The organism is Pseudoalteromonas sp. TAP-3C (genome assembly GCF_059888565.1).
In genome coordinates this window covers 922,744-1,384,116 of record NZ_CM187618.1, presented here as the reverse complement: position 1 = coordinate 1,384,116, position 461,373 = coordinate 922,744, and the positions used below count along the sequence as shown (strand labels likewise).

Here is a 461,373-nt window from a genome sequence, read left to right as displayed (position 1 = left end):
ATAGCAATAAAATAGCGTTTCTTTGATGAAAAGTGCTGCGGAATTATGTAACATTCAGGACATTAACACCAGTCAATTAGTAAATATCGACAAGCAGTGTGCGTTGTTCTCACCTCGCTTATCGATAATGTAATAATTTTCATCTGTTCCTAACTAGGAACGCTTAATTCGGAATAATTATGGCACAGCGAAAGATCCTGATCACTAGCGCATTACCTTATGCCAATGGCCCTACGCATTTAGGGCATTTATTAGAGTATATTCAGACTGATATTTGGTCGCGTTTTCAAAAACTACAAGGCCACGAAGCATACTATGTGTGCGCCGATGATGCTCATGGCACACCTATTATGCTTAATGCGCAAAAGCAAGGGATCACGCCAGAGGAAATGGTCAAAAACGTTAGCATCGAGCGCCAACGCGACTTTGCTGATTTTAATATCAAATTTGATAATTACCACAGTACCCATAGCCAAGAAAATAAAGAATTTAGTGAGCTTATTTATAACCGTCTTAACGATGCCGGTCATATTAAAAAGCACACTATTTCACAGTTATTCGATCCAGAGAAAGGCATTTTTCTGCCAGATCGCTTTGTTACTGGCACCTGCCCAACGTGTAAATCAGAAGATCAAAACGGTGATAGCTGTGATGCGTGTGGCGCAACTTACAGCCCAACTGAGCTGATTAACCCGCGATCTGTCATGTCGGGTGCTGAGCCCATATTAAAAGATTCTGAGCACTACTTTTTTGATTTGCCCGCCTTTGAAAACATGCTTAAAGAGTGGCTACACTCAGGCACAATTCAACAAGAAATGGCCAACAAGTTAGATGAGTGGTTTGCCGATGGCTTGCAACAGTGGGACATTAGCCGTGATGCACCTTACTTTGGTTTTGAAATTCCAAACGCACCAGGTAAATACTTTTACGTATGGCTAGATGCACCTATTGGTTATATGGCCAGCTTTAAAAACTTATGTGATAAGCAAGGCATCGACTTTGATGCATTTTGGCAAGAAGGCTCAAACGCTGAGCTTTACCACTTTATCGGTAAAGACATCATCTACTTCCACAGCCTATTTTGGCCTGCGATGTTAGAAGGCGCTCAATTTAGAAAGCCAACTAACGTATTCGCCCATGGGTTTGTTACGGTCAATGGCGCAAAAATGTCTAAATCAAAAGGCACGTTTATTAAAGCGCGTACGTATTTAGATAACCTAGATCCAGAATTTTTACGTTACTACTACGCAGCTAAACTTAATGGTGGCATTACCGATTTAGATTTAAACCTAGAAGATTTTGCCCTGCGTGTAAATTCAGACTTAGTGGGTAAAGTAGTCAATATTGCCAGTCGTTGTGCTGGTTTTATTACTAAAAAGTTCGACGCTAAGCTGAGCAATACGGTTATGCAACCTCAATTACTTGCAGAATTCCAAAACGCATCGGCTACAATCACCGAATATTATGAGAGCCGTGAATACAGCCGTGCAATTCGTGAAATCATGGCACTTGCTGATAAAGCAAACCAGTTTATTGATAATGCAGCGCCTTGGGTGCTTATTAAAGATGAGTCAAAACAAGAAGAAGCGCATCAGGTTTGTTCACTAGGACTTAACCTATTTCGCGTATTGATCACCTATTTAAAACCAGTGTTACCTGGTATGGCAACTAATGTTGAAGCTTTTTTAAATGATGAGCTGTCATGGCAAGGTGCGCAAACAGCGTTAGTAAACCACCCTATCAATAAATTTAAGCCGTTAATGCAACGTGTAGACATGGATAAGGTAAACAAAATGGTTGAAGAATCAAAAGAAAGCCTAATCGCTGAAAAAGATAAAATCGATCCTAATAGCCCGCTTGCAAAAGAGCCTATTAGCGAAGAGATTGAGTTTGATGACTTTGCAAAAGTAGACCTGCGTATAGCTAAAATTGCTAAAGCCGAACACGTAGACGGCGCAGATAAACTACTTAAGTTAACCCTTGATTTAGGCGGTGAAACTCGCCAAGTATTTGCTGGTATCAAATCGGCTTATGCACCAGAAGACATTGAAGGTAAGTTAACGGTAATGGTTGCTAACCTTAAACCACGTAAAATGCGTTTTGGCATGTCTGAAGGCATGGTACTTGCCGCAGGACCAGGTGGTAAAGAAATTTACATTCTTAACCCAGACGATGGCTCTGAGCCGGGTATGCGCGTAATGTAATTATTATCGTTAAGAGCCGCTAATATTTAGCGGCTTTTTTATTGCGTAACATCAATAATACAGTTTGAGCGAATTGGATGTATTTCGTTTTTTATAAGCAACATATAAAGTATGCGGTAACATAACAAGCTGATTTAATATAATCGCTAATATCAGCGCAAACAATAAGGCACTGGCCGTTAAAGGAATGCCTAGCTTAAAGTTATCAAGTGTATTTTGTAACCTATCAAAACGCTCGAACGAGAACATATACACCATTTTTTGCAGCAAATTACCTTGCTCAAATATTACTACACCCTGTTTTAAATCAGTAAATAGCGCCAGAGTTTGCTGTTTTTGTTTTGCATCAGCTCTGACACTCAGCTCAACGTTTGTCAAATGACGATTTATCATCGTTTGTGTACTAGGAAACTTATATTGCTTAGCAGTCTCTGCATAACCATCCACTTGCCCTTTGGTTACATAGAACATCCCCGCTAGGTTTTGCTGATAATGATCGCTCAGTTGCGGTAGTTGCAGTGCAACAATATAAGCGCAAGCGAATATTAATTTATCAAGCATGTTGACGATCATAGTTATGCCTTTTGTTGCTTTAAATAAAAAAATCAGTGTAAGTGACTATAACATGTACCCATAATTTATCGATTGAAAAGTGATCGCAAGCTAATAACCCTGCGTAAAATTTAAGTGAAACCTCATCAATTTAAAGGAAAGTCATATGTTTAAAAAAATAGCGTCTGTTTTAACTTTTGTACTATAATAATCACAAACTATTAATCCCTTTTTTAAAATACCCTCTTTTGTACTAGTGATTTTTACATAATATTCAAACATAATTAAAACTCTGTTAATATTGAGAAAGTGTTTGTGGAAACAAATAAAAATAATACCACTATTGAAAGTAAACCAACCGAAGCTCAAAAGAAGTTTTTTCTTGATCTACTTCCAGGGAAGTTGATTGATATACAATTTAACAACCCTATTCAGGTTCGCTTTAAACTCACGTTAATTGGCTACGATACCGGTAAATATTTAATATTAAAATACCCAGCCCAAGCGGGTAAAAATGATTACAGCGATATTCTTGTTGAAGGGAAAGGCGCCATTGTGCGTTACATCATTGAAGATGAACGTGGTGAGTGTGTTGCCTTTTCAACTAGTATATTGGCAATTTCAATTCGCCCTGAACGATTAATTTATTTAGCTTACCCTAAAAAGATTGAAAGCCGTCAGCTACGTGAGAAAAGCAGATTACCAACACACATCCCTGCTAAAATTAGTTTGCACAAAGGCGACCATGATGCCGATAGTAAAAGTTTACTCCACGGTTTAATTATTGATATTTCACCCACGGGTTGCCGCTTTGCTATACACGTCAGTTCTGGATTTGTAGCACTGAAAAAACGCCAAGTGTTTGTGCATATACTTTCCCCGTTAGACAACGAGCCGGTGATTATCACTTCGTTTATACGAAATAATCAAATGAAAGGTGACCGTTTAAGTGTTGGTATCGAATTTGATGCATCAGAGCAACTCAAGCTTAATAAGTTATTAGAAGCCTATTCAATTGATATTGATTAATGCCTTAATAAATATCAATTGTGACAAATAGTTATAGCTAACCAATGGTGTTTAGCCATTGCAGTCGTTAGTTTTTATTCTAAACGCTTTAAAAATCGGTTTCTTCTTGGCAAGTAATAATTGTCATAATCAAGGGACACGATCACTCGTTCTGCCCGACCCAGTAACTCCTCACGCGGGACTAAGCCAATCACTCTTGAATCAGCACTGTTATCGCGGTTATCACCCATAACTAGGTAATGATCTGCTGCTATGCGTGTTGCTGGAAACTCTACTAAGCTTACTGCCGATTTGGTAAGCCGTATTGTATGAGCATGACCCTTTAAGGTCTCAGTTTTGTCTAGCCACTCCATGCTCTCATTTAAGGTACTATAACTTAGTTTCTTGCCATTAATCGTCAATTCGTTATTTTTAAATGAAACAGTATCACCCGGTGTGCCAATAACGCGTTTTATTAAACGGTTATCCGCCACTGTTGAATCAAACACAACAATATCGCCATTTTGCGGCTCTGCCAGTCTTAAGAGGGATACATGGGTGAATGGTATGCGTAAGTCATACGCCATTTTATCGGTAAGAATTCGGTCACCTTCTTTAATTGTAGGTTTCATAGACCCTGTTGGCACTTCATACCAATCAGCCACGGCACTTCGAGATACACTCATTAAAAGAATGAATACAATTAAAGAACGATTATTTTTCCAAAATTTATAAAGTCCTTTCATGCTTTGCCTCTACTATAAGTCAATTATGTGTTTATCTGACTGTATAAACGTAAAGCAGTTCAAAAGAAGGTGTAACAAAACATGTTTAACAATAGAGACAGCCATAAAGCATGCCTCTAGGTGAGATTTACTGCTGGTTTAACTTATCTTTCGCTTGTTGTACTTTAGCAAAGTCTAAACCTAACTCATCGGTTGCTTCTTTAATTAAATGTGGTTGAGTCATTACTACTGCCATCAATTGCTGTAACTTTTCTGGTGGAATGCCCAGCTCTTGTACTAATGCCATCGCCATCATTGGATTTTGGGTAAATGCTTCAAATAATGCCGCTACCTTTTCATCACTTACATTGTGCTCTTTTAATATTGCAATAATTGGATTCATTATTAACCTTAAAATTTAATCGTTCAGTAAATTATATGAGCTCAATGCAGGATTAACAATATTAATCCTGCATTACTCTTTGTGTCACTCTACCAGTAACACAACTTTACCTGAGTTTTCGTTGCGTTCCAAAATAGCATGCGCTTCACTGGCTTGTTGCCATGGCATGGTTTTATAAATATTAACGTCATAGTGTTGATTAGTTATATGCTCATAAAAACGCGCTACAAATGCATTTCTTAACGCACGTTTGAACGCAATACTGCGATTACGTAATGTTGAGGCATGAAACGAAATTCGCTTTTGTAATAAACATGCAAAATCTACCTCAGCAAAGCGCCCGTCTAAAAATGCCAGCATCACAATCTGACAATCCATTGCCGCCACTTTGGCATTTTTATTTAAATAACTGCCCGAAACGGGATCAACAATTACGTTAGCAGTGAGCTTATTTGATTTCATGTATTCAACAAAATCAGTGGTTTTATAGTTAATTACGTGGTCAGCTCCTAATCGTTTAGCGTGCTGACATTTGTCGTCTGAGCCTGCGGTTATAACTACCTGTGCACCGGCACTTTTTGCCATTTGAATAGCCGCCCCACCCACGCCACTGGCGCCCGCATGAATAAGAGCCGTTTGCCCTGACTGTAGTTTGCCTAACTCAAATAATGCGCCAAAGGCCGTTAAATACACTTCACTAATAGCGGCACCTTGCGCCATCGAAATATCATCTGGCAATACCATTAACTGCTGCGCATCTACGGCTACATACTCACTATAGGCGCCACCAGCACACAAAGTAAAAATACGTTTACCTTGCCACTTAGGGTCTACCTCACTGCCAAGTTCACACACTGTACCTGCACATTCAAGGCCTAGAATAGGGCTGTCTCCTTTAGGTGCTGGATACTTACCCTGACGCTGCATACAGTCAGCACGATTAACCCCAATGGCAGCCACTTTAACCAGCACTTCATTGCTGCTAATTCTGGGTTTATCCGTTTGTGCAAACACTAACTGCTGATCTTGATGTGAAATGTACTGCATAAATCTCCTCATATTTTGTGTTATTCCGGCATATTGTTAAAACGCCAACTTTGTTTGTAAGGGTAAACGTTGGCGAGCTGACCTTGTTTAATCTGATGTTGTATCATTTGCCAATACTTTACACTAAATAAGTCACTGTGATGATGATTAAAGTGGCTAAATGCACCGTGACTGGCACTAAAAAATACCTTAAATTGACTAGGAAAAATATCATTCGGGTCTACATCAAAATAAGCGTGTGAGTTTAGTTCTTCTAACGCGTTATGGGCAGTTGGCACCTCTCTAAAATTACAATCACTTAGCGGACAAATTTCATCGTAATCATAAAATACCACTCGGCCCCAGCGCGTTACACCGAAGTTTTTCATTAGCATGTCCCCGGCAAAAATATTGGCACTAGCAAGCTCTTTAATTGCTTTACCATAATCAATCATCACCTGCTGCAGTGATTTACTATTGCATTGATTAATATACAAATTAAGCGGTGTCATTTTTCGCTCAACATAAACATGTTTGAGTATTAACGCCTTACCCGAAATTATTAAGCTGTCACCTATGTGTTTTTTCATTTGTATTAGTAGTTCATCGCTAAAACGACTTAAATCAAATGCGAGGTATCTAAATTCATGCGTATCAACTAACCGTCCCACTCTGTCGGCTTGTTTTACAAAGTTATATTTATCTTTTACTTGTTGTTTAGTCGCTGTTTTTGGTGCACTAAACTTATCTTTTATAACCTTATACACATAGTCTAAACCCTCAATAGTGAAAACCAGCATTACCATACCCGGTGTACCTGGCGCTAAATGATACTTGTGTTCTTTGGGGCTATTTTTGGTGGTATCAACCTTATAACGATAAAATTCTGTTTTCGCATGTTTAATAAAACCAATCGCATTAAATAATTCAAAGCGTTGTTTGTGCGGCATTAGCACACTTAAGTAATCTACATACCGTGCAGGTTGGTCGGTATCTACCATAAAATAGGTACGCGCAAAGCCAAATAATAAGCTTAGCTGATCGGCTCCCATCATCACTGCGTCTATAATGAGCCCTTCTGAGGTATTTAAAATGGCGATTGCAAAGGGCATATTGTCGCCATTTTTAGCAATGCACCGGCCTATTATATAACAGGCTTTATTTCGGTAAAAATGAGAATTGGCGTATTCAATGTAACCATCATTCAAATTAATTAGCTCAAATACTTGTCGGCATTGCTGCTGCGCCCCTCGAGTTAACGTTGTTTGCAGTTTAGCTAAATCGTTGTTTAAATTTTTAAAGGGAACTCTAAATACTTGCTCATTTAATAAGGTTTCAATCGCATGCTCAAATCCTGTTTTTAAAGAAATACGATTCACTAGCCCTTCATAGGAACGCGGTTGCCCCCGGTATTTTGCTTTTAAAACAAATAAATGCACCGTGCGAATTTTTTTATCATCCCAAATAGCACCAAAGGTTGAATTAAAAAACGTATGCGCAATAGGCTGATTTTCATGCTCTTTAACCATCTCGCCATATATGTTTTTAGCGCGCTGCCATGTTTGAGGGCAGTTTAACTCATCATAGGCGATCACTTTAACGGTCTCACTCACCTGCTTTACTTGGCGCTCATACACTTGTAGGCGCTCACGCATAGCCGCTTGCACCTGATGATACTGGCGCAGCTCAAAGCGGCTTTGTGCCCCTAAGGTAATATTTAAAAACTGGGCAAACATAGCCTCAAACCCTGCAAATACTGCTCGGGCCAGTTTAGTAGCAATAAGTTCTTGTAATGGATTATGTTTTGATTTTAATGACGTGCTAGGCATGATAAAGGGGTTTCTATTTTTAGCAATTATGCTGATTATTTTTGATTAGAGGTTTACACCTTAGCAAGCACACTTTAATTTAGATAATTAATACAGCAAATAAATGAAATTGATTATATGAATATAAGAAACGTTGATCTCAACTTGCTCGTCTATTTAAATGTACTCATAGACGAGAAAAGTGTATCCAAAGCAGCTAATAAACTGGCACTTACACAACCTGCTATGAGTAATGCGTTAAAACGCTTAAGAGATTTATTTGATGATCCATTATTAGTGCGTGCAGCAGGCTCTATGACACCAACAGCTAAAGCGTTGTCGCTTAAACCTGAAATTGAAGCATTATTAAAAATGGCAGAAGAAATTACTCAACCCAGCGAGCAATTTAACCCCGCTACAGCCAAAGTTACTTTTCGAATCATGGCAAATGATTATTTAGAATCGACCCTAATTGCCCCCTTTATTTGCGAGCAACTAGCTAAACATCCAGGCATCGACTTTGATGTGCTTAGTCCAAGCGATGTTAACTTACAAGATATGGAAAAAGGCACCATTGATTTAGCAATAAACCGTTTTAATGGCCTGCCCCGCTCTTTTCATCAAGCGACTGTATGGCGCGATAACTATTGCTGTTTAACTCATCCTAATAATAGTTTTTTAAGCGATGCAAATTTAAACCAGTACCTGCAAAGTGAACATATATGGGTTAACCGCGCAGGCTGGGGGCCCGAACCTGCTGTGACCAATAAATCAGGTAAACAAAAATTAGGTTGGGTCGATGAAGCGTTATGGCAATTAGAGCAAACACGTAAAATAAGAGTATTTACCCGTCATTACATGATCGCCAGTTTACTGTGTCAATCAGAGCAGCTCATTGCAACGCTGCCGCGTCGTCAAGCAAAACTATTAACCAGCCACACTAATTTAGTGATCAGCCCTGTGCCATTTCAAATTGTGCCCATAGAAATAAAAATGATATGGAGCCCTTTATTACACCATACACCAGCGCATCAATGGCTTAGACGTGAGTTGTTAGCGTTTGCACAAAAAGTGGCTGATAGGTAACTAATTACAATATTGATTAGATCAATGTCAGTTATTGAAAACAACAATTTTATTAATATTACACTTAGCGCTACAGTGAAGTTAAGCCAACAAACTAAGAGTAATAATTATGCAAACATCAGCAAGCTTCACACAACAAGATGGGTTATTTATTGATGCAAATTTACATCAATTCATTAAGCAGCAATTATGCGCTAAAACAACACTTGAAACACGTCATGTCTATCAAGCGCTTGCAACACTGGTTGATGAATTTGGCTGTAAATGTCGTAAAACAAAACACCAAGAAAACGATATCCTCGACGTTAATACCTTATTAAATGCATACCAGCGGAAACGCCATCCGCATTGCCATGTAGATGCACAAACAACCGCAGCCGTTTTAGATGAACACTGCTGCCAAGTCCCTGCCATTATTGTGGTGGCATTATTGGATACGCTCAGTGGTACTCACTGCGATGAGCCAAGCGCAGATGATCTTTATCACAGAGCAGCGCAGCTAACAGAGCGCCCATGTGTTCACCGCAAACAAACAGCTAACGCGTCTGCAGCTTAAAATGCAGCTGTTTAAAAGTGCTCGATAACCTTATTTGCAAATTGTTTGCAGCTTAAGGTTGTCGAGTCAGGAGTTGACTGTGCTAAATCAAACGTAACCTGCCCACTGGCAAATGTGCTTTGAAGCGCATTTTCAATTACACATGCCGCTTCATTCCATCCCATAAACTTAAGCATTAGCACTGCACTTAATATACTGCCACTCGGATTTGCCTTATCTTGCCCTGCTATTCGCTCAAATGTGCCATGAGTTGGCTCAAAAAACGCAACTTCATTGTTTAAATTTGCCGCAGGCATAATCCCCACTCCCCCAACCTGTGCACTGAGCATGTCAGCTAAAAAATCGCCATTTTGATTGGTCGTGGCCACCACGTCAAATTGAGCTGGGTTCATTAAACACTGCTGCAGCATGTTATCGGCAATCACTTCTTTAATTACAAGAGGCGGGAAATCAGCACGTTGTATTTCAAGCCAACGCCCATTTGGGTGCTCTGTGGCATTATATTCTTGTTTTGCCAGCGCAAAGCCCCAGCGCTTAAATGCGCCATCGGTAAATTTAAGAACGTTGCCTTTATGAACTAAAGTCAGCGATTCACTGTCATTTTTTAGTGCGTAATTAATTGCATAGCGTATTAAACGCTCTGAACCTTCTTTAGATATATTTTTAATCCCTAAGCCACACTCTTGGGTAAAGCGAAGTCGTGTTACGCCCATTTCTTCGCACAAAAAATCGAGCATTTTTTCACTTTCAACACTGCCCGCTTGCCATTCAATCCCAGAGTAGACATCTTCGCTACTATCGCGCAGCACAGTAATATTAGTAGTAAATGGATCTTTTAATGGTGAAGGTAACGCACTAAAGCCTTTGATGGAGCGCATATTTACAAATAAATCCATTTCATGACGAAGTGCCACATTAAGTGAGCGAAACCCGCCACCTAGCGGCGTCGTTAATGGCCCTTTAATCGCCACTTTACAGTCACGGACTGCGTTAATGGTTTCCTCTGGAAACCAGTCACCATCATAGAGCTTGGCGGCTTGCTCACCATTGTAGACTTGCATCCAGTGAATTCTTCGCGCTGCGCCATAGCATCGCTCAATAGCCGCATCAACTACTTTTCGCATCACAGGCATTACATCAAGTCCTACACCATCGCCATCAATATAAGCAATAATTGGTTGAGCTGGTATTTGCCAATGCCCTTTGTCATCTATTTGTATATTTTCGCCATTTTCTGGCACGATAATATGTTGATATAGCATAAGTCCTCCTGCAGGGAAGCACATCTAAACATACACGATCTTAATTGTCTTTATCAGAAAACGTATAACGGTTATTCAATTATAAAATGTTTAGGGTGCAGTTTCCGCAGCTAAAATAACGTCAATAGCGTTGAGTAGAGCATCAACTTGGTGTGTATCAACAACAGTAGGAGAAAACTTTAAACTCGTTTCCAAGCTAACTGCCTGTTGATACAGCGCTTGATATTCAAACATCCCTGCAGTTCCTTTGATCATATGCACGCTGCGTGCAAAGCCTGTTTTATCATCCTGCTTAAATTGTAACTGTAATGTATCTTTCTGTTTTTTTAATCCTTTAATGTATTCTTGTCTTAGCAGTGCAAACTCATCATCAGGGAGCTTTATATCTTCGCATACATCAATATCAAGATAACTTGCAATTTTACTGCTAAAACAACTCCTATCTATAGGTTTGGCAATATGGTCGGTAAAACCTTGTCTTAAATAACGATCGACTTCATGCTTCATCGTATTCGCGGTAAGCGCAACGATAGGAGTCGTTATACCTGTGGCTTGCATAATATGAATTGCTTCCTCACCATCCATGATTGGCATTTGAATATCTAATAAAATTAAGTCAAATTGTTCATCTAGTGTCGCTTGCGCAGCATCTCTTCCATTTTCTACTGCTACGACGGTTAAACCCATTCGCTCTAATATCCGCTTAATTAGCTGTCGGTTTTCTGGGTGATCCTCAGCCACTAGTACCCTACCAATCAAATTTCGCTGATTACTATCTAAAGGGATCTCTGTATTTTGTGACTTACAAATATCGTCAAATACGTTAATCCATTTTGTATGAGTAGTTGTTTGCAGTGCCATAGTAAAACAAAATTCACTACCGTTCCCAACCACAGAAAAAACCGTAATATCACCATCAAGTTTAGTTGCTAGGCTTTTTGATATATTTAATCCAAGACCGGTGCCCCCGTATTTGCGTGAGATCGATGAGTCAGCTTGATGAAAGGGAGTGAATAAGTCCTTTTGTTCATTTTCGGTCATGCCAATTCCGGTATCTTTCACTTTAATAATTAGCTGTTTTTTATTGCAGCTAACCGTTAACTTTATATAGCCTTGGGTAGTAAATTTAAGTGCATTGGTTGCTAAATTTAATAATATCTGTCTCAGTCGAGTTGGATCTGAGACTATCCAATCAGGTAATGGGAATTGATAATCAAGCTTAAATTTCAAGCCCTTGTCACGAATTTGTTTTCCTAGTAACGATTCAATTTCAGCAATAGTGGCAAACAAGTCAGTTTCTACCAACTCTATTTCTAGACGATTCGCTTCAATTTTTGACATATCTAAAATGTCATTAATTAACCCAAGAACATGACGACTATTTTGCAAAATCACCCGAATACCATGGTTCCTCTCATGAGGCTGTATATCACCTAAAATAATACCATCAGCATAACCAATGATTGATGTCATTGGAGTTCGAATTTCGTGACTCATATTGGCTAAAAACCGACTTTTAGCTTCACTTGCATCTCGAAGCTCTTCTGCCAACTCTTGTAATTCTTGGGTACGCAACTCTACTTTGTGTTCCAAATTTTTGGTCAGCTCAACATTCTCATGATGTAAAATACTAAATTTATTTGCTACGGCAAAAGCAAGTAACACCGCATCGAGCGCTGTGCCAATAAGACCAAATAAGTAAAGATCCATTTTTATTGGCTCAATGAGTCCTAAATTAGTTAAATTACCCACCATATTAGGAATCGCCATCGCCAAATAAGCTAAAATAAAGTAACGCGCTGGCTTGAATCCACTTACCCAACTACGTATACCAACAATCATACCTAAGCACAAAGTAGCTGCGGTTACTAAAGTGGCCCAAATAAAACCAAAACCAGGCCAAATCATCGCAAATGGCGTACCAGCAGCAGCAAAAATGCCTAAGTAGATTGACAATCGTGATAATTGAGGAGACATTTCTCTCAATTTAAGCAAGCTGTTATAAAACAAAATATTTGTAATAGGAATTAAGGTAAAACCTAACCAATGAAAATGGGCGTTATAAAAGCCAAAAATTTGATCGGGTATGTGAAAAAACTGACTCCAAGCTAACACCCAGCAGGCTGTAAACATAGCATAATATAAATGTGTTATATCTCTATCACCCAGGTAAATAAGAAAATTATATAAACCTAATGCGATGCCAATACCAAAACATAACAACATAATCATGTTGTCAGATGTTATTTGTGAAAAAAAGTCATTATAGGGCTTAAGAACTAATTTTGGAGGATTATAAAAATAATCACTTTGAAATTTTGCTATTAAATAATAGTGTTTATTTGGAGTTAACTGGACTTTATTACCATAGTGAAAAGCAAATTCGTTGGGGTAATATCCACCTGTTTGATATTGTTTAATTGGCTCATCAACGCTCGATAAATCGTAAATACGCGTCTCAATTTTTGAAACCAGTGTATTGTAAGGATATAGCACTAGCTCTTGTAAATGGGTGTTATTTTCTAGTTGAATAACAAACCAAAAGCTATCACTGGTAAAACTTACTCTTCGTTGTGGCTGTTTTTGTGCAAGCCATGCCTCTATCTCACTATTACTACTGGGAAAAAGACCATTGGTTACCTTATATACGCTGCCTTTATTGAGTAAATTGGTATCTTTTTGTTTTAAAGTATAGGCGAAAGGCTCGAGTGATTCTGCTACTGCTAAATTAGCAAAGCACATAAATACATAAAATAGAAATAACTTAAGAACGGCCTTTATTGGCATACTTCGCACCTTAAATTAAAAACCGGAATTAAAACTGATAGCTAATATCTAAGCCAAAACGCCTGCCCTCGCCTTTAAAGTCTTCGAGCATGCCAAGAAAAGAGCTTAAATCAAATTTTAAGTGGCTATATTGCGTGCCAAATAGATTTTTACCCCAAATGGCAATCCCCCAGTTATCGTATTGATATTGTATATTCGCGTTAAAAATACTGTAGCCATCTTGCATCGCATAAGAATTTTGATTCTGATCAAAATAGTAGTCCGATTGATAATCAACTAATAATTGAGCTGTTAATGGGTGATTGGCCAGCTCAATACTGTATTCAATACCCGTGCTAATATTCCATTTTGAAGTAAATGGCAAACGATTATCAGTTAACGCGTTACCTAATGGATCAACATATTCTTCAAACTCTGCATGCGGTATGTAACCCATTGCAAAGCTTATATTTAAAGCATTTGTTATCCCATAATCTAGCTCAGCCTCTAATCCATAAATAACTGAATCAGCAACATTTTTTAACAGTTGTATTGGTGGGCTCTGCTCAGATACTGACGGCTGATTCATAAACACTTGTTGATCATTATAATCATAATAAAATGCAGCCCAGTTAAATCGAATACCCTGTTGTGGCCACCAGGACTTTGAGCCAATCTCATGAGAGTTCAATCGCTCTTTTTGATAATCAGCAAGCAGGGCCTGTTCAACAGACGACAAAAAACCCCCATTATAACCACCGCTTTTTGCTCCATTGGCAAATCGATAATATACATTTGTAGAGTCATAAATTTTATAATTAACACTTAATTGTCCAGATACTCCATTATCAGATTGTGCTCCTTGAACATTGTAAAATGGCACCTTAACCCCGGTTAAATCGTTAGCATCTAAAATAATATTAAGCTGAGAAGTTGAGTCGTAATCTAAAGACTCATAAGAATAACGAAGCCCAGCAGTAATCAGCCAATATTGGTTTAATTGGTAGTCAAGTTGCGTGAACGCAGCAATACTCTTTGTTTTTATCTTATTGTCATAGAAAAAAGTAGCGGTTAAATCTGTCGGCAAAATACCCCGATAATCCCGTAAAATATCATTAACGTTGTTTTGTTTTATAGACTCATCAGCATAATAAATTCCCGTTGTTAAAAAATGCTGCGCAAGCTGAGATTGCAACCGAAATTCCTGCGTTACTAAATCAGTATTTAAACCTAAGTTGCCTTCACATAACTGTGCTGGAGAACCATCACAGTTAAAGGCATGATCACGCTTTAACTGGTTATAGCTAGTTAGTGAAACAAGCTCATTGCGTGTGTTCAATTGCCAATTAACATGGGCGCTAACCCCCTTGCCCTCTGTTTTATGTGGTGAATTATTATTAACGCTCACTGTATAAAAATCATCACTGCCATCATTAAATCCAAAATTATCAAAACAGTTGGTTGAACCTGCCTGTACGGGTGAGCACCGCTCCCCTGTCAGTGGATTGGCAATAACCCCAATGCTACCAACAGGTTGAACTATGCCATCCCAATCGGAAATATGTCCTTTTATTAATAACTGCACAGTGTCAAAGTCAGCTAAAAAAGAAACTCGGCCATTTGTTTGCCGCATGCCAGCGGTTGGTGAATCGGCAAAAATATTGTTTGTAGAATAATCATAATTTTGATGATTTAGCGCTATGCGAAAAGCGGTGTTTTCTCCAATAGCTGAATTAAGCATAGCATCAACACTGGTCGCATTGTTATTAGCAATACCAGTGCTTAAATAACCACTTTGTTCAAACTCAGGGCGTTTAGTGCGGATTAAAATAGCGCCGCCAGTGGAGTTACGACCAAATAAAGTTCCTTGAGGGCCACGCAAAATGTCAATTTGCTCAATATCAAATAAGTTTACAATTTGGTTACTAGCAGAGCCAACCGCTATATCATCAACATACATAGCCACCGGAGATGTATTAGCGGTATTGTAATCAACTAACCCCACGCCTCGTATATTAACCGCTGGCGGTGTCCCTTCAGCGGCGTTTTGACTGATTTTTAAATTAGGCGAAAATACTGAAAGTTCTGTTGAATCTTTAAAGTGCTGTTTCTTAATATCAACGCCATTGACTGTACTGACTGAAATACTTACTTCTTCAATTCTTTGTGCTCTTTTCTGAGCATAAACTTCAATAACTTCAATATCCTGCTTTAATTCCGTCACATTCATTTCAAGCTCTTTTGCTTCCAATGGCATTAATAAGCTCGATGAAAATATCAACCATATATGCTTTTTCATTTGTGAAAACCTTTATTTAAAGTGCGCGTAAATATCAAAATAATAAACGAATCAACTAAAACAGCTTAATTTGGAACGTTTAATTATTGGCCGGTTCAAACGCATTTTCACCACTTATATTTTCAGGATAACCAATCATTGCTCTAGAAGTTTGCATTCCAGCCATAACCGCTGCTTCAACACAACCTGCATTAACCCCCGTTTTTATCCAGTCACCAGTAATGTAAAGATTATTAAAGATAGTTCCATTAGTGGGAAGCCTATACTGACTTGATCCTTTTACTGACAAAACATAGCGTTCACTGGGATCAACGTTTACTCGCCAGTATTGAGCATTGAGTCGTTCCGAACCCGATAAATCAGAGCCATATAGAATAGACCAATCAAACTTATTATTTTTATATGCATATGGCCATAAATTCTGCATATTATTTTCTAACATTATCTTAAGGTTTGCCTTCACTTTTGACTTAGATCTAGTTACAAACGCATAATCACTTTGCGGCGGATAGTCATCGCACGCAAACGCACTACAAAAATAAGCAATATTCTGCGGTGAATTACCTTTAGGCCACTGCTCTTTATTAATTAAATTAACCATAGCAGCCCATGTATCAAAGGGTTCTTTATACCCACTGAGAATTGGCCCTTCTTTACTTTGCGGTATAAACTCCCATCCCAGTTGTTGGTCCGTGTTATTGAGCCACAATTGGCAAGCCTGAGTTGCCACGGTTTTAATTTGTAATGCTTGCGCCGAAAGGCCTTTATCTAATTTAAGCAGCTCAGGGCATACGTGTTCTAATGACGCAACTGAAACACCTAAAATAAGCCTATCAAAATCTTCTTTCACCCGTAATATTTTCTTTGGTAAAGGGCGTCTAAAATGATTTTCATATAGCATGGGCCAGTCAGACCAAAAAGACTCCAAATTAATATGATGCAGCTGCAATAATTTGGCCTGCTCTGTATTAATTTGTTCATAAAGAGGCTCACTAGGCCAACATGGTAGCTTTTTAATGTTTACTAATGGAGAATATTCCGTATTAGATTTCAATGTAATTTGTTGTTCAAACTCAATAATTTTTACGCTGTTATCTTCTTTACTATCTGAGCTTGCAATCAAATTCTTTAACTGATGAAAGTATTCAAATTTAACGCCCCTGTTTTTTAACAACTCATACAGCGGTGCAAAAATTACATCACCCATCCCTGCCTGCATTTTCCACATCACCCCCCCTCGATAACACAAAACAATACGTAACATCGCAAGCGCAGCCACTCCCGCTTCAACGTTTGGTTTACTAAAATTGCCTTTAGGATATGCAAATACTAAATCGTAAAAACCACGGACTGGCGCTGAATTGGCACTGTAGTGCTCGTTTGCACCATTTCTTATGAGCCACTGTCTAAAATCATATTTATTTATTATACCAAATCCCTTTTCATACACTTTATCCCTGACCAACCCTATCAACATTGCAATAGCCAAGTCTGCACAAATAAATAATCTCCTAAGCTCATCATTTTCATCCATTAATTGGATTAGCTCTGCATTAAGCCATCGTTTGAGTTTTCTCACTACATACCAAATTACCAATCCATCTTTTTTTTCTTTGCCTAAGGGGTTTACAGTGTGTGGTGAATGAACGAAATGACTCAGTTTATCTATCAATATACGTGGTTCAGAGATAATCTTACTTGCCCTTTGCTCTATATCATCAGTGAAACGCTGCCAAGCACCATCAGTTTCATCGACTAAATGCGTTATTTGTTGCTGTAAATGGCGCAAAAGAGATTGGTCGCGTAGTTTTTTTGTGCTCAGTTGTGTGTTTTTATTTGCATTTTCTGCGGCAACTTGTAGCTCTGGTATCCATTTTTTTAACCAAGCAATCGTCATTTTAATGAAGTCCCAGGCTGTAATATCTAAACTACCTTGGGCAGGATTACCAGGTAAAAGTGGGAAATCGATTGGCCATGTTTGCCATTGCCCATTAATGTTCTCCTCTAATGCAACAAAACTATGAGGCTTTAGAGCTTGTTGCCACGTTGGCAATGCACAACTTTTTGGTCTTTTAAGCGTGTTGTATACGCTTTGAATCATCTTAAAACTATTGACATAAGCACCAAACCAAACATGCAGGCCATGCTCTTCAATACGCTGTCCCATGAGAGCATTTCGACCACTTGCACCCTTACCCCCTAAACGCCAACCCTGCTGATATATCGTAATACTTCGGTGCTTTTGCCAATCACTTTGCTCTGTAAGGTATAATGCAGCTGTCATTGCTGACACGCCGCCACCAACGATAACTATCTTTTCTTGATTCATAGTCAATCCTTTTTGATGTGCTTAAATATTAATAGCTGCTAGCTGATCAAAATCCATTTGGATATAAAAAGGTAGATGAAGTGGCTGGCTACCTATTTTTAAACCAAACATATCTGCAAGTGGAAAGCTATCAAGTTTATTTACGTGTAAAGTAAAATCAGGTCTTAGCAGTCTAAATGTATGTATTTTTTTTATTTTTGAGGGAGAGTGAACAACCGCTTGAAATACAGCACTGGCTCCGTCTCCATTTGGAAATTGCTTAAATATAATTTGATCCATTTGCGGGTTAATGAAGCCGTTTAGCAGCTGCTTTAATAGCGATGCATCGATTCCTAATTTTTTACTAGAGAACAGATGCGCTACATGATCTCCAAAATCTTCAATCTTAGCTAAAAAGCTATTGTTATCGTTATTTGAATTGGGTGTTATTGAAAACAGCTCATGTACTTGTAACTTTGAACTTGGTGAAAAATGTTTAAAACATTCTAATGAAACTGAAAAAGACGATAATTCAGAAACTGTTTTTGGCATAACGTAATCACATAGGTATTTATTATAACCCCAAGTTTCACGGCCATTTATAAGAGCGTATATATTATTTACACTAATAAAAGCAGGATACCAATAAACATAAGTTATGCTCTGCTTTTCAACTTTTGCGATAGGAAGCCAAATAATAATATCAGTTTCTTGCATCCAACCTTGTTTATTAAAAGGGATAGCTAGCGATGCGATTTTTGCGATATCAGTAAAGGTAATTAGTGCAAACTCTCCGAGGAGTTTAAAACTAACTCCGGCTCTAGCCGCTATATTCAATGTAGAATCAATAAAATCTTGTGTCTTTACTGAGTCTAAATCAGCAAAAAAGCCATACATATTAGCATTCGTCATTCTACAAGGTGGCTTTGCAATTGGATTAGATAAATAATGTTGATAGGGGTTATTTATTGATTTCATAATACTTATCTTCGTTTTAAAAATATAAGTGTAGTTAAGTTTATAAAAAAATGCCTAGATGAGTATTGAAGAAAATAATAAGCTAAATAGGACATGCTGATCTTTTGTAATTAATTTTTAATTAATCTATTTTATATTCAAGCAAGGCAGAACCTATTAGGTGTAAATATGACCCATAAATGGGCAATAATGCAGTATTAAGTGCCAAATATTTACTACCCAAAGGATTTTGGCTGGGGCGATAAATTTTTTGTTGTTCGGTTTTTACTTAAACCCTACGTCGCGCCGAGGATAAATTGCCCCTAGATTAAACAAATTTCAATCCACAAAGGTCAAGCCCCCCTAATTAAAACGCCAACGCCATTAACCAAACCAAAAAATATTTTATTAGGTAATACTTGTACAATACGATATTTGTTGTATCATTAACTATCGGCTTAAAAAAGCCATCGCGGTTACCCTTTTACCCTGATCCAGTAAGCCCCGCAAAACGTATATTTTAAAGCTAAGTTATTGTACGGCGAGAACCCCTATTAATACCTTGATGATATATTTTTTTAATATCATCGTAAAAGTGTCATAAAGATCGTCAACACTGTAATGAAGCTAAACACAAGTTAATTATTTATATCTGAGAATGAGCTTTTCGAAAGCCCAGAATAAATAACAAAAATAAAGTGAGTTTTATTATGTCATACCAATACAACGGATCTATGATCCAAATAGCACATCCAGTGCAATCAATTTCGGTTAATAAACACCGTGTTATCTTCAGTGATACGCAAGGTTTAAAAAATGCATTGTTTCAAAAAGCAAGCGATGCACGTCAATTTGTAAAGTGGTTAAAAGCGAGTTAACCACCTTTTAAGTTAATAACTTATACAAATTATCAAATGCCAGCTTTTGCTGGCATTTTACTTTTTATTATACCTTTGACTACAATTAAGCCAGTATTTATTCATTCGTTGTGACTGTAATGCGGTTTTCATGGTTAATATTTCTACTTTTTTTATTCATTAGCGCTCAGTGTCATGCCAGAACAATAAAATGGTTAACACACGACTTTGCCCCCTACTACATTTTAAGCGGACCTGATAAGCTTCAGGGACGTGATGAACGCATCATATCACTTTTAGAACAGCAGCTACCCCATATTACCTTTGAAAGAATGATTATTCCTTCAGGTAAAGTTGTTCAAGAACTCACAAATCAGCAATCGAACGCGTGTGCATTATCACTTTATAAAAACAAATATCGTGAAGAGCGTATTTATTTTACTCAACAAAGCTCTACCGCTGGGCTATCTCCATCCATCGCTATGCACAAGGAGCTAAGTAATGCGCTTGAAATCGAAAACGCTAAAGCCGTGTCATTAACAGATTTACTAATTAATAAACGTTTGACCTTGGGTGTCTCGATGAATCGATCATACGGTAGTGAAATAGATAAGATAATTAATACCACTGAGGATATAAATCTAGTAATTAGACCTACTCGCGATACCCTTAGTACATTGACATACATGCTCAACATAAAACGAATCGATATTTTGTTAGGCTACCCGAGTGAGCATTACTACTTGGCGAAAACAATGGGGTTTCAGGATAACTTAACGCAACGGATACTAAAGGAAACACCAAAAATAAGTTACGGATTTATAGGATGGATGCACTAAAAGCGAGCAAGGCGAGAAAAATATTGCCGAATTAAATCAAAAACTAGAACTGATCAAACAAACGAAAGAGTACAAAAAAATACTAATACAATGGCTTCCGGCGCATTTAAAACCACAACTAGAAGCACATTTACGATAAAAAGCTGAGCGAGTTAACACTCGCCTAGCTTTTTATAAAACCGCCTTATTTACGAATACCTTCGATAAATAAACCGATATCGACATGAGTTGATGCTGGACCTAAATCATAATCAATACCATAGTCAGCCAATTTTAAGCTGGTTTCACCTTCAAAACCAACACGGTAACCACCCCATGGATCTTGCCCTTCACCCATTTTATCAATTTCGAAGGTAATCGTCTTAGTGACACCGTGTAGAGTAAAGTCACCGGTTACTGTGGCTTCTTCACCGTTATCGTCAAATTTAATCGCTGTACTTTTAAAACTTGCTTGAGGGTATTTACTTACGTTTAGAAAGTCATTACCGCGTAAGTGTTTATCACGTTCAGCATGATTAGAATCTATACTTGCCGTATCGATATTGACGTTAATTTGAGATGCATTCGGATTGTTAGCATCGTAACTGAACTGACCATCAAAGGTATTAAAGCGTCCATGCAACCAGCTGTAACCCAAATGTTTAATTTTAAAGTTAACAAAAGCATGCGCACCTTGGGTGTCAATGACATAATCGGCAGCACTGGCATTGGTAGCGCCCATGAACGTTGCAGCTGATAACGCGCAAGTTAGTAATAGTTTTTTCATCTTAATCATCCTTTTGTAATTTAATCATTCTAATTAATGTTTTATCTTTATCGATAAAGTGATGTTTTAACGCGCCTAAAATATGCAGTACTACAAATCCTATCAGTAAACATGCACAGTAGAAATGGATCTGCCCTGCAATATCTGCCTGTGCATCAAATGTAAAGTCGATAGCTTTTACATAAAACAAGCCAAATACTTCTATGGGTCGCCCGTCTGCTGTGGATATTAAATACCCAGAAACCATAATGATTGCTAAAAACAAATACATTAAAATATGTGCCGTTTGAGCTAATTGGTTTAATTGCTTATTACTGCCAATCGGACTCGGCTTAATACTAAAATATCGCCATAACAGCCTAAGAATAAAAACCGCAGCTAGGCTAAGACCAATGCTTTTATGTAAGTCTAATGAGCCTTTATACCAGCTATCATAGTAAGTAAGCTCAACCATGTATAAGCCTAAGCCAAACAAACCAAACACGGTGAGTGCCATTAGCCAGTGTAAAAATATGGCCATCAAACCATAGCCCGTTTTTGAGTTTTTAAACATTCCTATTGCCAATCTCATATTTAATAATACCACTACAATATAGTGATTAAGTGACGATTAAAATAGCATTTGCAAACAGTTATCGTGCGTATATGCACATTAATAAATATTAAAGCAGTAAAATTGCAAATAAGTCTAAGAAAGGATGACGCTAGCGGCGGTCATTAAGAGAAACGTAAATTTGACTATTTGCTTGAACTTGCAAGCAAGTAATTAAACCTTCTTTTATTAGTTCAAGCACAGCTATAAAACTAACAACAACGCCACTACGTCCCTCTTCAAAGGTGAACAGTTGGCTAAACACAACGGGCGCTTTAGCTTGAGATAAGGTTTGCAAAATTAAACTCATGCGTTCACGGGTTGAAAGGGTTTCTGCGCTAATTAAATGATGTTCAACTATTTTTGCTCGAGCCATTACATCACTGAGCGCTAACACTAAATCTTTAATGGCCAGTTCTGGTAGAGGTTGATTTTTTTCTGCAAGCTCAGGCATGCTTACTTGAGCGATAAATATATCGCGGCCTACGCGAGGGAGAAAATCAATATTTTCAGCCGCTTTTTTAAATTGTTCGTACTCTTGTAGGCGTTTTATAAGTTCGGCCCGAGGGTCTTCTTCCTCTTCTAATTCTTCATGAACAGGTAACAATAAACGTGATTTAATGTGTGCCAACAGCGCCGCCATTACTAAGTATTCACCAGCGAGCTCCAGCTGAAACTCACTCATCATGTCTACATATTTTACGTACTGCTCGGTAATACTAAAGATTGATAACTCAAGAATATCTAACTTGTGCTTTTTAATTAAATAAAGCAAGAGATCTAAAGGACCCTCAAAGGTTTCTAAAATAATTTCAAGTGCATCGGGCGGAATATATAAATCTTCAGGTTTATCAACAACGGCTTTACCATGCAAAAATGCCAGTGGCAGCTTTTGCTGCACTGGCATATCAGCTTTTGGCGTTGATGATAGCGCCTCAGGCTGTTTCATTGTTATTCAAATGCAGTAGTATCACCGCAACCAACACGTAAAATTTGAATATCGTCTTCTGATAAATCAATCACTGTGGTTGCCTGCTCGGGCAAATACCCGCCATGAATAATCAAATCTACGTGCTTATCAAGGCGCTCTAAAATGTCATCCGGGTCTGCTTGAGTGAACTCTTCCCCCGGTAAAATAAGTGAGCATGACATTAAAGGCTCACCCAGCTCGGCTAATAAAGCACAGGCTATTGGGTGCTCAATAACTCGTATACCTATGGTTTTTTTCTTGTCGTTTAATAACCGCTTAGGCACTTCTTTTGTGCCTTTAAAAATAAACGTGTAAGGCCCCGGGGTATTATTTTTAATCAGCCTAAACATTTGGTTATCTACACGCGCGTAAGTAGCGAGCTCAGATAAATCGCGGCACACTAAAGTAAAGTTGTGGTGTTTTTCAATACCACGGATACGCTCAATACGCTCTTTAGCCTGCTTATTACCTAAGTTACAGCCTATTGCGTATCCTGAATCTGTAGGGTATACAACTACGCCGCCTTGCTTAATAATATCAACAGCTTGAGAAATTAATCTAGGCTGTGGGTTATCCGGATGGATATGAAATAATTGACTCATAATGCAACTCCTTCGTGCTTTTCCCAAGTTTGCCAAACCCCTTGGCAATCTTTAGGTAAGTATAAATTTTTTCCTAGTTCTAGGTAGCTAGTCGGAAAATGAAAATCAGAGCCTTGTGAGCAAAGTAGCTCATACTCTTGGCTTAATAACCCCAAGAACTGACGTTCGCTTGGCGCCTGTTGTGGCTGGGCAACTTCCAGCGCATCACCGCCCACTGATTTAAATTCCACTAACAGCCTACGTAACCATTTATTAGACATTTTATAACTACCTGGGTGCGCCAAAACAGCCACCCCACCTGCGGCATGAATCGCCGCAATTGCTGTTTGCATATCACACCAATTACTTGGTACATAACCGGTTTTACCTCGTCCTAAGTACTTTTTAAATACCCCAGGAAAGGTTTTCGCTACACCCCGTTCAATTAATGCTCTGGCAAAGTGAGCGCGAGTAATTTGTGCATTTTCGGCCAGCTCGCGAGCTTGTTGGTAAATTCCCTCAAAGCCATTTTTAGTTAGTCGATGGCCTATTTCAATCGCACGGGTTTTGCGTTTTTGCTGCTGCTCGGTCAGTAATGTATGCAAAGTACAATTATTGGTATCAATATTTAATCCAACAATATGAATTTCAAAACTTTCCCATTTGGTTGATACCTCAACCCCGTTGATCAGTTTAAGTGGTAAATTTTCACGTTTGATAAAATCCTGAGCCGGTTCAATTGCGGCCACAGTATCGTGATCGGTAATGGCAAATACATCAATTTTTTTATCGACTGCTCGCGCTAATAATTCCTCAACGGTTAAGTGTCCGTCTGAATGCGTTGTATGGCTATGTAAGTCGTATTTTATCAAATGAAAACTACTTTAATTTAGGGTTTGAGGATGTTTCACACAGTATAACAAGTTTTTTAATTAAATTGTTTTAAATAAACACTTGACATAAAAGCAGCTGATACGTTTTACTATAACCACTTTTAGACATTAAAGAATAAACAACAATGAAAAATTCAATTCAAAACATCATTTGGTGGTGGCACTCTTAAAATCAAGGGTGATGAATTGTCGTGTCTAAACAAAAAATTCTAACCCGCTATCATGCGGGTTTTTTTATCGCTAAATTTTACAATACAAAATTTATAAACAGGAATTAAAAACATGAATAACGTAAATACGCTTACACATCATTGGTGGTGGCGCCTGGCATAGCGGGACGGTAATGGTCTATCTATAATTTAGACATCGTTATTCACACCCCGCACTGCTTAGCATTGCGGGGTTTTATTTTTTTAGGGGATGAGGTTTGATTTTTAGTCATATAACAACAACACCGGGTGAAGTGACTAGCATAACGCAAGCGCGAGACTATATAAGTAGTCCGCTTGCTTTATATGCCGCACTTGATAAACCTAACTCACTATTACTTGAATCTGCTGAAATAGATTCAAAAGATAGCGTAAAAAGCTTAATACTCGTCGATTGTGCACTGCGTATTGTGTGCCAAGGCAACCAAGTGAGCGTAACCGCACACTCAAATAACGGTCAGCAATTACTTAACTACTTACAAGCTAATGTAAAAAACTGCGCATCCCAGTTAACCGATACTACACTCACACTGGAGTATCACCCAGCTGATGATACAATTGATCAAGCCAGTAAACTTATTGCAGATAACGCCTTTAGTGCATTACGCACCTGTTTAAATAGTATTAAAAGCACCACCAACAATCCATTTTCGGTGTTTTTAGGCGGCGTATTTGCCTATGACATGGTGGCTAATTTTGAGCAGTTAACAGACGTGCCCGATGGTGAAAACACCTGTCCCGACTATGTTTTTTATTTAGCAGAAACACTGGTTGTTATTGATCATCAAAAACAAACAACGGAGTTAATTGGTAACGTATTTAATGGACCAGACGTTCACGCCAACTGCTTTGAAGTTGGCAAACAATTAGAGCGTCTCAATATATTATGCGATAAAGCTGCTGACTTTAGCGCACCAAACCAAACTGGCGACTGCCCGGTGAGTGTTGATATTAGTGATGAGCAATACTGCCAGCAAGTAATTAAGCTTAAGCAACACATAGTTGATGGCGATATTTTTCAGGTGGTGCCCTCTCGTACCTTCTCATTACCCTGTCCTGACTCTTTACATGCCTACAGCCAACTTAAAAAACAAAATCCTAGCCCGTACATGTTTTACATGCGCGATGAAGACTTTTCATTATTTGGCGCATCCCCTGAGTCTGCGCTTAAGTATGATGTTCAGTCTCAACAAGTTGAAGTTTATCCGATTGCGGGGACTCGCCCCCGCGGCAAGTTTGCAAATGGACAAATTAATCCTGATTTAGATAGCCGTATTGAGCTTGAACTTAGAAACGATCAAAAAGAACGTGCTGAGCACTTAATGCTAGTTGATTTAGCACGTAATGATGTGGCCCGAATTAGCGTACCCGGTACCCGCCATGCCAAAGAGCTATTAAAAGTAGACCGCTATTCACAAGTCATGCACTTAGTGTCGCGCGTGGTGGGTAAATTAAAACCCGAACTAGATGCCCTGCATGCTTATCAAGCCTGTATGAACATGGGCACCTTAGTGGGTGCGCCTAAGGTACGGGCGGCAGAGCTGGTACGCAAAACGGAAGGAAAACGTCGCGGTAGCTATGGTGGCGCAGTTGGTTATTTAACCGGTGATGGGGCCATGGATAGCTGTATCGTTATTCGTGCAGCGTTTGTAAAAAATAATGTAGCTTATGTGCAAGCCGGAGCTGGAGTTGTGTTTGACTCCGATCCACTCTCAGAAGCAAACGAAACACGTGCTAAAGCCCAAGCGGTGATCACCGCCATTAAATCAACGTATAAGGCTGTATAAAAATGAGCGAAGTACACCCGATTAAAATTTACTTTTTAGATAATTTTGACTCATTTAGTTATAACCTGGTCGATGAGCTTACAATGCTAGGTGCTGAGTTAGTCGTTTACAGAAATAACATTAGCGCTGAAGTCATATTCAACAAAATGCAGGCAGAGCACAAGCAGGTATTACTGGTTTTATCGCCAGGTCCCGGAGCGCCCAGTGATGCAGGCTGCCTAATGGAGTTAATTAGTTTATGCAAAGGTAAATTTCCGATATTGGGCATTTGTTTAGGCCAACAAGCACTGACACAAAGTTACGGCGGAGTAATCGGTCATGCTGGTGAAACCGTACATGGTAAGTCATCAATTATAACGTTAGACGAGCACCCCGTATTCAGTGGGATGGGCCGCACTATTCCCGTGGCACGTTATCACTCATTAATGGCCACAAAAGTACCTGATAACTTAGCGGTTATTGCAAAGTATCAAGATATTCCAATGGCTATATATCATCATCAAGACAAGGTGCTGGGGTATCAATTTCACCCAGAATCAATTTTAACGCCCAATGGCGCCATGCTGTTACAGCAAAGCGTAGCCTATTTAACCCGTGCAGAATAAGGCGAACATTATGACGACACAATTACAAAACCCGCTTAATGTTCAACAGGCTATTGAGCACATTATTGCTAAGCAATCATTAAGCTATGAACAAGCAAAAACACTGTTTGACCAAATAATGCAAGGGACTATGAGTGATATTGAACTCTCTGCCTTGCTAATAAGCCTTAAAATGAAAGGTGAAGTAAGTGATGAAATTGCCGGTGCTGCTGCTTCAATGCGTGAAAATGCCGTTGCTTTTACAGCTAATGAAACGCAACTTGCCGATAGCTGTGGTACCGGTGGTGATGGTTCTAACACCATAAACATTAGCACCACAGCGGCTATCGTAGCAGCAGCCGCTGGTATTAATATGGTAAAACATGGTAATCGCAGTGTATCGAGTAATTCAGGCTCTGCCGACTTACTTAAAGCATTGGGGATAAATATTGATATGACCCCAGAGATCGCTGCCCGCTGTTTAGAGCGCACACATTTTACCTTTTTATTTGCACCGCACTACCACAGCGGTGTGCGCCATGCGATGAAGGTGCGTACTACATTAAAAACCCGCACTATTTTTAATATTCTTGGGCCACTGGCTAATCCAGCCGCTCCAGAAGTTCAATTACTCGGCGTGTACGACGAAGCCTTGTGCCTACCTGTGGCGCAAACGCTTCATACTTTAGGCACTAAACGCGCTATGATAGTTCATGGCTCTGGTACCGACGAAATTGCCTTGCATGGTCCAACACAGGTTGCGGAACTTAATAACGGCAAAATCACCCAATACACGCTCACCCCGAGTGATTTTGACCTTGCAAACTATTCACTTGAACAATTAGCCGGTGAAGGCCCACAATACAATGCAAACGCCAGCCTGGCCATTTTACAAGGCAAAGGCAGCGAGGCGCATAACGCCGCTATTAGTGTTAATGTTGCTGCATTGCTGTATTTAACTGGCCAAGCACAATCGTTAAAACAAGGTGCGCAAATAACACACTCTTTATTACGTTCAGGCAAGGCCATGGACACACTAAATGCAATTATTGAGGTAAGTCATGGCTAATGTATTAGACAAAATTATTGCTGATAAAAAAATAGAGCTTATTGAACGTAAAGCATTACGCCCGCTTGAAAGCTTTAAGCATCAAGCAAAACCCACTGAGCGTAGCTTTTACCAAGCGTTAGCGGCACCTGGCACGCAGTTTATTTTAGAGTGCAAAAAGGCATCGCCGTCTAAAGGGTTAATTCGTCAGCCATTTGATTTAACAGAGATCACGCAAGCTTATAAACAGTTTGCCAGCTGCATGAGTGTTTTAACTGACGAAAAGTACTTTCAAGGCAGCTTTGATTACCTTGCATTTGTGCGCAGCCAAGTAGAGCAGCCACTTATTTGCAAAGACTTTTTTATTGATGAATACCAAATCTATATGGCACGTATTTATGGGGGTGACGCTATTTTACTGATGCTATCAGTGCTTAACGATGAGCAGTATAAAGCCCTTCATGCAACAGCCGACTCATTAAATATGTCGGTATTAACCGAGGTAAGTAATGAAGAAGAAGTACATCGTGCGCTGGCACTCAATGCGCAAATAATTGGTATTAATAATCGTGACTTGCGCGATTTAAGTACCGACTTAGCCACAACCGAGCGACTACGCACGCTTATTCCTAACGATAAAGTGGTGATTTCTGAATCAGGGATTTACACCCATCAAGATGTAAAGCGTTTAGCGCCTTTATGTAATGGTTTCTTAATTGGCAGCTCATTAATGGCCGAGGCTGATTTATTACAAGCGTGTCGCCGCGTTATTTTAGGCGAAAACAAAGTTTGTGGCTTAACCCGTAATCAAGATGCGGTGGCAGCCTATAACAATGGCGCTGTGTATGGCGGGCTCATTTTTTATCCTAAATCGCCCCGTTTTGTCGATGTAGATTGCGCCAAAGAAATCAGCCAAAGTGCGCCTTTAAAGTTTGTAGGTGTATTTGTTAATGCCACCATTTCTGAAGTTGCAGAGCATGCCAAGCAGTTAAAACTATCGGCTGTTCAATTACATGGCCAAGAAGATGAACACTATATTGCATCACTGCGTAAGGAATTACCCACTCATTGCGAAATTTGGAAAGCACAGGCAATAAAAGATGTATTACCACAACCTGTTGTAGGCGCCGACCGCCATTTATACGACACCCACAGTGATTCGCAAGCGGGCGGTACAGGTAAAACATTTGATTGGTCGGTACTACGTGATGCCACAACCCCCTTTATGCTTGCTGGCGGCTTAAACCCAGACAATATTAGCGATGCACTTTTCCAAGGCGCTTTAGGACTTGATTTAAACTCAGGTGTTGAAGAGTCTCTTGGTAAAAAATGCGCAAAAAAATTACATCATGCTTTTTCAAGCATCAGAAACTATTGAGGTTAAAATGCAAAATCCAGCTTATTTTGGCGAGTTCGGCGGTATGTTTGTCCCCGAGTTACTCGTACCTGCGCTAAAGCAGTTAGAAGACGAATTTAATAGAGCGCAAAAAGATCCTGAGTTTCAAGCAGAGCTCAGTAAATTACTTAACGAGTATGCAGGTCGCCCTACACCGCTCACTTTAACGCGTAATTTAGTTAAAAATCCAAAAGTAAAACTGTACTTAAAACGTGAAGATTTACTTCACGGTGGTGCACATAAAACCAACCAAGTATTAGGCCAAGCACTGCTCACCAAACGCATGGGTAAAAAAGAAGTAATTGCAGAAACCGGAGCAGGCCAACATGGTGTGGCAACCGCGCTTGCTTGTGCGTTACTGGGTTTAAAATGCCGTGTTTATATGGGTGCAAAAGATGTAGAACGCCAACAACCTAATGTATTTAGAATGAAACTTATGGGCGCAGAAGTTATTCCAGTAACAGCAGGCTCTGGTACATTAAAAGATGCAGTTAATGAAGCAATGCGCGACTGGTCAGCAAACTATCAAGAAGCACATTATCTTTTAGGAACAGCCGCGGGGCCTCACCCGTTCCCAACAGTTGTTCGTGAGTATCAAAAAATTATTGGTGAAGAAGCTAAACAGCAATTACTAAAAGCTGAAGGCCGTTTACCTGACGCGGTAATTGCGTGTGTGGGTGGCGGTTCAAATGCTATTGGTATGTTTACTGATTTTATTGATGAGCCAAGCGTAAAACTTATTGGTGTAGAGCCTGCGGGTAAAGGCCTTGATACTCATGAGCACGGCGCTACTATTTGTAAAGGTAGCAAAGGTATTTTGCATGGCACATATACTTATATTATGCAAAATGACGACGGCCAAATTGAAGAATCTTATTCAGTATCGGCGGGACTAGATTACCCCGCAGTGGGGCCTCAGCACGCATTTTTACACGAAACAGGACGTGCACAATATGTCGGTATTACAGATAAAGAAGCACTCGATGCGTTTCAAGCACTTGCAAAACATGAAGGAATTATTCCTGCATTAGAGCCAAGCCATGCGCTGGCTTATGCACTTAAATACGCAGAGCAACAAACAGAAGAAAGCATTATTGTGATTAATTTAAGTGGCCGTGGCGACAAAGATTTAGCGCATGTACACAAGGTATTATCAGAGGAAGGTGAGCTATGAGCCAAGTAAAAACTAACCGCTACGGACAAATGTTTGCCGCATTAAAAGAGCAAAACCAAGGCGCCTTTGTGCCATTTGTAACTATGGGCGATCCGGGTAAAGCACACAGCATTGAAATTATTAAAAACTTAATTGATGGCGGTGCTGATGCCTTAGAGCTAGGTATTCCGTTTTCCGATCCGATTGCCGATGGCCCTGTGATTCAAAAAGCCAATATTCGTGCCTTAAACGTGCATATTAATACCCAAGACTGCTTTGATATTATTAAGGAAATTCGTCAGTACAACGCCGACATTCCAATTGGTTTGTTATTGTATTCAAACTTAATATTTAAACGTGGCCTAGACACATTCTACAAAGATGCAAAAGCGGTGGGTGTTGACTCTATTTTGGTCGCTGATGTGCCATTACATGAGTCTAAAATGTTTAGAAAGGCAGCAATTGCTAGCGACATCGACCCTATTTTTATTGCAACACCCAATGCCAGTGACGATACCCTGCGCGAATGTGCATCATATGGTCGTGGTTACACTTATTTACTTTCTCGTGCAGGAGTAACGGGTGCCGACACTAAAGCACAAATGCCAGCAACGCATGTCGTAACACGCCTACAAGAATATCACAGTGCACCTGCATTATTAGGCTTTGGTATATCAACACCTGACGATGTAAAAGCGGCGCTTAAAGCGGGGGCAGCAGGCGCTATTTCAGGCTCTGCGGTGGTAAAAATCATTGAAGCAAATTTAGATGATTTTCAGGCGATGAACTCACAATTAAAAGCATTTGTCAGCGATATGAAAGCGGCTACAAGGCTTTAATTTTAAACTGTTTTTAAACTACTTTGAAACAACAAAAAGGGCATATTAAGTGCCCTTTTTATATTTTAGTACGGGTTTAATCAAGAGTATTAATTAAAGGCTGTCTTTTAACACTTTAGCTGGCTTAAATACCGCTTTATTAGCCCCTTCTATTTCAATAGTTTCGCCGGTTTGTGGATTACGACCTCTGCGTGCTGGGTAATAACTTAATGCAAAAGTGCCAAAACCAGATATTTGTACCTGATCGCCTTCAGACAGTGATTTAGTAATCACTTTTTGCAAACTTGAAAGCGCTAATTGCGCCTGTTTTTTCGTTAGTTCACTCGAGTGTGCAATGGCTGTAACAAGTTGTGCTTTATTCATTATTTGCTCCTAAATACACGCCTAGGGTTTAGCCCTCGAGCGTGGCAATACAATGATGTAAAAATAAAAGCAGGCAGGCTAAGGGTTACCAAGGGGTAAGTCAACCTTAATCAAGCACAAGGCGTATAAGGGAGGTTAAATGGTGTAAAATACAATCAACTTGCGTGCTTCATCATAAATGAACGCCTGTAGCAGGCTAAGGAAGCAAATACATTTGCGCTAAAACCTAGTATTTACATTAATTGAGTACCCAGAGCGTAGCGTCTATGAAAAGATTGACTCTATGACTCTAGAAACAAAAAAAAGCCGCGACAAACGCAGCTTAATTAAATTTAGTTTAAATTAAAAACCAAATATGCTGATATTAAAAAACTTAGTCGCGACAGTATTTACAAAAATTATGAGTAAAATTGCTGGAATAAAGGTTTGCAGTGAAAAGTTAACGTATTTTTCCATATAACTATTCGCATAATTAGGAGAGCCTTGTCTTAACTCTTCACTTAAACGGACTTTTTTCCATTTATAAATCACAAATAGGCACACCATTAACCCGTTAAGTGGCAAAATAGTGTCGTAAAAAACATCATAAATAATATCAAAAAAGCTCTTGTTGCCGCTACCGTAGCTGGCAAAAGACGTTAAGCTGTCTATCATGCCAAATGACATAATACATAAAACAGTAAGCACACCCGTTGATAAGGTTAAAATACCCAGTGCTTTTTTACGGCTAATGCCTTTGCGATCACTGAGTGTGGCGGTAGGCACTTCTACAATAGATACTAATGAAGTAATGGCTGCAAAAAATACCAGTAAAAAGAAAATAAACGCCACAGCAGATGCGCCAAAATAACCAATATCGTGTTGCATCGCTAATAATATTTTGGGCAGGTAAACAAAAATCATCGACACCGACGAGTCTGACAATTTAGAGGGATCGGTATTCGGGTCAAAACTAAAAATGGCTGGCAACACCATTAAACCTGCTACAAATGCAACCAGAGAGTCAGTAATGGCCACCATTTTAGCGCTGCCTACTATGTCGTCTTTTTTAGAAATGTATGATGCATAAGTAATTAAAATACCCATGCCTAACGATAATGAGAAAAATGCTTGGCTCAATGCGCCGTTCAACACACTGGCGTTCATTTTACTAAAATCAGGAATAATGTAGTATTTTACACCTTCCATTGCGTTATCAAGCGTTAATACATAACCCACTAATATAATGAGCATGACAAATAATGCCGGCATCAAAAATTTAGCCGCCTTTTCTATACCATCTTTTACGCCACCGACCAAAATTAAATTAACAATAACCACAACCAGCGCCATGTAGCCAAACACATTGTAGCTATTAATAAACTCATCAAAATGCCCAGGATTTGCTAGCATATCAAGATTACCCAGTGCGGTTTGGCTCAAGTAACCAAAAATCCACACCGTGATCACCAGATAAAAAACAGCAATCATAAATGGCGTTAACACCGCTAAAAAGCCAGCAAACTTCCATTTTTTATCATTATTGGCAAGCACCTTATACGCACCAAGGGGATCTTTTTGTGCATGGCGACCCATCGCCATTTCGGCCATCATCACAGGTAAACAAATAAATGCGACAAATAAAGCATAGACGAGCAAAAATGCACCACCGCCATTCTTGGTCGCAGAAACTGGAAAGCCTACTAAGTTACCAATACCCACAGCAGAACCTGCCGCTGCTAATATAAATCCTAAGCGGGAGCTAAAATGCTCTCTATTTTCACTCATGTAATAACCTTGTTATTTTTTATCTTATCCAACGGACTCTACCAGTGTTACGCAGCGCTTTTCAAGCAATTACCGTGTAAAAAAACATTCTTGCTGTAAACATCGCCACAAACACTTTTAATTCACCATTTATCAACCCTATGCTAGTATGCAGTTAATTAAATTTAACAAGTTTTGAGAGTTTTTATGTTGTATATGATTTATTCAACAGACGTACAAAATAGTTTAGAGCACCGTAAAGCGGCTCGTCCAGCGCATTTAGCGCGCTTACAAACGTTACAGGATGAAGGCCGACTGCTAACCGCAGGTCCGCTTCCAGCCGTTGATAGCGAAGATCCTCAAGATGCAGGTTTTACCGGTTCTTTGGTCATTGCTGAGTTTAATTCATTAGAAGATGCCAGAGAATGGGCCGCGAACGACCCATATGTTGCCGGTGGTGTGTATGAAAACTCAATTGTTAAACCATTTAAAAAAGTATTCCCTGCTTAAATGAAATGCGTTAGTTAACCGCAACCGGAAATTCAGGGGTTGTTCACTCATTTTTAGTTAAACTTCACTTTATGAAAATTTGAATACACAGCATGATATTTAAATTTTAGTGGTTTAGTTTGTAGGCTAAGCAGGTATGTTTTAGGAGTTTCGTAATGCGTGTATTATTATTGCTCAATTTAATTGCGGTTGTTTGTTTTGCTAATTTAGCTCAAGCAAATAACACTACCAATAAAGTCGATAAAGTTGATAAAGTTGAGATAAACAAAAAGAAAGCAGTAATACTTGCAAAACAAACTACAAACGGCACAACGCTAAAAATTTCTGAAGAAACACTTTTTTATACTGTACGAATTTTGAAAACTGACGGCCACGTCGTCGATTTGAAAATAAACAAAAAAACTGGCGAAGTGAAAAAGGATTAACCAATGCGAATTTTAGTAATAGAAGATGATTTACACTTGGCAGACAACCTGCGCAATGCACTAGAAAAAGAGCGTTACAGCGTTGATGTATGCCACGATGGTGAAGCAGGCCTTTTTCATATCACTGAATACCCCCTAGATATGGCTGTGGTCGATTTAGGCTTACCAAAAATTGATGGTATTGAGCTAATTAACAAAGCACGCGCCCAAGGGATAACTATTCCTATTTTAATCTTAACCGCTCGCGATCGTTGGCAAGATAAAGTTGAAGGCCTCGATGCGGGTGCTGATGACTACCTCACTAAACCATTTCATGTGGAAGAGCTTATTGCCCGTTGTAATGCGCTAATTCGTCGCAGTGCAGGTAAAGCTAACCCAGAAATGAGCGCAGGCCCGATTAAAATTCATACTCGTTCACAGCAAGTATGGGTAAACGACAAAGAGCTAAGCTTAACCGCCTACGAATACAAAGTACTGGAATACTTAATGGTTAACCCGCAAAAAGTAATTTCAAAGTCTGAACTTACAGAGCACATTTATGACCAAGACTTCGATTTAGATTCAAATGTAATAGAAGTATTTGTACTACGTTTACGTAAAAAGCTAGACCCAGATGGCGTACTTAACCCAGTAGAAACACTGCGGGGGCGTGGTTACAGGCTTAAAAGTCAGTGGTAATATCACAAATTTCGTTAAAAATAAGGCAAGGATTTATCCTTGTCTTTGTTTTGTTAGTTGCCCTTCCTATTTTGTTTTACTCTATAGGTAAGGCCTACTATGCCTCACTTGTTGAAGCCACTGAAAAAAATCTCGAAGCTCATCTTTACTCGCTCATTTCAGAAGTAGACTTTACTGAGCGGGGAATCATTATGCCCAGCTCTATTTTAACTCCTGAACTGAACAACTTAAATTCAGACACTTATGCCATGATTTACCGTGACGACATGCCAATTTGGCATTCTGAATCGGCGGTTAACCTAAACTTTGTGCCGCAATATATAGAGCCAAAAGCCGGCGCTGCAGACTTTAGACGTGTGGTGTATAACAATACAGCCTACTGGCAGCTGAGCTTAACAGTCATCCTTAATAATATTGACCAATCAGAACAAGCCCGATTTTTTTTATTAAAACGTAACGATGCCCTACTGCGTTTAATGGACGGATTTAAGCAAACCTTGGTCGACTGGATGTTTATAATGGGAATTGCCATTGCAGGATTAATGGCCATTGGTTTTATTTGGAGTGCACGGCCGCTGCAACGCCTAGATAAAGAAATAAAAGCGATTGAATCAGGCGATATACAAGAAATTAAAGGCCTTTACCCTGTTGAACTGCAAACAATTAAAGCTGACCTAAATCTATTATTAGAATCTCAACAACGTCAAAAAGAGCGCTACAGAGCATCGCTAAGCGATTTAGCACATGCACTTAAGACCCCTTTAGCCGTATTAAAATCAAGTCCATTAGCCAATGATGCTGATGCACAAGAACAACTCGACAGAATAAATGTGATGATCGAGCATCAATTAAAACGCGCTGCCACGGGTGCTTCCGATACATGGAAAAAGCAAACCCCAATAAAACCGGTTATCGACTCTATTTTAAGTGCAATGGGCAAAGTTTATCTCGATAAAGACATCATATTTAACTGTAAAATAAATGATAAAGACTACTTCTTAGGCGATAAAACCGATTTAATGGAAGTATTAGGTAACTTGATAGATAATGCCTGCAAAGCCTGTCGCTCTCAGGTTAGTATTGAGGTTTCACAAGCTAAAACACTCAGCATTAGTATTTGCGATGACGGCCCTGGCATACCTAAAAACAAACGAGAGTCGCTTTTAAAACGCGGCACTCGCCTCGATACTTACGAAAGTGGCCATGGTGTTGGTATGGCCATTGTATCTGACTTAGTAAAGTCGTATCAGGGGATGCTAACTATTTCTCAGTCGCAACGTTTAGGCGGCGCTAAATTTATTCTCGAGTTTAATTACCATGAAAAAAAATAAATACGCCTTTTGTTTTACCCTAACACTATTACTTGCTTGGGCTCAGCCAAGCACAGCGGCACAACCAGAATGCACCCTAGAAGATAACCCTCAACCCGAGCAAATTAAAATTTATACACAGTGTTTAGATGCTAAATTAATTAAAATACAGCAGCACCAAGACAGCTGGATCCAAAAACGTACCTTTGAATTATCAGCATTAGAAAATGAAACGGGTAACACTCAAGTTTTGTCATTATTTAAGCAAAGCATTAATGCTAAAGACAACTACATCGAAAGAAGCTGCCAATGGCGTTATATGTTAAAGCAACCCAATGCCCCAAAAGCCGTCGTTGCCTACAAAGAGTGTGAAATAACACTGATAGAGCAATTTATTGCGCAGCTTAAAATGGAGCTTTAATAATTACTAATAAGAGATTTATATCGCGATACAAACCTAATTAAACATTAATTAAAGCCAAACGCTATTAATTCATACATTAATTTACAGGTTAGGTATAAATTTTAATATTGACCTTTTAACCACCTTTTAGCTGTGATTTTTTCAAGTTTTCTTCTGTATTTCTTAGGCGAAAATTCTGCTGTATTACCTTTTATCACATCAAAAACATCTTCTGATATAATTGCACCAATAGCATGAATTGACGAATGCATTCGCAAAGCATCCTCAGTCATTTCAAGTTCTAATTTTGAATCTGTCATTCCGCACCCTAAATCTGAATTAAATTAGTTCATTAAATGAGCGGTTGATCGAATTTTGTTAAAAAATACTTGACGGCGATCCCCATATTTGATCTATTACTCTCTTTTGAGAGCGCGTATTTATGTCTATCCCTTATGCCCAAAAACTCGAACACCACGGCTTAGTTGCTGGATTTTGTCACGATCTAGGTTTTGTCGATATTATTGATAACGCACTCGGTGGCGTGGCGCCTGAGCGCAACATCAGTTGTGGTCAATTAGTGTTGGCTATGGTGCTAAACGGCCTAGGTTTCACTGGTCGCACACTGCATATGTACAGCGAGTATTTTCAAGGCAAGCCGCTTGATAGATTAATTGGTGAAGGCGTAAAGTCCGAGCACATCAACGACGATGCGCTTGGTCGCTGTTTAGACACCTTATATGAATACGGCGTATCGAAGCTGTATCAACAATTGGGCGAGGCGGTGGTAGAGAAATTAGGGTTACAAACCCAAGCCTTACACCTTGATTCGACAAGCTTTCATTACGATGGCAAAGCGACAAGCGAGCCTGATGATGACGAACCAAAACCTATCCGTATCGCGAAAGGTTATTCGCGCGACCATCGCCCTGAGCTCAACCAAGTGATACTCAATCTTATCTGTGAGAACCAGTCAGGCATTCCGGTTTATATGAAGCCTGCCAGTGGCAACAGCAATGATATGGAAGGCTTTAAACAGATTGTAAAGGCACATATTGGCAGTTTAAAAGCCGCGCAAGCCAGCCGCTACTTTGTGGCCGATGCCGCCTTGTATGTGCAAGAAACCATTAAAGATTTACATACTCAAGGCCAACTGTTCATTACGCGGGTACCGCAAACCCTCAAAGAAGCTAAAACCCTTGTTAAGCAAGCGCCTAACTTGAATTTCACCCCTATCTCACCTGGCTATGAAGGCGTGAGTTATGACAGTGAATACGGGGGGGTGAAACAAAAATGGCTACTCATTCGCAGTGAGCAGGCGTATAAGCGAGAGCAGCATAACCTGAACAAGCGTATGCTAAAAGCCGGAGAAGTTGCCCGCAAAAGCTTTAAAAAACTGTGCCAACAACGCTTCGCTTGCCAAAATGACGCACAAAGCGCCCTTATAAAATGGCGAGGTAAACAAGCGGTATGTGATGTGGATGCAAATGTTGTTGAAGTAGCCATTTTTAAGGGAGCAGGACGCCCTAAAGCAGGGCAGTTACCTGAGCGTATCGAGTATCAGATTACGGGTGCATTATGCACACCACTGGCATCCAGAAAAGCCGCTTTACAACAACTGGGGTTATTTATTATTGCCACCAATGATGTTAGCGACCATCTTGACATGGCAAACTTGCTGAGCAGCTACAAAGCGCAGCAGAATGTAGAAAAAGGCTTTCGCTTTTTAAAAAGTCCCGACTTCCTTACGAGCGCTATTTACCTGAAAAAGCCTGAGCGCATTGAAGCGTTACTCATGGTAATGACTTGCTGCCTAATGGTGTACGCGGGGTTAGAGCACCAAATCCGTAAAACCTTGGTCGAGAAAAACTGCTACTTCCCCACAATGAAATACAAGCCGGGCCAACGCCCCACGGCACGCTGGGTGTTCCAGTGCTTCGAGCATATCATCATAATGTATTGGTCTGATAAGCCACCCATGGTGGCGAATATGCAGCCGCGCAATCAAACCATTGTTGATTGCTTGGGTGAAAAATATCAGCGGATTTATTCTTAAAATGGGTGCGGAAGATCGGTTGAATGGAAGTCATGAACTAATTCAATTCGTATTTAACCGTTAAGCAATTATATTTTTCTCACCCACAGTCGCTACTAGCCTGAAAAATTAAGCAGGTTAACTCATTGAAACGTTTTGACAAATCTGCATAAAAACCACAAACTACCTACCAGTAGATTGACTTAACTAAAGTGACTTAAAATGCATAAACCTGTGGTTATTATTGGTGGTGGCTTAGCGGGCTTATATGCCGCTTACAGCTTAAAAAAACGTGATATTGCGTTTTTATTATTAGAGGCTAAAGCCAGTTTGGGCGGCAGGATCACCTCTCATTTTTTAGCGACCAACAACACCATTGGCCACGATTTAGGCCCTACTTGGATATTTCCTCACCAGCCGAATATTCAACAGTTAGTTGCTGCTTTAAACGTCCCTGTATTTGAGCAATACAGCCAAGGCGATGTGTTGTACCAAGCATCAACCACTGCGCCTGCACAGCAAATTGCAGGCGCAGGTGAAATGCAACTATTTAGAATACAAAACGGTATGAACGAGCTTATTAATGCGCTTTATAGGCAACTTGACCCAAACACTGTTAAATTAGCGCACCCTGTTAGCGAGGTGAAAAAACTCTCCGATGGCTGGCATATAAGCGCCAATGTTCAAGGAAGTATGCAGCACGTTAGCTGCGATCAGTTAATAATGGCGCTATAAACGCGGTAGATAGCGTTTTAGCTAATTTAACAGTTACTTGTTAATACACAGCAAAGGCGTGCTTTGTTTGGCACGCCTTTGTAATATTTTACTCGTGTGATTTTATCTCGTTTTCTTCACCCGTACCAAGTAGTGTTGCTAACCAACGCCCCTCTTCACTGGCCTCAAGCGCTATTTTTACAATCATGGTTAAAGGCACCGATAACAGCATACCCACAGAGCCTAATAGCCAGCCCCAAAATATTAACGACAAAAATACGACCAAGGTAGAAAGCCCTAAACCTTTGCCCATATATTTTGGCTCAACCATATTCCCCATTACTGTATTCATTATTAAGTAACCAGCCCCGACTAAACTAGCTACCAAAGGGCCTTGAGTTATTAATGCGAGTAAAAGCGGAGGAATAGCCGCAAAAATAGAACCGATATTAGGGATGTAATTAAGCATAAATGCCAATACCCCCCATAACACAAAGTAATCTACATCTAAAACCCACAGGTAAATCGCTGCAATTACTCCGGTGGCTAAACTCACTAAGGTTTTAATTGCCAAATAAGAATTAATAGAGTCTAAAAAGCGATCAATTTGTTTGATTTTGCTGTCGGGGTCGTCCAACGCTAAATGAATTTTTTTACCCAGCACCGGCCCTTCAAACAACATAAAAACAACAGTTAAAATAATTAAAAACATATTGGCCATTACGCTACCCAAACCGGTTAGCATGTTGGTAGCAACATCAACCATTTTGCTTGGGTCGAACATAGACAATATTTGTTCTTTATTAATTAAAATATTGTATTGCGAGGCCATATCAACCAGCCATACAAATTGTTCTTTTAATTGCGCTTTATATTGAGGTAGTTGCTTTGAAAAATCGTTAACCGACTGCCCCACTAAGCCGCCTAGGCTCACTCCTAAAGCCACAATTATAAGCACCACAAGTATAACTGCTGCCCCTTTGGGAATGCGGTAACGGGCAAAAAAGTTAATTAGCGGGCTACAAATGATGGCAATAAACGCTGCCAAAATAAACGGAATAACAATAGCGCTTGCGGCTTTAACACCAGCCAATACAATTACTAAAGCTGCAAAAATAATTAAGCTTTTATTTACCCCTGTTAAACTTGCCAATACGACTATCCTATTACTGTTATTTGGCTTTAGTGTAAGGCAAAACCTAATAGAATGAAATATTTACTCAGTGATCATAATCGCTAATAGCACGTATAAATTTGCAATTCGTTAAGCTGGGGAGTATAAATTTTAAACATCCTGCTTTATTTATAATTTTGGAGTTGTAATGCATATATTTTTTACCGGTGCCACGGGCTTAATTGGTAGGCACCTTTGCCCTTTTTTGTTGCACCACCACGACATTACTGTGCTGAGCAGAAATCCAACCAAAGCAAAGGTTTTGTTAGGGCATAAAATTAATGCGACTAACAGCATAGAAGGCGTAGATTTTAATACCGTTGATGTGGTTATTAATTTAGCCGGTGAGCCTATTGTTAACAAACGTTGGAGCGACAAGCAAAAGGCAAAAATACGCGATAGTCGAATTATTATTACCCAAGCGATCAGTGATGCAATTAATCAGTGTCATACCCCACCCCATACTTTTATTTCTGGTAGTGCAATCGGCTATTATGGCCGCCAAGGTAAAACCCTCGTTGATGAAAATAATGCAGCCCCTCACGATGAATTTAGTCACCAACTTTGTAAAGATTGGGAACAAGCAGCATTAAACGCACAATCTGACGATACCCGTGTTTGCCTGCTACGAACCGGTATTGTACTGGCTAAAAAAGGCGGTGCGCTTGGTAAAATGCTACCTGCATTTAAGCTTTGTTTAGGTGGGCCTATTGGCCATGGCGAGCAAGGCATGTCGTGGATACATATAGATGATATGGTGCAGCTAATTTTATTTTTAATGCGTAACACAAAGCTCTCAGGTGCTGTAAATGCCACTGCCCCAAAGCCAGTAAGTAATAAGCAGTTTAGCAAATCGCTCGGTAATGCATTATCGCGCCCTGCTTTTATGCCTATGCCTGCTGGCGTGCTTAATCTGCTTATGGGAGAAATGGCCGATCTACTCACTACCGGTCAATATGTGGTGCCTAAAAAAGCACTAGACAACAACTACCGATTTCACTTCTCGAACATAGACGCTGCCTTGAAAAGTTTAGTTTAACGAAAAAGGCGGCATCAAATTTGATGCCGCCTTTTTTCGTTGATTAAGTTATAAGCGCAAAGTGTTATTTGCTGATCCAGGGTGTTACTTTAACTACCTCATTTATATCAGCTAATATTTTGGTATCATCTTGCCAACTATCAGTTACTTCAAAATAGCATACTGATTTTTCGCAGTTTATGCGCTCATCATCAAATTGTTTTGGCGTTTTAAAGGTAACAACCACGCCTTTTTGCTCTGGTAATAAAAACCACATTAGTTTACTAACAAAAAAGCCCGATAAATCGGTTAAAAGCGCTTCAAGCTCATTATTAATGGTTAATAATGAATGCTTTGAAAAAGGAAGTCCGTCTAGCTCATTGGCTTCTATTTGCAATTTTAACTGACAATCATGAACCGGATTTTTTGGCTGAACCACGATCACGGCTTTGTCGGTATCAAGCTGCTTATCATAAGGCAGTAGCAGTTGTGCTTTATCGGTGTAATTAAGCGGGTACTCATTTTTTTCAGTTAAAATGGTCCCACTTTCAATACTACAGACTTCGTTGGTGCCAATATCGTTGATATAAAAGTTTACACGCGCGTACTGAAAATCTCCCTTGTTAACTACTTTTAAACGATCATAAAAGCCATCATACGACATGACAAACTCTTTAGCATAAGCATGGCTTGCAGCAATGACTAAACAGCTCGCTGTCACTAATTTTAATACTGACTTATTCATTAAAGTACGCTCGATTTTGGTTGATCATGGTGTTTAGCTCTTCAATGTACGCTTCACCGCGTTCAGAATACGACATTAAGCCATACGTTAGTTGTGTTGCTAATATAGGCTTTTGCTGTTGACGCAAATTTTCACGTATACTACGCAGCTCTTTATACGCATTGTGTGTGTTTATATTTCTAAAATATGAGCTAACCGCTGCACGTACTGACTTAAAAGCAGCCACTTCATGCTCGGCTTCGTTATTACGTCTTCTTGGCACCATGCCACAGCCTTTTTTATAGCACCATTGGCCAAAAAAGTTTAGACCAATGCGTGCAAACCGTGATGTCCCCCACGCTGACTCATTGGCAGCCTGCATTAATGCCATTTCTTTGGGAATAATATCAACATGACGCAGTGCTTGTGTAAGCGTAAGTGTGTTGATAGTAGTATCAAGTCCATAGGCTTTGAGTATTTTAATCACCTGATTTTTTTGATTGTTACCCAAAGGCTCATCATGCTCAAGCATCATACGCGCAATTTCAAGATTTGCGCGTTGCTGTAAAATCTTTTTATTTTCAGCTTCTACATGCGGCTTTATAAAGTCAAAAAAAGCCCGTTTTTTTTCTTTAACATCTGTGTACTTTGAAAACTTCGGTAAAGTCACATTATGTAATGGCTTTTCTTTCTTTGTTACTTTTTTTGCTTTATCAGTTAGCACTACGCCCTCTGACATCACATCACCGCTTTGCATGAATGGGTGTGTAAGCCCCCAAATTACAATCACAGCTAATAACAACTGAAAAATAATTTTTAACATGTATTCTCTCAATTTAATGCTAATTTATGTATGGTGTATTCGCATACATACGAAATACTATTATACCTAAGCCACTTTATAAACGCGAATACTGAACAACTGAATACATTTCATACACCTATTGTTCGCTATTTATAATATACTCAGTGCTAAAGTCGAAGACGAATTAATAGGTTGTGACATGGATAAACAGTGGCAAAGTAGAATAATCGAACAATATAAACACCGTCCTAATGATAATCGCTCTCCTTGGCAAATAGACCGCTCTCGAATTATTCATGCTGCTGCCTTTAGGCGTCTTCAAGCAAAAACACAAATAATGGGGATAGGTTTAAACGACTTTTATCGCACTCGCCTTACTCATTCTTTAGAAGTATCTCAAATCGGCACAGGCATATTGCGCCACTTAAAAGCCCAGCATCCTCACTTTGAAGATTTTCCGTCTACCGGGTTACTCGAAACATTATGTTTAGCGCACGATATAGGCCACCCGCCATTTGGCCACGGTGGCGAAATTGCGCTTAACTACATGATGCGCGAGCATGGCGGATTTGAAGGTAATGCACAAACACTGCGTATTGTGGCTAAGCTAGAGCCCTACAGCAATGGCTATGGCATGAACTTAACTCGGCGCACTCTATTAGGGTTTATTAAATACCCTGGCTTTATTAACCAGCTGTGGCACAACATTCCCAAAGAAGATAAACAACGCACCTATATAAAAGCCGATGACTGGCGACCGGCCAAAGGCATTTACAATGACGATGCCACTATATTTAATTGGATCATAGAGCCACTTAGCAAACGCGATAAAACCTTATTATCTAGCCAACACAATGTAGATGTTTATCGCGCTAAAACGCGCTATAAATCTTTAGACAGCGCCATTATGGAATTGGCCGATGATATAGCCTATGCCGTTCATGACCTTGAAGATGCCATAGCCACAGATATGCTTAGTCTAGATGATTGGCTAACTCACGCATTGCCACAGTTACAAGTACTTAACTTTGATTGGTTAAACACTTTACTCGAGTCACTTACACAGCGATTATTTTCAAAACACGAACATGAGCGTAAAGACGTTATAGGCGAATTAGTGAATACCTTTATTATTCATATTCATTTAGATATACAAAACGACGCGTTTGAATGCCCTATTTTAAAACACACCGCAAAATTAGATGCACAATACGAAAGCGTATTACAAATACTTAAACACTTTGTTTTTCAGCGCTTAATACGCGACCCACAAATGCAGCAAATAGAATTTAAAGGACAAAACTTGCTTATTGAACTATTTAGCGCGTTTGCCAGCGATCCGCTGCGATTATTACCCGAAACCACCCAAGCACTCTACCTTGATGCCGAAAAACACCAGCAAGGCATGCGTATTATTTGTGACTACTTAAGCGGTATGAGCGACGAATACGCTTATAAAACCTATCAACGATTGTTCTCACCTATTCAATAAAATAGTCAACATAAAAAAGCCGAGTTACTTAAATAACTCGGCCTATGTTTATATTACTCCTTCATATTTAAAGTGATTTAACGCCCATGTTATAAAGCGTAAAGCCGTACATATCTGCATAAAGGTCGATAATTTTACTGGTTGGCGTACCCGCACCATGGCCTGCATTAGTTTCAATGCGAATAAGCGTGGGGTTATTACCCGCTTGATTAGCCTGAAGCTCAGCTGCAAATTTAAATGAATGCGACGGTACAACGCGGTCATCGTGATCGCCTGTAGTGATCATCGTCGCCGGATATTCAACGCCCGCTTTGACATTGTGAACCGGTGAATAGCCTTTTAAGTAATCAAACATTGCTTTACTCTGCTCGCTAGTACCGTAATCGTATGCCCAGCCAGCGCCGGCAGTAAAAGTATGATAACGAAGCATATCCAATACACCGACCGCAGGTAGTGCAACTTGAAATAGGTCAGGTCGCTGAGTCATTACAGCACCCACTAATAACCCGCCGTTTGAACCACCGCGCAGTGCTAAGCGCTTTTTAGAGGTGTATTTTTTGTCTTGTAAGTATTGTGCGGCAGCAATAAAGTCGTCAAATACGTTTTGCTTTTGCAATTGCGTACCTGCTTTATGCCACTCTTTACCATATTCACCGCCGCCACGAATATTAGCAACTGCATATACACCGCCTTGTTCAAGCCAAGCTGCTGTTGTAGAGCTAAAACCGGGTGTTAAGCTAATATTAAAGCCACCATAACCATATAAAATGGTTGGGTTGCTACCATCTAATTCAATATCACTCTTATAAGTAATAATCATCGGTACTTTAGTGCCATCTTTAGAGGTATAAAATACTTGCTCAGAGGTGTAGTTATCGCTATTAAAATCAATCCCCGACTTACGATATACTTTTGACTCACCGCTTTGCACGTCAAAGCTGTAAGTTGTGCCTGGGGTTTTATAGTTAGTAAATGAGTAATAAAGCGTCGTTTGCTCTTTTTTACCACCAAAGCCACTCGCCGTACCAACGCCTGGTAAGCTAATATCACGAATTAACCCGCCTTTTTTGTTGTACTGCTTTACGTTAGAAATAGCATCAACCATGTAGTTGGCAAAGAACGTATTACCACCAAGCGTTACATTGAGTACGTTTTCGGTTTCTGGAATAAAGTCTTGCCAGTTTTCAGGTTGCGGGTTACTTGCATCCACTGTCACTACTTTTTTATTTGGAGCATTTAAGTTAGTGACCAAAAATAGCTTGCTGCCTTCATTATCAATCACACTGGTATCAGAGTCGGTATTACCCACTACGGTAACAAACTCGCTATCTGGCTTAGTTAAATCTTTAATAAATAACTTATTGCCTGAGGTCGATACGCTAGCACTAATAAATAAATAACGGCCGTCTTTGGTCGCTTTAGCGCCCACATAACGATGTTTTTGCTCAGCGGTATCGCCAAACACTAGCGTATCCTCGCTTTGAGCTTGGCCTAATTTATGGTAGTACACTTTATGTTGATCAGTTTTTGCAGAAAGCTCACTGCCTTTTGGCTTATCGTAGCTTGAATAATAAAAACCATCATTTGCCAACCAGCTTACACCACTAAATTTTACATCAACCAGTGCTTGCTCTACTTGCTCTTTGGTTTTTGTATCAATAACAATGATTTTACGCCAATCACTGCCGCCTTCCGATATTTGGTATGCTAACAATGAGCCATCTTCTGAAAATGATAAGCCCGACATCGAAGTGGTGCCATCTTCACTAAAAGTATTAGGATCTAAGAAAACCTCAGCTTCACCGCCATCTTTACTGCGGTATAAAACATACTGATTTTGTAAGCCATCATTTTTATAAAAGTAGGTGTAATCACCTTCTGTAAATGGCGCGCTAATTTTTTCGTAGTTCATTAATTTTTCAAGGCGCTGTTTTAACGTATCTCTGTAAGGCACTTTTTCTAAATATGAAAAGGTTAAATTATTTTGTGCTTTAACCCATTGAGCTGTTTCGTCGCTCATATCATCTTCTAACCAACGATACGGATCAGCCACTATTTCACCAAAGTAGCTATCAACCACAGAGCCTTTTTTAGTGTCAGGGTAATCTAAAAAGTTAACTGTTTTCATTGCTGTTTTTACTTCATCTTGAGAAATTTGTTTTGTAGGTTGCGAACAACCCGCAAGTGCGATCACAATCGCACAGGTTAGTGTCTTTTTGAGCATTGATTTACCATTATTTTATTTATATTCAGTCTAAACTATTAACTTTCTGCTAGTTTGTCCATCAACTTGCGGTAAACACCATTTATCGCTGTTAACTCTCGTCAAGTTACGCTTAAATACATCAATGAACAACGTTTAAACACCAATAGGCTAAGTAATGACAGACTCTCAATCCTTTTCCAGCTTTAAACGCTTTTACCCTTATTACTTAAAAGAGCATCGCAATCAAACCTGTCGTAGATTGCATTTTATAGGCAGTAGTTTAGTACTGTTACTGACAGGCTATGCGTTTTTTAGCTCACAACTTATGTTGTTATGGTTATTACCAGTGATTGGTTATGGCTTTGCGTGGGTTGGGCATTTCTTTTTTGAAAAAAACCGCCCTGCTACATTTAAGCACCCGTTGTATAGTTTATGGGGCGATTGGGTAATGTTTAAAGATATGCTCACAGGTAAAATCAAATGGTAAATGGCAACTTACGCTACAGGCTAATCAAATAGTCCCCCTGTCACTGTAAATAAATTGTAGATTGAGTGTAATTAAATTGACCTTGGTTGTAAAAATGGTCTACCTTGACAACAGCAGTTTCAATTAGTTCATTAATAATTGAATTACCTGTAGAGCATTGAATGAGGGAAACTAATCATGCAACTAAAACAGCTATTTACAGCAAAAAAAACCATTACACTCAGTGTTGCCGCTGCACTACTTGGATCCTGGTCGGTAAATGCAGAACAGCAAGACACACAAGCAGAAGAAAATATTGAACAAATTAGTGTAATTGGCTCTCGCCGACTTGGCCGCACAGTTGAAGACAGCCCAGTTCCCATTGATATCATTAGTAATGATGCCCTAAAAAGTTCAGGGCAAACTGAAACCAATGCATTACTGAGCACCTTATTACCAAGCTTTAATTTCCCTCAACCATCAATTACCGATGGTAGCGACCATGTACGTCCTGCGCAACTGCGTGGCTTAGCACCCGATCACACCTTAGTGTTGGTTAATGGTAAACGTCGCCACAGTAATGCATTGCTTAATTTAAACGGTTCAACGGGCCGTGGCTCATCATCGGTTGATTTAAACGCTATTCCAGCCAATGCCATTGAGCGAATAGAAGTACTACGCGACGGCGCCGCAGCACAATATGGCTCAGATGCAATTGCCGGTGTTATCAATATTGTGCTTAAAAGTAATAGCAGTGGTGGCAGCCTAGGCGCTGTTTATGGTGCAAATATTACCAATATGGACGGTGTAGCCCAGTTAGAATCCGTTTCTGAAGATGCCAATGGCAACTTAGCCTTTAGTGAAGGCAACGACCGTTCGCTTACTGACGGCCAAACGTTAACCTTACAAGGTAATATGGGTTTTGAATTAGGTGATAACGGCTTTTTAAGTATTTCTACTGAATATCGCGATCGCAGCTCAACAAACCGCTCTGACTACGACCAACGCGAAAATTACGCCCGCCTACCTGATGGCTCTCTTGATCCGCGTGAGTTCACATGGGATCGCTACAATCATAACTTTGGCAACGGCACCGTTGAAGACTTTGCGCTGTTTTATAATGCCGGTTATCAGTTAACTAACGATGCCGAGCTTTACTCGTTTGGCTCTTACAGCAAGCGTGAAGGCGAAGGCGGTGGTTTTTATCGTCGCGCACAAGACAGCCGTAACGTAACAGCAATATACCCCGATGGTTTTTTACCGGTGATCACCTCAGATATTGACGATTTTTCGTTAGCACTCGGCGTAAAAGGGTTTGCCAATGAATGGAACTACGACGCTTCTGCTGTGTACGGCCAAGATGCCTTTAACTTTGGTGTTATTAATAGCTTAAACACCTCATATGGGCCTAGCAGTCAAACCAGTTTTGATGCCGGTACACTTACCTACGATCAGCTTACTAGTAACCTTGATTTTAGCCGTGAGGTTGACGCAGACTTTTTAGCTAGCGGAATTAACGTCGCAGTGGGTGCAGAATATCGCCGTGAAGGCTACGAAATTCAAGCAGGCGAAGAAGCCTCATACGCACAAGGCACTTTTGGCCCAGGTGGTGCTGTAACCGATCCAGTTAATCGCCCTTTTGGTTCAGCAGGCTCACAAGTGTTCCCGGGGTTCACACCTGAGTCTGCCGGTGATAACAGCCGCCATAATATTAGCCTTTACATTGACTTAGAAGCGTTTATTACAGATAACTGGAACGTTGCCGTGGCAGCGCGTTATGAAGATTATTCAGACTTTGGTGATACGCTTAATGGTAAAATTGCCACCCGTTATACGCTAACAGAAGATTTCGCATTACGTGGCTCTGTATCAACCGGCTTTAGAGCGCCCTCATTACAACAGCAATATTTTACTTCAGTGGCGACCGTGTTTGTTGATGGTATTCCAACGCAAACAGGTACATTTGCCCCAAGCAGTGATGTAGCCGTTGCATTGGGCTCACCGGGCTTAGATGCAGAAAAAGCCACCAACTACGGGGTAGGTTTTACCTGGTCAACCGACTTTAATTTCAGCTTATCGGTGGATTATTACCAAATATTAATTGATGAGCGTATTGTGTTATCAAATAACCTGTCGGGCGCAGGTGTAGCAAGCTTACTTGAGGGCACAGGCGCTAACCAAGGGCGGTTTTTCTTAAACGCGATTGATAGCAAAACCCGTGGCATTGATGTGGTTGCCTCTTACAACCTAATGACCGATAACTACGGTGATGTAGCGTTTAATTTAGGCTATAACTACGGTAAAAACGAAGTGATCAATATTATTGACCCACCCGCTGAGCTACAAAGCGTAGGTGTTGAACAAGATAACCTGTTTTCGGGCAACGAACTGCGTCGTTTTGAAGTAAGCACACCGCGTAATAAATACAACCTGAGCGCTACATGGACACTAAACGAATGGCGTTCCACACTTCGCAGCACTCGCTATGGTGAAACACAAGACCCTTCTGAAATTCCAGAGCGTAACGAAGTGCTCAAGCCAAAGTGGATCACCGATTTAGATGTTTCTTATGCACTTAATAACAACATTACACTGAGCTTAGGCGCTAATAATGTGTTTGATGTATACCCAGATCCAACTCGCGAGCTAGTGAGCGATGTAACCACCTTTTCACGCTTGTTCTCGTATTCGGGTTTTTCGCCATTTGGTTTTAATGGTCGTTATGTTTACGGCAAAGTTGAAATGAAATTTTAAGCCGCAGCTAAAAACAAAAAGCCACACTATTTAGTGTGGCTTTTTTAATCAATGAATACTCTATTAGATTTTAGTTAACCAACCGTGTGTATCTTCACTTTTACCCCATTGAATATCGTTCAAGGCTTGGCGTAAACGTGCTGTTGTTGGGCCTGGTTCACCGTTACCTACCTTGTATTCTTTATCGTTATGGATAAAGGTACCAACTGGTGTTAATACCGCCGCAGTGCCCGACAGAGCCGCCTCAGTACCTGGTTTTGCTGCACGCTCTAATAACTCAGTCACAGTAAAATTACGCTCGCTCACCGTCATGCCTAAATCTTTGGCAATGGTTAAAATACTATTACGGGTTACGCCATGTAAAAAAGTGCTGTCGAGTGCTTTAGTAATTATTTCGTTGCCATCAATTAATATAAAGTTTGCAGCGCCGGTTTCTTGCACATCGCCACCTGGGCAAAATAAAATTTGATCCGCTTTATATTTAGTGCGCGCAGCTGAAATTGGCCCTAACGCACTGGCGTAGTTACCACCACTTTTGATCATCCCCATATGCGGCGCACAGCGCATGCCGTCTTCTTCTAATAAAACACGTAGCGCGGTTGCACCACCTGAAAAATAATCGCCTACTGGCGATAATAGTGTGTATAGCAAGGAGCTGTTTGTTGCTGCAGCCGCTTTACCAATGGCAGCCTCAGTACCAATGTGGGTTGGGCGAATGTACATAGAACCAGGAGGAAGCGGCGTTTCATCAGCGTATTCACGGACAATATCGATGATCATTGTTTTTAGCATCTCGCCATCAACCGCCGGTAAACTCAATAATTCAGAACTTTGCTGCATACGCGCAATATTTGCATCCATTCTAAAAATATTCACTGAACCATCTTCATGACGAAAGGCTTTTAAACCCTCAAAACATGTACTTGAATAATGAAGAACGTGTGCACCTGCATGCAACTCAAGCTTATCGCAAGGAACAATAGCGCTTTCGCCCCACTGATTGTTAGAAAACGTAGCTTGAATCATCTGCGGCATAAACACAGTACCAAATGCGGCCATTTTTATTCTCTCTTGTGGAATCTATTTTTTCCATTGTATGACAACCCGCTACTATTTAACCAGTGCAAAACAAACTGTTTTTTAATTAATGAGAAGAACTTTTTGCATGTGCTGATGGTTATTTAATCAAAAAAACGTTATTTGCCCTATTAAAGCAAAAATCAGCTAACGCTTTAAGCGTTAGCCGATTATTTAATGCATACAATGTAATAACGATTATTTTATTAACCTCTATTTAAACGAATAACGAAATATACGCTTTAACACTGAGGTATATTGATGAAAAAATCCGCCAGTATTATAAGCTATACCCTGCTTTTGCAACGCAGCTTGCACTTGTGGTGCAATTTCTTGATAACGTGATGAGGGCATATCAGGAAATAAATGATGCTCTATTTGAAAACTTAAATGCCCAGTTAATATATGAAACCAAGACGCGCCTTTAATGTTTGACGACCCCAGCGCTTGGCGATAATACCACTGGCCTTGGCTTTCGTTTTCACAATCTTGCTCGTAAAAGGTATGGGTTTGCTCAGTAAAATGGCCACAAAAAATAATGGTTGATGTCCATAAATTACGAATTAAGTTCGCCAATAAGTTACCGCTTAGCACCCACAAAAACAGTGGTCCCGCTAAAAGTGGAAAAATCACATAGTCTTTAATTAATTGGCGCGCCCCTTTACTAAAAAAACGCGTTTTTAAGGTACTGTGCGCTACAGCTCCTTTGCGGCTTGGCTTCTTTTTACCAATAAACACACGCTCACCCGCCAGCTCGTGGTACGACACGCCCCACTGAAACAGCACGCTTAAATTTAAATAGGTAATAAACTGCCAAGTATTTTTTAAACGCCATTTAAAGTCATTACTTAATCTTAATAAGCCATAACCAAAGTCGCGGTCTTTACCAATAATATTAGTATAGGTATGGTGTTCAAAGTTATGAACACGGTTCCAACTTTGGCCGTCGCAGGCTATATCCCACTCGTATGTTTTTGAGTTAAGTTGTTTGTCATTCATCCAATCGTACTGACCGTGCATTACATTGTGACCAATTTCCATGTTATCGAGAATTTTAGCTAAGGCCAGTAATAACACACCCGCCACCCAAAGTAGGGGCTGTATAAACCCAAGCATTAATAAAACACGCCCGCCTATTTCACAAAACCGTTGCTTACGTACAATCGAGCGAATGTAGTTTGCATCTTTTTGCCCGACTTTAGCCAAGGTCGACATTTTAATTTCATCTAAATCGTCGGCTAATTGTTGATAATTAATACTTGTCATAACTGCAACTCCAAATCGCTAACCGCTTGGCTGACACACAATTGAATTAACTGTTCGCCACTGTCTGATAATTGATTAGTGTTTAAATTACGCACTACGCCTGATTTTTTAATGCACTGACATTGATGGCAAATACCAATGCCACAACCACGCTGTACAGGCAGTCTTTTGATTTCAAATTGGCTTAATAGCGCCTCGCGTGTGGTCACTGAATACGTGGCTTGATTTATCTTAACTGAAAATTGGTTATCATCAGTTAACACTGGCAAGGCAAGCCCAAACGCTTCGTGGTAATAATTGAGCTGATGCTGCTTGGCAAAATCAGCAATTTGCTGCATAAAACCATTTGGACCGCAGCAATAAATATCTGGCTGAGCATCAATATTAATGTGTTGCGTCAATGATGTATGTTTATCGCGCGTCAGTAATAAATAGCTAAAATGCGCATAGCGCTTTGCTAGCAGTGCAAGTTCACTTATGCCTTGGTGTGCATTTTCTTTTGCAAAGTACAGCAACTGCATAGCATGGTTGGTATTACCAAGTTGCTGCTCAAGCATAGCAATCATCGGCGTTATTCCCGAGCCGCCTGCAATAAAGGTACTGGGTTTACCCCAACTTTTAAACACAAAATCGCCACTGGCTTGCGAAATATTACACCACTGCTGCGAACTTAAAGCTTGTTGTAATTGCCCGGTAAACTGCCCTAGTGAGTTGGTTTTAATAAGTAAACGCACTAACCCTGTGTTTTTAAAATAGTCAGGGCTACTGGCAAGTGTAAATATGCGCGTTAACAATCGCCCGTTTATCTCAACCGTTAAACTAATATGTTGGCCAGCAATATGGGCTTGCCACTGCTTGCTTGGCTTTAAAGTCACACTCAAAAAGTCGTTGTTACAAGATGTTATCGCTGTAATTTTTGCGCTACAGAGCCCTGCACGCCATGTGGGTTTAAAAACCTGCATAATTGGCTCAATATAAGCGGCAAAGCTTTGATGATGTAAAAACCACTTTGAAAATTGGTCTAATACCGGAGTTAACATGGTTATAAATTCTCTATTTAAATCGACTACCCATTAGTTTGTGCTGGGCTTTATATTTGAGCCTACACGTGTAAGCTCAACTTTCAGCGCACAAGTGTACGCTCGATTTTTTAATTTTCAACCCTAATAGAGTAATTATTCAGTTTTTTTAATGCGGTATTAAAAGATTAATAGAACCTAATAACCAAATGTAAACGATTAAATAGCACACACTTTCATTCATCCCAAATACTTAACACTGTTATTGATAGCATGCTAAGGTAGTTAAAATTTAGTTAATTTTGGAAGCCATTATGAACAAAGTAGCAACGCGTAAAAAACTTTCTACTCTTGCCACCACCAGTTGTGCCCTAGCGCTGTCGCTGCTTACCAGCCTTAGTGCTTATGCCGTTGACTTTAAAGAACTGGATAAATTAGCGCTTAACGTGAAACCAGCCACCATTGCCCAAGGAATTTCTATTCCGTGGGCTATTGAAGCCCTGCCAAACGGTGATTTATTAATAACCGAACGCAGTGGCACCCTGTATTTGCTACGTAAAAATTCCACCCGCTTAACTAAAGTCTCTGGGCTACCTAACATTGATGCCAACGGCCAAGGCGGTCTACTTGATTTAGAACTGCACCCCGATTTTGCCAATAATCAATGGCTGTATATCACTTACTCAAGCAGTGAAGGCAACGGCGCTGGCAGTAACACCGCACTTATGCGCGCAAAATTAAGTAACGATCACAGCCAATTACGTGAGCCACAACAATTATACAAAGGCGAGCATAATTCTAAAAAAGGCCAGCACTACGGCAGCCGCATTGTGTTTGATAAGCAAAATTATGTTTATTTTTCAATTGGCGATCGCGGTGCACGCGATGTTAACCCACAAGATTTAAGCCGCGATGGCGGTAAAATTTATCGTTTGCACGACGATGGTAAAATTCCAACCGACAACCCATTTGTAAACCAAAAAGACGCAAAACCAGCGATTTGGTCTTACGGGCATCGTAATCCACAAGGCATGTGGTTCGATGGTGAAAATAATATATTTTGGGCACATGAACACGGCCCTCGTGGTGGTGATGAGCTAAATATAATTAAACCTAAAACTAACTATGGCTGGCCAGTGGTGAGTTACGGCATTAACTATAGCGGTACTTTGTTTACTGACTTAACCGAACAACCAGGCATGCAAGCGCCCACATTACAATGGACACCGTCTATTGCCCCTTCAGACATGCTGCTCGTAAAAGGTGGTAAATATCCTGAACTTAAAGGAAAATTTTTACTCGCTTCAATGAAATACGCCTTTGTTAGCGTACTTGAAATCACTGATGGTAATGTCGTTAAACAAAGTAAACTACTTGAAGGCATTGGCCGTATTCGTAGCCTAGCACAAGGTGATGATGGCAGTATTTATTTAGGATTAGACGGCCAAGGCATTGTGCGCCTCGACCCACAGTAAGCTTTAAATAGGCTATATTTACGGTTACAGCAAACTTTTTACTGCTTTTGTACGTAATATAATTTTAATTAGTTAATTAATAACGAGGGTGTTAATGTTTTCATTTTTAAAGCCAGATCCAATCAAAAAATTACGCAAAGAATACGACGCAAAATTAGAGCAAGGTATGCAAGCGCAAAGAAAAGGCGATATCAAAAGCTATTCAATGCTCACTGACGAGGCTGAAAAAATTTGGAAAGAAATAGAAGCGCTCGAAGCCAAAAAAGCCCAGTAAAAATCTAGCCAAACAAGTTTAAACTTATCCCCCGCATTAACAGTGCGGGGTTTGTATTTCTACGACTAAATAACTTCAATAAACATTTACCCTACTGAGCAAAATTAAATAAACCAAGGAATACAGATGTACACAGGTAGTTGTTTATGTGGCTCAATCAATTTTTCAATTAATGGTAAAGTTACTGATATTATTCATTGTCATTGTTCGCTTTGTCGTAAGGCCAGTGGCAGCGCTTTTGCTACCAATGGATTTATTAATGCCAGCGATCAGACATTAACTGACAAAAATGGCACACTTACTTTTTACCAAAGTAGTGAAGGTAAACGTAAGTACTTTTGTAAAACCTGTGGTGCACCAAATTATAGTGCTAATACTCAATCTCCTCACAGGTATCGCCTTCGATTAGGCGCGTTGATCTGCGATATAACAGAGCGACCCATATCGCGTAATTTCATCACCTCAAAGGCAAATTGGGAAGAGTTAGATGCTCAGCTTCCTCGTTATGAGGGACATGAGCCAAGTCGAAAGTAGTTTTGGATTAATCGAAGTACAAAAATAGCTATAAAACTGAACACGAACCAGCATTGCGCTAAGCGGCTCAATGCTAGCGTTTAAGTACTTGGCTATTTATATTCCACTTTGGCGGTTAAGCGATTAAATAACCTTGGGAAAAACCGTTTTATAAACGGTGCCCAACCACTTAACCCTTGGCCTATCACAACTTCGTCTTTTTTATTATAAATTGCGCTAAGCATTTTTGATGCGGCGAGATTTACATTCATACCGTTTTCTATTGAAGGCTCTGGTTTGTTTTGCGCCTCTCCCTGCGCGTTCAATGAATTGTGGGCAATCGCCGTTTTAATGGAGCCAGGGCATATAGTTAAGCAATGTATATTGTGCTGCGCGACTTCGGCGCGTAAGCAGTCCATAAAACCCACTACCGCGTATTTACTGCCTGAATAACCGGTTCTAAATTTAGATCCCACTTTGCCTGCCACGCTACTAATAGCCACGACTGAACCGCTTTTACGTGCCACCATCGAAGGCAATACTGCTTTGGTTAATGCAATTAAGCCAAAGTAGTTTACTTCCATAAGTTGGCGGTACACGTTAAAGTCGTTTTCTAAAAATAAGCTACGCTGTGATACGCCACCGTTATTAATTAAAATATCAATGGGGCCTAAGCTATCTATTTGCGCTGATATATCCTGCAGTACAGATTCAGGCTTTGATAAATCAAGGGGGATAACACGATGACCCTCACCTTTTAATTCGGCTTTCACTTGGTTGAGTTTATGGATATTTCGCGCTGATAAAATGACCTTTGCGCCTTGCTCTGCAAATTGTTTGGCAAGCTCTTCACCAATACCTGACGATGCACCGGTGATCCACACTGTTTTATTATTATAATCCATGGTTTACCTTATAGTCTTTGACTGATTATGCTTTAGTTGGGCCGGCGATTTCATTAACCTGCTGCTGTAACTTTTTATAAAAGCCCATTAAAAATAACAGCTCTACGGTGACATACAAAGGGCCAATAATTAAACCCACTAAATCATCAACAAAAGCGGGCTTTTTGCCTTCAAAATAATGACCAATAAACTGCAACACCCAGCCAAATACAAACACCCCAACCCCAATACTCAACCACGGTGTAAAAGCCATTGCGGCAATTGGCTGGGCAGCTACCAGTAATAAAGTGAAAATAATCCCCATAAGTAAACCTAGCGAAAAGCTCAACATAAAATAGTAAACCACTGAGGCTAATACAAAAATTTGCGCGACATCAATGCTAAAATTAGCAATAGGAATTTCAATTCGGGCGAGTAAGCATAAAGCGGCAAACACAATCAGTGGAATACCAAAAAAATGGGTTAATACATTTCGCTTAGAACGGTGATACAAACCATACTGGCCAAGTTGTTGTTGCAGGGTTTTCATCGGCTGATCCCATTGTTATTTTTATAGGCAAAGTTCACCTTATAAAAAAGTGCGCACAATAACAACAATCTTAAAACATTAAAGCTAACTTAACTCTACAAAAAAATAGCAATTAAGCGATTAGTTTACGTAAAAAAATATTTTAAATATTATTTTCATTTAGCAATTAAAAAACACTTTACTTGGTATAAAAAGCAGCATAAATTCGCAACCAAATTAACCCGCTTCAAATAATCGCGCCACTATTTACACCAAAATCAGCAATTATTTAAACCCTTTTATCGGAATAATCTAATGGTGGAACTTGCCGCTAATAGTAAATCAAATAATCCTTTAGCCCCTGTTATTGGTTTATCTTTTTTTGCTATTGCTTCGGGCTTTTTAATGAGCCTGATCCCGTTATCACTGAGTGCTTTTAAGTTAAGTATTGATCTTGCGCCTTGGCTTGCCAGCGTCTTTTATTTTGGTTTACTTATTGGCGCGCTGTGTATTGAGCGTGTAGTGGTAAAAATTGGCCACCGCCTAGCGTTTATCGCATTTTTAATGTTGCTGATCATCAGTGTTATTGCGCAGATCATTTCCCCTACAGCCACAATGTGGTTAATTGCTCGTTTTGTTGCTGGTATTGCTGTTGCGGGAGTATTTGTTGTGGTTGAGTCGTGGTTGTTAATGGCGAATACCCCTAAGGCGCGAGCTAAACGCTTGGGTTTATATATGACCTCTTTATATGGTGGCAGCGCTGTAGGGCAATTAGCAATCACACCCCTTGGCACTGAAGGTGCCGTACCGTATTTATTTGTCGTTGCTCTTTTAGCATTAGCAATTTTAGCCCCATTATTAATTACCACAGGCCAGCCTAATACGCAGCAATTGCAAAGGCTGCCACTTAACGAGCTAAAAACTCTTAGCCGCCCAGCTATTTTAGGTTGCTTAATATCGGGGTTGTTATTAGGCCCTATTTACGGCTTACTTCCTGTATATATAGCCGCGCAAACTGATCAAGCTCAATATACCGGCTTACTTATGGCGGTGATTATTTTAGGCGGCATGCTAGTGCAACCTTTAGTGAGTTATTTATCAACCCGCATTATAAAAAGCTTACTGATGGCTATTTTTTGTTTTGTTGGTGCCGCAAGCGTAATGGGCATATTAAACGCTCATAGTTTTAGTGGATTAGTTGTAAGTTACTTTGTACTAGGTGCGTGTAGCTTTGCGCTTTATCCGATTGCGATTACTTTGGCATGCGACTCGTTGCCTATGGCAAAAATAGTGTCAGCCACTGAAATAATGCTGCTCAGCTACAGTGTCGGCTCTGTATTAGGCCCGTTGTTGGCAACGCATTTTTCTGATGCAAGCCATGGCGTGCTAATTTATTTAGGTGGCTGTTTAATTACCACCTGTATTTACATGCTTATAAAAAGTATGAAAAAAATACCCACCGGTAATACCCCGGTTGCAGGCTAACTAAACCTAAAACCGCTTAGGGCTTATTATTTTGCCACTAAGCGGTTTGTGCCTGCTGTGAAGTTGCCTTACGAGTTTTATTTTTTAAGTCATTTACCTCAATGCTATGCTCGTTTATGAGTTCATCAACAAAACAGCTGCGGTTATTATCGTCACTTATAATATACATCTTTTGTTTAGCGCGAGTGAGCGCCACATAAAATAAGCGTCGCTCTTCGCTATGGGCGTAGTTATCTTTGGCGGGTAAGAGGGCTTCTAACATTGCGGGCGATGGCTTAGTGCTCGGAAATCCAAATTGCCCACCATTCATGCCTAATAAAACCACATAATCAGCTTCTTTACCCTTTGAACCATGAAAGGTATCACAAATAATTGTTAGCCCTGAAAAGCTTTGCTGTAATGCACTAATATCGGCCTTTAACGGTAACTGAAATCGAAACCGTGCTAACAAGTACACTATAACCGGCTTATTACTATTTGTGTTAATCGTCTCGAGTACATGAGCAAGTGCCCCATTAATTAGCTCAGGTATTTTTGTATTTTTGCTTGAACCAAGATTCGCTGTTTTTAATACGCTAATAGCAGGCTTTGTCACTTGTGCTAGTGAGCGAATATTTTTGTTTAACTGAGCGGGGTTTTTCATAATAAAACCTGCGGCAACCTCACCAATTTTATTATTAAACCGAAAGGTCACATCTAATAGGGTTTGTGTTGTCAAACCAAAATGTGCGGTAAACTCGGTGGTAAGTCGAATATCTGCACCACTAAAACGGTAAATAGCTTGCCAGTCATCGCCTACTGCAAACAGCGAGCTATTAGGTTTACTGTTGCGTAGTGCTTTTACGAGTGCTGCACGCATGGGTGATATATCTTGAAATTCGTCCACCATGATATAACGCCACGGCGATATAAATTTACCCGTGGTGACATAATCAATCGCTTTGAGGATCATATCGTCAAAGTCTATCTCGCCTCGCGTATGTAAATAATGGTTGTAGTTGGCTAATAAAGGTTTTAATAGCTTGCAAGCCTGTTTTATCTGCTTTGAGTCGCTTTCAAGGGTTTTGTTTGCTGTTTTATACACACTTATTAATTGACTAAATAAAGTGGCGAGTGTCATTAAATGCCCCGCGCTTTTTAGCTCTTTTAACCGCTCTGAATTAGTAAGCTTTACAGTATTAAACTCACACTCGTTCTTAACTGAATAAACATTATTATTAATATAATTAACTAATGCTTGAGCATACTGTGGTTTAGCATTGGCAAGCGATTCAAAACATGCTTCAACCCATTTTACCTTCGCTTTTTCATTTTCAGCCAGCGTTGATATTTTGGGGGTTTTACCCTCAACCTCAGTAATAATAGTTAAACCCAAACTGTGAAAAGTAGCGGTTTTTATAGCCTGCGTATTCAGCTTAGTTTTAATGCGTTCGTCCATTTCACTGGCGGCTTGCTTGCCATAAGCCACTAGTAAAATATCGTTGTAATTAGCTTGATTACTGTTAACTAAATAGCCTGCTCTCGCCACCATGACACTGGTTTTACCAGTGCCAGCTCCCGCTAATACGAGGTTATTATCGTCATCGATAATGCATGCCCGTCTTTGTTTTTCGGTAAGTGGGTTTGCTTCAACGCTGTCGAAAAAACCAGCATAACGTTTCAATTGTGACTGTGTGTATTTATGCTGCAAAAAGCGAGTTAATGAATCACTCCACTGGCTATATTGTTCGAGCAATTTTATTTGTGTACTAACAAGTGCCAATGCCTCACTCTTTTTTATCCAGGGGAGCCAACGATTATATTCATGCCCCACCTGTTTTTTTATATTAGCCACGTATGATTGACGCAAAAACTGATCATGAGCAAATTGGTTAATATTTTTTAGCAGCGTATTTAATGGTTCAATATTACTATTAACCCATAGCATATCAGTTTTGCCTTTGAGTACTCGGTGACTGCCATAGGCTCTCATCCAAACACGGTACTGCTCAGACTGTGTTGCAAAGCACAGTGTTTGCCCAAGCACGCCATATTCATAACGAATAGGCGAGGTTAAATCACACCAACTCAGTGTAACTGTGTGCCTTTTATTAATGATGACTACGCCTTGTCGATTAATATCAACAACGCAGTATGGGGTAAACAGACGGCCAAAAATACTCGCCAGAATAGAATCCATTAACAGCAGAGTGCCTTTAAAAAAATGAACTGATTGACATCATTTTAAGGGAATACTGTTCATAAGTGTAATAAATATAAAGATAAATAAAACTCAAAGGCACATTTCACCCAAGTTGGGTTATTAACCAATAAATTCAACTGTGGCTTAGGGTCTGTTGACCTTTGCGGATTATAATTTGTTCAAACTAGGGGCGGTTTAATCGCGGCGCGAGGTTTGTAACCTAGTGGGCTAAGTAAAAACCGAGCAACAAAGAGTAAATCGCCCCTAGGCAGAACCCTTCGGGCAGCGCCTGTTTGGTATTGATGCTGCGTTATCGCCTATTTATGGGGAACAACCACACCACATAGGCGCTGCCTTGCCTAAATGCCAAACAGATTGCTGCAAATTTAACCTTGAAAGGTCAACAGACCCTACTTTGTATCAATAATAATTATTTCACACTCGGTTGTCGCCGTTAGCGTTATGCAATCAACATGCGTTATCTCTGCACCATCTCCCTTATTCATGGTAATAACACGGCTTGTATCATCAACAGTAAATATACCATCAGATGCAAGTACATAAGCTTGATGGTCAATGCGCTGGGATATAGTGGTACCTTTTGCCAGCTTTCCACCATAAATGCGTGCTTGTTGATTAATAAATAAGGTGTTACCCGCATCTTCTGCATAACCCGACACTAAAAGCGTAAGCTCATTAGCTACGTCTGTCGGGAATTTTTTACTTTCCCAGCGCGGCGGCACATTTTGTTTATTACTTTGAATCCAAATTTGATAAAAAGTAAGTGGTTCATTGGTACGATTATACTCAGAATGTACAATACCTGTACCTGCACTCATCACCTGCACCTCGCCCTGCTGCGTAACGCCATTATTTCCTAGGCTGTCTTGATGGGTAATTGCACCACTGCGAATAAAGCTAATAATTTCCATATTTTTATGCGGATGCGCACCAAATCCCATACCGGGTGCCACCCAATCATCATTAACTACACGCAAAGTGCCAAAGCCCATACGCGCAGGATTATAGTAATTCGCAAAACTAAAGTGGTGCTTTGACTTAAGCCAACCATGATCAGCACTGCCTAAGCTATTTTTTGGGTAATGAGTAAGCATATTTTTTCCTATACGTTATCTCTGCATCATTTAGAACTAACGCTCACGATCATGGGCAGCATCAAACGTGTGTTTAGCACCTAAAGGCACAATTTGCGTTGGGTTAATGGTTACGTGACTAACGTAGTAATGCACCTTTGTGTATTCTAAATCGACCGTTTCCTTTATCCCAGGTACTTGGTAAAGCTCATTAATGTAGTTACTAAGATGATGAAATTCGCTTAGCTTTTCACGGTTACACTTAAAGTGCCCGTGATACACCGCATCAAAGCGAATAAGGGTGGTAAATAATCGCCAGTCAGCTTCAGTGATTATATCCCCCACTAAATAACGTTGTTTTGCCAACCGTGTTTCTAACCAATCTAAGCTGTCAAATAAAGCAGTGTAAGCGTCATTATAAGCCTCTTGGGTTGTAGCAAACCCCGCTTTATACACCCCATTATTAATGGTGTTATAGACACGAGTATTCACAGTTTCTATTTCTTCACGTAGCGCATCTGGATAATAATCGTCGGTATTACCTGTAAGCTCATTAAACGCGCTATTAAACATGCGAATTATTTCTATTGATTCATTATTTACAATAGTCTGCGTTTTTTTATCCCATAAAATAGGCACGGTAACACGCCCTTCATAGCTAGGGTCGGCTTTTAAATACAATTGATAAGCGTAATCTAAGTTATAAAGTGGATCGCCCTGCTCGCCAAATTCCCAACCGTTTTCCATCATGGGTGCTTCAACAATGCTCATAGAAATAATGTCTTCGAGCTGCTTTAATTTTCGAAATATAATGGTGCGGTGCGCCCAAGGGCAAGCCAAGGATACATATAAATGATAGCGACCCGCTTCTGGTTTAAATTTACTGTTTTGCGCTGATGAAATCGTATCTCTAAAGCGGCTATCTTGGCGTACAAATTTGCCGTCGCTTTTTTCGGTGTCGTACCATTTATCGACCCATTCACCGTTAACAAGTAATCCCATAATAAATTCCTCAGTTTATAAACTATGCACCTATTGTATAAGTTGTATAAAAATTAAATACCTCCTATTGTTTGCTATGTATGTTCAAATAATTTGAACAGTTGATTTTTGGTATAATGATGAACACACCTCCCATTAGTGTAGAAGCCTTACTGGTATTATTTCTTGCATGGAAAATAACAAATAAAGGTAAAGGGTTAAAAAAATTGATCACTATTTTAACCAGCAATGTTTAATTAACCAGCCACAAATACGTTAAAGCCCACGCTCGTTAAATTAGCATGGGCCTTCGAGTCAGTAATAAATACTATAGCGCAAGCGCTTGTTTAGCTCGCGATAAATTATGCGACACTAACTTATTCGCTGAAATCTGCTGTGCTTCGTAAAAGTCTGATAGCGCGGCGGTTTCGTTATTTGCCATTAAACGGCCTACGCCACGATTACTTAAAGCAAATGAAGTTAACTCACGCACTTTAAAACGTGGGCCTGTGCTTTGTTGTAATAAGGTAATCGCTTTTGAGCACATCTCTTCTGCTAAGCTATAATTTTTTGATTTTACATTTAATGCGCAATTGTTAAATGCAACTTCAAACTCTTGAGGGGCTGTTTCAGCCTGTTCGATAACCATTAATTTGTAGTCACTTTGATCAGCCATTACAGCAGCTGAGCAAGTTAAAAAAGAGCCAAGAGCGATGGTTTTGATAAGTGAGCGTTTCATGATTAATATCCTCTTTAGTTAGTCGTGCTTGTTGCCGACAGCTAAACTTTAGGACTTTTACTTCTTTTCGACAAACGATTAAAAACAAACCAATAAGTGAAAAAAACTAATCTATAGTTGTTCAGTTGTTCAGTTGTTCAAATAGTCAATAATCTCTTCTTGTAAATCAACATACTCACTTTCAGAAATATTTAAAATAGAAAGTATTGAATCTTCGACTTCATCCCAGTCGTTAATTTTTTCACCTCGAAGAATAACATTAACCATATTGGTAGACATTTTTAAAACACAAAAACACAGTTGTTCATTACTCCCTCTTTCACTGTTTAATAAACTGTTATCATGCTGGCGTAATATTAGTTGGCAAATATCTTTGGGTAGGTGCCAACTTGTTGCTAAAAAATAACCAATTACAGCATGATTTGTTCCATACATTTGTTCTTCTATTTCAATCAAGCTTTCTTTTTTACTGTGATTGGAGGTATGTAACGCATTAATATAATTATCGTACTTGATCGCCATAGGGACTATTCCACAATCATGAAACAAGCCTAATGTGTATAAATACTCAGCCGGCACTTTATCCTTAACTTTTTGTCCAATAATCATATTTACATGGGCAATTTCAGATGCAGTGTCCCAAAAACGCTCCAAGCTAATACAACACTTACCTTGTGCAAACATCTGTTTTAATTTTAAGCTCGGTACAAGGGCTTCAATTCCGTTCCACCCTAAAAACATAGCGGCCTGTTTTATATTTGTCACAGTTCGCGCTAGTCCATAGGCAGGCGAATTAATAATTTTTAAAATAGCGGATGCTATGGCGACGTCCTTAGCAATAATGGCTGCTGCATCATTTAATGAAGGTTCAGGGCTATTTGCAAGTACTTCTAATTCATTCAAAATTGCGGGTTTTGGAGGGATAATAAAGTGTTTATTAATATCAGATAAAATTTGCTCATTAACAATGATCATTTAAGGGCTGCCTGTAATCAAAATTTTGAAGTAACGGTTAAACGTTTTTCTTAACTTTGATACTAGAACACAGCACTTTATTTATCAAAATTAGAGTAAAAAGAGCATAAATTTAACATTAGGATTATGCTCTTTATTGAAATACTAGAAGTAATAACCAATATTAATGTTAAAGCGACGCTCAGTTTCGCTGCTATCACCCGCAATAGAGCCTCCAACAAACGGCATGTTCTTACCATGAACTAAGTCAAAGTAAGTAAATAAACCGCCCGCCGCTACAGAAAAACCGGTTACGTTCATCCACGTATCTTTGCTGTTATCTGATTTATCGTAAATGGCGCTGTAGTCGTTGTAAAACTGTAAGTTTGTCACTGCACCCCATTGCACCGGTACGCTGTATGCTACGTTTGCACTAGACATAGTTGCTTCTGCCGCCATGCTGTCGTAAAACGCATAAGCACCTACCGCAATGCGGTTTACATCATCAATATCATAATTGTATTCACCGTGTTGTAACTGCAAATTCCAAGGGCCCATGTTGCTATTCAAATGCAATGCCCATGCGTTGTAGTCACCTGCGCGGTCAACACCATCATGCAAACCACCCGCAAGCGCCGACACACCAATTTCAGTTTTACCGCCTTCATGCTCTAAATGGTAACCATAACGGCCTACAAAGGTATTGTACTCGCCAATAGGATTGCCAGGCTCATCATAAACGCCATCACCTGCATTTCTAAAACCGACGATATCGTATGAGTAGCGGTCGCTGCGATCGCTCACATAACCATCAACACCGCCAAGCTCATCGTTTTTGAAAAAGCCTAGATCGAGTTGCCAGTTATCGGCAATTTTACGTTTAAATAGTACACCTAAGTCGTGATCGTCTTCTAAACCAACATAGTAGTTGGTGCTGAAAAAATAGTTGTGTGAATTATAAGGCCAGTTACCAAAAGGAACTTGGGTAATACCCGCTTGTACCTGCCAATCATCAGCAAAATCGTAGGCCGCATAAGCGTATTTAACCGCTGTCATATAATCAAAAAAGCGAATTTCAGCGTTTAATTTTACATCACCCACGTCGCCCGAAAAATTTAAACGGAAAATATCAAAATCAAAATCGCCACCGCGGTTTTTATTACCGTCATTATACGATGTATGACTGTAGTTAGTACGAACAGCCCCACCTACTTTTATACCTTGAGGCTTATGTTCGTGTTTAGCTACTTGAACCTCAGCTATATCTTTTTTTTCTTCAATGGTGCGCTCAATTGCTTTTTCATCCGTTTGCTTTGCTTTTGCAAGTTGCTTTTGCAACATTTCCACTTGTTTTTGTAAGCTGCTTAATTGCTGCTGTACTTTATCAAGATCTGTATCTGCATGTGCTGAATGCGAAAAAACAACCATAGCCACTGCCAGTGCTAAAGGTTTCATAGGTGTCATAATTTGTCCTTGCTTGCCTTGTTGATATTTTTAACTCAAACCTACTGAATGAGTGAGCTAAGTACCTGCTTGATTTTACATGTTGTTTTACAATGATAACGTATTTTCTCAACTCTTCAATTACACTTTATAATTTAGTGCAACATGACAACAGTAAAAATACTTTTTTGTTAGCAATAAGGAACAGTCATTATCTAAAAAACAAAACGCAGGCTTAAAAAAAACCAGCTAATTACCAGCCTATTTTTAGTACCTAAATTCAAGGTATACTATTGGTATAAACCAGTAAAACAATTTGTAAATAATAATCTCGGAGCCCCACAATGAAAAATAATGAAACCTTTAACACCATTGCCACGCTAATTTTTAAACATCTTTATAGTAACTTTCCAAGTCCAACTCATTTAGACCCTGAGCAAGTAATTAGTAATGCCTCAGATAAACAAAGCGAAGAAATTAAAGGCACAATCGCCTTTCTTCTCAATGAGGGATACATATTTTCAACGCCTAGCGCCACTTTTTTACTAACTGAAAAAGGTTTTAGCCACAGCCTATGTCCAAAGTTGTAATCTTATCGCTTTCATTCAATTTAACAGCTAAAAACTAAAAATATTTAAACTTTTTACTGGCGTTGGTCAAAATTCAACCTAAGCTTAGTGTGTAAATTAGGTACTGATTATTTGCTCAACGTTAAACAATATGGGCATGAAGTTGATCGTTTACGTTACATCAAACCACGTATTAGTGAAAAGGATATAAAGATGAATAAATGTAAATATATAGCATTGCTAGCCATGGCTATTTATGGCCAACACAGTGTTGCTAGCACAGATGAACTCACAATTTTAAAACACACCCAAGAAGCAAAAAAAACGACCATCGCCAAACAGGCTAATACCTATGTAAAACTTTCTAAACAATTTGCTATCGAAACTACGCAAGGGCAAGTTATCACCCAAGTTATAGCTCACCCTAATGCAGATTACATAAAGCTGCACTTTAGTCAGGTAAACCTAAATGGTAGTGCAAGGTTAATAGTCAGAAATGAAGATAACTCAGAACGCTATGAATACAGTAACGATAATATGAGCGCTGCCACAATCGATAGCCTCAACGGCGATGATGGTGTGCATTCATTTTCTGCTATGTCGGTTTCAAATGACAGCGTTATCATTGAATATTACCCTGATCCAGCAATGAGTAAAAAACACCATCAGTTTGGTATTATCGATAGTTATTTTTACGGAACCGAAAGCACTCAAGTAAAAATCAGTGAAGACAATAATCCAACCCCTATGTCAACGTGCGGCGTTAATGAACGTAAAGATGTGCAGTGCTGGGCCGACTCTAATCCGACAGAGTTTGATCGCAGTCGTCCCGTCGCGCGGCTAGTGATCGGTGGACGTAGCTTGTGCACAGGCTGGCGCGTTGGCAGCGATAATAAATTATTTACTAATAACCATTGTATTGAGACCGCATCTGAACTGGCCTCTACAGAAGTGTGGTTTAACTACCAAAACAAAAGCTGTAACGGCACAAGTAAAGAAACCGTGGTTAAGGTCACAGGCAATGAATTTTTTAAAACTGACTACACATTAGATTATACGCTGTTTAGCGTTAATAACTTTGCAACTATTGAGCAATTTGGCTATTTAGGGCTGGATGTTCGAAACGCCCAACAAAGTGAACGCATATATATTCCGCAACATGGTTCTGGTAATCCCAAAGAACTCGCAATAGAGTCAGATCAAGACAATGATGGTTTGTGCCAAGTTAATGCGCCGTCAACAAATGGCCGTGGCAGTAACACCGATATAGGATATTATTGCGATACCATAGGTGGCTCCTCAGGTTCCCCTGTTGTTGCTGCTGCAAGTAATCGCGTTATTGCGCTACATCATTTGGGTGGCTGCTATAATAAAGGCGCTAAAATAAGTAAAATTTGGCCCCAAGTAGCAACCTATTTTAATGACACAGTGCCTGTTGGCGATAACGATGGTACTAACCCACTTCCACCTAAAGCGCGTTTTGAATACAGTTGTGAGCAATTACAATGTGATTTTGATGCAACGGGTTCCAGCTCTACAGGCACAATAAATAGCTACAGTTGGAATTTTGGCGATAATCAAACCGATACAGGTGCAACTGTAACGCACAGTTTTGCGTCTGCAGGTGACTACGAGGTGTCTGTTACTGTCCAAGATAGTAATAACAATACCAATACACTCACCCAAACAATTAATGTGTCAGATGGCTCCTCAACAGAAATTGAATTAACGAAAGGCCAAGCATTAACAGGCCAAAGTGCTCTAATAAACGAAGAAAATATCTACTTCATTGACGTACCTAAAAATGCTATTAACCTCATAATAAACATTTCAGGTGGCTCAGGTGATGCCGATCTATATGTTAAAAAAAATACAATACCTACCACAAACAGTTACGATTGTCGGCCATTTAGAAATGGTAACAATGAAAGCTGTAACATTAGTCAAGGTGAAGGACGCTACTATATTATGCTTAGCGCTTACAGCCGCTATGAAAATGTAACAATCATGGCTGATTATGATATTAGCGCACCCCCTACCGACGGCGATACTACTGTGATCACTTCTCGTGCTTATGGGTTTCCAGGTTTTTGGCAACGTTATAGTTATGTAGTACCTCAAGGAAAGACCTCTGTAACTATAAATACATCGGGTGATCAGGGAAATGCTAACCTTTATGTAAAAGCGGATGGAGCGGTAACAAAAACACAATATGATTGCTTGTCTAACAACAACGACAACAATGAACGTTGTACCTTAGAGGTAAGCCCCGGGCAGACATTACAAATCGGCTTATTAGGTGTCACTAACTATGATTGGATAAAACTTGTAGCAACTGCAAAATAAATAATACTAACCTGCAAAAAGCACTTCAGCGTGCCTGAGGTGCTTTTATTGGTATTAGGTATTAGGTATTAGGTATTAGGTATTAGGTATTAGGTATTAGGATTTACGCTTCCCAGTGAACATTGGCCCAATCAAAGAAATTCTGCCCCACCAGCCAACCAATACAATCGCAGCAATATGTACAATTACAATTGCATACAAGCTGTTAGCGAGTATTGAATGAATATCCTCAACCAGTGAACTACCAAAAAAGTAGTCTGTCTCTTGGAGTAAAAAACCCGTTGTAGCCAGTGCAATAAAAAAAAGCCATGTTGCCAATGCCATTAACCACCCTATCGGGTTATGCCCTGAGTTCGCAGGCATATTTCTGTTTTTAAGGTGTAAAAAGTGCAACTTAAAATCGCGGGGCCGCAATTTAGCCTTGTTGATATTAGCAAATCCCGAGCCAAAAAAGGCCCACACAAAGCGTATCAATACAGCACTAAAAGCAACATAGCCAATAATTTGATGCTCGTCACTGCCTGCTTCTAGGAAAAAATAATTTAAGCAAAAAGCAATCACTAAAAGCCAATGGATCCCCCTAACAAGAGGATCCCATATAACTAGTTTTGCAGACAATTAATGGCTTTTTTGTTTAACAATACTGCCATCAACAGGGCTGAAGTAAATTTCAACTTTACTGCCCTTTGAGTCACTGCCATATAGCTCATAACAGTTACCGTCGGTTACTTTAAACTCTTTAATTTTATACCCTTTTAATAATCGATACTTTTGTATCAACATCAATCTGTAAGCAAAACCTATAAACTGCCTCGTCCCTGTGCCATAATCTAAATAATTCATAAATTTAGTTATATTTATTTTAAAAAATACAAGGCATTAGCATGGAGCCAAAGTTTGATGAGGGAGATTCAATTTTTGTAGACACTGAAGCTGAATGTATTCACGGTTCCTATGTAGTAGCCCGCCTAGACGACGACAACCAAGCCACATTTAAACAGCCAATATTCAAAGCTAAAAATCGAATTCACAACAACAGTTATAAGGAAATTCCATGAGTGCTAATGTACCTAAAGTATTTATTTCATATTCCCATGACACACAAACCCATAAAAAATGGGTACTAGAGTTAGCTCAACGTTTACGCAATGCTGGCGTCGATGCAATCTTAGACCAATTTCGCGTGGGTCTTGGTGATGAGCTAAGTGGCTTCATGGAAAAAAGCGTTGCTGAGTCTGACCGCATTATCATGGTATGTACTGACAATTACGTCAATAAAGCCAACAGCGGCTTAGGTGGGGTTGGTTATGAGAAAATGATTATGACAGCTGAATATATGGCCAACATTGATAGCAATAAAGTTATCCCTCTGATTCGTCAAAACGGCACACATAACGTACCTACATTCTTACAAACCCGCTTACATATCAATTTTTCTCGTGAAGATGAGTATGAATTACAATTTGATAACCTTTTACGTGAAATTCATCAAGCCCCTTTGTTCAAAGAGCCACCCGTTGGTAATAATCCATTTGAATCTGTAACCGAGAAACCTGCAGAAAGTGTAACTGATAAGAAAATGGAGCTGCTTAAAGAAATGGTAAATTCTTATAATAAAGGAACTCTCTTTTTCTTCTTTGATGATCTTCAGCAACGACTTGACTGTTCAATAATATTTACTGAAATCTACATAACTGATTTATTGAAAAATGAATTTATTCAGGAAATACAGCATTATGAAGAGGGAGAGATCCTCGATGCTTACAGATTAACTGATAAGGCAAAATTATATGCAATTGAACAAGGTTGGGTTACTGAATAGAATATAAAGCCTGCATTTAGCGGTTATGTTGTTTGGTTCTGGCTAAATGTGCCTTTTGCTTAATAGCGTTTATTCTATTGAATACTGAATCGGGTATTTTTTTAACATTTCCTACTCTTATATCTTTATCTAATAAACGCAAAAATTGCGATGTGGTTTTCATGGGTTCATCTTCTGCACTATTCATTCTACCTAACACAAATATACATTGTGATAAGTCGCTCTGCAGGATTATCGATAAGGATATTAAACCCATTATTTTGATAGAGTGCTACCAGCTTTTCAGCTTTTTCGCATTCTAATATTATTACTCGGCCACCCACAAGTTGGTTTGCTTTGTCGATAATTGTGTAGGCTTCTTCGAGAATATAAGATAAATTCATCCGATTATCTGCTACTGAATCATTTTTACCTATCTGACCTATAAGGTAGGCGTTTACACGCTCACTGTTTTTACAAATTCCATCAAGCTTTTTACGCAGCCCTTTACTTATTTTATTTTCGTTATTTTGATTTAGGGAGACTTCTTTGATAGACAATGAAAAATAGGCAATTATTTGGCCGCTGTCATCATCTAATATTAGATAGGTGCTTGATTTAGAGGCATTTTCGAGGCGAATAGCTTTGTTTTTATCGGTTAGGAATGATTCAACATCTGTGTTTTTTGTGCTGCAAAAACTAGAAAGGAGTTGATGTAATTGGGATGCATCAAACTCCTTTATTAGCTCTGAGAGCTGGACAACCGTTGTCTTAATAATGCAATTCCTTTCACTCTATCTGCCTCATGGTTACGGTTATTAGTTGTAACTTTATGGGCTTTTTTGCAGTTCTCTTTAAACGCTTTTATTACGTTTTGGTCTGTTACTACAAAGTTTTTTTCAAATGACGTGGTAGCCATAATAAGCTCCTTAATGCCGTTTTGATAACTTTTTACGCCGTGTACATAATTTTTTATGCACTATAATATAATAAAGCTATTGACGGTTATGTCAATAATTTTGTATGCATGTATACATTTACGCATTCTGTTGTATTATCTATTTGCTGGCGTTTTTTTATTGCTTCATCTATTAATCCACAATATCTCATATCATTCTAACTGCTCTTTTAACCAATCATGTTTATTGTAAACGGTCATTACTCCACGTATTGTGTAACCTAAAATTTTTTCGGTTACATGCGGCGCTGCCACCATCTTCACTGAGTAATGTTGATATTAAGCGGCGGGCGTCATGCAGTAAGAGCTCGGGTATTTTATACTAAGTAAACAAGTGTTCCCACTTGGCTAAACGAACCGCTGATTGCTTAGCGCTTGTTATGTAAATTAGCTGTAAACATGCTTTGGTTGCTGGTGCGGCTTTTGAGCTTTCGATTTGAATCCATCGTTTTGCAATTTCATCAAAGCGCATTTCTCACTGGTCTAACTGCTTGTTAACCCGTCGCATTTAAGGTCAGTAAAGTGGTTAGATGGTTTTACCTCATCGCGTTTTTCAGCCCAGCTTATTATTGATTTTATTTGCCATCTGCTCATTAACGATAATGCCATGTAATTAAGCCCTTAGCTGACGCCCTTACACTTAAACTATCTCTATGCGATAATACATATGGTGTTTAATTTTTACCTAGCGGCTTTTTTATGCTACTGAGTGCCATTTAATATTTTATACACAGTTAGCAAAAAATTTAGACACAATGATACGCACACATCGCGCTCACTATAAAAACTAGAATATATTAAAAGTAATTAAAGCGCGACAGAACCCGCAATTTTAAAGGGCTGAAACACAGTATGAATAACGAAAAATATCAAGAAAACCAAGCAACAATCTATTGGCACGACTACGAGACCTGGGGAGCAAGCCCGCAAAAGGATAAGCCGAGCCAATTTGCAGGTGTGCGCACAGATCTTGATTTAAATATTATTGGCGAGCCGCTTATTGAATACTGTAAGCCTCAAGCGGATTATTTACCGCATCCTGAGGCGTGTTTAATTACCGGTATTACCCCTCAAGTGGCGATGCAAAAAGGCTTAGTTGAGGCTGAGTTTATTGCTAAAATTCATGCAGAATTTAGCGTGCCCAATACCTGTGTAGCTGGTTATAACAGTATTCGCTTTGATGATGAAGTAAGCCGATATAGCTTTTATCGTAACTTTTACGACCCATATGAGCGTGAATATAAAAACAATAACAGTCGTTGGGATATTATAGATTTAGTGCGTGCCTGCTATGCACTTCGCCCTGAGGGCATTGAGTGGCCATTAAAAGAAGATGGCAGTCCTAGTTTTAAACTTGAGCATTTAACTGTAGCTAATGGTATTGAACATGCCGCTGCGCACGATGCATTAAGTGATGTAACGGCTACCATTGCACTGGCTAAATTAATAAAAGAAAAGCAGCCTAAGCTGTATCACTTCTTTTTTAGTTTGCGTAATAAGAAAGCCCTTGCTGAATTGGTGGACGTGTTTAACATGACCCCATTAGTGCACACTTCGTCTCGCATCCCAGCAACCCAAGGCTGTACCACTTGGGTGGCACCAATGAGTTTTCACCCGGTAAATAAAAACGCAGTTATTTGTTTTGATTTAACCCAAAACCCGCAGGTATTACTTGATTTAAATGTGGAAGAATTACGTAAACGTTTATACACCAAACGTATAGATTTAGCCGAGGGTGATTTACCGGTAGGTTTAAAACTGGTGCATTTAAACAAGTGCCCTATTTTAGCGCCAGCTAAAACGCTACTGTCTGAAAACGCTGCTCGCTTGAGTATTGACCGTGAACAATGCTTGGCTAATTTAGCCATTTTAAAAGCCAATACCGAGCTACGTGATAAAGTCACTGAGGTATTTAACGAGCAAGGCGATTACAGCGCGACCACGAACGTGGATTATTTACTTTATGATGGCTTTACTAGCCATGCTGATAAAGCCAAATTTGCGATTATTCGTGATGCAAAGCCTGAAGACTTAGCAAGCTTAAAGCTTGAATTTGAAGATCCTAAATTTAATACTTTGCTGTTTAGATACCGCGCCCGTAACTGGCCACAAACGCTAAACCAGCAAGAGCTTGATCAATGGCGTCAATATTGCCAAAGCAAGTTAATGCATGGCGAAGATCAACCATCAATCAGTGCACAAGACTTTATGATCACCCTTGAAAACCTAGCGCATGAACACGACGACAGCGAAAAAAATCTTACTATTTTAAAAGCCTTGTATAACTATGCGCAAAGTATGTAAGCGGTAAGCGGTAAGCGGTAAGCGGTAAGCGGTAAGCGGTAAGCGGTAAGCGGTAAGCGGTAAGCGGTAAGCGGTAAGCGGTAAGCGGTAAGCGGTAAGCGGTAAGCGGTAAGCGGCTTGATGTTAATAAATAAAGCGCCTTAGTCAATAGAATTGAAGGCGCTTAGTAACTATCTTAACGTTACTTTTTATGCAGTGCTTCTATGCGCGCTAATAAGCTTGAGGTATCGTATCTGCCGCCGCCGAGAGCTTGTACATCGGCGTAATATTGATCGACCGTTGCGGTCATTGGCAGTGTTGCTCCGTTGTTTTTAGCTTCATCAAGGGCAATACCTAAATCTTTACGCATCCAATCAACAGCAAACCCAAACTCGTATTCGCCTGCCCACATTGTTTTGTAGCGGTTTTCCATTTGCCACGAGCCGGCCGCACCTTTAGAGATGGTTTCTATTACTTTTTCGCCATCAAGCCCTGCTTGTTTAGCAAAATGTAACCCCTCGGCTAAACCTTGCACTACACCAGCAATGCAAATTTGGTTGACCATTTTACATAATTGCCCCGAGCCCACATCGCCTAATAGCTGGCTAAAACGGCTAAATGCCGCCATTACCGGTTGTACTTTGGCAAATACCGCTTTGTTACCACCGGCCATTACAGTTAATACCCCATTTTCAGCGCCAGCTTGGCCGCCCGAGACCGGCGCATCAATAAAATCGATATGCTGTAAAGCCGCTTTTGCTGCCACTTCACGCGCCACTTCAGCTGAGGTAGTGGTGTGATCAACTAAAATAGTGTTTGCATGCATACCGGCTAAAACACCGTCATTACCGTAAACAACTGAACGTAAATCGTCGTCATTGCCAACGCACATAAACACCATATCGGCGCCGCTGGCTGCTTCACGTGGAGTGGATGCAAAGCTGCCGTTAAAATCTTCAACCCATTTATGCGCTTTTGCTGCTGTGCGGTTATAAACACACACCTTGTGCCCTGCTTTTGCTAAATGCCCTGCCATGGGATAACCCATTACGCCTAACCCTATAAATGCAATGTTAACTGACATAAAAATGACCTATTTAACTGATAACTTATAAACATAAGCTCGATTATGTCAATCGGCCGCTAAAAAAGCGAATGAAAGTCTTTTAAAATTTCCGCTAATAGGAAATTAGGTAGGTAATCTATGGATAGCATTTATCAATTTAACGCACCACTTTGTAATAACAATGATTTTTCTTTGAGTCAGTTAAAAGGAAAAACCGTTCTTATTGTCAATACAGCAAGTAAATGTCACTTTTCAGCGCAGTTATACGCGCTTGAGAAGCTTTATCAACAATACAAAAGCAAGGGTTTTACTATTTTGGCCTTTCCTTGTAATCAGTTTGATAAAAATGAGCCATTAGAAGGTATGGCAATTAAAGATTACTATAAAAAGCACTTTTCAATTAATTTTGAAGTATTTAATAAAGTAATGGTGAATGGCCCTGATACACATCCGCTGTTTAGTTATTTAAAATCTCATACCCGTGGTATTGCTCAAAACCGCGCAATAAAGTGGAACTACACTAAGTTTTTAGTTAACCCGCAAGGTCAACTGGTTGCACGTTATGCACCCCGCACTAAGCCCGAATCGCTGAGTAATGCGGTGCAAAACTGCTTAGCTTTAAAAAGCACACAAACTAAAACATTGTCTACGCACGTAAGCGCAAATACATTTTTATTAAAATAGCCAAGCGATAAGTCAAACTTAAAAGCTGTAAGTGGCTATAATAATGAAATTTCACAGATAAAACTGACATGGAGTTTAATAATGAAGATTGCTTTTTTTAGTGCACAAAAATATGAGCGCCCTTTTTTTGAGCACAGTTTACATAACACTAAGGGCATTACTATAACTTACTTTGAGCAAAGCCTATCCGAGCAAACAGCCGTGTTAGCCAAAGACTTTGATGCAGTGTGTGTATTTGTAAACGATTTAGTAGATAAAGCCGTTATTGAACAACTTGCCGCGTTTGGAATTAGGGCTATTTTACTGCGCTGCGCCGGATTCAATAACGTTGATTTAGCCGTGGCTAAACAACATAACGTGAGTGTTTTACGGGTGCCCGCATACAGCCCAGAAGCGGTGGCAGAGCACTGTATTGCTTTAATGCTGACACTTAGTCGTAAAACACACAAAGCGTATAACCGTGTCCGCGAAGATAACTTTGATTTAAATGGCTTACTTGGTTTTAACCTGCATAACAAAACAGTAGGCATTATTGGCTGTGGAAAAATAGGCTTGGCTTTAGTAAATATACTCAATGGCTTCGGTGCAAATGTATTGGTTTGCGATCCTTATGCAGTTCCGGGCAATTATACAATTTGTGATCAAGACACTTTGTTAAGTCAAAGCGATGTAATCTCTTTGCACTGCCCGTTAACCGAGCAAACCCATCATATGATCAACGAACAAGCATTTGCCAAAATGAAGCAAGGAGTGATGCTCATTAACACTTCCCGCGGCGCATTAGTTGATAGCAAAGCCTGTATTAGCGCACTTAAAACTAAAAAATTGGGTTACTTAGGGCTAGATGTGTACGAGCAAGAGTCAGAGCTATTTTTTAAAAATCACAGTGATGAAATAAACCATGATGATATATTTTCCCGCTTAGTCAGTTTCAAAAATGTATTAATTACTGGCCATCAAGGCTTTTTTACTCAAGAAGCGCTTACAGAAATTGCCAATACCACCTTACAAAATGCCCGTGAAATCGCTAATCAACTTCCTTTGAGTAATGAAGTTAAATGAGGAGGGATTTAGGTGCTAGGTAAAAGTTAAAAAACTAAAGCAGAAGAGAGTCAACCTAGTTAGCTTTGCTTTAGCTTTTTAAATTGCATAAGCTGAATAGCTCATATCAGCTCTAAAACCTTTAGCTAATGAATTTAGAGTTCAACTGACGGGCAGCTACGAGCGAATAACCACTCGCTGGTAAAAGTTAAATTTATTCCTGTGTTTTGAGTAGAAATTTAATTTTGTCCAATAACATTATTAAATGCCGTTTGAGTAAAGCCAGAGGGGTCACCCATTAGAATAGGGCAATCGCATTAAAAACTGCTTGACACAGAACCCCTAATTTGATCTATTACTCCCTTTTAAACAACCTAAAGTGACCAAATATAAGCCGACACTTATCGAACATTTCAACGATATCCAAGACCCTCGCTTGCAAAGAAAGCAATTGCATAAATTAGATGACATCTTTTTTATTACCTTATGCGCCGTTATCTGCGGCTGCGATAGTTGGGTTGCCATTGAAAAGTTTGCCCATATAAAACCCACTTGGTTTGAACAATATTTATCCCTAGAAAATGGCATTCCCTCACATGATACCTTGGGACGTGTTTTTGCGTTAATCGATCCTGAGCAGTTTCAAAACTGTTTTTCTAACTGGATCAAAGCGATAGTTAAAAATGTGACCGGGGATGTGATCGCTGTTGACGGTAAATGCCTTCGCCGCTCTCATGATAAATCGAATGAGATAACGGCCTTACCCGCGCTGCTCAAAAACTTAGATATCACCGGCAGCATCATCACCACAGATGCCATCAATACCCAAAAGAAATCGGCTGAGTTGATAGTGAGTAAAGGCGCGAATTATGTATCGGCCCTTAAAGGAAACCAAAGTACTTTGCATGATGACGTGCGCTTGTTTTTTGAAGACACCCCTAAAAGCTATCACAGCAGCTTAAATACCCACAAAAGTGTCGATGCAGATCATGGTCGTATAGAAGAGCGAATAGTGACGTCATGTAACCAAATTGACTGGCTGAGGGCAGAGCACGCGTACCCACACCTTGGGAGCATTATTAGCGTGACATCACGACGGTTTGATGCCGATAAATGGTCAGAAGAAACCCGCTACTTTATTAGTAGCATTAAAGACAATGATGCGGAAAGATTTGCTCACTATGTCCGTGCTCATTGGGGTGTGGAGAATAATCTTCACTGGACATTAGACATGGCGTTTGATGAAGACCGGTGTCGAATTCGCCAAGGAAATGCAGATCAAAACATGGCCATATTACGCCATATCTCTTTAAATTTATTAACCTCAGATACTAGTCATAAAGTAGGGATTAAAATTAAGCGGCAAATGGCTGGTTGGGATAATAATTACTTGCTCAAATTACTACAAATATTTTAATGCGATTGCTCTGCCTTTTACGATAAGAAGCAAAAAGAAAGACCTGACCCTGATGAATCCCAGATAGATTTATTGCCAAGTTTAAAGAAGTATTTATCAGAACTGATTTTGAAGAGCATTACAACAAAATGATGCTTTGACAAGATTGTAGGCACTATAATTTTTTGAGTTCAAAAATAGAGCCGGAGGGATCAGGTCAGCCAGAGGGGTCAGGTAAGCCGGGGGGGGTCAAATCCTGAGGGATCCCCACATTTTTTATCCAAGCTACAAGCACTCACGGCAATCCTTATTTAGTTGGTTGAGTGCTTTTAAAAACGTTTTCAATTTTATTTTATAGCCAAATTTTTCGAAGTATTGCGTTCCTAAACTAAAACAAGACAGCACGTTTCTATCCTTTATCGTATTCGCCTGAAAGCTTCTATGCACATTCAATATTTTTGCCGTTAAACCTGCTAGCCAAAGGATAAAACTGTTATTCCGCACCCTAAACTTGAATTAAAATTGTTCGTTAATCGACCACTCAAACTGTTACTGTTAAAAAAATACTTGACGGCGATCCCCATATTTGATCTATTACTCTCTTTTGAGAGCGCGTATTTATGCCTATCCCTTATGCCCAAAAACTCGAACACCACGGCTTAGTTGCTGGATTTTGTCACGATCTAGGTTTTGTCGATATTATTGATAACGCACTCGGTGGCGTGGCGCCTGAGCGCAACATCAGTTGTGGTCAATTAGTGTTGGCTATGGTGCTAAACGGCCTAGGTTTCACTGGCCGCACACTGCATATGTACAGCGAGTACTTTCAAGGCAAGCCACTTGATAGATTAATTGGTGAAGGCGTAAAGTCCGAGCACATCAACGACGATGCGCTTGGTCGCTGTTTAGACACCTTATATGAATACGGCGTATCGAAGCTGTATCAACAATTGGGCGAGGCGGTGGTAGAGAAATTAGGGTTACAAACCGAAGCTTTACACCTTGATTCGACAAGCTTTCATTACGATGGCAAAGCGACAAGCGAGCCTGATGATGATGAACCAAAACCTATCCGTATCGCGAAAGGTTATTCGCGCGACCATCGCCCTGAGCTCAACCAAGTGATACTCAATCTTATCTGTGAAAACCAGTCAGGCATTCCGGTTTATATGAAGCCTGCCAGTGGCAACAGCAATGATATGGAAGGCTTTAAACAGATTGTAAAGGCACATATTGGCAGTTTAAAAGCCGCGCAAGCCAGCCGCTACTTTGTGGCCGATGCCGCCTTGTATGTGCAAGAAACCATTAAGATTTACATACTCAAGGCCAACTGTTCATTACGCGGGTACCGCAAACCCTCAAAGAAGCTAAAACCCTTGTTAAGCAAGCGCCTAACTTGAATTTCACCCCTATCTCACCAGGCTATGAAGGCGTCAGTTATGACTGTGAATACGGGGGTGTGAAACAAAAATGGCTACTCATTCGCAGTGAGCAGGCGTATAAGCGAGAGCAGCATAACCTGAACAAGCACATGCTAAAAGCCGGAGAAGTTGCCCGTAAAAGCTTCAAAAAACTGTGCCAACAACGCTTCGCTTGCGAAAAAGATGCTCAAGCAGCCCTTGTCAAATGGCGTGGCAAACAAACGGTCTGTGATATAGACGCTAACGTTCTCAAGGTCGCTGTTTATAAAGGCGCAGGACGCCCTAAAGCAGGGCAGTTACCTGAGCGTATCGAGTATCAGATAACAGGCGTGTTGTGCACACTGTTAGCGGCACGGGAGAGTGCGTTGCAACAATTAGGGTTATTTATTATTGCCACCAATGATGTGAGCGAGCACCTTGATATGGCCAGCTTGTTGAGCAGTTACAAAGCGCAGCAAAACGTGGAAAAAGGCTTTCGCTTTTTAAAAAGTCCCGACTTCTTAACCAGCGCCATTTACCTTAAAAAGCCTGAACGCATTGAAGCCTTACTCATGGTGATGACCTGCTGCTTAATGGTGTATGCAGGGCTGGAGCACCAAATCCGTAAAACCTTGGTGGAGAAAGACTGCTACTTCCCCACGATGAAATACAAGCCGGGCCAACGCCCCACGGCACGCTGGGTGTTCCAGTGCTTCGAGCATATCATCATCATGTACATACCAGATAAACCACCCATAGTGGCGAATATGCAACCGCGCAATCAAACCATTATTGACTGTTTAGGCGAAAAATATCAGAGGATTTATTCTTAAAATGAGTGCGGAAGATCGGATAAAATTAGCAATTAATGCAATCAATAATGCGACATTCAAGCAGCCTTTTTCATAGCTACGACAATGACGTAAGTTCAAGTCATTACGTGTGTTTTTTAAGTCTCTAAAGGACTCTTCTATTTGCATTCGTTGACTGTAAATTTTAACAATCTCTTGTGCTGAATAATTAATATTGCACAATGAGGTAAATAATAACCATGGCTCCGTCGCACCTTTAGCATGTTTCAAGCTTACGCTGCTGCGAATAGTTTTTCCTCGAAGATTTTTCTTCTTTCTTTGTTTAGGTTTTGATTTAAATAAGTAAAAGTGACCACTCAATGAATTGGCTTTAGCGGGTTGTGTTTCAAATAGATAAGCGGGCCTTGCAGTTGCTTTTGAGTAAAGTGTTTTGACTGGTGACCAACATGTATCATCTTCTGGCTTTTGATATTGTGTTTAATGCCTCACTCTGCCTACAAAATCCCAACCAAATTTAAGCACTAGCTTAAACCAAGGATTGCTAAATCCTGCATCGGTAACGATGATCGGCTTGCAATCAGAAGGCAATATTGATTTAAGTGTTTTGAGGAAATCCTTATGCACGCTTTGCTTCATGTATTCACATTCACGAAAACGTTGCTCATAGATTGTCATTGCTCGACCTTTAACTGGGACTGCTGCCCGTAATAAATGAAACTCGCCACAGGGTGTTAACCCAGACCAATCAATCGTCACGCATGGACGTCTAATTTGACCAATCACGCGACGAGTGATTTCTTGGTAATAGTGATAGCGGGCGTGCTGGACGCGAGGGTTGCCAAATAACCTATCCATTCGTTTAATAGTGTGTTTAACCTTCGCGTTGCTCTTTAGTTTTCGCCCTAAAGCAGCAATGGATAAGAACTTATGTTGGCAGAGTGTTTCTACCGCTTTCATTAATGTGCAGTGGTTACGCTTATCAATAATACCGCTGTATTAGAAAATGTTTTATGTAATAATTTACTCAAGTGCATAGTCGATTTACTTTGTAATTTCTTTGGTCGGAAAAAACATATAAGATCAAAATTGGCTGTGCACTTCAACTATTTTTTACATTATCTTATTGATTTATATTATCAAATTGTGGGAATTCGTCAGGATTTGACCCTGAGGGTACACAGCAATATACCAGTAAGCATTATCGTAAGTTGTTGGCTAACTATGGCGTTAGAGCTAGTGTTTTAGTAAAACTAAATGATAGGCCAAGAAAGAAACTTAATTACAAAACCCCAGCCCAATTAATGGTTGAACACATGGCAGCAATTGCTGCTTAGCGGTTATGCACTTCGGAGTTGAATCTGCCAGGTATTAACTTAGGGAATTAAACACTTAAATAAAAATATGCAGATACTGCCAAAGATAGACTGGAAACAATCAACGCTGAGGTAGAAAAATAAAGTAATCTCTTATTTTTTTCCGAAAAATTAGCGTCGCATTTACCAAGACTTAGTGATAATGATGCAATTTGCGATTCGAAAATTTCCTTAGTTGATCCCAATTCAGAAAGTAATTTTTTATCGCGGACTTCTTGCTCATCCTGCAATTCATCAATTCGTTGATTGAATTCAGCGTCGCGTTTATCAAGACTTGATGATAGCGATGAAATTTGCGATTCGAAAATTTCCTTAGTTGATCCCAATGCAGAAAGTAATTTTTTATCGCTGACTTCGTGCTCATCCTGCATTTCATCAATTCGTTGATTTAATTCTTGTGCCACCGAGGTAACTGCTTGTTTACTAACCTCGGACTCGGTATGAATTTTCAAATCAACACTTGAGAGTTGCCCCCTCAAGCCCTCGATTGCGGAATTGTACTCTGTACTAAACGCCTTAAGCCTAACAGCTGCTTCTTGACTATAGCCGTGGAGAGCCTCGTCAACTCCGGCTTTGATAAACTCAGCGTGTCCTTCGCACTCAACGATACGAGCTGTAAAAGAATGCTCTAGTTTCTGATTAGATAGTTCTATTTTTTGTTCAGCTGCTTCTACACGCTTCACACATCCAACAAGCTTCTCGGCTTGTTCACGTGTTAAGCCTTTTGCTTCCAACAAACCATTATTCGCTTTGACAATCTCTTCTTGCTGCTTGCTAATTTTTATTTGATGCTCTTTGATGTTTATGTTTTGCGCAGCCAATTCGCAGGCTTGCGCTCTTAACATCTCCTGCTGCTCATGCAATATGTTTTGTTGCGACACTAAGACTTTAGATATTGCGGTGTTAAATAAAATTAAATCTGAGGATTGCTTAGTAAGTAAGCCAATTGATTTATTTAAATCTAATTGTGTGTCTTGCAGTTTATCTTTTCTGTCATGCCACCAATTATCTATTATACCTCCTTCTTTAACACGATTACGAGCTGACTCAACATCATCTAAACTAGTGCGAACCTTATTTTGTGCTTCCTTAAAATTGGAGATAAGTTCTTTAAATTCACTGTTTTCAAAAGCATCACTAGGTATTACCATTTGTGATATGGCATTTACGATAATCAATTCTTGTTTTTTGCTTGTATCCATGACTTTAACCGACCTTTACTTCAATTCATTTAAAAAATTTTCTATGTTAAAATATGACTCTTCTTGCAGTTTAGTTTCCTTTCTAATGCTTTGAATTTGGTTATCCATAACTACAATATCGCACTCCAACAGATGCAAGGTATAATCATTAGCTGCCAATGCACTCGCAAATTTTTTAGCAATATCCTGATTGATTCGAATTGAGTATTGGTAGTTTTCTACAGCCATGATTGAAACATCCAGCTGGTCCAAAATATCATCAGCAAATTTATGCTGAAGATTTGAGTTTTCCATAAACTGATCCAGCATTTTTTCATCGAATGAAGGGCCGCCGTATTTATCAAAGAGCCGGTCGATAACATATGCGATCAAAGCTGATGATATCCCCACCAGGATACCCATAAATACTGGAGCGAGAATATCGGCGAAAACACCAACCACTGGGATAGCGACGAAGAAAGCTTTGAAGGACTCCTCAAATAAAATACCGATAGATGTAAAAACTGCTGTAGTAATCAGTTTCAAAGCCGTTTTTAAATTCTCCTGCTTATTTACACCTTTTTTCGGGAATAATATCATTTTTATTGCTTTAAAAAGAGAAAGCAGCCCTTCACGTATTATCTTCACTACATTTTTTGCTGTAGTAATAAAAGTGTTAATTAAAAAAGTGATGAGATTACTAGCAAACCCACTTAAGCCACCTTCAAAAATTTGATTTAGTGCATTAGGTAGTTTTTTTAGCAGGGCGTCTATAATTTTTTTTGCGCGAAACTTTAACTCCTGCAGAAGCTCTTTGCCCGAGGCAACACCTTGTCTATATAGATCTTTTATCTCATTGAAAAGTTGATTAACTAGCTCAGTCAGCAACATGCCCAAGGCTTGGCGAACACCCATCATTGCGGCTTCTTTGGCACCTGTTGACAGCAGCTCACTAGCTAATCTCTCATTCTCAGCACCTTGAATATAATCTCGTGCCTCCTTATCGATTTTCTTTATATTTTCGATCTCGTCTTGAGATAAGTTATTAGCTTTTACAAACTCTGGATCGCTGAGGCATTCATCCCAGCTTTTTTTCCCTTTTGACATATTCAGTTTTCCTTCGATATATGCCATGTTTTTTTCATTATTTGCTATCACTTTCCTCTCTTCCTCACTGAATCGAAGATGGAGCGATTTATTAGCATGAATTTCCGCTAAAGAGACGACATGATCACCGTGAATATCTCCTTTTGTCATTGGGCGTTTAGTTGCATCACTCAACACTTCTTGGCCAGCATCTAGTGCTTGGTTATTTTCTTTATGCTTTCCTCCTCTAGCACTCGCATCATCCCAATGTTTTTGTCTGGTTTCTTGGCTGTAACGGTCATTAGCTATTGCGTAATTTTTCTCATGCATTTCGTCAGGGAATATTGATTGATCAGCATTGTGAACCGTCGCTACGTTGCCACCATTCTTATTCTCAAACATTGCAGTTGATAAACCGAATGGCCCCATAATTTGAGACAGAACCTGTTGCTGACAACTATCAAAAAGTTCCTGCAACCTTTGTTTTTCCAGTGTTTGCACTGACTGGACCATTTCATATCTCCTATGACTGTTTACGTATTAGCTACTGTTTGATATTGAAGTTTAAAAATTAGAAATGTTCACTGAATAACGGATAGGAAATTCGAGCTATCTAGGCACAATATTTTATTCCAAAAGTGCCGCACTATCCAATTATTCAACACGTTTCCACGCATGACACTTAATCGGCGCAAAGTTTACACAAAATTCTAGCAATAGTGTAACTATTCAGCCTCATCTTCAATAAATATATCAGGTAGCTGATTTTTGAAGAGTAACTCAAGCGCTAGGGCTTGCAGATACATCTTGTTTTCTGCAAGACGATAGATAGCTTCTTATCAAGCAGAACATCTCTGCGCCTTGTTGGCTTCTAAAACATCCTGATATTTTTTGATGAACCTTGGTCATCCTAATGTCATTCTCACCTTGATTATTTGTAAAAGGCACAGCAATTCCCGTCATAAAACGTAAGACATCATCTTGATAACCCCTTAATCGCTCTAACAACGCTCTGGACTTAGTTCGCTTTAATCGGCCTCGTTGCCCTTTTACTCGGCTGTTTTCATCTGGTGGGGGGCATTTAATGTCACCTTGGGCCAATATTTCTTCATATTTCTGTTTATATCGCGCTTTGGTGTCCGCATTTAGTCCAGGGTTATCAATTTGATATTTGTTGATTTCTTTCAATAGGTTTTGCATGTCCTTGGCCCACTGCATACCGTCTTGCTCCCAAGCCCTTTCTAGTTCTCGCAGATGATGAGAAGCCAATGTGTCTGAGAAGCCAATGTGTCAAATCTTGTCTTCAGACATCATATTACTGACCGTCTTATCTGAGCTGATTTAAGACAAACGTGAATGCTAAATACTGATTCCAATTGGCTGAGTATTGTTTGGTTGGGTTTCGTTAAACTCAACCCAACCTACGCCGCTTAATTTAACACCGAATGAACTTAAAGCTCTTATCGAGACATAAAGCTAAATCTAGACCACATACATCATATTACTGACCGTCTGCAATTGGCAGGGTTTTGACTGTCAGGTTTGGTTAATTCCTGTTAATCGAATCTGACAAACAAGCGCAAAGATATAAGTCTTTTAAATACTGATAGTTACATTTTTCGAATAATATTTAGTTTATTGATCTTATTGATCACGCCTAAATCAAAAAGCTGTTGCGCGCTGGACTTAAGCAATTGGGTTTCGGCGGGCGTTCTATGTTTTTTAATGATTAAGTTTGCATAGCTAATTTGCAGCTGATTTATTGCATGGCTTTTCTTTCGACATTCAAAGCATTTGATAGCATGTGCATCAATCCAAAACTTTAATTCTTCAAACCAGTATTACTGCTCTTTCGCAAAAAATATAAATGGCCTGTGACAATCGACACATTGCTCTTGTATATCAACATAGAGTTGCCTTGGATATATATTATAATTTTGCTTTTCGATAACTGCGGGGATTGTTGTTTCTGGAATATAACGCACACTTTTATATCGCCAATGAGCATCTTCTATTTCTTGCTTTGTATAACTATTACCAGAGGAAATTGGCTGGCTGCCATATATTGGGTGGTTTACATAATTAACCATGTTAGCTATTTACCCAGCACAAAAAGGATAGCTAAAGCGCCGAATGCTAGAAAACTTTTATTTAGTTTACTTAACCAAGGAGAAACAATAACGTCATTTTCTGAGCCGTTTACTCGCGGTTGAGGTTGTTGAGCTGTCGGTCGTGCTGGCATTTCGCTGTCTGCAAGCTGCTGCAAAGTCATCACAACTTGCTCAGTATTAACATGATCACCATTGGCAATCGTTATATTTTCAATAATGCCATTACAGTCGGCCATGACTTCTAAAACGACTTTTTCAGTCTCAACATCAAATAACACATCGTCTAAATAGACTGGTTGATCTTCATTAACATAAAGGTTAGTAATTTTTGCTGTTGCTACCGAGTCAGGCAAAATCGGTATTTTAATTTCTCTGCTCATAATCCCTCCTTGGATGTATTACCACTCACACCTAAAAAACTGACGGCTAAATTTCAACCAAACGCTACATTAGCAAATACCAATGTCATTAGTACTGGGCAAACAAAACGAATGTACTGCGCAAACCAATAGTGCACCCCAGAGCTTGCTTGGTGTAACTTATTACCGCGCTGCCATAACCAACCTACCGTTATAAAGTAAAACAGTCCCATTAATGGCAACTGGTATTGGGTAAATACCATAATAACCAAACCAAATAGCCAATCAAAGTTAACAATAATAGTACTGGCACAAATAAGTACAATAGCACTGACTGCCCATGTTGCTTTGGTTCTATCTACACTGTGGTTTTCTACTAAAAAGGCGACCGGAATCTCAGTTGATGAAATAGTTGAGGTAACTGAAGCAATCGACATAAGCACAAAAAACAGTAAACCAACCAATAAACCAATCTCACCCATAGTGGCAAATAACTCAGGTAATATGGCAAAAATAAGCTGGCCTTCACCGATTAGTTTGCCGTTGCTAAATACTTCAACGCCATTGTACTGGGCAACATAAATAGCCGGAATTATTAATAAGCCCGCCAAAAACGCCACGCTGGTATCAAGTAGCGCAACACTTGCGGTTAATTTTGGTAAGTTAGCTCCGGGTTTTAAGTACGAGCCATAAATCATCATACAGCCTACCCCAAGCGACAACGAAAAGAACGCCTGCCCCATTGCGGCAATAATTAAATCGGGGTCAAGTATTTTGCTAAAGTCGGGCACTAAATAAGCGGCAAAGCCTTCGCTTGCGCCTTCAAGCGTTGCAATATAGACAATTAAACCAATCAGTAAAACCAGTAACAGCGGCATTAAACGGCGCGACCAGGTTTCTATTCCTGATTTAACCCCTTTTAAAATAATACTGGCGGTTAAAATAAGCATAAGCGGCGTAAATATAAAATTACGCAGCATAGAGTCACTATGTAAAAATTCACTTAAATGCTGCCAGCCTAAAAAGGTCGTTATAGGCTCTATGGCGTAAGAAAGCATCCAACCCGCCACTATTGAATAAAAGCTTAGCATCACTATTGCGCCAGCTAAGCCAATGTAGCCTGCAGCAGCGCCCACTTTAGGCGCATGATCTTGCCATGCTTGGCCAAGAGCTTTTACTGGGTTAGCTTGGGCTTTGAAGCCTAAATACAGTTCGGTGTATAACGCAGGTAATGCGAGTAAAAAAATAACAATAAAATACACCAATAAAAATGCGCCACCACCATGATTAGCAGCCTGTGTAGGAAAGCCCCATATATTACCTAACCCTACCGCAGCACCGGCTGCTGCCAATACAAAACCAAGTCGACTTTGAAAACCATCACGCACTTGTGTCATACACTTACAAATCTGTTATTATTTTAACGAATGTGAATTAAACCATATTTAACAGCGACTGAGTAATAAAAATGTCCTTAGCGCGTATAACAACAAACAACCGCTCACAAACTACCCAGCTTAGGGTGATAAATATGTAATCGGTCGTCATTTTTAACGAGCAATGATGAATTCAACTTACTTCGAAAACCAGCTAGCAGTCACGCACGCTAAAGCAGATAATAATCAGTGCATTGTAATGCTTGACGCAACCACCCTCAATGTGAGTGAATTTGATTTACCCCAATATTTAAGCCCTTTTGAGCTCAATGTTATTGCTCGGCGCAAGACCCCACAGGCTAAACAAGAATATTTAGCTACACGGCTAGTGCTAAAGTATTTAGTGAAAACTGCTTTTACTTGCTATGCCCCTCTAAAACTGGCTGATATCAGCTCTGAATTTAACCCTGATAATAGTAAACTAGAGTTACATATTAACAATACAACTGACGTGATCAGTTGCTGTATTTCTCATTCTCATGGATTTATAGGTGCAGCGTTAAATGTTGCATCAACGCAATTTGGTTTTGATATTGAAAAAATTAGTTTAAAACGCCCTTTTAATAAACTCGCTAAACACTTTTACCATCCAGCCGAATTGAGCTTAATAACCGATACCGATAATATAACAACTCAAGCACATTACTTTTTTAGGATTTGGACGTTAAAAGAAGCGCTGGCTAAAGCCACCAGCCGCCCTATTGCTCAGCTATTAAGCCCTAATGTGTTTAACGAACTTAATAACGCACAGCTTACAGCCAGCAGCAATACACTGGCAGGGGTACACAATAAAATGTTTGATATAAGCGTTGTGGCAAAAAAAAGCACCGACTGGCGGTGCTCAATAATGACTATTAACGATTTACGAAGCGCACTGACCCTCTAGTAATCGGCTGTGAATAGCTTGAACCACTGCATCTGACTCGCTTTGCTCCACTAAAAAGCATAGGTTATGTTTACTTGCACCATGACAAATAAGGCGAATATTAAACTCGCTCAATACCTGCATTAAATTCATTTCATGCTGGCGCAAAACAATTTCAGAGCCAATTAACGCCACCAGTGTTAAATTATTTTCAACCGATACATGGCAAAATTCAGCCAGTTTATCTAAACATGCTTGTTCTAGCTCTGGGCGCGATGCATTCGGCGCATTATCAAGGGTAATTGCTACACTAATTTCAGAGGTAGTAACTAAATCAACCGAAATATTACATTCACTTAAAATAGTAAATATACGGGCTAAAAAGCCACTGGCTAATAGCATTTCTGGGCTTTTAAGGGTTAATAATATTTGGTTTTTACGTTGCGTTACCGCACGAATACTAGGTAGCTGCGATTTTTCACGCTCAATCCACGTACCGCCAAGTTCTGGTTCTGTGCTTGAGCCAACAAATACATTAATATGGCTGCGACTAGCTGGCAAAATAGTGGCTGGATGCAGCACTTTAGCGCCAAAGGTCGCCATTTCTGCCGCTTCATCAAAACTTAAACGGGCAATAGGTGTCGCTTTTACACACAAACGCGGATCGGTGCTAAAAATACCGACTACGTCAGTCCAAATATACACACTTTTAGCGTTAATAGCCTCAGCAAGCAGTGCGGCGCTATAATCTGAGCCGCCTCGACCAAGGGTGGTGGTTAAATTGTTTGCATCGCTGCCAATAAACCCTTGGGTCACAATAACGCTATCATCAAGCAGCGGAATTAAATGTGTTTTAGCGGCTTGCGCTGTGGCGGCCACATTAGGTGTTGCTTTACCGAATTGACTATCGGTTTTTAACACTTGGCGAACATCAAAACGCGCTGCATTTAAACCCTTTAACCGCAATACCTGCGTAAACAAGTACGACGATAAGCGCTCACCAAAGCTCAGTAACTCATCGTGTTGCTGCTCAGTATTGAGTGTTTGTGCCGCCAATGTTTGAAATGCATCAAGCGTTTGATTAAAGCCAAGGGCTAAGTCATCATCTAATGCCAAATGATTTAAAATAGCCTGCTGAATCGCAAGTACACCGTCAATATGCAGTTGGCGCTCGGTGGCTTCAATATCCACCTTGCAAAGTGCCACCAAGTGATTAGTTACACCAGCACTGGCGCTTACTGCAACAATTCGAACGCTGCTATCGTTTACAATAATTTCGCTACAACGGCTCATGGCCTCAAAATTGGCCACGCTGGTGCCACCAAATTTGGCAACAATGTAATCTGATTTTGTGCTCTGTGAACTTTGTGGCACTGATTGGTTAGTCATTTCGTCTCCTTTGGCGGCATCCAAACCGCAATAAAACAAGAAGAACTTGGCAGGAAATAAAGATAAGAAAAATCCACTGCCAGAAGCTCTCCACCTAAATTGGTGACAGTTTTGAGGATTCAGCCCCATAAACCGAAAAACAATAGTAACGACCCATTATTTTCCTCGGCGAGTACTTCCCTTCTTAATGGTCGAAGGCTGTCGTTGCCTCACATTAAGTACCTAAGTATCGCACCTCTTCTGAATGGTTTATTAACCTGTGGCTAATAAAACAAAACCGCACTAAAAGTGCGGCTTTGAAAGTTATCGTTTAGACGTCTAGCTGTCAAGTCGTTTTACTATAAAATCAAATAAAACTGCCCATTAGGTAAGAGCCCACATAACCAAAGGTGTAACACACTAACAAATACAACGATAAACGAAGGTAACTTGCAAACGTCAGCTCTTTTACCTTACTCATGGCTATAATACCCGCCGCCGAACCAATAATTAGCATAGAGCCACCTACACCAGTTGCATACGTAAACGACAACCAATGCTGTTGGCTCATTACAATATCGGCTTTTAATAACGCAGCCGTCAGTGGCACGTTATCAACACCTGCGGATAAAATACCCATTAAGTAGTTTGCATACTCGGGCGCCATTACTGTATACAAGTTAGTAAATTGGCTCAGTACTCCCACTTCTTTTAACGCACCCACAAGCAATAACACCCCTACGAAAAACAATAAGGTGTCGTATTCTATGTCGCGTATAAAGTCGATCATATCTTTGTTAATGTCTTTTTTGCGCATTAAAAATTGCGCCACTAAAAACATAATCGATAACCCCAGCAAAAAGGTAAGTAAAGGCGGTACGCTATATAAAACACTCAATGTTAAGGTTGCTATCACCGTCATCAAAAATATAATGGCGATAGTAATATCCGTTTTTTCGATACGTTTAAAACTGGCTTTTTTAAACGTTAACTGCTTGTTCATACCCATCGATAATAATGTGGCTAATAACAGTACACTTAATAAAGCGGGTATGATTAACAGTAATAAATGACTAATGGTAACTTTGCCATCAAGGAAAATCATTAGCGTGGTGACATCACCGGTGATCAGCGATACACCACCAGAGTTAACCGCAAAAACAATCAGTGTGGCGTATTTAACTAATTTTTTGGCTTCAAGCTTTAATGACATAATAACAGCCAAGGAAATCAATGTGGCTGTCACGTTGTCGGAAATAGAGGAAAATAAAAACGCAAAACTCCCCACCAAAAACATCAGCTTTCGCTCACTAATGCTGGTTGGCATAATACGATTTACCACATTTTCGATAAGTCCTTTGGAGTTTAAATAGGCAACAAAGGTCATTGCGGCCATTAAAAATAACCATAAAGAAGCAATTTCTAAAATATTGTGGTCAAGGAGGGTTTGCGTTGTTTCGGGGCTTTGCCCATTAAGAGGAAAAATAAAGGAGATAATCCAACAAAGCGTGCCAAAAAATAATGTTGTTTTTGCTTTGTTTACGTGAATCACATCCTCGATAACGATAAGCAAAAAAGCAACCGCTATCAGCGTTAAAATAATTGAGGAAACCATGATATTAAACAACCTTCGAGGTTAAGTAAAAAATTGAAAACGGATAAAAATATACCCACAAACTCTGTGCGCCCATATTCGGCGCGGATCCTATCACCAAGAGGATATAAAAACTATTATTAAATCGCGGTAAAAACGAATACCATACACCTTTTAGATATATAAAATAACAAATACTAGGAAGTTGTACGTCTTATGATCCCAGCTAAAAAGCGACTTAATACCCTCAACGAGCATTGGGGCGTGCTAGAGCTATTATTTAAACGCTTTAAAATGGCCGACTTTAGTATTAAAGATCTTCAAAATGCCATTAAACAAAAACAACCCACGTGGAACAATGAGCGTATTTATAAAGAAACTAATCGGTTATTAAATCAAGACATTATTATTCCCTTGGCTAAATCATCACAACTTGAAATAAACCGCGCCATCGCCGATTTTGCCATTTTTTTGCTGCAAGAAGAACACTTAGGCTTAGCACAAGAAATTAGCGTATTGGTTGAAGATTTAGCTCGCTTAGGGAATCGCCTTTTAAACGCAGGTGAAATAGAGGATTTTGATGATTTACGCCGCTTTAGTCGCATTATGGATGACCGGGTGCGTAAAATAATTAAACTGTTTTTACACAACGAAAACGCCATTTTAAATATTGTTGAACAAGCCAAATCTAATAATGCAGTGCAATCGCTACAAAAGCGTTATAAAGCTGTTATAGAAGCGTTTGATGAATACATAGAACCCATGCTGGAAATGGTGGATATTCGAGGCGATTTTCATGCTTGTTTTACCCTTATTGAGCAACAGATTAGCAGCCAAATAGAGCATATTGAACGCTCAGGTAAAGCATACAGCGATAAACGCATGCTTGAGCAATTGCGTACCCGTATTCTAGAAATGCACCTAGTTGGCCGGATAAGTTTACGTAAAAGTGCCGATATGCTAATGCCACTGCGTGAAGAGCTGCGTCGCAATAACCTCATTACCCGCCAAGCCGCAAAAGTATTAGGGCTAATACGTAAAAATGGCGTGGATAATATGCTCAGCGCCGTACAGCCACATTTTGTAAGCGATGCACAAAAGTATTCGCTTGGGCAACAGCGCCATATTGTTGCTTATATGGCAAGCCTGGCTGAGTTTGAACACCACGAATATCAGCTGCCAGAGCAAAATGATGTGCCTGCGTTTGTCACGCCAAACATTCCTGATTATCACGATGTGAAAGCACAATTTACCAAGCGCTTTAAAAAACAGCGACAAAAACCACAGCCTTTGCTGCAATTTTTAGATGAAAGCTACCCAGAACTTGAAGCCGACGAAATGCTGTTCCTATATCAAAAACTAGTGAGCGACAATACTCTACACATTAGTCAAAGCGATAAAAAAGCACGCGTTACTATTGCAGGCCAACACTTTTCGCTATATCCCTTTAATTTTGAGCCTCAGGCCAATAAAGCCGAGCACGAGTAATGACCATGACACAGATAAATTTAAATGAGCTCTCTCACTTACAAGCTATAAATAAAAAATTAGTCGCCGGTTACCACATCTGCGAACAAGACACCGTAATGTGGCAAGAGCTTGACCAACAAATAGACGCCTACAGCGCTTTGTTTAGCGCATTAGGTCATGAGCTAAAACACGATAGCCGTGGCTTTTATTATTTTGCCAGCGATGAAAGCACCCCTAATATGGGCAAAATATCGCGCGCGATAGCGCTCACCGTTTATATTTTAATTGAACATTTTGCCAACACCGGTAAAGACCCAATGCGTGCATTATTTGATGAACCAAACGATTTAGAGTTAATGCAAACCTTGGTACAACTTAATAAACACTTGTTCGATCAGCTTGAAATATTTTCAGGCTCTGATTTACGCAAAGATGTGTATTTACGCATGGTGCGTTTGGGCCTTGCCCGCGAAGTGGAAAGCGGCTTTATGCTGCAGGCGCCAATTCATCGCTATATTGATGCGTTAATGGAAGTAAATGAAGAAACCTTTATTAGTGAGGACGAGCAATGAAAAACTTATACGGACTGAGTAAACTCGCCCTACTCAATACCGCAGGCTATGCAAAATGTGTGATCCCACTGGATAAAAGTAGCTCCATTTGTGCGCCTAACAACACCGGTAAAAGCTCGGTAATTAATGCGCTGCAATTTCCGCTGATTAACGATTTACGCCTAACCGAATGGGATGGCCACGATTTAGATGAAACCCGTAAGTTTTATTTTTCATCCGATCAATCCTACATTTTATTACAAGCCGACTTACCTCATGGCTCAGTGGTGATTGGCGTGGCAGGCTTAGGTAAAATTGCCGGTTATGCACACCAATATTTTTGCTATCAAGGCAAACTTGATTTAGCCCAGTACACCCAAGGCAATACCATTATTAAGTTTACTAAGCTGTTTAATCACTTAAAGCAGCAAGGTTACAATCCGATAGAGCTTAAAGCGCAAGAGTTAAACGCCCTACTTACAGGTGGAGCAACGCAATTTGACGGTGAGATCAATTTAAAAATGATCCCCCTTAACAACGTTCAAGACTCAGCAATATACAAAGAAATATTTCGCCGTATTCTTAATTTACATAAATTAGGCGCAAACGACGTTAAGCGCTTTATGTTACGTGTGTTTGAGCGCCACATGTCAAATTCAAAGGTCGATTTTTACGAGGTATGGCGCCGTTCGTTTGATAAAGTTAATCGCGCAAAGCGTGAATTAAAAGCCCTTGAGTCAATGCAAGAGCCCATAGCCGCCCTTGAATCAATGCTTGAAAACCAAACGGTGCTAAAAGGTAAACTGGCCGCTTATGCACCAAAAATTGACCAAGCGTTGATTGATTTTGATACGTATCAGCAAGAGCAACTAAGCGAGCTCAACATCGCCCTTGAAGATATTGAGCACGAAAAACACGAGTTTGAACAAAAACAAAGCCTATATGTGCAACAATCGCGCGATATAGAGCGTAAGCAAACCCAAATTGAACAGTGGTTTTTAGATTACAATGCCCTTAAAAGTGAATTTGAACTGGTTAATAAAGCCACGCTCAAAACCAACCTTACGCAGTTAAAAAATGACTATGAGTCGTTGTCGCATTCTATAACCAGTGCACAAGGTCAAAGCCTGCACACCCTTGATTACCGCATTAGCGAAACACAAAAACAAATTAAAAGCTTAAAGTTACAACTTAAAAACTTAGAATTTAATTTATTTACACGCATGCGCGAAGACTTATCACTGAAAGAAGTAGAAGACATATCGCGACTGCTAAACCCCGATATTCTCTCCTTTGCCACCACCAGCAATGGCGATATCACCATTGATGATGACGACGCCTTTGGCGAATTTTTATCTCTGCTTAGTGAAAATGTAAAAGGCGGTGTGCTTACCCTACCCGGTGCCAGTATTAAACTTAAAAAGCTCTCGCCGGTACAAATGCAAAGCGGCGAAAACAAAGAGCAACTGAGCGCACAGCTTAATGCGCTAGAACACTCATTAAAAGAGTTTAAACAACAGCGCGACGTAGCAGCAAACGTGGCCGATAAACAAAAAGAAAAAGACGCTTTGTATGATGAGCTAATGAGTTTAGAGGCTGCATTAAAACGCTTAGAACAATTTGAAGTGATGCAACAGTCGGTTGATGCCCAAGCGATGCTCAAAGAGCAGCTTTTAGCCGAACGCGAACAAGTAGACGACTACCTGCAAGATATTCAAAAAAACAGTGGCTCTATTGCTGACAGGCGATCACTTATCAAATCAAAGCAGGCACAAATTAATCGTCAAACAGAGCGCCTGCGCCAAGTTAAAACCGAGCGCATTGACCATACATTAGATTTATACAGTGGCAAAGTAACGCCTTACATGATTGATATTCAAATCGACTTTGATAATTTAAGCGATTTAATTCATCACTTTAATAAAGACTGCCAAGCGCTACGTAACTTCGATATAAATGTACGTAATACCTATATGCATATTTACAATGCCGGTATTACCAAATTTGATAACGAAAACGATGAGTTTAGTAAATACCAAAAACTTATTAGCGCGTTTCATAATATTGATAACGAACGTGATGCGGTTGAGCGCCAAGGTCGCGTTGCTCTCACCGAAGTGGCCGCAACCATTAAAGGCCTGCGCGAAGATTTAGACCGCTTACGCCGTGAAATGAATAGCTTTAATAAAGGCATAAGCCAGCATCGTATTTCAAACCTGCAAGCATTTAAAATTAATGTTATCCCGCGCAAAATGTTGGTAGATAGCATTGATACTATTATTAGTACGTCTAACCAATTTGAACAAGGCGATACCCTGGATTTACTCAGCCAAGAACCGTGTAGCGAAGGCGCAGTAAACGACGCAAAAGATCATTTAATTAAACTGGCCTCAGACAAAGCTGGCTTGACCCTTACCGATTTATTTGATATTCGTTTTGAAGTGGTTAACCGTGCGGGTGAAACCGAGCACTTTGAAAAAATAGATTCGGCTGGCTCAAATGGTACGCGTATCACCATTAAGCTATTATGTGGCATGTTGTTTATTCGTTACTTATTAAACGATCAGGAACAAAACTTATACCGTATACCTATTTATATAGATGAAGCAGCGGATATAGACCCACAAAACCAAAAAGCGATTATAGAAACCGCCTTGAGCTTTGGCTTTGTGCCAATATTTGCCTCGGTTAAACCGCAAATAAGTTGTGATTATATTGTGCCCATTCGTTCAGTAAAAGACGGCGCACAAAACTGGGTAGACGAAAAAGATTGGATTGAGGTTGAACATAAAGCCCCTCAGCTAGACTAAGAATTAATTGGCTATTCATCTTAGTCAGCTACACTTATTTTATAGATTTTAAATTACCCTCGCCCATGGTAGTTTAAACAAACGCACTTTATTGGAGAAAACGGAATGAAACATATATTTATTGTCGCAGCACTGGCGCTACTCACCGCCTGTACACAAACGCCCGATTGGGATTACGATAAATCAGCAAACTTTAGTAACTACAAAACGTTTGCGTGGGTAGAAAACGCCAGCCTAACCAAAGACACGAATAACTACCAAATCAGTGGGCTTATGGAAAAACGCGTTCGCAATGCACTAAACAACCAACTAAGCCAACAATTAGGTATGCAATTGGTTGACGTAGCACAAGCGGATGTACTTGTTAATTACCATGCAAGTGTAGATAAAGAGCTTGAAGTGGATAGCTTTAACGTAGGTTATGGCGCGCGTTGGGGCTACTGGGGCACCGGCTTTAACCACGATATTAGTGCACGTGAGTATGAAGTAGGCACACTGGTTATTGATATTATTGACCGTCAATCAAACCAACTAATTTGGCGTGGTGCAAAAGATGGTCGTTTAAAGAAAAAACAAACTCCATCACAACGTGAAGCGGCAATTAACGAAACCGTTGCTAATATTTTAAGTAACTTCCCGCCGCAAAAGCAGCAGTAAGTTTTAATTAATAGTTAAAAAGCTCACACTATGTGAGCTTTTTTCGTTTTTTGAGTGCTTTTAAAATAAACTATTTATGTGCTTCACACGTCACGTTAGCAAGCTGAACGTCTACAAAAAATACCGAGTTAAATTTAACTTAAAGGCCTAAGCGCGAGAAGCGATAGCTTCTAATTACTTACTAAACGTTATTTCATCAAAAATTTACGATTTATACTTGTGTAATAAATCAAGTGGGATATGGCAGTAGTCATCTGGGTAATTCGTTAAACGGTCTTGATGCTCAGCATCGCTAGGGACATAATTAGTCAGTGGTGCGACTTGGACTGCTATTTTTTCGGCATCATCACGCTGGCTAATATAGTCTCTGGCGATGTTTAGATGGTTACTGTCTTGGCTAAAAATGGCGGTGCGGTATTTTTCGCCTACATCGGCACCTTGTTTATTGATACTGTATGGGTCAATAATCTCAAAAAAATAGCTAATTAACTCGTTTAAGGTTACTTCTTGGCTATCAAAAATCACTTTTACACACTCGGCATAACCATCGTATTCACCCTGTGTTGTGTTACTAGTGCCATTGGCACGCCCCGCCTCAGTAGTCACTACTCCAGGTAAATACCTCATAAATTCTTGCACGCCCCATAAGCAACCACCAGCAAAATAAAGTGTGTGCTGATTTAATGAATAACTTGATTGTTGTGTTTGCATAATAAAGTGACCAATGTAAATAATTTATGGGATGCAGAGTTACTATTTTGTAACGCTAAGTTTGATTATCAAATGCAGTTTTTTATCATTAATGTACAATAGCGCCCAAAATCACCCTAGCTTAGTGAGCTTACCTTATCATGTGATAAAAAGTGATAGGTATTTAATTGTTAGCGCCATTGCATAAAATGAGAATAATGATATGAATTGTGCCCCGCACCTTATTATACCGGCCGTACTAGCCAGTATTTCAACTGTTGCTTATGCAGAACAGAATAAAGACACAGCAACTATAGAACAAATAACAATTGAAGCGTCACCCACTGCCAATACCTTACCCGTTGGTACGTTTGATTCACCTATTTCAAATTTAGAGTACGACCCGCGTGTTGACTTGCAATCACGCAATATGGCAGAAGCACAAGCTGATGTAACGATACGCGGTGGTATTTTTGAAAATACCGGTTTTAGAGTAGGTAGTGCAACCCTGCTTGACCCGCAGTCAGGCCACTACTTTGCAGAAATTCCCATTGCACCGCAAATGCTAACGGGCGCAAGTGTATTAACTGGCGCTGATAACGCACTTTATGGCATGAATAGTTCAGTAGGTACGGTATCGTTTGGCTGGAAACCAATAACAACCGGTGGCAGTATTTCTTTAGGTGCAGGGTCTAACGACTTTAATTTACAAACTATTCATGCAGGTGTGAGTACTCCACTTGAAGCAAACGCTGATTGGCGTTTAGGTTTTGAAGGTGAATATTCACACTCACAAAGCGATGGTTCAATTGATTTTGGCGATCATGACTTTACCCGTACCTCAGCTAGAGTGCAGTTAACCGGGAGCGACTCTCAAACTGATTTATTTTACGGCTTGCAAGAAAAGTTTTTTGGTTGGCCAAATCTTTATACCCCATTTGGTGTCAATGAAACCGAAGACTTAGAAACGCAACTGTTAATGCTTAACCATAAACAAGCTTATGCTACCAACAGTGAGTTTGAAGTATCAGCTTATTACCGCAAGCATAACGACCATTATATTTATTCACGCGAGAACCCAAGTGCGTTTCAAGCATTTCATGAAACACAAGTAACATCACTGGCTGTTTCAGGTCGCCATGTTCAAACACAGTCAGTCGCAGTTAATTATTCAGCGCAATATATAGAAGATAGTATAAACTCAACGACCCTTGAAAATAACTTTACCTCACGAAACTACGTTAAGCTTAGTATATTGCCTGAATACACAACAGCGCTTGCAAGCAATCAGCAGCTAACAGTGCGTTTAGGGGCTGCGTTTGATAACTCCAGTCGTGATGATTCCGAGCTATCGCTAATTGGTGATGTTAGTTTCAATACCCAAAATAACGATGGCACTGGGCGAACATTGTATTTATCGTATGCCGAGGCTAGTCAAGTTGCCGGTTATACTGCTATTGGTGGTAGCGAGTCTGGTGGGTTGTTTAGAAGTAACGCTAACCTTGAGCGTGAAACCACCAAAAGCTTAGAGCTGGGCTTATTGCTTGAGCAACAAAGCTGGCAACTCAATTCCGCGCTTTTTTATCGTAAAGATAACAACCTAACCGATTGGACATTTAACTTTGATTCAAGCTCAGCGCGATTTGCACAGCCGGTTGATATTGATACTACAGGCCTTGAATTTTTAGCCTCCAAGCAATTTGATAATACAGAAATTGTTGCCAGCTATAGCTACTTACATAAAACAAAAACCTACGGCGCAGAAGACATTGATGCTAGCTTTTATGCCTTAAATTTTCCTGATCACCGCTTAACACTTGGTGCAATATGGAATCCGACGGATATGTTAGAGCTTCGTGTTGATAATGAATGGCGTAAACAGCATAAAAATGCCCTGCGCCGTTCAGGTGACGAGGCGCTATTTACTCAGCTAACATTAAAAATAACGCCGTCTACACTGCAAAACTTCTTTATTACTTTAGCAGCGGATAATTTGTGGGATGAATCGTTTGAAGAAATCCCCGGCACGCCAGGTCGCGGTGAGCAATATACGCTAAGCGCCACGTATAGCTGGTAACTTTTAGCTCAGCGAGGGATTATCCTGCGCTGAGCTTGTTTTATTATGGCTTTTAGAAACACAACGTCAGTGTCACCACTTTTCAAGCGTATAAATTGTAAATATATGTGTATTTAATACAATAAATTAGGTTAATTGCTCTAATTCGGTAATTAAGGTTAATGCTTGCTCACTAGTCGTCCCACATACATCTAACGTGGCACTAAAATCATTGCACACTTTTGGGCGCGACTCATCACCAAAGAGCTTGCATAAATTGCGTTCATCCAGCTGAATACAACGTTCTCCGGCCTTTTTACCGTTTGGCATACCTGGTATTGGCGAGCTAATACTTGGCGCAATACAACATGCTCCACAGCCTAAACGGCACGCCATTGATTGTATTTTCATTCTAACCTCAGTAATAAATTTCAATTATATTGTTGCTGCTTTGCATATAAATAGCGCGTTTTGATCTATTTGTAACCGCCTTGTGCAATGACTTGTTACATCTTCAAACACACTGTAAACACTTTATTGCGTATCATTAGCCCATCAGCACAATTTATGAAGGAATGCCCTGTGGCGACTAAAAAACAAATAATACTCCCTATCGTGGTCCTTGTTGGTGGCATTGGCCTCGCAGCAGGCTTTTCAGCAATGAAAAAAACACCAGAAGAAAAACCAACACAAGATACTCGCCCATTGGTTGCTGCACACCCTATTCATCTGGATGCAATCACGCTCGATGTTAAGTCGTACGGTATTGTGCAACCAAAAGAACGCACTGAACTCATTGCTCAGGTAAGTGGCCAAGTTATCTCTGTGGCAGGGCAATTTGTTGAAGGTGCCTTCGTAAAGCAAGGGGATATATTAGCACGAATTGATCCAAATGATTACGAAGCTGATTTAATTGAAGCGGAGGCTGGGCTCGCTCAAGCCAGTTCATCGCTTGAGATTGAACGTGCTCAAGCCCATGTTGCTAAAGCTGAATGGGAACGTATTAAAGCAGACTCAAGTGACTCTATCGCCTCAGAGCTTTATTTACGTAAACCGCAATTGGCAGAGAAAATGGCACGTTATCGTTCAGCGTAAGCCAGTGTAAAGCGTGCAAAACGCAACCTAGAACGCACTTATATTAAAGCGCCTTACGACGCTATTATTAACCAGCGCAGCATTAGTTTGGGCTCTGTAGTCAACCCAGGCAGTAGCTTTGGCGCATTAAGTGCAACATTGCTCGCTGAAATACGCTTACCCGTAGCCGATAACGAAATGCAATACCTAGCAAATGGAGGTATTGGTGCAACCGTTACCCTTAACGCAGAATTTGCAGGCAAGCAAACATCGTGGCAGGCAAAGGTTGTGCGCAGCGAAGGCGTAGTTGATCAAGTAAGCCGTATGAGTTATTTGGTTGCGCAACTACCAACGCCATACGCCGATAACACTAAACCACTGCGTTTTGGCTCATACATCAATGCAACCATTGAAGGCAAAGCCCTTAATAACGCAATTATTGTCCCGCATCACCTTGTTAAAGATAAAAAAGTTGCCATTTTAAACGCCAACAATACCCTCAGCTTTAAAACACTAAATATCATACGTGAACAAAATGGCATGGTGATAGCTGACCAAGGGTTACAACCTGGCAATAAGCTAATTACTTCTGCCCTTGAATACCCTACTGAGGGAATGGCTGTTAAAACAGATGAAAATGATGAACAAGCTGAAGTAACACAACTTGCGCTTAAAGAGGACACCCTATGAGTACCTCTGAAAAGGGCCTAATTGCCTGGTTTGCTCGCAACCCTGTTGCAGCAAATTTAATTATGATTTTTATTCTAGTGGGCGGTTTATTAACAGCCTTAACTATTCGTAAGCAAGCGTTTCCGCAATTTGAGAGTAACTGGGTAAGCGTTCAAGCTGTCTATCCAGGTGCAGCTCCGCAAGAGGTTGAAGAAGGCATCACCATAAAAATTGAAGAAAAATACGACCTTCAAGAAGCCTTAGACGAAATAAAAGCCCAAGTAGATTCTATAAACTCGTTTCCAGCGGGTATGGAAAGACCAATAATTCAGCGCGATAAATACCAACAAGAAGTGATGTATATCGCGCTATACGGCGATATGACCTACGCACAACTAAAAGAATTAGGGAGCGATTTAAAGGATGAATTACTCGCCTTACCTGGCGTTAATTTAGTCAGCTTTTTTAGTGGCTTAAATTATGAAATAGGCATTGAAATTAGCCCCGACAAACTGCGTGAATACGGCCTTACTTTTAGAGACGTGTCGAATGCAGTAAGAAACTTTTCAACCAATATGTCAGCAGGGCAAATTCGTTCAGAGAATGGTTATATTTCTATGCGTGTTGAAAAACAAGCATACACAGGTAATGAGTTTGAAAAGCTGCCTTTAATTACCCTTGCTGATGGCGCACAAATATATTTAGGCGATGTAGCCACTATTAATGATGGTTTTGAAGAAGGCCTATTATATTCAAAGTACAATGGTAAAAACTCGCTAATGTTTGATATTGCGGCATCTAAAGATCAAGACATTACCGATGTTGCCAAAGTACTTAAAAATTACATGGCCGAAAAAGAATCTAAATTACCACAAGGCGTAAAACTGAAACCTATGGTTGATTTAACCTACTACCTGCAAGGTCGTCTCGATATGATGATCGACAACATGGTATGGGGTGGTGTTTTAGTAATGATTGTATTGGCATTATTTTTACCACTTAGATTAGCATTTTGGGTAATGATGGGGCTATCTGTATCGTTTTTAGGCGCCTTTTTATTCATGCCGATAGGCTTTTTAGATATCACCATTAATATGGTATCGCTGTTTGCCTTTATTATTGTTCTGGGTATTGTGGTGGATGACGCCATAGTCGTCGGTGAATCTGCCAGTGCCGAAATAGAAAAGCATGGTCACTCACTTGATAATGTAATACGCGGTGTTAAACGTGTTGCAATGCCCGCCACATTTGGCGTGCTAACCACCATTGCTGCTTTTTTACCGCAAGCAATGGCATCAGGCCCCGGCGCAGCATTTTCTAAAGCCATTGGTGTCGTTATTATCTTGTGTTTGATTTTCTCGTTAATTGAATCAAAACTTATTTTACCGGCTCATATTGCTGCAATGAACCCACGAAAGCCCAATCCTAAAAACCCATTGCATAAAGTGCGTATGGTTGTTGATAGTGGCCTCAAAGCGTTTGTTCAAAACTACTACACGCCGTTTATAGGGCACTGTATTCATTACCGCTATACCGTAATTATTGGATTTATATGTATTTTAATTATGAGCGCAGGCATGTTTGCAGGCGGTTTAGTTAAGTTTGTGCCAAACCCTAAAATACAGCATGACTTTCCACGTATTGTTGTAGAAATGAATTTAGAGTCGTCTGAGCAAGCCACACTTGAAACAGCTAAGAAAATTGAAGATGTAATTTTAAGTGTCGATGAGGAGCTTGAAGCACAATACGGTCAAAAAATGATTCGTGACCTTTCAGTAAGCCTTCGTGGCCGCACGACTGCACAATTAATGGCTGTACTCATTGAGCCTGATAAACGCCCTATTGATACCTTTACACTAAGCTCATTATGGCGTGAAAAAATGCCATCGCTGCCGGGAGTTAAAACGCTGACCATTGAAGATAACTTATTCGGCGGCGGACGAGATGACGGTGACGTAAGTTTTAGACTGCAAGGTAAAAATACCGACAAACTAAAAGAAGTTGCCGCGTTATTAAAAACTAAATTACAAAGCATGGAAGGTGTAGGTGATGTTAATGATTCATTACAAAGTGCCACCGATGAAGTGCAGCTTGATTTAAAACCACTTGCATACAGCATGGGACTGACCCTTGCAGATGTAGCATCGCAAGTAAGTTTTAGCTACTACGGATTAGAAGCACAGCGTATTTTACGCGAAGGCGAAGAGATCAGAGTGATGATCCGCTACCCTGAAAACGAACGTAACGCTATTAGTAATATACACAGTACACGTATCATCACGCCCTCGGGAGCTGAAGTTCCGTTGAGTGAAGTGGCACAAATTAACATTGTAGATGGTGTAAACAGAATTCGCCGTGAAAACGCAAACAGAACAGTTAATGTATGGGCAGCCATTAATACTGATAAAGTTGAGCCTTTTGCCATTGTAAAAGAAATCACTGATGAATACTTACCTACACTTTTGAAAAATTACCCAGGCGTTACAAGTAATGTAGCTGGTCAAGTTCAAGAGGAAATGGATAGCGCTGATGAGCAGTTACGCGATTTTGCAATTTCACTAATGATTATATTTGCATTATTAGCCATACCGCTTCGCTCATACTCACAACCGCTGATTATTATGTCGGTCATTCCATTTGGTGTGGTAGGTGCAATGTTTGGTCATATGGTACTAGGAATGACCATGAGCGGCCTTTCAATGTTTGGCATTATTGCGGTAGCCGGTATTGTGGTAAACGACTCTTTAGTGATGGTTGATTTTGTAAATAAAGCACGTGCTGAAGGCGTACCTATTAAAGAAGCTGTTATGCAAGCCGGTGCTCGTCGTTTTAGGGCTATATTACTGACCTCAGTGACCACCTTTATTGGCGTGTTACCTATTATTATGGAAACGAGTTTGCAGGCACAAATTGTAATACCTATGGCCGTATCACTGGCCTTTGGTGTGTTATTTGCCACCTTTATTACGCTTATTCTTATACCGTGTCAGTATGTTGCGCTTGAAGATACAAAACGCCTGATCCGTAAATGGCGCGGTAAAGATGCCCTCGTCGATGGCCAACCAGCAACGACAAATAGTTAAATAAGTAAAATCCCAACCCTAAAAGCTCGGTATCATTATGCCGAGCTTTTTATTTGTAGCTCAAAAATAACATTCAATTATTTGCCAGTTTGCCTCCTTACTGGTAATTTAACGCTAAACTTCGTTTTTAAAGGATTAACCATGGGCACATTTCAGCTTATCTTATTTATCGTCTTTGCCGTATTGACTACTCTGGGTTACAAAAAGAACAACCGCAATTTAATGCTATTGGGTGCAATAACTATTTCTTTTGCATTTGTAGGGTTAGAATTTTTACTCGGGTTTGATGAAGGATTATCAAGGACTGACTATGAATAAAAAAGTAATACATTGGCCAAGTATGTCACTTTATTTAATCGCCTTATTCACGTTTATTGGTGGCATTATTGACTCCACCTATTCGAGCCTCCTCATTGGCTTTGGCTTTTGTTTTATGGGCTTTGCAAGCATTCGCTTAATCCCTGCAAACTTTCTTACTCGTAAACTAACTAGCCCTGTAGCACAAACTCTCGTTCGCAAAAGAGATATCGCAACACAAATTATCGGATTTTTATTACTTATTAATGGGTTAGCTTTATCTATGTTGTTCAAGGTTTAATTGCGTGATCAAAAAAATCCTATAACAAGTATATTAAAAACAGCCATGAATTCTCCTCAGTCTGAACACATTCCTCAAGAAGCATTTGATTGATTGGCGTTTTTTAATGATCACTTAAGCTAACGTTACCAAGCGTGTATTCGTTACTTATTAATTAATACACGTTTATCAACAATTCCCTCTTTTACTAGCTGATTCAATAAATAAGCGGTTTTTTCTCTGCACACATCACGCAATAATCGTACAGCGGGAGTAATCGATTGCCTGCTTGGGCAAATAAGCCACAGCTCGCCTTGGCTGTACTGGTATTTAGGCATAACAGTAACAACTCGTTGATTTAATAAGTCATCGGCAATATCTAACGCCGATTTAACCGCTAAACCTTTACCTGCCACACACCAGCGCCTGACTAAATCGCCATCGTTTGAGGCACGTCGACCCTGCATTTTCACTTTGTATTTTTTTTGGCCGTCGGTAAACTCCCACACATTATTAATAATATCTTGCAGCTGATAAAACAATCCGTGATGCTGCGCTAGATCGTCAGGGTGCTGCGGCTCACCACACGCCGCTAAATAAGCCGGTGTGGCACAGAGTAATCGCGGTACATTGCAAATTTTAAACCCATATACACTGCTATCACTCGGGGAGCCATAACGCAGTGCAATATCAACCGAATCACGAAAGAAATCGATATTGCTGTCACTAATGTGCGTACGTAAACTCACACTTGGGTATGTATCCATAATCTCATCAATCCAAGGGATCACTAAGTTACGCCCTAAATCAGACGAAGTAGCCACCCGCAACTCCCCTTCAACGGCATCATGCTCACCTTTGAGGTTTTGCCTTGCAGTCTCAAGCACAGCAAGAGCTTGTTCGCATTGGGGGATGTATCGCTCCCCTGCACTAGATAATCGCAAATGGCGGGTAGTTCTAATAAATAACTCGCAACCAAGGGCTAATTCAACCCGCTTAATAGCAGCACTGGCGGTGGCGGTACGCATATCTAACTTGGCAGCAGCTAACGTAATGCTTCGGCACTCAGCTACTTTTAAAATCAGTTTTAAGTCATCAATCTGCATATTATCTATTTTTATTTGATAATGATTCAATAATTATGCTGTTTATTTTAAATAAAGCAAGTTGTATTATGCTACTTATACACTCAGTTAACACTGTATATCAGCCTTTTTTATTATGGAGAAACTATGACTCACCCAATTATTCGCGACCTTGAAAGTCGCCATACTGCTAAACGTTACGATGCGACAAAACGCATTTCCCAAGACGATTTAGCAATATTATATGACGCAATGCGTCTTTCTCCTTCGTCAATTAATTCACAGCCTTGGAAATTTATTGTGATTGAATCGGACGCAGCAAAAGAGCGTATGCACACTACCTTTGCTAATAAGTTTCAATTTAATCAACCACACATTAAAGCGGCGTCCCACATCATTTTGTTTGCTCATAACCCACAATATACCCGCGAAAATTACGGGCAAGTAATTGATGCTGATATAAAAAATGGCCGAACTCAAAAAGAAAACAGCGAGCAAGCCTTTGCTGCCTTTGCCTTTGTTGATTTAAATACCGATGAACAAGGTAATAATGCCGCGTGGACTAAAGCACAAACTTACATTGCTTTAGGCAATACCATGCATGCAGCAGCAAGATTAGGCATTGATACCACGCCGATGGAAGGCGTTGATGCGCAGCTGATTGGTGAAGAGTTTGCAAGCGAATTAGACGGCTACATCTGTGATGTGGCACTTGCGCTGGGTTATCATGACGCTGAAGAAGACTACAATGCTAAGCTGCCAAAATCACGTTTAAGCAAAGAACAGGTTATTAAGGTTTTATAAGCATAAAAAAACCAGTGCTTGTTGCTAGGCACTGGTTTTTATTAAAACGTTAAAGTGAGTCAACTAATTAAATATACTCAACCTCAATAATTTCATACTCTACATCACCCTTTGGCGTTTTGATAATTACAGCGTCATCCGCCTGTTTACCAATTAAGCCACGTGCAATAGGTGAATTAACAGAAATAAAATTATTTTTAATATCTGCTTCATCGTCACCAACAATCTGATATTTAACTTCAGCATCGGTTTCAACATTAACAATAGTGACGGTAGTACCAAAAATTACTCGCCCTGTATTAGGCATCTTTGTTACATCAATCACCTGCATGTTTGAAAGTTTTGCTTCAATTTCTTGAATACGGCCTTCACAAAAACCCTGTTGCTCACGCGCAGCGTGATATTCAGCGTTTTCTTTTAAGTCACCGTGTTCACGTGCATCAGCAATATCAGATACAATTTTAGGACGGGTAACAGTTTTTAATTCGTTAAGCTCATCGCGCAATAATTTTGCACCACGAACAGTCATTGGAATTGATTGCATACTTTTCTCACTTAACACCAAGGCCTTAATAGACCTTGGTACATTTCCTTAGTTCAATCGCAGGTGTAGCTCTTGGACTGACGTCACTTTACTGCGGTCATCTGCTTTATTAGCAGTACAGTTAGCGAATGCGGCATTCAAGGTTGTCGTATAGTTGGTTTTATTTTGCAATGCACCACGACGTAACACCTTCGAATCTTCGATCGCTTGGCGACCTTCGGTGGTATTAACGATATAGCTATACTCTTTATTCTTAATATAATCAAGAATATGCGGACGGCCTTCATAAACTTTGTTTACACGGCGAACGTCAATACCCGCTTCTTCAAGTGCTTTTGCTGTGCCACCTGTTGCATCTAGCTCAAAACCTAATTCAGTCATGATTTTAGCTAATTCAACAATACGTGGCTTATCGCTATTACGGACAGATAATAGCGCGCGACCACCGCGTGGTAAAGTATTGCTTGCGCCTAATTGCGCTTTTGCGAATGCTTCGGCGAAAGTATCGCCAATCCCCATCACTTCACCCGTTGAACGCATTTCAGGACCGCGGATAGGATCAACACCTTGAAACTTAGCAAATGGTAACACCACTTCTTTAACGCTGTAGTAAGGTGGGATCACTTCTTTAGTAATACCTTGGCTTGCTAAAGATTGGCCCGCCATACAGCGCGCGGCTACTTTTGCAAGCGCAACACCGGTTGCTTTTGATACAAACGGTACAGTACGCGCAGCACGTGGGTTTACTTCGATTAAATACACTTTGCCATCTTTAACCGCAAATTGGGTATTCATTAAGCCCACTACACCAAGTTCAAGTGCCATATCGGTTACTTGCTTACGCATAACATCTTGCACTTCTTGTGATAACGAATGCGCAGGTAATGAACACGCTGAGTCGCCAGAGTGAACACCCGCTTGCTCAATGTGTTCCATAATACCGCCGATGATCACTTGCTCGCCGTCGCAAATTGCGTCAACGTCAACCTCTATGGCGTTATCTAAGAAACGGTCAAGTAACACGGGTGCTTCGTTAGATGCAGATACCGCCTCGGTCATATAACGACGTAGGTCATCTTCATCATAAACAATTTCCATTGCGCGACCACCGAGTACATAAGATGGGCGAACGACCAGTGGGAAACCAATTTCAGTTGATTTTAAAATCGCTTCTTCAGTGGATGTTACCGTCGCATTTTCTGGCTGTAGCAAATCTAAACGCTCAACTAATTGTTGGAAACGTTCGCGGTCTTCTGCGCGATCAATCGCATCGGGTGAAGTACCAATAACTGGCACGCCGTTGGCTTCAAGCTCACGCGCAAGTTTAAGGGGGGTTTGACCACCGTATTGCACAATAACGCCTTTAGGCTTTTCAACACGTACAATTTCTAGTACGTCTTCAAGGGTAATTGGCTCGAAATATAAACGGTCTGAGGTGTCGTAATCGGTAGAAACCGTTTCAGGGTTACAGTTAACCATAATAGTTTCGTAGCCGTCTTCACGCAGTGCAAGCGCGGCGTGAACACAACAGTAATCAAATTCAATACCTTGACCGATACGGTTAGGGCCGCCACCAATAACCATGATTTTATCACGCTCTGATGGATTTGCTTCACACTCTTCATCGTATGATGAGTACATGTAAGCGGTATCTGAGCTAAATTCTGCGGCGCACGTGTCAACACGCTTGTAAACAGGTAGTATATTTAACTGATGACGCTTCTTACGAATTTCAGCTTCTGATACGCCCGCAATTTCGGCAATACGCGGATCTGCAAAGCCTTTACGCTTTAACTTACGTAAAAAATCTGCATTTAAACCAGCCATACCTACTTCAGAGATTTTGGCTTCGTCTTTTAAAATATCTTCTATTTGTACTAAGTACCAAGGGTCAATCTTAGTCAGCTCGTAGACATCATCAACGCTCATACCATGGCGCATTGCATCGGCAATATACCAAATACGCTCAGCACCTGGTTCACGTAATTCACGAATAATTTTTTCTTTTGCTTTCGGGTCATCCAGTGCCACAATCGGGTTAAAGCCCGTTGCGCCTACTTCTAAACCACGAAGTGCTTTTTGTAGTGACTCTTGTTGGTTACGACCAATCGCCATTACTTCGCCTACTGATTTCATTTGCGTGGTTAAACGATCGTTTGCACCGGCAAATTTTTCAAAGTTAAAGCGAGGAATTTTTGTTACTACATAGTCGATTGATGGCTCAAAAGATGCGGGTGTTTTACCACCGGTAATATCATTTTGAAGTTCATCAAGTGTGTAACCTACAGCGAGCTTGGCTGCAATTTTAGCAATTGGGAAACCCGTCGCTTTAGAAGCAAGTGCCGATGAGCGCGATACACGTGGGTTCATTTCAATAATAACCATACGACCATCAACTGGGTTTACCCCAAACTGTACGTTTGAACCACCGGTTTCAACACCAATCTCACGTAGTACTGCCATAGAAGCATTACGCATGATTTGGTATTCTTTGTCGGTTAATGTTTGCGCTGGCGCTACGGTGATTGAATCGCCAGTGTGTACACCCATAGGGTCAAAGTTTTCAATGGTACAAACAATAATACAGTTATCGTTTTTATCACGTACAACTTCTGTTTCATACTCTTTCCAACCAATTAACGACTCATCAATTAATAATTCGCTGGTTGGCGATAAGTCTAAACCTCGCTCACAAATTTCTTCAAACTCTTCCATATTGTAAGCTACACCGCCACCTGTGCCACCCATAGTGAAAGAAGGACGAATAATACACGGTAAGCCGATACGGGTCATGGTGTCGCGAGCTTCATCCATCGAATGAGCAATTTCAGCACGCGGACATTCAAGGCCAATGTTACGCATGGCAACATCAAAACGTTCACGGTTTTCGGCTTTATCGATTGCATCGGCCGTTGCGCCAATGAGCTCAACACCATGTTTAGCTAATACACCGTGCTTGTCTAAATCAAGCGCACAGTTTAATGCTGTTTGACCACCCATAGTCGGTAGTACAGCATCTGGCTTTTCTTTTTCGATTATTTTTTCTACCACTTCCCAGTGAATTGGCTCGATGTATGTTGCATCGGCCATTTCCGGGTCAGTCATGATAGTTGCTGGGTTTGAGTTAACAAGTATAACTCTATAGCCTTCTTCTCTAAGTGCTTTACACGCTTGAGCACCAGAGTAGTCAAATTCACAAGCTTGACCTATGACGATAGGGCCTGCGCCTAAGATAAGAATGCTTTTTATGTCGGTACGTTTTGGCATTATTACTCCGGTTAAATTAGTGGTTACGCGCTTGCATCAAATCGATGAAGTGATCAAATAATGGGGCGGCATCGTGCGGGCCAGGGCTTGCTTCAGGGTGACCTTGGAAGCTAAATGCGGGTTTATCTGTACGATGAATGCCTTGCAATGTGCCGTCAAATAACGATTTATGCGTTGCACGCAGGTTATCTGGTAATGTGGCTTCATCCGCAGCAAAACCGTGGTTTTGTGCGGTGATCATAACTACATCACGGTCTAGATCTTTAACTGGGTGGTTACCACCGTGGTGGCCAAACTTCATTTTTACTGTTTTTGCACCTGAGGCGAGTGCTAACAATTGATGACCTAAACAAATACCAAAAATGGGGGTGTCGGTTTCTAAGAACGTTTTGATTGCATCAATGGCGTAAGTGCATGGCTCAGGATCGCCAGGGCCATTTGATAAGAAGATACCATCTGGGTTAAGTGCTAACACGTCGGCCGCCGAGGTTTGTGCAGGCACAACGGTTAATTTACAACCACGGTCTACCAGCATACGTAAAATATTACGTTTTACACCGAAGTCATAAGCGACAACATGAAACTTTTCATCATCAGCGTGTAAGGTTTTAAATCCTTCGCCTAATGTCCAGCTTGATTCGCGCCACTGGTAATTTTCCTTGGTTGAGACTACTTTTGCTAAATCCATACCTTTTAAGCCTGGGAAGGCTTGCGCGGCTTCAAGCGCTTTTTTCTCGTCTAGTTCGTCACCGGCAACAATACAGCCATTTTGTGCGCCTTTATCACGCAAAATACGGGTTAGTTTTCTGGTGTCGATGTCCGCAATACCTAAAATATTACGGGCTTTTAAGTAATCATCTAACGACTGCTCGTTACGAAAATTACTCGCTAGCAGTGGCAAATCACGGATCACTAGGCCTTTAGCCCAAATGTGATTCGCTTCTTCGTCTTCGCTGTTGGTACCCGTATTACCGATGTGTGGGTACGTCAAAGTTACGATTTGTTCCGCGTACGATGGATCAGTCAAAATTTCTTGATAACCAGTCATAGACGTATTGAATACTACTTCACCGACTGACATGCCGTCAGCGCCGATTGCAGTACCGCGAAACACTGTGCCGTCTTCTAGGACTAACAGAGCGGATTTAGTCAAGTTAAACCTCCTAACAGTAAAAAACGGGAGTAAGCAAATTGCTTAACACCCCGCTAATACTCAGATAATTGGTCAAAACCTGATTTCTGTGAGCTTAAATTGTTTTACGCAATCTTAAATGATGCCGATGTAAACCACTAAACCTTCATTCATTTTTCTTGCCTAAAACTCTTTTAATTCCCACACAAACTCTGGTTTTGCTAACCACATGAGTATAATTGGAAACACGCATTTAGTAATTTTTGGCAAATTAGCTGCATTCTACATGAAGTTGGCTTTTAGGTCTAACGCTAATTAGTAAATTGCAATAAATAAGTGGTTACAGCAAAAAACCACCCTAAAGCGTTAAAAAAGGAACTTAACTACTTCAAATCGAGCACATCTTGCATATCATAAAGTCCAGCAGGTTTATTTTTTAACCACTGCGCAGCTCTTATAGCGCCTAGTGCGAAGGTCATTCTTGAACTTGCTTTATGGGTTAATTCGAGCCTTTCGCCCATTGTAGCGAAGTAGGCCGTGTGTTCACCTACTATGTCACCGCCTCTTAGCACCGAATAGCCTATTTCATTTTGTGATTTGGCTTGCTCACTATTGTTACGATCATAAACGGCAACCTCTTCATGATCCCACCCTTTTGCCTGTGCAATCGACTCGCCAATGGCTAATGCGGTGCCCGATGGCGCATCGATTTTATGGCGATGATGCGCTTCAAAAATTTCTATATCTAAATCATCGCCCAGTTTTGTCGCTGCCGTTTGCACTAAGTTAAGCAGTAAATTTACACCCACGCTATAATTACGCGCAAATACAATGGGAATATGTTTAGCGGCATCTTCTAAGGCCTGCATATCTTTATCACTTAGGCCTGTGGTACCAATTACCATTGGGATTTTATGCTCCAATGCTGAAGCTAAGTGATTTTTCATGCCTTCAGGAAGAGTAAAATCTATTAGTACATCGACATTTTCAATCTGCTGTTCACTGCTAAAGTAAACCTCTTTTGCCACAGCACTGTTAAACTGATTAACTGACAGACCTAATAATTGTGATTTACTGCGTACATAGGCAGCCGCTAATCGCGAATTTTTATTAATTGTTGCTGCTTCTACAAGTGCCAGCCCCATGCGACCATTAGCACCAAATACACCTACTCGACTCATCTTTTTACACCCTATGTGTTTTTTAGTTAACTAGATTTTATCTAAAACTCATGTAATAGTCAGAAAAGCTTATAAAAAGCTTCGATTATTTTAATAACAATAATAACAGATAGTCTTTGCATTTAGCCATCTATACATTTAAACTTCTTTTTTGCGCCGATTTGGTCTTTGGCTTGCGGGCGCTGTTGAGTTACTTATCTGGTTAGATAGTAAAACAAACAACTAAATTCAGCTAAAAGAGGGATGCTTTGGCTGTTTAATATATCAATCGACTTCGATTGCTATGAATAATTAACGAGGATTATGATGCAGCCATCATTTGATAAAAATAAAGCAAAGTTTTCTTTGCTCCCCCTACTCACCTTTGTTGCTATTTTTTTAGGCTCAGGCTTATATTTACAATCTCAAGGGGTTGATTATGCATTTTATCAACTCCCTGCACCGGTCGCTATTTTACCCGCGATTGTTTTAGCCTTTATTCTAAATAAAGCCAGCATAAACCAAAGTGTAGAAACCTTTATTAAAGGTGTGGGTAATAACAACATTATTACCATGTGCCTTATTTATTTATTAGCGGGTGCTTTTTCTGCAGTTGCAGGCGCAACCGGCGGCGTTGATGCGGTGGTAAATGCGGGGCTTTCACTTATTCCCCCTTCATTATTACTGCCAGGCTTGTTTTTAATCGCCGCTGTTATTTCTACTGCAATGGGCACTTCTATGGGAACCATAGGGGCTATTGGCCCTATTGCTTATGCGGTATCTATGAAAACAGGGATTGATCCAGCATTAATGGCCGGTACTATTGTATCTGGCGCTATGTTTGGTGATAACTTATCAATAATTTCTGATACCACCATTGCTGCTACCCGTACGCAAGGCTGTGAAATGAAAGATAAGTTTAAAGAAAACCTTAAAATTGCGATCCCTGCCGCTATACTCACTATTGCATTATTATTATTTTTAACACCTGCAGCACAAGTTGTTGAAACTAAAGACTACGATATTTTATTAGTGCTTCCTTATGCCTTTATTTTAGTATTGGCGGTAATGGGCTTTAATGTATTTGTGGTGCTGTTGAGCGGAATTGTGTTTGCCGCATTAATGGGCTTTACTGGCAGCTATGAAGGCGCCAGCTTTGTAAAAGATATTTACAAAGGCTTTAGTGATATGCAGGAAATATTTTTACTGTCTATGTTTATTGGTGGGCTGTCTGAATTTATTCGTATAAATGGCGGCCTTGATTACATTGCTCAAAAGATTCAAGCCATTACTAAAATCATTGCAAAATGGCATCGCAAAGTCGCCGATCAGTTAGGGATTGCAGCGCTCGTATTTACCAGTAATCTATGTATTGCCAATAATACAGTGTCTATTATTGTAGCTGGCCCGATTGCTAAAAAGTTGGCTGATGATGGCGAAATTAGTGGCAAGCGCTCTGCCAGTTTATTAGATATTTTTGCCTGTGTAACGCAGGGTTCTTTGCCTTATGGCGCACAGGCACTATTACTTGGTGCTACATTTAAAATTAGCCCGTGGGATGTGTCGACCTCATCTTACTATTGTTTCATTTTAGCTTTTACCGCCATTGCGGTTATTTGCCTGCGTCGTAATAAAGCTTAAACGTTGTTTAAACAGTGTATTAGCTGCGTGCTAATACACTGTTTAGCGCAATAAATAATTAACAAATTAACCGTGTTTGCTATAATGTGATATTCAGCGTGTCACATAAAATATGGTTATGAAAATTAAAAACTTACTACTCCTTGTTGCACTAGGTGCCTGTACCTTAAGCTCAACAGCAACGGCTGCTAATTGGAGCAATACCGCGCTTCATATTAATAATGGCAGCCACAAAAACCCATTTACCGAACAAAAATCGAGCACGACTGTGTACTCAATAGAGCACGCTTCTGGTCATAATTATGGCGATAACTTTTTCTTTATTGATTACAGTTCCGACAGCAACGAGGATGGCTTTCAAGATCAAGACTTTTATTTTGAAGGTTATTCTACGCTCAGCTTATCGGCTGTAATGGACGAAAAAGTAGCATCAGGCGCGCTCGTTGACGTTGGTTTAACCATGGGTATTAATGCTGCAGGCGATGCTAAAGTTGTAAAATACTTACCGGGTATAAAGTTAAATTGGGATGTACCGGGTTTTAATTTTGTCTCAACACTTGTTACTGCTTACATAGATGACAGCGAAGGCGTTGCAAAAGGTGGAGCCCCCATTGAGACTAATAGTTGGATGTTTGATGTCGCCTTTGATTACCCACTTATGATTGGCTCTCAAAAGTTTAACCTGAAAGGTCACGCAGAGTACATAGCTGAGCGCAAAGATGAGTTTGGTAATGATGTACGTGCGTGGTTTTTAGCCCAACCTATTATTGTATGGGATATGGGACACGCGCTAGAAATGAAAGAAAACACCTTATTACTCGGTATGGAATGGCAATACTGGCACAATAAATTTGGTACTGATGTTAGCGAATCAGTCCCGCAAGTTCATTTAGAGTGGACGTTTTAGGTTTTAGGTTTTAGGTTTTAGGTTTTAGGAAATATGATAATTGAAAAGCCTGTCAGTTTATATCTACAGGCTTTATAGTTTCCTAATGAATATTTAAATTACAACTTACACTGCGGATTTTTACCTTGTGCTCTAGCTGTTTTTCGCTCATTCAGCGCTTTATTCATTTGTGCTTGTAAATTTGCAATACGGCTCGTTGGCGCTGGATGAGTTGATAAAAACTCTGGTGTAGCGCCACTGCCCGCTTGGCTCATATTTTGCCAAAGCGTAACAGACTCTTTAGGGTTAAACCCTGCTTGTGCCATAAGATCTAAACCAATAGTATCTGCTTCTGACTCATGTGAGCGACTAAATGGTAAAACCACCCCATATTGAGCGCCTAAGCCAAGGCCTTGCATAATTTCATTGCGGTATTGAATGTTACCCATTTCAAGTGCTGCACTGCCTAACTGCATGCCCGTTTTTAAAATTGAGCTTTGTGAAACACGTTCATTTGAATGCTCAGCAATCACGTGCCCAACTTCATGCCCAAGTACAGTGGCAACTTGATCTTGGTTTGTGGCAATTTTTAATAATCCCGTATGCACACCAATATAACCGCCTGGCAGCGCAAATGCATTCGCGGATTCATCTTCAAATACCACCACTTCCCAATTTTGAGACGCATATTGAGTAGGTAACACAGCCACTACTTTTTCAGCAATGCAATTAACGTAACTGTTTACTTTGGGATCTTTATTGACAGGCTGCGTTTTTTTCATTTCTGCAAAACTCGCTGTGCCCATTTGACTCATTTGTTGATCTGAATAAAGCGCAATTTGCGTGCGCCCAGTGGGTGAGGTTTTACAACCAACTAATACTGCGCTAGCAAATACTGCCAAAACCAATTTTTTCATTATTGTAGTGCCTTAAAACCGTATTTTAATAATTATAGAATAACAAACACTGTAGAAGTTTAATATCTTTGCTTTTTATAATTATTTAATTAAGTTAGCAGGCAAACTAAGTTTATCCTACCTATTTGCCCTGCTATAATGCAGCCCTTGTGTTGTAACTTTGAGTGTTTAAATGAACGCCTCGGCTTCTTCTTTTAATACCCGTATTTTATTACCGTTATTAGCCAGTATTGTAGCGATCACCCCACTGGCAATTGATATGTATTTACCAGCAATGCTAGTAATTGCCAACGATCTGAATACCAGTATGCCTAATGTACAAATATCCTTGAGTATCTATTTGGCGGGGTATTCATTGGGTATGTTATTTTTTGGTCCAATTGCCGATCAAATTGGCCGGCGTAAATTGGCAAAGATTGGTTTAAGTTTATTTGGATTAAGCTCACTGGCATTAGCATTTACTAATGAAATAAATACTTTTTGGATACTTAGAGCTGTACAAGCATTTACAGGGGCGGCAGCCACTGTTGTCGTTCCTGGGATTATTAGGCATATATATCAAAAAAATACAGCTAAAGGTATGTCTTACGTTTCGATGATCATGATGATAGCGCCGTTACTCGCCCCTTCTATCGGCTCGGTTATTTTAGGTTTTTCGCTCTGGTCTACCATTTTTATTGTGTTAGCCACTTATAGCTTTGTAATTTTACTCTTTGTGCAGTGCTATTTAATTGATATTCCAATATTTAAAAATGATCGCAAAGGATTAGCACTGTTTTTTTCAAGCTATAAAGTTGTGTTAGGTAACAAACATGCGCGTGCTGATATTTTAAGTTCGATGTTTGTTTCATTTGGCTTTTTTTGTTTTTTAACATCTGTTTCGTATATTTATCTAGATTTGTTTCAGGTATCTGAACAATTATTTGGTTTACTATTTGCCTTTAATGTAATGGCGCTTATGTTTGGTAACTTTTTAAATACTCGCGTTGTACCGCGTATTGGCTCCCGTAAAATGCTTTATTATGGCCTAGTGTGTGGTTTTATGTCAGGCGCCGCGCTATTAACTTTTAGTATATTACATTTATCGCTTTACTTTATTGTTGCTACTATTGCCCCATTAATGATGAGCTTGGGTATTATTGCCAGTAATGCGGACTCTTTAATCTTAATGAAGTTTGAAGAAAATAGCGGCACAGCCACGGCTGTAATTGGTACACTTCGTTTTGGCAGTGGTGCGCTAGTAGGCCCCATTTTAGCCATAATGCACGCACAAAGTGCAATTCCATTTTCTAGCTTAATGTTTAGTGCTATTTTGCTAACCATAGCTGTACAAGTCATTCATTATTTTAAAGACAAAAAAAATGCCTCACAATGAGGCATTTTCAGTAATGTAGTTAAATTAAGCATCAGCCGCTTTAGATACCATAACCATGGCAGGGCGAAGTAAACGCCCGTTTAAGGTGTACCCTTTTTGCATTACTGCTAACACAGTATTAGGGGTTACATCGTTACTTGGCTGAATCGACATTGCTTGATGAAAATCGGGGTTAAACTGCTCACCTTGTGGATTTACAATTTCTACACCAAACTTGGCAACCGCATCGTTAAAGCTTTTCACTGTCATATCAATACCCTCTAATAGAGGCTTGAGCGTTTCGTTTTCTTTATCTGAAAACTCAATAGCACGCTCTAAATTATCAATCACAGGAAGTAACTCATTCGCAAATTTTTCCAGTGCAAATTTATGTGCTTTTTCTACATCTTGTGCAGCGCGACGACGCATGTTGTCAACATCTGCTGCGGCACGAACTACGCTGTCTTTTTGATCTGAAATGGTTTGATTTGCCGCTTCAAGCTCAGCATATAGCATCGCAATTTCTGCTTCTGGGCTTTGCTCTTGCTCTGCGTGTTGTTCTGCAGCTTCTACTGCGGCTTCAACATCAGCTTCCATTTTAGCCACTTCTTCGTTCAATTCTACTTCTTGCTCTGGGTTTTGTGTCTGCTCAGACATAAAATATACGCTCCAATTCTTTACAACTGCGGTAATTATGGGGATTGAATAAAAAGATTCAAGAGTTAGACGGCTCTAATAATTTAAATTCTTGGATTATTTTTTCTAATTGTGCTGATTTTGGACAAATAACACAAAAACGACTCTGGTATTCCTGATTTTGAAAGTAAGGCACACTAAGCACAATTAATTCATCGCAAGCGCCAAAAGGTAAATTTTCAGCGCTGAGAATAGAGACTCCATTTTTAAATGCAAGTTTATCTTCCACGAAGTTTAAAAATGACACACCGATATTAAGGCTTTGCTCGCAGTCAATTTTTTTGTATAGATAATTTTCACCCACCACAATGCTATTATCAGAACCTAACTTTTGGCTTAGTTCACGCGTCCATTGGGTTAAAGAATCATTGCAATTTCGCGGAGCGGTATTTGCCATCGCTTGCATTCTATACAAACCTTCTATTAATGTTTGCTGACTAAATACCGTATTAAGCCAAGTAGCAAACTCATAGCGCTCGCTGTTATCACAATAGTGTGGTTTATTAATACAAATATTATGGCTTTGCCCTGCTCTATCTAGTAACAAAATAAGCCAATTGGTTGCATCAAAATCGAGAACTTCTACTCTAAACACCTGTTGTGATTTTACTTGAGGTAACCCTACACAACAACATACTTGATAACGTTGGCTGAGCCCATGTGCAAATTCAACCAATTGAGCTTGTTCTGGTTGCCAATAATTTGCAATATTGCCAAGGGTAAAAAATTCATCAAACCAATAATCAAAACCATTATCAGTGGGTACACGCCCTGCTGATGTATGTGGCGAATACAACAAACCCACTTTCTCAAGACGTGCCATGGCATTACGCACAGTTGCTGAACATACTGCCATTCCTTTTTGCTTTGCGATTTTTGTCGAAGGCACAGGTAAACCTTGTCCATTGCAATAAAGGCTCATTACCGCAGCAAATATTTGTTGGTCTCGTGGGTTTAGTTTCATGTTATCTACATCTTTATACATAAGGTGTATATCGGGGCTAGGTATTATTATTTCAAGTATAAAAAATGTAATAATTCTAAATTTTACAGTGAATTAATTAAATCACTGGTAATTACTAAGAACTGTATTTTCAAACACTTCTGTTTTAGGTTACTCTACAAATATGAGCAATTTCAGTGTATTTATTATGGACTCTCCGTTTAACACTATCGGCTTGATTGGAAAGCCAAATCACCCCAATGCAGCCGCTACTTTACAACGTTTACATACGTTTTTATTAGCCTTGGGTTTTGAGGTGATTGTTGAAAATCGCACAGGGAGCCAGCTCAGTGATGTACCGAGTGACAAACTAGTAAAACTCGTTGATTTAGGCGAGCGCGCTGACTTGGCAATCGTTGTCGGTGGCGATGGTAATATGCTAGGCGCGGCACGCGTACTTGCCCGTTTTGATATCGCGGTCATTGGTGTGAATAGAGGTAATTTAGGCTTTTTAACTGATTTAGACCCCGAAGGATTTGAAGGCAGTTTAGAGCAAGTGCTCAGCGGCGATTATATTGAAGAAAAACGTTTTTTATTAGAGGTTGAGGTTTATCGCCATAACGAGCTTAAAAGCGCTAATTCTGCCGTAAATGAAGCAGTATTACATGCCGATAAAGTAGCGCACATGATCGAGTTTGAAGCATTTATAAATAATGACTTCGTGTTTTCTCAACGCTCAGACGGTTTAATCGTGTCAACGCCCACAGGTTCGACTGCCTATTCCTTATCAGGGGGCGGCCCCATTTTAACCCCTGAACTTAATGCAATGTCACTAGTGCCAATGTTTCCGCATACTTTGTCTAGTCGGCCTTTAGTGGTTGATGCTGATAATGAAGTACGTTTAAAGCTGAGTCTTGAAAATACAGATAGCCTTCAAGTAAGTTGCGACAGTCACGTAGTGCTTGCTGTTTTACCTGGTGATGAAGTGGTGATACGTAAAGCCGATAAAAAATTACGCTTAATTCATCCAAAAAACTACTCGTATTATAATGTGCTTCGTACAAAACTAAATTGGGGCAGCCGTTTATACTAAGTTATTGCCAAACACATGACTTTAGAGCAAGATACTCGGCTAGATTTTTAACATTATCAGGAAAGTATCGTAATGACTTATGTCGTTTTTCTTGCTTTATTATTGTTGTTAATTACTTTACTTGGCAGCTACTTACTCATCGAAAGTAATCGTAAAAAAACCATTGAAGTAAAGAAAAAGCTGTTTAATGAACGTGTTTCAAATACGCAATTACGTTTAAAAGTAAAACTTAACGAATTACTTGATGCAGGAGTCATTAGTACAAAACACCTCCCTCGAATTCAAGCCGTGGTAAGTAATTTTTTTGTAGTGCAATCGCACACCGACGAAAATTTAAACAGGCTTGAATCGTTAACTGACTCACTTATTAATATTCTTAATGAAGAGCTAGTCAAAACATACAAAAGTAATAGTAATGAAGCGTTTGCTCAAAGCACACACTATTTTATTGCAGAATTACCTGCTAAGGGTATTTTATACAACAAAAGCTTTTACCAAGACGTTCTCCCAACGCTGATTTTAAAATTAAAAACCGAGGATGCAGTGCAACCAGTTGATAATATTAACTTTATTGATGAAGCCTCCTTGGTAGAAGAAAAAACAGACACACTCAGTGAATCGAGTGTTGCTTAAAATATATAAATTTAATTTGCAAAAAAGCAAAACACTGTATAAATTAACAGTTAATTCACTGGATGGATGAACAGTATGTTAATTGGTTTAGAAATTAAAAATTTTGCAATTGTAAGTAATTTAAGCACTGAATGGCATTCGGGCATGACCGCAATTACGGGTGAAACCGGAGCGGGTAAATCAATAGCCATTGATGCATTGTCATTATGTCTTGGAGAACGCGCTGAAGCCTCTGCTATTCGCCCTTGCACCGATAAAGCAGAGGTCTGTGCACAATTTGATTTAAGCAACTTACCACTCGCTCAAACTTTTTTAGAAGACAACATGCTTAATAACGACGACAACGAATGCCTACTTCGTCGGGTTGTTTGTAAAAATGGCCGCAGTAAAAGCTACATTAACGGTAGCCCCGTTACTGCTGCGCAACTAAAAGAGCTAGGCCAATATTTAATTTCTATTCATGGCCAACATGCACATCAGCATTTATTAAAAGCAGAACATCAACTACAACTTTTAGATGCCTATGCAGGGCATCACAGTTTAGTTAATGCAGTAAGCCAATGCTATAAACGTTATGCTGACTTACAAAAAGAATTTAAGCAGCTAGAACAACAACAGCAGCAACAAGCGGCGCAAAAACAGTTATTAGAATATCAAGTGGCAGAGCTTGATGAATTTGCCCTGCAAACAGGTGAATTTGAGCAGATAGAAGCTGAGCATTATAAGCTTAGTAACAGCCAAACCATATTACAAGCTTGCCAACGCGAGCTTCAACATTTATATGAAAGCGATGAACAAAACGCATGTTCATTACTACAGCACAGCGCACAGCAGTTTACCGAGCTGGCTCAGTATGATGAAAGCTTAGCCAATGTAGCTGCACTACTTGAAGAAGCTGCAGTACAAGTTGAAGAAGCAAGCAGAGAAATACGCAATTACACTGAACAAGCCGATTTAGATCCTGCTCGCTTAATCGAAGTAGAAAATCGGCTCAGTGGTGCTATGGATTTAGCAAGAAAACACCACATAAAGCCGCAAGAGCTTGTTGAGTTTCATCAAACTGTTACACAAGAACTCGACTCTATAAGTAATAACAGCTCACGACTAGAGCAACTTGAAATAGAAATTGAACAGGTGTTTGGGGATTACCAAAACGCCAGCGGAAAATTAAGCACTAGTCGCCATCAATACGCCAATACGCTTAATGGCTTGATCAGCGAAAGTATGGCTAATTTATCTATGGAAAATGGTGTATTTGAAATAGCGCTCACCGCACAAAATGATCGTTCTCCGAATGGCTTAGGCTTTGATAATGTTTCGTTTTTAGTTTCAACGAACCCTGGACAACCATTGCAACCTTTAGCAAAAGTAGCTTCTGGTGGTGAGTTATCACGAATTAGTTTAGCCATTCAGGTTATTATTGCGCAAAAAGTCACAACCCCTACACTTATATTTGATGAAGTAGATGTCGGTATTTCTGGCCCAACAGCTGCTGCTGTTGGTAAACTACTGCGCCAGCTGGGTAAGTCGGCACAAGTTATTTGTGTTACTCACTTACCTCAAGTGGCGAGCAGTGCTCATCAACAATTTTTTGTTGCCAAGGAAATTGCCGATGGTGAAACATTTACCCATATGCTGGCATTAAATAAAGAAGGGCGAGTCAATGAAATTGCTCGCTTACTTGGTGGTGATAATATTAGTAAAATGGCTAAAGCAAACGCGAAAGAACTAATAAAAGCGCACGGATAAAATTAATAATTTTACAGTGTGTACCTTAATTTGGTGAGGAAACCTTAATGCAAACAACGGTCATTTATTCTGGCTTAGCAATTAACTGGCTATTACTTATAGTCAGTGTACTTTTGGCTGTGTTTAGTAAGTTTAAGCATACGCAATTTAAGCAAGGCTTGTATCGTTTTTTGAATATCGCTTTAACAATACAGATTGTTATTGCTGCTGCAGTGATTTTTTACAGCGCCACAACGAGTGAGCTAATTACATTGAGCAGCTTAGCGATTGGATTTCAACTAATCTGTAATTTTATTTGCTATAGAAGCGTGAAACGCCGACAAGCCAAAGTAAAACCGACTCTAGAACACTTCTCGATGGATTGAAACGTTAAATAATTTACGTTTTATCTTTAATTTATAAAGGCAAAATATAAATCACATTGCAATGATTGTATTTTAAGTCAATAAATAGAGTTATATATCAACTGGTTTGCTAGTACCTGATTTTTTATCTAATCCGAAAATGTTAATTTTTAAATTATAGTTGATATAAATATTGTTTTTAGTCATTATTTATCTATGTCAGGGATGAACAATGTTATTTTTAATATTAATTTCTGTGACGCCAATACTATTGTTAAAAATATTAAAAACTTAAGGATTAAAAATGAAGAAGCTTATTTTTATCGTACCCACATTACTTATTCTTTCAGGATGCAAAAGCACAGATATTAGCCGTGCAGTAAAAGATGGAATCAACGGTGCAATAAATAGTGCATCTACCTCTACCAACCAATCTATTTTACCCTCCACACCAAAAACATACACCACAACGGAAACAACAATCGCTACTTACAAAGCAATAAAAGAATCGAGGGATTATGGTGATATTACCTTAGCTAAAACCACTGCAAACCCCACAAAACAAACTAGAGTTATAATTAACAAATGTGTACATCCTCGTGTTGGTGAAGTTAAATGCGAAGCTTATATGCACGAAATTAGCCCAGAAGGCTGGATAGTCGACGCACAACAAAATAAAATATTTATTGAAAAACGCTCAAGATATAATGATAAAGTAATTCCCGCAGGCAACTACTATATGAAAGTAAAAACAGAGGGTGTTGCTAAAGAGAGTTATGCTGTTGGTAATATTGAAATTATGCCATTTGTTACAAATTATGTTGATATAACATTTGAATAATAAAAACATCGAGTAGGGTGAGGCTTTTGCCTCATCCTTCTCTCAGAACCGTACGTACGGACCTCGTATACGACTCCTGTATTCTTCTATCCTTTCGGTTTATTTACTAAACGCCGATTGAGCAAGCCATCCTGTACTTACTTTTTCCATTGAATATAAACCTAGCTCTTCAAACCATTGGTTTGGCATTGCTACACTCGATAATGGACTTAGTGAGTTTCGCCATGAGTTCATTTTTATAAACTTAAATGGCGGCTTTTTCCCTAATTGTTTTAGTCGTCTATGCAATCTAGCTGGATTTTTCCAAAACCTTAAATAAATGGCCGTAAGCGTATTTACACTTTTAGGTAATCCATAATGCCTTCTGCAGCGTTACGTCCTTCAAATATAGCGGTGACCACTAAGTCTGAACCACGAACAATATCGCCACCAGCAAATATTTTAGGGTTAGTGGTTTGATGGGTGAACTCCCCTTGCTCTGGCGCATTAATACCGCCCCAGTGATTAATTTCTACGTCGTACTGTTCTAACCAATCCATTTTATGAGGCTTAAAGCCAAATGCCATAATCACTTGTGTTGCTTCAATAATATGCTCTGAACCTGGTACTTCTTCAGCACGACGACGGCCATTTTCATCGGCTTCACCAAGTTGGGTTTTCACCATTTTAACACCGGCTACAACGCCTTTTTCATCAAGTACAATTCCTTTAGGCTGAACGTTATAAGTAAAAATCACCCCTTCTTCTTTGGCATTTTTTACTTCACGCTTCGAGCCTGGCATATTTTCTTCATCACGGCGATACGCACACGTTACCTTTAACGCATTATGACGAATTGAAGTACGCACACAGTCCATTGCTGTATCACCCCCACCGAGCACGACCACTTTTTCGTTTGCCATATCGATACAGGCTTGCTTAGATTCATCGTAACCCATAACGCGATTCGTGTTACCAATTAAAAACGGCAACGCATCGTGTACACCCGGCGCGTCTTCATTTTCAAGCGCTGCACGCATACTCTGATAAGTCCCCACTCCCAAAAATACCGCGTCATACTCGTTAAGTATTTCATCCATGCTAATGTCTTTACCCACTTCCACATTAAGCTTAAATTCAACACCCATTTCAGTAAATATTTCGCGACGTTTTTGCATGACTTGTTTTTCTAATTTAAAAGAAGGAATACCAAAAGTTAGCAGCCCACCAATTTCTGGGTGACGGTCAAACACCACAGGTTTAACGCCGTTACGTACTAAAATATCAGCACAGCCTAAGCCCGCAGGCCCCGCGCCAATAATGGCCACTTTTTTATCAGTCCATGTCACGTATGACATGTCTGGTTTCCAACCCATTTTGAACGCGGTGTCGGTGATATATTTTTCAATATTACCGATTGTTACCGCACCAAACTCTTCATCTAGCGTACATGAACCTTCACATAAGCGGTCCTGTGGGCATACACGCCCACATACTTCAGGCAAACTATTAGTACGATGCGATAACTCTGCGGCTTCTAAAATACGCCCTGTGCGGATCAGCTTTAACCACTGTGGAATATAGTTATGCACCGGGCATTTCCATTCACAATAAGGATTACCACAATCAAGGCAGCGATCAGCCTGTGAATTAACCTGACTTGCTGAAAAGGGTTCATAAATTTCTACAAACGATTTTTTACGCGACGAAATAGGTTTTTTGCGTGGGTCTACACGCTGCACGTCTATAAATTGATATACATTTTCGCTCATACTGCCCCCTTATTGCGCCTGAATACGTAGTTCGGCGCTACTGCGGGCGCGATGCCCGAGTAAACTGTTTACGTCACTTGATTTAGGTTTTACTAATTTAAACATGGGTAAGTAGAGTTCAAAATTAGCTAAAATAGTTTCTGCTCTGCATGAGGCTGTTAGGTCTAAATGATCAGCAATCAAGCCGCGTAAGTGCTCTTGATGTGAACGCAATTCATCTAAAATAACCACTTCAACCAGTTCTGGATTGATGCGTTTTTCAAAATCGCCTCGCTCATCTAAAATATAAGCAAATCCACCAGTCATACCTGCACCAAAGTTCACTCCTACGTTACCAAGTACACAGACAACGCCACCGGTCATATATTCACAGCCATTATCACCAACCCCCTCAACAACGGCTTGCACGCCCGAGTTACGAACAGCAAAACGCTCGCCTGCACACCCTGCTGCAAATAATTTACCGCCAGTTGCACCGTACAAACAAGTATTACCAATGATTGTTGCTTTATGGCTTTCAAATGACGAACCCAGAGGTGGGCGAATGACGAGCTTACCGCCCGCCATCCCTTTACCAACATAATCGTTAGCATCGCCAACTAACGTCATTTCAAGGCCACCGGCATTCCATACACCAAATGATTGACCGGCTGTACCATGCAGTTCAATAACCACAGGATCTGCTGCCATGCCTTGGTTGCCATGTTTATCGGCAATATAACCAGAGAGCATAGCGCCAACCGATCTATCGGTATTACAAATACGGCTCACTAATGAAATGCCGCTTGAGTTATCAATCGCCTCTTGTGCCTTACCTAATAGGCTCTCGTTTAATTTGCCTAAATAATGCGAGCTATTTGGCGCACTGCAAAACAAGGTTTCACCCGTTGGGTTATTTGGCTGAGCGATAACCGCTGATAAATCAATTTTTTGCTGCTTCGCTGTTTTGCCTTCAATCGCTTCAAGTAAGTCTAAGCGACCAATCAAATCGGTTAGGTTTGTAACTCCTAAGCTTGCCATAATTTCACGCGCTTCTTGAGCAATGAACTTAAAGTAGTTCATCGCCATTTCAGGCAGGCCATGATAATGCTTTTGACGTAATGTTTCGTCTTGGGTTGCCACCCCCGTTGCACAATTATTTAAGTGACAAATTCGTAAGTATTTACAGCCTAATGCCACCATGGGCCCTGTGCCAAAGCCAAAACTTTCTGCGCCTAAAATGGCCGCTTTGATGATATCAAGTCCGGTTTTTAAACCGCCATCTGTTTGCAAGCGAATACGATGACGAAGACCATTTTCAACAAGTGCTTGTTGCGTTTCAGCAAGACCAAGTTCCCATGGGCTGCCAGCATATTTAACCGAGGTTAATGGACTTGCGCCCGTGCCGCCGTCATAGCCTGAAATAGTAATTAAATCGGCATACGCTTTTGCTACACCGGTAGCAATTGTACCCACACCAGGTTCTGAAACGAGTTTTACTGAAATCAGTGCCTTCGGATTTACTTGTTTTAAATCAAAAATCAGCTGGGCCAAATCTTCAATAGAGTAAATATCGTGATGCGGCGGCGGTGAAATAAGTGTCACCCCGGGTACTGAATAACGAAGTTTTGCAATATAGGGGGTTACTTTTTCACCCGGTAATTGTCCACCTTCGCCAGGCTTTGCACCTTGTGCCACTTTTATTTGAATAACATTCGCATTGCGTAAATAATGCGGTGTTACACCAAATCGACCCGAAGCCACTTGTTTAATACGTGAATTTTTTTCGGTACCGTAGCGTAGTTTATCTTCACCACCTTCACCCGAATTTGAACAGCCACCTAAACGATTCATGGCAATTGCGAGTGCTTCATGCGCCTCAGGTGATAATGCACCAATACTCATAGCTGCTGAATCAAAGCGTTTATAAAGCTCAGTGGCTGGCTCTACCTCATCAATGCTAATGCCTTTTTCTGGCAGTTTTAAGGCCAACATATCACGCAAAGTGGCTACTGGGCGGTGATTAACTAACTTCGCGTATTCGCTGTAATCACTGTACTGGCCGCTACGTACTGCTTTTTGAAGAGTTTGAATCACATCAGGATTATAAGCATGATACTCACCACCGTGGACGTACTTAAATAAGCCACCATGGCTTAGCAATTTACGTTTACTGAGCGCGAGTTTATGAAGGCTTTGCTGATCATCGTCAAAATCGCTAAAACAGGCGCCTTTAATACGACTTGCTACCCCTTTAAAACACATCTCAACAATCGCGTCCGATAGACCAACTGCCTCAAACAACATTGAGCATCGATATGACGCAACTGTACTAATGCCCATTTTAGACATAATTTTGTACAAACCTTTGTTGATCGCTTGACGGTATGCCAGTGTTACTTCGCAGTACGTTTTGTTGATCACCTTAGCATCGCTCATTGCAACCAGCGATTCATACGCTAAATAAGGATAAATTGCGGTTGCGCCAAACCCTATCAACACGGCAAACTGATGCGCATCACGCACACTGCCGGTTTCGATAATAATATTAGACTCACAGCGTAAGTTATTATCTACTAGGCGTTTTTGTACTGCACCCACAGCCATCGCAGCAGGAATAGGCAGTTGACTTTCATCAAAGTTACGATCTGTTAGTACTAACATTATGCACCCTGATGCCGCTTTTTCTTGTGCTTCATCACAAATGCGTTTAACCGCGTTTTCAAGGCCTTCTTCAACTGTGTAAGTAATATCAATCTTACAATAGCTATAGTGCGCTTCATCGGCGTTAAGTAGCTGCTGCATGTCAGCATACATTAAAATAGGGGTATCAAATTGTAAGCGCTTAGCATGCCCTGTGGTTTCATTAAATACGTTTTGCTCACTGCCAATACAAGTGGCCAGCGACATAACATGATTTTCACGTAAAGGGTCGATTGGCGGATTAGTCACTTGAGCAAACTTTTGACGGAAGTAATCATAAAGCGAGCGATGACCTTCACTCAAAACAGCAAAAGGCGTGTCATCACCCATTGAACCGGTTGCCTCTTGGCCATTTTCACCCATCACCCGAATAACGCTGTCTAGCTCTTCGTTAGTGTAGCCAAACATCTTTTGATATTTAGCCAATGTAACGTCATCGAACGAGCGATTACCTGCGTCTTGCTCAGTAAGCGCTTCAAAAGGCGTTAACCGTTTAACGTTTTCTTCTAACCATGATTTGTAAGGGTGGCGTGATTTTAAATCTTGATCAATTTCATCTGAATGCCAAATTTTACCTAGCTTAGTATCAATAACAAGAAGCTCACCTGGGCCAACCCGCCCTTTTTCAACCACTTCGTCAGCGGTGTAATCCCAAATACCTACTTCTGATGCTAAAGTAATAAAGCCATCTTGAGTAATAATATAACGCGCTGGGCGCAGACCATTTCTATCTAAGTTACAGGCAGCAAAACGCCCATCTGACATAACAATTCCTGCGGGACCATCCCATGGCTCCATGTGCATTGAATTAAAATCATAAAATGCGCGCAAATCGTCATCCATTGCGCGATTTTTTTGCCATGCAGGTGGCACTAACATACGCATAGCGCGAAATAAATCCATACCACCGGCTAAAAACAGCTCTAGCATATTATCAAGGCTGGATGAGTCAGACCCTGTTTCATTAACAAACGGCGCAGCGCTTTGTAAATCAGGAATAAGTGGCGATGCAAACTTATATGAACGCGCACGTGCCCATTGGCGGTTTCCCTCAATGGTATTAATTTCACCATTATGTGCTAGGTAACGAAATGGTTGAGCTAAAGGCCAGCGAGGCTGGGTATTTGTGGAAAAACGCTGATGAAAAACACAAATAGCACTGGTCATGCGGATATCCGCAAGGTCGAGATAAAAGTTTGGCAAGTCAGCAGGCATCATTAAGCCTTTATACACAGTGACTAAACCGGATAAACTGGCAATATAAAATGATTCATCAGCTATTAGGCGCTTTTCAACACGACGACGTGCAACGTATAAGCGACGCTCTAAATCTTTAGAGCGCCAGCCCTCAGGCGCACTAATAAAAATTTGTTCAAACCCAGGTAATTGCTTTAGGGCAATCGGTCCTAACATTGATGGATCGGTAGGAACTACGCGCCAGCCTAAAATATTCAGCGTTTCTTTTTCTAGTTCTTCGCTTAGAACATCTTTGGCAGCTTGTGCTAATACCGGATCAGCATTGAGGAAAATCATCCCAACGGCGTAATTTTTACCTAAATGCCAATTATTTTCGGCAGCAATAGCACGAAAGAAGCTGTCTGGTTTTTGTAGCAACAAGCCACACCCATCACCCGTTTTACCATCAGCAGATATACCGCCGCGATGCTGCATACGATCTAAACCGGTGATAGCCGTGCGAATGAGTCGGTGACTCGCTTGGTTATTAACTTGGGCTATTAAGCCAAAGCCACAATTATCTTTTTCTAATTTTGAGTCATATAACATGGACCCCTCCCCTTGCTGCGCTGTTAACGTGGATGAACGGCTCGACGATTTGCTAACAGACAATCAAAATTAGCGTTATTCCTAACCTGAGTCAATATCTTTCTGAATACATATTCATTATATTGAATATATTTCAACATCATTAAAAATCATAAAAAAACGCTAAACATTAACATTTGAGCCAAAATTAGTTCGAAAACTTAAATAACACCGGTGTTAATTTTAAGGGATTGTAACCAAAACGCCCTCGCCAAAAACAGTTTACGTAAACGTAAACCACACGGAGGGTGAATAATTATTCACAATAAAAGCGAATCTTTTTTATTTACTTAGTGATTATTACCATTAATAAGAAAATTAATAATACGCAGGTAGCGCAATCAATAAATTATAAATTTGTGTTACTTTTTTTTGGTTACAAAAAAAGCTGCATATAGCAGCTTTTTTTGAACCGTGAACGCTTACTCAGCGTCAGCGGGTTTATGCTTTGCGGCTGTTTCAGTAATGAGCGGTTGTAGTTCACCACGCTGAAACATTTCAATGATAATGTCACAACCACCAATTAACTCACCCTCAACCCAAAGTTGTGGGAATGTAGGCCAATTAGCATAAGCAGGAAGCTCTGCGCGAATGTCTGGGTTAAGTAAAATGTCTACATAGGCAAACGGTTCACCGCAAGACATTAATGCTTGTGATACTTGTGAAGAAAAACCACAATTAGGCAGTTTTGGTGATCCTTTCATGTATAAAATGATCGGGTTTTCAGCAATTTGCTGTTTAATTTTATCAATGGTTTCCATTTACAACCTCAAAATGACGATAGCGAACACATTAGGCCTTGAAAAAGTTTCACTGTGGCCTCAAATATATAGATTAACATAGGCGATTAACGCCTCAATCTTAAATAGCTTTAGCAAGAGCATTGCTGTTTGCTAAAACTTGAGTAAAATACTCAACTATTATAGTAACACTATATTCCTGTTTGGTATAGATAAGTGCCCTGTTTGTACAGGTATTACGTATAGCTTACCAGACTATCAACCAAAAGAAGATGGAGATAAAAAATGGCATTTGAACTACCGTCACTACCGTATGCAATTGATGCACTTGAGCCACATATTTCACAAGAAACATTAGAGTTTCATCATGGTAAACACCACAATACTTACGTGACTAAACTTAACGGTTTAATCTCAGGCACTGAGTTTGAGGGTAAATCACTTGAAGAAATCGTATGTTCATCAGAAGGTGGTGTATTTAACAACGCTGCTCAAATCTGGAACCATACTTTCTACTGGAACAGCCTATCCCCAAATGGTGGCGGCGTTCCAACGGGTGCAATTGCTGATGCAATCAACGCTAAATGGGGCTCATTTGACGCATTTAAAGACGCGTTAAACGACAAAGCAGTAAATAACTTCGGTTCAAGCTGGACATGGTTAGTTAAATTAGCTGATGGTTCACTAGACATCGTAAATACATCTAATGCTGCAACACCACTAACCGATGCAGGCGTTACACCAATCCTAACAGTGGATTTATGGGAACACGCATACTACATTGATTACCGTAACGTGCGTCCAGATTACCTTAAAGGTTTTTGGTCACTCGTTAACTGGGAATTTGCAAACGCTAACTTCGCATAATTAGTTTTATACTGATTTTAAAAAAGACGCCTAGGCGTCTTTTTTTATGCCTCTAATTTTGATTAACCATTTTTATACGAAGGGTGTTTTCTAAAAGCGCATTAACATTAAATTTCATATAAATTTTTAATTTTATTGCACAAAAATTTAAATTCGTGACTAGACTTCAAATAGTGAATACATTTTTAAAGTCGGTTTCGGAGGTCATTATGACTATTTTTGATCACTACCAAGCACGTTACGAAGCAACACAAGAAGAAGAGTACAGTGTTGCTCAATTCTTAGAGATATGTAAAACAGATAAGTCTGCCTACGCCAGTGCATCAGAGAGGCTACTGATGGCCATTGGTGAGCCTAAAATGGTGGATACCGCTACCGATAATCGCTTAAGTCGCTTATTTTCGAACCGCGTTGTAGCACGCTACCCCGCATTTGCTGATTTTTATGGCATGGAAGACGCCATTGAACAAATCGTGTCCTATCTTAAACATGCAGCACAAGGCCTAGAAGAATGTAAACAAGTGCTTTACTTACTTGGCCCTGTTGGAGGGGGCAAGTCATCAATTGCTGAAAAATTAAAGTATTTGATGCAACAAGTACCTATTTACTCGATTAAGGGCTCCCCTGTTAATGATCATCCATTGGCATTATTTGACCCCATTGAAGATGCAAGCCTACTCGAGAAAGAATATGGAATTAAGTCTCGCTACCTAAAAACCATCATGTCACCTTGGGCTGCAAAACGCTTACAAGAATTTAATGGAGATATTAGCCAATTTAAAGTGGTAAAACGTTTTCCGTCAATTTTAAATCAAGTGGCAATTGCCAAAACAGAGCCTGGCGATGAAAACAATCAAGATATTTCAGCGCTTGTCGGTAAAGTTGATATTCGCAAGCTCGAACACTTTGCACAAAATGACCCTGATGCCTATGCCTACTCAGGCTCATTATGTTTAGCTAATCAGGGTTTAATGGAATTTGTAGAAATGTTTAAAGCACCAATTAAAGTATTACACCCGCTTTTAACAGCCACCCAAGAAGGTAACTATAACGGCACAGAAGGCATAAGCGCTTTGCCATTTAACGGCATGATACTCGCTCATTCAAATGAGTCAGAATGGCAAACGTTTAAAAACAATAAAAACAACGAAGCATTTTTAGACCGTGTTTATATTGTTAAGGTACCTTATTGCTTGAGAGTAACCGAAGAAATAAAAATTTACGATAAACTTTTACAACACAGCGAGCTGTATAACGCCCCTTGTGCACCAGGAACACTTAAAATTTTAGCCCAATTCACTACGCTCTCACGATTAAAAGAGCCAGAAAATTCAAGCATTTATTCTAAAATGCGCGTTTATGACGGTGAAACACTCAAAGACACCGACCCAAAAGCTAAGTCGTATCAAGAATACCGAGATTACTCAGGGGTAGATGAAGGCATGACCGGACTTTCAACCCGCTTTGCATTTAAAATTTTATCGCGCGTTTTTAATTTTGATACGACCGAGGTAGCGGCTAATCCGGTACATTTGTTTTATGTACTTGAGCAACAAATTGAACGAGAGCAATTTAGTGCGGAAGTTGAAGAACGCTATTTAAGCTTTTTAAAAGGCTACTTAATTCCACAATACGTTGAATTTATCGGTAAAGAGCTACAAACTGCGTACCTAGAGTCATACTCTGAATACGGACAAAATATATTTGACCGCTACGTTATTTATGCCGACTTTTGGATTCAAGACCAAGAATACCGAGACCCAGATACAGGTCAACTATTTGACCGTGACGCACTTAACGCAGAACTGGAAAAAATTGAAAAGCCAGCAGGTATTTCAAACCCTAAAGATTTTAGAAACGAAATCGTTAATTTTGTTTTGCGCGCTCGCGCTCACAACAATGGCAAAAACCCGCTGTGGACCAGTTATGAAAAATTACGCACGGTTATTGAGAAAAAAATGTTCTCAAACACTGAAGATTTACTCCCTGTTATTTCATTTAATGCTAAAACATCGGCTGAAGATCAGCAAAAACATGAGGATTTTGTTAACCGTATGGTTGAAAAAGGCTACACGCAAAAACAAGTGCGCTTACTATCTGAATGGTATTTACGGGTTAGAAAGTCGCAATAACCTTCATAATTGCAGTTTTTAGGAGGTCATTATGGCGCATTTTATCGACAGGCGTTTAAATGGCAAAAACAAAAGTACGGTTAACCGCCAGCGTTTTATTAGGCGTTATAAAAAACAGATCAAAGAAGCGGTGTCTAATGCAATAAATAAACGCAGTGTCACCGATTCAAGCTCTGGAGAGAGTATATCTATTCCGCAACGTGATATTAGTGAACCTAATTTTCATCAAGGTAAAGGTGGAAATAGAGAGCAAATACATCCAGGTAACGATCAGTTTTCCACTGGTGACAAAATTGAGCGCCCTAAAGGAGGACAAGGCGGTGGCGCCGGTAAAGGTGAAGCGAGTGATTCTGGTGAAGGCCAGGATGACTTTGTTTTTTCCATTTCTAAAGAAGAATACCTTGATTTATTATTTGAGGACCTAGCGCTGCCTAATCTACAGGAAAACCAGCTCGACAAATTAGTACAAATGAAAATTCATCGCGCTGGGTTTTGCAGCGATGGTATGCCCAGTAATATTGATGTAGTGCGTTCATTACAAGGCTCTTTAGCACGTCGTATCGCAATGACGGCAGGTAAAAAACGGCGTCTTAATGAGCTTGAAGAGCAACTTGCGCGGCTGCTTGAACATCCTCATTACGATAAAGCGGTGGTGGCCTTATTACAAAAAGAAATCGAGATACTCAAACAGCAAATTAAAACAGTGCCCTTTATTGATAATTATGATTTACGTTTTCGTAATTACGATAAGCAACCCCATCCAACCAGTAAAGCGGTGATGTTTTGTATTATGGATGTCTCTGGTTCAATGGATCAGACAACGAAAGATATGGCAAAACGTTTCTATATTTTGCTTTATCAGTTTTTAACCCGCAGCTATAAAGACATAGACGTCGTATACATTCGTCATCATACCCAAGCGAAAGAAGTTGATGAACAAGAATTCTTTTATTCACAAGAAACGGGTGGCACCATAGTCTCTAGTGCACTTAAACTGATGAATGAAATAATAGCAGATCGCTATCACGCTGATGAGTGGAATATATACGCAGCGCAGGCCTCTGATGGAGATAATTGGGCAGATGACACTCCACAATGTGGTCATATATTACGCAACAAACTATTAAGTGCAGTACGTTATTTTGCTTATATAGAAATTACCACCCGTGCGCATCAAAGTTTATGGCGCGAGTATCAAAACATTAGCCAAACTCACAGTAATTTTGCCATCCAACATATTCAAGGTGTTGAAGACATTTACCCTATATTTAGGGAGCTATTTAAAAAAGGCCGTCAACAACAAGGCGCTGCATAGCCAAAGCGAGGTAGCAATATGAATAACAAACGAATAAGTGATGGGCCCGATTGGACCTTTGAATTATTGCAGCAGTATCAAGACGAAATAGCGCGAGTAGCTGCTCATTATAAGCTAGACACCTACCCTAACCAAATTGAGGTGATCACCGCTGAGCAAATGATGGACGCCTACTCAAGTGTAGGGATGCCGATTGGCTATACCCACTGGTCCTATGGTAAAAAATTTATTCAAACAGAACAAAATTATAAACGCGGTCAAATGGGGCTTGCGTATGAAATTGTTATTAATTCAGACCCTTGTATTGCTTATTTAATGGAAGAAAATACTTTGCCTATGCAGGCATTGGTAATGGCGCATGCTTGTTACGGACATAACTCATTCTTTAAAGGGAACTATTTATTTAAAACGTGGACTGATGCCGGTTCTATTATTGATTATTTGCTGTTTGCTAAAAATTATATCAGCCGCTGTGAAGAGAAATACGGTATTTCTGAGGTAGAGAGCATACTCGATTCTTGCCATGCATTAATGAGCTATGGTGTTGATAGATATAAACGCCCGCAACGAATTTCATTATTTGAAGAACAAAAGCGCCAGCAAGAAAGAGCGGAATATTTGCAATCACAAGTCAATGAATTGTGGCGTACCATCCCTGATCAACAGCAAGAGTCAGAAAAGCGTGAGCGTCGGTTTCCGCAAGAGCCACAAGAGAATATCTTGTATTTCATTGAAAAAAATGCGCCTTTGCTGGAGTCTTGGCAGCGAGAAATCGTTCGTATTGTGCGAAAAATATCTCAATACTTTTATCCGCAAAAACAAACTCAAGTCATGAATGAAGGCTGGGCTACTTTTTGGCACTACACTATTTTGAACCATTTATATGATGAGGGTAAACTAACTGATTCGTTTATGTTGGAGTTTTTACAAAGTCATACTAATGTTGTGTACCAACCCCCGTACAATAGTGATTATTATTCAGGCATTAACCCTTATGCGCTAGGCTTTAACATGATGGTTGATATTCGTCGTATTTGCGAAAACCCAACAGAGGAAGATAAGCGCTGGTTCCCCGAGTATGCTGGCAGTGATTGGCTCAAAACGCTGCACTTTGCTATGCAAAACTTTAAAGATGAGAGTTTTATTAGCCAATTTTTATCGCCGAAACTAATTCGAGACTTTAAGCTTTTTACCATTGTTGATCATGCTAATAATCCTCATTTAGAGATTGGCGCTATTCACGACGATAATGGCTACAAAGCAGTTAGAGACGCACTGTCCGCGCAATATAATCTTAGTAATCATGAGCCTAACATACAAATTTATGATGTTGACTTACGCGGAGATCGCTCATTAACTTTGCGATACGTACCACATGATGCCATACCGTTGGCTAATTCTTACGAAGAGGTATTAAAACATCTCTATAGATTGTGGGGCTTTAAAGTAAAATTAGAGCAAGAATCAAACTCTGGTGATATTTCAACTATTGGTCAATGCCCAATCGATGATTCTCGCCATACAACTAAGTAACTAGATATCATTTTTTATATCATCGTATACCGATACCCTATTTCGGCCATGTTCTTTTGAGTAATAAAGTGCTTTGTCGGCAGCTTCAATCCAGCGCTCATGATCTTTAAATTGCTGGTCAAAGCAAGCTATACCTATACTAATGGCCATATGAACCGTATGCTCTTTGTATCTAGCAGGCGAGGATTCTATTAACTGGCGTAAACGCTCAGCAAATACAATAGCACCTTGTTTATCAGTATCTAACAAAGTCACTACAAATTCTTCACCACCGTACCGTCCAGCAATATCAGTTTCACGTAATGCGGTTTTAAGCAAACTAGCTATGTGTCGAAGTGCTTCATCTCCACAACTGTGACCAAAGTCATCATTCACTTTTTTAAAATGATCAATATCAAAAATTAATAATGTGCTACTGCCTTCATTACGCTTAGTACGTAAAAATTCTTGACGTAATAAATGCTCCCAATGACCTCTATTGGCTAGCTGAGTAAGGCTATCAGTTTGACTTACTTGCTCGAGTTTATCATTTAACTCTTCTAGCTCTTTTTTGTTAACTGCAACATCAGTAACGTCGTAAAGAATGATACACATGTTGGCTACTTCACCTCGTGTATTGGTCAGCGGAATAAATGTCGCATTTTGATACATATAATCGGCTTTACCTGTAATTGGCCGATAATTTTTAAAACGAAATATATAAGGCTGCTGCTCCCAAATAGTAAATGAACGATTTTTTAATATAAAGACAGATTCAGCTTTACTCCTAAACCATTTTTCATCAATGGTTGGAAATAAATCAAACAGGTCTTTATCTTTTACTGCACTAGGTAGTAGCCCAGAATGATTTTCCATAAAACCATTCCAAACACAGACTTTGTAGTCTCTATTGAGTACCACAAGTCCCACATCAACAGTATTAAACATGTCCATTAACCAATGAATTTCATTTAGATCTAAATCAGCTGGCATAAATATTTAATCTTCCAGTAGATAAGCAACTTTATATTTTAAAGTTTTGAGTGAATCTTCAGTAAAAAGCAACATTAAATCACAACTAATGTCATGATCTTCAATTCCGTAACTAATTTCTATAGCAAGCGTCCGCTGCCAACGATCTTTGTTGGATCTTACTAGCTCTGACACATCACGGTGTTGACCTAACACTATCGGATGGCCTTGACTGAATGTCATGTCGAGTTGCTTTGAAAGCCCCGTTAAAATAGCGCCTATTAAAATATTACTGATATCCATTAACAACTCTAATTCTATTTTGTTGTTAAGTTCACCCTCGTAATTCATTAACGATGCAATTTCTTTAAAGCTAGAGTCATTAAGTAATAACAATGCCTCGCCAGAGATCCCTCCTCCGATAAAGCCTTGACAAATACCTGAGGTTGAGCTGTTATTGTCAACGGATCGCAGTGCCATATCAAGCTCGCTCACCTCTAAAACATTTACATTGGGTATAGGTAATTTAACAAACACGTTTAATAACCTTGCGAGCAAGTCTCCCGCTTGGCCCATTGCAACGTTGGTGAGCTCTTGGTATATGTCACGAACGTCTGGGTCAACTTGTTCACCCAAGGCATTAGAGAGACGCTCTCTTAATGCTTTATCTTTAATGCCATGGTGATCAATAATCGCCGCAAGCTTTTCGGCAGAACAAGGCTTTTGGATAAAATCAATCGCGCCAAGTTCAAGTACTCGTTGATGAGCACTTGGTTGGATATCGCCCGATACCACCACGGTGAGTACATTGAGCCCCTGCTCTTTCATGGCCATTAATACTTCATAGCCATCCATTTGTGGCATATTTAAATCAAGGAAGAGAATTTCAGGGGGGGATTTAGTGATTTGTTTTATACAATCAACACCATCGCATGCAAATTCAATTTTAATATCCCAGTCATCGGGTAGAGAGCGAGCCAACTGGCGTCGTGCTAATTTTGAATCATCACATATTAGAACCGATGTTGACATACAATCTCACTATTTCAAAGCTAGGTGTAATTTTAAGCGTGTAAAACAAAAACAAGCCACTAATGCACTAAATACGATGTCTATTTCTTATATAGTAATCAATACATTGCATATTTACAATTTTAGGTAAAAATAAAGCTGTCTATTATTCTGCTTGGTTACTTATCTACATTATAATACACTCATAACTATTGCGTTAATTTAAAAGGAAAAACTCCATGCGTCGTTCATTTGCTTTTGCATTAAGCCTATTTTGTTGTACCAGTTTTGCCGCAGACTTACCCGAAAATACACTCGATGCAGGAAAAGTAACCGCACAAGGTAAACCAGTTACATTATTAGGAAAAGGCCTCAGTGTAGGCGAGGATGCCCCTGATTTTAAAGTAGTTGATGGCAATTTTACTGCAGTTACGTTAGCAGATTATCAAGGTCAGGCAGTGTTAATTAGCGTTGTACCAAGCTTAGATACAGGTATTTGCAGCTTGCAAACTAAGCACTTTAATGAAAAGGTTGCAAAACAATTTCCTGGCGTGGCGATGCTTACCATTAGCGCCGATTTACCGTTTGCACAAAAACGTTTTTGTAAAACAGAAAATATTGATAAAGTCACTACGCTTTCTGATTCCGTTTGGCGTGATTTTGGCCAACAGTACGGACTTATAATTAAAGATATGGGCTTACTTACTCGTGCTGTCTTCATTTTAGATAAAAGCCACCGTGTTGTTTATAAACAACTTGTAACAAATCTCTCTACTGAGCCTAAGTACGATAGCGTAATTGAAAAGCTGAAAACGCTTTAAAGGACGAATTCAGGTAATAAAAAACCGCTTTAAAAGCGGTTTTTATTATTTATGCTGTCAGTGTTAGGTAAAAATTAACCTAAAAGCTCAGCGAGTTGCGTGCTTACTGCGTCAACCGCTTGAGTACCGTCTAGTTTATGGTACTGCGTATTACCCGCTTTTGCCTCTGCTTGGTAGTAATCAACCAATGGCATTGTTTGCTCATGGTAAATACCTAAGCGTTTACGAACTGTCTCTTCTGTATCATCGGCACGAATAATCAGCTCTTCGCCTGTTTCATTGTCTTTACCTTCCTCTTTTGGTGGGTTATAAACAACATGATAAACACGACCAGAGCCAGGATGAACACGACGTCCGCCCATACGCTCAACAATAACCTCATCAGCAACATCAAATTCAATAACATGATCAACCACCACGCCATTATCTTTCATTGCATCAGCTTGAGGAATAGTGCGTGGGAAACCATCGAGTAAAAACCCTTTTTCACAATCTGGTTTTGCAATACGCTCTTTAACAAGGCCAATAATGATATCGTCAGAAACCAACTGACCTGCATCCATTACTTTTTTTGCTTCAAGACCAAGTGGTGTCCCCTCTTTAATGGCAGCTCGTAGCATATCACCGGTAGAAATTTGTGGAATACCGTATCTATCCATTAAAAACTGAGCTTGAGTACCTTTGCCTGCACCCGGTGCGCCCAAAAGAATAATGCGCATATCATTGTCCCCTAATATGAGAGTTTAATTTAAAGTTTGAATTCTTCCATAAGCGCTGCCGATACTCAAGTAACTTATACTAATTGTCTATGCTCCAGCGCATAAAAAAGGGAACAAACGTTCCCTTTTTACTCAATCATTGATTTTTTGTGCTTACTTGCGCAAATCTAGCATGAGTTTGTTTAAGCGAGTAACAAACCCTGTTGGATCTTTTAATGTACCGCGCTCTGCAAGTAATGCTTGGTCAAGTAATACATGTGACCACTGTGCAAACTTGTCTTCATCTTGCTCATCATTTAAATGCTTAACCAATTGGTGTTCTGGGTTTAGTTCAAACACAGGTTTAGCCTCTGGTACTGCTTGACCCACTGATTCCATTAGCTTTTGCATTTGTGAGCTCATATCATTGTCATCGCTCACCACACACGCTGGTGAATCGGTTAAACGATGCGTAAAGCGAACGTCTTTCACATCATCACCTAATGCGGTTTTAATACGCTCAATCAAGCCTGCCACTTCTTTTTCAGACACTTCTTGCGCTTTTTTAGTTTCTTCGTCGTCTAAATCGCCTAAATCTAAATCACCACGGGTAATTGATTGAAATTGCTTATCTGCAAATTCAGTTAAGTGGCTCATCATCCACTCATCCACACGGTCACTTAGTAGTAAAACTTCAATGCCTTTCTTGCGGAAAATTTCCAAGTGCGGAGAGTTTTTCGCAGCAATAAACGAGTCAGCAACCACGTAGTAAATTTTATCTTGGCTGTCTTTCATACGTTCAATGTATTGCTCAAGCGATACATCTTGCGTTTCTGAATCTGTGTGGGTTGACGAAAAACGCAATAACTTAGCAATACTTTCTTTGTTAGCCGCATCTTCCGCAGGCCCTTCTTTCATTACTTGGCCAAACTCGTTCCAAAATATTTGATAATCGTCAGCTTTGTTTTTCGCCATACGCTCCAGCATTTTAATAATACGTGACGTACACCCCTTACGAATAGCTTGGGTCACTTTGTTATCTTGAAGTATTTCACGCGATACGTTTAGTGGTAAATCGTTTGAGTCTAATAAACCTTTCACAAAACGCAGGTAGCTTGGCATAAACTGCTCGGCATCATCCATAATAAATACACGTTGCACGTATAGTTTTAAGCCACTTTGGCGTTCACGGTTCCATAAGTCGAACGGCGCTTTTTTAGGGATGTAAAGCAAGCTAGTGTATTCAGTTTTACCTTCAACTTTGTTATGCCCCCAGCTAAGTGGATCTTCCCAATCATGGCTAACATGCTTGTAAAATTCTTTGTATTCGTCTTCAGATATTTCAGACTTATCACGGGTCCACAAAGCAGTTGCGCGGTTAATGCTTTCCCACTCACCAGGAACAGCAGGGATTTTTTCACCGTCTTCGCCTTCAGACTCTGGCACTTCAGCTTTATACATTTGTACTGGTGTAGAAATATGATCAGAGTATTTAGTGACAATGCTACGAAGGCGCCATTCATCTGCGTACTCATTTTCCTCTTCACGTAAATGTAAAATAATATCAGTACCGCGGCCTTCTTTTTCAATTTCTTGCAGCGTGTACTCACCTTCACCTTTTGATTGCCATTCTACAGCTGTTGCCTCACCTGCTTTACGGGTACGAACAGTCACTTCATCAGCAACAATAAACGCTGAGTAAAAGCCGACACCAAACTGGCCAATAAGTTGTGAATCTTTACTTTGATCGCCCGTTAAATTTTTGAAAAACTCAGCAGTCCCCGACTTTGCAATCGTCCCTAAAGAGCTGATCACTTCGTCACGCGTCATACCAATGCCGTTATCAGAAATAGTTATTGTGTTAGCTTCTTTGTTTGCGCTAATACGTACACGTAAATCGGCATCGCCTTGATAAAGTTCGCCGTTTGATAGTGCTAAAAAGCGCAGTTTATCAGCTGCATCAGATGCGTTAGATACCAGCTCGCGTAAAAAGATTTCTTTGTTTGAATAAAGCGAGTGAATCATTAAGTTTAATAGTTGTTTTACTTCTGTTTGAAAGCCTAATGTTTCTTTTTGTGCTGCAGTCATGTATGTATCTCCAATTTGCAAAGTGTCTGCGTTATGCACTTAATATGGGGGGAGGTGTGGAAACTTCAAGAGAAAAAAGTAAAAAAACAGCCGGCAAAAAACAATAATAGTATAAAGAATATCAGTTCAAAATGGGCTCGCACAGTGAAAATGCACCGGCTTTTGAGTACTTGGGTGATGAAAATAGATATCGCTGGCATGTAATTGCAAACGCGATGCCATCTGTTCACTCTTATCGCTTTTATACAAATCGCAACCTAAAATTGGGTGCCCAATAGCATGACTATGAATACGTAACTGATGCGTTCGCCCAGAAACGGGAGTAAATTGCACAAGTGTGCGTTCAGGCTTTAATAACCTTTTAAGCACTGTGTATTTACTAATCGCTTCTTTACCTGTGGTTTTGCATATTTTAACTAAAGGAAAGCGCTCTTTGTCTTTTGCTATAGGCAAATTTATTTCACCTTCGAAAGTAGTCACATTTCCTTCTAGCATCGCTAAATAACGCTTTTGTATTGCTCGACTTTGAAATTGTTTATTTAAATGTTTAGACGCTGAGGCATTTAAGCCAACAATCATAATACCTGATGTGCCAAAATCTAGCCGGTGCGGTAATTTAGCCTCAGGAAAAGAAGCTGTTAATCCTTGTTGACCATTGACAAGCCTAAAGTGAACCGAATCCCAGTTAAGCGGGTTTTTACCCGATAAGCTCAACAAACCGCTAGGTTTATTAATCAACAAAATATCATCATCTTGATATATGATTTCTATATTTTTATGGCAAACAGGTGCGATAAAGTCATCAACAATCACATTAATACTCTGGGTTATTGCAGCCATACGTTCTCTTTACTTTTGTAACTATAATTAATTTACCAAATCCAATAAAAAAGCCCACATCACTTATGCAGGCTTTTATTGTATAAATTCAAATAGTTAAAACTGAACTATTCTTGACTGACTAATCGCCTGCCGCTAAATGCGTGCATAAGCGTCATACCATCAACTAAATCAAGCTCACCACCCACAGGGATACCGTGGGCAATACGCGATGCACCGACTTTATTTTTGTGGCAAAGCTGAGCAATGTAATGCGCCGTTGTTTCACCTTCAACCGACGGATTTGTGGCTAAAATAACTTCATTAATACCACCTTGTGTCAGTTTTTGCTCTAACACGTCAAGGCCAATTTCTTTTGGGCCAATGCCATCAATCGGTGATAAATGCCCCATTAGTACAAAGTAAAGTCCTTGGTATTGCCCTGTTTGTTCAATCGCCAACACATCCGTTGGCGATTCAACCACACACAAAATCCCACTGTCTTGACGCTTAGTACTTAAGCAAATATCGCACTGCGCTTGCTCTGTGAATGTCCGACACGATTGGCAATGACCTACAGCAGTCATCGCCTTAATGAGTGCATTACCTAGCTGAGTGCCACCTTTACGGTCGCGTTCCAATAAGTGAAAAGCAATGCGCTGTGCAGACTTTGGGCCAATACCCGGCTGACAACGCAGTGCTTCTATTAGCGATGTTAAACTATCTGAAAGTTGCATCGTTGCTTAGAATGGCATTTTCATACCAGGTGGTAATTGCATACCGCCTGTTACTTTGCCCATGCGTTCTTGCGTTTCATCGGCAACACGGCGAACGGCATCGTTGCACGCTGCGGCAAGCAAGTCTTCAATCATGTCTTTGTCGTCTTCCATTAAGCTTTCATCAAGCTCAACACGACGAACATTATGATTGCCCAGCATAGTTACTTTAACTAAACCGGCACCGGCTTCACCCACCACTTCCATGGTTGCGATTTCTTCTTGGGCTTTTTGCATGCGCTCTTGCATTTGCTGCGCTTGCTTCATCATGTTACCCATTCCACCTTTAAACATAATCGTCTCTCTTTCGTTTAATACGTTAACTAAAATATAGATAAGGGCAATGCTAGTTAATTACAATGCCTGAATACTGTTTTCGTCAATCTCGGCGCTAAATAGCTGTTTAAATTGTACTATATTTTCATCACTGGTGATCACATCAATCGCTTGCTGATGACGACTTGCATCAATTTTTTGTTGAATCAAATAGGGTGAGTCAATCACCCCGCTGGCAAAATCGATATCCAGCTCAACGTTATGCCCATAAATAACCGATAAGGCCATATTTAATTTTTGACGCAACACGGGGGTATCTAAATGTTTTTGTGATTCATCCACTTCAATATGAAAATGATTATCTTGCTTAGTAAAAATTGAATGCAATGCAAACTGGCGCATACGCCCGCCAAGCCCCATACGCTTAATTAAATAGGCCCATTCGTCTTGTTGATGGGCAAATCTAATTTCACTTATTGGGCTTTGAAAATCATCTGGCACCACAATCTCAGGGGCTTGCTCAGCAACAGGCACAGGCTTTTGTGGATTAATTTGCTCAAGTAGTTCTGGGGCTAAATTTTCAGTAATTGTTTGATGCTTGGCTTTAAAATCAACTTTATTCGCCGACTTTGTTGTTACCTGCTGTTGGCTCCCTTGAGTTGGGAGCTGAGGCTTTTTTTGCACATCATCGTTAACCTCAGTATCCCAAGGAGGCGTCTCCGGCGTTGCAGTTTGGGCAGTATTGCCAACAGGATTTACTTGGGACCTTTTAACTGTTGGCTGAGCTTCAACGGGTTTTTTAGTTGCTGCACTTGAAAGTTTACCTGCACCAGAAATATTTCTATCACGCAAAATACGTGCTATTGCAGACTGCGCGCGCGCTTCTTGCTCACCCATTGATGACGCTAAATGCTCATCATTACTCGCAGAATGTGCTAATGCGGGATTAAACCCTTGGTCAACCGCACTACTCATTACATCATCGTATTGCGCTGCAATAGTTTGCTCAACATCGCTGTGTTGCATATAGGCATCATCTTCGCTTTGACGCTGCGCTTGTTCATCGCTGATTGGTGGTTTGTCAGGCGCATGTAGCTGATTTTGTGATAAATCTGCCTCTATGTGAGTGGGGCTATTATTATCAGGCTGCGAATCTTCTGGCTCAGTGGCCTCTATTGATTGCGCATTATTTATTAATGACTGACTTTCAGTGCTATTATGTTGCGCTGGTTTATTTTTATTTAAAATATCACGTAATGCATCAGTACGCCCTGCAGCGTTTTGCTCTACAGTAGCTTGCGGGCTAGGTGTGGGCTGCGTTGTTTGCGACTCTACCGGTTGAAATGCCAACAGTCGTAGCATAATCATCTCAAACCCTAAACGCGGCTCAGGCGCCCACTGTAAATCTTTTTTGCCATTCAGTAATAACTGATAATACACTTGTATTTGCTGAGCATGGGTGTGCGCAGCAACATGTTTAATATAGTCAGCATTGTTGCTGTCAAGCGATGCCGCTTCAGGCACTAATTGGCTTAATTGAATAATGTGCGTGAGTGCAATTAAGTCATCAAGTAGGGCAATATAATTAGGATTTCTGCTCGCTACTTGGGCAACTTCAGCCATTAAGGCTGCGCCATCTTGAGCCAGTATTGCCGCCAATAGACTCTGGCTGTAATGGGTGTCCATTAAACCAAGCATAGCTTGTACCGCTTGATTGTTAATATCGCCATTGGTTTGAGCAATAGCCTGATCGGTCAGGCTCAACGCATCACGCATACTGCCATCGGCGGCTTTGGCAATAATACTAAGCGCATCATTATCAAAGTTAAGCTGCTCTTGCGTAAGCACATGCTCAAGCTGTTGCTTAATTTCAGCTTGCGATAACGCATTTAAATTAAACTGTAAGCAACGCGATAAAATAGTCACCGGTAGTTTTTGAGGATCGGTAGTGGCCAGCAGAAACTTCACATGCTCAGGCGGCTCTTCGAGCGTTTTTAATAAGGCATTAAAGCTGTGTTTTGACAACATATGTACTTCATCAATTAAGTACACTTTATAGCGTCCGCGCGTTGGCGCATACTGCACGTTATCGAGTATTTCACGGGTATCTTCAACTTTGGTACGTGAAGCCGCATCTATTTCAAGTAAATCAATGTAGCGCCCTGCTTCTATATCAACACAGCTACTACATTGACCACAGGGTGTAGCAGATACTCCTTCATCACAATTTAAGCTTTTAGCAAAAATACGGGCAATAGTCGTTTTACCTACCCCGCGGGTTCCAGTGAATAAATAAGCGTGATGCAGTCTATTTTGGGTCAGCGCATTGACCAGCGCTTGTTTAACATGAGACTGCCCAACCAATTCATGAAAGGTTTGAGGACGCCATTTTCTCGCTAGAACCTGATAACTCATCGATTATTCGCCTTCAAATTCAACCAATTTTAGGATTTTAATACCCATTTTTTTTATTCGCTCTTCACCACCAAGCTCTGGAAGTGACACAACAAATGCGGCATCAGTAGCATTTCCGCCCAATTTTGCAACGAGTTTTGCGGTTGCTTCGATTGTACCACCAGTCGCTAATAAGTCATCAACGAGTAAAACTTTATCGCCCGCTACAATTGCATCGGTATGCAGCTCTAAAATATCTTCACCATATTCGAGTTGATAATCTTGGCGAATAACTTCACGCGGTAATTTACCTGGTTTTCGAACAGGAATGAAAGGAATGCCTAAAGCATAAGATAACGGGGCACCGAAAATAAAGCCTCGAGACTCAGTGCCAATAATTTTAGTAAACCCTTGATCTTTATAAGCGTTAATAAATGCATCTATGGTCGCTTTAAACGCTTCAGGGTTTGCCATTAGGGTTGTTACATCGCGAAACATAATGCCCGCTTTAGGATAATCAGCAATGGTAGTAATGCTGCTTTTTATAATTGCTGGTGTTACTTGAGTCATAATTTTAACTGCTCAATGGTTTATGTTACAAATCCAATGATTATACCCTTAAATAAGCGTAAATTGCGAGTTTGCGGTAGTTATAAAAATAGGATTGAGAAATAACCTGGCTAGAGTGTGGGCTGATGATAAACAACAGCCCTTATGAAATTAAACTAAAATTAGCTCAGCTTAGCAATCCACCCTAAAATAGCATTTAAACACCCTATTCCAACAAACACAGCTAAAAATGCAAAAAAGTAAGCCGCACTAAACGGATCTTTAAACTCTTTATCATCTGACATGGGTACAACCTTTTATTAAGCACAACAAATAAGGCGGCTATAATAGACGATGTGAAATAATCAATAAAGGGCTTAATCTTGATTTTTTGTCACTAGAGCTAAGCCACTTCAAAATATGAGCGTTGTTGGAATTAAAAGCGATTTAGGCATGGCATTAATTGTAAGTAATAGTGATTCTATTGTTCAAATCAATAAACGAATTATGACTTCTAATAAGCATTTATCAATTAGCTATTTACAGGTAAAATAGCGCCTCTTTTTAGAAATGAATTAATCACACTATGAAACTTGTTTTAGCACCTATGGAAGGTGTTGTTGACTTTAAAATGCGCCAATTACTGACCGACATAGGCGGCTTTGATCTCTGTGTGACTGAATTTATTCGCGTTGTAGATAGCTGCCTTCCAGATAAAGTATTTCATCGTTATTGCCCTGAGCTCAAAAATGCAGGGCTAACACGCAGCGGCACGCCGGTTCGTATTCAGTTATTAGGTCAAGTAGCTGACGTACTCGCTGAAAATGCCGTAAAAGCAGTTAATTTAGGCTCTCATGGTGTTGATTTAAATTTTGGTTGCCCAGCAAAAACAGTAAATAAAAGCAAAGGCGGCGCTGTTTTACTCAAAGATCCAGAACATATGTATTCTATTATCAAAACCGTCAGGGATGAGGTTGATAGTAAACATGAAGTAAGTGCAAAAATTCGCTTGGGTTTTGATGATGATAGTAATAGCCAAGAAATTGTCGATGCCGTTGTTAGCGCAGGTGCAAGCAGCATTGCTATTCATGCGCGAACTAAACGTGATGGCTATAATCCGCCTGCTTATTGGGAAAAAATCCCCCCATTGATTAAAAATAAACACATTGATGTTGTAGCTAATGGAGAAATTTGGCAAGTAGAAGACGCACTTTTATGTCAAATACGCAGCGGCTGTACTGACTTAATGCTTGGCCGTGGCGCGCTTTCGCACCCTGATTTAGCCCGAAAAATTAAAGCGCATATTAATAATGAAACTTATAGTGAATTGACATGGGAAAATATTTTACACCATATAATTCATTCATCAATTCACCTAACAGCCAGTAAAGATACAAAATATTTTGCATCACGCACAAAACAGTGGCTTGGGTATTTAAAACGTCAATACCCACAAGCAGGACTATTATTTGACGAAATTCGACGTTTAAAAGCAAAAGACGAAGTAGCCGAGGTATTAAAGAAGTACGCAAAAGCGCCACAATTTGATGCAAATCATAACATATGACCAAATCTAAATAGATAATGGCGGTATCACTATTTACTTAAGGGTTATATGCTAATGCATCATCAGCAACGATTAAACGATGAAATAGAACGTGTTAAAGCAACTATATTAGGGTTGCTGTCACAATCGACTCACCCTACACATCAACACTTGCTTGGTGAACTAATTCATACATCAAATGAAGAGTGGCTGGATTTAGCAGCTCAGCAGTTAGGAAATGAGTACAACGCATTAATTGAACGCATGAACAAACTCGAAGCCGCAATCAGCCAAATAGATATTGGTCAATACGGTTACTGTTGTGACTGCGAAGAAAAGATATCAGAGCAGCACTTAGAACGCGACCCGGCAGCACAGCGATGCGAGCAGTGCGCTAAGTCATAGCGCACAATAATTTAATTTAACAATTGCGATGCAAAACTAAATGCTTGCCCCGGATAAAAAATAATATCTTCTACTAATATACCCGCCTCTTCTGGACTAATGTTTAAACGTTTTAGCAAATTTAAGCGCGCTTGCGACAATGTCCAGGCATGGTAGTGCACCCCAAGATCGGTTTCTATCATAGCTAGATAAAGCCGCTCATCTGCAGGTGTCAATTGTTTGTTTTGAGCACGCTGAGGTAATAGCGTATAACCCGTTGACCAATCTAAACCAAAAGCGTGTTTATCTGTTGCAAAGATTTGGGTGATCTGGGAGCTATTAGACTTATACACAGTTTTTTGCTCTGTTAGGCCCTGCATTGCTTTAAATTTACTATCAATGCGGCTAAGCCACTGCAGCGGTGAAAGTACGTCATTGGCAAAATAATTTAATTTACTTTGATACCATTGGCCACCATTGGCAAGGCCAGATAAACCAATGCTGCCTCTTGGTTTATAGTGCGTTAAATAATAATTTAACTCACTCAACGCTGCATTAAGTTCAACCGGTGTGTTAATGCTATTTATCGCTTGTTGCACGTACTTTTTTAAATAGCTATGTTCAACTTTATTTAGCTTTAAATTGCTTTGCTCAGCAGCTTTTAGCTGTGAGGTTACAAACCTCAACCACTGCGCAATATTTTTATACTGCACATTACTTTTTGTCAAAGAGAGCATTTTAGCCAATACATTCGTTTGTGCTGGCCATGCAAAATAGCGCCCAGGGAATCGCTCAGCAATAACTAAATAATTAACCTGATTGGTTTGCTCTGCCGTTAACTGCATTTGCATTAACTGTTTATAAATAGCATGACGACGCTCTAAATACGCATCTGTAAAAGGAAACTGCTCGGCACTGAGCTGCGTAACCGATGAGTTATGTTCCCCAGTTAACGCCGTATTGAGTGATATTAGTGTGGTTTGCGCCTCTTTATAAGATGAAAATAAATCAGCGGGCTTAGAGCAAGACGTTAAAAGCAAACAAAATAGCAATGTAATAATAAGCGTTTTATTCATGTTAATTCCAATAAAAAAAGCCCCAATGGGGCTTTTTAAAAATACTAGAGTACATTAATTATTAAATTTTAACACCGTTGCGAGCGGCTTTATCTTTAATATATGTAGCCCAACCTTTTGCAAACCTACGTGTGCTTGGGTCGTCCATGGCTTTAGTTATAGCAGCGTGAGCTTGCTTATACTTGCCCTGATAGTAAAACGCTTCAGCTAAATCTGAATAAATCGCGCCTTTTTTCTCAGAGCCAAGCTCTAATGCCTTGTTCAAACGAACAACAGCAGCACTAAAATTTTCAGATTGTAAAAGTAATGACCCTGCTTTGCGATACAGCTCAGCGTCGTCATCAAATTTTGCCGCTTCTTCGTAATACTTAGCCGCTTTCTCTATATCTTTCGAACGATGATAGTTACTCGCAATTGCACTCATATTTTGCTTAGTGCGTTTTACTTTTTCTTCTTTAACGGCCTTTTCAAGCGTTACCGCTGCTTTATAAGGAATTTCGTTTAAAGAATAAAAGTTAGCTAACACTTTGTATTCAACTTCGTTTTCAAAATAGCCGTTTTTGTATGCAACTTCCATGGTTGCTAAGCCTTTTTTGTAGTCTTCGGTTTGTAAATAATACTTACCTAAGCCTACCCAAGACTTTTTATCATCAGGCCATACACGGACCATTTCTTCAGCGACTTCAACCATATTTTGGTATTGCTTTTTCTCAAAATAGGCGGCTAGTTTAAGTTGGTATGGCGCTTTATTCGGCTCTTCTGCTAACTTTATTGCTTTATTTGCCGGCTCAAGAACCTGATCAAATTGCTTAAGCTCATAACTTGCTTGCGCAATACGAGTGTAAACTTTTGGATCCTCTTCACCTGTAAAGTCCATCCAATCAGAATATGCTTGCTTTGCAGCACTGTATTGCTCTGTGCCCGCATACATATCACCCAAGGTTTTTAAGCCTTGAGCCTGATCGGCAAAGTTTAATACATCTGGCGCAATCGCTGCTTTCATATACTTAATAGCCACTTTGTATTGCTCTTTTTGAGCATACATGCTGCCTAAGTAACGATTAACAGTCGCTTTATCAAAATCATCAGACGGTTCTAATTCTTTCAACAACGCAATTGCACCATCAATGTCATCTTCGTTATACAAATCAAATGCTTTGATAACTTTTTTACCCGTGCGCTCACCCATGATTTTAGTTTTTGCTTTCTTACGCTCTTCAATTTTTGCGTAATCTGGCGCCGCTAAAACAGGTGCAGTAAAAGCTACACCCGACACAGACATAAGAATTGCAAGTGCAGTTACTTTAGAAAAATTTCTCATTACTCGCCTCCTTAGTTGCCTTGGTTAAGTTTAAAGTCTAATTGAACTTGTAAACCAACTTGCTTTTGTGGTTTTCCGTCAATGATTTTAGGACGGTATTTCCATTTGCGCAATGCACGTTTTGCTTCACGGTCAAAGACACGTTTTGGATCAGCGTCGATAACATCAACGTCAATCACGCCACCTAACTCATCAATTGTAAATGAAAGTTGAACCCAACCTTCTTTACCATCACGCGCTGCTTGCGTTGGGTACTTTGGTTCTATACGAACGATAGGTGTCGCATCACCATCTCGTCCAAATGCACCTGGACCACTTAGACCACCTGCCGTGCTTCCCACATCAATACTTGGCATGTTAAAAGACATGCTTGTATTTGGGTTGCTGTTTTCCGGCTGTGGCGGCTGCGGTTTAGGCGGCTGCTTTGGCGGTGGTGGAGGTGGAGGCGGTACACGCTTCCTCTCCTGCACCTTAGATTCAGGCGGATTCGTCATAATTTCGACTATGATCTGCTCTTTTTGTTCCGTATTACGGTCAGCCCCACCAGAGATGAGGTATGCCATGAAGTAGAACAAGCCGAAAGTAACTGCCCCACCTGCAATCAGTGAAAACAGAAAACGAATCATTACTGATCTCCAGCTATTGAAATTCTCAGGTTATCACCTGTCGCTTTGATCTGGTCCATCACTTTAACCACTGTGCCGTGTTTTGCTTCTTTATCTGCTTGCAAAATCACAACATCAGTAGGTTGCTCTGCTAATAAACTTTCAATTTTTGCTGAAACACGTTCAACATCAATTTGCTGTTTATCAATCCAGATTGCACCGTCGCTACGAATGGCAATAAAAATGTTAGCATTTTTTTGCTTTGTAGCTTGGGCCGCTTTTGGTTTATTGACCTCGATACCCGCCTCTTTAACGAACGATGTAGTTACGATAAAGAAAATAAGCATGATAAATACGATGTCAAGCATTGGCGTCATATCGACCACTGCTTCTTCTTCTTCACGAAAACGTTGTTTACGTGCCATATTTAATTCTCTCTCTAGTGATGAGGCATGCTATCTACAAGTTTGGCTTTCACCATTCTCGCTCTTGCCTCAAGGCGTGAGCTAAAGAATACCCCAGATAGTGCCGCAACCATTCCAGCCATTGTTGGGATTGTTGCCATTGATATGCCTGATGCCATTAAACGTGCATTACCTGTACCTTGGGTTGCCATGGTTTCAAAAACCGAGATCATACCCGTTACTGTACCAAGTAAGCCTATTAAAGGACATACAGCTACTAATGTTTTAATCAACAACATACGCTGATCTAATTTTTCAGACGCTTCAGAAATCCATGCTTCACGGATTCTGTGTGCGTACCAAGACGTAGTGTCTTGGCGGGCATCCCACTTGGCTACAATTTCCTTTGTTAAACGAGGAAACTCAGCAAGTAGGAACCAATAGCGCTCAATCATTAAAACCCACATAAGAAAGAGTGCTATCGCGACCACGTATAAAACCTGACCGCCTGTGCCAACAAAATCCCTGATAGATTCCCATATCTCCATCAGGACTAACATTAGGCTTTCTCCTTCTCCGCGTGAGTCGCGATGATACCCGCGCTTTGCTCATCAAGGATATGTAATACCGACTTACTACGACCTGCAACAACAGAGTGAAGTAGGATAAGTGGTAGTGCTGCAATTAGACCTAGTGCTGTTGTTACAAGTGCCAAAGAGATATTACCAGCCATGATCTTCGGATCGCCCGTACCGAACAATGTGATTGTTTGGAACGTTAAGATCATACCGATTACCGTACCTAGTAGACCCAGTAATGGGGCGATAGCAGCAAGGATCTTGATGATGTTAATACCCGCTTCGATGCGTGGCGTTTCACGTAGAATCGCTTCATCAAGCTTAAGCTCAAGGTTTTCAACATCTTGACTCTTGTTGTCAGAGTACACTTTAAGAATACGACCCAGTGGGTTGTTTGTATTCGGTGTAGACAGATTCTTAAGCTGGGCTTTAATTTTAGAAGTAGTAAGCGCTAAGTCAATGAAACGCACTAAGAAAATTAGTAGACCTACAGCAAGTAGTACTGTGATGATATAACCAACTTCAGCACCTTGCTCGTAGTATTCCATTAGCGACTTTTTCTGTGTGTTGATACGTAAAATAGCACCACGAGTAGGATCCACATACACACCAGCGTAGTTATCAGCCGAAGTACCCGCTAAATCAGAAATACCTTCTAAGATATAGCTGTCCGGTTGCTTACCTAGCGGTTGAATAGATTTAGTTTCAGGCGAATAGATTAAGTAGCCATCGTCTGTCACTAAGTTAAAGTTACCGATACGGGTTACTTGTTTCATTGACGAGTTACCGTCAAGACCAGCCACTTCAGCTTCAAACGTTGAAACTTTAGCTGACTCAGTCATTTCTGTTTGAAGTGCAATCCAAAGTTCTTCTAACTCACGAACAGTTGGAAGTTCTTTAGCCGCAGCTAATGAACGAAGTACTTCAGCACGACCTGGTTTTTCAGCACTCACTAAAGAGGCTTCAATTGAACCAATCGCGTCAGCGGCTGCACGACGTACAACACCGAACATTTCACCTAACGTACCTTGCGCGTTTTGAAGCGCTTGCTCTTTTTCCGCTAAAGTATTTTCGTTTTGTGCATATTCTTTACCAAGACGATCGCCACGTGCTTTTTCAGCAGCCAATTGGCTTTTCGCTTTATTAAGTAACGCTTGTTTGTCAGCTCTATCTGATAAGAACTCTTGCTCACGTTGCTTATTGATTTTTCCTTCAGAAATACGCTCTTGCTTTACTTGCTCAAGAATTTTGTCTAAAGCATCAGTATTTGCATGTGCATTAAGCGCGGTACCGGCAGAAACAGACAGTACTGCTGCAATAGCAAAACCTTTAAATAGTTTCTTCATTATTGATTACTCCGCGCCAAAAATTGGTAGTTTAACAAGTTCTAGTGTCGCTTGCTTACGTGCCATACGGATCACTTCTTTAACAGGTTTTAGGTATTCTTCACCTAATTCTTTCCACTGTTTAGTATTGTTATCCCACACCCAAGCGTGTTTTAGATCGAATGATTGCGCTACGTAAGTGATACGACCTAAACGGCCAATATCAACGTTGATGCTACGACCATCTACATCTAGAGTACCTTGAGAGGCAGTTACAGCTGAGCTGTATGCTGTTTCAACAGTGTACGATTCAAGTACCTGACGGAACTTCTCAGACGTTGTTACAGACGAAGATGCCATTAGTTCACGTAATTTTTCAACGCGACCAAGACGGTTCTCTAAGTTAAATGGAACGTCCGCTTTGATGAATTGCTCAAGCGTATCGATCATGCGATACATCAAAGGCACAACGTTTTGTTTAGTGTTATCGATTGTCGCGATTTGACGATCGAACGATGCAATAGACGCGTTTTGGTCTGCAACCAAGCGTGCTACGTGATCGTTATACACTTTCATAAGTTCAGTCTCATCAACGATGCTACGGTACTCAGCAATTAGCTCTTGAGTTTGACCATATACATTGTCGATTTTAGTTTGAGACTTAACTGCAGCCTTTTGAATTGTTTGACCTGCTTTTTGCACGTCATTCAAAGGATCTGCAATCACATTGCTGCTTGCAAATGCAAAAGCGCCAACCAACGCAGTTGCTACAAGACTCTTTCTGATTTTAACAGACATAGTTCCCAACCAATTAAGTAATGTTACTTTTATAATTTAATTATCAACCCGCAAAGGGATGACAACCCTGATATCTTTTAATAGATATCAACTTACCAATAATGCTAAATGCGTTAAGTCATGTCAACTTCATGTTTCACATAACCTATAAATAAATTAGCTTGTAACTAGGTTATTTAGGGTAAAAACACATAAAAATTAACATATTTATAACGAACACGATAAATACTATTTCTGCAAACCCACATATAGTAAGAAAGCAGACTAAATACCCTATTAAAATAAACAAAAATATAACATTTGGAAATAACGTAATCGTTACTTAAAATAAATTAAAAATAAGCTATTTTTTTGTGCTAAAGAATCAAATTAAATAGTTTTCAAGACTTTTTAAGCTGAAAATACGGCTAACTATTCCTGTTCGCTCATTTTTTCTATAAGCATAATGGCGTGGCTAATGAATAAAAAGCAATACAAAGGAAGGGTATGAAAACATAAACAATACTTTTATTAACACCTGTATTTATAACTCTATTACTTGTAAATATTTAACACTTTAATACTAATGATGTTAGCTATTATTAATTCGAAATGGTGAGTCTATATTCAAGCTTAGTGATGAAATAATGTTTAGTGAAAAATATACAGGGAATTTTGAAAAACACAGATAAGGGAATGTTTACTATTAATTTTAAATTATGGTGAAACAGATGAATGTTTCACCACGATGAACTCAGGTTCACATAATAAATTATGCTACTTCTACGTTCTCAGCTTCTGGGCCTTTTTGACCTTGCTTGATGCTGAAAGTCACTGCTTGACCTTCGCTAAGAGTGCGAAAACCAGAACCAGTGATTGCGCTGAAGTGTACAAACACGTCAGGACCATTTTCTTGTTCAATGAAACCAAAGCCTTTAGCTTCGTTGAAAAATTTTACTTTACCAGTAACCGACATACTAAATTTTCCTGTAAGTCAATAATTAAAATTTAACCATATTATTATGGCAATATCCTCCCTGAGTCAATGCCCAAAAAACTGGAGGTGATAGTACAGGAAGAAGTAATAACCAAACCGGAAACCTTAAACACAGCACAATACCGTAATTCAATACGCAAAAACTCAAAGCAAAATAAGATTAACACAATAATATTATTTTGGCTCTATTAAATGCGATTTATTTTTGAAGATTCATCAATTTATTAACTATTTAACTTGCCAGTCAATAACACTGTCTGCTTTTATTGGCACAACATTAGAATCACCTAGCGAGTAGCTTGCTGGCACAGTCCACGGTGCTTTTACTAAGGTGATCGTGTCACTATTACGTGCCAAGCCATAAAAATCTGGACCAAAATGACTTGCAAACCCTTCTAATTTATCAAGGGCCCCCGCTTCTTCAAACGCTTCTGCATATAATTCAATAGCGGCATGTGCAGTGTATGCCCCAGCACACCCACACGCCGCTTCTTTTTTATCTTTATAGTGTGGTGCGGAGTCAGTGCCTAAAAAAAACTTTTTATTACCACTCGTTGCTGCCGCCATTAATGCTTGCTGGTGAGTATTGCGCTTTAGTATAGGTAAGCAATAATAATGCGGGCGAATGCCACCCGCTAACATATGATTACGGTTATACAGTAAATGATGTGCAGTGATGGTAGCCGCTACGTTATCTGAAGATTTTTCAACAAACTCTACCGCATCTTTGGTAGTTATGTGCTCAAGGACAATTTTTAGCTCAGGAAAGTCAGCAACCACCTCGCCTAAAATAGTGTCTAAGAACACTTTTTCGCGATCAAATATATCAATAGATGAGTCGGTTACTTCACCATGCACTAATAACAGCATACCAACCTCTTGCATTGCTTTTAATACCGGGTATATGTTCTTTACTGAAGTAACCCCAGAATCAGAGTTAGTCGTTGCCCCCGCTGGATACAATTTTGCCGCAAAAATTTTACCCGTTGCTTTTGCTTTTTTGATTTCTTCTGGTGTCGTTTTATCCGTAAGATAAAGTACCATTAACGGTTCAAACTGACCTTGCGGTTTAGCCGCCATAATGCGCGCACGGTAAGCTAATGCAGTTTCCGTACATGTCGCTGGCGGAACTAAATTTGGCATAATGATTGCGCGCCCCATGTAACGGCTGATATCACGTACCGTGTCTTTTAATTGATCCCCATCACGTAAATGCACATGCCAATCATCTGGTCGGGTAATTGTAAGCGTTGTAATTTTGCTGGTCATCGTAAGTTCCTAATACTCAAGTTAACTGATCATAGGCATATGCCCTTTTTGAGTAAAGTGCTTATTATAAATAATCTTTGCAAATTATTTATAAAGTAAACTTTACAGTGTGTGATAATCATTTAGCATTTTATTTTGTAGAAACGTTAATATTAGGTTAACGTATGTACCTTTAATAAATAATATAAAGTCGTTCTTAACTGCCTATGTCGAACAATATCGATACCACTAAAGCGCTTGAAACCAAAACGGATCAATTGAGTATAATTAATCAGTTCTCATCAAGTTTATTGCAACTGAATACGTTGGAAGCGCTCTTTAGTTATGTCACCACACAGGTCGTAAATAGACTGGGATTTGTCGACTGCGTTATTTATTTAGCCGATGACAGCCAATCTGTGTTAAATCAAGTGGCTTCTATGGGCATTAAAAACGGACACACTTGTTATCAGTCTGAACGCAAAATCATCCGTTTTAGTGAAGGAATAACAGGCTACGCTGCTTCTACCGGGAAAGCTTTAATCATTGGCGATGTAACCAAAGATACGCGTTACATTGCCGACGAACGTCCTGCGCAATCAGAAATATGTGTTCCGCTTATATATAAAGACCGCGTGCTAGGCGTTATCGACTGTGAGCACCCTGTTAAAAATTACTTCACTAGTTCACATTTAGAAATATTAACCACCGTTGCTCATTTACTCAGTGCTAAAATAAACCAAGTAAACACACTCAACAATTTACAAAACACAGTAAAGCAACTTAATAACGCACAAAAATTAGAAAGCAGCCTGCTGCAAATAGCCAACTTAACCTATAAAGCGCAAAATATTGATACTTTTTTTCAATCGCTGCACGTTATTATTGATAGTTTACTTACTGCTAGTAACTTTTTTATTGCCCTGTATGACAGCAAAGTAGACGTGTTAGATTTTATGTACACTGTTGAAGGCGGTGTGCAAACAAATACCCATAAAATCATCTCTAAAGATCAGTTAAAAGAGACAGCCTCATATTACCTATTAGTTAATGAACGCCCGCTATTGCTTAATAAAGAACAATACCTTGAGCATATTAATCAAGGCCACTTTAAATTGGTAGGCAAACAAGCAGAGTCTTGGCTTGGTATTCCTTTTAAAGTAAATGAACGCATGAGCGGTATTATTGTAGTCCAAAGCTATGATGAAAAATTACATTATAATCAACATGACAGTACAGTATTAACTTACATTAGCCGCCAAATAAGTATGGTTATAGACCGACATTTAGCGCGAGAAGAGCTTGAGCATAAAGCCCTTCACGATGAGCTTACAGGACTTGCAAATCGCTCGTTACTGATTGAACGCATGAAACACGCCATTATGCGCCTTAATCGAACAGAGCCGGGGAGTTTTCACGCATTACTTTATTTAGATTTTGATCGTTTTAAAAGTGTTAATGATTCGTTAGGCCACGAAGTGGGCGATCATTTTCTAATAACTATCTGTAAACTTATTACCCAAACCGTACGCAATACTGATACCTTTTGCCGCTTGGGAGGGGATGAATTTGCTATTTTTATGGAAAATATCACACACCGCAATCAAGTCAACGTTGCCCTTACCCGCATTCAGGGCAAACGGGTGAAAAACATACAAGTACTTTTTGATCATTTGACCGATCCTAATGATCGTGGTTTATAATAGTCTTTGCCTGTACGAAACATGAAAGAAACGACTATCAGCCAAGCTTTTAATCAACTAACCGATCCAAGAAACTCTGCCAGTATCCGCCATCCACTTATCAATATTCTGAGTATCACTATTTGCGCGATTATCAGCGGTTGCAATAATTTTAACGAGATAGAAGAATACGGAAAGTCAAAAGTAAAGTGGTTACGGAAATTTTTAGACCTGAAAAATGGTATTCCTAGTCATGACACTTTTAATGACGTACTCAATCGCCTCAACCCAACTGAATTTAACAGCGCATTTACCAAATGGGTCACTGAAATAAGTAAGAATAAAGAAGGAGTGATTGCTCTGGATGGTAAAGTAATGCGCCGTACATTAGATAAAGCCTCAGGTATGCCCGCAACTCATTTAGTCAGTGCATGGTCTGTTGAGAATAATTTTTGTTTAGGACAAGTTAAGGTTGCTGATAAATCGAATGAAATAACCGCTATCCCCATTTTGCTTGAGCTCCTTGACATAAAAGGAGCGACAATTACAACAGATGCCATGGGATGCCAGTATAAAATCGGTGAGCAAATAATCTCTAACGAGGGTAACTATGTGCTTGGACTTAAGGGGAATCAAGGGGAGATTTATGATGACGTTAAACTACATTTAGATACCCAGCTCAACACGCAATTTAAAAATATCCCACACAGCGTGCATCGTTCACTAAATGGTGATCACGGGCGAATAGAAAATAGAGAGGTTTGGTTAACGACAGAAGTAGATTGGCTGGTAGCACGACATCCACGATGGAAAAGCTTAAAAAGTATTGCCGTAATATGTTCAACACGAGAGGTAAATGGTGTAAGTTCGAATGAGCAGCGGTATTACCTTAGTAGCCATAAAGATAAAGATGCTGCATTTATTGCTGATGCTATCCGTAGTCATTGGCATGTGGAGAATAAATTACATTGGCAACTCGACGTTAGCTTTAATGAAGACCAAAACCGTTTACGCAGTGGGTATGCAGCTCAAAACATCGCGTTAATTAATAAAATAGCACTTAATCTATTGAAGAACGAAAAAAGTGCAAAGGTTGGAGTGAAAAGCAAGCGGTTGAAAGCGGGTTGGGATAATGTTTATATGATGAAAGTGCTAACCGTTGGGCTAACTGTATAAAATCAACCCGTTTGCCCTGTACCCGCATTAAAAGTGCGCTGTCTGAACCGGTTAATGTTGATGGCCATTTGCTGCAACCTTCCACCAGCATAGGTGTTGCATTTAGTGACAATACAAGCGATAAAGCATTTACATTATTACAGCAAGCCGATGCTGCTATGTATGAAGCAAAATCATCAGGGCGAGGGCAAGTTAAATTTTTCAACAATGAAATGCGCAATAAATTAAAAATCCATGCCGAGCTTGAAAACGATTTACAACACGGTATTGAACATAATGAATTTGAACTTTATTTCCAGCCTATCTTTACCATTAACGGCGGTGAAATTATAGGTTTTGAAGCGCTCGTTCGTTGGCACCACCCCAAAAAAGGATTTGTATCACCTGGGGATTTTATTCCAATCGCTGAAAAAACGGGGCAAATTATTAATTTAGATTTGCATTTACTTGATCTCGCAGCGCAGCATATTGCTTTGTGGCAACAACAAGGTCACCGCTTTTTACGTGTCACTGTCAACGTATCGTCGCGCCACTTTGCTAGTTTAGAGTTTGTGGATCAACTACATACAATTTATGAAAAACATCAATTGCCCTTAGGATCATTGTGCTTAGAAATCACCGAGTCAGGCTTGATTGAAAATTTAGAGTTAGCAACTCAAATCATACAGGGGTTATCGCCTTTAAAAGTGCTGCTTTGTTTAGATGATTTTGGAACTGGTTACTCTGCACTTGGTTACTTACATCAGCTACCTATTCATATACTTAAAATTGATAAAAGTTTCATCGATAATTTAAAAAATACTGCCAACCCACTTATTGATGCTATTTTAACCTTAGCAATTTCTTTGGACCTTATGGTAATTGCTGAAGGAATAGAAAGTGCTGAACAACTAGAGATTTTACAAAAAACCCAATGTGGTTATGGCCAAGGTTTTTTAAAGTCTAAACCTGTTACAGCAGAAAAAGCGATTTCACTGATCAACAACCCTTTGTAAATTAGTCTGAGTATCAATAATAAATAACCATAATAATCAATTCATCGGACCATATAACAACAAACATTTACACATCATACTTGTCATATGCTTAAAAAAGCACGTGCTTTTACCTTACAAGAATTAACATTCATCCATAATTTAGTAACCTTGCTCGACGTACATCACCCTATTTTTTTGAATTTCTTATCTTTTTGTTACAACTAAAATTTAACATGAGATAAATTCAACAATAAGTAAGAATAAAGCATCACTTGGCTAAATAAAACTAAAAAATTTAATATTTATAATGAAAAACAAGTTAAATCCTATTTTTATAGCCATCTAGACGTTGAAACGTTTTTTGTAAAGGCGTAGTATGTAATGAATTCGGGCAATATTCGCTTTATTCATGAGATTAATTAAAGATGATTGACATTAAACACCTAAAAACGATAGCCACGCTCAAAGAAACGGGTTCTTTGGTTAATACAGCACGTGAGCTATTTTTAACTCAATCAGCTTTATCTCATCAAATTAAAGATTTAGAAAACAAATTAGACTGCCAATTGTTCGAGCGAAAAACTCAACCGGTTCGATTTACACCTCAAGGTATGTTGTTACTTGAATTAGCACACGAAATATTACCTAAATTAGAGGCAACCAAATGCCGATTAAAAGAAAGTTTAAATCAGCCAATCTCGCAACTGCGTTTAAGCGTTGAATGTCATGCCTGTTTTCATTGGTTATTACCGACTATTAAAGAATTTAATAATTTTTGGCCCGACATAAAAATTGATTACGAGCGTGGTTTTAGTTACAACGCCATTCCTGACTTGCTAAGTGATGAATTAGACTTGGTACTTACATCGGATATACGCGACCCCGACAAGCTGGAATATGCTCACTTATTTGACTTTAAACTTAAGCTTATTGTGGCACCTGATCATGATTTAGCTAAAAAAGCCTATGTGACCGCGCTTGATTTAAAAAGCGAAACCATTATTTCTTATCCTATACCGCGTGAGCGCCAAGATATATTTAAGCACTTCATTCAAAATGCGCGCTTTGACGGTACACTTAAAACAGTTGATCAGGGTTTACTTATATTTCAATTGGTCAGTGCAGGAATGGGCGTTGCCGCTTTACCTGATTGGCTGGTAACCCCTTATGAAAGCCAAGGGTTAATTAAGTCTATTCCATTAGGGGCGCTTGGTTTAACCCGACCAATGTACTTAGCGATGAAAAAAGAAATGCAAGACAACCCTGTTTATCGCCACTTTTTAAATACCTGTAAATTAAATAACGGTCGATAAATCTTGAACCTATGCGTAACATGCTAATAAATTTACTTAACTATGTTACTCACTATGTTTGAACTAAAAAAAATACTGGGCGGCCTACTTATGCCATTACCTTTGCTGGGCCTACTAAGCTTAATATTACTGTTTTTTGCGCTCAAACAACGAAAGTTCGCCCTTATACTTTCTTTATTAAGCCTAACAACTCTACTACTTGCCAGTACGCCTTTGGTTGCTAGTTTACTGATTAAAAATAACCAACCAACCTCATTAGCATTTAATGCGCTTAAACACCTCAATATAGATAAGGTTGTGGTGCTGGGCTGTGACATAAACCCCAACCCTGCATTAAGCGCTAATAGTCAGTTAGGTAATTGTGCGTTAACTCGTTTGGTAGAAGGAATAAGACTTGCTAATATTTATCCACATGCGCAATTAATTGTCTCGGGTGGAGGGTATGAAAAAGTCACTAACAGCGCACTCATGTATAAAATCGCGATTAGCTTAGGTATTAATAAAAATCGTATTGTGCAAAATCCAAACGCAATGGATACCGCCCAAGAGGCAAAGCTTTTAGCCCCTAAACTTGTAGATTACAAAGTTGCTTTAGTAACCTCAGTAAGCCATATGCCCAGAGCAAAAAATTTATTTAATGCGCAAGGCATTAACGTTATTCCTGCAGCAACCGACTACCACAATTTTGCCGCTTTCCCTTGGTACAAACAACTCATACCTAATGCAAAAGCGCTTCTAGTGGTCACTCAATATGCCCATGAAGTTATTGGTAATGCGTGGATAAATGTGCGCCGCACAATTAATCCTGAAGCACTTTAATTGGCTTTACATAGGGCGTTTTTTATTCTTGATGGGTGTTAACCACAGCTGATTTACCCCAAAGTCGATATAATGCGATCAGATATAAGCAAGGATAAAAGCCGCTGCACTCATTGATAACTATACAGTTGTAATTTGCGAAAATATTTAGTTATTTAAAACGCTGGACTTTAAATAACCTACCCGAGATACATTACAAGTAGGTTATATTTATAATTTTACTTTTAAGTCAAGTGTTTACACTGGGTTGTCTATATCGATAAACGTCACGTCAAAGCCATGTTGCTCCGCAAGAAGTTCACCCAACGCTTTAATACCGTAGCGTTCGGTGGCGTGATGGCCTGCGGCAAAAAAGTCGATATTTTGCTCGCGTGAGCTGTGAATGGTTTGCTCTGACGCCTCACCGGTTAAGTAAGCATCTAGTCCCTGCTCGGCTGCCAAATCAATATAACCTTGCCCGCCACCGGTACACAAGGCAATGGTTTCAATTTTATCGCTACGCACTACACTCGTTAATGGCTCGCGATTAAGCACTCGCTTTATTTTTTCAGCAAACACTTGGCCTGTTAATGGTATTTTTAACCGCCCTTTCATCGCCACACTATTACCAACTGGTTCAAGGCCTGTCTCTATTTCAATATCAAGCAACTGTGCAAGCTGAGCATTATTACCAATTTTAGGATGAATATCTAATGGCAAATGATAGGCAAACAAATTTATGTTGTTTGCTAAAAGCGCAGCAATACGACGTTTTTTCATGCCAGTGATAACTTGTGGCTCACCTTTCCAAAAATAACCGTGATGGACCAAAATTGCATCGGCGTTTTTTTCAATCGCCGCATCAATCAGCGCTTGGCTTGCCGTGACACCGGTTACTATGGTTTGTATGTTATTTTTACCTTCTACCTGTAGTCCATTGGGACAAAAATCATTGATAACATCTGGTTTTAACAGGGTGTTTAATAGTTGGTTAAACGCTTTACGCTGCATATAACTTACCTTACTTTACACTAAATTTTGTGCAAATTTTGGCGGTTATAAGTTAAAAATGAAAGGAAAATCGCAAAAAATTGAAAAACAGTGCTAAAGTAGGTATAACTATTATTTCTTTATCTGTGAAACAAAGTATAGGGTCTCTGATGAGTAAACTAGACAAAACAGAAGTGTTATCTGCCTTTGAAGCTGCATATGAAGCTGTCAATGGTAAAAAACCTAAAATAACAACTAAACCTGGCTGGTACAGCGTTGATGGCGGCAAAAATATGCGCCTAGCTGATGTAGCAGAGCTGACTGAAGAGTTAAGCTCTGGCAAGTCTACAAAAAAAGCAGTGACTAAAAAAACTAAAAAAGCGGCTCCTGTAAAAGCACAGAAAAAAGCGCCTTTTAATGTGATCACACAAAGTGAAAAAGGCTACACAGCAGAAGAACTCTGGATAGTTGAGCTTGCTCGTAAAGATCATGACTGTCGCCTACCGCGCGGTGTGGTGTAATTAACTGAATGCTCAGTATAGAGAAACCGCGTTAAGCGGTTTTTTTATATCTAATTAAGTGGTAACAGTCGCATTAACAAACAAAGCGGCTAAATAGCCGCTTGTTAACTACAAAACCGCTGCATTATTCAAAAAATAATGGCTCACGCTGTTTTTTTCCCACTTCGTTCATGGTGGCTGCGTCGAACAAACGGCCGTTGATCATGGTGTAATCAATTTTATCTGAATCGCGAATGTTTTTCAGTGGGTCGCCATCAATAACCATTAAATCTGCCAGTTTACCGACTTCTAATGACCCTATGTTTTTATCTAACCCTAGGTATTTAGCCGGATCGAGTGTCGACGCTCTAATCGCCTCAAGTGGCGTCATACCACCTTGGGCAAACATCCACATTTCCCAGTGTGCGCCTAAACCTTCACGCTGGCCGTGCGCCCCTAGATTAACTAATACGCCTAAATCTTGGAGCTCTGCGGCAACACGCGCATTGTTAAAGTGATTATAGTGATGATCGGGCGCTTTAACACGGCGCATTGAGCGCGGGAGCAACTGGTTTTTAGGCACAAATTTGCTCAGGCGAGGATGATTCCACACATCGGTTTTATCATACCAGTAGTTTTCACCCCAAATACCGCCATATGCAACCACCAATGTGGGTGTGTAACCTACATCACTTTGTGACCACAATTGTTTAATATCATCATAAATGTGCTCAACCGGAATTGAATGCTCAATGCCTGTATGGCCATCAACCACCATGCTCAAATTATGTTGTAATAATGAGCCCCCTTCAGGGACCACCATCATCTCAAGCATCCGCCCTGCTTCAATTACTTGTTGACGCTGCTCTCTGCGAGGCTGATTATAAGATTTAACACTAAACGCTCCCACTTTTTTCAAACGCTCTAAATGAAATTTAGCATCATCTAATGAGTCAATATGCGAGGTATACCCGGGCATATTCGCGCCATATAAAATAGTACCAGTAGAGAAAATACGCGGGCCGACAATCATACCTGCTTTTTGCATTTCACTGGCGGTAAATATCTCAGTAGTGTCATTTGATGGGTCGTGAATAGTCGTTACACCTAGCGCAAGGCCCGCTAAGTTTTTCCAGTTTTGCTGTGGAATAATTTCATCACTTGCTTGTGAGCCATGTGCGTGAGCATCAACTATCCCAGGCATAATTGTTTTACCTGTTACATCAACAACCTTTGCGCCTTTTGGAATACTTACATCAACGGCAGAGCCAATGGCTTTAATATGTTTACCATCAGTAACGATAATGCCATTTTCAATGACCTTTTCACCCTCCATGGTAATAATTTTAGCGCCGGTTAATGCAATCATCCCCTCTGGTTCAGCCATTTTTTTACTAAAGCCAATGTTAGTACCGCTTTTTACTTTAAGGTCTTTTTTATCGGCTTTATTAATGGCAAATATGCCATCCAAACTAGCATGATACAACTCAGGTCCTAGCGTCCAATACAGTTTATTGCTATTGGCACTCCAGCTAATGTTTTCACCAGCGCGTATAGATAGTTGCTCAATTGGGAATTGACTGTCTTTAGGCCCAATATTAATGGTTTTGCCACGCTCTACAAACGGGGTAACAAACACTTTAAAACGCTCAGCGAATGCTAAATACTCACCATCAGGTGAGACTCTAAATTCAGTGGCATGCTCTGATTCATAGAGTTTGCGACCTTTTTTACTTTTAAGCTCTACCACGCTCAATGTCGGTTTAGGCCATGGGCTCATGATGTAAACACGATCGTTGGCACTGCCAAACTGCGGTTGATAGCCACTTTTAGAAATGAGCTCACTTTTTCCGCCTTTAGCACTGACGCTGTACACCCCAGGATGCAGTGACCACTTAGGATTTAAAATGCTGCCACCACTGGCTTTACGATACACCACTGTTTTGCCATCCGGACTAAATGTTGGCTCTACATATTTACCTGGTTCGTCAGTAATAGTGTCGCCACGGCCACTGCGCGCAGAAACAACACGAACCGTACCTTGCTTGCTATCATCCCACGTGGTGTAGACAATGTTTTTGCCATCACGGGAATACTGCGGGAATAACTCATAATGATCAGTTTGCTTAGTTAAACGTTTGATTTTACCTGATTCTAAATCGCGCTTATAAATGTAGCCAAGTGCTTCAAAAATTGCCGTTTCACCGTCAGGACTAATTTGTACATTACGCAGCATTTTTACATCAAACTCATCAGTGTCGATATTTTGCGTAAATCGCACCGCTTTTTGAATTTTTTTCGTGGTGTCTACTTTAAAGGCAATATCGCTGACTGATTTATCAGATACATTGAGTTTATGGATTGTGCCACCAGCCCAAAATACCAGTTCTTCGTTATCTGGGGTCCAGGCAATAGTTGGATATACGCCATGAATAGCCCATGTTTCTTGCATGTCGCGCTCAAGCTTGTCGTACAACTTAGTGTGTTCACCGCTGGTTAAATCGTACAAATACAGGCTGGTTTGAAAGTCATCACGTTTTATATAGGCTAGTTTTTTGCCATCTGGCGACGGCGTTGGTCTTATAGCTCCCCCCATGCCACTAATAATGGTTTCTATCTCGCCTGTCTGACGATCATAACGTTTTATTTTATAAATACCGGCAACAGAGTCTTTTGAGTAATGAAAGGTTTTACCTGGTGTTGCATCATGAGAGAAATAAACGTAACGGCCATCAGGTGAAAACATCGGCTCACCTAAATCTTTTTGATCGTTTTCACGTTTAGTTAGTTGCACCCCTTTACCACCGGCTTTGTGGTATAGCCACACTTCACCCGCGCCTAAAGAGCGACTGGCTGTAAAGTGTTTACGAGCAACCAGATAGTCACCATCTGGGCTCCACGCAGGGCTATTTAATAATCTAAATGTTTCGTCAGTGACGGCGGTTTGGTTTTCGCCATTGATGTCCATTACCCAAATATTGTCACCGCCTCCTTGATCAGAAGTAAACGCAATGTGCTTACCATCGGGACTAAAGCGCGGCTGCATTTGCCAGGCGATGTCTGAGGTTATTTTAGTGGCTTTGCCGCCACTCATTGGCATAGTATAAATATCACCCAGTAAGTCAAATACGATAGTTTCTCCGTCAGGGCTAATATCGACATTCATCCAAGTGCCTTGCTCTACACTAATGGATGCGTCTACAAATTGTCCTTTTGGTGAATCAACGTGCCATTTTTTTTCATCTGTTTGCTCTGCGTGTGCATGGCCTAGTGCCAATGAAACCGATAACGCAAGCGCTGTTTGCAGCATTTTCTTCATGCTTATCTCACTTATTATTGTTGCTGTGTGTTGCTGTGTGTTGCTGTGTGTTGTTGTATTACATGATTGCAACAAAAACGCTGGCAAGTTACCAGCGTAATAGGATGAAGTGCGTAAAATTAATGCCAAACGATAGGATCAAATTGATAAAAATCCACCAGCAAACGGTAAATTTCGGGGTCTTCGCGGCGTAAATCGGCGGGTTTTTCTAAAAATGTTTCAGTGATCACCGCAAAAAACTCCGCCTCATTGGTGGCGCCGTAGCTATGAATAACATGCGGCATGCTATAAGCAACGTGTGTTTTTAATTGCGAAAATGCTCGGCTAAATACTTTGCCCCACTGCTGGTATTTTGCCTGCGATGAGAGTAATGGTGTACCCGTCGTTTTGCCGGTTTCTTGATCAAGTTGATGCGCAAACTCATGAAATACTAAATTATGCCCATCACTGGGCAGACGATTACCCTCAAGTACATCATGCCAGCTCAGTACCAGTGTGCCTCCAGGCCATGACTCACCTTGCCTTACAGTATTATGAAAACTAACAAGTCCAGCGTTATCGCGACTTGATTGAGGAGCGTAATACGCGCTGGGATAAAGTAAGATTTCTTTGACGTTTTTATACAAAGGCCAGGGCTTATTAAGTACCAGCAGGCAAGCATCGGCGGCAATAATGAGCTTCATTGCCTCTGTTAGTTGTAACCCATCGCAACCCACAAAACGCTTTTCATTTAAAAACCACACAATATGAGACGTTAATTTAGCCCGATCGGCATCGGTCATTTTATTATAAACGGGCATTGCTTTTAGTAACAGCGCATGCTGTTGTGGAGTTAATGATAAAGCACTGTATTTACGGTGCCACAGAATATTTTGAATATCAGGCCAACGCCAAAACATCACTGTAAATACAATTAAAACAAAAATTAATAGCCCATTTATCATTGGGTCATCCTAAGTCAAACCATTTAGCTTTAACGCTAAAATACCGCGCCCCTATTATTAAAATAATATGGGTGCAGCGAGGCTGTTTTTCAATTACATCACTTCGGTTCGATTTCGGCCATTGTTTTTTGCTTTATACAAAGCTTGGTCGGCGCGTGATAACAATCGGTCGTAATCCTCTACATTCGCAGAGTCTGAAACACCAAAGCTCACAGTCACGCTAAGCCCCTGAGCAATTGACGAGAAGTCGTTATTTTCAATATCTTTACGCAATTGCTCACACATTTGCAGTGCTTGCCATGCACTCATATCAGGAAAAACAAAGGTAAATTCTTCTCCCCCCAACGCGCCACTTCTTGGCCACTTTCACAACGTGTTTTAAGAATATTGGCGATTTCACATATAACCTGATCACCAATAAGGTGTGACCAACCATCGTTAATTCGTTTAAAGTGATCAATATCCATAATTGCAATAGCAAGGAGTTTATTACGTACTTTAAAGTCAGTGAAATTATCTGATAGCCAGCCATCAAACGCGCGGCGATTAGGTAAGTCAGTCAGCTGATCATGAGTTGCCTGATACGCAAAGGCAGTTGCTTGCTCTTGCAGAGCTTGCGTTTGCTTGATCACCCGACAAGTTAGTTCTTTCTCTACTTGTTTATAACGGTATAAACGATATCGATAAGCGCTATATATAACAACAAGAAAAATAAAAAATAGGAATAGCTTAAAGCTGATTTTTTGCCAAAAATAGGATTGAATTTCAAAATCAATAACTTTGTGATTTTGTTGCCAATCAGTATTGGGATAAGCAGCACGAACAGCAAATGAATATTTACCCGCAGGCAAGTTAGTATACTCTGCCGTTGCCGTATTATGGCGGTCAACCCATTGACTATTAAAGCCCTTTAGTTGGGTTTGAAAATTTAGTCGTTGAGGCATGATAAAGCTTAACCCTGCGTATTGAAACGATAACCTAGACACACCTGGCGGTAAAATAACCGTTTCACCTTCAATTGGTAACGCCATTGACTTACCATCAACAGAAAAATTTTCAACAATCGTGGGTAAAGATATTTTAGTGGCTTCTGCTATGCGCTCAGGTTTTACAGTACTGACGCCTTTTGCGGTTGCAAACCAAATTGTGCCATCTGAGTGGGCGCTAGCAGAAGGTGTTGAACCGCCATTTGCTTGCGCACTGAGCATACCATCACCTTCATCGTATAATTGAAAGTCTAATCGTTCTGCGCCTCTTATTTTTGAATCTAAAAGCTGATTAACTTGCTTATAATTTACTTCAATAATGCCGCGATTACTTGATAGCCAGAGCGAATTTTTATACGGCACAATTTGAAACAACTTATCAACAGGTAAACCCAACTCACGTCCTAAAATAGCCATCTTTGCGTTTGAATGCTGGTAACGTAATAAGCCTCGGTCGGTGGCCATCCAGGTATATTTGTCGTCAATGTAAAAGCCAAATGCATATTGGGCGGCAAATTCAGCAGGAAACTCGACAGGATTAAACATCTCTGTTTGCGTGTCATATACGACGACCCCGTTACCTGTTCCTATCCAAATATTACCCGCTTTATCTTCATTTAATGCTGAGAGATCCCCACGAATTTAGCCTAAATTATCAATTTGTATAGTCAGAAGTGACAACTGGCTATACACATAAATAATGAACTGCCCATCAGGCTCATACCTAGGATCATCAACCACTTCTTTGCCAAGATAAATATAGGACAATACTCGTCGTTTTTTCTCTGTATTCGCTTGTAATGCCGCATCCCCTTGTTGTGCCGACACGGTGTACCCTATGCACCATAAGACAAACAACATTAACGCCGCTATGAGCAATAAATTATCAAACCTTTCTGCGCTTCTTGAATTTGCAAAGGCTAAACTAATGCCAAGTTTTGCATTCTTAGTGTCTCTGAAACTTTCTTCTATTTGCATACGTTGTTTATATAAAGTCACAATCCGTTGAGGCTTATCTGTAAATTGTGTAGGTAAATTAAACACAAGTAGCCAAGGCTCTTTGGCCTTTTGTTGTTGGTATTTAACCGTTGTACATTGAGATTGCCCACCCCGTTTTTTGATTTTTTTACGTCCCTTGTTTTTCCCTCTAAACAAAACACCTTGGCACGCGAAACGAACTGTTTTTCCGTAGTAAATCTGTGTCAGAAGGTGTGGTTTATCTGTTGCTTGCTCAAACCATGATTTACAATTTCGCCATGTCTCAAGGTCGCTAGATAAGGTCACATTGCCTCTGACGCGCCCAAGCCAATACCAGCCTTTATCTTCTATGGCTTTAAACCATGGCGTTCTAAAAATAGCATCAGATAAAATAATAGGCTGACAATCTGCAGGTAAACACTGTGCCAAGCTATCGAGTAAGTGTTGATGAGCCGCTTCGGTATTTAATTCGCTTTCAGGATACACTTTTTCATAGAGCGTTAACGCTCTTCCCCCCATTGGTATGCTTGCCCTGAGCACTTGAAATATTTCGCCGCCATTAATAGGTGACCAGTCAACGATAATAAGTGGGTGTTGTTGCTGGCCTACTAAGCATTCGGTCATATGTTCATAGAAACAAAGACGTTCTTGATGCAGGTTAGCATTACCAATCAAACGGTCTGCGCGTTTAATATCATGTTTTTTATCGGTATTAGAAAATGATTTTAATCCGCGGCCTAGGTAAGTGACAGTAACGCGCTGGTCACGCAAGCCTGAGTTAACAAACGTAAAGACTGTATTTAAACGTGTTTTATGAATTTCAGGGTAGGCAATGGCAATATCTTTGTGTAATATTTCGGTGGCTTTCATGATTATGAGTGAGTTTTTTTATAGTGAAAAAATTTGATCACAAATAATCATGAGAGTCTACCATTAATTTTTATTTTGTGGGGATTCGTCAGCATTTAATGCCAAAATAAACCCACTGGGCAGCTCTTTTTTATTAGTGTATTGGACTAAATCCCCATCGGTATTTACACGAGTCAGACCCATGGCTGAGCCTATCCACAAGCGATTTTTTGAATCAAAAAGTAATGATCTGACTTCATTGCTGCCTAATCCATTATCACGATTTAAATAGGGAGTTAATGTGCCATCAACAACTCTCAAAACACCTGAAGTATAAGTACCCACCCATACATTTTGATGTTTATCTTCCATTAAGCTTAATACCGAGTAGGGTGAGCCTTGTTTGGTTCCTTTAATTTGCTGTATCTTATTGTTTTGTATACGGTCTAATCCTGTGCTTCCACCTATCCACAGACTCCCTTGTGAATGTGACAGTACAGTGCGTACATAATCGCTAGATAAGCCTCGTTTTTTACCCCACGATGAAAACGGCGCTTCTCTAAGCCTAAATACCCCCGCATTGGTGCCAACCCAAATACTATTTTCTCTGTCTTGTAATAAAGATAAAATACGATTTGCAGGCAAACCACTTTGTGCATTTAGCTGCTCTATGGCATTATTACTCAGCCTTAATACACCTTTATTAATGGTGCCAAACCACAAGTCGCCGTGGTTATCTTCTAACAAACTAGAAATAGATTCCGTGTCAAGTTGTGGGTGGGGAGATTCGAATGACTCGCCATTTAATATTCTGGCTCCTTTTTCGCTGCCTATAATAAGGCGGTCATCACGGGTAACTAATAAGGTATAAACAGGGGCATCTGGTAAACCGTGTTGTGTGCTCATTAATGTTGGTTTGTAGTTTACTATTTTGTACAAGCCGTCACTGGTTGCAGCCCATACAACCCCTTGTTTGTCTTCAATTATTCTATATGCACTGACATTTTGTATGATTGGGGTATCTTGGTTGCTATTGGCGGGGCGATAAAATACGCCGTCATTTTCAAGCGCCAGCCACAAGTCATTATTTTTACTTTTAAATACGTGGTTCACCATCGCCTGGGCACTTGGTTGCGTGTCCCATTGCCTATGCTGATATAAGCTAATACCGCCGCGAGAACCCGCTATAAGTAAACCACCGTCGGATGTAGGTGTAAGGGCACGTATGCCTGAGTCGGGCAAATCAGTAATTTCGGCACGGGTAAATAACTTAAATTCTTGGCCGTTGAAACGGGCAAGCCCCTCCCAAGTGCCAATCCATAGATAGCCATCTTGTGTTTGTGCAAGACTATTAATACTGTTGTGCGGTAAACCCGAGCGAGTATTCCAGGTTTCAAAAAAATAATCACGTAATGGCAAGCGAGTCTGTTGCTGTGCGTCAACAGTAAAAATCACCAACAAGAAACATAAAATCACTGAGCGATTCATCAAACACTGCCTTTATTATTAATTTTATATTTGAGTAAGTTATAGGATGAAAATTGAAGTAAAAATATACAACCCGTAAATGGTAACATAGAACTTACAACTTTTTCATTAACTATTATCATCACAACTATCGGATATTCGTTGTAATAGCTGGACAAACTTGGTCACATGCAGCCCGTCTAAAAGCACATGGTGAACATCAATCGCAAGCGGCATTTCACCTGTATTGACCTTGTATTGGCCAAACACAAATTTAGCAATACCACGACTTTGAGCATGGGTAAATGCATGCGAAAAGCTGGATATTACCCTGCTTCGCCTCTATTAACATTAACTAAAGTCACACTTTGAGTGAGGTTATACCAAAGTATTACATGAGGCATAAAAAAAGGAGCGTATTTTGCTCCTTTAGTAAAACACATTTTAATCCTGAACTAGACTGACAACCTAAAGTCCGTTTTCAATAATTTCTTGTGCTAATTCATCAGCAATCAAATGCGTTGATTTTTGCTCTTTTTCACTACGGGTAAAAATTTCGCTTAATGTATCGTAAATTCTTTCAACGTGTTTATTCGATGCTTCTTTACTGTACCCCTCAGGTGCAGTTTCATAATACACGTTGATAATGCCGCCTGCATTTATTACATAATCAGGCGCATATAAAATGCCTTTTTCACGTAAAATTTCACCATGGCGTGATTCAGCTAGTTGATTGTTTGCACACCCTGCCACTATAGTTGCTTTTAAGCGTGGGATGGTAATGTCATTAATAGTGGCACCTAATGCGCATGGGGCATACACATCAACGTCTAAGTCGTATATTTCATCAATACCGACCGCTGTAGCACCAAAATCGTTTACTACGCGTTCTACTGCAACTTGGTTAATATCAGTAACAAATAATTCAGCACCCGCTTGCGCTAAATATTTACATAACCCATAAGCCACCGCCCCCAAACCTTGAACAGCGACTTTAATGCCTGAGAAGTCTTCAATACCACGCTGGTGATTAAGCGCGGCTTTTATACCTAAAAATGTGCCGTACGCGGTGAATGGCGACGGATTACCACTTTTACCTTCAAGACCTAACACGTAGTTTGTTTCTTTGTTCATTAACGCCACATCATCACAAGTAATGTTTACGTCTTCGGCTGAATAGTAACTGCCATTTAAACGCTCTAACTGGCGACCAAACGCGCGAAATAACTGCTCAGATTTGATTTCTCTTGCATTACCAATAATAACAGACTTACCGCCACCAAATGGCAGGCATGCAACAGCATTTTTATAAGTCATCCCTTTTGATAAACGCAGTACATCGTAAACTGCGTCTTCATCGTTGGCATAATCCCACATTCTACACCCGCCAACAGCTGGGCCTAAGTTTGTGTTATGTACCGCAATGATGGCTTTTAAGCCAGACGCTTTGTCTGAACAAAAAACCACTTGTTCATGGTTATCAAATTCAACTTGATTAAATACAACCACCTTAACTACTCCGAAAATAATGAGCCCCAATGGGCAAGCACGCTAGACATAGTCGAGACTTTATCACTTCAGTTAGTGGTTCGCCACACTGTGAGTAGACAAACCAAATAAAGCGCACTCAACAGAAAAATAAAGCTAGCCAAAGACAAAGTTAAGCATAAAAAATTCAGCAACAGCTATTTTATTAACTATAAAAGCTAACAACACCACCCCAGCCAATAGTTACGCTTACGTTAACGTCATCCTGAATTTATTTGTAAACTTAGTCATACACTTTTAAAAAGTATACAACACTTTAAAATACAATGATTTACAAGATAATTGCCAACGCAGTATAAACTGATCTGAGGTGTGAAAGTCCTTAGCAAATTTCAAAACAAACTAAAAAGCGAGCACAGTGTGCTCGCTTTTATGGTGGCTTTAACTAGCAGCTTTACTTCATTTTACTGTCTAACTCTTCAATTTTTGCTTTCCAAATTGCAGGACCTTGGGTGTGGGCATTTGCACCTTCACTGTCTACGGCCACTGTTACTGGCATATCTTCTACTTCAAATTCGTAGATAGCTTCCATACCTAAATCTTCAAAGGCAACAACACGTGCTTTTTTAATTGCTTTAGAGACTAAGTAAGCCGCACCGCCTACCGCCATTAAGTACACTGACTGATGCTTTTTAATAGATTCAACCGTTTCAGGGCCACGCTCGGCTTTACCAATCATGCCCACAATACCGGTTTTTTCTAACATCATGTCGGTAAATTTATCCATACGCGTTGCTGTTGTCGGGCCTGCAGGGCCTACGGCTTCATCGCCTACTGCATCTACAGGGCCCACGTAGTAAATAAACTTATTATCAAAATCAACGCCCTCAGGTAAACCTTCTCCTGCATTGAGCATATCTTGTAAACGCTTATGGGCCGCATCACGCCCCGTTAAAATAGTCCCTGAGAGTAAAACAGTTTCGCCCATTTTCCACTCTTTGGTGTCTTCTTTGGTAAGCGTGTCTAAATTAACACGACGTGTGCCCTCACCGACTTCAAAAGTCACTTCTGGCCAATCTTCTAATTTAGGTGCTTTTAAATTAGCAGGTCCTGAACCATCAAGGGTAAAGTGTACATGGCGCGTAGCCGCACAATTTGGGATCATAACCACAGGCTTTGAAGCTGCGTGAGTAGGCGCCGTTTTAATTTTAACATCGACAACCGTTGTTAAGCCGCCCAAACCTTGTGCGCCAATGCCTAATTTATTAGCACGCTCAAAAATTTCTAAACGCAGTTTTTCTTCTGTTGTCTCTGCGCCGCGCTCAATCAGCTCATGAATATCAACCGGATCCATTAATGACTCTTTGGCCATTACCGCAGCTTTTTCTGCAGTACCACCAATGCCTATGCCTAACATGCCTGGTGGACACCACCCTGCGCCCATGGTTGGTAGCGTTTTTTCTACCCACAGCGCCACATCGTCAGATGGGTTTAACATCACCATTTTACTTTTGTTTTCCGAGCCACCGCCCTTAGCAGCGACCATTACTTCGACTTTATCACCTGCCACTAAGTCAATGTGTACCACTGATGGCGTATTATCTTTAGTGTTTTTACGTGCCCCAGCAGGATCGGCAACAATAGATGCGCGTAATGGGTTATCTGGATTTAAATACGCACGACGAGTGCCTTCATCAACCATTTGTTGTACTGTTAAATCGGTTTTATCCCACTTAACATCCATACCTACTTTAACAAAGCAAGTGATGATCCCAGTATCTTGACAAAGCGGACGCTTGCCTTCTGCCGACATACGCGAGTTAATTAAAATTTGTGCAATCGCATCTTTAGCGGCTTTACTTTGTTCTTTGTTATACGCTTTTTCTAACGCTTGAACAAAATCAAGAGGATGGTAAAACGAGATATATTGCAAGGCATCTTCAATGCTATCAATAAAGTCTTGCTGACAAATTGTACTCATAGTGGTTCCTTAATTTGTTGTTACGCACGCTGCACGTAAGCGATATCAAACCTGTGACGGTGGTTCGAATGTTTTCAGCCACAGCGCTCACTAAACGCTGCCAAATAAATTTGACTTATGATACCCTCCTAGCCCGTTTGGAGCCAGTTCTTAAAGGGGTAGTAAATGCTAAACAATAAAAAAAATTGTGTTGAATTAGCCATATCAGCAAAGTGTATTGAGGTATTTTCGCATTTTGCTCATTTACCTTACGCCATTTTGTTAGATTCAGGTGACAGCGTTCATGTTAACAGTCGTTTTGACATGATTGCGATCGCGCCTCATGGCATCCTTGAAGTTGAAAATAATCAAAGTATTTTTAATGGCCAGCACAGCCCTAAAAGCTGCTTTGAAATAATGAATGATGAACTGGCAAAGCTTGATACGACAAAAGCCGCGAACAATTTACCCTTTAATGGTGGCTGGCTAGGTTATTTTGGTTATGACTTAGGCCGTACCTTAGAGCAACTACCAAGTAGCGCTTTACACGACATTGATTTACCGCAAATGGCCGTTGGACTTTACCTCGATGCGCTGATTTACGATAAACAACTGCACACCTGGTTTTATGTTTCCCAGCCCAATGTAGACCGCCTATGGCTGTATCAGCAGTATTTAGCGCAGCCAACTAAACAGCAACGTTTTACGCTCACATCACAGTGGCAGTCAAATATGAGCCAAACGACTTACAGCGAAAAGTTTGCCGCCATTGAAGAGTATCTTAGAAGTGGTGATTGTTATCAAATTAACTTAGCGCAGCGTTTTAGCGCGCATTACCAAGGCTCACCTTGGTCGGCCTATATTAAATTAACTCAGGCTAATAAAGCGCCTTTTTCAAGTTTTATTAATCATCCTCAGGGCGCTATTTTATCAATTTCACCCGAGCGTTTTATTGCAGTGCACGACAACAAAGTAGAAACAAAACCGATTAAAGGCACTTTACCTCGCAAAACCGATGCACTGGAAGATGCAAAACAAGCGACCTTACTGGCAAATTCCAGTAAAGACCGCGCCGAAAATGTGATGATCGTTGATCTACTTCGAAATGATTTAGGAAAAGTCGCAAAACCGGGCTCGGTTATTGTGCCCTCATTATTTGCCATCGAAAGCTTTGCAGCGGTGCATCATTTAGTGAGCACAGTCACCTCAACCCTAGATGCAGGTAAAACGGCAGTCGATCAACTAGAAGCCGCCTTCCCTGGGGGGTCTATTACAGGTGCACCAAAAGTACGTGCCATGGAAATAATAGAAGAGCTAGAACCCCACAGACGCAGCGTTTATTGTGGCTCTATTGGTTATATTAGTGCCTGCGGTAACATGGACACCAGTATAACTATTCGAACTTTAGTCACTCATAAACAACAAATATATTGTTGGGCTGGCGGTGGAATAGTTGCTGATTCAAAAGTCGAATTGGAATATCAAGAAACTTACGATAAAGTAAATAAAATACTCCCTATATTAACTGAGGGTTGCTTTGAATAGTGTAACTGTGGCGGCACGTTTTCAATTAAACCGCAGCTTAGCGGTAGATCAGCTCAAAGATAACAAAAAAAAGCGAGCAAGTGCGGTCATGCTGCCTTTGATTGATATAAACAATCAAGCACATATTTTATTGTGTAAGCGACCAACATATTTACATCATCATCCAGGAGAAATTTGCTTACCGGGCGGCAAATTTGAAATTAATGATGTGAATTTACGCACCACCGCGCTTCGTGAACTCCACGAAGAGCTTAATATTGCTCCGCACAATGTCCATGTGTTAGGCCAGTTACCTGAATATTCAACTCTCACCGGGTTTACCATACGCCCTTTTGTAGGCTTAATTAAAAAAGAAACCGTATGGGAGAACGATCACAACGAAGTACAAGCCAGCTTTTTGCTCTCGATTAAAGCACTCAGTAACGAGGCTAACTGGCAGCCTCTGCCTTTTATACGCGGCGGAAAAACCATTACTTTAAATGGCTTTATTACCCCACATGGACTCTTATGGGGAGCAACCGCCAGTATTATTAAAAACTTTACAAAACAACTCGCCATACCAGTTTAAATCTTTACTAATAAGGGTTACACACCTACGTTTCCACGTTATCATAGTCGACCGTTCAAACAGCAGCTTAATGCTGAGAAAACTAAATAGAGACACACATTATGATCAGTGCATTTGATATGTTTAGCATTGGTATTGGCCCTTCATCGTCACATACTGTTGGCCCAATGCGCGCATCACGCTTATTTGTTAACGCCCTAAATGAGCAACAACTATTAGCAAATGTGACCGATGTAAAAGTAGAACTTTATGGTTCATTAGGCCAAACAGGTGTTGGTCACGGCTCGGGTAAAGCGGTGATACTTGGCTTAGCCGGTTACGATCCAGAAACCATTGATGCCGATTTAGTTGACGACATTTTAGCAAAAATTGAAAATGAGCAGGTTATTTACTTAAACCAAACTCACAAAGCTAAGTTTCCTAAACAAGGCGCTATTGTTTTTCATCGCAGAAAAACGCTGCCTAAGCATTCTAATGCAATGGAAATCATTGCCTATAACAATGGCGAAAAAATTTACAGTAAAATTTACTACTCGATTGGGGGTGGATTTATTGTTACGGATGAAGAGTTTGAAAAAGAAAAACAAGCCGCAATTGATATCCGTGAAGAAAATCCAGCGCCATTCCCATTTGGCTCGGCTAAAGAATTACTCGAAATGTGTAAAGAGTCAGGTTATAGCATATCGACGTTAATGATGAAAAATGAAAAAACACTGCGCAGCGAAGAAGCCATTAAAGATGAGCTATTTAATATTTGGCAAGTAATGAAAGCCTGTATTGCGCGTGGTATGCGCACCGAAGGTATTTTACCTGGTGGATTAAAAGTAAAACGCCGTGCACCAAGCTTATATTTAAAGCTTAATGTCGAAGTAAGTAACGATCCACTGCGCGCTATGGACTGGGTTGATTTATTCGCATTGGCCGTCAATGAAGAAAATGCAGCTGGAGGACGTGTAGTTACCGCACCAACAAATGGGGCCGCGGGCATTTTACCAGCAGTATTGATGTATTATCACACTTTTATCAAAGAAGTTGACCGTGATATTGCTACCCGCTATTTATTAACAGCTGCCGCAATTGGTATTTTGTACAAAAAGAACGCCTCTATTTCTGGCGCTGAGGTAGGTTGCCAAGGTGAAGTAGGCGTTGCCTGTTCGATGGCCGCTGGTGCGCTGACTGAAATTGTGGGTGGTAACGTCATGCACGTAGAAAATGCCGCTGAAATTGGCATGGAGCATAACTTAGGTTTAACCTGCGACCCTGTAGGTGGCTTAGTACAAGTGCCTTGTATTGAACGTAATGCAATGGGCGCAATTAAAGCAATTAACGCTTCTCGCCTTGCTATTCGCGGTAGTGGCGAACAAAAGGTATCACTTGATAAAGTGATCAAAACCATGCTTGATACCGGTAACGATATGAAAACTAAATACAAAGAAACCGCACGCGGAGGACTAGCAGTTAATATTATTGAGTGTTAAAAACAAAAAAGCCGCGTAGTTTTGCAACCAAGCGGCTTTTGAATCTTTATTTATTACTACCTAACCGGCAGCTCTATATCGGCAAATAATTTATCAACGTCTTCTTGATTACGTAATAAACTTGCCCGCTCTACTCGCTCTTTGGTTAAATGCGGTGCAAAACGTTCAATAAAGTCATACATGTAAGTGCGTAGGAAACTTCCCTTTCTAAAGCCAATTTTAGTTGTACTCGCTTCAAATAAATGACTGGCATCTATACACACTAAGTCAGAATCATTTGCTTTATCTATCGCCATTGAAGCAACAACGCCTACACCCAACCCTAAACGAACATATGTTTTAATCACATCGGCATCAGTTGCTGTAAATACAATATGCGGCTCTAACCCATAAGCATTAAATGCTTTATCAAGCTCTGAACGCCCTGTAAAACCAAACACATAGGTGATCAATGGGTATTGAGCAATATCAGCGACAGTTAAATTATTAACTTTTTGCGCCAATGGGTGGTCTTTAGCAACCACAATACTTCGATTCCAGTGATAACAAGGCAGCATGACCAAGTCAGAATATAAATGAAGTGCTTCCGTTGCAATTGCAAAATCAGCATCCCCGCGTGCGGCTGCATCCGATATTTGTTGCGGCGTGCCTTGGTGCATATGCAGTGATACTGCAGGGTATTTCTGGGTAAAGCCTTTAATAACGCTTGGAAGCGCATAACGTGCTTGAGTATGCGTAGTGGCAATATTAAGTTTGCCTTGATTTGGTAACGTATGTTCATTAGCTACCGCTTTAATACCCTCAACCTTTGAGAGTATTTCTCGCGATATATTAATGATCTCTTCACCAGCCCCTGTAACGTGAGTTAAGTGCTTACCACTGCGACCAAAAATTTGTACACCTAGCTCATCTTCTAACATACGTACTTGCTTAGAAATACCTGGTTGAGAGGTAAACAAACTTTCAGCAGTGGCTGAGACATTTAATTTATGATTTTGAACTTCTACGATATATCTAAGTTGTTGTAATTTCATGGTTATGTAGTTTCGTTATAATTCAAATTGACAGATAAAGCACACCCTATAATTAACAGGTAACTATATAAAAGGCTGATTAAGGTTACATAATATAACAATTAATCGATTAAAATTCAGGTTAACACAATAAATAAAGTTCAGATAGCAATGATTATCAGCAGAAAAAACATAACATATTAAGATTTAACCGGTTTATGGGGATACTTTTTTCAGTTAATCAGCGCAAAATTTCCCTACTGTTATATATTTAATGTAAGATTAAAACATAAGGTTAAGAATTTGAGAATTATAACATGATCGTCTCCATTATAATTGTATTAATTGTTGCGCTTATCGTCATTGCACTATGGGTTAGTGCTGTTCAACAACACAAAGAAAAACAAGAAGCTGAACGACGTAAAGAACTAACAAAATATAAAGCTATTATTGAAGAAACTGAAGAAGCTTTAATGAATAGTGCTAACATTCCACTCTCAGAGCCCATTCAGCGAGTATTACAACGGCGTATTCACGATGCACTTAATAGTATGGTATCAATTTCAACCGGTGGTAGTGGATTAAAGAACCGTTTAAAAGAAGCAAAAGAACGCTTGCAAAACCCCATTCAAGACGGCTCTGAGGGATTTGTTTTACCAGGTAATGACAAACAATTAATATCGCTAATACAGGGCATTAAAAAACTGCGCGTTATAGCTCGCTCCGAGCACAATAAAGGTAAAGTCGATAGCCAAGTGTTTATCGCAGAAGATAAGCGCCTAGAAAAATTACAGCTTAGAATTAACATTGAAAGCCAAATAAAACGTGGATTAGCAGCCCAAACAGCCGGCATGATAGGCTCTGCTCGGCAGTACTTTGAAAAAGCGTCTACAACCCTTAATAGCGTCTCATTTAATGATGATTATATTGCAGCAAAACGCGCTGAAGTTGAAGGTTACCTAGAATCGATAAGTACTGAACTGAAAGCTTCTAATGCGTCGTCGTTAAAGAAAAAGAACGAGCAAGAGCAAGATGACTTAGACGTACTCTTTGCTCCTAAAAAGAAATGGTAGTAGCAAACATATCAGTTTTAAAGCCCATGCAAAACCGCATGGGCTTTTTTAACTTAACCTAAAAATGCAAATTTAACGATAAATAGCACCGTTAAAATCCATACACTTATACTCACTTGGTCTTTTTTCCCACACAACACTTTAACCGCGGTATAAGAAATAAAGCCCAATGCAATACCATGAGCAATCGAGAAGGTCAGCGGTGTCATTAATAATACAACACTCACCGGAATTGCATCTGTCATATCATCCCAGTTTACAAATTTTAAGTTTTGTAACATCAAAACAGATACATACAAAATAGCGCCGGCGGTTGCATATGCTGGCACCATCTGTGCTAAAGGTGCAAAAAACATCATCAGTAAAAAGCAGCAACCCACAACTACAGCCGTTAAACCGGTTCGACCACCAACCGATACCCCTGCAACAGACTCAATGTATGATGTGGTTGTTGAAGTACCGAGCATTGCACCTGCAATGGTAGCTGTACTGTCTGCACTTAATGCACGGCCTAAACGCGGCATATTACCGTTTTTATCTGCTAACCCAGCCTTTTGAGTAACCGCTACAAGCGTGCCCGAGGTATCAAACAAATCAACGAATAAAAATGCAAAAATAACACTCAACATAGACAGTTCAAAAGCAGCACTAAAATCAAGTTGCATAAAGGTAGGCATGATAGAAGGTGGCATTGCAATAACACCATGATACTCCACTAACCCCATAGACACTGCAATCGCGGTGACTAGTAAAATACTAATCAGTACGCCACTTTTAAAATCACGATAAAGCAATGCAGCGATGACAAAAAAGCTAAAAATAGCTAATAATGGACCAGGGGAAGTAATATCACCCAGCTGCACCAGTGTTGCAGGGCTTGATACGATAATACCCGCACTTTTAAGTGCTATCAGTGCCAAAAACGCACCAATACCTGTTGCTATTGCTTGTTTAAGCACTAAAGGGATAGCATTTATGATCCACTCGCGTACCTTAAACAAGCTTAATATTAAAAATAGACACCCTGACATAAACACCGCACCCAGTGCAGCTTGCCAGCTATAACCCATACCTAATACAACGCCATAGGTAAAAAAAGCATTTAAGCCCATACCAGGTGCTAATGCGAGCGGATAGTTAGCCCACAAGCCCATAATAAAACACCCTATTGCCGCAGCAATACAAGTAGCAACAAAGGCAGCTCCTTGATCCATACCTGCCTCAGCAAGCATAGCAGGATTGACGAAAACGATGTAAACCATGGTGATAAATGTAGTCATACCGGCAATACATTCACGGCGAACCGAAGAATTATTTGCACGGATTTTAAATAAAGCGTCGAGCATAATATACTTGTGGTTATAAAAAGTGGCGAGATTTTAGCATAAAAATCACTTTTTACAGGACATTTTGCCTTGCTTTATACTAAACTAGCTAAGTGTTTAAAATAACAAATGAATTAATATGATCAAAACAACACCTAGCGGCCAAGACCTAGAGCAACAACTAGACAATATTCTTTCTTTTGTAACGCAGCCAAGCGATACAAATCTGCCTGCGAGTTCTAAAAGTACAGATCAAGACACATTAAATAAAGCCCTTTATTACCTTAAGAATGAACAAAACGCTTTAGCGGCAAAGTGGATGCGTTTGGCAGCAATGGCAGGGAACTACCGTGCTCAGTTTTATTTAGGGTTATTTTTTATAAAAGGGCAAGGCGTACCACAAAGTGTGTTCCATGGTGCAGCATGGCTTAGCTTAGCAAGTAGTCAAGGCTATGAACCCGCGATAGAGGCAATAAACGATATACGCAAACACATTAGCACCAAACGCTTTAAAGATGCGCAATGTTACGCTGCAAGTCTGTATGAACAAATTCATCAGTTACAATTTTCCCACTTGATCCCCTCAAGCAGCGATAAGTAATTTTTACAGCCCTTCAACTCTATTATCAGTTACTTAAATTAAGCGTTAACACGTTAAAAACAACGCTTAATTTACTACAGCCACTGTATTCTCAGGCCATCTTAAGGTGAGAACATGCACACTTAAAATTCAACTCTTTGTTATATATGAATTATTAATTAGTCGATAGTAATTTTAACGGTTTAAACGAAACAGCTGTACAAAAAAATAGCAAAAAACACTTGCACCAAACAACTGTATAAACTACTGTATACGTGTACTGTATATAAACCCAGTGAGTGAGATGATAATGTTACAGCCAGTTACCGTAAGAACAGTTAAAAGCTACCAACAAGATGGCCAATCAGATTGTGTTAACGTTGTGCAAATTGAAGATGAAATTTCAGCAACTTTTGAGTTATTAAAAGTATTACACCAATATAATAGCTTAAATGCATGGACGTTGTTAATTGCGCCAGATAACGTACCTAGCAAAGCGTTACTTGATTCATGTTCAATTAATACCAGCAAACTGTTAGTTATTCGGCAAAAACATTTAGTTAATTTGGAGTATGTTTTAAGCTCAGCACTGCACAATGGTAATTTTGCAGCCGTAATAACTTGGACTGACATAATAAATAATGCACAGTTATCGCAACTATCATTAAATTTGAGTCATACGCGCACTAAGTTGTATTGCTTTAGTAAAAAAAGCGCTCAGCCTGAGATTTCACTTGCGCAATAAGCTTGGTAAACTAACATTTTAATACGCAGTACATTTATCATGACCTCTAGCGCCCTATTATGTTTTTGTAACAGCCAGCAACTTTATGCTGATTGCTGCGAGCCTTTTCATTTAAAAACTAAACACCCAAAAACACCTAAACAACTTATGCGGGCGCGCTATAGTGCTTATGCCACTGAAAACGCGACTTTTATTTATGATAGTTACGCAAAAGAAAAGCAACTAGAAAACCCAGTGTCAGATATTAAAGATTTTGCAACTAGCTGCCGCTTTGTAAACTTAACCGTATTAGACTCTGGTTATAACGATGAAACAGGATTTGTAAAATTTAAAGCTCATTATTTTTATCAAGATTTATATTGCGAGTTGGCAGAGCATTCAAGATTTATTAAAGAAGATGAACAGTGGCGCTACCTTGATGGTGAAATTACACCGGTTGCCGATATTAAAGTAAAACGAAACGATACCTGCCCCTGCGGCAGTAATAAAAAATATAAAAAATGCCATAGCGTGTAAACGTCACCACAAAAAATGGGCCACTTGGCCCATTTTCAAATCTACACTAAACGCAGCTTGGCGTTTTATTCGTCATTACCTTCATCAAAGTCTTGACGCTGCGCAGGTCTTGCTAAAATCTCTAAGTAAAAAGACGTTAAACCTTGCTTTTCAATTTCACTAATATGGTTGTTAATTTCAGCAACGCGAACAACTTGAGCGTCTTGTGCTGTATTACCAAACTTACAATCAAATGCCCAATAATCAGCATCATCAGGTAAAGTTTTATTACGTTCTCTTTTCAAATATTTTTTCACTTCATGCTTTGCAGCATCAACCATACGAGGGTATTTGATTTTCTCGTGATTCAGCGTGAATGTTTTCTTCATTACGTTCCTAATTACCTTGGTTTAATGATAATGGCATTTAATGTCATACCATTTGTGCCATTATAGCAATTGCATTTAAGTTTTGGATGCTTTTTTTATATTAAATCGCTTATGAAAATAAAGCGCCTATAAAGCCACTCGTTACTAACTACTATAAACATTGTTTATTACAATCAAATGGCATGTATAAAACACTAATAAAGCAACTAAATTGACCTTATTAGGCTTATTTATGGCTGTTAGTTCTGAGACATTAAACGAATTTAATTAGGCACTAAATAAGTGTAATGGCTGGTGTAGGGCCTCATTTTGTAAATCATCATAAAAAGCTACGGCATCCATTGGTGGGTTTGAGAGCTCAATGTCTGTCTTTTTAAGGCGACGTCGCACCGCTAATTCGCAGTTATCAATTACATTAACTGGAATATGGTTTTTATTATCACGAATATGTAATGGTTCTGGTTTTAAATATTGCTGTAGTTTTATCTCACGCATACCCGCTGCACTGCCCATTTGAGCAAGTAATTCAATGTTATTTTTACCAATTAGCATATCAAAGCTATCAGGCGCTAATGGTTGCTTTGGGCCCGCGCCCAATTGCTTACGTAAGGTATCTTCATCAGTTTGATAGCTCTTTGCATCACTTTTTGGTAAGTGAAATTCACTAAAGTCGAGTGCATCATGAGAGAGCATTGCTAATAAAAGCGAAAACTCGCCACGGCGACTTTCATGCACACTTTTATTGAGCCTAGTGTTTAACTGGCTCTCTGTGATTAACAAATCACCAACCTGCATAGACTTTAGCCTATTTAACTAATTAATAAGTGTTTATCGGCTATATTTGAATTTTCTTTAGCTTTTTTCTTTACTTAAATAAGAAGTTTGCTATCATCTGCCGCGTTGCATTGGAGGGGTTCCCGAGCGGCCAAAGGGATCAGACTGTAAATCTGACGGCTCAGCCTTCGCTGGTTCGAATCCAGCTCCCTCCACCACTTTTCTTAGGCTAAGTTAAGTGGCGCCAAATGCAATGACAATTAGTGTGGAGGGGTTCCCGAGCGGCCAAAGGGATCAGACTGTAAATCTGACGGCTCAGCCTTCGCTGGTTCGAATCCAGCTCCCTCCACCACTTTTCCTTTCTGTTTTTATTTTTTATTCAAATACCCACTGTAAACTCACACCATAGTTGTTTAACCAATTACTTGCTTGTTTATGATCTGAATAAAATAATTCCACACGGTGCCAAAATTGAGCGCTGTGATTTAAGTACTTTAAATGCGCCAACTCATGAACAATCACATAATCAATTACCCATGTGGGTGCGCTTGCAAGGTGTAAGTTAAAGGTCAGTTCACGCCTGCGGTTACAACTGCCCCAACGACGTTTATACGATTGAATACGAATATTACTCGGTAGCGTTTCATCCATCAGCTGACAGTAATCGTTAACTCGCATTTCAATATAACCCTCTAACTTCTCATGCAAAAATTGCTCTAACAAACGTTGATACATTTGCGTTTGATACTTTACACGTGAAGAAACACTCAGTAACAACGTTTGACTTTCATTGTAATGTTGCCACTGGGTGCATGCTGCTTTTTCAAATTTCACATTAATAACTTCATTGAATAATGTAATACTGTGGCTTTTAAGTGGAAACTGTCGTGTATCTGCTTGAATTTTTTGCTTATGTAACTGAGCGTCAATCCAACCCTGTTTACTTAACAACCAGTCGTTAATTTGTGTTTTAGTAACAAAATGAGGTGCATACACTGTAAGCTCACGCTGTGCAACTTTGATTGCCACTGTTTTTCTACGCTGACTGCGCTTTAAAATGTAATCCAACAATGAATAACGCCTGTGTGTTGTAGCGGTCACAAGTGATCCCACCACGATAAACATTAAAATCTGAACGCTTAAAAATACCGAGCAACTTTAAGATAGTTAAGCTTCAAGCTGTGCTTTAATAACATCATAATCATGGGAAGTGATCTCATGGCTATTCCCACTGTTATCTTTAAAATACATAGAAAAATGCTAATTCCTCTACTACGGTAAAACCAAGCACCTTTTCATACCAATCAACGGCTTGGGTGAGGCTTTCAACATTTAAATGACAATGATCAATACCGCTCAATTTTGGCCTCACTGACTTACCCTCCAATTTCAGATTTTAACTGCTCTAAAAAGTCATACATGTAAGCTGTTCTTCTAAGTGCTTCTGCTTTAGCAGAAGGTGTATTCATACTTTTTGCAATATGCAGTAACTTTATAAAAAAATGATCTAAAGTGTACTGTTTATCATCAGGTTCACGCTCTAAACAAAATGGATCATTCGGATTGTACAAAAGTCGGCTTATTGAGCCCCCCACTTTCATACAACGACTTACACCAATAGCGCCTAGTGCATCCATTCTGTCAGCATCTTGTACAATTTGCGCTTCGATGGTTTTAATTGCAATATTGGCACTAAAACTATGTGCTGCAATGGCATGATGAATATCATCAAATAGCGTTTCATCATAGCCAATAGATGTTAAAAAACTGATCGCTTTATCAGCAGCCATTTTCGAGGCTTTTGCCCTATCAGGATGATTTTTAGCTACCGCAACACAATCGTGTAACCACGCAGCAGGTAAAACAACATTCATATTGGCTTTTTCCGCATTGCATAATTTAACTGCGACACGCACAACCCGTTCAATATGGGTAATATCATGAGCTACATCGGCATGTATCAAAGAAGTAATAAATTCTCTGCATTGCTGATCACGTTGCATTAATGAAGGGTTTAGGGCTGAGTTGTCCACCGAATTTCCAAAAATCTATTTAAACGAATTAATATCCACTACTTTAACGCGATTTATAAGGCCCTTGCAAAACATTCATTGTATGTTGAGCATGCCTTGACTAAAATACAGCGCTTATATACTACTACAGAGAAGCCCTATGTCATCTGCCGTTTACCTACAAGCTGGTCGCGATAAATCATTAAAAAGAAAACACCCTTGGTTATTTTCTAAAGCCATCAAAAGAATTAAAGGTAAACCCGGATTAGGTGACACAGTCACCATACACGACAGCGAAGGTAAGTTTTTAGCTACCGCCGCTTACAGCCCGCATTCACAAATTCGCGCGCGTGTGTGGAGCTTTGATGAAAAAGAAGTGATTGATCAGCATTTTTTTGAACGTCGCCTGCGTCGTGCTTTCGAAGCACGTAGTCATACGATTGAAGAAGGTGGACTGACTGGTTTTAGGCTCTGCGCCGCTGAATCAGATTATTTACCGGGTGTCACCATTGATAAATTTGATAATACCTTGGTTTGTCAGCTGCTCAGCGCCGGTGCTGAGCGCCATAAAGGTGAAATTGTTGGCGCATTAATGGCTATTTTTCCAGGCTCAAATATTTATGAACGCTCAGATGTTGACGTTCGCACCAAAGAAGGTTTAGAGCCAATTAAAGGCGTACTGTGGGGTAATGAACCCTCAGTACCCGTCATCATTGAAGAAAACGGTTTAAAGATTGAAGTTGATGTTATTGAAGGCCATAAAACTGGGTTTTATTTAGATCAACGTGATAGCCGTGCTGCACTGGAACGTTTTTCAAAAGACAAAACGGTATTAAATTGCTTCAGTTATACAGGTACTTTTTCGCTTTATGCCTTGCGTGGTGGCTGTAAGCATGTCACTAATGTCGATGTATCACAACCAGCACTAGATACAGCAAAGCGCAATGTTAAACATAACAATCTTGATTTAAATAAAGTCGACTTTGTTAAACAAGATGTATTTAAGTTATTACGCCAATACCGTGAAGACGGCGTGATGTTTGATACTATTGTTATGGATCCGCCAAAATTTGCCGATAATAAAGCGCAGCTAACTGGGGCGTGTCGGGGTTATAAAGATATAAATATGATTGCAATGCAAATATTAAAACCAGGCGGCACACTACTGACCTTTTCGTGTTCTGGGTTAATGGAGCAAAATTTGTTTCAAAAAGTGGTCGCAGACGCAGCCCTTGATGCAGGCAAAGATTTACTTATTATAGAGCGCTTAAATCAAGCAGCTGACCACCCTATTGCGGGCAGCTACCCTGAAGGTTTTTATCTTAAAGGCCTTATTTGTAAGGTCTACTAAAAACTGGTTAAGTAGTTAGTTAAACTCAATAATTTCAAGCCCCGCGGTTATCGTGCCATCTTCTTCTGTGCTGGCACGTATCACTTTAACAGTGGCTTTTAATGGTGCAATGCTCGGATGGGTTGATGCAATATCAACCGATAGAACTGAATTAAGTTCCAATAAATCATCAAGCTGTAAAGAAAGCCCCGTTGCACTTAAGTCAAGGCAAGTCGCGGTATAACTTAGCCCCGCGACGGGCTCAATCGAGGTTAACATAGCTGGTGTATTAACCTGCATGCGTCTATAGTTTCGCTTATCTTCAGTAAACATAATTCCCTCTACAATGTTATTAATTTTTTCTCGTAGTATGGCGATAGAAAATGGTTTTACCACATACTCATCACAGCCTGCATCAAAACCGGCTTGTTTTTCAAGTGCTGATTCTAATCCAGATAACATCACCACCGGAATGTGTTTTGTCTCAGGCGTATGTTTGAGGATACGACAAGTATCGTAACCATCAAGTCCCGGCATACACACATCCAGCAAAATAATGTCGGGTGGATTTGCAATGGCGGATGCTAAACAACTTTTACCACAGTCAGCATAACTTAAATCAAATGCGGATGCTAACCCCGCCTTAAGAATTTCAAAATTGAAATACTCGTCGTCAACCACTAACAACTTCCGTGATTTATGTTTTATTAATGAGGACATAGCAATGTCATTCCTTCTCAATCAATGCTTCTACAAGTTATCTTAATAGATAACACCAAAGCTATTCAATTTCTTTTATCGCATTTAATACCCGCTTTGCAGAAATTGGATAAGGTGTACCCAAGGTTTGTGCAAATAAAGAGACTCGTAATTCTTGCTGCATCCAAAAAATAGCTTCAACATCATCAGGCAATGGCATACCTTTAGGCGTTTTAGTTGTTAATTTTTTGTATTCTTGCGCCACTTTTTCCAGTTCTAATACACATAACCTATCACGATTTGGGTCAACCGGTAACTTTTCTAGTCGCTTTTGAATCGCTTTTAAATAACGAATTAAATCACCAAGTTTATCCGCCCCGTGCTGACTCACAAAACCTTTAAAAATAAGCGACTCTAATTGCGACTTAATATCACCATGGGCGGTGATCATGGTTAAATCTACTCGCCCTTTCATTTTTTTATGCAGCGCATGGGCAATGCTCAGTACTTGCTCTACTTGGGTTGCAATGGCCACCACAGTGTCGCCTAATTCGCCGCGAATATGCTCTTTAACGGCTTCAAAGGCATCGCTTGTGCGGATATCGTCATATTTGACTAATAAGCTGTCAACGCCTGCGGCAATACAGTCATCAATTAAATCAGCAATTTTACCAAAGGGATTAAAATACAACCCTAGCTTAGCCTTGTTTGGTAAGTTTTGCTGCAAGTATTTAATGGGTGATGGCACATTTAATAGCACTAAACGACGTAAACCTTGCTGATGTGCTAATTGCGCTTTTATTTCATTATCGAATAGCTCCACTGCCGCCGTTGATTTTTTATCCACCAACGCAGGGTACGCTTTAATTTCGTACTGACCTTGCTTTTTAACATAGGATGTTGGTAACGCACCAAAATCCCACTGCGTTAAGTCGGTTTTTTCAATGCCTTTGTCGGCCACTTTAGATAAGGTGTCGGTGACCTTGCCTTGAAGCTGCGCTTTAAGTTTAGCTAAATCAAGCCCTCGCGCTAATAATTCATCGTGTTCATCGCGCACTTCAAATTGTAGCCTTAAATGCGGAGCTAGGGCATTTAAATCCCACGCTTCAGAGTCAACACGTACGCCTGTCATGCGCAGTAAACGATTGCTTAGCGAGTCGATTAACGAGCCTTGTAATGGCTCTATAGCCGCTAACACCGCATCGGCATAATTAGGTGCAGGAACAAAGTTACGACGCAGTGACTTAGGCAATGACTTAATTAACCCACAAATTAACGCGTGACGAAATGCCGGTATATGCCAATCAAAGCCACTTTCTTGTACTTGGTTTAACAGTGCAACGGGTATTTGTACCGCAACGCCATCAATCGCTTGGCCTGGATCAAAGTGATAGGTAAGCGGCAACATCAAATTATCTTGCTGCCACGTATCAGGGTAGTCAAATTCGGTAATGCTGCTGGCGCCATGCTGCATTAACTCATCACGGGTCATATGCAGGGTGTGTTTGTCTTGTTGTTTTTGTGTTTTATACCATTTGATAAACGCAGCTCGGTTGTTAATATCGCCAGGTATTTTCTTCTCGTAAAATTCAAACAAGGTTTGCTCATCAACTAAAATATCGCGCCTTCGAGATTTATTCTCAAGCACTTGAATATCTTCAATCAATTGGCGGTTATACGCTAAAAACGCTTCATTTAATCCCAGCTCTTGTTCAACCAGTGCAGAGCGGATAAACAATTCACGACTTACTTTAGGATCAATCTTGCTATACACACACCGGCGTTTATTAACGATTAGCAGGCCATATAATGTTTGTTGTTCAAAGGCAATGACTGCGCCGGGTTTTTTCTCCCAATGAGGCTCTGTGTAGCTGCGTTTTACCAAATGTTGAGCAAAGGGTTCTACCCAGTTCACATCAATTTTGGCATTAATACGCGCATAGAGTTTACTGGTTTCCACCAGTTCAGCCGACATCATCCACTTTGGACTCTTTTTAAATAAGCCTGACCCTGGAAAAATATGAAATTGGCTATTTCGCGCACCTTTATACAGCTGCTTTTCGTCTTTAAAACCGATATGACTGAGCATGCCACTTAACAGTGCTTTGTGAATAAGCTCGCTGTCTGCCACATTGGTGGTGGCTTTCATTTTCATTTCATTGCACACAGTGCTGATTTGATAAACGATGTCTTGCCATTCACGAATACGCATATAGGCTAAAAAGTCTTTTTGACATAGCTTTCTAAACTGGCTGTTGGTCAACTCACTTTGCTGCTCTTCGAGGTAATTCCACAAGTTTAAAAAGGCAATAAAATCAGAGTCTGGATCGTCAAAACGACCGTGTTTTTCATTCGCAGCTGGGCGTTTTTCTTGTGGACGCTCACGTGGATCTTGAATTGAGAGTGCGGCAACAATAATGATCACCTCACGCAATGCGCCGAGCTTATGCGCAGTTAACACCATTTTTGCTAAACGCGGATCCACGGGCAAACGGCTAAGCTCTCGGCCAGACTGCGTTAAACTGGTTTTTTGATGACGTTTAGCTTCGTTTACCGCTTCTAACTCTTCAAGCAGGGTTAAACCATCGTTAATGTTACGGCTATCTGGCGCTTGCACAAAAGGAAATTGCGCCATATCACCAAGCCCTAATGCCAGCATTTGTAAAATAACTGACGCTAAGTTAGTACGCAGTATTTCAGGATCGGTAAATTCAGGGCGCGATAAAAAATCATCTTCTGAATACAAACGAATACAAATACCCGCTTCTACACGCCCACAGCGCCCCATACGCTGATTTGCACTGGCTTGCGAAATAGGCTCTATAGGTAAACGTTGCACTTTTGTACGGTAACTGTAACGACTAATACGCGCTGTGCCCGGATCAATTACATAACGAATACCCGGCACCGTGAGCGATGTTTCAGCAACGTTGGTAGACAGTATAATATGACGGCGCGAATGCGACGCAAAAATACGATTTTGCTCAGCGTTCGATAACCTTGAGTACAAAGGCAATATATCGGTGTGTTTTAAATTACGCTTGCTTAGCGCATCAGCGGTGTCGCGAATTTCTCGCTCACCGTTTAAAAAGATCAGTATATCGCCGGGGCCTTCAGCGCAAAGTTCATCGACCGCATCAAAAATGCCCTGTAGTTGATCACCCTCAGCTTCCATGTCTTCTTTTTGGATATCACTAATGGGGTTATAGCGTACATCTACAGGGAATGTGCGGCCTGATACTTCAATAATTGGCGCATCATCAAAGTGCTTAGAGAAACGTTCTGGATCAATGGTCGCAGAGGTAATAATAACTTTTAAATCAGGACGTTTTGGTAGTAAATTTTTAAGATACCCTAAAATAAAATCAATGTTTAAACTACGCTCATGCGCCTCATCAATAATAATGGTGTCGTATTGGTTTAAAAAGCGGTCTTGTTGTATTTCTGCTAATAAGATACCGTCGGTCATCAGTTTTATATAACTGTTAGTAGAAACCTGATCGCTAAAGCGAATTTTAAAACCGACTTGCTGACCAAGCTCGCATTGCATTTCTTCTGCAATACGATTGGCAACGCTACGTGCAGCCAAACGTCTGGGTTGCGTATGGCCTATGTACCCATCAACCCCACGGCCTAACTCTAAACACATTTTAGGAATTTGTGTTGTTTTACCCGAGCCTGTTTCACCGGCAATAATCACCACTTGATTATTAGCAATCGCCTCTTTAATGGTGTCTTTTTTCTGACTAACGGGCAATTGTTCAGGGTAAGTAACGTTAGGTAGCCCAGCTAAACGTTGCTCTCGAAGCGTTTGACTGCGACTGATATCAGCCGTAATTTTTTCAAGCGCACTGGTAAATTTTGCCTCGTCGGTAATTTTTTTAACGCCATGGAGACGTTTTTTAAAACTGAATTGATCTTTTTTTAAGCACGTTTTTAGCTCGCCAAACAACTGACCTAGGTTTACCACCTGCATACCTTATAAAAATTAGTCAAAGAGCCCCGATTGTAGCAAATTAAATGGCTGGGGTTAATCTTGTAAAGAATATAACAATCAGGGGATTGTTATATAACCCTTCAGCCACTCATTAATGCGCTTATTCGTCGCTAAAAATACCCACGTAAGTCGCTTGCGTATTCGATTTACTCGCGCGGTACATGCCTGTAGTGTTAAACGGTAGGCTAATATTGCCTTTTGTATCAACAATAATAACACCGCCTGTGCCACCAATCGGTTTAAGCACCTTATTTATTACTTCATCGCCTGCTTGGGCTATGGTTTTACCCTGATATTTTACCCGTGCGCAAATATCACTTGCCACAGTATAACGAATAAAATATTCGCCATGGCCGGTTGCCGATACCGCACACGAGGCGTTTTCTGCAAAGGTACCCGCGCCGATAACCGGCGCATCACCAATACGGCCAAAACGTTTTGCGGTCATTCCGCCCGTTGACGTGCCCGCCGCTAAATTACCTTGTTTATCCAGTGCCACCGCGCCCACAGTCCCCACTTTATAATTAACCGGTAACGCCTTGTGCGCCGCTTGATAATCTTTACTGGTATTTCTGCTCGCCTCTAGTTTCTTTTTGGCTTTTAGTAACGCCTCATAGCGGTGCTTTGTATCAAATATATTATTTTCGACTAAGCTCACGCCTTGCTCTTTAGCAAACTCTTCAGCACCTTGACCACTTAACATCACATGCACTGATTTTTCCATCACTAAACGGGCAAGTTTAATGGTATAAAAAAAGCGCCCTGAGGCGCTTTTCAAATGCTGTTTAAAAATTACGCTTGTTGCGCTTTTAAACGCGCTAAACGGGCTACTTGATGAGTAGACGTTAAAAAAGAATAAATAGGTGCTAAATAACCGCGTTTACGAAGCTCTAGAAAATCTGCATCGCTTAGCTCATTTAGTTTTTTCTCATCAATAAGGTAAATACCGTTGATGTCTTTTTTCTCGCCTTTAATATCTACTGTGAGTGTTTGTGCTACTAATAGCTCTTTGTCAGCAAGAAATTTAGTAAACGCATCAGTGACTTGTGAAAACTCAATAAACGATACTAATGCTTCTTTACGACGCTTAAGGTAATCAGTTTCTTCACCGTTTTCAAATAATGCATTACCGTCTTCTTCACCCACTAGTTGACTTGCTTCGTCAATTACAATACCAAATTGGTCTTGCTCAGGGTGCTTTACTAACCCTAATGGGTAACGTGTTGTTGCCATAGGTGCAAAAGCAGCTGTCCATTTGTCGCCATCAACAAATAAGTTTTCACCTGGCTCTAGGCCAAACATAGCAACCGCTTGAAAAGTACCTGTTTCGTTATTTTTAACAAAAGACATTGGAAATTCATTAGCGATACGCGCAAACTCATGGGCTACCACTGGTACTAAGTGTTGCGTTTTCATAAATTCGATATTGATGCCATTTTTAATTTTAGTGTTGGCATGTTTTTCGTTGTGTAAAGGCTGTACTTGTTGCTCCGCCATGTTACTGCTCCGTTATTTTATAAATTTGATTTTTTACTGTTAGTGTCCTAAGGCTAAAGGTTTTGACGGCAAAAAGGAAGTGAAAATTTTGTGTCAGTTTGTTCGTTATTAATTAACAAATAGAGACAGTTTTTGTTTGTACAATGCATAGTATAAAAAATATACCGCAGTGGTTTTGTTTTTTGTTTCTTAATAATGGATTTTTGTTAATATATTCAATAATCTTAGAAAGAAGTAAGTTAAATTGATAATGGAACACTACAAATTAAACCCTGATTTTAAGGTTGAAGTCGTTCATCTTAAAACGGTGAGTGAAGATGTGATCATCATCGACAATTTTTTAAAAAGTATTGATCCAGTTGTCAATTTTGCCAACCATGTTGCTTATTTAGAGCCGGTTGGCAGCGATGGTACTTTGTTTCCTGGTAAGCGAGATGTAATGCCTGAACCTTATTACCGCACTTTTAGGCAGCTCTTAATATCTTTACAAGCACGAGGGGTTTTTAACCACGAACAAAAAACGCTCTATTTGCATCGTTGCAAACTATCGTTAGTGACCCAAAAAGCCAGTGAACTTAAATTACTACAACGTATACCTCACATAGATTCAACCGATAATAACACCTTTGCAGCAGTGCATTACATATCGGGTAAAGAGTCTAACGGAACGTCAATTTATCGCTATATTCCTAAGAACCTAGTTAAAATAACCGCACAAAACCAACACCTTTTTAGCGAAATAATAGAGCAAACCAAGAATAATGAATCAGAACATCGAGGGTATTTAAACAGTAATACCGCATTATTTGAGCAAGTTATCAATATAAAAGCAAAGCAAAACCGCGTCGTGTTATATAAAAGTAACTTACTGCATTGTGCTAACCTAGATAATGACTATCAATATAATGGTGATCTAAAAAATAGCCGCTTATCCATTTCCTCATTTTTTAGAATTGATTAAATAATATCTTTTTGACTTTAATTTAAATCCTAATTTTTTTGCAAGCCAAATTGATGTATTTTATTAATGAGCTCTCTATGTTTTGGCAGCTCAGCTAATAATTGTTTTATCCGAGTGTTTTTAAGGGCATGTTGTTTATCAGCCAACTCTTTCATCTGCTCAGTTACGGCTTTTTTACGAGGCAAATAATTCATACCATAAAGCACGTAGAGATAATTTTCTAAATCAAACAAATCAAACTTACTGCTGAAGTCTTCCCGCAATGGTGCAAAATTTTGCCAACGCGCTAAGTTACATTTAAGTTTATCAGAGAGCCCCGATGCGTCACGATTGTCTTGCCAAAACGAAGAGTCGTTTCTATCAGAAATGCAATAATGCATTTTAATAAAATCAAAAGTACTTTCCCACACATAAGCTACATGCTTATTAAAATCAGCCGCAATGTACTGTATATCAGCCTTATAACGAGGAAAGCGCTTGGATAATAGACCTGCTGAAAAATCGGTCAGCAAAATAGCCGTCGCTTCAAGGGGCTCCACAAACCCCTGAGATAAACCAATAGCAACACAATTTTTTTGCCAAAACGATTCTCTGCGCCCTACTTTCATAGGAATTTTACGTGGCTGTAAATTGGTAAATTTATTACCAAGGTAATGATGCAATTTTTTTATCGCTTGCTCTTCATCCATGTGTTTAGATGAATAAACAAACCCAACACCTCGACGCTTTGTCAGTGCTATATCCCAAATCCATCCAGCTTGGTGAGCTGTGGCGATAGTATAAGGAGGAATTTCATCATCTAATGATGTAGGAACTTGCAAGGTAAGTGCAGTATCTGTGAGTAACTCATGAGAACGATCAATAAATCCAACATTTAATTTTTTACCAAAAATAGCGGCGCTAAATCCTGAGCAATCAACAATAAAATCATAAGCTAGCTGTTTATTATCGCTATCTATTAAATGGCTAATAAAACCATTATCGTCAAGTATAATGTCTGAAATATCAGCATAGAGGTGTTTAACTGCAAAATTAGCCTGGGCATGTTTCATTAAAAACGCCGCAAATTTTTTAGCATCAAAATGATAGGCATAGCCATTGACTCCAACATACTCAGGGGTAGATATTGACTTAGGAGCATATTTTTCTTCACAGCAAATTTCTTGCTTAGACACCGCATTGGCATAACGATTATGTAATTCACCAGCAAGCCATTGCTGGGTCATTTCTTCACCAAATATATGGGGGTGATCGAATAAATGATGGTAGTAGTTTTCACCATGCTTTTTTTTATCGAGCCAATTTACAAATTTAATAGATTGCTTAAAGGTAACATCACACTCTTTGATAAAGTCAGTTTCCCGAATACCAAACTTTTGAAGCGAATTACGAATTGAAGGAACTGTCCCCTCACCAACGCCAATGCTCGCAATAGTGGGTGATTCTATTAAAGTGATTTCAGTACCTGTGCCCAATAAAGCATGACCTAAATGGTTAGCGGTTAACCATCCTGCTGTGCCCCCGCCAACAATTGCTATTTTTTTTATCATAATTAAATCACTTTATAAAAAAGCTAATAAAAAGCCCAGTCATAACCGGGCTTTCATTTCGTTATCTAATTAAATTAGAAACGTAAGGCAATACCTAATCTGTAGCGTGCTTCACCTTCAAAACTCCATGCTGGATAACCATTACGAAGCTCCGGCTTAACTTCTGCATCACCTGTGGCTGTACCTATCTGAATGCTGTCTTCTTCGGTTATGTTAACAGCTTCAAATGTTAAATCTAAGTAGTCAGTTATGGCGTAGTTTGCAGTTAAATCAAGTGTTCCGTAGTCTTGGTGCTCACGGTTACCGTAGAAGTAAGGTGCTTCACGAACCATATATTCTGAACGCCAGTTATATGCTAAACGAACACTGTAGTCATCAGTTTCATAGTAACCTACCACGTTTACGGTATGCTCTGATGAATCAGAGAATAACTCGATACGATCTGGAAAGTTTTCAGCAGGTGCTTCTGAGTCGACCCATGTATAGTTTGCTTGATAACCAAAGCCACTATCAAACCCATCTTGAATTTGCAGCTCTATACCTTGAATTTCACCACCTGAACCTGTGCCTTTGGTTGCTACTGTCCAGTTATCAACATCTGAATCAGGGTCAACGATACCAATACTTTGATTAAGAATTTGATCAACTTTTGTAAATGATGAAATATTCTTAATAAAGTAGGTCGCACTTACCATGCCATCACCATCAAAGTAATATTCAACCCCTAAATCTGATTGTGTTGCTTTAAATGGCTCTAGACCGATATTACCTGTAGAAATAACTTCATTTCCTACTGTACCGTCTTCGTAACCTGAGAGTGACGAAGCTGCAAACATATCCGTGTAGTTAGCACGCGAAATAACCTGTGCAGCTGAGAAGCGTAAAATTACATCTTCGGTTAAATCAAATGCAATATTCACACTTGGTAGCACTTCATTATAATCCGCTTTTTCTGTGCTCAAACCATTGCCGTAACTACCCGTTGCATCTAGCGCATAGTAATCAGACTCTGCATCAGTTGATACATAGCGAATACCGAAGTTACCACGAATGCCCTCAGCTGAGAAATTAGCCATTGCATATAAAGAAATATTTTCTTCTTGAATAGTTCCGTAACCTGATTTGTATGCTATTGAGCTATTATCAAAGCTTGTAATTGCTGCATAGCCATCACCAATCATTTGATCAAGCTTTGGCTGGGGTAATACATAACCCGCACCTGATGTCACTGTACCTGAATAATAGCGTGACGCATCATAAGCTGAAATCGAATCGACTACGTTTGCGGTGTAGGTTTCTTGCTTAACGTCATGATCAGCCCAACGAAGACCTGTTTTAATTGACGTAATAACACCGAAATCTACAGGGAAAGTAAAATCAAGCTGGGCATAGGTTTCTTCATCTGTGTTTGGCTGCTTTTTAAGTGCCCAACCAGCAGAAGATAACTCCCCTTGAAAGTCATCGGGTGTAAAAGACTTGTTAGCCACATCAATTTTTATTTCATCGCCAGTTGCATCATACGTACCCGCGTAATCTGCTGCAGTTCCTAACCAAAAGCCATAATTAGCCGTTAAGTCTGTGCCACCGTCTGATTGCGTATTACCAATTCGACCTTCAATTTCAAATTTTTCACCTACATATTTGAAGTCTAAATCAACGGTTTCTGATGTCATTGAGCCCGCACGAGCCCATGTTTGTGCCCAGCCAGGGTTGGCACCATTACCTGAACGCCGATAAAAAGTACATGTGCCATCTACATTTACTTGCTCACACGCAGCGTCCTTATCATCTGGGAATATTACAAATAATGACGTATTTGCATTATCTGCGGATAAATCTAAACTCATGACGTTCAAGCCAAACTCTAACTCATCACTTGGTCTATACTGGAACGTAGCATTTATCGCAGTACGTTCACGTTGTTGTTGAAATGTTGAAGGAACAATGTCACCCCAACCAACTAACGACTCAATACCATTACGCTGATAGTTAGTTTCTGAAAATGCCGCCGAAACAAGTGCACCAAAAGTTTCATCCTCATTTTTCCAACTATACAAACCTGAAATTTCTGGATCGACTTCTTCTGATATTGAGCCGTAATCACCTTTAATACTTGCAAATACAGTATTTGCATCTAACTCTAGTGGTTTACGCGTATTAACAATAACAGTACCACCAATACCGCCTTCCACAATATCGGCCTGCGATGATTTATACACTTCAATACTACCCACCATTTCAGGCGGCAGTAACGAATAATTAAAGCTACGATCAATATTTTGTTGATCATACCAACCTGTTGAAGCAACAGAGTGGCCATTCAATAAAGTACGTGTTAGTTGCGCTGATGCACCACGGATAGAAACTTGTTGACCTTGCCCAAATGCTCTATTTACAGCAACACCAGAGATACGGCCTAATGCCTCGCCTACATCGCTGTCTGGAAACTTACCTACATCTTCAGACGATAATGCATCTACCACAGAATCTGAAAAGCGTTTAGTGTTTAAAGATGCCTCTAAAGAGCCGCGAATACCACGTACTTCAATAACTTCAACATCTTCTTGAACTTTAGTTTCATCGGCTGCGAATGCAGCACCAGTAAACCCGGCTCCCATTACTAAGCCGATATTTACTGCTAATAAGCTTTTTTTAAAATTTTTAGCTAACACAGGATTCCCCTCGAATCATTTTGTTGGTTTTGTTCATCATTTTGCCCCACCATTATGACAGCGCTGTCATGATAGTAACAAACCATACATGCTAAATTACATTTTTGCTACATTTTTCCGCGCTTTTTGTATGAAATTTAACTGATTTATTATTAAATAACTGATTTTAAAATAATTAATTATTTCATAAAAAACAGGGTTCAGTTGGTACTTACGTTCAAACTAGTAACATGAATATTTTTGGCTAATGCTGTTCAAAATTGTAAAGGGTGTGAATATTGCCTGTGGTTAAATGCCTAGCTTATTTAATCTTAAGCTAAAAAAAGGCCAGTAGCGAAGCGACTGACCTTTAATTAAACCATTAAGAGAATTGGTTTTAGAATAGTTTATTTATGTAAAAGCTAGGGTGCCCAATAGACTTCAATATTGATATCAGGATGATTTAATACCGCACGTAGTGGCATTTCATTCACATCGCCCCCTGCTTTTGCCTGCTTATAAACAGCAAGCTTCTCATCACCACTAATAAGTAATTTGACCACTTTTGACTGTGCAATTGCGCTCAACGTTAAGCTCATACGCTCGGTAATACTGCCAGTAACGTCACTTTGTATCGCATTAATAGCGCACACAAGTTGATTTGAGTTTAAGCCGTTTTCTAGCCCATTTGCACGTGGAAATAACGACGCTGTATGGCCATCAGGGCCCATACCTAAAATGGTTACATCAAACGGACGTTTTAATGCTTGAAACTGCGCTTCACAAGCATCAACGCCTTGTTCGGCAGTCGGTGCTGTATTTTTCATGCTAATAAAATTAGCCGCTGCACCATGATTTTGTAATAGAGTACGCTGAATAAACGCCTCATTACTTTTTTCATGACTCACATCAACCCAGCGTTCATCAACCATAGCAACATCAACATTAGCCCAGTTTAAATCAAGGGTTGACAAATGCTGGTACGCAGGCTCTGGTGATGAACCACCTGAAACCATCAGTACTGCTCGGCCATCACCTTCAATTCCATCACGTAGCGCACACTCTAATGACTGAGATAGCTCAGCTGTTAGCGCGGCTTTATCATCGAAAAATTTTTCTACTATCGTTGCCATTATCTATGCCTTATCGCCAGCGTTAAACCATACATGATTACTCTCTGCTAATAATTCATCAGCGTCTTCAGGGCCCCAAGTACCGGCTCTATACAATGCGGGTTTACCTTTTTCTTGCCAGCGTTCAATAATAGGGTCAATCCATTTCCATGCTTGGCGCACTTCATCACGATGAATAAATAGGGATGGATTGTTAGCAGCCGCATCGAGCATTAAGCGCTTATAAGCATCTGAATGAAAACCATTACTGTATGCTTGCGACAATTCAATGTTCATAGTCACAGGCTCAAGTTGCATATCTAAATTATCTAAACGCTTAGACATCAGGGTTAGCTGAATGCTTTCTTGTGGTTGTAAACGAATGATCAAACGGTTTGGCTCAATATTGCCTACGCTGTCTTCGTATACGTTATGTGACACTTGTTTATACTGCACTACAATTTCAGCGCAGCGTTTTGCCATACGTTTACCCGTGCGTAAATAAAATGGCACACCCGCCCAACGCCAATTATCAATGTGGGCACGAATAGCAACGAACGTTTCTGTTTTACTTGCCCCTTCATTTAGCTCTTCAAGATAGCCTGGGACAATTTTACCCTCTAACTCGCCTGGGACATATTGACCACGAACACAATTGTCATCAACCTCTTCATTTTCAAGTGCGCGTAATGCCTCCAACACCTTTAACTTTTCATTACGAATGCTATTAGCATTGAGCTTATGCGGCGACTCCATGGCAACTAAACATAACAGCTGTAATAAATGGTTTTGTACCATGTCACGTAAAGCACCTGCTTTATCGTAAAAACCGGCGCGGCTTTCAAGCCCTACCGTTTCTGACAAACTAATTTGAATGTTATCAATCGATTTAGCATCCCACATGTTTTCAAATAATGAATTTGAAAACCGTAGCGCCATTAAGTTTTGAACAGTTTCTTTGCCTAGGTAGTGATCAATACGGAAAATTTGCTCTTCATTGAAATATTCAGCAATTTTCGCGTTAATCACTTCAGCTGACTCGCCGCAATAACCAATTGGCTTTTCAACTACAACACGAGAGTTAGCCGTAATTAGCTTTTTAGTCGAAAGTATTTCACAACAGGCCCCATACACAGCGGGTGGAAGAGATAAATAAAATACACGCGATTTATCGCTGTCGTCTTCATCTAGAATTTTTTTCAGTACATCCCAGTTATCATCTGCTTCGGTTACATTGCTCACTACTGGCACTAAAAACTTTGAGAACGATTTCCAATCCTTTGCGTTATATTCGCCTTTACTTAAAAATTCTTGTAGTGCTTTGTGTGCGGTATCGATGTATTCATCGCATTTACTTTGTTCTCGCACGGTAGGTAAAATACGTGAGCCTTGCGGTAAGTTGCCTTCTTGATATGCTCGATACATTGCAGGTAATAATTTGCGTAACGCAAGATCACCACCGCCCCCAAAAATTATAATATCAAAAGGATTAAGCATAGTTACTCTCTACGTTTATGCTACCTGCACTACCGTATTGGTAATCAGTTATAGCGGTTTATTATTTCGATCATGCAAACTTTTATACAAAGCCTACTTATGTTGTTTGTTAACTGCGCGATTATAAATGGGTCTAGGGACACTGTAATTCCTCTCACAAAAATACAGGCCCTAGGACTCCAGCGCTACCCGTTCAAAGGTATTTGGTTACTTAATGTGTAATAAGTGAATATGTTACTGCGTACGATGTTGTTTATAGTAAGTCATTAAACCGTGCGTTGAGCTGTCGTGCTCATTAACCACGTTGTTATCGGTTAATTCGGCCTCAATTTTAGATGCTAAACCTTTCCCAAGCTCAACACCCCACTGATCAAATGAACATACCTGTAAAATAATACCTTGGCAAAAAATCTTATGTTCATACAGTGCAATTAAACGACCCACCGCTTTAGCATCTACCGTATCTAATAATATAGACGTTGTTGGGCGATTTCCTTGATGGATTTTATGCTTAAGTAGCATTTCAATTTGCTCAGGCGTTTTACCTTTGGCGGTTAAATCAGCGGTTATCTGCTTAGCATCCACCCCGTTCATTAATGCTTCGGTTTGTGCAAAGAAGTTCGATAATAAAATATCGTGATGCTTATCAACATTAACTTGTGGCTTAATAGAGCCGATAAAATCAGCAGGAACAATGACATTACCTTGATGCAAGCATTGATAAAACGCATGCTGGCCATTTATTCCTGTCATACCCCAAATAATAGGCACCGTTGTGTAAGGTACAGTTTGCCCATCAAAAGAGACATGCTTGCCATTACTTTCCATTTCACCTTGCTGTAAATATGCAGGTAACATGTGCAGCGCTTGGTCGTAAGGTAAAATAGCTTGCGAATTAAAGCCTAAAAAGCTGGTATTCCAAACACTTAATAGCGCCATAATTAAAGGAATATTTTGCTTAAGCGGCGCCGATTTAAAATGCTCGTCAACTTCAAATGCCCCTTCCAAAATAGCTTCGAACGCTTCAAACCCTGCATAAAGGGCAATAGGTAAACCAATGGCGCTCCACAGTGAAAAGCGACCGCCAACCCAATCCCACATGGTAAATACGTTTTCGTCACGAATACCAAATGCAGCGGTTTTTTCTAAATTAGTGCTTACGGCTACAAAATGCTTTGCTATGGCGCTTTTATCTTTGGCGCTTTGTAAAAACCAGTCAACCGCAGTTTTGGCGTTGGTCATAGTTTCTGAGGTGGTAAACGTTTTTGACGAAATAACAAACAGTGTGGTTTCAGGATCAACTTTATCTAATATCGACGCTATTTGTACGCCATCGGCATTAGAAACGTAATGAATGTTTAAGGTATTATCAACCAAGGCATTAAGTGCCTCTGTTGCCGTTTGTGGGCCTAGGTTTGAACCCCCTACGCCGATACTCACTACATCCTTAACCGCTTTTCCAGTATAACCTAGCCACTGACCGCTACGCACTTTTTCAACAAAGGTCTTCATCTTTGCAAGTTCAGCATTGACCGCTTCGGTAATATTTTCACCGTCTACAACAAGTGGGGTGTGAGCCCGATTTCTAAGCGCCGTGTGTAACACTGCACGGTCTTCGGTAATGTTTATTCTCTCACCGGCAAACATTTTTTCACGCCATGCCTCAACGTCGCATTCTTTCGCTAATGACATTAACTGATCGAATACTTTTTCATCAACTCGTTGTTTTGAGTAATCAAACAATATACCTGGAATGTGAGAAGAGAATCGAGAAAAACGAGAATCGTCTTGTGCAAATAAAGTTTTCAGATGCATTTGTTTCATCTTTTGTGCACTATTTTCTAGTGCTTGCCAACTTGCTAACTCAGAACGGCTCGCCATGTGAACATCCCCTAATTGATTAATCTATTGATTTTAAGCATTTTATTTAAGTTTTTACGACGCTAAATAACCGGATTTTGTAAAAAGCAAAGCCCAATATTATATCTTAAACAGCTTGATTTAGGTTATTTTTATAAGCATTGATGCAGATAATAGCGCAATTTTTTGCTTTTGACACCGGTATCATAAAATTAAAAATTGAATTTAACAACTAATCACCCACTCTGTTTAATGAAGATTTTATTAATTTCTAATTAAAATGAGCAAAAAAAAGACCGACACATGTCGGCCTATCCTCTAAATAAACTATTAACTCATCAACGCTAAACCGCCAGACAAGTTGAAGGCGCGACTGTAACCAAGTTCAGTTAAATTTGCGGCGGCAATTTTTGAACGGTTACCACTGCGACACACTAAAATATATTGATTGTCTTTATTTAACTGACCTTGAGTGAGTGCGTTTGCCATTCGACTTAAAGGAATATTTAAAGTTTTCGCCACGGGTACATTTAACATCGCACTTATGTTGTTAGCGCCATGCTCATAGGATTCTCGGGTATCAATTAAATAGGCGTTGCCTTGTGTAAGTATGTCTTTGGCTTGATTAAAGCTAAGTTGTAAAGCCTCAACAGTGGGTTTTGCATTAACATAGCCACAAAGGCTATTCGCTGGCGTATGCTGTTGTAAATCAGTCTGATATTTTTGCGTGGCAAATTCAGCGTTGTTGATCTGGCCTTTAATAAGCGCTTGTAATAACGGCGTTTGTTGCTGTTGTACAGCCCAGTTCATTGCAAAACACTGTTGATAGTCATGCCCTGAGCACACCACAGTTTGTGGATTAAGCTGCGCCGCTAACAAAGTCAGAGACTGTGCCATCTGCATGGCATCTGCGCCATCGAGCGCGGTATTACCAAGCCCTGCAGGTAAAATTAAGTCACCACAAAAACAGTACTGTACTTCACCATTATTGGCTTTTAATAAATAACTAACGCTGTCTTGACTGTGCCCTGGGGTGGCTAATTTTTCCAATACTTGGGTCGTTAATTGCAATTTATCGCTATTAATTGGCCAACCTAATTGATCAACTTCTCCAGCAATTAAGTGCTGTTTAAGCGCACTGCGCATTAAATCAAGCGCACAGCTTCGCTCTTGATGCTTATGAGTATTGAGAATAGCGATAATCGTTAAATTTTGTGTATTTACTATTTTTTCAAACCGGGGGATCAGTTCAATAATTGGATCAATAATCACTGCGTGTTTATCGTCGCTCACATACAACCAACTGCAGGCACCTTGGTGTCTAAATTGAGTAAGCCCTAACGCACATACTTCTTGCGCAGGGAAACTGCTGTCAGAAATAACCAAGCAGTTAGCTTGTAATACTGGCTTAAGTGCACGGATTTGCTCACACGCGTACTCTATTTGCTCCACAGTGGCAGCAGGTCCAAACGACAAACGAATAGCGTTTTCACTTTGAAACTTAGAAGCCCCCATCGCATCAAGCACAAAGCTTTGAGTGGCGCCCGTACTACACGCCGAGCCACCGCTGACTCTAATACCTGCCGCATCAAATAAATCGATAACCTCTTTACTGGTTAAATCCTGACGAATCCCCACAAAATAAAAATTAATGGTAGACTCTCATGATTATTTGTGATCAAATTTTTTCACTATAAAAAAACTCACTCATAATCATGAAAGCCACCGAAATATTACACAAAGATATTGCCATTGCCTACCCTGAAATTCATAAAACACGTTTAAATACAGTCTTTACGTTTGTTAACTCAGGCTTGCGTGACCAGCGCGTTACTGTCACTTACCTAGGCCGCGGATTAAAATCATTTTCTAATACCGATAAAAAACATGATATTAAACGCGCAGACCGTTTGATTGGTAATGCTAACCTGCATCAAGAACGTCTTTGTTTCTATGAACATATGACCGAATGCTTAGTAGGCCAGCAACAACACCCACTTATTATCGTTGACTGGTCACCTATTAATGGCGGCGAAATATTTCAAGTGCTCAGGGCAAGCATACCAATGGGGGGAAGAGCGTTAACGCTCTATGAAAAAGTGTATCCTGAAAGCGAATTAAATACCGAAGCGGCTCATCAACACTTACTCGATAGCTTGGCACAGTGTTTACCTGCAGATTGTCAGCCTATTATTTTATCTGATGCTATTTTTAGAACGCCATGGTTTAAAGCCATAGAAGATAAAGGCTGGTATTGGCTTGGGCGCGTCAGAGGCAATGTGACCTTATCTAGCGACCTTGAGACATGGCGAAATTGTAAATCATGGTTTGAGCAAGCAACAGATAAACCACACCTTCTGACACAGATTTACTACGGAAAAACAGTTCGTTTCGCGTGCCAAGGTGTTTTGTTTAGAGGGAAAAACAAGGGACGTAAAAAAATCAAAAAACGGGGTGGGCAATCTCAATGTACAACGGTTAAATACCAACAACAAAAGGCCAAAGAGCCTTGGCTACTTGTGTTTAATTTACCTACACAATTTACAGATAAGCCTCAACGGATTGTGACTTTATATAAACAACGTATGCAAATAGAAGAAAGTTTCAGAGACACTAAGAATGCAAAACTTGGCATTAGTTTAGCCTTTGCAAATTCAAGAAGCGCAGAAAGGTTTGATAATTTATTGCTCATAGCGGCGTTAATGTTGTTTGTCTTATGGTGCATAGGGTACACCGTGTCGGCACAACAAGGGGATGCGGCATTACAAGCGAATACAGAGAAAAAACGACGAGTATTGTCCTATATTTATCTTGGCAAAGAAGTGGTTGATGATCCTAGGTATGAGCCTGATGGGCAGTTCATTATTTATGTGTATAGCCAGTTGTCACTTCTGACTATACAAATTGATAATTTAGGCTAAATTCGTGGGGATCTCTCAGGGTTAAATCATTAACTGCAAAGTTTAAGGTGGTGGGCACTGAGCAGGTAAAATCATGATTAAAAGTAATACTGCCAAAGGTATCAATCAGGGCGCTATGCAGTTTATCTCTATAGTTATTAAGCACTTCAATTGATTTAAATGTCTCGTCTTGTTTATCAAGCAGCAAGCTAAATAGTTTATTAAGTCCGGCAATGCCTGGCAGGTTTTCTGTGCCCGATCGCATTCCGCTTTCTTGGCCGCCACCAGCGATAAAGGGAGTGTATGGACTGCCTTGGCGAATATACAATAAGCCTATGCCTTTAGGTGCATACAGCTTATGTCCTGAAAATGGCGCATAGTCGATGGTTGTTTTGCTAAGATTAAGTTGTTGTTTACCCAATGCTTGTACGCAATCAACCATCCACGTTACATCTTTATTGCGACTACGAATAACATTTTCTATGGCGTTTAAGTCTTGATATACCCCGGTTTCGTTATTAACCGCCATGGTACAAATCATCAAAGCATTATCAATATGCTGAGCAATGAAATCTAAATCCAAAATACCGTTATGGTTTACCGGAATAGCAATAATATCAGCGTTAATTTCAAGCACTGTATTCCAGTGTTTTAACGTATTGGGCACCGCTTTATGCTCAGTTGCCCCATACAATAAAATGGGATTTGACTTAGTATGATGCTTTGCGTTAATTAAGGTCGATACAATAGCGGTTTGTATACCTTCGGTCGCTCCCGATGTAAATAAAATATCGCCCTGCTGCGCGCCAATAACGCTGCGGGCTTTTTGCCGCGTTTGTTCTAATAAATGTTTGGCTTGAATACCGGTTATATGAGGACTTGAGGGATTACCAAAACAAATCTGCATGGCATGACAAACCACCTCTGCAATACATGGCAATACAGGTGTGGTCGCATTTGCATCAAGATAAACTTGGCTTTTGAGTTCATCGGGTAATAGAAAGTCTGACATTAACAACGCACCTTATTACTAAAAAATATATCTTATTACCAATAATACATAATTTTAGTAACAATGAGTAATAATCTTTTTAGTTTTAAAGATGCGTTTGCTATGCTTTTTTATACTATTTACCAAGCTCTTCCGCTATTTCCTCATGTGTGGATGACCAGGCGTTAATAAGTGCCTTGACCAATGACGCCAATGGAATGGCAAAAAACACCCCCCAAAAACCCCATAGCCCACCAAAAAACAACACCGCAACAATAATAAACACGGGGTTTAAATCAACGGCCTCAGAAAATAATAAAGGCACTAATACGTTACCATCAAGTGCTTGGATAATGCCGTAAATAATTAACACAGTCCAAAATGGGGTCTCTAAACCAAATTGAAATAATGCAACCGCGGCAACAGGTATCGTCACCAACGCCGCACCTACAAACGGAATGAGTACCGAAAACCCTACGAGCACGCCTAACAATGCCGCATAGCGCAAGTCCAGCACAGTAAAAGCAATAAAAGACACGGAACCAATAATTAAAATTTCGAATACTTTGCCACGAATATAATTCATTATTTGCTGATTCATTTCATGCCAGACTTGTAAAATTAAGCGTCGTTGGCGTGGGATCATTTTAGCAATACTGGCACTGAGCTCTACTTTGTCTTTAAGCATAAAAAAAACCAGTAACGGCACTAAAATAAGGTAAATTAACCACGTGACTGCATCTTTTAATGAATTAAGTGACGCCGATAATACTACTTGGCCAAAGTCGAGCACCTTGGTTTCTACGGTCACCACAATCGACTGCACTTGTTCTGCACTGATAAGGCTTGGGTATTTAGCAGGTAGGTCAAGTAAAAACGATTTACCTTGTTCTATCATATGGGGTATTTCTTTTACTAAGTTACTACTTTGCTGCCAAAGCACAGGCCCTATAACCAGTATAAGAGTGAGCATAATACCGATAAATATCACCATCACGGTGGTTGTCGCAGTAAAGCGTTTAAAACCGAGCCGTTCAAGGTGCACGACTGGCCAATCCAGTAAATAAGCAATAATGAGTGCCACTAGTACAGGCACAATTAAAGGGCCAAAAAAGTACAACATGGCAACGAGTGCCAATAATAAAAAAAGTAAAGTGACTGAATTAGGATCAGAAAACTTTTTTTCATACCATGCTTTTACATATTCAAACACGTAACGGCTCCACAACTAACAACCCCTGTTGTTTATTTAACTTGTAATAATACGTTTTTTTTCGCAAGTACTGTTCAATATCATCTATGTTTTGCGCATCTGAGATAATAAACGTAATTGCTTGTTGTAACGATATTGCCTTACGCAGCCCTAATTTAAACTGAATAAATTGCTGAGGGCATTTATAAGTGCGTAAATTTAGCTCTAGCATACTCGTTTCGCCACCTATTCACATTAATAATAAGTCCTATAACCGGGTCAACTAAGGTTAACCACAGTTAAATTTAACTTTTTCTTAAAACAAGCTCTGCAATAGTTTATCCTTATAAAGTATATTTATCTTTTAAGATTAGTTTTAGATTTTTACAGGCAACTATGCTTGTGTGTTAACGCTATAATTAGTGAGCTAATTTAAACAACCTTTAACACTTAAAGATAAATACGACCTAAATACTTAGCTCTAAGGATGAATTAATGCCTGATTCGCATAATAAAGCGCAATTGCCCAGCAATCCAACTCTCAAAGAAATTAATTGGTTTAAAAAGCAAATTAATTGGGGGGAGCTTCCACATTTTTATCATTTAGTGGCCTCATCAGTGAGTGAGTGTGAGAGTATCTTAGATCACGGATTTGATAATGCGATAAAACTCATTATTGATAAACGCAATTGGAATCTAGACGCGTTGGGTATAGACCCAAACGAGCTCTATGAAAAAGAAACCAATAACAAACCACGTATTTCATTGCACCAAGTGTTTACCGAGCGCGGCTTTGAATTACAAGCGTACCCTTTTTCTAAAGATACTCAAATTGATCGGTACTCACGACACGATGAGTCAATGGAATTTCACTTGTGGGATCCATTAACCATGAAAACGATTATTAGAATTAACCAGTTACATAAATTTATTGGTTTTTACTTAGACCAAGGTGATGAGGCAGACAAGGCACTTATTTTACATTCCCACAAAGTAGTGCACAAGGTCATTGCTTTTTTACAAACTCAATTGAACATTGTTAAGGTTGATGGGGTCTCAATAAAAGCGTTTTATCAACTATGTGAAAAGGACAGCCGTTTATATACCGATGATCCTAGTAGTGCGTCTGATGAAAAATAACCAAGGAATACAATGCAGCTAAAACCAGCCTTTATTACTTTATGTAGTGCAGCATTAACATTTAGCTTACTAATAAGTGAGCCATTAAAGGCACAAACCAATCTTCAACTTCCCGACTTAGGCACCTCAGCTCTGCAAGCATTGCCGCTTGAAAAAGAAAAAGCAATTGGTGAGGTGATGATGATGCAGATCAGAGGCTCATCGCCATTGATAAATGATCCAGCGCTTGATGAGTACCTTACTACTTTGGGGCGAAAGTTAGTTGCAAACGCTAATGATGTGCGCTTTGGGTTTTCATTTTTTTGGTTAAATAACCCCGAAATCAATGCATTCGCATTTTATGGGGGTCATGTTGGTGTGCATACCGGATTAATTGCACAAGCCGATAACGAGAGTCAATTTGCATCGGTGCTTGGCCACGAAATTGCACACGTAACTCAGCGCCACTTAGCAAGGCGGATTCAGCAGCAACAAGATAATAGCGGACTAACTATCGCCGGTATGATAGCGGGTATTTTAGCCGCTGTTGTTGCCCCGGACGCGGGCATGGCAATTATTTCTGCCAGTCAAACACAATCTGCATTTAGCCAGCTTACTCACAGTCGCTCAGCCGAACAAGAAGCTGATAGAATAGGCATGCAGACTCTTAATAATGCAGGATTTGATGCCAGAGCCTCAAGTGAATTTTTAACTAAACTAGCTGCACAAATTCGTTATAAATATAAGCCCCCTGCGTTTTTACTGACTCACCCATTACCAGAAAGTCGTGTATCCGATGTTCGTTTGCGTGCCGAGCAGTACCCTAAACGCCAAATTGGCTCGAGTCTTGACTTTGCTTTAGCTAAAAGCCGTGTATTAGCACGCTACGATAACACCCCCGAAAACGCAGAAGCCTTATTTAGAAAGTTAATGCGCGAAAACACCTATAACAACGTAGCATTACAATATGGGTTAGCTATTAGCTTGGTGGATCAAAAAAAGCTGGATGAAGCACAACCAATTCTTGATGAATTATTGGCAAATGATGCTAAAAACTTGTTTTATATTGATACCAAAACAGATTTGCTCATTGCACAAAAAAAAGCCGCTGAGGCAGTGAGTTATTTAAGCGAGTTGAATAATTATCGGCCAAACAACCAGGTGATCACCTTAAATTACGCCAACGCGGCATTGGAGGCTGAACAATATGAATTAGCTGAAAATATTCTAAAGTCTTTTTTATTAGAGAAGCCGGATCACAGCTTAGGCAAACAACTTTTGACTAATGCTTACAAAAAACAAGAAAAATTAGCCGCTTATCACGAAGCCAATGCCGATGTTTTATCGCAGTACGGCGCATATTTAAAAGCGGCAGACGAAATACAAAAGGCGCTTAACTTTGTAGAACCAAATGAAAATATAAAACAACAACGCTTAAAAGCGTTACTTACACAATATCGGTTGTTGCAAAAAGAACTTGCGAGGCTTTAAGTCTGAAGTAAGTTCACCTAAAATAACCGCAATTTATACCTTGGATGTATTTTATGTCAGTTACTATTTATCATAATCCGCGTTGTTCTAAATCGCGCGAAACCCTTAACCTATTACAAAGCAAAAACATTGAACCTGCAGTTGTTGAATATTTAAAATCACCACTTTCTTACCAGCAAATTAATTCGTTGATTTCTCAACTTGGTTTTAATTCAGCACGAGATTTAATGCGCACCAAAGAAGATGAGTACAAATCACTTAACCTAAAAGAGGAAGATAACGAATCGGCACTTATTGAAGCTATGGTAAAACACCCAAAACTTATTGAACGACCTATTGTAGTTAACAACAATAAAGCGGCTTTGGGTCGTCCACCTGAAAATGTGTTAAGTGTTTTATAATGAGCGAAACCATCGTGGTGTTGTATCACTCAAGTCATGGCTCTGTGGAAGCGATGGCGCATGAAATTGCAGAATCTATAGAGCAACACGGTGCAACCGCCTTATTGCGTACTTTTGTGGCTAAAAATCCGCATGATATTGTGATCAGCAAAGAAGATTTAATCAGCTGTGATGGACTTGCATTTGGCACACCTACCCGTTTTGGTATGATGGCCTCACAAGCAAAAACATTTTGGGAAACCACCAGCGACCTTTGGCTTAAAGGCCAACTCATCGATAAACCTGCCTGTGTGTTTTCATCATCAAGCAGCATGCATGGCGGTAATGAGGCAACCCTACTTAATTTATCTTTACCGTTATTACACCACGGAATGATGTTAATGGGTGTACCCTACGATGTACCCGAATTGCTTGGCACCAAAACAGGTGGCACACCCTATGGCGCATCCCATGTTGCAGGCAGCAATAATAGTGCAACCCTGAGCAAAGATGAAATAAAAATATGTCAAAGCGTGGGAAAACGCTTGACCCAAGTTGCGAGAAAACTAAAATGATCCACGCGAGCACACCAGTTAAAAAACCGATTACGATTAAATTTCAACGCTTAGCCTTATTTGGTTATTTTGGCTTAATTATTTTAATGCCCCTTTGGATGTTTGTATTATCACCTAGGGAGGGCCACAGTAACGCCTTTCTCTTTATTGTGTATGTATTGCCATTATTACTCCCGCTAAAAGGTATATTGCAAGATAAAACCTACACCTATGCGTGGGCTAACTTTATTGTTATGTTTTATTTCATTCACGGTTTTACACTGTTATGGGTGGCACAAGATGAATTGGTATGGGTATTACTAGAATTGTTATTTGCCTCTTGCATGTTTATTGGCTGTACTTATTACGCACGGCACCGTGGTCAAGAACTTGGATTAAAAATTCCTAAACTCAAAGATGATCTCGCTGAGGAAAAAGCCGCACACGAGCATAATAAGCACAATTCGCAATAAATGTCCTACAATGCAAAAACGCGCTAATTAGCGCGTTTTTTTATAACCAGTATCAATTAAACTTAAACTAATTCACTCAGGGCCGCTACTGCAACGATACAGGCTAAGCCTAGTTGTGCAACAAGGCTAAAAACAGACATTATCCTTAGCAAAAACAATCCCCATGGATGTTTAATATGCGGATACAATGAACAGCGTTTTAAACTAGTTGCAAAGAAAAAACACACGACTGCGGTCAGTGTCATAAATAGGGTTAGTTCACTTTTTATGGTGATGCTTTCATCAAAAAAGAAAAATAATTGCAGGGGTAACAATAAAGCGACAACAGCATGTAATACATGTACTTTTTTAATTCGCTCTAACTGCCCCTCAGGCGACAACTCTTTAATACCAAAATCACGTTCAAGACACTTAACTAAGTTGCTCGCTTTTATACTCACGGCTAATCGGTAACAACTTAGTCCCTCTTTATTACGCGATCTAAAATCATACCCAGCTTTGAGTAGTAAAGTCATCAACGATTCATTCTTACTCATTACTGCATAATGTAATGCTGTATTACCTTGGCCATCTACTGCTTGTTTATCTTGATGCTGCAACAGTATTTCGACTACATTTACGTAGCCTTTTTCTGCCGCCCACATAAATGCTGTTTTATTATCATCGTCTGCTAAAGTCCCTGTAGCGCCTTGCTCAATAAAGCGCATTGCCATGGTTTGCTTTGCTTTTTTCTTGTTTAAATGCGCAAGTAAGGCATTTTCTAACAGCACAATAGAGTCAACATCAGGAGAAACCTGGGTTAACAAGGTAAAGTAATCTTTACCTGCCGCTACTTTTTCGCTGGTAAGCACTGCTAAATGCTCAATGTCAGCAATTGACTGAGGAATATGTGTGCTTAAGCAATCTCTAAAGTCGACCTCTTTCCAAATAGATAAGGTATCTGCGCCAGACAATTTCGCCCCTTGTTCAAGAGCGTGCTCTATTAGCGTAAAAAAGCGTTTGCTAAAAAACAAACTAATTAATGAAACCGGTGTTTCAATGTCACTTTGCACCGAGACACTTGCATACTTTTCAAGTCGCTGGCACAACATGAGCACAATATTTTCCATACTATAATCATTGGCAAAATAATACTCTTTTAGGGCAGCAATGTAGGCTTGTGCATCTTCATCATATTCACAAATATGCTGAAAATAACATTCTTCAAAAGGCTCAAGCGGGGTTAACCAGGTCAAATAATAAATTGGCGGTAAAACTGTGGTACATACACCATCATCCTCTTCAGTAGAACGACAGGCAGGCCAAGCTTCTAAAGCATCTAAAATGAAGGCACCGTTTTGTTCAACCAGCCCTTTGACCAGTAACGGGTATTCCTTTGGCCAAATTAGTACATTTTCCATTAAAACAACACAACTCCAGTGTAGCTCGGGTGAGTAGCCAGTTATAACAGTTTTTAGCTGACACCACGCTTAATCAAAGAAGCTAATATTCTACCACAGCTAGATAGCCAAGCTAGCGTAAACTCATGCAATATAGGCCAAAATACAAAAGCAGCCAACAACATATGTTATTAGCTGCTTTAAGGTTGGAGCTGTTAATTGCAATAATACTAGCTTTGCTGAAGTTCTTTAGTAACTTGGTCTAAGCCTACATCAGAAATACGTTGAATGATCTCTTTTTGCTTAGCACTGAGTAGCGAAATCCCCTCGGCAACAATATCGTAAACTTTCCATTGATTATCATTACCTAAACGCAGTTTAAAATGCAAATCTATGCTTGGCTTATTGGCTTCAATAATTTGCGTTTTAACCGTAGCAAACTTAGCGTCGCTTGCAGCAGAGTCTTGTTCAAAGAGTACATCTTGCCCTGTGTACTTCATAAGCGCACCAGCATAAGTACCTGTTAAATAATGATCAACAGCATTAATAAAGGCAACGCCCTCTTCTCGGCTAATACCTTTAATATGTTTGCCTAATAATTTAAACGACACAAATTTAACATCAATATGCGGCATCAAGCGCTGCTGAACAATTGAAGACATCGCCTCTTTGCTGGCATCGCCCTTCGCGTTAACCTGTCCAATATCGTTAAATAATGATTCGGCTACAGTTTGCAATAACTGCTTAGGTGATGGCTGCGTTTGTGCATACAACGTACTGGTAAAAAAAACAGCGATTACTAGTAAAAGTTTAATGAGTCTCATAATTAGTGCGTACTTAAATTATTAATGTGAGTATAATTTACGTAAATAACCCGCAATAAAAAAGGCATAAATAAGCACCTTATTAATGCCTCATTGGCACCAATTGAATTACTTAAATAAATTCAACTGGTTGAATAATCCAATTAACAAGCCATATACAAGCGGCTTTTTGTCCTCATTGAAAACACCCATTCAACGCCCTTATTATTCAGTCACTATTTTAACTTAAGCCCTCGTTGGTCGTTATGAAAACCTCATACAACAGATTGTTAGTCATTGTTTTTTCCTCTTTATATTGGTAACTAAAGCCGCTTATGCATCGTCTAATCACGGTTACGCCGTCGATTTATTAAAAGGAGAAGGCAAGGTAACAGGGGCAAAGCTTGCGTATCAATATCATCCAAAAGGTATGCAAAACTTTGTAGGTGATGCACGTTTTTATTTAGAAACCAGCGTTAACTTATGGCAATACCGCCATAATGAGCAATCACAGTCCAACGTGGTATTAGCGGTCTCACCTGTAGTGCAGTTTCCAGCATTTAGCGTATCTAATACGCCCTTTTATGTGGAGGCTGGTATTGGCTTTTCATTACTTGATGAGCGCTATTTTGCGGGTAAAAACCTAAGCACTCACTATCAATTTGAAGACAGGATAGGCATAGTGGCTGACTTTGGTGAAACCAATATAGCACTGCGTATTATTCACTATTCAAACGCAGGATTTAAAGCGTCCAACCCAGGCATTAACTTTTTAACTTTATCGGTGGCACAACGGTTTTAAACACCTGCTATAAGCATTCGAAATATTGTCATTTTTACTTAAAGTGATCATAATCATGGCCTAATTAATCATCACAGTATCGTAATGCACACTTGGCAAATTGTACTCGTTATCGTGATTGTACTGGCTATTGTTATCGGCAACTTGGCACTGCTTCGTTTAAGTGCAAAAAGCGAATTTAAACCCGCAACACCGAGCCAATCCTCGCAAAAAAAAGAAACATCGAGTAGGGTGAGGCTTTTGCCTCATCCCTCTCACAGAACCGTACGTACGGACCTCGTATACGGCTCCTGTATTCTTCTATCCCTTCGGCTTATTTACTAAACGCCGATTGAGCAAGCCATCCTGTACTTACTTTTTCCATTGAATATAAACCTAGCTCTTCAAACCATTGGTTTGGCATTGCTACACTCGATAATGGACTTAGGGAGTTTCGCCATGAGTTCATTTTTATAAACTTAAATGGCGGCTTTTTCCCTAATTGTTTTAGTCGTTTATGCAATCTCGCTGGATTTTTCCACAACCTTAACTGAATGGCCCTTAATCGGCGTCTTAACCACCCCGCAAGCTGAGTTAATGCTCGTTTACAATTGGCTATACTGAAATAATTTACAAAACCACGCACCACTGGGTTTAGTCTTTTTATTATTTCAACTAAGTTCATGCCGCTATTTCGTTTTGTTAATCGTTTAACTTTTTGTTTGAAGCCTTTGAGTTTTGACCCTTGGATCCATGTCCAATTACACCCTATCTCCACTCCCAAAAATTTTACCCCTTCACTGCTATGCGCTATGTGGGTTTTCTTTTGGTTGACTGTTAACTTCAAGTCTTTCTCCAGTATCTGGGTTGCTACAGTGAGTGCATGTTTCGCTGCTTTTTCTGTGCAGCATAAGATCAAAATATCGTCGGCGTACCTCACTATTCTGTGATTTCGCTTTTTCATTTCTTGATCGAACGCATCTAGGTAGATATTCGCCAACAATGGACTGATAACCCCTCCTTGTGGACTCCCTACCTCACTCGCTTCCCAATGATTGCCTATCATTACCCCACTTTTTAAAAACTGATTGAGCAGCTTTAAAATGCTACCGTCTGTCACTTTACGTTTGACGCTGCTAATAATTAAATCGTGATCTAACAGGTCAAAGCACTTCGACAGATCCATATCAACCACCCACTCACGCTGATATTTACGAATAAATACCGTGGCTTTGCTGATGGCATCATGGCAGCTTCGTTTCGGCCTGTACCCATAACTTGATGGGTGAAAGTCGATGTCGAAGATCGGTTGGAGAATGTTCAATAGCGCTTGTTGTACTATGCGATCGCGAACTGTTGGAATGCCCAGCAATCTCACGCCGCCATCGTCTTTCGGTATTTCTATCCGTTTGACCGGCTGCGCGCGATACTGCTTGCTTTGCAGTTCTCGTTGCAGTTGTTTCAAGTTTTCTTCTAAATTCAAGGCGAACGCGGCTATGGACTGCCCATCTATTCCGGCGGCTCCTTTTGCTGCTTTCACTTTTTTGAATCCCTTGTACAGGTTATTAATATCTAATAATTGCCCATACAAGCTGTAGTAAACTGTCATCAATTGCCTTTGCTTGCGGTATGTCTGTCGTTTCACATTGATGTATAGTGGTGTCCTTCATGATGACATTAGGTGTGCTAGCCCAGTGGCAATCTGCCTAAGTGGTCAATCATTACTCCCGTGCTCGGCCTTTAATTCTCAGCGTCCACATTCCTGCTTAGCCGTCATCTCTTGCCTATTTCCGTCGAAATACATGTGAGCCTATACGTCGATATTCCTGATTTTCATACTCTTAAAGAATACTTCCCCCCTTCGCAATCAATTAAAACTTTTGATTTAAATTGACCCTATCAGACACGCTGCTGATAGTCGGCTTGGTTTTGCCCTCCACACCATTACTGGCTTTCATCGGCCTAGCCTTACTCACTACTACGGGTTCATCTGCCACCTCACACCGACGTTAAACCTTGGGTTTCCCCTTGAGTTTAGGCCACTTATTTACACTAAGTTTAGATGCCAGGCTTCCCCAGTTACTGAACTGGCTCCCTGTTAGAAATTCCACCCTCAAGCACAGCATTGGTCTGACTAAGTATAGGGCGTTGCGCTATTTTGCACGCTGACCCACCAATGCTGCCGAAACAGGTTACGGTTAGTTGTGTACCTCTAACTTCTTATGGCTTCCTTCAGACCCCACCGTTGGCCAGTGACGCCCTTGCCATTCAGATTATCTTCCCCTTAGTCAGGGTGATTCAGATTTCTTTCAACCTGACGGGTTTGCCAGCTTCGCTGGGCAAACAAAAAAGCCCTGAATAATCAGGGCTTTTTCACCTAAACAGTTACGTTAGCCAACTAACCAGTGTGCCATTAAGGCAATAACAGGTAAGGTCACTAAGGTTCTAAGGATAAAAATAACAAACAGCTCAAAAATATTCACCGGTATTTTACTGCCTAACAAAAGCGCGCCTACCTCAGACATATAAATCAGTTGCGTTACACTCATTGCCGCAATAATAAACCGTGTTACATCGCTTTCAATTGAGCCTGCAGCTAAAATAGAAGGAATAAACATATCTGCAAAACCGACCATAATAGTTTGTGCCGCCATTTCGGCTTCAGGTATTTGTAACAGCTCTAAAAATGGAATAAACGGCATGCCTAAATACTGAAATATTGGCGTATATTCGGCAATAATTAATGCAAACGTACCTACCGCCATTACCACTGGTAATACGGCAAACACCATGTCAAATGCGTTATGCACGCCCTCTTCAATTGTGCCCTTTAACCCAGGTGCTTGTTCTGCTTTAGTCAGTGCTACATCTAATGAATGTTTAAATAAAGTTTTGCCATCAGGCACCAATTCGGAATTTCCATCGGGTTTTTCACCATCAATAAACACGTCCTTTTTAAAACGCAGTGGTGGTAAGCGCGGGACAATAATCGCAGCAACCACGCCGGCTAAACACACCGTTAAGTAAAAAGGGGCAAATAAATATTCAAGCTTTACTTGACCAATAACAACCAAACAAAAAGTAATTGAAACCGCTGAGAAAGTAGTGCCAATAATCGCAGCTTCTCGCTGTGTATAGTATTTATCTTCATACTGGCGCGCGGTCATCAAAATACCAACACTGCCATCGCCTAACCACGAAGCAACACAGTTAACGGCACTACGTCCAGGTACGCCAAATAACGGGCGCATTACTTTAGTTAACAAGGTGCCCACCAGTTCAAGTAAACCAAAATTAAGTAATAAAGGCAGTAATAAGCCCGCTAAAATAAACACCGAAAATAATACCGGTAATAAATCTTTTAATACTAATAAACCGGTATTTTCTGAGGTAATGGCATGTGGCCCAACTTGAAAGTAGGTAAGCAGTACAAACGCCATACCAAATAACCGTGTTACTAACCAAATCCAACTCACATTAAATAAATGATTTAATAAACGAAATTTGGTTAAGCTTTTCGGTTTGAAGACACTAAACACCAGCGACATAACGCCAGCAATACAAATAATAGTCGTGATCAGCCCAAGCGCGATATTACTTAATAAGCCTTGGATTGCTTTTGCCATTACCGCAATAGGAATTGTCATTATTTCACCAGACGGTACTGGCGTCATAAACAAAAACACACCGATTAAAGAAGGAATTAAAAAAACCAACCATACTTTCAGATCATAATTTTTTTTCTCTGGTACTGGGCGTGATGGATTAAACTGAGACATATTTTCAACCTGTAAAAACCACAAAAAGAGCAAAGTGCTCTTTTTGTGGTAACTATTTATAATTATTAAATTTTAATACCGCGCTTAATAAGTGCCGCTTCTAATGCTTGTTGTAAACCATTCATCGTACCAGGTTCAAGCGTTTCGCCTTCCTTATCCATCCACGTTAAACTGGTGCCACCTTGTTTGGTTTTGCTAACCAAAATTTGGTATTGGCCTTCATCAATTGGTAGCTCAGTTGGTTCATCACCCCAAATTGAATCCCATATACTGCTTTGTGCTTTTGCATAATCTGCTGTGATTAAACCTGTCTCTTGGTTTACTTCAACAATAATGAACGACAAACGCTCTAAAAATCCAGAAAAGCGATCGAATACCGTATCGTAAGCTTGCTCAGTAACAAGTGCTGCATTACCTTTATTATCAAACCCAAGCTCTAATGAAATAATCCCTTGGCGCTTTCGCATATCAACTTCAAGCTGGCGATAGCGGTAATCAAACTCATTCACTACTTGATTAAGTGCACGCACTTCAAGCTGCTGCTTTAGTAGATCAGTTAACGGTTTATCCCCTTTAAAGTCAATAAGCTCTGCAGTTAAAGACGCCGTGCGCTGATGCTCTTTTTCTTCAATAGTAAATTTAAAACGTTCTAAATCAACACTTTCATCATTGCCCCATAACCAACTTTCTTCTGGCTTAATAATGGCATACCAATCGGTTTCAAGTGTTCCTTGCATTTTATCTTGCTGCGTTGCACTGATATTATTATCAGTAAGCACTGCTTGAATCGAGTCCCAAATGAACACATCTAAATCATCAATGCCATCATTTTTATCAAAGTAAATACGTGCTTGTTTATCTGCTTCCTCAACCCAACTACCTTTGGCAACAGTTAACACTTGCGCCGGTGGACGATAGTTTGTTGCCTCCGGATTATTATCGTATTGACCCACATCCATTTTATAAACAGGATCTTGAGCTGGTTGCGATAACGATGCGGGCGCTTTAACCGGCTCATGGGCGCGGTAATTACGCTTATTATGGGCATCACTTGTAAATACACTACACCCTGACAAACTTACCAATACACTCACTGCGAGTGCTTTTGGGATCCAATACTGCACAGATAATTCTCCTTAGCATACCCTTAATTGTTTTAACAAATATATGAGTGGGTAATGCCGATTTGGTTCAGTGTAAAATCAATATTAACTTTACATTTATAATTTGCTTGCCTAACCGTTACTAAGCCTGTGAGATAACAAACAGACTAGACTACAAATAGACACATTTTTGCTATGGTACTTTCACACGCTTGTAAAAACAAGAAACACTGCATTTTAACCGTTTAAAATTAACCGTCGCTGTAGTTTAACCTTATTTTTGTGTTAAACTTTGCCGCCGTGCAACGCTACGTGTTTATTTTTTGTTGTTAAGTCGGTTGTTTTCATCCAAGTAACTTAGGTACTTTAAAACCCATGACTGCATTTTCAAATCATCAAATTGTTTTAACCGCAATTGGCGAAGATAGATCGGGTATCGTCAGTGAACTAACGCAGCTCGTAAGCGATTGCCACTGTAATATTATTGATAGCCGTATTGCTATTTTAGGCAACGAATTCACCTTTATTATGTTGCTTAGCGGCGATATGTCAGCAATTAGCCGTATTGAGCATACACTACCTACAAAAGGTATGGAGCTTGGGCTACTGACTATGATGAAGCGTACTTCAAGCCATAATCAAAGTGAGTTTTGTGCAGGCTACACCCTAGAATACACCGGCATAGACACCCCTGGTACACTCAGCAAAGTAACCCGTTTTTTTGCGGACAATAATATTAACATTTGCTCATTAAAGTCAGACACCTACGAAGATAAAACTGAAATTAAAATGCGCTGTGAACTTGAATTTAACATTCCTGTTGACGTTGATATTGACCAATTTAAAATTAGTTTTGAAAACCTTTCGCATCTTTTAAACGTAGATTACATCTTTCGACGTATTCGTTAAGGAGTTTAACATGAACAAAATTAACCCACTACAAAGTGGTGACACAGCACCGGCTTTTAGCTTACAAAACCAAAATGACGAAACCGTCGTGCTCAGCGAGTTATTAAAAGAAAAACAAGTATTGGTATACTTTTACCCTAAAGCGTCAACACCAGGCTGTACTGTACAAGCCGAAAACCTGCGTGATCAACAAGCTGAGCTTGCTAAATTTAACACCCGTGTTGTTGGCATAAGCCCAGATCCCGTTAAACGCCTGAAAAACTTTGAAACAAAAAAAGAACTTAACTTTGACCTACTCTCAGATGAAGACCATGCCATTGCTGAGGCATTTGGTGTGTGGGGCTACAAAAAGTTTATGGGTAAAGAGTACGATGGTATTCACCGCCTCACTTTCTTAATAGGCCAAGATGGTAAAGTTAAACACTTGTTTGATAAATTTAAAACCAAAGATCATCACCAAGTGGTGCTAGATTATTTAGCGGCCGAATAAAGGCTAAAGGCTAAAGGCTAAAGGCTAAAGGCTAAACAAGATAAAAATAAAAGCGTTGCTTAAGGGCAACGCTTTTTTTCGGGTGGATTACCCGAGCAACGCTACCACGAAACGAAAAATGCCATGCGTTGGAAATCACGGTTAGTTGTTTAGGTTGAAGTGTGGTTATGAGCTATATTTTAAAGCCTTTCAGCTAGCCAAGTCTTGATAATCGACTGTCGCGTAACACCTATTCGGCTAGCTTCATGATCCAGTGAGTCTAACATCCATGCAGGGAAATCAATATTTACCCGTTTCTGATTTTGCATGGGGCGCTTAACTTTAGACAAATCTAAATCATCTAAAATATCATCGTCGCTTTCAAACTTGGCATCAAATTCATGCGCTTTCATATAAGTTCACCTCCGCTTTACGTGAACGTCTGACTGAAATAATCCTAATGTTTAATCCATGCTATGTAATGACGCCAGACCAATGCTTACCCTTTTACTCATTTTGCAACTTACACTTTAATGATTGCGGAAACGGCTAACGCAGGCTAAAGCTAGTAACACGGTAAGAAAAAAACTCACTAACGTATTACCAAGCATCCACCTAAAAAAGATATCTGAAAGAGCCAAAACAAAAACCGACCAAAGCCATGGATTTTATATTCTGCATGTTATCTAAAGCACCTCATAACACAGGTAAGCCGTCCCAGCCACGATAGTGGCAACAACAGCACCTTGTTATGTGTTTTTACTATTATGTTTTTTACTAATCGTTGATTTGGCTAATATGATAATTGCGATTAACCCCAAGCCCAACAGCACGGCTAGTAGAGGAAAACTAAACTGCTCCCGCGCTTTAAAGATCAGTATTAAATACACAACGACTATGCAAGCCAAAAATATAGTGCTGATCAAACCAACGTATTTTTTCAAAACAACTTTATCCATGATGTTCAACTTAAAACACATAATCTTTTTTATTAAGGTGTGAGCGGCGCTTGGCTATACTTTGAACGAAGCGAAAACGGCAAGCGTTGCGAATCACTCTTAAATGCTTTGTTATAGCTCAGCGATGTGCGACAGGATTTCCGGATGACGCTGAACCAATTTTAAAAGGGTTACCGCTTGTCCATTTGATGCGCTACGCCCTTGTTCCCAATTTTCTAATGTACGAGATGATGTATGCAGTAAGCGTGCAAACACACCACGAGACATATTAAATTGTTCACGAATACTCACGATTTCATTAGGTGAAATATCTAACTCACTAAAATCGTTAACTTTATGAGTTTTAAGGGTTAACTTACCCTCAGAATGTTCTTTAGCCTCAACAAGAGCTGCACTTAACTCTGTAAATAGATCACGATTGCTCATTACGCCACGCCTCCATAAAGCCTTTAATTGTTTCTTTTGCTCTGCGGTTAAATCGAATATTTCATTCTTGCTATAAATTGTCAGCAAGTAGAAACGACGCTTTTCATCGAGGAAGTAATAAATAACACGAGAGCCACCACGCTTGCCCTTGCCTTTAGTTGCAACTCGAATCTTTCGCAAATCACCTGTACCTTGAATCACATCACCCTATTTCGGGTTAGACATTAATTCAGCTTGAAAAAGCCTAAACTCTTCATCGCTGAGATACTCATTACGGTACTTTTCAAATATGGTTGATTCAACAAATACACTTTTCATATAAAAAATATACGCAAATAACGTACAGACAGAAAACTGTACATGACTAACGTAGTTATAATTTTTATGCTGCTGTTATGAGAACCTTGATGCTAGCTTTTTGTATACTGCATCATTATCTCTTTTACCAATAGCCAACACATACACCACAATTTCAACGTCGATGACTTCGTAGGCTAAGCGATAGCCCGCAGTGCGTAGTTTGATCTTGTAAACTGAGTCATAGCCACGAAGCTTAGATGAAGGAACATGTGGATTTTCGAGACGCTCTTTAAGCTTCTTTTTAAACTGACTTTGAATTGGTGGAGCTAACTTGCTCCATTCTTTTTTAGCGGTAGGTAGAAATTTAAGCTTATAAGTCATCAATATCTACTTCCACGGCTTCAGATAACTCACCGCGACGACTTTCAACTAGTTTAGCAAGCTCGTAGTCATCGAGCATATCCAGCAGAAACTCATAAGTTTCTGCTGGGACAAGATAAGCTGCTGGCTTATTGTGGTTCAGAATAGCAATAGCAGAGCCATCAGCTTCGTTTAGCAAAGCGGTGGGATTTTTCTTTAACTCAGAAATACTTGCTGAAAAATCAGCTAAAACCTGTCTCATAACAACACCAATTAAGCATTTAAATAAGTGCTAACTTTAGATCTTATTTTAATTCTTAGCAAGAAATTTGATTGCAGCATAACATTTTAGTATTTATGCGACATGCTGTTTGTCGTCAGGGTCATCCATTAGAAAACTTGCTCAACATCTACGCCTTTTTTGATAGCGGCCATTTGCTTTATTTTGTTGCTGCTGAGCTTGTAGTCAAGATGTCGCATATAACAACTTTGCACTGACTGATAATACGTTTTTAGTGGACTGTTGAACAATGTCCATTCGTTTACGCATTAAGTCGCGAACAGCCCTGAGTTCACGCGGGTAAATATAGCCCTCAGGCAGAATATTTAGACGTAGCATTTCAGCCAGCCAGCGTGCATCACTATGGTCATCAGCATGTTTTAAGCCTGAATATTGTTGAATTGCCGCGGGATCCGCTAAGTGAAGTTTAAACTCGGCATCCATTAATGCATCAACTAACCAATACCAATTAAAAGTTGATTCAACAACAAGCCCTGATAGCGTGTCTTTATAAGGGGTTAGAAAAGATAAAATGACAGACATATCATTATTTAAACGCTTAGTGGTAAGCGTTTCACCTTGTTCGTTAATGATAGCAATAACACTATTATTTGAATGCAAGTCAATTCCACCATATAGTTTCATACTAAGCTCCTCGAGGTACAGTTTATGTTTTGTTCAACACAACTGTATCGAAATACTCGAGGAGCTTTCTATATGATTATCAGGTCTTTTTTTTGCCTCTTATCGTAAAAGGCAAGATGCAAGACCTGACCCTGACGAATTCTTACTCGTAGCCAATGATAAAGCACCCTTTAACATTGATGTAGTTTTGCTTTTGAAAAAATGAGCTAATACGCTTGATAACATGCTCATATATATTTGTTTTACCACCGCTATTAGTTTGTCGGATGATCGGAACAACTAGCAAAAGGTAATCAGCCTGTTCGCAGATATGGCACTTCCAAATGTCTAATAAATCCATGTTATTTGTAGTGGTCTTACCGCGCTCTACTTCCATGATTAAACCCGTAGCATTTAACGTAATATAGTAGTCTGGTCGTAGTTGAGCAGTAGCGTAAGAAGAGAACATACCTTTTTTCTCACTACTCATTCCTAACTCGGTGCACTTTGGCAATATGATATCTTGTATTTGGTGACTCTTTGCATTCACCTGATGTGTGCTGTTTAATTCTTTAGAAACTTCAGGCAGGCACATGTAGCCATGGATTTCCTTGGCTATTTTTTGAGCCATGAAAAATTCTGGCTCTTTAGTTTCTTGTGAAAATTCGTGGTATTGCATAACTTCCTTTGGCAACTAACGCTGAGGTAAGTTGGCCGTAATGCGGCGTGGCTTTTGTGGCAAAGTGAGCGAAGCGAGCCACAAAATGCGGAACGTGTTACGGGTCAACTTGACCGACTTGTTGAACGAAGCCGCTTTGCGGCAGAAAAAGCAGATCGCGTGTTTAATTAACTCTCTACCAATGCCGGTAGGATTAATTGGAGTTCACTGTTATGAACACACACGATCAAGCTCGTTTCGAGTCTTTATATTCAACCTATATTACCGAATTAAAACTGCAGGGCAAGAGTGATAAAACCATTGATTGTTATGCTCGGTGCTTACGCCAAGCTGCTGTCTTTTTTGACACCTGTCCTGATAATCTCAGCGCTGACGATCTCAAACGCTACTTTCTTTTTCTTGTTGAAAACAAATCATGGAGCGCGGTTAAAATTACCCGTAATGCCATTCAGTTTTGTTACAAACATGTTTTCCATCGTCCGTGGACGTGGGTAGATATTATTAAACCGCCTAAAACTCAGGTAGTTCAAGATGTGTTATCGCCCACTGAAGTCGCACGCATTATTAACGCCACCCGCAAACTCAGCTATCAAACCTATTATTTAGTCACCTACAGTCTAGGTCTGCGCCTCAGTGAAGCCATTAACTTAAAGGTATCGGATATTGATAGCCATTTAATGCGGGTGCATTTGCGTTATACCAAATCTAAAAAAGACCGCTTTGTGCCATTACCTCAAGCAACCTTGTTTGCATTGCGCCAATACTGGTGCACTTACAAACATCCTGAATTAATTTTCCCTGGAGGGAAACCGCCCTTTCTGCGCAATGGTCACTCATTAGTGATGGACAAAGGGGGTGTGCAGAAAGCGATTAAGTTAATCGCTAAGGAAGTTGGTATCAGTAAAAATGTGCATGTGCATACCCTGCGTCACTCCATTGCGACCCACATGTTAGAGCGTGGATTAAGTTTACGCTCCATTCAAGTTTTTTTAGGTCATGCCAGTCCTGATACTACGGCTAAATACACGCGGATGACCCAAGAAACAGCTCAAAACAGTGCACTCATGCTTAATGATATTATTGATGGCTTATCAATTCATTGGCGGGGGCAAACCGATGAGTAGCTTGGCTGAGGTTGCTCGTCTTGAGCATGCGTCACTCGTTGAAAAATACGGGCATTTAATGCGCCATGAGCACCATTATGCACTGAAGCAAATTATGCAGTGCCATACACCGGATGCTGGGGCGATGTTATTTCATTGTGATAGCTGCGGTAAAAGCAGCACACTTTACCCTGGCTGTGGTCATCGTCATTGTCCTGCCTGTCAACACCACGCTAATACGCACTGGTTAGCGGTGCAAACACAAAAACTGTTGCCCGTGAATTATTTTTTAGTCACGTTTACCTTGCCGTATCAGCTACGCCAATTTATGTGGTTTCATCAACAATGGGGCTATCATGCTCTGTTTAATTGTGCCACGGCAACGTTGCGCAGCTTCTTCAGCCGAGACAAACACCTCGGTGATAAACTCGGGCTGACGGCTGTGTTGCATACGCATTCTCGACGCCTCGATTATCACCCTCATATCCATTTCATAGTGCCTGCTGGCGCACTCAATAAACACGGCACACTGTTTCAGCAAAAGCGGGGACGCTTCTTGTTTAAGGCCGATAATTTAGCCAAGGTATTTCGGGGTAAATTCATGGATGCACTGCAACAAAGCGGTTACCACCTTGCTGTAAATACCCCCTCATCTTGGGTAGCTGATGTGCAATACGTCGGGCAAGGAGATAAAGCCCTCACCTATTTAGCGCGCTATTTGTATCGCGGGGTGATTAATGAGCAAAACATCATTGAAAATCAACATGGGAATGTCACCTTTCGTTACCGTGATAGTGCCACCAAACAGGATAAATACATCACCGAGCCCAGCTGTGATTTTTTATGGCGAGTAATACAGCACGTCCTGCCAAAAGGTTTTCAACGTACGCGTAACAGTGGCTTTTTACATGGCAATGCAAAACGGACACTTCAGCGTATTCAGCTCTTGCTTAAGATGCAGCTACCGCCATTAATAAGTACAGCCAAAGCGCCCGTGTGCTGCCCGCACTGCAAAGCGCACATGACGTTGTATCTCGCGCGTATTGGCGGTCATATTATTGGGCAAAATCAGGTTGTCGGGCTGACGATATAAAACACGGATGTGATCTTATTCTAAGGAGCAGGAGTCGACGTAACAGCAAAAGCTGATGCGTGAATTAAAGCCATAAAAGAAAGGTAAATACGCACAAAACAGGTAAGTAAGAACACGGCAAAATTAAGTAGACTGCGTTGTTTGTTTTAAGGTTTTTTATAAACATTTTTTAAGCGATACGCAGCCTTAGGCTCACTCGGCCTGAAAAAACATAATCAAGCTGTTCCCCAAAGCTTCTATCAATTTATTTACTATAAATAAGTGTCAACATCAGCAACGGGCTTGTCCAACAATAGGATTAAGTTGCGGCTTCGCGCAACCTATCCTTATTTATTATGCCTTTTATATAGTATCTTTAGTTATGTTTAATATTTATATCTAGTGATGGTTTTGGTATTTGACCCCAATCCACTTCACGGGAACCTAGGCCACAACCGGCAACAGAGCCGCCTCTGCGATTTGTAATACCTAATAGTTTTTTATCAGTAAACCAAGCTATCATATAGTTGCATTGACCAAAGCCTGCGACTTCACTGTACTGTAATGCTTCGCTATTTCCTCTGAATGAGCGATTTTCTGGCAAGCCTAATATGTTTACGACTTCTGCTTTTGACATGCCTGGATCTAGCATCATTGATTTCTTTTGTAGAGAAGAGCAGCCAGAGATAAGTGTTAAAGTTAGTAATGCAAAAATAAATTTCATATTTTTCCTTTTTAGGCATAACACCCGCCTAACAGGCGCAAAAGGCTTGGCTAAAATTAGGAACGAAGTGACGCAAGCCAAGCTTTTTGCGCCCTTTGTTGAGGCGTTTGTTAGCTACCAATACTACAAGAGTAAGAATACATTTTCTTTCGTGAAATCAATATTTATACCCGAGCTGATAGAGCCTTTGTAAATGCCAGATGAGTATTCATTAACTGTAACTTGATACTCAGAACCCGCAATATCTTTGACGATAGAAATCGAACCAACAGAAAGGCGCTTTTTAACTAGTTTGTTGCCCGAACCCATGAATGGGATTTCATCAAGGTTTGGATTTTGTAAATCTAGCTTCATTGACACGATTCCTCCAACGGTTTGTACTCATTATCTTTGTTATTCCACGTTTGTATACAGCCCGTCCAGCGATCTGCTCTAACCTCAAATCCTAATCTTGAACCCATATATTCATAACGAAACATAATGGAGAAAATAATAATCCCTAACAGCAATATGATTGCGAGTACTAATGTTGAATTTTTCACTACATATTCCTTAGATAGCTAACAGCTTATTCAAGGGATCTAAACCCACAAGTTGCAGACAGAAAATCCTTCGAGTTTTTTAATACTTTCAGTCTAACTCTGTATCTAAATGTAAATCAAGGGATTTATATTTGTTATTTCTTTGTTGTTGTAAAATACAAGAAATAATCCCGCGAGTTGTTGCAAAAAAACTAAATACAACTACTGTTTATATATACAGAAACAACTGCAGCAGATCATGGCTTCTGTATTTTTAGAATCCATCCGTGACTTTATGACAACGCGTCGTTATGCCAAACGCACTATAGATACTTATCAATATTGGCAATACACCCAAAGTATAAACTTATCGCTCAGTTACTTTACGGTAGTGGTCTACGTTTAATGGAAGCTGTAAGGCTTCGGGTAAAAGATGTCGATTATGGCTATGTCTCATTAATGATTTTAAGCATGGACCCAGAAAGTAAAAAGCTACTTCGTCGCTTATTTAGTCAAGTATTTTGCTGCGCTTAAGTGTGCGCGAATGTCTATAATTGCCACAAAGTTGACTAATACCTCTTTTTTCAGCTGGCATTTTTGTTTTCTTATAAAGCGCAGCGTCTCTTAACCCTCTTTGTGAATAATTGTCTTAACTTTCTAATTTCTAATTTCTAATTTCTAATTTCTAATTTAAATTTTTACACACGCAAAAATGGCATTGCCCGATTTTTCAGCCCATGGGGTTATTTTTTCGTAGTCGTGTTCAAACACATGTATTTCAAAGTAAGGCTTTAGGGCTTCTTTTAACTGGGCAAAACTAACGGCAACCATTGGGTGCTCGTCGTGCCATATGAATGTTTCATCTGTTGTTGCTTTATTTATACTGAGCTTTAATGACTGTTTTTCACCCGCGCCACTGTAATGCCAGCCAGAGCGAAATGTAAATAAGCCGCCTGCATTTTCAGCGCTGTGTTCTACAAATGAATCGTTATCGATATGGTTTTTATCAACAACATTAAAGCAAAATAAACCACCGGCTTTTAGTGCTTGGTGTACGCTGGCAATACAGTCTTTTAATTTATTAATGCCGTCGCAATAATGGATTGAATACAAAAAGCAGGTAATTAAATCTACTTGCTCAGGGATCACAAACTCACTCATGTTTTGTAATGAGAATGGCGCTTCTGGGCAACGAATAGTTGCTCTGTCGAGCATGGGTTGATTTATATCGAGCCCACTACTTTGGTAACCATAATCAATAAAATGACGAACATGTGGGCCCGTTCCGCACGCTAAATCAAGGTGCGTGTTACCACTATTACCGAAAATTTGCTGTAGCCTTTGAATACCATTGCTTTGCGCCTGATAATCTATATCGGCGCACATTAAGTCATAGTGATCAGAGAGGTCGGTGTATAGCGCATTCGCAGACATAGTAGGCCTAATCATTTGTAGGTGGGTACGTTAAGCCGCGCATCATAAACTAATTGTTACCATTAACGAAGCAGATATGAAAGTAAACAGCGTTGCTGGGTTTAGTTTAATTTATTCCCAAATATTTATGTACTTGAATTGATAAGCGCCAATTTTTAGCAATACAGGTCTCAATGGCTAATTTAGTTGCCGATGTTTTTTGGCTAATTGGTTGTAGGTATACCAGTTTTGGATTTACATTAGTGGCGGCAAATAGCGCTTCCAGTTCTTCTACGTGTTTTTGCATAGCAACTGGGTGTTTTATTTCATCGGCGCGTTGCATGGCACTACTGAGTACTTTATAGCCACCACGCATATTAATTTTTGGTGATACCGTAACCCACGTTTGTGCAGGGGCGAGTATTTCAAAGGTGCCACTGGTTTCTATTTGCGTGCTAAAACCATGATCATGCAATAAATTACATACTGGGTTTAAGTCGTACATGCAAGGTTCGCCACCGGTTATAACAACATGCTTGGCGGTATAACCTCGGGATTTAAATAACTCAAGTACTTGCGCTGCACTGGCTTCTGCCCAGTGATCTGAGTCGGCTTTTTTTTCTACCGTGTCATCCAGTGATACTTTATATACATTATCAACATCCCAGGTTTGCTTTGTGTCGCACCACGAACATCCCACCGGGCAACCTTGCAGGCGTAAAAATATAGACGGTGTGCCAGTAAAGCTCGCTTCACCTTGAATGGTTTCAAACACTTCATTAATTTTGTACAAAAGAAATCTCACTTACAACCTGACGGCAAAATTGTTACTATTAAAAGCCTCAAAGCATGGTGCAAAAATTGTCATTTATGCTTTGGCCGTGTAGTATATCGCGCCCTGATATAAACCTCTATCAAAACTAAAGAGCAAACCACGTATGACGCAAAAAGTAGTTGTTATTTATTCCGGCGGTATGGACTCATTTACTGTATTAAATAAAGCCCTGCAGCAAGGCCATGATGTTTATGCCCTGTCGTTTGATTATGGTCAGCGTCATGTTAAAGAGCTTAAAGTAGCCGCTAGCGTATGTGAAAAGCTAAATGTCCCGCATAAAATTGTTGATATATCAGCAATTAATCAGCTTATTGGTGGCTCATCGTTAACGGACGATATTGATGTGCCAGAAGGCCACTACGAAGCCGAAAACATGAAAAGTACCATAGTGCCTAACCGCAACATGATTTTGCTTTCTCTTGCGGTAGGGTATGCGGTGTCGCTTAAAGCAAGCCAAGTTTACTATGGTGCACATTCGGGCGATCATGCTATTTACCCAGATTGCCGCCCTGAGTTTGTTAAAAAGATGGATGATGTGTGCCGCATTGCGAATTACGATGCGGTGGAAATTTTCAGCCCATATTTAAACGATACAAAAATCGATATTTTAACCGATGGTATAAAAATGGGCTTAGATTATAGCCAAACATGGACCTGTTATAATGGCCGTGAAAAAGCCTGTGGTAAATGTGGTGCCTGCCAAGAACGTTTAGAAGCGTTTGAACTTAACAACGTGACTGACCCGCTTGAATATGAGTAAGGTTTAAAGTAAACACATAAAAGGCTAGCAAAAGTAGCCTTTTATGTTGCAAAAAATTAAAGCCAGCGTTTTACTCGTGATTTATAGTCGTTAAATTGCTCACCAAATAATTTATGTAGCGCCCGCTCCTCTGGGATTATTTGAAATAAAGTAATATAAGCAATAAATCCTGCTACACCTAAAAAAGCCCACATTGAGCTTAACCACACGCCCCAACCTGCTAGTATAAACGCAAAGCCTAAGTACATTGGATTGCGAGAAAGTTTATACACCCCAGAAGTCACTAAACTCGAGGCCTGCTCAGGTTTGTTGGGGAGTACTGTGGTTTTAGCAAACCGAAAACTGACCACCCCAGCAACACAAAACAAACACCCTATGGCGACTAATCCTAATGCTAGGTAAGTTATGAAGGCGGTAAAGTCTATTACCGTGTAATGCGCAATCAGTGCCATGACAGCGGCAAAAAATACCACAACCACAACCGGTGGAATTTTATTATTTAACATACCTTTTCCTTGTATCGATTAAAAAAACTACATAGTTACAATATGGTGGCGGTACAAACAATAACAATGGCTTATTAAATATTTATAAATACAAATAAAGTTACAATTAACTAGCTTTATCGGCGCTTATTTATGGTTATAATTTAAGCACGCACCAAAATGAAAGGAAGTGATTATGTCTGGCACAACTATGATAGTACTTATTGTGCTTATCTCTGTGGGTTCGGGAGTGCTTTACGATATGTATAAAAAGCACCTTGAGTTTAAACATAAAGTACATGGCAACAACCAAGATGCGCATAAGCAACTAGCCGGAGTGACGGCGCAAGTGAGCGAACTCAAACAACGGGTACAAACACTTGAAGCCATTGTTACCGACTCGAGCTATAACGTAAAACAAGAGATAAATAAGCTATAGCTGCGCGTGGATTATAAGTAATTAGGGTATAAATGGGCGTTTTCTGGCTGTTCAATTCCGTGGGCAGCTAAAAAGCCACCAATAGCCTGTCCACAGCCTTGTGGTGCTCTGCCGCTGTCTATTTCAAAATTTAACTGGTTCGCTTCTTGTTTACCCATTGAGCATAAACTCACTGAACTAGGCGAGCGCATAGCAATACTCAGCTCCCCTATTTGCTCTGCGTGTACATGTTTACTAAAACGTGCAAAACCTTGGTACTTAAAATGCTCGCTTACATACTCATTACTGGTGCTTATCAGCGCGTTAATAAAGCTATGTAAAAAACTATTTGTTGTTGTATCACCCGCTAAAAAAGACAACTGTTTGTTATTAAACTCGCTTAACTGACAGTTATCACAATTAAGCTTTACCGTATATAGCTGCTCACCGGTTGCAATGCCCTGTTGATTGATTAAGCTTACAGTGGCATTAGCAAATACTAGGCGCTTAATTAAACTAGATAAAAGTTCAGTGTGAGTAGCACTGCGCGTAACAAGTTCAGGGTTTTGCGCCATAACAGGTAAGTCATGATGGTTATTAAATGGCGTACTGGTGGCGCCTTGGTGTTGTAGCTGAAAAAGCTCTCTTACTTCATGCTCACGTGCTACTTTTAAAGCCAAAAATGCCGTTTGAATAAGTTCTGAGGTCGGCAAGTTTTGCTCTACTGACCAGCGACGGCCAAACAGTAGCTTTTTTGCTTTGTTATTAGCTTTGTAATTGTCTGGGCTAAGTACCGCCACTTGCAAATAAATATCGCTGTTTTTTTCTGCGGCTAACACACTAAAATGAGTAGAAAAGCTAATATCACTCAGCACTTCATTAACACTGGTTAAACTATGTTTATAACGCAAAAAATGCTGTGGAACAATCCAATTATTATTGGCCAGTTGCACCATTGGCGCATACGAAATAGGCTGCTCATAGCTGTATTGCCATTTTTGCCCGTCGCCTAATAATGGCTCAATTTTTATATTATTATGTGACATATATAAACCAAATTAACCCGCCCAACGGCAAGATATAAACTATGTAGCACTTTACGTAGTGACTCACAAAAATCGATCACACTTTTTGGGGTATTTAGCATGAAAAGACTTGCTGGTAGTCTGTTATAACTTTTTGATAGTAAAGTCTATCTTTATTGAGCATTCGAGTATAATGATCAAGTAATTGCTGCTGGTACTGATGATGTTGAGGATTATGTTTATTCCACATTTGTGCACCGGTTTCAGTGATTATGTCACTGGCATTAAAACTGACTTTTATAACTTCATAAAAACGTTTGTTTTCAACAATAATGTGCTCGCTATCGAGCTTTAAATTGTACGCCTTTAAGCCAGCACGTACTTTATAAAGGTGCTGAATAGGGCAAATAATAAAGCTAAGCTGTTTGAGGCTTTGCGGGTTATTATTAATAATTTGCTCGATTAGCTTTAAACATAAATCGCCACCAATACCGGCAATAACGATCACTTGCTTAGCATTTTTTGCCAAATTTATTTGCGCTACATCTTCACAGCGCACCTGCCATATAGGCAAGGATTTACCTTGCTCAAACAGGGTAAGTGACTGTTCAAGCGCGGCCATTAACTCAGGAATAATATCCACAAAATTTATCTGTTTTGCTATGCCACGCTCAAGTAACGCCATCCCTAAAAAACCGTGATCGCAACAACAATCCCAAATAATATCGTAAGGCTGCGTAATTAACGAGTTTATGGCGTTTAAACGTTTACTCAGTTTCATTTAACTCATGCCATTTTTGTTTTATACACCAGTGCTTTTAAGCTTTTATCGCTGTCTATTTCTATAAAGCGATCGGTTGCTGCTAAGCGTTCTACAAATTCTATGGCACCTTGAGTATGCTCTTCTATAAGTGCTTTAAAATCGCTTTCTGAAAGTTCAGGGCTGTTAGCGCACAACAATAACTGAGTAGTGGTGTTTATCAGCTCAGGCAGTCTGCGTAATACTTTTTGATAGTCTTTGGTTAATATAAAACTGCCTTTTTGAAAGCTTGGCGGATCAACAATAATTAAATCAAACGGTGCGGCTTTTTTTAGTTTACCAAACGACTTTAAAATATCATGCGGTAAAAAACTCACCCCTCTATCAACATTATTTAATTGATGGTTTTGCTTACCCACTTTTAACACGCCTTTGCTCATATCCATGTTCATTACATGATCGGCACCGCCGTGCATAGCCGCAACAGAAAACCCACAGGTATAAGAAAACAAGTTAAGTACTTTGGCATGTTTGCTATTTTGCATCACAAATTCACGGCCTTTTCGCATATCTGGAAAAATACCGGTGTTTTGCTTGCTCATTAAATCAACCAAAAAACGTACCCCATTTTCGGCTACGCTATGGCGCGGGGGCAATTGCCCATACACCAGCGTGTTATGGCTTTGTAGCCCCGCACGCTGCTGATAAACCAACGCAGTAATTAACTCAGGGTAATGCTGTTGCGCCCATTGCCATAATATATTGGTAAGCGTTGTGAGTGTTGGCTCGTCAATTTCACTGTACGACACCAAAAATAAGCTCGGTGGGTAAAAGTCTAAGTTAATATGACTGAGCGCTTCTATACTGTGGCCACGACCATGAAATACGCGGCACAATTCGTTATCTGCAAAAGGCGTCTGTGCTAACGCATTAATTATGGGGGTAAAATCGGTTGTCATTTAATTAATCAACTGTTGCTGTAGTTCATGTATTTCGTCGCGCACTGAGGCGGCTTTTTCAAATTCTAAATCGCTCGCATAGGCATGCATTTTGGTTTCTAGCTGCTTAATTTGCGTGGCAATTTCTTTCGCACTAAGGATTTTTTTAGATTCTTTACGAATAAGCTTTAAGTTATCTTGTGGTGAGGCATCTTGGCCTACATCCATCACATCGAGTATCTTTTTAACCAAGGCACTGGGTTCAATACCGTGTTTAACATTATAAGCGTGCTGTATTTCTCGGCGTCGGTCTGTTTCTTCAATGGCTTTGGCCATCGATTTAGTGATTCGATCACCGTATAAAATTGCACGGCCATCAAGATGGCGAGCAGCACGGCCTATGGTTTGAATAAGCGAGCGAGCTGAACGTAAAAAACCCTCTTTGTCAGCATCTAAAATAGCAACAAGTGCCACCTCTGGCATATCTAAACCTTCACGCAGTAAGTTAATACCTACTAACACGTCAAATACACCAGCACGTAAGTCGCGAATAATTTCAACCCGCTCTACGGTGTCTATGTCAGAGTGTAAATAACGTACCTTTACGTTATGCTCACTTAAGTAATCGGTTAAATCCTCTGACATACGTTTAGTAAGCGTGGTAACAAGTACTCGTTCGCCAAGCGCAACACTTTTATAAATTTCTGAGAGTAAATCATCAACCTGATCGCCTACCGGGCGCACTTCTATTAATGGGTCGAGTAAACCTGTTGGTCGTATAACTTGCTCTGCAACTTCGCCATTACTGCGCTCTAATTCAAAATCACCGGGGGTGGCCGATACATAAATAGTTTGTGGCGCTATGGCTTCAAATTCTTCAAAGCGCAGTGGACGGTTATCCATTGCCGAGGGCATTCTAAAACCATATTCAACAAGGTTTTCTTTTCGGCTTCTATCGCCTTTATACATGGCACCAATTTGCGATACCGTTACGTGCGATTCATCAATGATCATTAATGCATCGTCGGGTAAATAATCCAGTAGTGTTGGCGGTGGATCGCCAGGCGTGCGTCCTGATAAATAACGACTGTAGTTTTCTATACCTGAGCAATAACCCAGCTCGGTCATCATTTCTATATCGTATTGAGTGCGCTGGGCTATTCGTTGCTCTTCCACTAGTTTATTGGCACTGAGTAGTTGTGCCCTGCGCTCTTTAAGCTCAACTTTTATTTTTTCGATGGCTTCGAGAATTTTTTCTCGTGGTGTTACATAGTGAGTTTTAGGGTAAATGGTAGCGCGCACTATGTGTTTTTCTACTGCGCCGGTGAGTGGGTCAAAAATACTCAGGCGTTCCACTTCATCATCAAACATTTCTACACGTACCGCATAGGTGTCAGACTCTGCAGGGAATATATCCACCACTTCACCACGCACACGGTACGTACCACGACTAAAGTCAATGTCGTTACGGGTATATTGCAGCTCTGCAAGGCGCCGTAGCATATCGCGCTGGTCAACCTTTTCGCCCACTTTTAACAACAACATCATTTTCATGTACGAATCAGGATCGCCTAAACCATAGATGGCGGATACTGAAGCAACAATTATGGTGTCGCGTCGCTCTAAAAGCGCTTTAGTGGCACTGAGTCGCATTTGTTCAATGTGTTCATTGATGGATGCATCTTTTTCAATAAAAGTATCGCTCGCTACCACATAGGCTTCAGGTTGATAGTAATCATAGTAAGATACAAAATACTCAACCGCATTGTGTGGAAAAAACTCTTTCATCTCGCCGTATAGCTGTGCCGCTAGGGTTTTATTGTGCGCCATAATAATAGTGGGACGATTTAAATCACTAATAATATTAGCCATAGTGAAAGTTTTACCCGTCCCCGTTGCGCCTAACAAGGTTTGCTGGGCAAGCCCTGCTTCTAAGCCTTCACACAACTGAGCAATAGCGGTTGGTTGATCCCCTGCGGGTTTAAATTTTGATACTAATTGAAAATGATCGCTCAATGACTACACTCCTGTAATGCTTGACTACTTAACGCTTCAATCTCTTTCATAAACCACTTGTAAGCGACAAGGGCTGTGAATAAATTACCAATGGCCGCGCCGATAAACAAGCCAATTAAGCCTGCCAATTCATTCCCAATATACGCAAAGGGAAGATAAAAAATAAACAACCTAATTACGCTCAAAATTAAGGCGTTCATGGGTTTGTGTAAAGCATTAAACGAAGAGTTTGATAAAATGATCACGCCTTGCAAACCATAACTTAACGGAATGGTATAAATAAACAGTTTAATGACATCAACTACCGCTTGCTCTTTGGCGAAAATTTCACTGATAACGCCTGAAAATATAATTAATAATATATAAATGACAAACTGCCACAGCATTACAAATTTCAAAGTTCCCAAGTAAGCCTCTTTTACTCGAGAAAAATGACTAGCCCCAAAGTTTTGACTGATAAAAGGCGGTAACGTCATCGATAAGGCTAACACCACTAAGCTTGCAATTGATTCTATTCTACTGCCAACTCCAAATGCGGCTACAGCCTCAGGACCATGATACGCCACAAGTGCGGTCATGACCGTCATGGCAATGGGCGTGAGCATATTTGCACCTGCTGCAGGTAAACCTATTTTTAAGATTTTACGAATCGCCCCGATAAACGTTTGATTACCTGCTTTTAAACTCAATAAACGTTTTTTTACGATTAATAAATACAAAATAATTGTCACGGCAACAGCCCAAGCTATAACACTGGCAATTGCCGCCCCTTTGATCCCCAACGCTGGAATAGGACCAAAGCCAAAAATAAGCATAGGGTCGAGCACCGCGTTAATAAGCCCTGCGCCTGCCATAATAATGCTTGGTGTTTTCGTATCGCCACTGGCACGTAATACAGAGTTGCCAATCATTGGGGTAATTAAAAATACACTTCCCAAAAACCATATACTGATATAGTCGTGGATCAGTGGTAACACCTGCTCGTTAGCTCCAAGCAGAGTAAAAATAGGCTCAATTAATAAATAACCGCAGGTCGATAAAATTAATACCAGCACTATCGCAACGATCAGCGACACACTGGCATCAAAACGCGCCTCTTCTATGTTGTTACAGCCTAATGCTTTAGCTATTACCGCCGAAGTTCCTATACCCAAGCCAATGGCTAAACTAATAACGGTAAAAGTAACAGGAAACGTAAAGCTCACAGCAGCAAGTGGCTCAGTTCCTAGTAAACTTATAAAAAAAGTATCAACAATATTAAACATCATTAAAGTGAACATCCCAAAAATCATAGGGAGGGTCATTTTCTTTAAGGTAGGCGAAATAGGAGCGGTGAGTAAATCAGGGCGAGTGTGAGAATGTGCGCGCATAAGTTATATAAGCCTCTTTTACTGAGCTGCGCATTTTAAAGCATTTGAGCTATTCAAGCCATGCTTTATTAAATCTAAACAATTTAATAAAGCTTGACTTTCTAAAGCCGCATTTTTATGACTTTCTTAATAAATTTGATTAAAACGCACTGAAAATCAAATAAAAAACATTTAAGTAACCTTTGTTACATTTATTTTTTGCAACTTGTTGTTTTATTGCACAGTCTAGAACGATGATTTATCGTCACGAAAAATTTTACTTATCGTTTTAGGTACTCCGTTTGCTTAAACATAAGTTATTGTTTTTAAATATATAAAAAAAAAGCTTTTTAATACTTGAAATCGTGGCAGCACCCTATATTGCTGGGGGCTGTGATGTTCTTAAAGTTTCATAAACAGAGTTATCCACAGAAACCGTGGATAACTCATTCAACCCTACGTTTATAAAGGGCTATAACAAAACAAAAATAGGTAGGTTGATCGCTGCTTTTAGTTACCATAGTGAAAACAACATTAAATTTATGTGTAACATGGCAAAAGCTGAGAATAAATTTTTAATTAATATTTAGCTTTGTTTTACGTTGCTTACCCATACTTGGTTCAACCAGCTTTAAATACAAAAACTACAATGCTGCAAGTATTTTAAAACAAGTTAATTAGTAACTATTCAGCCTCATCTTCAATAAATATATCAGGTAGCTGATTTTTGAAGAGTAGCTCAAGCGCTAGGCTTGCAGATACATCTTGTTTTCTGCAAGACGATAGATAGCTTCTTATCAAGCAGAACATCTCTGCGCCTTGTTGGCTTCTAAAGCATCCTGATATTTTTTGATGAACCTTGGTCATCCTAATGTCATTCTCACCTTGATTATTTGTAAAAGGCACTGCAATTCCCGTCATAAAACGTAAGACATCATCTTGATAACCCCTTAATCGCTCTAACAACGCTCTGGATTTGGTTCGCTTTAATCGGCCTCGTTGCCCTTTTACTCGGCTGTTTTCATCTGGTGGGGGGCATTTAATGTCACCTTGGGCCAATATTTCTTCATATTTCTGTTTATATCGCGCTTTGGTGTCCGCATTTAGTTCAGGGTTATCAATTTGATATTTGTTGATTTCTTTCAATAGGTTTTGCATGTCCTTGGCCCACTGCATACCGTCTTGCTCCCAAGCCCTTTCTAGTTCTCGCAGATGATGGGCATTACACAAGGCATGTTGGCACTTTGTATATTGGTAATACGGTTTCCAGTGGTCATGGCACAGTACACCCGTAAAATGAGGTAAAATATCAGCATCATCCATTGCCGTTTTTCCTCTTTTTTCATGCGGGTAAAAATATGTCCATTCTTTGGTTGACGCGCTATGCAGCCATCGCCGCTTACCACCAATATTAATACCTGTTTCATCAACGTGTAATACATGGGATGTCATTTATAGGGCTTTTTTTATCGCCGCTTCTGCACCAGTGGACGTGATTAAGGTCGCTGCCTGCTCATTAAAGTTAAATAAACTGCCGGCACTGATGGGAATACCCAGTTGGTCACAAAAGTATTCTTCAATACGGTTGTAAGGCAGTAATTGATATTGAGATAAGTAACCGGCATGCGCTTTTACACCTGCGCCATATTGAATGGGACTGTTAACGCCGGCAGGAAATTCACCAATAAAACGCTTACCGTGCTCATCTTCTAAGATTTGTGCTTGGTATTCTGTGATGACTTTACTGATATCTATATCGACGACCTGTCGCTTTTGAAACCCCACCTCACGGTAATGACCTTGAGGTAAAAAATCACGGTCAACGAAGATAAACTTGACCTCATCAGGGGTCTGAGTTTGCGTCAGCGTTTTGCCCACTCGCCCTGTTTGTCCACCCGCGGACTTACCTGATTTTTCTTTAGCCTGTTTTTTGCGGTTAGTATCTTTTGATGGTGGAAGACTGCTATTTTTACTATTAAGACCTAATTTACTTGCGAGCATCACAACGACAACAAGAATGAGCTCAATAGACATTTTCAATGCAGGCGTGAGCGTTTTATCTTCTTGTAATTGAGCTTTTGTTTGCTCAACGAGTTCGGTGATGTTGATGCTATTTAAATTCATTGAAACTAAGGTAGTTAGGTAATAGCCCTAGCTTGGCATACTGGCGGGATCGGTCAATAGTTAAAAAGGATCCTTTGAAAATAATTTACCTTGGTGAATAGTTACGTTAATTATAACTTTATTTAAATAAAGCAAACAAAATACTTATCTAGCATTAAAACCTGCTTTATTAAATGTGAATAATACTCTTAAATCTTAAACTTCATTTCAAAATAATGCTGTTTTTATAACACAATAATCACTGCGCTTTACTCAACCAGTGTTACAAAACACCCATATTGCGCATAAAAACAACGAATAGACCTCTTTTTTGTATTTATGATCTTTTATGTGTTGACACTTTGCTGTGCGGTCATTAATATTTCGCCCCGTTGAAAGGCAATACGTTTCCCCCTTAGCTCAGTTGGTTAGAGCGACGGACTGTTAATCCGCAGGTCCCCCGTTCGAGTCGGGGAGGGGGAGCCAAGTTTTTCAACCATAAATGATTCCCCCTTAGCTCAGTTGGTTAGAGCGACGGACTGTTAATCCGCAGGTCCCCCGTTCGAGTCGGGGAGGGGGAGCCAAATCATATAAAGTTAAGTTACTGTAGTTCCCCCTTAGCTCAGTTGGTTAGAGCGACGGACTGTTAATCCGCAGGTCCCCCGTTCGAGTCGGGGAGGGGGAGCCAATTGTATAGAATCTCGTAGACACGCCTTCAAATTTACACTACTATTCATCCCTAAAATTCTTCACTTTATGATTAATATAATTAACCATTTGATAATTTTTGCTATCAAATTATAATTAGCTTAATAATCATGAGGTTGTTTCCTCCCCTATGACGTAAAAAGATTAAACAATGGCAGCTTTTAAAAAACTTATTTTTATACAACTCATAGCATGGCTGGTATTAATCACAGCAGGTTGTTATTTTATTAGCCTAAATTATGACAACGCCATCGGTAATGCCCAAAAAAACGCACAAGTTACCGTTGAAAGTTATATAAAAGACATGTCGTCCACAGACGTTGCCACTGAGAGCTTAAAAAGCACCCTCGCAACGAGTGAAATGTTTTCGCATTTTACCTTGCGCGATTATCAAGGCGCGGAGGTGTTCTCTATCAACGCTCCCTCTCAACTGCCTTTGTTTGGCCAAATTGTACAATCAACCTACAACTCTGTTCGTCCTCAATTTGCCACAAATAACAACGCTGATATAAAAATTGAATTCACGCTAAACACCCGATCTTTAGCACAGCAATACCAAACAATATTTTTGATTATGTTCATTATTAGCGCACTACTGGCGCTGTTACCCGTTATTGTAATGAAGTTTATTATTAAAAATGTTAACACCCATGTTTGTATGGCCGTTGCAGATGTCATAGATATATATATTAACAACAACCAGCTAGATAATGATTTTGATACTAGTTTTGATTCCAGCCAATTAAAGCAGTTAGGTAAAAACTTAGTACCGAGCTTTAACCGGTTATCGCATTTTTTAAAGAATAAAAATGACAACATTCAAAATGCCGCCCATAACATTAAAAAAGAAGCCTATAAAGACGGGGTTACCGAATTAGGTAATCGAAATATGTTTGTGGAATATTACGAAAAACACATTGAAAATAGCGAAGTAAGTACTTTTGGCTCGTTGGCATTAGTTCGCTGTAGTGAGCTGCAATCAATTAATCAAACCCGTGGCTATCAAAAAGGTGATGAGTACATAAAAGCAGTGGCAGATATAGTGAAAAATATTTGTGGCACCTACAGCAATAGCCAAGTATTTAGACTAAATAGTTCTGACTTTGTAATTATACTGCCAAATACACCACTAAAAGAAGCTGAAAGGTTTGGTGAAAACCTGCAGTCGCGCTTTACCCAATATATGCAAAACCAAGAACTGAGTTCAGTTGCAAACACGGGAATTGTAGGTTACGAAAAAGCTAAGCCTTTGGGCGAATTACTCTCTGTGGTAGACAATGCAATGAGTATGGCTCAATCTAAACAGGTTAATGCTTGGCACGTACAACGCGATACTGATTTAGTAAATAATGTAAGTGCTGGATTTGGCAATCAAAACTGGCGTAAAGTTATTAATGAAGTGATTGAATCTAAAAGTGTACATTTAGTAATCCAAAATATTATGCCTTTGGGCAAAAGCATAAAAGCGTATGCTGAAATTCAGGCTCGCTTTAAAACAGCACAAAATCAAGCTTTGCCTACCGCATCGTTTTTAGCTATGGCTGAAAAATTAGAAATGGCCATAGAAATTGATAAGCTGATAATTGATACTTCTCTTGAAAAAATTAAAGCCAGTAACTTATCTGAAAAATACTTTGGACTAAATATCACCCCCTCTAGTGCGCACAGCAACCAATTTATGATTTGGTTAGAGCGTCGCTTACTTAAGGACCCTAATATTGCTTCCAAGCTAATATTTGAAGTGAGTGAGTTTGGTCTTCAACAAAATATTAAAGCCAGCAAGCACTTTATCGACATGGTCCATCGAGTGGGAGCAAGGGTTACCGTTGAGCGTTTTGGAGTTGGGCTTACCTCGTTCAAGTTTTTCAGAGATTTAAAGCCAGACTTTATTAAAATGGATGCAAGCTACACCAGAGGTTTAGAGGACGATAAAAATAATCAATACTTTATGCGTTTAATGGTTGACCTTGCACACCGAATTGGTGTCAGTGTTTTTGCTGAAGGCGTAGAAAGCCAAGAAGAAAAACACATTGTAGAAACACTTTGCCTAGATGGCGCACAAGGTTATTACATAGAAAAACCCAAAGACATTTAAGCCCCTAGTTACAGTTAAAAAAGAGCATTTATGCTCTTTTTTACATTTTAAAGTGTGCTTTTGTGAATGCTCAACCGTTAAAAAGTATAAGGTTTTTAAATTGCGAAGCCTTTTGATTTTATCCCTTTACTGCCCCTGCATTTTTTAACACTGTTTATTTAACTGATAATCACTCAGCGTGTTGTTAATCACAGTAGAAAAAAGGATAATACACGGGATTTTATTAGTGTGAGGCACACATGACAGAATACGTCTTGTTATTAATTGGAACCGTGTTAGTTAACAACTTTGTATTAGTGCAATTTTTAGGCCTTTGCCCGTTTATGGGTGTATCGGGAAAACTTGATACTGCCATTGGTATGTCTTTAGCAACCACTTTTGTGCTAACACTTGCCTCTGTGACCAGTTATTTAGTAAACGAATATATTTTACTACCACTGGATATTACCTATTTAAAAACAATGAGTTTTATTTTAGTTATTGCTGTGGTTGTACAATTTACAGAAATGGTTGTTAGAAAAACCAGTCCAACGCTTTACCGTTTGTTAGGGATATTTCTACCTTTAATAACCACTAATTGTGCGGTTCTTGGCGTTGCTTTATTAAATATCAAAGAAGATCACACCTTTTTACAATCGGCTGTTTACGGTTTTGGTGCCGCCGTGGGGTTTTCATTAGTATTGGTTTTATTTGCTGCATTGCGCGAACGTTTAGCCGCAGCCGATGTCCCTACTCCCTTTAAAGGCGCCTCAATAGCAATGATAACAGCAGGCTTAATGTCAATGGCCTTCATGGGTTTTACTGGATTAGTGAAGTTTTAATATGACCTTGTTGTACGCTTTAATAGCGCTGGGTTTACTGGCGTTAATTTTTGGATTAATTTTAGGATTTGCCGCAGTACGCTTTCGTGTTGAAGGTAACCCTGTGGTGGAGCAAATTGACACTATTTTACCGCAAACACAATGCGGTCAGTGTGGTTACCCCGGGTGTCGTCCTTATGCAGAAGCCATTGCCAATGGCGATGAAATAAACAAATGCCCACCCGGTGGTGATGCCACGGTTAAAAAATTAGCGGATTTAATGGGCGTAGAAGCCAAACCGCTTGCCGGAGGCGAACAAGCTGAACCTGTTAAAACCGTAGCTTACATCCGCGAAGACGAATGTATTGGCTGCACTAAATGTATTCAAGCTTGTCCTGTTGATGCCATTGTTGGTGCAACGCGCCAAATGCACACGGTTCTTATTGATGAATGCACTGGCTGCGATTTATGTGTTGAGCCTTGTCCAGTAGATTGCATTGACATGTTGCCAGTGGCACCAACAAAACAAAACTGGAAATGGCAATTAGATGCTATTCCTGTTACCCAGATAGATTAGAGGTTTGAGTGGAAAAGTTACTTGAACAAATAAAAAAAGGCACCGTTTGGGCATTTCCTGGCGGTGTGCATCCTCCTCAACAGAAGTCATTGTCTAATAGCTCGCCTATTGTGCGCCTTCCTTTGCCTGAAAAGCTTGTTCTGCCTTTAAAACAGCATATTGGCGCTAGCGGTAAACTAATTGTTGAAAAAAACCAGCACGTATTAAAAGGCCAACCGCTAACTAAGCCATCAGCTAACTGGTCAGTGCCTGTGCATGCACCTACATCAGGCACTATTATTGATATTACGCCTATGCCATCGGCGCACCCTTCTGCTTTACCTGAGCTAAGCATTATTATTGAACCCGATGGCAAGGATACCTGGTGTAAGTTATCGCCATTAGCCAACCCAGCGACTGCATCACACGATGAACTGGTTGATATTATTCATAATGCGGGGATTTCTGGCATGGGTGGCGCAGGCTTCCCAACTTATGTTAAAGCAGATATTAGGCAACCGATTGAATTTTTGATTGTTAACGCTGTTGAATGTGAACCTTACATAACCGCAGACGATACCTTAATGCGTGAACACGCCGCAGAAATAGTCAAAGGTATTGAGCTCATGCAGCAGTTACTCAATCCCACTCTGTGTATTATTGGCATGGAGGACAATAAGCCTGAAGCTATCGCAGCAATGACAGCCGCCGCTAAACATAATGAGCACATTTTAATACAAACCGTGCCCACTGTTTACCCTTCTGGTGGTGAAAAACAGCTTATAAAACTACTTACTAACCGTGAAGTACCTAATGGGGGTATTCCCGCTGATATCGGTATTTTAGTGCATAACACCGGTACCTTGTATGCCATTGAGCAAGCCGTATACCAAGGTAAACCGTTAATAGAGCGCGTAGTGACAGTAACTGGCAATACCATACATAAGCCTGGCAATGTATGGGCGTTATTAGGTACTGAAATTAAGCATTTACTGGATTGCCAAGGGTTTTCACCGGTACCACAACAACGCGTGGTTATGGGCGGCCCTATGATGGGCTTTACCCTACCCACAGTGCGTATTGGTGTTGTTAAAACAACAAACTGTATACTGGCCCCAGATCACAAAGAGTTAGCAGAGCCTGGCCCAGAAAAAGCCTGTATTCGCTGTAGTGCCTGTGCAGATGCGTGCCCCGCTTCATTGTTACCACAACAGTTACAATGGTTTGCTAAATCAAAAGAATACGACAAACTCCAAGCGCATAACTTATTTGACTGTATTGAATGTGGTGCCTGTGCCTATGTGTGCCCAAGTGAAATTCCACTCGTACAGTATTACCGCGTTGCAAAAGTTGAAATTAAAGAACAAATTGCCGAGAAAATAAAATCAGATCGCGCTAAAGAACGCTTTGATGCACGTAAGGCTCGTTTAGAGCAAGAACAAGCAGAGCGAAAAAACCGGCATAAACGCAAACCTGCTGCCAAAACCGCAGATGAGCAACAAAAAGTAGCTGATGCCCTTGCCCGCGTTAAAGATAAAACTAGCGATGGTGACAATAAATCAGCGGTTGCAGCGGCAATTGCCCGTGCTAAAGCCAAAAAACAAGGCGGCGAACTTGAGCCAGATAACAGTGAAGTAGCAAAAGAGCGCGCAGCACGTAAAGAACAAGCTCGCCTTTATAAAGAGCAAAAAGCACAAAATAATGGTGATGACAAAGCTGCAAATGATAAAAAGTCAGCCGTAGCTGCTGCCATTGCTCGTGCCAAAGCAAAAAAAGCCGCGCAGGCTAATGAGCAAGTGCCAAGTAATGACACAGTCAATGAGTCTCCAGTTGCCGCAGATGATAAAAAAGCAGCCGTAGCTGCTGCCATTGCTCGTGCCAAAGCAAAAAAAGCCGCACAGGCTAATGAGCAAGTGCCAAGTGATGACACAGCCAGTGAATCTTCAGTTGCTGCAGATGATAAAAAAGCGGCCGTAGCTGCTGCCATTGCTCGTGCCAAAGCAAAAAAAGCCGCACAAGCTAATGAATTAGCGCAACAGAATGAAAACGCTGAATCACAAGGCAACGATGAATCTTCTAAAGATTCACAGCAAACAGCTCAAGAGAAGAAAAAAGCCGCCGTAGCCGCTGCCATTGCGCGTGCTAAAGCCAAAAAGCAACAAAGAGAAGGAAGCGATCAGTCATGAAACTAACCATGGCCAGTTCACCCCACAATCATAGTCACAAATCTGTGACACGATTAATGTTAACTGTGATTGCGGCCTGTATTCCCGGTGTTGTTGCACAAGTTGTATTTTTTGGTACCGGTGTATTGATCCAATTATTATTAGCGTTAGTGTGTGTAAGCGCGTTTGAAGCAGCTGTTATGTTGATGCGTAAACGCCCTATTTGGCCTTCATTAAGCGATGGCAGCGCGTGGCTTACGGGTGTGTTGTTAGCAATTAGTATTCCGCCTTTGGCTCCTTGGTGGATTATTGTTATAGGCTGTTTATTCTCAGTAGTAATAGTTAAGCAACTTTACGGTGGTTTAGGGTTTAACTTATTTAACCCTGCAATGGCTGCCTATGTGCTTTTACTAGTGTCGTTTCCTGTGCAAATGACTGCTTGGTTACCCGTAAATGAACTGCTCAATACAAGCATCACTTTTAGCCAGCAACTAAGCCTAATATTTAGCGACTATACAACACTTGGATATAGTTTAGATCAACTCAGAGTGGGTATAGATGGCAGCACCATGGCCACCCCCCTTGATACCTTAAAAACAGATATTGCTCACGGGTTAACGGTTACCGAAAGCATGCAAAAACCGGTATTTAATGAGTGGACTGGCCTAGGTTGGGGCTGGGTTAATTTAGCCTTTTTACTTGGCGGCCTATACCTGTTAAAAACGAAGGTAATTAACTGGCATATACCGGTCAGTTTTATTGCTAGTTTAAGCTTATGCGCTGCAATCGGCTACATTGCCTCGCCGGGCACTGAGCCAGGTGTAGTATTTCACTTATTCAGTGGTGCCACTATGCTAGGGGCCTTTTTTATTGCTACCGATCCAGTATCTGCTGCAACCACAAATCGAGGTCGCCTTATTTATGGTGCTGCAATAGGTTTAATTGTGTATTTAATTCGCACTTTTGGCGGCTTTCCAGATGCCGTAGCATTTGGGGTATTACTAATCAATATTGCAGTACCGCTTATCGATTACTACACACAACCTAGAACCTATGGCCATGGAGCAGTAAAATGATTATTTCTTCAATGGTAAAAAATGGCGCAATATTATGCGGCTTTGCACTCCTGACAACGGGATTAGTGGCCACCATAAATTCGTTAACGGCCGATAAAATTGCAGAGCAAGAGCAACTGCAATTAACTAATCAGTTGCAAGAAGTATTACCGCACTCAAAATACACGAATGAGCTTTCTCAAGATTGTGTGATTATATCTGATCCTCTGCTTGGGCCATACGACAACCAAGTAATTTACCGCGCTCGTAAAAATAACGAGCCCGTAGCATTAGTCATTCGCCATGTCACTCCCAGCGGCTACAGTGGCGATATACACTTACTCAGCGCAGTTTATCGCGATGGCAGCGTTGCTGGAGTAAGGGTTACTAAGCATGAAGAAACGCCAGGCTTAGGTGATAAAGTCGAAATTAAAAAGTCAGACTGGATCACCTCATTTAATGCAAAAACAGTACAAAGCGAAAGCGATGCTCGTTGGGCCGTTAAAAAAGACGGTGGCCAATTTGATCAGTTCACTGGCGCAACAATTACGCCTCGCGCCGTTGTTGGCTCGGTTAAAAACGCCGTAGTGTATGCACAAAATAACTTTGATGATCTTTTTGCAGCAGCGAATGCTTGCCCTGAGGTAACACCATGAGTGAATTAAAAACCCTTTACAAAGAAGGCTTATGGGGAAATAACCCCGCCTTGGTGCAGTTATTAGGTTTATGCCCTTTACTCGCTGTTACCTCCACAATAACCAATGCGCTAGGTTTAGGCCTGGCAACCTTATTGGTGTTAGTGGGATCTAATATTACCGTATCTATAGTGCGTAACTGGGTACCTAAAGATATTAGAATACCTGTGTTTGTGATGATCATTGCCGGTTTTGTGACGATTGTGCAGCTACTAATGAACGCCTACACCTTTGGCCTTTATCAATCTTTGGGAATTTTTATCCCATTAATTGTAACTAACTGTGCCATTATTGGCCGTGCAGAAGCGTATGCCTCTAAGAACCCAGTTCATTTATCTGCCTTTGATGGCTTAATGATGGGTTTAGGGTTTATGTTGGTACTGGTTGTACTTGGCGCAATGCGCGAGCTAATCGGCCAAGGCACCTTATTTGATGGCGCCGATTTATTACTTGGTCCATGGGCATCGGTTTTACGCATTGAAGTGTTTAGCTTTGACAGCCAATTTTTGCTCGCTATTTTACCGCCCGGCGCATTTTTAGGGCTTGGGCTGCTAATTGCCGCTAAAAATGTTATTGATGCACAAATAAAATCAAAACAAGTAACGCCGTCAGAAGCCGAAAAAGGCCCGCGAGCAAGGGTCACCAGTTTAACTTAAGGGGAAGCGCACGGTATTTACTGTGCGTTTAAGTTGTATGAATAAAGAAAAACGTCACCAAATACTTTCGCGCCTGCGCGAGCAAAACCCACACCCTGAAACCGAGCTTGAATACTCAAGCCCGTTTGAGCTACTGGTTGCGGTAACGCTATCAGCACAAGCAACAGACGTTGGCGTCAATAAAGCCACGCGTAAGCTCTTTCCGGTTGCCAATACGCCACAAGCCATTTTAGATTTAGGCCACGACACACTGCGTGATTACATAAAAACCATCGGTTTGTTTAATTCTAAAGCTGCCAATGTGTACAAGATGTGCCAAATATTGGTGGATAAGCACAACAGCATAGTCCCTGAGAATCGCGAAGCCCTAGAAGCCCTCCCCGGCGTTGGCCGTAAAACCGCTAACGTAGTCCTAAATACGGCCTTCGGCTGGCCGACAATAGCCGTAGACACCCATATTTTCCGTGTTTCAAACCGAACCAAACTGGCTATGGGCAAAGACGTGGTTGCAGTTGAACAAAAACTCGAAAAAGTGATCCCCAAAGAATTTAAAGTCGATGTACATCACTGGCTTATTTTACATGGTCGTTATGTTTGTACAGCCCGCAAACCAAAATGCGGTTCATGTATTATTGAAGACTTGTGTGAGTTTAAAGATAAGATAGAGTAAATTAGTGACTGCTTTGAGTGGATAGTGGATAGTAGATGCTGGCAAAATCGATTTGAGCATGTTCAATGCAAGTTCTGACCCTCTTTATTCATCAAAGGCTATTAAATTAACGAAAAAGTCCAAATAAATTTATCATAATTCACAAAGGTAAAGCTTAAAAATGCTCGATAAAATTAACGCAATTAGATTCTACAATTACTGAGCGAGCAATAATTGTCCGCCAAAGTCATAGATCAAGATCGAGATACATCTAAAACGAAAACATCAATAAACCCCTTTAATTCTAGCGGTAACGTTTGCTCAATAGACTCTTTTAACTCTTCTGCATTTGTTATATGACCTGCCTTCCGACCTGCTACTTTTACATTAGTACCAAACCAAATAGCAAGATAAATTCCCTGTTTTTCTGCATCAGGGTGAATTGAATATCGCTCATAAAGCTGAGTAGAAGCTGCTGAATATAGTTCTTTATGCCATTGCCCTTTAGCTTCAACAACAACTAAACGTCTTTTACCTTCAATTACTTTAGCTGCGGTAAAATCAATCCTATTTTGATTTTTAGTCTGAAACTCTGATTTAATAGTAATACTTTGGGGGGTTAGTACCGTGCTTAGGCGCTCTGCAATGATTACAACTGAACGTACCTCATCTAAATGCACATCTTTTAATGATTTATCTTTAGTATAGAAACGATCTGCAACGTTAAACTCTCCACCGTCAATTTCTTTCTGATAATTTTGTAATTCTTGAATCACTAATTGTCGTAAGCCTTCAACCGTAACCACAGAATTATTATCCAATAAGTCGACTATTTTCGCGGCTGATGGGGTCTCGAAGCTTATCAGCGCCTTTTTCCTCAGTTGCTCTGCTTGTATGCTTTTTAAGTCTCTATGGATATCAGAAAAATCAGACTTTAATAAGAGTCGATTAAGCACGGGTATCGCTTCATCAGGATTATCTTTACCTATGTCCCAAATAATATCTGTAAGAAACCTATAGGCTGTTTCTTCATCAGAGCTTTCTGTTCCCCAACTGCCCGGTAAGTATACCTTCGGCCACTTATCAAAAAAGGCTTCGAGAATAGCTTCCAATTTACGAGAGGTTAGTTCTGGCCAATGTGGATAATCGCCTCGATTCATTCGACTCGAATAGTTATTAAATATAAAAACTGAATTTTTCTCCGACTTAAGCCAATTAAAATAAGGCTCTGCCTCTTTTATACTTAAAAAATAAAAAGCTCGAACAAACCAAAATTGACATCTTTTTACAAGAACTTCATAATTTTTAGGCTGTGGATATTCTAATAATAAATGCGAACAACGCTTAAGAATTATGTTGTTTAACTCTTCACGATCACCATGCTGTACTGCAATTTTAAAAAGTGAACTCAATGCATTGGACTCAAGCTCTTCAAAGTGATTAAGCCACTCTATAGATAAGGTTGCTCGTAAAGAGCCAAATACTTCGTCAGATTCTAATAAATGAACGGCGGGAAAAGAACATTTAGGTTCGGCTAATTGAGGCTCAACATATTGACGGAGAAATAATTCAGCAGACTTTATATCAGGGAAAATCAACCGATCTACTTCGGCTTTCAGCGCACTCATTTCATTTTCACTAACACCAGAGTAACTAATGTTAAAATATGTTTTCAGAGCTACTAAGAATAAATGTTTTATACTGTTTAAATTACCATTTAAACGCATGATTTCTATACAAGCTGCTACAACTATGATTTCAATATTATAGAAGTAAGATGAACATTTTCTTACTGCTAGCTCTTGTATATTAGGAACTTCAGGCTCAATGAAATCAAAGCAATTTCTCAAGGAGTTTCGAACAATATTTTCATCGCCGAATGCCAGCTTTATATCTTCAGGGTGATTAAGAATATACTCAGAAAACTGAACTAAAAACGACCAATGTTTGCCACCTTCAATTAACTCACGATTTTCATTAATGTACTTTATGTTCTCGGTGTGAACAGCATGCTCTTTTTTTTCATAGCGCTTAACTACTCTACGATCTCTTACTCTCCACTCGCGATCATCATTCTTAATTCGTATATTATATTGTCTATTTAATGAGGCCCATTTAGCCATAAATTTTGGCTTTAGAGATGCTTGTTTTCGCATATGACAACGTAGGCTATTAGGACCTTGAGCTTCTGAGTGATAATGATATTTATGGTGCTCCATAAAACTCGACCATAACTCAGCATTATCACGCTCAAACGCTAAATCAACGATGAATTGATAATCTTCAACTTTAAAAGCAAGCCCAGCATGTGACTCTCGGCTTGAGAATTTTTTCCACTTGGTTTGAGCAATCTGTTCACGGTCGGTCAGTTCACCAAATACATGAGAAATAATACCTTGGCGTAAGCAATTATCTTCGCGCAAATAATTTACCGAAGCTATCTTTCGGGTACTATTTTGTCCATGAAAATTTAAACTTTTAATCCATTGCCAAATCTGTGATGGGTCATGAGGTGGTTTAGCTACTTCAAAGTAACGATCTAACAAGTGACCAATAATTTTACTTATTCCTGTTCGGCAATCACATTCAAACGCTCTTTTTCCGCAGGTGCAAGCCAAGCCTTTGCTTAAGGAATTTAAAAGCGCTTCGGTAGTCTGTAAACTCAAACAAGACACTAACCCATTAATGAAGTAACGGCGCCCTATGGTTCGCTCAAAACCTTTTTTATAACTTGGATATAAGTTAACGCAACTATTAAAGAAGTCTTCTAATTCAGTAGAAGTGAGCTTCTCAGGGTCATAATATTTGATAATATCAGCTGCTATAGCTAAAGAAGAGTAAGTACCTTCTACAATCAAATGCTTTAAGTCGGAATGAAAGTCATAGGCATCTAAACCTAGCACACAGGTATTAGCTAACATCCTTGTGTTTTTATTTTCATTAGGATCTAAAATAATCTGACGCAATTCTGCTTCTAGCCATTTTAATTCTTTAGTTCCAGCTAAGAGCTCAAGTAATAAATCTCGTAAATCACCATCACTTTCACCGGAGATAATTGGCTTGAGATCTTCTATCACTTCTTGTGTAAAAAAACCCACGACGTTGAATTTTCGCCATGAATCATTCCGTCTAAAATAAGGGTCACTAGCTTCAATTTCTTTTAATTTTGATAATAGAAGTTGTTTTGATGATGGTTCTAGTTGAGAAGGATCTCCGTTTGCCAGCACAGCATAGGGATCAAGTTCAATTATTATCTTTTCTATTAATTTATTACCCAAGGATGCCATCCAACCAAGCAGTCCCCGTAACTCATCTCTCACTGTCGAGTTAGGTGCAATAATAGACACACATTGAGAGATAGTTAAAGGGTCTGATGACATAAGAATACGCTTGACTAGATAATCAGCAGCACAGTATTCGGCAACCATTTTATGAACTGGTCTATGCTGATCTGCATTGTCTCCAGGCTTAAAAAGGCGTGTTGCCAAAAGACTACCTATATCTAAATCGCTAGTGTTTAATAACGAACCAAGTATGGGGTACATCCGACTTTCATTAACTTCATTGATTCCTATTCCCTCGGAACCAGATAAGAGGATTTTTGCAAATATTTCGGATGAAATGTCTACTTTACTCTTGGTTGAGAACTTAGGGCTTGGCGTTACACTTTGATTAGTCTCTTTCGCTAAGTGAATAATGGCTTGAGTGAAAATAGAACGCTTATCCGTAAAATGACCATTACTTTCTATATAAGCATCTGCAAACAACTTTAGAAACTGTGGGTTAGGTAAAAGTGGATCTAAAGAAAATCGGGAAACTTCAGCCTTAAATGCTACAAAGCTATCTTGAGAGGTATGATGGAAAAAAATATCTCGTTGTTCAGATTCATTAAATTCACATAGCCTAGCAATGATAGGTTTTCGACCAAAAAACTCTTCAAATATATTTGTTGTGGAGGTATTCCATTCACTGGATCTACTTGAGATGACTATGTGACTTGGGTTCGCATCTGAAGCATTAGCGAGTAATTGATAAATACCTGATTGGTCAATTTTTGATAACTCATCAAAAGCATCAATTACAAGAGCCTTGTTAGACTGATTAGAAGTTCTGTAACGAAATACATTTGCAGTAATTTCTTTGACTGCTAACTGTTTAGCCAAGCTTTTTATAAGTTCAGTCTTCCCTGCCCCAGGCTCAGCCAAAACAACAATATATTTAGAGGCTTGTAATAAATCAGCCTCGGTATATCTTTGGTCATCACTAAAAAGTGTACGCTTAAGGTAAAGAGGCTGATTCATAAGGAGAAGTATGATCTAGGTAAGGATTAGAATATCAAAACTTTATCACATGAATTCATATATTCTAAATAGTTACATTTAAAGATAGCTAATATGCATATTTTCTCCAACTTTGATCACGAAAATCATTCAATAATGATCACTTTTTGGCCAGTTCCGAATCTTGTCTTCAGGCACCATATTACTGACCAGCTGTCCTGAGCTTATTTAAGACAACCGATAATGCTAAATATTTGTGCTAATTGGTTGGGTATTGTTTCGTTGGGTTTCGATATATTCACCCCAACTTACGTCGCTTAATTTAACACTGAGCAAAATTAAAGCTAAATTTAGACTTCACATCACGTTACTGATTGTGTGCTACTGGTGCAAATCAGCCTTGTGCAATTAGACATATTTTATATCTACTATAATTATCTTCGGGTGGCCCACTATCGCTGTAGACACCCATATCGAACGCGTATCAAACCGCACAAAGTTTGCTGTGGGTAAAGACGTGGTTGAGGTTAAGCAAAAACTTGAAAAAATGATCCCAAAAAATTAATTTCACAAGTCTCAATCCTTTAGTTACAAAACCAGCAGGGTCATGCAAAACCAGCAGGGTCAGGTCTTGCATCTTGCCTTTTACGATAAGAAGCAAAAAGAAAGACCTGACCCTGACGATATGATTAAAAATATTAACTGATTGATTTTAAACAACTACCTAGAAGCTTACTCGCTCTGCTTTGGGTAACTTCCGTAGATCGCTCAAATTCAACTCTAAAGCATTTACTCTAAACTGTTTTGGGACTGAAATGTTTCACCCCGAACAGGCTGAAACAAAATTGGACAATAATGACGATGAGGATCGTATTATCGTGTCTTCATATAAATTAGTACGAAATACGAACCACAAACTATCTAGCATTGCTTTAAGATGAATAGAAGCCAAAAAGCCGACTTAATGTCGGCTTTTTGGCTGAGTAGTTTAAGGCTTAGCTTTCTACTTCTTCCCAATGGTTTTCGATTTCTTCTAGGCGAATTACTTTTGCAGCTTCCTCAGCTTCAGTATCCGACAGTAAATCAAGAAAATAACTTACGGGATTATTTTTTTCTTGGCTTTCCATATACAAAGCTCTTAAAGCAGCATCTGTAGTACGTGGAATTTTTGTTTGACCTTTCTCATAACGTGCAATTGTCTGTTCATCCACACCAAAACGTGTCGCAAGCATTTTTTGAGAAACATTCATTTCAATACGTAAAAATTTAAATTCCTCATACGCAAGAGGTCTGTTGCTGTCTACAACAGCCTGTGCTATTGCGCTATGAAGTCCGTTCATATCATCAATACTTGTATATTCTTCACCATCAATTTCTTCAACGGTAACACCATTTTTTAGATACACGTTTGATAAACCGCTTTCAGTATAATGGTACATATCAACCTCTTAATCTATCCATACAGTTACTAAAACTGACATAGGACTGTCATGATGATTCTTAAGTGCAACAGTCAACTCAATAACTTTGCCCGCTGCTAAACCTTTCAAGTTAAATTTCCAATCTCCAGAGGCCTCAGGGTATGGACCCTCTCTGAACACCGAATGTTTACTCTTAAGTAGAGTAATTACTTGTGCTGTAGTAACCCCTCGTTCATGCATGCGTTGTTTAACATGCTTGCTCCATCGAATCCTGTGGGTATAATTCTCTGCCAGATCATTCATTATTTTTCTGGCGGTTCCCTCTGTAAGAGGGAATTCTTTAACACCTTGTGGATTATTTTCAACCATGAAACACCTATCAACCTGATACCTATCATTTTGATAGGAAGACAACGTGTTGTCAACTATTACTTGAAAAAACTCTAAACGAACTTACTGTCGCCGTCAGCAAAAACAACCCACTACCACCTTCAACTGAAGGGTGAGTTTCTTTCCTAACTCATCTTGGGGCAAAAATGAGTTAGAGCCGACTATATATGGCACAAATCAACCTAGCCTTGTGCAATTAGACATATTTTATATCTACCTTTATTACCCTCCTGCTAGCCCTGTAGGAGTAGACACCCATATCGACCGCGTATCAAACCGCACTAAATTTGCTATGGGTAAAAATGTAGTTGAGGTTGAACACAAGCTTGAAAAAGTGATCATAAAAGAATTTAAAGTAGACGTACACCACAGGCTTATTCTTCACGGGCGTTATACCTGTGTGGCCCGCAAACCAAAATGCGGTAGCTGTATTATTGAAGACTTGTGGAGTTTAAAGAAAAGACTGATTAGATAAATACCAAAATCTATCAATAGCACAGGCTCATTTTTCGATATCCTTTAACTAAGTTTGAATAAAATCTTTTTATACGAATAAATGTATTAGCAATTATTGGAACATTTTCAGAGTATTAATTTCACAAGTCTCAATCCTTTAGTTATGCTATTGAACATTATGAAATTTTATTACGAGAATTGCTATGCTACCTATACTTCGTATTTTGTTAATTGAGCAAGATCCCGCCACCTTACAAGAGCTTTCAACGAATCTGTCGAAAACCATTGTCAATTTTGAGCGAGATGATATTCATATCGATATTATTGAGCGTCTTGAGCTAAAACACGCGTTGGATATTGTTGAGGAAGATGGCGATATTCAGGCCGTGGTGCTTAGTTGGGATGTACAAAACAAAGGCGAAAAAACCTATAGTCGCTTTATTGAGCAGTTAAAAGCAATTCGTCTTGAGTTGCCGGTTTATGTGATTGGCGACGACACGAAGGGACTGGAGATCGTAAACGAGTCGGAGGAGATAGAGTCTTTCTTTTTTAAAGATGAAGTAATCTCAGATCCAGAAGCTATTTTGGGCTATATGATCAACGATTTCGATGACCGCTCAGAAACACCATTCTGGACGGCGTATCGCCGTTATGTTGGCGAAGCAAACGATTCGTGGCACACACCGGGGCACAGTGGCGGTTCTAGCTTTAGAAATTCGCCTTATATTAAAGATTTTTATCAGTTTTATGGCCGCAATGTCTTCGTTGGCGACTTGTCGGTGTCAGTCGATTCGTTAGGTTCATTATCAGACAGCACCAATACCATTGGTCGTGCGCAAGAATCGGCCGCGGCAACATTTGAGGTAAAACACACCTATTTTGTTACCAATGGCTCGTCTACCTCAAATAAAATCATCTTGCAAACACTGCTGCGCAAAGGCGATAAAGTGATTATCGACCGCAATTGTCATAAATCTGTGCACTATGGCATTTTACAATCAGCGAGCTTACCCATTTATTTGTCGAGTATTTTAAACCCTAAATATGGCATTTTCGCGCCACCGTCGTTAGCTGACATCAAACAAGCAATCGAGGAAAATACCGATGCTAAATTGCTGGTTCTCACTGGTTGCACCTACGATGGCCTGCTAAGCGACTTAAAACAAGTGGTCGAGTTTGCCCATCAACATGGGGTTAAAGTGTTTATCGACGAAGCCTGGTTTGCATACTCTCTTTTTCATCCTAGCTTACGCTATTATTCTGCGATTCATGCTGGGGCTGACTATGTGACCCACTCAGCGCATAAAGTGGTCTCGGCGTTTTCTCAGGCGTCTTATATTCATGTCAACGATCCCGATTTTGATGCCGATTTCTTTCGCGAGATTTACAGTATTTACGCCAGTACATCGCCAAAATATCAGCTTATCGCATCGCTTGACGTGTGCCAAAAGCAGTTAGAGATGGAAGGCTATAAGTTACTCAATGCCTTGTTAAACCATGTGGACGAATTTAAACAACAAATGGCCTCGCTCAAGCATATTAAAGTGCTAGGTAAGCAAGACTTTATGGAAATATTTCCGCACTTTAGTGGCGACAACATGGGCCATGATCCGCTAAAAATTCTCATCGACATTAGTCAATTGCCTTATTCATTAAAGGATATCCATAAATTCCTGCTGGATGAAATTGGCCTAGAAATAGAAAAGTACACTCACAGCACCATTTTAGTGTTACTGACGCTTGGCGGCACGCGCTCAAAAATAATTCGTCTTTATAATGCGTTGAAAAAGCTCGACAGCGGTAAGGTAAAGCTGTCAACGTCGACAAGGCGCTCCCGCTTACCGGAGAATTTACCAGCCATAGATTTGGCGTGTATTCCTAGCGATGCTTTTTATGGTGAGCGCGAGTCTGTGCCTATTAGCAAAAGCAACAACCGTATTTGTGCCGGTTTAGTTACCCCCTATCCACCGGGCATTCCACTGTTAGTGCCTGGGCAGCATATTACTGAGGAACATATAGACTACCTGAAAGAGTTAGCAGGACAAGGGCTAACGATTCAGGGAAGTTTTGATGGTGAAATTTATGTTCTTAAGGGCAAGGTTAACAAGTAAAAGTATTCTTATTATAAACACCAATGACAACGATACTGTGCTGCTCACAGAAATAATTTATAATCGGATCATTGGTATTTTAACAGCGCAGCAATAGCTTCGGTGTCGCTACGCTATCAAAAATTTATGTGAATTTAAAAGCAAAATCAAGGGGATTTAAATGCGTTTACTACACACCATGTTACGGGTGGCTGATCTAGATAAATCAATTGCGTTTTACACGCAAGTACTCGGCATGAAAGAGCTGCGCCGCGCTGATAACGAAGAATACCGTTATACCCTCGCCTTTGTAGGCTATGGCGATGAAAAAGACACGACAGTACTAGAGCTTACTTATAACTGGGATACCGACAGCTACGATTTAGGTAATGCCTATGGGCATATTGCCATTGAGTTTGATGATATTTACAAAGCCTGTGCTGATATCAAGGCCGCTGGCGGTAACGTTAGCCGTGAACCTGGGCCTGTAAAAGGCGGCACCACAGAAATCGCCTTTGTGAAAGACCCTGATGGCTACTCAATTGAGTTAATTCAGAAAAAAGAAAATATGAGTAAATTTTAGTAAATATATTTAATCAGTTTGCTAACCCACTTTTTATTTCTCTGATAAGGCATTAAAAAAGGTGCTGTATGCACCTTTTTTATCGTAATTGACTGTCTTTACTGCCACGTCGGTTTAAACTTTTAGAAAGCATGCCTTTACTTTCTAGTTCAGCTTGGCAGCTTACACAATACTTAACACCAGGTAACGCGAGCCTTCGTGCTTGTGGTATTGGCTCATCGCATTCTTCACATAACTCTGCACTGGCTCCAGAAACTAAATTACTTCTAGCATATTGCACAGCATCATTAACACTAGCATCAATTTGATCTTGAATTGCACCATCTCGCGCCCATCCACTTGCCATAAACCCTCCTCATTCTTTGGAAGTTTTATGTAGATTAACAAGTAGAATATTTATAAGCCCTGAATAAAAAACACAGATACTTTTCATTAAGTCTTTTTGAGGTTGAATAATACTTGAGTGGATATCGTGACTTTAGGCTTTGATAAACCTAAATATTTAATTTAGAGAGGTATTTTATAGACGAACGTAAGAACTACTTGAACAGATAGTTTTTTATTTTAAAAACATATACCTACTCTAGAAATAGTAAGTGGCGTCGCCAAGAGATTAGTACTCTTGTTAACGTCGTGCATAGAGAGTGCGGTGTCACACTGCTTTATACATCACTTAAAATAATTAAGTGGCGTCCCCAAGAGATTAGTACTCCTGTTAACGTCGTGCATAGAGAGTGCGGTGTCACACTGCTTCATACATCACTTAAAATAAGTAAGTGGCGTCCCCAAGGGGATTCGAACCCCTGTTACCGCCGTGAAAGGGCGGTGTCCTAGGCCTCTAGACGATGGGGACGCAGAAATTAGTTTGCAAATCACTGATTTGCTTTTTCTGTGTCACTAGGACAACTGAATGGTTTAACTCGTTTCAGGCGAGCTGCTTCATAACACTGCACTGACTATAAAAATAGTAAGTGGCGTCCCCAAGGGGATTCGAACCCCTGTTACCGCCGTGAAAGGGCGGTGTCCTAGGCCTCTAGACGATGGGGACGCAGAAATTAGTTTGCAAATCACTGATTTGCTTTTTCTGTGTCACTAGGACAACTGAATGGTTTAACTCGTTTCAGGCGAGCTGCTTCATAACACTGCACTGACTATAAAAATAGTAAGTGGCGTCCCCAAGGGGATTCGAACCCCTGTTACCGCCGTGAAAGGGCGGTGTCCTAGGCCTCTAGACGATGGGGACGCAGAAATTGATTTGCAAATCACTGATTTGCTTTTTCTGTGTCACTAGGACAACTGAATAGTTTAACTCGTTTCAGGCGAGCTTTCTTAATAACACTGCACTTGCCTATTTAAAATAAATAAGTGGCGTCCCCAAGAGATTAGTACCCTTGTTAACATCGTGCATAGAGAATGCGGTGTCACACTGTTTTATGCGTTACTTAAAATAAGTAAGTGGCGTCCCCAAGGGGATTCGAACCCCTGTTACCGCCGTGAAAGGGCGGTGTCCTAGGCCTCTAGACGATGGGGACGCAGAAATTGGTTTGCAAATCACTGATTTGCTTTTTCTGTGTCACTAGGACAATTGATAAGTTTAACTCACATCCTGAGCTTTAAGGTAATGGCGTATAGTACAAATAAAGACTCGAGCTTTATGTGTTACGCTATTTTCTCGGTAAAACCGCTTTTAACTAAAAAGTTAAGTGGCGTCCCCAAGGGGATTCGAACCCCTGTTACCGCCGTGAAAGGGCGGTGTCCTAGGCCTCTAGACGATGGGGACACAGAAAACTGCTACCCTAGGACAAACACACTATAAATTGGTGGAGCTATGCGGGATCGAACCGCAGACCTCTTCGCTGCCAGCGAAGCGCTCTCCCAGCTGAGCTATAGCCCCAATTTATTTTGCTAAACACTGCGCAGTTAAACCGTGCTGTGTATCGCTGAGTGCGGGGCGCATTCTATGCATCCACCAAAATAATGTCAACATTTTTTTCAGTAACTTTATTCAAAAGGTTTAATTTTCAGCAAACTGAATAACGAATAAACTGCATTGCTCGAAATACATGCAAAGCTACTGTTTCGAAACAAAATTTAAAGCTTTAACGCCAAGAAACAAAGTTACCTTGATTGTTTAAGCGGCTCTACCCTACAAACTAATATGTTATACATTTATATGCAAAATAAAGTCACTTTGTTTTTGGGTGATTTTCAGCCAATTATTCGTAAGTATGAGAACCATAGCCAATGATGAGTAGCTCCCCTGCCCTAGTTAAGCAAATTATCAAAAGTACTGATAGCCAGGAGTAAACTATTACACGCACGGATTGAAATAATACTTCATAAAATACGCAAAGTGATTTCACTTATGTAGTATAAACAGCGGATTGGTTATAAAACATTCTAAATAAAGGTTCATTGATTATAAAAGCTGCATCTAAAACATTTTTACTCATTCAAGTGTTGACACATTTACAACTCTATCTATAATAGCGCCCCACAACAACGCAGCAATGGGTTGTTGTTAAGATGTGGGTAATTAGCTCAGTTACAAGAAAAGAGAGCATCACCGCTATTTACAAGTAACGGCGAGGTTCACTGGTTAAAGTCCAGTGCTATTTATTTTAATAATAGTGTTTTAATTTATATGTGGGTGATTAGCTCAGTTGGGAGAGCATCGCCCTTACAAGGCGAGGGTCACTGGTTCAAGTCCAGTATCACCCACCACATATAAAAATTTATTATATAAATAGTTACATGTTTAAATTTGTAATGTGGGTCGTTAGCTCAATTAGAAAAGAAGAGAGCATCACCGCTATTTGCAAGTAACGGCGAGGTTCACTGGTTAAAATCCAGTACTATTTACTTTAATAGTCGCGTTTTAATTTATATGTGGGTGATTAGCTCAGTTGGGAGAGCATCGCCCTTACAAGGCGAGGGTCACTGGTTCAAGTCCAGTATCACCCACCACATATAAAAATGACTATTATATTAATAGTTGCAAAAATAGAGAGCGTAACCATTTTTTATAAGAAATGGCGAGGCTAACTGGTTGAAGTCCAGTACTATTTACTTTAATAATAGTGTTTTAGTTTGTAATATGGGTCGTTAGCTCAGTTACAAGAAAAGAGAGCATCACCGCTATTTACAAGTAACGGCGAGGTTCACTGGTTAAAATCCAGTACTATTTACTTTTAATAGTCGCGTTTTAATTTATATGTGGGTGATTAGCTCAGTTGGGAGAGCATCGCCCTTACAAGGCGAGGGTCACTGGTTCAAGTCCAGTATCACCCACCACATATAAAAATAACTATTATATTAATAGTTGCAAAAATAGAGAACATGACCTTTTTTTTACAAGATATGGCCACGTTCACTGGTTAAAATCCAGTACTATTAATTTTAATAATAGTGTTTTAATTTATATGTGGGTGATTAGCTCAGTTGGGAGAGCATCGCCCTTACAAGGCGAGGGTCACTGGTTCAAGTCCAGTATCACCCACCACATATAAAACTTGTTATTATACTAATAGTTATATTTTTTAAATTTGTAATATGGGTCGTTAGCTCAGTTACAAAAAAGAGAGCATCACCGCTATTTACAAGTAACGGCGAGGTTCACTGGTTAAAGTCCAGTACTATTTACTTTAATAGTCGCGTTTTAAGATTGTAATATGGGTCGTTAGCTCAGTTACAAGAAAAAAGAGCATCACCGCTATTTACAAGTAACGGCGAGGTTCACTGGTTAAAGTCCAGTACTATTTATTTTAATAGTTGCGTTTTAAAATTGTAATATGGGTCGTTAGCTCAGTTACAAGAAAAGAGAGCATCACCGCTATTTACAAGTAACGGCGAGGTTCACTGGTTAAAGTCCAGTACTATTTACTTTAATAGTTGCGTTTTAAAATTGTAATATGGGTCGTTAGCTCAGTTGGGAGAGCATCGCCCTTACAAGGCGAGGGTCACTGGTTCAAGTCCAGTACGACCCACCATTTTTTAAAATGGTGCATATTACAAAAATCTAAATGGGTGATTAGCTCAGTTGGGAGAGCATCGCCCTTACAAGGCGAGGGTCACTGGTTCAAGTCCAGTATCACCCACCATTTAGATATTCTTTATCAAACAGTTCCTCTCCTCAATTTTCAGAAAACCAATATTACCAACCACATGCCAAAAATTTATATATTACGAATTTTATAATCTTCTAAATCATTTTGCTTAATAAGCTCCCATCTTCGATGGCTAATCTTTAAATTACCTTGTAAGCGTCTAAACTGTTGATTATAGTCTGTGTTAAATTTAATAACGCTTAAGCCAATGTCTAAGAATAATATTTTCTCAAAAGCCAAAGTATTGATTGTAGAAGAGCAACCACTTGCTCAAAGTTACATGAAACAGTCACTCGAAAAAATTGGCTTTGGGCATTTACGTTTTGCTGATCATGCCCTTGCGGCAAAAGAGCAATGCCTGCAAGAACAATTTGACTTAGTTATTTGCTCCTTTAATTTAAGCAAACGCCAAGATGGCTACCAGCTTTATGAAGAATTACGGGCTAAGGCACTAATTAAACACTCTACTGGGTTTATATTTACCTCAGCAGAAACAAGTGGAGAATTGGTACACAGTGTATTAGAACTTCAACCTGATGACTTTTTAGTAAAACCTTTTTCCGTACAAGAGTTAAAAGTACGTATAGAGCGTATTCTTAAGCGAAAAAACGATCTTATTGATATTTATACCTTAATTGATGATGGCAACCAATCTAAAGCATTGAAACAAATTAATGCTCAACTGGATAAAAGTAATAAATACAGCCCTATTCTACTAAGGCTAAAAGGTAATATATTACTGGCATTAAAACAAAACCAACAAGCGAAAGATTTTTTTAAATCTGTGCTTAATATTCAAAAATTTGCCTGGGCAAAAGTCGGGCTAGTCGAAGCCTTAATTGCTAACAATGAGCATATTTTGGCGCAACGAATGCTTAAAACCATGCTCGGGCGCAATGAAACCCGCCTAGTTGCATTAGACTTATTAGGTCGTTTAGAAATAAAGCTCAATCAATTTGAGTTAGCTCAAGAGTTTTTAAGTAAGGCGGCCCATATTGCCCCACGTAATATTCAACGCCAGAAATCTTTAAATACTGTCTCACTTATTAACAGGGACTATGAAACCAGTTATTTAACCCAAAAAGATATTGCGACTTATGCTAAGTATTCTATGCATGATAGCCCTGATATATATTTAAACGCTGCTCGCGCTGGTATCGATTTTGCTCTAACGACAGATCAAAGCGATCAAATAAATAGAATTACTCGACAAACAAATAAATATATTAATGAGCTGAAAACGCAGTTTCCAACCATTCATGCGCAAACACAAATCGATGTGCTTAACGCTCGACTTTACTACTTAAAAGACGAGCATAAAAAAGCAAAACAACTCATTGAACAACTTGATGACAACGACAGCCAAATACGATCGGTGGATGCCGCTCTTGATAAAGCTAAGGCTTTGCATGAACTAGGATTTCATCAAAAAGCACAAGCGCTATTTTCCCAGATCATTGATCATTGTGAACACCATCCTAGTGTCAGTGATGTAACTTATCTTCGCTATATTCAACAGCAACAAAGTGAAAGACGTGATATTAAAATGGGTCCAAAAGAGTTAAATAATCACGCGGTTAAACAATTTGAACGAGGCCAGCTAAATGTAGCTTTAGAGGCGTTTACCCAAGCATTTAGAGTAATGCCTCATAATCCCAGCATTGCACTTAACTTATTACAATGTTTAGTGGATAAAACAAAAAAACACAACGACTCATTTAACAGTATTCTTGCCAAAAAATGTCTTCAACTGCTAAAAAAATCGCCTTTACCCCAAGAGCAATCAGAACGTTTTGATAAGCTTTTAGCTATTGCTAAGGAGATGAAACTAGAAATTAGTGATTAAAGTTTTTTCATAGCCAATGCGTTTACGCAATAACGCAAACCGGAAGGAAGTGGACCATCAGGGAAAATATGCCCTAAATGCGCATCACACACGTTACAAACAACCTCAACTCGCTCCATACCATGGCTGTTATCCATTACATAACCCATTGCTTGCTCTGTCGCAGGTTGTGTGAATGAAGGCCAACCAGTACCGCTATCAAACTTTTCATCTGCGTCGAATAATAAATTATCACAGCACACGCATACGTACTTACCAGGTTCTAATAGTGTACAACTACTTGAACTATTTGGTCGCTCTGTGCCTTTTTTACGGGTGACGTAATATTGCTCTTCGTTTAACAGATCGCGCCATTGCTGATCTGATTTTACTACTTTTTTAACTGGTGATGGATTGCCATGGTTGGCAAAATTAACAATATTATTCCACTTTAACATCACAACCTCATTGTCTTATTTTATATCAATTAGCAGCTATTTCTTTTAACTATTGTTTGGTACGTCAGTGACTAATGTCACGATCAATGCTCTGTAAACACGCTATTCTTTTACATATAACGCACAGCCTCTATTACTTTTTATCTGTTGCTTTTTCTGTGGGGTCGGGCCAATCATTAAAAAACACGCCCAAATACCGACTTTTTGCCAAATACCACAACACCCATAATACAATCACCATTTGTACTGCTAAAAACAGTGAAAAGCGATAGTGGCTATGGGCTGCCTGAATGCTTAACCACGACAAGTCTATTAGCGCACAAGCAATGAGCGGCCAGCGCATATATCGCCAAATAAATGCTAACCGCTCAGAAGTTTGATGTGAATCTCGCGGTCGTCGCAGACAAAATATAATCGTGGGCACAATCGCCACTGCACCAATAGCTATGGCAATAAAAAAATCATTTTTTGTTTTAAAAAACAACGACATTAAATCAAGTTCAGGCCGGCGGCTCAGCGCAGCAATCACCCAAATAAAATAGCTACGCAGTAATACTAAAATACTCAAATGAAACGCTATTGGTGTACGATAGCTGCCATATTTATCCCAGTATTCAGGCCCATAACGGCTCACAACTGATTTTTCCTATCAGCAATAGTGCCCAAAATAAAAAACGCAGCCAATAATGTCAGCCCTAACCACTTAGTACCGAAAAAGAGCAAGGCTTTAGTTAGCAGCGGGCTTAACCACACCACTAACAAACCAAACCCAAACGCAGTGATCAACACAAAGCACATCACGCGAATGATAAAATGGCGTCTGGCAACTACTCTTTTGGTTAACTTTAAAATATCGTCTGCATAAAGCGATACCAAACATACCATTAAAAGCAGAGATAAGTGCGGTAGATAGCTTTGCAGCCACTGCCCTACATTAATTAACAACGAATTGAGCATATTAGTAAAATTAGCCATTATGTGTCTCTAACAAAGTAATTAAATTATCCTCTGTCAATATTTCTATACCGAGGTCTTGCGCTTTAGTCAGTTTAGAGCCAGCTTTTTCGCCCGCCACTAACGCATCGGTTTTTGCCGAAACACTGCCAGAGACCTTTGCACCTAATTGTTGTAGGCGCATTTTCGCATCATTGCGATTAAGCGTATTAAGCGTCCCAGTTAGCACATAAGTTAAACCCGCGAGCGGTTGCTCTTGCTCTGATGGTGCTGTTAACTGTGGCCAGTTAATGCCTTGGGCTATTAATTCATTTACTACCGTCAAGTTATGATCTTCAGTAAAAAAGCCGCGCACATGCTTTGCTACTATTTCACCCACATCGCTCACTTCAGTCAGTTGTTCAATGCTGGCATCGATTACGTTTTCAAGGGTTAAAAAATGATTCGCTAAGTTTTGTGCGGTAGCCTCACCCACTTCACGAATACCCAGTGAATATAAAAACTTTGCTAAGGTGGTGGTTTTAGCATCATCAAGCGCGGCAACTAAATTTTTAGCTGATTTTGGCCCCATTCGCTCCAAAGATTCAAAATGCCCCTGCTTTAAAATAAATAAATCAGCAGGCGTTTTAACAAGCTCTCGGTCAACCAATTGATCAACAATTTTATCCCCTAAGCCGTCAATATCTAATGCCTTACGTGAGGCAAAATGTTTAATCGCTTGTTTACGCTGTGCTTGGCACACTAAACCACCGGTACAGCGTGCAACAGCTTCACCTTCAATCCGTTCAATGTGCGAGTCACAAATGGGGCACATAGTTGGAAAAACAATCTCTTTTGCATCAATTGGGCGTTGCTCAACGACTACCTGAGTAATTTGTGGGATAACATCCCCTGCGCGGCGAATAATCACGGTATCGCCTACTTTAACGCCTAAACGGGCTATTTCGTCGGCATTATGCAGCGTTGCATTCGACACCGTAACACCACCAACAAATACCGGCGCTAATCGTGCTACTGGGGTAATTGCCCCTGTACGCCCTACTTGAAATTCAACACCTAACAATTGCGTTATTTCTTCTTGGGCTGGAAACTTATAAGCAATTGCCCAACGCGGTGCACGTGCTACAAAGCCTAAACGTTCTTGTAGGGCTTTTTTATTTACCTTAATAACTACGCCATCTATTTCATACTTTAGCTCGCTACGGCGCGTTAAAATGTCGTTATAATAGGCAAGCGCGGCCTTGGGCCCTTCAACTAGTTTGGTTTCTGGGCACAGTGGTAAACCCCAATCGGTAAGCTTAGCGAGTTGCTGGTAGTGATCTTCTGGTAGTGTGCCATCGGCAACGAGTCCCGTGCTGTAGGCATAAAACATCAGTGGCCGTTTTGCAGTAATTTTAGAGTCGAGTTGGCGTAAACTCCCCGCCGCCGCATTTCGAGGATTGACAAAGACTTTATCGCCACGCTTTTGCGCCGCTGCATTTAATTTTTCAAAACCCGCGCTATCCATAAACACCTCACCGCGTACTTCAAGCTCTTTTGGATAGTCATCGCCGCGCAGTTTTAATGGTACATTACGGATTGTTTTTACGTTTTGAGTAATATTTTCGCCAGTAAACCCATCGCCACGGGTCGCCGCTTGAACCAGTACTCCATCGCGATAAATAATCGATACCGCTAAACCATCCAGTTTAGGTTCACAGCAAAATGTAAGCTCGTCGGTGCTCATTAAACGCTCTTTAATGCGACGGTTAAACGCATTAAATTCATCCTCACCAAAGGCGTTATCAAGCGATAACATAGGCACTTGGTGCGCCACTTGCTCAAATTTAGCAAGTGCAGCCCCGCCTACTTTTTGAGTGGGTGAATCGGCGGTTAAAAACTCAGGATGCTGGGTTTCTAGTTCACTCAGTGTCCGTAACAAGCGGTCATATTCGGCATCGGGTATGCTGGGTGTATCAAGCACATAATAATTATAATTATGCTGCTCAAGCGTGGTACGAAGATGATTAATTTGCTCACTAATACTGCTTGCCATGTAAACCTCAAAAAAACATAAAAAAAGCCACTTTAATGAGTCGTCATTAAGTGGCTTATAAAACTCTTAACTAATTAGCTCTATACATAGAAGGTAGTTAAGCTGAAAAACGTCTCACTTTTTCAACATACTCACGCACACTATCAACCGTCATTTCTTCACGTTGTGAATCTAAAATAGTTGCACCAAATTCATCCGCTAACTTTTTAGCGGCGCTGTGCAACATATTAAATGCGCCAAGGCCATCACCATCACATGGTAAAGTCATAAATAAGCTTACCCCGGCGGTACTTAATTGTTCCATATTATCAATATCAAACGTGCCTGGGTTATACATATTAACCAGTCTAAATAAAACCGGACCTTGACCCGCAGGGTCTAAATGACGATTAAAAAAACCTTCTTCTGAATATTTAAAACCTAAAGTATTAACCGCTGGCAATAATTTACTGCCTTGCATAGTTAACCCTGCTGGCATTTGAATATGCACAATAACAAAGTCAGCCACCTCTTTAGGGGCGTCTTTTTGTGTGTCAGCGGTGTCTTCTGTCACCCCATCAAGCTCATCTTCACTCGGTGTATCCGCTATGCTGCTTTGTACTTGTGCCTCATCAGCGCTGAAGTTTAACTCACTCATTTGTGGCTCTTCTCGTTGCGCTAACATCGGTCCTTGTGACTCAGTATGAACAGGTGAGGGATGCCCTTCTTGCAATGGTTCAACTCGCTCGCTTGCAGGAAGTTCAGCATTCTCTTTTTTTCTTACTGACCACAAACCGTGTATTAATAAGCCACCAATGACAAATACACTAATCACAATTAAAACCCATCTTAATTCTTCGGCCATCCCCTCACCTTTTTATTATTAATATGCCTAATAGCCACTATTTTAGCTAAAAACACTAGCAAATGACCATAAAATTATGCATGTGCAAGTTGCACCGCCTGTTCAATATCCACAGCAACCATACGTGACACGCCGGGCTCTGCCATGGTTACACCCGTTAATCTACCCGCCATTTCCATTGCAATTTTATTATGGCTTATATAAATAAACTGCACAGATTGTGACATTTCTTCAACCAAACGGCAAAAACGACCCACATTGGCATCATCTAATGGGGCATCCACCTCGTCCAGCATACAGAATGGAGCTGGATTGAGCCTGAATATAGAAAACACCAATGATAATGCGCTCAGCGCTTTTTCTCCACCACTTAACAAATGAATTGTCGAATTTTTTTTCCCTGGTGGCCTTGCCATTATACTAACACCACTTTCGAGCAAATCGTCACTGGTTAATTCTAAATAAGCACTGCCGCCGCCAAATACTTTAGGAAAAAGCTGACCAAAATCGTGATTAACTTGATCAAAAGTAGACTTAAAGCGGGTTTTAGTTTCACGATCTATTTTATTAATCGCGCCTTCTAACGCATTTAGTGCTTGAGTTAAGTCATCAAGCTGATGATTTAAATAATCACTTCTTTGTTTTGCTTGTTCAAACTCATCAATGGCGGCAAGATTTACAGCCCCGAGTTGTTCTAACTGGTTACTTACTCCAGCCAGTTGATTTTGCGCTGCATTTAACGATAGCTCTGCTGGAAGCTCTGCTAGTACCTGTTTTAAATTTTGATTTAGCTCATCAAGAGGCTCAAGCACGGCTTGCGCTTTAATTAATACACTTTGCTCTTCAATACTCAGCTTTTGATGCTGCTCTTGTAATGCCACCAGCTCACTTTGTGTGCTTTTTAAACTCGCTTGTTTGCTTTGTAGTTGTTGTTTTGCTTGAGCTAGCTGTTGTTGCAAATTCGCAAGGGTTTGCTCACCTTGTTGGTGCTGTACTAATAATTGCTCAATACTTAGTGCAAGCTCTTGTTCAGGAATAAGTAACGCTTCAATCTGCTCTATTATCTCTTGCGCACCCTCTTCGGCACTAGTAAACGCCTGTACAGCATGGCTAAGTTTAGTTTGACTAAGCTGGTACTCACTACGCGCTTTTTGTTCGTTTAGGTTAGCTTGATGCGCTTGTGTTTTATATTGCTCTGCATTTTTAACCGCTTGTTGGTAACGCTCATCACTGTTTTTCCGCGTGGTGTCTGCTTGGCTAAGCGCTATCGCTAATATCTGTAACTGTTGTGCTAGCGCTTGATCTTTTATTTTTTGTTCGCTTAATGAATCGTTTAACCGTTGATGTTGGGTTATCAGCGGCTGTTGCTGCTGCTGTAATTTAATGACTTGTTGCTGATGTTGGCTCGCCTGCGCTTTGAGCATATCGCCACGTGTTGTCGCTACCGCTAATTGCTGCGCTAATTGGTGAATAGTTTCTTTGCGTTCATTTTGCTGATCAGTTAACAGCGTAACCTGGATTTGGCACTCTTTAAGCGTGGTTGTGGCGTCCTCTAATGCCCGTTGTTGCTGTACCAAGGTGGTTTCTTGTTGCCTAAGTTTTTTATGCATTAGCAATAAAGAATTCTCTGCATTTTTATTGCCACTCACATGCCAGTTTCGGCCATGTAACGCCCCTAGCTTATCTATTACCGCAACATAACTACTATCGTTAAGCGCACTTATATTGCCGCTTTCATCATAGGCAATATGATTTAATAACTCAGGATACACACCTGAGGTAATAAACGCGGCAACACTGTGTTTAGCGGCTGACTGCGAGTCGATTTCCCAGGTACTATTTTTCGCTTTACCTTGCGAAACATGTATATGCTCAAGTGATTTAAGTGCCTGTTCTACTAAGTATTCATAGCCTGACTTGACCGTTAACTGCTTAAATAAGGTTAAACTTTCATCGGTATTTTTTTCAAGTCCTAGCGTGGTTTTGAGCCCCGCTATTCCCGCTTTTAGTTCATTAACTTGCTGAGATAAATACTGCCAATCTTGTTGTACCTCGTCTAGGCGTTGCTGCTGTGTTGCTTGCACTGTTTTGCCTTTGCTGTGGGCTGTTTGTGCGTGCGCTAGCTGCTCAATCAGGGTTTGCCTGTGCTGCTGTTGCTGAGTTAATTGCTGCTCTATCTCACTGCGTTTTAACTCATCTATTTGCTCATCAAGCTGCGTTAGTTGTTGCTTAACATAACTGATTTCCTGTTCTGTATGTTTTACTGCACTTGCATGCGCTAGCTGCTGATTATTTAATTGTTGATAGTCTTCTGTTAGTGATTGCCACTGTGATGTGTCGGCATTTTTAATCTCCAGCAGCTGATTAACCTCATCGGTAAGTTCTATAACTTGCTCGCTACACATTAAATGATGCTCAATAGCCTGTTGCAAGCTGTCATCTAACTCTTGGCAGAGACTTTGTTGCTGTGTTTTGACTTCTTCACTTTGATTTTTTTGCTGCTCTAACTTTGCTAAATTTTGTTTCAGTGACAGCGTTTGTTGCTTAATGCTAATTTGCTGCTGTTCGTTGCGGGTCAATTCTGTATGAATATGGTGCTGCTGTTGCTGTACATCAGTGAGCTTATCTTGCTGGGCTTGGACTTGAGTTTCAAGGCTTGCCATTATGTCATCATGGCCTGAATGCGCGGTTTTAAAAAAACTGATTTGTTCATCCAGCTTTTTTATTTGCGCACTTTTATCGACTTGTTGTTGATGCAGTTTTTGCCATTTCAATACCGCTATTTGTCCTTTAAGTGTGCGCTCTTGAGTTTTAAGTTCGCGGTACTTTTTAGCCTCAACCGACTGCACCGCCAGTTTATCGAGTTGGCTTTGCAGCTCTTGGCGCACATCAAGCAGCCGCTCAAGGTTTTCTCGGGTACTTTTTATACGTGTTTGTGTTTCGCGGCGGCGCTCTTTGTATTTAGATACCCCCGCAGCCTCTTCTAAAAAAACACGTAGCTCCTGCGGTTTACTTTCAATCAAACGCGAGATCATCCCTTGCTCAATAATAGCGTAACTACGCGGCCCAAGCCCTGTGCCTAAGAATATGTCGGTAATATCACGTCTTCGGCATTTGCTGCCATTTAAAAAGTACAGTGATTGCCCATCGCGGGTTACTAAACGCTTTATAGCCACTTGGTTACGATCAGCAAAAGTATTGGGTAATTTCCCTTTCGTATTATCAAATATCAGTTCAACAGACGCTTGAGAGATAGGTTTACGGTTAGTGGAACCATTAAAAATAACATCGGTCATGGCATCGCCACGTAAATTTTTAGCTGAACTTTCACCAAGCACCCATCGCACCGCATCAATCACGTTCGATTTGCCACAGCCGTTAGGGCCAACAACACAGGTCATTTGATCGGGAAATGGAATTTTAGTGGGCTCTACAAAGGATTTAAAGCCCGCTAATTTTATAGTGCTTAAGCGCATCTGTTTGTTTTACCAATTTTTTATTTTTATTAGTTACTACAATTTAACCTAAAAACAGTGACGTTGTTAAGCTTGGCGTTTAAAGTTATCTAAAATAATACCCGTTGCCATTGCCACATTAAGTGATTCAGCGCCACCAAAGGCAGGAATGGTGATTTTATTTGTTACCAACTCTGCACACGCTTGGCGTATGCCATGTGACTCACTGCCCATTAATAACACCCCTTTACCTGAGAATTGGCAACTATGGACATTTTCACCCTCTAAAAACGCGCCATAAATTGGTACATTTAAAGCTGTTAAATAGCTGGGTAAATCGACTTGGCTCACCGATACGCGTACAAATGACCCCATAGTGGCGCTAATTGTTTTTGGATTATAAGGATCGGCACTGTCAGTGCTGGCAACAATGTGCTTTATTCCGTACCAATCAGCCACGCGAATGATGGTGCCTAAATTACCCGGATCAGACACCCCATCTAAGGCTAATATTAAACTGTTTTGATCAGGTAATGTGGTACTTGGCATATCAATAATCGCAATTGCCGCATTATTACTGACTAAAGTACTTACTTTTGTTAATTGTGCTTCATCCGCAACAATAAAATGCGTATTGGGGTATGTGGCTTGGTTATTGTCAAAAAAGTTTTGCGTTGCAAATACATCGGTTATTTTTAATGGGCTATTTAATAACTCCAGTACATTTTTTTCACCTTGTACAAGGTATTGATTAAATTGCTTACGGTACTTTTTTTGGCCAAGCTGGCGTATTAGTTTAAGTTGGTTTTTTGAAATCATATCAGCCCCGTTAAATTATTTGCTCAGTATACCAGAGGTGACTTAAAGTGCAGCCTTATAAACAGCAAAAGCAATAAAGTTAGCCTACTTACAATAAGCTAGCTAATCATAAAGGTTGTTTTTAATTTCTAAAAAAGGTAAATTCACAAAAAATTACAAGGACTTTTTTTAAATGGAATCAATACACCCAACCTCAAATGAAACCGACCATCTTACACCGCCAAGTAGCTCTCCTATTTTTAGTGGTAAAGTACAATTTAGCGGAAAAGGGGGTGAGTTTTTTGGTATTTGGATAGTCAATATACTATTAAGCGTGCTCACTCTTGGAATTTACTCAGCATGGGCCAAAGTACGTACATATCGATATTTTTATGGCCACACCAAAATAGATGGGCATAGCTTTGATTACTTGGCCACGCCGATTCAAATTTTAAAAGGCCGTATTTTGGCTGTGGTGGTTTTTTTAGCATACACGTTTGCTGTTAGCTTTTTACCCATCGTGGGCTTATTATTTGCCATTGCTTTTATATTTTTAATGCCATGGATAATTAATCAAGGGCTGCGCTTTAACATGCGTATGACTCGTCATCGTAATGTACGTTTTGCATTTAATGGCAGTTATGGCGATGCATTTATTAACTTTATTGTGTTGCCGGTTGCAAGCGTGTTTACTCTTTATTTATTGATGCCTTATGTTTTAAAGCGCATTGATAATTACATCCACAGCAATATTAGCTATGGCGATACTCCCCTTAGTGTAAATTTAAAAGGGGAAACCTATTACCTCACAGCCCTCATTTGTTTTGTTGTAGGCTCAATTATCATGGTCTTACTAATGGGCATTGTTGGTTTATTAGGTTTTGACTTAATGAATGCGCAGAACCAACAAAACATAGAAGGGTCAGCGGTTATAGTTATGTTACCTATTTTGATAATGATTGCCTATTTACTGATGATTGCCATTGTTAGCGCAGTATGGAAAGCGGCCATTCGTAACCACATTTTTGATAACAGCCAATTTGAAAATATTGCTTCTTTTGAATCAGCCCTTAAGCCAATACCTTTTGCAATTTTAATTTTAACTAACATGCTGGCAATTATATTTTCATTAGGACTTGCCTATCCATGGACTAAAGTGCGTGTCTCTAAAATGTTAGCAGACGTAACAACGGTTACAATTTACTCAGGTGCGTTAAACTTAATAGATACTCAGCAAGCGCAGCAGTCTTCTTTTGCCGAAGAAGCTGCCAACGTTTTTGATATTGACCTTTCGCTAACCTAAGAGCTCACTATGCATATAAAAGGACATTATTTTCCTAAAGCATCGAGTAGTTATACATTGTGTGTCGCACGTGTTAGCGACACACATATTATAATTAACCACGATGACAATAATGAAACAATCCACACTATTTCTGAGCTTGCACTCAATGCCTCTATGGCTGGTATTGCAGACGAACTTAATTTTAGTGATGGCAGTCGCTTTATCCCATTAGATGTTAATTACAGGTGGCCTTTTAAATCAAATAACCATAATGCTTTAGAGCGTCTTGAAAAAAATAAATGGGCTATTTTAGCAGCCGTGATATTTACCCCCTTATTTATGTGGTTCGTACTTTATAAAGCAGTGCCTGCCATCGCCGTTTATAGCGTCGATACGCTGCCACAGAATGTGGTTGAACAAATGGGCGAGCAAAGTTTTACCGTTATTAAAAAATTAGCGCTCGATGAAACGCAACTGCCTAAAGAGCAACAAGCTAAACTACAGCAGCATTTTAATACCATGCTCGATAAGCTCTCTTTGGATAAGTCGGTCTATCGACTATCATTTTATAAATCAGACTCATTTGGGGCGAACGCCTTTGCATTGCCACATGGACGCATCGTAGTAACTGACGAATTAGCTAATCTGCTTGCTGATAAACCCAATGCACTTAAGGCCGTTTTACTGCATGAGATGGGCCATGTGGTTCATCAGCACAGCGTACGCATAACAGCCCAATCCGCGGCAAGCACCATAGTTTTAGCCATTGTTTTTGGTGACTTAGAAGGGGTAGCCGAAGTAGTATTAGGTACAGGGGCCACGTTTGTTCAACAAGGGTTTTCTCGTGATATGGAACGCCAAGCTGATAGCTTTGCACTGACTCAGCTAGCGTACCTAGGGTACTCAAGCAACGATTTTGCCGATGCAATAGAAGCATTACAAACAAGCCATAGTGAAGAAAACGAGCACCTTAAAAAGGTAAATAACTTTCTTGAGTACTTATCAAGTCACCCTAGTGCACAGGAGCGAATAGATAATGCGAGACACTAATCGTTTTTACATTTACCTTGCTCGCTATACGGTAAGTTTAAGCTGGATATACCATGGTTTTTTCCCCAAGCTTTATCATATTGCGCCACTTGAAAAAATACTGACAGGCAGTGCAGGTTTTTCAGCTGAGGTGTCTAATTTAATTACCCGCAGCGTAGGTGTGGGAGAAATTATTTTTGGGCTGTGTTTATTTGTTTTTTATAAAAATAAACACATAATAATTTTAAATATTTTAGCGTTGATCGCACTATTATTTGGCGTCGCAGTTATGCAACCCACATTGCTTATTGAAGCATTTAACCCCGTGACCACTAACCTACCGCTAATTGCGCTCAGTGTACTTTGGCTAAAAGAAATAAAAAGTAGCAAGAAAACAAACTGGTAAAATATCGAGTAGGGTGAGGCTTTTGCCTCATCCCTCTCACAGAACCGTACGTACGGACCTCGTATACGGCTCCTGTATTCTTCTATCCCTTCGGCTTATTTACTAAACGCCGATTGAGCAAGCCATCCTGTACTTACTTTTTCCATTGAATATAAACCTAGCTCTTCAAACCATTGGTTTGGCATTGCTACACTCGATAATGGACTTAGGGAGTTTCGCCATGAGTTCATTTTTATAAACTTAAATGGCGGCTTTTTCCCTAATTGTTTTAGTCGTTTATGCAATCTCGCTGGATTTTTCCACAACCTTAACTGAATGGCCCTTAATCGGCGTCTTAACCACCCCGCCAGCTGAGTTAATGCTCGTTTACAATTGGCTATACTGAAATAATTTACAAAACCACGCACCACTGGGTTTAGTCTTTTTATTATTTCAACTAAGTTCATGCCGCTATTTCGTTTTGTTAATCGTTTAACTTTTTGTTTGAAGCCTTTGAGTTTTGACCCTTGGATCCGTGTCCAATTACATCCTATCTCCACTCCCAAAAATTTTACCCCTTCACTGCTATGCGCTATGTGGGTTTTCTTTTGGTTGACTGTTAACTTCAAGTCTTTCTCCAGTATCTGAGTTGCTACAGTGAGTGCATGTTTCGCTGCTTTTTCTGTGCAGCATAAGATCAAAATGTCGTCGGCGTACCTCACTATTCTGTGATTTCGCTTTTTCATTTCTTGATCGAACGCATCTAGGTAGATATTCGCCAACAATGGACTGATAACCCCTCCTTGTGGACTCCCTACCTCACTCGCTTCCCAGTGATTGCCTATCATTACCCCACTTTTTAAAAACTGATTGAGCAGCTTTAAAATGCTACCGTCTGTCACTTTGCGTTTGACGCTGCTAATAATTAAATCGTGATCTAACAGGTCAAAGCACTTCGACAGATCCATATCAACCACCCACTCACGCTGATATTTACGAATAAATACCGTGGCTTTGCTGATGGCATCATGGCAGCTTCGTTTCGGCCTGTACCCATAACTTGATGGGTGAAAGTCGATGTCGAAGATCGGTTGGAGAATGTTCAATAGCGCTTGTTGTACTATGCGATCGCGAACTGTTGGAATGCCCAGCAATCTCACGCCGCCATCGTCTTTCGGTATTTCTATCCGTTTGACCGGCTGCGCGCGATACTGCTTGCTTTGCAGTTCTCGTTGCAGTTGTTTCAAGTTTTCTTCTAAATTCAAGGCGAACGCGGCTATGGACTGCCCATCTATTCCGGCGGCTCCTTTTGCTGCTTTCACTTTTTTGAATCCCTTGTACAGGTTATTAATATCTAATAATTGCCCATACAAGCTGTAGTAAACTGTCATCAATTGCCTTTGCTTGCGGTATGTCTGTCGTTTCACATTGATGTATAGTGGTGTCCTTCATGATGACATTAGGTGTGCTAGCCCAGTGGCAATCTGCCTAAGTGGTCAATCATTACTCCCGTGCTCGGCCTTTAATTCTCAGCGTCCACATTCCTGCTTAGCCGTCATCTCTTGCCTATTTCCGTCGAAATACATGTGAGCCTATACGTCGATATTCCTGATTTTCATACTCTTAAAGCTGACGAATCCCCACAAAATAAAAATTAATGGTAGACTCTCATGATTATTTGTGATCAAATTTTTTCACTATAAAAAAACTCACTCATAATCATGAAAGCCACCGAAATATTACACAAAGATATTGCCATTGCCTACCCTGAAATTCATAAAACACGTTTAAATACAGTCTTTACGTTTGTTAACTCAGGCTTGCGTGACCAGCGCGTTACTGTCACTTACCTAGGCCGCGGATTAAAATCATTTTCTAATACCGATAAAAAACATGATATTAAACGCGCAGACCGTTTGATTGGTAATGCTAACCTGCATCAAGAACGTCTTTGTTTCTATGAACATATGACCGAATGCTTAGTAGGCCAGCAACAACACCCACTTATTATCGTTGACTGGTCACCTATTAATGGCGGCGAAATATTTCAAGTGCTCAGGGCAAGCATACCAATGGGGGGAAGAGCGTTAACGCTCTATGAAAAAGTGTATCCTGAAAGCGAATTAAATACCGAAGCGGCTCATCAACACTTACTCGATAGCTTGGCACAGTGTTTACCTGCAGATTGTCAGCCTATTATTTTATCTGATGCTATTTTTAGAACGCCATGGTTTAAAGCCATAGAAGATAAAGGCTGGTATTGGCTTGGGCGCGTCAGAGGCAATGTGACCTTATCTAGCGACCTTGAGACATGGCGAAATTGTAAATCATGGTTTGAGCAAGCAACAGATAAACCACACCTTCTGACACAGATTTACTACGGAAAAACAGTTCGTTTCGCGTGCCAAGGTGTTTTGTTTAGAGGGAAAAACAAGGGACGTAAAAAAATCAAAAAACGGGGTGGGCAATCTCAATGTACAACGGTTAAATACCAACAACAAAAGGCCAAAGAGCCTTGGCTACTTGTGTTTAATTTACCTACACAATTTACAGATAAGCCTCAACGGATTGTGACTTTATATAAACAACGTATGCAAATAGAAGAAAGTTTCAGAGACACTAAGAATGCAAAACTTGGCATTAGTTTAGCCTTTGCAAATTCAAGAAGCGCAGAAAGGTTTGATAATTTATTGCTCATAGCGGCGTTAATGTTGTTTGTCTTATGGTGCATAGGGTACACCGTGTCGGCACAACAAGGGGATGCGGCATTACAAGCGAATACAGAGAAAAAACGACGAGTATTGTCCTATATTTATCTTGGCAAAGAAGTGGTTGATGATCCTAGGTATGAGCCTGATGGGCAGTTCATTATTTATGTGTATAGCCAGTTGTCACTTCTGACTATACAAATTGATAATTTAGGCTAAATTCGTGGGGATCTCTCAGCTCTTAAAGAATACTTCCCCCCTTCGCAATCAATTAAAACTTTTGATTTAAATTGACCCTATCAGACACGCTGCTGATAGTCGGCTTGGTTTTGCCCTCCACACCATTACTGGCTTTCATCGGCCTAGCCTTACTCACTACTACGGGTTCATCTGCCACCTCACACCGACGTTAAACCTTGGGTTTCCCCTTGAGTTTAGGCCACTTATTTACACTAAGTTTAGATGCCAGGCTTCCCCAGTTACTGTGCTGGCTCCCTGTTAACAATCCCACCCTCAAACACAGTATAGGTCTGACTGAGTATCGGGCTTTGCGCTATTTTGCACGCTTACCCACCTACACTGCCGAAACAGGTTCACTTGCGTTGTGTACTGTTAACTTCCTATCGCTTCCTTCAGACCCTGCCGTTGGCCAGCAACGCCCTTACGATTCGGATTATCTTCCCCTCAGTCGGGGTGATTCAGATTTCTTTCAACCTGACGGGTTTGCCAGCTTCGCTGGGCAAACAAAAAAGGGATGCAAAAGCATCCCTTTTTTATTTGATTTTAAACTAATATTTATTTTTATGCGTCCATAAATGCAGCAATTCACTGGCAATCGTCGCTGCAGCAATGGCGGTAAGCTCACTTTGGTCGTACGAAGGCGACACTTCAACTACATCCATCCCCACCATATTAATACCTTTAAGCGCGCGTAAAATTTTCAGCACTTTATCCGAGGTTAAACCACCGCATACGGGTGTGCCAGTACCTGGCGCAAACGCGGGATCTAAACAATCTATATCAAAAGTTAGATAAACGGGTAAATCACCTACTCGCTCAATAATGTGTGCTGCAATCTCATTCGCATGCAAATCATTGGCTTGCATGGCATCAATGACTGCAAATTCATGCTTGCTTTGATCAAAGTCGGTACGAATACCTAGCTGAATACTGTGATTTACATCAATTAAGCCTTCCATTGGCGCATGATAAAACATAGTGCCATGATCAAAACGCGATCCATTGCTATAGGTATCTGTGTGCGCATCAAAATGCACTAACGCCATTTTGCCATGAATTTTTGCATGAGCACGTAACAGCGGTAACGTAACGAAATGGTCGCCACCAAGCCCTAATAACGTTTTGCCTTGGCGAAGTATTTGCTCTGCCGCCATTTCTAGCTGCGCGGTAAAATACTCAGGATCGCCTACCGGATAGGTAAAATCGCCAGCATCCGCTACTTTTAGTCGTTCAAACAACGGAAATGTCCACGGATATTTTGTGTCTTCCCACGCTAAATGTACCGAGGCTCTGCGAATTGCATCAGGTCCTAGGCGAGCACCCGGACGTCCTGAGGTGGCTAAATCAAACGGTAAACCCAATACCACTACATCGGCGTCTATGGCGTTAATATTTTGTACCATAGGGCGACGTAAAAACGTCATCCCATTTGAGTATAATGAGTGGTCAACACAACCAAACAAGCTAGACATTGCTTATAACTCTTCTAAATAAGTGTAGCCATCAAGGCCGTTTTGCAACTCGTCTAAAACGCTTTGCTGTTCATCTGCTGCAATTTTTGTACTTACTAGCTGCGCGTACGATTGCTGAAAACCTTCAACATCTAAATGTACATAACGCATCATGTCGGCGACGGTATCACCGTGATTAATCTCTGTAATACTAGCAACGCCAAGCTCATCCATATTAACAATAGCGCTGTGCGTATCACCAAATAAGTTATGCATATCACCTAAAATTTCTTGATACGCACCGACCAAAAAGAATCCCATTAAGTACGGTTTATCAGCTGTGTACTCAGGTACGGGTAACGTACTTTCAATGCCTTGACCATCAACGTAATGCTCTAAAGCACCATCTGAGTCACAGGTGATATCCAATAACACAGCACGTTTTTGTGGTGCCTGTGTTAAACCACTTAATGGCAATACCGGAAATACTTGATCAATTCCCCACGCGTCAGGCAAAGACTGAAACAATGAGAAGTTTACAAAAAACTTATCTGCTAAACGGGCATTAAGTTCATCGATAATAGGTCGATGAAAACGATTTTTATTATCCATTAATTTGTTAAGCTCATAACAAACACGCAAGTTTATTTGTTCTGCCCATGCACGTTGGGTTAAGTCAAGCAGACCCATGGCAAATTGACTGTGCGCTTCAGCTAAATCACCTTGGCTGTCGTGGTAAATTTCAATTAATGCACGGTCATCTGTAAGTACATGCAGTTGTTGCCATGAAATCCACATATTTTTAAGTAACTGTGGAGCAACATCGGCTGGCGCTTCAATTTCTTCTGGTGTGTAGGTTTCAGTGCCAATTACATTAGAAATAAGTACTGCATGGTGCGCCGTTAATGCTCTTCCCGACTCTGAAATAATTGTTGGGAAAGGCTGGCCATACTGCTTACAAATATCACCGATAGTGTAGACAATATTATTAGCATATTCAGCTAAGCTGTAGTTCATTGAGTTATGTGATTGACTACGTGTACCATCGTAATCAACTGCTAAACCACCGCCTACATCTAGGCAATCAATTTGCGCGCCTAGTTTACGTAATTCACAATAAAAACGCGCCGCTTCGCTCACACCCAGGCGTACATCACGAATGTTGGCCATTTGTGAGCCTAAATGAAAATGCACTAGCTGTACTAAGTCTAACTGATCCGTTGCTTTTAAACGGTTCACTACATATAAAACTTGAGAAGCAGATAAACCAAACTTAGATTTTTCTCCGCCACTGGCTTGCCATTTACCTTTACCTTGTGAGGCTAAACGCACCCGAATACCTATGCGCGGTTTTACGTTTAATTCTTTAGCTTGGCTTAATACCATATCAAGCTCTGATAGCTTTTCTAGCACGATATACACTTTATGGCCCAGTTTTTCGCCAATAAGGGCTAAGCGCACATACTCTTTATCTTTGTAGCCATTACACACAATCACCGCACTGGTTTTTTCAGCCAGCGCTAATACAGTTAATAACTCAGGCTTACTACCTGCTTCTAAACCAAGTTGTTTTTTTTCTACTTGTGCTTGGCTAGCTACAATTTCCTCTACTACTTCACGTTGCTGGTTTACTTTAATTGGGTAAACTAATAGGTAGTCTTTTGGATAACCATAGCTTTCGATAGCGCTATTAAAAGCACCACATAGGCTGTGCACCCGATGGTGTAAAATTTGTGGAAAACGAACGAGTGCCGGTAAGCTCAAGCCTTTTTCTTCAAGTTGCTTGGCAATGTCTGTTAGTGCAATGGTTTGCTCTGGGGCATCAGCCTTGGGCGCAACATACACATCACCTTGATCATTAATACCAAAAAAACCTTGGCTCCAATGACGAACGTTGTAGCTCGTACGAGCTTGTTCTAGTGATGTTGTTTCTTTCATTTATCTTTCTCTTTTATTTATGAATGCCGGTTCGGCTAGTTGCCGCGCATTAAAAGAAAAATAGCGATTTTTGTCCAACAAGTATTTTTACTCGTAACGAGTGAGTTTTAATGTGGATGATTATGACTTGCTTTTTTAACGCAACAATGAGCTTAGGTTGTCATATGTAATGGTTTAGGCTAAAGCTAATTAGCTAAGTCCTAATTCCATAAAAAAGCTGTTTGGGTTATCTGTATAATCACCAAAGCTTGCACAACGTTTAAATCCTAAATTCTCGTAAAGGCTAATTGACTCTGTTTGTTTTGGGCCTGTTTCCAGTCTGATTAAAGGAATGGCTTCTTCACCGGCATGATGTAACAAAATTTGCATTATACGTCGCGATAAACCTTTGCCGCGATGATTTGGTTTGACATATAACCGGCGTATCTCGCCATAGGGCTTTGTATCAAACTGCATTACAATCGCCCCACAAGCAATAATCCCCTCTTCATTTTTCAAACCTATTGCATACACATTGGGTTGGCCCAATTGACTAACCGACAATGACTGCGCTGTGGCTACTGGGTATAAAGAATTAATAAGTCTGTCGATATCAGAAAAAACATTAATCACATCGGGATCATCAGGGGTTAAATCTATTAACTGCATACGTTATCTCTAATTTATTTTCATATTTGTTAGCAAACTATAACGCATTGTAACAAATGAACAATAACTATGTTTTATTTCATTACTTTTATAAATACCGATACAAAATCATTATTGCAAAATAAAAAACATTAGTTTTGGTCTACATGTACTATAGTAGGCGTATAATATAAGCAATTAAAGCTGACGAATCCCCACAAAATAAAAATTAATGGTAGACTCTCATGATTATTTGTGATCAAATTTTTTCACTATAAAAAAACTCACTCATAATCATGAAAGCCACCGAAATATTACACAAAGATATTGCCATTGCCTACCCTGAAATTCATAAAACACGTTTAAATACAGTCTTTACGTTTGTTAACTCAGGCTTGCGTGATCAGCGCGTTACTGTCACTTACCTAGGCCGAGGATTAAAATCATTTTCTAATACCGATAAAAAACATGATATTAAACGCGCAGACCGTTTGATTGGTAATGCTAACCTGCATCAAGAACGTCTTTGTTTCTATGAGCATATGACCGAATGCTTAGTAGGCCAGCAACAACACCCACTTATTATCGTTGACTGGTCACCTATTAATGGCGGCGAAATATTTCAAGTGCTCAGGGCAAGCATACCAATGGGGGGAAGAGCGTTAACGCTCTATGAAAAAGTGTATCCTGAAAGCGAATTAAATACCGAAGCGGCTCATCAACACTTACTCGATAGCTTGGCACAGTGTTTACCTGCAGATTGTCAGCCTATTATTTTATCTGATGCTATTTTTAGAACGCCATGGTTTAAAGCCATAGAAGATAAAGGCTGGTATTGGCTTGGGCGCGTCAGAGGCAATGTGACCTTATCTAGCGACCTTGAGACATGGCGAAATTGTAAATCATGGTTTGAGCAAGCAACAGGTAAACCACACCTTCTGACACAGATTTACTACGGAAAAACAGTTCGTTTCGCGTGCCAAGGTGTTTTGTTTAGAGGGAAAAACAAGGGACGTAAAAAAATCAAAAAACGGGGTGGGCAATCTCAATGTACAACGGTTAAATACCAACAACAAAAGGCCAAAGAGCCTTGGCTACTTGTGTTTAATTTACCTACACAATTTACAGATAAGCCTCAACGGATTGTGACTTTATATAAACAACGTATGCAAATAGAAGAAAGTTTCAGAGACACTAAGAATGCAAAACTTGGCATTAGTTTAGCCTTTGCAAATTCAAGAAGCGCAGAAAGGTTTGATAATTTATTGCTCATAGCGGCGTTAATGTTGTTTGTCTTATGGTGCATAGGGTACACCGTGTCGGCACAACAAGGGGATGCGGCATTACAAGCGAATACAGAGAAAAAACGACGAGTATTGTCCTATATTTATCTTGGCAAAGAAGTGGTTGATGATCCTAGGTATGAGCCTGATGGGCAGTTCATTATTTATGTGTATAGCCAGTTGTCACTTCTGACTATACAAATTGATAATTTAGGCTAAATTCGTGGGGATCTCTCAGCATTTAAGGTTTATATCATTGCTAATGCGGGCTCAATGAAGGCGTTGCTTAAAAGTGGCTTTAATACCGAGGCTATTTTAAAACAAGCAATTTATAAAAATGGCCACTATTTTGATAACCATATATTTAGCACTGACGAATCCCCACAAAATAAAAATTAATGGTAGACTCTCATGATTATTTGTGATCAAATTTTTTCACTATAAAAAAACTCACTCATAATCATGAAAGCCACCGAAATATTACACAAAGATATTGCCATTGCCTACCCTGAAATTCATAAAACACGTTTAAATACAGTCTTTACGTTTGTTAACTCAGGCTTGCGTGATCAGCGCGTTACTGTCACTTACCTAGGCCGAGGATTAAAATCATTTTCTAATACCGATAAAAAACATGATATTAAACGCGCAGACCGTTTGATTGGTAATGCTAACCTGCATCAAGAACGTCTTTGTTTCTATGAGCATATGACCGAATGCTTAGTAGGCCAGCAACAACACCCACTTATTATCGTTGACTGGTCACCTATTAATGGCGGCGAAATATTTCAAGTGCTCAGGGCAAGCATACCAATGGGGGGAAGAGCGTTAACGCTCTATGAAAAAGTGTATCCTGAAAGCGAATTAAATACCGAAGCGGCTCATCAACACTTACTCGATAGCTTGGCACAGTGTTTACCTGCAGATTGTCAGCCTATTATTTTATCTGATGCTATTTTTAGAACGCCATGGTTTAAAGCCATAGAAGATAAAGGCTGGTATTGGCTTGGGCGCGTCAGAGGCAATGTGACCTTATCTAGCGACCTTGAGACATGGCGAAATTGTAAATCATGGTTTGAGCAAGCAACAGGTAAACCACACCTTCTGACACAGATTTACTACGGAAAAACAGTTCGTTTCGCGTGCCAAGGTGTTTTGTTTAGAGGGAAAAACAAGGGACGTAAAAAAATCAAAAAACGGGGTGGGCAATCTCAATGTACAACGGTTAAATACCAACAACAAAAGGCCAAAGAGCCTTGGCTACTTGTGTTTAATTTACCTACACAATTTACAGATAAGCCTCAACGGATTGTGACTTTATATAAACAACGTATGCAAATAGAAGAAAGTTTCAGAGACACTAAGAATGCAAAACTTGGCATTAGTTTAGCCTTTGCAAATTCAAGAAGCGCAGAAAGGTTTGATAATTTATTGCTCATAGCGGCGTTAATGTTGTTTGTCTTATGGTGCATAGGGTACACCGTGTCGGCACAACAAGGGGATGCGGCATTACAAGCGAATACAGAGAAAAAACGACGAGTATTGTCCTATATTTATCTTGGCAAAGAAGTGGTTGATGATCCTAGGTATGAGCCTGATGGGCAGTTCATTATTTATGTGTATAGCCAGTTGTCACTTCTGACTATACAAATTGATAATTTAGGCTAAATTCGTGGGGATCTCTCAGCAATTAAAGTGTAAGTTAGGAACAAATAATGTGGTTTAGCCAAAAAAAAAGAAAACAAGCGTTTGCAAAACAGTTGGTTAGTATACACAACACAGCTGCGATTATCGTTGATAGCGACAACACGGTTATTGCAGTAAACGACGAGTTTACATCGCTCAGTAAGACACTTAACCAATCTGATGATGCCAGCACATTAACCTATTTAAATAAACATTATAACCAGGCAAACAAAACCATTGCTTGTGGCAATAACTTGTTTTTAACAAAGCATGTTAGCCCGCTTACATTAAATGAGCTTGCTACATGCTCAATTCATGTATTTAAACCTGAGCCTGTGAGCGTGTTAGATGAGCAAGCTTGGCAAACACTTTTGAGCTTAGGTGAAGATATCTACGCCGTCTTTGATGATAATTCAAAGCTTGTTGCGACTAATTTAGATACGTTAAACACCGCCGATGCTGCGCTATTGCCCAAAGAAAACGCTAAATTACTAAACGTTTTACAAAATGCTTTAAATAGCGAACACGGTTCACTGTGTTTATCTATAAAAGACAATATTTATTACAAAGTTGCCCACACTACTTTTAATTTCAATAACGCCTCGTTGTCTGCGTTTGTGTTATCAAAACAATCACAAGTTACAGATTATAAGCAATTTGAACTATTATCTAAAGTGGTCAGCAATACCAGCACCAGTGTACTTATTACCAATAAAGATGGCTTAGTAGAATATGTTAATCCTGGCTTTGAAGTTCTGTCAGGTTATTCACTGGCAGAAGTAAAAGGCAAAAAACCAGGCAAGTTCTTGCAGGGCGAACAAACAGACAAAGAAACCGTTAAACGGATTTCAAAAAACCTTAAAAACAAACAACCATTTTATGAAGAAATATTAAATTTTGATAAAGATGGCGTGCCATATTGGATTGTTCTGTCGGTAAACCCAACATTTGATGATAATGGCCAGCACACAGGGTTTGTGGGCGTCAGTTCAGATATTCGCGAAATTAAACGCCAAGTACTTGAACAAATAAACCAAAAAGATGCCATAAGTAGCCACTCGGCTGTTATTGAGTTTAATGAAGACGGCAAGTTCCTATCCGCCAATGAGTATACTAAAAAGCAATTAAACATATCCGATAGCTCAAACATAGCGAGTGTGTTTGGTAATTTAAGGGATCATTTAGACGCTTCACGTATTCAAATGCTCAACCAAGGTAAGCCAACAGAAGTAATGATGTCATTAACGCATCAAAATGAAGACGTAACGCTAGATTGCATTATTTCCTCTATTACCGATTTAAACGGTAAGATTTCCAAATACGTTGTTTTTGGTAGTAATGTATCATCAAGAAATAAGCTAGTCACTGGAACGCATCAATCAATGTCAACCGTATTAGGGAAAATTCAAACTACGGTCACCACTATTAATGCCGTGGCAGATCAAACGAATTTACTTGCCCTTAATGCAGCCATTGAAGCGGCTAGAGCCGGTGAAGCTGGACGAGGGTTTGCAGTGGTTGCTGACGAAGTACGTAACCTTGCTAAAACGTCAAACGAAGCAGCGGCACAAATTGGACTTTTAATTAATGAAACCCAAACGCACGTTGACGAGCTTGCTTCATTTTTAAAATAATTTTATGTGACTAGGGTCTGTTGACCTTTGCGGATTACAATTTGTTCAAACTAGGGGCGGTTTAATCGCGGCGCGAAGTTTGTAACCTAGTGGGCTAAGTAAAAACCGAGCAACAAAGAGTAAATCGCCCCTAGGCAGAACCCGAAGGGCAGCGCCTGTTTGGCATTGATGCTGCGTTATCGCCTATTTATGGGGAATAACCACACTACATAGGCTCTGCCTTGCCTAAATACCAAACAGACTGCTGCAAATTTAACCTTGAAAGGTCAACAGACCCTAACACTATTGTTAATCACATAAACCATTACAATCCTTGCTCATCTGCCATTTTTTTAACTATTTGTGGTGCCGTCCATAGTGACGGTAGTAACACAAATGAAACGGGAACTGCCGTTACCACTATAAACGACTGCAGGGCTGAAATTCCCCCCTCGCCGATAGAAATAAGTAATGCGGCCATCACTCCCATCATAATCCCCCAAAATACTCGGATTGACGTTTGCGGATGATCGGTCCCTGTCATTACCATAGATACCGAGTAGGTCATCGAATCACCCGTGGTTGCCACAAAAATAGTAGTGAGCACTAAAAATAATACGGAAACAACAAATCCCATGGGTAACTGTTCAGTAATGGCGAGTAATGCTGCTGGTAAATTAAGCCCTGCAAACGGCTCTGATATAACACCTGGATTATTTAGCTCAAAAAATATGCCTGAGCCACCCACAATAGTGAACCAAAAACAGGTGATCACCGGCGCGACTACAGAGATGAGTAAAATCATTTCACGAATAGTGCGACCACGGGATATACGGGCAACAAACATTGCCATTAAAGGGCCATAACCTAAAAACCAGCCCCAAAAGAATACAGTCCACCAATCTAACCATGGTTTATCAGCACGAAACGTAGCCATAGGAATAAAGTTATCGATATAAAGACCAAAGGAGTGAATGTAGCTGTCGATAATAAACGCCGTTGGTCCCATTAATAATATAAACAACATCAGCGCTACAGCTAATACCACATTAAAACGGCTTAAAAGCTGAATACCTTTAGTAACGCCACTGACAGCAGATAGCGTATAAATACCAATTAAACTAAATAAAATAACAACTTGTGTTGTATAAGTGTCAGGAATGCCAAATAACTTTTCTAGACCAAAGCTTACCTGCAACCCTAAAAAGCCAATCGGGCCTACAGTACCTGCAACCACAGCGAGTACACAACAGGCATCAACAAGAGTACCTAACGCGCCTTTCATTACGCGATCGCCAAATACGGGGTAAAGCAAAGTACGAGGTTTAAGCGGTAAGCCTTTTTCGTAATGAAGATGCATATAAACAATGCCAGTTAAGCTACCTAATATAGACCATGCTAAAAAACCCCAATGCATAAAGCTTTGAGCCAGTGCATTGTAAGCGGCATCAGCCGTGGCTGTTTCAGCAGCAAATAGCGGTGGCGGAGAAATAAAATGTGCCATTGGCTCTGCTGCAGCCCAAAATACGCCGCCACCAGCAAGCAATGTACACATTATAATACTTATCCATTTAAAGGTGGATATTTCAGGTTTTTTTAAACCACCGAGCACCACTGAACCGGTGCGACCCACAGCCAAGAAAACACCAATAACAAAAGTTAATAACAGTAAGACTTGCCAAAAGGCGCCAAATATTTTGGTAGAAAATGCAAAGGCAGCATTTATCCAATTTGACATAAGTTTAATGTCATAAAATGCCAGCGCGGCGAATAAAATTAATACACCGCCACTGATTAAAAATACGGGTATATCAACCCCTTCCAGAAACTTTACCCGGGGAGAGTGTGCTTTACCCGACTTTAAAGCTGCTTTCGTGGTATTCATTTATCGCTCCTAATGGTTCTTTAAAGTTACCGACATAGCGACATACCATGACAGAACTCTAAACCATAGTTTCAATAAATGAAAAAGCAACTCAAAAGCAAATTTAAGCACTTGTTATGTTCACGTTTAGGTAATGTCACAACAAGTAGACTTATTGCCAATTAATAACTAGTTTAACGCGTTAAAAACGCTAAACCAATGCCACAAGAATGATTTGTGCACAAGTTACACAATAACAAAAAATAAATTACATCTAGCTAGCAAATAAACAAAAAATATACATTGCTGCTTTAGCTAAAGCGCAGTAAGTTAGTAAACGTTACTGCGCAATGAGGAAATAATCAACGCGTCTTATCGATTAGGGTAACTAAACCTGCCGCCTCAGTGAGTGATAAACACAAGGTTATTGATGTTGTTTATGCCATTTTAAATAATCATTATGTGTTAACGGCTGCGAAAATAAATAACCTTGCACTGTATTTATACCCATAGTGTTCAATACGCTTAGTTGCTCGGCACTCTCTACACCTTCAGCCACGATATTAATTTTCAAACTTTGACCTAAACCAATAATAGACTGCACAATACTTTTACCCGAGCTGTTATCTAGTACCTTGTCAATGAAGCTCTTGTCTATTTTTAATTCATCAATGGGAAGTGCACTTAAGTGTTTTAAACACGAGTAACCCGTACCAAAATCATCAATTGAGAAAACAAACCCATGCTCTTTTAATTCTTCTATTTGCATTACGGTACTCATCAAGTCGCCAGACAACATTGACTCAGTGATCTCTAATTTTATTCGCTTCGGTGATATATCAAAGCCCTCCATCGCTTTAAATAGTTCTGCCTTTAAAGTTGAAGAGTTAAACTGACATTGACTAATATTGATGGAGACACTAAAACTGTCATCAAGTAATTTATTATCGCGAAGTGTTTCTAGCAAAATACAAATATCTTTTAATACAATATTTTGAAGCTTTTGAATTAAGCCAAATTGCTCAGCAATCGAAATAAATGCATCAGGCATGATCACCCCTTTGCTGGGATGATTCCACCTTATTAGCGCTTCAGCACCCACAATCGCCCCGTCAATAGTCAATTGTGGCTGAAAATAAGCGCAAAATTCATTGCATGCAATAGCTCTGACAATATCGGTTTCAAGCTCAGTTTGATTTTCAAGTAAAGTTTGCAGTGCTGGGTCATAAAAGCTACTGCTATTTCCGCCTTTCATTTTAGAGCGGTACATGGCCGTATCTGCAAATTTTAAAATATTAGCGGTAATGGCATTGGTGTTGTTAATTAAACAAATTCCAATACTGCAACTAACTTGAAACGCTAAATCTCCCACCTCAAACTTTTCATAAAATACACGTTGCACCGTTTTAGCAACCAACTCAGATTTTAGCTGAGCCTGTTTGTGATTATCACCCACATGTTCTATGAGGATAATAAACTCATCACCACCGACCCGTGCCAGTGTATCAGCGGGGTTTAATACACAAGTTAAACGATGTGATAGCTCAACCAATATTTCATCGCCTGCATTGTGGCCTAACGAATCATTTATTCGTTTGAAATTATCTAAATCTAAAAATAATAATGCCCCCGTGTGATCAAGGTGTTTAATTTGCTCTGCGTACGTACTTAGCTTGTCGTTCAACATTCTTCGGTTAGGGAGATTCGTTAGTGGGTCAAAAAATGCTAGTCGCTGTACCTCTGCCTCTGCTGCTTTTCGCTTTGAAATATCTCTAGCCATCCACACTACATGTCGTTGTGAGGGGTTATTAGGTTGGTAACATTCAAGTGGGGCCGTTCTTCCTTCAAATGTTAATTTTTTCCCTTTTATGTTTAGCTCATATTCAAAAATTTGAACCTCATGAGTCTGCAGCGTTTTCTCAATGACCGCCATAATGGCATGAGCAGCTCCGGCAGGCATTATATCTCTTACGTTTTGATTAATAACAGCATCTTGGCTAAGGTATAAACTATCATTAGCAGTACCATAAACATTAGTGTACTGCCCTTCTTCACTTATAATAAGGGTGAGATCGGGCAATACTTTTGTGAAAGCTTTAAATTTTTCATTGCTTTGCTGTAACTCATTTAGCAGCATTTTTAATTTGAGTGATTCCGCATGCTTTTCCAACGCAATACTTGAGAAGTCGACAAAATAATCAATTAGCTCTAAATCATGTGATGTTGGCGATTTGATAGTGTCATGATAAATTGCAAAGGTCCCTAATATTTCTGACTTTTTTGAAATAATGGGGGTTGACCAGCACGACCTTAAATTAAACTTTAACGCTAATCCTTTAAAGTTTTTCCATAATGGCGATGTTGTAATATCAGAAACAATGATACGCGACTTTTTATAAGCAGCAGTTCCGCATGAGCCAACACTAGACCCAATATGAACACCGTTAATTGCTTGGCAATAATCCTCATCAATATTCGGTGCTGCGCAATGAAATAACTGGTTTCCTTGTAGCGTTAAAATAGAGCATTTTGCAGAAGGGTCTTCAATCATCTCTTCGATAGATAGACAAATAATCTCAAGCACCTCATCAAGTGGCGCTCCCAAAGCAATTTTAGATAAAATACTTTGCTGCTGAGTTAAAAGCTTTCGCACTCTTATTGTTTCAATCAAGTTATGTGTCCCAAAAAATAATGATGGCAAATAGGTCATCAAATTTTATAAAATGCTGTTTATAAAAATAAACTATTAAATACTTTGTTACTTAAAAGTACTGTTTAAAATCATCAGGCTATTTATACTAGACGAAATAGTAATAATTTGTGAGGTTAGTGTGCAAATAACACGAGGTATGGAATATTTTTTTTCAGGGTTTAAACTCATTAGCCAAAAAGGGCTAAAACGATTTGTGCTTATCCCCCTGCTTATAAACATTTTACTTTTTGGTAGCTCCTTATTCTTTTTATTTGGCTGGCTTAGTGATGGCTTTAACGCACTCAATGCCATGCTCCCAGAATGGTTAAGCTGGCTCGAATGGTTAATGTGGCCTATTGCAGTGCTGGTAGTGCTGTTTAGCTACAGTATGTTATTTACTGTTATTACTAACTTTATTGCCGCGCCTTTTAATGGTTTGTTAAGTGAAAAAGTAGAACTGTATTTAACCAATCAGAAAATTAATGACGACGGATTAGCTGACTTATTAAAAGATGTGCCACGAATGCTGGGGCGAGAATGGACTAAGCTTTGTTACTACCTTCCGCGCGCGGTCGGCTTTTTTATTTTATTGTGGGTATTACCAGTAATAGGCCAAGTGCTTTGGGTACTATTTACCTGCTGGATGTATGCGGTGCAATATAAAGATTACGCCTTTGATAATCACAAAATTAGCTTTACCCAAATGAAAAGCGACTTAAAAAGCAAACAGGGGTTATCTTATGGGTTTGGTTTTGCAGTGATGCTACTTACTGCCATTCCATTTGTTAATTTAATTGTGATGCCTGTCGCTGTGTGCGGTGCAACGCGCTTGTGGGTTGAGCATTATCGCCCTAACTACCGCGAATAAAACACTCATAGAGGAGCACAATATAATCCGTCATTAAGTCCTCTTATTTATGGCACTCTCTACACTAAAACTTGCCGAGTATTAGCAATAAAATGATGCACTTCGCGCTCAACCTTGTGATCAACTGGCTGTTCTAGAGCGCGATCATTTGGGCATGGCATTCTTGGGGTAGTACCAAACAAACGACAAATTAATGGCCGCTCATCATATACAGTGCATCCCTTTGGACCTAGGTGTACACAGTTAAATTCATTTAATGCCGCTTCATGCTCTGCATCGCTTTTTACCGGTAACCGCGACATTTCTTCAGATGATGCTGTCACTGGACCGCAGCAATCATGGCAGCCCTCAACACATTCAAATGATGGAATGTTAGCGCGTAATCGCAAGATTACTTTTTTGGTTTTTATACATTTATATTTACCTTTTATTCTGCAGTACATTCATGCCGCAACCTACAACCTAACTAATTCGCATTAACTGTATAAACTTTGCGGCACTTTAATGACATTTAAGTGCACCGTTATTTCTTCACGATCATGGTATAAATGCTTAGCTTGTAACTCGTAACTGATACCGTATTTTGCCATTTCTTGTCTAACCATGTTTAAACATTCATACACACTGTCAAAGCGTTTTTTCATCGGTAATTTTAGATTGAAAATAAGCTCTTTTGCATAGGCGTTTACTGCCCAGTCAATCATCAAATTAGTTACTTTAGTCGGCTTTTCAACCATATCACACACCAGCCATGTAATATTTCTTTTTTCGGGGCGATATTTAAAACCATCTTCTCTGAAGTGTTTAACTTGCCCCGTTTCCATTAAACTTTCATTCATTGGGCCATTATCTATGGCGCTTACAAACATACCACGGCGAACCAATTGATACGTCCAACCACCTGGGCATGCACCTAAATCAACACTGCGCATTCCAGCTTGCACCCGCGACTCACGTTGTTGTTCAGGAATAAACACATTAAACGCTTCATCTAATTTAAGCGTTGAACGGCTTGGCCCATCGCTTGGCATACGCAAACGCAAAATACCCATAAAGAAAGGAGAGTTATTATAGCTATGAGAATAACCAACATAAGCGGTATTATTCGCTAAAAACAGCACATGCATTACTGGACGGTTTGCTTTTGGTTCACGTAATATGGTGTTTTGTTTCTCGAGTGCTTTTTTAAGCGGAGTCGATATTTTTTTACAAAAAGTCAGTAGCTCTTTGCCTTCGTTGGTATCCGGTGTTTCTACTCGCAACTCAGAGCATAAAGTAAAATCTTTTGCGGCATCTACAATAGCGCCCACTCTATCTTCTACGGGCATATTTTCAATTAGGTTACCGGCAAACCATTGGCGTGCAAATACCATATTCTTAAAATCAACTTTTTTGATTATTTCGTCGCTGTGCTGCGCTTCAAAACATTCATAAATAACATAGCCGGTATTTGGTTTAGCTTTCACATACCCAGCAAACCCTTGTTCGGCAGCATGAAACGTTATTTCGGCAGCGGCATCGTTTTCAAAACCACTACGACAGTAAATCACAACACTAGACATATAAACCCTTAAACACTTTAAAACTTAAATCGTGCAACTTGCACTAAAATAACTATCCAACCAATAATAAAACACAGCCCACCCAAGGGGGTAATTGGGCCAAGCCATTTTAACCCTGTTAATGCCAATAAATATAAGCTGCCACTAAATAACAGTGTACCGGCAATAAAAAAGCCACCCGCCCAGCTTAAGTTAATACCCCACTTAATTAAAATAGCCACTGCAATTAACGCCAGCCCATGTACCATTTGATACTCAGCGGCGGTTTTAAAAATACCAATAGCATACTCCGATAAGCGGCTTTTCAAGCCATGAGCAGCAAATGCGCCCAGTATCACTGAAAGCATACAAAAAAAGCTGCCTGCGAGTAAAAATAGTTTAACCATGTTTATCCTCTTTCAAATTATCAACCGTGTTTTTTATAAAGCTTGCAGCTTGCATTGCTGCAGCATTTAGGTTTTGTTGCTCAGTGACGCCACTTTTACTACGTGGTTTTAGTGAGTGATCACCATCTGTTAACCATACATACTGAGGCTGCTTTGGCATTGCCATTGTTGCCAGCTCTTCGCGGGTTCCAAACGTATCTCGTTCGCCTTGCAGTACCAAAAAAGGACAGGGAATGTCTGCAAAGTGATCTGTACGCAGCTTTTGTGGTTTACCCGGTGGATGAAACGGGTAGCCAAACGCAAGCACCCCTAATATGGGCTGAGGACTCGAACAGGCAAGTATAGATGCCATGCGCCCCCCCATAGATTTACCCCCTATAAACAGCGGTAAATTTGCAGCAGCTTGAGTCACTATATGCTCAAAATAAGTAAGTAACTTTGGTGCGCGCTCTGGTGGGCGACGTTTATTGGTTTGTTTGGCAATTTGCATATATTCAAAATCAAACAAGCCAACGTCAATACCGTACTCACTGAGTTGTTTCGCCATGGTTTGCATAAACGCTGAGTCACTGCCTGCCCCTGCACCATGCGCAAATATAAACTGTGCGATTGCAGGTTGATGACTGCTTTTAACCCATTCAATGCTCATTAATATTCTTGCTCCTGCTCAACGAGGCTTAACATCCAGTCTTTAAACGATACAATTTTGCCTAACTCATTTTGCGACTCACGGATCACTAAGTAGTAAGCATTCTTGCTCTCTAAACTGTGATTAAACGGGATCACTAAGCGCCCAGCATCTATATCGGGCTTTGCTAATACACTGTTACCTATGGCAACGCCTTGCCCATGTACCGCAGCTTGTAGCACCATAGAGGAGTGACTAAAAATAGGTCCTTGGTTAACTTGTACGTTACGTACACCCGCGGTTTTCATCCAGGTTTTCCAGTTTTTACGGGTGGTGTCATGCAGCAAAGTATGGTTTGCTAAATCACTGGGTTGATTAAGCGCTCTGGGACCACTTAACAATAATGGGCTACACAAGGGCACTAAGTATTCAGTGTGCAACTTATAGGCTTGCACCCCACTCCAATGACCGCGACCATAATAGATTGAAATATCAACATCGTCTGTTAACGAGTTTTCATCCTGATCTTGGGCTTTAATTCGCACATCAATCTCTGGGTGTAATTCATTAAATAAGCTCAATCGAGGAATTAGCCATTGAATAGCAAAGCTGGGGGTTAAACTCACCGTTAACGAGCCTTTTGCACCACGAGCTAATAGCTTTTCGGTTGCATCTATTAGCTGGGTAAAAATTTCTTTAATATCTAAAAAGTAGCCTTGGCCTTCTTCGGTTAATAATAACGAGCGATTTTTACGTAAAAACAACTTTAAACCTAAGTGCTCTTCAAGGGTTTTTATTTGATGACTGACCGCCGCTTGGGTTACATACAACTCGTCTGCGGCTTTAGTAAAGCTTAAATGACGTGCCGCAGCTTCAAAAGCTTTAAGCGCGTTTAATGGGGGGACTCGTCTTGACATGGCAACCAAGCTTAGAATTAGTTTTTCTTATGCATGAATTATATACCTATGCTGGGAAAGAGTATATTCAAGCTACAAAAAAAGCGACTAACGTCGCTTTTTTAATTAATTGTGTCGATTATAAGTCGCTAGCACTGGTATCAAGCGGTGCAAAGCTTTTAACTAAATCATCAACCGCTTTCATTTGCGATAAGTACCCTTCTAATTTACTCAGTGCTAATGCACACGGCCCATCACATTTTGCTTCATTTGGATTAGGGTGCGCTTCAATAAATAAGCCTGCAATCCCCAGTGCCATACCGCTGCGAGCAAGCTCGGCTGCTTGAGCACGACGACCATCAGCTGAGTCTGCTCGACCGCCTGGGCGCTGCAAAGCATGAGTTGCATCAAATATAACCGGTGCCATGGTTTTCATATCATCCATGCCCAGCATATCAACCACTAAATTGTTATAACCAAAACTTGAACCACGTTCACACAAGGCCACATTGTTGTTTCCAGCCTCATTAAATTTAGTAATGATATGACGCATTTCATGCGGAGCTAAAAACTGGGGCTTTTTCACATTTATAATGGCGCCTGTTTTAGCCATTGCGACCACTAGGTCTGTTTGACGAGCCAAAAACGCCGGTAGCTGAATAATATCGACCACCTCAGCCACAGGCGCTGCTTGATGCGGTTCATGCACGTCGGTAATAAGTCCAATATTAAAGGTGTTTTTAATCTCTTCAAATATTTTTAATCCTTCTTCCATCCCTGGACCACGGTAAGAATTAATTGATGAACGATTTGCTTTATCAAATGACGCCTTAAATACATAAGGAATATTTAATTTAGTGGTCACTTCAACATAATGCTCGGCAATACGCATCGCTAAATCGCGTGATTCAAGCACATTCATGCCACCAAATAAAACAAAAGGTTTATTATTTGCCAGTTCTATTTCATTAATATTAATAACTTGGTTGTTCATTTTAATTCCTTATGGTGCAACTGCTTGCATCATTAATCCACAAATATACGCCATATATGTACCTACACCATAGCCAAGTACCGCTAACAACACCCCCACCGGTGCCAGTGAGGGATGAAACGCAGCGGCAACCACAGGTGCTGATGCTGCGCCACCTACATTGGCTTGTGAGCCTACAGCCATATAAAATAACGGCGCTTTAATTAGTTTAGCCACAATAAGCATTAAGCTTGCGTGAGTTAGCATCCAAATTGCACCAATGACAAAATACATAGGGGAGTCAAAAATCGCCATCACATTCATATGCAGGCCAATAGATGCCACTAAAATATATAAAAAGGCTGAAGCCACTTTCGACGAGCCAAAGGCTTCAATATGACGCACCTTAGTGAATGATAAGCTAATACCTATTGTGGTCGAAATAACAATTAACCAAAAAAACTTACTATTTAAGCTATATTCTTTTGCCCACGCATAATTATTAGCAAAGAAGGGCCCTAATATATCGGCACAAAAATGCGCTAAGCCGGTAATGCCAAAAGCAATAGCAATAATCATCATATAATCATTGAGCGTTGGCATACGCGCATGCTCTGCATGGTATTTTTCAACACGTTGCTTTAAGTCTTCAATCGCACGGGTATCGGCGCCTGCTTTAGCGTCAATGGCTTTATGATTAGCCGCCATTAGTAATAAAACCGCCATCCATAAATTAGCGACAATCACATCCACAGTCACCATAGCTGAGAAAATATCGCCGCCAACCTCAAACATTTCTTTCATTGACGCTTGGTTTGCACCGCCTCCAATCCAGCTACCAGCGATGGTGGTCATACCGCGCCAAACAGCATTAGGGCCATGTCCACCAACGGCTTCAGGGTACACAGCACTCATAATTAAAATAGCTAATGGACCACCAATTACAATACCAGTCGTCCCCGTTAAAAACATGATTAATGCCTTGGGGCCTAAATTAATGATCGCTTTTAAATCAATACTAATAGTGAGTAATATTAAACAGGCGGGTAATAAATACCGTGAAGCAACGTAATATACGTTAGATTGCGAGCCATCAACAATACCGAAGGTATTTAACAACGACGGTAAAAAATAGCACAGTAATAATGCTGGTACGTATTTATAAAATGCCACAAACCCTGGGCGCTGACTCGTTGAGGTTTTAAAAATAAAACCTAAAATAATCGCGAGCAAACCTAGGACAACAGCATCATTAGTGATCAATGCAGTTTGAGGATCAGCCATAACGTTTCCTATTTTTATTTTTTAATGGTGGGTTTTATAATTATCTTCAAGTTCTTCAATTTGGTGCTGAATAACTTCAATCGCAGGATCGTCAGGACACTCATCAACAAAAAATTGCAAATCGTCTCGCGCCATTCTAGGACAACCAAGTTGATTTAACAAATAACCTCTATCACGTCGCTCATAAGGGTCATCACCAAGCATGTCCATTAATAAATCGACGCACGTTAATGCATGACCAAATTTGTTTTCACTAATAAACGACCACTTCTGCTGTGCTAAAAATAATTTATACACTTCGTCTTCAAAAATAAGCTCTAGAGGCTCTTGCTCTTGTGCATTTTCTTCAGTGATATTTTCAGGAATGATATACCAGCTTTGCTGACCACTGCTAGGTTCAATTACGTACCCTTCCTCATCACTCATTGCAACATGAATGCCTACTTCGCCATGAGCTAAACTAACACAGGCATCAAGTTTTGCATGTTGTAAAAAGTGACATAGCAAAATAGCTAAAGTGGTCGGTGTACCGCTGCGCATAGATAAGGTATAGCTAATACTGTTTAACTTATACTCAGGCACCTTTAAACTAGATGCACTAAATAACCACTGACTATAAAAATAATCAAGTAACTTATCTAAGCGCTCATGTTCATCACTTGTCTGTAAACAAAGCGACTCTATTTGTTGTTCAAACAATGTCAGTGTTTCAAGACTTGGTGTTAAGTCTATTTGAGGGTCCCATTTAGCTTCAGCCTTGATACAACGGTAAATTGCAGGCGGCAAAAAATCGTCATAAGCATCTTCAAAATAAGATTCATCGTGATCATCAAACCCAAGTGTGGCCATTCATACTACAACATTTAAGAAAACGAAGATGTAGTTTACCTAATTTTAAGATTAGATACCAATAATCACAAATGATTAAAAAGTTAAGCTTTGCACCTTGCATGCAAAGCTTAACTCGTTAATTTATAACAACAGCGGGGCTTTTGCTGTTGCTAAGTAGCCAATAGCTAAAATAACGGCTGTATTAAACACCAAAAAGACTAATTTGGGTAAGGTTGTGGTTTGCTTAGTGCTAATAATCCCAACGGCAATATAGATGATAACTAAAATAATTTTTTCTAATAGCCAAAGTTGCTCTAATGGGTTTATTTTAGCCATGGCCATTAAAGCAATAGCAGAGACGATCAGTAACGTGTCTATACTGTGACTGCCAATAAAAACTAATTTATTTTTGGCAAGGCTGCCACTAGCCATACGAGAAAACGAACGTACATAAAATAAAATAATGCTCACTAGCGCAATGGCCATGTGTGAATGTTTTAATGCTAAATAATCCATGTATATTTTTACTTCTGTTTAGTTATGTGTTTTAAGGAAAGCGTATAAGTACCGCTTCGAGTTCTTCAAGTTTATCATTAAATGTATCAACAAGTTTGGGATCAAAATGCGTCCCCTTATTTGCATTGATCTCTGCAACCGCGTCTTCAAGTGACCATGCACCTTTATAACAACGTTTATGGCGCAGTGCATCATACACATCAGCCAGTGCCACTATTCTGGCAAAAATATCAATACGCTCGCCTTTCAAACCACTAGGATAGCCAGATCCATCCCACTTTTCATGATGCTGATGCGCAATTAACGCCCCTGTACTGACTATTTTACGCGGTGAGTCCTTTAAAATAGCGTAGCCTTTCCCTGCATGGGTTTTCATAATTTCCCATTCTTCGCTATTTAATTTACCTGGTTTATTTAAGATTGCATCAGGAATACCTATTTTACCTACATCATGCAAAGGTGATGCAAAGCGAATTAAATTAGCTTGTTCTTCAGATAGCCCATAGCCCAGTGCTAACTCATAACAAATATGTGCAACACGTTTAACATGATTACCTGTTTCGCATGAGCGCTGCTCAACGGCTTCGCTTAAGCGGTAAACTAACTCTTGTTGGGTGGCCTCAACTTCAGTGTGTAATTGCACATTTTCAAATGCCAACTGTACATTTTGAGCGAAAATTTCGATTAAGTTCTGCTGTGTTTCGGTCAGTTTTAATGGCACACCTGATACAAACAACATTGAGTTATGATTAAACTTACTACTACAATAAGCAAACAAGTAATCATCTTTATACACTATTGCCTTATTAGCGAGGGCTTCTTGGCATGATAAGAGTTGTTCTTGCGTTAATACTGTTTCTAACTCTTCTCCCTCGCGCTTAGCAAAATCGCCAGTGCCAGAACACACAATCAGTTTTTTATTTAATTCTTCTGAAGGGTTTTGCGCAACTAAAGTGGTAGCATACATGGCCTCATCGGCCACATTGAGTAAAGAAGTGAGCTGCTGCATTACGCCTTCAATAAAATTGTCCATTGAGCGGGTGGCAAAAATATTTCGAGAGGCAGTAATTATTTTCTCTAGCCCTTCACGCGATTGTTCAATAGAAATAATATCGCGGTACGAACGCAAGCTTGCCATCATCACCGTAAATAATTTTTGTGCGGTAAGCTCTGTTTTCGATTTGTAGTCATTAATATCGTAATTTACGATAACTTGGCGCTCGGGTGCTTGACCTGGCTGCCCGGTGCGTAAAATAATGCGAATATAATTATTTTTTACAGTATCACGAATGTATTTTGCTACTTGTAAACCCGCATCGTCTGTCTCCATAACAACATCGAGCAATATAATAGCGGCATCAGGATGATCATCTATTAACTTTTTTGCTTCCTCCCCAGAGTAAGCACTTATAAACTCCAAGCGCTTATCTTGGAACTTAAAATCACTCAGCGCTAAACGTGTTACAGCATGAACTTCTGGTTCATCGTCAACGATTAAAACTTTCCATGTCCCTTGCTCTTCACTCGCCACTTCAGGTGGTTGTTCATTTGAAAATAAAAAATCTTCCATCACATAGAATTCCTCAAACCATATGCAAACAAACAACGGGGCTATTTTAGTTAATTTAAGGCCATTGTCCGAAAGTTACGCGGTCATTATTACCCAAATCTTTAACTGTTCTCACATTTGTAAACCCCATTTGGTTTAAAATATAGCGAACAGCCGCACTTTGCTCAAATCCGTGTTCAATTAAAAGATAGCCATTAGTGAGCAAATAGTCACGTGATTGTGTAATTATTTGTTTAATATCAGCCATTCCTGCATCATCAGCAACTAACGCGGATAAAGGCTCAAAACGCACATCACCTTGATTAAGATGTATGTCGTCACAATCTATATAGGGAGGATTAGTTACAATTAGATCAAATTTTTTATTTTTTAACGCACTAAACCAATTGCTCTGCTTAACGCAGACATTGTTAATTGCTAGTCGCTCTTGATTACGTTTGGCCAGTGCAACTGCGTCATCAACACAGTCAACAGCAGTGATATCCCAAGCTGGCATCTCACTGCCTAGTGCAAGTGCAATAGCCCCCGTACCTGTGCCTAAATCAAGTACTTTGGCATCATTAGGTACATCGCATGCAAGTGCAAGGTCAACTAAAGTTTCTGTATCAGGGCGGGGAATAAGCGTTGTTGGATTTACTTCAAGCTGTAAACTCCAAAACTCACGAAAACCCGTAATATGCGAAACAGGTTCACCGTTTAAGCGACGCTCACATGCGCGCTCAAACGCTTTGTATTGTGCATCTGTTAACTGCTTTTCTGGCCAAGTAAATAAGTAACTGCGTGGCTTTTGTAAAATATTAAGCAATAAAACTTGGGCATCTAACTTTGCACTATCACTACTGGATACTAATAAATTAGCAGCGGTAGTAATAGCACTTTCAACAGTTGGGTTCACTATTAATCGTCGCCCATTGCCGCTAATAAGTCGGCCTGATGCTCTTGCATTAGCGGTTCAACAATAACCCCTAAATCACCCGCTACTACTTCATTTAAACGATAAAGTGTTAGGTTAATACGGTGATCAGTAATACGGCCCTGTGGGTAGTTGTACGTTCGAATGCGCTCTGAACGATCGCCACTGCCCACTAAGTTACGACGCTCTGACGCCTCAGCGGCATTACGTTTTTCATCTTCAGCTTGTTGCAAACGCGCCGCCAGAACTGACATCGCTTTAGCGCGGTTTTTATGCTGAGAGCGCTCATCTTGACACTCTACCACAACACCTGTTGGTAAATGGGTAATACGAATTGCCGAGTCGGTTTTATTAACGTGTTGACCACCAGCACCTGAGGCTCTAAAGGTATCGACTTTAATATCGGCGGTATTAATTTCTATTGCTTGCGCTTCTGGAACCTCTGCCATTACGGCCACGGTACATGCTGATGTATGCACACGGCCTTGCGATTCAGTTTCAGGTACACGTTGTACACGGTGAACACCCGACTCAAACTTTAATTGCCCATAAACGCCTTCGCCACTTATATTAGCGATGACCTCTTTATAGCCGCCATGTTCACCTTCGTTGGTGGTAACTACTTCAACTTTCCATTTTTTAGTCTCAGCATAGCGGCTGTACATTTTAAATAAGTCACCAGCAAAAATAGCAGCTTCATCACCGCCCGTCCCTGCTCGCACTTCTAAAAACACATTGTTATTGTCTTTAGGGTCTTTAGGTAGCATGAGCACTTGAATTTCATCTTCAAGAACCAAGATTTGTGATTTTGCTTCTTTGTATTCTTCTTGTGCCATTTCACGCATTTCAGGATCTGAATCTTTAAGCATTTCTTGCGCACTGCTTACATCTTCCTGGGCCTGTTGGTACGCTAAAAATGTTTTCACCACTTCTTCAAGCTCTGAGTATTCTTTTGAAAGAGTACGAAAGCGGTTTTGATCACTGATGACCGATGGGTCGCTTAGCAGCGCTTGTACTTCTTCATAGCGCTCAACTAAGGTTTCTAATTTACGATAAACGGACTCTTTCATTTAACTGTTATTCCTGATCTATACCTAAGATTTTTTTCAATTGGTTTAACTGAGCCACTTCACCTTTTTTCGCTGCATCTTGTATAGCACGGGTAGGTGCATGCATTAAACGGTTGGTTAACTTATTGGCCAGTTCTAAAATTACTTTTTCTGCATCTTTGCCTGCATTTAACTGACTCAGCGCCCTTTGAACAAGTTCTGACTTTGTTGTTTGTGCATCATTTCGATAGTGACGAATTAAATCCACTGAATCAAGCGATCGCAACCACATAAGGAATTCTTTAGTGCGCTCGCCAATAATAATGTGTGCTTGCTCTGCGGCTTGCTCTCGTGCAGCCATGTTTTCGCTAACAATAGCTTGTAAATCATCCACTGAATATAAATACGCGTCGTCAAGCTCTCCTACTTGGCTTTCAATATCACGCGGCACCGCAATGTCTATAAACAACATTGGTTTATAACGACGTTGTTTAAGTGCTTGTTCAACGACCCCTTTACCAATAATTGGTAAGGTACTGGCTGTCGAGCTAATAACAATATCGGCTTGATGTAAGCGCTCAGGCAATTGCGCTAAGGCAATCACATCGGCTGATACTTCATCGGCTAAACTACGCGCTCTTTCTATCGTTCTGTTGGCGACGGTTATTTTTTGTGGCTCATTTTGATACAAATGTTTTGCCACCAGTTCTATTGTTTCACCAGCACCAATGAGTAACACCTTAGTTTTATCTAGTTTGCCGTAAATATGCTTTGCCAAATTAACAGCGGCAAACGCGACTGACACCGCACTGGCGCCAATATTGGTTTCGGTGCGGACTTCTTTTGCCACCGAAAACGTTTTTTGAAACAAACGGTCGAAAGTAACGCCCACCGCATCATGGGTTTTGGCACTATTATACGCTTGTTTTATTTGCCCTAAAATTTGCGGTTCACCTAACACTAATGAGTCAAGCCCACACGCTACACGCATTAAATGATTTATTGCAGCACCGCCTTCATAACAATAAGTGTTTTTACTCAGTTCATGTTCATTTAAACCATGGAAACTGGCTAACCATTGTAACAATGTTTGGGAATTTTGCTGTGCAAGGCTACAATACACCTCAGTTCGATTACAGGTAGAGACAATAACTGCTTCATTGAAGTCAGCATGGCCACTTAGTTGCTGCAACGCCTCTGAAATTTGCTCAGGCGAAAAGGCCACTTTTTCACGTAAATCTACGGATGCGGTTTTGTGATTAATACCAAGTGCTATTATGGTCATATCTGCCAAATATTGCTGAGCCTTACTATATAGACAGCAATTTTACCAAAAATCTCAGGAATATGGAAAGTAAGGAATAACATTTGACTCGACATTATTTAATTTTAACCCTGTTATTGGCTTTTTTAACAGGCTGCGCAAGTAAAAACAACTATAATACAGAAACTTACAAAGACTGGAAGTTGCGTTTAGCCGCGCAAAAAACTTGGCAAATAAAAGGAAAGCTTGCCTTGATTAGCCCAGACGAACGCCAATCTGCCAATTTAAACTGGCAACAAACTCAAAATAACAACCTTTTAGTACTGACCACCTTTATTGGTACACGGATTTTATCACTTAAACAAACCACCTTCGGTGCAGAGCTGGAATTTGATGAACAACAGTATTTCGACACCGACGCAAGCGCGCTATTACAGCGTTTAACAGGATTTACGTTACCGATTAATAATGCAGGAAATTGGTTAAAAGCCACCATTGACGATCACACCTTAAAAGTTGATCAACTAGGACGTGCCAAAAGCGTGTTATGGTTTGATAACAATGGCAAAAAATGGCAAATAAACTATACAAGTTACGAGCAAAAATACGGCTTTTGGTTACCTAATGCCTTAACCTTAACCCATGAAAAGATTAAAATTAAAATCAAACTCTATGACTGGCAGTTTAACTAACTATGCATACTCTCACTGAATTTTCGCTGATCGCGCCGGCTAAACTAAATTTATTTTTACATATTAATGGTCGCCGTGATGACGGTTATCATGAATTAGAAACGCTGTTTACGTTTTTAAACTATGGTGACCAGCTTTATTTTGAGCTAACCGATGACGCTAAAATTAGTATTAGCGGCGACACTCAAGGCATTGCCCAAACCGACAACTTAATTTACAAAGCAGCCTTATTACTGCAAAATTTTTGTAAAGTGAGTATGGGTGCAAAAATAAATTTAACTAAACGTTTGCCCATGGGCGGAGGCGTTGGTGGCGGTTCCTCTGACGCAGCTTCAACTCTGTTAGCCCTTAATAAACTTTGGAATACGTCGCTATCGCTTGATGAACTGGCAAATTTAGGGTTAAAACTGGGCGCCGACGTACCTGTATTCATTAAAGGTAAAAGTGCTATAGCGCATGGCATTGGTGAGCAACTCGAGTACGTTACATTACCACAAAAATGGTACTGCGTTGTTTTTCCAAATCAACATGTCAGCACTGCACAAATATTTACTCACCCTGATTTAAAACGTAACACGCCTAAACTTTCTGGCGACTGGCAACAACAGATTTTAACTAACGATTGTGAGCCTTTAGTGAAAAAGCTGTGTCCCGAGGTTGAAAAAACCCTCCAGTGGTTGCTAAAATACGCTCCATCAAAGATGACCGGAACAGGTTCATGTTGTTTTGTTGAATTTGCGAGTCAAGTTCAAGCACAAGATGTACTTGCTAATCTCCCCCATACTTGGCAGGGGTTTGTCGCATCAAGCGTCAACACTTCTGCTGCTCATACGGAGTTAGCCGCCATATTTGATAAATGAAGTAACGTACAAGTAGTCATAAGTTAACTTATTTTGTTGATGCAATGTAAGTTAGTCCAAAAATTCAGTGCCTGAGGAACCCTACCGTGCCTGACATGAAGCTCTTCGCTGGTAACGCAACACCTGAGCTAGCTCAAAAAGTTGCAAAACGTTTATATATTGAATTAGGCGATGCTGCTGTTGGCCGTTTTAGTGACGGTGAGATCAGTGTTCAAATTAATGAAAATGTCCGTGGCTCGGATGTTTTTATTTTACAATCAACCTGCGCCCCTACAAACGATAACCTGATGGAACTTATCGTTATGGTTGATGCTCTACGCCGTGCGTCTGCTGGTCGCATTACGGCTGTTATTCCATATTTTGGTTATGCTCGTCAAGACCGTCGTGTACGTTCTGCCCGTGTGCCAATTACAGCTAAAGTAGTGGCGGATTTCTTATCAAGTGTCGGGGTTGACCGCGTTCTTACGGTTGATTTACACGCTGAGCAAATCCAAGGCTTCTTTGATGTACCTGTGGATAACGTATTTGGCAGCCCTGTGCTGTTAGAAGATATGAAAAACCGTGATTTTGAAGACGTCGTGGTAGTATCTCCTGATATTGGTGGTGTTGTTCGTGCTCGTGCAATTGCAAAACTATTAAATGATACCGATTTAGCTATTATAGATAAACGTCGCCCACAAGCTAACGTTTCTCAAGTAATGCATATTATTGGTGACGTTGAGGGCCGTGATTGTATTATTGTTGATGACATGATTGATACTGGCGGTACATTATGCAAAGCCGCAGAAGCCTTAAAAGAGCACGGCGCTAAGCGTGTATTTGCTTACGCTACTCACCCAATTCTTTCTGGTAAAGCTGCAGAAAATTTACGTAACTCTGTGATTGACGAAGTGATTGTCACCGACTCTATTCCACTGTCTGAAGAACTAAAGGCGCTTGATATTGTTAAGGTATTAACGCTTGCAGATATGCTAGCAGAGACTATTCGTCGCATTAGCAACGAAGAATCTATCTCAGCAATGTTTGACCACTAACGCTAAACATTAATGAGAATAAAAGCGCCTTATGGCGCTTTTTTTGTAAGTGATGTTTATTTTATAAACTCGCAGTGGTATGATAGCGCGCCTTTTGGCTAGGGACCTTGGTCGCAAAGGCCCTAACACTTTTAATTATTGGAGACATCATGTCTAACACAACTTATACTTATGACGCTGAACTTCGCGTAGAAACTGGTACTGGTGCGAGCCGCCGCCTACGTCGCGAAGACAAAGTGCCGGCCATCCTTTATGGAGCTGATAAAGAAGCGGTATCGCTTACTCTTGCTCATAAAGATATGATTAAAGCACAAGAAGACGAAGGCTTTTACACTCACATTATTACATTAAATGTAGCGGGTGAAAAAGTTGAAGCTATTTTAAAAGATATCCAACGTCACCCTTTCAAGCCTAAGCTTACTCACCTTGATTTCCAACGTGTAGACGCAACGCATAAAATTGTAACTAAAGTGCCTTTACACTTCATCGGTGAAGAGAAAGTAACTAAGTTAGGTGCAACTGTTGTTCACCAATTAACTGAAGTTGAGATCACATGTCTTCCTCAGTCACTGCCAGAATTTATTGAAGTTAACGTATCTGACCTTGTTGTTGGTGATTCAATCCACCTTACTGATCTTGCATACCCTAAAGGTGTTCAATCTGTTGAGCTTGGTAAAGGCGAAGGCCACGATCAGTCTATCGTTACTATCAAAGCTAACAAAGCAGCTCCAACTGAAGACGACGCTTCAGACGCTGCAGAATAATATTTAAGGTCTCGCACCTTGAATTCTATTCAAATGCTTGTGGGCCTGGCTAATCCAGGCCCCGAATACGCAAATACACGCCACAACGCAGGTGCTTGGTTCATTCAAGAACTCGCTGCACGCTACAACTGCACGTTAAAACACGATCCTAAATATCATGGCCTTACAGGCAAAGTGATAATTCAAGGCAAAGAATTCAAATTACTGATCCCCACCACTTACATGAACTTAAGCGGCAAAGCGGTGAGTAGTTTAGCCAATTTTTTTAAAATCCCCGTGGAAGACATTTTAGTTGCCCATGATGAATTGGATTTAGACCCAGGTGTTGCTAAATTAAAAAAAGGCGGCGGACATGGTGGTCATAATGGCTTAAAAGACATTATTGCAAAAATGGCAAATCAAAAAGACTTTATGCGCTTACGCATAGGGGTTGGTCATCCTGGACATCGTGAAATGGTCACTGGTTGGGTGCTTGGTAAAGCAGCTAAAGAGGATCAAGAAAAAATGGATGCCGCAGTTGATGAAGCAGTTCGCTGTATGGAAATACTTGCTAAAGACGGTGTGTTAAAAGCACAAAACAGACTACATTCGTTTAAACCCTAGCTTTTAGGGTCACGTACGCACGTTTTAAATGAATCTAAACAAGGTATCTTACTATGGGTTTTAAATGTGGCATCGTTGGCTTGCCTAATGTTGGCAAATCAACACTTTTCAATGCATTGACTAAAGCGGGTATTGAAGCCGCTAACTTTCCTTTTTGTACCATTGAGCCTAATACAGGTGTGGTACCGGTGCCAGATCCTCGCCTAGATGAACTTGCTAAAATTGTTAACCCACAACGTATTATTACAACTAGTATGGAGTTTGTGGATATTGCAGGTTTAGTAAAAGGCGCATCAAAAGGTGAAGGCCTAGGCAATCAGTTTTTAGCAAATATTCGTGAAACCGATGCAATAGGTCATGTAGTTCGCTGTTTTGTTGATGAAAATGTTATTCACGTAGCCGGTAAAATTGACCCTGCCGATGATATTGACGTGATCAACACCGAACTCGTACTTGCTGATATGGACAGTGCTGAAAAAGCAATATTCCGCAATGCGAAAAAAGCAAAAGGCGGCGATAAAGACGCCAAAGAGCAAAACGCGGTACTTGAAAAAGTAAAAGTGCATCTTGATGAAGGTTTAACACTGCGCTCATTAGCACTGACAAAAGAAGAAAAAGCAGCGATTGCGCCAATTAACTTCTTAACCATTAAACCTACCATGTATATTGCCAACGTAGCTGAGGATGGGTTTGATAATAATCCGTTGCTTGAGCGCGTACGTGAAATAGCAGCCGCTGAAGACGCAGTAGTTGTACCTGTTTGTGCAGCTATTGAATCTGAGCTTTCTGAACTTGAAGATGAAGACAAACTCGAGTTTATGGCAGATTTAGGTCTTGAAGAGCCTGGTCTTAATTTAGTTATACGCGGCGGTTATGAACTACTGCATTTACAAACCTACTTCACTGCAGGTGTTAAAGAAGTTCGCGCATGGACTATACCTGTAGGTGCAACCGCGCCTCAAGCTGCTGGTAAAATTCATACCGATTTTGAACGTGGCTTTATCCGTGCTCAAACAATTGCTTTTGATGACTTTGTTGCATATAAAGGTGAAAGCGGAGCCAAAGAAGCAGGTAAAATGCGTCAAGAAGGTAAAGAGTACATTGTTAAAGATGGCGATGTAATGAACTTCTTGTTTAACGTATAACGTTTCTTTATATTTTAAAGGCTCGATTTTCGAGCCTTTTTATATTGGTACTGATGAAAACAACTATAAAAAACACTGTTCAAAGCAGCATTTTAATTAAAAATTAGCCGGCTAGCCTATTTTTTCTGCAAACAAACCAACTTAAGTGTTTTTTTACAAAAAAGGTGTTGACGAATTTGGGGCATATCATCATAATACGCCCCGCACTCAGCAATGAAGTGTTAACAAAAAAGATGGCTAAGTAGCTCAGCTGGTTAGAGCACATCACTCATAATGATGGGGTCACAGGTTCAAATCCCGTCTTAGCCACCATTTATTTTTTGTTGCTCAATGAAGAGTTTAAAATAACTACCTTTCTTTGATTAATTCAAAGTAATAGTGCAGGAGTGGCGGAATTGGCAGTGGTCTTGAATTAGACGCTGGATTTAGGTTCCAACACATTAATACCTGTGTATGCGGGAGTGGCGGAATTGGTAGACGCGCTGGATTTAGGTTCCAGTATCTTAGGATGTGAGAGTTCAAGTCTCTCCTTCCGCACCATATTCTTGATAAGAATTAAAACTATCATTTGTTATTGTTGGGATATCGCCAAGCGGTAAGGCACCAGGTTTTGATCCTGGCATTCCCAGGTTCAAATCCTGGTATCCCAGCCAACAATGGCTAAGTAGCTCAGCTGGTTAGAGCACATCACTCATAATGATGGGGTCACAGGTTCAAATCCCGTCTTAGCCACCACTTATTTATTAAGTGGCTCTGCAAGAGTTAAATTGCAACTCAATGAAGAGTTTAAAATAACTACCTTTCTTTGATTAATTCAAAGTAATAATGCAGGAGTGGCGGAATTGGCAGTGGTCTTGAATTAGACGCTGGATTTAGATTCCAAAACATTAATACCGGTATATGCTCGATGCGGGAGTGGCGGAATTGGCAGTGGTCTTGAATTAGACGCTGGATTTAGATTCCAAAACATTAATACCGGTATATGCTCGATGCGGGAGTGGCGGAATTGGTAGACGCGCTGGATTTAGGTTCCAGTATCTTAGGATGTGAGAGTTCAAGTCTCTCCTTCCGCACCATATTCTTGATAAGAATTAAAATTATCAGAAAATTCTTAGTTGGGATATCGCCAAGCGGTAAGGCACCAGGTTTTGATCCTGGCATTCCCAGGTTCAAATCCTGGTATCCCAGCCAACTTCTTCTACCAAAGAATGTTGAATAGGAAAACTCTGTTAAGAGTATAAATATAAGCTTTTATGCAGGAGTGGTGGAATTGGCAGTAGTCTTGAATTAGACGCTGGATTTAGGTTCCAATACATTAATACCTGTGTATGCTCGATGCGGGAGTGGCGGAATTGGTAGACGCGCTGGATTTAGGTTCCAGTATCTTAGGATGTGAGAGTTCAAGTCTCTCCTTCCGCACCACATTCTTGATAAGAATTAAAACTATCAGCTAATTCTTTGTTGGGATATCGCCAAGCGGTAAGGCACCAGGTTTTGATCCTGGCATTCCCAGGTTCAAATCCTGGTATCCCAGCCAATTCTTTTATTAAAAGTATTGCATAAGAATAAGAACTGCGGGAGTGGCGGAATTGGTAGACGCGCTGGATTTAGGTTCCAGTATCTTAGGATGTGAGAGTTCAAGTCTCTCCTTCCGCACCATGTTCTTAATTAGAACTAAAACTCATCCAAATTTAGCGTTGGGATATCGCCAAGCGGTAAGGCACCAGGTTTTGATCCTGGCATTCCCAGGTTCAAATCCTGGTATCCCAGCCAATTTCAATATTTCTTCTATTACACTTATCTATTAATCTGCTACCACAACTATTTACTAACTATACCTACTAAGCATTTATATCTAAACATAAAAAAAGACCCTAATTTGAGCCTTTTCATCAATAAATTATTTAGTATTTTTAGCTAAGCTCACCACTTATTGCGTATTTTAATACCCAGCTTTTTACCGGCCCTGTATTATTAGCCAACTTTAAAAACGTGCTGCGCGCCCATTTTAAAGGGGCTATTTGATTTGAAAAACCAAAATAACAGGCATCCATCATACTCATCATTAATAAATTAGCCTTGCGGCGACTGCGCTCGTATTGTTGTAACATCAGCGGGCAACCCACATCATCAGCTGTACGAAGTACCTCAGCCAACGCGACAACATCTTGAAAGCCTAAATTAACCCCCTGTCCTGCTAGCGGGTTAATAGTATGTGCAGCATCACCCACTAAAACCAGCCTGCCTTGCGAGTAATTATTTGCATGCTGTCTGGCTAGAGGAAATATTGCATGGTTTTGTACTTCAAAATCACCAGCAAGTTTTGGAAACTTTTCTATTATGTATGCTTTTAATGCACTCGGTGATAGGTCTTTAAATGCCTTGAGCGTGTTTGCATCGTCATACCAAATTAAATTAGCGTAAGGTGCCTGCATAGGCAAAAATGCAATAGGCCCTGTAGGTGTAAACTGCTGCCATGTTTTAACTTGTTGCGGCGCATCAAGCTTTATTAGTACGCCCATACAATGCTGCTGATATTGCCAACCTGTTATTCCAATATTAGCTTTGCTGCGTAATTGTGATTGCCCGCCATCGGCTGCAATCACTAAGTCAGCGCTATAGCTTTGCTCGTTGTAGTGTAAAGTAATGCTATCAAGGTTTTGTTCAATCGCCGTTAAAGTTGATGAAGGATTAATCATTTCAATATTATGCAGCGCAAATTGCTGCCATAAACTGGCTTGAATTAATTTATTTTCGATTAAATGGCCTAAATGGGTGGTGTTAATATCGTTACAGTCAAATAATAAATGATCGTTACCACGCTCAAAGGCTTCTAATTGTTCATAGGCTGCTAATCTACTTTGACGAAGTAATGGCATAGCACCTAACTGCTCAAGCAATTTTTCAGAAAAACGATTAATAGCTGAAACCCGTATATCAACCTCGTCACACCTGAGTACCTGCTGGGCGTTTATTGGGTGTTTTTCAATCACACGTACGGCTTTGCCTTGTTGCGCTAATTTAATCGCCATGGCCGCACCAACCATGCCGCCCCCTACTACAATTACATTATTTTTAGCCATGTTTTTCATCATTTTATTTCTGACTGAACTCTGTTTTGATTGTATCGTAATTAGCTTACTCAGTGTGAGCGCTTCGCTTAATTCTCTTATTAAACCCATGCAATATTGATTTCAGATCACAAACATGAAATCTATACTTGGTTTTGCGTGTGTATCCAGCTAAAATACGCGTCCTTTAAGTCGAGCGAAATTTTAATAATTACGCCACTTATGTCTGTTTCTAGCACATGTTTGTGCCACTATCGAATTGAACACGAGGCTATATTTCAATGAGCAAAAAGCTGCATATTAAAACCTGGGGTTGTCAGATGAACGAATACGACTCTCAGAAAATGGCTGATCTTTTAGATGCTACTAACGGCTATCAGCTAACTGAAGAAGCCGCTGATGCCGATGTTATCTTACTTAACACCTGTTCGATTCGTGAAAAAGCACAAGAAAAAGTATTCCACCAACTGGGTCGTTGGAAGTTATTAAAAGATGACAAACCCGACCTTATTATAGGTGTTGGCGGTTGTGTGGCATCGCAAGAAGGTGATTCAATTCGCCAACGCGCCCCATTTGTAGATGTTATTTTTGGCCCACAAACTTTGCACCGCTTACCTGAAATGATTAAGCAAGTGCAAGGCAACAAAGGTTCATCGGTCGTTGATATTTCATTCCCTGAAATTGAAAAATTTGACCGCCTACCAGAACCAAAAGCTGACGGCCCCTCTGCATTTGTATCGATTATGGAAGGCTGTTCAAAATATTGTACTTTTTGTGTTGTACCTTACACCCGTGGTGAAGAAGTAAGCCGCCCTGTTGATGATGTATTATTAGAAGTAGCGCAACTGGCCGAGCAAGGCGTACGTGAAGTAAACTTGTTAGGGCAAAACGTCAATGCCTACCGGGGTGATACACACGATGGCGAAATTTGCTATTTTTCAGATCTTATTCGGTTAGTGGCCGCGATTGACGGAATTGACCGTATTCGTTACACCACTTCGCACCCGGTTGAGTTTACGCCTGATATTATTGATGCGTACGCCGATGTACCTGAGCTGGTTGATCACTTACATTTACCTGTACAAAGTGGTTCTGATCGTGTTTTAAACTTAATGAAGCGAGGCCATACTGCACTTGAGTACAAATCAACGATTCGTAAGCTGCGTAAAATTCGCCCTAACTTAAGTATGTCGTCAGATTTCATCATAGGTTTTCCTGGTGAAAGCAAGGCCGACTTTGAAGCTACTATGAACCTTATCAACGATATTGGTTTTGATATGAGCTTTAGCTTTATTTACAGTGCACGCCCAGGGACGCCAGCAGCCGATTTACCCGATGACGTAACTGAGCAAGAGAAAAAAGAGCGTCTGTATTTATTACAAAACCGCATTACCCAAATGGCGCAGCAAATTAGTCGTCAAATGTTTGATACCGAGCAACGTATTTTAGTTGAAGGTCCATCTAAAAAGAACCCAATGGAGTTACGTGGCCGTACTGAAAACAACCGTGTAGTTAATTTTGTTGGCCCGCACACAGTGATCGGTCAGTTTGTTGATGTACGTATTACCGAAGCACTACCAAACTCTTTACGGGGTGATTTAATTCGTACAGAATCACAAATGAATTTACGTCGCGACATTGCGCCTTCTGCTATTTTAAGTAAAGCAGCGAGTGAGCCAAAAACCGAGACAACTAACGAAATTGGCGTTGCTACTTACGCACCTTAGTTGCAACAACTCATTGTGCCAGTTAACGCTGGCGCACTGTAATAGGAAGTCATTTTGAGTAATCAATTAAAAACATTAGAGATTTATTTAGAACCTGCTGACAACAAACGCCTTTCTTCATTATGCGGCCCGTTTGACGAAAACATTAAACACATTGAACGCCGCCTTGGGGTTGAAATTATTCATCGTGATAACTTTTTTAAAGTAACTGGTAAGCTTCACAGTAGCGCCGGCGCGGTAGAGATCTTAAAAAACCTTTATATTGATACTCAGCCTGTACGTGGCGAAATTGGCGAAATTGAGCCTGATAACGTGCATTTAGCCATTGCTGAATCTAAAACGCTGGAGCAAGATACCTCTGATAACGCCTACGGCAAAGACATGATGATTAAAACTCGCCGTGGCGTTATTAAACCGCGCAACGATAATCAAGGCTTGTATGTTGCTAATATTTTGCACCACGACATTACCTTTGGTATTGGCCCTGCTGGCACGGGTAAAACCTATCTTGCCGTTGCCGCCGCCGTTGATGCGTTAGAACGCCAAGAAATTCGCCGTATATTACTCACTCGCCCTGCGGTTGAAGCGGGTGAAAAACTCGGCTTTTTGCCCGGTGATTTAAGCCAAAAAATAGACCCTTACCTGCGCCCACTTTACGATGCTTTATTTGAAATGCTTGGTTTTGAACGCGTTGAAAAACTCATTGAAAAAAACATTATTGAAGTAGCGCCTTTAGCTTATATGCGTGGTCGTACGCTCAATGATGCGTTTATTATTTTAGATGAGAGTCAAAATACCACCACAGAACAAATGAAAATGTTTTTAACCCGCATTGGCTTTAATTCTAAAGCGGTGATCACCGGCGACATAACCCAAGTTGATTTACCTCGCGGTGCGCGATCTGGCCTTCGTCATGCTATTGAAGTATTAGATGGGGTTGATGAAATTAGCTTTAACTTTTTCAAATCTCACGATGTGGTACGCCACCCTGTAGTAGCACGGATTGTAGAAGCCTATGAGCGTAATGATGAGCGTGAACGCCTCAAGCGATTAGAAAAACAACAAGCTAAAGACGCGCTGGGTGCTCAAGAGCGCCCCGCGACTAAAGAGTAATACCGTGAAAACAGAACTTGATTTACAAATAGCATGTGAATTTGACAACTTACCCAGCCTTGAGCAGTTTGCAATGTGGGCCGATAAAGTGCTTAGCCAATACCGCGACGAATCTGAGCTGAGCATAGTAATTAGTGATGAAGCACAATCGCAACAGCTTAATAATGATTATCGTGGTAAAAATAAGCCCACTAATGTATTGTCATTTGAATTTGAAGCGCCACCGGGTATTGATATCCCACTTGTGGGTGACTTAATTATTTGTCCGGCCATTGTTTTGGCTGAGGCACAAGAGCAAGAAAAGTCATTTCATGACCACTTTGCACATATGGTTATCCATGGATGCTTGCATTTACTTGGGTTTGACCATATAAATAGTGAAGATGCGTTAGAGATGGAAAGCATAGAAAAGCAAATACTTTCTGAGCTAAACATAGCCGACCCATATCGGGACGATATTTAAATAAACGGAGTGATTAAACGTAATGAGCGACGATAACTCGCAATCTAGCCAGGGTTCTTCTGGCAAGACTTGGCTGGGTCGTATAACCCAGATGTTGCAAGGAGAACCCCAGAATAGAGAAGAGCTGGTTGAGGTGATTGCCGATGCACAAGAACGCAACATAATAGACCCAGAAACTAAAGATATGATTGACGGTGTGCTTGGCGTGTCTGAGCTTAAAGTGCGCGATATAATGATCCCGCGCTCACAAATGGTCACTTTAGAAATTGATAAAGCGCTTGAAGAACACATTCCTATGATGGTCGACTCTACCCACTCTCGTTTTCCGGTTGTGTGTGAAGACAAGGACCACGTAGAAGGGATTTTACTCGCAAAAGATTTATTGCCCCTCATTTTAAACAAAGATGAGCATTTACCATCACTACGTGATTATTTACGCCCTGCTATGGTGGTGCCTGAAAGTAAACGGGTTGATACGCTGCTCAATGAATTTCGCCAACAGCGCTATCACATGGCAATTGTCATTGATGAATACGGTGGCGTATCGGGTTTAGTAACGATTGAAGATATTCTTGAGATCATTGTTGGCGAAATCGAAGATGAGCACGATGAAGAAGAAGAACAACAAGATATTCGCCAACTCGCTAAGCATGTTTATGTTGTGCAAGCACTCACGCCTGTCGATGACTTTAACGAGTATTTTAAATCAGGTTATAGCTCGCAAGATACCGATACGATAGGCGGTACCGTATTACATGCCTTTGGTCATATGCCAAGTCGTGGTGAAACCATTGATATTGACGGATTTCAATTTAAAGTAACCAATTCTGATAACCGTCGTATTTTACAACTGCAAGTCACCATTCCTAAGGCTGATGATAACGACAGTGAAGAAACTGCTAACTAGTCTTACCCTACTAGCAAAAGATAAAAAAGCATGGCTCGCACTGGTTGCGGGCCTAGTTTTAACCTTCAGCTACGCACCTTTTGGCATCTGGCCAATTGTATTTTTTAGCCTCGGTGCACTTTTTTTCTGTATTCCTCCCCACCTTACTGGCAAAGCACATGCAACAGCAGCCGCTAAATATGGTTTTATATTTGGCTTAGGTTGGTTTGGTGCCGGGATAAGCTGGGTGCATGTCTCTATTGCCACTTTTGGCGGCATGCCACTAATTGCCTCTATTTCATTAATGGTTTTGCTATGTAGTTACCTTGCGTTATTTCCAGCGCTGGCGCTGTGGGCAACCACTCGTTTTTCACGCGGTTCTAAAAGCTTTGCTGCGCTACTTATTACCTGTTTTGCGATTAGTGAATATTTGCGGGCCAACCTGTTAACCGGTTTTCCATGGCTCAGCTTTGGTTATACACAAACCGACAGCCCACTTAACGCCCTCGCTCCCTTTATTGGCGAGTTTGGACTCACACTGCTATGTATCGCCATTGGTTTTGCATTGTACTGCTTAACCCAAAAACAATTTAAAATACCTGCTATTACCGCTGCCGTGGTTATTTTAGCCTTTACAGGCGCACATTTTACAAAGGCAACTCATTACTCCGATAAAAACCTTTCAGTCCTGCTTGTACAAGGTAATATAAAACAACACTTAAGGTTTGATCCCAGTGAGTTTTGGACCACCATGAGTAAATATCAGGATATGACACGCTTACATTGGGATGCTGATTTAATTGTATGGCCCGAAGCCGCAGTGCCTGAAATAGAAGCCTTGGCCAATTCATATTTAGCAGGTTTAGACAGTGCCGCCTCATTTAATAAAACAGCATTAGTAACCGGTATTGTTGATTACCAACACGACACTAAAACCATTTTCAACACCCTGATTGTAATTGGTAACAAAGAGCAAAATGATGAACACGGCCACTATCGCTACCTAGATAGTAACCGCTATCAAAAGCATCAACTATTACCTATTGGTGAGTTCGTTCCCTTTGAAGCGTTACTGCGCCCTATTGCCCCGTTATTTGATTTACCTATGTCATCGTTTTCTCGTGGCGATAAAGTGCAAAATAACCTACGCGCAAATGGGTTTAACCTGCTGCCCGCTATTTGCTACGAAATAGCGTTTGCCGATTTAGTGCGCGGTAATTATAAAAGTAGTTCTGACTTACTGTTCACAGTAAGTAACGATGCTTGGTTTGGTGACTCAATCGGCCCTCATCAGCATATGCAAATTGCCCGCATGCGCGCCCTAGAACTACAGCGCCCATTGGTACGTGTAACCAACAACGGCATAAGCGGCGTATATGACCCCATCAGCCAAATACGCCAAACTATGCCACAATTTGAAGCAACCACACTTAAAGCCAATATAAAGCTCATAGAAGGGGATAGCGTGTATAGCCAGTATGGCAATATGTTTGTGTGGGGAGTTGTGTTGCTGCTGGGTATTTGTGGGTTTGCAGTTAGGCTGAGGAAATAAGCTATAGCTAAGCTATCAGTAACAAAAAGACGTTTATTGTTGGGTTTCGCTTCGCTCTACCCAACCTACGAAAATTCAATACGGCTGTAATTTATTATCATAACCCAATTTCTTCCGACCACCGCTCCCAACTAAATAACTTATTTAGCATCAATATTTGCCCTAAAAACACTCGAATACATAGGTTAAAACCACTTAACTTTTAGCTTTGTCGAGTGAATTTTACTTGCTTGTGGCCTCAGTAAATTACATTTAATATCAACATAGCTAATTTCGCTAGGTTTTAGAAAGCTGTCTGTGCTTTTGCCTACACAGTTACCAATAAACTTGCCATTTTTGTCAAATGTAGAAGCAATAACGGTTCCCGTATAAATGCTCTCATCAGTGATATTTTTTAATTCAGCCGCTATTCTTACTTGACCATTTTCTTTGTATATTTCAGAAAGAGTAAGTTTATAGTTATTGTTAAATTCATCGGTTGTTTCTAATGCTTTATTAGAAACCATTGTTTTAAATCCACTGTCAACATCAGCGGAGATTGTAAGGGCGACTACACTAATGCCACCAAGCATTGCTATTACAGACCCAACTCCCCAAAAAAGCCTTTTATGTTCTCATTAAAATAATTAAGTGAACAATTATTACATCAAAACGTATTATTGTTAATAAAGGTTTTTAAGGATTGCTCATGACCAATAAACAACTCTCATCACTATTTGCTTTTAACTTACTATTTGCCACTACCGAAGCAAACGCCAATGCTCGCTGGTATGTGGTCAATGATTCGGTAATGGGTGGCATTTCTAATAGTCAGGTTTTGTATGAAAACGACAATTTAGTGTTTACAGGCAATGTATCCCTTGCAAACAATGGCGGGTTTGCCTCCATTAGAACCCAGCTTGATATGCAAAGCCAAAATGTTGAAAAAATTATACTGCGGGTTAAAGGCGATGGTCAAACCTATCAATTACGTTTAAGAACCGATGAGTACATGGATGGTGCCGCTTATAACCACTCGTTTAGTACCACAAAGAATGAGTGGCTTGATGTTGAGTTTTCACCTGAGGATTTTCAGCTTACTTATCGCGGCCGTTTTCTTGAACAACAACCGACAATTAACTTTAAAGATATAAAACAACTTGGGTTTATGATTGCAGGTAAACAGGCGGGAGACTTTAGGCTTAAGGTAGAAAAGATTGAGTTTAAAAACTAACGTCTTTGCGTGCAATATAATGTTAAACGGTGAAGTCGTCGCCTTGCCTTTTCATTTCGTTGACTTCATTATTTTTTCCCTAAAATAAATTTGTGTCTATTTTAGGTATCGGCTAAAAATTTAAATTCTTGAGTAGGATTGGCTAATAAGAGCAAATAAAAAGCCCTACTTGATTAAAGTAAAGCTTAAAGTATTTTTTACTTTAACATTACGATTCAATAGCCAGTAATTCCACCTCAAAAATAAGCAATGACGCAGGAGGAATACTCCCTACCCGCTTTTCACCATAGGCAAGTTGATGCGGTATATAAAACTGCAATTTATCGCCCGGGCTCATTAGTTGTAACCCTTCGGTCCAGCCTTTAATAACTTGGTGTAAGTCAAAGCTAATGGGGGTTTTACGCTCTACTGAGCTGTCAAATACAGTGCCATCGGTTAAGGTGCCATGATAATGCACTTTCACTTTACTCGTTGGGCCAGGTGTATCGTCGCCCTCTCCTTTATGGATCACCTTGTATTGTAAGCCAGACGCAGTTTCATGCACGCCTTCTACCTTTGCATTGGCAGTTAGATAATCACTTTCAATTTGCGCGTTTGCGATTGCTTGTTGCTTGGCTTTTTTACTGTTTTTAAAAATTAAAACGCAAAAAATGGCAATTATAATCAGTAAGAGAATATTAATCATAACTCTCCTTTTTCATCTTCTGAGTCGTCTTTATCATCGCTGTTATCGCCATTAACGATATCAGCAATGTCTTTTAATCGTGTTAGTGCAATACCGTTAACGGAATCCTCAGGGTACTGCTCGTCAATTATATCACCTGCTTCAATATCCATTAATAAGTTCAGCGCTTGGTCAACGGTTTCCACTGCATAAATATTAAATTTACCTAACTCAACGGCATTAAGTATTTCATCATCAAGGACTAAGTTAACTTGGTTAGATTTTGGAATAATAACGCCTTGCTCACCGGTTAAACCGCGCATTTTACATAACTTAAAAAAGCCTTCTATTTTTTCATTTACGCCACCAATCGCCTGCACATCACCATGCTGGTTGATTGAGCCTGTTAGGGCAATAGATTGGCTGATTGGTAAACTGGTAATCGCCGATATTAACGCGCACAGTTCAGCTAATGAGGCGCTATCACCGTCTATGTAGCCATAGCTTTGTTCAATAGCAATGTTAGCACTGAGCGTTAAGCTAAAATGCTGTGCGTATTTATTACCTAAATAACCGGTTAGCAGCATCACCCCTTTTGAGTGAATTGCTTTACCCAGCTCGGCTTCACGCTCAACATCTATTACGCCATCAGCACCCGCATACACAGTGGCGGTAATACGAGCAGGCGTACCAAACGAGGTATCACCAATATGCAGTACCGTTAAGCCATTTACTTTACCTACGGCTTGGCCTTCGGTTGCTATTAAAGTATGCCCTTCTTTTATATCGCTGAGCATATTTTCACTAATTTGGCCGGTGCGGTATTGCTTACCTTCAATCGCTTCGTCAATATGGCGAGCATCAATAACCGTAAGCTTATCTTGCTTGGCGTAATAACTTGCTTCAGCCACCAGCTCTAACACATCAGCAAAACGCGCTGAAAGCTTATTGTGGTGCTCAGCTTGGCGATAACTAAATTTAAGTAATCGCACCATAGCGGATTCGTTTAATGTGCACTTTAATGTTTGCTGACAATAATCACTGACTTTGGTAATAAACTGATATTGCAGTTTATCGCTACTTGGTAAGTAATAGTCAAAATCGGCAAGTACCCTAAATAGCTCCGCAAACTCCTCATCATATTCACCTATGGTGTAATAAAGCTCACGCGAGCCAAGTAAAATAATTTTTACATCAAGTGGAATTAACTGCGGACGAAGCGTAAAGCTACTACCTACAACACTGTCTTGATAGGGTAAATCATTTTTAATTTGATGCGTTTTTAGCGATAGCTTTAACCCATCCCACACTTGGGGTTGAGCCATTACTTTTTCAGCGTCCATAATTAAATAGCCGCCATTCGCGCGATGCAGCGCCCCAGGTTGAATTGAGCGATAACTAGTGATTAATGAGCCTTGCGATGTGGCGTATTCAATTTTGCCAAAAATGTTACCAAAAGTCGGATTGGGTTCATAAACAACAGGGGCGGCATCACCTTCTTTATATTCAACCAAAATATTAGGCGCAAAAAAATCGGTTAACATGCCTTTACGGTCAAAGTCTTCTTTGTTTTCTTCGCTTTCACCCTCATCATCAAGCCATTCAAGAACAGCATCGATAATTTCTACCCGTATATCTTTTAAATAACGCAGCACACCTATGTGGCTGGCATATTTATGCTCTAAATCTTTTAATAATGGTTTAGTGGCTTGCTCAGCGGTAGACTTTTTAAGGTTACGGAGTTTTTCTTTCGACTCGCGTTTCCAACGTGGCAGCTCAATAAGGGCTTCAATGAGGGCATCTTCTAATTTTTCTATACGCTGAAAAAACATCTCGCGTAAATCATCTTCCAAATCAGAAAATTCATTATCGGTAAGTTGTTTACCATCAATAAGCGGAGCAAAGCCCACCACGCCTTTTTCTTCAATTAATGCCACACTTTGCTCAAGTGCGGCTATTTCGACGGCGGTAATTGCGCTGTCATAAGCATCATTAAAATCACGATCTATTGATTTTTTCTTACGCTGATAAGCAGGGTTATCAAATGCGGCAGGGAAAGTATCGAGCACTTCATCAATAAACGAATCTATGTCATCGGCTAATTGTTTGCTTTGCCCCGCATGCATAAATAACGCAATGGGCTCGCGATGGTCATCGTAGTTATTAACATACAACCACTCATACGGCGTCGCGCGCGCTTTAGCATGTTGTTTTAATTTATCTTTTACTAGGGTAAAACGCCCATGTGCCGCTTCTCCCATTACATAAACGTTATAACCGGGTAACTCCATTCCAAGTGAAAAATCTAACGCACTTTGCGCACGCTGTTGGCCTATAAAAGTGAGTTGCTCAGGATATGGGTTACTCATGCAGGTATTTACATAGCTCGAAGAAATACTCGGTGCAAGATTTGATACAGGTAGTGGCAGCAATTTTTTCGTCATTCTAACTTCTTTTTTTACCAGCATATTCGCCAGGTTTTGGACATATTGAGTGGCCAAATAAGCCACTCAATATTCATATTTAAGGTTGCAAAGCCTTACGGCTAAAATAGATGCCATCACATTGGGTGCAAGGAATAATTTGCGTCGCGTGGTAAACATCATAACTATGGTTGCAATTCTTACATACTAATGTGCCCATGGCTATCCATTCACCCGCGTGATAAACACCATTATGTTTAAAATCTTCACTTAACGACTGCCATTCAAGCTGCGTTTTATCTTCAATATGAGAAAGCTCAAACCACAATGACTCCTTAAGCTCTTGCCATGCAAGCGAATTATAGTAGCTGTTATTCTCTTGCACATGTTCAATATCACGCATGAGGTAATTACGATAAAGGTAATATTTTTCTTCACCTAAATCTTTAAGTGCCTGCTCAGATTCAATAAATCGCTGTATTGCTGCTTTTACTTCGTGCTCATTTACGTCTTTTAGCCAATCAGTTAAATCATTTAGCCATGTTCTGTAATCTGCCATTTTTTTACTCCTTAAAACTAGTAAAGTGAATCGCATTGTATGCTGCAACTGGTTATTTATCTCAAACAACATCCCACAGGTATTATTTAGCTTAAACCTCTCGTCGTTATGTGTAAACTCACTGTAAAAAATTAATGTGCCCCAAGTTAAAGTTAATTTACTCGTAAATTTACAAAAAAGCGCGGCTTTGGCGCTGTGAATAGCGCTTTATTTGGGGTATCCTATCGACAATTTTTTATTAGTATGCAAGAAGTTTGGAAACGTAAATGCAAGAGCAATATAACCCACAAGACATAGAGTCAAAAGTCCAACGCTACTGGGAAGAAAACCAAGTATTTAAAGCCACAGAAGATGAGAGCAAAGAAAAATACTACTGTCTCTCAATGTTTCCTTATCCAAGTGGTCGACTGCATATGGGTCATGTGCGTAACTATACGATTGGTGATGTGGTTTCACGTTTTCAACGCTTGCAAGGCAAAAACGTAATGCAACCTATGGGGTGGGATGCGTTTGGCTTACCTGCAGAAAATGCGGCTATTAAAAATAAAACAGCCCCTGCAAAATGGACTTATGAGAATATTGACTACATGCGTAACCAGCTTAAGCAATTAGGTTTTGGCTACGATTGGGACCGCGAAATTGCGACTTGCCACCCAGAATATTACAAATGGGAACAATGGTTTTTCACTAAGCTTTACGAAAAAGGCTTAGTGTACAAAAAAATGTCTACCGTTAACTGGGATCCCGTTGATCAAACCGTATTGGCAAACGAACAAGTCATTGATGGTCGCGGTTGGCGCTCAGGTGCAGTCGTAGAACAAAAAGAAATTCCACAATGGTTCATTAAAATTACTGACTACGCACAAGAGTTATTAGACGATTTAGACAAACTAGAAGACTGGCCTGACCAAGTTAAAACCATGCAGCGTAATTGGATTGGTCGCTCTGAAGGGCTAGACATCGAATTTACACGCACCGACAATAACGAAAAATTTAGCGTTTACACTACCCGTCCGGATACCTTTATGGGCGTAACTTACTTAGCCGTCGCTGGTGGCCACCCTATTGCACAAGAAGCGGCTAAAAACAGCGACGCAATTGCAATGTTTGTTGACGAGTGTAAAAACACCAAAGTTGCCGAAGCAGACATGGCAACCATGGAGAAAAAAGGCATTGCAACGGGACTTTACGCCACTCACCCATTAACAGGTGAGCAAATCCCTATCTGGGTCGCTAACTTTGTACTCATGCATTATGGCTCAGGTGCGGTAATGGCAGTACCTGCACACGACCAACGTGACTTTGAATTTGCCACCGCATACGGCCTCGACATTAAACAGGTAATTACACCCAGTGCAGGCTCTGAACTTGAAGTAAACCTTAACGAAGAAGCATTTACCGAAAAAGGTGTATTGGTTAACTCAGCTGAGTTTGATGGCCTTGATTTTGAAAACGCTTTTAATGCCATTGCCGATAAACTAGAAACACTCGGTGTCGGTAAGCGCAAAGTAAACTTTCGTCTGCGTGACTGGGGGGTTAGCCGCCAGCGGTATTGGGGCTCACCAATTCCAATGTTAAGCGATGAAAATGGTAACGAACTTGCGGCTACACAAGACATGCTACCTGTGCGCTTACCTGAAGATGTAGTAATGAATGGTGTAACATCGCCAATTAAAGCCGACCCGCAGTGGGCTAAAACCACTGTAAACGGCGCGCCTGCGTTTCATGAAACCGATACTTTTGATACCTTTATGGAATCATCTTGGTACTACGCTCGTTACTGTAGCCCACGCCATGACAAGGGTATGTTAGACCCAGCTGCTGCCAACTATTGGTTGCCAGTAAACCAATACATTGGTGGAATTGAGCACGCTATACTGCATTTATTGTACTCGCGCTTTTTCCATAAATTATTACGTGACTTTGGTTTAGTTAACTCAGATGAGCCTTTCGAACGCTTACTTTGCCAAGGTATGGTGCTGGCTGAAACGTTTTATCGTAAAGATGAAAAAGGCGGCGATGTATGGATTTCGCCAAGTGATGTAAACACCGAAACCGACGATAAAGGCCGTGTGACTAAAGCGTGGCACAAAAAAGACGGTGAGCCCGTATTTTCATCAGGCATGAGCAAAATGTCTAAGTCGAAAAATAACGGCATAGACCCACAAGAAGTTATTGCCCAATACGGTGCAGATACCGTGCGTTTATTTATGATGTTTACTGCACCACCAGAACAAACGCTTGAATGGTCAGACTCAGGCGTTGAAGGTGCACACCGCTTTTTAAAACGTGTGTGGAAATACGCAGTAGATGTTAAAACGGTAGGCTTTCAAGCACTTGATAAACCAGCGCTTACAAACCCGCAAAAAGTACTTCGTCGTGAATTACACAAAGCCATCGCAAAAGTAACGGATGATTTAGAACGTCGTCAAACATTTAATACTGCGATTGCCGCGATTATGGAGCTGTCTAATAAGTTATTAAAAGCGCCGTTAAACGATAAACAAGACGTAGCAATTGCAAATGAAGCGCTTGAAGCATTAATCATTATGTTGGCACCCATTACGCCGCATTTATCGCATCAGTTATGGCAAGAGCTAGGTAAAGAAGGCGATATTTTAGATGCTGTATGGCCTAAAGTTGATGAGTCTGCCCTTGTTGAAGATGAAAAACTAATCATCGTCCAAGTAAACGGCAAGCTGCGCGCTAAACTAACAGTGCCGGCTGATGCAACACAAGCGCAAGTTGAAGCCTTGGCATTTGCCGAGTCTAACGTGACGAAATTCACTGATGGTGCAACCATTCGTAAAATTATTTACGTACCCGGTAAGCTTCTTAACGTGGTAGCTAATTAATATGGCTGCTTTAAAAGCCATTAAAAACGGACTAGCCTTAGTGCTAGTCTGTTTTTTATTATCAAGTTGTGGTTTTCATCTCAAAAAAGCATCTAATTTACCCGATGATTTAAAGCAACTAACGCTTGTGGGCGATGATGAAAAATCAGCATTGTTTAGTTATTTGAAAGCAGAGCTGACAATGAGCGATGTCACTTTAGTACCTGCCAGTAAACAATCTGCACAACTTTATTTATTTAAAGAGCAACTAGAGCGCCAAACGTTATCATTGTTCCAAAACGGGCAAGTGGCTGAGTATGAATTGGCATACAGTGTAAGTTTTGTTGTAAAACGAGCAAAACAACAAGCCATTGAAAAACGCTTTGAGTTATACCGTAATTATAAAGACGACCCTGACAACGCCCTCGCTAAAGCGAAAGAGCTTGAGTTATTAATCAGCGAAATTCGCCAACAAGCGAGTCGTCGTATTGTTAGAGAGTTGTCGCAACTGTAATGCGCTGTTATGCAAATCAGTTACCGAGCGAATTAAAAAAAGGTTTAAAACCTTTTTACTTAGTTTTTGGTGATGAACCTTTCCAAGAAGCACACTGTGTGCAGCTCATCCGAGACACGGCAAAAACACAAGGTTTTGATGAAGTTATCAAATTCACTTTAGCTCAAGGCTTTGATTGGCAAGAAATAATAGCGCAATACCAAAGTATGTCATTGTTTAGTGCACGCACTATCATTGAGCTTGATTTAAACCAGCAAAAACCGGGGATACCCGGCGCAAGCACGTTTAAAAAAATAGTAGAGCTTGAAAACCCTGACACCATTTTGATTGTTAAAGGCGCTAAAGCTAGCCAAGACGTGCAACGGGGCGCATGGTTTAAAGCGCTCGATAAACAGGGCTTGTTTGTGCCTTGCTACCCGCTTAGCGGAAATCACTTAAAACGTTGGCTTGATGAGCAATGCCAACGCTTATCATTAAATATTCAAAACGAGGCTAAACTCAGTTTAATTAATGCCACTGAGGGTAACTTACTTGCGTGTCATCAAGAGCTCGAAAAGCTGTCACTAATACACGGTAATGCACTCATCACTCAACAGTTAGTGATGCAAGGGCTATTAAACCAAGCTAAATTCGATATTTTTGATTTAAGTGATGCGCTATTAAACGGCCATGCCACCCAAGCTATAAAGGTACTTAATAAACTTGCCAGTGATAACACTGAAGTGGTGAGTATTTTATGGGCCATCAATAAAGAGCTTAATACTTTATTGAGTGTGCAACAGGGATTATTGCAAGGTGAGTCATTAGCAACCTTATTTAAACAAAAAGCGATTTGGAAAAACCAACAAGCCCTCATGCAAACAGCTATAAATAGGCTAAACATTCACACTCTTGAAAATATAAGCAGCGAACTGGCACTGTTTGATGCAAGCTACAAACAAGGTACATTGATTGCGCCCTACCAAGCATTGGCACATATTTGTATTAAGTTTTGCCAACCGCTGGATATGCCATTGCCTTGTTATACTAGGGTCTGTTGACCTTTCAAGGTTAAATTTGCAGCAGTCTGTTTGGTATTTAGGCAAGGCAGAGCCTATGTAGTGTGGTTATTCCCCATAAATAGGCGATAACGCAGCATCAATGCCAAACAGGTGCTGCCCTTCGGGTTCTGCCTAGGGGCGATTTACTCTTTGTTGCCTACATGGATGTAGGTAAGGGGCGTGAGCAGGACGCGGAAGCTTTGCTCGGTTTTTACTTAGCCCACTAGGTTACAAACCTCGCGCCGCGATTAAACCGCCCCTAGTTTGAACAAATTGTAATCCGCAAAGGTCAACAGACCCTCGTCGCTAGTAAAGGAACATTACCATGATTGCTATTTTTGGTGGTACTTTTGACCCCGTTCATTTAGGGCATATCAATATGGCGCAGCAATGCGTGGCTAAATTTCAATTAAGCACACTGTATTTTATGCCTTGTGCATTGCCTGCACATAAAGCGGCACCCGGAATAAGTACTGAGCATCGTATTGAAATGCTAAAGGCCGCGATCGCACCTTATGCACAATTCAAACTTGATTTACGTGAGTTAGAGCGCAGTGGGCCGTCGTATTCGTTATTAAGTTTGCAAGAACTAAGAGCTGAACACCCCAATACTCCTATTTTATTTTTAATTGGCATGGACTCGTTCAATAATCTTGATAAATGGTACCAATGGCAAACAATAACTAACCTTTGTCATCTTGTAGTGTATCAACGCCCTGGCCAAATCTGTGATACACAGGGTGAACTTAAATGCTATCAACATAAAGCGGTAATCACTGATATTACCTTGCTGCAAAAAACAAGTGCCGGACATCTTTACTTTTTAGAGGGAGAGCAGCTGGATGCCGCATCAAGCGAGATCCGTCAAACCCTTAAAAAAAGCACAAAAAAAAATGAACTATTACCCGACGCCGTAAGTCACTATATAAAGCAACATCGGCTTTATCAAGAGTGATTGGTATAACTTCCTGAGCGTGTTAAAATAAACGCTATTAAATTTTAAATTGAGACAAAACCTTGGATTCGAAACAACTACTCGCCTTTGCACTAGACAAAATTGATGATATGAAAGCACGTGATGTGATTCAACTTGACGTTACAGGTAGCTCAGACGTAACCGATTATATGATTGTATGTTCGGGCACATCCAGACGTCATGTACTGTCAATTGCTGATAATTTAGCAAAAGAAGCTCGTCATGCGGGTGAAGAGCCATTAGGTTATGAAGGCCAAAGCGACGGCGAATGGGCACTCGTTGATTTAGGTGATGTGATTGTTCACGTTATGCAAAATGAAGCACGTAGCTATTACGATCTCGAAAAGCTGTGGGGCTAATTGCTGCCTGTGTTAGACACCGCTTGGAAGTAACATAGTGAAAATACAAATGATTGCTGTTGGTACAAAAATGCCAGCATGGGTAGAAACAGGGTTTACAGAGTATCAACGCCGCTTTCCCAAAGATATGGCATTGGAGCTGATTGAGATCCCTGCCGGTAAACGTGGAAAAAACGCCGACATTAAGCGTATTTTGCACCTTGAGGGTGAAAAAACCTTAGCTGCCATACCCAAAGGTAATTGTATCGTTACATTAGAAGTAACAGGTAAAGCACTGGATACTCATCAACTAGCGAAAAACATGGAAAAGTGGCAATTAGATGGTCGCGATGTCAGTTTACTGATTGGTGGACCTGAAGGCTTGGCCCCAGAGTGTATTGCAGCCTCTGAGCAAAAGTGGTCGTTATCTAACTTAACACTCCCTCATCCTTTAGTTAGAATTATTGTTGCTGAAAGCCTTTACAGAGGCTGGAGCTTAAATAACAACCACCCTTATCATCGCGAGTAATTGCTTGCCATGTTAAAACGAAGACCCACTATTCGCGACCACTCAGCAGAAGCTAATTTATTTGCTCGGCGTGCGTTTGTGGGTTTTATTTTTATATTAGCGCTTGTAGCACTACTACTCTCTAATTTGTACACCATTCAAGTTGACGATCACCAAGACTATCAAACGCGCTCTAATGACAACCGAATCAAAGTAATTCCTATTGCTCCTAATCGCGGGTTAATTTATGACCGCAATGGCGTTTTGCTGGCTGAAAATAAACCGGTTTATAACCTTGAAGTGATCCCCGAAGAGGTAGATAATTTAACCGCCTCTCTAAAGTCAGTGAGTGAAATCATTGAAATAAGCGAACAACAACAAGCTGATTTTCTCGAAGATATAAAATACACTCGCCGCTTTAAAAGCCAAGTTCTCAAAGCGCGTTTAAATGAAAACGAAGTCGCTGTATTTTCAGTAAACCAACATAAATTCCCAGGCTTTAGTATAGAAGCGCGACTAGCAAGATATTACCCCTTTGGTGATACGTTAACCCATGCTTTAGGGTATGTTGCAAAGCTCAATAGAAAAGAATTAAATAGACTAGAGCAACAAGATGAAGCCACTAATTACAGAGCTACCCACGACATTGGTAAACTAGGTCTCGAAAAGTACTATGAGCCACTTTTGCACGGTCAAGTGGGCTCACAACGCGTTGAAGTTAACAACCGTGGGCGCATTATTCGCACTTTAAGTATGGATGCGCCACAACCAGGTAACGATTTAGTACTCACGCTCGATATAGGGTTACAACAAATAGCGCAACATGCACTTAAAGATATGCGCGGCGCTATTGTGGTTATGGATGCTAAAGATGGCGGCGTACTGGCTCTATATTCAAACCCAAGTTACGATCCTAACCTATTTGTACACGGTATCAGCAGCAAAGATTACAAAGCGCTGCTTAATCCAGACAGACCGCTTATAAACCGAACCACGCAAGGGCGCTACGCACCCGCTTCGACTATTAAGCCACATATGGCAATTTTGGCATTAGAAGAAGATATAATTCAAGAGCACACGACTATGTGGGATCCTGGTTTTTTTCAAATACCGAATGTTGAACACAGGTGGCGAGATTGGAAGCGTTGGGGTCATGGCCATGTTGACGTTTACAAAGCAATTGAAGAGTCATGCGATACTTATTTTTACGACGCTGCTTATCGTATGGGAATAACAAAAATCAGCAATTTTATGGCGCGTTTTGGCTTTGGCGAACTCTCTGGTATTGATATTCATGAAGAAACAACCGCTATTTTACCTTCCAAAGAATGGAAAGAGCGCCGTTTTAAAGAATCATGGTGGCGTGGCGACACTATTTCTGTTGGCATTGGCCAAGGTTATTGGACGGCTACCCCGATTCAAATTGCTAATGCCACCAATATTTTAGTCAATAGAGGGATTAATCATCCCCCTCACTTAGTACAAGTTGTTAAAAAAGAAGATCAAATTATTCAGCTTAACAATGAGAAAAAGTCGCCAGTTGTACTTAATAATGATGATAATTGGCGAATCGCTATTGATGCTATGCATAACACGGTAAAAAAAGAAACGGGCACTGCCCATCGTGCTTTTAAAGGGGCTACCTACGATCCCGCCGGAAAAACCGGAACCGCCCAAGTGGTAAGCATTGCGCAAGGGGAACGTTATGATGCGGATGCACTTAAAGAGCGTCAACGTGATAATGCTATTTATATAGGCTTTGCCCCGTTTAATAATCCACAAATTGTTGTCTCTATTGTGGTAGAAAATACCGGTGGAGGAAGCACAGTAGGCGCGCCTATTGCGCGTCAGTTAATGGATTATTACTTTGCAGCTAACCCAATTCAACCGTCAGGGAGTAAAGTGCCATGATTGCTTTACATACTAAACCATCTATATGGCTAAGACTTCATATTGACTTACCCCTTTTTATTGCCTTGTTACTAATGATGGCTGGTAGCATCGCCATAGTATATAGCGCTTCAGGTCAAGATTCGGACATGCTGATCCGTCATATAACAAGAATGGCCGGAGCAGTTATTGGCATGTTTGTGCTTGCTCAAATACCGCCTGCCACTCTAAAGCGTTTAGTCATTCCAATGTATTGCTTAGGTTTATTAATGCTCGTTGGGGTACTGCTATTTGGTGTAAGTTCTAAAGGTGCACAGCGCTGGTTAGACCTAGGGATTACACGTTTTCAACCCTCAGAGCTGATGAAATTAGCAGTGCCTATGATGATTGCTTGGTATATTGGTCGTCAACATTTACCACCGCGAGTGCTACATTTAATCATTGGCTTTGCCATTGTTATGCTCCCTACTTTACTAATTAAAGAACAACCTGATTTAGGTACATCCATTTTAATTGCAAGCTCAGGTGTTTTTGTCCTGTTTTTATCTGGCCTCAGTTGGCGCTTAATTGGTTTTTTTAGTGCGGTTGTGGCGCTTGCCGCGTGGCCATTTTGGCACTATGGTATGCACGACTATCAAAAGCAACGAGTACTGACATTTTTAGACCCTGAGAGTGACCCGCTTGGCTCTGGGTATCATATTATTCAATCAAAAATAGCCATCGGTTCGGGGGGAATTGAAGGCAAAGGTTGGCTGCAAGGTACACAATCACAATTAGAGTTTTTACCTGAGCGTCATACCGATTTTATTTTTTCAGTGCTCAGTGAAGAATTTGGTTTATTTGGAGTGTGTGTTTTACTGAGCCTGTATTTATTTATTATAGGCCGCGGACTTTACATTGCAGTGAATGCGCAAGATGCATTTGGCAAGTTATTAGCGGGCTCCCTTACACTGACATTTTTTGTTTATATTTTTGTTAATATTGGCATGGTATCGGGTTTATTACCCGTTGTCGGCGTACCGCTCCCCTTAATAAGTTATGGCGGTACTTCTATGGTCACGCTGATGGCTGCATTTGGGATTATTATGTCCATAGCCACAGATAAAAGGATGCTGTTGAAATAATGCGTTTTTATAAAAACTATATAGTTATCATTCTCGCTAGCCTATTTATAAGTGCGTGCAGCAGCCCAAATAGCCGTTATAGTATGCGCCATGACTCGGCACCACTGCGCGCACCTACCGCACTTGAAATGCAAGACGCTATTGTAACCCAAGCAATAAAAAGTGCCAGCACCACTCGCCCTTATGAAGTCCTTGGAAAACGTTACACTCCAATGCTCGATGAAACCGGCTACACAGAAACCGGGATTGCTTCATGGTATGGAAGAAAATTTCATGGTTATCACACATCCAATGGCGAAATTTACGACATGTTTGCTATGACTGCCGCCCACAAAACCTTGCCTTTACCGAGCTTTGTGCGCGTAACAAATATAGCAAATGGTCAATCGGTTATTGTGCGTGTAAATGATCGTGGACCATTTCACGATGATAGAATTATTGATCTTTCCTATGCTGCAGCCTACAAACTTGGCTACCATAAATACGGTACAGCTCAGGTTAAGCTCGAAGCAATTACGCTAACAGATACTCATGCACAAAAAACCTACGTTCAGGTTGCTGCGAGCAGTACCTTAGCTAATATAGAAGCATTAGCACATAAACTGCGAGAGCAGTATAAATTACCCACAAATATCGTTGCAAAAAATGCTATTTATAGATTGCACTTAGGGCCAATAAAAGATGCCCAACATGCACAACATGTATTAGAAACATTAAAACAAAATCAATTTCAAAACGCGTTTTTGCTTTACACTCAGTAAGACAAATACCCCAACGACACTCGCATCTCGGGGTGGTTTGGGTATAGAATGTGTAGAGCATAATTTTTTAACTTTAACCATTAATGAGTATGATGAAATCTATTAAACATAAAATTCTCACCGGTATTTGCGGCTTAGTCTGTTCTGCCGCCGTATTTTCAGCCACCGCCCAAATTATTCCTGCTCCTCCTCAAGTGAATGCGAAGGGTTACTTTTTAGTCGACTTCACCACGGGTAAAGTCATTGCTCAAGGCGAGGCAGATACTAAATTAGCCCCCGCTAGCTTAACTAAAATGATGACTAGTTATGTGATCGGCACCGAAATTAAATCAGGCAATATAGCCCCTACTGACATGGTCACTGTGAGTGAAAAAGCATGGGCAAAAAACTTCCCTGAATCATCTAAAATGTTTATAGAGGTCGGCAAGCAAATAAGTGTGGATCAGCTAAATCATGGCATTATTATTCAATCGGGCAATGATGCCTGCGTTGCAATGGCAGAGCATATCGCTGGCAGTGAAAGCGCTTTTACTGATTTAATGAACGCACATGCAAAAAAATTAGGGATGGAAAATTCCCATTTTGCAAACAGCCACGGGCTAGATAGTAAAGAGCAGTTTACCACCCCGCGTGATATGGCCACACTTGGCATAGCGCTTATTCGTGATGTGCCTGATGAGTATGCACTTTACGCACAAAAATCATATACATTTAATGGCATTAAACAGTACAACCGCAATTCATTATTATGGGATGAAAGCTTAGACGTTGATGGCATTAAAACAGGCCATACCTCTGAGGCAGGTTACAGCTTAGTAACCTCAGCAACAAAAAACGACATGCGTTTGATTGCTGTTGTTATGGGAACCAGCAGCGAACGCGCTCGTAAAGTTGAAAGTAAAAAACTACTTAACTATGGCTTTCGTTTTTTTGAAACAATTACACCTTACAAGGCAGGCGACAGCTTTGCACAGCAACGTATTTGGATGGGCAATAAAGAAAATGTATCTTTAGGTATTTTAGAAGATACACCGATCACCATTCCTCGTGGCCAGCAAAAAAATCTTAAAGCCAACTTTAAGCTAGACAATACACTTGAAGCACCTTTAGCAAAAGGCACTAAAGTAGGTACTCTTTTTTTACAGCTTGAAGGTGAAGATATTGCTCAATATCCGCTAGTTACACTTGAAGAAATTGAAGAAGGTAGTTTCTTTAGCAAAATATATGACTACCTACGCTTACAAATAATGTAAGCGTAAATTAAGCAAGACAACGCCTCCTTCATGAGGCGTTTTTTTTACTTGAAAAGTGTTAGAATACGCCCCATATAGTTAATCCAATCGTATTGAATAGCCATTAATGAGCATTGCCATAAATACTATTATTTCGAGATTGCCATTAGCCTGTCAGTTTAAAGCTTAACGTATAGGTTAAGCCAACACTTTTGTTTGAGGAGTTCCCGTCGTGGTTGAACCTGTTAAAAACACTAAATTTGATGAGTATTTAGAGTACCCTTGCCCGTTTACATTTAAAATAATGGGCTTAGCAAATGTAAACTTAACTGATCAAATTTTAGAAAAGTTACAACCTATTGCCCCGGGTGATTATGCGCCAAAAATAAAACCAAGCAGTAAAGGTAACTATGAGTCTGTAACGCTAGTAGCGACTGTAACAAGCGGCAAACACATTGAAGAAATTTACAACGTGATCAGCAATATCGATGACGTACGCCATATGCTTTAAGCCATAGTTGAGATTTGTTGTGAGCGAAAACACCTTAATTGTACGCCAACTTGGGCGCCAACGTTACAAGCCAATCTGGCAAAAAATGCAAGACTTTACCGATACCCGCGATGAACACAGCGCGGATGAAATTTGGCTAGTAGAGCACGAAAGTGTATTTACTCAAGGCCAAGCAGGCAAAGATGAGCATTTATTATCGCCAGGCGACATTGAAGTAATTAAGGTTGACCGTGGTGGGCAAGTAACTTACCACGGCCCTGGGCAACAAATGATGTATGTATTATTTAATCTGCGCCGTTTAAAAATTGGGGTACGGGAGCTTGTCACCTGGCTTGAGGAATGTATTATTGAATCCCTTGCTGAGTACGATATTAACGCATACGCAAAAGCCGATGCCCCTGGTGTTTACGTTAACAACAGCAAAATTGCCTCGTTAGGCCTTAGAGTTCGTCGTGGCTGCTCATTTCATGGCTTAGCACTAAATGTCAACATGGATCTGAGTCCATTTTTACGCATTAATCCTTGTGGTTATGCGGGCATGAATATGGTGCAAACTAAAGAATTAAATGGCCCTCAAGACCTTGAAGCTGCAGGCCAAGGGCTGGTAAAACAGATGATCAAAAAGCTTAATGCAACACAGGTTAAGCATACTGAAGGGTTTGAAAACGAATGAATAAACCAGTCAAAATGGAACCAGGTGTAAAACTACGCGACGCAGAAAAAATGGCGTTGATCCCCGTTAAAGTTTTGCCAACAGAAAAAACCGAAATGCTCCGTAAGCCTGAATGGCTCAAAATTCGCTTACCTAAATCAACTGAGCGTATCGACGGTATTAAACAAGCCATGCGTGAACACGGCCTGCATTCAGTGTGTGAAGAGGCGTCGTGCCCAAACCTATCTGAGTGTTTTAACCACGGTACAGCCACCTTTATGATTTTAGGCGCTATTTGTACACGTCGCTGCCCGTTTTGTGATGTTGCCCATGGTCGCCCATTAAAGCCTGATGCGGCAGAGCCTGAAAAGCTGGCACTGACCATAAAAGACATGAAATTAAGCTACGTAGTGATCACCTCAGTAGACCGTGATGATTTACGTGACGGCGGTGCCCAGCACTTTGCTGATTGTATTCGTGAAATTCGCAAACATAACCCAGAAATCACCATTGAAATTTTAGTGCCTGATTTTCGTGGCCGTATGGATAAAGCACTCGAAATTTTAATTGCAACACCGCCTGACGTATTCAACCACAACCTTGAAACCGCACCGCGTTTATACAAGCTTGCGCGTCCAGGTGCTGACTACAAATGGTCGCTTGAATTACTGCGTCGCTTTAAAGAAGCGCACCCAGAGGTTAAAACTAAATCTGGGTTAATGGTTGGCCTTGGTGAAGAGATCAGTGAAATCGAAGCAGTGTTACGTGATTTACGTGCGCACAACGTCGACATGCTAACCGTTGGCCAATACCTACAGCCTTCTAAGCATCACTTACCCGTAAAACGCTACGTGCCACCAGCTGAGTTTGATGGCTTAAAAGCCTATGCAGATGAAATTGGCTTTACCCATGCAGCCTCTGGCCCGTTTGTTCGTTCAAGCTACCACGCTGATCAACAAGCCGCCGGTAAAGAAGTAAAATAAACTCCCCCTACAGAATAAAAACCGTCGTAAGACGGTTTTTTGTTTTTAAACAATTATTTTTACTGTTTATAAAATAACGTTAGGTTAAAGCAAGGTTACTTGAGATAATTATGCTTGAACCCCTTATTTAGGTTATATATGAAATTATTAGTTCGTAACTTATCACGTGCCACTACCGAGCATGAACTTCGTACTTTATTTACAGCGCACGGTAAAGTGACCACTTGTAACTTAGTACTTGATAAAGAAACTGGCGAGTCTAAAGGCTTTGCATTTGTAGAGATGCCCAACGACATTGAAGTTAAAAGCGCGATAAAAGCGCTTAATCAAACGACCCTCAACAAAAGCAAAATTCGCGTAAAATTAGCGGATGTTTAATAAGTAACAATTGAGCATGTTGAGATTTGTATTGCGCAACGTTTAGCGTTAACACTTTGGGCAATACAATAAATTGGCATTATATCTCAGTTAACATCGCTTTTAATACCAGCTGCTTGCTTACTATATCCCTGTACAACGCAAACTGGTTTTTAGCGCGATCTAGGTTGTGTGTATCATATTTAGTTGCAAAATAATTATCGCCATCAAGCTAATCAGTTAAAAACCGTAAACCAATCATAAACGGCATCACTTTAGCACCTAGCCAAAAGCTTTGTTTTATTCACAAGCTCTGATTTAATTACTGCTATTTGTTTATTACCACCAAGGCGACTCCCTAAGCCACCGGCAAGCACAACCAAGCTCAGTTTATGTTTTTTCATTTAGAGTCTGCGCATTTAACAGGGTAACTTAGCAAGCCAAGTTTGTAACCAAGGCTCAGTAACCGGCCAAGGCTCAAAGTCTTCACAAGCATCAATTTCCAGTCGATTACCAACAGGTTTAGCTTGTAAATCGCGTAGTAATTCATCAAAGCTTCGCCCTGCACCACAAAACGTATCGCCGTAGCTTCTATCGCCCATGGCTACAATACCAAATGGCTTATCTGTTAACATAGGAAAAGTATTGTTTAGTTGATTATAAAGTGCTGCTAAATTACTCGGTACATCACCTTTTCCTGTTGTAGAGGTAACAATTAAAATATGTGACGCATTTTTTATATCATCTAAAGTAGGTTGCTCGAATACACTAACCTGATGACCAGCTTGCTCTAGCGTGTCGCTAACTTGCTCACTTAATCGCTCTGCACCGCCATACACGCTGCCTACAAACATACTAATATGTGCCATTTAATAATCCTTTTCCTGCTCTGGCCAACCAAGCTGTTTGCAAATGTTTAGCATTGCATCGCCTAGAGGCGCTTTAATCATTATGGGTTTATTACTGTAAGGATGCACAAAACGAAGTTCTGTGGCAAATAACATCAGTCGGCGAAGCGAAAAATGCTCTCTAAAAAACTGATTATGCTGATTATCGCCATGATTTACATCACCAATAATCGGCAAAGATAAGTGCTTTAAATGCCGGCGTATTTGATGTTTGCGCCCCGTTTTAGGAAAACACTCAACCAACGAATAACGAACCGTTGGGTATTTGCCTATTGGAATAGGTAATGTAGCTTGATGCAAACAATTAAATTGCGTTTGTGCTTGTTGCGCCGCTTTATCTTGATCTGCAAACTTATCGGCTATTTTATCAAGCTCTTCTTTTAATGGCCTATCAAGAAAAACCGATTCAGGCGCAAACCCGCGTACCAAGGCTAAATAACGCTTAGTAATAGTGCCTTCAATAAATAATTGATTCATATCACGCGCCGCCTCTGAGCTTAATGCAAACAGTAATACACCCGATGTCGGCCTATCAAGACGGTGCACGGGAAACACATGTTGCCCTATTTGATCACGCAGCATTTGCATTGCAAATTGGGTTTCGTGCTTATCTAAAAATGAGCGATGAACGAGTAGCCCAGAGGGTTTATCTATGGCTATGTAATTGTCATCTTGATAAAGAATCGACAGTTCGCCATATTCAATAGGCTCTGGGCGCTCACTCATCAGGCGCTCCTAAGTATGAATCTAATTGGCTCAGCAAAGCGATAATGTCTTCGCTGCCTGATTTACCAATGAGTGTCATTTGCGCAATAGGTGCAATTGCAACATTGCATGGTAACGGCTGCTTGTTGTCAATTAATTGCTGTAACTTTTCAATAAATACAAACTGTAACCATTGCTCAAATGCCAGCGTATCGTGACAAAACGGTACGCTAGAATCTAATAAATCGGGATTAAGCGGCTCAATCTGCCACAGTTGATGCTTTTTAAGTAGCGCCGTTAATTGCTGTAAATATGTGTGGGTTTGCTTAACCATAATCACCCTTTTATCGTTGTATAATGCAATTATACCCTGTTCCCACAACACTCGCTATGGCGTATAATTAGGGTAATTTTGTAGTCAAAACAGTTGGAAATCCATGAGTGAACATATAGCCACGTTAGGCCAGCTTTTAGACGGTGCAGGCACTCAATGGCGTGCTTTTGATATTGGCAGGCACATTACCAAGCTTGATAAACAACAATTTTTAGCCATTGAACAAGCGCAAACCCCTTACCCTTACCCATTAGCAAGTCATGCATGGTTAGCTATTCAGTTTTGGGATAATAAAGCCAGTAATGAGCCTTATGTGTGGTTTTTAAAATTTCCGCTTGATGAGCAAAGTAAGTTGGTAAGCGCCAGTCGCGACCATTTTGCAGATATGGTTATTCAGGCACTGGGAAGTGAAATTACCGGTGAACAAGCCGACGGTACACTCGATAACAACCCTTATGTATTTACTCCAAACGCCAATAAATTAGCGGCGTTTAATGCTCAAGTTAAAGTGTTATTAAAACAACCAGCCTCACAGTATTACGAGCATGCCCAGCTTTATTTTAGCGGTCAGATTGGCTTTGATAATTGGCAAAGTGTCGCATTACAAGGCATTGCCGATTTTGCTTATCGTCTTAATAGTGCTGATAACTTAAAAAACTTACACACAGCGTGGCCTAAGTTACCTGTTGAGGTGTTACAGCCATTAAGTGCAATGCTTGAACACATCGACATTCCGCCAGCTTTAAGCGAATTATTATTAACTTATGGGCAAACTGCGCTTAAAAATAATGACGTCCTTGCCGCCACAGCTGCGCTGCGCGCAATATCATCAGGGCAAGCAACGGGGCTGAGTGCACAACTTGTTGACTGCGCGCTGAAATCGCCTTTAAAACAAGATTCTGATGTATTGTTAACTATTGCGGGTCGCTGTTTTAAACAGTTAGAACAGCCAGATCGTTTACATGTGTTTATGGATAACTGTGCGCAGCATGAGAAAATAGCTGAGTTATTTCCTAGCATTTTTGCAGATTTAGTTGCAATTGCGACTATTCGCCCTCACTTATTAGCTTTATTACGCAAAGAAAACAGAAGCGAGGCGCTTGCTCGCGCAATTGGAAGGTTATTCTCTTAAATGGCTAGTTTATGGATGTTCATACTTATTGGGGCTGTGATTTATTTTTTTTGGCTAAATCGTAAAATAGCCGAAGCCGCTAATGCCCACGCCAAACGCCAAAGTGAGCAATTGCAAGTACAATTAATGAGCGTAGCCTGCAGCAAGCGCCGGTTTGGTATTTTAAAAAATGGTAAACCGGGCATGAAAAGCGAGTTTATTTTTGAATTTTCAAGTGATGGCGAAAACGCTTATCAGGGGGTACTATTCATGGAAGATGAAAAACTAAAAAGTGTGGTTGTGCCACCACATAAAATATAATTTTACCAAAAAAACAAAGGCGTAACCTCGGTTACGCCCAAATTGCCAACATCCTGTAAGGTATCCTTTACCTAATCCCTGTTTATCATCCGCTAAACGAACAAACCACCGTGTTTATTCTCCATTGCATCATGCAATATCCCCTTGCCGCCTTGGCTATCCTGCGTAAACTAACGCTCCTGCAATTTCCTATCGCATCATCCTTGGCATCCTTTAAATAGCTCCAGCTATTTTAGTACTCCATGTACTTCCTATTTCATCCCTGCATCCGTGTTAATTAGTCCTTTGTGCTTCCTAGCGATTAACTGGTTGGTTGCCTGATTCCGTATCCGTAGCAGTAGCTCAATCATTGGGCTATGTCGTCTTGACTTAAGTAAAGTGTAAAGCAATCGGCTTAGTATGATAGTGAGAAAAACAGAAAAAATAACTGCCATAAAAATGAAAAATAAAAATAGCCATAGGTAACAGCAACTTGAAAGCTTTAAACGAATAAAAACGAGATTTAAACTGATAAGGCGCACGTTAATGTGAGATATATCTCACACGGGTGCGCCCTATTTGGAACATTGACTTAGAGATATTTTAAATACACTAAATGAAATACTTAACACATACCCCAAACTTAAGTACCACAAACTTAGATATGTGGGTATGAGCTTGCCGTAACTTTACTTAAGTATGTTAATCAACTGCTCCCCTTTTGGTGATATTAACCAAACCAGCACACAGATATTAGCGATAACCGTTAACCAAAAAACAAACCTAAATTCTTTTTTCTGCGATTTATGCCTAAGCAGCTGTTGTGCTATGGCCGCTCCCGGCCAACCGCCAACAAGCGAAAAAAAATGTAGCGTGCGCTCACTGGTGCGCCATGCGCCTCTTTTTGCTTTGGTTTTATCATACGCATATACAATAAAAGTTAAACTACTGGCGACAAAATATGTCCACACTGCATTTATGGGTATATACCCTGCATTTGATGCTATTAGTATTAGCACTAAAAATATTAGCGATAAGTAAATCGAAAATTTACTAACACGCTTTGTTTGCTTTTTATTCAGTTTTTCACCTGCTATTTATGGTTAGCCGTTTTAAATAATAATTGACCTTCAACTTGGTTAAATGTCAGTTGTTTAAAATGTTCAAAGCCTTGAGATTTAAAAAACTGTGTATGCTCGTCGCGAGTCACAAACACAGCCAATCCAGAGGACTCGGGGTTATCAAGTAATAAACTATCTAAGCCTTTAAGTAATGTGCGACCAAAGCCTTTACCCTGAAAATGTGGGTCAACGGCGATAAATGCTAAAAAGTAATAATTGCCTTGCGGCTTTAGTGCATCACGAATGGTTTTTTCTTTTTCGATTAGTTGATTCGTTTGTAAATAACCCGCACTTAACATCAGCTTTAATCGCCAATGCCAATAGCGCTCAGCCTGTAATTGGCTGTTTGACTCAAATACACAGGCAACCGCTTTTAATTTATCGTCGCGGTAAAGGCCAATTAAAGGCTGTTTTTCTTGCCAAAAGCTACTGAGTTCTTCACGGATAAGTGCACGTAGTTTTTTTTCATAATCAAGCGGGGTTTGTTTATTATACCCCAACAGAGTTTGTAAAATAGGATCGTTTTGGTACGCCTGATATATAAGACTTGCTGCCGTGCTTATATCTTCTGGTGCAATATGCTGTACGCTAAATGCGTCTGTTGATTTTGTTGTGGCTGTCATTTTATTTCCTTTATTATTTTACCCCCTGTTATTACGCCGCGTAACTTGTTAGGGATTAGTTTTGAACTACAACGATGAGCAAATACTTATATCACTATATACCTAAGAGCAATGATTAAGCGAGTTTGTATTTTAATTAGCACACTTATTTTCTGCGTTGAGTCAGATCATACTTTAACGACTTGCTGCTTAATAAACAAAGCGCAAATTCAGTAAGGGTTAAACTGGCTAGATATACCATTGCCGATACAATCTTGTTGCAAGACACTCCTTTTTGGGATGAAGCCCAACAACATTTTATTACTCAATCGTTAGCTGTTGATGGCGATTGGAGTGAAGTAATTGACGAATTAGATGTACGACTTCGTCAAAAAAAATAATTAAATGGCGCATTTTAATGTGCCTAAGCCACTTTATTGATAACATATTACTTTGTAGCATCTATGCTGCGAGCTTACATACTAAAAGAGTTATAAATCGAATGAATACTGCTGTATTTGAAGCCATTAAAGTCCTTCTTGATGAAGGCAAAGTCCCCACTGTTGCACTCACTAAAAGCCGCTTAACAACGCCGACCCCAATGCCGGTTATTATTGCTGCAGTGAGCCAGTATAAGAATAATCCAGATTCAATTTATAATTTAATGAAAACCCCTAAGCAACACGAAAATAATGCCGACCAAAAAGCCTCTCAGCTAGATAGAATTGAGCAAAAGCTAGACAGTTTATTGACATTACTTACACCAAAATAATTCGAGACTATAAATGTTTGTTGTTGATTTAACATTTGATTGCTACCAAGACACCACATTAGAACAAGCCGAACAAGCAATAAACCGCTTGGTAAATGCACTTCGCTTTAATGGGCAAATAATCGGGGAAGAATTCCCAACGGTTTTAAAGGATGGCTATTTTATCACCCGCGTTATGTGCCCAACCGAAAACGCTATGCATCCACTTAACAACAGTGCGTTTGTAAAACACAGTGTTGAAAAACTCCACGATGCGGGCTTGTTAGCACCCAAAGTAAAAATAATAGGCCAAGACATACATTCAAATGGCGCCGATGGCTGTAAAGAGCCCTCGAGCTATATTTTATATACCACCTATGTGCACACGTGCAGCCCACTGTATTGTGGCGACGATTTTTTACCGGTCCCGTTATTTAATATTCCAGCAATTGCCAATGGCGACTATAAAACATTAATTAAATGGCAAGAAGATTGGCAAGCGTGCGATCAAATTCAAATTAATGGTGCAACACGCTGTGAGTTTCCGGCGCTTGACGAAATAGCCAGCATCCAAAGCGATTTGTACCGCCGAGGTAAAGATATTAGCAAACGCATCAGCTTTTTAACTAAAAAGCCGGTTTACTATTATTTATACCGTGTGGGTGGCGCTGATAAAGTCTCTGAGCTTGAACGAAAATGCCCAAGTTGCCAAGGTGAATGGAAGTTGCCCAAACCATGGTTTGGTTTATTCGATTTTAGGTGCGAACCGTGTGGTTTAGTGTCTAATATTTCATGGGATTTTCAATAAATCCCACAACTAAGGTTTTATGTCTAACAACATCACAGCTTAAAATTATACAGTCAACGACGCTATAAATTCACTGAGGTTTTTGGCCAGCACATGATGTGGCTTTTTACCTACATATTCTAAGCACACTTCCCCTGTTTGTACCAATACGGTAACAAGCAAGTCGTCTTGGTCGGTTAAACCAATAAATACACTTGGCGCTTGTTTGAGTTTACGTTTCATTAAAACATGGCCGGTGATATTTTGTTGCAGTAAGTCAAAATCATCCTCATTCCATGCTTGTAATAATTCCACTTGATGGCCATCAATACTCGCGACAATACTGCCGGCAAACATATGGCCATAAAATTGACTCAGCGCCTCTGGAAACTCAAGTTCTAATGCGTTAGCGAGACTGGTTAATGAGCCTGTAGGCTCCCTAACTATCGCCTGCCATTGGATCATGCCATGTTCATCGACCGTGCCTACTTCACATAGGCTTGGCCATTGCTCATCGTGGGCAATGAGTGGCCGCTTTTGTGTGTTAGTAATGGTTTTTTCGCTAAATTTTTCGTGAAGTTGAGCTAATTGCATTGCAACAGACATACTATGAAACTCATTAAAATTATATATAATATCGCCATTGTAACTATTTAAGAGCCAATATGACAGATTACAGTAATTCTCCCGATCTTAAAGGTAGCGTACTTGGTCAATCCACTGAGTATGTCGATCAATACACGCCCAGCCTGCTTTTTCCTATTGCTCGCAAGCTTAATCGCGATGCATTAAGTATTGATGAAGCCGCATTACCATTTAAAGGCCAAGACATATGGACAGGTTACGAACTGTCTTGGTTAAATACCAAAGGTAAACCGCAAGTGGCGGTGGCATTATTTACTTTTGAATGTCAGAGCAGTCATATTATTGAATCTAAGTCGTTTAAGCTTTACTTAAACAGCTTTAATCAAAGTCGCTTTGGTAGTATTGAGATTGTTAAACAACATTTAATTGACGACTTATCCAGTGCGGTAAATAGCCCTGTAAAGGTGACTTTATACAGCGCTGATGACTACAACTGCATTCCTTGCACACCGCTACCGGGTGAATGTATAGATGAGTTAGATATTGAAATAGATAATTATCATCTCGATGCCCATTCACTAAAATCACAAAGCAATAAAGTAGTGAGTGAAACTCTGCATAGCCACTTGCTAAAATCTAATTGTTTAATTACGTCGCAACCGGATTGGGCCAGTATTATTATTCGCTACACTGGTGAGCAAGTGTGTCGTGAGTCATTACTACGTTATTTAATTTCGTTTAGAACTCACAATGAGTTTCATGAGCAATGTGTGGAGCGTATTTACAGCGACTTAACTACTCAACTTAATATTAAAGAACTTGAAGTGTATGCGCGTTATACTCGCCGTGGTGGCCTTGATATAAACCCTTATCGCTCAACCCATTATAACGACACCCCATTTTCGGTAAAAATAAACCGTCAATAAGCTAAACAAAAAAGGAGCTTCAGGCTCCTTTTTTAATCGTTAAGTTGCTTAGTTGGCACAGGCATTCCACACACATCAATGTAATTATGGCTATACGCAAACCATTCCTCGCTGCGGTTACTCCGAGCAATAATTAGTTGTTTGAATGAATTGGAGTCTGTTTTCATTACTTTAAATTGGCTGTTGTTGTTTGTAACATCAGCCAATACTTGCAGATCGGTAATGGGATTAAACTCACTATTATCAATGGGCGTTCGCGCTAGCTGATGAAAATGCGCCATGCCTTTAAGCACCCGACCAAACACGGTAATATTTTCAGTGTGTTTAGGCGCAAGCTTTGGGTTAAGCTCAATATAAGCGGCGCCTGTGGGCAAGGTTAACTTTAGAATATTCTCTGATTCAACCTATCGCCATTCGTCATCTTTAGCCGCAGCAATAATCTCACTGCTTGTTAACTTTTTAGCCGACGCTGGTGGTGATAAAGTACTTTGCTGGGCACACCCAGCAAACAAAACCGACACTAAAAGGATCACTACACGCTTTATCATTCCTTTCCTTTTTTATTATTATCTGCAGATATAGGTCAGTCCCAATTAAATTTATACAGTATGTCTACATTTTGGTTTAAGCCACTGGTTATCTCTATATATAGTTTTGACATAAGCTGATAGCGTACCGCTACTTCACTGAGTGACTCAAACACACCTACACTATATTTAACCTGCAAGCTCGGCGCTAGATAACCCGATATTTCTACCTTTGTTTGTTCACCACTGCCTTTTGAGCTTAAGCTAACATCTGAAAGACCAAATGATTCGCCCACTTGAGAAACAAGTCCTTCGCTACGACTCACACCTTGAGAAAGCAATAGCTGCGCTAACATGGCATCGCTTGAGCTATTTCCCTCGCCTAATGGTTGACCATTTAGTAAATACGCTAAAGCTTGGCCTTGATCCATTCCCGGCTCAGAAAACACTTTTAAATTAGGTTGCTCAACACTGCCCGTTAAAGTAACCCCGGCAATAACCCCATCAGCAGTATTATTTGGGTTTCGAATAGCTTTAATGTTTAAATGTGGTTTGTCTATTGCGCCACTAAAACCGATTTGCCCCGTTCTAATAATCAAATCTTGACCAAATGCTAAGTAAGTGCCTTCAATTAAATTAAGCTCACCAATGGCAATAATGGGTGAATCTTGGCTCATTTTTATGTCCATATCACCAACTACCTTAGATTTAAGGCCGAACGACTCAACTCTTACATCATTTTTAACAATAACCCGCAGATCAATATCGTAATTAAACGGTACTTTTTTAGAGGTTTGTGTTTTTTGATCAATAATTATTTCATCATCACTTACTTGCACAGCACCCTCGGGCAGTTCTTCTATTTCTATACGCCCATAAGGCACAATCACTTCACCAACAAGGTTAAGCGCGTTATCTGCTATGCCTATTTTTAGATCTGGCGATACTTTAAATATTACGCCTTGCTGCGCTCTAACAAAAAACTCATTACCAACAACAGCGACATTGACCGCAGGTTGCTCACCTTGCCAATCCACATCACCGGTAAGCTTAACGTGCCCACCTTGAGGATCACTTAGGTTACCTTTTATGATTGCCTTAGTTTTATTAAATAAAATATTTATATTAGCGTTTTCAAGTGCTACGGGTAATTGCTCTCCCGCTAAGTTAATGTCTGCAATATTAAGCTCACCCTCTAACTGAGGATCGTTAAGCGTTCCAGCTAAAGTAACCTGCCCGCTAATTGCCCCTTTAAGTTGCTCAAGCGTATCTAAAAATGGCTGAATATCTGAGAGTAAAATTTTATCTATAGTGACATTACCAGAAAGTATTTGCGTACTTTGAATGTCGTCAATATTTATTTGGGTTGCTATTTTACCTAACACACTGGATGCCAAGTTAGCTTCAATTTTACCGACCTGCGAGTCTGAAAAAGCAGTAATATTGAGTGTTTCTATAGGGAGTTTAAATCGATCTTCTTCTGAGGTGAGTATCGCATTTAGCTCATTCGAATTCACATTGGCGCTGAGCGTTTTAAGTGCACCCGCCTGCCAATTAGCAGCAAAATCGCCTATTAGGTCTCCACGTATGCGAATATTATCTGGCAATAAGTGCTTAAGCTCTTCAAGTGAAAGGTTAGCCAGTTTTGCATTAAACTGCCCAAGCGCTTTTGTTTGCAACAAAGTATCGATACACAATTTACTTTGAGCTGATTGCCAGCAATGAGCGCTCACATCAAAATCCCCGTTTTGGGTATTAACCATAACGGATATTTTTTTATTATTGTTAAAGCGCAGTTTTTTATCCGTTAAAGTTATGTCACTTAACTCACCACTCCAAATAGCATTTTTCATTTTGCCATTAAGCTCAACTGCTAACGCCCCTTTTTCAGCATCAATCGACGCACTAAGCTGATGATCAGTTTTATCACCACTGCCGGCTATGTTGACCTTATTAATTTGCTGGCCCATGACATATGCTGAATCAAGATTAACGCTAATATCTGTTTGCCAATCAGTGGCAGTATCTAATTGTGCTTTAAGCACAAGCTTGTTGATATTAATTTCATCATAAATAAACTGCTCTAGGGTTAATCCTAAATCAACCGCAGGGGTTAACCTTTCGCCCCGTATACTCAAATTCGCTTGGCCATTAGCAATAAAAGGAAGATTTTCTTCATCATTACTTTGCAACGCAATAGCGCCATTAATACGCCATTGCTGATCAACTTCGCCTGTTAACGTTAACTGATTCGCGCCACTACTGAGATTAAATTCATTTACTGTAGCCTTTAACTCATCGTTTAACTTAAATTTGGCAGCAAAATTAAGGGGTACATCATTGAGTAAACCACTTAGTTGGGTGTCATCCATTGCTAACTGCCAAGTATTCGCACTGGCGTTAAATGCCCCTTTAAACTGCCCTGAAATATCGCTAGTAAGCGTATCAGTTAAATATTGCGCTTTTAAATGCGATAATGCGCCGCTAAAGTTACTATTAATGCCATTTTGCCAATTTACCTTCGCCTGTAAGTTAGCCTCGCTATCATTCGCTTTTAGCGATAAGGTTTTAAGGCTTGCCTGGCTAAGCGAGCCATCAATTTGGCCATTAAAGTTCACACGCGGATAAGCACCTAGCTGACTATTACCAGTCAGTGCTAACTGGTAATCGTTGGCGTTGCCTTGCGCAATTAAGTTTACGTCGGTGATATTTAACGCGTTGTTTATTGTATTAAATGTCCAGTGATTAGCGTTACCGTTGACACTAAACGGGTAGTTTTGTTGTTTAAGATTAGTCGTTACGGCAAGTTTAAAAGGGAATAATTCGCTACTTGTTATATCTACATTTAGCTTCTCTAAATCCCCATCAATCAATATTTTGGCTTTGTATCCATGCCCTTTTAAACTCATATTGCCATTAATCGGCATTGAGCCCTCTAGCTTAGCGCTAAGTGCAGTATTAAGCTGCCACTGCTGATAATCTGCAGATAATAAACCAACGTTTACATCAGCACCCATCAAGCTCATTTGCAGCGCAATATTATTAACGGTATTTTTCTGCTCGCCCTGCTCTATGCTAAACTGAGTAATATTAAACTGTTCTAGGTTAATATTTACTGGCGAAACAAAAGTTATATCAGGTAATGCAGGTAAGTTGGTTATGGGTGTAGCACTGGCGGTGTTTGCTACTGATTGCTCTTTTAGTGCTATTAAAACACGAGAGATATTGAAATTTTTTATAATAATATCAGAGCGTTGTGCCTTTGCAGCAAGCACCATGTTGTTAACAACCACATTTGCAGTGGAATGATTTAACGTAAACTCATTAACCGCCAAACGCTTCAGTGCAACATTAAATGGCAAGCTAATTTGTTCAAGCGGTTTATCAGGTGTATCTGGGGCGTTAGATGACGCTGCGGGCAGCGTTAATTTTATAGCGCGAGCCGTTAAATTATCAATGCAAATGCCATCGCAGTGCCACCAAAATAAATCTATTTTTAATTGCTCTGCATCAAAAAGTAAACCGTCACGCTCAAAACGGAAATTAAACACATCATTATATAAAAAGCGCCCATTTTTTATTTCAATGTTTAAACCATCAACTAATTTATTAGCACTATAAGCAATTAATTGATTACCAGGCGCTGTAAAAACAATACAAAACACTATCACAAGCAAAACAACAATAAATGAGCTTATTATCGCTGTCACTTTTTTAAATACCGACATTAAACTTCAGGCCCTATAGTAATACTTAAGCGCGTGCTTTTACTTTCTTTAGTAAGCCCCCAAGCATGATCAATTCTTATTGGGCCAATAGGCGTTAAATAACGAAAGCCAAACCCTGCACCTACTTCAAAGCGTTCCGAAAAGTCATTAGTCGCCGTACCACCATCAACAAATAACGCTGCTCGCCAATTTTTAGCAAATTGGTAATTGTATTCTGCGGTAGTGGCAAGTAAGTACTTACCACCAATACGATCGCCATTTTCGTTTTCTGGCGAAATAGATTGATAAGCAAAACCACGTACACTTTGATCGCCACCTGCGTAAAACCGCAATGAGTATGGCACATTATTAATATCATCAACTAGCATAGCACCCACGTTCGCTTTTAAAAAAACCAAGTGCTTGTTAAGGTAAGTACGCAACCATGCATGCTGTAATTGCATTCTAACAATATTAGTACTGGAGAGCATGCTATCGAGTCCAAATTCTACCGAAATAGACCATTGCTCACCCGAGTAGGGCGTTGTTCCCCCTTTTGCTTGCTTACGAGCATAACTTATACCCGGCAGTAACATTTCAGTGGTTTTTTGTGCCTCATCACCTATACGATAGGTTTCTTGTTCGCGCCTGATAAACGCCGTACGCACCCATTTATGCTCAGTCAGCCATTGACGTTGTAGTTGCCCAGTTACTATTTCACTGTAAATATCGTCAGCTAAATCGTCTTCTAATTTATAACCCGCTGTTAAGCGCCATAAATCATCATTGGGATCATTAACAGGAATAGTATAGGCCATAGAAATATCTTGCTGACGCTTGGCAACATTTAAGTTGCTTTCAAGATAATGACCTTTATCAGTGATCCAAGGTTTAGACCACTTAAAACGTACCTTTGGACCTAGCTCTGTATTAAACCCTCCGCCTAGCTCAAAACTGTTCGCTGGTTTGTGTAACACATCCACCTTAATTGGGACTTGGCTGTTTTTCCTTGCTGGAATGTCAGCATAAACACGCACGCTGGTAAAATAAGGTGTGCTCGATAAATCAAAATTATAGTCGCCTATAACCGATGCTTTAAATAAGGTACCTATTTTAAATGGGGCTAACGAACGAATATATTTTTCAGCAGGGCTATCCTTGGTTATGACTACTTCACCAAATTGATAACGTACACCACTTTGCACAACAAAAGTAATAATGGCGCTGTGCTTTTTTAACGACACCTCAAATTTTCGTGTAGGCCATTTAGCATCAAAATAGCCATATTCTAATAACGCTGATTCTATTTTTTTATAAGCGTTGTTATACACACCATGATTTAAAATATCACCTTGCTTTAAACCCAAGTTTTCAATAACATTTTGAATTAATGGGTCATGTTTTGCCTCGCCATTAACTGTAATATTAAATGTCTCTATTCGCGTTGCACGGCCGCGCTCTATATTTGCAATCAGTTCACGATCATCTTTATTAAAATCAACATTAACAGTTGGGCTATAATAGCCTAATGCTTTTAAACTACTCTCAATTTGGCTTTTGGCATAACGGCGAAGTGATCGCGTTGACTTTTCGCCCACCAAGGGTTTTAAATAAAGCGCAACGTTGTTTTTTAACTCGCCACTAATTCCTTTTATTTCATAATCTTCAATTGTATTATCAGCCGCAATAGAGCAAAAGCTCAAAAATAAGCACAAATAAACAACCGATCTTAAAAGCTGATTGAACAAATAATAATCCTTACCATGAACCCATAAAAAACAACATACTAACAACCCAATAGTAGCATAGTGATAATGAGCCTAACATTAACTTAATTGCAATTACTGCGCAAAAAGGCGTAATCAAATTTTAGTACGCCTTAAGCGTATATTTTGGTTACAATAGCGCTAATGAATACATAAACGTTAATGAGTTTTCAATGCAATTTCCTGATGATGATAATGGCCAATTACTTGCTGAAATTTATGCCGAGGGTGTAGATTTAAGTAAAATGCAACAAATTGATTTTTATATTTTATTTGAACAACAAACCGATGCCGAAAAGTTTGCAACTAAAATAGTAACCGATGCACTAGTACAAACTGCCGATATAGAAAAATGCAAAGATACTGGCGTATGGGAAGTGGTTGCCCATGTACAAATGGTACCTGAGCACGCTTTACTAGGCCAAGCAGAGCAATACATTGAAAGCATTGCTAATGGTTTAAACGGCTATGGTGATGGCTGGGGATTAGACGCAGAAGAAGCATAGTCTCTAATTTAAATGATGAATGCTAACCAGCTTAGTCTATCGACTTAGCTGGTTAGCCTTTCTAAAGCTGCCTTTGTAATCAAAAAGTTTGTCGGCTACTTTCCAGCCATATTTTTTACTTTTGCGAGCAATTACAAAATCAGGCGCGATTAAATCCGGCTGGGCTTTTATAACTTGCTCAACACTTGTAAATGCAATCGGGGATTGACCTTGGCCTACACGCTTACCAAACTGTTGATTAAAATAGTACCGAGCACCTTTGTTTGCTAAATCAAAAACTTCATCACAACTGGCGCCATCTTCATCAAAATAAGTGACTTTTAACAATTGCGCTTTTAGTTGGCTTACACTCAAACCACTACAACGCAGTACTAACGCATCTTTAAGATTTAATGCATTTCGTAGTTTATCGTCAGGGTCGGCCATTACTGCGCCACAATCATGGCATTTTCGTGCAGCAATATCATTTTGTGCGCCACACTGCTCACACTCTTTAAAACGAAAACGGTAATCGCATTGCTCGCTTAAACCGTTATCATCTTCTAGCAAACCTTGGCAGCGCCTGCCAAAATGCTCGCTCACTTTGCCATCGCTGTCTGTTTTTCCCCAAAAAATGTTAGCAAAGCCACACCCAGGACACAGTACTTGCACGGGTTCATTATCGCTATCGCCTTTTTTATCTCCCACTTCTGGATAGAATAAATCAAAACCGTTGCCAGCATAATCAATCACTAAACAGTCTTTTTTGCCCTCAGCTAAACGCAGCCCCCTACCGACAATTTGCTGGTATAAACTTACCGACTCTGTGGGGCGTAAAATAGCAATAAAATCAACATGAGGGGCATCAAAACCGGTCGTCAGTACTGATATATTCACTAAGTATTTTAACTCTTTAGCTTTGAACAGCTTTATTATTTTATCGCGTTCGCTATTTGGCGTATCCCCGGTGATCAGCGCACTGTGATCCTCTGGTAAGTAGGTCATGATCTCTTGCGCATGCATTACGGTGGCTGCAAAAACCATCACCCCGTGGCGGCTTTCACTATACTGTATCACTTGCTGTAAAATAGCCTTGGTCGCACGTGTGCTATTTTTAAGTAAGCCATTCATATCTTCATTACTATATTGCCCAAATGCATTGCTAGTTAATGATGAAAAATCATAATGGCTAATTGCAGCATCAACCTCTTTAGGGGGAGTTAAGTAGTTATGCTTGATCATATACCGTAAAGGTAATTCAAAAATACAGAGTTTAAACGGGCTCTCTTTATTGCCTCTTACAAACCCATGGTAATGATGATGATAAATCCAGCCTAATCCTAATCGGTAAGGCGTTGCTGTTAAGCCTAATACTTTTAATTGCGGGTTATGCGTTTTAAGGGCATTAATCACTTTTCCGTATTGGCTTTTTTTTTCGCCATTTACTCTGTGGCACTCATCAATAATAAGTAATGAATAGTGCTCATTAAGCTTATCTAAATTGCGCGATAACGACTGCACACTGGCAAAAGTAACTTGATGAGTTAACGATTTTTCTTTTAATCCAGCGGAAAATATACTCGCCTCAAGACCAAAGCTTTTATATTTTTGCGCATTTTGCTCAACCAATTCTTTAACATGCGCCAGTACCAATATTTTTTGCTTCGCTATACGCGCAAGCTCAGCAATGACTAAACTTTTACCCGCCCCCGTGGGCAACACAATAACAGCAGGTTCGTTAGTTTTTCTAAAGTGTAAAACGGTGCGTTCAACCGCCTCTTGCTGGTAGGGTCTGAGGGTGTAGGTCATTTGGGAGTTCATAAAATTTTAATGTATAAAATGATAACAAAAAAAAATTCATTGCAATACGTTACTTATGTTTTCAATTTATATTTATAGGAGGGTTAGAGGCAATCGCATTAAAATATTTGTAGTAATTTGAGCAAGTAATTATTATTCCAACCAGCCATTTGCCGCTTAATTTTAATCCCTACTTTATGACTAGTATCTGAAGTTAATAAATTTAAAGAGATATGGCGTAATATGGCCATGTTTTGATCTGCATTTCCTTGGCGAATTCGACACCGATCTTCATCAAACGCCATGTCTAATGTCCAGTGAAGATTATTCTCTACTCCCCAATGAGCCGGACATAGTGAGCAAATCTTTCCGCATGATTGTGTTTAATGCTACTAATAAAGTAGCGGGTTTCTTCTGACCATTTATCGGCATCAAACCGTCGTGATGTCACGCTAATAATGCTCCCAAGGTGTGGGTGCGCGTGTTCTGCCCTCAGCCAGTCAATTTGGTCACATGACGTCACTATTTGCTCTTCTATACGACCATGATCTACATCGACACTTTTGTGGGTATTTAGGCTGCTGTGATAGCTTTTAGGGGTGTCTTCAAAAAACAAGCGCACGTCATCATGCAAAGTACTTTGATTTCCTTTAAGGGCCGATACATAATTCGCGCCTTTACTAACGATCAACTCAGCCGATTTCTTTTGGGTATTGATGGCATCTGTGGTGATGATGCTGCCGTTGATATCTAAGCTTTTGAGCAACGCAGGTAAGGCCGTTATCTCATTCGATTTATCATGAGAGCGGCGAAGGCATTTACCGTCAACAGCGATCACATCCCCGGTCACATTTTTAACTATCGCTGTGATCCAGTTAAAAAAACAGTTTTGAAATTGCTCAGGATCGATTAACGCAAAAACACATCCAAAGGTATCATATGAGGGAATACCATTTTATAGGGACAAATATTATTCAAACAAAGAGCGTTTTATATGGGCAAACTTTTCAATGGCAACCCAGCTGTCACAGCCGCAGATAACGACGCATAAAGTAATAAAAAAGGTGTATTCTAATTTATGTAACAGCTTTCTTTGCAGGCGAGAGTCTTGGATATCGTTGAAATGTTCGATAAGTGTCGGCTTATATTTGGTCATTTTAGGTTGCTTAAAGGGGAGTAATTGATCAAATTAGAGGTTCTGTGTCAAGCAGATTTTAATGCGATTGCCCTAATGTTGAGTATGTGACATATTGAAACTTTGATAAATAATGACTAACGTCATTATCAAGGCTCAGATTAAATTTGGAATAACGCGGAGTAATGAGCGCTTACTACTATCTTTCAGCCTATCGAGTTTGCCAGCTTCACTGGGCAGACAAAAAATGGCCAGAAGAAAAATCAACTGGCCTATATTATTTTTACTACATAATTTTAATACAAAACAACTGAACTAAATATTAGAAAGATAATTCAAATTTTGTGTAGTAAAAACGACCCATATTGTCATATAGTGACTGATCGTACCAAGGCCAACCACCAGATGCTACTGTTGAAAAAGGTGGCTCTTCATCAAATAAGTTTCTCACACCAGCTGAAAACTTAATTGAATCAGTAATATAGTAATGGCCAGACAAATCAACCTGTGTATAACTATCAACTTCAAGGCGAGTTTCAGGTTTAGCAAAATCACAACTACCTGATGCTAGACCACCTTCATGGTCAACTGTTTCACCTACATAGCGTACATTTAAATTTGCACCCCAGTTGTCACTAGTAATACTGCTATAAAAGCTAGATGACCATTCAGCCTCTGAAGTAGTTCCTTTTTCTTCACACAAAGGCTGTATTGCTGAAGTTTGCTCTTCAGAGCTTAAAAGCTGAGATGCTCTTACACCTGCAATAACAACACCTAATGATGTATCAAAAGTATAATTAACGTTGTAGTCAATACCCGAGCCTTTTTGTTCAGATAAGTTTTGTAAGTTTGATCTAACAAAAGCATCAGGATGCGCAATTCGTCCACCAATTCGGTTTACTAGTTGCGGGTAATCACTTTCATTATTTAGAATCTCTTGAACACCTAAAGATCCGATTTTATCTGAAACTTCAAAATTCCAATAATCAGCAGTTACCGACAAACCTTCTACGAAATCAACATCCCAAGCGAAACCTAAACCATAACTTTTAGATGTTTCCGGTTTAAGATTTGGGTTACCACCACTTAATGAACGTATTTCGCGTGTTGAACATTGGCTTGCATCAGCCGCACATGCTTTAGTATCGATTGCTTTCACAACACCAAAACTTTCGTCAAGATATAAGTTACCTAGTGTCGGAGCCTTAAAACCCGTTCCATATGAAGTACGAATTAACAATGTATCTGTAGGTCTTACTGCAATAGCTAGTTTATAAGTAGTCTCAGAACCTAAGTCTGAAACAGACGTTTCAATAGAGTCGCTTCGAACTGCTGCAGAAACCTCAACCATTTCAATTGGACGTGCGTTAAGCTCTAAATAAAATGAATCAGTATCTTTAGCACCTCGTCCATTAGATGCTGCGCCACCTGCGATATCTTGAGATTGTTGTGCAATATCTGTTACATCAAAATATTGTTCTTCGCGAACTTCCGCACCAACTGCAAAGCCTACAGCTTCATCACCAATTTCAATAGGCAACATTCCCGAAAGACCAATATTAATTATCTGTTCTTCAAATTCACCTTGTCGATGCGTAGCGATTGATAAAGCTTCAAAATCTTCAAATGTATTTGCACTGGTTAGTTTAATATCACCAGCAGCGATAGCATCTGTTAGCGCTTTTTTTGATATTTGACCACCCACACCAACACTTGATTGACGAGCCCAACTTTTTTGGTATTTAGCGTCTAAGTAAATGTCGTCAGTTAATGAGTAATCTAAACCAGAGGCAAATCCTGTTGTTGAATTCACTTGATCTCTTGCACGAGGTCCTGCTTCAACTGTACGACGGATAATAAACATATCTCGTCCAAAGGGGTTTTCCTCGTTATCAGCACCAACAAGTGTGAATGGCGCTGGTGCAGCTCCATTTCTAACTTCTGTTTGAGTTCTACTAGTTCGACCTTCTGCCCAAACCCTTAAATCATCAGAAACACTATATTCACCACGAGTGTATAAGTTAAACTTTTCAATGTAAGGGAATGCTTGATAAAGCTTCGCAAAATCATAGGCACACTCTGTTCCACTATCAACAATTGTTGTTGGGCGGACACTCTCTTCAGGGCATCCAGCTACTGGAAAAGACTCTGAGAAATCTGTTTCAATCCACGTACCAGGAAAACCCGTAGGGCTTCGACCATCGGTACCGTTCGGCGCAATAGCAGTACCAATTAGAGGGCGGTCTGTTGCTTTAACAGATTCACGTTTATAGAAATCGGCTGCAAACATGACATTACCACGGTCCGAAGAAACACCTGTCACTAGCTGTAATGATGTAGTTCCGGCATCACCTTCTGCAGATTGACCATATTGCGCAGAAACGTTTAAACCTTCAAAATCTTTCTTTGTTATTATGTTGATAACACCTGCAACAGCATCTGCACCATAAATAGCTGATGCACCATCAGATAAATACTCTATACGCTCTACTGCAGCGATAGGTATTTGGTTGATATCTGGGCTAGCACTACCACCAGTTGGAGTACCAGGTAAACGATTACCATTCACTAAGAAAATTGTATAGTCTGCACCTAAACCTTTAGTTGCAAAGCTTGCCTCACCACCACCTTGCGTTAGGGTGTCATCGGCCGTATCGATGCCTGGGCCAGCGATATTCGATTTAATTAAGAAATCAGCAATTGTCTCTGTACCCGATGCTTCGATCGTAACTTTATCAAAAACTTGTACAGGGCTAGGACCTTCCATATCTACACGTTTAATACGTGAACCTGTTACTTGAATTCGTTCAACCTTTTCTACACCAGCTTCCTCTGCAAACGAACTTGCAGAAAACGCTGCAGTAGATGCTGCACCAAAAGCGATCGCTAAGCGAACTGCTTTTGAAACTTTATTATTTAACATTTGATTCTCCCTAGAATACTATTTGTTTTTTATTTTTGACCACTTATTTGTTAATTAGTTGGTGATCACGACCTTGATGATAATACTATGCACGCAAGGTGGTCAACATTAAATTAACTTTAAAAGTACTTTATATGACTTTTCGTTATCATTTTAATGTTTATTTTGTTTGCTTTTTAAGCGCTCATTTGGCTTTAATTTAGAAACAAACTTACAAATAAAACCTAAGCAATTGATTATATTCATCTTTATTTAATTGAGTTTAGTTTTAACTTTGTAATTATTTTGAATAATAATGTAACCAGAATCACGAATATTAACTTTTTATTTTACACGTTATCTCAAAATATCTGCGTTTAGCATTTTAAAGCCGAAAAACAACCTATAAAACACTTGTTTGGCTCATAACTAGGTTAAAACAACGTGGCTTGGGTAGATTCAGCTGATGTATTTAATGCACTGAGTATCATTTGCGCGATAGGTTCAAGCTGTCTTTGGATGTATAAAGGATAATTTAACGTATTTTTGCCGTTATAAAGCTCAGCGCCGGTTACTGCATAAACATATTTAATTGCTTGCCCGCGTTTTATTTCAAACTCGGGGTGGCTTGCTTTGTATTTTTTAACGGCTTGAACATGCGGGGGAATATTTTTGATGTAGTCGCTCAGGTGTTGTCCCAAGCGCTTTTTGTAAACTAATTTATGGTCAAACTCACCGTTGTAAAGTTTTTGACTGTAGCTATTTATAATATTATGCAGTTGTTGTATTTCAAAGTTGTCAGTAAATAACGTCTCAAATAATTCGGTTTGAAACTCTTGTGCAAACTCAGTCCAATCACTACGTACCGTTTCCATACCTTTAAATACTAATTTTTTTTCATTATTTTTGGTTACTTGCCCCACATATCGCTTTTTAGAGCCTGTTTTTTTACCTCGTATAGTTGGCATAAAAAACGGACTGTAATGAGTTTCAAATTCAATTTCTAAATAACTTTGCAAATTATAACGTTGTTTTAAATCAGCTTGCCACTTTTGGTTAATATAACGGACAAGTTGGTGGCCAATGTCGTTACATTGCGCGGGGGTTTTATCTTCACAAAGTTTTACAAACGTAGAGTCAGTATCCCCGTAAATTACCTCAAAGCCTTGCGCTTCTATCCATTTACGGGTTGTTTGCATAATTTCGTGGCCACGCAAAGTGATAGAACTCGATAAACGCGGGTCGTAAAACCGACAGCCCTTAGAGCCGAGTACGCCATATAAACTATTCATAATAATTTTAATCGCTTGCGAGAGCATCGGCTGATTGGTGTCTTTTGCCTGCTGACGTGTTTGTGTTAGGTGTGCAATTAATTTGGGGAGATGGTGCTGCGTTCTTGAAAATAACGCCTGATTAAACCCTGCTATAGCATGCTCTGGTGCATTTAAGCCAGCTATTAACCCTAAAGGGTCAATACAAAACGTACGCATAATCGACGGGTATAAGCTTTTAAAATCAAGTACCAAAACGTTTTTATAAAGCCCAGGCGTCGACTCCATCACATAGCCACCTGGGCTTTCGAATGAGAGCCCATGATCGCCTAAATTGGGTGCAACATAACCACTGCGATGCAATAGCGGTAAGTATAAATTTGTAAATGCGGCAACCGAGCCCCCCATGCGTTCCAGTTCAAGCCCGGTTATTTGGGTTCTGACTATGGCAAATTCAAATAACTTTAATTTTTCGAAAATTTGATTAACCAAAATACAATCTTGGCGGTTATAGGCCGCTAACGCGAGTTTATCTTGGTTAAATTGGCGCACAATTTCAGTTAGTCGGTTATCGGTTTTTATTAGCTTTGATTGGTTAAGTACCTGCTCTGCAACACTTGCCAACGAAAAGCTATCAAATCGATAAGTAGCATTTTTTAAGGTGTCAATGCCATCTATTACACAGCGCCCAGGAAGCGTTAACCGAGTGTAATGGCCTTTGTTTATGTACAAAGGTTGGTTATCTCGACCAAAATTAAGGCTAAGCCCTAAGGCCTCAGCGCGCTCTTGTAACAGGCTAAAGTCAAAATCAATGACATTCCAACCAATAATTACATCGGGATCATTATTTATAATGTACTGCTGCAGCTTGGTGAGTAGGTTAATTTCGTCATAGCACCAGTCTATTTCAAATGTCGAATCGCTCTGCTGTGGCTCCCCTATCATTAATACACAATCTAAGCTGTTCCCCACAAGTGCTACACTAAATAGCACGCCATCGCCATTGCATTCTATATCTAACGAAACAGCGCTAAGTGCTGGCGTATACTCGGTGTTTGCTTTTAACTTTGCGTCACTAATTTCAATAAAGCCATTTTTAGCGGTGGCGTTACCCGTAACCCATACGCCTCCTTTAATAAAACGCTCCATTAAAAAGCGGTCGCTGTGGCGTATGTCGGCCTCATAAATTGGCATTGCTTGTTCTAATACCGCTCGCGCAGCATATAAACTGTGTAGTTGGTTAAAATAACAAGCAATACATTTATTACCATTAAAATGGCAAAGTTGAACATTATTAAACTGTACTTTTATATTGGCCTTGGTTAACAAGTCATTCGCTGTATGTTGCTCTGCCAATGGGATAAAAAACACCGCTTGCTGGTTTTCAATCGTCACTTTTATCGGGCCCTGATCAGTGCTTAGCCAATAGCACAAGGTAATACTTTGGCCATTTTTAGCCGCGTATTGTTGCCTTGATAAAATAAAGCCCTGATAGATTGCTTGTGTCAATGTTCGATCCCACTTAATATATGCACTGTAATTATATACATATTTTAGGTCAATCATCACATGCTATCGAGCTCACTAAAAAAAACAATTAGACAAGTACACCAGCATGTGGCAAATAACCTAACCGATTACCGCCCTCGCAGTAGCCAAAACTATTTAGTTGCCGAAATCGCTAAAACCTTAGCCGGTGAGTACCATAAAAAACAACGTATTTGTGTTATTGAGGCAGGCACTGGCACAGGCAAATCGCTCGCCTACTGCCTAGGTGCACTGCCACTGGCATTGGCACAAAAAAAGAAACTGGTTATTTCAACCGCCACGGTTGCCTTGCAAGAGCAATTAATAGCAAAAGAATTGCCGTTTTTTAAAAAACACTCAGGGCTCGATTTTAAATTTGACTTAGTCAAAGGTCGCCAACGCTACATTTGTGCGCACAAGCTACATAATGCGCTAAACAGCGATAGCCAAACGCAAATGGAATTTATGCCTACCCTTACCTCACCATTGAGCGACATGGAAACAAAATGTTTAAAGCAACTTTACGATGCCTATGTAAATAAAAAATGGCAAGGTGACAGAGACAGCTGGGCCGATACTATTTCTGATCGAGTGTGGGGGCTGATTGCTTGCGATAAGCACGCTTGCCAGCGCCAAATGAAAGCTCATCAAACCTGCCCATTTCAACTTGCTCGCCAGCGGTTAATGCAAATGGATGTATTGGTTATTAATCACTCGTTATTGTTGGCCGATTTAGATTTAGGAGGCGGGAAAATTTTACCCGAGCCCGACAACACCATTTACGTAATAGATGAAGCGCATCACCTTGCCCATATTACCCGCGACTTTTCATCTGCCGCGGCGACTATAAAAGGCACGATTGAATGGCTTGATAAACTCACTAAATTTAGCGGCAAAATGGCTAAAGTATTAGTGGGTCAAAAAGGCATTGGACAAAACTTTAAGTTATGCGATAGCGTTAATGATGCTAACAAAGATTTAAAAGTAGTACGCGATATACTCGATAACGCCGATTTTGAATATTCAAAAGACGATACCTACCGCTTTGAACACGGTGAAATCCCCAAGTCGCTACACGCAAAAGCAAAAGACATAAGCGAAGCCACGCTTGATGCATTACGGTGTTTAAATAAAATGCACGACACTCTCACGCAAGATGTAAGCGACGGTGATATTAAATCCTATGTTGCCGACCCCATTCTGGCTGAAAGTGGGCAATACATAAACCGCTTAGAACAGCTTAATAAATTATGGTTTAGCTATGCAACTAAGGGGGAAGGCACACCTCACGCTCGCTGGATAAAACGCCTTGAATATAAAAACCATCACGACCATCTACTCAGCGACTGCCCGATTGAGGTGGGGTATTATTTAAAAGATAAACTGTGGAGCGAATGTGCGGGTGCTGTTTTATGCTCAGCAACTCTGAGCGCCTTGGGCTCATTTGATCATTTTGCCTACGAAAGCGGCCTTGCCAAGGAAGAAGGGGTTAAATTTATTAAAGTGCCCTCACCGTTTGATTATCCCAAACAAGCCACGTTGCGCATTCCGGCCTCAAGTATAGAGCCGACAGATAAAGAGTTTAGCGATCACATTGCTAAAACGTTACCTGAATACCTAAACACTAAAAAAGCAAACTTAGTGTTATTTGCATCCTATTGGCAAATGGACCATGTGAGTAAGTTTTTAAGGGCAAAAGGCTTTAACTTATTAGTGCAAGGTGAAATGTCGCGTGAGGCACTTTTAAAGTTACACACTAAAAATATTGATGAGGGCAAAGGCAGTATTTTATTTGGCACCCAAAGCCTTTCAGAAGGGCTTGATTTACCGGGGAAATATTTAGAAAACCTGATTATTACTAAAATTCCATTTGCAGTGCCTACCTCGCCAATAGAAGAAGCGCAAGCTGAGTTTGTACAAAGCAAAGGCGGTAATCCGTTTTTGTCGATAACCGTGCCCGATGCAGCAAAGAAATTGGTACAAAGCTGTGGTAGACTGCTACGTAAAGAAAGTGATAGCGGCACCATTACAATTTTAGACAGGCGCTTAATCACTAAGCGATACGGAAAAGCCATGCTTGACACCTTACCACCTTTTAAAAGACAAATAGATTACTGATGTTTGAACTTGCACTTGACCCTACAACATGGGCTATTTTATGTGGCGTTGCACTTTTGGCTGGTTTTATTGATGCTATTGCCGGTGGTGGTGGCTTACTGACTGTACCCGCACTTTTAACCGCGGGCCTGCCCCCACATTTAACACTGGGTACTAATAAACTTGCAGCAACGTTTGGCTCATTAACAGCCAGTATTACCTATTATAAAAAGCAATTATTCAACCCCAAATTTTGGTTTGCCTCAGTTATTGCCACCGCCATTGGCGCGCTAATTGGCACCTTGATTGTTGATCATTTAAGTATCGAGTTTTTAAACAAATTATTGCCTATCATCATTATTTTAGTGGCTTGCTACAGCTTATTTGGTAATTTAAGCACCACACAAAGTGACGACCTACCAACATTAACGCCGGCAATAAAAGTTAAACAATGGCTACAGGGACTAAGCTTAGGATTTTTTGATGGCCTAGCAGGGCCAGGTACCGGCACTTTTTGGACAGCTTCAAACGGCATGCTTTATAAAATGAGCTTATTGCTCAATTGCGGCTTAGCGCGGTCAATGAACTTTGTGTCTAATTTTATTTCGCTCATTACCTTTGTTGCACTTGGCCATGTAAACTTTTTATTAGGTATTACTATGGGCTTTTTTATCATGCTTGGCGCTTGGTTTGGCGCACACTCAGCGATTCGTTTTGGCAGTAAATTTATTCGTCCTGTGTTTAACACTATGGTGATACTTTTAGCATTAAAACTCATTTACGAGGCATACTTTTAATATGCAACCTGCTGCTTTAGATAAATTACGCCAACAAGTTGCCACGCTTAAGCAACAGGCCGAGCAATTTGACAAAGCAAAACTGTTTGCTAAAAATCGTTATATGCAAGCACAGCCGAGTTTATTTGACAGAGCCGTATTTAGCACCAAAAGCATGAACTTAGTTGATTACGTAATAGAAATAGAAGACGAAATAGCCAGCTTACCACCGAGTGAACACCGCCATGCATACACCTATGCACTGGAACGTATTGCCAGCCAAGTACAAGCCGTTTTTAATGTTATTAAATCTACCCCTATTTGGGTAAAAGAAAACAAAAGCCATTACAAACCTCGTGCCAAGCAGCCCGTTTATAAACAAGCGGTGCAAAAAATAATGCAATCATCTCACGAGCTCTATGATGAGCTTAAACAAAATCACGAGTTTGAACGGCGTTTAATACTTATGATTGAAGAGCGTAAATTGCAAATGAAAAAAGCATCGCCTGCGCAAGCACAAAAACTTAACCAAGAAATATTAACCACTCATGCACGACTTGGTCGTTGTAGAAAAGCCATTTCGGCCACCGAAGACAAAATTCAACAAGTAGAAAAACAACAGCTACGCTAAGACCTCGATTTATAACAATCCTTGGTATAGACTCAAACAATACAATAAAAAGAGTGACAAAAATATGCGATTAGATGACGACATACACAATTTTTACGAAAAACTGGTGCTAGAAGAAATAGAAAAACGTAACCTTAATGAACATTACAATGAAGATGTAATGGCTGATTTTTGCTGTACCGTGCTCAACCAATTACCCCCACGCTACATTCGTTACGATGTAGATATGGTATTTTATTTAAGCCAAGCAGATCGAATGGATATGGAGCAACGCGTTGACACAGCGATAAAATTTGCTATTGATCAAATTGCTAAAAAGAAAGATCTTAATGAGTAACCCGCTAGAACAAGCCGCTACACATGTAAAACTCGCGGTTGATTTAATTATGCTATTAGAGCAGCACGATATGGAGCCCGAAGAGGTTTTAAAAGCACTCGATATCGTAAAAAGTGACTTTGAGCTAAAGCTAGTTAATACCTAGCTTTACTCTATTATTTGTATTTCATGAACGGTAACTGCACCATCGTGCTTATTACAATCTATTTTAATTTCACCAAAGGTTCTTCTCGGTGATATTGACCTACGGCACGTCATGTTTTGAGCTTTAACACCAAATTGCTCAATATAAGTTGCAACAATTGCATCTATTTGTTTCTTCTCTTGTGCTGTTGCAGCGGCATAAAAAGTATCATATTGCTGAGACCAACTTTCAACGCCAGCCTCCGCAGCAACACCCAACCACCCCATACCAAGTCTGGTTGATTGCTTTAAATATTGTCCTTTTAAAAACATAAACGCTAGGGTGTATTGTGCGCTCTTATAACCCAGTGAAGCTGGCTCTTCTAAATAGTTAAAAGCCTCTTCAAACTCCCCTTTTCTGTAGGCTTTAACACCATTATATTCTTTTTTCTTCATTGTATTGTCGCTGTAAAGCCCTACAGGTGACGAGTTACAGCCGGTTAATAAAGCCGTAGTTAGCAACAAAACTATACCCCGTATTCGATTATTCATTATTATCCTTAATTTATTATTTTTAAAATTGAGTTCAAAAAATGGCTTACTGTATTAATAAAAACAGCATTTATAAATGCAACTATCACACACTTATTAACGCAACTTTAACTTTATCATGAACTTGAGAAGCTTTCAGTTATTACTTTCCAATGGGGATTTGAAAGTATAGTGCTGCAAGACTGTTCACTATTAGCCGCCAAGCTTAAAAAAGTAAAATTAGCCTCGGTTTACTCGTTTGCTGCTTGCTGAATAAGCAGTAACAACTGCGCAGTGGCGTTAGCATCATCTAATGCGCGATGGTGATTGGTTAAGTCTAAATTAAAATGCGCCGACAAATTACCCAATGAATATGACTTTAATCCTGCAAATGCTTTACGTGACTCAACAACCGTGCACATTTTAGGCATTTTAAAATTCACTCCAATCATTTCTAGCTCTTTTTTAATAAAGCCGTAGTCAAAATTAACATTATGCGCCACAAAAATACTGCCCGCTAACTTATCAAGCAGGGGCTGCGCTATGTCAGAAAATACCGGCGCATTAAAAACCATATTATCGCTAATGCCTGTCAACTTAGTAATAAAGCCAGGAATATGGCGCTGCGGATTTACCAAACTAGTCCAGGAGTCTATCACTTGTCCGTGCTGCACTTTAACTACGCCAATTTCGGTAATGCGGTTACCGCCTTTTAAACCACCGGTGGTTTCTATATCAACCACACTATAAATACGATCAGGGTCTACAAACCACTTAACGGCAGCAATATGTACCGTGAATCCTGCTTTTTTTAGGCTATCGATAGTAATGAGCTGATTGCGTCGTAGCTTATCTCCTGGCGCTTTTACTTCCTCAAAATACACCAGCCCATTTTTAATAATCATTAAATCAGGGTAACCGTCTTTTAATTGTAAAAACTGCTTAGCCATAGCTTTTAAATGGGTGATTAATGCATCAAGCGGGCTATTTAAAATAAGCGCTTCAAGTGGCGCAAGTAATTCGTTATGCCAATTAAATAAACCATTGGGCTGCTGAAAATAAAGCGCAGCGTGCTTACATACTAAATTTAGTAATGCCTTATTAGTGGTAAACCCAGCCAAGCGCGCCTCTATTTGCGTTTGTTGTGCGTCATAAAAATTACCACACTTTAATACTTGAGGGTAAATATCAAACTCAGTGCATGGCGGGTAAGGTGTGTCTATAAATAACTCATGCCAAAACGCCAAACCAAATAAAGTTTGCCATAGGGTATTTTCAGTATTGTGCACCTGCAAACCTTGAGCGGTATAATGCACATTTACGCCTTGCTCTACATCCCCTCGATAAATGTCGTCAATTTCTAGTACACATTGAGTTTGGGCAAGCATATCGCTTAAACGCGAACGTGTTTGCTTATTAAACTTACGCATTAAAAAGTCATCTGCAAAATACAGTAACTCATCAGTAAGCGGGTTTTCGATAATTTGCTCTAATTGTGCCTTCACCCACTCTTTGTTACCAAGGCGGTATTGCTCTCTTATTTGAATTTCCTGAGCTTGTGCGCAATCAGTGCACGCTTCAAGTAGGCTAAAGGCAAATTCACTCTCTGTATTTTTTAACTGTTTATAAAGCTTAACCAGTAGTTTATTTTTAATGTCGTACGCCAGCACTCCATGGGCTTTTTGCGCTACGACTAAATGGGCAAGCTCTCGATAAAAAGTTTTATCATCAGCTATCTTATCTTTTGCTTTTTCAGCATTTTTAAACGCTAATCGGTAACGGTTTAAAACATAATTTGATTGTGCTTGCTCTAGTGTTTCAAAACGCGACAAACTCTCGGTATGTCCTTCACGAATAGCCGTTAATCCCAAATCTCGCATAACAAAGCGAGTCTGATGGTTTACATCACCATTACTTAAGCGCCCTGCAAATAAAAATTCAAAATACTCGTAATAATCTTCACGGTTATTAATAACATATTGGCTATAAAATGAGGTAAGTGCTTGTGGGCAAGTGCTAAAAAAATCACAAGCAATATTAACCAACTCGCCCTTAGCAGCACTTTTTTTAAAGCTTATGTGTTGATTGTGGTTATTGAGTAATTCTACCAGTGCTGGTTTGGTTAAATGGGCCAGCAATTGCGCGTAATGCGCAGTGTTTGGCTCAAATAAAATACCCGCTGTTTTTAGTGCATAAATAGCCTGATGCGGCGATGGTATTTCTTCGTAATTTAGCGATTGAGTTTGCACTAAATAAGGCTTACGAGAATATACCCGCGCTAACATACACTGAGCTTGCTCATCTAGTTGACTAACTTTGCTTATAAACTCGCAATGTTTAGGCTCAAGCAAATGCATACATTGGTTGGTTACAAATTCAATCAACTCTTTAAAATGCGCTAAATAATATTTTGCTGGTAACTCTTTTTTCATAAAACCGCCCGCACTGTATATAAAAACAGTATAATTATTTAAATACTTTTAGCAACTCAATTAAACCCAACCCGTTAAAGCAATTAATTTTTTTATGCATACGTATTACTATTGAAATATCTTTTTTAGCGTGATCAGTGTGTGCTAAGGTTGCCGGCACATTATTTAGCGGTAATTTACACTTCATTACACATAATAAAAATTAGGATAGAACAACATGACAACACAGCACATACCTAATGGTGAGCATAACGCACAGGCAAAATGTTCACTTTTATACGTTATTTTTATATCGGCTGTTGCCGCTATTGGTGGCTTTTTATTTGGTTTTGACTCAGGGGTTATAAACGGCACTGTATCGGCGTTAGGTAATACATTTAACTCGAGCAGTGTCGCAACAGGGTTTAATGTTGCCTCTGTTTTACTAGGTTGTGCGCTAGGTGCTTTAGCCGCAGGCCCACTTGCAGATAAATTTGGCCGTCGCGCTATTATGATTGTCACTGCACTTATATTTGCTATCAGTGCATTTGGCTCTGGCATTGCTGATAGCTCAGCTGAGTTTATTTTTTACCGCTTATTTGGTGGGTTAGGTATAGGTGCAGCCTCGGTTTTAGCACCGGCTTATATTGCAGAGGTTGCCCCTGCTAGCTTACGCGGCCGCTTAGCGACACTTCAGCAGCTTGCTATTGTACTGGGTCTGTTTGCAGCTTTTTTAAGTAACTACTTAATTGCTAATGCCGCAGGCGGGGCTGAGGGTATTTTACTGTTAGATTTAGCTGCATGGCGCTGGATGTTTTGGGCTGAACTAGTGCCTGCTGGCTTGTTTTTAATTGGGGTACTTTTTATCCCTGAGTCACCACGATACCTAGTAGCACAAGGCAAGCTAAAACGAGCTAAAAGTGTATTCAGCAAAATTTCAAATGATGATGCCGATACACAAATTAGTGATGTAAAGCAGTCTTTGCAAAGTGATAAAAAACCGAGTATTCGCGACTTATTTATTGATGGCAGTAAAAAAGTACACCCTATTGTTTGGGTCGGCGTTGCCTTGTCTGTTTTTCAACAATTTGTGGGTATTAACGTGGTATTTTATTATGGCTCAGAACTATGGCAGGCCGCTGGCTTTGATGAGTCACAATCACTTTTTATTAATGTACTGGCCGGTACTACTAATATTTTGTCTACCTTTATTGCTATTGCCTTAGTTGACAAGGTGGGTCGTAAGCCATTATTACTGGTAGGCAGTATAGGTATGTTTGTTAGTTTAAGTGCGCTTACTTATACCTTCGCAAGCGCAGGCCTTAATGAAGTAGGCAAATTAGCACTTAGTGAAAATATGGGCATATTTGCGCTAATAATGGCAAACCTGTTTGTGGTATTTTTTGGGTTAAGCTGGGGCCCAATTGTATGGGTATTACTTGGCGAAATGTTTAATAACCGTATTCGTGGTGCAGCCCTTGCAGTCGCTGCCAGCGCCCAGTGGATAGCCAACTTTGCTATTACTATGACCTTCCCTATTATGCTTGGTAGTATTGGTTTAGCAGGCGCTTATGGCTTTTACACCGTCTCGGCATTTATTAGTGTGTTCTTTGTGGTTAAATACATTAAAGAAACACGCGGTATGAAACTAGAGTCTATGTAATTTTTTAGGCAGAGTAAAAACCAAGCTATTTTTACTCTGCCTTGTTTTACTTTCTTTCGCACGCTCTTTTAAAAAACAAGGTTTGGCTGATCAGCTTCACTGAGTATGCACTTAATTATTGAGCAGAAAATAAAGGACAGAAAATAAAGGACAGGCATAAAAAAAATTGTAAAATCCTCAAACTAAACTACTGTTATTATATCCAGTTAAAATAATGATTATTAGCATGACAAGAGCAAGAAAATGCCTCATTGATTTGGCTTCAACATCTTACTATCACTTAATTGCTCGGTGTGTAAGGCGAGCTTATTTGTGTGGTGACGACCCCTACACAGGTAAAAACTTTGACCACCGCAGGGCATGGCTTATTGAGCGGATTAAGCATTTAAGTACCATATTTGCCATAGAAATTGCCGCCTACGCTGTAATGAGTAACCACTATCACCTTGTTGTAAAAGTTAATCGCCCACATGCACTAAATTGGAGTGACGATGAAGTTATTACTCGTTGGTGTAAATTATATCGCGGCCACACTCTCGTTGACCAATATAAACAAGGTCAACCGTTAGATGCCGTAAGCAGGCATCATTTTGACGAAATCATTGCAATATGGCGAGCACGGCTGTACGACATTAGCTGGTACATGAAAAACCTAAATGAATATATTGCGCGTGAAGCAAACAAAGAAGATAACTGCACAGGTAAATACTGGGAAGGGCGATATAAATCGCAAGGGCTATTAGACCTTGTATCAATTATACGCTGCATGGCGTACGTAGACCTTAACCCTATCAGAGCAAAAGCCGCTGATAGCCTTGAAGACAGCGACTTCACTTCGATACAAGAACGTATTGTTCATTTTCAAGCACAACAAAATAATGACAACAACACAGATAACGTTTATAAACAACAAGATAACTCTCCACATCTAGGTCAGCCTGCACAGTTAAAACCATTCGCAGGCAACCATATTGAACACACCATCCCCTTTGCTTTAATTGATTATTTAGCATTAGTCGACTGGAGTGGCAGGCATATAAATCCACAAAAAAAAGGGCATATTGATAACAGTATTCCCAAAATACTCGCAACTTTAGATTTAGACGAAGCGGTATGGTTGAATTCAATAAAACACTTTAGACGCCAATATTCACATTTTGCAGGCGCACCGCAGTGCTTAAAACAGCATGCAGCAAAAAGTGACGTAAAATGGTACAAAGGCACAGGTTAAAACCAGCTATTTTAAGTATGTTCATTACTAAAACGCCCAGCATGCGCGGTTAATCTTACCTGCCTGAAATTTGACCTTACCTGTTACCAGTAATACCTTACTAACTTCGCGAATATTTAATAAATAATGTAATTTTTTACATGCCTTATATTTTCGATGAAATTAAAGGCAGCTTATTCTGTGGAATAAATTTATGCCTGTCCTTTTTGTTTCCCCTTTTGTCTTCTTTTGTTTTCTACTAACGTAAAAAGAATTCTATCGGCACCACCAGCTCCAGGGTTTCCTTGTCAATGGAATCCGGCATGGCGGGCAGTGGTCGAGCGCGTTCGAGCATCGCGAGGGCTGCTTCATCCAGTTTGTTATAGCCGGAACTTTGTTCGATTCTCTGGCTCAATACCTTGCCACCGTGGTTTATAACAAAATACAAAAGTACCCTACCTTGGTGCCGGCGGATTCGGGCGCTTCTAGGGTATTCCTTGTGGCGTTCCAACCATGCTAATAAAGTGGCTGCATAATCCTGGGTACTGCCGGGAATACCGCCACCAGCGGTGTTGTCTCCTGTCCCGGTGTTATTGTATTCTGTGTTGCCGGTTTTACCAGCGTTACCCGCCAGTATGGCCTGCGGTTGGGGCGCGAGGGGTTCGACCAGCGGTTTCAGCTTGGCCACTGTTGCAACGGCTTGGGGCTGAGGTTCTGGTTTTGGCTGAGGTGCTGTGGGTTGCGGCTTTGGCTGTTCCTGCGGCAGTTCAGGTTCTTCTATCGGTGCAGGTTTTTCTTCGCCTTTGCGGTTTTCGGGGCCATCCTGCGAGCGGCCAGCGGGGCCAAGGGAGATTTCAATTCCGCCCGTGCCTGCGGCAATGGCCTGCCCCTCGGTCGATGATGGCACCCAGAACAGTAACGCGGCCACGCCAATGTGCAATCCGGCCGCTAATAACAAGGCTGCCAATAGCCAAGGTTTGCTCAATGCAAAAGGCGCTTCTCTCATGGCGCCACCTCTTCGGTTAACAGGCGCAGCTTGCTCAGCCCGACGTCGTTCAGCGCTTGGGTAAAACGTACCAGCTGATTGGCGGGCAAGGTATTGTCCGCTTTAACGGTGACCAGTAATTCCGGCTGTTGCTCTAGGCGCGTGCGTAATGTGATCAGCAGAGCGGCCTCATCGACGATCTGGTTATTCAGAGCGAAACGGTTTTTAGAACCCATCAGGATTACTAAAGAATCGGGTACGTGCTCGCCCTGGCTTACGGATTCCGGCGGATCCACTTCAAAGGGTTCAGTCACTGTCAAGCTGCCAGCGATCATAAAAAAGATCAGCAGTAGGAAAACGACATTAATCAGCGGCAGAATCCGTTCTTCCGTTTGGTCGGGGCGACGATCAGGGAAGTGCATCGGCTTTGCCTCGCTGGCTTGTCTTGTTTACCGTATCGCCAGCTTGCGCAAACGACCAGTTGGGGTCATCGATTAATTTCAGCGGCGCAATACCCGCCTTGTTCAGCGCATCCAGCACCCGCACCAATTGTTGGGTGTGGGTGTTTTCCAAAGGTTGCAGGCTAACGGGTTGATTGGCCGGTTGCCGCGTCTGTGCCTTGGCAACCAAGGCATCCAAACTCAGCAGGCTCTCATTGAGAAAAACTTCATCACCACGTACCACAATAAGCATGGGATGTGTTTCTGAAACGGCTGTGCTGCCTGCGGGTGCGGTATCTAGGCTGATGGATCGCCAATCCATAAAACTGGAAGCGAGCATAAAAAACACCAGCAGAATAAACACCACGTCGATCAGGGGTGTCAGGCTGATGATATTTTTGCGTCGCGGCTGTTTTTCTGCCAGTTTGGCAGGCACACTAAATGCTGGCTTCATGGCTAACATCGGGCGTAGGGTGGGCATGGCTGTTGGTGTCTAAGCTGCTCTTGCGCCCAGCGATTTGTGCTCGTTTTTGATCGGGCTTCGCCTCGGCAATAGTTACTTTTTCTACTTGGTCAGCAGCTTGCGCAGCAGGTTCAGACGCCGCCGATAAATCTTCGGTAAAAACTTGCGTCACTAGATTATCCATCCCGTGGGCTAGATGATCTACGCAGCGCTCCAACCAATTAAGTAATGCCACTACCGGAATAGCGACACACAAACCGACTGCTGTGGTAAGCAGCGCCTCCCAAATACCACCTGATAATATCGCTGGGTTGACCTTGTTGCCAGCCGCCTCCAGTTGCTGAAAGGCTGAAATCATGCCCAGTACCGTGCCCAGCAAACCCAGCAAGGGCGCTAGCGAGCTGATCACTTCCAGTGGGCGAAAGCCGCTTCGCAAATGAAATAACGCATTGCTACCGTAGCGCAACACTTCTTCGCGCACGACGCTCTGCGGTAATTCACGGCGGATACCGCGAATAGCACAGGCCAGCGCCTGAGCGGTGGGATTAGCGCTAGCATCGGCCACGGTTAACGCCTTATCTGCTTTACCCTGTTGCCACAACGCCAAGGCCTGCTCAGCAGGCTGCCGCTGCCACAATTGCGCACGCCGAAACTGGGCGAGTTTAACCAGCACCAGCGCCAGCGCAATTACCGACATGACGCACAGTAGTATCACCACCGGGCCGCCGGTGTCGAGCAGCGCCAGAGCATCGCTGATCCAGCTTCTTGCCGGCTCTGTCACCATTTCTGCCTGGCCTGCTGCGCTCTGTGTGATGTCAGGCTCAGGCTGTATCAGCGGCTCCACCGCCTGTGCGTTATTATTACTCATGGTGTTTTACCTTATAAATTTAGAAATCCGATGTATTTTAAGAGCTATTTAAATGCAGCCAGAGGCTTTCGATGCCTGCGGGACGAACGCTTTCGCCTTGTCGACCAGATGTAGATCCCTGAGCAACTCAGAAAGATCATCACTAGCGCACAAAAATCAATCAGTAGCTTTCCCCACAAGCCACCGTAAAACTCACCTGTATGAATTGCCTCGATCAGTTTTGGCCAGTCGATCCCAGCCAGATCTTCCTGATCAGGCGATGCAACATTTTTTAGTAGGTAAGCACCTTCTTCACGCAGCACGGCTTCACCAGTAAAAGCATTAATGACAATTTCACGCTCTTTGCCATATTGCTTGTGGGTGCGAATTTTATAAATCAGCTGACCGTTGTCGTCTTTCAGCTCGATTTTATCCAAGGGAATTTTCTCGCCATATACCTGTGAAGCGAGCGCTAAGGCTTGCTCAAAATTAATCGCCGCCGAAGGCAGTGAACCGGTTTCGAGTAAGGGTTCAAATTGGTTGACCGTTGCCTTTGGTTCAAGCGCCTCGGTTTTACCTAGGCTCAAAAAAAAGTCTTCGTGATTCAGGAAAATCCCAGTAAGCGAGGCTAGAATAATTAAAGCACCAAAAACAAGCCCCAAGTAGTTGTGATACTTGCCAAGCCATTGGATAAGGCGCTTGTTTCGCTTTTTTTTCTGCATGATATTACTCTTATTTTTAAGATTTTCTGTAGCAAGAGGGGCTGTTTCTGCCCAAATTGGGTGACAAACAAAACGCGCGTGTTTAATTATAAAAAGCAGCAGTTAAATGCCAATAGCTTATTAGGCTTGGGTCATTCAACTGGGCTTTATAAATAATCATTAAGGGTTAAAACCTGACGAATCCCCACAAAATAAAAATTAATGGTAGACTCTCATGATTATTTGTGATCAAATTTTTTCACTATAAAAAAACTCACTCATAATCATGAAAGCCACCGAAATATTACACAAAGATATTGCCATTGCCTACCCTGAAATTCATAAAACACGTTTAAATACAGTCTTTACGTTTGTTAACTCAGGCTTGCGTGACCAGCGCGTTACTGTCACTTACCTAGGCCGCGGATTAAAATCATTTTCTAATACCGATAAAAAACATGATATTAAACGCGCAGACCGTTTGATTGGTAATGCTAACCTGCATCAAGAACGTCTTTGTTTCTATGAACATATGACCGAATGCTTAGTAGGCCAGCAACAACACCCACTTATTATCGTTGACTGGTCACCTATTAATGGCGGCGAAATATTTCAAGTGCTCAGGGCAAGCATACCAATGGGGGGAAGAGCGTTAACGCTCTATGAAAAAGTGTATCCTGAAAGCGAATTAAATACCGAAGCGGCTCATCAACACTTACTCGATAGCTTGGCACAGTGTTTACCTGCAGATTGTCAGCCTATTATTTTATCTGATGCTATTTTTAGAACGCCATGGTTTAAAGCCATAGAAGATAAAGGCTGGTATTGGCTTGGGCGCGTCAGAGGCAATGTGACCTTATCTAGCGACCTTGAGACATGGCGAAATTGTAAATCATGGTTTGAGCAAGCAACAGATAAACCACACCTTCTGACACAGATTTACTACGGAAAAACAGTTCGTTTCGCGTGCCAAGGTGTTTTGTTTAGAGGGAAAAACAAGGGACGTAAAAAAATCAAAAAACGGGGTGGGCAATCTCAATGTACAACGGTTAAATACCAACAACAAAAGGCCAAAGAGCCTTGGCTACTTGTGTTTAATTTACCTACACAATTTACAGATAAGCCTCAACGGATTGTGACTTTATATAAACAACGTATGCAAATAGAAGAAAGTTTCAGAGACACTAAGAATGCAAAACTTGGCATTAGTTTAGCCTTTGCAAATTCAAGAAGCGCAGAAAGGTTTGATAATTTATTGCTCATAGCGGCGTTAATGTTGTTTGTCTTATGGTGCATAGGGTACACCGTGTCGGCACAACAAGGGGATGCGGCATTACAAGCGAATACAGAGAAAAAACGACGAGTATTGTCCTATATTTATCTTGGCAAAGAAGTGGTTGATGATCCTAGGTATGAGCCTGATGGGCAGTTCATTATTTATGTGTATAGCCAGTTGTCACTTCTGACTATACAAATTGATAATTTAGGCTAAATTCGTGGGGATCTCTCAGGGTTAAAACTGATAATTTACCCGAGCATAAAAGGTGCGAAACGTTGGCTCATCGGTGCGAATCGTCGATACGAGCGCGCCTGTGCCATCGAATTCTCGACTCACTTGTTGCGTGGTCTCTCCAAGTAAATTGGTGAGGCTCACTGTCAGGCTCAGATTCTTGGTCAGTTCTGTCTGACTCGACAGGTCAACACGCGTACGTGAGCTGATCGATTGCGCAAGCGAGCCGCCACCACTGAGCTGCTGAGTCTGATCTAACGATGGTACGAAATTGAGCGACAGGCCAAAAGTTGTTTTCCATGGGGTCAGAGCGTAATCCACCCCAAGATTACTAACGAAATCTGCCTGCCCTAGGAAAGCTCGCTCACTGCCGTCGGGCAGATCCACTGTTGAATCGATGTAACCGGCGTTGCCCCACAGCGACAGACCTTGCAACCTAATAACATCGGCTGCTGTGCGGAAAGAAAACTCAGCGCCCATTGCGCTGGCATCGCCGACGTTTTCAGGCGTAGCGATAAAGCGCCCGGTGCTGTTGTCTAATATGCTTTCTATTTTATCGTTAAATTGCCGAGCAAACAGATTCAAAGAGACATAGGCCGCACTATCGTCAAAATAGCGGTCGATGCCAATATCAAGCCCCCAAATGGATTCAGGCTCTTGCAGCGGGTTACCTTTTACATCTGCCTTAGTTGCCGTGCCGTCTTCTTCCTTAATCGATGGAGTGAGCGTTCGTAGATCAGGACGACGCAAGGTACGCGCTACTCCGAAACGAAGGTCGGTGCTTGCGTCAAGCTCAAAAATGGCATTAACAGAGGGCAATAAAAAGGTTGCGTCTTGTGAGGTGTTTGCACCAAAAAAATCGGTTGTTTGGGTCTTAGAGTCTTCGATACGCAGCCCGGTGGTCAGTTGCAAACGCTTATTTAATTGCCAAATATCTTCGACAAAGGCAAAAGTGACGTCTTCATCGATTTCAAACACTCGGTCTTGCTTTGGCGCTTGAGGCACTCCTTTTTTCACGCTGGCGTTTTGCTCATCATGCTGCCGCAACTCAAGCCCCGCGCCAAGGTTGAGTTCATGGGCTGCACTCTGGTGCGAAAATATCAGTTCTGGGCGTATCAGTGAAAGCTCGATCAGCTCACTGCGCTGCTCGTCTTCTGGTGCTTTGCCCGGTTTATTTTTTAGGGCATCGCGCTCGGTTGCGGTCTCGCCTTGCTGCCAGTCTATCGTGGCTTTTAAACTAGACTCAGCAGACATCTCCCGCGCCCAACCCGCGTTGAAACCATAGGCCTCGCGCTTACGCTCTCGATCTTCGTCTTTGACTTCTTTTGGGGTGAGCTGGTCATCCTCCAGCTTTGTTTTAGTGTCGTCTCGAAACTCAGTGGTTTTCATATAATACGGGTTGAACTCAAAACGCCCGGCGCTATCGCTGGTTACCGCAAAGCGCGGGATAATATTCACCTGCTCAAAGCGTCTTTGATTAAAGTCCAGCTCGCCACCATCGGGGGCACCGGTTTCATCAAATTCGAACTCGTCTTTGGTTTCGCTGCGCCGAAATTGCTGGATAGAGCCTGCCAGCGTCATTTCTAGCGCGCCAATTTTTTGTCCAGTCGAAAAGCCCAGCTCACCTTGGCTGCCGTTGTCATCTAAATAGCCGCCACCGACTGTGAGTTCGCTCTGTTGCGGCAAGTCGACGCCGTTTTTCAGCACGATATTAATCGTGCCCGCAGCGCCTTGCCCTTGCATACTAGCACGCGGTGAACGCACCACTTCAATCCGCTCGACCAAGCCCGCTGGAATACGGTCAAGCTCAAAATTACGGCGTGATTCACCGTCAATCAAAGGTCGGCCGTTAATCAATACTTGCGTGTACTCGCCCGGCAGACCGCGCAAACGGGCTTCCCGTGTGCGGTTGGCTTTTTCAAAAGTTACGCCGGGTAAGCGCCGCAAGGCATCGCCCAAGGCTTGTTCGTTGTATTGCTGTAACTGCTCGCCCTCAATCACTTCCATGGCATTAGGCGCAACAAGTTTTAGTTCTGTTGCTTTTAGTGCAGAGCGCTCTACGCTCAAATTGCCTTGCACCTGCACAGGGTCAAGCTGGACTACATCCGCTGCTTTATCTTGCCTAGCGTCTTGAGCAGGGTTCTGGCTTTGTTCGCTGGTTTGCGCAAAAACCGAAAAAGGTGCAGCACCAATCGCAGCGGCAATCGCAGCGGCAATGGCCATAGCCAGCATGGTGCGTGGTGCAGTGCTGCGATTGCTCTGGCGCGCAGGCACAGGAATATTGGTAAACAAAATTTAATCTCCAAGTTTAAGTAAGTCTGTTTTAAGCCCATAACAGGAACCATAAAAATAGGGTTAGCTGCATGATCAGCCATTCAAGTTCGTAGCGCGTTAATGACTTAAAACTGAGAGATCCCCACGAATTTAGCCTAAATTATCAATTTGTATAGTCAGAAGTGACAACTGGCTATACACATAAATAATGAACTGCCCATCAGGCTCATACCTAGGATCATCAACCACTTCTTTGCCAAGATAAATATAGGACAATACTCGTCGTTTTTTCTCTGTATTCGCTTGTAATGCCGCATCCCCTTGTTGTGCCGACACGGTGTACCCTATGCACCATAAGACAAACAACATTAACGCCGCTATGAGCAATAAATTATCAAACCTTTCTGCGCTTCTTGAATTTGCAAAGGCTAAACTAATGCCAAGTTTTGCATTCTTAGTGTCTCTGAAACTTTCTTCTATTTGCATACGTTGTTTATATAAAGTCACAATCCGTTGAGGCTTATCTGTAAATTGTGTAGGTAAATTAAACACAAGTAGCCAAGGCTCTTTGGCCTTTTGTTGTTGGTATTTAACCGTTGTACATTGAGATTGCCCACCCCGTTTTTTGATTTTTTTACGTCCCTTGTTTTTCCCTCTAAACAAAACACCTTGGCACGCGAAACGAACTGTTTTTCCGTAGTAAATCTGTGTCAGAAGGTGTGGTTTACCTGTTGCTTGCTCAAACCATGATTTACAATTTCGCCATGTCTCAAGGTCGCTAGATAAGGTCACATTGCCTCTGACGCGCCCAAGCCAATACCAGCCTTTATCTTCTATGGCTTTAAACCATGGCGTTCTAAAAATAGCATCAGATAAAATAATAGGCTGACAATCTGCAGGTAAACACTGTGCCAAGCTATCGAGTAAGTGTTGATGAGCCGCTTCGGTATTTAATTCGCTTTCAGGATACACTTTTTCATAGAGCGTTAACGCTCTTCCCCCCATTGGTATGCTTGCCCTGAGCACTTGAAATATTTCGCCGCCATTAATAGGTGACCAGTCAACGATAATAAGTGGGTGTTGTTGCTGGCCTACTAAGCATTCGGTCATATGCTCATAGAAACAAAGACGTTCTTGATGCAGGTTAGCATTACCAATCAAACGGTCTGCGCGTTTAATATCATGTTTTTTATCGGTATTAGAAAATGATTTTAATCCTCGGCCTAGGTAAGTGACAGTAACGCGCTGGTCACGCAAGCCTGAGTTAACAAACGTAAAGACTGTATTTAAACGTGTTTTATGAATTTCAGGGTAGGCAATGGCAATATCTTTGTGTAATATTTCGGTGGCTTTCATGATTATGAGTGAGTTTTTTTATAGTGAAAAAATTTGATCACAAATAATCATGAGAGTCTACCATTAATTTTTATTTTGTGGGGATTCGTCAGTATTTAACACCTAACTGCGCTAACACGTAGGTGATAACTTGATGGTTATACTGGTAAGTATGCGCCGTTAAATCGGTAATTAACTCAGCCGTTTGTTTAGCGGATAAATGGCTTTATGAACCGCCATTTTCAGGCTTGAGTTTATCCGACTAGGTATAATCAGCAAGATGTCGCAGCACGGTGGATTCGTGAATACGTAACGTTTGAGAAATCATAATAGTCGACCAGCCTTCAGAGGCGAAAAGTACCGCTTTTATGCGATCGCGAACTCGACCATCACGCGCTTGAGCATGCTGGGTTTCGAGCTGTTTTTTCTGGTCATCGGTGAGCGTTATTTTCATGGGATGAGCATGATCCTGATTTTAAATAAAATCAAGCATCTTCAATGATCACCGGTATAGATCCCTTATCAACCCTCACAACAGCTTTTGAATGCTGGCGTAGCAACAGGAATAGTCGTCAGGCTCCAACCCCCAATTCATTGCGTGAACAAGCCGTTGGATTACTCGGACATTATGCTTTTAGCGAAATAACATCTGCACTTCGGATAAGTGGCGAAATAGCGTCAATACTCAGCTTAGTCACCAATCGTTTGTGCATCTACCTATTTCAATAACCTAGTACTACAATTTGCTTACGAATGCAGAGGATCATTGATGGTTTTTGTGTTGTTTTTGTAAAAGTAAAAATTTAGAAGTGGATAAATGAAGTTTTGATACACCCAAATGGGGAATTTGGGTGGCAGTCTTACCAGCCACATCTCGGCACACACGTCACAAACTGTGGCTGCTCCCTTCCGGGCCTGACCAGGTTTGCCTGCTAGTGTTGCGAGAGGACCAATAAGACTACCATTGAGGGCCTTGGTTGGCGCGATTGAGATTATCGCTACTTTTGCTCTGTTATTCAAGGGATAATCATAAAAGAAAGTGCGATTGCATACTTCATATACAATCGCGGTCTATTTAAGTGTTAAATCGGATATTTAGTTGCTCTCTAACTGCGCTTTTATATTACGTAGCGCCGTTTTTACTTTTTTCATGTTTTCTGGGCCCATGCGTAAAAGTTGTTTTTGCGCTGCGGGTAATTGCTCCCACTCAGAAAACGCATACTGATAGGTCACTGAATCACGCAATAAAGGTAAGTTTCCTTTCGGCTCTGGGGTATCAAGCAGTAGGTCAATAGCATTTTCTAAAGTTTGAGTAAACTCACCATCCCCATAACCAATTTCAGTGTATGCACTATTGATAAGCGGTTTATATTCTTTGTATAAACGCACCGCTTGTGCGGCACTCATGCTGGTAAGCACTTTTACATAAGGGGTGTAGCGCTCATAACTATTAGGATCGATTGTTAAAATATCGCCCTCATTTACGCTAAAACCCTCTTCTAGCTTTGCAACTGGCGTGTGCTTTTTAGCCACTTTACCTTTTGCTAAATTATCGACAAACACCACGCCACGACGAATAATATCATCATTTAATACTAGGCTAACCGCCGCATCGCTTAGGTATTCATCTAATTTGGCAATGACCACAGGGTCGCTGTCATTTAACGCCGGTAAAGGCACAACTTCAGACTCTGGCTCAACTTTAGGGCGCTGAGCAGGAACCGCTGACTCAACAGGCTTTTGTGGTTTAACCGAAGGAGCACCTACTACAGGGTCGTTCTCAGGTTTATACTCCATTACTGGCTGCTCTTGTGTCGACGTTTCAATCTGAGTGACTGTTTCAGGCGCTTCACTTGGCTTTAGTAACACAAACGCAGCGGCAATAATAATGAGTAGCAAAATAACACCTGCAAGTATTAGGTTGTTATTCGGTGGACGTTTTTGAACATCTGATGCTGATGGTTTATCTGACATACGAACTCCATAAATATAAAAACACGATACCGTTTAGAGTGCCCTAAACAGATTTAATTCATAACTTACACTACTATTTATTAATGTAGCTAATGTAACCTTTGATTCTTCTAGCTTAAAGACTTACAGTGGATAAATAAAGCGATTACAGTAAACAGTTTAAACACGTTATATGAAAATTAAGCAAGTCGATACTAGTAAACCTAAAATAGCATTACTGTTAACGGGTGGTGGTGCCCGAGCGGCTTATCAAGTCGGGGTTTTAAAGGCATTGGCACAAAGTATGCCCAGAACCGCACCACTGCCCTTTAGAATCATTAATGGCACCTCTGCTGGTGCAATTAATTCAACCGCACTGGCGTGCTATGCCTCTTGTATGCATTTAGCAGTTAGAAAACTAGAAACAGTATGGAAAAACTTTTCTACTTCCATGGTCTATAAAAGTGACTTTTTGAGTGTGTTTGGTCATATTACCCGTAATATTTTAACCAGTTTTCAATCTGAGCATATTAATCACCCGCCAGCCAGTCTGTTAAATAATCGCCCTTTGCGAAAACTTTTAAACGATATACTTGATTTACATCGCATTGAACGTAACTTACATCGTGACTATTTAGAGGCGCTGTCAATTACAGCATCTAGTTATACAACTGGTGATTCTGTTGCTTTTTTTCAGTCGAATACACAAAACTCTTGGCAACGCGCAAAACGCGAAGGGCGCGCCACACGGATAAACGTAGATCACTTAATGGCATCAAGTGCTATTCCTATGGTGTTCCCCAGTGTAAATATTTATAACCATTACTTTGGTGATGGCTCAATACATCAACTTTCACCTTTAAGCCCTTCTATCCACTTAGGGGCAAGTAAAATATTCATTATTGGCGTTGAACAACCAAAGGAACCTCATCCACCCGGTTATTCAGCACATTTCCCAGGGTTATCTGCCGTTGCAGGACACTTACTCGACAGCGTATTTACCGACACAATGCAGTCAGATTTAGAGCGATTAGACCGAATAAACCGCACGCTAGCGCTATTGCCTGAGGAGCAAAAAAATCAAGAGTTAGCTCAAATAGACAGTTTTATTATTAACCCATCACAAAATTTTAATGTTATTGCTGCACAGTATTACGAAGATATGCCATGGGCCATAAAAGTATTGCTGCGGATGATCGGGGTAAAAAAACGCTCACAGTCGAGCTTAACCAGCTATTTATTATTTGAAAAACGCTACACCCAGCATTTAATAAAAATTGGGTATGAAGATGGGTTGGCACAATTACCCAAAATGAGAAAGTTTTTAGAGCTGGATTAAACCTGCACTATAAACATATATAAACATGGCACACAACCTGCTTAAGTATTAAATAGTAATACTATAGGGGGAATAAACAGTGGAAAATGTTCATATTTTGACACAACGCATCTCTGGTCGCGGTGAATTTTTGCCGTTTTCAGCTGAGCAATACGCTAACAATACACCAGCTCTAGTGCATGAATTAGCGACTAGACTACAAACCAGCTTGGTAATTGAAGATGTATTAGGTGTTTTTGCAAATTTTGCAAAACAATTGCTTAATTTTTCTGGGGTGCATTTTAAAGCAAAAAATATTGATGTGAAAACAGCAAACAGTAACATCACAAATCCAACTTACTCATTTGATCTTAACGTTGAAAATGAGCATTTAGGTACATTGACTTACTACACAAAATATCCGTTGAATGCCGCTATTGAAAAAAAGCTACAGCAGTTTCATAGCGTGTTAGTTTATCCATTACGCAACGCAGTGACGTATAGCAAAGTACTCAGGCTCGCCACTAAAGACGGTTTAACTGGCTTAAATAATCGTAGTCAATTTAATGACACACTGCAGCAAAAACTTGAAAATTATAAACGTAATGGACATCCGTTTAGCTTAATGCTGCTTGATTTAGACAATTTCAAACAAGCAAACGACAACTATGGTCATAAAGTTGGCGATGATGTTTTAAAAGAGTTTGCTGCTGTATTATCTAGTAGTGTAAGAGGTACTGACTCGGTATTTCGGTTTGGCGGTGATGAGTTCTCAATTTTAATTGAGGACCCCGCTTTTAATACTAATAAGGTAATAGCCGAGAGAATTATGCGTCTAGTAAAAAATTCACCAATTATGTCTAAATATAACGTCACAACTAGTATTGGTTTTACATTGACTAACAGCGGTGATTGCCAGGACGAGATATTTTCCCGTGCAGACAAAGGCTTATATAAAGCAAAAGGATCAGGTCGAAATTGTGCAAAAGCCTATTAACATCAAACAATTATGTATTTTAAAAGCCTAGCTTCCCCCGCTAGGCTTTTTTAATATGAAGTGTTTGTAAATTAGCAGCATAGCGCAAAAGCCAAAAAAGAAACCACTGAGCAAATTAAGCAACGCGCCTAACGTAGCAAGGGGTGTAACAAGTACTAGCAGTAGAGGCATACTCAACCCTAAAATAAAAAATATCCCTCCTTTGCCTAGCCAGTAAGCAAGTAAAATAGCCGCACACAATACACCGCCCAAAATGGCGTAGCCTAAGGTAATAATATCAAGCGTTAAAAATACATTCGCTAGTATCGCAATCAGGCTTGTAATTAACAATCCTATTGGCGCTTTACTAATAAGCGATAGCCCTATATGCGGTTGCTGACTCATAATTTATACTCCCAAAAAAAGCCATTTTCATCTTTGTGATCATCACTAACAAAATAACCGACCACTTGAACTAGATCATCATTATAAAAAATTAATGGAATATGAGCACGAAGCCAAGGGGCTACTTTTGCATCTTTAAACCAATGCTTAAGCGTATTACTGCCGGGTTTTTTTAGTGGTTTAAAGCGCGCACTATTACAGTTAAAGCGAACACTGACTTGCTCATTGAGTTTAGGCGCTCTAATACCCACCCCTTGTTTACGTTTAAGTATTTGTCCGTCACTGAGAACCTGTTCGCTACCTGTTACATGTTCAATATTAACAGCTAACGGCTTTGGGCGTACAAAGTATAAAAAGCCTTGATGACGGCGTATTTGCCCGTCGCATAACTCAATTATTATTTGCGCATCAGCTTGCGCATGCAGTGCTTGGCTAATTATTTGCATTAACTGTTTTTGTGAGGGCATGGTATGGGTAAATAAGGCTAGCCATGCGCGCAACACATTGGCGGTGCGAATAGCGCTGTAATGTGCCATATTTTGTATATTAAGCGCTTGATGTTGGTTAATGCATTGGGCGAGATCTTGCTGGGTATATTCATCAAGTAGTGCTTGTTGCTGCTGTAATAATTCAATACTTCGGGCTGTACACTGCTCAAACCCAGTAAAACGCGCTGATAACCTAGGCACTATTTGTTGGCGTAAAAAATTACGATCAAAACGTTCATTGGCGTTTGACTCATCGGTAATATGGCTAATAGTAAATTGCTGTGCAAACGCTTCTATATCGCTGCGTTTTACCGCAAGTAATGGCCTATAGCACTCACGGCCACTTTCAAGCACGCGAGTTTGCTGCATAGCGCCGAGCCCTTTTAAGCCTGAGCCGCGCTTTAAACGCAATAAAAATGTCTCTACCTGATCGTTTAAATGCTGGCCTAACAAAATAATGCTACCACTTGGGCTGTGCTCATCAAGCGCTTTATAACGTGCCTTGCGGGCCTGTGCTTCAATACTGGTGCGCGATTTTTGCTTTATAGTGACTTGCGCTGCTTTAAAATTAATCGATAACTGCTCACAACGTGCTTGGCAAAATTGCTGCCAGTGATGGGCGTTATCACTTAAGCCATGATTTACATAAACAGCGCTTAAATTTAATTGCGTGAACTGCTCTTTTAATGCATGCATAAGGTGTAACAGCACCAACGAATCTACCCCGCCAGATACGGCCACAGTAAATGTATATTGACCATTGTTTATATAGTGATTAAGGGCTTTTTGTAGCTGTAGATAAATAACTGATGTATGCATTAATTCAACCGGTTGCGATACCAAATAGTGTGGCATTATAAAAAATGCGTGAATGGCACCATTTTAAAACAAAAAAAGCCGCATAGGCGGCTTTTTTCTATATTTAATTATTTTTTAACAATAACCAAACGACATTAAACGCTTGTAACGTTGATCAAGCATCTCTTCAAGCGACAACGCTTGCAAATCAGCTAAGTCGCGCTTAAGGCGTACTTTTAAGTTACGTGCCATCGCATCGTAATTACGGTGCGCACCGCCTAACGGCTCTTTAACTAGGTTATTAATTAAATCTAGCTCTTTAACACGCTCTGCGGTTACACCCATTGCTTCTGCAGCCAAAGGGGCTTTATCAGCACTTTTCCATAAAATAGACGCACAGCCCTCTGGTGAAATAACTGAGTAAGTGCTGTATTGCAGCATGTTTACCCTGTCGCCTACACCTATGGCTAATGCACCACCTGAACCACCTTCACCAATAACAGTACAAATAGTCGGTACTTTAAGTGTGGCCATTGCTTTAAGGTTACGTGCAATTGCCTCAGACTGACCACGCTCTTCAGCGCCTACACCTGGGTAAGCACCTGGGGTGTCAATAAAGGTCATGATTGGCATTTTAAAACGCTCCGCCATTTCCATCAGGCGCAATGCTTTACGATACCCTTCTGGTTTTGGCATGCCAAAATTACGTTTAATTTTTTCAGCAGTACCACGGCCTTTTTGCTGACCGATCACCATAACTGGTTCACCATCTAAACGGGCAACGCCACCTAAAATTGCAGGGTCATTGGCAAACGTACGATCACCGGCAAACTCGTCAAACTCCGTAAAAATACGCTCGATATAATCTCGAGTATAAGGACGCAACGGATGACGTGCTAACTGCGATACTTGCCAAGCGCCGAGTTCAGAGAAAATTTTCTCCTTTAGTTGTGCGCTCTTTTCTTTAAGTTTGCTGACTTCCTCTTCTAATCCAAGGTCTAATTCGCCAGCGCGGCTTACATTTTGTAATTCTTCAATTTTTGCTTCTAATTCTGCAATTGGAAGCTCAAAATCAAGATAATTGAGGCTCATGCTCTAAACTACCTAATTAGTTAAATTCTAGTTCTATATTTTGCGCTGCCATCAGCGATAACTTATGAATTAAGTCGTCACTTGGCGTAACACACCATTCGATCCCTAGGGTTAATTGCACCAACGCATCGGGGCGTTGATAATATACCTTGATCGGACACGTTCCCATTTTGTATGGTTCGAGTACTTTTTGTAATTTATCGAAGAAACCAGCCTCGATCTGCACCATATTCAGCGTCATCTTAATCGCTTTTATACGCTTTTCACGCGCCTGAGCAATGGTGGTTATTTCTCTGGCGGTCATTGTAATACCACCAGAGAAGTTATCAAAGCTGACCTGTCCAGATATCACCAAAATATTGTTGATTTGCAACATATCTTGGTACATTTCAAATTGTTCTGGAAACAAGCGTACATCAATTCGGGCGCTTTTGTCATCTAAAGTTATCAACCCCCAGCGATTTCCTTTTTTATTAATTAAGGTTCTCGCTGCAATCACTAAGCCTGCACCGGTTGAGACCACATCGCGGTTAGTTGGTTGTAAATCGATGAGTCGGCCACTGGTATAATGCCCAAGCTCGCGTCGATATTGGTTTATAGGGTGACCGGTTAGATAAAGGCCTAAGGTGTCTTTTTCACCATCAAGCCATTCATTATCGGTAAGTGGTGTGGCTTTAATAAACGCTTGCTCTACTTCATCAGGCTCAGTGGCTAATAAACCAAATAAATCACTTTGCCCTAATAGCTCAGCTTTATTATGCTGATCGGCCGCGCGCATCGCGTCTTTTAAACTAGCAAGTAATGTAGCTCGCCCCGCTTGGGTTTTTTCAGGCCCGAGCTGATCTAATGCGCCTGCATAAATTAATTTTTCGGTGACGCGTTTATTTAAGCGTTTTAAATCAACACGGGCGCAAAAATCAAACAAGTCTTTAAATGGCCCGCCTTTTGCCCGCGCTTCTAATATGGCATCAACCGGCGCTTCACCCACGCCTTTAATGGCACCTATGCCGTAAACAATTTCACCTTTAAGGTTTACCGTAAACTTGTATTCACCGGCGTTTACATCGGGCGGTAACAAGGTGAGCTTCATGTTTTCACATTCATCCACCAGCGTCACTATTTTGTCGGTGTTATCCATGTCCGCCGACATTACCGCTGACATAAACTCCGCCGGGTAATGGGTTTTCATCCACAGCGTTTGATACGATACCAGTGCATAAGCTGCAGAGTGAGATTTGTTAAATCCGTAACCGGCAAACTTTTCAACTAGGTCAAATATTTTAATTGCCAGTTCGCCATCGATGCCGTTATTACGTGCCCCTTCTTCAAAGGTTGAACGCTGTTTTGCCATTTCTTCGGGTTTTTTCTTACCCATGGCACGCCGTAACATGTCGGCGCCGCCCAGTGTATAACCGGCCAGTACCTGCGCTATTTGCATTACCTGCTCTTGGTACAAAATAATGCCGTAAGTCGGCTCAAGAATGGGCTTTAAACTTTCGTGTTGATATTGCGCATCGGGATATGAAATGTCTTCACGGCCGAGCTTTCGGTCGATGAAGTTATCTACCATACCCGATTGCAGTGGCCCTGGGCGGAACAAGGCAACGAGGGCTATCATATCTTCAAAGCAGTCAGGCTTTAATCGGCGAACGAGGTCTTTCATACCGCGTGATTCTAGCTGGAATACGGCGGTGGTTTCAGCGCGCAGCAGTAGCTCAATACTTTTTTTATCATTCAGTGCAATGGTGTTGATATCAACCGGCTGTTTGCCTTCACGCTTTAAGCGCTCGTTGGTCATATCCAGTGCCCACTGCAAGATGGTGAGCGTGCGTAAGCCTAAAAAGTCAAACTTAACTAAACCGGCGGTTTCTACATCGTTTTTATCAAACTGAGTAACCGGAAACTTACCCTCATCATCACAATAAAGCGCAGCAAAATCGGTAATCGTGGTCGGCGATATTACCACCCCCCCGGCGTGTTTACCGGCATTACGGGTACAACCTTCAAGAATACGACACATGTCGATTAAGTCTTTTACTTCTTCATCGCCGTCGTACGCTTCTTGTAAACGCGGCTCTACGTCAAATGCTTTTGCCAGTGTCATCCCAGGATCGCCCGGAATAAGCTTAGAAATACGATCTACAAACCCATATGGATGACCAAGTACACGGCCAACATCGCGTATTACCGCCTTGGCTGCCATAGTACCAAAGGTAATAATTTGCGATACCGCATCGCGGCCATACAAGGCCGATACATGGTCAATAACTTCATCACGCCTATCCATGCAAAAGTCGACGTCAAAGTCGGGCATAGAAACACGTTCAGGATTTAAGAATCGCTCAAAGAGTAAGTCGAACTCGAGCGGATCAAGGTCGGTAATCTTAAGCGCGTAAGCCACTAATGAGCCTGCACCTGAACCACGCCCAGGGCCTACTGGAATATTGTTATCTTTACTCCACTGAATAAACTCCATAACAATGAGGAAGTAACCAGGGAATCCCATTTGGTTAATTACATCAAGTTCAATTTTTAAACGCTCATCGTACTCACCACGTTTTTCTTGACGCTCTTGCTCATCAGGAAATAAAAACTGCAGTCGTTCTTCAAGGCCATCTTGTGACACTTTAACCAAAAACTCATCAATTTTTAGTGAGCCAGTGGGATAATCTGGTAGGAAATACTCACCTAATTGCACAGTTACATTACAGCGTTTTGCAATTTCTACGGTGTTTTGCAGTGCCTCTGGAATATCACTAAATAACTCAGCCATTTGCTCTGGCGTTTTCAAGTATTGCTCTTGTGAAAAACGTTTAGGACGGCGTTTATCATCTAGGGTGTAACCATCAAAAATAGCCACGCGGATTTCATGGGCTTCAAAGTTTTCTGGTTTTAAAAATACCACTTCATTAGTGGCTACCACCGGCAGTTGCTCATTGGTTGCAAGCTCAACCGCCATGTGCAAATAATTTTCTTCTTGGGCACGCTTAGTGCGAATAAGCTCTATGTAATAATGACTGCTAAAGTGCTGCTTATAAAAGCTAACCACCGACTCAACAATGGCGGGATTCCCCTTTATCAGGGCTTTACCTAAATCGCCATCTTTTGCACCCGAAAGTATGATAAGCCCCTCTTTTAAATCAACTAACCATTCTCTGTCAATAACGGGGCGATGAAACACATGACCACGTTGGTACGCTTTAGAAATTAATAGAGTGATATTTTTATAGCCAATGTTATCTTTGGCTAACAGGGTTAATCGGCTTGGCTCATCGGGAAATTCAGGACTGCGTACCCAAAAATCAGCACCCACAAGTGGCTTGATACCTGCGTTATGCGCTGCGCCATAAAAACGCACTAAACCACAAAAGTTCATTTGATCGGTAATGGCTAAAGCGGGCATTTCAAGCTCTTGTGCTTTAGCGACTATCGGTTTGGTTTTTGCCAAACCATCAACCATCGAAAAGTCTGAGTGCACTCTTAGATGTACAAATTCAGGAGCTGCCATAATTACTCCTTACCCGAAAGTGCAAGTACACGTTGCACAGGTTTAAAGCTCTTACGATGCTCATCTATCGCGCCGTATTGTTCCAGCGCTGCAAAGTGTGCTTTAGTGGGATACCCTTTATGCCCTGCAAACCCATACTGTGGATAGCGTGCATCAAGTGCAATCATTTCATCATCGCGAGCAACTTTAGCTAAAATAGATGCAGCTGATATTTCAGCAACTAAGCTATCACCCTTAACCACAGCTTGAGCAGGCATGGTCAGTTTAGGCAAGCGATTGCCATCAACAAATACAAACTCGGGCACTGTGCTAAGTGCTTCTACTGCGCGGGACATGGCAAGCATGGTGGCCTGTAATATATTTAATTCATCTATTTCAGTTGGGCTGCAACGGCCAATAGCGTAACACAATGCTTTTTCTTTTATCTCGATGGCTAATAATTGACGTTTTTTATCCGTTAATTTTTTAGAATCGGCAAGGCCCGTAATGGGCTTATTTGGGTTTAAAATAACAGCGGCAGTAACTACATCGCCTACCAACGGTCCACGACCGACTTCATCCACACCGGCAATTAAAGTTACATTAGGTCGTTCAATTTGCATTTATTAACTCCGCCACTGCGTTCGCAGCTTGTTTACTTGCATCTAATCTAATCTTTTTATGTATGGTTAAAAAACGGGCTTTTAATTCTTTATTATCGCTATTGAGCATAGGAGCGAGCGCTGCGGTTAAATTAGTCACATTACAGTCACTTTGTAAAAATTCAGGCACTAACTCTTCGTCTGCCAGTAAATTAGGCAGTGAAAAATAGTTAATATTAAAGGTAAATAGAGTTTTAAAAATCCAATAACTCATGGGCTTAATTTTATATCCGACCACCATTGGCTTTTTATATAACATACCTTCAAGTGTCGCCGTGCCTGAGGCCAGCAAGATTGCATCGGCCGCCTGCATAGCTAAATTTGATTGGCCATCGAGTAAGTTAACATTAAGTGAAGGCGCTGTGGCATTTAAAATAGTAATAAACTGTGCTTTGCGCTTTTCGTTCACCAGTGGCACCACGATTTTTAATGCGGGGTTTTGTACTTGTAACTGCGCTGCAGTTTTTATGTAGGTTTCGCTTAATAACCCGACCTCAGAGCCCCTGCTGCCAGGTAATAATGCCAGCACCTTATCGTCTGCACTTAAACCAAGTTGGTTACGCGCTTGGCTGTCGTCATGTTCAAGTGCAATGTCGTCAGCTAATGTATGGCCTACAAAAGTACACGGTACTTGGTGTTTATCGTAGAACTCTTTTTCAAAAGGCAGTAAAGCGAGCACTAAGTTGGTTGCTGCGCTTATTGTATGAATTCGCTTTTCACGCCACGCCCACACTGAAGGGCTAACATATTGCACCGTTTTAATGCCTGCATCTTTTAATGGCTTTTCTACGCGTAAATTAAAGTCAGGCGCATCAATCCCTATAAATATATCAGGTGGGTTATCAATAAAGTGCTGCACGAGTTGTTTGCGTATTTTTAGTAAACGCGGTAAACGGCTAAGCACTTCAACTAGCCCCATTACCGAAAGCTCATCCATACCAAATAGCGTTTTGCAGCCTTGGGCTTGCATTTTAGGACCCGCAATCCCTTCAAAGGTGGCATCAGGAAAGTGAGCTTTAAGCGCTTTAATTAACCCTTCGCCTAAAATATCGCCCGACAGCTCACCTGCCACAATAGCTATACGTAGTTGTTTTTTATATTTTTTCATTGGATTGTATTTATCAGGCGTTCATGGCGACTAGTTTACCGTGTTTTGGAGTCGGATTAAACGCTTAAAATATATCGTTTATGGCAATGCGATTTCTCTGCTTTTTTCATTCTTTTTGATGCTGTTGCGCATACGCAAACACACATCCCCTTACACTCACTCTCTCACTAATGTAAATATTGACAAACATAGTATAAACAACAATAATACCTAAACTTTCAGAAATTACTGAAAGTTTATTAAATCATTACGCTGCGTTTTGTGCTTTTACTGCCTTACTCTTAAAGGAGCCAACAATGATAGATGAAGCCTTTGTGGATCTATCCCGATTACAGTTTGCTGTCACCGCTCTGTTTCATTTTTTATTTGTGCCGTTAACAATAGGTATGACCTGGATTTTAGTTATTATGGAATCGGTTTATGTTATGACCGGTCGCGAAATCTATCGTGATATGACTAAGTTTTGGGGCAAGTTATTTGGTATTAACTTTGCTATAGGTGTGGCTACTGGCCTTACCATGGAATTTGAGTTTGGTACTAACTGGTCGTATTACTCGCACTATGTAGGTGATGTATTTGGTGCACCACTGGCCATTGAAGGCTTAATGGCCTTCTTTTTAGAATCGACCTTTGTAGGCATGTTCTTTTTAGGGTGGGATAGGTTATCTAAGCGCCAGCATTTAGGGGTTACATTTTTAATGGCGTTGGGCACTAATATGTCTGCACTGTGGATTTTAGTGGCCAATGCGTGGATGCAAAACCCCGTCGGGGCAGAATTTAACTACCAGACCATGCGCATGGAAATGACCAGCTTTGCAGAGCTGGTATTTAATCCCGTAGCCCAAGTTAAGTTTATTCATACCGTGTCTGCAGGTTACGTTGCCGCATCACTGTTTGTGCTGGGTATAAGTAGCTGGTACATATTAAAAGGTCGCGATTTAGCCTTTGCTAAACGTTCTTTTTCTGTTGCATCGGGCTTTGGTTTAGCTTCTATTTTATGTGTTATTTTACTCGGTGATGAATCTGGTTATGAAGTCGGTGAAGTACAAAAAGTAAAGCTGGCCACCATTGAAGCAGAATGGCATACCGAGGAAGCCCCTGCTGCCTTTACTATGCTAGGTTTCCCTGACTCTGAAAAGCAAGTAACTCATGCTGCAATAAAAATTCCTTACGCCTTAGGTATTATTGCCACGCGCTCACTTGATAAACAAGTCATTGGTATTTCAGATCTTGAAAAAAAACACGAAGGACGTATTCGTAATGGCATGATTGCCTATAAATACCTTGAAAAACTGCGCGCAGGCGATGATACGCCAGAAAATATCAAAAAATTTGATAGCGTAAAAAATGATTTAGGGTATGGCTTATTACTTAAACGCTACACCCCTAATGTGATAGATGCCAGCGAAGCACAAATTCAACAAGCCGTGAAAGACTCTTTTCCCAAAGTAGGCCCTATGTTTTGGTCATTCAGAATTATGGTTGGCTGTGGGGTAATTATGCTTGGCGTATTTATACTGGCTTTTTATTACAACGCACACCGAGTTATTGAACAAAAACGCTGGCTCTTATGGGCGGCGGTGCTGAGTATTCCACTGCCCTGGATTGCTATTGAATTTGGTTGGATTGTGGCTGAATACGGCCGCCAACCTTGGGCTATTTCTGAAGTGTTACCGACCTTTTTAGCTACGTCATCACTGACTGTAAATGACATTTTAATTAGCTTAACCGGCTTTATTATTTTCTATACTGGACTGGCGATGGTAGAGGGGTGGTTAATGATTAAATTTATTAAGCAAGGCCCTAGTTCGTTGCATACCGGTAAATACCATTTTGAATTACCTGATCACAACACAACCATTAAAGGAGAATTAGTATGATTTTTGATTATGAAACATTAAAAATGCTCTGGTGGTTAATTATTGGTGTGCTGTTAATTGGTTTTGCCATTACCGATGGTATGGATATGGGCGTTGCTATATTACTGCGCTATGTGGGTAAAACAGACTCAGAACGCCGTACCGTTATTAATACCATTGGTCCTCATTGGGATGGTAACCAAGTATGGTTTATTACCGCAGGCGGTGCCTTATTTGCAGCCTGGCCTATGGTATATGCGGCGGCGTTTTCTGGTTTTTACTTTGCCATGATGTTGGTGTTATTTGCGTTATTTTTTAGGCCACTTGGTTTTGACTATCGCTCTAAAGTTGATTCTAAACGTTGGCGTAACAACTGGGATTGGGGTTTATTTGCAGGCAGTATCATACCGGCCTTAGTGTTTGGTGTCGCATTTGGTAACTTATTTTTAGGTGTGCCATTTAATATCGATAATTTACTAAGGACTAGTTACCAAGGGTCGTTTTTTGCTTTGCTTAACCCGTTTGCCCTCATTGCCGGTTTAATCAGTATTACCATGTTAGTAGCACATGCGGGAATGTGGTTACAACTGCGAACCGCGGATCAGGTCGCTGAGCGCTCAGGACAGTACGGTCGCTACTCACTGCTTGCCTTTATGGTGTTATTTGCGGCGGCAGGTGTTTGGATTGCTAAGCTAACGGGCTATCAAATTGTCTCTATGGGTGATACTCAAGGCCATGCCGATCCATTGGCAAAAGTAGTTTCCACCGCTCAAGGCGCATGGCTTAATAACTACAGTGAACGCCCATGGACAATGACCTTCCCTATTTTGGCATTTGCTATGGCATTGTGTGCGTTGTTGTTTTCTAAAGTAAATAAACCTGCTTTAGGGTTATTAGCAACCAGTGTGATGTTAATTGGGGTGATTATGACCGCGGGCGTTTCGTTATTTCCGTTCATTATGCCTTCAAGCAACAACCCAAACATTAGCTTAACCATTTGGGATGCGGTATCGAGCCACAGAACCCTCAATGTGATGTTTATTGCCGTGGTTATATTTGTGCCACTTATTTTAGCTTACACCACCTGGTGTTATGTAAAAATGTGGCGCAGAGTGACCGTTGATGAAATTGAAAACAACCCTCACGGCAGCTATTAAGGAGACAAATTATGTGGTATTTCGCGTGGATTTTAGGTGTACTTTTAGCCTGTACCTTAGGCGTAATAAATGTTATGTGGTATGAATTTCATCAAAATAAAAACAGCATTGCTGATGATGAGCAAGCCACTCATGATTTATTAAACGAGCATAATACAACCGACAATGACAACTGATCCCCGACCAAATCGCGCGCAGCAACATTCACTGCGCGCTTTTTTAAAGCGTCAAAGTAAACCCGCTGCAATGTGGTTAAAGTTAAGTATTGCACTGGGAACATTCAATGCCATGTTAATGATTGCAGGTGCTTATTTATTAGCACAAACCATTCATGAGGTGATGTTTGAAGGGCGTAATTTAGCGCAAACAACCCATTTTTTATGGCCTTTAGCAGCCATTATTTTATTGCGCGCACTTTTTTTAGCGTTGAGTGAGCGCTTAAGTGCATTTGCAGCACTTAAAATTAAATCGGCTATTCGCCAAACTTTACTCGATAAACTCACACAACTCGGCCCTAGTTATATAGAACAACATGGCCAAGGCGCAACCCTTAATACTCTGCATAATGGTGTGGAGGCGCTGCATGACTATTATGCCAAATACCTACCCGGTGTTGCCTATAGTGCACTTATTCCATTAGCAATATTAGTGGTTATATTTCCGACCGATTATAAAGCGGGGCTAATATTTTTATTAACCGCGCCACTCATTCCGTTTTTTATGATTTTAGTTGGCCACAAAGCAGAAGCGCTTAATCAAAAACGCTGGCAACAGCTGGCAGTATTAGGAAATTACTTTTTTGACCGCATACAAGGGCTCACCCAACTAAAACTATTTAATGCCACGCAAAAAGAGTTAAAGCAAATAGCTAAAATTTCAGACGATTTTAGGCACGCAACGTTAAGTGTGTTAAAAATTGCTTTTTTATCCTCTTTTGCACTGGAGTTTTTAGCCACAATTAGTGTGGCGCTGGTAGCCGTTATTATTGGTTTTAGGTTATTTTTTGGCACGCTCGATTTTGCGACCGGCTTTGTCGTGTTGCTGTTAGCGCCTGAGTTTTACTTACCACTGCGCCAATTAGGCAGCCATTATCATGCGCGTTTACAAGGAATTAGTGCCGCCGCAGACATGTTGATTATTTTAAATGCGCCATTACCCTCAAATGATAATAACCACACCGCTAATATAAACATGGAGGGTAACAGCACTATCAGCATTGATAACCTAAACTTTAGTTACCCTGATAGCAATGAAGGAATTAATAATATTAATTTAATTCTGCCAAGCACAGGCTTAGTGGCTATTGTAGGTGCCAGCGGCTCAGGTAAGAGCACTCTACTTGATTGCATGCTTGGCTTTCACCCAGAAGTAATACAACACATATCGATTGATCAGCAACCACTAACAACAGCAGATATCAGCCAATTACAACAACACATTGCATGGATCCCACAAAAGCCGACGTTATTTTACGACACTATTGCTGCCAATATAAAACTCGGTAAGTCAGACGTTTCAAATGAAGCGCTTGAACATGCTGCAGAGCAAGCAGGCGCATTGGAATTTATTAACGACTTACCTGATGGATTTAACACCTTAATAGGTGAACAAGGCGAAGGTCTCTCTGGTGGGCAAAAGCAGCGTATTGCTTTAGCGCGTGCATTTTTAAAACATGCCCCTATTTTAATGCTTGATGAGCCCACCGCGCATTTAGATATCCAAACCGAGCAACTCATTCAAAATGCCATTGCTGATTATGCAAAAAATCACTTAGTGATCGCCATTGCACACCGCTTAAATACGGTAAAAAATGCCGAACTGCTTATCGTTATGGATAACGGCACCATCGCTCAGCAAGGTGACTTTAACACGCTCAGCCAGCAAGCAGGCCTATTTAATACGCTACTACAAACAGCACGCTATGGAGTGACTAATGGCTAACTTTATTCGGTTACTCAAACTGTGCCGCCCTCATTATAAAGCAATGCTTTTAGGCACATTTTTAGCGTCACTCACGGTGCTGGCAAATGTCGGCTTACTCGCTATTTCCGGCTGGTTTTTAGCCTCAATGGCAGCCGCAGGCATTGCTGGCATTCAAATAAACTACTTTACCCCTGCTGGCACCATTCGGTTTTTGGCAATTGTGCGCACCGCTTCACGTTACGCTGAGCGCTTAGTGACGCACAACGCCACATTTTTATTGTTAAGTGAAATACGGGTAAGTATGTTCGCCACCCTCAGCAAGCTTAATAACCTTGATTTGGCTATGAGCCGCAGTGCCGATTTAGTTAACCGCTTACAAAACGATGTTGACGCACTGGATAAGTTTTATTTAAACGTGTTACTACCAATGTTAGTAGCCCTGCTCACTGTGCCTATTATTATGCTGTTTATGTCAGCTTACAATGTAAATGTTGCTCTCATTTGTTTTACTGGCATTGTTATTATTGGGGTTGTTATACCGGCATTACTAAGCAAACAATTAAATAAAAACAGCCACCAAGAAACATTACTCAGCGCACAATTAAGAGCTGAACTATCAGATACCCTTACCGGTCTCAGAGAGCTGAATATTTATCAAGCACGTAGCCAACAACTCACTAAATGTGATCAGTTAAGCAAGCAATACAATCAACAATTATTTATTCGCCATAAAGCACTGGCAAACTCAGATGGTTTAAGCTTACTTATAGTGCAACTGGCTATGCTTGCTAGCATTGTAACTATTGTGCCACTGGTGTTTAGTGGCGCCATGGTAAATGTGGAACTAGCGATGTTGAGTTTGTTTGTACTCGCTAGCTTTGAAAGCGTATTGTTACTGCCCAACGCGTTTATTGAGTTACCGAGTGTACTCAAAGCAGCTGAGCGACTCTTTATCCTTGAAGATAAAGTCCTAACTAAAAACGACATAGCATCACAAGCCATCGATTTACAAAACAAACAACATACACTTTCGCTAGATAATATTAGCTACCACTATGGCCAAAAACAGGCTTTAAATAATGTCAGTTTTGTATTGCCCGCAAAACATAAAGTTGCGATTGTGGGCAGAAGTGGCAGTGGTAAAACAACCTTAGTAAATTTACTCAGTGGTTTATGGCCACTGCAACAAGGGACAATAAGCTTACAAAGCGAAAAAGAAATCATCAACCTGCATGATTTAAATAATGAAAACCGTGCAACAACAGTAAATATTTTAGCCCAGCAACATCATATTTTTGATGGCACATTAAGCGAAAACCTTAGTTACGCGGCACCCGATGCAACCTCGCAACAAATGATAGCAGCACTAGCACAGGCAGAATTAGGTGATTGGTTTTCAGAGCTCAAACAAGGGCTGAAAACCCGATTGGGCACCGGTGGGCGCAATGTTTCTCAAGGTCAATCAAGACGTATTGCCTTAGCACAAGCCCAGCTGCAACAACCCGCTATTTTAGTGCTCGACGAACCCACTGAAGGGCTTGATAATATTTCTAAACAAGCCGTTATGAACAGCATTTTACAACTAAAAGAGTGTGCCAGTGTACTGACAATTACACACGATCCTGGATTGTTATCACAAATGGATAGTGTAATCTGGCTCGATAACGGGAAAATTGTAGCCCAAGGCCAACATCAACAATTACTCAATGAGCACCCTGACTACGTGGCGTTAACGACTCGTTTTTAATCATTGTCTTCATTATTTACACAATCAAGACCTTTACAGCGAGGGTAATAAAATAAGACGAGGTAGGGACTGAATTTAATAAAAAACCACCTTGATTATCAGAGGTGGTTTTTTATATGTATTAAACTACTATTAACGCACGATACCGCGCTCTGAGCGTTTAACAAAATCGATCATCAGTTGCACAGCTGGGTATTTTTCAGCGTCATCTAAAAGCGATTCAATCGCTTCATCAACACCTAGGCTTTTACGGTAAAATGCTTTATAAGCACGGCGTACAGCCATTATTTCATCACTTTCAAAGCCACGGCGTTTCATGCCCTCAGTATTGATTGCTGCCGGGCCCGCTGGCATACCAATGGTGGTAACAAATGGCGGAACGTCTTTGTTAACACCCGAATACATACCCACAAATGCATGCGCACCGATTTTACAAAATTGATGCACTCCCGAGTTACCCGCTAAAATAACCCAATCGCCAACATGCACATGGCCGGCTACACTGGCATTATTTGCAAAAATAACGTTATCGCCAATCACCGCATCGTGTGCAACGTGTGTGTAAGCCATAAATAGGTTATTGCTACCTATTTTGGTAACGCCTTTATCTTGAATGGTACCGCGATGAATAGTCGCACATTCACGAATCACATTATTGTCGCCAATAATTAAGCTGGTTGGTTCGTTGTTGTATTTTTTGTCTTGGCAGGCTTCGCCCACAGAAGCAAACTGAAAAATATGGTTACCAGTGCCAATAGTAGCAGGTCCTTTAACAACAACGTGAGACTCAATAATACAGTCATCACCAATAACAACATCATTACCGATGTAACTGTATGGTCCAACTGACACATTGTTACCAAGTTTTGCACCCGGTTCGATTATTGCCGTAGCATGGATCACAATTAAAACTCTCTTCTAGCACACATGATTTCGGCGCTACATACTGTTTTGCCGTCAACTTTAGCTTCAGCCGCAAATTTCCATATGTTACGACGCTCTTTTAAAAACTTAACATGAAGATGCATGGTATCGCCTGGCACAACGGGCTGCTTAAAGCGAGCGTTGTCTACGGCTGCAAATAGATAAAGTTCGTTTTCGCTACGATTTTCAACCGTTTTGAATCCTAATAAACCCGTTGCTTGCGCCATTGATTCTAATATTAGCACACCAGGAAAAATCGGCTGATTTGGGAAATGGCCGGTGAAAATAGGTTCATTAATCGATACATTTTTAATCGCATGTAGCGATTCACCCGGGGTGAAATCAATAACACGATCAATCAGTAGCATCGGGTAACGGTGCGGTAATAAAGTTAAAATTTCTTGAATATCTAGGCTATTTAATTCGTTTGCCAAAATAGCATCCTTTTTAGTGTTCAACGTTCATGACTTATTTAATGCTTCAAGCGCTTTTAGACGTGATTTCATGTCTGAAAGATTACGCAAGTGAGCAATAGATTTTCGCCATTCTTTGTTAGTCGTATGTGGCATACCAGATGAGTAAATACCTGGCTCAGTGATTGATTTAGTCACCATACTCATGCCAGTAATTATAACACCATCACACACTGTCATGTGACCGTTTATTGCGCTCATACCACCAATTTGGCAATTTTTACCTATACTGACACTGCCTGCGAGTACCGTACAGCCAGCTATGGCGGTACCTGAGTCTATTTCGACGTTATGCGCTATTTGACATTGATTATCAATAATGACGTTACTGTGAATAATAGTATCATCGAGTGCCCCACGGTCTATGGTGGTGCTTGCGCCAATTTCTACTTTATCGCCAATGATCACTGAGCCTAGTTGTGGAATTTTAAGCCATTGGCCGCGTTCATTTGCATAGCCAAAGCCGTCACTGCCAATCACACAATTAGCTTGAAATAAACAATCTGCGCCAATCTCAACATCATGGTAAACGCTAACACTTGACCAAAACTTGGTACCTGAGCCTATGTTAACACGTTCACCAATAAAACTGTTCGGACCAATTTGTACGTTATCACCAATTACAGCATCCGCTTCAATCACTACATTGGCACCAATGGCTACGCTTTTGCTTACCTGTGCACTGGGGTGAATTACCGCACTTGGGTGTATGCCACTGTTTGCGCTACGTGGTGTAGTGTCCATTAACTGAGCGAGTTTGGCATAACTAACATAAGGATTAGCAACAATGATTTTATTGCCTGAAAAATAAGGCGCATCGTCAGGGCTGAGTATTACCGCACTCGCTTGTGTGGTTTCAAGTTGAGAGCGGTATTTCTTGTTCGCTAAAAATGCAATATGCCCAGTATGGGCATGTGCAATGGTTGCTATCTTGTTAATTTCTAAAGCGCCATCACCGTCAAGTTCGGCGCTTAGAAGTTTCGCAATTTGCGAAAGCGTATAATTTTGCATAGGGTGATTATTTCTTACTGACCGCTGTTACAACTTTTTCAGAAAGATCTGTTACTTTTTTAGGATTAAAGTAAATTGTTGTGTCTTTTACTTTCACCTCGTCAAAGTCACCTTGTTTAGCAATTTCTTCGATGGTTTTAATAATTAAGCTTTGAACTTTAGCTAATTCTTGGTTTTGGCGTGCTTTAATTTCTTGCTCGAGTGGGCGGCCTTTTTCAGCAAGATTTTGTTGCATTCCCTGAATTTTATCACGTAATGCGTCTTTTTGCGCTTGACTCATTGTGGTGCTTTCACGCTTAAACTTTTCAGCTTCAAAGCGGATATCACCTTGTAATTTTTCAAGCTCTTGGCGACGCTCAGCAAACTCAGTCTGTAAAGACTGTTCAATTTTAGCCATTTGTGGAAGCTGTTTGTAGATTTCTTGCATATCTACAATACCTACTTTATGAGCAAAAGCATTAACGGATGTACCCATCATAAGTGTAGCTAAAACGGCAACGGCTGTTGATTTAAATAATTTTTTCACAAAAAACTCCTTTAGAAAGTGTTACTAATATTAAAACTAATCGTTTTGGTATCGTCATCTTCTTCTTTTTGCAACGGATACGCAAAGCTTATAAGCATAGGACCCATAGGTGAGATCCACTGTAATGATAAACCGGTTGCAACTCTAAAGCGCATCGGGTCTGAGTAGTCATCTAATTTTGCACGTTCATCAACACCGAGGTTTTGATAACGATCAACACTAAACTCGGTATCCCACACGTTAGCAGCATCAACAAAGAAGCTAGTGCGTACTGAACTGGTATTTTCATCATCTAAGAACGGTGTAGGAACAATCAGCTCCATACCTGCAACCGCCTTCGCGTTACCACCTATACGGCCTTGAGGTCTCAATACATCAAACTCTGAAGCCCCACCAACATTGCCAGTTGTTGTACCGTCAGGATTTGGAGTGCCTGGTAGTGATAGCGGTACACGTGAAACAGCACGCGGTAAAATGGTGTTTCGGTCAAAACCACGTAACTCCATTTCGGTAATACGGAAATACTCTTGGAACGGTAAGGTTTGTTCATACCCATTGGTAGAACCATAACCGTTCCCGTAACCAAATGCAGCTCGGGTTGAAAATACCCAGCGATGATCGTTAGATATAGGCCAGTAAAAACGCGAGTCGTAATTTAACTTAAAGTATTTTAAATCTGAGTTTGGCGTTGTCGCGGTGAGGTTTAATGTTTGTCGTGAACCAGCCGTTGGGAATAAACCACGGTTAACCGTTACACGTGACCAGCCAACACTTAACTCATACTTTGTAAACTCAAAACCCGCATCTGGGTTTTCTGGATCTAAGAATGTTTCACGCAATACACGTGTTTGTTCGTACTCCGCTATGTCTGATAACTCTTCTTCTATCCAACGAGCACCAAAATTAATACGATTTACGGCATCAATTGGAAAACCAATGTTAGTGCCTAAACCATAACTTTTTGATTTATAGTCAATTAAGCTAAATTGACTGGCATCGTAATTACTGTAAAAAATACTACTGCCTTGCGACACACCATCGGGGGTAAAATAAGGGTCAGTATAGGATACACTGACACGCTCAGAACCACGCGAGGTATTAATATTAAAGCCAATTTGGTTACCCGTGCCTAAAAAGTTAGACTCGGTTACACCAATATTAAACTGTAGACCTAAGTACGAGCCATAAGCAAGACCCGCATTAAAGCTACCTGCCGATTGCTCTTTAACGGTAAAATCAACGTCAACTTGGTCGTCAACACCCGGCACAGGTATTACATTAAAATCAACGGTTTCCATATAAGGTAGGCGCTGAATTTGTAATTTAGAACGCTCTAGATTTTGGTTAGATAACCATGCACCTTCAAGCTGTGTCATTTCACGGCGCAACACTTCATCGGCTGTATTTTGATTACCACCGACAATAATACGGCGAACATACACCCGCTTACCTGGGTCAACCGAAAGAGTCAGTTGCACTTCTTGGTTTTCGTCATCAATCTCTGGAATAGTTCGCACTTCAGCGTTGGCATAGCCAAAACGTGCTAAGTAACTTTTTATAAACTCTTCTGAAGAAGTCACCACAGAGCCGTTGTAAAGTTCACCGGTACGAAGCGGGATAACGCTTTTTATAAGTTCTTCACGACCTAATAAATCACCAATAAAATCAAAGCCTTTAACTTTGTATTTTACGCCTTCGGTGATATTTGCCGTTACATAAACAGACTCACGCTCAGGACTGACCGATACTTGAGTAGAGTCAATATTAAACCGTAAATAACCTCGGTCTAAGTAAAAGCTGCGAATTTTTTCTAAGTCACCTTCAATGGTTTGTTTTTGATAGCGGTCGCTACCCATAAACTGCCACCATGGTAAATCTTGCTGCGACTCAGCAAGTTGTAATAACTCTTCGTTTGAAAAAAGCTCATTACCTACTAGGTTAATTTGACGAATAGAGGCAGCATCCCCCTCATCAAATTTAAGTTTTAACTTGACACGGTTACGCGGTAGTTTAGTAATGCTAATGTCCACTTTGGCATTGTATTTACCAATACTATGGAAAAATTCAACTAACCCTTTTTCAATATTATCGATAACCGTCTTATCAAGTGGCTCACCTTGGCGAATATCTTGTTGATCGAGCGACTGATTTAACTGCTCATCTTTAATATCTTTATTGCCTTCAAATTCTATAAGGCTAATTGTTGGGCGTTCAGTTACTTTAAAAATAACGTTGTTACCATCACGTAGCGCTTTGATATTGTCGAAGTGACCTGAGCGATAAAGTGACTTGATTGTTTTTGAAATGGTGTATTCATCAACATTGTCGCCCACGTTAATAGGAATATGTGTTAGTGCAGCACCAAGTGCAACACGTTGCAATCCTTCAACTTTTAAATCTTCAACAATAAAGGAGTTTTGGCCTAGGGCTGCAAAACTTGCACCCAATAAACTTGAAACCACCAAATGTTTTTTTATAGCCATTTTATTATCTTTATCCTTTACAACTGTATTACCGCTTAGCATCGAAAACCTAATAGTTACGAGCTTTACAATCGTGTTCTAATTTGTCGTTACCACGCTTAACAACTACAAGCGCGATACATCATTGAACAAAGCGAAACATGTTAGAAAAATGAGTAGCAAGGCTCCCACTTTAAAACCAAGCTCTTGTGTCTTTTCAGAGACTGGTTTTTTACGAAAAAGTTCAATTACGTAATACATTAAGTGCCCACCATCAAGCACTGGCAAAGGGAGTAAATTAAATACTCCCAAATTAACGCTGATCAAAGCTAAAAAGCTTAAAAATGCAACAAACCCATAACTAACACTGTTGCCCGCGCCTACCGCAATGCCAACCGGTCCACTTAAGTTTTTAACCGATACTTGACCTGTTATTAAGTTACCTATCATGTCAAAACTCAGCGTAATTAAACGCCATGTTTCTTTTGTGCCCAGCACAATACTATCTAAAGGCCCATAATGTCTAGTCTCAACAAAATCATCAGGCCATTGCTCTACAACCGGCGCAACACCTAAAAAGCCTTGCTCTATGCCATCACTAACAACGCGGCTCTTTGGGGTGACGGTTATTGTTTCTATACTATCTTGTCTTTTTACACTAAATTGTAAGGATTTGTTAGCCGATTGCGTAATAACATTAACTAATTGCTGCCAACTGCTCATTGTTTCACCGTTTACAGCTAAAATAACATCGTTAACCTGTAAACTTGCCTGCTCAGCAGCTGAATTTTTAGTAATGGCAGCGATCGTTAATGTGGCTTGAGGGCGAAACGGCACAATACCCAGCGAACTCAACGGTGGTACATCTTGCTGATCAAGTTTCCAGCCATCAAGGTTTAGCGTTTGTATTGTTTGCTGGTAGTTATCATTGCGTAACGTAACGGCAACACTTTTATCGCCTAAATGAGACATTAAAGCAAAAGTGGCATCTTGCCAGTTTGATATGTCGTCATCACCAATTTTAATTATTTGCTGAGTCGACATAATACCCGCCTGCTCTGCTCGGCTACCTTCAACAACATTGCCTACAACCGGTTTTATGGTTTGTACACCGACCATATACATCAGCGCTAAGGCAAAAATAGAGAATAAAAAATTTGCCATTGGCCCTGCGGCAACGATTGCAATACGCGCTTGAACAGATTTGGCATTAAACGATAAATGGCGCTGATTAGCAGGAACATCATCTACTCGCTCATCGAGCATTTTCACGTAACCACCCAGTGGAATGGCTGCTATCACATACTCGGTGTTATGTTTATCATGCCATTTTAGTAAGGGTTTTCCAAAACCAATTGAAAAACGCAGTACCTTTACACCGGCCTTACGTGCGACCCAAAAGTGGCCATACTCATGTACCGTGACTAAAATACCGAGCGCTAATATAAAAGAGCCTAAATTCCAGAAAAAATCGAACATATTAATGTGCCACCTTTGTTATAAACTGCGCTGCGCTTAAGCGTGCTAAACGATCACATTCTAAAATTTCATCTAATGTTTGCACATGAGCATGCTGGGCTGCATCTAACGTTTGCGCATTCACTTTATAAATATCAGTAAAACTAATCAGCCCTTGTAAAAACGCATTAACGGCCATTTCATTGGCTGCATTGAGTGTGGTGGTTGCTCCTTGGCCTGAATCACAGGCAGCCATTGCAAGTTTTAAATTTGGGTAACGGGAAAAGTCAGGTTTGGTAAATGAAAAATCACCAATATCAGCAAAGTTTAGCGGCTTAACACCTGCGTCAATTCGCTGAGGATAAGCAAGTGCATGGGCTATTGGGGTGCGCATATCAGGGTTTCCCATTTGCGCCAAAATTGAGCCATCTTGGTATTGCACCATTGAGTGGATAATACTTTGGGGATGAATCACCACATCAATATCACTGGCATCACAGTTAAATAACCATTTAGCTTCAATAAACTCTAAGCCTTTGTTCATCATGGTGGCCGAATCAACTGATATTTTTTGCCCCATGGACCAGTTTGGATGAGTAACGGCTTCTTTTACGCTAACGTTATGTAAGGTATTAATATCACGGTTTAAAAATGGGCCACCAGAACCCGTTAATAAAATTTTGCTTACACCATGAGCTTGAATGCGATCGTCCGCATTGGCATTTTGTAATGTATGAGGAAGGCATTGGAAAATAGCATTATGTTCGCTGTCGATAGGGAGTAAAATAGCCTGATGCTGTTTAACTTTATCGATAAATAACTGCCCCGACATCACTAATGACTCTTTATTGGCAAGCAATATTTTTTTACCCGCTTGCACAGCACTTAAGGTCGGTAATAATCCAGCCGCACCAACAATCGCTGACATAACAGTATCAACATCAACATGCGCACAAAGCTCACTCATGGCTTTCTCACCATGCATTACTTGCGTTTTACTTACATGCTTTAAAAGCGCACAAAGTTGTTTAGCAGCTGATTCTGAGGCCATAACAGCATAACGAGGTTTATGGGCTATACACAGTTCAGCCATTTTTTTCGCGTTGTGCCCTGCAGCTAATGCAAACACTTGAAATTGCTGTTGGTTCCTTGCAACAACGTCTAATGTATTAAGGCCTATCGAACCCGTTGCGCCCAAAATAACCAGTTGTTGCACACTCATAAACTAAGCGTCCAAGCAAAGCAAATTACAAACATAGGGGCTGCTGCAGTTAGGCTATCGATACGATCTAAAATCCCACCGTGCCCAGGTAAGCAGCGACCACTGTCTTTAAGACCCGCTTCGCGTTTGAACATGCTCTCTAATAAGTCACCAATAGCAGAAAACAAGGCAATAAAAGCAGTCATTAGTGCATATATGGGCCACACAGAAGTGTCAATATTAGTGTAGTAACAAAAAGCCAGTACAAATAACACCGCAGCAATCACACCGCCAACTAGGCCCTCTATGGTTTTATTTGGACTAACTTTAGGCATTAACTTATGTTTACCAAAGTTTTTTCCAGTAAAGTAAGCGCCAATATCAGCACTCCAAACAATACCTAAAACAACCAAGATCAACATAGAGCCATAGTGAGTAGATTCACTGTACTGCGCACTTCGAAGCGTGTTAAGCGCAAGCCATAGCGGCACTAAAGTCAACAAACCGGCAATGCCGCGCATCATTACGCCTTCATTCCAGCCTTTGGCCATGGCAGGGTAACGCCAAACTAAATAACTGGCAACAATCCACCACGAAAACGACAGCGTAAATAAATAATTTGCATCGCCCACCAACTGACCATTTTGCCACAGTGTTTCTATTGGCCAATGCAAGTTAAGTAAGCTCAATAACACAGCGACTAGTAATACAAAGGCTGCGCGTTTTAGCTTATCGCATAGCCCCATAAATGTAGACCATTCCCATGCACCCATTAGTACGATAGCACCCGCAAAATAACTAAATAAGGTTAGTGGGGTGTAAAAAACCAAAACCAGTGCTAAAGGTGCTAGCACTAGCGAGGTTAAAATGCGTTGTTTTAACAAAGTTATGACCCTTAATCTATTTTAGGTTTGAGCAAGTAATTGTTTTATTTGTTCGCCCGTGCAACCAAAACGTCGCTCTCTGGCAACGTAACATGCAATGGCCTCTGTAAAAGCAGCTTCATTAAAGTCAGGCCAAAGTGTATTTGTAAAATAAAGTTCAGCATACGCCGCCTGCCAAAGTAAAAAATTACTTATTCTGACATCGCCACCGGTACGGATCAATAAATCGGGCTGTGCCTGATCTGCCATACTCATATGCTGTGCAATATGTTGTTCTGTAATATCGGTTGGATCAATTTCCCCACTCGCTACCTTTAAAGCAACTTGCTTAGCAGCGTGAGCCATGTCCCAGCGACCACCGTAATTTGCCGCAACATTTAGATGCAGCCCGGTATTGTTTGCTGTTAGTTCTTGAGCTGTATGTACTTTAGTGCATAAGCTTTCAGAGAATCGAGATAAATCTCCAATGATGGTTAGTTTTACGTTGTTTTTATGCAGCTTTTTAACTTCTTTGCTTAGTACAAATAAAAAAAGCTCCATTAATGTATTTACTTCGTCTTCAGGGCGACGCCAGTTTTCACTACTAAAAGCAAATAAGGTTAACGATTGTATTCCTAATTTAGTACAAAACTGCACGGATTGACGAACCGCATCCACGCCTTTTTTATGCCCATATACACGAGGTCTATTTCTAGCTTGCGCCCAACGTCCATTACCATCCATGATGATGGCAACATGCTTAGGTAAACATTGCTGTGAAATTGTATCAGCGTCCAGAACCATAAATTTTGTGTATTCCATAAAAAAACGCCACCTAGTATACCCCAGACGGCGTTTCAAAACTAATAATTTTCCTTGAGCCAACTGACCTTTAATCGTGAGCGTTTTTAAGCTCAAAAGATAAGCAAAAGAAGCTTAGATTTCCATCAACTCAGCTTCTTTGGCTGTAAGCTGCGTATCCATTTCTTTGATAAACTTATCAGTAATTTTTTGAATAGCATCTTCTGCTTGACGTGCTTCATCTTCAGAGATGTCTTTATCTTTCAATAAGTTTTTAATATCGCCATTGGCATCACGGCGTATATTACGAATAGCGACACGACCGCCCTCTACTTCGCCACGTACGATTTTAATTAAATCTTTACGGCGCTCTTCAGTAAGGGGAGGAAGTGGTACACGGATAACGGTACCAGCAGACATTGGGTTTAAACCTAAGTCTGATGCCATTATTGCTTTTTCAACAGCTTGCGCCAGTGACTTATCAAATACACCAATAGCCAGTGTACGTGAATCTTCAATTGTTACATTGGCAACTTGGTTTAACGGTGTTGGTGCACCATAGTACGACACCATAATACCGTCTAAAATTGCCGGATGAGCTCGGCCAGTTCGAATTTTAGATAATTGACTACCAAGTGCTGCTACACTTTTTTGCATGCGCTGTTGCGCATCTTTTTGAATATCGTTAATCACGGTTTAATCCTAATCTAGTTACTAACTTCATCTGAGGCTTGTGAAGAAATAAGGGTTCCTTCTTCTTCACCCATTATTACGCGTTTTAATGCGCCTGATTTATTCATATTAAATACGCTCAATGGCATATTGTGATCGCGAGCAAGCGTAAATGCCGCTAAATCCATAACTTTTAATTCTTTATCAATAATTTCATTGTAGCTTAAGTGACGGTAAAGTGTTGCCTCCGGATTTTTTACCGGATCATCACTGTAAACACCGTCTACTTTGGTGGCTTTAATCACGGTGTCTGCTTCAATTTCAATACCACGTAAACACGCTGCAGAGTCAGTCGTAAAAAACGGGTTACCTGTCCCTGCTGCAAAAATAACAACACGGCCCGTTTTTAATAAGCTAATGGCTTCGGCCCAGTTGTATGCATCACACACACCGTTAAGTGGAATCGCTGACATCAAACGACAATTGACAAAAGCACGGTGCAACGCATCACGCATAGCAAGGCCATTCATCACCGTTGCTAGCATTCCCATGTGGTCGCCAACAACGCGGTTCATACCCGCCTCAGCTAATGAGCCGCCACGTAAAAAATTACCACCGCCGATGACTAAACCTACTTCTACGTCGAGCTCTACTAACTCTTTAATTTCTTGTGCCATTCGATCTAACACTTTAGGGTCGATGCCGAAGCCTTCGTCTCCCATTAAAGCTTCACCACTTAATTTGAGAAGAACACGTCTAAAAATAGGTTTGCGATTGATAGTCATAGTTTTGGGGCCAACTTTTATTGAATTATGGATAAAAAATAACCGCGCTTATGTAAAACATAAAAGCGCGGTTATTTTAAAGAATTTCTAAGCGTGACGCAAAAGCAAATAGTACTTTAATTGCATGTATTTTCCTTTTTCATCACACATAGTGTGTCTTACTTAGCTTTAGCCGCTGCAATTTGAGCAGCTACTTCAGCAGCAAAATCTTCTTCTTTCTTCTCGATACCTGCACCAACTTCCATACGTACGAAGCCAGTAACCGTTGCGTTTTTCTCTTTAAGAATTTCGCCAACAGATTTTTTAGGTTCCATGATGAAAGCTTGACCAGTAAGAGAAACCTCACCAGTAAATTTCTTCATACGACCAACAACCATCTTTTCAGCGATTTCAGCAGGCTTGCCTTCATTCATCGCGATGTCGATTTGTACTTGCTTTTCTTTTTCAACTACATCAGCAGGTACGTCACCTGGCGTTAAGTACTCTGGGCTTGAAGCAGCAACGTGCATTGCAACGTGCTTAAGTGTTTCTTGATCTGCAACACCTGCAACAACAACACCAATACGCTCACCGTGACGGTACTCAACAAGGTTTTCACCTGTGATGTACTGCAGACGACGTACATTAATGTTTTCACCAATTTTAGTAACAAGTTCAACACGGTCTTCTTCAAACTTAGCTTGAAGATCTTCAATCGTTGTTGTGTCAGCAATAGCAGCATCTGCAACTTTGTTAGCAAATGCTAAAAAGCTTACATCTTTAGCCACAAAGTCAGTTTGACAGTTAACTTCTACAAGCACTGCAACACCGGCATTTTGCTTGATGATAATAGTCCCTTCAGCAGCAATGTTACCTGCTTTTTTAGCAGCCTTTGCAGCGCCGCTCTTACGCATATTTTCAATCGCTAACTCGATGTCACCATCAGTCTCAGTTAACGCTTTTTTACAATCCATCATGCCAGCGCCAGTACGCTCGCGTAATTCTTTAACTAGGGCAGTAGTTACAGCCATTAGTAAATCCTCAAATCTGAATCAGGTTTAGATAAGCGGTTACCCGCTCTACAAGAATAGCAAGTCTTCACCTTTAAAAGATGAAGACTTGATGACAGCTAATTACTCAGCTTCTACGAAGTCATCTTTTTCAGCTTGAGCAACGATGTTACTCTCACGGCCTTCAGTGATCGCAGCTGCAACAGCGCTAGTGTAAAGGTTAATTGCACGGATAGCATCATCGTTACCAGGTACGATGTAATCAACACCGTCTGGGTTAGAGTTAGTATCAACGATTGCAACAACAGGAATACCTAGGTTGTTTGCTTCACGGATAGCAATGTGCTCGTGGTCAGCATCGATTACAAAGATAGCGTCTGGAAGGCCACCCATGTTTTTAATACCACCAAGGCTCTTTTCAAGCTTTTCCATTTCACGAGTAAGCATTAATGCTTCTTTCTTAGTTAACTTCTCAAAAGTACCGTCTTGGCTTTGAGCTTCAAGGTCTTTAAGACGCTTGATTGATTGACGAACTGTTTTCCAGTTAGTCAACATGCCGCCTAACCAACGGTGGTTAACGAAGAATTGATCGCTTTGCAGAGCAGCTTCTTTCACTGCTTCGCTTGCTGCACGCTTAGTACCAACGAAAAGAACTTTACCTTTGTTTGCAGCTGCACCTGATAAAAATTTAAGTGCAGTGTTGAACATTGGTACAGTTTGCTCAAGATTGATGATATGTACACGGTTACGTGCGCCGAAGATGAAAGGCTTCATCTTAGGGTTCCAGTAACGTGCTTGGTGACCAAAGTGAACACCAGCTTGAAGCATATCGCGCATTGAAACGTTTGCCATTTTGTAAATCCTCTAAGTTGTTTAGGGTTAGGCCTCCACATATCCCATAGCACCAACACCGCAGTTAAATGAAACTGAAATGCACCCAAGTGTATGTGACGATACGTGTGTGTGTTAAAATAAAATTGTGTTTGCCTCAAATACAAAAAATCATTAAAGAATTTATTTGTAAAAAGACGGCGCGCTTTATACCATATTAAAAATAAATACTCAACGTCTCGTGCAAAAATTGTGCGACGATAATCATCTAAAAACGCAACTTTGGAGCCTCAATGAGCGCTGTGATTAAGACCCCTGAAGAAATCGAAAAAATGCGTGTAGCAGGCCGTTTGGCTGCTGATGTGTTAGAAATGATCGAACCCCATGTGGTGCCAGGTATCACCACCGATGAGCTAAATACAATTTGTCATGATTATATTGTTAATGTGCAAGATGCCGTTCCTGCGCCTCTTAATTATCATGGTTTTCCAAAATCAATTTGCACCTCAGTAAATCATGTAATTTGTCACGGTATTCCCAACGACAAACCATTAAAAGAAGGCGACAGTGTCAACATCGACATCACGGTGATTAAAAATGGTTACCACGGTGATACATCAAAAATGTTTCATGTAGGCACACCCAACATTCAAGGTAAACGCCTTGCAGAGGTCACTCAAGAAAGCCTTTACCTTGCCATTAAAATGGTAAAACCGGGTGTTCGCCTTGGAGATATTGGTGCAGCTATTCAAAAATATGCAGAGAGCTTTAATTACTCTATTGTACGTGAATATTGCGGCCATGGTATTGGCAGTGAATTCCATGAAGAACCACAGGTAATGCATTATGGTAAAGCAGGAACTGGCGAAACACTTAAAGCGGGTATGTGTTTAACTATTGAGCCTATGGTAAATGCAGGTAAACGCCAGTGTAAATTACTAAAAGACGACTGGACTGTGGTTACAAAAGACCGTAGTTTATCAGCTCAGTGGGAACACACTTTACTGGTGACTGATAATGGAGTTGAAATTTTGACACTCCGATCAGATGATACGATTGATCGCATCATCGAACACTAATTTAGTGTGTGCTTAATCATGCGACTAACAGGCTTTAGCCTAAGCATCGACTAAGAATTTGCTGTAAGGGCATATAACCGAGTTCATTTCCCTTACGGCACACCCATCTAAAAAGAAACTATATAATTACACCGCAATCCATACATAGGAGCTAACCTAAGTGGCATTACCCAACAAAGTAAAAAAGTTGCTCAATGATGCTCAGCAACTTAGCGATTACCGTGACTGCTCCGCCTATTTTTATAAATGGTTGCACAATGAATTTTCTAAACAACCTGTTGGTAACTTAATTAATGCTCGCGCAGAGTTTATTGACCGATTACTGATTAAACTTTTTCATGTTTATGATTTAGCTCACGAGCCTGATTTAGCTTTAATTGCCGTAGGGGGTTATGGCCGTGGTGAACTGCATCCTTATTCAGATATAGATTTTTTATTGCTTGTTACAAAACAACCTAATGATGAGATTTGTGAAAAAATTGGCCAGTTTGTCACTATGCTATGGGATCTTAATCTAGAAATAGGCCATAGCGTACGTACCATTGAACAAGCTATAGAACAAAAGCGCGAAGATGTCACCTTTGCCACCAGCCTACTAGAAAGCCGCTTAATTTTTGGTAACCACATTGAATTTGAAAAGCTTAAAAATTACCTTATAGAGACACCTGTTTGGGGATCCCGTGAGTTTTTTATTGCGAAAGTACAAGAACAAAATTTGCGTCATAAAAAATGTCACGGCACGGCCTATAACTTAGAACCCAATATCAAAGAAAACCCGGGCGGCCTGCGCGACTTACAGACCATAATCTGGGTGGCTAAGAAACACTTTAGAGCCGAAACCTTACAAGAGCTGATTAGTCACGGCTATCTTACCCATGAAGAGTATCAAGAACTGTTAGAGTGCCTTGAAAACTTATGGAACATCCGCTTTGCACTGCACTTAGCTGCTAATCGTTCAGAAAATCGCTTATTGTTTGATCATCAACCCCAAGCAGCTGAAATTTTAGGCTTTGGTAGCGATGGTAAAGCCTCCGTTGAACGAATGATGAAGCGCTTATTTAGAATAATGAGCCGGGTGCGTGAGCTCAACCAAATGTTGTTATCGTATTTTGAACAAAGTATTTCACCAGACAGTAACCAAGTGGTTGTAGAAGAACTTGATCGGAATTTTGAACGGGTTGGGCATCAAATTCGTGTAAAAAGTCCATCCGTGTTTTTTAGGCGCGATCAGCTTTTTGTGCTGTTTGAACATATTGCCGAGCACCCTGAAATTACGCATATATACCCAAGTACAATTCGCACTATTCGTCAGGTACGTCGTCGTTTATTAGGTGACTTACAAGATTATGCTGCATGCAGAGCCGCTTTTTTACGTATTATAAAACACCCAAACGGCATGGGTCGTGCGTTCACGCTAATGCACAAACACGGCATGATTGCCGCCTATTTGCCGCAGTGGCGAAATATTTTTGGTCAAATGCAGTTTGATTTGTTTCATGCTTACACAGTGGATGAGCATACGCATAAATTAATTAATAATATTTATCAGTATTTTGATAAAACTGGAATTAGCCAATTCCCAATTTGCAGCGAAATAGTTACCCGCATGGATAAACCTGAACTCCTCTATTTAGCGGGTATTTTTCATGATATTGCCAAAGGACGTGGGGGGGATCACTCTGAACTTGGCGCAGTTGACGCTATCGCTTTTGCTAAATTGCATGGGTTTGTTTCCTCTGATGGTAAATTAATATCATGGCTTGTTGGTAACCACTTACTTATGTCTGTTACCGCTCAACGTAAAGATATAAACGATCCAGATGTAATAAAAGATTTTGCCTCTCGAGTAAAAACTGAGCGTCAACTTGACTACCTCTATTGCTTAACTGTGGCCGATATTCGGGCCACAAACGACAACTTATGGAACGATTGGAAAAACACGCTACTACGCGAATTGTATTTGCACACACAGCGTGCGCTAAGACTTGGGCTTGAAAACCCCATGGATCAGCGCGACCAAATACGTGATAAAAAGCATCAAGCTAAGCAGCGCTTACTTAATTTGCGCTATAAAGAAGAGCAAATCGATTTAATTTGGAGCCGCTTTAAAGCTAACTACTTTACCGCTTTTAGTGAGCAACAAATTTCCTGGCATACAGAGCATTTGCTCAAGAAAACTGATTTAAGTTTGCCCAGTGTTATCGTGTCTAATAAGGCCATGCATGGCGGCACGCAAGTATTTGCCTACAGCCCTTACTCAGGTGCACTATTTGCGCGATTAGTGAGTGTTATTGGCTCTAAAAAAGCCCAAATTCAGCATGCTCAGGTACTCACCACTAAAGATGGTTATGTGCTGTTTAACTTTGTTATTTTAGAGGTGAATGGCGACCCAATTGCCAGCAGTCGTGCACAATTTATTAAACGCGGATTAGAACTAGCATTAAACGAACCACGTAAAAAAATACGCTTTAAAAAGAGCCGCTCACAACGTTTTAAAGACTTTAATATTAAACCTAAAATTGTACTGCGCCCCCATACTCGTAAAGATCGCAGTTTAATAGAAATTCAAGCAGTTGATATACCGGGGCTATTAACTAAAATAGCTGAAGTTTTTCAAGCTCATTTACTCCACATACATGCAGCACGCATTACTACGGTAGGCGAGCGCGCAGAAGATTTTTTTGTGGTATCAAATAACGAATATCAAGCGCTGACTGATGAAGAGCAAGCAAAAATTCATCAGGCATTACGTAAAAAACTCAACGCCGAAATTGAATAAGAGGACATTATGTCAGATTTAAAAACCATGATTGAAAATGCGTGGGATAACCGCGACAGCATTAGCCCTACTACAGTATCAAGCGATGTTAAACAAGCGATTATAGACGCACTTGAACTATTAGACAGTGGCGCGGCTCGCGTTGCAGAGAAAATTTCAGGCGAATGGGTGGTTCATCAGTGGCTTAAAAAAGCCGTACTGCTTTCATTCAGAATTCGTGAAAATCAACCAATGAATGACGGCGTAAATCAATTTTTTGATAAAGTGCCACTTAAATTTAGCGACTACACGGCGCAGCAGTTTCAACAAGAGGGTATGCGGGTTGTACCCAATGCGGTAGCACGTAAAGGCAGCTTTGTAGGAAAAAACGTCGTATTAATGCCATCGTACGTAAATATTGGCGCTTATGTTGATGACGGTACTATGGTTGATACATGGGCAACTGTTGGCTCATGCGCACAAATTGGTAAGAATGTACATTTATCAGGCGGGGTAGGCATAGGCGGCGTTTTAGAGCCATTACAAGCCAATCCTACCATCATTGAAGACAACTGTTTTATTGGTGCACGCTCAGAAATTGTTGAAGGCGTTATTGTTGAAGAAGGTGCCGTTATTTCAATGGGTGTTTACATCAGCCAAAGTACCCGTATTTACGACCGTGAAACCGGTGAAATTCACTATGGCCGTGTACCAGCTGGTGCTGTTGTTGTACCCGGTGCGCTTCCTTCAAAAGACGGGACTCATAGCTTATACGCCGCCATAATTGTGAAAAAAGTAGATCAACAAACACGCGAAAAAGTAGGCATTAATGCCCTACTTCGCTCAATTGATGATTAAAAAAAGCGATAAGCTTTTAGCACTAAGCGCTATGCAGATTGGTGTTAAACGTAGGTTGGGTTGAGTAAAACGAAACCCAACAACACATAAAAGTTGCGTGTTTTAGCGAAAATTAAATTGTATATTAAAAGCTCTAGATCTTTGGTTTAGGGTTTTTTTATTGGTTTTAAAATACTTACTAGCAAACCTGTCCCTATTTAATGGCGTTGCTTTGTTAGAAAACGGCAACTATAGTGAATAAACTTATGGTTCCTTTGTCGAGGTTAGGTTGTTGCGGCTTTTTATTACAGCTTGGTTTATTTTATTGGTTTGCACACCCGTTATTGCCAATGATTTTAGCGATTTTGAGCGTCAGTTAAACGAAGCTGAAGATTACCTTGTTGTTAACCCTGCGCAATCGATTATTATTTTAGAAAATTTAGACAATCTTAATAACGTCCCTACACCACTATTTATCCGCTGGCACCTTATTTATATGCGTTCAGCAGTCCCAACGAATCAATTAGAAAAGCTATATGAATCAATCGAAGCTATTTTTAAACATCATCAAACTGACTATTTTAAACAACAACTGACCACAATTATGAGTGCTTTAGGTATTTGGCTGCGCCATTTTGATTATTTAACCGACGCACAGTTGTCGTTGCAATGCGCTTATAAATATGCAAAAAACGACCGACAACGTTTAACACTTACAAACAGTATGGCGTTGATAGCCAGGAAGCAAAATAACTTGACGAAAGCAAAAGCACTTTATGAAAAAAATTATCAACTCACCGTGTTGTTAAAACTAAAAAATGTAAGCGCTCTCATACAAAATAATCTAGGTTACATTGCTTTAGATGAAGGTAATATCAAGCAAGCAGAGGAATATTTTCGCACTGCATTAAGTCTAAATCAGAACATTGATAAGCGTGCCGGTCAAGTTTCTACAGGTCTCAGTTTATTAATGACTTTTTTAATTCAGCAGCAGCAAGTTAATTTTCAACGGCTCTACACCCCAACAGCTACGTTAACTCATGCATTTCCTAATGAATCAAAACAGGCATTGCTTTTATGGCTTGAGTTAAGCTATAAAAATCTCAACGGCGAATTTATCAGTCAACAGGAGAAACAACAGTTACAGTCGGCTTATGCGCAATTAGAAAGCGATAAAATGAGAATATTGGTAGCGCGCTACTTAGCTAAAAATCTCGATGTTGTTGTCCCCCTGCCCCCTCCAGTTATTGATAAAAGCTTTGTCAGCCCGTGGTTTGAATGGGTAAAACAATGTGATTGGGAGCAAAGTGTATAACTTTTGGTTATCAGTGGGGCTTGGTTGATTGGAGTTAAACGTCGATAGAATTAACGCCGGGCAGCTCGTCACTGATAGCTGACAACTAGAAACTTCCATTAAACCAATAAAAAGCACTTAAAATAAGTGCTTTTTTATTTACTTAAAATAAGTGCTTTTTTATTTACTTAAAATAAGTGCTTTTTTATTTACTTAAAATTATTGATTACAACGCGTTAAATACATCGTCTGTTTTAGCAGCGCAAATAAAGTCGTTTTTATGCAGGCCTTTGATTGAATGGCTCCACCAAGTAACCGTTACTTTACCCCATTCAGTTAATAAACCGGGGTGATGGCCTTCCTCTTCAGCCATATCACCTACTTTATTGGTGAACGCGATGGCTTGTTTAAAGTTTTTAAATTTATAAACGCGCTCTAACTGCATGATACCGTCGCGTACTTCTGGCACCCAATCAGGGATTTTTTTAATTAATTCAGCCAATTCTGCATCTGATACTTTTGGTGCATCTGCATGACAGGCTTCACATTTTTGTTCACTTAATGAAGACATTTTATATCCTTAATTCTGATGTTACTTTTATTAAAAAACTAACTCGCTAATTTTTCTTTTGGGGGAAACTTAGGGTCGTGTAAGCCAAGCGCCTTCGCTTGCTCAACTAAAGTCATTATATCCATTTGCGATATTTCAAACAGATCGTGAATCGAATTAATGGTGTAGTACAAAGGCTGTATAATATCAATACGATAGGGCGTGCGCAGCACATCTAGTACATTCATTGAGTTAATTTCTGGTGTATCTGAATACACGTATTGGGTTTCCCCTGGGCTTGATAGAATACCGCCGCCGTAAATACGTAATCCTTTTTCGGTTTGCATCAAACCAAATTCAACAGTAAACCAGTACATGCGCGCTAAATAAACGCGGTCTTTTTTCTCTGCCGCGTACCCTAGCTGCCCGTACTTGTGCGTAAATTCAGCAAAGTCAGGATTTGTTAGCATGGCACAGTGGCCGAATATTTCATGAAAAATATCTGGCTCTTGTAAATAATCAAATTCTTCACGGCTACGAATAAAGGTAGCAACAGGAAACTGCTTGTTGGCAAGTAACCTAAAAAACTCGTCAAAGTCGATAAGCGCAGGTACAGGTGCTACTTGCCAACCTGTTGTTGCCAGTAGCACTTCGTTAAGTTCACTTAACTGTGGAATGCGATCGTGCGGTAGGTTAATTATCTCTAACCCCTGCATATACTCGTCGCAGGCTTTGCCTTCAATACACGCAAGCTGACGTGCTACAAGCTCAGACCATATTTTATTTTCTTCATCACTCCAATGTATAACGCCATTTTCATCGGGTGTTTTGGAGGTGTAATTACTTGCTTTAGCCATAAATACCTTCTTTGGGTTAAAACCCTAAACCGGTTTAAAGTGATAGCCAACTGTTTGGCTATCCGATGTAGCCATACTATGCAAAAGTGAACAAAAGTTTAATAGCTTGACTCAGATCAACAATTTTGCAAAACACACCTTTCGTACATTAAAAATTACAGCAAAGCAAATTTAAGATTACACACCTTTAAAATCAATATCTGCAGACCTGAATTAGCGTAAACAATTAAGTACAACACTACGATATTTTAGTAAATGCCTGATTGAGATCGTTAATAATATCGTTAACATCTTCAAGCCCAACTGATAAACGAATTAAGCCATCACTAATTCCTGCGCTCGCCCTTTCCTCTGGCGTGTAGGGTGAGTGAGTCATAGAGGCTGGGTGTTGAATTAGGGTTTCGGCATCACCTAAACTGACCGCTAAGGTACATAATTTCATGCTATTAATGAATTGCTCACCATCGCTTAAGCTTCCTTTAATTTCAAAGGCAATCACCCCGCCTGCGGCTTTCATTTGTTTACCAATATACTTATTACCGGGGTGAGACTTAAGCCCTGGGTAGTACACTTTATTGACTTGCGGGTGAGATTCTAGATATTCGGCAATTGTTTGCGCACTTTGGCAATGGCGCTCAACCCGAATAGCGAGTGTTTTTAAGCCTCGGTTGATTAACCATGCATCGTGAGGGCTAATCGTCGCGCCAATATCTTTTAGCACCGTCATTTTAATATGTGTAATGTGCTCCAGCGAGCCACACACAATACCTGCAACTACATCGCCATGGCCATTTAGATACTTGGTAGCACTGTGCATAATAATATCAATACCGTATTGTTTCGGTGACTGCAGCAGCGGCGTTAAAAAAGTATTGTCGACCACGCTAATTAAATTGTGCTGTTTTGCCACATCGCCAATCAGGGCTAAATCAATAACCGCCATTGTTGGGTTAATTGGTGTTTCTACAAATATCATTTTTGAATTAGGCTCAATGGCTGCACGTAGCTCATCTTCGTTGGTCATATCAACAAAAGTGACTTTAATCCCCCAACGCGGCAACATGTGCGCAAAAAAGGCAAAGGTGCAACCATAAAGTGCGCTCGATGCAATTAAGTGATCGCCTTGTGATAAAAAGCTTAATACCGAAGCCGACACCGCCCCCATACCCGTTGCGGTTGCTGCAGCGGCTTCACAGCCTTCTAACTGCGCCACTTTTTGCTCAAGCTCAGTTGTCGTTGGGTTACCTAAGCGGGTGTAAATATAACCGGGCTCATCGCCGGCAAAGCGCGCTGCACCTTGTGCGGCATTTTCAAAATGAAACGTTGATGTTTGATACAAAGGTGAGGTTAACGCGCCATGAGGATCGTTGGCTTTTTGTGGGCCATGGATACATTGGGTATGTTGGTGATGCTTGTTCATTGTGTGCTCGTTGTTATTATTGTCGATAACATCAATAAAACGCACTGTCGTATAAAGCACAAGCATGCCGGATGCTCAGATGGCTATTTGTGCAAAACTTCACCCAAAAAGTTGTACACAAATATTGCCAATTATGTAGGCTATTTAGTCTGTGTTGCTTTACTACGATTCATAATTTTACTGGCAATGCCTTGAACTGTGCCTTTTAACAAGCTGCGCTTGTTTTCAAGGCGCGGTAAAGGTCGGCTTAATTCCATCGCTTTATAACCAATGCGTGCTGTAAATATACCCGCACTGACGCCCTGCGCTGCTCGCCCTGAAAGCTTACCTAAAAGCTCAGCACTAAGTGCAGTAGCCGCCAAATCAGAAACAAGCTCTGCACTGCCTACAAACATTACTTGCTTAATTAGCATACGATAAAGCTTAATACGGCTGGCATAGCCAAAACCAATGCCATAAATGCCCCCTATTTGCTCTATTAATTTAGTGCCACGCCATAGCACCGCCATCATATCCACCAGCGCAATCGGACTTAGAGCCACCAATAACGCAGACTCTGTGGCAAAGCGATTAATGAGCTTTTTGGCTTTTGTATCTTGTGTGATGAGTAAGCTATTTGCATACAAGTTCATTATTTCTTTGTCGCTATGATGGGTAGCAACTTGGCTTTTAAAGTTTTCAAAATTATCTAATTGCTGATGCTTATTAAGCTTTTCAAGCCAAGGGAGCGCACCGCCTACCTGCTCACTATTTAACAACCGATTTGCTTCATGTCGATGTAGCTGATTACGTTTTAAACTGCGCAGCATACGATACTCTCGCCACAATAAACGCGAAATCAGTAAGACTCCAGTTAGCACCGCTGTTGAGTACACCCCTCCTAGAATAAGCGACTGCTGAAAAGCCAACACAATTGAAAATGCAAACTCGAGCAGTACTAAAATAATAAAGCTCAGTGCAAACACACCTTTTAACGTTTGCCATTTAGACTTTTTGTAGACTGGCTCTAAATCAATTTCAGGTTCAAGCGCATCGTCCTCAACCTCAGAGGTATAATCACGTTGTCCGTGCTCAATAATTTTAGCGGGAGTCAAAGCTGGCTCGTTTTGCTCAATATCTTGTGCATTTATACGACGCCCTGTTTGAAACGCTTGCTTTGATTCACTCATGTTAATTTATCTCCTAACAAGTATTGCATTACATGGTCTAATCGAATGTGCTTAAGTTGCTTATCGGGGCTTGGCATTGGCGAAAATGATAAAAAATCAAATCCATGTGCTGGCCACTCATTTTTATTGAGCATTCTACTGGGTGGCTCTGGTGGTAAGTAAGTCAGCCAATCAGGCTCATTCAATGGTTTACCATAAATGCAGTCGAGGGTATTACCTTTATCAACCACTTGGCGTGGTTGCGTTGCTGAAATAGACGACATAGCCAGTGTTTCTATTTTTACTCCATCAAATTTTAAATGGTTGCTTTGCTCTTTAACTAACGAGTCGAGTAACAACGCAAGTGATTTGTGATGTCTTGCACTAATATGATCAGACTTATTAGCAGCAAACAGTATTTTATCAATGTTGGGCTTAAATAAACGTTTAAAAAAGCCAGACTCACCATAACTAAAATGTGCCAACAATTGATTAATAACACGGCTTTGCTCATGCAAAGTTTCATGGCCTTCATTTAATGCACTGAGCACATCAACCAATACAATTTGACGGTCAAAATGACGAAAGTGCTGGTTATAAAAAGGTTTAACTACGTTTTTAACATAAGCATTAAAACGCTTAATTAAATGCGCTAAGTTAGAACCCGCCACCACATCGTCTTTCATCTTCTTGGGGTTAATTGGGAAAAACAATAATAACGGCGCCCCTTGCAAGTCACCGGGCATTAGCATACGTCCAGGCTGTAACATCGCAAGCTTGGTGTCTTTTTTTAACCCTATCAACAGCGTTTGATAACTCTGTGCTATATCAGCCAGTGCATTTTCATCAACCGGCGCATCTAAGTCCAACTGCGCTAACGCGTGTAAAAATTCAGCCGAGGTATGACTGCGTGGCACTTGACTAAGCAATGGGTATTGTTGCTCACACCACTGCTCAAAACTTTGCGCGAGCATAGGTAAATCAAGTAACCACTCACCTGGGTAGTCAATAATATCCAAATGCAAGGTTGACTGCGGTGAAAAATGCCCGCGAAGTCCGGCATTACTTTGGTATTTAATTGCTAAGCGCAGAGTGTTTATTCGCTCTGTTGAGGCAGGCCATACTGGTTCCCCGTCGGTTGGCAGTAAACTATTGATTGCACGGTTATAATCAAACGTTGGAACGTTTAATGCTTCTTGTGGCACAATTTTGGTGGCAATATGGCGGTGCTCGCGCATCACATCAAAAAAAGGCAAGTTTTTGTCACTAGCCTGAGAAGTTAAATGTTTTACTAGGGCGGTTATAAATGCGGTTTTACCACTGCCACTTAGCCCTGTTACAGCAAGCTTAACATGCTGATCTAAACTGCGGTGCAAGGCTTGTTGTGCTTTGCCTTTAACGCTTTTAAAGGTCTTTTTTGTAAATGATTGGCTCATAAAGTGTTTTGCACCTCAGTTGCCGTCATTCGTTATGCCGCAGACAGGGTGCTTATCAATCCTTTAAAGTTTATTAATTTCACGGTTAAGCGTAAATTCGCTTGAAGTCACATAACGTTCCATATTTTGTAAGCGCTCATCCACACGCGTCATACGTTCCTTTAAATCTTGTAGTGCACGGCGTGGTGGCTCGCCCTTTTGCCATACTTTAAATTTTACTTCTAACGGATCAACACTAAACGGTGAGTGCGTTTTATTGGTTGCAGCAGGCTTTTTGTCTAAAATAAACCATGCTGCAATGTACGCTACCACAAATAATGGGCCACCCGTTAGCAGTACTGCACTGACAAAAATAATACGGACTAACCATAACTCCATATTAAAGTAATCACTTAAGCCCGCACAGACACCGGCAATTTTACCGCGTTGTGAATCTCTTAATAATTCGCGTTTAGTATTCATAGCGTTTGTCTCCACTTGGGTGACTCTTGATCAAGTAATGCTTCTAGTGTTTCGATTCTATCAGTCATTTTTTCAGCTTTTTGAGCAAGTTCTAGCAACTGGCGATGCTCGTGTTCACTTAAACCTTGGCTTACTTGTTTTTTGCTACGGTAGTGTAATATTAACCACAGTGGCGCCACAAAAATCATAAACAAGATAAAGGGGGCAACTAGTATTTCTGGATCAAACATAATCCTCTCCTGACAATCCGTATTTTGTGTAGATATCAGGGGCACGTGGCCCCTGTTTTAAACATTTAGCATTTTATTTGTTCGCGAGTTTCTTTTTAAGTTGTGCCAACTCGTCGTCAATTTTTTCATTCTTTTGTAGGTCTGCAATTTCGTCAGCTAACGTTTGTTTACCTAAATCGTAAGACTCTATTTGAGATTCTAACCCATCAATTTTGGTTTCGTAACGTTCAAAGCGATTCAGTGCATCTTCTACTTTAGAGCTATCAAGCGCTTTTTTCACTTCAAGACGTGACTCAGCTGAGCGTTGACGTAAAATAATCGCTTTTTGACGAGCCTTAGCATCTGCTAGCTTTTCTTGCAGCGTGGTCACTTCTTGCTGTAGTTTCTCTATATGAGATTCTACATGCCCAAGTTCACTTTCTAGGGCAGCGACTGCGTCGGCTGATTTTTGCTTTTCAAGTAAGGCTGAGCGCGCTAAATCATCACGATCTTTACTCAGCGCCAATTCGGCTTTGTCTTGCCAATCGCTTACTTGGGCTTTTAGTGTGTCTAGACGACGTACTAATTCTTTTTTCTCAGCCAGTGTTTTTGCTGAGGTAGAACGCACCTCTACTAATGTATCTTCCATTTCTTGGATAATAAGACGAACCATTTTTTCAGGGTCTTCTGCTTTATCTAAAATGGCATTAATATTAGAATTAACAATGTCTGCAAAACGTGAAAAAATTCCCATAACATATACCTCTGTGATATTTAACTTAATTGGTCTGTACTCACTATTACAATATGCTTGCCAACTTTTAAAAATTTAAAATTTCATTTATTTTCAATGTATTAAATGTAAATTACAAATTTCTTTTGTTATCTACCATAATGAAATACACTAACTGTTAGTAAAAATGACTAAGAGTTAGGGAATATGAGTCAATACCGCCAACAAGACAATTTACTCGGCCAATCAGACAGCTTTTTATCCGTACTTGATCAGGTCTCGCAACTCGCCAACTTAGATAAACCCGTACTTATTATTGGTGAGCGTGGCACCGGTAAAGAGCTTATTGCAGCACGTTTGCACTTTTTATCCAAGCGTTGGGAGCAAAATTACGTCAAGCTCAATTGTGCGGCATTAAACGAAAACCTACTTGAAAGTGAATTATTTGGTCATGAAAGCGGGGCATTTACTGGCGCGAGTAAGCGTCATGAAGGGCGTTTTGAGCGCGCTAATAGTGGCACCTTATTTTTAGATGAATTAGCAAACACCTCTGCGATGGTGCAAGAAAAACTATTAAGAGTAATTGAATACGGTGAGTTTGAACGTGTGGGCGGTAAGCAAACCATTAAAGTAGATACTCGTTTAGTTTGTGCGACCAACGAAGATTTACCCTCTTTAGCCGAGCAAGGTGAATTTAGAAGCGATTTACTCGATAGGCTCGCGTTTGACGTGATCACCCTACCGCCACTGCGCGAACGCCAAGATGACATTATATTATTGGCGGAGCAATTTGCGATGAATATGGCACGCGATCTTGAGTGGGCGCTCTTTAGTGGTTTTACCCGCAGTGCACAACAAAGTTTACTCAGTTATGATTGGCCAGGTAATGTCCGTGAGCTTAAAAATGTGGTGGAGCGTAGCCTGTATCGCCATGGTAATGAGCATATTGCTGTCCATAAAATTATTTTAGATCCATTTGAAAGTCCCTTTAGACCTAAAGCACGAAAGAAACACGCTAATAAGTCAGTTGCCATGAGCAATGAGCCGGTTAAAACCCAGCCCAGTGAAATACCGGTAACAATAAGCACTCCTCAGTTAGCGGCAGACTTTCCATGTGACTTAAAAAGGCTCTCTAATGAATTTGAAATTTCATTAATAAAAAAAGCACTCGAACATAGTCAATTTAATCAAAAGAAAACTGCAGAAGTACTTAGTTTGACGTATCATCAACTACGTGGTTATTTGAAAAAATACAATTTACTAGAATAATAGAGGTTGTGCGGGTGGATAAATTATTACTTGCTTTACTATCACTGAGCTTGGTGGGTTGCATTGATAGTGAAGAAGAAATCTTAGAAAAAAATCAAGGCCTTGTTTATTGCGCTGAGGCTAATCCCGTGTCGTTCAATCCACAAGTAACAACCACAGGGTCAACTATCGATATTATTGCTAATCAGCTGTACGATAGGTTAATTAGTATTGACCCAGTAACCGCCGAATTCAACAGCGAACTTGCCACCGATTGGAAAATTAGTAAAGATGGTAAATCGGTTACCTTTACTCTACGCAAAGGGGTAAAATTTCACAGCACAGCTTATTTTACTCCAAGTCGCGAATTTAATGCCGACGATGTTATCTTTACCTTCAGCCGGATATTTGATGTTTACAACCCTTACCATTTTGTTGGCGACGCTAATTATCCTTATTTTCAGAGCGTCGGTATTGATCAACTTATTCGAAAAATTGTCAGAGTGTCAGATCATCAAGTTCGGTTTGAGTTATTTAATGCCGAAAGCAGCTTTTTAGCCAATATGGCTACCGACTTTGCCGTGGTACTGTCTAAAGAATATGCCATGGCGCTTAAAGCCAATAATCAAGAAAACTTATTCGATCACTACCCCATTGGCACCGGCCCTTATGTGTATAAAGAGTACCGACGCGACCACTTAGTTCGTTTTTATAAAAATCCGAATTATTGGAAACATGATGTTGCTCTTGAGCAGTTGGTGTACGACATTACGCCTAATGGCACCACCCGTATAGCTAAAATATTGACTAAAGAGTGTGATGTAACCGCACACCCAAGCAGTGCACAATTGAGTATTTTAGCGCAACGTGATGACATTAATGTTGAAAGAGAAACCAATTTAAATATTGGTTATTGGGCCTTTAATACTGAACGCCCGCCTTTTAACAATTTAAAAGTGCGCCAAGCTCTGGTTCATGCCATTGACATAGATAAAATAATGCAAGCGGTTTACTACGGTAATGGACTGCGCGCGCAGTCAATATTACCACCGACTTCGTGGGCATTTGAACCGCAAAAAGACATGCCGACTTTTGATTTACAACTTGCAAAAAAATTACTTACTGAGGCCGGGTTTCCAAAAGGCTTTAATATGAACATTTGGGCAATGCCAGTAAGCCGCATTTATAATCCTAATGCACGAAAAATGGCTGAACTGATGCAAAGTGACTTACGTAAAATTGGGGTTAAAGTTAACATTGTAGAGTATGAATGGAACACCTTTATTCAACGCATAGGTGAGCACCGACACGACAGTGTTTTATTAGGTTGGGCAGCCGACACTCCCGATCCGGATAACTTTTTTAGCCCCTTATTGAGTTGCACTGCAACCTTTAGCGGTAAAAACCCAGCGAATTGGTGCAATCCTGAGTTTGATTTACTGCTAACCAAGGCCTTAGACACCACAGATTTAAATTTACGTAAACAGTATTACGATGCTGCACAAAGCATGATTATCAAACAATTACCTTTATATCCAATCGCCCATGGCATGCGCTTTCAAGCAAGTAGTGCTGATGTGGAAGGTATTACTTTGGGCCCGTTTGGCGCTATTTCATTAGCTAACGCGAGGAAGAAGTAATGATCTTAGATTATATTTTTCGTCGTCTCGGACTGTTATTTTTTATGGTGCTATTACTGAGTATTTTTACTTTTTCACTCAGTTACTTGTTCCCGGGTGATGCACTGAGCAATTTAAGTGGAATACCCGATACCAATTTCAGTCAGAATGCAAAATTAGAAGAAAAGTATCTTTATAACAGTAATTATTTTATGCAGTATCTGGCTTTTGTAGGGCGAATATTACAAGGTGACTGGGGAATGTCGTTCGCCTCAGGTAGCAGTGTGTTTGGCCATGTTGTTGATTTGATGCCAGCAACCTTAGAGCTGAGTATTTATGCATTAGCCATTTCGGTATTGGTCGGCGTACCTGTGGGGATTTTAGCGTCGGCTTATCACAAACAATGGCCAGATAAATTTATTAGCTCCACGGCGATGATTGGCTACTCTATGCCGATATTTTGGCTCGCCTTGTTACTTATTATGATTTTTTCACTCAAGCTTGGCTGGTTTCCTATGTCAGGGCGGGTGAGCTTACTTTATGAAATACCCAGCAGTACTGGGTTTATCTTAATTGATATCATACTTGCCGATTTCCCTTATAATGGCACAGCCATGCTTGATGCACTGCATCATCTTACCCTACCAACAATTGTACTAGCTATGTATCCCACCACTGTATTGATTCGCTTTACTCGCGAGTCAATGTTAAAAGTCATGGATCAGAATTTTATTAAAACCGCCCGAGCAAAAGGACTCAACCGCGCACAGCTTATTATTCACCATGCGCTAAGAAATGCCTTATTGCCGGTAATTAAACAAATAGGATTACAATTTAGTACCTTAATAACCCTTGCCATGATCACTGAGGTTATTTTTTCATGGCCAGGAATTGGTCGCTGGTTAATAGACAGTATTTATCAACGTGACTATCCTGCAATACAAGGAGGGTTAATGGCCGTTTCTCTATTCATTATTATTGCAACCATTATGGCCGAACTAGTATATACCCTACTCGATCCTCTGTCTCGGAACCAAGCGCATGGCAAAGTTTAATTTATTTTCAGAAGATTCAAATAAATCACCATTAGCAAGACTGTGGCGAAAATTTAAAAATAACCACCCTGCACTGGTTGGTTTATGGATATTTATTGCCTTTAGTATATTAGCCGCAACTGCACCTTTTCTTGCTCCTTACGGGGTAAATCAACAACATAGTAATGCATTATTGCTGCCTCCCTCATGGAATGAAATGGGCGATGTACGCTTTATTTTAGGTACCGATGATTTAGGCCGAGATGTACTTTCACGACTGATGAATGGCGCGACGTATACCTTTGGTTTATCGGTGATTGCCGCATTAATTACCACTATTATTGGCGTGTTAGTAGGCACATTTGCGGGGATCAGCAAAGGGATACGCTCAAGCTTTTTAAATCACTTACTCGATATTACCCTTTCAATTCCCTCTTTGTTATTGGCTATTATTATCATCGCCATACTTGGTCCAGGATTAATGAATACTGTATGGGCAATTATATTAGCCTTGTTACCCCAATTTATTCACTCGATTAGAAACCTTATTGTTGATGAACTTGGTAAGGATTATGTGACCGCATACCGGCTAGACGGTGCCTCTAAATGGCATATTTTATCGCGCGGTATTTTTCCAAATGTGTATGAGTATATTGTGGTTATTTTTACTATGGCACTCTCTACTGCTATTTTAGATATTGCTGCATTAGGCTTTTTAAAACTCGGCGCACAGCCACCCACTACAGAATGGGGAGCTATTTTAGCCGAAAACCTAGGGCTTATTTACTTAGCACCATGGACAGTTGCACTGCCAGGTGTGCTGCTATTTTTAGCGGTTCTTTCAACAAACTTAGTGGGTGATGGGCTTCGCAAAGTTTTACAAGCGCGTAAGGCCGATTAAATGCAATTACTAGATATTCGAAACTTAACCATTGAGCTTCACACTTCCGAAACCATTATTCGTGCCGTTGATCGCGTAAGTTTTAGTTTAAAAGAAGGTGAAGTACATGCCTTAGTGGGGGAGTCTGGCTCAGGAAAAAGCTTAATTGCAAAAGCAATTGTTGGCGTACTTAATGAACGCTGGGTCATAACCGCCGATAGAATGCATTGGCGTGGTGTCGATTTAATGCGATTAACACCAGAGCAGCGCCGAAAAACAGTGAGTCAAGACATTGCAATGATTTATCAAGATCCAAGCCGTTGTCTTGACCCAACAGCAAAAATATTTAACCAAATTGCCGAAACATTACCCCAAGTAACAGCTAAAGGGTTTTTCTTAAAGCGCAACAGAGAACGCAAGGATCGTGTTAAAGCGCTCATTCATAAGGTTGGTATTAAAAACCACGATGCAGTGCTTGCAAGCTACCCACATGAGCTCTCTGAAGGCGTTTGTCAAAAAGTCATGATTGCCATGGCGATTGCCCGTACACCTAAATTACTGATTGCAGATGAACCAACAACCGCATTAGAAAGTACCACCCGAGCACAAGTATTCAGGTTGTTAAAAAGTTTAAACCAGCTTAAAAGCATGTCTATTTTGATGATTTCCCATGAGCTGGAAGAAATTGCTGATTGGTCACATAGTATTCATGTTTTGTATTGCGGGCAAATGGTTGAAGCAGGACCAACGCAGCGTATTTTTAGTCAACCTCATCACCCTTACACTCAAGCCTTATTGAAAAGTTTACCTGATTACGAACATGGCTTAGCCCACAAAGAACCGTTTTATGCACTCAAAGGTACAATTCCAACATTACAACATTTACCCATTGGTTGTCGATTAGGTCCACGGTGTCCACAAGCACAAAAAGAGTGTGTAGTTGCACCAAAACTGTCAAAACATCACGGCCATACTTATGCGTGTCACTTTCCATTAATTAAGGACGTAAAATAATGCAGCCTTTATTAAAAGTTCAAGCATTATCTAAAGCCTTTAATATACGCGCTGGGCTATTTAGCCGTAAAAAATTTGCGGTGTTAAAAAATATCTCATTTAGCATCGGCAAAGGTGAAACTATCGCGATAATTGGAGAAACAGGATCGGGAAAAAGCACGCTCGCTAAATTGTTGGTCGGTGCTTATAGTGCGGATAGTGGGCAGATATTATTAGAAAATAACATCATTGAGAATAATGGCCAACGCGCTGCTCAATGTCGTTATATTCGCATGATTTTTCAAGATTCAGCCACATCATTAAACCCAGCAATGACGATTGCAGAAATGCTCGACGATTGTCTCAAATTTAATACTGACTTTGATCAAGCCAAACGCAGTGAAAAAATTGCGAGTACCTTGCTAAAAGTGGGTCTTCTGGTTGACCATCAACAATACTATCCGCATATGTTTAGTGTAGGGCAATTACAACGTGTAGCGCTTGCTCGCGCACTTATTTTAGATCCAAAGGTTGTGGTGCTCGATGAAGCGCTTTCATCGCTTGACCCATCTGTAAGAGCGCAGATTGTAAACCTATTACTTAAACTACAGCTTGAAACTGGTTTGACCTATATTTTGATCACTCATCACTTAAGCTTAGTGCGCCACATAAGCGATCAATTAGTGGTGCTTAATAAGGGTGAAATTGTTGAATACGGTGCCACAGAAGCCATTTTTCAAAACCCGCAATCAAAAATCACTCAGCGCTTATTGAATTGTTGATGCTATAGCTGTAAGTCATCAGTTTTAAGCTAAAGAAAAGATTTTAGGGGCTAGGTTCTTGGAAGAGTCAACGCACCTCAGCGTTAAATTTTATCCTCGTTAATTTGCGCGAGGCAAACTCAAGCCTAGCACTTAGTGCCTTTAACCTTTTACCTTTTACCTTTAACCTTTAACCTTTTATTTACCCACAAAAAAAGCGCCACAGGCGCTTTTTTAGTTTTACTTAATTAAACATTACTCTGAAATTTGCGCCGCTCTAGGTATATTTAGTTCCGCCTGTTGCTTAAGCGATTCTATAAACACCGTGTAATTCTTTTGTGCTTGCGCCATGGTGATATTTTGTCTAACTTGTGGTTCTATGTCATCACCAACGCGTGCATCATTTACGGCGTTAAGCGCAACAATTGCCGCATCGCCATTATTTAAATTAACCACATCATAAATTGCACCATCGCTTGGGTGTGCCATTTTAAATGCTTGAGTTACTATAGCCGGCGATACCGCAAAGCTTTCACGTGTAAGTTGCGACTCTTGACGAACGCTCAAAGATTGTTCAACAGCCACATCGTTTAAGCGCTTACCATCTTTGATTTGAGCAAATAAGGTACGGGCTTTTTCTTTAGCAAGCTCTGACGCTTTTTCATTTACTAAACGGGCTTTAATTTGCTCACTTACTTCGCTCAATGCTTTAGTTGCAGCCGGTTGGTACTCGTTAACACGCACTACAATTACGTGCTCATTATCTAATTCAATCACTTCTGAGTTTACTTTATCTTGGCGTAATTCAACCGACGATAACGCGCTGACAACGGCGGGATTATTTAGCGGCTCAGGAAGCGCGCTCAGTGCTAATAATGGTGTAGATTGTACTTCTACGCCCGCTACTTCAGCAGCATCATCTAAGCGGTCAGAAATCTCAAATGCCAATGCACCCATTTCTGTTTGCTTTTCATAAAAAGCATCGACTTTTTCAGTTTTCTCAAGTTCAGCACGTAAATCAGCTTTAACCTCATCAAAAGGCTTGACCTGCTGACTTTGCAGATCGGTAAGCTTAATAATATGGTAGCCAAACTCAGAGGCCACCACATCGGAGTGATCGCCTATATTTTGCAGTGCAAAAGCGGCTTCTTCGAATTCAGGCTCCATAACGTCGCGCTCAATCCACTCTAAATCGCCACCCATTTCAGCACTAACGATATCATCTGACGAAGATTCAGCTAGCTGAGCAAAATCGGCACCATCATTAAGCTGCGCAAGGAGAGATTCTGCTTTCGCTTTTGCTGCATCATCATCTTCACTATTGTTTATTAAGATGTGTGAAACACGGCGCTTTTCAGGCTCAACATATTGCGCTTTGCTCTGCTCGTAATACGCTTTTACATCGTCTTCGCTTACTGATGCAACATCTATATCGTCTGCATTTAGCTCAATGTAATTAACTGAAATAAGCTCTGGCGACAAAAATTGCCCTGCATTTAATTCATAATAATCAGCAACCTCTTGCTCAGTGACAGTCACATCTGCCTGCATTGTTTGTTTATCAATCACTAAATAATCAATGCTACGTGTTTGCTGTTGCAAGGCAATGGCTGATTTAAGCTCGTTTTGTAGGGCAAAGTCTGTACCCGCAACAGCTGATACTAATTGGCTTCGCGTCATATCACCACGCAAGTACTCACGAAACGAATCCGGTTGGAAGTTCATTTGACGAATAACCTGTAAGTAGCGATCGTTGTTAAATCTATCACCAATTTTAAAATAAGGTAGCTCTAAAATTGTTTGACGAACACTTTCATCACTGACACGAAGACCTAGTTCAGCCGCTAACTGGCTTTGTAATTCTTGTTGTACTAAACGGTCAATCACGCCTTGGCGGATTTGAGCCATGTAAGTTGGATCAGCGGCTATTTGGGTAAAATATTCACCAAATTGTTGTTCTAAGCGGCTACGCTCATTTTGAAACGCACGGCTAAATTCTGTTTGGCTAATTTTAACTCCATTTACTTCAGCAACGGGTTGTTCTGTGGTTTGACCTAAGTAACTACCGATCCCAGCTAAGGCAAAAGATAAAATCACCACGCCTAAAATAATTTTGGCTATAGGTCCTTGCGAACCTTCTCTGATTTTCTCAAGCATTTGTTTATCTCTTTTCTGATCAAGGTATTTGTACCTTGTCATATGTAAAAAAAGCGTATCTTACCAGATACGCTTTTTCACTTGAAGTAACTGGCGGTGAAGTAGCTTAATTCATCGATTAGAATAATTAAGCGCATTGTCCACTCGCCACAACTAATTTGTATATACAGTGATTAGTTTACTGCGTCTTTAAGCGCTTTACCGGCTTTAAAAGCTGGGATGTTTGCTGCAGCAATTTGAATCGTCTCACCAGTTTGTGGATTACGTCCTGCACGAGCTGCACGCTCACGTACAGAAAAAGTACCAAAACCAACAAGCGCAACTGAGTCGCCGTCTTTTAGCGCGCCAGAAACAGATTCGATGAATGAATCTAGAGCACGACCTGCAGCCGCTTTAGAAATGTCAGCATCAGCTGCGATTTGATCGATTAATTGAGATTTATTCACAATATCATCCTCTTTCATTGTTGTTATCAAGAGCGATTGTTTTTTAAACTAACATCACTGTTTTGAAATTTTTGAGCAATTTTTTAAAGCTCATATGATTATATTTTTCTTAAGCCTAGGCCCTGTAAGGGCTAGGCTTGAAAACCAGTGCTTAACTTATCATACCGTTTAGATTTGAAAAGCCCCTATAAGCACTTTTTTTGGGTTTTTTACTGCTTTTTCGGTGTTTCGACTGAAAAACTATCAACTGGGTGTACTAAAGCAAGCTTTAATACCTCATCAATCCATGTCACTGGATGAATATCAAGACCCGCCAATACGTTGTCAGGTATTTCTTTTAAGTCACGTTCGTTAATTTTAGGAATAATGACCGTTTTAATACCACCACGATGAGCCGCTAACAATTTCTCTTTTAAGCCACCTATTGGCAATACTTCACCACGTAAAGTGATTTCACCAGTCATGGCCACATCTGAACGCACCGGATTCCCCGTAAGGCTTGACACTAAACAAGTGACCATAGCAATACCCGCACTTGGACCATCTTTAGGGGTTGCGCCCTCAGGTACATGCACATGAATATCGCGTTTTTCATAAAAATCACTGTTGATGCGTAGCTGATCGGCGCGATTACGAACGACGGTCATCGCTGCTTGAATCGACTCTTGCATAACATCACCTAGTGAGCCGGTGTAAGTGAGCTTGCCTTTACCGGGCACTGCTGCACACTCAATTGTTAATAAATCACCACCGACTTCGGTCCATGCAAGGCCTGTAACTTGACCAATACGATCGCCGTCTTCTGCTTTACCGTAATCAAAGCGTTGCACACCTAAGTACTTTTCAAGATTGTCTGCATCGATAACAATTGTTTTGGTATCTTTTTCAATTAAGATATTTTTAACCGCTTTACGACATAGTTTAGACACTTCACGCTCTAAGTTACGCACGCCCGCTTCACGGGTGTAGTAACGAATAATGCCAATAATGGCACTGTCGGCAATATCAACTTCTTTTGCTTTTAAGCCATTACGTTTGACTTGTTTTGGGATTAAATGCTCTTTAGCGATATTAAGTTTTTCATCTTCGGTGTAACCCGACAAACGAATTACTTCCATACGATCCAATAGAGGGCCTGGAATATTAAAGCTGTTCGAGGTAGCTACAAACATCACATCAGAGAGATCATAATCAACTTCAAGGTAATGATCGGCAAATTGACTGTTTTGTTCAGGATCAAGTACTTCCAAAAGTGCTGATGCAGGATCGCCACGCATATCCGCTGACATTTTGTCAATTTCATCTAACAAAAATAATGGATTTTTGACGCCCACTTTTGTCATGTTTTGAATTAGCTTACCGGGCATAGAGCCAATGTAGGTACGACGATGACCACGAATTTCAGCTTCGTCGCGCACCCCACCTAACGCCATACGAATATACTTACGGCCCGTTGAGCGTGCAATTGATTGCCCTAGCGAGGTTTTACCGACCCCTGGTGGTCCCACCAAACATAAAATGGGGCCTTTAAGTTTATTAGTACGTTGTTGTACCGCGAGGTACTCAATTATGCGTTCTTTTACTTTATCAAGCCCATGGTGGTCGCTATCTAATATTTTTTGCGCACCTGCTAAGTCTTTTTTAACTTTAGAGCGCTTTTTCCACGGTACATTAATTAATGTATCTATGTATGAGCGAACCACGCTTGCCTCTGCCGACATTGGCGACATCATTTTTAATTTATTAAGCTCAGCAGTTGCTTTTTCACTTGCCTCTTTAGGCATACCCGATTCTTCAATGCGTTTTTTCAATGCTTCAAATTCATCAGGCACATCATCGATTTCGCCAAGCTCTTTTTGAATCGCTTTCATTTGCTCATTAAGGTAATATTCACGCTGCGACTTTTCCATCTGCTTTTTAACGCGAGTACGAATTTTCTTCTCAACTTGCAATAAGTCAATTTCACCTTCCATCAACGCCATTAAATACTCTAAGCGCTCTGTAACGCTTGATATTTCGAGTACTTTTTGTTTTTCAGGCACTTTTAATGGCATGTGAGCGGCCATAGTATCGGCAAGACGAGCCGGCTCATCTATGCCAGAAACAGATGTCATTACCTCAGGTGGAATTTTTTTATTTAATTTTACATAGCCCTCAAATTGGCTCAATGCACTGCGAATGAAGATATCTTGCTCTTCATCATTCACTGAATCAGATTCAATAAATTGTGCCTTAGCAACAAAAAAATCTCCGTTATCGACAAACTCTTCAATATTTGCGCGTTGCGTGCCCTCTACTAATACTTTTACTGTACCATCTGGTAACTTTAATAATTGAAGTACAGTGGCAATAGTACCAATACGATAAATATCATCTTGCTCAGGTTCATCTACGGATGCATCTTTTTGTGCAACCAAGAAAATTTGTTTGTCTTTATCCATTGCCGCTTCTAGGCATTTTATTGATTTTTCACGGCCTACAAAAAGCGGAATTACCATGTGTGGATATACCACCACATCGCGTAGTGCTAATACGGGGATTTCGACTCGATCGTTTCTCTCAAGCGTCATTATATTTTCTCTTTGCACTTCATTTATTTAAAGATTACTCATGTATATGGGGATAACCTAATTAAAGTTCAACAATTTTTGCCAACTCGATTAAATTAATTATAAAAAAAGGAGCCAATGGCTCTAATGCCGTTCACTTAAGGTGAGCGGCTTTTTTATTTCTAGCGTACCGCTGCGGTCTTGGCTTGACTGAGCGAGGGAAACTTCGCTCCCTTCGAGGCTCTAGAATTAGGCTTTCTGCCATCGTATAAAAGTATTTTAACTGACGTGGTATGGCCCCTGGGGTTGAATAAGGTAATCCAACAAGCAACCTCATTATTTGAGCTAAACTACCATTGAAACTCAGTTGGTACGGTAAATAATCACCTTTTAATGTGTGGCACATTTTTACCATCTGATATCGCACCATATTATAAGTAAGCAACACTCCCCACAGCTCTTGCTTTACAAGCGCTGGTAAGCGACTTCTTAATGTTAATCGATTACCCAGCATATATTGCTTTTGTTCGCGATAACCAAGCTCTATCTCCCAGCGGTGACTGTATATATCGCCTATATCGGCTGATGGATATCGCATCGGATCTGTCATCGATGTCATCACACTGTATGATTTCCCCTTTATTTTTCGAGTCACTAACCTCGCTATTAAGGTATCAGGCAGCGTTGGCCACATTTTGCTTGCTCTTGGGTTACTGCTAAGTTGGACTAATTTATCATTACGCCCTAATGTTTGAATAACGTTATATTGCACATTTTTTTTCAGGGGGATTAGCCAATGGCGTTTACTGCCAGTCGTTTGCCATTTATGTAAAAGCCCTAAAGAATAGAAGCCTTTGTCGAATAAAGTGAGACTGTTATCGGGTGTGGTTTCTATAAGCTTTTCAGCCAGCACCATTTCATTGACCTTGTAATCATCAAAAGCGCTCCCCGTTATTAAATGGCTGCTCAGCTCCATTTGACACACCATTCTGACCTGTGGGTATTGTGTATTGGCCGGTTTTGTAAAGGCCTCATTATTTTGGGGGGAGTCATCCGTACGCCAAACAACACCATCGACACCAAGCAAAGTAAGCCCATTCCAATGAGGGTGATTAGCGTCATCATTCCAATGTCTTTGGGTGCATTCAAATAAGGCTTTCATGGCGGCTTCACCTAGGTTTTTACGACGCTGAGTTAAAGCACTTGGCGCAACAAATGGTTTTCCTTCTCGGTCAATAATGTCGAGCATATTAACGACATCGGCCATGGATTTGTCATTATAAATAACCATACCGATCAACAACCAAGCCATCGATTCTAGGGTTAGTTTTCTTTTTCGTAGTGTAACGGTTTCGGTCAGCGCATAGGCCTCTTCGATAAGGGATAAAGGGAGTAAATCTGCGAGTGTTTCAACTTCATTAGGTTTGATGTTGTTGATAATATCGAGAGCATTAGAAAGTTGCATAAAAAAATCCGAATTCTACAAAAGAATTCGGATTCTTACATACCTAGAAGATCGTTCAAGTGCTATTAACTATTTCTTAAATGATCGGCATTAGAGCCAATGGCTCCTTTTTTATATCAACTGCTCAGTTTTTAATCTGCGGCTGCTTTTTCTTGATTACTGTTGTCATAAATCAAGATAGGATCAGATTCACCCTTAATAACCGTTTCATCAACAACCACTTTGCTCACGTTATCAATTGAAGGCAACTCATACATAGTATTAAGCAATACCCCTTCTACGATTGAACGCAGGCCGCGCGCACCCGTTTTACGTTCCATTGCTTTGTGAGCAATAGCACGCAATGCGTCATCACGAAACTCAAGCTCAACATCTTCCATACCAAACAATACTGAGAACTGTTTAGTGATGGCGTTTTTAGGCTCACTTAAAATTTGTACCAGCGCAGCTTCATCAAGCTCAGTTAATGTAGCAACAACAGGTAGACGACCGATAAACTCTGGAATTAAACCATATTTAACCAAGTCTTCTGGCTCAACATCTTTAAATGTTTCACTTAAAGAGCGGCTCGCTGCTGACTCTTTAACATTAACCCCAAAACCAATACCGGTGTTTTTATGACTACGCTGTTCAATAACTTTGTCAAGACCTGAAAATGCCCCACCACAAATAAACAATATCTTCGACGTATCTACTTGTAAAAATTCTTGTTGTGGATGTTTACGCCCACCCTGTGGAGGGACAGATGCCACAGTACCTTCAATCAATTTAAGTAAGGCTTGTTGTACGCCTTCACCCGATACATCACGCGTAATAGATGGGTTATCTGATTTACGTGAAATTTTATCAATCTCATCTATGTAAACAATGCCACGTTGGGCTTTCTCTACATCGTAATCACATTTTTGTAATAGCTTTTGAATGATGTTTTCTACATCTTCACCCACATAACCTGCTTCGGTTAATGTCGTTGCATCGGCCATAGTAAACGGCACGTCGAGTAAACGTGCTAACGTTTCAGCTAATAATGTTTTACCACTCCCCGTTGGGCCAATTAATAAAATATTACTTTTACCTAGTTCAACATCTTGTTTTGTTGATTGGTTGCGTAAACGCTTGTAGTGATTGTAAACCGCTACAGACAATACTTTTTTAGCATGGTCTTGACCAATAACGTAGTCATCTAAGTGGTTACGAATTTCTTTTGGCACAGGCAATTTATCAACGGCATCATGCTTAGGCGCGATGTCTTTAATCTCTTCTCTGATAATATCATTACACAGCTCTACACATTCATCACAAACGTATACTGAAGGCCCTGCTATTAATTTTCGAACTTCATGCTGGCTTTTGCCACAAAAAGAGCAGTATAACAATTTATTACTTTTGTCGCCGTCTGTAGGAGTGTCAGACATTCAGCTACCTCATTTTTTACGTTGGCCACCAAACACTGATGGCTATTTTAATACGCTTTAACTATACCAAAATTTAATCTTTTTCGCATAGTAACTCTCATCAGCAAGCATTATTGCTTGCTGGCATACTTACTTGCTACCGCGATTAGTAAATACTGAATCAACAATGCCGTAATCTACAGCTTGGCTTGCACTCATAAAGTTATCACGGTCTGTATCACGTGAAACAACATCCAACGGTTGGCCTGTGTGTTCAGCCATTAGACGATTTAACTTATCTTTAATAGACAGTATTTCTTTTGCGTGTATTTCAAAGTCAGACGCCTGACCTTGGAAACCACCTAGCGGTTGGTGAATCATAACCCGAGAGTTTGGTAAACAAAAGCGTTTACCCTTAGCGCCACCAGAGAGTAAAAATGCCCCCATGCTAGCGGCTTGACCAACACAAATTGTACTTACATCAGGTTTGATGAAGTTCATTGTATCGTAAATAGCCATTCCCGCAGTGACTGAGCCACCCGGTGAATTAATATATAAGAAAATATCTTTATCCGGATTTTCTGACTCTAAAAATAGCATTTGCGCTAAAATTAGATTCGCCATGTTGTCTTCAACTTGGCCCGTTAAAAAAATAATACGCTCTTTTAATAGTCTCGAATAAATATCAAACGAGCGCTCGCCTTTAGCTGTTTGTTCAACAACCATAGGGACCAATGCGTTGAGAGGATCTGTCATACCAGTGTTCATACTTATTTAATTCCTTATGCGCTTATACTTATTCTAAGAAAAGCATAATGATCATTTTTAGCTAATTAAGAACCACAAACTAAAATGGCTCGGGCACACTGCATAAACAGAGTAACACGAGCCATTTAATCGTTAGCAAGCGCTTAAGTCAATGACTTATTATGCACCCTGCTGAGGATTCATGATGTCGTCAAACGCTTTTTCAACATCAGTGACAGTTGCTTTAGCTAAAATAGCTTCAACAGCTTGCTCTTCCATTGCTACATTACGCATTTGCTGCATTAGTTGATCATTCGCTTTGTAATATTCTACTACTTCTGTTGGATCTTCGTATGCAGATGCAACAGTTGCAATTAATGCTTCAACTTTAGCGTCATCAACTTTGATGTCATTCGCCTTAATCACTTCACCTAATAATAGGCCAGTTTTAACACGTGTTACAGCTTGTTCATGGAACAATTCAGCTGGAAGCTCTGGCATGTTTTGACCATTGCCGCCAAAACGTTGAGCTGCTTGCTGACGTAGTGCATCCACTTCTTGATCGATTAATGCTTTAGGCACTTCAACGTCGTTTTGCTCTAAAAGACCTTTGATTGCTTGGTCTTTAACGTTAGCTTTAACCGCTTGGTCTAGCTCACGGGTCATATTCTTTTTAACTTCTTCTTTAAGCGCGTCTACGCCGCCTTCGGTAACACCGAATTTAGTTGCAAACTCATCGCTTAATTCAGGTAATTCTTGCGCTTCAACTTTTTTCACTGTGATAGTGAATTGAGCCGCTTTACCTTTTAAGTTTTCAGCATGGTAATCTTCAGGGAAAGTTACATCAGCAACCACTTCTTCGCCTGCTTTTTTACCAACGATGTTGTCTTCAAAACCTGGGATCATACGACCTTGGCCAAGTTCTAATGGGAAGTCTTCAGCTTTACCACCTTCAAACTCTTCGCCGTCAATAGTGCCGGTAAAGTCAACTGTTACGCGATCTTTCTCGCCGGCAGCAGCCTCAACATCAGCCCAAGAAGCGTGTTGCTTACGAAGTGTTTCTAGCATGTTTGCTAAATCTTCGTCAGTCACTGCTACCGCAGGTTTTTCAACGGTGATTTTTTCTAAACCTTGAACTTCAACTTCAGGGTAAACTTCAAACGTGGCTGAAAACTCTAAATCTTTACCTGCTTCAAGTGCTTTAGGTGCAAATGTTGGTGCGCCTGCAGGGTTAATTTTTTCAGCAACAATTGCTTCAATGTAATTACGCTGCATGACTTCGCCAGCAACTTCTTGACGAACAGCTAATCCAAAACGCTTGTTGATTACTGATACTGGTACTTTACCAGCACGGAAACCGTCGATACGCTGCGTTTTTGACAGTTGTTGTAAGCGTTTTTTTACTTCGGTCTCAACGTTCTCTGCAGGAACGGTGATGGTCAGACGGCGCTCAAGGCCTTGAGTCGTCTCAACGGAAACTTGCATGATTTACCTCAATATTCAATTTTGGCGACTGTTCGCCTTCCTTACAAACAAAGTAACTATAGGCGTCTTGATAAAATTCAAGCGCTAAACTCAAAAAAAATCCGTTCTACCAGAAGATACCATTGCTGCTCTGCCCTTAGGCACTATATTATTAAACAAATATACGCGGCATTATAACCTAATATTTATGATAGTCGAGTGTAGGGGGCAATTATTTGACGCAGTTCTATGCAGAACAAGGCTAATTGAATAAAAAACAGACTAATAAATTATAATAGTGTTGTTATAAATTACGCTTTTAAGGAAGAGTTTAAATGTGTTTTGCTTTAGATGAGTGGTCGGCGATGCAGGATTTGAACCTGCGACCCCTTGGACCCAAACCAAGTGCGCTACCAAACTGCGCTAATCGCCGATATAAATTATTTTTTGAATACTTAAACTTTGCAGTTAAGACCACCTGTAAGAAAGTGGTCGGCGATGCAGGATTTGAACCTGCGACCCCTTGGACCCAAACCAAGTGCGCTACCAAACTGCGCTAATCGCCGATATTCTTTTGTAAATTGGGGTGACTGATGGGGCTCGAACCCACGACAACCGGAATCACAATCCGGGGCTCTACCAACTGAGCTACAATCACCACAGTATTAAACGTTTTCAAAATGGCGCACCCAGAAGGATTCGAACCTTCGACCGACGCCTTAGAAGGGCGTTGCTCTATCCAGCTGAGCTATGGGCGCATCGAAAACTTCATAGTTTACTAGTAAGTTAATTTGCTATGAATAAACATAAATTGGTCGGCGATGCAGGATTTGAACCTGCGACCCCTTGGACCCAAACCAAGTGCGCTACCAAACTGCGCTAATCGCCGATACTTACTATTGTTTGCGAGTGACCTCGTTGACAACGGGGTGCATAATAGTGATTTGGCTGGGTTAGGTCAAACGTTTTTTTTTAAAAACAAATCAATTGCTCACTTTTAGTTCACTATGGTCAAATATTACAATACAGAGGTAAAATTTAAACTCTTTTTTATAATTCCAGCACTTATTAATATAAAAGCAACTTGGCGCTTAACCGCTTTTCTGCGAAAATGGTCAGTGTGTTAAAAAATGAATAAGATAAGGGTGTATTCTTTTATCGGCATTTAACCCCTAAATATGCATCATTTTTTAAATGTATCGGTATCAAGTTAATTAACCTAATTAAAGGTCCCCCATGACGGCAAACATCATTGATGGAAAAGCAGTAGCAAAGCAAGTGCGCAGCGCAGTGGCTGAACGAGTATCAGCGCGGATTGCAAAAAATCTTAGAGCCCCTGGATTAGCAGTAGTGCTTGTTGGACAAGACCCAGCAAGCCAAGTTTACGTGGGTTCAAAACGTAAAGCCTGTGAAGAGGTTGGTTTTATTTCTAAATCATTTGATTTACCAGCAGATACTACAGAGCAAGCACTATTAGCGTTAATCGATGAATTGAATGTTGATGCTGAAGTGGACGGTATTTTAGTGCAACTGCCTTTACCCAAGGGCTTAGATGCAGAAAAAATTCTTGAGCGTATTACCCCACACAAAGACGTTGATGGCTTTCACCCTTATAACATTGGCCGTTTAGCGCAGCGTATGCCGGCCCTTCGCCCATGCACACCAAAAGGTATTATCACTTTACTAGACTCAACGGGTGTGCGTTATAAAGGCATGCATGCTGTGGTTGTTGGTGCCTCTAATATTGTGGGTCGCCCCATGTCACTCGAACTGCTATTAGCGGGATGTACAACGACTGTTTGCCATAAGTTTACTCAAGATCTAGAAATGCATGTACGTCGTGCTGATTTACTTGTTGTTGCGGTGGGAAAGCCTGAGTTTATCTCGGGTGATTGGATCAAAGAGGGCGCTATTGTCATTGATGTGGGTATTAACCGTTTAGATAACGGTAAATTAGTAGGCGATGTTGAATATACCGTTGCAGAGCAAAAAGCTGGCTTTATTACCCCTGTACCAGGTGGTGTAGGCCCAATGACGGTTGCCAGCTTAATTGAAAATACGTTAGAAGCATGTGAGAAATATCACAGCTAATAAACAAAAATAAAGCAATGAAGAGCCCACTTAATTGCGGGCTTTTTGTATCATCATTCTTCGCTTTATTAAGTCCAAGCCTTGTGGCAAAACCGAAAACACGATCATCAATAACATTATGGCATACTGCCAACTTGCATACTGCTCGTTGATCAACAACCCTGCGCATAAAATACCCGCGATTGGGTTGGCAATAGTACCAAAAGTAAATTCAACTACCGTCATTCGCCCTAATAACCACACATATAAAATATAAGCTAAAGCGGTGTTAGGCACCACCAACCAAAATAGCGCCAGCCATTGGGTTGTATTTATTTGTTCCGTTAAAAATTGATACTGCTGGGGAACAAAATAAAAAGCCTGTATTGCAGCAGCAATTGCTAGCAAACTGCCGCCAATGATTAATTGCCACGTTAATACTGTCCACCAGTGTACTTTCGCGGTTACTTTTTTCACTAAAGTACTGCCTATAACAATAGTTAATAACGCCCCTATCAGTGCTAATACCCCAACGACATTAAGTGCAACATGTTGGGGGTCAAATAAACGCCATGCTAAAACCACTAAAGCAAGGGCACAAAAACCCTGCACTAACGCCGGCTGTTGCCGCTTAACAAGCCATGCATATAATAATGCGACCACAGGGACTGACACCATACCTACACCTGCAATCGCAGCAGGTAAATTAATCGCCATGACAAAAATAAAACTAAAAAACAACGCAATATTGATTGCGCCGATTAAAAAAATGCCAGGCCACTGTTTAGCCGTTGGCCAAGAAGGTTTGAATAACAACAATAATAAACCGGCAGGAAGTGCACGTATGGCCCCTAATAAAATTGGCGGCCACTCTGGGGTTGCGTACTTAGTTACCGCATAAGTCGTTCCCCATAAAAAAGCAGGGATCATGGCAAGTAAAATATTCATTAATTTTCCATTTTTAAATTGATGAATGCGAGTTTAAAACCTCAACCATGATTGAGGTCAATAACCAAAAAAGGGTTACCGTATGGCAACCCTTTTTTGTGATCCGCGAGTTATGGCTAAATCCGCAAAGGCCAACAAACCCTAAGCTTTACGCCAAGTTGTTTTACCCGCTGAATCTTCAAGTATCACACCCAGAGCATTTAGCGCATCGCGAGCTTCATCCGCTGCTGCCCAATTTTTACTGGCACGTGCGTCATTACGTTTGACTATCAGTGCCTCAATTTGAGCCACTTCGTCATCGTTTTGACCGCCTTGTAAAAATGCCTCAGGTGCTTGTTGAGCAATGCCAAGTATTTCACCTAAGCTACGTAGAATAAAGGCTAAATGTCCTGCTTTTTCGCTATCACTTTCTTTTATACGATTTAGCTCTTTAGCCACTTCAAACACAACCGGTAATGCTTCTGGTGAGTTAAAGTCATCATTCATGGCTTTTCTAAACTTAGCCACATACTCATTACCCTCAAGCTCACATTCAACTGGCTCAACGCCACGTAATGCGGTGTAAATACGCTCAAGTGATGAACGTGCTTGATCTAAGTTTTCTTGCGAGTAATTAAGTTGACTGCGGTAATGACCTGATATTAAAAAGTAACGAACCGACTCAGCATCATATTGCTTTAATACTTCACGAACAGTAAAAAAGTTATCTAACGACTTAGACATCTTTTCTTTGTTCACTTGTACCATACCGGTGTGGATCCAAGTATTAACGTACTTGCCATTATTGGCACAGCACGATTGCGCAATTTCGTTTTCGTGGTGCGGGAACTGTAAGTCTGAGCCACCACCATGAATATCAAAATGCTCACCTAAGTGCTTTGAACTCATCGCTGAACATTCAATGTGCCAACCAGGACGCCCTGCTCCCCAAGGTGATGACCATGAAGGCTCCCCTGTTTTGGCTTTTTTCCATAAAACAAAATCAAGTGGGTCATCTTTATCTTGTGCTACTTCAACACGCGAACCTGATTGCAGCATGGTTAAATCTTGTTGCGAAAGCGCGCCGTACTGCTCAAAGGTAGAAACATCAAACAATACATCACCATCGGCTGCAACATAAGCATGGCCTTTGGTAATTAAGCGCTCAACCATAGCAATAATTTCGTCCATGTGACCTGTGACCGTTGGCTCAACATCAGGACGTAACATATTTAAGCTGTCAAAGTCTTCATGCATCGCTTTGGTCATGCGAAGGGTTAAATCATTAATCGCTTCACCGTTTTCATTGGCACGCTTGATTATTTTATCATCAACATCGGTAATATTACGTACGTACTTTAAATCGTAACCTAAGTGGCGAAGGTAGCGAACAATGACATCAAAACCCACAAATGTACGTGCATGACCAATGTGACAATAATCATAAATGGTGATACCACACACATACATGTCGATTTTTCCATCGACCATAGGTTTAAATTCTTCTTTTTGGCGTGTTAGTGTGTTGTATATTTGTACCATTTAGTTGCTTTCCTTCACGATTAACATAAAAGGCTATGTTACCACTTGCAAAGCCCCCGCTCTAGCGCTTTATACTATTGCAAACATCTACTTTGTTAATCTGGGTTAACTACGATAAAATAGCGCTAATATTTAAACCAGCTACAGGAAATCTCATGGTTGTTCTACACACAAATTTTGGTGATATCACTATTAAAATGTTTGAGCAAGAAGCGCCAAACACAGTAAAAAACTTTTTAGAGTATGCAAACTCAGGCTTTTATAATGGCACTATTTTTCACCGTGTAATTGATGGCTTTATGGTTCAGGGCGGTGGTTTTGCAACGGGCATGGAACAAAAAGAGGTAAACGATCCAATTAAAAACGAAGCTAATAACGGCCTGTCCAACACAGTGGGTACTTTAGCGATGGCGCGCACACCTGATCCACATTCAGCTACGGCGCAATTTTTTATTAACGTAAATAACAATGACTTTTTGAACCACAGCAGCGAAACATCGCAAGGCTTTGGCTACTGTGTGTTTGCTGAAGTGGTAGAAGGCATGGACGTAGTAAATAAAATCAAAGATGTAGCAACAGGTAGTAATGGATTTCACTAAGATGTCCCACTTGAAGATGTCATTATTGAAAGTGTCACTGTAAGCTAAATCCTTTTATTCTATGAATAAAAATACATAAGCGGGTACTCACCCGCTTTTATTTAACTGGAAACACCATGCCTAGCCAAACCTACTTTATTGCAGATTTACATTTGAGTGAAAATCGACCTGATATAACGGCGGCTTTTTTTCGTTTTTTAGAAACATATATTGTTTCTCAAAAAGTAGATGCTCTGTATATCTTAGGTGATTTTTTTGAAGTATGGGTTGGTGATGATTACGTTAGCAAGCTCTCAGCAGACGTTGCAAAGCAGTTAAAAGCAGTCAATAACTCAGGTACTCCCATTTATTTTGTGCACGGCAATCGCGATTTTATTATGCGTGATAAATACGCCAATATGGCGGGAATGACCTTACTCGATGAGCAAACAGTGATCGACTTGTACGGCACACCTACCGTTATTTTGCATGGCGATGAAATGTGCACGCAAGATACTGAATACCAAAAATTTCGGCGTAAAAGCCGAGGTTGGTGGTGGCCTAAATTGATGCTTGCAATGCCTTTATGGTATCGAAAAAAAATAGCCCGAAACGCACGCGAAAAAAGTAAGCTGAGCCAAGCAGGAAAACCGATTGAAATTCTTGATGTGGTGCAAAGCGCAGTACTAGAAACCTTTGCCAAACATAATGTCACTAATATGATCCACGGCCATACTCACCGCCCTAAAGTACACACCTATGAGGTTAATAGCCAAACCCTAACACGCACAGTATTAGGCGATTGGTATACACAAGGCTCATATTTAGTGGTTACACCAAAGTCGCAGGGATTAGTTTTTACACCATTGTAAAATACGAGCTGAGCTCGCAATAGTGTTAAATTAGGCTGCTATCACTGGTGAAACCCTGATATCTAGTCACTTTAAGTAACAGGTATTCCACTGTGAAATTTAAAATCTTCATCAAGTGAGGTAATTAATTGTGCTTCAATTTCAGCAAATTCTTTTACTCGCTGTGTAATATCAAAATCAGCAATTTCTTGAGCAAGGGTTAAATAATCTTGATAATGACGTGCCTCAGAGCGCAGTAATGAAATATAAAAGTCCCCTAAGCGTTTATCGACATGGGGTGCCAGTTTGGCAAAACGCTCGCACGAACGTGCTTCTATGTAGGCCCCTACAATAAGCTTATCAACGAGTGCATTCGGCTCAAAGGTTTTAACATTACGCAGCATCCCTTTAGCGTAACGACATGGGGTTATACTTTTATATTCAACACCGTATTCATCCATAATTTCCAGTACTTGGTAAAAATGATGCAGCTCTTCTTTTATCAGCATCACCATTTTATCTATTAAATCTTGGCCATAAGGTGAGTTAGATTTAGGAATAATAGACTTTGTCAGTTTATTTTTAGCCGCTAAATCGCGCCAGTTCCCCTCGCGTTTATAAATTAGGGTTTCAAACGGTTTAAGCCACTCAAGCAAAGCATCACTGCTGTCTTTATCGACCGCATATTTACGAATTAAAAACATAGCACTTTGCGCCGCTTTTAATTCACAAATTAAGTGATCAATTAATATGATGGGTAAGTTTTCTTTTTTGGTTGCCTGTTCAACCCACTCATCGGGGGTTTCGCACTTTAAAAATGAGTGGATTGGCGCCAATAATTCTGTGTACATTGCGTTAAGTTCAACCTATTTGAGCATAACGAGAATTTTAACACGAAAATATGCAAGTGTTTAATATATCAAGCACAACCGCTAAACAGATTTAAGGCCCTCTAGAAATTTTAATTAAATTTGAAATTCTTTTGTTAATCTAAGGGACTTAATCACAGTATAAAAACACTTTAAAGAAGCTTGCTTTAAAATTGGAAAGTTCACACTTATTTTTTGGATAGGATTTAGAGACAAAAAGTAAAAAACATGATATCTTTTTTAAGACTGATAACAACCAGCTTTAATGATAGAGACTTGATTTTTATAAGTTTTCAAACACACAATGAAGTAATTTGAGTTAAAACTAAAAGTTCTAACCTATATATCGGTAACTTTTTCAGTTTGTCATTACTTCAATATATTCAAGTTTATATCGCTTTTAAAATAATTTTCATAAAGGAATAGTTAGTAGTGAAATTTTCAAAGTTACTTTTTATAACGATGTTTTCTGCTTCAGCAAGTCTGTCTTTTAGTGTATTTAGTGCCGATGACATCGTAACAAACTCATCAGCAGTTAAAATTCAAGAGCCTCATGATGAAATTAGCTCATTGTATGCCATCCAAGATTTTGAAGAAGCAAATAAAAAAGGGCTAACACTCAAAGCATTAGAGCGTTGTAGTCCCACGATTTTTACTCGCTATACTAGTATAAAATCGGGTGCTAAAGAAGTCATTGCAAGCTTTAACTATGATGGTGGTAAATGCAATAAATACGGTTTTGCCATTTTAAGAAACTATGAAGGGCATAAATTTAGTGTCACGTTAGTTGATAAAGATGGTAAAAAGGTTGCTGGCGGGTACAGCGTTGCTGTATCTACCTCTATATTTAAAACAGGTACTTATTATTGGGAGGTTTTAAGTAAAGAGACTTCTAACTCCACTAGCTATGGCGGCATCTCATATGAAGTAAGAAGTAAAGGCTAATTACTATATAAACGGCTTATAACGCTCTACCTTATCGGCCGTTTATAAAAAAAATTAAAATAAGCGCTTAAGCTTTATTTAATTACGCCGATAAAATTAGAACAATAATTTGAAAAGGACTTTTATGAAAATTAACAACAATGCCCTACCTAATTTCTTTAATAAAGCCACTACTTTTACAAAAACTGATAATGGAAATATCTCTGAGCAAAAAAATACTAAAGAGACAGGTGTAAAACTCAGTATTAATATTGAGGCACCACCTAAAAAAACGATAGAAAAACAAGAGCAACTCTCTAATTTATCGTTAATTGAAGGCAGTGCTTACGCTACACTCTTTAAAAATGATGAATTTGATTTTACTAACATGAGTACCAATGAACTACATTACATTGTTAAAACTGCTAACGATATAGATCGTGAATACACACAAAAATTCGGCAGTGAAGAACCAACAAAAAGACGAGATCAGGCTGGTAATCCACTAACATCTTGGCAAAGATCAGAAATGCTTAATTTAGAGTCGACACTTAATATTCTTTCTTTTGGCGGAGGTAATGTAGACCCTGATGAAAAAATTAACATAAAAGAGTACTTAACAGCGAGCTCAAAACAATCAGATAACGACGCTAAAAACTACCCAGAGCGCAGCACATATCAAGTAAGAGCATCTTATATGAAGGAAATAATTAATACCTTTAATAACTTCATATCAGATGACACATTTAAACTGTATCAAGAAAAAGCGACTAAATTATTAACCGATGCAAATAAGGTAGACCTATTAATTTAACAAAGCTAAAAGTGTACTATTAGGCATAACCAATAAAACACGAATGCTTAATAGTATTGTTCACATTTAGGGCAAACGGGTTAAAACTATACAGATGAAAAGCCTACGGTTAGCACCTTCATTATATAGGCTTTATCCCAACCTGCTTTTAGTCGCTTAGTTTTAACACCTACTTTTATGCTTTTTCATTCTTTAATAGATTCAGTGCTATTTTATTCATCATTAAGAAATTTTCTGCTCCATAACCACTTCTTAAACGGTTTTGATCTTCATTGAAGCTAATATCTAATTGCCAATGAAGTTTATTTTTAACAAACCAATGACTTCGTATTGCATTAGCAATAAAGTCGGCTTTTTTATTACCATGGCTTGTAATATAAAGCCGCTGCTCACGTGATACCTTTCCTTGAACTTTTCTTGTGGAATCCACAATAGCAATGCCTTGATGCTTTTCCATCTAGGGTGGCGCTCAATTAACCATTTTACATCGGTGGTCAACCAAACAGCTCTTTGCTCAATACGTCCATGATCACCATTAATAATTTCACTGACGGTATGTGAAATACTTTAAATCTACTGACCAAATTTCTTTCTAGGAATAGTTTAATATCATCATGGAATTCACTTTGATTGCTCTTTAACGCTAAAACATAATTTGCTTGAGCGTCTACGATTTTATCGGCTATCGCAAACAGGCAACCTATGGTATCCATCGTGAGGGTTACCCCTTTTATATCTAATAAATCCAATAACAAAGGAATGGCGGTGATCTCATTAGATTTTTCATTCACCTTTATTTACCCAAAGCATAAATTATTTTTGGCTGACCAAGCACTGACAAGGTGTATAGCTGACCCAACCACTTGGTAAATACCTCAGAAAACTCTTTGGGTTTTACACGATTTAATACATCAGAAAATGTATCATGGCCTGGTATGCCATGTTTTAAATCTAAAAAGGTTTTAAACCAATCTACTTTAGATTTACCATATTCTTCAGTAGCACAAAAATCATCACAACCACAGATAATTGCACAGATTGATATCGTTAATATATTCACTAAAGGGTGCCGTAAGCGACAATTTATTCTAGGGTCAGTTAATTCACCAAAAGCTTTGCTGATAGTCGTCTTTGTCATAAAAATTTAAGCAAAAGTTATTATATGCCGCGATCAAAATGATCGTTCAATGGATCAGTTTTGATTGCTGGTATTATCGACTAAATGATCAATTTAAACCCGTTTGCCCTACTATATAAACGGCTTATAAAGCTCTACCTTATCGGCCGTTTATAAAAAAATTAAAATAAGCGCTTAAGCTTTATTTAATTACGCCGATAACATTAAGACAATTATTTGAAAAGGATTTTTATGAAAATTAGCAACAATGCCCTACCTAATTTCTTTAATAAAGCCACTACTTTTACAAAAACTGATAATGGAAATATCTCTGAGCAAAAAAATACTAAAGAGACAGGTGTAAAACTCAGTATCAATAGTGAGGCACCACCTAAAAAAACGATAGAAAAACAAGAGCAACTCTCTAATTTATCGTTAATTGAAGGCAGTGCTTACGCTACACTCTTTAAAAATGATGAATTTGATTTTACTAACATGAGTACCAATGAACTACATTACATTGTTAAAACTGCTAACGATATGGATCGTGAATACACACAAAAATTCGGCAGTAAAGAACCTGTAAGACGAGATCAGGCTGGTAATCCGATCATATCTAGAAAAAGAGAAGAAATGCTTAATTTAGAGTCGACACTTAATATTCTTTCTTTTGGCGGAGGTAATGTAGACCCTGATGAAAAAATTAACATAAAAGAGTACTTAACAGCGAGCTCAAAACAATCCGATAACGACGCTAAAAACTACCCAGAGCGCAGCACATACCAAGTAAGAGCATCTTATATGAAGGAAATAATTAATACCTTTAATAACTTCATATTAGATGACACATTTAAACTGTATCAAGAAAAAGCGACTAAATTATTAACCGATGCAAATAAGGTAGACCTTTTAATTTAACAAAGCTGAAAGTGTAGGCATAACCAATAAAACACGAATGCTTACTAGTACTGTTCACATTGTAACCTCTTGACAAGCGCCGATTACTGAACCATAACTAATTGGACTGTATAAAAAACAAACCAATTATAAGCACACAGTAATATACCTTTCCATGGAGAGCACGCAATGATATTAAATCACCTATGGGGCTTATATGCCCACCCACTCGAAGAATGGCAAACAATTGATAACCGTCACGAGAGCTTAACCTATAGCTTATCGCACATTTTACTTATCGCCTTATTTCCCTCTGTAATGGGATACTACTCATCAGTTTACTTAGGCTGGAGTATAGGTACGGGTAGTTTGGTATTTTTAACTCATGAAAGTGCGCTGCTGATTGGCGCAGCCATGTATGTTGCCCTCATTGCCGGCGTATTTGCACTGGCCTATTTAGCACATTGGATGGCGGTTACTTTTGGCGCTAGACCGACCTTTACCCAAACTATTGAACTGGCCGCTTATACCGCTACACCCGTGTTTATGTCGGCATTAGCAGCGTTTTGGCCTGAGTTGTGGTTTGTGGTATGTATTGGATTAGTGGCGCTCGCTTACTCAGTGTATTTACTCTACACCGGTGTGCCTATTTTAATGCACATTCCGCAGGAACGTGGGTTTATTTACGCCAGTTCAGTTGTAACCTGTGGATTAATTTTGCTGGTTATTATTTTAGCCCTTACTGCCATGCTATGGACCAACGGTATTATTAGCCCCATGTTTACTTAATTAATACGTTAGTTTTAACACATAAAAGGAGCGTTTAAGCTCCTTATTTATGTACCGCTGATAATGCTATCAGGCTGTAATAACATTATTAATCAGATTCGTTTTCGTCTTGATTATGTATTTCTAGACCTGAAGACATGGCGTTTTCACGCGTGCTCTTTGCTGAATCGTTTCGTAGTTTGTCGATACGATTTAAGTAGTCTTGATCAATATCGCCTGTAATGTATTGCCCGTCAAACACGGAGGTTTCAAACTTAGTGATCTCAGGGTTTTCTTGCCTAACCGCTGCTATTAAATCTTTCAACGATTGGAAAATTAACCCATCAGAGCTAATGCTTTGGTTAATATCTTCTACCTCACGACCATGCGCTATAAGTTCAGCCGCCGATGGCATATCTATGCCGTATACATTTGGAAAGCGTATTTCTGGTGCCGCTGATGCAAAGTAAACATTTTTAGCGCCCGACTCGCGCGCCATTTCAACAATTTGTGCTGAAGTAGTACCACGTACAATTGAGTCATCAACCAGTAATACATTTTTGCCTTTAAACTCACGGTCAATTGCGTTAAGTTTTTGACGCACTGACTTTTTACGCATTTCTTGACCAGGCATAATAAACGTACGCCCAATGTAACGGTTTTTAACAAAGCCTTGACGATATGGTAAATCGAGTACCCGCGCAATTTCCAAAGCAATATCACATGAAGTTTCTGGGATAGGAATAACCACATCAATGTCTTTATCAGTCCACTCTCGCGCTATTTTTTCGCCTAGCTTAGTACCCATATTTACACGCGCTGCATAAACCGACATGCGATCAATGGTTGAGTCAGGCCGTGCAAAGTAAACAAATTCAAAAATACACGGAGAGTATGTCACTTTATCTGCACAAGTTAATGAGTGAAACTCACCACTTTCAGTGACATAAATAGCTTCGCCTGGGGCTACATCACGAATAAACTCAAACCCATCAGGCTTTAACGCCACACTTTCTGAGGCAAACATATACTCAGTGCCCGCAGCTGATTCGCGCTTACCAAATACTAAAGGGCGGATACCATTGGGATCACGAAACGCCACAATGCCATGGCCGATAATCATGGCGATGGTTGCATAACCGCCACTTACTTTGTTATTAACTTCAGTAACCGCAGTGAAAATATCTTCAGGATCTAGTTTTAGCTTGTCTGATTTACTTAGCTCATGCGCCATAATGTTAAGTAAAATTTCAGAATCAGAAGTGGTGTTAACATGGCGACGCGCTTCTGAAAATAACTGCTCTTTTAACGACTCTGCATTGGTTAAGTTACCATTGTGTGCGAGGGCGATACCAAAAGGAGAGTTTACGTAAAACGGCTGAGCCTCTGACGAGCTTGAAGAACCCGCCGTTGGGTAGCGCACATGGCCAATGCCAATATTGCCTTGCAAGCGTTTCATATGACGAGTGTGAAATACATCTTTCACTAAGCCATTTGCTTTACGTAAGCTAAATGTATTGTTCTCAATAGTTATGATACCCGCAGCATCTTGGCCACGGTGTTGCAAAACGGTTAAGCCATCATAAATCGCCTGATTAACTGGCGATGTTCCGACTATTCCAACGATACCACACATGTAATTTATCCTCGCCGATTAACGGTTTACTGAATTTAAAAAGCTCGAGTTGTTTTCTAGGTACGAAAAGAACCATTCAACAACAAAGCCAAATTCTGGAATCAAAATAGAATTGCCCCACCAGTGCGTATTTGGTGCACCAGTAAAAGCATCAAGAAAGAAGAGTAACGCGCTCACGACCAACACGCCTCGAAGAGCACCGAACACAACACCAAAAACACGGTCTGTGCCAGATAATCCGGTTCGCTGTACAAGCTCACCTAAAATGTAGTTTAGTAAACCGCCTAACAATAGCGTCGCAAAGAATAATATGGCAATGGCCGCCGCATTTCTTAAAAGGGGTTCAGAAATGGATGTTAGGAAGGAAGCTAAATAGTGGTAAAATAAGCTGGAGATGATAAAAGCCCCTGCCCATACGGCTAATGACATTGCTTCTTTTACAAAGCCGCGTATTAAACCGATAATGGTAGAGAGCGCAATAATGCCAACAATGGCGTAATCAACCCAGATCATAAGAACCAATAGTCGCTAATTTTGGCCGCATTCTATACCTAAACCTGCTAATTATGCAAGCTTAAGCATGAGATTACGATTGAGTAAAAATATGTTTTTTTTAATAAAAAACATATAAAAAAAATACAAAAAGGCGGTCTAATTCAATAAAATGCTAATGGGTTAGGGTGTTAAAAAAGTAAACACACATGTATATTTTTATTTAGTTATTTCAAATTGAGTCACTTTGCCATTAAGTTTGGTTAGTTTTTTAAGCGCTGGTAGCTGAGATTGCAGCTGCTGTTTATCCAGTGATGGCCCAACAAATACTTTAGTAAGTGTACCATTTGGCGTTTTAACTGGCCTAGTAAACGTTTTAAAACCTGCTGATTTAAGTTTTTGTTGTAGGGCTTTTACATTTTCAGCATGCGAAAAGCTGCCAAGCTGAATAACGTATGCCATGCTGGTTAAATTTTCATTAGCTTGACGGGTTGGCATGTCTTGACCAGTCACCGTTGGGCTTTGGTCGTTGGGGATTATTGCCTCAACCATTTCAGGCTGTGCGGTAACGTCTGTTTGGGTAATGCTGTTTTGCTGTTCAAATGCAGCATCGTCAGGCTGTATATCCTCAACCTCATCTTCTTTTAACGGCTGCGCATTTGCTACTTGTTGATCAATTGATTCTTGTAAATCAATAGTTTTGAACTCAGAGCGTTCTGGGATCGCTTTAAAGCCTTCTTTATAGTGCACTTTCTCACCATCGAGTATGTTAGGGATAAACACAATTGCTGCGATCACCACAATACTTGTTCCGACTAAGCGATTAATAAAACCTGAGTTCACCGACATTCTCTCTATTTTTTAAAGTAATGAATAGCGCCAGCCACCGTAAAAAATGAACCAAATACAATTAATAGTGTATTACTTGGCTGGTTTGGTAAAATAGCATCCAATGCTGTCTCTACGTTACTATAACCTTGTTTAAAGTGACTACTGGGTACACATAAAAGTGCTTGTTGTAAATTAGCAGCGCTATCGCCACGCGGGCCATCTAAGCTTGCCAACGACCATTCATCCACTACATTGCTTACTTCTTTAAGTACACCAGCTTTATCTTTATCAGCAAGCATAGCGACTAATGCATGAATTTTAAAGCCTTTATCTTTAAAGCTTGCTAACTTAGTTGCTAAATAACGTGCAGACTCAGGGTTATGTGCCACATCGGTATACACTAATGGCGATTCACTTAACTGTTGAAAGCGCCCTTCTACCACTAAATTTACTAAACACTGAGTGATCACGTCATCGCTTGGTAATAAATTGAGTACCGATAACGTTGTTAGCGCAGTCGCCACATTTTGACACGGGATCGCCGGTTTAGGAAGCTCAAGCAGGTGGTCTTTAAATTGCCAGCTAAAACTCTGCGCGTGTTCTTTAAAAATAAAGTCGCTGCCAGATAGCAGCATATTCGCGTTAATTTCTTTACCATAGTCGGTCATGGTATGCGGGATATTTAAATCCCCAATAATTGCTGGCGTATTTTCACGGAAAATTCCCGCCTTGTCGTAAGCGACTAGCTCTCGTGTATCACCTAAGTACTCTTTGTGATCTAAGTCGATGGTAGTGATCACGCTGGCATAAGGAGTAACAATATTGGTGGCGTCAAAACGCCCACCTAAACCGACCTCTAGTAATACATAGTCAACTTTTAAGCGCTTAAATATTGCCAGCGCCCCTAAAGTGCCATACTCAAAATAAGTTAACGGCGTGTCACCTCGCCCTTGCTCAAGCAAATTAAACGCATCTATATGGTATTGATCGTCAAGCTCTTTGCCATTAACGCGCACACGTTCGTTATAACGAATTAAATGAGGAGACGCATACGTGCCAACACGATAACCTTGCGCGACTAATAATGACTCTAAACAACGCGCTGTTGTACCTTTGCCATTGGTGCCTGCAATAAGAATGATTTTACTTGAAGTTGTTAAAAGCTCTATGTTGTTAGCAACACGAGCGACGCGCTCTAACCCCATCTCTATATTGGCGGGATGAACACTTTCTAAATAACAAAGCCAATCATCAAGGCTTGATGATTGGCTAGGAGTTGATTTTGTCATAGCATATAATCAGTAAAGCTAAAATTTACGCTACTCTATGCTCTTGTTCTGTAGAAGGCAAGTTCATAAATTTTGCTAAGATACGTGCCAGTGTATCGCGCATTTCTCGACGGTCAATAATCATGTCAATTGCGCCATGCTCTAACAAAAACTCACTGCGTTGGAAACCCTCTGGCAGCGTTTCGCGAACAGTTTGTTCAATAACACGCGGGCCGGCAAAACCAATCAAAGCTTTAGGCTCTGCAACGTTGATATCGCCTAGCATGGCTAGTGATGCCGACACCCCACCCATGGTAGGATCTGTCATAACAGAAATAAACGGCAGGCCTTTTTCAGTCATTTTAGCCAATGCGGCACTGGTTTTAGCCATTTGCATTAATGACATAAGCGCTTCTTGCATACGTGCACCACCGGATGCAGAAAAACAAATCAGCGGCATATTATGCTCTAAACATTGATCGACCGCGTCAACAAAGCGAGCGCCCACTACCGATGCCATTGAGCCACCCATAAATGAGAATTCAAATGCAACAGCAGCAACGGGAATACCTTTTAGGTTTCCTTTCATTGCTATGAGCGCGTCTTTTTCACCGCTTGCTTTTTGCGCAGCATTAATACGATCTGAGTATTTTTTAGAATCTCTAAATTTGAGCACGTCTTTAGGTTCGTGCTGAGCGCCTAATTCATGGCGATCACCTTCATCTAAAAATTGTTCAAGGCGTTTACGGCCACTAACACGCATATGGTGGTCGCACTTAGGACATACATTCAGTGATTTTTCTAATTCTGCTTTATATAAAATTGAATCACATGACGTACATTTAGCCCAAACACCTTCTGGAATTTCTTTACGACCTGAAGATTTAGTCGTTCTTGGTAAGATTTTTTCTAGCCAACTCATTTGCAACTCTCTTAATACTGTTCTGTGTCGCGAGTCTACATGCTAATCATGCAAACAATTTTTCTAATTAAAACATGAATTACGCTGTCACGGTATAAAAAACTGGTCTTAGTAGTTATCCCTGTGAGTAACAGCCTATAAAAACAAACACCTATTTACCATCAGTATCGGCTAAAAATAACGGCCCTAGCGGCGTTTTAGGAATATTGAAATGTTCAGGATAATCAACATCCACTAAATATAAACCGGCTGCCTTTGCTGTGGCGCTGGCTTTAGCGCGCTCTTTAACATCAAGCAGCTCTTTTAACCAAACTGGTTGGTGTTTGTGTAAACCAATATCCATTAAACAACCAGTAATATTGCGTACCATGTGGTGTAAAAACGCATTGGCTTTAATATCAATAATCACATAAGCGCCTTGGCGCTGTACCGATAAATGATGAATCGTTCGCGTTGCTGTATTT

At 40.3% G+C, this 461,373-nt stretch carries 401 protein-coding genes, 32 tRNA genes, 1 other RNA gene, 24 pseudogenes and 1 riboswitch (2 of these 459 cut by a window edge); of the genes and pseudogenes, 201 read left to right on the top strand and 257 right to left on the bottom strand.

Translation table 11 applies throughout. The features are described from left to right. Positions 1-2 carry a 2-nt sliver of an iron-sulfur cluster carrier protein ApbC gene (apbC, locus tag AC6H44_RS06560; RefSeq protein ID WP_500738080.1) on the bottom strand. Its footprint begins 1,075 nt before the window's first position, so only 2 of the gene's 1,077 nt are visible here; only part of the start codon is in view: it crosses the left edge, with 2 bases visible at positions 1-2; its stop codon lies off the left edge, out of view. A gap of 177 nt (positions 3-179) precedes the next feature. Between apbC and metG the strand changes: the two genes are divergently transcribed. Continuing rightward, positions 180-2,204: a methionine--tRNA ligase gene (gene metG / locus AC6H44_RS06555; RefSeq protein WP_500738079.1), complete on the top strand. Its 2,025-nt coding sequence runs from the start codon at positions 180-182 to the stop codon at positions 2,202-2,204. Positions 2,205-2,255: 51 nt separating this feature from the next. On the opposite strand, the gene AC6H44_RS06550 is transcribed toward metG, so the two are convergent. Beyond that, positions 2,256-2,777 (bottom strand): DUF2937 family protein, encoded by a 522-nt coding sequence (locus AC6H44_RS06550; protein WP_500738078.1) that lies wholly within the window; start codon positions 2,775-2,777, stop codon positions 2,256-2,258. 294 nt (positions 2,778-3,071) lie between these two features. On the opposite strand from AC6H44_RS06550, the gene AC6H44_RS06545 reads away from it, so the two are divergent. Beyond that, on the top strand, positions 3,072-3,785 hold the full coding sequence (locus AC6H44_RS06545) for a flagellar brake domain-containing protein (RefSeq protein WP_500738077.1): 714 nt from the start codon (positions 3,072-3,074) through the stop codon (positions 3,783-3,785). Between the two features lie 74 nt (positions 3,786-3,859). Here the strand turns inward: AC6H44_RS06545 and lepB are convergent, their stop codons facing one another. The 4 genes from lepB to aceK form a co-directional block, all read right to left on the bottom strand. After that, positions 3,860-4,510 (bottom strand): signal peptidase I, encoded by a 651-nt coding sequence (lepB, locus tag AC6H44_RS06540; RefSeq protein ID WP_500738076.1) that lies wholly within the window; start codon positions 4,508-4,510, stop codon positions 3,860-3,862. Between the two features lie 127 nt (positions 4,511-4,637). Continuing rightward, positions 4,638-4,892: a DUF2999 family protein gene (locus tag AC6H44_RS06535; RefSeq protein ID WP_500738075.1), complete on the bottom strand. Its 255-nt coding sequence runs from the start codon at positions 4,890-4,892 to the stop codon at positions 4,638-4,640. An 84-nt stretch (positions 4,893-4,976) separates the two neighbouring features. Further along, positions 4,977-5,939 (bottom strand): zinc-binding dehydrogenase, encoded by a 963-nt coding sequence (locus tag AC6H44_RS06530; RefSeq protein ID WP_500738074.1) that lies wholly within the window; start codon positions 5,937-5,939, stop codon positions 4,977-4,979. Between the two features lie 20 nt (positions 5,940-5,959). Beyond that, complete coding sequence (aceK, locus tag AC6H44_RS06525; protein WP_500738073.1) at positions 5,960-7,747, bottom strand: bifunctional isocitrate dehydrogenase kinase/phosphatase; 1,788 nt, start codon at positions 7,745-7,747, stop codon at positions 5,960-5,962. A 117-nt stretch (positions 7,748-7,864) separates the two neighbouring features. Here aceK and AC6H44_RS06520 point away from each other — a divergent pair, with 117 nt between their 5' ends. Both AC6H44_RS06520 and AC6H44_RS06515 read left to right on the top strand, forming a co-directional pair. After that, positions 7,865-8,812 carry a LysR family transcriptional regulator gene (locus AC6H44_RS06520; protein ID WP_500738072.1) on the top strand — a complete coding sequence of 316 codons (948 nt, stop codon included), beginning with the start codon at positions 7,865-7,867 and terminating at the stop codon, positions 8,810-8,812. Between the two features lie 109 nt (positions 8,813-8,921). Next, a complete protein-coding gene (locus tag AC6H44_RS06515; protein ID WP_500738071.1) occupies positions 8,922-9,368 on the top strand; it encodes a hypothetical protein in 447 nt (148 codons plus the stop codon). An 11-nt stretch (positions 9,369-9,379) separates the two neighbouring features. Here AC6H44_RS06515 and icd read toward each other — a convergent pair whose 3' ends face one another. The 5 genes from icd to AC6H44_RS06490 all read right to left on the bottom strand — a co-directional run bounded on the left by icd (position 9,380) and on the right by AC6H44_RS06490 (position 18,981). Then, on the bottom strand, positions 9,380-10,630 hold the full coding sequence (gene icd, locus AC6H44_RS06510; protein ID WP_500738070.1) for an NADP-dependent isocitrate dehydrogenase: 1,251 nt from the start codon (positions 10,628-10,630) through the stop codon (positions 9,380-9,382). 90 nt (positions 10,631-10,720) lie between these two features. Further along, positions 10,721-13,417, bottom strand: a complete 2,697-nt coding sequence (locus AC6H44_RS06505; RefSeq protein WP_500738069.1) for a 7TM diverse intracellular signaling domain-containing protein — start codon at positions 13,415-13,417, stop codon at positions 10,721-10,723. A 28-nt stretch (positions 13,418-13,445) separates the two neighbouring features. Next, a complete protein-coding gene (locus AC6H44_RS06500; RefSeq protein WP_500738068.1) occupies positions 13,446-15,695 on the bottom strand; it encodes a TonB-dependent receptor in 2,250 nt (749 codons plus the stop codon). Positions 15,696-15,774: 79 nt separating this feature from the next. Beyond that, a complete protein-coding gene (locus tag AC6H44_RS06495) occupies positions 15,775-18,024 on the bottom strand; it encodes an NAD(P)-binding protein (RefSeq protein ID WP_500738067.1) in 2,250 nt (749 codons plus the stop codon). Between the two features lie 21 nt (positions 18,025-18,045). Then, entirely contained in the window at positions 18,046-18,981 is a 936-nt protein-coding gene (locus AC6H44_RS06490) for an acetoacetate decarboxylase family protein (protein WP_500738066.1), read from the bottom strand. A gap of 713 nt (positions 18,982-19,694) precedes the next feature. Here AC6H44_RS06490 and AC6H44_RS06485 point away from each other — a divergent pair. Both AC6H44_RS06485 and AC6H44_RS06480 read left to right on the top strand, forming a co-directional pair. After that, positions 19,695-19,838 (top strand): hypothetical protein, encoded by a 144-nt coding sequence (locus tag AC6H44_RS06485; protein WP_008113633.1) that lies wholly within the window; start codon positions 19,695-19,697, stop codon positions 19,836-19,838. A 119-nt stretch (positions 19,839-19,957) separates the two neighbouring features. Beyond that, a pseudogene (locus AC6H44_RS06480) lies at positions 19,958-20,795 on the top strand (transporter substrate-binding domain-containing protein). A 45-nt stretch (positions 20,796-20,840) separates the two neighbouring features. Here the strand turns inward: AC6H44_RS06480 and AC6H44_RS06475 are convergent. The 5 genes from AC6H44_RS06475 to rnm form a co-directional block, all read right to left on the bottom strand. Then, a complete protein-coding gene (locus AC6H44_RS06475) occupies positions 20,841-21,422 on the bottom strand; it encodes a YceI family protein (RefSeq protein ID WP_500738065.1) in 582 nt (193 codons plus the stop codon). 1 nt (position 21,423) lies between these two features. After that, the gene (locus AC6H44_RS06470; RefSeq protein ID WP_500738064.1) at positions 21,424-21,975 is read right to left on the bottom strand and encodes a cytochrome b; all 552 of its coding nucleotides are present in this window, start codon (positions 21,973-21,975) and stop codon (positions 21,424-21,426) included. 151 nt (positions 21,976-22,126) lie between these two features. After that, positions 22,127-22,963, bottom strand: a complete 837-nt coding sequence (locus AC6H44_RS06465) for a segregation and condensation protein A (protein ID WP_500738063.1) — start codon at positions 22,961-22,963, stop codon at positions 22,127-22,129. Between the two features lie 2 nt (positions 22,964-22,965). Then, positions 22,966-23,586, bottom strand: coding sequence for an L-threonylcarbamoyladenylate synthase (locus tag AC6H44_RS06460; protein ID WP_500738062.1), 621 nt, complete (start codon positions 23,584-23,586; stop codon positions 22,966-22,968). After that, complete coding sequence (gene rnm, locus AC6H44_RS06455) at positions 23,583-24,437, bottom strand: RNase RNM (RefSeq protein WP_500738061.1); 855 nt, start codon at positions 24,435-24,437, stop codon at positions 23,583-23,585. Before rnm ends, AC6H44_RS06460 begins: the two co-directional genes overlap by 4 nt. A gap of 448 nt (positions 24,438-24,885) precedes the next feature. Here rnm and AC6H44_RS06450 point away from each other — a divergent pair, with 448 nt between their 5' ends. Genes AC6H44_RS06450 through trpA form a run of 6 tightly spaced genes read left to right on the top strand, consistent with a single transcriptional unit; the run spans position 24,886 to position 31,474 of the window. After that, positions 24,886-26,454: an anthranilate synthase component 1 gene (locus AC6H44_RS06450; protein ID WP_500738060.1), complete on the top strand. Its 1,569-nt coding sequence runs from the start codon at positions 24,886-24,888 to the stop codon at positions 26,452-26,454. A 2-nt stretch (positions 26,455-26,456) separates the two neighbouring features. Beyond that, positions 26,457-27,059, top strand: a complete 603-nt coding sequence (locus AC6H44_RS06445) for an aminodeoxychorismate/anthranilate synthase component II (RefSeq protein ID WP_500738059.1) — start codon at positions 26,457-26,459, stop codon at positions 27,057-27,059. Between the two features lie 10 nt (positions 27,060-27,069). Then, positions 27,070-28,107: an anthranilate phosphoribosyltransferase gene (gene trpD, locus AC6H44_RS06440; RefSeq protein WP_500738058.1), complete on the top strand. Its 1,038-nt coding sequence runs from the start codon at positions 27,070-27,072 to the stop codon at positions 28,105-28,107. Next, positions 28,100-29,464 (top strand): bifunctional indole-3-glycerol-phosphate synthase TrpC/phosphoribosylanthranilate isomerase TrpF, encoded by a 1,365-nt coding sequence (gene trpCF, locus AC6H44_RS06435; protein ID WP_500738057.1) that lies wholly within the window; start codon positions 28,100-28,102, stop codon positions 29,462-29,464. The genes trpD and trpCF overlap by 8 nt, the downstream gene beginning before the upstream one ends. A 7-nt stretch (positions 29,465-29,471) precedes the next feature. Beyond that, positions 29,472-30,656: a tryptophan synthase subunit beta gene (gene trpB, locus AC6H44_RS06430; RefSeq protein ID WP_500738056.1), complete on the top strand. Its 1,185-nt coding sequence runs from the start codon at positions 29,472-29,474 to the stop codon at positions 30,654-30,656. After that, entirely contained in the window at positions 30,653-31,474 is an 822-nt protein-coding gene (trpA, locus tag AC6H44_RS06425) for a tryptophan synthase subunit alpha (RefSeq protein WP_500738055.1), read from the top strand. Before trpB ends, trpA begins: the two co-directional genes overlap by 4 nt. A gap of 93 nt (positions 31,475-31,567) precedes the next feature. Here trpA and AC6H44_RS06420 read toward each other — a convergent pair whose 3' ends face one another. Together AC6H44_RS06420 and AC6H44_RS06415 are read right to left on the bottom strand one after the other, a co-directional pair. Continuing rightward, the gene (locus tag AC6H44_RS06420) at positions 31,568-31,837 is read right to left on the bottom strand and encodes an HU family DNA-binding protein (RefSeq protein ID WP_500738054.1); all 270 of its coding nucleotides are present in this window, start codon (positions 31,835-31,837) and stop codon (positions 31,568-31,570) included. A 342-nt stretch (positions 31,838-32,179) separates the two neighbouring features. Further along, positions 32,180-33,604 (bottom strand): sodium-dependent transporter, encoded by a 1,425-nt coding sequence (locus tag AC6H44_RS06415; RefSeq protein ID WP_500738053.1) that lies wholly within the window; start codon positions 33,602-33,604, stop codon positions 32,180-32,182. 186 nt (positions 33,605-33,790) lie between these two features. On the opposite strand from AC6H44_RS06415, the gene AC6H44_RS06410 reads away from it, so the two are divergent. The 5 genes from AC6H44_RS06410 (at position 33,791) to AC6H44_RS06390 (ending at position 36,927) form a co-directional block, all read left to right on the top strand. Continuing rightward, a complete protein-coding gene (locus AC6H44_RS06410; RefSeq protein WP_500738052.1) occupies positions 33,791-34,093 on the top strand; it encodes a YciI family protein in 303 nt (100 codons plus the stop codon). Positions 34,094-34,248: 155 nt separating this feature from the next. Further along, the gene (locus AC6H44_RS06405) at positions 34,249-34,518 is read left to right on the top strand and encodes a PepSY domain-containing protein (RefSeq protein ID WP_500738051.1); all 270 of its coding nucleotides are present in this window, start codon (positions 34,249-34,251) and stop codon (positions 34,516-34,518) included. A gap of 3 nt (positions 34,519-34,521) precedes the next feature. After that, a complete protein-coding gene (locus tag AC6H44_RS06400; RefSeq protein WP_500738050.1) occupies positions 34,522-35,196 on the top strand; it encodes a response regulator transcription factor in 675 nt (224 codons plus the stop codon). Further along, positions 35,190-36,527, top strand: a complete 1,338-nt coding sequence (locus AC6H44_RS06395; protein ID WP_500738049.1) for an ATP-binding protein — start codon at positions 35,190-35,192, stop codon at positions 36,525-36,527. Before AC6H44_RS06400 ends, AC6H44_RS06395 begins: the two co-directional genes overlap by 7 nt. After that, positions 36,514-36,927, top strand: coding sequence for a hypothetical protein (locus AC6H44_RS06390; protein WP_500738048.1), 414 nt, complete (start codon positions 36,514-36,516; stop codon positions 36,925-36,927). Before AC6H44_RS06395 ends, AC6H44_RS06390 begins: the two co-directional genes overlap by 14 nt. A 104-nt stretch (positions 36,928-37,031) precedes the next feature. Here AC6H44_RS06390 and AC6H44_RS06385 read toward each other — a convergent pair whose 3' ends face one another. Beyond that, positions 37,032-37,229 carry a hypothetical protein gene (locus AC6H44_RS06385; RefSeq protein WP_500738047.1) on the bottom strand — a complete coding sequence of 66 codons (198 nt, stop codon included), beginning with the start codon at positions 37,227-37,229 and terminating at the stop codon, positions 37,032-37,034. 122 nt (positions 37,230-37,351) lie between these two features. On the opposite strand from AC6H44_RS06385, the gene AC6H44_RS06380 reads away from it, so the two are divergent. Together AC6H44_RS06380 and AC6H44_RS06375 are read left to right on the top strand one after the other, a co-directional pair. Continuing rightward, on the top strand, positions 37,352-38,965 hold the full coding sequence (locus AC6H44_RS06380) for an IS1634 family transposase (RefSeq protein WP_500738046.1): 1,614 nt from the start codon (positions 37,352-37,354) through the stop codon (positions 38,963-38,965). Positions 38,966-39,166: 201 nt separating this feature from the next. Beyond that, positions 39,167-39,679, top strand: coding sequence for an FAD-dependent oxidoreductase (locus tag AC6H44_RS06375; RefSeq protein ID WP_500738045.1), 513 nt, complete (start codon positions 39,167-39,169; stop codon positions 39,677-39,679). 88 nt (positions 39,680-39,767) lie between these two features. Here AC6H44_RS06375 and AC6H44_RS06370 read toward each other — a convergent pair whose 3' ends face one another. Next, positions 39,768-40,811: an AI-2E family transporter gene (locus tag AC6H44_RS06370; RefSeq protein ID WP_500738044.1), complete on the bottom strand. Its 1,044-nt coding sequence runs from the start codon at positions 40,809-40,811 to the stop codon at positions 39,768-39,770. A 169-nt stretch (positions 40,812-40,980) separates the two neighbouring features. Here AC6H44_RS06370 and AC6H44_RS06365 point away from each other — a divergent pair, with 169 nt between their 5' ends. Beyond that, positions 40,981-41,871 (top strand): TIGR01777 family oxidoreductase, encoded by an 891-nt coding sequence (locus AC6H44_RS06365; RefSeq protein WP_500738043.1) that lies wholly within the window; start codon positions 40,981-40,983, stop codon positions 41,869-41,871. 64 nt (positions 41,872-41,935) lie between these two features. Here the strand turns inward: AC6H44_RS06365 and AC6H44_RS06360 are convergent, their stop codons facing one another. Next, a complete protein-coding gene (locus tag AC6H44_RS06360; protein WP_500738042.1) occupies positions 41,936-42,595 on the bottom strand; it encodes a DUF2987 domain-containing protein in 660 nt (219 codons plus the stop codon). After that, positions 42,588-43,397 (bottom strand): glucosaminidase domain-containing protein, encoded by an 810-nt coding sequence (locus AC6H44_RS06355; RefSeq protein WP_500738041.1) that lies wholly within the window; start codon positions 43,395-43,397, stop codon positions 42,588-42,590. Before AC6H44_RS06355 ends, AC6H44_RS06360 begins: the two co-directional genes overlap by 8 nt. Positions 43,398-43,578: 181 nt before the next feature. On the opposite strand from AC6H44_RS06355, the gene AC6H44_RS06350 reads away from it, so the two are divergent. Further along, on the top strand, positions 43,579-44,871 hold the full coding sequence (locus AC6H44_RS06350) for an anti-phage deoxyguanosine triphosphatase (RefSeq protein WP_500738040.1): 1,293 nt from the start codon (positions 43,579-43,581) through the stop codon (positions 44,869-44,871). 67 nt (positions 44,872-44,938) lie between these two features. On the opposite strand, the gene AC6H44_RS06345 is transcribed toward AC6H44_RS06350, so the two are convergent. Beyond that, positions 44,939-47,095 carry a prolyl oligopeptidase family serine peptidase gene (locus AC6H44_RS06345; protein WP_500738039.1) on the bottom strand — a complete coding sequence of 719 codons (2,157 nt, stop codon included), beginning with the start codon at positions 47,093-47,095 and terminating at the stop codon, positions 44,939-44,941. A 157-nt stretch (positions 47,096-47,252) separates the two neighbouring features. Between AC6H44_RS06345 and AC6H44_RS06340 the strand changes: the two genes are divergently transcribed. After that, complete coding sequence (locus tag AC6H44_RS06340) at positions 47,253-47,564, top strand: Mpo1-like protein (protein ID WP_500738038.1); 312 nt, start codon at positions 47,253-47,255, stop codon at positions 47,562-47,564. Between the two features lie 177 nt (positions 47,565-47,741). After that, positions 47,742-50,297, top strand: a complete 2,556-nt coding sequence (locus tag AC6H44_RS06335; RefSeq protein ID WP_500738037.1) for a TonB-dependent receptor plug domain-containing protein — start codon at positions 47,742-47,744, stop codon at positions 50,295-50,297. A 63-nt stretch (positions 50,298-50,360) separates the two neighbouring features. On the opposite strand, the gene AC6H44_RS06330 is transcribed toward AC6H44_RS06335, so the two are convergent. The 3 genes from AC6H44_RS06330 to AC6H44_RS06320 form a co-directional block, all read right to left on the bottom strand. Then, entirely contained in the window at positions 50,361-51,356 is a 996-nt protein-coding gene (locus AC6H44_RS06330) for a branched-chain amino acid aminotransferase (RefSeq protein WP_500738036.1), read from the bottom strand. Between the two features lie 231 nt (positions 51,357-51,587). Further along, entirely contained in the window at positions 51,588-52,640 is a 1,053-nt protein-coding gene (locus tag AC6H44_RS06325) for a fatty acid desaturase family protein (protein WP_500738035.1), read from the bottom strand. Further along, positions 52,637-53,680, bottom strand: coding sequence for a flavin reductase family protein (locus AC6H44_RS06320; RefSeq protein ID WP_500738034.1), 1,044 nt, complete (start codon positions 53,678-53,680; stop codon positions 52,637-52,639). The genes AC6H44_RS06325 and AC6H44_RS06320 overlap by 4 nt, the downstream gene beginning before the upstream one ends. Before the next feature lie 293 nt (positions 53,681-53,973). Between AC6H44_RS06320 and AC6H44_RS06315 the strand changes: the two genes are divergently transcribed. The 3 genes from AC6H44_RS06315 (at position 53,974) to AC6H44_RS06305 (ending at position 55,942) form a co-directional block, all read left to right on the top strand. Next, positions 53,974-55,134, top strand: coding sequence for a PQQ-dependent sugar dehydrogenase (locus AC6H44_RS06315; protein ID WP_500738033.1), 1,161 nt, complete (start codon positions 53,974-53,976; stop codon positions 55,132-55,134). Positions 55,135-55,228: 94 nt separating this feature from the next. Continuing rightward, positions 55,229-55,408: a DUF6435 family protein gene (locus AC6H44_RS06310; RefSeq protein ID WP_500738032.1), complete on the top strand. Its 180-nt coding sequence runs from the start codon at positions 55,229-55,231 to the stop codon at positions 55,406-55,408. Positions 55,409-55,534: 126 nt separating this feature from the next. Next, the gene (locus AC6H44_RS06305) at positions 55,535-55,942 is read left to right on the top strand and encodes a GFA family protein (RefSeq protein ID WP_500738031.1); all 408 of its coding nucleotides are present in this window, start codon (positions 55,535-55,537) and stop codon (positions 55,940-55,942) included. Between the two features lie 92 nt (positions 55,943-56,034). Here AC6H44_RS06305 and AC6H44_RS06300 read toward each other — a convergent pair whose 3' ends face one another. Both AC6H44_RS06300 and AC6H44_RS06295 read right to left on the bottom strand, forming a co-directional pair. Next, positions 56,035-56,826: an SDR family oxidoreductase gene (locus AC6H44_RS06300; protein ID WP_500738030.1), complete on the bottom strand. Its 792-nt coding sequence runs from the start codon at positions 56,824-56,826 to the stop codon at positions 56,035-56,037. A 25-nt stretch (positions 56,827-56,851) separates the two neighbouring features. Next, positions 56,852-57,355, bottom strand: a complete 504-nt coding sequence (locus AC6H44_RS06295) for an Mpo1 family 2-hydroxy fatty acid dioxygenase (protein WP_500738029.1) — start codon at positions 57,353-57,355, stop codon at positions 56,852-56,854. A 294-nt stretch (positions 57,356-57,649) separates the two neighbouring features. Between AC6H44_RS06295 and AC6H44_RS06290 the strand changes: the two genes are divergently transcribed. Then, positions 57,650-58,819, top strand: coding sequence for an MFS transporter (locus AC6H44_RS06290; RefSeq protein ID WP_500738028.1), 1,170 nt, complete (start codon positions 57,650-57,652; stop codon positions 58,817-58,819). 37 nt (positions 58,820-58,856) lie between these two features. On the opposite strand, the gene helD is transcribed toward AC6H44_RS06290, so the two are convergent. From helD to AC6H44_RS06260, 6 genes are all read right to left on the bottom strand, one after another. Next, positions 58,857-60,998 carry a DNA helicase IV gene (gene helD, locus AC6H44_RS06285; protein ID WP_500738027.1) on the bottom strand — a complete coding sequence of 714 codons (2,142 nt, stop codon included), beginning with the start codon at positions 60,996-60,998 and terminating at the stop codon, positions 58,857-58,859. Positions 60,999-61,411: 413 nt separating this feature from the next. Beyond that, entirely contained in the window at positions 61,412-62,116 is a 705-nt protein-coding gene (locus tag AC6H44_RS06280; RefSeq protein WP_500738026.1) for a pirin family protein, read from the bottom strand. Positions 62,117-62,152: 36 nt separating this feature from the next. After that, complete coding sequence (locus AC6H44_RS06275; protein ID WP_500738025.1) at positions 62,153-63,097, bottom strand: glutathione S-transferase family protein; 945 nt, start codon at positions 63,095-63,097, stop codon at positions 62,153-62,155. 307 nt (positions 63,098-63,404) lie between these two features. After that, positions 63,405-63,815: a hypothetical protein gene (locus AC6H44_RS06270; protein ID WP_500738024.1), complete on the bottom strand. Its 411-nt coding sequence runs from the start codon at positions 63,813-63,815 to the stop codon at positions 63,405-63,407. 129 nt (positions 63,816-63,944) lie between these two features. Further along, positions 63,945-64,790: an HDOD domain-containing protein gene (locus tag AC6H44_RS06265; RefSeq protein ID WP_500738023.1), complete on the bottom strand. Its 846-nt coding sequence runs from the start codon at positions 64,788-64,790 to the stop codon at positions 63,945-63,947. Between the two features lie 144 nt (positions 64,791-64,934). Beyond that, positions 64,935-66,233 (bottom strand): porin, encoded by a 1,299-nt coding sequence (locus AC6H44_RS06260; protein WP_500738022.1) that lies wholly within the window; start codon positions 66,231-66,233, stop codon positions 64,935-64,937. A gap of 323 nt (positions 66,234-66,556) precedes the next feature. Here AC6H44_RS06260 and AC6H44_RS06255 point away from each other — a divergent pair, with 323 nt between their 5' ends. Then, positions 66,557-66,802: a hypothetical protein gene (locus tag AC6H44_RS06255; protein ID WP_500738021.1), complete on the top strand. Its 246-nt coding sequence runs from the start codon at positions 66,557-66,559 to the stop codon at positions 66,800-66,802. Positions 66,803-66,994: 192 nt separating this feature from the next. Continuing rightward, complete coding sequence (locus AC6H44_RS06250) at positions 66,995-69,127, top strand: pre-peptidase C-terminal domain-containing protein (RefSeq protein ID WP_500738020.1); 2,133 nt, start codon at positions 66,995-66,997, stop codon at positions 69,125-69,127. Between the two features lie 96 nt (positions 69,128-69,223). Here the strand turns inward: AC6H44_RS06250 and AC6H44_RS06245 are convergent, their stop codons facing one another. Together AC6H44_RS06245 and AC6H44_RS06240 are read right to left on the bottom strand one after the other, a co-directional pair. Then, on the bottom strand, positions 69,224-69,745 hold the full coding sequence (locus tag AC6H44_RS06245) for a cytochrome b/b6 domain-containing protein (protein ID WP_500738019.1): 522 nt from the start codon (positions 69,743-69,745) through the stop codon (positions 69,224-69,226). After that, on the bottom strand, positions 69,746-69,910 hold the full coding sequence (locus tag AC6H44_RS06240) for a PepSY domain-containing protein (RefSeq protein WP_500738389.1): 165 nt from the start codon (positions 69,908-69,910) through the stop codon (positions 69,746-69,748). 86 nt (positions 69,911-69,996) lie between these two features. On the opposite strand from AC6H44_RS06240, the gene AC6H44_RS06235 reads away from it, so the two are divergent. Next, on the top strand, positions 69,997-70,185 hold the full coding sequence (locus AC6H44_RS06235; protein ID WP_500738388.1) for a S24 family peptidase: 189 nt from the start codon (positions 69,997-69,999) through the stop codon (positions 70,183-70,185). Beyond that, positions 70,182-70,949, top strand: coding sequence for a toll/interleukin-1 receptor domain-containing protein (locus AC6H44_RS06230; RefSeq protein ID WP_500738018.1), 768 nt, complete (start codon positions 70,182-70,184; stop codon positions 70,947-70,949). Before AC6H44_RS06235 ends, AC6H44_RS06230 begins: the two co-directional genes overlap by 4 nt. A 16-nt stretch (positions 70,950-70,965) precedes the next feature. Here the strand turns inward: AC6H44_RS06230 and AC6H44_RS06225 are convergent, their stop codons facing one another. The 4 genes from AC6H44_RS06225 to AC6H44_RS06210 form a co-directional block, all read right to left on the bottom strand. Then, a complete protein-coding gene (locus AC6H44_RS06225; protein ID WP_500738017.1) occupies positions 70,966-71,136 on the bottom strand; it encodes a hypothetical protein in 171 nt (56 codons plus the stop codon). Between the two features lies 1 nt (position 71,137). Further along, entirely contained in the window at positions 71,138-71,488 is a 351-nt protein-coding gene (locus AC6H44_RS06220) for a hypothetical protein (protein WP_500738016.1), read from the bottom strand. A gap of 182 nt (positions 71,489-71,670) precedes the next feature. Beyond that, positions 71,671-71,847 carry a hypothetical protein gene (locus tag AC6H44_RS06215; RefSeq protein WP_500738015.1) on the bottom strand — a complete coding sequence of 59 codons (177 nt, stop codon included), beginning with the start codon at positions 71,845-71,847 and terminating at the stop codon, positions 71,671-71,673. 361 nt (positions 71,848-72,208) lie between these two features. Further along, positions 72,209-72,358, bottom strand: a complete 150-nt coding sequence (locus AC6H44_RS06210) for a hypothetical protein (RefSeq protein ID WP_500738014.1) — start codon at positions 72,356-72,358, stop codon at positions 72,209-72,211. A 380-nt stretch (positions 72,359-72,738) separates the two neighbouring features. Between AC6H44_RS06210 and sbcB the strand changes: the two genes are divergently transcribed. Beyond that, positions 72,739-74,190, top strand: coding sequence for an exodeoxyribonuclease I (sbcB, locus tag AC6H44_RS06205; RefSeq protein ID WP_500738013.1), 1,452 nt, complete (start codon positions 72,739-72,741; stop codon positions 74,188-74,190). 181 nt (positions 74,191-74,371) lie between these two features. Here sbcB and AC6H44_RS06200 read toward each other — a convergent pair whose 3' ends face one another. Further along, the gene (locus tag AC6H44_RS06200) at positions 74,372-75,253 is read right to left on the bottom strand and encodes an NAD(P)-dependent oxidoreductase (protein ID WP_500738012.1); all 882 of its coding nucleotides are present in this window, start codon (positions 75,251-75,253) and stop codon (positions 74,372-74,374) included. A gap of 120 nt (positions 75,254-75,373) precedes the next feature. Here AC6H44_RS06200 and AC6H44_RS06195 point away from each other — a divergent pair, with 120 nt between their 5' ends. The 3 genes from AC6H44_RS06195 (at position 75,374) to AC6H44_RS06185 (ending at position 78,377) form a co-directional block, all read left to right on the top strand. Further along, positions 75,374-75,919, top strand: coding sequence for a glutathione peroxidase (locus tag AC6H44_RS06195; protein ID WP_500738011.1), 546 nt, complete (start codon positions 75,374-75,376; stop codon positions 75,917-75,919). A gap of 81 nt (positions 75,920-76,000) precedes the next feature. Further along, a complete protein-coding gene (locus AC6H44_RS06190; protein WP_500738010.1) occupies positions 76,001-76,981 on the top strand; it encodes a 2-hydroxyacid dehydrogenase in 981 nt (326 codons plus the stop codon). A 358-nt stretch (positions 76,982-77,339) separates the two neighbouring features. Then, complete coding sequence (locus AC6H44_RS06185; RefSeq protein ID WP_500738009.1) at positions 77,340-78,377, top strand: ISAs1 family transposase; 1,038 nt, start codon at positions 77,340-77,342, stop codon at positions 78,375-78,377. A gap of 264 nt (positions 78,378-78,641) precedes the next feature. On the opposite strand, the pseudogene AC6H44_RS06180 reads toward AC6H44_RS06185, so the two are convergent. Beyond that, positions 78,642-78,848 (bottom strand): annotated as a pseudogene (locus AC6H44_RS06180) (IS4-like element ISPtu1 family transposase); the annotation flags it as partial. A 128-nt stretch (positions 78,849-78,976) separates the two neighbouring features. Between AC6H44_RS06180 and AC6H44_RS06175 the strand changes: the two are divergent. Beyond that, positions 78,977-80,589, top strand: a pseudogene (locus tag AC6H44_RS06175) (IS1634 family transposase). Positions 80,590-80,607: 18 nt separating this feature from the next. On the opposite strand, the pseudogene AC6H44_RS06170 reads toward AC6H44_RS06175, so the two are convergent. The 7 genes and pseudogenes from AC6H44_RS06170 to AC6H44_RS06140 all read right to left on the bottom strand — a co-directional run. After that, positions 80,608-81,602 (bottom strand): annotated as a pseudogene (locus AC6H44_RS06170) (IS4 family transposase); the annotation flags it as partial. 347 nt (positions 81,603-81,949) lie between these two features. Beyond that, positions 81,950-83,143 (bottom strand): hypothetical protein, encoded by a 1,194-nt coding sequence (locus AC6H44_RS06165; RefSeq protein WP_500738008.1) that lies wholly within the window; start codon positions 83,141-83,143, stop codon positions 81,950-81,952. 15 nt (positions 83,144-83,158) lie between these two features. Continuing rightward, positions 83,159-84,721 carry an AI-2E family transporter gene (locus AC6H44_RS06160; RefSeq protein ID WP_500738007.1) on the bottom strand — a complete coding sequence of 521 codons (1,563 nt, stop codon included), beginning with the start codon at positions 84,719-84,721 and terminating at the stop codon, positions 83,159-83,161. A gap of 212 nt (positions 84,722-84,933) precedes the next feature. After that, positions 84,934-85,471, bottom strand: a pseudogene (locus AC6H44_RS06155) (IS66 family transposase); the annotation flags it as partial. Positions 85,472-86,049: 578 nt separating this feature from the next. Then, the gene (locus AC6H44_RS06150) at positions 86,050-86,298 is read right to left on the bottom strand and encodes a hypothetical protein (RefSeq protein WP_500738006.1); all 249 of its coding nucleotides are present in this window, start codon (positions 86,296-86,298) and stop codon (positions 86,050-86,052) included. Between the two features lie 5 nt (positions 86,299-86,303). Next, positions 86,304-86,699: a biotin/lipoyl-containing protein gene (locus tag AC6H44_RS06145; protein WP_500738005.1), complete on the bottom strand. Its 396-nt coding sequence runs from the start codon at positions 86,697-86,699 to the stop codon at positions 86,304-86,306. A 53-nt stretch (positions 86,700-86,752) separates the two neighbouring features. Then, positions 86,753-88,075 (bottom strand): sodium-dependent transporter, encoded by a 1,323-nt coding sequence (locus AC6H44_RS06140; protein ID WP_500738004.1) that lies wholly within the window; start codon positions 88,073-88,075, stop codon positions 86,753-86,755. Between the two features lie 166 nt (positions 88,076-88,241). On the opposite strand from AC6H44_RS06140, the gene AC6H44_RS06135 reads away from it, so the two are divergent. Next, complete coding sequence (locus tag AC6H44_RS06135; protein ID WP_500738386.1) at positions 88,242-89,000, top strand: 4'-phosphopantetheinyl transferase family protein; 759 nt, start codon at positions 88,242-88,244, stop codon at positions 88,998-89,000. Here AC6H44_RS06135 and lysC read toward each other — a convergent pair. Both lysC and nhaD read right to left on the bottom strand, forming a co-directional pair. Further along, the gene (gene lysC, locus AC6H44_RS06130) at positions 88,977-90,368 is read right to left on the bottom strand and encodes a lysine-sensitive aspartokinase 3 (RefSeq protein WP_500738003.1); all 1,392 of its coding nucleotides are present in this window, start codon (positions 90,366-90,368) and stop codon (positions 88,977-88,979) included. The genes AC6H44_RS06135 and lysC overlap by 24 nt on opposite strands. 75 nt (positions 90,369-90,443) lie before the next feature. Next, a riboswitch (Lysine riboswitch) is annotated at positions 90,444-90,616 on the bottom strand. A 98-nt stretch (positions 90,617-90,714) separates the two neighbouring features. After that, the gene (nhaD, locus tag AC6H44_RS06125) at positions 90,715-91,962 is read right to left on the bottom strand and encodes a sodium:proton antiporter NhaD (RefSeq protein WP_500738002.1); all 1,248 of its coding nucleotides are present in this window, start codon (positions 91,960-91,962) and stop codon (positions 90,715-90,717) included. Positions 91,963-92,157: 195 nt separating this feature from the next. Between nhaD and AC6H44_RS06120 the strand changes: the two genes are divergently transcribed. From AC6H44_RS06120 to AC6H44_RS06105, 4 genes are all read left to right on the top strand, one after another. Next, entirely contained in the window at positions 92,158-93,429 is a 1,272-nt protein-coding gene (locus tag AC6H44_RS06120; protein WP_500738001.1) for an MksB family condensin complex protein, read from the top strand. Positions 93,430-93,434: 5 nt separating this feature from the next. Continuing rightward, entirely contained in the window at positions 93,435-93,983 is a 549-nt protein-coding gene (locus AC6H44_RS06115; protein ID WP_500738000.1) for a condensin complex protein MksE, read from the top strand. Beyond that, positions 93,980-96,772, top strand: a complete 2,793-nt coding sequence (locus tag AC6H44_RS06110; RefSeq protein WP_500737999.1) for an Mks condensin complex protein MksF — start codon at positions 93,980-93,982, stop codon at positions 96,770-96,772. Before AC6H44_RS06115 ends, AC6H44_RS06110 begins: the two co-directional genes overlap by 4 nt. Before the next feature lie 105 nt (positions 96,773-96,877). Next, a complete protein-coding gene (locus AC6H44_RS06105; protein WP_500737998.1) occupies positions 96,878-97,429 on the top strand; it encodes a DUF4136 domain-containing protein in 552 nt (183 codons plus the stop codon). A 204-nt stretch (positions 97,430-97,633) separates the two neighbouring features. Here the strand turns inward: AC6H44_RS06105 and AC6H44_RS06100 are convergent, their stop codons facing one another. Beyond that, positions 97,634-98,140, bottom strand: coding sequence for a peptide-methionine (S)-S-oxide reductase (locus AC6H44_RS06100; RefSeq protein ID WP_500737997.1), 507 nt, complete (start codon positions 98,138-98,140; stop codon positions 97,634-97,636). Positions 98,141-98,342: 202 nt separating this feature from the next. On the opposite strand from AC6H44_RS06100, the gene AC6H44_RS06095 reads away from it, so the two are divergent. Beyond that, positions 98,343-100,196 (top strand): TonB-dependent receptor plug domain-containing protein, encoded by a 1,854-nt coding sequence (locus AC6H44_RS06095; protein WP_500737996.1) that lies wholly within the window; start codon positions 98,343-98,345, stop codon positions 100,194-100,196. Positions 100,197-100,322: 126 nt separating this feature from the next. Here AC6H44_RS06095 and AC6H44_RS06090 read toward each other — a convergent pair whose 3' ends face one another. After that, complete coding sequence (locus AC6H44_RS06090) at positions 100,323-100,586, bottom strand: YkgJ family cysteine cluster protein (RefSeq protein ID WP_500737995.1); 264 nt, start codon at positions 100,584-100,586, stop codon at positions 100,323-100,325. A 171-nt stretch (positions 100,587-100,757) separates the two neighbouring features. Here AC6H44_RS06090 and AC6H44_RS06085 point away from each other — a divergent pair. The 4 genes and pseudogenes from AC6H44_RS06085 to AC6H44_RS06070 all read left to right on the top strand — a co-directional run bounded on the left by AC6H44_RS06085 (position 100,758) and on the right by AC6H44_RS06070 (position 105,599). Beyond that, positions 100,758-101,939, top strand: a pseudogene (locus AC6H44_RS06085) (efflux RND transporter periplasmic adaptor subunit). Beyond that, positions 101,936-105,001: an efflux RND transporter permease subunit gene (locus tag AC6H44_RS06080; protein ID WP_500737994.1), complete on the top strand. Its 3,066-nt coding sequence runs from the start codon at positions 101,936-101,938 to the stop codon at positions 104,999-105,001. Before AC6H44_RS06085 ends, AC6H44_RS06080 begins: the two are co-directional and overlap by 4 nt. Positions 105,002-105,142: 141 nt before the next feature. Beyond that, positions 105,143-105,319, top strand: coding sequence for a hypothetical protein (locus tag AC6H44_RS06075; RefSeq protein WP_167378569.1), 177 nt, complete (start codon positions 105,143-105,145; stop codon positions 105,317-105,319). Beyond that, positions 105,312-105,599, top strand: a complete 288-nt coding sequence (locus AC6H44_RS06070; protein ID WP_500737993.1) for a hypothetical protein — start codon at positions 105,312-105,314, stop codon at positions 105,597-105,599. The genes AC6H44_RS06075 and AC6H44_RS06070 overlap by 8 nt, the downstream gene beginning before the upstream one ends. A gap of 143 nt (positions 105,600-105,742) precedes the next feature. Here AC6H44_RS06070 and AC6H44_RS06065 read toward each other — a convergent pair whose 3' ends face one another. After that, a complete protein-coding gene (locus tag AC6H44_RS06065; RefSeq protein ID WP_500738385.1) occupies positions 105,743-106,684 on the bottom strand; it encodes a LysR family transcriptional regulator in 942 nt (313 codons plus the stop codon). A gap of 126 nt (positions 106,685-106,810) precedes the next feature. On the opposite strand from AC6H44_RS06065, the gene AC6H44_RS06060 reads away from it, so the two are divergent. Then, positions 106,811-107,467, top strand: coding sequence for a nitroreductase family protein (locus tag AC6H44_RS06060; RefSeq protein WP_500737992.1), 657 nt, complete (start codon positions 106,811-106,813; stop codon positions 107,465-107,467). A 67-nt stretch (positions 107,468-107,534) separates the two neighbouring features. Here AC6H44_RS06060 and greA read toward each other — a convergent pair whose 3' ends face one another. The 4 genes from greA to dapB form a co-directional block, all read right to left on the bottom strand. Beyond that, on the bottom strand, positions 107,535-108,011 hold the full coding sequence (greA, locus tag AC6H44_RS06055) for a transcription elongation factor GreA (RefSeq protein ID WP_500737991.1): 477 nt from the start codon (positions 108,009-108,011) through the stop codon (positions 107,535-107,537). A gap of 48 nt (positions 108,012-108,059) precedes the next feature. After that, the gene (gene carB, locus AC6H44_RS06050) at positions 108,060-111,278 is read right to left on the bottom strand and encodes a carbamoyl-phosphate synthase large subunit (RefSeq protein WP_500737990.1); all 3,219 of its coding nucleotides are present in this window, start codon (positions 111,276-111,278) and stop codon (positions 108,060-108,062) included. 16 nt (positions 111,279-111,294) lie between these two features. Beyond that, positions 111,295-112,431, bottom strand: a complete 1,137-nt coding sequence (gene carA / locus AC6H44_RS06045) for a glutamine-hydrolyzing carbamoyl-phosphate synthase small subunit (protein WP_500737989.1) — start codon at positions 112,429-112,431, stop codon at positions 111,295-111,297. A gap of 362 nt (positions 112,432-112,793) precedes the next feature. Further along, positions 112,794-113,591 carry a 4-hydroxy-tetrahydrodipicolinate reductase gene (gene dapB / locus AC6H44_RS06040; RefSeq protein ID WP_500737988.1) on the bottom strand — a complete coding sequence of 266 codons (798 nt, stop codon included), beginning with the start codon at positions 113,589-113,591 and terminating at the stop codon, positions 112,794-112,796. A 306-nt stretch (positions 113,592-113,897) separates the two neighbouring features. Here dapB and AC6H44_RS06035 point away from each other — a divergent pair, with 306 nt between their 5' ends. Next, entirely contained in the window at positions 113,898-115,211 is a 1,314-nt protein-coding gene (locus AC6H44_RS06035; protein WP_500738384.1) for a Na+/H+ antiporter NhaC family protein, read from the top strand. Between the two features lie 118 nt (positions 115,212-115,329). Beyond that, a complete protein-coding gene (locus tag AC6H44_RS06030; protein ID WP_500737987.1) occupies positions 115,330-116,118 on the top strand; it encodes a nucleoside-binding protein in 789 nt (262 codons plus the stop codon). Between the two features lie 98 nt (positions 116,119-116,216). Here AC6H44_RS06030 and AC6H44_RS06025 read toward each other — a convergent pair whose 3' ends face one another. Further along, entirely contained in the window at positions 116,217-117,014 is a 798-nt protein-coding gene (locus AC6H44_RS06025) for a M48 family metallopeptidase (protein WP_500737986.1), read from the bottom strand. 172 nt (positions 117,015-117,186) lie between these two features. On the opposite strand from AC6H44_RS06025, the gene AC6H44_RS06020 reads away from it, so the two are divergent. Beyond that, the gene (locus tag AC6H44_RS06020) at positions 117,187-118,389 is read left to right on the top strand and encodes a Bcr/CflA family efflux MFS transporter (protein WP_500737985.1); all 1,203 of its coding nucleotides are present in this window, start codon (positions 117,187-117,189) and stop codon (positions 118,387-118,389) included. 24 nt (positions 118,390-118,413) lie between these two features. Here the strand turns inward: AC6H44_RS06020 and grpE are convergent, their stop codons facing one another. Together grpE and AC6H44_RS06010 are read right to left on the bottom strand one after the other, a co-directional pair. After that, complete coding sequence (gene grpE / locus AC6H44_RS06015; protein ID WP_500737984.1) at positions 118,414-119,025, bottom strand: nucleotide exchange factor GrpE; 612 nt, start codon at positions 119,023-119,025, stop codon at positions 118,414-118,416. 58 nt (positions 119,026-119,083) lie between these two features. Then, positions 119,084-120,049 carry an HrcA family transcriptional regulator gene (locus AC6H44_RS06010; RefSeq protein WP_500737983.1) on the bottom strand — a complete coding sequence of 322 codons (966 nt, stop codon included), beginning with the start codon at positions 120,047-120,049 and terminating at the stop codon, positions 119,084-119,086. 166 nt (positions 120,050-120,215) lie between these two features. On the opposite strand from AC6H44_RS06010, the gene nadK reads away from it, so the two are divergent. The 5 genes from nadK to AC6H44_RS05985 all read left to right on the top strand — a co-directional run bounded on the left by nadK (position 120,216) and on the right by AC6H44_RS05985 (position 124,667). Continuing rightward, the gene (gene nadK / locus AC6H44_RS06005; protein WP_500738383.1) at positions 120,216-121,100 is read left to right on the top strand and encodes an NAD(+) kinase; all 885 of its coding nucleotides are present in this window, start codon (positions 120,216-120,218) and stop codon (positions 121,098-121,100) included. Between the two features lie 72 nt (positions 121,101-121,172). Beyond that, a complete protein-coding gene (locus AC6H44_RS06000) occupies positions 121,173-121,733 on the top strand; it encodes a hypothetical protein (RefSeq protein ID WP_500737982.1) in 561 nt (186 codons plus the stop codon). A gap of 75 nt (positions 121,734-121,808) precedes the next feature. After that, positions 121,809-123,482, top strand: a complete 1,674-nt coding sequence (gene recN / locus AC6H44_RS05995) for a DNA repair protein RecN (RefSeq protein ID WP_500737981.1) — start codon at positions 121,809-121,811, stop codon at positions 123,480-123,482. Positions 123,483-123,529: 47 nt separating this feature from the next. After that, complete coding sequence (locus tag AC6H44_RS05990; protein ID WP_500737980.1) at positions 123,530-123,847, top strand: hypothetical protein; 318 nt, start codon at positions 123,530-123,532, stop codon at positions 123,845-123,847. Positions 123,848-124,130: 283 nt separating this feature from the next. After that, on the top strand, positions 124,131-124,667 hold the full coding sequence (locus tag AC6H44_RS05985; RefSeq protein ID WP_500737979.1) for a hypothetical protein: 537 nt from the start codon (positions 124,131-124,133) through the stop codon (positions 124,665-124,667). Between the two features lie 99 nt (positions 124,668-124,766). Here AC6H44_RS05985 and AC6H44_RS05980 read toward each other — a convergent pair whose 3' ends face one another. The 4 genes from AC6H44_RS05980 to AC6H44_RS05965 all read right to left on the bottom strand — a co-directional run bounded on the left by AC6H44_RS05980 (position 124,767) and on the right by AC6H44_RS05965 (position 131,685). Then, a complete protein-coding gene (locus AC6H44_RS05980; RefSeq protein ID WP_500737978.1) occupies positions 124,767-124,955 on the bottom strand; it encodes a hypothetical protein in 189 nt (62 codons plus the stop codon). Positions 124,956-125,002: 47 nt separating this feature from the next. Then, a complete protein-coding gene (locus AC6H44_RS05975) occupies positions 125,003-126,418 on the bottom strand; it encodes an FAD-dependent oxidoreductase (RefSeq protein ID WP_500737977.1) in 1,416 nt (471 codons plus the stop codon). 9 nt (positions 126,419-126,427) lie between these two features. Continuing rightward, positions 126,428-130,885: a glutamate synthase large subunit gene (gene gltB / locus AC6H44_RS05970; protein WP_500737976.1), complete on the bottom strand. Its 4,458-nt coding sequence runs from the start codon at positions 130,883-130,885 to the stop codon at positions 126,428-126,430. 461 nt (positions 130,886-131,346) lie between these two features. Further along, the gene (locus tag AC6H44_RS05965; RefSeq protein ID WP_500737975.1) at positions 131,347-131,685 is read right to left on the bottom strand and encodes a Grx4 family monothiol glutaredoxin; all 339 of its coding nucleotides are present in this window, start codon (positions 131,683-131,685) and stop codon (positions 131,347-131,349) included. 264 nt (positions 131,686-131,949) lie between these two features. Between AC6H44_RS05965 and AC6H44_RS05960 the strand changes: the two genes are divergently transcribed. From AC6H44_RS05960 to AC6H44_RS05945, 4 genes are all read left to right on the top strand, one after another. Then, the gene (locus AC6H44_RS05960; RefSeq protein ID WP_500737974.1) at positions 131,950-132,531 is read left to right on the top strand and encodes a superoxide dismutase; all 582 of its coding nucleotides are present in this window, start codon (positions 131,950-131,952) and stop codon (positions 132,529-132,531) included. A 209-nt stretch (positions 132,532-132,740) separates the two neighbouring features. Further along, positions 132,741-134,663: a PrkA family serine protein kinase gene (locus tag AC6H44_RS05955; protein ID WP_500737973.1), complete on the top strand. Its 1,923-nt coding sequence runs from the start codon at positions 132,741-132,743 to the stop codon at positions 134,661-134,663. A gap of 31 nt (positions 134,664-134,694) precedes the next feature. Next, a complete protein-coding gene (locus tag AC6H44_RS05950; RefSeq protein WP_500737972.1) occupies positions 134,695-135,978 on the top strand; it encodes a YeaH/YhbH family protein in 1,284 nt (427 codons plus the stop codon). Between the two features lie 18 nt (positions 135,979-135,996). Further along, entirely contained in the window at positions 135,997-137,511 is a 1,515-nt protein-coding gene (locus tag AC6H44_RS05945; protein ID WP_500737971.1) for a SpoVR family protein, read from the top strand. Here AC6H44_RS05945 and AC6H44_RS05940 read toward each other — a convergent pair whose 3' ends face one another. Beyond that, the gene (locus AC6H44_RS05940; RefSeq protein WP_500737970.1) at positions 137,512-138,483 is read right to left on the bottom strand and encodes a sensor domain-containing diguanylate cyclase; all 972 of its coding nucleotides are present in this window, start codon (positions 138,481-138,483) and stop codon (positions 137,512-137,514) included. A 6-nt stretch (positions 138,484-138,489) separates the two neighbouring features. Beyond that, the gene (locus AC6H44_RS05935; protein WP_500737969.1) at positions 138,490-139,494 is read right to left on the bottom strand and encodes a response regulator; all 1,005 of its coding nucleotides are present in this window, start codon (positions 139,492-139,494) and stop codon (positions 138,490-138,492) included. A 218-nt stretch (positions 139,495-139,712) separates the two neighbouring features. Here AC6H44_RS05935 and tpx point away from each other — a divergent pair, with 218 nt between their 5' ends. Continuing rightward, positions 139,713-140,294 carry a thiol peroxidase gene (tpx, locus tag AC6H44_RS05930; RefSeq protein ID WP_500737968.1) on the top strand — a complete coding sequence of 194 codons (582 nt, stop codon included), beginning with the start codon at positions 139,713-139,715 and terminating at the stop codon, positions 140,292-140,294. 74 nt (positions 140,295-140,368) lie between these two features. Here the strand turns inward: tpx and adk are convergent, their stop codons facing one another. From adk to AC6H44_RS05890, 8 genes are all read right to left on the bottom strand, one after another. Next, positions 140,369-141,013 carry an adenylate kinase gene (gene adk / locus AC6H44_RS05925; RefSeq protein WP_500737967.1) on the bottom strand — a complete coding sequence of 215 codons (645 nt, stop codon included), beginning with the start codon at positions 141,011-141,013 and terminating at the stop codon, positions 140,369-140,371. Between the two features lie 153 nt (positions 141,014-141,166). Further along, a complete protein-coding gene (gene htpG / locus AC6H44_RS05920; protein ID WP_500737966.1) occupies positions 141,167-143,080 on the bottom strand; it encodes a molecular chaperone HtpG in 1,914 nt (637 codons plus the stop codon). A 126-nt stretch (positions 143,081-143,206) separates the two neighbouring features. After that, positions 143,207-143,920 carry an RluA family pseudouridine synthase gene (locus tag AC6H44_RS05915; RefSeq protein ID WP_500737965.1) on the bottom strand — a complete coding sequence of 238 codons (714 nt, stop codon included), beginning with the start codon at positions 143,918-143,920 and terminating at the stop codon, positions 143,207-143,209. A 107-nt stretch (positions 143,921-144,027) separates the two neighbouring features. After that, positions 144,028-144,636, bottom strand: coding sequence for a recombination mediator RecR (recR, locus tag AC6H44_RS05910; protein ID WP_500737964.1), 609 nt, complete (start codon positions 144,634-144,636; stop codon positions 144,028-144,030). A gap of 6 nt (positions 144,637-144,642) precedes the next feature. Then, positions 144,643-144,969, bottom strand: coding sequence for a YbaB/EbfC family nucleoid-associated protein (locus AC6H44_RS05905; protein WP_013465191.1), 327 nt, complete (start codon positions 144,967-144,969; stop codon positions 144,643-144,645). A 60-nt stretch (positions 144,970-145,029) separates the two neighbouring features. Next, entirely contained in the window at positions 145,030-147,366 is a 2,337-nt protein-coding gene (gene dnaX / locus AC6H44_RS05900) for a DNA polymerase III subunit gamma/tau (protein ID WP_500737963.1), read from the bottom strand. Between the two features lie 3 nt (positions 147,367-147,369). After that, positions 147,370-147,915 (bottom strand): adenine phosphoribosyltransferase, encoded by a 546-nt coding sequence (gene apt, locus AC6H44_RS05895; protein ID WP_500737962.1) that lies wholly within the window; start codon positions 147,913-147,915, stop codon positions 147,370-147,372. Positions 147,916-148,076: 161 nt separating this feature from the next. Beyond that, on the bottom strand, positions 148,077-148,199 hold the full coding sequence (locus AC6H44_RS05890) for a hypothetical protein (protein ID WP_500737961.1): 123 nt from the start codon (positions 148,197-148,199) through the stop codon (positions 148,077-148,079). Positions 148,200-148,480: 281 nt separating this feature from the next. Here AC6H44_RS05890 and AC6H44_RS05885 point away from each other — a divergent pair, with 281 nt between their 5' ends. After that, the gene (locus AC6H44_RS05885; protein ID WP_500737960.1) at positions 148,481-149,461 is read left to right on the top strand and encodes a tRNA-dihydrouridine synthase; all 981 of its coding nucleotides are present in this window, start codon (positions 148,481-148,483) and stop codon (positions 149,459-149,461) included. Between the two features lie 54 nt (positions 149,462-149,515). Then, complete coding sequence (locus AC6H44_RS05880; protein ID WP_500737959.1) at positions 149,516-149,845, top strand: TraR/DksA C4-type zinc finger protein; 330 nt, start codon at positions 149,516-149,518, stop codon at positions 149,843-149,845. Between the two features lie 11 nt (positions 149,846-149,856). On the opposite strand, the gene AC6H44_RS05875 is transcribed toward AC6H44_RS05880, so the two are convergent. The 9 genes from AC6H44_RS05875 to pyrC form a co-directional block, all read right to left on the bottom strand. Next, positions 149,857-150,900 carry a hypothetical protein gene (locus tag AC6H44_RS05875; protein WP_500737958.1) on the bottom strand — a complete coding sequence of 348 codons (1,044 nt, stop codon included), beginning with the start codon at positions 150,898-150,900 and terminating at the stop codon, positions 149,857-149,859. A gap of 61 nt (positions 150,901-150,961) precedes the next feature. Beyond that, a complete protein-coding gene (locus tag AC6H44_RS05870) occupies positions 150,962-152,221 on the bottom strand; it encodes a tetratricopeptide repeat protein (RefSeq protein WP_500737957.1) in 1,260 nt (419 codons plus the stop codon). An 11-nt stretch (positions 152,222-152,232) separates the two neighbouring features. Continuing rightward, on the bottom strand, positions 152,233-152,847 hold the full coding sequence (locus tag AC6H44_RS05865; RefSeq protein ID WP_500737956.1) for an energy transducer TonB: 615 nt from the start codon (positions 152,845-152,847) through the stop codon (positions 152,233-152,235). Beyond that, positions 152,847-153,251, bottom strand: coding sequence for an ExbD/TolR family protein (locus AC6H44_RS05860; RefSeq protein WP_500737955.1), 405 nt, complete (start codon positions 153,249-153,251; stop codon positions 152,847-152,849). Before AC6H44_RS05860 ends, AC6H44_RS05865 begins: the two co-directional genes overlap by 1 nt. A gap of 14 nt (positions 153,252-153,265) precedes the next feature. After that, complete coding sequence (locus tag AC6H44_RS05855) at positions 153,266-153,790, bottom strand: MotA/TolQ/ExbB proton channel family protein (protein ID WP_500737954.1); 525 nt, start codon at positions 153,788-153,790, stop codon at positions 153,266-153,268. Further along, positions 153,790-155,154 (bottom strand): MotA/TolQ/ExbB proton channel family protein, encoded by a 1,365-nt coding sequence (locus AC6H44_RS05850; RefSeq protein WP_500737953.1) that lies wholly within the window; start codon positions 155,152-155,154, stop codon positions 153,790-153,792. Before AC6H44_RS05850 ends, AC6H44_RS05855 begins: the two co-directional genes overlap by 1 nt. A 6-nt stretch (positions 155,155-155,160) precedes the next feature. Beyond that, complete coding sequence (locus AC6H44_RS05845) at positions 155,161-155,931, bottom strand: DUF3450 domain-containing protein (protein ID WP_500737952.1); 771 nt, start codon at positions 155,929-155,931, stop codon at positions 155,161-155,163. A 751-nt stretch (positions 155,932-156,682) separates the two neighbouring features. Continuing rightward, positions 156,683-156,886, bottom strand: a complete 204-nt coding sequence (locus AC6H44_RS05840) for a cold-shock protein (protein ID WP_004588138.1) — start codon at positions 156,884-156,886, stop codon at positions 156,683-156,685. 249 nt (positions 156,887-157,135) lie between these two features. Then, a complete protein-coding gene (gene pyrC, locus AC6H44_RS05835; protein WP_500737951.1) occupies positions 157,136-158,176 on the bottom strand; it encodes a dihydroorotase in 1,041 nt (346 codons plus the stop codon). Between the two features lie 206 nt (positions 158,177-158,382). Here pyrC and AC6H44_RS05830 point away from each other — a divergent pair. From AC6H44_RS05830 to AC6H44_RS05810, 5 genes and pseudogenes are all read left to right on the top strand, one after another. Further along, positions 158,383-159,816, top strand: a pseudogene (locus AC6H44_RS05830) (GAF domain-containing protein); the annotation flags it as partial. 63 nt (positions 159,817-159,879) lie between these two features. Then, on the top strand, positions 159,880-161,013 hold the full coding sequence (locus AC6H44_RS05825; RefSeq protein WP_500737950.1) for an ISAs1 family transposase: 1,134 nt from the start codon (positions 159,880-159,882) through the stop codon (positions 161,011-161,013). Positions 161,014-161,036: 23 nt separating this feature from the next. Further along, a pseudogene (locus tag AC6H44_RS05820) lies at positions 161,037-162,008 on the top strand (putative bifunctional diguanylate cyclase/phosphodiesterase); the annotation flags it as partial. 407 nt (positions 162,009-162,415) lie between these two features. Next, complete coding sequence (locus tag AC6H44_RS05815) at positions 162,416-163,303, top strand: LysR family transcriptional regulator (protein WP_500737949.1); 888 nt, start codon at positions 162,416-162,418, stop codon at positions 163,301-163,303. A 54-nt stretch (positions 163,304-163,357) separates the two neighbouring features. Next, positions 163,358-164,122: a YdcF family protein gene (locus AC6H44_RS05810; RefSeq protein WP_500737948.1), complete on the top strand. Its 765-nt coding sequence runs from the start codon at positions 163,358-163,360 to the stop codon at positions 164,120-164,122. Between the two features lie 237 nt (positions 164,123-164,359). Here AC6H44_RS05810 and AC6H44_RS05805 read toward each other — a convergent pair whose 3' ends face one another. Next, complete coding sequence (locus AC6H44_RS05805) at positions 164,360-165,112, bottom strand: Nif3-like dinuclear metal center hexameric protein (RefSeq protein WP_500737947.1); 753 nt, start codon at positions 165,110-165,112, stop codon at positions 164,360-164,362. Between the two features lie 149 nt (positions 165,113-165,261). Here AC6H44_RS05805 and AC6H44_RS05800 point away from each other — a divergent pair, with 149 nt between their 5' ends. Further along, positions 165,262-165,612, top strand: a complete 351-nt coding sequence (locus AC6H44_RS05800; protein ID WP_500737946.1) for a hypothetical protein — start codon at positions 165,262-165,264, stop codon at positions 165,610-165,612. 124 nt (positions 165,613-165,736) lie between these two features. On the opposite strand, the gene AC6H44_RS05795 is transcribed toward AC6H44_RS05800, so the two are convergent. From AC6H44_RS05795 to AC6H44_RS05760, 8 genes and pseudogenes are all read right to left on the bottom strand, one after another. Next, positions 165,737-168,910: an amidohydrolase family protein gene (locus AC6H44_RS05795; RefSeq protein ID WP_500737945.1), complete on the bottom strand. Its 3,174-nt coding sequence runs from the start codon at positions 168,908-168,910 to the stop codon at positions 165,737-165,739. A 119-nt stretch (positions 168,911-169,029) separates the two neighbouring features. Continuing rightward, on the bottom strand, positions 169,030-169,854 hold the full coding sequence (locus AC6H44_RS05790) for a M90 family metallopeptidase (RefSeq protein ID WP_500737944.1): 825 nt from the start codon (positions 169,852-169,854) through the stop codon (positions 169,030-169,032). Positions 169,855-169,947: 93 nt separating this feature from the next. Beyond that, a pseudogene (locus tag AC6H44_RS05785) lies at positions 169,948-170,798 on the bottom strand (diguanylate cyclase). A 684-nt stretch (positions 170,799-171,482) separates the two neighbouring features. Beyond that, positions 171,483-172,688, bottom strand: a complete 1,206-nt coding sequence (locus AC6H44_RS05780; RefSeq protein ID WP_500735106.1) for an IS4 family transposase — start codon at positions 172,686-172,688, stop codon at positions 171,483-171,485. Between the two features lie 63 nt (positions 172,689-172,751). Then, a complete protein-coding gene (locus AC6H44_RS05775) occupies positions 172,752-174,155 on the bottom strand; it encodes a ligand-binding sensor domain-containing protein (protein WP_500737943.1) in 1,404 nt (467 codons plus the stop codon). Between the two features lie 108 nt (positions 174,156-174,263). Next, positions 174,264-174,458 (bottom strand): annotated as a pseudogene (locus AC6H44_RS05770) (chloramphenicol acetyltransferase); the annotation flags it as partial. A gap of 144 nt (positions 174,459-174,602) precedes the next feature. Next, complete coding sequence (locus AC6H44_RS05765; protein ID WP_500737942.1) at positions 174,603-175,643, bottom strand: Leu/Phe/Val dehydrogenase; 1,041 nt, start codon at positions 175,641-175,643, stop codon at positions 174,603-174,605. A 433-nt stretch (positions 175,644-176,076) separates the two neighbouring features. Beyond that, positions 176,077-177,603, bottom strand: coding sequence for a fumarate hydratase (locus AC6H44_RS05760; RefSeq protein WP_500737941.1), 1,527 nt, complete (start codon positions 177,601-177,603; stop codon positions 176,077-176,079). Positions 177,604-177,768: 165 nt separating this feature from the next. Here AC6H44_RS05760 and pabB point away from each other — a divergent pair, with 165 nt between their 5' ends. The 3 genes from pabB (at position 177,769) to AC6H44_RS05745 (ending at position 181,173) form a co-directional block, all read left to right on the top strand. After that, positions 177,769-179,127, top strand: coding sequence for an aminodeoxychorismate synthase component I (pabB, locus tag AC6H44_RS05755; protein WP_500737940.1), 1,359 nt, complete (start codon positions 177,769-177,771; stop codon positions 179,125-179,127). Continuing rightward, positions 179,120-179,695, top strand: coding sequence for an NUDIX hydrolase (locus AC6H44_RS05750; RefSeq protein ID WP_500737939.1), 576 nt, complete (start codon positions 179,120-179,122; stop codon positions 179,693-179,695). The genes pabB and AC6H44_RS05750 overlap by 8 nt, the downstream gene beginning before the upstream one ends. Before the next feature lie 101 nt (positions 179,696-179,796). Next, positions 179,797-181,173 carry an L-serine ammonia-lyase gene (locus AC6H44_RS05745; protein WP_500737938.1) on the top strand — a complete coding sequence of 459 codons (1,377 nt, stop codon included), beginning with the start codon at positions 179,797-179,799 and terminating at the stop codon, positions 181,171-181,173. A 56-nt stretch (positions 181,174-181,229) separates the two neighbouring features. On the opposite strand, the gene cysB is transcribed toward AC6H44_RS05745, so the two are convergent. Next, positions 181,230-182,207: an HTH-type transcriptional regulator CysB gene (cysB, locus tag AC6H44_RS05740; protein WP_500737937.1), complete on the bottom strand. Its 978-nt coding sequence runs from the start codon at positions 182,205-182,207 to the stop codon at positions 181,230-181,232. A gap of 296 nt (positions 182,208-182,503) precedes the next feature. On the opposite strand from cysB, the gene AC6H44_RS05735 reads away from it, so the two are divergent. Next, positions 182,504-183,259: a hypothetical protein gene (locus AC6H44_RS05735; protein ID WP_500737936.1), complete on the top strand. Its 756-nt coding sequence runs from the start codon at positions 182,504-182,506 to the stop codon at positions 183,257-183,259. A gap of 53 nt (positions 183,260-183,312) precedes the next feature. Here the strand turns inward: AC6H44_RS05735 and AC6H44_RS05730 are convergent, their stop codons facing one another. After that, positions 183,313-184,605 carry an NCS2 family permease gene (locus AC6H44_RS05730; RefSeq protein ID WP_500737935.1) on the bottom strand — a complete coding sequence of 431 codons (1,293 nt, stop codon included), beginning with the start codon at positions 184,603-184,605 and terminating at the stop codon, positions 183,313-183,315. 118 nt (positions 184,606-184,723) lie between these two features. On the opposite strand from AC6H44_RS05730, the gene AC6H44_RS05725 reads away from it, so the two are divergent. From AC6H44_RS05725 to AC6H44_RS05715, 3 genes are all read left to right on the top strand, one after another. After that, positions 184,724-185,185, top strand: a complete 462-nt coding sequence (locus AC6H44_RS05725) for a tetratricopeptide repeat protein (RefSeq protein ID WP_500737934.1) — start codon at positions 184,724-184,726, stop codon at positions 185,183-185,185. 289 nt (positions 185,186-185,474) lie between these two features. Further along, positions 185,475-185,909, top strand: coding sequence for a SulA-like leucine-rich domain-containing protein (locus tag AC6H44_RS05720; protein WP_500737933.1), 435 nt, complete (start codon positions 185,475-185,477; stop codon positions 185,907-185,909). Positions 185,910-185,948: 39 nt separating this feature from the next. Beyond that, positions 185,949-186,425: a YchJ family protein gene (locus tag AC6H44_RS05715; protein ID WP_500737932.1), complete on the top strand. Its 477-nt coding sequence runs from the start codon at positions 185,949-185,951 to the stop codon at positions 186,423-186,425. Positions 186,426-186,490: 65 nt separating this feature from the next. Here the strand turns inward: AC6H44_RS05715 and AC6H44_RS05710 are convergent, their stop codons facing one another. After that, positions 186,491-186,793, bottom strand: a complete 303-nt coding sequence (locus AC6H44_RS05710; protein WP_500737931.1) for a DUF6172 family protein — start codon at positions 186,791-186,793, stop codon at positions 186,491-186,493. Between the two features lie 267 nt (positions 186,794-187,060). Further along, a complete protein-coding gene (locus tag AC6H44_RS05705; RefSeq protein ID WP_500737930.1) occupies positions 187,061-187,588 on the bottom strand; it encodes a VC2046/SO_2500 family protein in 528 nt (175 codons plus the stop codon). Between the two features lie 112 nt (positions 187,589-187,700). On the opposite strand from AC6H44_RS05705, the gene AC6H44_RS05700 reads away from it, so the two are divergent. Both AC6H44_RS05700 and AC6H44_RS05695 read left to right on the top strand, forming a co-directional pair. After that, positions 187,701-187,785: transfer RNA gene (locus tag AC6H44_RS05700), tRNA-Tyr, on the top strand. Between the two features lie 49 nt (positions 187,786-187,834). Continuing rightward, positions 187,835-187,919 (top strand) — tRNA-Tyr (locus tag AC6H44_RS05695). A gap of 23 nt (positions 187,920-187,942) precedes the next feature. Here the strand turns inward: AC6H44_RS05695 and AC6H44_RS05690 are convergent. The 3 genes and pseudogenes from AC6H44_RS05690 to AC6H44_RS05680 all read right to left on the bottom strand — a co-directional run bounded on the left by AC6H44_RS05690 (position 187,943) and on the right by AC6H44_RS05680 (position 189,600). Next, complete coding sequence (locus AC6H44_RS05690; RefSeq protein ID WP_500738382.1) at positions 187,943-188,635, bottom strand: M48 family metallopeptidase; 693 nt, start codon at positions 188,633-188,635, stop codon at positions 187,943-187,945. 99 nt (positions 188,636-188,734) lie between these two features. Next, positions 188,735-188,939 (bottom strand): annotated as a pseudogene (locus AC6H44_RS05685) (VOC family protein). 4 nt (positions 188,940-188,943) lie between these two features. Next, positions 188,944-189,600, bottom strand: a complete 657-nt coding sequence (locus AC6H44_RS05680; protein WP_500737929.1) for an HD domain-containing protein — start codon at positions 189,598-189,600, stop codon at positions 188,944-188,946. A 139-nt stretch (positions 189,601-189,739) separates the two neighbouring features. On the opposite strand from AC6H44_RS05680, the gene AC6H44_RS05675 reads away from it, so the two are divergent. Continuing rightward, entirely contained in the window at positions 189,740-190,930 is a 1,191-nt protein-coding gene (locus AC6H44_RS05675) for a class I SAM-dependent methyltransferase (protein ID WP_500737928.1), read from the top strand. 15 nt (positions 190,931-190,945) lie between these two features. Here the strand turns inward: AC6H44_RS05675 and AC6H44_RS05670 are convergent, their stop codons facing one another. From AC6H44_RS05670 to AC6H44_RS05650, 5 genes and pseudogenes are all read right to left on the bottom strand, one after another. Beyond that, on the bottom strand, positions 190,946-191,242 hold the full coding sequence (locus AC6H44_RS05670; protein WP_500738381.1) for a PilZ domain-containing protein: 297 nt from the start codon (positions 191,240-191,242) through the stop codon (positions 190,946-190,948). Positions 191,243-191,251: 9 nt separating this feature from the next. Then, a pseudogene (locus tag AC6H44_RS05665) lies at positions 191,252-191,629 on the bottom strand (response regulator); the annotation flags it as partial. 61 nt (positions 191,630-191,690) lie between these two features. After that, positions 191,691-195,578, bottom strand: coding sequence for an ATP-dependent RNA helicase HrpA (hrpA, locus tag AC6H44_RS05660; RefSeq protein WP_500737927.1), 3,888 nt, complete (start codon positions 195,576-195,578; stop codon positions 191,691-191,693). A 127-nt stretch (positions 195,579-195,705) separates the two neighbouring features. Continuing rightward, a pseudogene (locus AC6H44_RS05655) lies at positions 195,706-196,350 on the bottom strand (isoaspartyl peptidase/L-asparaginase family protein); the annotation flags it as partial. 47 nt (positions 196,351-196,397) lie between these two features. Next, a complete protein-coding gene (locus tag AC6H44_RS05650; RefSeq protein ID WP_500737926.1) occupies positions 196,398-197,102 on the bottom strand; it encodes a SapC family protein in 705 nt (234 codons plus the stop codon). Between the two features lie 250 nt (positions 197,103-197,352). On the opposite strand from AC6H44_RS05650, the gene AC6H44_RS05645 reads away from it, so the two are divergent. Further along, on the top strand, positions 197,353-198,063 hold the full coding sequence (locus AC6H44_RS05645) for a DUF6445 family protein (protein WP_500737925.1): 711 nt from the start codon (positions 197,353-197,355) through the stop codon (positions 198,061-198,063). A gap of 29 nt (positions 198,064-198,092) precedes the next feature. On the opposite strand, the gene AC6H44_RS05640 is transcribed toward AC6H44_RS05645, so the two are convergent. The 6 genes and pseudogenes from AC6H44_RS05640 to AC6H44_RS05615 form a co-directional block, all read right to left on the bottom strand. Further along, positions 198,093-199,613 carry a tryptophan halogenase family protein gene (locus tag AC6H44_RS05640; RefSeq protein WP_500737924.1) on the bottom strand — a complete coding sequence of 507 codons (1,521 nt, stop codon included), beginning with the start codon at positions 199,611-199,613 and terminating at the stop codon, positions 198,093-198,095. Between the two features lie 74 nt (positions 199,614-199,687). After that, positions 199,688-202,285: a TonB-dependent receptor gene (locus AC6H44_RS05635; RefSeq protein ID WP_500737923.1), complete on the bottom strand. Its 2,598-nt coding sequence runs from the start codon at positions 202,283-202,285 to the stop codon at positions 199,688-199,690. Between the two features lie 401 nt (positions 202,286-202,686). Beyond that, entirely contained in the window at positions 202,687-203,397 is a 711-nt protein-coding gene (gene pgl, locus AC6H44_RS05630; RefSeq protein WP_500737922.1) for a 6-phosphogluconolactonase, read from the bottom strand. A 3-nt stretch (positions 203,398-203,400) separates the two neighbouring features. Then, a complete protein-coding gene (zwf, locus tag AC6H44_RS05625) occupies positions 203,401-204,873 on the bottom strand; it encodes a glucose-6-phosphate dehydrogenase (RefSeq protein WP_500737921.1) in 1,473 nt (490 codons plus the stop codon). 234 nt (positions 204,874-205,107) lie between these two features. After that, positions 205,108-206,754 carry a glucose-6-phosphate isomerase gene (pgi, locus tag AC6H44_RS05620; RefSeq protein ID WP_500737920.1) on the bottom strand — a complete coding sequence of 549 codons (1,647 nt, stop codon included), beginning with the start codon at positions 206,752-206,754 and terminating at the stop codon, positions 205,108-205,110. Positions 206,755-207,063: 309 nt separating this feature from the next. Beyond that, positions 207,064-208,392, bottom strand: a pseudogene (locus tag AC6H44_RS05615) (rhodanese-like domain-containing protein); the annotation flags it as partial. Positions 208,393-208,448: 56 nt separating this feature from the next. On the opposite strand from AC6H44_RS05615, the gene AC6H44_RS05610 reads away from it, so the two are divergent. Further along, entirely contained in the window at positions 208,449-209,654 is a 1,206-nt protein-coding gene (locus AC6H44_RS05610; RefSeq protein WP_500735106.1) for an IS4 family transposase, read from the top strand. A 10-nt stretch (positions 209,655-209,664) separates the two neighbouring features. Here the strand turns inward: AC6H44_RS05610 and AC6H44_RS05605 are convergent. The 3 genes and pseudogenes from AC6H44_RS05605 to AC6H44_RS05595 form a co-directional block, all read right to left on the bottom strand. Continuing rightward, a pseudogene (locus tag AC6H44_RS05605) lies at positions 209,665-210,645 on the bottom strand (cysteine desulfurase family protein); the annotation flags it as partial. A 115-nt stretch (positions 210,646-210,760) separates the two neighbouring features. Then, positions 210,761-211,837, bottom strand: coding sequence for an AI-2E family transporter (locus AC6H44_RS05600; RefSeq protein WP_500737919.1), 1,077 nt, complete (start codon positions 211,835-211,837; stop codon positions 210,761-210,763). Continuing rightward, a complete protein-coding gene (locus AC6H44_RS05595; protein WP_500737918.1) occupies positions 211,830-212,048 on the bottom strand; it encodes a hypothetical protein in 219 nt (72 codons plus the stop codon). Before AC6H44_RS05595 ends, AC6H44_RS05600 begins: the two co-directional genes overlap by 8 nt. 263 nt (positions 212,049-212,311) lie before the next feature. On the opposite strand from AC6H44_RS05595, the gene AC6H44_RS05590 reads away from it, so the two are divergent. Genes AC6H44_RS05590 through AC6H44_RS05570 form a run of 5 tightly spaced genes read left to right on the top strand, consistent with a single transcriptional unit; the run spans position 212,312 to position 215,833 of the window. After that, on the top strand, positions 212,312-212,956 hold the full coding sequence (locus AC6H44_RS05590; RefSeq protein ID WP_500737917.1) for a hypothetical protein: 645 nt from the start codon (positions 212,312-212,314) through the stop codon (positions 212,954-212,956). 12 nt (positions 212,957-212,968) lie between these two features. Then, the gene (gene bepA, locus AC6H44_RS05585) at positions 212,969-214,426 is read left to right on the top strand and encodes a beta-barrel assembly-enhancing protease (RefSeq protein ID WP_500737916.1); all 1,458 of its coding nucleotides are present in this window, start codon (positions 212,969-212,971) and stop codon (positions 214,424-214,426) included. 53 nt (positions 214,427-214,479) lie between these two features. Then, positions 214,480-214,827: an arsenate reductase (glutaredoxin) gene (gene arsC / locus AC6H44_RS05580; protein ID WP_500737915.1), complete on the top strand. Its 348-nt coding sequence runs from the start codon at positions 214,480-214,482 to the stop codon at positions 214,825-214,827. Next, positions 214,827-215,381, top strand: a complete 555-nt coding sequence (wrbA, locus tag AC6H44_RS05575; protein WP_500737914.1) for an NAD(P)H:quinone oxidoreductase — start codon at positions 214,827-214,829, stop codon at positions 215,379-215,381. The genes arsC and wrbA overlap by 1 nt, the downstream gene beginning before the upstream one ends. Then, positions 215,378-215,833, top strand: coding sequence for a DUF2069 domain-containing protein (locus AC6H44_RS05570; RefSeq protein ID WP_500737913.1), 456 nt, complete (start codon positions 215,378-215,380; stop codon positions 215,831-215,833). The genes wrbA and AC6H44_RS05570 overlap by 4 nt, the downstream gene beginning before the upstream one ends. Positions 215,834-215,895: 62 nt before the next feature. Here the strand turns inward: AC6H44_RS05570 and AC6H44_RS05565 are convergent, their stop codons facing one another. Together AC6H44_RS05565 and AC6H44_RS05560 are read right to left on the bottom strand one after the other, a co-directional pair. Then, entirely contained in the window at positions 215,896-217,233 is a 1,338-nt protein-coding gene (locus AC6H44_RS05565; RefSeq protein ID WP_500737912.1) for an ankyrin repeat domain-containing protein, read from the bottom strand. Between the two features lie 209 nt (positions 217,234-217,442). Then, positions 217,443-218,036 (bottom strand): MlaC/ttg2D family ABC transporter substrate-binding protein, encoded by a 594-nt coding sequence (locus AC6H44_RS05560; protein ID WP_500737911.1) that lies wholly within the window; start codon positions 218,034-218,036, stop codon positions 217,443-217,445. A 295-nt stretch (positions 218,037-218,331) separates the two neighbouring features. Here AC6H44_RS05560 and AC6H44_RS05555 point away from each other — a divergent pair, with 295 nt between their 5' ends. Further along, the gene (locus tag AC6H44_RS05555; protein ID WP_500737910.1) at positions 218,332-218,817 is read left to right on the top strand and encodes an acyloxyacyl hydrolase; all 486 of its coding nucleotides are present in this window, start codon (positions 218,332-218,334) and stop codon (positions 218,815-218,817) included. A gap of 84 nt (positions 218,818-218,901) precedes the next feature. Then, a complete protein-coding gene (locus tag AC6H44_RS05550) occupies positions 218,902-219,141 on the top strand; it encodes a DUF2897 family protein (RefSeq protein ID WP_500737909.1) in 240 nt (79 codons plus the stop codon). Here the strand turns inward: AC6H44_RS05550 and ltrA (AC6H44_RS05545) are convergent. The 3 genes from ltrA (AC6H44_RS05545) to bamC all read right to left on the bottom strand — a co-directional run bounded on the left by ltrA (AC6H44_RS05545) (position 219,131) and on the right by bamC (position 223,699). Next, positions 219,131-220,405, bottom strand: a complete 1,275-nt coding sequence (ltrA, locus tag AC6H44_RS05545; protein WP_500737542.1) for a group II intron reverse transcriptase/maturase — start codon at positions 220,403-220,405, stop codon at positions 219,131-219,133. The two genes, AC6H44_RS05550 and ltrA (AC6H44_RS05545), sit on opposite strands and share 11 nt — an antisense overlap. A 781-nt stretch (positions 220,406-221,186) precedes the next feature. Further along, on the bottom strand, positions 221,187-222,575 hold the full coding sequence (locus tag AC6H44_RS05540) for a YjiH family protein (RefSeq protein ID WP_500737908.1): 1,389 nt from the start codon (positions 222,573-222,575) through the stop codon (positions 221,187-221,189). A gap of 65 nt (positions 222,576-222,640) precedes the next feature. Further along, complete coding sequence (gene bamC / locus AC6H44_RS05535) at positions 222,641-223,699, bottom strand: NlpB/DapX family lipoprotein (RefSeq protein ID WP_500737907.1); 1,059 nt, start codon at positions 223,697-223,699, stop codon at positions 222,641-222,643. 354 nt (positions 223,700-224,053) lie between these two features. Between bamC and AC6H44_RS05530 the strand changes: the two genes are divergently transcribed. Both AC6H44_RS05530 and bcp read left to right on the top strand, forming a co-directional pair. Then, a complete protein-coding gene (locus tag AC6H44_RS05530) occupies positions 224,054-224,587 on the top strand; it encodes a glycine cleavage system transcriptional repressor (RefSeq protein WP_500737906.1) in 534 nt (177 codons plus the stop codon). A gap of 10 nt (positions 224,588-224,597) precedes the next feature. Next, positions 224,598-225,077 (top strand): thioredoxin-dependent thiol peroxidase, encoded by a 480-nt coding sequence (gene bcp / locus AC6H44_RS05525; protein ID WP_500737905.1) that lies wholly within the window; start codon positions 224,598-224,600, stop codon positions 225,075-225,077. 179 nt (positions 225,078-225,256) lie between these two features. Here bcp and brnA read toward each other — a convergent pair whose 3' ends face one another. The 8 genes and pseudogenes from brnA to AC6H44_RS05485 all read right to left on the bottom strand — a co-directional run bounded on the left by brnA (position 225,257) and on the right by AC6H44_RS05485 (position 228,684). After that, positions 225,257-225,469, bottom strand: coding sequence for a type II toxin-antitoxin system BrnA family antitoxin (gene brnA, locus AC6H44_RS05520; protein WP_500737904.1), 213 nt, complete (start codon positions 225,467-225,469; stop codon positions 225,257-225,259). A gap of 336 nt (positions 225,470-225,805) precedes the next feature. Next, positions 225,806-226,015, bottom strand: coding sequence for a hypothetical protein (locus tag AC6H44_RS05515; protein ID WP_500737903.1), 210 nt, complete (start codon positions 226,013-226,015; stop codon positions 225,806-225,808). 111 nt (positions 226,016-226,126) lie between these two features. Further along, positions 226,127-226,441, bottom strand: coding sequence for a helix-turn-helix domain-containing protein (locus tag AC6H44_RS05510; RefSeq protein ID WP_500738380.1), 315 nt, complete (start codon positions 226,439-226,441; stop codon positions 226,127-226,129). A 66-nt stretch (positions 226,442-226,507) separates the two neighbouring features. Further along, positions 226,508-226,642 (bottom strand): annotated as a pseudogene (locus AC6H44_RS05505) (type II toxin-antitoxin system RelE/ParE family toxin); the annotation flags it as partial. 192 nt (positions 226,643-226,834) lie between these two features. Then, positions 226,835-227,122 (bottom strand): type II toxin-antitoxin system RelE family toxin, encoded by a 288-nt coding sequence (locus AC6H44_RS05500; protein ID WP_500737902.1) that lies wholly within the window; start codon positions 227,120-227,122, stop codon positions 226,835-226,837. Further along, on the bottom strand, positions 227,112-227,363 hold the full coding sequence (locus tag AC6H44_RS05495) for a type II toxin-antitoxin system Phd/YefM family antitoxin (RefSeq protein ID WP_500737901.1): 252 nt from the start codon (positions 227,361-227,363) through the stop codon (positions 227,112-227,114). The genes AC6H44_RS05500 and AC6H44_RS05495 overlap by 11 nt, the downstream gene beginning before the upstream one ends. 204 nt (positions 227,364-227,567) lie before the next feature. After that, a complete protein-coding gene (locus AC6H44_RS05490; RefSeq protein ID WP_500737900.1) occupies positions 227,568-228,026 on the bottom strand; it encodes an IS110 family transposase in 459 nt (152 codons plus the stop codon). Between the two features lie 142 nt (positions 228,027-228,168). Next, a complete protein-coding gene (locus AC6H44_RS05485) occupies positions 228,169-228,684 on the bottom strand; it encodes a hypothetical protein (protein WP_500737899.1) in 516 nt (171 codons plus the stop codon). 212 nt (positions 228,685-228,896) lie between these two features. Between AC6H44_RS05485 and AC6H44_RS05480 the strand changes: the two genes are divergently transcribed. Both AC6H44_RS05480 and AC6H44_RS05475 read left to right on the top strand, forming a co-directional pair. Continuing rightward, positions 228,897-229,808 carry a tyrosine-type recombinase/integrase gene (locus AC6H44_RS05480; protein WP_500737898.1) on the top strand — a complete coding sequence of 304 codons (912 nt, stop codon included), beginning with the start codon at positions 228,897-228,899 and terminating at the stop codon, positions 229,806-229,808. Further along, a complete protein-coding gene (locus AC6H44_RS05475) occupies positions 229,801-230,880 on the top strand; it encodes an IS91 family transposase (protein ID WP_500738379.1) in 1,080 nt (359 codons plus the stop codon). Before AC6H44_RS05480 ends, AC6H44_RS05475 begins: the two co-directional genes overlap by 8 nt. A 355-nt stretch (positions 230,881-231,235) precedes the next feature. On the opposite strand, the gene AC6H44_RS05470 is transcribed toward AC6H44_RS05475, so the two are convergent. Together AC6H44_RS05470 and AC6H44_RS05465 are read right to left on the bottom strand one after the other, a co-directional pair. After that, the gene (locus AC6H44_RS05470) at positions 231,236-231,583 is read right to left on the bottom strand and encodes a hypothetical protein (protein WP_500737897.1); all 348 of its coding nucleotides are present in this window, start codon (positions 231,581-231,583) and stop codon (positions 231,236-231,238) included. Positions 231,584-231,706: 123 nt separating this feature from the next. Next, complete coding sequence (locus AC6H44_RS05465; RefSeq protein WP_500737896.1) at positions 231,707-231,937, bottom strand: hypothetical protein; 231 nt, start codon at positions 231,935-231,937, stop codon at positions 231,707-231,709. A gap of 426 nt (positions 231,938-232,363) precedes the next feature. On the opposite strand from AC6H44_RS05465, the gene AC6H44_RS05460 reads away from it, so the two are divergent. Together AC6H44_RS05460 and AC6H44_RS05455 are read left to right on the top strand one after the other, a co-directional pair. Further along, positions 232,364-232,510, top strand: coding sequence for a hypothetical protein (locus AC6H44_RS05460; RefSeq protein ID WP_500737895.1), 147 nt, complete (start codon positions 232,364-232,366; stop codon positions 232,508-232,510). Continuing rightward, positions 232,510-232,638 carry a hypothetical protein gene (locus AC6H44_RS05455; RefSeq protein ID WP_500737894.1) on the top strand — a complete coding sequence of 43 codons (129 nt, stop codon included), beginning with the start codon at positions 232,510-232,512 and terminating at the stop codon, positions 232,636-232,638. Before AC6H44_RS05460 ends, AC6H44_RS05455 begins: the two co-directional genes overlap by 1 nt. Before the next feature lie 156 nt (positions 232,639-232,794). Here the strand turns inward: AC6H44_RS05455 and AC6H44_RS05450 are convergent, their stop codons facing one another. Together AC6H44_RS05450 and queE are read right to left on the bottom strand one after the other, a co-directional pair. Further along, positions 232,795-233,538 carry a class I SAM-dependent DNA methyltransferase gene (locus tag AC6H44_RS05450; protein ID WP_500737893.1) on the bottom strand — a complete coding sequence of 248 codons (744 nt, stop codon included), beginning with the start codon at positions 233,536-233,538 and terminating at the stop codon, positions 232,795-232,797. A 106-nt stretch (positions 233,539-233,644) separates the two neighbouring features. Beyond that, complete coding sequence (gene queE, locus AC6H44_RS05445) at positions 233,645-234,310, bottom strand: 7-carboxy-7-deazaguanine synthase QueE (RefSeq protein ID WP_500737892.1); 666 nt, start codon at positions 234,308-234,310, stop codon at positions 233,645-233,647. A 145-nt stretch (positions 234,311-234,455) separates the two neighbouring features. Between queE and queC the strand changes: the two genes are divergently transcribed. Continuing rightward, positions 234,456-235,112, top strand: coding sequence for a 7-cyano-7-deazaguanine synthase QueC (gene queC / locus AC6H44_RS05440; RefSeq protein ID WP_500737891.1), 657 nt, complete (start codon positions 234,456-234,458; stop codon positions 235,110-235,112). Between the two features lie 56 nt (positions 235,113-235,168). Here queC and AC6H44_RS05435 read toward each other — a convergent pair whose 3' ends face one another. Then, entirely contained in the window at positions 235,169-235,618 is a 450-nt protein-coding gene (locus tag AC6H44_RS05435; RefSeq protein WP_500737890.1) for a methyltransferase family protein, read from the bottom strand. A gap of 175 nt (positions 235,619-235,793) precedes the next feature. Between AC6H44_RS05435 and AC6H44_RS05430 the strand changes: the two genes are divergently transcribed. Next, a complete protein-coding gene (locus AC6H44_RS05430; protein ID WP_500737889.1) occupies positions 235,794-236,036 on the top strand; it encodes a hypothetical protein in 243 nt (80 codons plus the stop codon). A gap of 11 nt (positions 236,037-236,047) precedes the next feature. On the opposite strand, the gene AC6H44_RS05425 is transcribed toward AC6H44_RS05430, so the two are convergent. The 6 genes and pseudogenes from AC6H44_RS05425 to tnpC all read right to left on the bottom strand — a co-directional run bounded on the left by AC6H44_RS05425 (position 236,048) and on the right by tnpC (position 244,227). After that, positions 236,048-237,061, bottom strand: coding sequence for a hypothetical protein (locus AC6H44_RS05425; protein WP_500737888.1), 1,014 nt, complete (start codon positions 237,059-237,061; stop codon positions 236,048-236,050). 94 nt (positions 237,062-237,155) lie between these two features. Then, a complete protein-coding gene (locus AC6H44_RS05420) occupies positions 237,156-237,821 on the bottom strand; it encodes a tRNA (adenine(22)-N(1))-methyltransferase TrmK (RefSeq protein WP_500737887.1) in 666 nt (221 codons plus the stop codon). A gap of 5 nt (positions 237,822-237,826) precedes the next feature. Then, entirely contained in the window at positions 237,827-238,759 is a 933-nt protein-coding gene (locus AC6H44_RS05415; protein WP_500737886.1) for a class I SAM-dependent methyltransferase, read from the bottom strand. Beyond that, complete coding sequence (uvrB, locus tag AC6H44_RS05410) at positions 238,760-240,754, bottom strand: excinuclease ABC subunit UvrB (RefSeq protein WP_500737885.1); 1,995 nt, start codon at positions 240,752-240,754, stop codon at positions 238,760-238,762. Next, positions 240,751-242,124 carry an MATE family efflux transporter gene (locus AC6H44_RS05405; protein WP_500737884.1) on the bottom strand — a complete coding sequence of 458 codons (1,374 nt, stop codon included), beginning with the start codon at positions 242,122-242,124 and terminating at the stop codon, positions 240,751-240,753. Before AC6H44_RS05405 ends, uvrB begins: the two co-directional genes overlap by 4 nt. A gap of 663 nt (positions 242,125-242,787) precedes the next feature. Continuing rightward, positions 242,788-244,227: pseudogene (tnpC, locus tag AC6H44_RS05400) on the bottom strand (IS66 family transposase). A 388-nt stretch (positions 244,228-244,615) separates the two neighbouring features. On the opposite strand from tnpC, the gene AC6H44_RS05395 reads away from it, so the two are divergent. From AC6H44_RS05395 to nth, 11 genes are all read left to right on the top strand, one after another. Continuing rightward, a tRNA-Asn gene (locus AC6H44_RS05395) sits at positions 244,616-244,692 on the top strand. Between the two features lie 21 nt (positions 244,693-244,713). Continuing rightward, positions 244,714-244,790 (top strand) — tRNA-Asn (locus tag AC6H44_RS05390). A gap of 27 nt (positions 244,791-244,817) precedes the next feature. Further along, positions 244,818-244,894: transfer RNA gene (locus tag AC6H44_RS05385), tRNA-Asn, on the top strand. 171 nt (positions 244,895-245,065) lie between these two features. Then, the gene (locus tag AC6H44_RS05380) at positions 245,066-247,009 is read left to right on the top strand and encodes an EAL domain-containing protein (RefSeq protein WP_500737883.1); all 1,944 of its coding nucleotides are present in this window, start codon (positions 245,066-245,068) and stop codon (positions 247,007-247,009) included. Between the two features lie 239 nt (positions 247,010-247,248). Continuing rightward, complete coding sequence (gene rsxA / locus AC6H44_RS05375; RefSeq protein WP_008115244.1) at positions 247,249-247,830, top strand: electron transport complex subunit RsxA; 582 nt, start codon at positions 247,249-247,251, stop codon at positions 247,828-247,830. Between the two features lies 1 nt (position 247,831). Next, complete coding sequence (gene rsxB, locus AC6H44_RS05370) at positions 247,832-248,386, top strand: electron transport complex subunit RsxB (protein ID WP_500737882.1); 555 nt, start codon at positions 247,832-247,834, stop codon at positions 248,384-248,386. A gap of 8 nt (positions 248,387-248,394) precedes the next feature. Continuing rightward, positions 248,395-250,551 carry an electron transport complex subunit RsxC gene (rsxC, locus tag AC6H44_RS05365; RefSeq protein WP_500737881.1) on the top strand — a complete coding sequence of 719 codons (2,157 nt, stop codon included), beginning with the start codon at positions 248,395-248,397 and terminating at the stop codon, positions 250,549-250,551. Continuing rightward, complete coding sequence (gene rsxD / locus AC6H44_RS05360) at positions 250,548-251,606, top strand: electron transport complex subunit RsxD (protein ID WP_500737880.1); 1,059 nt, start codon at positions 250,548-250,550, stop codon at positions 251,604-251,606. The genes rsxC and rsxD overlap by 4 nt, the downstream gene beginning before the upstream one ends. Then, positions 251,603-252,241 (top strand): electron transport complex subunit RsxG, encoded by a 639-nt coding sequence (gene rsxG, locus AC6H44_RS05355; RefSeq protein WP_500737879.1) that lies wholly within the window; start codon positions 251,603-251,605, stop codon positions 252,239-252,241. Before rsxD ends, rsxG begins: the two co-directional genes overlap by 4 nt. After that, the gene (locus tag AC6H44_RS05350) at positions 252,238-252,936 is read left to right on the top strand and encodes an electron transport complex subunit E (RefSeq protein ID WP_500737878.1); all 699 of its coding nucleotides are present in this window, start codon (positions 252,238-252,240) and stop codon (positions 252,934-252,936) included. Before rsxG ends, AC6H44_RS05350 begins: the two co-directional genes overlap by 4 nt. 37 nt (positions 252,937-252,973) lie before the next feature. Beyond that, entirely contained in the window at positions 252,974-253,606 is a 633-nt protein-coding gene (gene nth, locus AC6H44_RS05345) for an endonuclease III (protein WP_500737877.1), read from the top strand. Positions 253,607-253,839: 233 nt separating this feature from the next. On the opposite strand, the gene eruA is transcribed toward nth, so the two are convergent. After that, a complete protein-coding gene (eruA, locus tag AC6H44_RS05340) occupies positions 253,840-257,886 on the bottom strand; it encodes an NACHT domain-containing antiphage protein EruA (protein ID WP_500737876.1) in 4,047 nt (1,348 codons plus the stop codon). Between the two features lie 418 nt (positions 257,887-258,304). Between eruA and AC6H44_RS05335 the strand changes: the two are divergent. Then, positions 258,305-258,424, top strand: a pseudogene (locus tag AC6H44_RS05335) (endonuclease III); the annotation flags it as partial. Positions 258,425-258,860: 436 nt separating this feature from the next. On the opposite strand, the gene AC6H44_RS05330 reads toward AC6H44_RS05335, so the two are convergent. Together AC6H44_RS05330 and AC6H44_RS05325 are read right to left on the bottom strand one after the other, a co-directional pair. Continuing rightward, on the bottom strand, positions 258,861-259,304 hold the full coding sequence (locus AC6H44_RS05330; RefSeq protein WP_033102712.1) for a helix-turn-helix domain-containing protein: 444 nt from the start codon (positions 259,302-259,304) through the stop codon (positions 258,861-258,863). Between the two features lie 9 nt (positions 259,305-259,313). Further along, positions 259,314-259,655 carry a DUF4258 domain-containing protein gene (locus tag AC6H44_RS05325; RefSeq protein ID WP_500737875.1) on the bottom strand — a complete coding sequence of 114 codons (342 nt, stop codon included), beginning with the start codon at positions 259,653-259,655 and terminating at the stop codon, positions 259,314-259,316. 262 nt (positions 259,656-259,917) lie between these two features. Between AC6H44_RS05325 and AC6H44_RS05320 the strand changes: the two are divergent. From AC6H44_RS05320 to gloA, 3 genes and pseudogenes are all read left to right on the top strand, one after another. Beyond that, a pseudogene (locus tag AC6H44_RS05320) lies at positions 259,918-260,147 on the top strand (iron-sulfur binding domain-containing protein); the annotation flags it as partial. Between the two features lie 188 nt (positions 260,148-260,335). Beyond that, positions 260,336-262,243 (top strand): aminotransferase class V-fold PLP-dependent enzyme, encoded by a 1,908-nt coding sequence (locus tag AC6H44_RS05315; protein WP_500737874.1) that lies wholly within the window; start codon positions 260,336-260,338, stop codon positions 262,241-262,243. A gap of 160 nt (positions 262,244-262,403) precedes the next feature. After that, positions 262,404-262,805, top strand: a complete 402-nt coding sequence (gene gloA / locus AC6H44_RS05310; protein WP_500737873.1) for a lactoylglutathione lyase — start codon at positions 262,404-262,406, stop codon at positions 262,803-262,805. 79 nt (positions 262,806-262,884) lie between these two features. On the opposite strand, the gene AC6H44_RS05305 is transcribed toward gloA, so the two are convergent. The 7 genes from AC6H44_RS05305 to AC6H44_RS05275 form a co-directional block, all read right to left on the bottom strand. Beyond that, on the bottom strand, positions 262,885-263,151 hold the full coding sequence (locus AC6H44_RS05305; protein WP_500737872.1) for a DksA/TraR family C4-type zinc finger protein: 267 nt from the start codon (positions 263,149-263,151) through the stop codon (positions 262,885-262,887). Positions 263,152-263,582: 431 nt separating this feature from the next. Then, positions 263,583-263,658 (bottom strand) — tRNA-Glu (locus tag AC6H44_RS05300). Positions 263,659-263,777: 119 nt separating this feature from the next. After that, positions 263,778-263,853: transfer RNA gene (locus AC6H44_RS05295), tRNA-Glu, on the bottom strand. 119 nt (positions 263,854-263,972) lie between these two features. Next, a tRNA-Glu gene (locus AC6H44_RS05290) sits at positions 263,973-264,048 on the bottom strand. 213 nt (positions 264,049-264,261) lie between these two features. Then, positions 264,262-264,337: transfer RNA gene (locus tag AC6H44_RS05285), tRNA-Glu, on the bottom strand. 172 nt (positions 264,338-264,509) lie between these two features. Next, a tRNA-Glu gene (locus tag AC6H44_RS05280) sits at positions 264,510-264,585 on the bottom strand. A gap of 38 nt (positions 264,586-264,623) precedes the next feature. Beyond that, positions 264,624-264,699: transfer RNA gene (locus AC6H44_RS05275), tRNA-Ala, on the bottom strand. Between the two features lie 754 nt (positions 264,700-265,453). Between AC6H44_RS05275 and AC6H44_RS05270 the strand changes: the two genes are divergently transcribed. From AC6H44_RS05270 to AC6H44_RS05240, 7 genes are all read left to right on the top strand, one after another. Beyond that, a tRNA-Val gene (locus tag AC6H44_RS05270) sits at positions 265,454-265,529 on the top strand. Between the two features lie 167 nt (positions 265,530-265,696). Beyond that, positions 265,697-265,772, top strand: a tRNA-Val gene (locus tag AC6H44_RS05265). A gap of 251 nt (positions 265,773-266,023) precedes the next feature. Continuing rightward, positions 266,024-266,099: transfer RNA gene (locus tag AC6H44_RS05260), tRNA-Val, on the top strand. 132 nt (positions 266,100-266,231) lie between these two features. After that, a tRNA-Val gene (locus tag AC6H44_RS05255) sits at positions 266,232-266,307 on the top strand. 411 nt (positions 266,308-266,718) lie between these two features. Next, positions 266,719-266,794, top strand: a tRNA-Val gene (locus AC6H44_RS05250). A gap of 35 nt (positions 266,795-266,829) precedes the next feature. Further along, a tRNA-Val gene (locus AC6H44_RS05245) sits at positions 266,830-266,905 on the top strand. A 214-nt stretch (positions 266,906-267,119) separates the two neighbouring features. Continuing rightward, entirely contained in the window at positions 267,120-268,757 is a 1,638-nt protein-coding gene (locus AC6H44_RS05240) for a response regulator (protein WP_500737871.1), read from the top strand. Here AC6H44_RS05240 and msrB read toward each other — a convergent pair. The 7 genes from msrB to AC6H44_RS05205 all read right to left on the bottom strand — a co-directional run bounded on the left by msrB (position 268,754) and on the right by AC6H44_RS05205 (position 277,301). Further along, positions 268,754-269,194 (bottom strand): peptide-methionine (R)-S-oxide reductase MsrB, encoded by a 441-nt coding sequence (gene msrB, locus AC6H44_RS05235; protein WP_500737870.1) that lies wholly within the window; start codon positions 269,192-269,194, stop codon positions 268,754-268,756. The genes AC6H44_RS05240 and msrB overlap by 4 nt on opposite strands. 133 nt (positions 269,195-269,327) lie before the next feature. Next, positions 269,328-269,828: a DUF2919 domain-containing protein gene (locus tag AC6H44_RS05230; protein ID WP_500737869.1), complete on the bottom strand. Its 501-nt coding sequence runs from the start codon at positions 269,826-269,828 to the stop codon at positions 269,328-269,330. Beyond that, positions 269,825-270,169 (bottom strand): DUF3392 domain-containing protein, encoded by a 345-nt coding sequence (locus AC6H44_RS05225; RefSeq protein WP_500737868.1) that lies wholly within the window; start codon positions 270,167-270,169, stop codon positions 269,825-269,827. Before AC6H44_RS05225 ends, AC6H44_RS05230 begins: the two co-directional genes overlap by 4 nt. After that, entirely contained in the window at positions 270,162-272,183 is a 2,022-nt protein-coding gene (gene ligA / locus AC6H44_RS05220; RefSeq protein WP_500737867.1) for an NAD-dependent DNA ligase LigA, read from the bottom strand. Before ligA ends, AC6H44_RS05225 begins: the two co-directional genes overlap by 8 nt. Positions 272,184-272,280: 97 nt before the next feature. Next, positions 272,281-273,027 carry a cell division protein ZipA gene (gene zipA / locus AC6H44_RS05215; protein WP_500737866.1) on the bottom strand — a complete coding sequence of 249 codons (747 nt, stop codon included), beginning with the start codon at positions 273,025-273,027 and terminating at the stop codon, positions 272,281-272,283. Between the two features lie 74 nt (positions 273,028-273,101). Then, positions 273,102-276,503: a chromosome segregation SMC family protein gene (locus tag AC6H44_RS05210; RefSeq protein ID WP_500737865.1), complete on the bottom strand. Its 3,402-nt coding sequence runs from the start codon at positions 276,501-276,503 to the stop codon at positions 273,102-273,104. Between the two features lie 66 nt (positions 276,504-276,569). Next, positions 276,570-277,301, bottom strand: a complete 732-nt coding sequence (locus AC6H44_RS05205; RefSeq protein WP_500737864.1) for a TrmH family RNA methyltransferase — start codon at positions 277,299-277,301, stop codon at positions 276,570-276,572. Between the two features lie 172 nt (positions 277,302-277,473). Between AC6H44_RS05205 and AC6H44_RS05200 the strand changes: the two genes are divergently transcribed. The 3 genes from AC6H44_RS05200 to AC6H44_RS05190 are packed head-to-tail and all read left to right on the top strand — an operon-like array spanning position 277,474 to position 280,000. Beyond that, on the top strand, positions 277,474-278,583 hold the full coding sequence (locus AC6H44_RS05200) for a YjgN family protein (protein ID WP_500737863.1): 1,110 nt from the start codon (positions 277,474-277,476) through the stop codon (positions 278,581-278,583). A 9-nt stretch (positions 278,584-278,592) separates the two neighbouring features. Further along, a complete protein-coding gene (locus tag AC6H44_RS05195) occupies positions 278,593-279,615 on the top strand; it encodes a M48 family metallopeptidase (RefSeq protein WP_500737862.1) in 1,023 nt (340 codons plus the stop codon). Next, positions 279,602-280,000 carry a DoxX-like family protein gene (locus tag AC6H44_RS05190; RefSeq protein ID WP_500737861.1) on the top strand — a complete coding sequence of 133 codons (399 nt, stop codon included), beginning with the start codon at positions 279,602-279,604 and terminating at the stop codon, positions 279,998-280,000. The genes AC6H44_RS05195 and AC6H44_RS05190 overlap by 14 nt, the downstream gene beginning before the upstream one ends. A 95-nt stretch (positions 280,001-280,095) precedes the next feature. Here the strand turns inward: AC6H44_RS05190 and ltrA (AC6H44_RS05185) are convergent, their stop codons facing one another. Beyond that, on the bottom strand, positions 280,096-281,370 hold the full coding sequence (gene ltrA / locus AC6H44_RS05185) for a group II intron reverse transcriptase/maturase (RefSeq protein ID WP_500734985.1): 1,275 nt from the start codon (positions 281,368-281,370) through the stop codon (positions 280,096-280,098). 330 nt (positions 281,371-281,700) lie between these two features. Here ltrA (AC6H44_RS05185) and AC6H44_RS05180 point away from each other — a divergent pair, with 330 nt between their 5' ends. Further along, positions 281,701-282,906 carry an IS4 family transposase gene (locus tag AC6H44_RS05180; RefSeq protein WP_500735106.1) on the top strand — a complete coding sequence of 402 codons (1,206 nt, stop codon included), beginning with the start codon at positions 281,701-281,703 and terminating at the stop codon, positions 282,904-282,906. Between the two features lie 569 nt (positions 282,907-283,475). Here the strand turns inward: AC6H44_RS05180 and speB are convergent. The 3 genes from speB to AC6H44_RS05165 all read right to left on the bottom strand — a co-directional run bounded on the left by speB (position 283,476) and on the right by AC6H44_RS05165 (position 286,964). Further along, positions 283,476-284,399 (bottom strand): agmatinase, encoded by a 924-nt coding sequence (gene speB, locus AC6H44_RS05175; RefSeq protein ID WP_500737860.1) that lies wholly within the window; start codon positions 284,397-284,399, stop codon positions 283,476-283,478. A gap of 3 nt (positions 284,400-284,402) precedes the next feature. Continuing rightward, entirely contained in the window at positions 284,403-286,316 is a 1,914-nt protein-coding gene (gene speA / locus AC6H44_RS05170; RefSeq protein ID WP_500737859.1) for a biosynthetic arginine decarboxylase, read from the bottom strand. Between the two features lie 189 nt (positions 286,317-286,505). Then, positions 286,506-286,964: a GNAT family N-acetyltransferase gene (locus AC6H44_RS05165; RefSeq protein WP_500737858.1), complete on the bottom strand. Its 459-nt coding sequence runs from the start codon at positions 286,962-286,964 to the stop codon at positions 286,506-286,508. A gap of 275 nt (positions 286,965-287,239) precedes the next feature. On the opposite strand from AC6H44_RS05165, the gene AC6H44_RS05160 reads away from it, so the two are divergent. From AC6H44_RS05160 to AC6H44_RS05145, 4 genes and pseudogenes are all read left to right on the top strand, one after another. Continuing rightward, positions 287,240-288,445 carry an IS4 family transposase gene (locus AC6H44_RS05160; protein ID WP_500736204.1) on the top strand — a complete coding sequence of 402 codons (1,206 nt, stop codon included), beginning with the start codon at positions 287,240-287,242 and terminating at the stop codon, positions 288,443-288,445. Between the two features lie 42 nt (positions 288,446-288,487). Continuing rightward, positions 288,488-288,625: pseudogene (locus AC6H44_RS05155) on the top strand (hypothetical protein); the annotation flags it as partial. 63 nt (positions 288,626-288,688) lie between these two features. Then, positions 288,689-289,894 (top strand): IS4 family transposase, encoded by a 1,206-nt coding sequence (locus AC6H44_RS05150; RefSeq protein WP_500736204.1) that lies wholly within the window; start codon positions 288,689-288,691, stop codon positions 289,892-289,894. A 47-nt stretch (positions 289,895-289,941) separates the two neighbouring features. Beyond that, positions 289,942-291,546: a methyl-accepting chemotaxis protein gene (locus AC6H44_RS05145; protein ID WP_500737857.1), complete on the top strand. Its 1,605-nt coding sequence runs from the start codon at positions 289,942-289,944 to the stop codon at positions 291,544-291,546. Between the two features lie 304 nt (positions 291,547-291,850). On the opposite strand, the gene AC6H44_RS05140 is transcribed toward AC6H44_RS05145, so the two are convergent. Continuing rightward, positions 291,851-293,410 (bottom strand): BCCT family transporter, encoded by a 1,560-nt coding sequence (locus AC6H44_RS05140; protein ID WP_500737856.1) that lies wholly within the window; start codon positions 293,408-293,410, stop codon positions 291,851-291,853. 403 nt (positions 293,411-293,813) lie between these two features. Beyond that, entirely contained in the window at positions 293,814-296,060 is a 2,247-nt protein-coding gene (locus AC6H44_RS05135; protein ID WP_500737855.1) for a sensor domain-containing phosphodiesterase, read from the bottom strand. Between the two features lie 160 nt (positions 296,061-296,220). On the opposite strand from AC6H44_RS05135, the gene cysZ reads away from it, so the two are divergent. Then, on the top strand, positions 296,221-296,949 hold the full coding sequence (cysZ, locus tag AC6H44_RS05130; protein ID WP_500737854.1) for a sulfate transporter CysZ: 729 nt from the start codon (positions 296,221-296,223) through the stop codon (positions 296,947-296,949). A 59-nt stretch (positions 296,950-297,008) separates the two neighbouring features. Here cysZ and AC6H44_RS05125 read toward each other — a convergent pair whose 3' ends face one another. The 13 genes from AC6H44_RS05125 to hemA all read right to left on the bottom strand — a co-directional run bounded on the left by AC6H44_RS05125 (position 297,009) and on the right by hemA (position 308,842). After that, a complete protein-coding gene (locus AC6H44_RS05125; RefSeq protein ID WP_500737853.1) occupies positions 297,009-297,392 on the bottom strand; it encodes a YkgJ family cysteine cluster protein in 384 nt (127 codons plus the stop codon). A 33-nt stretch (positions 297,393-297,425) separates the two neighbouring features. Further along, positions 297,426-298,511 (bottom strand): 23S rRNA (cytidine(2498)-2'-O)-methyltransferase RlmM, encoded by a 1,086-nt coding sequence (gene rlmM / locus AC6H44_RS05120; protein ID WP_500737852.1) that lies wholly within the window; start codon positions 298,509-298,511, stop codon positions 297,426-297,428. Positions 298,512-298,528: 17 nt separating this feature from the next. Further along, positions 298,529-298,897 (bottom strand): DUF423 domain-containing protein, encoded by a 369-nt coding sequence (locus AC6H44_RS05115; RefSeq protein WP_500737851.1) that lies wholly within the window; start codon positions 298,895-298,897, stop codon positions 298,529-298,531. After that, positions 298,890-299,546: an alpha/beta family hydrolase gene (locus AC6H44_RS05110; RefSeq protein ID WP_500737850.1), complete on the bottom strand. Its 657-nt coding sequence runs from the start codon at positions 299,544-299,546 to the stop codon at positions 298,890-298,892. The genes AC6H44_RS05115 and AC6H44_RS05110 overlap by 8 nt, the downstream gene beginning before the upstream one ends. Next, positions 299,546-300,442 carry a transcriptional regulator GcvA gene (locus tag AC6H44_RS05105; protein ID WP_075169568.1) on the bottom strand — a complete coding sequence of 299 codons (897 nt, stop codon included), beginning with the start codon at positions 300,440-300,442 and terminating at the stop codon, positions 299,546-299,548. Before AC6H44_RS05105 ends, AC6H44_RS05110 begins: the two co-directional genes overlap by 1 nt. 118 nt (positions 300,443-300,560) lie before the next feature. After that, entirely contained in the window at positions 300,561-301,415 is an 855-nt protein-coding gene (gene kdsA / locus AC6H44_RS05100; protein WP_500737849.1) for a 3-deoxy-8-phosphooctulonate synthase, read from the bottom strand. Positions 301,416-301,424: 9 nt separating this feature from the next. Beyond that, a complete protein-coding gene (locus AC6H44_RS05095; protein WP_500737848.1) occupies positions 301,425-302,678 on the bottom strand; it encodes a DUF819 family protein in 1,254 nt (417 codons plus the stop codon). 21 nt (positions 302,679-302,699) lie between these two features. Continuing rightward, positions 302,700-303,527 carry a tetratricopeptide repeat protein gene (locus AC6H44_RS05090; protein WP_500737847.1) on the bottom strand — a complete coding sequence of 276 codons (828 nt, stop codon included), beginning with the start codon at positions 303,525-303,527 and terminating at the stop codon, positions 302,700-302,702. A 123-nt stretch (positions 303,528-303,650) separates the two neighbouring features. Beyond that, the gene (locus tag AC6H44_RS05085; protein ID WP_500737846.1) at positions 303,651-304,025 is read right to left on the bottom strand and encodes a SirB2 family protein; all 375 of its coding nucleotides are present in this window, start codon (positions 304,023-304,025) and stop codon (positions 303,651-303,653) included. A gap of 31 nt (positions 304,026-304,056) precedes the next feature. After that, entirely contained in the window at positions 304,057-305,595 is a 1,539-nt protein-coding gene (locus tag AC6H44_RS05080) for a DUF3369 domain-containing protein (protein ID WP_500737845.1), read from the bottom strand. A 55-nt stretch (positions 305,596-305,650) separates the two neighbouring features. After that, a complete protein-coding gene (gene prmC / locus AC6H44_RS05075) occupies positions 305,651-306,490 on the bottom strand; it encodes a peptide chain release factor N(5)-glutamine methyltransferase (protein ID WP_500737844.1) in 840 nt (279 codons plus the stop codon). A 2-nt stretch (positions 306,491-306,492) separates the two neighbouring features. Continuing rightward, positions 306,493-307,578, bottom strand: a complete 1,086-nt coding sequence (prfA, locus tag AC6H44_RS05070; RefSeq protein ID WP_500737843.1) for a peptide chain release factor 1 — start codon at positions 307,576-307,578, stop codon at positions 306,493-306,495. A 7-nt stretch (positions 307,579-307,585) separates the two neighbouring features. After that, entirely contained in the window at positions 307,586-308,842 is a 1,257-nt protein-coding gene (gene hemA / locus AC6H44_RS05065; protein WP_500737842.1) for a glutamyl-tRNA reductase, read from the bottom strand. Between the two features lie 83 nt (positions 308,843-308,925). Here hemA and lolB point away from each other — a divergent pair, with 83 nt between their 5' ends. From lolB to AC6H44_RS04985, 16 genes are all read left to right on the top strand, one after another. Then, entirely contained in the window at positions 308,926-309,513 is a 588-nt protein-coding gene (gene lolB / locus AC6H44_RS05060; protein ID WP_500737841.1) for a lipoprotein insertase outer membrane protein LolB, read from the top strand. A 2-nt stretch (positions 309,514-309,515) separates the two neighbouring features. Then, positions 309,516-310,373: a 4-(cytidine 5'-diphospho)-2-C-methyl-D-erythritol kinase gene (ispE, locus tag AC6H44_RS05055; protein ID WP_500737840.1), complete on the top strand. Its 858-nt coding sequence runs from the start codon at positions 309,516-309,518 to the stop codon at positions 310,371-310,373. Positions 310,374-310,459: 86 nt separating this feature from the next. After that, the gene (locus AC6H44_RS05050) at positions 310,460-311,407 is read left to right on the top strand and encodes a ribose-phosphate pyrophosphokinase (RefSeq protein ID WP_500737839.1); all 948 of its coding nucleotides are present in this window, start codon (positions 310,460-310,462) and stop codon (positions 311,405-311,407) included. A gap of 149 nt (positions 311,408-311,556) precedes the next feature. Beyond that, entirely contained in the window at positions 311,557-312,171 is a 615-nt protein-coding gene (locus AC6H44_RS05045; protein ID WP_500737838.1) for a 50S ribosomal protein L25/general stress protein Ctc, read from the top strand. Between the two features lie 18 nt (positions 312,172-312,189). After that, entirely contained in the window at positions 312,190-312,774 is a 585-nt protein-coding gene (pth, locus tag AC6H44_RS05040) for an aminoacyl-tRNA hydrolase (protein WP_008115166.1), read from the top strand. A 53-nt stretch (positions 312,775-312,827) separates the two neighbouring features. After that, positions 312,828-313,919 (top strand): redox-regulated ATPase YchF, encoded by a 1,092-nt coding sequence (gene ychF / locus AC6H44_RS05035; RefSeq protein ID WP_500737837.1) that lies wholly within the window; start codon positions 312,828-312,830, stop codon positions 313,917-313,919. A gap of 235 nt (positions 313,920-314,154) precedes the next feature. Then, a tRNA-Met gene (locus AC6H44_RS05030) sits at positions 314,155-314,231 on the top strand. Positions 314,232-314,374: 143 nt separating this feature from the next. Further along, positions 314,375-314,459, top strand: a tRNA-Leu gene (locus AC6H44_RS05025). Between the two features lie 38 nt (positions 314,460-314,497). After that, a tRNA-Gln gene (locus AC6H44_RS05020) sits at positions 314,498-314,572 on the top strand. A gap of 5 nt (positions 314,573-314,577) precedes the next feature. Continuing rightward, positions 314,578-314,654, top strand: a tRNA-Met gene (locus tag AC6H44_RS05015). Between the two features lie 256 nt (positions 314,655-314,910). Continuing rightward, positions 314,911-314,995 (top strand) — tRNA-Leu (locus AC6H44_RS05010). A gap of 40 nt (positions 314,996-315,035) precedes the next feature. Further along, positions 315,036-315,110, top strand: a tRNA-Gln gene (locus tag AC6H44_RS05005). Positions 315,111-315,256: 146 nt separating this feature from the next. Further along, positions 315,257-315,341: transfer RNA gene (locus tag AC6H44_RS05000), tRNA-Leu, on the top strand. Positions 315,342-315,381: 40 nt separating this feature from the next. Continuing rightward, positions 315,382-315,456 (top strand) — tRNA-Gln (locus tag AC6H44_RS04995). Positions 315,457-315,493: 37 nt separating this feature from the next. Beyond that, a tRNA-Leu gene (locus tag AC6H44_RS04990) sits at positions 315,494-315,578 on the top strand. A 39-nt stretch (positions 315,579-315,617) separates the two neighbouring features. Continuing rightward, positions 315,618-315,692: transfer RNA gene (locus tag AC6H44_RS04985), tRNA-Gln, on the top strand. A 140-nt stretch (positions 315,693-315,832) separates the two neighbouring features. On the opposite strand, the gene AC6H44_RS04980 is transcribed toward AC6H44_RS04985, so the two are convergent. After that, on the bottom strand, positions 315,833-317,014 hold the full coding sequence (locus AC6H44_RS04980) for an FAD-dependent oxidoreductase (protein WP_500737836.1): 1,182 nt from the start codon (positions 317,012-317,014) through the stop codon (positions 315,833-315,835). Positions 317,015-317,271: 257 nt separating this feature from the next. Here AC6H44_RS04980 and miaB point away from each other — a divergent pair, with 257 nt between their 5' ends. The 5 genes from miaB to lnt are packed head-to-tail and all read left to right on the top strand — an operon-like array spanning position 317,272 to position 322,731. Next, a complete protein-coding gene (gene miaB / locus AC6H44_RS04975; protein ID WP_500737835.1) occupies positions 317,272-318,717 on the top strand; it encodes a tRNA (N6-isopentenyl adenosine(37)-C2)-methylthiotransferase MiaB in 1,446 nt (481 codons plus the stop codon). 54 nt (positions 318,718-318,771) lie between these two features. Further along, positions 318,772-319,830 carry a PhoH family protein gene (locus AC6H44_RS04970; protein ID WP_500737834.1) on the top strand — a complete coding sequence of 353 codons (1,059 nt, stop codon included), beginning with the start codon at positions 318,772-318,774 and terminating at the stop codon, positions 319,828-319,830. A gap of 4 nt (positions 319,831-319,834) precedes the next feature. Beyond that, on the top strand, positions 319,835-320,293 hold the full coding sequence (gene ybeY / locus AC6H44_RS04965; protein WP_500737833.1) for an rRNA maturation RNase YbeY: 459 nt from the start codon (positions 319,835-319,837) through the stop codon (positions 320,291-320,293). A gap of 22 nt (positions 320,294-320,315) precedes the next feature. After that, positions 320,316-321,200: a CNNM family magnesium/cobalt transport protein CorC gene (gene corC, locus AC6H44_RS04960; RefSeq protein WP_500737832.1), complete on the top strand. Its 885-nt coding sequence runs from the start codon at positions 320,316-320,318 to the stop codon at positions 321,198-321,200. Further along, on the top strand, positions 321,181-322,731 hold the full coding sequence (gene lnt, locus AC6H44_RS04955) for an apolipoprotein N-acyltransferase (RefSeq protein ID WP_500737831.1): 1,551 nt from the start codon (positions 321,181-321,183) through the stop codon (positions 322,729-322,731). The genes corC and lnt overlap by 20 nt, the downstream gene beginning before the upstream one ends. Positions 322,732-322,916: 185 nt before the next feature. On the opposite strand, the gene AC6H44_RS04950 is transcribed toward lnt, so the two are convergent. Beyond that, entirely contained in the window at positions 322,917-323,237 is a 321-nt protein-coding gene (locus AC6H44_RS04950; protein ID WP_500737830.1) for an FxLYD domain-containing protein, read from the bottom strand. A gap of 182 nt (positions 323,238-323,419) precedes the next feature. On the opposite strand from AC6H44_RS04950, the gene AC6H44_RS04945 reads away from it, so the two are divergent. After that, a complete protein-coding gene (locus AC6H44_RS04945; RefSeq protein ID WP_500737829.1) occupies positions 323,420-323,944 on the top strand; it encodes a CIA30 family protein in 525 nt (174 codons plus the stop codon). 208 nt (positions 323,945-324,152) lie between these two features. On the opposite strand, the gene bamJ is transcribed toward AC6H44_RS04945, so the two are convergent. The 3 genes from bamJ to AC6H44_RS04930 form a co-directional block, all read right to left on the bottom strand. Then, the gene (bamJ, locus tag AC6H44_RS04940; RefSeq protein WP_500737828.1) at positions 324,153-324,629 is read right to left on the bottom strand and encodes a BamJ family beta-barrel-assembly machinery protein; all 477 of its coding nucleotides are present in this window, start codon (positions 324,627-324,629) and stop codon (positions 324,153-324,155) included. Further along, positions 324,626-327,052: a Lon protease family protein gene (locus tag AC6H44_RS04935; protein WP_500737827.1), complete on the bottom strand. Its 2,427-nt coding sequence runs from the start codon at positions 327,050-327,052 to the stop codon at positions 324,626-324,628. Before AC6H44_RS04935 ends, bamJ begins: the two co-directional genes overlap by 4 nt. A 79-nt stretch (positions 327,053-327,131) precedes the next feature. Beyond that, a complete protein-coding gene (locus tag AC6H44_RS04930) occupies positions 327,132-327,590 on the bottom strand; it encodes a zinc ribbon-containing protein (protein ID WP_500737826.1) in 459 nt (152 codons plus the stop codon). A 266-nt stretch (positions 327,591-327,856) separates the two neighbouring features. Here AC6H44_RS04930 and leuS point away from each other — a divergent pair, with 266 nt between their 5' ends. From leuS to AC6H44_RS04860, 14 genes are all read left to right on the top strand, one after another. Then, complete coding sequence (leuS, locus tag AC6H44_RS04925; protein WP_500737825.1) at positions 327,857-330,445, top strand: leucine--tRNA ligase; 2,589 nt, start codon at positions 327,857-327,859, stop codon at positions 330,443-330,445. Position 330,446: 1 nt separating this feature from the next. Then, the gene (locus tag AC6H44_RS04920) at positions 330,447-330,938 is read left to right on the top strand and encodes an LPS-assembly lipoprotein LptE (protein WP_500737824.1); all 492 of its coding nucleotides are present in this window, start codon (positions 330,447-330,449) and stop codon (positions 330,936-330,938) included. Further along, positions 330,938-331,978 (top strand): DNA polymerase III subunit delta, encoded by a 1,041-nt coding sequence (gene holA, locus AC6H44_RS04915; protein ID WP_500737823.1) that lies wholly within the window; start codon positions 330,938-330,940, stop codon positions 331,976-331,978. The genes AC6H44_RS04920 and holA overlap by 1 nt, the downstream gene beginning before the upstream one ends. 325 nt (positions 331,979-332,303) lie before the next feature. Beyond that, positions 332,304-332,933 carry a nicotinate-nucleotide adenylyltransferase gene (nadD, locus tag AC6H44_RS04910; RefSeq protein ID WP_500737822.1) on the top strand — a complete coding sequence of 210 codons (630 nt, stop codon included), beginning with the start codon at positions 332,304-332,306 and terminating at the stop codon, positions 332,931-332,933. A gap of 62 nt (positions 332,934-332,995) precedes the next feature. Further along, positions 332,996-333,313, top strand: a complete 318-nt coding sequence (rsfS, locus tag AC6H44_RS04905) for a ribosome silencing factor (RefSeq protein WP_500737821.1) — start codon at positions 332,996-332,998, stop codon at positions 333,311-333,313. Positions 333,314-333,350: 37 nt separating this feature from the next. Continuing rightward, complete coding sequence (rlmH, locus tag AC6H44_RS04900; RefSeq protein WP_500737820.1) at positions 333,351-333,821, top strand: 23S rRNA (pseudouridine(1915)-N(3))-methyltransferase RlmH; 471 nt, start codon at positions 333,351-333,353, stop codon at positions 333,819-333,821. A gap of 9 nt (positions 333,822-333,830) precedes the next feature. Beyond that, positions 333,831-335,711, top strand: coding sequence for a penicillin-binding protein 2 (gene mrdA / locus AC6H44_RS04895; protein WP_500737819.1), 1,881 nt, complete (start codon positions 333,831-333,833; stop codon positions 335,709-335,711). Continuing rightward, entirely contained in the window at positions 335,708-336,814 is a 1,107-nt protein-coding gene (gene rodA / locus AC6H44_RS04890) for a rod shape-determining protein RodA (protein WP_500737818.1), read from the top strand. The genes mrdA and rodA overlap by 4 nt, the downstream gene beginning before the upstream one ends. Next, on the top strand, positions 336,814-337,575 hold the full coding sequence (locus tag AC6H44_RS04885; protein ID WP_500737817.1) for a septal ring lytic transglycosylase RlpA family protein: 762 nt from the start codon (positions 336,814-336,816) through the stop codon (positions 337,573-337,575). The genes rodA and AC6H44_RS04885 overlap by 1 nt, the downstream gene beginning before the upstream one ends. 92 nt (positions 337,576-337,667) lie before the next feature. Continuing rightward, positions 337,668-338,828, top strand: a complete 1,161-nt coding sequence (locus tag AC6H44_RS04880) for a serine hydrolase (protein WP_500738378.1) — start codon at positions 337,668-337,670, stop codon at positions 338,826-338,828. A gap of 211 nt (positions 338,829-339,039) precedes the next feature. Next, positions 339,040-339,318: a DUF493 family protein YbeD gene (gene ybeD, locus AC6H44_RS04875; protein WP_500737816.1), complete on the top strand. Its 279-nt coding sequence runs from the start codon at positions 339,040-339,042 to the stop codon at positions 339,316-339,318. Positions 339,319-339,337: 19 nt separating this feature from the next. Then, positions 339,338-339,991: a lipoyl(octanoyl) transferase LipB gene (lipB, locus tag AC6H44_RS04870; RefSeq protein WP_500737815.1), complete on the top strand. Its 654-nt coding sequence runs from the start codon at positions 339,338-339,340 to the stop codon at positions 339,989-339,991. Then, positions 339,988-340,953 (top strand): lipoyl synthase, encoded by a 966-nt coding sequence (lipA, locus tag AC6H44_RS04865; RefSeq protein ID WP_500737814.1) that lies wholly within the window; start codon positions 339,988-339,990, stop codon positions 340,951-340,953. The genes lipB and lipA overlap by 4 nt, the downstream gene beginning before the upstream one ends. Positions 340,954-341,091: 138 nt before the next feature. Beyond that, positions 341,092-341,331 carry an RNA recognition motif domain-containing protein gene (locus AC6H44_RS04860; RefSeq protein ID WP_500737813.1) on the top strand — a complete coding sequence of 80 codons (240 nt, stop codon included), beginning with the start codon at positions 341,092-341,094 and terminating at the stop codon, positions 341,329-341,331. 79 nt (positions 341,332-341,410) lie between these two features. Here the strand turns inward: AC6H44_RS04860 and AC6H44_RS04855 are convergent. The 5 genes and pseudogenes from AC6H44_RS04855 to AC6H44_RS04835 form a co-directional block, all read right to left on the bottom strand. Next, positions 341,411-341,611: pseudogene (locus AC6H44_RS04855) on the bottom strand (aminoglycoside phosphotransferase family protein); the annotation flags it as partial. Next, the gene (locus tag AC6H44_RS04850; protein WP_500737812.1) at positions 341,586-341,714 is read right to left on the bottom strand and encodes a hypothetical protein; all 129 of its coding nucleotides are present in this window, start codon (positions 341,712-341,714) and stop codon (positions 341,586-341,588) included. The gene AC6H44_RS04850 and the pseudogene AC6H44_RS04855, both read right to left, overlap by 26 nt. A 15-nt stretch (positions 341,715-341,729) precedes the next feature. Then, entirely contained in the window at positions 341,730-342,179 is a 450-nt protein-coding gene (locus AC6H44_RS04845) for a flavodoxin (RefSeq protein WP_500737811.1), read from the bottom strand. Beyond that, positions 342,180-342,944, bottom strand: a complete 765-nt coding sequence (truC, locus tag AC6H44_RS04840; RefSeq protein ID WP_500737810.1) for a tRNA pseudouridine(65) synthase TruC — start codon at positions 342,942-342,944, stop codon at positions 342,180-342,182. It lies immediately after the preceding gene. Further along, positions 342,937-343,257 (bottom strand): YqcC family protein, encoded by a 321-nt coding sequence (locus tag AC6H44_RS04835; protein ID WP_500737809.1) that lies wholly within the window; start codon positions 343,255-343,257, stop codon positions 342,937-342,939. Before AC6H44_RS04835 ends, truC begins: the two co-directional genes overlap by 8 nt. A gap of 103 nt (positions 343,258-343,360) precedes the next feature. Between AC6H44_RS04835 and AC6H44_RS04830 the strand changes: the two genes are divergently transcribed. Both AC6H44_RS04830 and AC6H44_RS04825 read left to right on the top strand, forming a co-directional pair. Next, positions 343,361-344,389: a DUF3549 family protein gene (locus tag AC6H44_RS04830; RefSeq protein ID WP_500737808.1), complete on the top strand. Its 1,029-nt coding sequence runs from the start codon at positions 343,361-343,363 to the stop codon at positions 344,387-344,389. Further along, positions 344,390-344,689 carry a DUF3301 domain-containing protein gene (locus AC6H44_RS04825; protein ID WP_500737807.1) on the top strand — a complete coding sequence of 100 codons (300 nt, stop codon included), beginning with the start codon at positions 344,390-344,392 and terminating at the stop codon, positions 344,687-344,689. It abuts the gene before it with no gap. Positions 344,690-345,357: 668 nt separating this feature from the next. On the opposite strand, the gene AC6H44_RS04820 is transcribed toward AC6H44_RS04825, so the two are convergent. Beyond that, entirely contained in the window at positions 345,358-345,639 is a 282-nt protein-coding gene (locus tag AC6H44_RS04820) for a DUF1294 domain-containing protein (protein ID WP_500738377.1), read from the bottom strand. A gap of 122 nt (positions 345,640-345,761) precedes the next feature. Then, on the bottom strand, positions 345,762-346,412 hold the full coding sequence (locus tag AC6H44_RS04815; RefSeq protein WP_500737806.1) for a GNAT family N-acetyltransferase: 651 nt from the start codon (positions 346,410-346,412) through the stop codon (positions 345,762-345,764). Between the two features lie 182 nt (positions 346,413-346,594). On the opposite strand from AC6H44_RS04815, the gene AC6H44_RS04810 reads away from it, so the two are divergent. From AC6H44_RS04810 to AC6H44_RS04800, 3 genes are all read left to right on the top strand, one after another. Continuing rightward, complete coding sequence (locus AC6H44_RS04810) at positions 346,595-346,792, top strand: DUF2789 family protein (RefSeq protein WP_500737805.1); 198 nt, start codon at positions 346,595-346,597, stop codon at positions 346,790-346,792. Between the two features lie 101 nt (positions 346,793-346,893). Then, positions 346,894-347,163, top strand: coding sequence for a hypothetical protein (locus tag AC6H44_RS04805; RefSeq protein WP_500737804.1), 270 nt, complete (start codon positions 346,894-346,896; stop codon positions 347,161-347,163). 13 nt (positions 347,164-347,176) lie between these two features. Beyond that, on the top strand, positions 347,177-347,950 hold the full coding sequence (locus AC6H44_RS04800; protein ID WP_500737803.1) for a Zn-ribbon-containing protein: 774 nt from the start codon (positions 347,177-347,179) through the stop codon (positions 347,948-347,950). A 45-nt stretch (positions 347,951-347,995) separates the two neighbouring features. Here AC6H44_RS04800 and syd read toward each other — a convergent pair whose 3' ends face one another. Then, on the bottom strand, positions 347,996-348,535 hold the full coding sequence (gene syd / locus AC6H44_RS04795) for a SecY-interacting protein (RefSeq protein ID WP_500737802.1): 540 nt from the start codon (positions 348,533-348,535) through the stop codon (positions 347,996-347,998). A gap of 59 nt (positions 348,536-348,594) precedes the next feature. On the opposite strand from syd, the gene queF reads away from it, so the two are divergent. Continuing rightward, positions 348,595-349,440, top strand: a complete 846-nt coding sequence (queF, locus tag AC6H44_RS04790; protein WP_500737801.1) for an NADPH-dependent 7-cyano-7-deazaguanine reductase QueF — start codon at positions 348,595-348,597, stop codon at positions 349,438-349,440. 32 nt (positions 349,441-349,472) lie between these two features. Here the strand turns inward: queF and AC6H44_RS04785 are convergent. From AC6H44_RS04785 to AC6H44_RS04775, 3 genes and pseudogenes are all read right to left on the bottom strand, one after another. Next, a pseudogene (locus AC6H44_RS04785) lies at positions 349,473-349,988 on the bottom strand (hypothetical protein). A 35-nt stretch (positions 349,989-350,023) separates the two neighbouring features. Then, on the bottom strand, positions 350,024-353,695 hold the full coding sequence (tamB, locus tag AC6H44_RS04780; RefSeq protein WP_500737800.1) for an autotransporter assembly complex protein TamB: 3,672 nt from the start codon (positions 353,693-353,695) through the stop codon (positions 350,024-350,026). Further along, on the bottom strand, positions 353,695-355,422 hold the full coding sequence (locus tag AC6H44_RS04775) for an autotransporter assembly complex protein TamA (RefSeq protein WP_500737799.1): 1,728 nt from the start codon (positions 355,420-355,422) through the stop codon (positions 353,695-353,697). Before AC6H44_RS04775 ends, tamB begins: the two co-directional genes overlap by 1 nt. A gap of 191 nt (positions 355,423-355,613) precedes the next feature. Here AC6H44_RS04775 and AC6H44_RS04770 point away from each other — a divergent pair, with 191 nt between their 5' ends. Further along, positions 355,614-355,946, top strand: coding sequence for a ribonuclease E inhibitor RraB (locus AC6H44_RS04770; RefSeq protein ID WP_500737798.1), 333 nt, complete (start codon positions 355,614-355,616; stop codon positions 355,944-355,946). 36 nt (positions 355,947-355,982) lie between these two features. On the opposite strand, the gene radD is transcribed toward AC6H44_RS04770, so the two are convergent. The 4 genes and pseudogenes from radD to AC6H44_RS04750 all read right to left on the bottom strand — a co-directional run bounded on the left by radD (position 355,983) and on the right by AC6H44_RS04750 (position 364,542). Continuing rightward, entirely contained in the window at positions 355,983-357,734 is a 1,752-nt protein-coding gene (radD, locus tag AC6H44_RS04765) for a DNA repair helicase RadD (protein ID WP_500737797.1), read from the bottom strand. Positions 357,735-357,844: 110 nt separating this feature from the next. Next, a pseudogene (locus AC6H44_RS04760) lies at positions 357,845-358,881 on the bottom strand (ISAs1 family transposase). Between the two features lie 301 nt (positions 358,882-359,182). Further along, a complete protein-coding gene (locus AC6H44_RS04755; RefSeq protein WP_500737796.1) occupies positions 359,183-361,783 on the bottom strand; it encodes a TonB-dependent receptor domain-containing protein in 2,601 nt (866 codons plus the stop codon). A gap of 413 nt (positions 361,784-362,196) precedes the next feature. Further along, entirely contained in the window at positions 362,197-364,542 is a 2,346-nt protein-coding gene (locus AC6H44_RS04750; RefSeq protein WP_500737795.1) for a DNA polymerase II, read from the bottom strand. A gap of 60 nt (positions 364,543-364,602) precedes the next feature. Here AC6H44_RS04750 and dinG point away from each other — a divergent pair, with 60 nt between their 5' ends. The 5 genes from dinG (at position 364,603) to AC6H44_RS04725 (ending at position 368,546) form a co-directional block, all read left to right on the top strand. Beyond that, positions 364,603-366,678 (top strand): ATP-dependent DNA helicase DinG, encoded by a 2,076-nt coding sequence (dinG, locus tag AC6H44_RS04745; RefSeq protein WP_500737794.1) that lies wholly within the window; start codon positions 364,603-364,605, stop codon positions 366,676-366,678. Continuing rightward, the gene (locus tag AC6H44_RS04740) at positions 366,678-367,454 is read left to right on the top strand and encodes a TSUP family transporter (protein ID WP_500737793.1); all 777 of its coding nucleotides are present in this window, start codon (positions 366,678-366,680) and stop codon (positions 367,452-367,454) included. The genes dinG and AC6H44_RS04740 overlap by 1 nt, the downstream gene beginning before the upstream one ends. A 1-nt stretch (position 367,455) precedes the next feature. Continuing rightward, a complete protein-coding gene (locus AC6H44_RS04735; protein WP_500737792.1) occupies positions 367,456-368,064 on the top strand; it encodes a primosomal replication protein in 609 nt (202 codons plus the stop codon). A gap of 64 nt (positions 368,065-368,128) precedes the next feature. Next, positions 368,129-368,401 carry a late competence development ComFB family protein gene (locus AC6H44_RS04730; protein WP_500737791.1) on the top strand — a complete coding sequence of 91 codons (273 nt, stop codon included), beginning with the start codon at positions 368,129-368,131 and terminating at the stop codon, positions 368,399-368,401. Beyond that, positions 368,394-368,546 (top strand): DUF2496 domain-containing protein, encoded by a 153-nt coding sequence (locus AC6H44_RS04725; RefSeq protein ID WP_500737790.1) that lies wholly within the window; start codon positions 368,394-368,396, stop codon positions 368,544-368,546. The genes AC6H44_RS04730 and AC6H44_RS04725 overlap by 8 nt, the downstream gene beginning before the upstream one ends. Before the next feature lie 2 nt (positions 368,547-368,548). On the opposite strand, the gene AC6H44_RS04720 is transcribed toward AC6H44_RS04725, so the two are convergent. Further along, positions 368,549-369,076 (bottom strand): SEL1-like repeat protein, encoded by a 528-nt coding sequence (locus AC6H44_RS04720; RefSeq protein WP_500737789.1) that lies wholly within the window; start codon positions 369,074-369,076, stop codon positions 368,549-368,551. Positions 369,077-369,306: 230 nt separating this feature from the next. After that, positions 369,307-371,487 (bottom strand): exonuclease domain-containing protein, encoded by a 2,181-nt coding sequence (locus tag AC6H44_RS04715; RefSeq protein WP_500737788.1) that lies wholly within the window; start codon positions 371,485-371,487, stop codon positions 369,307-369,309. A gap of 217 nt (positions 371,488-371,704) precedes the next feature. Between AC6H44_RS04715 and AC6H44_RS04710 the strand changes: the two genes are divergently transcribed. Both AC6H44_RS04710 and AC6H44_RS04705 read left to right on the top strand, forming a co-directional pair. Next, entirely contained in the window at positions 371,705-373,129 is a 1,425-nt protein-coding gene (locus AC6H44_RS04710; RefSeq protein ID WP_500737787.1) for a sugar porter family MFS transporter, read from the top strand. 226 nt (positions 373,130-373,355) lie between these two features. Continuing rightward, complete coding sequence (locus AC6H44_RS04705) at positions 373,356-374,360, top strand: transposase (RefSeq protein ID WP_500737786.1); 1,005 nt, start codon at positions 373,356-373,358, stop codon at positions 374,358-374,360. A gap of 238 nt (positions 374,361-374,598) precedes the next feature. Here the strand turns inward: AC6H44_RS04705 and AC6H44_RS04700 are convergent, their stop codons facing one another. Genes AC6H44_RS04700 through AC6H44_RS04680 form a run of 5 tightly spaced genes read right to left on the bottom strand, consistent with a single transcriptional unit; the run spans position 374,599 to position 377,796 of the window. Continuing rightward, the gene (locus AC6H44_RS04700) at positions 374,599-375,345 is read right to left on the bottom strand and encodes an energy transducer TonB (protein ID WP_500737785.1); all 747 of its coding nucleotides are present in this window, start codon (positions 375,343-375,345) and stop codon (positions 374,599-374,601) included. Further along, positions 375,342-375,746, bottom strand: a complete 405-nt coding sequence (locus AC6H44_RS04695) for an ExbD/TolR family protein (RefSeq protein ID WP_500737784.1) — start codon at positions 375,744-375,746, stop codon at positions 375,342-375,344. The genes AC6H44_RS04700 and AC6H44_RS04695 overlap by 4 nt, the downstream gene beginning before the upstream one ends. Beyond that, entirely contained in the window at positions 375,733-376,218 is a 486-nt protein-coding gene (locus AC6H44_RS04690; protein WP_500737783.1) for an ExbD/TolR family protein, read from the bottom strand. The genes AC6H44_RS04695 and AC6H44_RS04690 overlap by 14 nt, the downstream gene beginning before the upstream one ends. Beyond that, entirely contained in the window at positions 376,202-377,095 is an 894-nt protein-coding gene (locus tag AC6H44_RS04685; RefSeq protein ID WP_500737782.1) for a MotA/TolQ/ExbB proton channel family protein, read from the bottom strand. The genes AC6H44_RS04690 and AC6H44_RS04685 overlap by 17 nt, the downstream gene beginning before the upstream one ends. Before the next feature lie 44 nt (positions 377,096-377,139). After that, entirely contained in the window at positions 377,140-377,796 is a 657-nt protein-coding gene (locus tag AC6H44_RS04680; protein WP_500737781.1) for a PepSY domain-containing protein, read from the bottom strand. Positions 377,797-378,061: 265 nt separating this feature from the next. Here AC6H44_RS04680 and AC6H44_RS04675 point away from each other — a divergent pair, with 265 nt between their 5' ends. Continuing rightward, complete coding sequence (locus AC6H44_RS04675; RefSeq protein WP_500735106.1) at positions 378,062-379,267, top strand: IS4 family transposase; 1,206 nt, start codon at positions 378,062-378,064, stop codon at positions 379,265-379,267. Between the two features lie 21 nt (positions 379,268-379,288). On the opposite strand, the gene AC6H44_RS04670 is transcribed toward AC6H44_RS04675, so the two are convergent. The 5 genes and pseudogenes from AC6H44_RS04670 to AC6H44_RS04650 form a co-directional block, all read right to left on the bottom strand. Beyond that, complete coding sequence (locus tag AC6H44_RS04670; protein ID WP_500737780.1) at positions 379,289-381,577, bottom strand: TonB-dependent receptor plug domain-containing protein; 2,289 nt, start codon at positions 381,575-381,577, stop codon at positions 379,289-379,291. Positions 381,578-381,709: 132 nt separating this feature from the next. Continuing rightward, positions 381,710-382,915, bottom strand: a complete 1,206-nt coding sequence (locus tag AC6H44_RS04665; RefSeq protein ID WP_500736204.1) for an IS4 family transposase — start codon at positions 382,913-382,915, stop codon at positions 381,710-381,712. 91 nt (positions 382,916-383,006) lie between these two features. After that, positions 383,007-383,348: pseudogene (locus AC6H44_RS04660) on the bottom strand (helix-turn-helix domain-containing protein); the annotation flags it as partial. A gap of 404 nt (positions 383,349-383,752) precedes the next feature. Then, positions 383,753-383,849: signal recognition particle sRNA small type (gene ffs, locus AC6H44_RS04655), an RNA gene on the bottom strand. Positions 383,850-383,989: 140 nt separating this feature from the next. Further along, positions 383,990-384,868 carry a DUF3014 domain-containing protein gene (locus tag AC6H44_RS04650; protein ID WP_500737779.1) on the bottom strand — a complete coding sequence of 293 codons (879 nt, stop codon included), beginning with the start codon at positions 384,866-384,868 and terminating at the stop codon, positions 383,990-383,992. Between the two features lie 172 nt (positions 384,869-385,040). Between AC6H44_RS04650 and AC6H44_RS04645 the strand changes: the two genes are divergently transcribed. Both AC6H44_RS04645 and AC6H44_RS04640 read left to right on the top strand, forming a co-directional pair. After that, positions 385,041-386,186 (top strand): patatin-like phospholipase family protein, encoded by a 1,146-nt coding sequence (locus AC6H44_RS04645; protein WP_500737778.1) that lies wholly within the window; start codon positions 385,041-385,043, stop codon positions 386,184-386,186. 79 nt (positions 386,187-386,265) lie between these two features. Then, positions 386,266-387,162 carry a GGDEF domain-containing protein gene (locus tag AC6H44_RS04640; RefSeq protein WP_500737777.1) on the top strand — a complete coding sequence of 299 codons (897 nt, stop codon included), beginning with the start codon at positions 386,266-386,268 and terminating at the stop codon, positions 387,160-387,162. Between the two features lie 27 nt (positions 387,163-387,189). Here AC6H44_RS04640 and AC6H44_RS04635 read toward each other — a convergent pair whose 3' ends face one another. From AC6H44_RS04635 to lpxB, 6 genes are all read right to left on the bottom strand, one after another. Further along, positions 387,190-387,546 (bottom strand): hypothetical protein, encoded by a 357-nt coding sequence (locus AC6H44_RS04635; protein WP_500737776.1) that lies wholly within the window; start codon positions 387,544-387,546, stop codon positions 387,190-387,192. After that, positions 387,543-388,853, bottom strand: coding sequence for a tRNA lysidine(34) synthetase TilS (tilS, locus tag AC6H44_RS04630; protein WP_500737775.1), 1,311 nt, complete (start codon positions 388,851-388,853; stop codon positions 387,543-387,545). Before tilS ends, AC6H44_RS04635 begins: the two co-directional genes overlap by 4 nt. Before the next feature lie 114 nt (positions 388,854-388,967). After that, on the bottom strand, positions 388,968-389,924 hold the full coding sequence (gene accA / locus AC6H44_RS04625; protein WP_500737774.1) for an acetyl-CoA carboxylase carboxyl transferase subunit alpha: 957 nt from the start codon (positions 389,922-389,924) through the stop codon (positions 388,968-388,970). Positions 389,925-389,940: 16 nt separating this feature from the next. Then, complete coding sequence (dnaE, locus tag AC6H44_RS04620; protein WP_500737773.1) at positions 389,941-393,432, bottom strand: DNA polymerase III subunit alpha; 3,492 nt, start codon at positions 393,430-393,432, stop codon at positions 389,941-389,943. 2 nt (positions 393,433-393,434) lie between these two features. Next, positions 393,435-394,034 (bottom strand): ribonuclease HII, encoded by a 600-nt coding sequence (gene rnhB, locus AC6H44_RS04615; RefSeq protein ID WP_500737772.1) that lies wholly within the window; start codon positions 394,032-394,034, stop codon positions 393,435-393,437. Beyond that, positions 394,024-395,181: a lipid-A-disaccharide synthase gene (gene lpxB, locus AC6H44_RS04610; protein ID WP_500737771.1), complete on the bottom strand. Its 1,158-nt coding sequence runs from the start codon at positions 395,179-395,181 to the stop codon at positions 394,024-394,026. Before lpxB ends, rnhB begins: the two co-directional genes overlap by 11 nt. A gap of 296 nt (positions 395,182-395,477) precedes the next feature. On the opposite strand from lpxB, the gene AC6H44_RS04605 reads away from it, so the two are divergent. From AC6H44_RS04605 to cydC, 5 genes are read left to right on the top strand one after another with little or no spacing between them, the layout of a single operon-like run. Beyond that, a complete protein-coding gene (locus AC6H44_RS04605; RefSeq protein WP_500737770.1) occupies positions 395,478-397,061 on the top strand; it encodes a cytochrome ubiquinol oxidase subunit I in 1,584 nt (527 codons plus the stop codon). Further along, positions 397,058-398,197, top strand: coding sequence for a cytochrome d ubiquinol oxidase subunit II (gene cydB, locus AC6H44_RS04600; protein WP_500737769.1), 1,140 nt, complete (start codon positions 397,058-397,060; stop codon positions 398,195-398,197). The genes AC6H44_RS04605 and cydB overlap by 4 nt, the downstream gene beginning before the upstream one ends. Positions 398,198-398,208: 11 nt before the next feature. After that, on the top strand, positions 398,209-398,373 hold the full coding sequence (gene cydX / locus AC6H44_RS04595) for a cytochrome bd-I oxidase subunit CydX (RefSeq protein ID WP_500737768.1): 165 nt from the start codon (positions 398,209-398,211) through the stop codon (positions 398,371-398,373). After that, positions 398,363-400,138 carry a thiol reductant ABC exporter subunit CydD gene (gene cydD, locus AC6H44_RS04590; protein ID WP_500737767.1) on the top strand — a complete coding sequence of 592 codons (1,776 nt, stop codon included), beginning with the start codon at positions 398,363-398,365 and terminating at the stop codon, positions 400,136-400,138. Before cydX ends, cydD begins: the two co-directional genes overlap by 11 nt. Then, positions 400,131-401,867 (top strand): thiol reductant ABC exporter subunit CydC, encoded by a 1,737-nt coding sequence (gene cydC, locus AC6H44_RS04585; RefSeq protein WP_500737766.1) that lies wholly within the window; start codon positions 400,131-400,133, stop codon positions 401,865-401,867. The genes cydD and cydC overlap by 8 nt, the downstream gene beginning before the upstream one ends. A gap of 132 nt (positions 401,868-401,999) precedes the next feature. On the opposite strand, the gene lpxA is transcribed toward cydC, so the two are convergent. The 13 genes from lpxA to rpsB form a co-directional block, all read right to left on the bottom strand. Beyond that, complete coding sequence (gene lpxA / locus AC6H44_RS04580; RefSeq protein ID WP_500737765.1) at positions 402,000-402,770, bottom strand: acyl-ACP--UDP-N-acetylglucosamine O-acyltransferase; 771 nt, start codon at positions 402,768-402,770, stop codon at positions 402,000-402,002. Positions 402,771-402,772: 2 nt separating this feature from the next. After that, positions 402,773-403,225, bottom strand: a complete 453-nt coding sequence (gene fabZ, locus AC6H44_RS04575) for a 3-hydroxyacyl-ACP dehydratase FabZ (protein WP_500737764.1) — start codon at positions 403,223-403,225, stop codon at positions 402,773-402,775. 27 nt (positions 403,226-403,252) lie between these two features. After that, a complete protein-coding gene (lpxD, locus tag AC6H44_RS04570; RefSeq protein ID WP_500737763.1) occupies positions 403,253-404,275 on the bottom strand; it encodes a UDP-3-O-(3-hydroxymyristoyl)glucosamine N-acyltransferase in 1,023 nt (340 codons plus the stop codon). A 7-nt stretch (positions 404,276-404,282) separates the two neighbouring features. Further along, complete coding sequence (locus tag AC6H44_RS04565) at positions 404,283-404,801, bottom strand: OmpH/Skp family outer membrane protein (protein WP_500737762.1); 519 nt, start codon at positions 404,799-404,801, stop codon at positions 404,283-404,285. A gap of 11 nt (positions 404,802-404,812) precedes the next feature. Further along, on the bottom strand, positions 404,813-407,284 hold the full coding sequence (bamA, locus tag AC6H44_RS04560) for an outer membrane protein assembly factor BamA (RefSeq protein WP_500737761.1): 2,472 nt from the start codon (positions 407,282-407,284) through the stop codon (positions 404,813-404,815). 105 nt (positions 407,285-407,389) lie between these two features. After that, positions 407,390-408,742: a sigma E protease regulator RseP gene (rseP, locus tag AC6H44_RS04555; protein WP_500737760.1), complete on the bottom strand. Its 1,353-nt coding sequence runs from the start codon at positions 408,740-408,742 to the stop codon at positions 407,390-407,392. 1 nt (position 408,743) lies between these two features. Next, positions 408,744-409,943: a 1-deoxy-D-xylulose-5-phosphate reductoisomerase gene (gene ispC, locus AC6H44_RS04550; RefSeq protein WP_500737759.1), complete on the bottom strand. Its 1,200-nt coding sequence runs from the start codon at positions 409,941-409,943 to the stop codon at positions 408,744-408,746. Further along, on the bottom strand, positions 409,940-410,806 hold the full coding sequence (locus AC6H44_RS04545) for a phosphatidate cytidylyltransferase (protein WP_500737758.1): 867 nt from the start codon (positions 410,804-410,806) through the stop codon (positions 409,940-409,942). Before AC6H44_RS04545 ends, ispC begins: the two co-directional genes overlap by 4 nt. A 21-nt stretch (positions 410,807-410,827) precedes the next feature. Then, positions 410,828-411,607 carry an undecaprenyl pyrophosphate synthase gene (gene uppS / locus AC6H44_RS04540; RefSeq protein ID WP_500737757.1) on the bottom strand — a complete coding sequence of 260 codons (780 nt, stop codon included), beginning with the start codon at positions 411,605-411,607 and terminating at the stop codon, positions 410,828-410,830. Positions 411,608-411,721: 114 nt separating this feature from the next. Next, the gene (gene frr / locus AC6H44_RS04535; protein ID WP_013465428.1) at positions 411,722-412,243 is read right to left on the bottom strand and encodes a ribosome recycling factor; all 522 of its coding nucleotides are present in this window, start codon (positions 412,241-412,243) and stop codon (positions 411,722-411,724) included. Positions 412,244-412,293: 50 nt separating this feature from the next. Beyond that, positions 412,294-413,043 (bottom strand): UMP kinase, encoded by a 750-nt coding sequence (gene pyrH / locus AC6H44_RS04530; RefSeq protein ID WP_500737756.1) that lies wholly within the window; start codon positions 413,041-413,043, stop codon positions 412,294-412,296. Positions 413,044-413,201: 158 nt separating this feature from the next. Further along, positions 413,202-414,053: a translation elongation factor Ts gene (gene tsf / locus AC6H44_RS04525; protein ID WP_500737755.1), complete on the bottom strand. Its 852-nt coding sequence runs from the start codon at positions 414,051-414,053 to the stop codon at positions 413,202-413,204. 102 nt (positions 414,054-414,155) lie between these two features. Continuing rightward, a complete protein-coding gene (gene rpsB, locus AC6H44_RS04520) occupies positions 414,156-414,884 on the bottom strand; it encodes a 30S ribosomal protein S2 (protein WP_008110990.1) in 729 nt (242 codons plus the stop codon). Positions 414,885-415,156: 272 nt separating this feature from the next. On the opposite strand from rpsB, the gene map reads away from it, so the two are divergent. The 4 genes from map (at position 415,157) to AC6H44_RS04500 (ending at position 420,852) form a co-directional block, all read left to right on the top strand. Further along, positions 415,157-415,942, top strand: a complete 786-nt coding sequence (gene map / locus AC6H44_RS04515; RefSeq protein WP_500737754.1) for a type I methionyl aminopeptidase — start codon at positions 415,157-415,159, stop codon at positions 415,940-415,942. A gap of 160 nt (positions 415,943-416,102) precedes the next feature. Continuing rightward, positions 416,103-418,721 (top strand): [protein-PII] uridylyltransferase, encoded by a 2,619-nt coding sequence (glnD, locus tag AC6H44_RS04510; protein WP_500737753.1) that lies wholly within the window; start codon positions 416,103-416,105, stop codon positions 418,719-418,721. 9 nt (positions 418,722-418,730) lie between these two features. Next, a complete protein-coding gene (dapD, locus tag AC6H44_RS04505) occupies positions 418,731-419,558 on the top strand; it encodes a 2,3,4,5-tetrahydropyridine-2,6-dicarboxylate N-succinyltransferase (RefSeq protein ID WP_500737752.1) in 828 nt (275 codons plus the stop codon). A 271-nt stretch (positions 419,559-419,829) separates the two neighbouring features. Continuing rightward, positions 419,830-420,852 (top strand): tetratricopeptide repeat protein, encoded by a 1,023-nt coding sequence (locus AC6H44_RS04500; RefSeq protein WP_500737751.1) that lies wholly within the window; start codon positions 419,830-419,832, stop codon positions 420,850-420,852. Between the two features lie 205 nt (positions 420,853-421,057). Here AC6H44_RS04500 and AC6H44_RS04495 read toward each other — a convergent pair whose 3' ends face one another. The 8 genes from AC6H44_RS04495 to pspA all read right to left on the bottom strand — a co-directional run bounded on the left by AC6H44_RS04495 (position 421,058) and on the right by pspA (position 427,667). Continuing rightward, positions 421,058-421,402: a 4a-hydroxytetrahydrobiopterin dehydratase gene (locus AC6H44_RS04495; RefSeq protein ID WP_500737750.1), complete on the bottom strand. Its 345-nt coding sequence runs from the start codon at positions 421,400-421,402 to the stop codon at positions 421,058-421,060. A gap of 38 nt (positions 421,403-421,440) precedes the next feature. After that, positions 421,441-422,238 (bottom strand): phenylalanine 4-monooxygenase, encoded by a 798-nt coding sequence (gene phhA, locus AC6H44_RS04490; RefSeq protein ID WP_500737749.1) that lies wholly within the window; start codon positions 422,236-422,238, stop codon positions 421,441-421,443. A 238-nt stretch (positions 422,239-422,476) separates the two neighbouring features. After that, complete coding sequence (gene megL, locus AC6H44_RS04485; RefSeq protein WP_500738376.1) at positions 422,477-423,658, bottom strand: methionine gamma-lyase; 1,182 nt, start codon at positions 423,656-423,658, stop codon at positions 422,477-422,479. Positions 423,659-423,798: 140 nt separating this feature from the next. Beyond that, a complete protein-coding gene (locus AC6H44_RS04480) occupies positions 423,799-424,827 on the bottom strand; it encodes a TIGR01620 family protein (protein WP_500737748.1) in 1,029 nt (342 codons plus the stop codon). After that, a complete protein-coding gene (locus tag AC6H44_RS04475; RefSeq protein WP_500737747.1) occupies positions 424,824-426,242 on the bottom strand; it encodes a YcjX family GTP-binding protein in 1,419 nt (472 codons plus the stop codon). The genes AC6H44_RS04480 and AC6H44_RS04475 overlap by 4 nt, the downstream gene beginning before the upstream one ends. A gap of 63 nt (positions 426,243-426,305) precedes the next feature. After that, positions 426,306-426,704: an envelope stress response membrane protein PspC gene (pspC, locus tag AC6H44_RS04470; RefSeq protein ID WP_500737746.1), complete on the bottom strand. Its 399-nt coding sequence runs from the start codon at positions 426,702-426,704 to the stop codon at positions 426,306-426,308. Then, positions 426,701-426,934 (bottom strand): envelope stress response membrane protein PspB, encoded by a 234-nt coding sequence (gene pspB / locus AC6H44_RS04465; protein WP_500737745.1) that lies wholly within the window; start codon positions 426,932-426,934, stop codon positions 426,701-426,703. The genes pspC and pspB overlap by 4 nt, the downstream gene beginning before the upstream one ends. A gap of 73 nt (positions 426,935-427,007) precedes the next feature. Then, the gene (gene pspA, locus AC6H44_RS04460) at positions 427,008-427,667 is read right to left on the bottom strand and encodes a phage shock protein PspA (protein ID WP_500737744.1); all 660 of its coding nucleotides are present in this window, start codon (positions 427,665-427,667) and stop codon (positions 427,008-427,010) included. A gap of 186 nt (positions 427,668-427,853) precedes the next feature. Here pspA and pspF point away from each other — a divergent pair, with 186 nt between their 5' ends. From pspF to AC6H44_RS04430, 6 genes are read left to right on the top strand one after another with little or no spacing between them, the layout of a single operon-like run. Continuing rightward, positions 427,854-428,915, top strand: coding sequence for a phage shock protein operon transcriptional activator (gene pspF, locus AC6H44_RS04455; RefSeq protein WP_500737743.1), 1,062 nt, complete (start codon positions 427,854-427,856; stop codon positions 428,913-428,915). Between the two features lie 14 nt (positions 428,916-428,929). Next, a complete protein-coding gene (locus tag AC6H44_RS04450; RefSeq protein WP_500737742.1) occupies positions 428,930-430,534 on the top strand; it encodes an ABC transporter substrate-binding protein in 1,605 nt (534 codons plus the stop codon). Further along, positions 430,534-431,568 (top strand): ABC transporter permease, encoded by a 1,035-nt coding sequence (locus AC6H44_RS04445; protein WP_500737741.1) that lies wholly within the window; start codon positions 430,534-430,536, stop codon positions 431,566-431,568. The genes AC6H44_RS04450 and AC6H44_RS04445 overlap by 1 nt, the downstream gene beginning before the upstream one ends. Next, on the top strand, positions 431,555-432,448 hold the full coding sequence (locus AC6H44_RS04440) for an ABC transporter permease subunit (RefSeq protein WP_500737740.1): 894 nt from the start codon (positions 431,555-431,557) through the stop codon (positions 432,446-432,448). Before AC6H44_RS04445 ends, AC6H44_RS04440 begins: the two co-directional genes overlap by 14 nt. Continuing rightward, positions 432,449-433,441 carry a peptide ABC transporter ATP-binding protein gene (locus AC6H44_RS04435; protein WP_500737739.1) on the top strand — a complete coding sequence of 331 codons (993 nt, stop codon included), beginning with the start codon at positions 432,449-432,451 and terminating at the stop codon, positions 433,439-433,441. Continuing rightward, complete coding sequence (locus AC6H44_RS04430) at positions 433,441-434,202, top strand: ATP-binding cassette domain-containing protein (RefSeq protein ID WP_500737738.1); 762 nt, start codon at positions 433,441-433,443, stop codon at positions 434,200-434,202. The genes AC6H44_RS04435 and AC6H44_RS04430 overlap by 1 nt, the downstream gene beginning before the upstream one ends. Positions 434,203-434,436: 234 nt before the next feature. On the opposite strand, the gene AC6H44_RS04425 is transcribed toward AC6H44_RS04430, so the two are convergent. From AC6H44_RS04425 to AC6H44_RS04370, 12 genes are all read right to left on the bottom strand, one after another. Beyond that, on the bottom strand, positions 434,437-436,338 hold the full coding sequence (locus tag AC6H44_RS04425; protein ID WP_500737737.1) for a SurA N-terminal domain-containing protein: 1,902 nt from the start codon (positions 436,336-436,338) through the stop codon (positions 434,437-434,439). A 173-nt stretch (positions 436,339-436,511) separates the two neighbouring features. Beyond that, positions 436,512-436,811, bottom strand: a complete 300-nt coding sequence (locus AC6H44_RS04420) for an HU family DNA-binding protein (protein ID WP_256872136.1) — start codon at positions 436,809-436,811, stop codon at positions 436,512-436,514. Between the two features lie 182 nt (positions 436,812-436,993). Beyond that, positions 436,994-439,354 carry an endopeptidase La gene (gene lon / locus AC6H44_RS04415; protein ID WP_500737736.1) on the bottom strand — a complete coding sequence of 787 codons (2,361 nt, stop codon included), beginning with the start codon at positions 439,352-439,354 and terminating at the stop codon, positions 436,994-436,996. Between the two features lie 133 nt (positions 439,355-439,487). Then, the gene (locus tag AC6H44_RS04410) at positions 439,488-440,798 is read right to left on the bottom strand and encodes an IS4 family transposase (protein WP_500737735.1); all 1,311 of its coding nucleotides are present in this window, start codon (positions 440,796-440,798) and stop codon (positions 439,488-439,490) included. 131 nt (positions 440,799-440,929) lie between these two features. Continuing rightward, positions 440,930-442,213 carry an ATP-dependent protease ATP-binding subunit ClpX gene (gene clpX / locus AC6H44_RS04405; protein ID WP_500737734.1) on the bottom strand — a complete coding sequence of 428 codons (1,284 nt, stop codon included), beginning with the start codon at positions 442,211-442,213 and terminating at the stop codon, positions 440,930-440,932. A 129-nt stretch (positions 442,214-442,342) separates the two neighbouring features. Further along, the gene (clpP, locus tag AC6H44_RS04400) at positions 442,343-442,960 is read right to left on the bottom strand and encodes an ATP-dependent Clp endopeptidase proteolytic subunit ClpP (protein ID WP_008111041.1); all 618 of its coding nucleotides are present in this window, start codon (positions 442,958-442,960) and stop codon (positions 442,343-442,345) included. Between the two features lie 159 nt (positions 442,961-443,119). Continuing rightward, the gene (gene tig / locus AC6H44_RS04395; RefSeq protein WP_500737733.1) at positions 443,120-444,424 is read right to left on the bottom strand and encodes a trigger factor; all 1,305 of its coding nucleotides are present in this window, start codon (positions 444,422-444,424) and stop codon (positions 443,120-443,122) included. 335 nt (positions 444,425-444,759) lie between these two features. Then, a tRNA-Pro gene (locus AC6H44_RS04390) sits at positions 444,760-444,836 on the bottom strand. A gap of 56 nt (positions 444,837-444,892) precedes the next feature. Beyond that, positions 444,893-444,969: transfer RNA gene (locus AC6H44_RS04385), tRNA-Pro, on the bottom strand. 16 nt (positions 444,970-444,985) lie between these two features. Next, positions 444,986-445,061 (bottom strand) — tRNA-His (locus tag AC6H44_RS04380). Positions 445,062-445,084: 23 nt separating this feature from the next. Further along, a tRNA-Arg gene (locus AC6H44_RS04375) sits at positions 445,085-445,161 on the bottom strand. A gap of 54 nt (positions 445,162-445,215) precedes the next feature. Continuing rightward, positions 445,216-445,292: transfer RNA gene (locus AC6H44_RS04370), tRNA-Pro, on the bottom strand. A 347-nt stretch (positions 445,293-445,639) separates the two neighbouring features. On the opposite strand from AC6H44_RS04370, the gene folD reads away from it, so the two are divergent. Continuing rightward, positions 445,640-446,494 (top strand): bifunctional methylenetetrahydrofolate dehydrogenase/methenyltetrahydrofolate cyclohydrolase FolD, encoded by an 855-nt coding sequence (folD, locus tag AC6H44_RS04365; protein WP_500737732.1) that lies wholly within the window; start codon positions 445,640-445,642, stop codon positions 446,492-446,494. 30 nt (positions 446,495-446,524) lie between these two features. Here folD and AC6H44_RS04360 read toward each other — a convergent pair whose 3' ends face one another. Beyond that, positions 446,525-447,421, bottom strand: a complete 897-nt coding sequence (locus AC6H44_RS04360; protein WP_500737731.1) for an EamA family transporter — start codon at positions 447,419-447,421, stop codon at positions 446,525-446,527. 141 nt (positions 447,422-447,562) lie between these two features. Next, the gene (gene cysS, locus AC6H44_RS04355; protein ID WP_500737730.1) at positions 447,563-448,942 is read right to left on the bottom strand and encodes a cysteine--tRNA ligase; all 1,380 of its coding nucleotides are present in this window, start codon (positions 448,940-448,942) and stop codon (positions 447,563-447,565) included. Between the two features lie 155 nt (positions 448,943-449,097). Here cysS and AC6H44_RS04350 point away from each other — a divergent pair, with 155 nt between their 5' ends. Beyond that, complete coding sequence (locus AC6H44_RS04350) at positions 449,098-449,541, top strand: peptidylprolyl isomerase (RefSeq protein WP_500737729.1); 444 nt, start codon at positions 449,098-449,100, stop codon at positions 449,539-449,541. A gap of 116 nt (positions 449,542-449,657) precedes the next feature. Next, entirely contained in the window at positions 449,658-450,392 is a 735-nt protein-coding gene (locus AC6H44_RS04345) for a UDP-2,3-diacylglucosamine diphosphatase (protein WP_500737728.1), read from the top strand. Between the two features lie 71 nt (positions 450,393-450,463). Here the strand turns inward: AC6H44_RS04345 and miaE are convergent, their stop codons facing one another. Then, a complete protein-coding gene (gene miaE / locus AC6H44_RS04340) occupies positions 450,464-451,222 on the bottom strand; it encodes a tRNA isopentenyl-2-thiomethyl-A-37 hydroxylase MiaE (protein WP_500737727.1) in 759 nt (252 codons plus the stop codon). Between the two features lie 450 nt (positions 451,223-451,672). Here miaE and AC6H44_RS04335 point away from each other — a divergent pair, with 450 nt between their 5' ends. Together AC6H44_RS04335 and AC6H44_RS04330 are read left to right on the top strand one after the other, a co-directional pair. Then, positions 451,673-452,185 carry a hypothetical protein gene (locus tag AC6H44_RS04335; protein ID WP_500737726.1) on the top strand — a complete coding sequence of 171 codons (513 nt, stop codon included), beginning with the start codon at positions 451,673-451,675 and terminating at the stop codon, positions 452,183-452,185. 124 nt (positions 452,186-452,309) lie between these two features. Continuing rightward, entirely contained in the window at positions 452,310-452,978 is a 669-nt protein-coding gene (locus tag AC6H44_RS04330) for a hypothetical protein (protein WP_500737725.1), read from the top strand. Positions 452,979-453,153: 175 nt separating this feature from the next. Here the strand turns inward: AC6H44_RS04330 and AC6H44_RS04325 are convergent, their stop codons facing one another. The 3 genes from AC6H44_RS04325 to AC6H44_RS04315 are packed head-to-tail and all read right to left on the bottom strand — an operon-like array spanning position 453,154 to position 454,116. Continuing rightward, complete coding sequence (locus AC6H44_RS04325; RefSeq protein ID WP_500737724.1) at positions 453,154-453,435, bottom strand: ISAs1 family transposase; 282 nt, start codon at positions 453,433-453,435, stop codon at positions 453,154-453,156. A gap of 37 nt (positions 453,436-453,472) precedes the next feature. Next, positions 453,473-453,769: an ISAs1 family transposase gene (locus AC6H44_RS04320; protein WP_500737723.1), complete on the bottom strand. Its 297-nt coding sequence runs from the start codon at positions 453,767-453,769 to the stop codon at positions 453,473-453,475. 2 nt (positions 453,770-453,771) lie between these two features. Further along, positions 453,772-454,116 (bottom strand): ISAs1 family transposase, encoded by a 345-nt coding sequence (locus AC6H44_RS04315; protein ID WP_500737722.1) that lies wholly within the window; start codon positions 454,114-454,116, stop codon positions 453,772-453,774. A 231-nt stretch (positions 454,117-454,347) separates the two neighbouring features. Between AC6H44_RS04315 and AC6H44_RS04310 the strand changes: the two genes are divergently transcribed. Together AC6H44_RS04310 and AC6H44_RS04305 are read left to right on the top strand one after the other, a co-directional pair. Continuing rightward, positions 454,348-455,013 (top strand): hypothetical protein, encoded by a 666-nt coding sequence (locus AC6H44_RS04310; protein WP_500737721.1) that lies wholly within the window; start codon positions 454,348-454,350, stop codon positions 455,011-455,013. A 168-nt stretch (positions 455,014-455,181) separates the two neighbouring features. Continuing rightward, complete coding sequence (locus AC6H44_RS04305) at positions 455,182-455,781, top strand: Yip1 family protein (protein WP_500737720.1); 600 nt, start codon at positions 455,182-455,184, stop codon at positions 455,779-455,781. Positions 455,782-455,869: 88 nt separating this feature from the next. Here the strand turns inward: AC6H44_RS04305 and purF are convergent, their stop codons facing one another. The 6 genes from purF to truA all read right to left on the bottom strand — a co-directional run. Beyond that, the gene (gene purF / locus AC6H44_RS04300; protein WP_500737719.1) at positions 455,870-457,396 is read right to left on the bottom strand and encodes an amidophosphoribosyltransferase; all 1,527 of its coding nucleotides are present in this window, start codon (positions 457,394-457,396) and stop codon (positions 455,870-455,872) included. A gap of 18 nt (positions 457,397-457,414) precedes the next feature. Further along, positions 457,415-457,909, bottom strand: coding sequence for a CvpA family protein (locus tag AC6H44_RS04295; RefSeq protein WP_500737718.1), 495 nt, complete (start codon positions 457,907-457,909; stop codon positions 457,415-457,417). A gap of 198 nt (positions 457,910-458,107) precedes the next feature. Continuing rightward, positions 458,108-458,731, bottom strand: coding sequence for an SPOR domain-containing protein (locus AC6H44_RS04290; protein WP_500738375.1), 624 nt, complete (start codon positions 458,729-458,731; stop codon positions 458,108-458,110). Positions 458,732-458,742: 11 nt separating this feature from the next. Next, positions 458,743-460,008, bottom strand: a complete 1,266-nt coding sequence (folC, locus tag AC6H44_RS04285; protein WP_500737717.1) for a bifunctional tetrahydrofolate synthase/dihydrofolate synthase — start codon at positions 460,006-460,008, stop codon at positions 458,743-458,745. A 25-nt stretch (positions 460,009-460,033) separates the two neighbouring features. Continuing rightward, the gene (gene accD, locus AC6H44_RS04280) at positions 460,034-460,909 is read right to left on the bottom strand and encodes an acetyl-CoA carboxylase, carboxyltransferase subunit beta (protein ID WP_500737716.1); all 876 of its coding nucleotides are present in this window, start codon (positions 460,907-460,909) and stop codon (positions 460,034-460,036) included. A 151-nt stretch (positions 460,910-461,060) separates the two neighbouring features. Next, positions 461,061-461,373: the 3' portion of a tRNA pseudouridine(38-40) synthase TruA gene (gene truA, locus AC6H44_RS04275; protein ID WP_500737715.1), read on the bottom strand. Its footprint extends 485 nt past the window's final position; 313 of the gene's 798 nt are visible here — the last part of the coding sequence; its start codon lies off the right edge, out of view; the stop codon is at positions 461,061-461,063.

Excerpts from the sequence above, each read along its gene's own strand:
- metG (WP_500738079.1), top strand. The coding sequence starts at position 180 with ATGGCACAGCGAAAGATCCTGATCACTAGCGCATTACCTTATGCCAAT.
- AC6H44_RS06550 (WP_500738078.1), bottom strand. The coding sequence starts at position 2,777 with ATGATCGTCAACATGCTTGATAAATTAATATTCGCTTGCGCTTATATT.
- lepB (WP_500738076.1), bottom strand. The coding sequence starts at position 4,510 with ATGAAAGGACTTTATAAATTTTGGAAAAATAATCGTTCTTTAATTGTA.
- AC6H44_RS06535 (WP_500738075.1), bottom strand. The coding sequence starts at position 4,892 with ATGAATCCAATTATTGCAATATTAAAAGAGCACAATGTAAGTGATGAA.
- AC6H44_RS06530 (WP_500738074.1), bottom strand. The coding sequence starts at position 5,939 with ATGCAGTACATTTCACATCAAGATCAGCAGTTAGTGTTTGCACAAACG.
- aceK (WP_500738073.1), bottom strand. The coding sequence starts at position 7,747 with ATGCCTAGCACGTCATTAAAATCAAAACATAATCCATTACAAGAACTT.
- AC6H44_RS06520 (WP_500738072.1), top strand. The coding sequence starts at position 7,865 with ATGAATATAAGAAACGTTGATCTCAACTTGCTCGTCTATTTAAATGTA.
- AC6H44_RS06515 (WP_500738071.1), top strand. The coding sequence starts at position 8,922 with ATGCAAACATCAGCAAGCTTCACACAACAAGATGGGTTATTTATTGAT.
- icd (WP_500738070.1), bottom strand. The coding sequence starts at position 10,630 with ATGCTATATCAACATATTATCGTGCCAGAAAATGGCGAAAATATACAA.
- AC6H44_RS06505 (WP_500738069.1), bottom strand. The coding sequence starts at position 13,417 with ATGCCAATAAAGGCCGTTCTTAAGTTATTTCTATTTTATGTATTTATG.
- AC6H44_RS06500 (WP_500738068.1), bottom strand. The coding sequence starts at position 15,695 with ATGAAAAAGCATATATGGTTGATATTTTCATCGAGCTTATTAATGCCA.
- AC6H44_RS06495 (WP_500738067.1), bottom strand. The coding sequence starts at position 18,024 with ATGAATCAAGAAAAGATAGTTATCGTTGGTGGCGGCGTGTCAGCAATG.
- AC6H44_RS06490 (WP_500738066.1), bottom strand. The coding sequence starts at position 18,981 with ATGAAATCAATAAATAACCCCTATCAACATTATTTATCTAATCCAATT.
- AC6H44_RS06485 (WP_008113633.1), top strand. The coding sequence starts at position 19,695 with ATGATCCAAATAGCACATCCAGTGCAATCAATTTCGGTTAATAAACAC.
- AC6H44_RS06475 (WP_500738065.1), bottom strand. The coding sequence starts at position 21,422 with ATGAAAAAACTATTACTAACTTGCGCGTTATCAGCTGCAACGTTCATG.
- AC6H44_RS06470 (WP_500738064.1), bottom strand. The coding sequence starts at position 21,975 with ATGTTTAAAAACTCAAAAACGGGCTATGGTTTGATGGCCATATTTTTA.
- AC6H44_RS06465 (WP_500738063.1), bottom strand. The coding sequence starts at position 22,963 with ATGAAACAGCCTGAGGCGCTATCATCAACGCCAAAAGCTGATATGCCA.
- AC6H44_RS06460 (WP_500738062.1), bottom strand. The coding sequence starts at position 23,586 with ATGAGTCAATTATTTCATATCCATCCGGATAACCCACAGCCTAGATTA.
- AC6H44_RS06445 (WP_500738059.1), top strand. The coding sequence starts at position 26,457 with ATGAGCGAAGTACACCCGATTAAAATTTACTTTTTAGATAATTTTGAC.
- trpD (WP_500738058.1), top strand. The coding sequence starts at position 27,070 with ATGACGACACAATTACAAAACCCGCTTAATGTTCAACAGGCTATTGAG.
- trpCF (WP_500738057.1), top strand. The coding sequence starts at position 28,100 with ATGGCTAATGTATTAGACAAAATTATTGCTGATAAAAAAATAGAGCTT.
- trpB (WP_500738056.1), top strand. The coding sequence starts at position 29,472 with ATGCAAAATCCAGCTTATTTTGGCGAGTTCGGCGGTATGTTTGTCCCC.
- trpA (WP_500738055.1), top strand. The coding sequence starts at position 30,653 with ATGAGCCAAGTAAAAACTAACCGCTACGGACAAATGTTTGCCGCATTA.
- AC6H44_RS06420 (WP_500738054.1), bottom strand. The coding sequence starts at position 31,837 with ATGAATAAAGCACAACTTGTTACAGCCATTGCACACTCGAGTGAACTA.
- AC6H44_RS06415 (WP_500738053.1), bottom strand. The coding sequence starts at position 33,604 with ATGAGTGAAAATAGAGAGCATTTTAGCTCCCGCTTAGGATTTATATTA.
- AC6H44_RS06410 (WP_500738052.1), top strand. The coding sequence starts at position 33,791 with ATGTTGTATATGATTTATTCAACAGACGTACAAAATAGTTTAGAGCAC.
- AC6H44_RS06405 (WP_500738051.1), top strand. The coding sequence starts at position 34,249 with ATGCGTGTATTATTATTGCTCAATTTAATTGCGGTTGTTTGTTTTGCT.
- AC6H44_RS06400 (WP_500738050.1), top strand. The coding sequence starts at position 34,522 with ATGCGAATTTTAGTAATAGAAGATGATTTACACTTGGCAGACAACCTG.
- AC6H44_RS06390 (WP_500738048.1), top strand. The coding sequence starts at position 36,514 with ATGAAAAAAAATAAATACGCCTTTTGTTTTACCCTAACACTATTACTT.
- AC6H44_RS06385 (WP_500738047.1), bottom strand. The coding sequence starts at position 37,229 with ATGACAGATTCAAAATTAGAACTTGAAATGACTGAGGATGCTTTGCGA.
- AC6H44_RS06380 (WP_500738046.1), top strand. The coding sequence starts at position 37,352 with ATGTCTATCCCTTATGCCCAAAAACTCGAACACCACGGCTTAGTTGCT.
- AC6H44_RS06375 (WP_500738045.1), top strand. The coding sequence starts at position 39,167 with ATGCATAAACCTGTGGTTATTATTGGTGGTGGCTTAGCGGGCTTATAT.
- AC6H44_RS06365 (WP_500738043.1), top strand. The coding sequence starts at position 40,981 with ATGCATATATTTTTTACCGGTGCCACGGGCTTAATTGGTAGGCACCTT.
- AC6H44_RS06360 (WP_500738042.1), bottom strand. The coding sequence starts at position 42,595 with ATGAATAAGTCAGTATTAAAATTAGTGACAGCGAGCTGTTTAGTCATT.
- AC6H44_RS06355 (WP_500738041.1), bottom strand. The coding sequence starts at position 43,397 with ATGTTAAAAATTATTTTTCAGTTGTTATTAGCTGTGATTGTAATTTGG.
- AC6H44_RS06350 (WP_500738040.1), top strand. The coding sequence starts at position 43,579 with ATGGATAAACAGTGGCAAAGTAGAATAATCGAACAATATAAACACCGT.
- AC6H44_RS06345 (WP_500738039.1), bottom strand. The coding sequence starts at position 47,095 with ATGCTCAAAAAGACACTAACCTGTGCGATTGTGATCGCACTTGCGGGT.
- AC6H44_RS06340 (WP_500738038.1), top strand. The coding sequence starts at position 47,253 with ATGACAGACTCTCAATCCTTTTCCAGCTTTAAACGCTTTTACCCTTAT.
- AC6H44_RS06335 (WP_500738037.1), top strand. The coding sequence starts at position 47,742 with ATGCAACTAAAACAGCTATTTACAGCAAAAAAAACCATTACACTCAGT.
- AC6H44_RS06330 (WP_500738036.1), bottom strand. The coding sequence starts at position 51,356 with ATGGCCGCATTTGGTACTGTGTTTATGCCGCAGATGATTCAAGCTACG.
- AC6H44_RS06325 (WP_500738035.1), bottom strand. The coding sequence starts at position 52,640 with ATGACAAGTATTAATTATCAACAATTAGCCGACGATTTAGATGAAATT.
- AC6H44_RS06320 (WP_500738034.1), bottom strand. The coding sequence starts at position 53,680 with ATGTTAACTCCGGTATTAGACCAATTTTCAAAGTGGTTTTTACATCAT.
- AC6H44_RS06315 (WP_500738033.1), top strand. The coding sequence starts at position 53,974 with ATGAACAAAGTAGCAACGCGTAAAAAACTTTCTACTCTTGCCACCACC.
- AC6H44_RS06310 (WP_500738032.1), top strand. The coding sequence starts at position 55,229 with ATGTTTTCATTTTTAAAGCCAGATCCAATCAAAAAATTACGCAAAGAA.
- AC6H44_RS06305 (WP_500738031.1), top strand. The coding sequence starts at position 55,535 with ATGTACACAGGTAGTTGTTTATGTGGCTCAATCAATTTTTCAATTAAT.
- AC6H44_RS06300 (WP_500738030.1), bottom strand. The coding sequence starts at position 56,826 with ATGGATTATAATAATAAAACAGTGTGGATCACCGGTGCATCGTCAGGT.
- AC6H44_RS06295 (WP_500738029.1), bottom strand. The coding sequence starts at position 57,355 with ATGAAAACCCTGCAACAACAACTTGGCCAGTATGGTTTGTATCACCGT.
- AC6H44_RS06290 (WP_500738028.1), top strand. The coding sequence starts at position 57,650 with ATGGTGGAACTTGCCGCTAATAGTAAATCAAATAATCCTTTAGCCCCT.
- helD (WP_500738027.1), bottom strand. The coding sequence starts at position 60,998 with ATGGATTCTATTCTGGCGAGTATTTTTGGCCGTCTGTTTACCCCATAC.
- AC6H44_RS06280 (WP_500738026.1), bottom strand. The coding sequence starts at position 62,116 with ATGCTTACTCATTACCCAAAAAATAGCTTAGGCAGTGCTGATCATGGT.
- AC6H44_RS06275 (WP_500738025.1), bottom strand. The coding sequence starts at position 63,097 with ATGGGATTACTTGTTAACGGTGAATGGGTCGATAAATGGTACGACACC.
- AC6H44_RS06270 (WP_500738024.1), bottom strand. The coding sequence starts at position 63,815 with ATGAAACGCTCACTTATCAAAACCATCGCTCTTGGCTCTTTTTTAACT.
- AC6H44_RS06265 (WP_500738023.1), bottom strand. The coding sequence starts at position 64,790 with ATGATCATTGTTAATGAGCAAATTTTATCTGATATTAATAAACACTTT.
- AC6H44_RS06260 (WP_500738022.1), bottom strand. The coding sequence starts at position 66,233 with ATGACACCTATGAAACCTTTAGCACTGGCAGTGGCTATGGTTGTTTTT.
- AC6H44_RS06255 (WP_500738021.1), top strand. The coding sequence starts at position 66,557 with ATGAAAAATAATGAAACCTTTAACACCATTGCCACGCTAATTTTTAAA.
- AC6H44_RS06250 (WP_500738020.1), top strand. The coding sequence starts at position 66,995 with ATGAATAAATGTAAATATATAGCATTGCTAGCCATGGCTATTTATGGC.
- AC6H44_RS06240 (WP_500738389.1), bottom strand. The coding sequence starts at position 69,910 with ATGTTGATACAAAAGTATCGATTATTAAAAGGGTATAAAATTAAAGAG.
- AC6H44_RS06230 (WP_500738018.1), top strand. The coding sequence starts at position 70,182 with ATGAGTGCTAATGTACCTAAAGTATTTATTTCATATTCCCATGACACA.
- AC6H44_RS06225 (WP_500738017.1), bottom strand. The coding sequence starts at position 71,136 with ATGAATAGTGCAGAAGATGAACCCATGAAAACCACATCGCAATTTTTG.
- AC6H44_RS06215 (WP_500738015.1), bottom strand. The coding sequence starts at position 71,847 with ATGGCTACCACGTCATTTGAAAAAAACTTTGTAGTAACAGACCAAAAC.
- AC6H44_RS06210 (WP_500738014.1), bottom strand. The coding sequence starts at position 72,358 with ATGCGCTTTGATGAAATTGCAAAACGATGGATTCAAATCGAAAGCTCA.
- sbcB (WP_500738013.1), top strand. The coding sequence starts at position 72,739 with ATGAATAACGAAAAATATCAAGAAAACCAAGCAACAATCTATTGGCAC.
- AC6H44_RS06200 (WP_500738012.1), bottom strand. The coding sequence starts at position 75,253 with ATGTCAGTTAACATTGCATTTATAGGGTTAGGCGTAATGGGTTATCCC.
- AC6H44_RS06195 (WP_500738011.1), top strand. The coding sequence starts at position 75,374 with ATGGATAGCATTTATCAATTTAACGCACCACTTTGTAATAACAATGAT.
- AC6H44_RS06190 (WP_500738010.1), top strand. The coding sequence starts at position 76,001 with ATGAAGATTGCTTTTTTTAGTGCACAAAAATATGAGCGCCCTTTTTTT.
- AC6H44_RS06165 (WP_500738008.1), bottom strand. The coding sequence starts at position 83,143 with ATGGATACAAGCAAAAAACAAGAATTGATTATCGTAAATGCCATATCA.
- AC6H44_RS06160 (WP_500738007.1), bottom strand. The coding sequence starts at position 84,721 with ATGGTCCAGTCAGTGCAAACACTGGAAAAACAAAGGTTGCAGGAACTT.
- AC6H44_RS06150 (WP_500738006.1), bottom strand. The coding sequence starts at position 86,298 with ATGGTTAATTATGTAAACCACCCAATATATGGCAGCCAGCCAATTTCC.
- AC6H44_RS06145 (WP_500738005.1), bottom strand. The coding sequence starts at position 86,699 with ATGAGCAGAGAAATTAAAATACCGATTTTGCCTGACTCGGTAGCAACA.
- AC6H44_RS06140 (WP_500738004.1), bottom strand. The coding sequence starts at position 88,075 with ATGACACAAGTGCGTGATGGTTTTCAAAGTCGACTTGGTTTTGTATTG.
- AC6H44_RS06135 (WP_500738386.1), top strand. The coding sequence starts at position 88,242 with ATGAATTCAACTTACTTCGAAAACCAGCTAGCAGTCACGCACGCTAAA.
- lysC (WP_500738003.1), bottom strand. The coding sequence starts at position 90,368 with ATGACTAACCAATCAGTGCCACAAAGTTCACAGAGCACAAAATCAGAT.
- nhaD (WP_500738002.1), bottom strand. The coding sequence starts at position 91,962 with ATGGTTTCCTCAATTATTTTAACGCTGATAGCGGTTGCTTTTTTGCTT.
- AC6H44_RS06120 (WP_500738001.1), top strand. The coding sequence starts at position 92,158 with ATGATCCCAGCTAAAAAGCGACTTAATACCCTCAACGAGCATTGGGGC.
- AC6H44_RS06115 (WP_500738000.1), top strand. The coding sequence starts at position 93,435 with ATGACACAGATAAATTTAAATGAGCTCTCTCACTTACAAGCTATAAAT.
- AC6H44_RS06110 (WP_500737999.1), top strand. The coding sequence starts at position 93,980 with ATGAAAAACTTATACGGACTGAGTAAACTCGCCCTACTCAATACCGCA.
- AC6H44_RS06105 (WP_500737998.1), top strand. The coding sequence starts at position 96,878 with ATGAAACATATATTTATTGTCGCAGCACTGGCGCTACTCACCGCCTGT.
- AC6H44_RS06100 (WP_500737997.1), bottom strand. The coding sequence starts at position 98,140 with ATGCAAACACAACAATCAAGTTATTCATTAAATCAGCACACACTTTAT.
- AC6H44_RS06095 (WP_500737996.1), top strand. The coding sequence starts at position 98,343 with ATGAATTGTGCCCCGCACCTTATTATACCGGCCGTACTAGCCAGTATT.
- AC6H44_RS06090 (WP_500737995.1), bottom strand. The coding sequence starts at position 100,586 with ATGAAAATACAATCAATGGCGTGCCGTTTAGGCTGTGGAGCATGTTGT.
- AC6H44_RS06080 (WP_500737994.1), top strand. The coding sequence starts at position 101,936 with ATGAGTACCTCTGAAAAGGGCCTAATTGCCTGGTTTGCTCGCAACCCT.
- AC6H44_RS06075 (WP_167378569.1), top strand. The coding sequence starts at position 105,143 with ATGGGCACATTTCAGCTTATCTTATTTATCGTCTTTGCCGTATTGACT.
- AC6H44_RS06070 (WP_500737993.1), top strand. The coding sequence starts at position 105,312 with ATGAATAAAAAAGTAATACATTGGCCAAGTATGTCACTTTATTTAATC.
- AC6H44_RS06065 (WP_500738385.1), bottom strand. The coding sequence starts at position 106,684 with ATGCAGATTGATGACTTAAAACTGATTTTAAAAGTAGCTGAGTGCCGA.
- AC6H44_RS06060 (WP_500737992.1), top strand. The coding sequence starts at position 106,811 with ATGACTCACCCAATTATTCGCGACCTTGAAAGTCGCCATACTGCTAAA.
- greA (WP_500737991.1), bottom strand. The coding sequence starts at position 108,011 with ATGCAATCAATTCCAATGACTGTTCGTGGTGCAAAATTATTGCGCGAT.
- carB (WP_500737990.1), bottom strand. The coding sequence starts at position 111,278 with ATGCCAAAACGTACCGACATAAAAAGCATTCTTATCTTAGGCGCAGGC.
- dapB (WP_500737988.1), bottom strand. The coding sequence starts at position 113,591 with ATGAGTCGAGTAGGTGTATTTGGTGCTAATGGTCGCATGGGGCTGGCA.
- AC6H44_RS06035 (WP_500738384.1), top strand. The coding sequence starts at position 113,898 with ATGCAGCCATCATTTGATAAAAATAAAGCAAAGTTTTCTTTGCTCCCC.
- AC6H44_RS06030 (WP_500737987.1), top strand. The coding sequence starts at position 115,330 with ATGAAAATTAAAAACTTACTACTCCTTGTTGCACTAGGTGCCTGTACC.
- AC6H44_RS06025 (WP_500737986.1), bottom strand. The coding sequence starts at position 117,014 with ATGAAAAAATTGGTTTTGGCAGTATTTGCTAGCGCAGTATTAGTTGGT.
- AC6H44_RS06020 (WP_500737985.1), top strand. The coding sequence starts at position 117,187 with ATGAACGCCTCGGCTTCTTCTTTTAATACCCGTATTTTATTACCGTTA.
- grpE (WP_500737984.1), bottom strand. The coding sequence starts at position 119,025 with ATGTCTGAGCAGACACAAAACCCAGAGCAAGAAGTAGAATTGAACGAA.
- AC6H44_RS06010 (WP_500737983.1), bottom strand. The coding sequence starts at position 120,049 with ATGTATAAAGATGTAGATAACATGAAACTAAACCCACGAGACCAACAA.
- nadK (WP_500738383.1), top strand. The coding sequence starts at position 120,216 with ATGGACTCTCCGTTTAACACTATCGGCTTGATTGGAAAGCCAAATCAC.
- AC6H44_RS06000 (WP_500737982.1), top strand. The coding sequence starts at position 121,173 with ATGACTTATGTCGTTTTTCTTGCTTTATTATTGTTGTTAATTACTTTA.
- recN (WP_500737981.1), top strand. The coding sequence starts at position 121,809 with ATGTTAATTGGTTTAGAAATTAAAAATTTTGCAATTGTAAGTAATTTA.
- AC6H44_RS05990 (WP_500737980.1), top strand. The coding sequence starts at position 123,530 with ATGCAAACAACGGTCATTTATTCTGGCTTAGCAATTAACTGGCTATTA.
- AC6H44_RS05985 (WP_500737979.1), top strand. The coding sequence starts at position 124,131 with ATGAAGAAGCTTATTTTTATCGTACCCACATTACTTATTCTTTCAGGA.
- AC6H44_RS05975 (WP_500737977.1), bottom strand. The coding sequence starts at position 126,418 with ATGAGCGAAAATGTATATCAATTTATAGACGTGCAGCGTGTAGACCCA.
- gltB (WP_500737976.1), bottom strand. The coding sequence starts at position 130,885 with ATGTTATATGACTCAAAATTAGAAAAAGATAATTGTGGCTTTGGCTTA.
- AC6H44_RS05965 (WP_500737975.1), bottom strand. The coding sequence starts at position 131,685 with ATGGAAACCATTGATAAAATTAAACAGCAAATTGCTGAAAACCCGATC.
- AC6H44_RS05960 (WP_500737974.1), top strand. The coding sequence starts at position 131,950 with ATGGCATTTGAACTACCGTCACTACCGTATGCAATTGATGCACTTGAG.
- AC6H44_RS05955 (WP_500737973.1), top strand. The coding sequence starts at position 132,741 with ATGACTATTTTTGATCACTACCAAGCACGTTACGAAGCAACACAAGAA.
- AC6H44_RS05950 (WP_500737972.1), top strand. The coding sequence starts at position 134,695 with ATGGCGCATTTTATCGACAGGCGTTTAAATGGCAAAAACAAAAGTACG.
- AC6H44_RS05945 (WP_500737971.1), top strand. The coding sequence starts at position 135,997 with ATGAATAACAAACGAATAAGTGATGGGCCCGATTGGACCTTTGAATTA.
- AC6H44_RS05940 (WP_500737970.1), bottom strand. The coding sequence starts at position 138,483 with ATGCCAGCTGATTTAGATCTAAATGAAATTCATTGGTTAATGGACATG.
- AC6H44_RS05935 (WP_500737969.1), bottom strand. The coding sequence starts at position 139,494 with ATGTCAACATCGGTTCTAATATGTGATGATTCAAAATTAGCACGACGC.
- tpx (WP_500737968.1), top strand. The coding sequence starts at position 139,713 with ATGCGTCGTTCATTTGCTTTTGCATTAAGCCTATTTTGTTGTACCAGT.
- adk (WP_500737967.1), bottom strand. The coding sequence starts at position 141,013 with ATGCGCATTATTCTTTTGGGCGCACCGGGTGCAGGCAAAGGTACTCAA.
- htpG (WP_500737966.1), bottom strand. The coding sequence starts at position 143,080 with ATGACTGCAGCACAAAAAGAAACATTAGGCTTTCAAACAGAAGTAAAA.
- AC6H44_RS05915 (WP_500737965.1), bottom strand. The coding sequence starts at position 143,920 with ATGGCTGCAATAACCCAGAGTATTAATGTGATTGTTGATGACTTTATC.
- recR (WP_500737964.1), bottom strand. The coding sequence starts at position 144,636 with ATGCAACTTTCAGATAGTTTAACATCGCTAATAGAAGCACTGCGTTGT.
- AC6H44_RS05905 (WP_013465191.1), bottom strand. The coding sequence starts at position 144,969 with ATGTTTAAAGGTGGAATGGGTAACATGATGAAGCAAGCGCAGCAAATG.
- dnaX (WP_500737963.1), bottom strand. The coding sequence starts at position 147,366 with ATGAGTTATCAGGTTCTAGCGAGAAAATGGCGTCCTCAAACCTTTCAT.
- apt (WP_500737962.1), bottom strand. The coding sequence starts at position 147,915 with ATGACTCAAGTAACACCAGCAATTATAAAAAGCAGCATTACTACCATT.
- AC6H44_RS05890 (WP_500737961.1), bottom strand. The coding sequence starts at position 148,199 with ATGTCAGATGATAAAGAGTTTAAAGATCCGTTTAGTGCGGCTTACTTT.
- AC6H44_RS05885 (WP_500737960.1), top strand. The coding sequence starts at position 148,481 with ATGAAACTTGTTTTAGCACCTATGGAAGGTGTTGTTGACTTTAAAATG.
- AC6H44_RS05880 (WP_500737959.1), top strand. The coding sequence starts at position 149,516 with ATGCATCATCAGCAACGATTAAACGATGAAATAGAACGTGTTAAAGCA.
- AC6H44_RS05875 (WP_500737958.1), bottom strand. The coding sequence starts at position 150,900 with ATGAATAAAACGCTTATTATTACATTGCTATTTTGTTTGCTTTTAACG.
- AC6H44_RS05870 (WP_500737957.1), bottom strand. The coding sequence starts at position 152,221 with ATGAGAAATTTTTCTAAAGTAACTGCACTTGCAATTCTTATGTCTGTG.
- AC6H44_RS05865 (WP_500737956.1), bottom strand. The coding sequence starts at position 152,847 with ATGATTCGTTTTCTGTTTTCACTGATTGCAGGTGGGGCAGTTACTTTC.
- AC6H44_RS05860 (WP_500737955.1), bottom strand. The coding sequence starts at position 153,251 with ATGGCACGTAAACAACGTTTTCGTGAAGAAGAAGAAGCAGTGGTCGAT.
- AC6H44_RS05855 (WP_500737954.1), bottom strand. The coding sequence starts at position 153,790 with ATGTTAGTCCTGATGGAGATATGGGAATCTATCAGGGATTTTGTTGGC.
- AC6H44_RS05850 (WP_500737953.1), bottom strand. The coding sequence starts at position 155,154 with ATGAAGAAACTATTTAAAGGTTTTGCTATTGCAGCAGTACTGTCTGTT.
- AC6H44_RS05845 (WP_500737952.1), bottom strand. The coding sequence starts at position 155,931 with ATGTCTGTTAAAATCAGAAAGAGTCTTGTAGCAACTGCGTTGGTTGGC.
- AC6H44_RS05840 (WP_004588138.1), bottom strand. The coding sequence starts at position 156,886 with ATGTCGGTTACTGGTAAAGTAAAATTTTTCAACGAAGCTAAAGGCTTT.
- pyrC (WP_500737951.1), bottom strand. The coding sequence starts at position 158,176 with ATGACCAGCAAAATTACAACGCTTACAATTACCCGACCAGATGATTGG.
- AC6H44_RS05825 (WP_500737950.1), top strand. The coding sequence starts at position 159,880 with ATGAAAGAAACGACTATCAGCCAAGCTTTTAATCAACTAACCGATCCA.
- AC6H44_RS05815 (WP_500737949.1), top strand. The coding sequence starts at position 162,416 with ATGATTGACATTAAACACCTAAAAACGATAGCCACGCTCAAAGAAACG.
- AC6H44_RS05810 (WP_500737948.1), top strand. The coding sequence starts at position 163,358 with ATGTTTGAACTAAAAAAAATACTGGGCGGCCTACTTATGCCATTACCT.
- AC6H44_RS05805 (WP_500737947.1), bottom strand. The coding sequence starts at position 165,112 with ATGCAGCGTAAAGCGTTTAACCAACTATTAAACACCCTGTTAAAACCA.
- AC6H44_RS05800 (WP_500737946.1), top strand. The coding sequence starts at position 165,262 with ATGAGTAAACTAGACAAAACAGAAGTGTTATCTGCCTTTGAAGCTGCA.
- AC6H44_RS05795 (WP_500737945.1), bottom strand. The coding sequence starts at position 168,910 with ATGAAGAAAATGCTGCAAACAGCGCTTGCGTTATCGGTTTCATTGGCA.
- AC6H44_RS05790 (WP_500737944.1), bottom strand. The coding sequence starts at position 169,854 with ATGATAAATGGGCTATTAATTTTTGTTTTAATTGTATTTACAGTGATG.
- AC6H44_RS05780 (WP_500735106.1), bottom strand. The coding sequence starts at position 172,688 with ATGAAAGCCACCGAAATATTACACAAAGATATTGCCATTGCCTACCCT.
- AC6H44_RS05775 (WP_500737943.1), bottom strand. The coding sequence starts at position 174,155 with ATGAATCGCTCAGTGATTTTATGTTTCTTGTTGGTGATTTTTACTGTT.
- AC6H44_RS05760 (WP_500737941.1), bottom strand. The coding sequence starts at position 177,603 with ATGAGTACAATTTGTCAGCAAGACTTTATTGATAGCATTGAAGATGCC.
- pabB (WP_500737940.1), top strand. The coding sequence starts at position 177,769 with ATGCTAAACAATAAAAAAAATTGTGTTGAATTAGCCATATCAGCAAAG.
- AC6H44_RS05745 (WP_500737938.1), top strand. The coding sequence starts at position 179,797 with ATGATCAGTGCATTTGATATGTTTAGCATTGGTATTGGCCCTTCATCG.
- cysB (WP_500737937.1), bottom strand. The coding sequence starts at position 182,207 with ATGAAATTACAACAACTTAGATATATCGTAGAAGTTCAAAATCATAAA.
- AC6H44_RS05735 (WP_500737936.1), top strand. The coding sequence starts at position 182,504 with ATGATCGTCTCCATTATAATTGTATTAATTGTTGCGCTTATCGTCATT.
- AC6H44_RS05730 (WP_500737935.1), bottom strand. The coding sequence starts at position 184,605 with ATGCTCGACGCTTTATTTAAAATCCGTGCAAATAATTCTTCGGTTCGC.
- AC6H44_RS05725 (WP_500737934.1), top strand. The coding sequence starts at position 184,724 with ATGATCAAAACAACACCTAGCGGCCAAGACCTAGAGCAACAACTAGAC.
- AC6H44_RS05720 (WP_500737933.1), top strand. The coding sequence starts at position 185,475 with ATGTTACAGCCAGTTACCGTAAGAACAGTTAAAAGCTACCAACAAGAT.
- AC6H44_RS05715 (WP_500737932.1), top strand. The coding sequence starts at position 185,949 with ATGACCTCTAGCGCCCTATTATGTTTTTGTAACAGCCAGCAACTTTAT.
- AC6H44_RS05710 (WP_500737931.1), bottom strand. The coding sequence starts at position 186,793 with ATGAAGAAAACATTCACGCTGAATCACGAGAAAATCAAATACCCTCGT.
- AC6H44_RS05705 (WP_500737930.1), bottom strand. The coding sequence starts at position 187,588 with ATGCAGGTTGGTGATTTGTTAATCACAGAGAGCCAGTTAAACACTAGG.
- AC6H44_RS05675 (WP_500737928.1), top strand. The coding sequence starts at position 189,740 with ATGTCATCTGCCGTTTACCTACAAGCTGGTCGCGATAAATCATTAAAA.
- AC6H44_RS05670 (WP_500738381.1), bottom strand. The coding sequence starts at position 191,242 with ATGTTTACTGAAGATAAGCGAAACTATAGACGCATGCAGGTTAATACA.
- AC6H44_RS05650 (WP_500737926.1), bottom strand. The coding sequence starts at position 197,102 with ATGGCGGAGCAACAAGTACAGCCTTTACACAACGAAAAACATGCCAAC.
- AC6H44_RS05645 (WP_500737925.1), top strand. The coding sequence starts at position 197,353 with ATGGAACACTACAAATTAAACCCTGATTTTAAGGTTGAAGTCGTTCAT.
- AC6H44_RS05640 (WP_500737924.1), bottom strand. The coding sequence starts at position 199,613 with ATGATAAAAAAAATAGCAATTGTTGGCGGGGGCACAGCAGGATGGTTA.
- pgl (WP_500737922.1), bottom strand. The coding sequence starts at position 203,397 with ATGGCAACGATAGTAGAAAAATTTTTCGATGATAAAGCCGCGCTAACA.
- zwf (WP_500737921.1), bottom strand. The coding sequence starts at position 204,873 with ATGCTTAATCCTTTTGATATTATAATTTTTGGGGGCGGTGGTGATCTT.
- pgi (WP_500737920.1), bottom strand. The coding sequence starts at position 206,754 with ATGGCGAGCCGTTCTGAGTTAGCAAGTTGGCAAGCACTAGAAAATAGT.
- AC6H44_RS05610 (WP_500735106.1), top strand. The coding sequence starts at position 208,449 with ATGAAAGCCACCGAAATATTACACAAAGATATTGCCATTGCCTACCCT.
- AC6H44_RS05595 (WP_500737918.1), bottom strand. The coding sequence starts at position 212,048 with ATGCTAGAGCTAAATTTACGCACTTATAAATGCCCTCAGCAATTTATT.
- AC6H44_RS05590 (WP_500737917.1), top strand. The coding sequence starts at position 212,312 with ATGCCTGATTCGCATAATAAAGCGCAATTGCCCAGCAATCCAACTCTC.
- bepA (WP_500737916.1), top strand. The coding sequence starts at position 212,969 with ATGCAGCTAAAACCAGCCTTTATTACTTTATGTAGTGCAGCATTAACA.
- arsC (WP_500737915.1), top strand. The coding sequence starts at position 214,480 with ATGTCAGTTACTATTTATCATAATCCGCGTTGTTCTAAATCGCGCGAA.
- wrbA (WP_500737914.1), top strand. The coding sequence starts at position 214,827 with ATGAGCGAAACCATCGTGGTGTTGTATCACTCAAGTCATGGCTCTGTG.
- AC6H44_RS05570 (WP_500737913.1), top strand. The coding sequence starts at position 215,378 with ATGATCCACGCGAGCACACCAGTTAAAAAACCGATTACGATTAAATTT.
- AC6H44_RS05565 (WP_500737912.1), bottom strand. The coding sequence starts at position 217,233 with ATGGAAAATGTACTAATTTGGCCAAAGGAATACCCGTTACTGGTCAAA.
- AC6H44_RS05560 (WP_500737911.1), bottom strand. The coding sequence starts at position 218,036 with ATGAGACTCATTAAACTTTTACTAGTAATCGCTGTTTTTTTTACCAGT.
- AC6H44_RS05550 (WP_500737909.1), top strand. The coding sequence starts at position 218,902 with ATGCACACTTGGCAAATTGTACTCGTTATCGTGATTGTACTGGCTATT.
- ltrA (WP_500737542.1), bottom strand. The coding sequence starts at position 220,405 with ATGACAGTTTACTACAGCTTGTATGGGCAATTATTAGATATTAATAAC.
- AC6H44_RS05540 (WP_500737908.1), bottom strand. The coding sequence starts at position 222,575 with ATGTCTCAGTTTAATCCATCACGCCCAGTACCAGAGAAAAAAAATTAT.
- AC6H44_RS05530 (WP_500737906.1), top strand. The coding sequence starts at position 224,054 with ATGACTGCATTTTCAAATCATCAAATTGTTTTAACCGCAATTGGCGAA.
- bcp (WP_500737905.1), top strand. The coding sequence starts at position 224,598 with ATGAACAAAATTAACCCACTACAAAGTGGTGACACAGCACCGGCTTTT.
- brnA (WP_500737904.1), bottom strand. The coding sequence starts at position 225,469 with ATGAAAGCGCATGAATTTGATGCCAAGTTTGAAAGCGACGATGATATT.
- AC6H44_RS05515 (WP_500737903.1), bottom strand. The coding sequence starts at position 226,015 with ATGGATAAAGTTGTTTTGAAAAAATACGTTGGTTTGATCAGCACTATA.
- AC6H44_RS05510 (WP_500738380.1), bottom strand. The coding sequence starts at position 226,441 with ATGAGCAATCGTGATCTATTTACAGAGTTAAGTGCAGCTCTTGTTGAG.
- AC6H44_RS05500 (WP_500737902.1), bottom strand. The coding sequence starts at position 227,122 with ATGACTTATAAGCTTAAATTTCTACCTACCGCTAAAAAAGAATGGAGC.
- AC6H44_RS05495 (WP_500737901.1), bottom strand. The coding sequence starts at position 227,363 with ATGAGACAGGTTTTAGCTGATTTTTCAGCAAGTATTTCTGAGTTAAAG.
- AC6H44_RS05490 (WP_500737900.1), bottom strand. The coding sequence starts at position 228,026 with ATGAAACTATATGGTGGAATTGACTTGCATTCAAATAATAGTGTTATT.
- AC6H44_RS05485 (WP_500737899.1), bottom strand. The coding sequence starts at position 228,684 with ATGCAATACCACGAATTTTCACAAGAAACTAAAGAGCCAGAATTTTTC.
- AC6H44_RS05480 (WP_500737898.1), top strand. The coding sequence starts at position 228,897 with ATGAACACACACGATCAAGCTCGTTTCGAGTCTTTATATTCAACCTAT.
- AC6H44_RS05475 (WP_500738379.1), top strand. The coding sequence starts at position 229,801 with ATGAGTAGCTTGGCTGAGGTTGCTCGTCTTGAGCATGCGTCACTCGTT.
- AC6H44_RS05470 (WP_500737897.1), bottom strand. The coding sequence starts at position 231,583 with ATGAAATTTATTTTTGCATTACTAACTTTAACACTTATCTCTGGCTGC.
- AC6H44_RS05465 (WP_500737896.1), bottom strand. The coding sequence starts at position 231,937 with ATGAAGCTAGATTTACAAAATCCAAACCTTGATGAAATCCCATTCATG.
- AC6H44_RS05460 (WP_500737895.1), top strand. The coding sequence starts at position 232,364 with ATGGCTTCTGTATTTTTAGAATCCATCCGTGACTTTATGACAACGCGT.
- AC6H44_RS05455 (WP_500737894.1), top strand. The coding sequence starts at position 232,510 with ATGGAAGCTGTAAGGCTTCGGGTAAAAGATGTCGATTATGGCTATGTC.
- AC6H44_RS05450 (WP_500737893.1), bottom strand. The coding sequence starts at position 233,538 with ATGTCTGCGAATGCGCTATACACCGACCTCTCTGATCACTATGACTTA.
- queC (WP_500737891.1), top strand. The coding sequence starts at position 234,456 with ATGACGCAAAAAGTAGTTGTTATTTATTCCGGCGGTATGGACTCATTT.
- AC6H44_RS05435 (WP_500737890.1), bottom strand. The coding sequence starts at position 235,618 with ATGTTAAATAATAAAATTCCACCGGTTGTGGTTGTGGTATTTTTTGCC.
- AC6H44_RS05430 (WP_500737889.1), top strand. The coding sequence starts at position 235,794 with ATGTCTGGCACAACTATGATAGTACTTATTGTGCTTATCTCTGTGGGT.
- AC6H44_RS05425 (WP_500737888.1), bottom strand. The coding sequence starts at position 237,061 with ATGTCACATAATAATATAAAAATTGAGCCATTATTAGGCGACGGGCAA.
- AC6H44_RS05420 (WP_500737887.1), bottom strand. The coding sequence starts at position 237,821 with ATGAAACTGAGTAAACGTTTAAACGCCATAAACTCGTTAATTACGCAG.
- AC6H44_RS05415 (WP_500737886.1), bottom strand. The coding sequence starts at position 238,759 with ATGACAACCGATTTTACCCCCATAATTAATGCGTTAGCACAGACGCCT.
- AC6H44_RS05405 (WP_500737884.1), bottom strand. The coding sequence starts at position 242,124 with ATGCGCGCACATTCTCACACTCGCCCTGATTTACTCACCGCTCCTATT.
- AC6H44_RS05380 (WP_500737883.1), top strand. The coding sequence starts at position 245,066 with ATGGCAGCTTTTAAAAAACTTATTTTTATACAACTCATAGCATGGCTG.
- rsxA (WP_008115244.1), top strand. The coding sequence starts at position 247,249 with ATGACAGAATACGTCTTGTTATTAATTGGAACCGTGTTAGTTAACAAC.
- rsxB (WP_500737882.1), top strand. The coding sequence starts at position 247,832 with ATGACCTTGTTGTACGCTTTAATAGCGCTGGGTTTACTGGCGTTAATT.
- rsxD (WP_500737880.1), top strand. The coding sequence starts at position 250,548 with ATGAAACTAACCATGGCCAGTTCACCCCACAATCATAGTCACAAATCT.
- rsxG (WP_500737879.1), top strand. The coding sequence starts at position 251,603 with ATGATTATTTCTTCAATGGTAAAAAATGGCGCAATATTATGCGGCTTT.
- AC6H44_RS05350 (WP_500737878.1), top strand. The coding sequence starts at position 252,238 with ATGAGTGAATTAAAAACCCTTTACAAAGAAGGCTTATGGGGAAATAAC.
- nth (WP_500737877.1), top strand. The coding sequence starts at position 252,974 with ATGAATAAAGAAAAACGTCACCAAATACTTTCGCGCCTGCGCGAGCAA.
- eruA (WP_500737876.1), bottom strand. The coding sequence starts at position 257,886 with ATGAATCAGCCTCTTTACCTTAAGCGTACACTTTTTAGTGATGACCAA.
- AC6H44_RS05330 (WP_033102712.1), bottom strand. The coding sequence starts at position 259,304 with ATGTACCATTATACTGAAAGCGGTTTATCAAACGTGTATCTAAAAAAT.
- AC6H44_RS05325 (WP_500737875.1), bottom strand. The coding sequence starts at position 259,655 with ATGGTTGAAAATAATCCACAAGGTGTTAAAGAATTCCCTCTTACAGAG.
- AC6H44_RS05315 (WP_500737874.1), top strand. The coding sequence starts at position 260,336 with ATGCTACCTATACTTCGTATTTTGTTAATTGAGCAAGATCCCGCCACC.
- gloA (WP_500737873.1), top strand. The coding sequence starts at position 262,404 with ATGCGTTTACTACACACCATGTTACGGGTGGCTGATCTAGATAAATCA.
- AC6H44_RS05305 (WP_500737872.1), bottom strand. The coding sequence starts at position 263,151 with ATGGCAAGTGGATGGGCGCGAGATGGTGCAATTCAAGATCAAATTGAT.
- AC6H44_RS05240 (WP_500737871.1), top strand. The coding sequence starts at position 267,120 with ATGTCTAAGAATAATATTTTCTCAAAAGCCAAAGTATTGATTGTAGAA.
- msrB (WP_500737870.1), bottom strand. The coding sequence starts at position 269,194 with ATGTTAAAGTGGAATAATATTGTTAATTTTGCCAACCATGGCAATCCA.
- AC6H44_RS05225 (WP_500737868.1), bottom strand. The coding sequence starts at position 270,169 with ATGGCTAATTTTACTAATATGCTCAATTCGTTGTTAATTAATGTAGGG.
- ligA (WP_500737867.1), bottom strand. The coding sequence starts at position 272,183 with ATGGCAAGCAGTATTAGTGAGCAAATTAATCATCTTCGTACCACGCTT.
- zipA (WP_500737866.1), bottom strand. The coding sequence starts at position 273,027 with ATGGCCGAAGAATTAAGATGGGTTTTAATTGTGATTAGTGTATTTGTC.
- AC6H44_RS05210 (WP_500737865.1), bottom strand. The coding sequence starts at position 276,503 with ATGCGCTTAAGCACTATAAAATTAGCGGGCTTTAAATCCTTTGTAGAG.
- AC6H44_RS05205 (WP_500737864.1), bottom strand. The coding sequence starts at position 277,301 with ATGATTTCAAAAAACCAACTTAAACTAATACGCCAGCTTGGCCAAAAA.
- AC6H44_RS05200 (WP_500737863.1), top strand. The coding sequence starts at position 277,474 with ATGGAATCAATACACCCAACCTCAAATGAAACCGACCATCTTACACCG.
- AC6H44_RS05195 (WP_500737862.1), top strand. The coding sequence starts at position 278,593 with ATGCATATAAAAGGACATTATTTTCCTAAAGCATCGAGTAGTTATACA.
- AC6H44_RS05190 (WP_500737861.1), top strand. The coding sequence starts at position 279,602 with ATGCGAGACACTAATCGTTTTTACATTTACCTTGCTCGCTATACGGTA.
- ltrA (WP_500734985.1), bottom strand. The coding sequence starts at position 281,370 with ATGACAGTTTACTACAGCTTGTATGGGCAATTATTAGATATTAATAAC.
- AC6H44_RS05180 (WP_500735106.1), top strand. The coding sequence starts at position 281,701 with ATGAAAGCCACCGAAATATTACACAAAGATATTGCCATTGCCTACCCT.
- speB (WP_500737860.1), bottom strand. The coding sequence starts at position 284,399 with ATGTCTAGCTTGTTTGGTTGTGTTGACCACTCATTATACTCAAATGGG.
- speA (WP_500737859.1), bottom strand. The coding sequence starts at position 286,316 with ATGAAAGAAACAACATCACTAGAACAAGCTCGTACGAGCTACAACGTT.
- AC6H44_RS05165 (WP_500737858.1), bottom strand. The coding sequence starts at position 286,964 with ATGCAGTTAATAGATTTAACCCCTGATGATCCCGATGTGATTAATGTT.
- AC6H44_RS05160 (WP_500736204.1), top strand. The coding sequence starts at position 287,240 with ATGAAAGCCACCGAAATATTACACAAAGATATTGCCATTGCCTACCCT.
- AC6H44_RS05150 (WP_500736204.1), top strand. The coding sequence starts at position 288,689 with ATGAAAGCCACCGAAATATTACACAAAGATATTGCCATTGCCTACCCT.
- AC6H44_RS05145 (WP_500737857.1), top strand. The coding sequence starts at position 289,942 with ATGTGGTTTAGCCAAAAAAAAAGAAAACAAGCGTTTGCAAAACAGTTG.
- AC6H44_RS05140 (WP_500737856.1), bottom strand. The coding sequence starts at position 293,410 with ATGAATACCACGAAAGCAGCTTTAAAGTCGGGTAAAGCACACTCTCCC.
- AC6H44_RS05125 (WP_500737853.1), bottom strand. The coding sequence starts at position 297,392 with ATGTACTGCAGAATAAAAGGTAAATATAAATGTATAAAAACCAAAAAA.
- rlmM (WP_500737852.1), bottom strand. The coding sequence starts at position 298,511 with ATGTCTAGTGTTGTGATTTACTGTCGTAGTGGTTTTGAAAACGATGCC.
- AC6H44_RS05115 (WP_500737851.1), bottom strand. The coding sequence starts at position 298,897 with ATGGTTAAACTATTTTTACTCGCAGGCAGCTTTTTTTGTATGCTTTCA.
- AC6H44_RS05110 (WP_500737850.1), bottom strand. The coding sequence starts at position 299,546 with ATGAGCATTGAATGGGTTAAAAGCAGTCATCAACCTGCAATCGCACAG.
- AC6H44_RS05105 (WP_075169568.1), bottom strand. The coding sequence starts at position 300,442 with ATGTCAAGACGAGTCCCCCCATTAAACGCGCTTAAAGCTTTTGAAGCT.
- kdsA (WP_500737849.1), bottom strand. The coding sequence starts at position 301,415 with ATGAACAACCAAGTTATTAATATTAATGAAATAGAACTGGCAAATAAT.
- AC6H44_RS05095 (WP_500737848.1), bottom strand. The coding sequence starts at position 302,678 with ATGGCTGATCCTCAAACTGCATTGATCACTAATGATGCTGTTGTCCTA.
- AC6H44_RS05090 (WP_500737847.1), bottom strand. The coding sequence starts at position 303,527 with ATGGCCACACTTGGGTTTGATGATCACGATGAATCTTATTTTGAAGAT.
- AC6H44_RS05085 (WP_500737846.1), bottom strand. The coding sequence starts at position 304,025 with ATGGATTATTTAGCATTAAAACATTCACACATGGCCATTGCGCTAGTG.
- AC6H44_RS05080 (WP_500737845.1), bottom strand. The coding sequence starts at position 305,595 with ATGGAAGATTTTTTATTTTCAAATGAACAACCACCTGAAGTGGCGAGT.
- prfA (WP_500737843.1), bottom strand. The coding sequence starts at position 307,578 with ATGAAAGAGTCCGTTTATCGTAAATTAGAAACCTTAGTTGAGCGCTAT.
- hemA (WP_500737842.1), bottom strand. The coding sequence starts at position 308,842 with ATGACCATAATAGCACTTGGTATTAATCACAAAACCGCATCCGTAGAT.
- ispE (WP_500737840.1), top strand. The coding sequence starts at position 309,516 with ATGCATACTCTCACTGAATTTTCGCTGATCGCGCCGGCTAAACTAAAT.
- AC6H44_RS05045 (WP_500737838.1), top strand. The coding sequence starts at position 311,557 with ATGTCTAACACAACTTATACTTATGACGCTGAACTTCGCGTAGAAACT.
- ychF (WP_500737837.1), top strand. The coding sequence starts at position 312,828 with ATGGGTTTTAAATGTGGCATCGTTGGCTTGCCTAATGTTGGCAAATCA.
- AC6H44_RS04980 (WP_500737836.1), bottom strand. The coding sequence starts at position 317,014 with ATGATGAAAAACATGGCTAAAAATAATGTAATTGTAGTAGGGGGCGGC.
- miaB (WP_500737835.1), top strand. The coding sequence starts at position 317,272 with ATGAGCAAAAAGCTGCATATTAAAACCTGGGGTTGTCAGATGAACGAA.
- corC (WP_500737832.1), top strand. The coding sequence starts at position 320,316 with ATGAGCGACGATAACTCGCAATCTAGCCAGGGTTCTTCTGGCAAGACT.
- AC6H44_RS04950 (WP_500737830.1), bottom strand. The coding sequence starts at position 323,237 with ATGGTTTCTAATAAAGCATTAGAAACAACCGATGAATTTAACAATAAC.
- AC6H44_RS04945 (WP_500737829.1), top strand. The coding sequence starts at position 323,420 with ATGACCAATAAACAACTCTCATCACTATTTGCTTTTAACTTACTATTT.
- bamJ (WP_500737828.1), bottom strand. The coding sequence starts at position 324,629 with ATGATTAATATTCTCTTACTGATTATAATTGCCATTTTTTGCGTTTTA.
- AC6H44_RS04935 (WP_500737827.1), bottom strand. The coding sequence starts at position 327,052 with ATGACGAAAAAATTGCTGCCACTACCTGTATCAAATCTTGCACCGAGT.
- AC6H44_RS04930 (WP_500737826.1), bottom strand. The coding sequence starts at position 327,590 with ATGGCAGATTACAGAACATGGCTAAATGATTTAACTGATTGGCTAAAA.
- leuS (WP_500737825.1), top strand. The coding sequence starts at position 327,857 with ATGCAAGAGCAATATAACCCACAAGACATAGAGTCAAAAGTCCAACGC.
- AC6H44_RS04920 (WP_500737824.1), top strand. The coding sequence starts at position 330,447 with ATGGCTGCTTTAAAAGCCATTAAAAACGGACTAGCCTTAGTGCTAGTC.
- holA (WP_500737823.1), top strand. The coding sequence starts at position 330,938 with ATGCGCTGTTATGCAAATCAGTTACCGAGCGAATTAAAAAAAGGTTTA.
- nadD (WP_500737822.1), top strand. The coding sequence starts at position 332,304 with ATGATTGCTATTTTTGGTGGTACTTTTGACCCCGTTCATTTAGGGCAT.
- mrdA (WP_500737819.1), top strand. The coding sequence starts at position 333,831 with ATGTTAAAACGAAGACCCACTATTCGCGACCACTCAGCAGAAGCTAAT.
- rodA (WP_500737818.1), top strand. The coding sequence starts at position 335,708 with ATGATTGCTTTACATACTAAACCATCTATATGGCTAAGACTTCATATT.
- AC6H44_RS04885 (WP_500737817.1), top strand. The coding sequence starts at position 336,814 with ATGCGTTTTTATAAAAACTATATAGTTATCATTCTCGCTAGCCTATTT.
- AC6H44_RS04880 (WP_500738378.1), top strand. The coding sequence starts at position 337,668 with ATGAAATCTATTAAACATAAAATTCTCACCGGTATTTGCGGCTTAGTC.
- lipA (WP_500737814.1), top strand. The coding sequence starts at position 339,988 with ATGAATAAACCAGTCAAAATGGAACCAGGTGTAAAACTACGCGACGCA.
- AC6H44_RS04860 (WP_500737813.1), top strand. The coding sequence starts at position 341,092 with ATGAAATTATTAGTTCGTAACTTATCACGTGCCACTACCGAGCATGAA.
- AC6H44_RS04850 (WP_500737812.1), bottom strand. The coding sequence starts at position 341,714 with ATGAAAAAACATAAACTGAGCTTGGTTGTGCTTGCCGGTGGCTTAGGG.
- AC6H44_RS04845 (WP_500737811.1), bottom strand. The coding sequence starts at position 342,179 with ATGGCACATATTAGTATGTTTGTAGGCAGCGTGTATGGCGGTGCAGAG.
- truC (WP_500737810.1), bottom strand. The coding sequence starts at position 342,944 with ATGAGTGAGCGCCCAGAGCCTATTGAATATGGCGAACTGTCGATTCTT.
- AC6H44_RS04835 (WP_500737809.1), bottom strand. The coding sequence starts at position 343,257 with ATGGTTAAGCAAACCCACACATATTTACAGCAATTAACGGCGCTACTT.
- AC6H44_RS04830 (WP_500737808.1), top strand. The coding sequence starts at position 343,361 with ATGAGTGAACATATAGCCACGTTAGGCCAGCTTTTAGACGGTGCAGGC.
- AC6H44_RS04825 (WP_500737807.1), top strand. The coding sequence starts at position 344,390 with ATGGCTAGTTTATGGATGTTCATACTTATTGGGGCTGTGATTTATTTT.
- AC6H44_RS04815 (WP_500737806.1), bottom strand. The coding sequence starts at position 346,412 with ATGACAGCCACAACAAAATCAACAGACGCATTTAGCGTACAGCATATT.
- AC6H44_RS04805 (WP_500737804.1), top strand. The coding sequence starts at position 346,894 with ATGAATACTGCTGTATTTGAAGCCATTAAAGTCCTTCTTGATGAAGGC.
- AC6H44_RS04800 (WP_500737803.1), top strand. The coding sequence starts at position 347,177 with ATGTTTGTTGTTGATTTAACATTTGATTGCTACCAAGACACCACATTA.
- syd (WP_500737802.1), bottom strand. The coding sequence starts at position 348,535 with ATGTCTGTTGCAATGCAATTAGCTCAACTTCACGAAAAATTTAGCGAA.
- queF (WP_500737801.1), top strand. The coding sequence starts at position 348,595 with ATGACAGATTACAGTAATTCTCCCGATCTTAAAGGTAGCGTACTTGGT.
- tamB (WP_500737800.1), bottom strand. The coding sequence starts at position 353,695 with ATGTCGGTATTTAAAAAAGTGACAGCGATAATAAGCTCATTTATTGTT.
- AC6H44_RS04770 (WP_500737798.1), top strand. The coding sequence starts at position 355,614 with ATGCAATTTCCTGATGATGATAATGGCCAATTACTTGCTGAAATTTAT.
- radD (WP_500737797.1), bottom strand. The coding sequence starts at position 357,734 with ATGACCTACACCCTCAGACCCTACCAGCAAGAGGCGGTTGAACGCACC.
- AC6H44_RS04755 (WP_500737796.1), bottom strand. The coding sequence starts at position 361,783 with ATGTTAAATAATAAAGTTTCAAAAGCAGTTCGCTTAGCGATCGCTTTT.
- dinG (WP_500737794.1), top strand. The coding sequence starts at position 364,603 with ATGCTATCGAGCTCACTAAAAAAAACAATTAGACAAGTACACCAGCAT.
- AC6H44_RS04740 (WP_500737793.1), top strand. The coding sequence starts at position 366,678 with ATGTTTGAACTTGCACTTGACCCTACAACATGGGCTATTTTATGTGGC.
- AC6H44_RS04735 (WP_500737792.1), top strand. The coding sequence starts at position 367,456 with ATGCAACCTGCTGCTTTAGATAAATTACGCCAACAAGTTGCCACGCTT.
- AC6H44_RS04730 (WP_500737791.1), top strand. The coding sequence starts at position 368,129 with ATGCGATTAGATGACGACATACACAATTTTTACGAAAAACTGGTGCTA.
- AC6H44_RS04725 (WP_500737790.1), top strand. The coding sequence starts at position 368,394 with ATGAGTAACCCGCTAGAACAAGCCGCTACACATGTAAAACTCGCGGTT.
- AC6H44_RS04720 (WP_500737789.1), bottom strand. The coding sequence starts at position 369,076 with ATGAATAATCGAATACGGGGTATAGTTTTGTTGCTAACTACGGCTTTA.
- AC6H44_RS04715 (WP_500737788.1), bottom strand. The coding sequence starts at position 371,487 with ATGAAAAAAGAGTTACCAGCAAAATATTATTTAGCGCATTTTAAAGAG.
- AC6H44_RS04710 (WP_500737787.1), top strand. The coding sequence starts at position 371,705 with ATGACAACACAGCACATACCTAATGGTGAGCATAACGCACAGGCAAAA.
- AC6H44_RS04705 (WP_500737786.1), top strand. The coding sequence starts at position 373,356 with ATGACAAGAGCAAGAAAATGCCTCATTGATTTGGCTTCAACATCTTAC.
- AC6H44_RS04700 (WP_500737785.1), bottom strand. The coding sequence starts at position 375,345 with ATGAGAGAAGCGCCTTTTGCATTGAGCAAACCTTGGCTATTGGCAGCC.
- AC6H44_RS04695 (WP_500737784.1), bottom strand. The coding sequence starts at position 375,746 with ATGCACTTCCCTGATCGTCGCCCCGACCAAACGGAAGAACGGATTCTG.
- AC6H44_RS04690 (WP_500737783.1), bottom strand. The coding sequence starts at position 376,218 with ATGAAGCCAGCATTTAGTGTGCCTGCCAAACTGGCAGAAAAACAGCCG.
- AC6H44_RS04685 (WP_500737782.1), bottom strand. The coding sequence starts at position 377,095 with ATGAGTAATAATAACGCACAGGCGGTGGAGCCGCTGATACAGCCTGAG.
- AC6H44_RS04680 (WP_500737781.1), bottom strand. The coding sequence starts at position 377,796 with ATGCAGAAAAAAAAGCGAAACAAGCGCCTTATCCAATGGCTTGGCAAG.
- AC6H44_RS04675 (WP_500735106.1), top strand. The coding sequence starts at position 378,062 with ATGAAAGCCACCGAAATATTACACAAAGATATTGCCATTGCCTACCCT.
- AC6H44_RS04665 (WP_500736204.1), bottom strand. The coding sequence starts at position 382,915 with ATGAAAGCCACCGAAATATTACACAAAGATATTGCCATTGCCTACCCT.
- AC6H44_RS04650 (WP_500737779.1), bottom strand. The coding sequence starts at position 384,868 with ATGTCAGATAAACCATCAGCATCAGATGTTCAAAAACGTCCACCGAAT.
- AC6H44_RS04645 (WP_500737778.1), top strand. The coding sequence starts at position 385,041 with ATGAAAATTAAGCAAGTCGATACTAGTAAACCTAAAATAGCATTACTG.
- AC6H44_RS04635 (WP_500737776.1), bottom strand. The coding sequence starts at position 387,546 with ATGAGTCAGCAACCGCATATAGGGCTATCGCTTATTAGTAAAGCGCCA.
- tilS (WP_500737775.1), bottom strand. The coding sequence starts at position 388,853 with ATGCATACATCAGTTATTTATCTACAGCTACAAAAAGCCCTTAATCAC.
- accA (WP_500737774.1), bottom strand. The coding sequence starts at position 389,924 with ATGAGCCTCAATTATCTTGATTTTGAGCTTCCAATTGCAGAATTAGAA.
- dnaE (WP_500737773.1), bottom strand. The coding sequence starts at position 393,432 with ATGGCAGCTCCTGAATTTGTACATCTAAGAGTGCACTCAGACTTTTCG.
- rnhB (WP_500737772.1), bottom strand. The coding sequence starts at position 394,034 with ATGCAAATTGAACGACCTAATGTAACTTTAATTGCCGGTGTGGATGAA.
- lpxB (WP_500737771.1), bottom strand. The coding sequence starts at position 395,181 with ATGAAAAAATATAAAAAACAACTACGTATAGCTATTGTGGCAGGTGAG.
- AC6H44_RS04605 (WP_500737770.1), top strand. The coding sequence starts at position 395,478 with ATGATAGATGAAGCCTTTGTGGATCTATCCCGATTACAGTTTGCTGTC.
- cydB (WP_500737769.1), top strand. The coding sequence starts at position 397,058 with ATGATTTTTGATTATGAAACATTAAAAATGCTCTGGTGGTTAATTATT.
- cydX (WP_500737768.1), top strand. The coding sequence starts at position 398,209 with ATGTGGTATTTCGCGTGGATTTTAGGTGTACTTTTAGCCTGTACCTTA.
- cydD (WP_500737767.1), top strand. The coding sequence starts at position 398,363 with ATGACAACTGATCCCCGACCAAATCGCGCGCAGCAACATTCACTGCGC.
- cydC (WP_500737766.1), top strand. The coding sequence starts at position 400,131 with ATGGCTAACTTTATTCGGTTACTCAAACTGTGCCGCCCTCATTATAAA.
- lpxD (WP_500737763.1), bottom strand. The coding sequence starts at position 404,275 with ATGCAAAATTATACGCTTTCGCAAATTGCGAAACTTCTAAGCGCCGAA.
- bamA (WP_500737761.1), bottom strand. The coding sequence starts at position 407,284 with ATGGCTATAAAAAAACATTTGGTGGTTTCAAGTTTATTGGGTGCAAGT.
- rseP (WP_500737760.1), bottom strand. The coding sequence starts at position 408,742 with ATGTTCGATTTTTTCTGGAATTTAGGCTCTTTTATATTAGCGCTCGGT.
- ispC (WP_500737759.1), bottom strand. The coding sequence starts at position 409,943 with ATGAGTGTGCAACAACTGGTTATTTTGGGCGCAACGGGTTCGATAGGC.
- uppS (WP_500737757.1), bottom strand. The coding sequence starts at position 411,607 with ATGGAATACACAAAATTTATGGTTCTGGACGCTGATACAATTTCACAG.
- frr (WP_013465428.1), bottom strand. The coding sequence starts at position 412,243 with ATGCAAAAAAGTGTAGCAGCACTTGGTAGTCAATTATCTAAAATTCGA.
- pyrH (WP_500737756.1), bottom strand. The coding sequence starts at position 413,043 with ATGACTATCAATCGCAAACCTATTTTTAGACGTGTTCTTCTCAAATTA.
- tsf (WP_500737755.1), bottom strand. The coding sequence starts at position 414,053 with ATGGCTGTAACTACTGCCCTAGTTAAAGAATTACGCGAGCGTACTGGC.
- rpsB (WP_008110990.1), bottom strand. The coding sequence starts at position 414,884 with ATGGCAAACGTTTCAATGCGCGATATGCTTCAAGCTGGTGTTCACTTT.
- map (WP_500737754.1), top strand. The coding sequence starts at position 415,157 with ATGAGCGCTGTGATTAAGACCCCTGAAGAAATCGAAAAAATGCGTGTA.
- dapD (WP_500737752.1), top strand. The coding sequence starts at position 418,731 with ATGTCAGATTTAAAAACCATGATTGAAAATGCGTGGGATAACCGCGAC.
- AC6H44_RS04495 (WP_500737750.1), bottom strand. The coding sequence starts at position 421,402 with ATGTCTTCATTAAGTGAACAAAAATGTGAAGCCTGTCATGCAGATGCA.
- phhA (WP_500737749.1), bottom strand. The coding sequence starts at position 422,238 with ATGGCTAAAGCAAGTAATTACACCTCCAAAACACCCGATGAAAATGGC.
- megL (WP_500738376.1), bottom strand. The coding sequence starts at position 423,658 with ATGAACAAGCATCACCAACATACCCAATGTATCCATGGCCCACAAAAA.
- AC6H44_RS04480 (WP_500737748.1), bottom strand. The coding sequence starts at position 424,827 with ATGAGTGAATCAAAGCAAGCGTTTCAAACAGGGCGTCGTATAAATGCA.
- AC6H44_RS04475 (WP_500737747.1), bottom strand. The coding sequence starts at position 426,242 with ATGAGCCAATCATTTACAAAAAAGACCTTTAAAAGCGTTAAAGGCAAA.
- pspC (WP_500737746.1), bottom strand. The coding sequence starts at position 426,704 with ATGAATACTAAACGCGAATTATTAAGAGATTCACAACGCGGTAAAATT.
- pspB (WP_500737745.1), bottom strand. The coding sequence starts at position 426,934 with ATGTTTGATCCAGAAATACTAGTTGCCCCCTTTATCTTGTTTATGATT.
- pspA (WP_500737744.1), bottom strand. The coding sequence starts at position 427,667 with ATGGGAATTTTTTCACGTTTTGCAGACATTGTTAATTCTAATATTAAT.
- pspF (WP_500737743.1), top strand. The coding sequence starts at position 427,854 with ATGAGTCAATACCGCCAACAAGACAATTTACTCGGCCAATCAGACAGC.
- AC6H44_RS04445 (WP_500737741.1), top strand. The coding sequence starts at position 430,534 with ATGATCTTAGATTATATTTTTCGTCGTCTCGGACTGTTATTTTTTATG.
- AC6H44_RS04440 (WP_500737740.1), top strand. The coding sequence starts at position 431,555 with ATGGCAAAGTTTAATTTATTTTCAGAAGATTCAAATAAATCACCATTA.
- AC6H44_RS04435 (WP_500737739.1), top strand. The coding sequence starts at position 432,449 with ATGCAATTACTAGATATTCGAAACTTAACCATTGAGCTTCACACTTCC.
- AC6H44_RS04430 (WP_500737738.1), top strand. The coding sequence starts at position 433,441 with ATGCAGCCTTTATTAAAAGTTCAAGCATTATCTAAAGCCTTTAATATA.
- AC6H44_RS04425 (WP_500737737.1), bottom strand. The coding sequence starts at position 436,338 with ATGCTTGAGAAAATCAGAGAAGGTTCGCAAGGACCTATAGCCAAAATT.
- lon (WP_500737736.1), bottom strand. The coding sequence starts at position 439,354 with ATGACGCTTGAGAGAAACGATCGAGTCGAAATCCCCGTATTAGCACTA.
- AC6H44_RS04410 (WP_500737735.1), bottom strand. The coding sequence starts at position 440,798 with ATGCAACTTTCTAATGCTCTCGATATTATCAACAACATCAAACCTAAT.
- clpX (WP_500737734.1), bottom strand. The coding sequence starts at position 442,213 with ATGTCTGACACTCCTACAGACGGCGACAAAAGTAATAAATTGTTATAC.
- clpP (WP_008111041.1), bottom strand. The coding sequence starts at position 442,960 with ATGAACACTGGTATGACAGATCCTCTCAACGCATTGGTCCCTATGGTT.
- tig (WP_500737733.1), bottom strand. The coding sequence starts at position 444,424 with ATGCAAGTTTCCGTTGAGACGACTCAAGGCCTTGAGCGCCGTCTGACC.
- folD (WP_500737732.1), top strand. The coding sequence starts at position 445,640 with ATGACGGCAAACATCATTGATGGAAAAGCAGTAGCAAAGCAAGTGCGC.
- AC6H44_RS04360 (WP_500737731.1), bottom strand. The coding sequence starts at position 447,421 with ATGAATATTTTACTTGCCATGATCCCTGCTTTTTTATGGGGAACGACT.
- cysS (WP_500737730.1), bottom strand. The coding sequence starts at position 448,942 with ATGGTACAAATATACAACACACTAACACGCCAAAAAGAAGAATTTAAA.
- AC6H44_RS04350 (WP_500737729.1), top strand. The coding sequence starts at position 449,098 with ATGGTTGTTCTACACACAAATTTTGGTGATATCACTATTAAAATGTTT.
- AC6H44_RS04345 (WP_500737728.1), top strand. The coding sequence starts at position 449,658 with ATGCCTAGCCAAACCTACTTTATTGCAGATTTACATTTGAGTGAAAAT.
- miaE (WP_500737727.1), bottom strand. The coding sequence starts at position 451,222 with ATGTACACAGAATTATTGGCGCCAATCCACTCATTTTTAAAGTGCGAA.
- AC6H44_RS04330 (WP_500737725.1), top strand. The coding sequence starts at position 452,310 with ATGAAAATTAACAACAATGCCCTACCTAATTTCTTTAATAAAGCCACT.
- AC6H44_RS04325 (WP_500737724.1), bottom strand. The coding sequence starts at position 453,435 with ATGGAAAAGCATCAAGGCATTGCTATTGTGGATTCCACAAGAAAAGTT.
- AC6H44_RS04315 (WP_500737722.1), bottom strand. The coding sequence starts at position 454,116 with ATGACAAAGACGACTATCAGCAAAGCTTTTGGTGAATTAACTGACCCT.
- AC6H44_RS04310 (WP_500737721.1), top strand. The coding sequence starts at position 454,348 with ATGAAAATTAGCAACAATGCCCTACCTAATTTCTTTAATAAAGCCACT.
- AC6H44_RS04305 (WP_500737720.1), top strand. The coding sequence starts at position 455,182 with ATGATATTAAATCACCTATGGGGCTTATATGCCCACCCACTCGAAGAA.
- purF (WP_500737719.1), bottom strand. The coding sequence starts at position 457,396 with ATGTGTGGTATCGTTGGAATAGTCGGAACATCGCCAGTTAATCAGGCG.
- AC6H44_RS04295 (WP_500737718.1), bottom strand. The coding sequence starts at position 457,909 with ATGATCTGGGTTGATTACGCCATTGTTGGCATTATTGCGCTCTCTACC.
- folC (WP_500737717.1), bottom strand. The coding sequence starts at position 460,008 with ATGACAAAATCAACTCCTAGCCAATCATCAAGCCTTGATGATTGGCTT.
- accD (WP_500737716.1), bottom strand. The coding sequence starts at position 460,909 with ATGAGTTGGCTAGAAAAAATCTTACCAAGAACGACTAAATCTTCAGGT.